Consider the following 461,373-nt stretch of genomic DNA (forward strand, 5'->3'; position numbering starts at 1 on the left):
GCACGGAACGTTGCAACAGACATTGAAGAAGTATTTGGCTGTACAGGAAGTATAAAAAGAACCGGTGGGATCCTTATGTATGGAGCCCTACCGGTTCTTTTTATATCCGTTCTACTGTGAATTCCCCAATTTTCTTCCCTTCTTTTCCTTCTTTTCACCTATTGTATGATTTTTTTCGACCTTTTCAGATAGATAAAAAGTAGAAAAACGTCATTTTCAGGACTTATTTCCCGAAAAATAACCCCAAGAGGTATTTTAAAAGCTTTCTATAATTCTTTATTAACAGGGGCACTAGCTTAGTTATTAAAGGAGAGATTGTTATGGTAGTGGGGGGAATTATTAGATTTTATCGTGAACGTGCAGGGTTGACACAATCCCAGCTTGGGGAAGGTATTTGTACGACGAACCATGTAAGTAAAATTGAGCGGGGGAAAACGGCTTACTCAGATGAAATCATTTCACTATTATCCGAAAGATTAAATATAAATATTCGGGAGGAATTGGCATATCTCCAAGAGGTAAAGAGACTTTTACAAGAGTGGCACAATGCCCTGATCCTGCGTAGAAAGACCAAGATAGAGGAACTGAGGGATAAATTGGGTAAATCGGAGGTGGTGCAGGCCTCTAAGTATGCTGCGCGTTACCATCTGTTGATGGCTCGGTACTATCTGCATCACAATAAATTAGAAGAAGCAGAGGCTTTGATCAAAAAGGTAGAGAAAGAGTACATAGATAAGATGCCTTTTGACTGTAATCTATATCTTCATATAAAAGGAATCTATTACTTGGGGTCTTCCAACAATGAAGATCATCAGAAGGCGATAAGTGTGCTAAATCAAATCAATCTAAAGGAATACGGAAACAAGGAATATTATTATCACCTTGCGACGGCTTACTTTTTGATTGATTCCAAAGTATTGTCTTATCACTATATCGAGAAGGCGCTTAAATACTTTAAGAATTCAAATAATTTTTTTCAGGCAAATAGGGCGGAGGCGATGATGCTTTTGCAATTGAGCAGCGACATTTACAGTGACTTCGATTTTATCGTGGATAGATACAATAACCTGATCACCAACTGTGAGCAATATGGGCTTATCGAAAACAAAGGACTTTTGTTGAATAATCTAGGATATGAATATTACAACAGGAAGCTGTATGATGTGGCATTGCATTATTTTAAAGAGGCATTGTCCCTAGCAGAAGAGAAATCGAATAGTTATCTGATACGCCTATATAACTATATCGACTGTAGCATAGAAGGGAACTTCGGTAAGAAGCGGTTCTTACTCAGGAAAATAAAAGAAGGGCTGGAAGACGCAAACTTGAGTAACAATTCCTTGCATAAGACCTTGTTCATGCTATTAAAGTATCGTATGGAAGCAAACTATGAAGCCTACTATCTGTTCATGGAAACAGTAGCGCTGCCTCAATTTTATTCAGGAAAGCATGTGGCCTTGATGAAGCGATATGGAAAGGTCCTTTTTACGCATTACATTGAAAATAAAAACCATGAGAAAGCTGCCAAAATGTCCACGTACATCTAAAAAAGGCCAGGTTTCTCACCCACCTAAAGGTGAGCGGGGAACCTTAGCCTTCTCTCTATTGTTCGCTTCCTTCTGTTTGGTGTGCATTGAATATCCACTAAAATTCGAAGGAAAGCTCTCCTACATTTTAAGAGCAAGGGGTCTTCCTTTTACTTATCTTTTATATGTTTTCCAAAAATGAATGTCATGAGCGCAAATAGAATGAAGCTGATCATTAATATTGTCCCGCCCACGATATAGAAAATCAAGGTGAATGTCTCTGGAAGTGCTCCAGGTTTCAGGAAGTACATCCACATCCCTGCTGTAAGCCCGAAGCTGCCGATGATTGCCGTCCATACATGGAAGGTTGCGAGCTTGGATGTTTTAGGGATGGCAAACAAGGCGTAAAAGACAGCAAAAGCAAACAGGGAAAGCCAGCCGACCACAAGGATGTGGGCATGGATGGCACGGAATGCGTAAGAGCCAGCCCCTGCCATGTGTCCTCCTATGAAGGCTCCAATTACCGCATATAGTGCAGAAAATCGGATTAACAGTTTGGTCCTATTCATATTATTCTCTCTCCTTTTGACTCTTTTGTTCTATGACTTTTGAAGGCCACCAGTTCCAATTTTTCAATGAAGTAACAATTGCAGGCACCAGCATGCCCCTTATGAGAAAGGCGTCCATTAATATACCTATACAGACAATAAATCCAAACATAAATAGCTCTAGAATAGGTTGTGTCATCAATACACCGAATGTTGCGGCAAGAATGATACCTGCAGAAGAAATGACCCCTCCAGTCAACGCGACACCGCGTCTTGTAGCTTCTTTGATGGAGAAGTAACGATTCTCTTCCTTTATTCTTGAAATGAGCATGATGTTGTAATCGACCCCAAGGGCTACAAGGAAAACAAATGCGTAAAGCGGAATGCGATAGCTCATCCCCTCAAAGCCAAAAAGATTATCAAAAATGAACCAACTTAAGCCAAGTGCTGATGCGTACGATAACAATATGGTTGTCATCATGTAAACAGGTGCCACCAGCGAGCGTGTATGGAAAATCAGCATTCCGAAAATCACTACGGTGACAGCAAGTACAATAATTATTGTATCACGGTCATTGGTGGAACGGATATCAGCGGAAGCAGCGGTTTCCCCCGCAAAATAAATGTCATAATCTTTAGCGTTAAATCCGCTTTCTCTCAATATTTCTTGTTTTGACTCGTTCAATCGGTCGAGAAGGTCCATTGCTTCTTCTGCATATGGATTCATCGTTAAAATGATATCAAATTTCAATGCATTACCATCTTCACTTATTATGCGACTTCCTTCTCTGCCGCCAGTAGCCACGATTTCTTTTTCAGGGAGAGTAGTACTGGAAACTCCACTCATGCCAATGAAACTCTCGTTCAATGCCTCTATCGCATCGAGCTCACTATCAGAAAACGTGAAGCCGGTCTCTTTTTCCACCAACACATTTACAGGAGCCAGTTCCCCGGCAGGGAATTTTTCCTCCAGTTTTTCAAAACCAATCCTGGATTTCATCTCTTCCGGGAAGGATTGGATAATATTATAGGAATAGTTGGCAGTGAACAATTGGGAGGCATTCAAAAGTAAAAAGACCAGTACAATTCCTCCAACAAGCTTAGGTTTATTCGTCACAAGTTCCCCAATTTTCCCCCAGAAACGATTCTTCTCTAATGTTTCTTCGCCTACTTTAGGGATGAAGGGCCAGAAAGCTCTGCGACCGAATATAGTGAAAAGTGCTGGGATCAAGGTAAGTCCAGCCAGTAATACAATGGCAATCGTAATGGTGAATACAGGTGCAAAGCTATTGTACGGTCCATAGTCTGCCAATAAGAGTACAAGCATTCCGGCAAAAACAGTTCCGCCTGAAAAGACTAGCGGCTCGGCTATCCCTTGGACAGCTTTTTGCATCGCGTGATGTTTGTTTTCCTGCTTCCTTAATTCTTCACGGAACCTGGAAAAAACAAAAAGGCTGTAGTCCACGGTTGCACCGAATAAAAGAATCATAACAATGGATATGGACTGTGCTTCAACGGTGAACACTTCATTTTTCGCTAAAAGTCCAAGTACACGATCTACAACCTGGTAAACGAATGCAACGGCCACCAACGGTATAATCGCAAGTAACGGGGAACGATAGATGACAATCAGTAGAATGAGTACCAATGCTATAGTAGAAAATAATAAAATCAAATCGGCGTTTGAAAAAATAGCAATGGTGTCAGAAGCGATTCCTGCTGGTCCGGTTATCACCATGGTTCCTTCCGTTAAGACTGCGTCCGTAAATGCTTCAATGGATTGTACGGTATCATGGACCTCGTCCATTTCCAGGTTATCTTTTAAAAATAAAGGGAGAACAAGGGTCGTCCCGTCTTCGGATAAGAAATCTCCTTTCGTTTGTTCGGGAATATGATGGAATGGAACGGCAGATTGAATGGTTTCAAGCTTGGAATCTTCCTGAATCCATTTGCTGACTACATCCACTTCCGTAAAATTTTGAGTATTCCATCCGTCTTCATTATGAAATACCAGTAAGGCGAACAAACCGTTATCATCCGGAAAATAAGCGTCGAATTTTTCACTTGCCACAACGGATTGAGCTTCTTTTGGAAGGTCGTTCTCTCCTGTGTTGACCTTGTAGTCATTGACAGAAGGTGCTGCACTTAAAGCACCGGTAAGGATGATCCAGGCAAGCAGAATCACCCAGACCCCTTTTTTGTGAGATGCGTATTTTGCTATTCTTTTCATAATTAACCTCTTTCTCTAATCGCTTTTTAAAAATCGTGCTTAACAGTATTGGAACGATGTAAGAATAGCATGGGAATGTTAATGAAATGTTAACGAGAAATTGGGATTATATGTGTTAACGTACTATTAACAATTAACTGGCATAATGGAGTAAGTAGTTCTTAGTGGAGAGGAATCAATCATGAAAATATTAATTGTAGAAGATGATATCAATATAAGAGCCATCATCCAGATGTACATGTCTAAACAGGGGTATGAAACCATTCTGGCAGTAAATGGCGAAGAAGCATTGGAGCTGTATTATGAAAAAACTCCCGATTTTATCATACTGGATCTGATGTTGCCCGAAATGGACGGGTGGGAAGTGTGCAAACTGATTCGTCTCGATGACCCGGTCATCCCCATAATCATGTTAACGGGAAAAGGGGAAAGCTACGATATCGTTAAGGGACTGGAGCTTGGGGCAGATGATTATATGGTCAAACCCTTTGACCCCAATGAATTGACTGCAAGGGTAAAGGCAGCTTTAAGAAGGGTAATACCGGCCAATCAGCAAAGGGATATCATTCATTTAAAAGATTTTATGCTTAATTTGCAAGAATTCAGATTACGCATTGGCAGCAAGGATGTAAAGCTTGCCCCAAAGGAACTGGAATTGCTCTATTATTTTGCCTATCATCATGATCAAGTCCTATCAAAGCAACAGCTATTGGACAAGATTTGGGGCTATGATTTTGATGGAGACCCCCGAACGATTGATGTCCATATTAAACGGGTGAGGGACAAACTACTTTCTAGTGGTTCCGCCTGGTCCATCACGACTATCCGCGGTGTAGGCTATCGATTTGAGGAGAAGCTCGATGAATAAAATATTTTATAAACTTTTCTTTAATTATGCCCTGATCATTACGAGTTTGTTCATCATCTTTGGACTTATCTTTTTGTATCTGTTTCACGTCGATCTTTATGAGGATTTTGAACAGACATATACCCATCAACAACAACAGATTACCAAGGTGCTCAAATCAAGTGAAGATTTTGGATGGACGGAAGAGGAAACAAAGGCTGCGCTTGAACCGAATTTAGATGAAAAGGATTTCCATGTATTCCTGTTTGATATCTATGGTAATAGAATCTTTAAGGATGTGCCCTTTGAACAAGGGGAGATAGGAAAGGGGCTATTGGAAAAAGCGAAGTCCGGAGAGTATGTTGCAAAAGGTGGCTGGAATAATGGGGATTTGAGTTATATGATCGCCTCACCGATTGAGGGGGAAGTGATCATGATCATGGTCTTTCATGATCTAAGCCATGCTTATCAGCAGGTTTTGTATATGATCTTGCTTACATTTGCCATCACCATTGCCATTGCTGGCATCATCATATGGTTCCTTTCTGCTAAAATAACTGCCCCGCTAAGGGATATGAACGAGATAGCTTTACGATATGCGAAAGGGGACTTCTCTCAATCTGTACAAATATCCTCTAAAGACGAAATAGGTCAACTTGGAGAAAGTTTCAATCATATGGCAGCAGAGCTGAATTCCTTGGAGGAAACCAGAAAGGCCTTTATAGCTAACGTCTCCCATGATCTGAGAACACCGCTTACTTCGATAAAAGGATTTTTGATTGCCCTGTTGGATGATACAATTCCAGCCGATCAACGAAAAGAATTTTACCTATTGATGAAGGATGAAACAGAGCGTGTCATCAAGCTTGTCAACGATACCCTTGATATGTCGCAATTGGAAGCAGGTCAAGTTACGTTAAAGCCCACTTCTTATAATTTGACGAAACAACTGCAGTTGATTGCCGCGAAGCTTGAACCTCATCTTGCCAACAAGAAACTGGAGATACAACTCATCCCGGACAATCAGGAAATTATGGTGGTTGCAGACAGAGACCGGATTGAACAGGCACTCATCAACCTTCTTCAAAACGCCATCCAGGTGTCATCCAATCATCAGAACATACAAGTGTTTTTGGAAAAGAAGACAGAGGAGGTTGTTGTAAGAATAATGGATCATGGTGAGGGAATAAGTGAAGAGAATCTCGAGCACATCTGGGAACGTTTTTATAAAACCGACAAAGCAAGGTCCGGGAAAACCGGAATTGGAATTGGTCTGTCCATTGTGAAATCCATTATGGATTTACATGCAACGGCCATCAAAGTGGAAAGTAACGTCGGGGAAGGTACGGTGTTTAGTTTTGCATTGCCATTGATGAAGCAAGAGTCGGATTATGAAAGATAGAGTGGAGTGAGGTAGTCATATGTCCGACTTGTTTCAATTGGGAGAAGCTGTCTGTCACCTACATACAAACTGTGGTAGGATAAGAAAAAATTAGAACATAAGCACAGGGGATGACAGCATGCTGGAAGGTAAGATTATTAAATTTTATCGTGAATTTCAGGGGTTAAAGCAAAAGGATCTAGGAGATGGAATTTGTTCAAGTACCCATATCAGCAAAATAGAGCGTGGCCTGACGGAGGTATCCGGGGAGACCATCGATTTTTTATGCAAGCGGCTGGGTATCGAGATGGAAGCCGAGTTGAAGAATTATAAGGAGATCGAACAGCTGCTAAAAGAGTGGCAGGATGCTATCGTAAAAAAACTCAAACCGAGGGTGGAATCCATCAAACGACAGCTCCAGAACTTCAATTTATTACACATGCAGGACTTCTACCGCTTATACACCCTTATCCTCACAAGGTATTATCTATTTGTTGGAGAAGGGAGGAAGGCGGACCGTTTAATCGAAGAAATGTCGGTCTGGACGGATTTGACACCTTATGAAAAAAATCTGCTCTTGCATGTAAATGGAATCTATCACTTATTAAATAAAAATAATTATGTGAACGCACTAGCCTGCTTAAAGGAAATCAATCTTGAACACTACCCTAATCAAGAATACTATTATGATCTCGCTCTAGCCTACCACTCCCTTAACTCGCGGGTGCTCGCATTCTTCCATGCAAACAAAGCACTGCAGTATTTTACTAGAATACGCAGTTTCTCCCGTATCATTGAATCAGAAATGCTCATGGTCATCCAACTCGAGCAATCAGAAGACCATCCTACCTTAAGCAAGGAATATCATAGATTGATAGAAATGACAGAAGACTATGGGCTTGAGCATCAAAAAGCGATGCTATACCATAATGTGGCTTATCTGTACTTAAGAAACGGGGAATATCATAAGGCCAGCACATTTTATAAAAAATCAATGGATGCAAGAGAAAAGAGTCATCCCAATTATTTAGGTTCCTTAGAAGGCTATGTGAATGCCTTGACGAAGGAAGGGAAGACCTCAGAAGAAAAACTTCTTGCCCTCGTGGAACAAGGTTTGGGTCTATCCAAATCTTCTAAAGCTTCTACTTTCATCCATATTTTTAACATGCATAACTTTTATCTCTCTAATCGAATGGATAAGTATTACGATTACTTGGAAAAGGAAGCATTCCCATACTTTAAGGAGAAAGGCTATATGCTGCTGGTGGAGCATTATACTGTGGTTCTTTTTGATTATTATATGGAGAAGAATGATATGGAAAAAGCCAACCGTTTTGCTGGGCCGGTTATTAATAAGTTCAGGCGGAATAATCAGTTTGTCTAAAAATAGTGGAGCATGGAGACCATTGAAGGTTCCATGCTCCATTTATTTGTTAGCGTAAACCGTAGGCTTTTATAATTTCTTGTGTGATTTTGTTGCCTTGGTCGTCCCATGCAGAAGTTCTGAGGGACACGCTCGTAGCTGATTTCGGGTTTTTAATGGATGCGGTGAAAGTATTATCATTACGGTTCAACTTCACTTCTTTCCATGTTGCTCCTTCATCAAAAGAAACTTCAAGTATTGCACCATCTACCTCTCCGTAGCCGATAGCATCTTTTACTTTTTCCACAGAGATTACAAGTTCCGTAGGTGGGTTCAATGGTGCATTCCCATTTACATCAGTGTCAACTTGGTAGTGCAATGTAAGGAATGGAAGGTCATATTGCCATAATTCATCATCTTTCTTCGCCTTGAAAATCCATTCTGTGTTGGTGCGGACAGATGTATTCCAACGGTTTGCATCACGTTTCGCTTCTGTTACGACCCGGAACTCTTTATATTCATCCGTCAGGACGTCAAAAACATTTACAGCCTGTCCTCCGCCTTCACGAATTAGCGTATCACCATGGAATAGTTTGGTTCTTTGATTTTGGACGGAAATAGCATAATCCGTTCCGCCGGTAGTACCCATTCCTGCATCTGCCCAAGCTGGAACGTTGATTTGTAAGGAACTCCCTTGTGCTCGAGGTGCCCAGTAGTTTTCCCCTAATGCTGGACGAACTACAGGAGAGAACCAGTTTTCTTCTAGTTTCTGTCCTTTTTCATAAACCACTCTTGGTTGACGAACTTCCCATGTTGCATCTAGGACCGTTGCTTGGTGGTACCAGTACGTATCCTTTGTGGCAGAAACATATTCCGTTCTTGTTGTAGGCATGGAAATTTTATGAAGGAAACCGATGGCACGTCTAGTATATGGTCTCATGTCATAACGGAACTCTCCGCCATCTGTTTCCACATGGGAATTGTAATTTGTTTCAATTATTGCAAGGTCTTTGTTCTTCGGTTCATATGCCAATTTTTTAGGAACACTTCCTTGATGGACATAATCCAGGTCATAGACATATGGAGAGTCCTTAGTTCCTTCCACCTGCAATTTCACATTTCCGGAACGGACAGCTTTGATCAGTTTGTCTCCTTCTGACTTACTGATAGCAGCGGCAGTAAGAGGCACTTCCCCTACATATGCATTGAATTCCACATTTTCATAGTTGGCAATAATCAATAGTTTTGCCCCTGCTGTGACTGCAGCTGCAGCTTGGTCTGACACACTGATAGTTTTACTGCGATCGATGACAACCGCCTTGCCTTCTGCATCCAAACTTTCGTAGTCAGCTTGTGTCCCTTCTCCCGCATAAATAGCCTCAAGATTATGCTTTCCTTCTAGAAGTGTACTTCCAGGCATCACGATATCATCCAGTTCTGTTCCATTATAATTAATGGTCAGGTATGGCTTCGTTAAGCGCCAACGCGTTAAAAATTCAAACTCTCCAAGCGTTGTCTTCTTGGTAGGTGCCGCATAAAGTTTATCCACCCATACTGGCATCAGATAGACACTGTGTACAGTTCCAGTTCCCATCGTCTGATAATATTCCATACGTTGATAAACCGGTTCTGTTTTCTTTGGAACTTTGACTGTGATTTCGTTGGCTTTTCTTGCATCCAATTCCACCGTCTTCGGTCCATCAAGTACCACTTCTGGTTCGCCGACAAGGGCAACTCCCATTTGGTCTGTACTCACATCGACGTCCATCATGGACATCACGGAGTAAGTGCCTTTTTTCAAGCGGAGTTCTCTTGTTCCTGGCACTGCAATAGACTCTGGTTGCATGTTTTCGTTGAACATTACCACATATGCAAGGGCAGGTGAGCCATCACGGTCTGTGGCATTCAATGTTAGTGTGTATCTTTCATCTTCTTTTATAGTAGCCATCGTCGTGTGGACCAATGCTTCCCCATTTGCACTTGCTGTTAAATGACCTTGGTAACGTTGACCGCTTTCTCCATGTGCAGGGTCTACTGTTACTTGTACATCTGCAGTTCCATTAGCTGGAACAGTAACGGTTGTTTGCGCCAGTGACAGCATGCCCTCAGGAGCCGAATTACCATTCGCATCTGCAAAAGTAGCTTCAAGGTCAAGGGTGATGTCTTGGTCGCTATCATTTGTGTAAGTTACTGTTTTCTCTACAGGTGCTGCCTCATCATGCGGCCATTGGAAGAAACCGAATGAAACGGATCCTGTTGCTCTTATGTCTGTATTCAATGCTTTTACTATATCAATGCGTCCTGTTCCGATATGGTATGGCTGATAGTTTGGTAGTTTTTTCGCTGTATTCATCAGTGTTTCTTTTAGTTCTTGAGGAGTGGCTTCAGGATTTTGTTGTAAAAGAATGGCCACTGCTCCTGCTACGTGAGGTGTAGCCATGGATGTACCGTTCAAACTTTTATAAGAACCTGTGCCTGATGAGTATTGAGAGCGCGCTGCCATGATCCCTACCCCAGGTGCGGAAAGGTCAGGCTTTAATGCCATATCCCCAAGTCGCGGTCCTTTGGAAGAGAACCAGGCAAGTTGGTCATTTTTGTCAACCGCACCTATCGTCAGGGCAGCATCCGCTGCACCAGGGGAGCCTACACTTCCTTCTGCACCAGCATTACCTGCTGCAATGACGAATAAGGTTCCATATTCCTCAGTCAGTGTATTCACGGCTGCTGCCATCGGGTCAGTACCGTCACTGCCGACAGAGCTTCCAAGACTCATGTTTACAACATCCGCGTTTTGAGCCGCCCATTCCATTCCTTCGATGATCCAAGATGCAAGGCCAGAGCCGGAGTCAGCGAGTACTTTTCCGACTAGTAATCTAGCATCCGGTGCCACACCTTTGTTTTGGCCGTCGGAAGCAGCGCCAGTTCCAAGAATGGTAGAGGCTACATGTGTGCCGTGTCCATTTTTATCTTGCACCTCTTCCCCGGGTACAAAGCTTACTGATTCATCCAGCTGTGGAGCGATGTCAGGGTGTGTCGGATCAATCCCGGTATCAAGTACGGCGACTTTGATGCCTTCTCCAGTAAGACCGGACTCCCAAGCAGTGTGCGTTCCAATCTGTGGGACACTTTCATGAAGGGTTGCTTCGACTTTAGCGTCCAGCCAAATTTTTTCGATTGCGTAGTTAAGTTGTGTGGATTCCGGTATTGATGGATCCGTTTTCTCAGATTGCACATCATTCCAGAAAGTTGTTGCTTCATCTTTGTTTGTTTCAAGAGCAGCAGCGTTGATGCTTTTAAGTTCACGCTGTTTCTTTGCGCCTTTAGGGGTTGCTTTTGTGGAAGCTGCTTTTGCTTTCGTTTCCTTGTATTCCACGATGACAGGGAGGGTGTTGCTGTTGTTGTCATCAAACTGATATTCTACCAGTTTTGTGATGTTGAAAAGGTTGTGGCCAAGCTTCCCTTCCGCCAGATAAGGCATCGCGGCATTCGGGTATACATATGTGTCGTCACCGACTGTGAGGACGCGAATTCCATCACCGTTGTTCTCGGCAGGTTCTACATTAATGACACTTTGGCCAGTTGGCAGTGCGGTTACATGAACGATATCCCCGGTTATTAAAGTGATTTTAGAGTCGCCAGTCCCAAGTTGATCATGGATGATGGTAGGCTCGTTAGCAGTTGTAGATTTGGTGGCTGCCCCATGTGCCTGGCCCTGAAAAAGGGACGTGGCAAGCATAAAAATCGCGACGATTGCTATAAGGAACGTTTTCAGTTTGGGCTTTCGCATGTACATTCTCCTGTTCTGTTGGTAGTTTAGTAGACTATGTAATTCTTAGAAGTAAATTGATTGATGGGCAGAGTTTGGCGGGATTTCACCTCCTGGGTTCGGTTTGCTTGCTACATGTTATGAGATTCTAGTTGTTAAAGCCATGAAGAAAGGTAATGAGGATGTCATTCGTGATGCGAAGTTAACTGAATTGTAAAGGCTGTCGGATGCTGCTGACAAATGGTGTTTTCAGTGGGACTAAAGCACTGTATATCGTGTCAGGGAAGTGGAAGAATGGAGCGGAATTAGCTTTGGGATGTATCATAAGTACTGAAAAGGGGAAGGGGAGTTGGGGTTTTGAGGTCTAAAAGGGGTTTTTGAAGGGGTCTGACCCGCTGTGCGTTAATGCGTTAAAGTGCTGTGCTGTAGATGGAAGATAGTCACCATGAGGTGGATAAAGACAATCTCGTGCAGAAAAAGTGGTTGAGAATGTCATGAAGAGGTGGATAAAGACAATCTCGTGCAGAAAAAGTGGTTGAGAATGTCATGAAGAGGTGGATAAAGACAATCTCGTGCAGAAAAAGTGGTTGAGAATGTCATGAAGAGGTGGATAAAGACAATCTCGTGCAGAAAAAGTGGTTGAGAATGTCATGAAGAGGTGGATAAAGACAATCTCGTGCAGAAAAAGTGGTTGAGATTGTCATGAAGAGGTGGATAAAGACAATCTCGTGCAGAAAAAGTGGTTGAGAATGTCATGAAGAGGTGGATAAAGACAATCTCGTGCAGGAAAAGTGTTTGAGATTGTCATGAAGAGGTGGATGAAGACAATTTCCTCCGGGAAACTTAGTTGAAAATGTCTCCATGTCCAAAAAAGAAGACAAGCGTGAGTGGAAATTTGCACTAGCGCCTGTGTTCAGTCATTCTAATCTATAATCTAATAATCTTCGTAGCACTCTGTACTCCAAGTTACCTACTGTCCGATTTCATATAACTCTCCACAAGTTCTTGAAGACTTCTCCAATCCGCTCCACCTTTAGAAACAAAATCATTGTGCCCATTAAGACTCTCCATCGCACTCTCCACCAAAAAGCGGCGCGGTGAACTGCTGTTTTTTCCGCTTAACTCCTCTTGGATAAAGTCCAACAGTTCTGCTAACCGCTCATACCCGGTTACACCGGAAAGTTTCTTTTTCAAGTCGCCCACTGCATGTGCGATAGCATGTGGCAGTGGCAGCTCATTCTCTCCTTCTTGTGGTACCCAGCGGGCCATCGATGCAGCATCCACTAAGACTTCACCTGAATTGGATACTTCCTCCACGATGTTCACCAACCGATTGACGCTATACTGGACAACTCTGTGGATATCCAGTTTCTTGTCGTGGGTCATCGTGTAGTATCTAATGCCATGATTCAGGATTCCGAGGTACATGATGGCACAATCCCAAAGATATTCTCGCTTTTCCTCTCCGAATATCTCCAAGAAACGTTGATGGACCCATCTCAGCATCCTCAGCTGACTTTTTTGGATGAAATCCTTTAGTTCCGAATCATTGATGAAGATGACTTCCTCGAATAAAGAAATCAATTTGTTTGCCCGATTCGTCTCCATTTGTAATTCAAACTGCTTGATGAAAATATTTATATCGGACGGATCCTGGCCAATCAGCAGGTCGTTCCGTTCTTTTTCCATGTCTTGATATAAAGTTTTGAACAAAGAGATTAAAAGTTCGTTTTTGGAAGAGAAATAATTATAAAAGGTGCCCTTGGCTATCCCGCTCTCATCTAAGATGTCTTGTATGGAAGATGCCTGGAATCCCTTTTCTATGAAAAGTTTATGGGCACATGTGAGAACATGCTTTTTTCGATCCTTCATTTTATCACCTAACTAAATTGGACTGTTGGTACAAAAATAATACTACACGAAAGATAACCTTTATACAAATAGCAAATTGACAAAGTTTTCATGATTGATAATTTTGGACAGATGGTATAAAATCGATATAGATGTAATAGTAGTATAAAAAATGTACTGTTAGTATAAATGGAGGAGAAAGAATGCAACAAACAGCACCAAACACAACGATAAATCGTCCGCCATATGGTATTTTGGCCATTTTAATGATCGGCGCGTTTATTGCTTTTTTAAATAATACATTATTGAATATTGCCTTGCCATCGATCATGACAGAGCTTCAAGTGGGTCCTTCGACGGTACAGTGGCTGACAACCGGCTTCATGCTGGTAAACGGTGTTTTGATCCCGACCACGGCCTTCCTGATCCAAAAATATTCTGTTCGGAATTTGTTTATCGTGGCAATGGGTCTCTTCGCAGTAGGGACGGTTATGGCCGGTTTTGCACCGGTTTTTGGTGTTCTTTTGGCAGGAAGAATGATGCAGGCCTCCGGGTCGGCGATACTAATGCCATTATTGATGAATGTGATGCTCGTCAGTTTCCCGATTGAAAAGCGCGGAACAGCCATGGGGATGTTCGGACTAATCATGATGGGGGCACCTGCAATCGGGCCGACGCTTTCCGGTTGGTTGATTGAACACTATGATTGGAGAATGCTTTTCCACTTCGTTTCTCCGATTGCGATTGCCGTCTTGCTTTTAGGGGTATTCCTACTTAAGGATAGAAAAGAAAAGCAGGATATCCGCTTGGACCAAATTTCGGTTGTCTTATCGAGTGTCGGTTTCGGTGGATTATTGTATGGATTCAGTTCTGCTGGTTCCAAAGGGTGGGACAGTCCGCTTGTTTACGGAACAATTGCAGTTGGTACGTTGTCGTTGGTTTGGTTCATTTTACGACAGCTTGGAAAAGAAAAACCGATGTTGAACTTCCGAATCTATCGTTATCCGATGTTCGCTTTATCATCTGCTATTTCCATGGTCATTACGATGGCGATGTTCTCTGGGATGATTTTGTTGCCGATTTACGTGCAGACGATACGTGGAATTTCCCCATTGGATGCAGGATTGTTGATGTTACCAGGGGCGATTGTGATGGCGTTGATGTCGCCGATCACAGGAAAGTTGTTTGATAAGTACGGGGGGCGCGCTCTCGCGATTACAGGTTTGACGATTACGGTTGTCACCACGTACTTCTTTAGTCAATTAACATTTGAAACGACTTACACTCAATTGTTGATTCTGTATACCGTGCGTATGTTCGGGATGTCCATGGTGTTCATGCCGGTTTCCACGAACGGACTGAATCAACTTCCAACGAGGTTCTATCCGCACGGTACCGCGATGAACAACACCTTGCAACAGGTATCCGGTGCGATTGGAACGGCATTGCTTGTAACATTGATGTCTACTAGGGCAGAAAGTGTGGGGCGCGAGCTTTCAGGGGATGCGATGGCAGCTTTAGGAGCGAACCCATCCACAGAGGCCATTGCGGGTGTGCAGCAACAGGTTATGATGCAAGGGATGCTAGAAGGAATCAACTTTGCCTTTTTCGTTTCAACGTTCATTGCTCTGGTTGCGCTAATATTGGCTTTCTTTATCAAGAGGGCTACGCAGGCGGAGGATCCTGTGGCAGAAATGGAGCCCGAGCCAATGGGCGAGCTTGCGGGAACCGGTAAGCATGAGGTAAAACCGAAGTTGGTTGGAAATAATTAAATTTTAACTGGATGTGTGTTTATAGTCCGCTTCCACCTTTGATGGTGGGGGCGGACTTTTTTGTTTGGGAGGAACGGTGGATTATGCGGGAACTGTCGGGCTGGGAGCGGGACGAAGGGAAGGTTGTTTTTGTAGGTTGGTGTTGAATGGCATTTATATGGAGCAAAGTGGCTTATATAATGAAAAGTTGACTCATGAATCCACGCCACAGACGGGTGAGCGCTTTACTTGTCCCAAGAGCTCTGCTAGATTGGGTGTAAGTAAAGGCTGTTTTCGTAAGCTTTGTTGCTATTTCGAATTCCTAAATCAGCCGTAATATTGCTTGCTGTCGTGCTCTTTTCCTGCCGTACTTAAGAAACTACTTGCACCTTATAGAGTATGAAAGCAGTGAAAAGTCCAATTGCCGACTTTTCTCGTAAAAAGTCCAATTGCCGACTTTTCTCGTAAAAAGTCCAATTGCCGACTTTTTACAAGTAAGTAGCAACAATCTTTGAGAAAAGAGCCTAAGTAAAAGGAGGCATAGCCATGTCAAACGCACCATCAAACTACGACCACCAACTTAACATCAAAACCTCCGACATCCAAATGGGGATCCATCGCTCTTTAACCTATCACCGCTATGAGCCGACCCCCTATGAGGCACTTGACCGGCTTTTTGAAAACTATGAAATCAAGCCCTGGGATCATGTGGTGGACTATGGCTGCGGAAAAGGGCGGCTGAATTTCTATCTGGCCCATCGCTTCGGGGCTAGAGTGACGGGAATCGAGATGAATGAAGTTTTCTACCAGGATTGCCTCAAAAACATAAAGGCATATCAAGGGAAACACCTACAGAATATTGAATTCGCAAAAACCCTGGCAGAGGAGTATGAAGTGCCTCCCACTGCCAACCGTTTCTATTTCTTCAATCCGTTCACCATTGATATATTCAGGACAGTCGTGAACAATATTCTTCTCTCTGTGGAGCATTCATACCGCACTGTGGAAATCATCCTCTACTATCCCGCCCCGGATTATGTTTTTTACCTGGAGAATCATTCTGTGTTCCGTTTCAAACTGGAGGTTCATTTGAATGAATATGAGAGGAACATAAATGAACGGTTTTTAGTGTATGAGTTTGCTTATTGATTGGCTGTCTTCGTAAACTTTCTTTTGTATTTATCAACTTACTGTTGTGCTCTTTTCCAAATTATACAAAGTAAGCTACATGCCTATTTTTAGAGTAAGCTGTGAAATGTCCTGCAACAATCATTGAAAAAAAGCTTATTGATTTGGTCGAAATGATAGAGTCTGCCACATCAATGAGAGGTTCACAAATGTTGTCCCAGCTTCATATAAATATAGAAAAGCTACTCTATTAATCTCTCTAGCATTCTCCCCAAACCATCCAGTTCGTTACTAGATATCATCGCATACCGGCACTTGCCGCTCCGCAGATAACTATAGATGATCTGCGCCTTATCAATTTCATAACGTGTAACTTGCTGAACCTGTTCTCCGGCTTCTGAAACGACTCCATCCAACCAGCTCCATACCTGTGATTTTATCTTTGCAAGCACATTATCCGATTCAGAACTGCCAACCTCAAACACCCCACTGAACAGTACATCCGTCCTCCTGATTAAAAAGAATTTCACTTTTTCTTCTTGCAATCTTTCCGCAACCATCATGACATGGTTTCCTTCAGTGAAATCCATCACTTCCTCTTTTTGCAATAGAGATTGTAAGGATTGGATGTAATTGCGATATTGGGCGGCACGTTCAAAAGCGAGTTCCTCTGCAAGTTCCATCATTTGACCTTGCATATCTTCCAGGAGCCTCGAATCCTCCCCTTTAAGCAAGGAAACTAACTGTTCCACTAGTGTGTTGTATTCTCCGACTGCCTTGCCGCCAAGGCAAATGCCGCGGCATAAACCGAGGGAATAGTTCAGGCATGGGGAGCCTTTGATTGCAGGGTTGGAGCATTGCAGGCGGTAGACATCCTTCAGTCCCCAGATGGCTCGGCTGATCGTTTTTTTATTGGTATATGGTCCAAAGCTCCAGCCATCGTCACCACTTAAGGGTTGAGTGGACATGCGGATGCGATAGAGTTTGCCGACTTTACGGACATTCAGGAAAAGGAAAGCTTCCGGTGTTTTCATCTGGCGGTTGTATTGGGGGCGGATCTCCTGGATGAGCTGCCATTCTAGCAGAAAGGCTTCAAATTCGGTATCGGTCTCGACAATCTCCACATCCCGTATATGTTTGACAAGTTTTCGGACTTTTGGGGTATGTGTGGGCGAGCTTCTAAAATACGATTGTACTCGCTTACGAAGCTGCTTGGATTTCCCGACGTAAATGACTTGGCCAGCGGAGTCTTTCATCAGATAGACCCCTGGCGCGTGAGGGAGTTCTTTTACTTTTTGAGAAAGACTCATGGGCTCTCTCCTCTCTAGGAATATAGTTCTATGTTTAAATTTTCATAACCTTACAAAAAAGGGTTAGTTCCTGTAGAATGAAAAGTATATTTACCTAATAGAGTACCAGAGAAAATGTGAGAAGAACAACAAATAAGAGGGGGTCATTACATTGAGCAGGGAAACGTGGAAAAAGGTATTCAGTACGATTCCGGATGTGGAGCTGGTGGAATTGGTGGAGCTTTGGTCCATCCAGGTGAAAGGGTTCCGCTACATCAATCAGGAAAACATCAAGCAGGCAAGGGCGTTGGTCATTGCAGAGGCATTGAAGCCCAGAAATCTGAAGATGATCAAGGCCTATTACACCATAACAGATGAAGACGGGGACGAAACGGATCAAGATGATGAAATTACACTCTCAGGCCTGATGGAGCTTTATGAAGGGGGCAAAAAGCTGCATCTTATCCTTGGGGGACTGTATGCAAGCGAGGATGAAGAACTTGAGAAGCTTGCCGTGGAATTGGAGAAAGTGTTGTTGGAAAAATATAAGGCAGATGACTTAAGCAGTTTGATAGTTAGAGAGAATAAGAAGGTCGAAGAAAAACCTGAAGATAAAAAAGAAAAGGTACAGGCTTCCGATTGGGAAAAGAAATGGAGCAAATCCGAAGAAAAAAACAGGGATCTTCGCGCCAAAATCAATGAGTGGGAAAAGCAGTATTCTCAACTGAAGCAGCAGTTGAAGGAAGAGAAACAATCGATGCTGGGTGATAAGCAGAAGCTGCAACAAGAGCTCGGTGTGGAAAGGTCCCACCATAGGGAAACGGTGGAACAGAACCGAGAGACGTATGAGGAAAATAGACGTCTTAAAGCAGAAATAGCGAAGCTAAAGGCGGAGAATTCGCATCTCAATGCCATGCTGCTCAAGAACCAGCAGGAAGTGGCAGTAGCCAAATTGGATGAAAAATCACCAGAACAATCAGGCTTAACAGGAAAAAAACAAGTCTTGCTCTTAGGAGATCCAAAGAACAAATTGACAGAAAATTCAGCAAAACATACCATTCAGGTACTGGAACTTAAAGATATTCCAGAAGCGCTGGAGTCCGACCTGCTGGAAAGATGCGATGAAATATGGATGATGACCTACCTCGTCCCGCCACAACTGAGACGTAAAATCAAGCGTAAGACACAAAAAAATATCATGGAATTTACCGATTTTCCGACAATGAAACGTTATATCGAGAAAGGTTGAGACATAGATGAACAAAGTTTGGGAGAACGATTTAGTTGGAGTGCTGGCGGATGTGGACCAGAGCGAGCTGATTTACCGGGACTCCATTTTAATAAACAAGCAGGATAGTCTTCAATTTTTTGTACGCATCATTTCACAGCCTGCCGATAGTTTTCCGAATGTGAAGGCTGTTACCGGATTTTATTCGGATTTGGAGAAATGGGGATTTGAAGATGATTACCAGCAACCGGAATTTGTCCGGAAAGAAAAACTGCGCGAATGGCTTGCAGACCGCCTGTTAATTTTTAAGGTGGAAAAGCGGATTCGCTATAACCATGAAGAGGTATATAACATGTTTCAGGTGCGTGTGATGCCGAAACTTCCGAGCTATGAAAAGAACTTGAAGTTGATCCCGGTTCCCATCTTCAGTGCACAGGTAAACGGGTTGAGTCAGGACGAGTTCATGTCCCGATTGGCAGGGAAGAAATATGTCGGGCGCATAGAGGAGGTTTCCCACGAAGAGAATGACACGCCGCCAATAGTCCTGTGGAGAGAGGAAACAGAAGAAGAAGAGCGTTTCTTTTCATTTGGGATGTTTGAAAATCATCAGTATGCCCATGGCGGCTTTAACTTGGAACTGCGGGATGAACTGAAGCGAATCGTTTTGGAAGAGGAGTGGCTGGATGAATGCTATCTGACGGACGAGAGTCCAAATGTTGCATTTATACCGATTGGGAGCTATCAAAAATTTATGGAAATAATGGAGGAAGTGCCGGTTACTGTGCCTATCGGACTAGAGGAAAACAGGAAACCTGCGGAAGAAGCTGGCCTTAATGGAGAGAGCGGCGGTATTCCTCAACAGGAAAGCAAGCACGAGGTGGCGGTTTCGGTTTTGGAAAATCCGTCAGGAATGGATCTATCAGGATTTTCCCTCGTACCGGGAGTGAACGATAAGGAGCAGGAGTTCCTGGAGCTTTTGTATAGCCACACCCAGGATGCGGGCCTTATTTATCGAAAAGAAAACCTGATCAATTTCCACACTTCCATGAAATCGTCATCGCTTGTGATCTTATCAGGCATGAGCGGGACAGGGAAAACGAAGCTAGTGGAACTTTACAGTCAATCGCTTGGGTTAAAAGGGGAGCAGCTCACGGTCATCCCGGTAAGTCCGTCTTGGACGTCGGATTCGGATTTGATTGGATACGCGGATACATTGAATATGGTGTACCGGCCTGGGGATTCCGGTCTGATCAATGCGCTCCGTAAAGCCGAGGATGATAAAGATAGACTGTATATCATTTGTTTTGATGAAATGAATCTGGCTCGGGTGGAGCACTATTTTTCCCAATTCCTATCGATCTTGGAGATGGATCATGGGAAACGGGTGTTGAGATTGTATAATGACGATTTAGAGAGCAGGCTGTACAATTCCGCACAGTATCCGCCAACCATTGTCATCCGCGAGAATGTCTTGTTTGTCGGGACGGTTAATATGGATGAATCGACCTATCATTTTTCCGATAAAGTTTTGGACAGGGCCAATGTATTGACTCTTGATGTGATGCCGTTCACCAAGATGAAGCAGCTTCCGGAAAAGAAAAAAGGAATGGTGGCAAGAGCGGATGAAATCGATTTTGATACATTTGAATCGTTCCAGTATAAAAACCGCAGCTTGAATCTTCATGATGATGAGCTGGCGCTATTATGGGAAATCCATCAGTTCATGCAAGAGGTAAACAGACAGGTGGGAGTAGGGCCGCGGATCGTGAAGCAAATTGATCAATACTTGGGCAATCTGCCGGTACAGAATTTGATTTTACGAGAAGATGCCTTTGACCTACAAGTGGTCCAGCGCATTCTAACGAAGGTGAGAGGCTCTGAGGACCAGCTTCGCGATTTGCTTGGGCGCTATAATAGGGAAAAAGATCAGGTGGAAGGCGGTCAATTGAACAGGTTGTTTGACCGTTACGCCCAAGTGTCAGGATTCAAAGAGAGTCGTAATGTGGTAAAACAAAAAGCGAAAGAGCTGAAATATAATGGATACTCCATGTAGCACACAGTCTTTCTCGGTTGTGTTCACACATATTTTTCAAAATGGAACACGGGAGGAAACGGAGGTTTCAAGCTTTGTGGAGCATCTGTCCGACTGGGATGAGACGATGCATACCTATACCGTGCTTAGGGAGAACGTCAATCTAGAGCTAAGGTTCCGTTGTGAAGATGAGGATGCCAGATGTTATATGGATGGATTTGATGGGCTGACTGATGGGCGGTTGCTTGTAGACCATGATAATGAGGAAAATTATCTTGGCTGCAATGGAAATGTGACGCTTTACAGGCACTCGACTTCAGATAATTATTATCCATATATTCCTGGGCTCTATAGCTTGCGGGTTGAAACGTCCGATGGGAGGACCTTTTACACGCTGGTGAAGGTCATTTCCAATCGGCTGTTCGAGGACCAATTAAAAACGATGAGATCTGAGGTAGAGTCAAAGTTGAATGGGGTTGCCCTTGATGTCATCCGCAAACAACACAGTCCCAAGAGCTTGGAGGCATTGCGGGTCAATCCGGTACTTTTCCGTCAATTTCAAGTCTTACAACATTATTTTGCCGATATTTACGCCATCGTGTCGGACCTCACCCAGAAAGTAAGGTCGTCTGTTAAAAAGGAATATGATATGCAATCGGCTGAAAAGTCTGCCCATGTGGATGTTGTATCCATTCAGCACCGACTCAAACGTCCAGACACCTCAAATCTAGTTAAATCCGTACAAAAACGGATGGATTATGATCTACCGGAAAATCGCATGCTGAAGGCAATATTGGAAAAATGGATACGTCTGTTGCATGAATTCGTGGAGTCGATGGACAGAACCATTAAAGGGTTGACCTTAAAAAGCAATAAGGATTACTCGTTCACTATTTCCCTCCCATTAGAACGCAAAAGGCGATTGGTGGAAGAATTGAAGGAATACCGCGGTAAGGCGATGCGAATAAATGGTGCTCTGAGTCAGGTCAAATCAAGTCATTGGTATCAGGAGGTTTCCTATAGGAAAGCCCAATTGGTTCCAGAAGTGATGTTTGTGGATGTGCGGTACCGCAAACTCTATCAGATTGACCAGGCCCTATATGGAGAGGAGCTTCCAGTACATACCGGACTTGGCCACCAGTGGAAGCGGACAGATCAGCTGTATGAGATCTGGGGGTGGCTGCAGGTGGTTGGAGTGGTGGAAGAGTTCCAGCGGTACCGTGACTTTACCAAGTTTACTAGGAGAACGGGGCTGGAGGATGGTGATGGAGTGGTCAGTCCGGCTCGCCCCATGAGGCTAGGTGATAGGCTCGTTCATGATTGGGGACTGAATGGTCGCGGTGAGCGGGTTGGTGACAGGCTTGTCCGGGGAAATTGGCCGATCGGTAGACGTGACCACCCTGATGATGATGCACCTGTTCAGCCAGTTGCAAAGGACAACATGATTATGTTTTCATTTGGTGAAACGCGCCTGCATATTACCTATGACGGGACGATTCCAGGTAATCCGGAGGCAACTGAAAAATTCGGGGTGCCAATCTACACGACCGGAACGAATAATAACCCGGATGTGAGGGTAGATCTGTTTTTGCGGGATATCTTCGTGGGCACCATCATGATTGACATGAAATATCGTAAAAAGTATACCCTCACCGACTCGATGCGCCAGCTGACAAGCTATGCAGATAACGTAAGGTCTCCTTATATTTATGGGAAGAAGCGTTGGCAGAAGTACCGACCTGTTCATCAAGTGCTCGTCCTTTATCCAGAAAAGCATGGGGGGATGGAAGTGGATGAACTTGACGGCAGGAGCATCAGCCTCGTACCACTCACCCCGGCCGGGGATCAGACCATTTTTAAGGAAACACTGCGCGGTCTTGTGGTGGAAATGCTGCAAGATGCAATGGAGGAAGGGATATGACTTCGTATAAAAAGGATACCTGAATTTTAGGTATCCTTTTTTATTGATGCCTATCTTATCGCCGGCACCTTGATTTTCACCGTAAACTCCTCGTTTTTATGGACAAAATCCAGGAAGCCCTGATGCTCCTCGACGATATCCTTCATCATTTTTGTCCCCAACCCCTCGTGTTTACCACCCTTTGTGGTATGCCCATAGGAATGGAATAGCTCATCTAGTACTTCAGCAGGAACAGGCAACGAGTTATTTTTGCAGATCAGCATATATAGTCCGCTACGTTTATAAAATTGCAACGTGACCACGGCCTGGCCGGCACGCTCTCGCTGCCATTCTTCACATGCGTCCAATGCGTTGCTTAATAGGTTTCCAAGCAGCCCGACCATTTTCTGGTCGCCAATTGGCAATGTAGAAAGCGGCAAATCCAGATCATACACGACACTGATACCGGAAGCTTTGCCTCGGCGATACATCTGATGAAGCACCCCCGCGACCACCCCGCGCTCTCCCTTGATGGAGTAGTTTGTTTCCTCATAGTTTTCCACCAAATTGTCCAAGTAGAGTTTCGCTTCTTCTGGCTTACTGTCCTCCAGCATGAAGTGGACAGCTGATACGTGCTTAAGGAAATCATGCCGTTCGCTCCGGACGATGCGGAACGTTTCATTGATGTGCTCCCGTTGCTCTTCATGCTGTGCGAGATCTCTATTTAGCTCAGTGAGTTTGCGTCCAATCCGCAGCCGTACATATTCAATAGCAATAAATACGCCCATTATCACAACTGAAAGCCAAATCTCATGAGACCAACTTAGCGAGACCAAAACCAGCAACACTTGCAATACTGCCAGCACACTATTACTCTTCCAGTCTAAGCGATCGATTTCCACTATTGTTTTTCTATGAAAATAAAACGAGAGGGCAACTGCGATCAATAGGCTCACATAGAACGGCGCCCACTCACCGATGGTTGCATGCAAATGTAAAAACAGGAGCGCCCCGAGCGCCAGCCAGTATATGGAGGAAGTCTTCAACATCATTCATTCCTTTTTAAAAATAGTTCTCTTGCAGAAAGTCCACCTTATCTTTTGTGATCATCGCCTGTTCCTCCATGCCTTCAAATGTGACGATATAAGAGTTCTTCGCATAGAGGGAGAAGTTTTTCACATGGTGTATGTTGATGATAAAGGAGCGGTGGGAACGGAGGAAGTCACGCTCCCGCAGTTCCCCTTCCAGCTCATCCAATGTTTGATAGGTTTTAATTGGTCCGCTCTTTGTATAGATGGTAGTGGAGCGACCGGATCGTTCGATAAAAACAATATCCTTCTTCTGGACAATATGGATGTCGTTTTTTTGCTTAAGGTAAAGTCGGCCGGCGATTTCGGCAGACTTGTTCTTCTCAAGCAATCTTTCAATACTTTTCACAAGCCTGTCCTTAGGATATGGCTTCATGATGTAGTCGTGCACATTCAGCTCAAAGGCATGGACGGCATAGCCGCTCGTTCCGGTTACGAAGATGACTGCGATATCCAATGCATGGGAGTGAATGATGTCAGCGAGCTCATAACCGGAGAGGTTCGGCATTTCGATGTCTGCAATAAGCAGGTCGACCTCTTCCTTTTTTATATGTTCATAGGCTTCCTCGGCAGATTGGGTGGAGAAGACAATCTCCACATTCGGTAGGCCTGCCACGATGCCATTTAATTTATCCAAATCTATGTATCTGTCATCTACAAGACCAACCCTCATTGATTTCGCCTCACCTTGTTGTTTACTGAATCCCATTTCAAGGGTATTTGCCTTTATTTTACCATTAAAAAGGATGAAATAGTCATTTTCGCGACATCAAACGGAATATTCGCGACATAACTACAGATTCACTTGAAAAATGTTTGTATGATAAAAACAAGAAATCAAACAGACGAGGTGAAAGGAACATGATCGAAATCAATCAAGTGACAAAGAAGTTCCAGGATAAGAAGGTATATGTAACAGCACTTAAGCATGTGACATTTACGGTAAATAAAGGGCAGGTCGTTGGACTGCTTGGGGAAAACGGAGCAGGGAAGACGACTCTATTACGATCGATTGCCACGCTTTTAACGCCAACAGATGGTGCCATCCAAGTCGCAGGGTTTGATACGGTGAAGAACCCAGATGCCATCAAAAGAAAAATTGGGGTGCTATTCGGCGGGGAAACCGGTTTATATGATCGCCTGACTGCTCGCGAGAACCTAGAATATTTTGCTACCCTCTACGGTTTGAGCAAGCATGAGACAAAGGTGCGAATTGAAGAGTTAGCAAAAATGTTTGGAATGAGAGATTACTTAAATCGTAAGGTCGGAGGGTTTTCCAAAGGGATGCGTCAAAAGGTGGCGATCGCCCGCACGTTGATCCACAACCCGGACATCATCCTATTCGATGAGCCGACAACTGGTTTGGACATTACCTCATCCAACGTGTTCCGCCAATTGGTCCATCAGCTGAAGCGGGATGGGAAAACGATCATCTTCTCCAGTCACATCATGGAAGAAGTTAGCATGCTGTGTGATTCCGTCGCGATGATGCACAAAGGGGAGCTTGTCCATCATGGTCCATTGGAAGACTTATATAAATCAGAAGGTTCTAGAGATCTTAACTACATTTTCATGAGCAAACTTGTAAGGGGGAATGAGCATTATGCTTCGTAAAATATATTTTAAAGAGATGAAGGATTCGTTCCGTGACAAACGTACACTGCTATTAACCGTATTATTGCCGATAGTGATGATGACCGGGCTTGTATTGTTTTATGAAAGCATGCTGTCAGATGGGGAAGGAGAAACTTTCACCCTAGCTGTGAATGAATCCTTTGGTACACAGGAAGAGGCTTTGTTTGCAGGGGTAGAAAATATTGAGTTTGTGAAAGTGGCAAATCCGGAAGCTGTTTTGGAAGAAGGAGATGCACAGGCTGCATTGATCATGGAAAGCGGCTTTTTTGGAAAAGTGGAAAATGGGGAAGCTGCAAGTGTGACCCTTGTAGGAAACTCTTTTAGTCAAAATTCTTCTATACTGATGGGGCAGGTGACAAAAGTCCTGGGTGCCTATGAAAAAATGGTCATTGCCGATCGGTTGGAAGCCCAAGGTACTCCTCAGGAACTGGTTCAGCCATTTGTGATTGAGCAAAAGGAGCTGACAGAAGAAACAGCCGGCATTAACATGGTAGCGATGCTCGTTCCGTTAATCCTGGCATTGGCGATTGGAATTGGCGCTGGACCAGCTGCATCTGATTTATTTGCAGGCGAAAAAGAGAAGAAAACGATGGAAGCGTTGCTGATGACACCAGTAAACCGCATGACTTTGTTGTTTGCCAAGTGGCTGACCATTTCAACTATTGGCGCACTGACTGGAATTGTCACGTTGATTGTGGTGGCGTTGGAGATTAACTTCCTGACAGAGAATATGAAAAAAGCCATCTCATTCGGAGAGAACGTCTACCTGGTTGTTGGGTTTGCCATCCTTGTCTCTGTTGTGTATGCCATGTTCATTGCGACATTGCAAATGATCACAAGCATTATGGGCAAGACTGTCAAGGAATCACAAAGCTATAGTACACCAATCATGATGATTGCCGTATTCCCAATAATGATCATCTCAGGCATTGGTATCAATGAGTTGTCTTTTCAACACTTTGCCATTCCCATCATGAACATCTTCACCGTTTTAAAAGAACTAAGCTTCGGCATCATCAACTACGAACACCTCGCAATCATGATCGGAAGCAACCTCCTCTGCATCATTGTCGCATTTATCATTGCGAGAATCATGTTTTTGAAGGATAAATGGGTGATGAATTAATTAAAGGGGTCTGACCCGCTGTGCGTTAATGCGTTAAAGAGGGGTTTGACCCCTCTTTATTTTTGCTTAATTTAATTATGTCAACAATAGATTTGCCAAATGGGTCTTTAGTAACAATGGATTGTTGGATGAAACCGCTTTATCATAAGGGTATGCAAGAATTATATGATAAGGGGGCAGAAAAATGAGCTCTGAGACAAAATCATCTTCTAACTTCAAAGTGAAAATACAGCGTTTTGGTAGTCATCTTAGTGGAATGATCATGCCTAATATCGGGGCATTCATCGCATGGGGACTTATCACGGCATTATTTATACCTACTGGCTGGTGGCCAAATGAAGAACTAGCGACACTTGTAGGTCCAATGATTACGTTCCTATTGCCGATATTGATCGGTTTTACTGGGGGGCGCCTTGTTTATGACCTCCGCGGTGGGGTTGTCGGGGCAACAGCAACCATGGGGGTTATCGTCGGAGCAGATATTCCGATGTTCCTTGGTGCGATGGTAATGGGTCCTCTTGGTGGATATGCCATCAAGAAATTTGACCAAGCGATTGAAGGAAAGGTAAGACAAGGCTTCGAAATGCTTGTGAACAACTTTTCTGCTGGAATTATTGCCGGTATCCTTACGATCATTGGTTTCAAAGGGATCGGACCAATTGTTTTAACATTGAACAAGACGCTTGCGGCAGGGGTGGAAACACTAGTACAGGCGAATCTGCTTCCGCTTGCAAGTATTATCATCGAGCCTGCAAAAGTATTATTCTTAAACAATGCGATCAACCATGGAATCTTGGGTCCGATTGGAATTGAACAGGCGGCACGTGAAGGAATGTCTATCTTGTTCCTTCTTGAAGCTAATCCTGGACCAGGTCTTGGGATCTTGTTGGCATTTGTCATTTTCGGAAAAGGGATGGCCAAACAATCCGCTTCCGGAGCAACAATCATCCACTTCTTTGGTGGAATCCATGAAATCTACTTCCCGTATATCCTGATGAAGCCTGCACTTATCTTGGCAGCAATCGGTGGGGGAGCAGCTGGTGTGTTCACCCTTCTATTGTTTAACGGAGGGCTTGTTGCCGCACCATCACCTGGTAGTATTTTTGCAATCGCTGCAATGGCTCCAAGAGGTGGATTCCTTGCAGTCATAGCTGGTGTCCTTGTAGCAACTGTGGTTTCCTTCTTGATTGCATCTGTCATCTTAAAAGGTTCTAAATCTACGGATGATGATTTGGCAAAGGCAACAGAAAAGACGTCTGCACTAAAAGGAAAAGAAAGCAGAGCGAGTGCTCTTGTAGCTAAAGAAGAGGAAGCTCCTGTGGAAGAAAAAGAAGTAAACAAAATCATCTTTGCATGTGATGCAGGAATGGGTTCAAGTGCCATGGGTGCATCCATCATGAAGAATAAAGTGAAAAAAGCAGGGTTGTCAATTGATGTGACTAACTCCTCCATCAGTAATATTCCAATGGATGCAGACATCGTCATCACGCACAAAGATTTAACAGACCGTGCAAAAGCAAAGCATCCGAAGGCAACTCATATTTCTGTTGAGAACTTCCTGAACAGTCCTAAGTATGATGAGCTTATTGAAAAACTAAAATAATCATAAAAAAGAAGGAATAGAGCAAAGACTCTCTCCTTCTTTTTTTGATACAGGGAAAAGGTTGGGGAAATGTCATTATTAACTTTTGTCAACAACGAGTCTGACGAATCCTTATTTTCCTTTCATTGAATCAATAAAACAGGTGATTTATGATGAAACTATAAGCATAGTAATTAAATTTTGTCATCATCCAAGGGTATTGGAGTGAGAGCTATGTATATTACCGCAAGAGAGCGGCAGATCCTGGAGATTCTATTATCAACGGATAAAGAACTGACAGTCAGTGATCTGGCCAATGAAATAAATGTCAGTACCCGAACCATCCACCGTGATTTAAAAGAAGTCGAGGGAACCTTGGCTCAATATCAGCTATCTTTATTAAAAAAATCAGGTGTCGGTGTCCAACTAATCGGGGAACAAGAAAATATAGAACATTTAAAGCTCTTTCTTTTCAATGTAGATCATAACCAGTACACCGCTGAAGAAAGGCAGATAATCATTTTATGTGCACTATTGGAATCGGTCGAACCGGTCAAGTTGATTGCGCTCGCTAATGATTTGAATGTCACCATTGCGACAGTGAGTAATGATCTCAATAAAGTGGAGGAGCGGCTAGCCCAATTTCGGAATCTATCACTTATCCGAAAAAGAGGATATGGTGTACAGATTGAAGGCGACGAGAATGCCAAGCGTAAGGCGATGAGCAAGGTAATCACTGATAATGTGGATGAGTATGAACTGCTGAGCCTTATAAAAGAGAGCATCCAAAAGAAGAGTAAGCAGTCATCCGACCCGATATCGGAAAGATTGCTCGGTCTAGTGGAAAAAAAGAATCTGCATATAGTAGAGCGGACAGTGGATGAAATGAACAAAGAGCTGCCCTATTCCATCGCAGATAGTGCTTATATGGGGCTGGTTGTCCATTTGGCATTGGCGATGGAGCGAATCATGCGCGGGGAAAATATTACAATCGATCAGAGCTACCTTTCCGAACTGGAAGGGACTCCTGAATACATGATTGCCAAAAAAATCATTGAGAAGCTTGAAAAAGTGTATCAAACAGAAATTCCAGACGCCGAAATTGGCTACATCACCATGCATCTAAGAGGAGCGAAGTTAAGGCAGGACAAGGAATATTTTGCAGAAGAAGCGGGAATGCAGGATGCGTTAAAAGCAAAGCACCTTATCCGTTATGTAGAAAAAAGGATCCACCAAAATCTATCCGATAATCCTTCTTTATTGCAAGGGCTTGTTGCCCATCTTGGTCCGGCGTTGTTCCGCATCAAGCAAAACATGGGAATAACAAACCCGCTCTTAGATCGAATCAAAACGGAATATGCAGAATTATTTTCCATATTAAAAGAAGGTGTCGAGGTGACATTCCCTGATCTCTCGATTCCAGAAGAAGAAGTCGGTTTTCTGGTCATGCACTTTGGATCTGTCTTATTGAACATCCATCAAGCCATGCCGATTCAGGCACTTGTCGTCTGTTCCACAGGCATTGGAACCTCAAAAATGCTGGCAACAAGGCTTCAAAAAGAAATTCCAGAAATAAAAGTATGTCAGAATGTATCTCTATTTGAGTTGAACCTGTTAAATCACGCAAACTATGATCTGATCATCTCTACGATTCGTTTGCCTGATTTCAACAGAGACTATTTTATCGTCAACCCGATCTTAACAGAAGAAGAAATAGACAAAATCAAACAGTATATCTATGTGCAGCATAAAAACAAATTGATAGAGATTAAGGGTAATTTCGAACTAGAGGAAACCTTTCATCACCCAGAGCTTCCAAAAGAAGCGGTGGCAGATAATCTCGAAAAGGTTTCGCTCTATTCCAAAGCAGTTTCAACCTTATTGAAGGGCTTTAATTTTAAAAAGGGAGAAGGTCGCGAATCCATTCGGATTGCGTTGCAGACTCTTTGCAAGGAATTGCAACATATGGAGCAGCTCTCCGATGCGGAGCGGGTAATGGGGGATCTATTGGAGAGGGAAGAGCTTGGCGGGCTTGGGATACCGGGTACAAAGCTTGCATTGTTCCACGCGAAAAGTGATGCCGTGTTACAACCATCCTTTTCAATTTTCAAACTGGCTCATTCTTGTCCGACAACAGGCATGGATCAGGGACCAATGGAAGTGGAGTCGGTCCTCCTTCTTCTTGCCCCCTCAGAGGCGGAGAAAGAGGTATTAGAAGTACTGAGCCATATTAGTGCATCCATCATAGAAGATGACCGAAGCATTTCACGATTTGAATCAGTGGACGGGGTTGCGATTGGGAATCATCTTGCTGCCACATTAAACCGCTATTTTAACGAAAAATTAACTGAATTAAGGAGTGTTTGAATCATGACTTTACCAATCTTAGCAAAAGAAAACATCCTATTAAACGAATCTGCAGGCACAAAAGAGGAAGCAATTAAAAAAACAGGGCAACTATTAGTAGACCGCGGGTATGTAGAAGCAGCATATATTGAAAAGATGTTGGAACGTGAAGAATTAACTTCTACTTACATGGGTAACTTTGTTGCGATCCCACATGGTACAGAGGATGCAAAAAAAGCAGTGAAAGAATCCGGGATCGCTATTTTACAAGTTCCGGCTGGTGTGGAATTTGGTGCAGGTAATGAAGTGAAATTATTGATCGGTATTGCAGGAAAAGGCGATGAGCACCTGGAGATTCTTTCGCAAATTGCGATTGTCTGCTCCGAAGAAGAAAATGTTCAACAGATTGTGAAGGCAACATCTGCTGAAGAGATCCTTGAATTATTTGAAGGGGTTCAATAACATGAAGGCACTTCATTATGGTGCAGGCAATATCGGCAGAGGCTTTATTGGAGCTTTGCTTTATCAGGCAGGCTATAAGACCACTTTTGTGGATGTAAACAGTGAAATAGTGGATTTGATTAATGAAAAAAAAGAGTATCGAGTGGTACTGGCGGATAAAACGCAGCAGGAGTTGGTTGTACGTAATGTGTCGGCCATCAATAGTATGAAAGATAGTGGCGGGTTGGAAAAGGCGATTGTGGATGCGGATATCATTACTACTGCAGTCGGCCCCTCCATCCTCCCGATCATCGCGAAATCGCTTGTAAGTGGTTTGCGTAACCGTCTGGAAACCAACAAGGCCCCATTAAACATCATAGCCTGTGAAAACCTTATCGGTGGAAGTTCCTTGTTGAAACAGCATGTATATGAAGGGCTGGCACCAGATGAAATCGTGTTATTCGATGAGCTGTTCGCGTTTCCGGATGCTGCTGTCGACAGGATCGTGCCAAATCAGACGAATGCTGATAAGTTGATGGTCACTGTGGAACCGTATTATGAGTGGGTGGTGGATGAGTCTGCACTTGTTGGGGAAACACCAGCCATTGGAGGGATCACGTTTGTCCATGATTTGACCCCGTATATTGAACGTAAGTTGTTCACGGTGAATACAGGCCATGCCACAGTTGCCTATTTAGGTTATCAAAAAGGCTGCAAAACAATAGACGAAGCACTGACAAATGAGGGGGTTCGTAAGGTAGCGGAGTCCGCTTTAAAGGAAACAGGAATGGTCCTTGTCGGGAAATATGGATTCGATAAGAAGGAGCATGAGGCATACATCGGCAAGATCCTTTCCCGATTTGAAAACTCCTATATCACGGATGATGTCACAAGGGTAGGACGTGCTCCGCTCAGAAAGCTCGGTGGGAACGACCGCCTAGTTGGACCGGCAAAACAATACCTCGAGCTATTCGGTCATCCTCCAGCTAACCTGATAAAGGCGATCGCAGCCGCCATCACTTACGATATGCCAACTGATGACGAAGCCCAGAAGATTCAACAACTAATCCACGAAAAAGGATTGCAGGAGGCCATCACGGAAATAACCGGACTTGAAGCTGACAATCCTATTACCGAGCAAATCGTGAAGGAAGTAGGGGTCTGACCCGCTGTGCGTTAATGCGTTAAAGAGAGCTCTCTTTTTTGAAGAGGGCTCTTTGTTTTGGGGGCTGGGCTGGTCGTTCTTTGCTTGCTTTACGGTCTGAGGGGTGTGTCGATGAGGGGTGCTTTTTGTCGAATGGAAAGTATTTTGCTCTTAATGGATCGTAAATTTAGTTAACGGAAAGTATTTTGCTCTTAATGGATCGTAAATTTAATTAACGGAAAATAAATGCTAGAGTTTGAATAGTAAACCTAGATTGTACTCCTACCGGTATGGGTATCCACCAATCTCTCCATGTTTCGCCCTGAATAATCTCTTGGAACATGCACCTCCCCGCCCGTCTTCTGCATAGGCTATTAGGCAGAAGTCTAGTTAGAGGAGGTTTTTTTATGTATTCAAACCAGAACTTTGGGCAGTATCCATATGCATATCGGCATACACCAACAGATGAGCGGCTGGTTTTTTTCTATCCAAGACCGAGACCACGGCCATATTATCCTTATTATTATCCATACTACCCAGCTCCCGCGCCATATTTCTATCCATACTATTATCCTCGACCACGTCCATACCCGTATTATCGCACTGATGAAACTGAGATGAGGGCAAGTTGGCGGGAGTGGGAGGATCTTGGGTCGCCTTTACTTGGGATGAAAGGTGCACCGGCAGTTGCATCCTGGTCTACGAACCGCCTCGATACCTTCGTGCGCGGGGAAGACAACCGGATGTGGCAGAAGTTTTGGAATGGCAGAAGGTGGAGTCGTTGGAATGATCTTGGTGCGCCGCGGGGCGGTTTGAGAAGTTCACCGGCGGCAGTATCATGGGGACCGAACCGGATCGATACATTTGCCCGGGGCGCCAATGATGGCATGTGGCATAAGTGGTGGGATGGACAGCGCTGGAGTCAGTGGGAAGATCTTGGTTCCCCGCGCGGCGGTTTCAAAGGTACACCATCCGTCTCTTCCTGGTCTGCCAATCGTTTAGACTGCTTTGTACAAGGCATGGACAATAATATGTGGCATAAGTGGTGGGACGGTGCACGTTGGAGTCAATGGGAGAATCTTGGATCCCCACGGGGAGGACTTACTGGATCACCTGGTGCGGTATCATGGGGACCAAATAGAATTGACTGCTTTGTGCGCGGCATGAACGAGCGCATGTGGCATAAATGGTGGGACGGAAGAAGCTGGAGTCGCTGGGAGGACCTTGGCACACCAAGAGGCGGATTTGAAGGAGCGCCAGCTGCAGCCTCGTGGGCACCAAACCGGATTGATGTCTTTGTAAAAGGGGACGACAACCGCTTGTGGCAAAAATATTGGAATGGTCAACGCTGGAGCCAATGGGGCAACCTTGGTGCACCGAGAGGCGGCGTGCAATCCCATCCAGCTGCCGTTTCATGGGGACCAAACCGCTTGGATACGTTTGTAAGAGGAAACAATAAGAAAATGTGGCATAAGTGGTACGAATAAGTCAGAATATTATTGAAATTACTAAATACTAAGTATAAACTGGTAATACCAAACATAAATCTGGTATTACCAGTTTTGTTTTTTGAAGGCTCTTTTCTCAAAAATCGTTGCTATTCAAATCAGCAACTGTACTTTTCACTGCTTACCTAAAATAGGCATGTAGTTTACGCTGTATAACCGGGAAAAGAGTACGACAGTAAGGGATATAACGATTGTTTAAACAATACGGAAAAGCAACAAAGTTTATGAAATAGCTTTTATGAAGAAAAGGAGGCCGCCATACCTATGCGGGCAACAGATAAAGTCGAAAAACAATTTATTCGAAAAGTCCTTCAAGGTTATTATTCACCAGGATCCCAAATTCCGTCAGAACGCGAATTGGCCGCAGAGTTTGAAGTGGGGCGCCCTGTAATCCGCGAAGTCCTGCAACGGCTGGAGCGGGATGGGTGGCTGACTATCCGTCACAACCAGCGCGCCACGGTGAATGACTATTGGAAGGAAGGAAACCTCATGACGATCGTCCATATTCTGAACGAAGAAGACGCAATCCCAAATGCCTTTATCAACCACCTTCTGGAGCTTCGCAAGGACCTTTCACCATCATATGTAAAAGGGGCTGTTTCACATAAACCGTTAGAAGTTATCTCTCTTATAAAAGAAAGCGAGATTGTACCAGATGACCCGCAAGCCTTTGCGGAATATGATTGGTACCTCCAAAGAGGTTTGGCTGCAGCTGCACCGAACCCAATCTATCTATTGATTTTAAACAGTTTCCAGCACCTTTATATTAAAATGGCAGCCTATTACTTTGCAGAATCTGTTTATCGGGATGCCTCGAGAACCTATTATGAGAAACTCATGGAAGCGGCTCTGGAAAAAGACGGTGAAAAAGCCAAACAGGTTGTACAAGAGATGATGGAGCAAAGCATACAGATGTGGAAGGAACAAACAGCTATAAAATAAGCTGGATAAGGGGAGAAGGTAGATGAAGGGATATTACAGGGAATTCTTTTTATTTCCAGATATCAGTGTGTTGGTAGTGCTGATTTTGGGGAGTATTGGTGCGCTGTTGTGGAATGGGATTACGTGGGGGGGACTTGGGATATTCGCTTTGGGTATGTTGGTTTTCATGTTTAGTGAATACCTGACCCACCGCTTTGTCTTTCATCTGAAGCCGCCGAAAAGTCCTTTTCTATTAAAAATGCTAAAACGATTGCATTATGATCATCATACCCATCCTAATGATCTGCATTTATTATTTTTACCATTGTGGTACAGTCTCCCCAATTTATCTGTGTTGGCCATTATCTTCTATATGATTGCGGGTAGTTGGTGGCACACGCTAGCTTTTGCGAGTGGATTGATGGCGATGCTTTTCCTCTACGAGTGGAAGCATTACATTGCGCATCGTCCAATCAAGCCCCGAACGAAATTTGGTAAATGGGTTAAGAAAACACATATCCTCCATCATTTTAAGAATGAAAACTTCTGGTATGGAGTGTCCACGCCTTTTGTCGATGTGCTGTTTGGGACATTGAAAAATGAGAAGGAAGTGGAAACGAGCAAGACAGCGAAGGATTTGGAGAATAGAGTGTGATTGGGAAACCGGGAGGCAAGCATGGCTTTTCGGTTTTTTTCTATAAATCAGTGGAAGCCAATTAGTGAATCATAGGCGTGGTGCGATGGTGGTGATTTTATTTGAACAACGGCATTATCATAGCTAAGAAAATGGGTATGGCAGGAACTAGGGTTTGTTTGGCACGAACTTACTTCATTTTGGCACGAACTCGGTGCATTTTGGCATCAACTTCCCCCCGTTTGGCACGAACTTTCAAAAAACCAGTCTTGCAATCTCGCAAAGATAGACTCCTTCAAACAAGTAAAGCGAGGAAACCGGAGCATCTTTAACCTTTCAAAAGGAATCCTCCTCCTGCTTAAGATGGATGCGTCATAAAGCACTATATCACCCAATACTCTTAATTATCATCCCTCCGCGCTTTTTCTAATTTACATGTATTGTGGTTTAATTAATAGGCATTGTAGGGAATAAATCAAAAAATTAAGAAGAGGGATGTTGATGCTTATGGATAGGTCGGTTTTTAAGATTTCAGTGGGGATTGCCGCAATTTTTGTATTGATTGGTGTATGGATACCAGATCAATTGGGAAGTGCAATGGGAGTTGCCCAGAGTTTTGTTCTAGAAACGTTTGGTTGGTTTTATCAGCTTGTAGCTACGTTTTTCCTCTTATTTGCCACTTTTATGATCTTCAGTAAATATGGAAAAATCAAACTTGGGAAAAAAGATGATAAGCCGGAGTATAGTCGCCCGACTTGGTTTGCGATGCTGTTTTCTGCCGGTATGGGTATCGGGTTGCTTTTTTATGGAGTGTCAGAACCGATTTCTCATTTTTCCACACCGCCACTTGGTGAGGGGAGCACGGAACAGTCCGCCATTTTGGGGTTAAGATATACCTGGTTGCATTGGGGGCTTCATGCTTGGGCCATTTATGCAATCGTCGCGATGGCACTTGCTTATCAAAAGTTTAAGCATAATGCACCAGGACTGATGAGTGCTACACTGCGTCCTGTACTTGGTGAAAAGGTGAAAGGCCCTATCGGGAAAACGATAGATGTCGTTGCTGTGTTTGCGACGCTATTTGGGGTTGCTGCATCCCTTGGATTGGGTGCACAGCAGATTAATGCCGGATTGGAATACTTGATCGGTATCCCCAATAACTTCACGATACAGTTCATCATCATGGCTGTCATCACTGTACTTTTCATCATTTCAGCAACTACAGGAATATCAAAAGGAATTAAGTATTTAAGTAATATCAATATGTCTATTGCGGTGGTCCTATTTTTTGCGATGCTGATTTTAGGACCAACTCTTTTCCTATTAAATATGTTTACTACAACATTAGGAAGCTATGTGCAAAATGTGGCGTTGATGGGATTGCGATTATCACCGTTTGATGAGACAGAGGCTGCGTGGACACAAGGATGGACGGTCTTCTATTGGGCATGGTGGATTTCGTGGACGCCATTTGTCGGAATGTTCATTGCCCGTGTTTCTAAAGGTCGTACAATCAGGGAATTCACGATTGCTGTCTTACTTGTGCCAAGCCTTGTTTGTGCACTTTGGTTTACCGTGTTTGGCGGTACAGGCATTTACCTTGAGTATGTGCAAGGGTTGAATGTATCGGGCCAAAGCCTTGAGACGGCATTATTCTATGTGTACCAGCAGTTGCCGTTCGGTGCTTTGTTATCCGTCTTGACGGTCGGACTCATCACAACATTCTTCGTCACTTCTGCCGATTCTGCAACATTTGTGCTAGGCATGCAGACAACAGGTGGCAAATTGAATCCTCCGAATAAGATCAAAGTTGTGTGGGGAATCATTTTGGTGGCGGCTACATTGGTGCTGATGGTGTCAGGTGGTCTGGCTGGACTGCAGACGGCTATCATTGTCAGTGCCCTGCCTCTGACCTTTATTGTCTTGGTCATGTGTTATGGACTAATGAAAGACTTAGACAAAGAGTGGAAAGTAGAGAAAAATAAAGATAAATCAATAAAAAAAGCAAGTTGATGAATGGGTCTGCCTGAGAAATTCGGGCAGGCCTTTTGTGTTGAATTGGCAGAATGCGTAAGTGTTTTTACTTTAAAAAAAGCTGATTTCGTAAACTTTGTTTTTTTTGAATCAACCGTTATCTTCCTTACTGACATGCTCTTTTCCTTGTTGTACTAAAAATACTACTTGCAAGTTTTAGAATATGTAAGCAGTGAGAAAAGTCCAATTGCCGACTTTTCACTATTAATAGCAACAATCTTTGAGAAAAGAGCCTTATAAAAAATGGCACCAACACCCACACCCCCTAACGCACTAAAGGAATCTGCGTCACCTACAATAACATTTTCAATCTCACCTGAACCTCAAACATTACACCTATCTTTTTATAATATTCTGAAAACGCTAGTGTTTTCGTACACTATTGAAAATTTGTCCAAAATATGAAAACGTTTTTATGGTAAATAGAAAGTTTTTTCTGTATAATTTAGGTGTGAAAGTAATTGGTAAGGGTATAGGAATTGTAAATGTTACTGCAACGGTAATTTACAGCGAGTAGACAATACGATCATTTTACCTGAACCTTTATATATTAACGAATCTAGAGGCATTTTTAAAACGTCACAGCCTAAGATGGGGGCATGTAGGAATGAGTAAGGTCGAAGTAGAACAAATTTGGGAGCGCTTTTATGGCCCGAATATGGGTTATGTGTATGACATGTATGAAAAGTATCAACATGATCCGGAATCAGTAGACGGATCTATTCGTGCGCTATTTGAGGAGTTGGGTCCACCGCCTGGAATGGATTCCATTTCCATTTCTGCTGAAGGATCAAAAAGTGATGCCAGCATTCAACAAGCAGTGCCACAGACGGCGATTAAAAAGGTTATTTCCGCAAACAAGCTTTTGCGCAATATCCGTGAACTTGGACACCTTGCAGCGAACATCAATCCACTTCACCAAGAACCTCAGGATGATGTTGGGTTTTTGGATGTGGAAACGTATGGGTTAAGCAAGCAGGACCTGGTTCAGATTCCCGTCGACCTTGTGTGGGAAGCTGCACCTGAGGCGATTTCCAACGCGTGGGAGGCATATGAGCATCTTAAACGCATCTATACTGGCACGATCGCGTATGAGTTCGGTCATATCCATGACGAAGAAGAGCAAACATGGCTGAACTCATATATTGAAAATACAAGAATTGAGCGTCCGTTCAGTAAAGAACAACGAGTGGAACTACTCGAAAGATTGATTTCTGTTGATGGCTTTGAGAAGTTTTTACATAAAACATTCGTGGGCCAGAAACGATTTTCCATTGAAGGATTGGACATGCTTGTACCGATGTTCGACAAGCTTATTCAGTCCGGCTGTGAAGATGGAACGAAGAATATCAGCATCGGGATGGCGCACCGTGGCCGTCTGAACGTACTTGCGCATGTGCTTGGCAAGCCGTACGAGCTTATTTTCTCTGAATTCCACCACTCTCCAAACAAGGAGCTTGTACCTTCTGAAGGTTCCCGCGGCATCAATTTTGGTTGGTCCGGGGATGTGAAATACCACATGGGTGCAGACCGTAAAGTTACGGGTGAGAAGGAACAGGTGGTACGCATCAACCTTGCACACAACCCGAGTCACTTGGAGTTCGTGAATCCGGTGGTTCAAGGGGTGGCACGAGCTTCCCAGGAAGACCGTTCGGAAAAAGGGTATCCAAAACAAAATAAACAGTCATCCTTCAGCGTACTTGTACACGGGGATGCAGCGTTCCCTGGTGAAGGTGTCGTAGCAGAAACGTTAAACCTGACGAAGCTGAAAGGCTATGCAACAGGTGGTACGATTCATATCATTGCGAATAACTTGCTTGGATTCACCACAAACTTCGGTGATTCCCGTTCCACGAAATATGCAAGTGACCTTGCAAAAGGATATGAGATTCCGGTTATCCATGTGAATGCCGACGATCCGGAAAGCTGTTTGGCTGTCATGGTGTTTGCTTATGAATACCGCAAGAAATTCAAGAAGGATATCGTGATTGATCTTATTGGTTACCGTCGTTTCGGTCACAACGAAATGGACGATGCCAATGTGACACAACCACTTTTATATGAAAAAATCAACAATCATCCGGTAATTGCAGAAAAGTACGGAAAAGAGCTTGTGAACAGAGGCATCCTTTCGGAAGAGGATGTTACTGGCAAGAAAACGGAATTCATGCAGAAGTTGCAGGGGATTTTCGATGAGCTGCGTAAAGAGGACGAAGGCAATGTGAAAATTAAGCAGGTGCCAAAGCCGATCAGTGATCAGGTACCTGAGCTTGAAACGGCAGTGCCGGAAAATGTGTTGAAGTCCATCAACAGCAACCTTGTGAAGTTCCCGGAAACATTCACCGTTTATCCGAAGCTTGGACGTATTTTGAAAAAGCGTGAAAGCCTGCTTGCAAATGCCAACAAAGTGGATTGGTCTCTTGGGGAAACACTTGCCTTTGCATCCATTCTGGCTGATGGCACGCCGATCCGTCTGACAGGTCAGGATAGTGAGCGCGGAACGTTCTCACATCGTCACCTTGTATTGCATGATAACAAAACGGGAGAGCGCTTCATTCCGTTGCACGAGCTACCGGAAGCAAAAGCTTCCCTATCCCTTTACAACAGTCCGCTATCTGAGACGGCAGTTCTAGGTTTTGATTACGGATATAGTGTCCAGTCACCTGAATCCCTTGTGATTTGGGAAGCACAGTTTGGGGATTTCGTAAACGTGGCGCAAGTAATCATTGACCAGTTCATCGCATCCGGAAGAGCGAAATGGGGCCAAAAATCAAGTCTGGTAATGCTTCTGCCACATGGTTATGAAGGACAAGGACCTGAGCACTCCAGTGGTCGCGTGGAGCGTTTCCTGAACTCTGCTGCAGAAAACAACTGGATTGTTGCGAACGTGACAAGTGCGGCGCAATACTTCCACCTTTTAAGAAGACAGGCAAAGCTGACGACAAAAGAGGATGCAAGACCGCTTATCGTCATGACACCCAAGAGCTTATTGCGTAACTCGATGACTGTTTCAGAGGTATCTGAGTTGACGGAAGGCAAGTTCAAGCTATTAGTGGAAGAAAAGCGTACAGGGCAAAATAAAGACCAAGTGAAACGCCTTGCTTTATGCACAGGTAAAGTGGCGATTGATCTTGCAGCTAAAATTGATGAAAAGGGCAGTGACGAAGTGGAGTCCCTTCACATCGCACGTGTCGAGCAACTATACCCATTCCCTCAAAAGGAAGTGGAAGAGCTTGCTGCGCAATTCCCTAACCTAGAAGAAATCGTATGGGTTCAAGAAGAGCCGAAGAACATGGGAGCTTGGCCGGTTGTCAAAGCGAACCTTCATGAAATTGCAACAGACGGCATCTCTGTGGACTATATCGGGCGTCCGAAACGCTCCAGTCCGGCAACAGGGGAGCCACATATTCATAAACAAGAACAAGCTTGGATCGTCGAAGATACAGTGAACGTAGACAAAGGGCATGGAGGGGAAAACAAATGATCGAAATTAAAGTGCCAGAACTAGCAGAATCTATCACAGAAGGTACGATAGCAGAATGGACAGTAAAAACAGGTGATGCCATTGAAAAGGGAGAAACAATCGCAGAACTTGAAACAGATAAAGTGAACGTTGAAATTAAAAGTGACTTCAGTGGGGTAATCCAAGAGCTTTTGGCTGAGCCGGGCGACAATGTTGTCGTTGGCCAGGTTATTGCAAAGCTAGGGGAAGAAGGCGCAAGCGCTGCTTCTGAAGCGGCACCAAAAGAAGCACCTAAAGCGGAAGAGGCTCCTAAAGCTGAACCAGCTAAAGAAACAGCACCAGCTGTAGAGGATAAGCGAACCGGCAAGTCCAGAACAGTAGCTTCTCCGGCAGCGCGCAAAAAAGCAAGAGAGCTTGGCATTGATCTTGATGAAGTTTCCTACCGTGACCCAATGGGCCGCGTTCGTGTAGAAGATGTGGAAGCACACAACCAAGCTAAGAATGCACCAAATGTTGAAGCTCCATCCAAACCGGCAGCTGCACCATCTAAACCAGCTGCAGCAGCATCGGCTCAAGATGACGCACGCGTAGAACGCATCAAAATGAGCAGAAGACGCCAAACAATCGCAAAGCGCCTAGTGGAAGCACAGCACACAGCAGCAATGCTAACTACTTTCAACGAGGTTGATATGACGGCAGTGATGGACGTGCGTAACCGTCGCAAAGATGCTTTCTTCAAAAAGAATGGCGTTAAACTAGGTTTCATGTCCTTCTTCACAAAAGCCGTTATCGGCGCGCTTAAATCTTTCCCATTATTAAATGCGGAGATTCAAGGCGACGAAATCCTGTTGAAGAAGTTCTATGATATCGGAGTTGCGGTTTCAACAGAAGAAGGCCTAGTCGTACCAGTTGTACGTGACGCTGACAAACTAAGCTTTGCAGGTATCGAAAAAGAAATCGGTGACCTTGGTAAAAAGGCCCGTGACAACGCATTGGGACTAAAAGATCTTCAAGGTGGAACGTTCACGATAACAAACGGTGGAATCTTCGGTTCCCTTTATTCCACTCCAATCCTGAACACTCCACAGGTTGGTATCCTTGGAATGCACACGATCCAACGCCGTCCAGTCGTGGTGGATGATAACGATACAGTTGAAGTTAGACCGATGATGTACATCGCACTTTCTTACGACCACCGTATCGTCGATGGAAAAGATGCTGTACAGTTCTTAGTGAGAGTGAAGCAATTGTTAGAAGATCCGGAAGACTTGTTGTTGGAAGGTTGATTGACTTGGGAGGGCTTATCATGATGATAGGTCCTCTTTTTAGGTATACCTTAAAATGGAAGGGCATTTTAGGGTGGATATTGTCGGAATACTAGCAATTCTGTGAAAATATGCAGTATAATCATTTTTATACAGAAAAAAGAGAATTTCAGTCACACAAGGGGGAACGCCAAATGAAGAAATACCTATCACTTCTTTTTATAGGATTATTGGTAGTGGTAATGGCAGCTTGTTCAGCAGATGACAAGGAAACTACGGAAGTGAATGAAGAAGGTTTTGCAGAAGAAAGGGAAGCGAGTGAAGATGAGGAAAGCTTGATTCCGATTGGTGAAACTGCAGAAACGGAAGGCGGCAGTTTTACGTACCATGCAAGAAATAATCGCTTAAAGCCAATTGAAACGGATTCCTTTTCCATCAATGTGGACAAAGTATCTGTGATGAGTGGGAAGCTTTCTGGTGGATTTAAGGAATATTTAGGTCAGGATGAAATCCAATATATCCAATTTGATTTAGAAGTGGAAAATACAAGTTCTAATTCCTTGAATTTTGAAGCGTACCAAGCAAGCATTGTAACTAGTTCAGGTGAAGAGATTGAAGCACCAGATTCCCGTTTAACCACCAAGAGTGAAGATACCGGTGAATTGAATGAGAGATTCACTGGCGGCGAAAAGAAACAGGGAGCTATCTTTTTCTTGCTAGAAGAGACGAAAGCAGAAGATGTGGAGTGGGTCCAGATCAAAATGAAAGCGCCTGTGGATGAGAACAATGAGAAGGTTGGGGAAGATATCAAAATTAAGGTGAAGCTATAATTTTATATGGCTTGCAAAGGACAGGGGGCACTCTGTCCTTTTTTGACGAGAGGCAGTATGATAGTTGGCTACCATTCGGATTAATTAGCCTCTTTCTCTCCAATCAACTAAATTTACATTCAGAAGAAGATACGTATTAAATAGAAGGAGGCACCATATATGATTAAAACGGCACTACTTAGCAAATGGCATGTTCATGCACAAGAGTATGCAGAAGAAGCGATTCAGAACGAGCACATTACCCTCACACACGTTTGGGATGAGCAAAAAGAAAGAGGCCAAGCTTGGGCAGATGAGCTCGGTCTCACCTTTGAAGAAGAGATCGATAACATTTTTAGGAATCAGGAAATTGATGCGGTCATTGTCGCTTCTCCAACAAGCATGCATACAGAAATCATCACCAAAGCAGCGGAGCACGGCAAGCATGTTTTCACGGAAAAGGTGCTTGCCGAAACGGAAGCAGATGCAAGGGCCATTCTCCAAGAGGTAGAGAAACACGGGGTCAAACTGATGGTTTCCCTGCCTCGTTTAACAGCTGCCTATTATCTATACACGCAACAAGTGGCTGATCAAGGGTTATTGGGGAGGATTACCACCATCCGTTGCCGTGTTGCACACAATGGGTCCGTTCCGACAGAGCAGCACCCCGAAGGTTGGCTGCCACAACACTTTTACGATAAGGAACTATGCGGAGGCGGTGCATTCATCGATCTTGGCGCCCATCCCATCTACCTGACAAACCGTCTTGGCGGAAAAGTGAAAGCGGTAACCGCCCGCTTCAAACAGACCTTTGATCATGAGGTGGATGATAACGCGGTTGCGATTGTTGAGTACCAATCAGGTGCGCTTGGTATCTTAGAAACAGGGTTTGTTTCTTCCGGTAGCCCCTTTCAATTGGAGGTTTATGGAACAGAAGGAACTTTAATGATCGAAGATGATACCATTCGGATTAGAAGTATAAATCTTGAAGAAGGCTGGCATTCACCAACTCAAGAAGAACTCCCTAAGGACGCACCATCTGCAATGCCTCAATGGGTATCACATATCAGGTCAGGGACAAAGCCGGATATCAGCTATCAAGACGCCTATCTGCTCACCTTGATTAACGATGCTGCCCGTCGTTCCAATGAGGAGGGACGGAGAATCGAGATATAAACAAACACAAAATCGAAAGGTTGGATACCGTTTGAGTCATTTTGAAATTACTGTTATTCCCTACGAACCTAAGTATGCCGAAGAAACAATCATCATGTGGCGGGATAGTAAATTTGGGGCTATTGGTAAAAATGAAATGCATAGCTTTGAAAGTCATGTTAACTTTCTGAATCAGATCCTACCCATGGAATTTACCGTTGAACTGGCGATTGTTGATGAAAAAGTGGTTGGGATGATTGCCTATAATAGATTGCAAGTAAGCCAACTATATATTCATAGCGGATTTCAAAATGTTGGGATAGGGAAAAAGTTACTTGATAGAGCAAAAGAACAATCCAATGGAACTTTGACTTTATACACATTTGAGGTAAATAAAATAGCCCAACGATTTTATGAAAAGAATGGGTTTGTCATTATTGGGGGAGGGAGTGATAATGAAGAGAACCTGCCTGATATTAAGTATGAATGGAAAGCTAAATAAATACTTTTCAAAACGAAAACGACCAGACATATTCTGGCCGTTTTTGTTTCTAGATCATTTACTTTTCTCTTCTTCTTCCATATTAAACCAAAGAGGGTCCATCTCATCGACATCGCCGTTATAGTTGATGAGAATCTCCTCACCAGCTTTGATATCCTTATAAGCAAAAAAGTCAAAGACATGTTCATCAAAATTGATTTCATATCTTGCATTTGGTTCATATGAATGATTGAAAAGCATGCCATAGCCGAGCAAAATGGCAGAATGGTTAATGCCATATTCAAACGCATAGTCTGCTAATAAAGTCTTTTCGATATGTTCGTGCTGTTCGTTTGGATAGGATATAACCGGCGCGGAATGAAACAGAGTCCCCGCTTTGATATCCTCTGTTGCAAATACGCCTCTATTGAATTCTCCATCACTGACTGGAGAGCTTTTTACTTCGATCATGGTCATCACCTTCACGTTTCCGAAAAATTTCCTGACCTATTAAGGGTGCCACTTTCTGTAACGGAATGCAACTGGTTAGTTTAAACAATTGAAAAAAGCTCTCTCACATAATTTCTAGTGAGAGAGCTTCAGACTGTTGACAAACCCAATTTATTTTTAAAATTGCGTATAATTGTTGATCTACGTTTCAGACGCTTCGCTTATCCAGAGGGCGGTCCGGGAGCCTCCTCGGGCTACGCCCTGCTGGGTCTCCCATGTCCCTTCCTCCCGCAGGAGTCTACGCGTCTTCCACTACGATCAACATAGTTATTTATTGCATACCTTGAAGATTAAAATAACTTTGTCTACACACTGAAGCCCTCTCACATAACCTCTTGTGAGAGAGCGTTTGTTATATCCCGATAAAGAAATACTGCTTATCGGAGCGTTCTATTGTTGAGACCTGATTAGTATAATCAACCCAGAATACTTGTTGCATCCTGTCGAGAGTGTCTTTTTTTATCTCCTGCTCAATCTCGACCATCAGTTCACGTGCTGTTTCCACAGGTATTTGGAAATGCTCTGCTGCCTGCACGTATGGATGATGTTTCACCAGTAGATCAAAATATTGATCAGGGGTTTCCGCTTGTTCTTCATAAGCATATTCCACATCCTGAACAAAGTGATAGAAAAGTTGCTTTTCAGGGGGAAGCCCCGCCACACTGCATTTTATAAGGTATCTATATAAGCTTTCCTTCATCTGTAACACCTCATCATCTGTTCCGGGTTTTTACCATCATATGCAAAGTTCGTGTTAAAAGACGTTTTATTACCAACTTGCCTTCTTCACACCAGGAACCTGACCCTTATGAGCAAACTCACGGAATGCAATACGTGACATTTTGAATTTACGGATATAACCCCGCGGTCTGCCAGTTACCTCACAACGATTTTTCAGGCGGGTAGGGGAAGAGTCGCGTGGCAACTTGCGAAGGCCTTCGATATCACCTTTTGCTTTTAATTCTCTGCGAATTTCTGCATATTGCTCAACCAGTTGCTGACGTTTTCTTTCTTTTGCTACTTTTGATTTTTTTGCCATGAATGATACCTCTCCTTTTATGATAATAGTAATCGTTACGATTTATTAAATCATATATTACTTACGAATTCAAATAAAAAGTGTGGGCAATAAATTCTTTATACTGGTTTATCTGGATGCTAAGTGCACATTCACCAACAGCAAAAGCCCCAATCCCTACAAAATAATTTTTACTCGTTCTATGTCAGAATGGTATAATTAAATAAAGGTCAGCCTAAGCAGTGTTCCTTTGTTTAGGTTTATAACTAAAAAAGTCCAGATACCGAATTTTTACTCGCTAATAACAATAATTTTTTAAGAAAAGAACTTAGGTTTTTTTATTTTTCTATAGGGGTACACCCCTTTACATATGACTTATCTACTGACGGAGTGATGATTATTTATGCAAATGCGGACGCGTCTTATTAAAAGTATCCCCAACATGTTCACACTGGGGAATTTATTTTGCGGTTTCTTATCGATCGGCTTTGCCGCAAAAGGAGAATACAGTAATGCAGCTATTTTAATCCTTATCGGGATGATGTTAGATAGTATGGACGGACGTCTGGCTAGAATGTTGAATGCAGACGGGGAATTAGGTAAAGAACTCGATTCCTTGGCTGACGTTGTTACATTTGGTGTGGCACCTTCCTTTTTAGTTTATTATACTTATTTTTATCAGTTCGGCTTACTAGGTATGGCCATTGCAGGCTTGTTTCCGCTATTCGGTGCCTACAGATTGGCGCGTTTTAACATTAGTACAACCAAATCTTCCGGAAAATACTTCACAGGGGTTCCGATCACCGCAGCTGGTGGTATCCTTGCACTGTTGACTCTCTTCGGAAACTTTATCCCACAGATTGTAACAACGGTCATTTTCACTGCGTTTTGTTTCCTGATGGTCAGCAAAATAAAGATCCCAAGCTTCAAAGATGTTCCACTTCCAAAGTATGGAACAATTGTCACGTTATTTTTGGGAGCGTCTTTATTTATTGTTTATAAAGGGACTTATGCACAATATCCTTATTTGATTTATATCGCCATTCCATTATACATTGCTTATCTTGCATACAGATTTGTTAAAGTGCGAGGGAAAAATAGGCGGGAGACGGACTGATAACGTTCGAATCGTAAACCGAGTAGTAAATCGACAAGATTTTGCTGCTCGGTTTTTTATATGCTTTTTTTCCTAAAGGAAAGGGAAATTTTACTTAATGTTGAAATTTACTAAATGGGTAGCATGTATCCTGGGAGTATACCAAATGATTTATTAAGGAGAATGACAATGAATTTAAGAACCAATAGGTTATTGATAAGGGAATTTAACGAGAAGGATTGGGAAGCAGTCTATGAATACACATCCAAGGAAGAGGTTATGAATTATATACCTGGAGGGATTCATTCAAAAGAAAAAGCAAAAAAATTTGTAATTGAAAACGAAGGTGCTGAGGCCGAAAATTATGCTGTTGTGGAAACAGAGAGTAATGGGGTCATAGGTCATATAGTTTTTCATAAATATTTTGGAGGTCACACATATGAGATTGGGTGGGTGTTTAATCCATCCTACCAAGGCAGTGGGTATGCTACCGAAGCAGCCAAGGAAGTGCTGGCTTATGGATTTAATCAACTAGGTTTACATAGGATCATCGCAACATGTCAGCCTGAGAACATTCCTTCCTATCGTGTGATGGAGAAGATTGGTATGAGAAGAGAAGGATTTTTCAAGAAATGTATCCCAAATGGTGAGGATTGGTGGGACGAGTATTATTACGCTATATTGCAAGAAGAATGGAAATAAAACGTTAAATAATCTTTCCCTTGAACTTTACGTTAACGTCAATGCTAAACTGTTACTATCTATATTTTCTGAAAAAAGGAAGGTTCTTCATGTACACGATCTCACAGCTAGCGAAGGAATTCGATATATCCACCAGAACCGTCCGCTATTATGAGGAGCTGGGCCTCCTTGAACCGGCTCGATCGGAAGGCAATCAGCGGCTATTCTCCAAAAAGGAGTATGCCCGCTTGAAGCTGATAATCAGGGGCAAGCGGTACGGCTTTCAACTCGATGAAATCAAAGAGATGGTCACCTTGTTTGATAAAGACCGCACCGGCACGAAGCAACTTGAAAAGACGATTGAATATGGCACACAGAAAATAGCGGAAGTGGAAGAGCGGATTCGAGAGCTAACCGAACTGAAAGAGGAAATGAAGGAGCTTCTCACAGATTTTCAAAATAGATTGGGAGGGGAACCGCATGACACGTAATTTTTTCACAGAGGATAAGCATCTGCAACATGTTCTGAAACAGCACTTAAAACCGGAGTTCTACGAGTGGGCGGAGAAAGAGCTCACAGAATTTGGGGAGAGTTGTGCAAATGAAATTGATGAGCGTGCGATACACACCGATCGGGAAGGTCAGCCCAAGCTCATTAAATACAATAAATTGGGGGAGGACATTTCCGAAGTTTGGGTGAACGAAGGGTACAAGAAGACCGTCGAGGAAACTTATAATAGAGGGATTGTCGGGTATGTGCACAAGGAAATCCCTGAGCTCGGCCAACAAGGAAACTATCTTTATTCCTACGCACAAGGTTACCTCCTTTCCCAAACCGAACCAGGATTCTACTGTCCAGTCACGCTAACCATGGCTACTGCATATCTTTTAGACCATTATGCTGATCAGCACATTAAGGATAAATTCCTGCCTCATGTCATTTCAACTGGAGAAGTGGAGCTCTTTGAGGGAGCAACCTTTCTAACTGAACGACAGGGTGGGTCCGATGTAGGGGCCAACGAGACGAAGGCGGTACGCAATTCGGACGGAAGCACCTATCTTTTGACCGGTGAAAAGTATTTTGCCTCCAATGCTGGGCAGTGTGGTGTAGCTATGGTGTTGGCGAGAATGGAAGGAGCGCCAAAAGGGACGAAGGGGCTCAGCCTGTTTGCTGTGCCTTGGCGGAAGGAAGATGGAAGCGGCAAGTTGAATGGCATTGAAATTAGGCGCCTGAAGGATAAGCTCGGCGTCCGTGCAGTGCCTTCAGCGGAAGTTCTTTTCCATGATGCTGAGGGATACCTTGTTGGGGAACCGTCCAAAGGTATCTATTATATGATGGAAGCTTTGAACCTGTCGCGTGTTTGCAATGCAATTGCGTCGATCGGGATCATGCAAAGAGCATACACGGAAGCACGCAACTATGCGACGAGCCGTGTGACGTTTGGCGATCAATTAATCAATTTTCCGATGATCCGTGAATCATTGGTGGATATGGCTGTAAAGCAAGAGGTGGAAACGAGTGCGATGTTTGAGCTAGTTGCACTTTTTGACCGGGTCATGCGAAAAGAAAGCAAACAAGTGTCAGAAGAAGAGGTCATCCTGAACCGATTGCTGATCGCCCTTTTGAAAAAAGAAACCGCAGAGCAGGCAGTACACTTTTCCCATGAAGCAATTGAAATGCACGGAGGAAATGGATTTATTGAGGATTTCGTGACGCCAAGGCTGCTGCGAGATGCCCAAGTGTTGACGGTATGGGAGGGAACAGCGAATATTCTCGGTATGGAAGTGCTGAGGTTGATGGGTAGATTCAAGGTGGACCGCATTTTCATAGATGCTATGAGAAAAAGGCTTTCTGCTATTGATACCTTGGAAACCCCCATGAAGGAACCGGTCGAACAGGCTTTGATAAGACTGCAGGAGCTTTGTGATTTTACAGGCAGTTGTGCTCCTGAGATTCAGACCGTCTACTCCAAAAAGATTGCCAGTTTGATGGTGAAGATTTTTGAGAGCTTGGTGGCATTAGAGGGTGCAAATACTGGTGATGTCCGTGAAAAGGCGAAGGCGAAATTGTTCCTGCAGGTGAGCTGGAAGGATTCCGACTTGTGGTTTGACAGGGATAATAAGAAGCTGGAATACTTCGACTTGATCGTGAACTGGGAAGAGAGCATGGTTGGTGCGGAGTAATATAAAGGCTAATATCGTAAACTTTGTTGCTCTTACGTATTTAAAAACCAACCGTTATATACAGCGATGTAAGCACTAAAAAGTCCAATTTTCGACTTTTTACTAGTGAAGAGCAACAATCTTTGAGAAAAGAACCTATATAAAACAGGCAGCCTACCAAAGGCTGCCTGTTATCATTCTCAAGCTATGCAACACGCTTTTCCACACCGTCAGACTTTTCTTTATGATGCTTCACAACTTGGCTAACAAACCAACCCAATACAACCAAGGTTAATACGGATCCTAGAATCAGGGAAATATTATAATTCATCCCCAAACCTTCTGGCGCGTAGAAGATATACGTACAGACTACGCCTGTCATGAACAGTGCTGGCACACTCGCGATCCAGTGGAATTTGTGCTCTTTTAGTAGATATATGGCTGCGGTCCAGAGCATTACGGTTGCTACAAGCTGGTTCGTCCATCCTACATATCTCCAAAGGAACGTATAGTCGATAGTAGCAAGGAAAAGTGCTGGTGCTGCCAATAATAACGTTACCAAAAGGACTTTTACTTTCCCTTCCATGTTAAAGAACTTGGAGAACACTTCTGTCAAAATCATACGAGAGGAGCGAAGTGCTGTATCTCCCGTTGTGATCGGCAGGATGATGACTCCTAGTATTGCAAGGATCCCACCAAGTGTCCCTAGTAGGGAAATGGAAATTTCGTTGACTACATAGGACGGTCCGCCAATCGCAAGTGCATCTTGCAGCCCGCCTGTACCGTTGAAAAATGTCATGCCTGCTGCTGCCCAGACAAGGGCGATTACGCCTTCTGTAATCATTGCTCCGTAGAAGATTTTACGTCCATGGGATTCTTTCTTCATCGTGCAGGCGACAATAGGACTTTGTGTACAATGAAAGCCGGAAATTGCCCCACAAGAGATGGTGACCATCAAGAGCGGCCAGATTGGAAGTTCCTGTGGATGTAAGTTTGCAAATGTTAGGTTCGGAATCTGCTTATCTGTGAATAAAAGTGCAACAGCAATGGCAACAGCCATGAACAGCAGGATCGCACCAAGTAAGGGATATATTTTACCGATTACTCGATTGACAGGTAATAGAGTAGCCAATAAAAAATACCCGAAAATCAATAGTAGGGCCATCATGAAGCTAAGCGGAGTCAATTGGGCAATCAATTGGGCGGGTCCAGCTGTGAAGGCCGCCGCCACAAGTACCATCAACACAAGCGAAACGACATAGATACAAGACTTCACAACATTCCCTAAGTATTTTCCAACGATGGTTGGATATTGGGCCCCATTGTGTCGTAAGGATAACATTCCCGAAAAATAATCATGTACTGCGCCAGCAAAGATACAGCCGACAACAATCCAGATGAACGCGACCGGCCCATATAATGCACCAAGCACAGCCCCGTAAATGGGTCCCAACCCGGCGATATTCAATAGCTGGATCAGGTTCCCCTTCCACCATGGCATGGGAACGAAATCAAAGTTGTCCCTTTTTGTATAGGCCGGAGTAGGATTCTGATCATCAATCACAAAAACTCGTTCTACGAATTTAGAATAAAAGATATAACCTAGAACTAGAAAAATAAGTGCGCCAAAAAATGTGATCATGATGTTCTCCCCCTGTTGTTTAAAAATTATAATTTCAAATATTCTATCATGTTTACAGGGGAAAACAACAGATTAATCAGAAAAATTAAAACTTTTTGTTAAATAAACCGTTTTCATGTCGGATTATTGGATTTTTAGGGGATGTAAGTCTATTTTGTGGTAAGCTAGTAAGTATATTGAAATAAAGAGAAGTGATCTTATGTATTTATCAATAAAAGAGACAGCGGAATACCTTTCCTGTTCAGAAGCATATGTCAAAACACTGATACAGGAGAAGAAAATACGTGCATTATTCGATGGCGAGGACTACTTAATCAACAAAGAACAATTCACAACACATATGAAACAAATGGAGAAGTACAAGGAACTTGTTGAAGAGGTCAGAAACGAACCAATTCCAGAAGATATTGATATAAAGGATGAAGATTGAAAGAAAAGAGCACCTGTTAGCGGGTGCTCTTTTTATTGGGGTGATCCAGCCAAATCTCTTGACTACTTATTATTAAATGTTTAAACTCTTAAACATAATAACAAGGAAAAACTTGTCTAATTCATTCTAATTGTAAGAGAATAGAAATAACATAATCTGAATACATGAGAAACTGGAGGAACCTTGTATGTCGATATCAACAACCAACATAAATGAGACGGTAGAAAGACTTCTGACCAACCATAAAAACTATTTTGCTAAAGATAAAACAAAAGATATTGATTTTCGTCTGCAACAGCTGGCCACTTTAAAAAAGGCTGTTCAGAAATATGAACAAGAATTGATGGATGCTTTAAAAAAGGATATGGGCAAATCCATTTTTGAAGCGTATGGATCCGAAGTTGGATATATTTACGATAGCATCGGTTTTTTCATGAAAAATCTAAAGAGTTGGGCAAAAGTTAAAAAGGTGAAAACCCCGTTAGTTCATGCGGGGTCGAAAAGTCTGGTTTACTCTGAACCATATGGTACGGTGCTGATTATCGGTCCATTTAACTATCCTGCCCAGTTGGTGCTCGAGCCGCTCATTGGTGCAATCTCTGCTGGAAATTGCGCTGTCATTAAACCGTCAGAGTTTACGCCGACTGTTTCAGGGGTGCTCGTGAAATTGATTCGAGAATTTTTCGATGAGGAGTACGTCAGTATCGTCGAAGGAGCGAAGGAAGAGACGTCCGCTCTGATCCACGCACCGTTCGATTATATCTTTTTTACGGGAAGTGTGGAGGTAGGAAAGATTGTCATGCAGGCAGCAGCCAAACGTCTTGTCCCAGTGACACTGGAGCTCGGAGGGAAGAGTCCTTGTATCGTTCATAAGGATGCCAACATAGACGTGGCTGCACAGCGAATTGCATGGGGGAAATTCATGAATGCAGGACAGACGTGCGTGGCACCGGATTATATACTAGTGCATGAAGATGTTCGGGAGAAACTGGTGAAAGCCTTTAGAAAAACGATCCATGACTTTTATGGGGATGATCCAAAGCGAAGCAAGGACTATGGCCGAGTGGTCAATGAACGCCAGTTTGATCGTCTCGTTTCTTTGGTGGACCCTGAGAAAGTGGTTTCAGGTGGAAGCTGGAACCGCGAGGAGTTATATATGGAGCCGACAGTACTGGATGGTGTTACATGGGCGGATACGGTCATGCAGGAGGAAATTTTCGGCCCTATTCTTCCCATCCTGACGTACAGGGATTTGAAGGAAGCGATGAGTCAGATCAATGACCAGCCGAAACCGTTAGCGTTATATGTTTTCACTGAAGACAAAGAGGTGGAAGAGCAAGTTATTGCTGGAACCTCCTTTGGCGGAGGGTGCGTAAACGATACCGTCACCCATCTGACGAATCCGTATTTGCCATTTGGTGGAGTTGGGACGTCCGGGATTGGATCCTACCATGGAAAAGACAGCTTTGACACCTTTTCCCATAAAAAAAGTGTGATGAAGAAAAGCACGAAATTCAATTTAAGTTTTCTGTACCCGCCATATTCGGATAAAAGTATCAAGATGTTGAAAAGGTTTATGAAATAATAAATCTTGGTCCATGCGGGAAAATAGTTGTAGGAAGTTCTTAACATTTCTTTTCATCGTCTTCTGTGTTAATATTTAGACAGACGAAATATATAGTGGGACGCAGCTTTTCATGCATGTAGGGAAATGGGATCTTCGTTTGTGGAGATTCTTTTTCTTTTTTACAGAAGGCTGGTCCAGTTATATTAGGAGAGTGTAAGAATGGTACCGATTCAGAAAAAAGAAGTGTTATGGACAAAATCGTTCATCATGTTGATGGTTGGCAATCTGTTTGTATTCATGTCATTTCAGATGTTGATTCCTACCCTTCCGCCATATATTAAATCACTCGGGGCCTCAGGTCTTGAAATCGGATTGGTTACCGCTTTGTTTTCGATCGGTGCAGTACTGAGCAGGCCGTTTATCGGATACATGCTCGAGTACCGGGCGCGTAAGCCACTTGTGTTGATCGGTGCGGTCGCTTTGCTTGCGGTGACGGTGATTTATCCATTGTCCCAGATTGTGGTTATCTTCCTTTTGTTCCGTTTTATCCATGGTTTGGCCTGGGGATGGTCAACAACCGTCAATGGTACGGCAGCCGTGGATGTTATTCCCCGTTCCCGCTTAGGAGAAGGAATGGGTTACTATGGGTTGTCGATTACAATCGGGATGATTATCGCCCCGAGTTTAGGAATCTACCTCTATCAGGTGACCGAGTTTTCTAACCTGATCATTGTATCAGCCGTTCTCGGTTTGATTGCACTTGGATTACTCGCGATTGTCCACTATCAGACGCCTGCTTCTGTGGAAAAAACAAAAAGGGAAGACCTGAAGTTTTCCTACTTCGGCTCCTTAGTGGAAAAAAGCAGCTGGTATCCGGCGTTTATCACGTTGATTGCAACGTTCGGATACGGTTCGATTGTCACGTTTATTGTTATTTTCGGAGAAGAGCGGGGAATTGACCAGATTTTCCTTTTCTATCTTGTAAATGCCATTATGGCGTCCTTGTCACGCCCGGTAGCTGGGAAATGGTTTGATAATCATGGACCGCGTGGATTGGTGCTTATGTGCATGTTCCTATCATTTGTAGGAATGTGGGTGTTATCCTTTGCGCATTCCAATCTGTTCATTATTGTGGCAGGTGCCTTGTTTGGGGTAGGGTTTGGTTCCTTGATTCCAACCTTGCAGTCATGGACGTTATCCATGACACCGGAAAACAGACGTGGCGTGGCGAACGGCATGTTCTTCTCCTCCATTGACCTTGGAATCGGACTGAGCGGCATCATCTTCGGCATCCTGGCCCAATTTGTCCAAACCGCCGTCCTCTTCCAAATCTCCAGCACCTTCATGCTGATCGCCATGATCTTCGCCTGGATCGAAGGAAGACGAAGAAAACGAGAAGTCCTCGAGGAGATGAGGGAAGGCGCTTAAGGGGTCTGACCCTCACAACGTTAAAGTGGTAGAGAAGTAAAAGGGGTCTGACCCTCACAACGTTAAAGTGGTAGAGAAGTAAAAGGGGTCTGACCCTCACAACGTTAAAGCGGTAGAGAGATAAAAGGGGTCTGACCCCTTATTATATTGAAAAAGCGTAACCGCCTGCTTCTGCAGGGGTTACGCTTTTTTGTTTTTTATTTGTCTATTTCTTTGACCCTTCCGACTTGGCCGTCTTGTAGGCGGACTTTGATGCCGTGTGGGTGGTTTGGGGATTTGGTAAGGATGTCTTTGACGATGCCGCTTGTCAGTTTTCCTGTACGCTGATCCTGTTTGAGTACAATTTTCACTGGTAGGCCAATAGATATATCTGCCCGTTTTTGTCCATTCATTTTAGGAGCCTCACGTTTCTGTATTTACTATATCCTAATTATATCATAGTCAAGCGCCACCGTTTTTAAAACCCATCTCCTCCATCACTTCAAGAAGTAAGTCGGGCCGGTTGGTCAAGATTCCGTCTGCACCCCTTTCAAGGAGATAACGCATCGTCTCCTTGTCATCGATGGTCCAGTAGTGCATCTGAACGCCACTGCGCTGTGCATCGCGAATCAGCCGCTGATTGGTCAGGTCAAAGATGCTTTCTTGAAGGGGTACCTGAAAGGCATCCACTTCTGGTTTATAGAGGTTACGGACGAACAACTTGTGGAAGAGGACGAACCTGGTAATTTCCTGCCTGCCTCCTACAAGTGCCACTCGCCCTTCTGTGAAACTATCGAAGGTATTTAAAATCTCCTGATCGAAGGAGGCAACCAATAAGGTATCCTCCCTTTTATATTGAACAGCAAGCTCCCATAGCTTTCTTGCAATCTCTTCGTATTTTTCGGGTGGATTGGTGTCTTTGATCTCTATTTCGATGCGTGTATCTGGAAAAGCCTTAAACAATTCCTCTACTGTCGGAATGGTCACGCCTTTGCCACGAAAGCTATTGTTGCCTTCCAAATCCACAAAACGATAGCCTGCATCAAGCTTTTGGATCTCCTCTAAGGTCATGTCTGCTACATGACCTGTTCCGTCGGTGGTACGGTCGACTGTTGGATCATGGATGGCAACAAGATGACCGTCATTTGTAATATGTATATCTGTCTCCAACACATCGACACCCATATTCACAGCTTGTTCAAAAGCAATCATGGTGTTCGAAGGAGCGAGATGTTCACCGCCTTGATGTGCAATGACAAGAGGCAGTCCTCCATTTTCAAAAAAAGGCTTGGTAGTATGTTTGTGTACTGGGAAAAAAGTGAATATAAGTCCAAGTGTGCCGATGGTACCGGCAATAGTACCAAGTACTAACCACCCTTTTCTTTTCTTACGGGGTTTCTTTTGGGAAGGAATATTAATTTCGGCCATATGTGATCTATACCTCGCTCTCACGTAAACTCCTATCTCTTAAATTATAGAATAATTGGAAAATAAAAAAAGAGGGTAGCCATAAATTTTTGGCTACCCTTATGTTCAAATTTACTTTGCTTCACACCCAAGTTCTCTCGCCACGTCTTCCACCAATTCTTTTCTATTGTACTCATGGTAAAGCCCCATTGCCAAACGGGTCGGACAACCAAAGAAAAAGCGTTCATATAAGGTTTGTCTGGAACCAAATGCGCTCATGCTGACATCCCATGCGAGACGGAACAGCTTGATGCGGGTCTGTGCATCTGTAGTGGCTGATTGCAGATATTGATCTATGTCGGGCCGTATCGGTGATTCCAAATCTATCTCTGTTGGAATGGACACTAACCCGCTGGCACCGAGAAGTTGAAGAATCTCTATGAATCTTGGATACACCTTTGGAAATTGAGCGATTGCAACGGAAAGAGGGTTCACATCCGGAACCATCGTCCCATGTTTATCCGGTTTGGCATTGATTTCCGAAGCAAGAAGCAAAGCTTTGTGACTTTCGACTGCTATGATGATTTCGCTGATTTTTTCTTTGACATGCCCATACTCACCGATGGCGATGGTGTTGACCAGTAATTGTGCCACACCTAGAATGAATTCCGCTTTCATCACTTGTCTAGAAACTACCTGATGGGTGACAAGCGGTTTGAAATTGCTTATGGCATAGAGCTTATTTGCCACTTCAATGTTTTCCGATACAAATACGCGGTCCCATGGTACCAAGACATTATCAAGCACGACAATAGCATCCATCTCTTCAAAACGCGATCCAAGTGGATGGTTAAATTGTGAGGAATCATAAGAGAAGGATTCCCTGCAGATGAATTTTAACCCCTCTGTGTTACTTGGGATACTAAAAGCATAAGCGAAGGGCTCATCAAACATCTTTAATCCAGATGAGGAGATGATAATTTCATCGGTGATGCCACCTTGTGTTGCCAATAAACGGGCACCTTTTATGACAATACCTTCTGAGTTTTTATCGATCATCCGTGCCGCCACGATATTTTCATCATCTTCATAATGGTATGAAGAGCGATTTACCTGTGGCGAGATGAATGTGTGGGTGAAGGAAAGATCAGTTTCTCTGGCATATTCATAAAAGTTCCTTAGGTTTTTAGGAAACTGTGGACCTTGTTCCTCCAAAAGGTCTGCAGAAGAAGCCAGTGCCATCAGGGTAGAATTTTTATAGTCTGGAGACCGGCCCATCATACCGAACGTTGACTTTGCCCAGAGTTGTATCATCTTTCTTCTTTTCTCCAAATCTTCTTTTGAGGTTGGACGAAGAAAGGAGGTACCCACCAAATTCCCCGTAGTATCAGAAGTAAATGTCATAATATCTTTATGTTTATTTTCATGTTGCATATCATATAAGGCTGCTTGGCTTTTCATCACACCGGAAAATGCGGGGTGCTCCGAAATATTCCCTTTAATCTGCTCCCCGTTGTACCACACGTTTGATTGAAGCGAGTTGATCCGGTCCAGATACTGTTTGCCATTTATTATTCCCATTCTGCTCACCCTTTGCCCAGGTTACTTCCTTCAATGTATGCATGTGGGATTGTCTGATTTCCAAACCACTTCATTCAATTTTGAACAGCTCTTTGTACGTGGTATAGTGGGGGAAAGATGGTCTGGGGGGAGAATGAATGAATCAGAAATGGAAGGATCTTGATACACCTACATTATTATTGGATAAGACGACTTTATCGGCAAATATCCGCACGATGAGTGATTTTGCAAAAGAAAACGGCTTGAAATTACGGCCTCATATAAAAACCCACAAATCAAAAGAAATCGCCAAGCTGCAAATGGAGCATGGTGCCATAGGGCTCACGACTGCCAAGCTAGAAGAGGCGGAAGTATTGGCACATGCTGGTATCACTGATATTTTAGTGGCATACCCGATTTCGAGTCAGGTGAAAATAGAGCGTGCCATCGCTTTGCTTCAAAAAGGAATCGACCTGAAGATTGCAGTCGATAGCTTGGAGCAGATCAAGCTATTGCAAAAAGCCCTGGAGAAGACAGGACACAATTTGGAAGTCTGGATCAAGGTGAATTCCGGATTGAATCGTTGCGGCGTGGAGCCAAGGGGAGATGCTGTGGAGCTTGCTAAAGCGGTGTTATTTTTGTCCCAGCTTCGAATAGGAGGAATCTTTACCCATGCAGGACATTCTTATGGGGCAAGGGATGCAAAGGAACTGGAGCGCATCGCGATCGCAGAGGCCGAAGCGGTGGTCAGCAGCGCAGAAGCTTGCGAGAAAGTGGGAATTCCAATACCGGTGAGAAGCGTGGGTTCCACGCCGACCTACCGACTAGCAGGTTTGGTAGAGGGGATTACAGAAGTCCGACCAGGGAATGCGGTGTTTTTTGATAGCATCCAAGTGGGACTTGGGGTAGCTAAAAGAGAGGACTGTGCGCTGTCCGTACTGGCTTCAGTTGTTGGCGTTTATCAGGATAGAATCGTTTTAGATACCGGAAGTAAGACATTATGTCTCGATAAAGGGGCACACGGTTTGGATTCAGTAAAAGGATACGGGTATGTGGTGGACCATCCGGAGCTGACGATTGAAAGGCTGTCTGAGGAGCATGGTGTGGCTGTGTTTGAAAGTAGCAGTGACTTGCGTTTGAATGACAAAGTCCGGATTATCCCCAATCATGCCTGTACAGTGGCTAATATGTTTGATGAATATACGCTAGTGGAAGGGGATGGTGTTGTGGGTCAGTGGAAAGTGGATGCAAGGGGGATGAGGAAGTAGGTGGATCATATTAAATGCTCGGGTGTGGAAAGACTAGATATTTGCTGTTTTTAGATGAAATTAGGGGCTTATCATACTGTGTGAAATGGTTCGGACACTTATGTGAAACGTTCGGACAAGATTGTCGTTGTTTTCTGGTAGGTTTGGACAAAACAGCTCTCCCTTCGGACCAGAAAGGAGAGCTGTTCGGACATTTCAAAATTCGGTTCGGACAAGAAACGGAAAACTTTGGACAAGTTAGTGGAAACTTTGGACAACTTCTTCAAATCTTCGTACAAGTTTCGGACAACTTCGGACATTTGAAGGAAACAGCCCACCAGAGAACTCAGCTGTCCCTACTAAGTGCTACTCACTCCAACCATCATCGGCCTCATTCCACATCCATTACCCTTGCCAGCTCCTCCCAATACGCACAAAGCGTCAGAAGCCCTTTATCAAAATTCTTCAGCTTGAAATTTTCATTTGGCGCATGCACATTATCAGATGGCAAGCCGAACCCCATCAGCACGATCGGTGCCTGCAACACTTCATCAAGCGTGGAGACAATCGGTAACGATCCGCCGCCGCGCGTAAAGGTGGTCGGGACTTCCCATACCTTTTCAAAGGCACGGCTTGCCGCTTGGATGGCAGGATGATTAAAAGGTGTCACAAACGGCGCACCTTTATCAAAAAGGGAAACCGAGATTTCCACACCAGCAGGTTTGTGCCTTGCAACATGATCTTGTAATAGGGCAAGAATTTCATCTGGGTCCTGGTCTGGCACGAGGCGGCAAGTAATTTTTGCATTTGCTTCGGAAGGTAGGACGGTTTTAATCCCATCGCCCTGGAACCCACCGTATACACCATTCACTTCCAATGTCGGTCGGACCCATGTGCGTTCATAAAAACTGTACCCTTTTTCACCATAAAACTCCTGCACACCAACTTCTTCTTTCACGGCAGCCTCATTGAATCCAATCGCTTCAAAAGCGGCTTTCTCTTCGGCTGTCAAAGGAACCACTTTGTCATAAAATCCATCTACGGTCACCACACCATTTCCGTCATGGAATGAATTCAACAATTCCACCACCGCATGAATCGGGTTGGCTACGGCCCCACCATAAAGCCCAGAGTGCAGGTCGCGCTTCGGACCTTTCACATCCAACTGAAATCCACACATTCCGCGCAGGCCATAGCAGATGGTCGGCTTGTCCTCTTCAATCATGGCTGTGTCTGACACTACCACGACATCTGCAGCAAGCATTTCTTTATTTTCCTCCACAAAAGATGGTAGGTTCGGGCTCCCGACTTCTTCTTCGCCTTCTATACAAAATTTGAAATTGAAAGGCAATGTTCCCGTTGTGGCAAGAACTGCTTCCAAAGCCTTTAAATGCATGAATGTTTGCCCTTTGTCATCACTGGCCCCGCGAGCATAAATACGCTCGTCTCGGATTGCGGGCTCAAAAGGCGGGGTATTCCATAAATGGAGGGGATCAACAGGCTGTACGTCATAATGCCCATAGATCAGCACGGTCGGCTTATCCCCAGCTTTCAACCATTCGCCGTAAACAATCGGATGACCTTTTGTAGGGTGTAGCCCCACATTTTCCATGCCAAGCTTCCTTAATGAATTGGCCACCCATTCCGCAGCGTCCAATGTATCTGCATGATGTACGGGAAGGGCACTTACGCTAGGGATGGCGAGCAGTTCCTTTAGTTCGTTCAAATGTCTTTCACGATTTTCCGTCAAATAGGAGGTGATGGTTGCTATTGTCATGAATTTACCTCTTTCTTTTGTAAAAGTTGTTTTCGTGAACTTTGTTGCTTTTCGTATTTATAAACTTACAGTAATATTCCTTGCTGTCGTGCTCTTTTCCTGGTTATACATGAAAGCTAGCACTTTATTTTAGAGTTTCTAAGCTATGAAAAGTCCAAGTGCCGACTTTTTCCTGGCAAATAGCTCTATCTTTTAGAAAAGAGCTTTTGTAAAAGTTGTTTTCGTGAACTTTGTTGCTTTTTCGTATTTATAAACTTACCGTAATATTCCTTGCTGTCGTGCTCTTTTCCTGGCTATACATGAAAGCTAGCACTTTATTTTAGAGTTTCTAAGCTATGAAAAGTCCAAATGCCGACTTTTTCCTGGCAAATAGCTACTATCTTTGAGAAAAGAGCTTTTGAAAATTGGGTGCCCTGCGATGCTTTGTCGCCTGTTCATATCCGTAAGCAATCTGAATGAGCGTGCTTTCTTCAAATGCTCTTGCCGTAAATGTCACACCAACCGGCTTTCCTTCCTTGGTGTAGCCACCCGGAACGGTAATGGACGGATATCCTGCTTTAGCAGGGATGCCAGCACCGAAGTTATTCGGTGTTACTATTGCATCAAGTTGATGCTCTTCCATGACAGCATCCAGTCCTGCTTCCCTTGAGCGGTAAAGATCCTTTTCGCGGCTTGAAATATACTCTTCTTCGGTCAAAGTACCGCTGTGTTTTTCACTTTCCTCAAGGACGGTTTGCTTATACTGCAGCATTCTGGCTGAATCTTTTTCATTAAATGCTATCAGTTCCTTTAAGCTCTTAATCGGAACGGAAGAGCTAGTATTGCGTAAATATGCGTTCAGGCTTGGTTTAAATTCATAAAAAAGTGTATGGTAATCCCATGGATCTTTTGCAAAAGGTATGTCTATGGAACCGAGCACTTCGGCACCTTGCTCACGGAGGCTTGCGATAGCCTCTTCCATGATGAGGCCTTCTTCATCTGAAAAATAAGTGAAATATGGGTCCCGAGCAACTCCTATGCGCATTCCTTTTAGTCCTTCTTTTAATAGGAAGGAAGTATAGGAGATGCCAGGGGTTGGATTCGCCATGGTGGCCGGGTCCTTCTCATCCACTTCTGTCAACGCACTTAGCAGGATAGCGGCATCTGTGACGGTTTTGGTCAGTGGGCCTGCGGTATCTTGACTGAAGGAAATGGGAATGATGCCCCTGCGGCTGATCAGTCCGACAGTTGGTTTAATCCCCACAACCGAGTTGGAGCTTGCCGGACTCAAAATGGAACCGGAAGTCTCCGTACCGATGGCAGCCGCTGCAAAGCCGGCCGCGACCGCAGAACCGGAACCGCTGCTAGAACCACCGACATCAAAATGACCAGGACCATATGGATTGAGGACTTGTCCGCCTCTTGAGCTATAGCCATTCGGCATCTTTTCTGTCATGAAATTGGCCCATTCCGTCATGTTCGCTTTCCCGAGGATGACAGCACCTGCTGCCCTGAGTTGGCTTGCAACAGCGGAATCCTCTGCTGCTACATGATCTTCCAATGCGAGCGAGCCGGCGCTAGTGTGCATGTTGTCTCCGGTGTCGATATTGTCCTTCACTAGCACTGGTATACCATGGAGGGGACCGCGTGCTCCGGATTTTTTCCTTTCAAGGTCGAGCGCTTCCGCAATAAAGACAGCATCGGGATTGATTTCGAGGACCGAGTTGAGCGTCGGCCCTTTTTTGTCATATTGACTGATGCGATGAAGATACATCAGAACCAGCTCTTTGGAGGTCACTTCGCCATTTTTCATTGAGGCCTGCAACTCCTCAATGGTCGCATTCGGCAACCAATCTTCCACAAGCTTAGAGAGTTTCGGGTGGTACATCAGAATAACCTCCTTTATAATTTGGGATATAAAATGGAAAAAATGTTTATATACTTACAGACTCTACCCTGTTGATTTGAGCGGAAGGCGCTTGACTCCTGCGGGAGGAAGGGACAGAGGAGCCCCCCAAGCGTTGTGAGGAGGCTCCCGGACCGCCCGCGGAAAGCAAGCGTCTGGAGCGCAAATCAACAGGGAGTGGTGTGAAGTTAACTACAACTTTTTTCAACTTCCTACCAATAATAATAATTCAAACTATTTAAAAAACATAGTAATAAAGGTATGATAATAAGATAATATATAAATTTCAAGATATTCGTTTCGCTAAACGAAGGATCGTTTGTGCGTCAAATAGATTTCACCGTTTCAACGCAGACTAAACAGAGTGAATGGTTTGGAGGATCAAGTATTATGGGGAAAATATTTTCGTATTTAAAGCCGTATAAGCTGGCAGTGGCAATCGCCTTGTTCCTGATGCTGACAGAACTTGTCGTGGAACTCATGCATCCTTTGCTCATGGCAAAAATCATTGATGAGGGAATATTGACAGGGGACTTGGATGCAGTCATGAAGTGGGGGGGCATCATGGTGCTGTTCTCCTTTATCGCTTTTGCGGCAGGTATCATCAATTCCTTTTTTGCAGCCCATGTCAGTCAAAGTTTTGGGTTCGATATAAGAAGGGGACTGTTTGGGAAGATACAATCGTTTTCGTTTGCGAACTTTAGTTTGTTTCCGACATCGTCGTTAATTACACGGATGACCAATGATGTCACGCAAATTCAAAATACCGTATTCATGAGCTTGCGGATCATGTTGCGCGCACCATTACTTGTCATCGGTGGGGTAGTGATGGCATTGATTGTCAACTGGCAATTGGCGCTGTTCCTTGTTATCGGTGTACCTGTCCTTTTCATCTTCCTTGTCTGGGTGATGAAAAAAGGTGGTGCATTATTCAAATCGGTACAAGAAAAACTCGATGGTGTGAATAATGTCATGAGGGAAAACCTTGGCGGAATTCGTTTGATTAAAGCCTTTCTCCGTAAAAAACATGAAATGAAGCGCTTTGATAACGCAAGTGAAGAATTGAAGGACCAGACTGTCTCCGCTCTTCGCTTAATGGAAATAACCATGCCGATTCTCCTGCTTATCATGAACGGAAGTATCCTTGCTGTCCTTTGGTTCGGGAGCATTGGCGTCACAAACGGAGGAGCACAGGTCGGAGAGGTGGTTGCGATCGTCAACTATGCAACCAGGATCACCGGGGCACTTTCCATCTTTTCTTTTATCATCATGGCATTTGCCCGTGCAAAAGCATCGGCTCACCGGATAACGGATGTATTGGAAGAGGAAATAGATTTAGTGGATAAAGTGGATGTGGATAAGGAAGCTTCCTTTGAATCTGGGGAAATAGAATTTGATCAAGTTTTCTTCCATTACCCAAATACCGACGTGCCGGTGTTAGAGGATATCTCTTTCCATGCTGAGGCTGGTTCCACAGTCGCTATCATGGGGGCCACTGGTGCAGGGAAATCCTCTTTGTTTCAGTTGATACCAAGGTTATATGATATTGACAAGGGAACCATACGGGTAGATGGGAAGAATCTAACCGACTTGTCCTTGAAGGGTCTCCGTAAAAAAATCGGATATGTCCCACAGGAAGCCCTTCTTTTTTCCGGCTCGGTAAAAGACAATATCGCCTGGGGAAAAGAGGATGCGACATTGGAGGAAATCATCCAGGTCGCAAAGGATGCGCAAATCCATGAGACGATTGACCGTTTGCCAAACAAGTACGAGACAGTGCTTGGACAAAAAGGCGTTAATTTGTCCGGAGGTCAGAAACAAAGGTTATCCATTGCGCGCGCCCTTGTAAGAAAACCGAAGATACTCATGCTCGATGACAGTACGAGTGCGCTTGATTTGAAAACAGAAGCAAAACTGCTCACCGCTATAAAGAACTATCAATGCACGATGTTTATTGTGACACAAAAAGTTAGTACGGCAATGGAAGCCGATAAGATATTACTGATAGAAGACGGCAGGCTGCTAGAAGAGGGAAGTCATGAGAATCTGCTTGCAACCTCTAAACTATATCAGAAAATCTATCAGTCACAGTTTGGAACGGAGGTGACAGAGCATGTCGAAGCGTATAAGTAGCAGCGCAGCCGTTGCGGGTAAGGCCAATCCGAAGCCCAAAGCCAAGGACTGGAAAGGAACCATCAAACGGGTTTGGCGCTACCTTGGGGAAAACAAAGGACTATTGATGCTTGTTCTGCTAATGGTGTTCGTAAGCTCAGCACTTGGATTATTGGGGCCTTTTATTGTAGGGATGGCCATTGATAATTATGTGGTGGAACAGAACACTGCCGGTCTTTTAAATGTCTTGATTGGCCTTGTTTTTATCTATATATTCTACTCTTTGTCCATGTGGCTTCAAAACTACTGGATGGTGGGCATTGCACAGAATACCGTTCTGAAAATGCGGACGCAGTTGTTTGAGCACCTGCATAAGCTTCCGATCCCTTATTTTGATAAAAGGCAGCATGGGGAAATGATGAGCCGGGTGACAAATGATATGGAGAATGTCAGCTCCACCCTGAACAGCTCAGTCATTCAGATATTCTCCAGTATCCTGACACTCGTTGGAACAGTGTCTGTCATGTTATATCTCAGTCCCTTACTGACTGCGATAACCTTGATTATTGTACCTGTCATGTTTCTAGGATTAAAGTGGATTACGAATCGGACAGGTCCGCTTTTCAAACAGACCCAAAAAAATCTCGGTGAGTTAAATGGATACATTGAAGAAACCATTTCCGGCCAGCGGATTGTCAAAACATTTTCGCAGGAAGACAAGGTAATGGAAGAGTTTACGGAAAAAAGCTTAAAACTCAAAAAATCCGCTTACTGGGCCCAGACTTATTCAGGGTTTATACCCAAGTTGATGAACATGCTGAATAACTTGAGCTTTGCTATCATTGCTGGTGTCGGCGGCCTCTTGGCATTAAATACACAGTCAGGTATCACCATTGGTGTCATCGTTATTTTTGCAGAGTATTCAAGACAATTCACGCGCCCGCTGAATGACCTTGCCAATCAGTTCAACACATTGTTGTCCGCTGTCGCGGGAGCGGAGCGCGTGTTTGATGTATTGGATGAAGAAGAGGAAGAAAGTGATGAAACAGAAGCAATCGAGTTGGATTCTGTAAAAGGAGAAGTGGAATTCCGTGATGCGACGTTCTCCTATGAAGATGATGACACGACTATCCGTAATATCAGTTTCCACGTAGATGCAGGGGAGACCGTAGCATTTGTAGGGCCAACTGGTGCAGGAAAGACTACTGTCATCAATCTGATTTCCCGTTTCTATGATCTGGACAGCGGGACCATCCTATTAGATGGCCATCCGATCAACAGGATAAAGCGCTCGAATTTGCGTAAGCATATGGCCTTCGTTTTGCAGGATTCTTTCCTATTTGAAGGGACTGTTCGGGAAAACATCCGATACGGACGTCTGGATGCGACGGATGAGGAAGTGGAGGAAGCGGCTAAAATGGCGAATGCCCATTCCTTTATCAGGAAATTGCCAGGTGGGTATGATTTTAGGTTGAAGCAGGATGGAAGTGGAATCAGTCAAGGACAAAAGCAATTGCTTTCCATTGCAAGAGCAGTCCTGGCAAATCCGACGATCCTGGTTTTAGATGAAGCAACAAGCAGTATTGATACGATAACGGAAATGAAAATTCAAGAGGCGCTCCAACGCTTGATGGAAGGACGAACAAGCTTTGTCATCGCCCATCGTTTGAATACCATCCAAAGTGCCGACCAGATTCTGGTGCTGAAGGAAGGAGAAATCATTGAAAAAGGCTCCCATGATGATTTGCTAAAAGAACAAGGATTTTATTACGAGTTATTTACGAGTCAGTTGAAAAAGGAAGTAGGATAAAAGGGACGGTTGTCACTCCGGTACGTTCATGAAGAACTTTCGTGAACTTGCCGGAGTTTTTGGTTGTCTAAAAAATAAAAAAACATCGGAATTTTCCCGGGAAATACGTCGCTATATAAAGATTCATGTCAGATTAGCGCACATGATAATAGAGACATGTATTGTCTATTTTCCGAATATGATTTATAATGCAGTACAGAATGAAAATTCTAAATATTACAAATGTGTTAAAGGGGGATTACAATTTGGAAGCATTTTTTGAAAATCCGATTGGCGGCCTAGTAAATCTTCTATGGAGTACACCAATGATAGTCTTCTGTCTTGGGGTCGGATTGTTATTTACCATTTTGACAAAATTTGTACAAGTAAGACTGTTCGGAGACATGATCAAGCAATTATTCTCCGGTAAAGCTTCCAGCGCAGGGGTTTCCTCGTTTCAGGCCTTATCTATTTCTTTATCGGGACGTGTAGGAACCGGTAATATCGCTGGTACAGCAACAGCTATCGCAATGGGGGGACCTGGTGCGGTATTTTGGATGTGGATGATCGCATTCATCGGAGCATCAAGTGCCTTTGTTGAATCCACTCTTGCTCAGGTTTACAAATCGAAGCAGGAAGGGGAATACCGCGGGGGGCCAGCCTATTATATCGAGAAAGGTATCGGCTGGAGATGGTATGGTATCATCTTTGCTTTTGCGGCTCTTTTAGCCATGAGTTTATTGATGCCTGGTTTGCAGGCGAATGCAATCGGCTCCGGTTTGAACAATGCATTTGGAATTAACAAGCAAATAATCGCCATCTCGTTGGTAGTCATCATCGGACTAATCATCTTTGGTGGAGTAAAGCGTATCGCCTCTGTTGCGCAATTTGTTGTACCATTCATGGCAGTGGCGTATGTGTTAGTATCTTTATTTATCATCATTTTAAATATCACTGAACTTCCTGCAGTATTCGGATTGATTTTCCGTAGTGCCTTTGCGGTTGATTCCGCATTCGGTGGAATTGTCGGGGCAGCCATTGCGTGGGGTGTAAAGCGCGGAATCTTCTCGAACGAAGCAGGACAAGGAACTGGACCACATGCTGCAGCAGCTGCTGAGGTATCGCATCCAGCTAAGCAAGGTTTGGTTCAGGCATTCTCTGTTTATATCGATACGATTTTAGTTTGTTCGGCTACGGCATTTATGATTCTATTCACAGGATCTTACAATGTTGTCGACCCTGAAAACGAAGGACAGTTCCTTCGTAATAACCTTGGAGATGCGGTAGAGGCGGGTCCAGCCTATACACAGGCTGCCGTTGAATCTGTGATTCCAGGCTTCGGTGCCGGCTTTGTAGGTATCGCTTTGTTGTTCTTTGCTTTCACAACCATCATGGCCTATTATTACATTGCAGAAACAAATGTTGCCTACTTGATGCGTGGACGAAGCAATAAGATTCCTATGTTTATTCTGAAGGTAGTTCTTTTAATGGCCACTTACTTTGGGGTGGTAAGAACGACCCAGGTTGCTTGGGATCTTGGGGACGTTGGACTTGGTATCATGGTCTGGCTCAACCTCATTGCGTTGCTCCTGTTGGCAAAACCTGCACTTGCTGTATTGAAGGATTATGATGAGCAAAGAAAGCAGGGGCTGGATCCGACATTTAACCCTGAGAAGTTGGGAATTAAAAATGCGGAGTTCTGGACGGAAGAATACAAGAAGGACGATGAAAGAGCTTCTTAATAAATAATGCTGAAAGCCCTCACCATTCAATGTGGTGAGGGCTTTTGTGCTGTTGATTTCCGTTCCAGGGGCTTCGCTTTTGGGCGGTCCGGGAGCCTCCTCGCTTTGTTGCGGGGCTCAAGATTGTCACTACCCTCCCGCTGGAGTCTTCGCCTATTGCGCCAATCAACAGCTAGAAATCATCTAATAGGTATGTAATTAGATACTTCAGTTGCTTTGCCTTTATGCCTCCGTTCCAAGATATCGGGTCCAGGCTTTCCAATCAGATATCCTTGACCGTAATGGATGCCGATATTACGGCAGAATTCCAATTCTTCTTTTCTCTCGATTCCTTCGGCCAACACTTTGATGTTTAGTTTGGCAGCGACCCTTACAACGCTTTTTAGGAAAAGTTGCTTCTCGAGAATGGAATCACAATGTGATACATACTCTCTGTCTATCTTCACAAAATCTGGTTGAAGCTTTTCCAGCACTTCCAAAGTGGCATATCCTGCTCCAACATCGTCTAACGCAACTTGCATCCCTGATTTTTTATACGTTTTGAAAATGGATTCCAGGTGGTCGATATCATGGATTTGTTCCGACTCTACTACTTCAAAAACAAGCTGACTTGGGAGCACACTGTTCTCACTTACGATTTTAAAGGTGTGCTGCAGACAGAATTCCGGGTTGTAAATGGAAGAAGGTAGAAAGTTGACGAACAATTTCACTTCTTCGGGAAGCTGCTTTCTGCTGGCGGCAACGATGGAACTCTCCCGTGCTTTTTGATCTAGGTAATTATGAAAATTTGTTTCACGGGCAAACTCAAATAGCTTAAATGGTGGAAGGGAATTCCCCTGCCATTGAGGTCGCAGCAGGCACTCATAGGCAAACAGTTCATCCCTGTTCTGTAAATCAATGATTGGCTGAAAATGTGTGGTGAAGGATCGTTCCACAATTAGTTCTAACAGTTCATGATTCTGTACTAATTTCAAAAAATGTTCTGGTGAATAATTGCCCCGCATAGAAGAGGTTCTTACGAAAAGCTCGGAAGAATTACTTTTAAATATGAGTCTTTGAATCTCCTGTTCCAACTCTGCAATGGTATGGTAGATAACCACTACTTGCTTATCCCCATCTTGAATCAATAGTGTTCCTGACTGCTCAATGATGTCAGGTACCCCGCAATCTGTACAGTACATGTATCTCCACCTCTTTCAAATAGAATGATAGGATAATTTTACTACTAAGTTAGGAGATAGTGGGAAATCAAGCGTGAAATGTTGAAAAAAAAGGTTTGAATGGAGAATGACTAGTAAAATATATACACTTTTCGGTCGAACGAACAAGGGTTTTCTCTATAGGTGTCGAAACACTATAAACATACACTTATTGCTGAAGTTAGGAGCGGGCTGAAATGTTGGCGGAAAAGCTACTTTTACATGTATTGATCATATTGGCACCGGTGCTAATCTACTATGTGGTGTCAGAAAATAGAAGGTTTGGACAATCTCCTTATTTTATTGGGATCTTACAAGGACTTTCCGCAAGCCTTTGTTTATTGTTTGCTTTTTATGATTATGGTCTATATTGGGATCTCCGCTATATACCGCTTGTATTGGCGATTCTTTATGGGGGACCTAAAGCGGGGATTATCGTTCTGGCTGCCATTCTTGGAACGAGGACGTATCTTGGAGGAGATGCACTGACCTTTGGTTATATCAGTGGGCTTGTAGCTGCTTCTGTTCCATTTCTATTTCTAAGACGATTCAATCGAATAGAAACAAAGAAAAAGAGAATAGGCCTCGCGGTATTGGTGGGTCTCTGGCCTAACTTTGTCATGCTGTCGATACTGATTGCCTATCTGTTGACTCAACCTGCTAATGCAAGTGAAGGGCCAAATCTTGTCCTCTACATACTTCTGTTCGGACTTATTCAAGTGGTTGGTGTTGGCTTTGCTTCTATGCTGCACGAAGCAGTGTTGGAGCGTGAATTGATGAAGCAGGAGATACGACGGGCCGAGAAACTGAATACATTAGGGGAGCTTGCCGCTTCTATCGCACATGAGGTCCGAAACCCACTGACGGTTGTGAAGGGATTCTTGCAGCTCATGCACAAGGAAGACAAGGGGAAAAATTTTCAGTACACCGGACTTATACTAAGCGAGCTGGCCAGGGCAGAATCCATCATCAACGATTATCTTAACTTCGCTAAACCGGAGTTCAAGAAGATAGAAAAAGTGGATTTGGGCGAATTACTGAAGGATGTAAAGATGCTGCTGAATCCACTTGCCATAAAGGATGGCATCCATCTAGAAAGTTATCTCGAGAAAAATGTCTTTATGGAAACGGATAAAAATCAGTTCAAGCAAGCACTTGTCAATATATTAAAGAACGCGATCGAGGCGACCCCTCAGGATGGTCGGGTGTATATCAAACTGCTCTCAAATCAGCAGGAAGGCATTCAAATTGTCATAAAGGATACCGGAAAAGGGATGACAAAGGAACAGGTTTCCCGAATCGGTACGTTGTTCTATACAACCAAGGATAAGGGAACTGGACTTGGGACCACGGTATCGATGCGGATCATTGACACGATGAATGGTAAAGTGACGTATTCGAGTGAGCTCGGAAAAGGGACGGAAGTGAAAATCTCCTTTCCACCTGTCCGTCAGGAGTAGCGGGAGAGGGAAGCTTCTGTCGTAGGGTGAAAATCAAAGAGAGAAAGGCGAGCTAACGCTTTCTCTCTGCTTCATGCACACTATATTTTATAGTTTTTTCAATGGCTTATCTGCAGGACCTTCGAGGACATCGCCGTGTATCGAGAATCTTGAGCCATGGCATGGGCAGTCCCAGCTTCTGTCACCATGATTCCATTCCACTTCGCAACCAAGATGTGTACATGTCGTATCCACACAGAACACGTCGCCTTTATCATCTTTATATGCTCCAGCGCGACGTCCATTAATCGAGACAACCCCACCTTCATCAAGACTTAGCTCCTCAGGGCTTTTGGTTGGACGATCAAGCTTTCCTTCAATTAAGTGGCCGGCCACATCCATATTGGTGCTGATGAATTTCTTCAAACTAGGATCGGCTACAAAGCGGGATGGGGAGAACAGGTTTTCATACTTGTTTTCTCTTCCAAGTATTAAATCCTGAATCAACAGTGCCGCTACCGTTCCATTTGTCATGCCCCACTTACGGTAACCTGTGGCAATTAGAATATTAGGATGGCCTGAAGTGATCCGTCCGATATAAGGGACCTTGTCTAGTGTATATAGATCCTGCGCCGACCAGCGATAAAGGATTTCTTTAATCCCAAGCACTTCCTCTCCGAAAGTTCTCAAGGCTTCATAATGCTTCAAGGTATCCTGTCCTTGTCCGGTTTTATGTCCGTCACCGCCAATCAAGGCAACTTTTTCACCATTGATCGTTACATAACGTATAGATCTTGTAGGCTGTCCAGCACTGTAATACATGCCTTCCGAAAGATTTTTCTCTGTTTTAGCCGCAAGGATATATGATCTTTCGGCATACATTCTGGTGAAAAAGAACCCCATGCCATCGTAAAAAGGAAAATGGGATCCTGCAACAATGTAGTCACACTCAATTTTTGCTCCGTTTTTCGTAACAACAGCCAAACCGCGATTTTCCTCCACATCGGTTGCTACCGTATGTTCATAGATTTCTCCGCCTTTTTCCACAATGCCTTCAACAAGTACCTGCAAGTATTGCAAGGGGTGGAACTGTGCTTGGTTTTTCATCACCACGACCGATTTCGTCTTAATGTCATAGGGGATTTCATACTGTAAGTCTCCATCAATCCCAAGCTTCTGATATGCCTCAAACTCTTTTACTACCTTTTGGTCATCTTGTTCCGACTGGGAATAAATATACGCATCCTGTTGACTAAAATCACACTCAATCCGTTTTCTATCAACCAACTCTTTAATAAAGTGAAGAGCTTCTTGGTTTGCCTGGTAATAAAGTTTCGCCTTTTCCTCTCCAAGGTGCTGAATGAACTCATCATAAATGAGGCCATGCTGTGCAGTTATTTTTGCGGTGGTATGACCGGTTGTCCCATTCAGGATTTGATCGGCATCGATCAGGATGACCTTCAGCCCTTCCTGTACAAGTTGATAGGCAGTGGTAATTCCAGTGATTCCGCCTCCCACTACACACACACCTGTTTTCTTGTTGGTATTCAATGTAGGAAAAGAGCTTAGTTTTGCGGATTCCCTCCAATAAGGCTCTGGTGACTTTGGAAGTTTATTAAATTGCGCTTCATTCATACTATTTCCTCCTCTTTCTGGATAGCTATACATAATTTTTCCAAATTGAGTGAAATCATGTATCTTTTTATCGGAAATGACAAGGATATTTCTATTGGAACCTCCTATGAAAAAGGGTAGAATGGAGAATAGCGTAAAACCCCGATGAGGGTCATAAAGGAGAAAATGATGTCTACTACATTAATTAATACATTACAGCCATTCATACAAAAGCTTTGGGAAAATAGTGAGTTTGAAGCTGCTACCCCGGTCCAGGAGCAGGCGATTCCAGTCATCCTTGAAGGAAAGGATGTCCTCGTTGAATCACCGACAGGTACAGGGAAAACGTTGGCTTATCTGCTTCCGATCATCGAGCGCATCGATCTTACCAAACAGCACCCACAAGCATTGGTTGTGGCACCGTCCAAGGAACTTGCCATGCAAATTTTCGAACAGATCCAGAAATGGACAGAAGGAAGCGATATCACAGGGGCATCGTTCATCGGCGGAGCGAATGTCAAACGACAAATTGAAAAATTGAAAAAAAGACCTCAGATTCTTGTGGGAACTCCGGGAAGACTACAAGAGCTAATTCAAGCGAAGAAAATTAAAATGCATGAAGTCACGACCATGGTCATGGATGAGGCTGACCAACTATTCGTCCCAGAACACAAGAAGACAATCGAGAACATTATTAAGTCTTCGATGCAGGAAAGACAGTTGTTATTGTTCTCGGCGACGTTAAGGGAGGAGACGGAAAAGCAAGCGATCGGTTTGTTGAAGGAGCCATTAGTGATTAAGGTAACGAAGGAAGACCTGCCACCAGCACGTGTGGAGCATCTTTATACAGTAGTCGACCAACGGGACAAGGCCAATGTCTTGGCAAATTTGCTTCGTGAGCCAGGAATCAAGGCATTGGCATTTGTGCGGGATATCGGAAATCTTGCTGTATTGACGGAGAAACTTCTGTATAAACAGCTGAACGTCGGCTTTTTGCATTCCGAATCCTCCAAGCAGGAACGAGAAAATGCGATGAAGAACTTCCGAAAAGATGAGTACCCGGTATTGCTTGCGACAGATGTGGCAGCACGTGGCCTTGACATCAAAGAGCTCAGCCACGTTATCCATTATGACTTGCCGGAAGAAGTGGAAAACTATGTGCACCGTTCCGGTAGAACCGGCCGCCAAGGAGCGGAAGGGACGGTCATCTCCATTGTCAGCGAACGGGAGGAGCGTAAGCTGAAGCAATTTGCAAGAGAGCTAGGGCTGACACTTGAAAAGCGTGTCGTCTTTGGCGGGAAGCTTGTGAAGGAAGAGGACATGAAGGGTGGAAAGCCCGGAAAGTCCGGCGGTGGATCTGGAAAACCTGCTGGGAAGAAGGCTGGCCAGTCTCGTGGTCCGAAGGGTGATTTTAAGAAGAAGGCTGGAGCCAAGTCTGTCCGTACTAATAATGGCCCTTCGAATGGAGCAGTAAAGTCTAGAGGGAAGTCCAAGAAAAAGGGCCCGGTAGGTGGAGGAAAGAAGAAATAAATGTTGATAGATACCACTCCATATTGGAGTGGTATTTTTTAGAGTTTTTTTGACTTTTCTCGCTCACTTCAGGAACGCCTTTACTATTTATTTTCCGTTCGACAAAAAATACGTGCCGACACTCTTTAAATATTTTCCGTTCGACATAAAACACATTCCATTCGACATAGAGTGACATTCTATCAGTTTCCAGCCGCCTGGCACCCCATCCAAAAAGACCCGTATTAACTAGATTCCTAGAATTAAAAAGCAGCCGCCCCCAGCGACTGCCCATCACCATTTCACTTCAAAATCCTTTAACGAACTTCCCCGCTAAACCTCAATGCCTCAAATCCCCGGAACACAATATTATTCCGCCGCAAAGGTTCTCCTAGCAACTCCACCTTATGCACACGTTTCAGCAATAGGTCCAATGCGATCACCGCTTCAAGTCTAGCAAGTGGAGCACCAAGGCAAAAATGCGGTCCTGAAGCAAAGGAAAGATGCTTCACATTTTCCCTAGCCACATTGAATGTATCAGGATCTTCATTCATGGCAGGGTCACGGTTCGCCGCACCTAATGCAACCATTGCTACCTGGGCTTTTTTCAGTTGCTGCCCACCAAGCTCCATGTCCTCACCAACCCATCTTGTGGTGAGCAGGACTGGTGGATCGTAACGAAGGATTTCTTCCACTGCATTTCCAATCAAGGACGGGTCAGCCACTAGCTTCTGCATTTCCTCTGGGTGCGTCAATAACAAATGGTAGCCGTTGGTAATGAGGTTGACTGTCGTTTCATGGCCTGCTATCAAAAGTAACAAACAAGTGGCGACCAATTCGTCCTCATTCAATTTATCACCGGCATCAGATACGGTAATCAGCCCGCTCAACAAATCATCACCAGGTTTCACACGCTTCGCCTCAATCAGCTTTCGCATGTATTGATCGGCTTCCTCGAGATAAGGCGCCACTTCCTCCAGGTCTGCCTGAGTGGTATTGAAATCAATGAATGTTACAAATGAATCGGACCAGATTCGGAACCGTTCCCTGTCTTCTTTTGGTACCCCGATAAGTTCTGTTATGACCATAACCGGCAGGGAATAAGCAAAATCCCGGATAAGCTCATGTTCTTTCATCCCTTTTCTGGCATCCAAAAGGTAGTTTGCCATTTCCACAATGGTAGGTCGCAACCGTTCAGTCATTCTTGGAGTGAAAGCTTTATTCACGAGCCCCCGCAGTCTGGTGTGGTCCGGGGCGTCACGGAAAAGCATCATGTTGCGAGTCAATTGGACAACAGGCATCAATGTCTGCGGGACAGGAGGCATTCCCTCCTGAGGTACGAGGTTTCTAATCTCTTTAATAAACCTTTTATCCTTTAACACAGCTTCCACTTCCTCATAGCCTGTCACAAGCCAACCTTCAGAGTTGAAGAAATTGATCCATTGTACGGGATGGATTTCATGCGCCTGTTTGAAAAAGGCATAAGGATTTTCGATAAACGTTTTTGCAAGATCTGTTTTAACACTCAATGATATGTCCCCCTAAAAAACATCTTTCTCTTACCATTCGCTAAAAACAGGGAGAATCCTTGGAAATTCAACAAAATAGGAAAAACTTTCTACTTTTTATTACCAGATTTACCGACCTCATTTGACACTTATCTAGCAATCTATTGTAAAATGGTGTAAGAACTAAAGCATGTTTCTTTTACTTTGGCTCTTTTCTAAAAGATTCACGGCAATTGGACTTTTGCCGCGTAAATACTCTAAGCGAAGAATATCGTATTTATAGCACATCAGGGAAAAGAGCACGAAAGTTAGGAATATAACGATCATTTTACAAATACGAAAGAGCAACTAAGTTTACGAAAACAGCTTTTACTTACAAGACTGATGGAGGTCTATATAGAATGTTTTGTCACAAATGTGGAAGGAAAGTAACATCCAATGCCAATTTCTGCTTCAATTGTGGAGCGAATTTGAAGGAAGACGTGTCAGAAACGGAAGAAGAGTGGTTAGAAGGCAGAGGGAGTTCGATAAACAAGAAGAAGCGATCTACATATATGCCCATCTTACCACCTATCATCAGCCTGGTTTTGGTGGCTGGTTCTGTAGGATGGTTTTATAACCATGAGCATAACGTGAATGCAGAAGTTCTCACCATTAAGAAGGAAGCAGAGGAGCTTGCTTTGGAGGGAGAGTACGATCAGGCCAAGAATGAACTGGCGAACGCCATGGAAATGCGGCCTGAGTATCATGTATTGAGGAATAACCTTGAAGTGGTAAAGATCGCGGAAGAGGTTAATGCAGAACTGGAAGATGTGAAAGAACAGATAAAGACAAAGAAATTTGAGGAGGCGGAGAAAAATCTAACAAGGCTCCGCGAAAAGATTACAAGGCTGGATGGTCCGTTAATTCAACCATTGAAGGAGGATGTCTCCGAAAAGGATGTCATGATCAAGGTTGGGAAGATCAACAATGAACTGGATCAGCTGAAAACAGTGGATGAACTTTCAAGAAAGCTTGCCATCATCTCCTCTATCCCTTCAGAAGAAGGAAAAGCGGTGAAAGAGCAAATCCTGAATCGTATTGTGCAGCTGACCGTGGAGGAAGCGGAAGAGAAAATCGAGCAGAAGCAGTTTACCAATGCAATGACACTTGCGGATAGAGGCTTGCAATATGCGGTGAACGATAAGCGTTTGCTGTCCCTGAAAGAGAAAGTTGATCAATCGAGACAGGAGTTTGAACAGGCTGAGTTTGATAGAATCGAGAAGGCCATGGAAGCAGCGGCCAAGGAAGATCTGAAGAACAAGAACGCTGCCCTTGAAATAGAGAAATTAAAAGTGGAAGAGGATGAAGTGGGTGGACTGACCATCGCTGGTGAAGTGAAAAATATTGTGTCCGCAAGCGTTTCATCCATCACCGTCTACTATAATATTCTGAGCAAGGACAAGAACGTACTCGATACCGGCTTTACAACCGTCTACCCGTTTAAGCTGGAAACAGGAAAAAAAGGAAAGTTCGAAGATTACTATTATGGTGTTTTTGAAGATGTAACGGTTGAGATTGAGAACATCACATGGGTGGTAGAGGAGTAAACAGTTCGTATTGAAACGGAAATAAAGAAGGTGTAGGAATGAATGTTAAATGGTTTTTAAGTATCATCATGACCATTATTTTGATAAGCGGAGGGATCATCGGGTATTTTCATATAAAAAATACCGTCCCGGCCCAACTGACGGCACCGTCCAAGCTTTACCTGGAGTCGGAAGTGAAAGAAAAGGAAAATGTCCCGCAGGCGCTGAAGGAGATCATCTTTGAATCTCAAAAGCTGGTCGTCAAAATTGAATTGCCGGATGGCTCGTTCGGCTCTGGTTTTTTATACAACGATAAAGGCGATGTGGTAACGAATGCCCATGTCGTTGCTAATGCTAAAGAAGTCAAAATAACCTCTGCCGATTCAAAGGAATTGACAGGAGAAGTAATTGGCATCAGCATCGATACAGATGTGGCGGTTATACGCGTTCCGGAACTAGAAGGCACCAAGCCATTCAGAATAGCCGAAACTAGAAAAGCGGAGCTCGGAGATGATGTCATCGCACTTGGAAGTCCATTGGGCTTACAAAATACAGTCACTACCGGAATCATCAGCGGTACCGGCCGGGAATTTGAAATCGACTCTTTCAAATATGAAGATGTCTTTCAAATATCTGCGCCGATCGCTCCGGGTAACAGTGGAGGGCCTCTCATTGATACCAAGACAGGGGAAGTAGTCGGGATCAATTCTGCGACCATGGATCAGGGCGTCATCGGGTTCAGCATCCCTTTGGTGAATGTGATGCCGTTGATTAAGAGTTGGTCTGAATCCCCGATGGAATCCTTGCCTAGAATAGGAACAAATGCACCAGGAAACAGTGCAGGGGAAACCTCTACAAACGTCGACATTGCCGATTATCTCGTGAACTATTTTTACGAAAGCATCAATTACCGCGATTATGTGACAGCCTACTCTTTGCTAGGCAGCAGTTGGCAGTCCAAGACGTCCTATGAAGATTTCCGTTCGGGTTATTTGGATTTCCTCACCATTGAAGTGGACGATCTTTTGACCAAGCAAAACGGTAATAACGTGGAGGTCATCACCGTCATTACTGCTCAGGAACGCTCGGAAAAGGGCGTGTCCTATAAAAAATTCAAGGTAACCTTTGAGTTGGGGCTTGAGAATGATCAGATGAAGATCCTTTCGGAAAAGCGGGAGAGTATGGAATAGATTGAATGGAAAGGGTCCTGGCAAATGGTATGCCAGGACCCTTATCTTTTAACTTATGCTTTGAATAACCTGTTTCTAGCTGGTGATTGGAGCAAAAGGCGTAGACTTCAGCGGGAGAGTAGCGACAATCTTGTGACCCCTCAAGTGTTGCGAGGAGGCTCAAGGTCGCCCTCTGGATAAGCGAAGCCTATTGCGGAAATCAACAGCGACGTTTAACAGAGCCAAACTTATAAATATTAGGAATCAGCAGCTGTATCACTTTTACTGAAATAATAGGTAAGTAATGCAGTGATGATCATGATGGGAATAGCATAAAACTGTCCGACGAAAAGTTTCCAGGCCAATACATCATGTCCTTCAGATGCAGGCTGGAATACAACAATAATACAAACAACCAAATACGCTATGATTGGTATCAACCATTTTTTCATCATTGTTCCTCGCAATGCGTTTTGTGTGGTGGGAGACTGTCTTCCGGTTGAAGGATGACATGGATATTTTAACATATATACCCAATGTGGTCTTTATTTTCTTTTTATAGAATGTGCTTTAACCAATCACGCGTCTTGCACCAATAATTTTTGTTTTCCAATAAGGGGTAAGGGATGCAATAGCAACTTTCTTTTCCACCCTTGATGTGTGCAAGATGGAATTACTACCAAGGAAGATGGCGACATGACCGATTTTTTGAATGCCCGTTAACTTTTGCCTCTTGGGAGTTGTGAAGAAAAGGAGATCTCCCCGTCTGACACTGGAGAGTGGAACAGGATTTCCGACTTGGAATTGCTGGCGTGAGGTTCTTGGTAGGGAAATGCCATGTGTTGCATATACATATTGAACAAACGAACTGCAATCAAACCTGTCCGTCCTACCGGATGCTGCACCGAATAAATAAGGCGTACCAATATACTTTTTGCCGGTTTTAATAATTTGCTTATGTTTTCATAAAGTCATTTGAAGGGACACCCCTTTCTATTTCCTGCTATATTAGTAGATGTAAAATGATAGAAAATGCTTGGACAAATTTCATGGATTTCAAAAAATGGGGGCAAGAAAATGAGTGCAAAAGATAAATTCCTGCATTATTTGGGAGTGAAGAAGAAAGAGCCTAATTTAACCTACTTGAATGAATTAATCGCTGCCCATCAGAAAATAGTGAGATGGGAGACTTGGACGAAATTTCTGGATTTTGAGGAGAGGGAGGAAAAGGATCTTTATCTGCCGAGTATCGAGGAATACGTGGACAGAATCATTCAAACTGGAACAGGGGGTACTTGCTGGACCTTGGCAATTGGCTTTCATTATTTATTGAAAGAGCTTGGTTTTAAGGTGGATTATCTGTATATGACACCTGGCCATCTGTGCTTGCAGGTGGAACTGGATCAGCCATACTACGTGGATGTGGGGTATTGCGCCCCGTTTTTCCAAGCGTTCCCGCTTCATACCTCGTTTGTCGTGAGTACAGAGATGGAAATTTTCAGCTATCAGGTTAATGGAGATGAGGCATTGGTGGAGCGTAATCCGGGTCCGACAAAATCCTTGGGTTTGAAGCCTGTTTCATTTGAAGATGTAAAGGGCGCTTTGCTTGATTCCCATGATTGGGAGAAGGGATTCTCTTTTCATAGCTTGAGGATGTTTGGTTATATTGATGGTGTTCCGTACCAGTTGAGAGAGAATGCCATCCGGAGATTTAAGGATCAAGCATACGTGGAAGCAGAACTGACAGATGAGCAGATGCGCTATTGGATTGAGGAGAAATTCGGCGCTGATTACGGAGTGTATGAACGGGCGAAGGAGATTTATCGGTTGAGGAAGGGCGAGGGGTGCTAGGGGGGCTATTCTATTGGCCTGAAGGCACCCAAAACGAGTGGGTAGTGTCTGATAGGAGCTGTCTATTGGGTTGAAGCCCTCCAAGCGAACGAGCAATCGTCCAATAGAAGGCATTTAAAACAAAGAACCTTTGATTGCAACGACAAAGCACTCAAAGGTTCTTTTCCTTTTCGTCCTTTAATCTGTCTTCTTTAATCTTCCTCCAAGCAACGCCATCACCAAGATCACAGCAGCCAAGGCATATGCCACATAGGCGACATTGCTATGATCCGCCATATTCTTCACACCAATTCCAATGAATGCCCATACAAACACAAGTGGGTAGACCGAGTCATCCTGAGAAATCCGGAACCAGACAGCTAACATTGTTGCTACCACCAGCATGATGATGGTCCATGTTACATCTGAAAGGCCAAATCCGTCCCAGCCTTTTTCCACCAACACATAACTGATATTAGCGATAGTGGCAACGCTAATCCAGCCAAGGTAAATGGAGAAGGTCGCAAAGTCCAGTTTGCCAGGGTTTGATTCTCGCATTTTTACATAAAGCGCAATGAGTGTCAGCAACAAACTGACCATGACCACGACCGTCGTCACCCAGAAACCGTAATGCCACAACACCACCCATGAACTATTTAAAAGACAGCTTAGAACAAATAGTCCACTTGTATGGACATAGATAGGCAGGTCTCTACGTGACTTAGAGAACTGGCGGATGACCCAGATTCCAAGCAATAGATATATCAGGCTCCAAATCGAAAATACATAACCAGCTGGTTGAAAAATTACGGTGATTCGGTTTGCGATATCGCCTGTCGTCAGACCGTTCAGCGGCAAGGCGTTGGCAAGATAATTCACAATTAAGACCAGTATAAATGCAGCGATATTTATCAACAGCCCCCACATAAAAATCAGCTCCTTTCTACCTTACTATTACTATTCCTTTCAGCAGAAGGACATAACCATCCGAGTGTGCGATAAGGAGAGAATAAGTAGAAGGTCACACGATAAACCAGCCATATTTTCACAACTTGTCTCATAAAATAGGAAGTGGATTTTCCTGAATGAGAGGAAGAGAGGGGACAATTATGGCTATGAATAAATTTTTTAAAGGGACACTACTCCTGGCAATCGCCGCCTTTTTGGGAGAGAGCATAGAATTCATCGTGAATATGGTACTTGCCAAGAACCTTGGGGAAGAAGGGATGGGGCTATATATGTCCGTCCTGCCTGTCATCTTTCTCGTAGTAGTCATCTCGAGCCTTGAGCTGCCGATTTCGATATCCAAATTTGTGGCGGCCAAGGAGGAGAAATACCATCAGAGTATGCTTCACCATGCCATGAAGCTGGCGATTGTTTTTACTATCATGGTGCTTATCGTGGCAGCGATTATCCTACCGTTCATCCCGGTATTTCAGCACTATCACCCACTTGTAAAATGGTTGATTCTCATTATGATTCCGGTCATCTCTTTTTCCTCCATTGCCAGGGGCTATTTTATGGGATTGCAGCATATGGGGAAAATTGCGATCTCGAACTTTTTAAGGAAAGTCGTTCAGTTGGGCCTGCTTGTCCTGGTTTATCATTTCTTTCATTTTTCTTTAGAGGTGTCCATACTCATAGCGCTCTGTACATTGGTAGCGACAGAGTTGATTGTCTGTCTTTATCTTCTCTATATGTACAGGCTTCAATATATCGAACTGAAAACGAAAGCCTTTGCGCGCATGGATGGAAGAACAGTAAGGAAAAATCTCTTGGAGGTGTCGATTCCGACCACAGGAATGCGTTTATTCCATGCTGTGACAAATGCCATTCAGCCCTTTCTCATCAAGATAGCACTTGTGAAGGCAGGACTCAGTCACACGATTGCGCTTGAAGAGTTTGGCCTGCTTGCGGGAGTGGCACTTACCATCGGATTTTTCCCTGGGTTCATCGCTCATTCTCTTTTGATTGTGCTCATACCAACAGTTTCTGAGGCACATGCCAATCATGATTTTGCTAAAATGCAGAAGCTGTTAAAACAAGTGATGATCATCACCTTCCTCTACGGTATACCAGTGGTCATGGTGTTCTATCACTTTGCAATCCCATTAACCAATATCTTTTTTGAAAATTCCCATGCGGCATCCTATGTGCAGTTATTGTGGCCATTTTTTCTCTTTCATTTATTCGTGTCCCCATTACAGGCATATTTGATAGGGCTTGGATTGATTAAGGATGCTTTTTTACATTCCATTTGGTCAACCTGCATTTCTTTTCTTTTAATGTTTTTTCTCGGGTCCCTTCCACACCTGCAAATGAACGGTGTTATCCTGGGTATGAATACAGGGATGGTTCTGCTGACCTTGATGCATTATTTGACCGTTTGCAATAAGATCAAGGTAACCCTCTGGTTGAAAAAGACCGGCTCCCAAGCGGCATAAGAAATGCGGAAAGTTTTTCTAGAAAACAGCTTTTGAACAAACGTTTGTTTCACGTGAAAAAAATTCGGCTTATTGATACGGTTTGCACAATTCCATAAAAAAAATTGACGCCAAAAAAGGATTTGTAGGATAACAATTTGTGTACAACCTCCTTAACCTGAAAATAAATTAATCCGCTTTCAATTTTGCAACTTCTTGCTTATGTGTTTACATGCCTGTCCTAGGTCTTTATAATCCCAACTAGACTGTAAAAATCTAGAGGGAGGCTGACCGGTATGAACAAACACTTGAAAACACTTTTATTCTTGCACGTAGGTCCTCTTTTTGTTGCGATACATGTTCACTTTTTCCTATCACCAAATAGCTTGGCGACAGGGGGAGTAAGTGGACTTTCCATTATCTTGAACGATGTTTTTCCGATGCTATCTATTGGTGTGTTGATGCTAATAGTTAATATAGTTTTATTTTTTGTGGGCTTTTTGCTGCTTGGATTCGGATTTGGGGCAAAAACGATTTATGCGAGTGTCATGCTGTCTGTGATGGTATGGCTTCTAGAGGCTTTTTTCCCAATCAGCGGGCCGATCAGTGACGATATCCTGATTCAGTTGATCATCGGGCAATGTATTGCGGCACTCGGTATGGCGCTTGTATTCAATCAGCGCGCATCCACAGGAGGTACCGATATTATTGCTTTGATTTTAAATAAATATTTTTCCGTGGATATGGGCCGTGGAGTATTGTTGGCGGATATTTTCATCGCACTTTCTTCCATCCTTGTATTCGGTCCAGAAGTTGGGATGTATGCGGTATTCGGTGTGATACTGAACGGATTGGTCATTGATTATGTCCTTCAGCAGGTCAACGAAATGCGTGAAGTCGTGATCATCAGCAGGGAGACGGATAAGATCCGTTCCTATATTGTGGGACAATTGGGACGAGGTGCAACCATTCACTATGCAAGAGGTGCGTTTACTTCAGATGAAAAAGAAGTAATCACGACCATCCTGAACAAAAAGGATTTCTCCAAATTGAAAAAATTCATCGGTTCAACCGACGAGCAAGCATTCATAACCGTCCACAACATGAAAGAGATCTTAGGTCAGAATTTTAAACAATTGGTGACGAAGTGAGTGATAGGGACAGGTTCCTCGACCCAGTAGTGGTCGAAGGACCTGTCCCTATTTATTACCAACATGTAAAACATTTCTTTTCCAAACCTAAAAAGTTTACAATGGTAGAAGGGAAATTTATTTGAGGTGGACATATTGATAGAGACGAACGAAACTCTTTTAAATAAGGCACAAGAATTTATTCTGCAATGTTATCAGGAATTAGGAAAGCCTGAGGACGAGGCGTCTATCAGGTTACAAACAATCAAGGATGAAATAGATCTTTACGGGTATTACGAGCATACATACGAGGAATTGACACATGGGGCCAAGATGGCCTGGCGCAACAGTAATCGTTGCATCGGGAGGCTTTTCTGGAATTCCCTTCATGTGATAGATCGGCGCCACCTGGAGACGGAACAGGACATTGCTGACGCGCTTGTGCATCACATCGACTTTGCTACCAACCATGGAAAAATAAAGCCGACCATCACTATCTTTCGCCAGCAACAAGAGGCGGGCAAGCAGATCAGGATCTGGAACCATCAGCTTCTTCGCTATGCGGGGTATGAATCGGAGCGTGGGGTGATCGGTGACCCTGCATCTATTGATTTTACAAGGAAGTGTGAGGAGCTTGGCTGGGAAGGTGCCCGCAGCAATTTTGATATTTTGCCGTTGGTTGTGCAGGTAGATGAAGCGGATCCAAAGCTATTTCCTATTTCAGGGGATGTGGTTTTAGAGGTACCTATCGTACACCCTGACATCCCTGAGTTCAGCGATCTTGGATTGAAATGGTATGCCACCCCGTTGATTTCCGATATGCGTTTGGAGATTGGGGGTATCCATTACACGGCGGCCCCGTTCAATGGCTGGTATATGGAAACGGAGATCGGTGCAAGGAATTTTGCCGACACGGACAGATATAATATGCTGCCGAAAGTGGCCTCGATCATGGGACTTGATACCAACACAAATGCGACGATGTGGAAGGATAAGGCGCTGATTGAACTGAATTTCGCGGTGGTTCACTCCTTCAAGGAAAAGGGAGTCAGCATTGTCGATCACCATACGGCGGCCATGCAGTTCAAGCATTTCGAAGAGCGGGAAGCGGAAAGCTGTCGCCATGTGACCGGCGAATGGGCCTGGCTGATTCCTCCGGTGTCCCCGGCCGCTACGCACATTTTTCATAAGTCCTATGAAAATAAGATCGTGTTGCCGAACTATTTTTATCAGGATCGATTGTATTGAGTACAGCACTGTGAATTTCAGAGTGATGGAAAGAAGGAGCTTTTCCCCTTGGTTTAGGGGAAGGCTTTATTTAATAGATAGGGTAGATAAAGCAGTTGATTTCCGTTCCAGGCGCTTTGCTTACCTTTTAACAAACAAAAACCGAGCCCTGAAAGGAGCTCGGTTTTGTTGTATTTATTAAAATCAAGTCGCAGCCTTCTGCAACTTATGGATTACAGTCAATGATTTACCTGTACCGATTGCAACAGACTCCAATGGGTTTGGAGCGACGTACACAGGAACAACGATTTCGTTGCTTAACCATTCTTGCATGCCGTTTAAGAGTGCGCCACCACCAGTGATGATAACCCCTCTGTCCACGATGTCTCCACTTAGTTCCGGTGGGCAATCTTCCAGTGTTGAACGGATTGCTTCTAGGATGTGAAGAAGGGATTCCTTGATCGCTTTTTGGATTTCGGAAGAGTGTAATTCAATGGTCTTTGGCAAACCTGTTACAAGGTCGCGCCCACGGATTTCCATCGTAAGGTCTTCGTGATCCACCAATGCATAACCAATTGTCATTTTGATCTGCTCAGCAGTACGCTCACCAATCAATAGATTGTAGTTTTTGCGTACGTGGTGCACGATATCGTCATCAAACTGGTCTCCACCCACTCGAATGGAGTTGCAGGAAACCACGCCACCGTAAGAGATGATGGCAACCTCAGTTGTACCGCCACCGATGTCCACTACCACATTAGCAACAGGCTCGTCTACTGGTAAATCTGCACCAATCGCTGCTGCAACAGGTTCTTCGATTAAATGTACGTGCTTAGCACCACAGTTTTTTACAGCGTCTTGAATCGCACGACGCTCAACAGACGTGGAGCCAGATGGTGTACATACAACCACACTTGGCTTACGGATGGAAAAGCCCATCGTTTTGCTTGCTTTTTTCATGATTTGTTTTAACATGCTTGTCGTGATGTCGAAATCTGCGATGACGCCATCTTTCAATGGTCGAACGGCCACAATTCTTCCCGGAGTTTTACCAATCATGTTTTTTGCTTCTGTACCAACAGCAAGCACTGCCTTAGTTTCTAAATCAATTGCTACTACGGACGGTTCATTGAACACAATCCCTTTACTTTTACTATAAACCAGCGTATTCGCTGTACCTAAGTCGATCCCAATTTCAGTTGTTGAAAACATAGTCAATCCACCCAATCATTTAGTTAGTTAGTTTAGGTCTCCTATATACGTTCTAAGAAGAATGTCGTTTTGTGGGGGTAAAAATACAAGAATAATATGGTAATATAAAAAGGAGGGACAGGGGAGCCTTCCTCTCCATTTTAATTTTTTGTTAAATGGATTTTGTTGGATGGTTATGTTATATTCTAGAAAAAAACGGGGAAACACGGCCTATGAATCAATGGAATGAAGATAAAGACTTAGAAGAATTGGAAGAAGAGAGTTTTTGGGAGTTTAACTCCAAAACGGTTACTTTTTTCTTATGCATACTGACCTTAATCGTCGGAGTCATAACCGCTCTTAGCTTCTATGACGGAATACAGGTAAAAAAGCAGGAGAAGGTAGCGGTCTATATCCATGAAATGAACGAGCTTTTGAGAAAAAGTGAGCAATACTCGAATTCTATTAAAGATGGTTTGGAAAACGGAGGTGCTTCTGCGATTTCGGTGGAAGATGAACAGGAGTTCCGTGCAATAAGGATGGCTGCCGGTCAATTGAGTACGCCATCAGGTTGGGAGGGACATAAAGAAGCAGCCACCGACCTGATATCCGCAAGGTATATGTTCTTTTATCACTATTTTCATGGTTCGGAAATGGAGGAGGAAGAACTAGAAAGTACGTTGGCAGCACTTGATAGGTTGGAAAATAAAGAGAAAGAAGTGTTGCTTTCTTCCTTTGAGGCTTCGGGGATCTCTTATCGGGAAACCGAGGATGGGAAAATTACCTTTTCTATTAAAACTTATTAAAAAACCTGAATTCCTCTTGTGATGACCGAGAGAAATTCAGGTTTCTTTTAATTCCGAGTTTATGACAAGGCGCTCTTGATGATTGTTTGTATTGCGGTCATAAAGCCCTGTGCATGTAATCCGGTTCAACTGTCTGTTATTAGTAGTCCCCAAAATGGATCTTATCGGAGCTGCGTCATAAGGGTAGGCTTCCTTACGGGTGACCGCAAAGGGGCTTGAAGGTTGTTTATAGCTTCTTCTTGTTTTACGAAAAGAGCCTTTAGAAAACAGCTTTAGAAAAACAAAGATTGTTTTATATAAGGAAACTGCGGGTATTACAACTCTATAAACCTGAGGAGGCGATTAAGTATGGGAAAACTATTCCGAAGAGTGTTCATTGCCGTATTACCTATTTTGGTGAAAGAAGGGTTCAAATATTATAAAGAGAGAAAAAGCACATCCACTAGCACTGACACGAAAAGTGCATAAGGGTTTGTGATTTTTGATGGGAGGGAATCCTCATGGAAAGGTATACCTATTATGTAACGATGGAAACAGGTCAGATACATCGGGAACCATTCGATGATCAGGTCAAATACTATGAAGTATTGGCATCAGAATCTGAGATCCACGAGATTGAGAGGCTTTTTGAAGAGCTGCACAACACGGAATACAGCCCAGATGCCTACACGAGTCCACTTAATGAAAGGAAAACACAGGAGCATCGGGATAAACAACAATTGATTCTTGATAAAATCTTTGTAGCCATTTATGAGTTGGGTACAGAACCAACAAAAGAGGAAATTCGTACAATGAATGGGTTGGACCAGCGTGTATAAGAGACGCTGGTTTTTTTATGGGGGTAACTTGGCAGATTGGTAGCTTCTGACCATGAATATGTACATTATGGAATATTCTTTCTGGAGAAAAGACCTATTTTTATCTGGGGCTTTGTGTTTCCGTTGAAAGTAACGTGCGACCGCGTTAGACTAGGTAAAAAAGTAGTGTTAGGAGTATTCCTGTGATGAGTAAACAAAAACCGATTAGCATGTATCCTGCAGTGGCAGTGATCATCTTTGATGAACAGAAACGAATTTTATTACAAAAGAGAGCGGACGTGGGCTTATGGACCATTCCTGCCGGACATGTAGAGCCAGGTGAGACGGTGGAGGAAGCGGCTGTGCGCGAGGTGTATCAGGATACTGGATTGATCGTCGATCCTCATCGCCTGATTGGAGTCTACTCTGATCCGGAATCGCAAACCTTCGAATACCCGGATGGTCGCTTGGTGCAGTTTGTAACTTCCTATTTCGAGGCGGAAATCACAGGGGGAACCACCTCTAAGAAAGATCCCGCACTGATCGAGCTCGAGTACTTTGCCCCAAACAAGCTACCGCACGACCTCTTGCCCATGCACCCCAGATGGCTCGTAGATGCATTTTCTGATCGACGAGAAGCGTTTGTGAGGTAAAGTTGTAGCCTAACCATTTAGTATTCGACATAAACCAAAAAAATCCTTGAGGGGTCTGACCCCCTCAAGGATTTTTTTTCAATATATATATCAATCAATCTCAAATTATTCTTCGAACCATCAATGCACATTTGTCAAAAACGTCAGGAAGAAGAGTGCCGCGATCACGTAGAGTGGGGCGGAGACTTCTTTTGCTTTGCCTAGTACCAGCTTCATTAGCGGGTAGGCAATGAATCCGAATGCAATCCCGTCTGCGATAGAGTAAGAGAATGGTATCATTACAATTACTAAGAATGCAGGGAAACCTTCTGATAGATCTTGGAAGTCGATTTGCTTCACTGATTGAAGCATCAGTACACCAATGATAATCAAGATTGGCGCAATCGCACTGCCAGGAATTATTTTAATGAAGGGAATCGCAAAGATGGAAAGCAAAAATAGGCTTCCTGTCGTTATTGCTGTCACACCGGTTCTTCCACCTGCAGCGATACCTGCTGCCGTTTCCACGGTAGAAACGGTAGGGCTGGTACCGAAAAATCCACTTGTTAAAATGGAGATTCCGTTTGCCTGGAAGGAACGTTTGAACTTTTCAGGGCGGTTGATCATTCCGAGGTGCCCGTTAATAAGCCCGATGTTCTCAAACAGGAGAACCATCGTTAAAGAGAAGACAGCCACTAAAAACGTGAACTCTCCAATCTTTGCAAAGGAAACGGCACCAAATAAGGAAAGATAGCTATCCATCGGTAAAGCACTTCCACCAACATCAGAGAAGTTTACCACTCCCAAAGCAGCAGCGATAACCGTACCAACAACAATACTAATCAAGAAGTTTGCTGGGACATTTCGCATAAACAACGTTACGGCCAAAATCACAGTCAGAATCGTGGCAATCACATAAGGACTTGAAACATCTCCTAGTGATAGTAGAGAGTTTTCACCCTTAACGATAAGTCCGCCTTTTTCCAACCCGATCAGGGTCAAGAATAACCCCAAACCAACCGTAATCGCATGCTTTAAAGAGCTTGGAATCGCCTCGAGTAGCACTTGTGCAAGCTTTGTGAACGAAATGATCGTCACAATCACACCAGAAACCACTACGACGCCCAATGCTTCTTGCCAGGTTAATCCCATAGAGTGAACCAACGTATAAGTAAACATAGCGTTGATTCCCATACCAGGAACAAGGATGATCGGCGCATTCGCCCAAAATCCCATCAGCCAACAGCCCACTACACAAGTGAGGATTGTGGCGATGATTCCAGCTTCGATAGGAATACCTGCTTCTGCAAGAATCGTTGCATTAACAGCAATAATGTACACAATGGTAAAGAACGAGATCATTCCGGCCATCATTTCACGCTTTAGAGTCGTCTCATGACCAGCCAGATCAAATGAATTCTTCATCCATTGAAGCATAAAAAACACCTTATTCAGTTTCCCTCTCCCACCCGGCCGCACAGGACCCACAAACAAGTATTATAACGCGCAAATCTTCATCCGACAATATAAATTGGCTCTTTTCTAAAAGATTGTTGTTATGGGCTATAAAGTTTGACCGTTCGCTTTCGCTGCAGTCACTCATTTTCCGCGGGGCGATGCTTGTGCCTCCTCACACCGCTTCGGGGTCTCAAGACTACCGCTGTCTCTCGCCGGGGTCGAGTGACTTCCACTTCAATCCACTCGTCTGTCTAGATTTTTCTATAAGGAACAAACGTTGAGAAAACAGCCAAAAAATTCACGGAACAACAGACTTGAATATTGTTAGAATGTTCAGAAAAAGTACACACTCTTTTCTTTTGAAATAGGGTACACTATTAGTAACCAAGTGGAAAAGGGTGAGTGCGGTGGACTTTTTTCGATTGACGGATGAAAAAATCAGAAAGGCCTATGAGGATGGGGAGTTCGAAAACCTGCCTGGTTATGGCAAGCGTCTGGAACTTGAGGACTTATCCAACGTCCCTCCGGAAATGAGAATGGCCTACAAAATGATGAAAAATGCCGGGATGATGGAAGAACAACAGGTTAGGACCGAGATTGAATACCTAGAGGATCTGATACAGGGAGCGCACAGCGAGGTAGAGGAAGCTAGATTGAGCCAAAGGCTAACGGAAAAACAGCTTAGGCTTCAGCAAATCATCCAAAAGAAGAAAAAGGATGCCAATTCCGCTGTTTTCAAAGGCTATCAGAACCAAATCATGAAAAGGTTTGATTAAATTAATAGAATCAGAACCGAGTCGCCTGTTGGGTTAGGTGTACTCGGTTTTTATTTTTTACAACGAAGTTACATAAACATTACACTTTCAATTTTCATCAAATTCTCATCCCATCCCCACCAATTATTAGGTAGTATTAAAGAGAGACTTAAAATCAGGTAATACGTCTAAAATATATCAAAGAAGCCACGCTTATTGTGGAGGTGCCACCATGTGCAGAGTCCTAATAATAGAAGATGAAAAAAACTTAGCCCGGTTCATTGAGCTTGAATTACAATACGAAGGTTTCAAAGTGTCCACCTCCTATGACGGGAGAGAGGGGCTTAAGCTAGCATTAGCAGAAGAGTGGGATATTATCCTGCTTGACTTGATGCTCCCAGGCCTTAGTGGTATGGAAGTGTGCCGTAGAATTCGAGCGGCCAAAGAAACTCCGATCATCATGCTGACTGCAAGGGATAGCGTGATGGATAAAGTATCGGGCCTAGATAGTGGTGCGGACGATTATATGTCCAAGCCATTTGCGATCGAAGAGCTTCTGGCAAGGATCCGTGCGCTTTTCCGCCGGATGGAGGGGAAAAAGGAAACATCAAACAATATTCTAACCTTTCGAGAGTTAAAGGTAGACCTTGATGCAAGAACGGTGACGAGAGCCGAGGAGCAAATTGAACTGACCAAAAGGGAGTTCGACCTATTGGTTATATTTATGACGAATATTAACAGAGTGCTGACAAGGGAACTTCTTTTGGATAAAGTGTGGGAGCTGGGTTCATATGCTGAAACAAATGTCGTGGATGTATATGTCCGCTATTTACGAAATAAGATAGATAAGCCAGAGGAAGAAAGCTACATACAAACAGTGCGCGGGACGGGTTATGTGATGAGAAAATGAATCGATTTCAAAGATATATGAAGCAACTGCCAATCAGGTGGAAAATAACCATATGGTCCTCTTTGGTATTATTCGTCCTGTTTGTAGCCTATAACTCTGTTCAATATTATGTGATGAGAACCTGGATGATTGAACAGGAGGAACGTAATATACAGGAAAAGATGAAAGAGATTCAGGCCTTTTTTTCGGAGCAGCCTTTTTTTGTGGGGCGCTCGGAAATCATCAACAGCAGTGGCTTTATTGAAAAGATAAATGAAACGAATGAACTGATCAGAGTAATCGATAAAGACGGAGCCCTCATTGTAGCAGTGGCCACTAACCTTCCACGGGAGCTTCTGATCACCCCTGTGGAGAGTGAAAATCTTGAACATGTGAAGGTAAATGGAAAACATTATTTAATTCATCGTGAACCTATGATAACAAATGGATTTATTGGGTACATAGAAATTATACGCGATTTGAAAAACTATGAACGTTTGCGAGGCTTGATATTCCTTGTGACTTGGTCTGCCGGTGCAGGGGCCATCCTGTTGAGCGGTGTTGGCGGGATGCTCATCGCCAAACAGCTGCTTGCCCCAATCCAGGCACTCACCGATACGATGAAACGCATCAAGATGCGGGGATTCAAAGAACGTGTTCCCCAAGATAAAAACCAAAAGGATGAAATTGCAGATTTGTCCAATGTATTTAATGAAATGATGGATGATGTGGAAATGTCCTTCCAAAAGCAAAAGCAATTTGTGGAGGATGCCTCCCATGAATTGAGGACACCTATCTCTATTTTGGAAGGACATTTGAAGCTTCTGAACCGATGGGGCAAAAATGATCCCGAGGTGCTGGAGGAATCATTGAAAGCTTCCCAGCAAGAGGTGGAAAGGTTAAAAATGCTCGTGTATGAGCTATTGGAACTGACCCGTTTGGAATCCGACCGACTGGAAGTGGTGGAGGACCTGGTAGAGCCCGTACATGTTGTGGAAGAAGTAATCAAAAAATTCACCTTGCTCCATCCAGACTTCATTTTTTCGTTTATTAACCATTTGAAGGAGCCGGTTAAGGTTGCCATTGCGGAAAGGCATCTCGAGCAGGTTCTCATCATATTGATTGATAATGCAGTGAAATATTCCAGTCAATCCACGACGATAGAGGTTACTGTAGAGAATAAGGACAACGGGTTCTCCGTCTCCATTAAAGACTACGGCATCGGGGTTCCACAAGAAGATCTGCAGAAAATTTTCGATCGTTTCTACAGAGTGGATAAAGCTCGTAGCAGGGAAAAAGGCGGCCAGGGACTTGGACTGTCCATCGCTAAAAGAATGGTGGATAACTATAACGGTTCCATTGTTGCCGATAGCGTAGAGGGTGAATGGACCATGATTACTGTGACCCTGAATGCTGTTTATGATGTAAATGAAACATAGCTTAGAAATACACCTGTATTTCTCATCGTATTCTCATTTTTCTTTAAGATTACTTTCATCGTACTAGGGTTTAATAGAAATAGATAAAAAAACATTCTCATGATGAGGTGAAGGAATATGGGTTATTATGACGATCATGTCACACAAAAAAGGACCCGTAAGGAAAAAACATTCGGAAAGCTCGTATTCGCTTCCATAACAGGAGGAATAATCGGTGCGCTCGGAGTGGTGGCAATGTTGCCGGTCCTTCTTGATTGGGGCTTTTACATGGACAGAAATGGCGAGGCTGCTGCGGACCCTCCAATGAGTGTTGAAACGAACTCGGCAGTCCAGACTGACCAGGTGGAATATGAAAAAATACAAACAAATATAACAAGTGCAGTAGATAACGTTTCCGAAGCTGTAGTTGGGGTAGTTAATATACAAAGAGGCGGAAATTCCCTTTTCGATCCCCGGGGTGCACAAGGGGACCAGGAGGCAGGAACAGGTTCTGGAGTGGTTTACAAGAAAGAGAACGGTAAAGCTTTCATTGTAACTAATGCCCATGTAATCGATGGGGCCTCCAAAGTGGAAGTGAGCCTGGTTGATGGTACGAGAGTGGAAGCCGATGTAATTGGCAGTGATGCATTGACAGATTTGGCCGTTTTGACGGTGGATGATGGAAACATCAAACAGGTTGCAACATTTGGTGATTCCGATTCCATCACATTAGGTGAACCTGTTATCGCAATCGGAAATCCTCTTGGACTGGAATTCTTCGGTTCTGTCACTCAAGGCATCATCAGCGGAAAAGAACGGATCATTCCCGTTGACATAGATCAAAATGGCCAAGCGGACTGGGAAGCCGACGTCATCCAGACTGATGCAGCGATAAATCCAGGGAATAGTGGAGGTGCACTGGTCAACCTTCGCGGGGAAGTGATCGGCATCAACTCGATGAAAATTGCTCAATCCCGAGTAGAAGGGATAGGATTTGCGATTCCGATTTCATCGGTAAAGCCAATCATAGAGGATCTTGAGAAGCACAAAGAAGTACAACGACCATTTATGGGTGTAGGGCTGGCCTCATTGTCCGATGTACCACTCGAAGCGCAAAGGTCTACTCTGAAACTTCCGGAAGAAGTGAAAAACGGAATTGTCGTAACAGGAGTAGAGTCCATGTCTCCAGCCGATAAAGCAGGGTTGAAAGAATATGATGTCATTGTAAAGTTGGATGACCAGGAAATTAAGGATGCCTTAGGATTAAGAAAATTTTTATACAGCCAAAAAAATATCGGAGATAAGATGAAAGTTTCCTTCTATCGTGACGGAAAACTGCAAGAGACGGAAATGACACTTGTTAAACAAATGTTCTAATTTATATAGAAATGTATGTGATCTAAGTCCAAAAATCTAACGAATAGAGGCGATTGAAACATGCAAAAAACAGTGGGAAAAACGAAAAAAGGGCTCGATGTCAGGAAGATTGTAGATAAATACAAAGCAAAAGGAATTAAAGTGGATGTTGTAAAGCCAAGACTGGATCTGATCAAAGGGTTAAGCCCACAATAATTGTTAGTCACTCCCCCCATTATATATATAAACGACCTGAAGCCATGATGGCCAGGTCGTTTTGTTGTAGACAAAAATAAAAAACCGGACATTTGTCACGGTTTTCCATCAAGGTTGATCTATGCTATTTCGTAATTAACTCTCGTACCATGTATTTTTGATAGATATGAATGATTTCTTCATCATCCATCCCTAAAACTTCTTCACGCAGGTGGCCTTTGTTGGTTAAAGTTTGTTCTACACTTTCACGTTCCATGTCGGTTAAAAAGTATCTCTTTGAAACTATCATCCTCTAGCACCTCGTTTGTTTTTTAGTATTTAACTATACTATTCCCAGATTAGTAGAATAATATACCTAAAACATCAAAAAAATCGAAAAGGATTTTTTATGTTCAAACTAATGATGATTTCCGTTCCAGGTGTTCACCTTCCGCGGGGCGGTGTTTGAGCCTCCTCGTTTTTGTCTGTGGAGTCTCAAGTCTACCTCTACCTCCCGCAGGATTAAGAATATTATTTTGGTAAAATTTTACTATAAAAGGTAAGGTTTTTGTATTTATTTGCGTTACTATACAACAGGTAATTGAAAATAGGATTGGGTTTTTGTCAAAATTATTTTCGATAATTGAAGGAGGAAAACTAATATGGATTTCCAAACATTAATAACCTGGAATGGAACTTTATATTATGATCAAATTACTGAATTGGAAGATGGAACTTTAAGAATCAAAGTGAAGTTCTTGCGAAATGAGAAGGAAAAGATAAAAAGTATTAATACCTCCTCAATCTCTCCAAATGATGAGTTATCCATTTTTCAATTAGATTTTCCAACAATTGTTTCTTATTTAGTTATTGACGAAGCATATACTTCTTTGCAAGATAGCGAGGTTTTTGATGGTGAAATTTTCAGAGTCTACAAAAAATCCAGATATTTAGATTTTATCCAAGCGCAAACATATGCATTAGAAATAGAACCGCAAAAATCTTATACGCATTATCAAATTCCAACAATGGATTATGTAATTGATGTAGTGTCTTTTGTTGAACCGATTATAACTCAAATTGATGATTGATCAAAGAGACCCATTTATTCTAAAATGGGTCTCAGACTGTTGACAAACTATAAACTATTTAGTTATCTGTTGGAAGAGTTGATCTTCGTTGCAGGAGCTTCGCTTTCCGCGGGCAGTCCGGAAGCCTCCTCGGGCTACGCCCTGCGGGGTCTTCCATGTCCTTTCCTCCCGCAGGAGTCTTCGCTCCTTCCACTCCGATCAACTAGAGAATTTCATTATTTTAACCTTTGTCTACACACTTAGACCCATTTATTCTAAAATGGGTCTCTTATTATAAAAGAAACCAGCCTTAAGGGGTTGCACCATAGTATTTTTTAAAAGGCTGGCCAGGAGTCACGAGACCCCAAGGAACGTGGAAAGTGAAGAAGATAATGAGAAAAACCTGCTCAAATTTGAGGGCGGCCCTAATACCCGAAAGTACATCATTATTGTTTTTCCATATACTCAAATAAAAATGATTGTCCGTTGCGATAAAATCTTGGGTCGTATATGCCGAGTCTTTGGTCGTCGTCCACGATAACAACGAAGGGGGACCACTCGTAGAGCGTTTTCGCTTCCGGTACTTGTGTGAAGAGTTCGTTTAGGTCGGCTTCATCAGCGGACTCGAGTGTGTATTGCAATTGTGGTGAAGTGAACAATGCATCATCGATTATCTCGACGGATTGCTCATTTTTTCCGATAACTGTGAAATGCCATGGTAGAAAGCTGGCGGATAAGGCAACCTGCTCGTATTTATCTTCATACTGTTTATACAATAGGTATCCTTGGCTTGTCTGAATGGTGACGTGTGCAAGGATTAAAATCCAAACTAGTCGGTACAGGAGATGTCTTTCTTTGTTCCAAAGCTTTCTTGCAAAAAAGGCGATGGCAATGATCGTCCAAATGACAAAGTCCACAATCGGAATCGTACCAAAGGTAATCCGTATGGAGGAGAACGGTTCTAAATACCCCGTGCCCCATGCGTTGAACAGATCTGCTGTGTTATGTATGAAAACGGCTATAAGCGGCACCCATAGAAATCGCCAATCTCTTCTTTTTAAAAACCAAATGCTGAGCAAGAAGAACAGTAATGCCCATATCGGCACCATGAATAAAGAATGTGTGATTCCTCTGTGCCACATCTGATACATTCCTTCTGTATCCCATAGACTGGATATGACATCGCTGTCCGGTATCTGGCTTGCTCCCACAGCGGATACAAACATCGCTATTTTTGTTTTTTTATCATCCTGTCGTTTATCCACAGCTCCATATATGGTCATACCAAATAGTGTGTGGGTGATTGTATCCATGGCGAAACCTCCCTAGTCGTGCAATAGGCCACTGAAAAACTACATTCTTTTAGAGGTCTGTATCATACCGCTGTTGATTTCCGCAAACGGCTTCGCTTACCCTGATGGCGACCTTGAGCCTCTTCGGGCTAACCGCCCTGCGGGGTCTCAAGATTGTCGCTACCCTCCCGCTGGAGTCTTCGCCTATTGCTCCAATCAACAGCTAGAAATCATCTAAAAGATATGCTATTAGGTTCTTTAGTGGCCTAATCATGCGTCCAACTATTTCCTATAATTCATTTTACCTTAAAAGAAGGAAATAAAAAAAGAAACAACCCTCTAGAGGCTGCTTCAGAGTATTTTAATATATTTTCCTGTTGTTTTTGTTCCAGACGCTTTCCTGCACTATCAATGTATCGCTTTTGTTTCTTCTTCTGTCGGTTCTGGAGGCAGAGGATCGATTTCAATGGCATCTTTTTTGTTCAATCCTTGAGCGACGTTGTAAAGAAAAATTCCCATTAATAAAAATAATAATAAGACAAATCCAATGGTTGCTGCATATAGAAAAATCATGATTATCCCCCCTCTGTACACTTATATGCACAAGCTAGTAGGGGTATTACTTCAAACAAAGGGAGATACGTATAGGAACAAAAAAACATCTACCGAAGTAGGTGTTTTCAGACTGTTGACAAACAATAAACTAGTTAGGTTATCTGTTGGAAGAGTTGATCTTCGTTGCAGGAACTTCGATCAACTAGAGAATTTCATTAATTTAAGCTTTGTCTACAAACTAAAACACCTACCGAAGTAGGTGTTTTCAGGTTAGTGTTATTGTTTTCGTAAGTTCCCAAGCTCTTCTGCAATCGCCTGCATTTCGTTCGGACTGAAGGAAGGTTTTCTCATGACAAGTTCGTAAATATCCTTAAGTTCTTCGTACATTTCTTCATCAAAGTGAGATGGTTTGATGGCACCCAGGTTTAAAACCTTTAATTTGCCTTTGATGGCTTCGATCATATATTCTACATTTTCGGTTGATTTTTCTGTTAAGTTCATTTTTGAACCGTCCTTTCGTACAGAAGCTTTTCCTTATTTTATCATGAATTGATGAAAAACAGTATCTTCTTCTGGGAAGTGGGGTATTAAACCATTACAAGATTCGTGAAAGTTACGAAATATGTTTATAATAAGGATAAGACGCTCGGAAGGGAGAAGTATTATGATACGTGTGCTATTTGTATGTTTAGGAAACATATGCAGATCTCCCATGGCGGAAGCGGTATTTCGGCATGAGGTGGAGAAACAGGGGTTGACGGACAAGATTGAAGTGGATTCTGCCGGGACCGGAGATTGGCATATTGGACATGCTCCTCATGAAGGAACAAGAAACCTGTTGGATGAAAAGAAGATAAGCTATGAGGGAATGGAAGCTCGACAGGTGAAGGAACAGGACCTCAGCGGATTTGACTATATCATTGCGATGGATGCCGATAACATGGGGAATTTGAGAAGAATGGCAGGCTATGGTAAAGCCGGCTTCATCGGACGGTTACTTGACTTTGTACCGGAGAGCCAAGTCAGTGATGTACCTGACCCTTATTTTACCGGGAATTTTGACGAAGTGTATGACATGGTTCAGGCAGGCTGTCAAAACCTGCTGGATACGATAAAAAAAGAAAAATTAAACGGATAGGAGAGAGGATAAGATGGGGAACAAAAATAGATTATTGGACGGCATGCTGATTGGGGCACTTGTAGGCGGTGCGATTGCTTTGTTAGATAAAAATACAAGATCTACCGTCATACATAATGGGAAGTGTGTTGGTGGAAAATTAAAATATGCCGTGCAGCATCCCCAGGAAGTTGCCGATGCCGTTCGCATGCGTATTGAAACGGTGAAAACGACAGTGGATGAAGTATCCAATGATATAGATTACCTAAGACTAAAAGTGAATCAATTGAAGGAAACGACACCTCAAGTGTTGGAAATCGTGAATGAAACAAAAGAAGTCATCTCAAAACATTTGGATTCTGCTGAGCATAAAAGTAAAAACCTGTCGTAAGCAGGACGTGCTCACAATAGAATAGAGTAAAAGATAAGTGCTGGAGGAAAGTGAATGGGAATATTACGTTTTGGAAAGCAACTGTTTCAGCGCCTGGACAGGAATGAAGCATTGGGGATGTCAGCAGAGTTAGCGTACTTTTTCTTATTGTCTCTTTTTCCATTTCTTATTTTTTTACTCACCCTGATTGCCTATATTCCAATCACCCAAGAAGATGTACTCGGGGTAATCCGGCAATATGCACCGGGTGATACAATGAAGCTGATTGAGACCAATGTGGTCAGAATCTTGAATGAACAACGTGGCGATTTGCTTTCCTTCGGGATCATTGCGACCATCTGGTTTGCCTCTAATGGAATCAATGCTATCGTCAGGGCTTTCAACCGTGCTTTTGACGTGAATGAAAACAGACATTTTTTCATTGTCAGAGGAACGGCTATCTTGCTCACATTGGCCATGGTATTCGTTATCATTGTGGCATTATTGTTACCTGTGTTTGGACGGGAAATAGGATTGTTCATTTTCTCCTCTTATGGTCTTTCTGATGAGTTTCTTACGATTTGGAATACGATTAGATGGGGAGTCAGTTTCGTGATATTGTTTTTTGTATTCAGCTGTCTTTATTTGGCTGCACCTAATATACATTTGCGGCTTAAAGATGTGCTCGCCGGCTCCTTGTTCGCTACAGTTGGCTGGATGTCTGCGTCATTATTATTTTCTTACTATGTGAGCAACTTCGGGAACTATACAGCCATGTATGGTAGCCTTGGAGGGATCATTGTGTTATTGGTATGGTTTTATATTTCTGGGCTTATGATTATCATTGGTGGAGAGATCAATGCCATTTTGTTGGAATGGAAGAAGAGCTTTGTTTGATAAAATATTCCCAGATAACTTTTAGGTTATAATGGGAAAGCTATGTTTGAAAGATACTCTAACTAATCTGGAGGGAACTTTCATGACAAAGCATACGAAAAAAGATGGCGGTACGAAGCAAAACTCCAAGCACAAACCGAAGAATAAAACTTCTGGAAGTGCGAATGGTCAGAACGGTTACCACTAGAAGCACAAAAAAGCAGCGAGGCTTGCACGCCCGCTGCTTTTCTAATTGGCTTTTTTCGTAAACTTTGTTGCTTTTACGTATTTTTAAACCGACCGTTGTATTCATTACTGTCAGCTCTTTTCCCTGCAATACTTATATGCTACTTGCATGTCTAGAGTAAGTATGCAGTAAAAAGTCCAATTGCCGACTTTTTACCAGTGAATAGCAACAACCTTTGAGAAAAAAGCTTTCCTATTTCATACCTACCTCAATAATCGCAGACCATTTAAAATAACCAAGATCGTGCTTCCTTCATGACCGATTACACCAAAAGGAAGGTCAATGATTTGAAGGAAGTTCGAGCTGATAAGGAGCATGATCACCACAATGGAGAAGATGACATTCTGTTTGATGATGCGGTTCATTCGCTTGGAAAGCTTGATGGCTTCCGCTATCTTTTCTAAATCGTTCTTCATCAATACGACATCTGCAGTCTCTAATGCCACATCGGTTCCTTCTCCCATAGCAATACCGACATTTGCGGTAGCCAAAGCGGGAGCATCGTTGATTCCATCACCGACCATCCCAACAATCTGGTATTCGTCTTTAAGGGTATTGACTGTTTCTACCTTTGTTTCAGGCAGGCATTCCGCCACGAACTTCTGGATGGCTGCTTCTTTGGCGATGGCCTCTGCTGTAAGCTTGCTGTCACCAGTGATCATGATGGATTGGACCTGAAGTGCCTGCAATTGCTGGATAGCCTTCACGGTTTCTTTGCGGATGACATCTTTTAATGCAAGCATTCCGACAATTCCCTCACCATCTTTTACATATACCACGGTTTTACCTGATTTCGTCAGTGTATCCGCCATTCCGTCTCTAAAAGTATAAGCGTACTCAGAACCGACAAAATCCGCTTTTCCAACATAGTATTCCTTTTCATGAAGGCGACCTTTCACACCCCAACCAGCTTTGTCATCCAATTGATCCGGACGTTGCAAGGCTTTTGTACTTTTTTTCTTCGCGTATGCGGTGATGGCCTGTGCCAATGGATGATTGGAGTAGCTTTCAATAGAGCCGACGATGTACAGGAATTCCTCCTCAGTCATTCCATCCCGGACGACAACATCAGTCACTTCCGGCTTACCTTTTGTGAGCGTGCCTGTTTTATCAAAAGCAATGGCTTGAAGGTGGCTCAGGTTCTCGAGGTGGACTCCACCTTTGAACAAAATTCCTTTCCGCGCACCATTGGAGATGGCAGATAAAGTTGCCGGCATGATAGAGGCAACAAGTGCACATGGTGAAGCAACAACTAGAAGAATCATGGCACGGTAAAATGTTTCATTCCAGCTCCAACCCAAAAGGAAGTGGGGGAGAACCATCATGATCGCTACTACACTTAAAACTACTTTTACATAAGGTCCCTCAAAGCGCTCAAGAAACTGTTGAGATGGTGACTTTTCACTTTGCGCGTTCTGAACAAGGTTGATGATTTTTTGAAATAGGGTTTCTGTAGATAGTTTCGTCACTTCCACCACAATGGACCCGTTGATATTCATCGTGCCCGCATATACTCCATCCTCCACTTTTTTCTCCAAGGGAATGGATTCACCGGTGATGGCTGCTTCATCAATGGCCGATTCCCCACTGACGATCGTGCCATCTGTCGGAATCCTTTCGCCAGGTTTCACAAGGACACGGTCACCGATTGCGAGTTTGGAAATATGGACTCGTTCTTCGGAATCATCTGTGATTCTTAATGCTTCTTCAGGTTGGATGTCCATGAGGGCTGAAATTTCTTTCTGACTTCGGTTCATAGTGTATGTTTCAAGCGCGCCACTTAATGCGAAAATAAAGATGAGGATGGCGCCTTCCATCCAGTACCCGATGATTGCGGCACCGATGGCGGCAATGATCATCAGCATTTCCACATTCAGTTCTTTTTCCTCGATCGTATCCTGAATGCCTTCTTTTGCCTTAAAATACCCGCCTATCAGGAAGGCGAGAATGAAGATGGGGATGGCTGCGGTGTTAATGTCCATCCGGAGCAATAACCAACCGGTAAGAATAAGAATTCCTGAAATAATGGCAAAAATAAGTTCAATGTGGGTCGTGAATTTGTTCATGAATGTATCTTTGTTAGCATCTGTCGTCATTTCTTTCATATTTCCAACCTCCTAATTGAGAAAAATAATCAACATCAGTACCCTTATTAAATGACGAAAGCTGCCATCAATGCGATAGCAGCAATACTTTATAAGGATGTTACTTTGTTGAGAGCAGTTATCAATAAATTATATTAATTATTATCTAATTTTTATTATAGATTAAATACTTGAAGATATCCACTATTAATTCTTTTCCAAGACTATACAGTATGTAGGTAATGGATATTCTGTGTATAATGTAGCTTGGAGAGAAGGTGAATGCCTTGACGGCTGAAAGATTTTTCACGAGCAGGCTTGGCATTATTGCAGCTGCGATATTGGCTACTTTTCTATGGGGAAGTGCATTTCCAGCAATTAAGCTGAGCTATACTGCTTTAGATATAGGTGCTAGTGACTACGATAAACAGCTTCTATTTGCAGGTTATCGCTTCCTGCTCGCAGGATTGATGATCTTTTTATTTTTTACCCTATTTAAGCAATCGCTAAAACTAAGGCGGCAGACCATTGTCCCTTTGGTGCAGCTTGGATTTATGCAGACATTTTTACAGTACCTGTTATTCTATTTCGGGTTAAGTTATTCAACGGGAATGCAGGGGGCGGTCATTGCAGGAACAGCATCGTTTTTTCAGATTCTATTTGCACATTTTTTATATGCCGATGACTCTTTATCGATCAGGAAATGGCTTGGAATCGCATTAGGCTTTGCTGGAGTGCTAGTGGTGAATCTGCCAAAAGCGGGAGCTGGTCTTCAGTTTGGGATAGGGGAGCTGTTGTTGCTGCTAGCGATGATGGCTTCTGCGTATGGGAACATCATGGCACGGGAACGGGCAGCGACGATGGATATTTCTTACTTAACAGCGTACCAGATGCTTTTCGGTTCAGTTGGGTTAATTGTTATCGGAGGAGTAAGTGCAGGATTCCTCCCATTTGCATTTGATCTATATACCATTGGGCTTGTGATATATCTGGCATTCTTGTCAGCAGCGGGCTTTGTGTTATGGAACAATGTAATGAAGTACAACAAGGTCGGGAAGGTCTCCATGTATTTGTTTATGGTCCCCGTATTTGGTGTTATGTTGTCAGCGGTCTTCTTGGATGAAGTGATGCATTATACGATCCTGATCGGACTGACGTTGGTGGTGTTGGGAATTATTATAGTCAACAGACAAAAGTCAGTTAGAGGGCAAAAAGAAAAACTGCAATCCTCCCCTTAAAGTGGGGGATTGCAGTTTTTTTATTGGGTTAGCTAAATGATGAAAGGTGATGCCAGGAAATATCTTATAAGCTTTGATGAATCATCATTTGTTCGTACACATTATTGTATAAGTGCTCGATATCTGCATCCGTCATAAATGCCAATGTCTCACGATCCGCTTTCTTCATCACTTCAATAAAATTAATCATGTTTTTACGTTCCTGTCTGCTCATGTTCCTTCCTCCTCCTTTGTATTAGTACAGTTTGCATTTAATTAATATTATTATATAACAGAATATTTAGAAATGGAACAACTTTTTGAAAGTTTTTAAAAAAAGGCTTAAAAGGGGTCAGACCCCTTTTAATGCAGTAACGAGTTGATATGGTGAAGTTAGTGCTTGTTTGATGGCAGTGGATGTTGAGGGTATATAGTACTTTTGTCACGAAAAGATGTTCCTATTTTTGGGTTGTTTGATATAATTGTATATATTTGGTTTTGTTTGGCGGATTAGATGAAAAGCGGGAGTTATATGAAATGAGGGGAAAGAATGTTTTTCAAGAAAACATGCTATTTTTGCAAAAAGAAATTAAAAGCCTATTTTACTTATAAGGAGAAGAACAAAAAGATCCATTGCTGTACTCTTTGCAAGACCTATGCTGATAGACGGGCATTTGCCACTTACAAGTAAAAATACAAAAAGGTTCATCCCTTAGCATTATATGCTTGGTGATGAACCTATTATTAAAAGACTTCTACCCCTTCACTGCAACCAACCCGCGCTCCCCGAATGAATAGGTCAAAAGGAAGATCACGAACAACAAAAAGCTGATGATGTGAAAGAAGCTGATATCGGAAAAGAAATGGATGAACAATCCACCAAAGAATGGACCGCCTAAACTCCCGATGCTGAAGGCAATTCCGCACATAAGGTTACCTGTCGGAAGCAGGTTCTTTGGCATTAGATCTGTCATGTAGCTGATACCGAGCGAGAAGGTGGATCCGACAAGCATTCCTGCGATGAAGATGCATACCGCCAAGGCAATGAAAGTTCCTTCTAAAAAGCTTGCCGTCACAAAACTTAAGCAGCCAAGAGACAGAATGACGAGCAGGATATTCCGCCGGCCAAATTTATCACTTAATATCCCGAGCGGAAGCTGAAACACAATCCCTCCAATGGCAAAGGATGCAAGTAAGATGGAAACACTCCCTACCTCGATTCCGTTACGCAATGCATAAATCGGGAAGCTTCCATTCAAGGATGCTTCCAAAAATCCATATCCCAGTGGAGGAAGAAACGCAATCCATCCGTACTTCCAGGCCTTGCGGAAGCGTTTGATGGTTTCGAAAAAGGAGTTTACTCCTATTTCCTGTTCAGGGTGTTCATTTTTTAGGAAGAACAGGAAGACCCAGCCGATTAAGCACAGCAGGGAAGATACGATGAATGGCAGTGCCTGGTTGATTTCCACAAGCGGTGTCATCAAAGGACCCGTGGCAAAACCGATTCCAAAGAATACTCCATAGAGGGAGATGTTTCTTCCGCGTACATTTTCGGGCGAAAACGATGTGATCCAGGTTTGGGTGGCAAAGTGTAAGGCATGATCTCCGATACCGATCAGTAAGCGGAGAACAAACCAAAACCAGAAGCTTTGCCACAATGGGAATAGGGCCAGCGAAACGACCACCAGGAAACCACCGACTAATATGACAGGTCTATAGCCATATTTGCGCAGAGGCTGTTCCATAAATGGGGATGCAAGTAAAATCCCGATATATAAAGCAGTAGCATTTAATCCATTTAAGGTGGAGGATATGCCACTATTTTCAAAAATGACGGCAATTAAAGGGAGCAGCATTCCTTGGCTGAAGCCGGAAACTGCGACAATGGATACGAGAATCCAAAAACGAAAACGATTCATATGATGCAACCTCGAAAATTTAGTATTTTGACCATCCTTAATTCTACATAATTTAGGACCATTTTGGAATGGATAATACGTAGCAAACAAAAAACTGGCAGGACTATTTCGGGATTTGCTATTCTAAAGATAAGGCTCTTTTCTCAAAGTTTGTTGCTATTCTCTACTAAAAAGTCGGCAATTGGACTTTTTACTGCTTACATACTCTAAAAGGAGCAAGGTAGTTTCTTAAGTACGGCAGGGAAAAGAGCACGACAGTAAGGAAAATAACGGTTGATGGATACATTCGAAAAAGCAAAAAGTTTACGAAAAGAGCCTTTTATAAATACGAAAAGCAATAATATTTACGAAAAGATCCAAAGATTAAAAGGAGATGAGAAGCACATGGAATTTAAAATGAAAGAAGTGGGATTCACAACCAATCTTGAGTTTGGGGAGCTGCATGTTGCAGGGGATGAGCAATACGGTTTTCGCCCATATCAGCTGATGGTGTCTTCCATCGCAGTATGCAGTGGGGGAGTTTTGAAAAGCATCCTCAAGAAAAAACGCATGGAAATTGAAGACATCGCGATTAAAGCGGATGTCACCCGTAATGAAAAAGAAGCCAACCGTATCGAGAAAATACATATCCATTACACCATCAAAGGAAAGGATTTGGCAGAAAGCAAGATTGAGTCCGCTATTGAGCTTGCTAGCAAAAACTGTCCGATGGTCCAGTCTGTAAAAGGAAGTATTGTAATTGAAGAAACATTTGAGTTGAATATCTACTAAACATGAACCGCCATCCCGAGTGAGGGGTGGCGTTTCAAGTTTAAGAGACCTTTCGGATAATCTTGAATATAGTATGGAAGTAGGTAGTAATTATATCCTCATACAGGAGTAGATATTATGATTATCTTAAAATCAGAAAGAGAAATAATGATGATGGCGGAGGCGGGAAAACTACTGGCCGCCTGTCATGGGCGATTAGCGAAGTTGATTAAGCCAGGAATCACAACAATGGAAATCGACAGTTATGTGGATTCTTTTTTAAAAAAGAATGGAGCGAAGTCGGAGCAATACGGCTACAAGGGCTATCAATATGCAACATGTGCTTCCATCAACGATGAAATTTGTCATGGCTTTCCGAGGCAATCTCCGCTAAGAAAGGGGGATATGGTGACGATTGATATGGTGGTCAACTTGAATGGTTCGCTAGCTGACTCAGCCTGGACTTATGCTGTAGGAGAAGTGAGTGAGGCTTCAAAGAAGCTAATGGAGGTTACCAAAAATTCTTTGTATATAGGGATAGAACAGGCAGTTGCAGGAAACCGGTTAGGTGATATTGGGCATGCCATCCAGACCTATGTGGAGGGGGAAGGCTATTCTGTGGTGCGAGATTTCACGGGCCATGGAATCGGCAGGACCATCCATGAGGATCCGCAAGTATTGCATTTCGGTTCACCTGGTCGGGGCTTGCGCCTGAAGGAAGGGATGGTCATCACCATTGAACCAATGGTAAATGAAGGTACGTGGCACAGTAAAATGGATGAGAATGGCTGGACGGCAAGGACAGTGGACGGGAAGCTCTCGGCACAATATGAACATACAATTGCGATAACGAAGGATGGGCCGGTTATCTTGACCAAGCAGTAGGTAGGTGTAATAGCACATATCACTGCTTTTTATTTTGGAAAATAGGGTACATCCTATAGAAAAAGGAGGGGACCATATGGCATTTGATTATTCCTTGGATTTTGAAAAGATAGATTTTCGTGAGAAGCCAGAGCTATATCGTGTGGGGAGAGGGGAGCAAGGTGTTCTCTTAGTAGAGCCTTACAAAGGGGAGATTCTTCCACATTGGCGGTTCAAGACACCGGAGATAGCGAGGGAGTCCTCCGAAAAAATATATGAAATGTATCTTGAATACAAGAAACGGGATGATTTTGTGGGAATGGACATGGCAAGGAAGTTTCTTCAGATGGGCTATACAAGGGCAAGGCGCTATACGAACTATAAAGGGGGCAGAAAGTATGATGAAGATGGGAATGTAAAGGAGCGTCAGATAGATCAGGAAAAGGCGGAATCGGCAACGATCTTTGAAACACTGTGGAAGAAGGTAAGAACGGATGAGGAGTACTTGGAAAAAAAGAAGGAACATCAGAAGAAATACGGATAGATAATAAAAAGGATTCTTACAGGATATATAGAATGAGTTAGGTAGGCAATTGTAAAAATACAGCAAGGGGAGCAGCATATGATTATAGGGATTGATGGTGGAGGTACAAAGACGACAGGGGTTGTGGTGGACGCACAGGGAACGGTATTGAAAATGGCTACGGTCGGTCCGACCAACCCGAACAGTTCAAGCGAAGAAATTATTTTGACTCAACTGCAGGAACTCTTTTCTCAATTACTTCAAGGGAAGGCGCTTTCGGGGGTGGATTTGGTTTTTGCGGGAATATCCGGAGCGGAAAGCGGTGGCAAGAAGGAATGGTTTAAGGAGCTGTTGGTAAGCTTGCTAGGAGCTAAGCCGACAATCAACGTGGACAACGACGCCATTACAGCACTCTATTCCGAAACGAAGGGGGAGCCTGGAATCGTCTGTATCAGCGGGACTGGTTCCATTGCGTTCGGAGTGAATGAAAAACTCGAGCGTGGAAGAGTGGGCGGATGGGGTTATCTGATCAACGATGGATATAGTGGATTTACAATCGGAAAAAACATACTGGAGTACGTGTTTGAGAAATACGACGCAGGTGGCCAAGAACCTTGCCGGTTGACGGAGGAAGTATTGGGGCACTTCGGGGTGAGAGTAATGTCTGAGCTCGTGCCACTCGTGTATGAAATGGGGAAAACACGGGACAGGATTGCATCTTTGGCTCGAATTGCCGTTGTCAGGTCCAACCAGGGGGATCATTTGTGTACATCGTTCATAGAAGATGCGGCACGGGCGATGTTGAGGGATATCCACGTGTTATTTGAAAAGTTGATGAAGGATACTGCGGGTCAAAATAGTGTCCCAATCATTTTGACTGGCGGAATCGGCCAGCATGCAGAAGCGATGAAGGATTATTTACATAGCGAGGCTCATAGTGCAGGATTGCCATTTTTATTTAAGAGGGCAGCAATTCCTCCGATCGTGGGGACGGTGTATGCGGCTTTGCGGGAGAGTGGCGAAAAGGCTTCTGATGATTTTATTGCTAAGTTTGAGGGCTATTTTCAGTTTTGTAGATAAAGAAAAGACAGCAATGGTAGCTAGCCGTTGCTGTCTTTTTGCATGAGGTGGAAAATAAACCGGGAGATGTTGTGTAAAGTGCATAAAGACAATCTCGAGCGGAAAAAGCAGGTGAGATTGTCTTCATAGGGTGGTTAAAGACAATCTCGAGCAGAAAAAGCAGGTGAGATTGTCTTCATAGGGTGGTTAAAGACAATCTCGAGCAGAAAAAGCAGGTGAGATTGTCTTCATAGGGTGGTTAAAGACAATCTCGAGCAGAAAAAGCAGGTGAGATTGTCTTCATAGGGTGGATAAAGACAATCTCGAGCAGAAAAAGCAGGTGAGATTGTCTTCATAGGGAGGATAAAGACAATCTCGAGCAGAAAAAGCAGGTGAGATTGTCTTCATAGGGTGGTTAAAGACAATCTCGAGCAGAAAAAGCAGGTGAGATTGTCTTCATAGGGTGTTAAAGACAATCTCGAGCAGAAAAAGCAGGTGAGATTGTCTTCATAGGGTGGATAAAGACAATCTCGAGCAGAAAAAGCAGGTGAGATTGTCTTCATAGGGAGGATAAAGACAATCTCGAACGGAAAAATCATATGAGATTGTCATTACCTTACTGAAGCCCACCAACAGCAATTTATCATTCATCTAAAACAGTGCTGTATCGTCCAGCACCTGCCCTTCCATTCTATTAAGCAAGTTCTCCCGTCACTCCTCCAGCCCTTCCAATAAAAAGTCCGCAATATGAACGGCCCGAATCACTCCGGTCAGACCTTCACGCTCAATTCCAAGCTTCATTTGCAGCAAGCACCCCGGGTTCGCGGTCACGATGGTCGTCGCCTCACTTTCGGCAACTTTCTCCATTTTGTGGTACAATATCTGCATCGACATTTCGGACTCAACGATGTTGTAAATGCCAGCAGAGCCACAACAGCGGTCTCCGTCTTTCATTTCGTGAAATGTTGCGCCCTCTACCGATTGAAGCAAAATGCGTGGCTGAAGGAAGGTGCCCTGTACATTGCGAAGATGGCAGGAGTCCTGATAGGTGATCCGCTGTGGACGCACCCGCAGGTCTTTTTTATGAAACTCCAATTCTACCAAAATAGCCGATATATCCTTGATTTTCTCTTTAAAAGTAACCGCCCTCTCATACCAATCGGGATCATCTTTCAATAGATGGTCATAGTCGACAAGGAAGGCACCGCACCCGCCTGCATTGGTGATGATATAGTCGACTTCGAATTCCTCAAACGCAGCAATGTTCCGTCTGGCAAGTTCCTTGGCGCTATCTTTCTCCCCGCTATGTCCGTGAAGGGCACCACAACAATTTTGTGTCTCTGGTATCACAATCTCACAGCCGGCATGCTGTAGCAGTTTCATTGTGGCATTATTGGTCTCCATGAACATCGTATCCATCAGGCACCCGGAAAAGAAGGCTACTCGTTTTTTCTGTACTTCAAGTGCTGGGAGATGGGAAGGACGATCCTTCATTTCCTTCATGGTAGGAACTTTTGGTAGGACACGCTCCATGCTTGCCATGCTTTCCGGTAATAGCCTCAGCAATCCTGTATGATGAACGGCACTTTGTAGTCCGGAACGTTGATAGATTCCGAGAAAATTGGTCAAAACACGCATGCGATTTTGATGAGGGAAGAGTCCATTAAACGCAGTTTTCCTCAGCACCCTTACAGGCAGCGAATGCTTTTTATTCTGGTTGATGATGTCGCGTGCTTCCTCAAGAAGATGCCCATACTTCACACCGGAAGGACAAACCGGTTCACAAGCCCTGCAGCCCAGGCAGAGGTCAAGTGAACGTTCCACATCTTCGTCCGGCTCAATCACCCCATCCACAACGGCTTTCATAAGCGCTATTCGTCCACGTGGGGAGTGGGATTCCTTGAAGCCCGATTCTACATAGGTCGGACAGGAAGGGAGGCAGAACCCACAGCGCATGCAATTCAGCAATTCATCCTCATCCATGCGATTCTTGAATTCATCTTGAATGACTTGTTTCTCTTTTACTGAAGTCATCTGGAAACCACCACCCGTTTTCTCGATTCCTTCGCAAATACTTTTCCGGGATTCATAATGTTGTTCGTATCAAAAGCCAGTTTAATAGCTTTCATGGCAGCTATTCCCTCTGCGCCAAGCTTCCACTCCAGGTATGGTGCCTTCATGACACCTACTCCGTGCTCTCCTGTGATCGTTCCGCCAAGCTCGATCGCTTTTGCGAAGATGTCCTCGAATGCCGCTTCCACCCGTTCCATTTCCTCATGGTTCCGAGCGTCCGTCGCAACTGTTGGGTGAAGATTCCCGTCCCCTGCATGACCGAATGTACAGATTTTCACCTGGTGTTTAACCGCAATCTCATTGATGGCTTTTACCATCGTGGCAATTTCGGAACGAGGGACCGTTGCATCCTCGAGAATGGTCGTCGGCTTGAGCCTTGCCAGAGCGGAGAGTGCGGAGCGGCGAGCGGTACGCAGCGCTTCCGCTTCGATTTCCGTCTCTGCCGCTTGGACAGAAATAGCCTGCTCTGCCATACAAATCTCTTGGATTTTGGCCATATCCCTTGCCACCACTTCCTGCGGACCGTCTTGCTCAATCAGGAGAACCGCCTTCACATCTGTCGGCAGACCAATTTTCGCAAAATCCTCGACCACCTCAAGTGTTGGTTGATCAAGGAATTCCAGAGTTGCGGGGATGATTTTATTGGAAATGATCGCAGAAACTGTTTTTGCTGCTGCCTCGATATCCTGATACAAGGCAAGCATCGTCTGCTTCGTCTCTGGCATCGGCAAAAGCTTCAATGTCGCTTCCGTAATGATGCAAAGTGTCCCTTCTGACCCGACAAACAACCTTGTCAAATCATAGCCGGCAACATCTTTCGCAAGCTTGCCGCCTGTTCGGATGATGTCACCATTCGGCATGACCGCTTCAAGTGCCAGGACATAGTCACGCGTTACCCCGTATTTCAATCCACGCAGACCGCCGGAATTTTCGTTAATGTTACCTCCGATGGTGGAGATCTTCATGGAACTCGGATCCGGTGGATAAAATAAGCCCTTCGCTTCGACAGCATGAATCATATCAAGCGTCACAAGGCCAGGTTGAACGGTGACTGTCAGGTTCTCTTCATCCAACTCGAGAAGCTTGTTCATGTGGGTAAACAAAAGCACGATCCCGCCTTCTGTTGGACAGGTTCCTGCACAAAGGTTGGTGCCAGATCCCCTAGGGACAAGCGGAACGCGGTGCTCGTTACACAGTTTCACGATTTTGGATACTTCCTCTGTATTCCTTGGAACGATGACAGCATCCGGCATCGCTTGGAAGTTAGGTGTGGCGTCGTAAGAATAGACAAGCTTTTCGGCTTGACTGTCCCGATAATTTTCAGGACCAACTATATCCTTTAATTGCTTTTTCAAACCTTCACTTATCATAAAATAAACCTCCCGGACTACGAATGTCTTTATCCTTATTTTATAAAAAGCGAAGCGGGAACTCTATGTATATTTATCTAAAAGAAACAAAGGTATACTACTGTTTATTTGTGGAATCATCCAAAAGTAAGAATGCGAGATAAAGGGTGGTCAAATCATGAGCCTTTTTAAGCTCCAAACCAGTCAAATTCTCTATTTTGCGCAATCGGTAATGCAATGTATTGATATGGATGTGCATTTCTTTGGCGGTTTCTTTCAAGGATAAATGACGGGTAAGATACACCTGAATGGTCTCGAATAATTCTTTATCGGCTATGATTGGCGAAAGGAGCCGCTGGGAGAACTCTTGCTTCACCTCCACCGGGATTGCTTGAAGGATCATTTCCAGGCGAAGGTCTTCTTCAAACGTAAGCGGTGCATCAGTAGAACAAGCATTCAACGCTCTTTCTGCTTCTGTGTACGAGTCTTTTAAGGAAGATAAGCTTCCTGCTTTCCCAATTCCCATAAACGCCGTTGCCCCGATATAGATTTGAAGTTGATGCAGCATATTTTTCAAAAATGCAAGAAGGGATTCCCGGCTATAAAAGTTATTGCTTGCGAGCAGTAAAATCATTCTATTCTGGCCCCATTGAACAAGAATATCTTCTTCCTTCAGATCCATATCCAATTTGGTAAAATGCCATCTTTTTGTTTCCATGAGTGCATCATCTGTCTGAAACTCTATCAAAATAACTTGCCGGTTCAATTCCATGTTTACACCTAGCAGTTCAGCGCGCTTTTTAATGGAAGTGGATGGTCCGTCTTTCAATAGCCAATCGAACACAAAGGTTTCAAGCGATCTTGCTTCCCACTCAAACTGGTCCTGATAGTAGTTTTCTTGGATCAATAACTCTGTCATTTTCTTGATCAATTCCCCGTATGGAAGTACTTTTTTTGGTGTTCCAGTTATACCGATGACGCCAACGACTTTTTGTTGATGAAAGAGAGGGAGGGTAATGCCAGCTTTTACGCCGGATAGTGTCGTTTCATCCTGTTTGGATATGATACGCATTTGTTTTTCGGAAGCGGCAAGAAATGCCCCTTCATGGTAATTTCCTATTCTATCAGCATCGGTGCTTGCGATGATGGTACCGGTTGTATCGACCATAATTAGATCTTCTTCTATAAAATTTTTCACTTCTCGTATGATTTTTTTTGCAAGGGATGTTCGTAGCAAAGTGAGACCTCCTATTAAAAAAAAGTGGCCTAACGAAGACCATATCGATTATTGCAGGTTTTCTTTTAGATTATCATAGAATTTATATTTCTAGATTGATTTCTGGGTTATTACATTCAAAATGCCTCAGAACTGCATTTTTTATAGTTTCTATACAGTAAAAAGTCCAATTGCCGACTTTTTACTAAAGAATAGCACCATTCATTGAGAAAAAAGCCATAAAAAAAGAAGAGTAATAATGATAAACTCTTCTTCTTTATGTTATAAAATGAACCACTAAAACAAGAAATTATCCTTCCAGAACCTCTGCCTCACTACCAGCCTTCTCATAATAACGAATCACTGACGGCGCCAACTTTAACAATAGATATTCCGGATCATCCGGGCTTTTGATCCATTCTGAAAGCTTCTCGTCCCAAAATTTCTTTTTTAACTCTGCACTGTCCTCAAAGCTTGCTTCCGCTTCGATTTCCGCGTAAGGCTCCTTCCAACTTGTACCTTCCATGCCTAAAAGTATATGTACATGTGGGTTCGCCTTGATGTCCTCTATTTTATGAGTGTGCTCGTTTGTTGCGCAGTACAAAACCAATTCTTCGTTGAAAAATAGCATGAATCGGGAATATGGACGGTCTCCCCTGATGGTGGCAAGCGTTCCGATTTTATGGTTGCTGAACATGGAGATGATCTTTTCCTTCAAGTCGGTAGTCATGGATATCCTCTACACCTTTCGTTTAAAAAGTTCTCCCAGTTAATGTGGCATGTTTGGCGAAATTTTAAACACGGATGTCGGCCAGTTTTTACGATAAAAAGAAGAGGTCGGGGATATCATAATGGTAAATGTGGAAAGAGGGTGTAGGTGTGTATAAATTTTTCCTTATCATGATTGCGATCGGGTTTCCTTTATCTGTCCTCGGGTCGCTGTTGCATTGGCCGGTTGTATTAATGTTCATCATATACAGTTTGACGATTGTGGCGCTGGCAAGTTATATGGGGCGAGCGACGGAAAGCATTGCGGTACATACGGGGCCGAGGGTGGGTGGCCTGATCAATGCGACCTTCGGAAATGCTGTGGAGCTGATTATTGCGTTCTTTGCGCTTAAAGCTGGGTTGATCACAGTAGTGCTCGCTTCTCTGACAGGGTCGGTTCTAGGAAACCTCTTACTTGTCATGGGACTTTCGTTTTTTGTAGGCGGATTGAAATTTAAACGCCAGAAATTCAATGTGTTTGATGCACGGCATAATTCTGGGCTCCTTGTTTTCGCGGTTTTGGTAGCGTTTGTTATTCCTGAAGTGTTTGCTCAGGAAATGAATGATACAAAAACTTTTGCACTGAGTGTCGGGATATCTGTCATCCTTATTCTTTTATACTTGGCAGCTCTATTCTTTAAGCTTGTCACACATCGAGGGGTGTACCAGTCTACCGAAGCAGGCGGAGGACATGCAGAGGAAGAGCATGAAACAGCGGAGTGGGGGAAGAAAAAAGCAATCTTGATTCTTTTGTTGGCAACACTTGCGGTAGCCTATGTATCCGAGAGTCTCGTTCATACATTTGAAGAGGTGGGTGAGGCATTCGGTTGGTCGGAATTGTTTATTGGGGTCATCATAGTTGCCATTGTCGGAAACGCCGCCGAGCATGCATCCGCCATTATTATGGCATACAAAAATAAGATGGACATTGCAGTAGAAATTGCAGTGGGATCAACTTTGCAAATCGCAATGTTTGTGGCTCCCATTCTTGTACTTATATCGATTTTATTTGAAAAACAAATGGCGCTCGTGTTCACTGTGCCAGAACTAATTGCCATGGTAACAGCTGTACTCTTAGCCATCGCGATCTCCAATGACGGGGAGACAAACTGGTTTGAAGGGGCGACGATACTTGCAGCCTATCTGATTATGGGGATTGGGTTCTTTCTCTTATAGAGGGACAGAGGGTTGATTGGCATGAACATCAGGTGTTTTGGCATGAACTTTGACTGTTTTGGCACGAACTCGACTCATTTTGGCATGAACCTGCCTGTTTTCGGCATCAACTCGGTTGATTTTGGCACGAACTTCCGTTTTACACAAAAAAGACTCTGTGCGGTAGGCTGCACAGAGTCCCAAAGCATATAGGGCAAACCCATCACTTCTAAGTACCAAGAGGTTAAAGCTTTGAACTAAGGAATAAAAAGCTTTATATGTGCACTGTGTAGGCAGAATCACTCCTTCACTCTAAGTTGTTTATTCGCTTTTTTCCCTCCTTCGTTTTTAGGTATTTATAGTATATAGGTGCAATCTTATAAATATTCTGATTTATTAAAAAATATTTTTCTTTTTCATATTTTGATGATTCACGCTTACAATGGTAGAGTAGGACAAGTGACAGTAAAATGTAGAGGAGTTATCAAGATTGGTTATTAGGGCTTTATTTTATTTAATTGGACTTTTTATCTTATCCTTCGGGATTAGTTTGACGATAAAATCTGATTTAGGGGCTGGTGCGTGGGATGCACTGAACGTAGGGCTATCCACAACATTTGGGCTTACGGTAGGAAGCTGGGTGTTTATTGTCGGGATCATTTTGATTGCTATCAATGCTTGGTTGCATAAAAGCAAGCCGGATTATCTTGCGGTCATCACGATTTTCCTTGTCGGAGTTTTTATTGACTTTTGGTTGATACAGGTGTTCGGGGCATGGATTCCAGTAGGAATGGTTTTCCGTTTCATCATACTTTTAGGTGGAATGGTCATCATGGCAGTGGGAATCTCCGCTTATCTGCAAGCAAAGTTTCCTGTCATACCAATTGACAACTTGATGCTTGGCATTCAAAATCGTTTCAAGGTCAAAATGATGACAGCAAAAACCATCGGGGAAGTGTTTGCCCTCATTTTTGCCCTTATTTTCAAAGGACCGATAGGAATTGGTACACTTATCATCACATTTGGAATTGGACCATTGATTCAGATATTCTACCCACGTTTAGAAAATCTTTATAGGAAATTACGACACGAGAGCTAAGTTCAGCTTTCGTGTTTTTTCTTTTTAGTGGAGGATGCGTTATCCCAAAGCCACCAGATAGCAGCATAAAGCATGGAAATAAAAAACATATCCCAAAATGTCTTGTGTCGAAAGAACGGATACACCAGCAAATTGGCACCTAAGAAGATAAGGAAATGAATGATGTATGTGGTTGCTAAAAATCTCCTTACCATAAAGGCTCGTTCTCGTTGCTCAGCTCATATAAGAAAGGCATCAGGATGAAAATAAATACGATGCATATGACATAGGCGATGGATAGATAAAAAAAGTCCACACCAAAAGAAAGAAACGGTACATTAATAAATGCAAAAAGCATCGGTGGTAAGCAGAGTTTTTGTCGAGAGCTTTTTGTGATATATTGCTTCTCTTCACAATATGGGCAAGTGATCGCCTGCTTGAATGTGAACATCTGCTTCCACGTGGTTTTCCAGCTCCAATTCTTTTTACAATTGGCACAGCTTGGTGTCTTCATCACAACCAACCTCCTTCTTACCTTATATACGAGTTCTCTGGAAAAAAGTTTCACCTTTCATGGATAATCTGAAATCGCTTCGAAAAAGATAACAGTACATAGATTTCAAGACGATTGAAAGGAGTAATACACATCATGCGCATACTTCAAATTATCATGGCGAGCTTTTTGGCATTCAGTTTCATGGTGAGTAGTGTTCAAGCTGAAGAGACCAAGGTGAAAGCCGATAATAAAAAACTGGAGGTTCCGAATTCTGTTCTAGATATCTCCAAGGACAACACATACCCAAACCCATCTCAGGATGTGCCGTACTTGCAACCAAGCGAGCTTTCTCAAGAACTGATTGATTCTTCCAATGTGAAAATTGAAAACCCAAAGCTCATCAAAATTTTGAATGAATCGAACATTTCTCCTTCACCAGTTGCCATCGGCTATCGTGCTACCATTTACCTTGGACAATGGCCACTTTCTTATCAATCAACGGAAACAAGTGTGAACTGGGAATATCAAAAAATAAATACAAATTATACGGATAATCGCGGTGGAAAAGTGCCGCAACAACTTCACTATCGTCAAGAAGCACAAAAAAGCGTCAAGGGTGGACTGACTTCAAAAGTGGAGGCTGCAGAAGATGTGAAAGAAATGATGATGTTAAAAGCAATGGACAAAACGAAACTGCCTCTATCGTTCCAGACCATTGTTGGTGCTGGAACGAAAAAGGACCAAGTGTATAACATTCCTGTGAAAAAGCTTGGCTATCTTTATGCGTACTCTCCGGCAGTTAGTGAAAAAGGGAAGATTACGTACGGAGAAGTGTACCTTGTGCTAAAAGGAAAAGAAATGAAAATTGTCGTAAAGAATGTGACATCGCAGGGAATCGGTGCCTGGATTCCGGTGCAGGACCATGTAAGTTTTATTTTTGCGGCGTCGGATCGTCCACGATAAAGTGAATTAGTACACCAGTCCGGATTGGGCTGGTGTTTTTATATGAGAATATCTAATGTGGAAAAACGTGATTATTTTCCCAGTTTCGTATCCATCATCCTTCGGGTATCTATCTATTACTAAGGTCACGTTGCCCAAATTCTGCCGTCCATCCATTTGTCGAAGGAAAAACCAGCCGCCGACCGAAACTTTTTTTAGCTTTAAGCGTCTTAATAAGTGAGAATGAAAAGGAGGTCATCAACATCATGATGCACCTGGTATTATTGGTCCTGGGGTTGTCGGTTTTGATAGGTATCGTGCGGACAATGGTCACAGTTGAGATGAGGCAAAAGCCATCAGATATAGGAAATGAGGAAAAACATCATGCCCTCCTGTTACTTTGGGGAATAGGGATTATTTTTCTTATGTTGTTCATACCGTATCAGGCATGGCAGCTAGCAGGTAGCTCCCTTGGCTGGGATGGTGCCCTTATCGTTGTTTCAAGCCTTATGGCAAGTATGCTGGTTTGTTTAGGGACCTACACCATCTTCAAAGGCAGAAGACTAAGATCAAAAATGCCATCTATATAATTTAAAAATAAACGCCTGGGAATCTAATAATCCCAGGCATGTTTGTTGTTGGCTTTTTTTATATATTTAAATTAACTTTCCTTGCAAAACCGACTTTTAACTAGCAATAATATTTGAGAAAAGCTTCGTTATTTAGCTATTTTTGCTTCCTTGTTTGTAAAATCCGTTTGTGGATAGTATGCATTCTTCACCAAAATATTTGGCCCAAGGCAGGCAACCGCAGGGCAATGGCAGTCCAACTCTTTTGCAATGGACGTCTCTTTCCATTTCTCATATGCAGCAGGCAAATCCGTTGTCTGTATATTCCCAAGAGGAGGTGTATCGCCAAAATCTGTGACGATGATGTCTCCGTTAAAAATATTCACATTCAAACGGGAGCGCCCGTCCGGGTCATTTCGTACTGTCACATTCTTGGCCTCATATACTCGCTTTAGCAATGCCAGATCTTCCGGGTTGTCACTGCAAGCGTAAAACGGCAATGTTCCAAAAAGCATCCACGTATTTTCATCACGCATATCAAGCAGGCGATGTATCGCACCACGCATCTCTTCAAGTGTCAGGACCTCCATCCCACTAGCAAAATCGCTTGGGTACATGGGGTGAACCTCATGTCTTTGACAGTTCATCTCCTCGACGATTTGCTTATGAATATGCTCGATATGAGGAAGCGTCCTTTTGTTCAGCATCGTCTCAGCTGACACGATAACACCGGCAGCAGTCAAAGCCTTCGAATTTTCAATCATCCGTTCAAAATATTTCGCACGCTGCTCATAGGTAGGTTTGCGGTCCATCATCGCAAACCCGCCCTCCACAAAGTCATCCATCGTGCCCCAGTTATGAGAAATATGTAGCACGTCCAGGTAAGGAATGATTTTCTCGTATCTTGCTAAATCTAAGGTTAAGTTCGAATTGATTTGCGTACGCACACCGCGTTCATGCGCATATTTTAACAAAGGCACGACATACTCGTTCACTGACTTCATGCTCATCATGGGCTCGCCGCCAGTGATGCTGATGGAGCGGAGATGAGGGATTTCTTCCAGACGTTGAATTAACAATTCTATTGGCAAAGCCTGTGGGTCCTTTGGTTGTAACGTGTAGCCGACGGCACAGTGCTCACAGCGCATATTACAAAGAGTCGTAGTTGTGAACTCCACATTGGTGAGTTCCATCTGGCCGTATTCTTTAACATCTAAATAAGCTTCCCATGGATCATAGGAAGGTGTAATTGGTGGTAGTGTGGTTGTCTTCATCGTAAACTCCTTTTATTTAAAAAACCTTACCCTTCATTGTATCATGATTCGCAGGATTGCAGACCGGGAAATTTTATACGAAGGTTGCCGGAAGTGCTGCAGTGCGGTAGTATAGAGAAATAATTAAGGACTGAAAGAAAGGTGCGATTATAATGGGCAAAGCAACAGACAACAAAGATTCCCAAGTCGATTATTTAAAAAATAGATTGAACATGTTTTTGGAGGTTGTGGATTCATTGGATCCGGAAGCAACAGATCTCGAGGACATCGATCGCCTGATCCAGATGCTGGATGATTTAGAGGGAAAATATAATCAGTTTAAGAAGGACTGGTAAAGTTAGGTCAGAGTCCATCAGATGAGGATTTATTGAAGGTGAAAAAGCTGGGAGAGAGGTCTTCATAGAGGTGATGAGGACCTCTTTAAGGTGGAAAAGTATGTTGAGACGTCTTCATAATGGACATGAAGACAATTCGAAGCCAAAAAATGCCTCGAGATTGTCATCATCGAGGTTATGAAGACAATTTGAAGTCAAAAAATGCCTCGAGATTGTCATCATCGAGGTTATGAAGACAATTTGAAGTCAAAAAATGCCTCGAGATTGTCATCATCGAGGTTATGAAGACAATTCGAAGCCAAAAAATGCCTCGAGATTGTCATCATCGAGGTATGAAGACAATTCGAAGCCAAAAAATGCCTCGAGATTGTCATAATCGAGGTATGAAGACAATTCGAAGCCAAAAAATGCCTTGCGATTGTCATCATCGAGGTTATGAAGACAATTTGAAGTCAAAAAATGCCTCGAGATTGTCATCATCGAGGTTATGAAGACAATTTGAAGTCAAAAAATGCCTCGCGATTGTCATCATCGAGGTTATGAAGACAATTCGAAGCCAAAAAATGCCTCGCGATTGTCATTATAGAGGCCATGAAGACAATTTGAAGCCCAAATAACCTCCGAAATTGTCTTCATACAAATAATGAAAGTCTACCCTCCTAGGCCATTCACCACTGCATGCAGAAATGGGGTATCACCTCGACTTCATCACCTTCCTATAAACCTCCAACAATTTCTCCACAGACACACCATCAACTTTCATCCCAGAAATGTCGCAAGCATTAATCTCCACATCAGCCATCTTACAATTGGTAAACCTGGTACCCATCAATTCACAGCGCTCAAAGGTTACAGGAGCCCCTTCAATAAACGTATCACTGAACCCAACATCGCTCATATCCACATGCTTCACCCTACTCCCAGAAAGGTTCAAATCAGCAATCAATGTATCCTGAAAATTGATGTTCTGAAACTTCGATCTACTTAAATTGATATTGCTGAAATGTGCCCCGGATAAAGTGCTGTTGCTGAAAGCACTGGTAGCTAAATTCGCCCCATAAAAGGTCGCCCCTTCTAAATTGCAAGATTCAAATTTATTCTCACTAGCCACTCCAGCAGAAATGCGCTTGACATAACACACCTCATCTTCTGTCTCAAATTTGCGTTCAAAGCCCAACTTTTCATAAAAATGTAGATTGCCCTTTTGTCTTGGGGAGGTTTCCAAATCCCAAGTCGTCACAGTAGGATGTGCTTTTTCCACCAAACGAATCACTTCAGAACCCAGGCCTTTCCTTTGAAAAGCAGGGTCAATAAAAATTCGATCGATCCGGCCAAAACGGTTCCCTGTCAGCGTCAAAATGATCCCGCCTACAAGTTGCTCTTCCACCAAAATACTGTAATAAGTAAGCTCTTCTATCATGTACCGGGTAGTATGAATGGAATCATAACCAGGTGGTTGTATATTATAGTCCACTACAGGCGAGTCCAAAGCCCCAAGCCACCTGCGTGCTTCCTCATCAAATGTTCTTTTCATTATTGCAGTCAACTGCTCAGCATCTTCTAAATTTGCCGCTAAAAGTGCTAAAAACTGTGTCATTGTTTGTTTCTCCCATCTCTCCCGTATCCTATTGTCACTTTACCACAAAAATCCAAATAGGATTAACCTTTTAATGGAATCGGTTACAAATTCCTTTATCCTTCTAATTAGAACAAGTATAATGAAGGATGTATAAAAGGAAACGTAGATAACTTTTTCAACAGGGGATAGGAGAGGGATTTAGAGATGAATAAATTATATGAGAGCATGTATGACTTGATTGTGGAAACCTCTACAAAGCTGCCTAAGGATGTTCGCCGTGCGATAGCGAAAGCTAAGCTTAGCGAAAGTGCGGGAACTCGTGCAGCTATGTCACTTGCGACAATTACTAATAACATTACGATGGCGGACGAAAATGTGTCTCCGATCTGTCAGGACACAGGCCTGCCTACATTTAAAATAAAAACACCTATTGGCGTCAACCAACTAGATATTAAAAAGGTAATTAAAGAAGCGATTGTACAGGCAACAAAAGATGGTAAGTTGCGTCCGAACTCTGTTGACTCTTTGACAGGTGCGAACAGTGGGGACAACCTTGGTGATGGCGTTCCTGTCATCAAGTTTGAGCAGTGGGAAAAGGATTATATCGACGCTCGCCTAATCTTAAAAGGAGGCGGCTGTGAAAACAAGAATATCCAGTACAGCCTCCCATGTGAGCTTGAGGGACTTGGCCGTGCAGGTCGTGACCTGGATGGAATCCGTAAATGTGTCATGCATTCGGTATACCAGGCACAAGGACAGGGCTGTAGCGCCGGCGTTATCGGGGTTGGAATTGGTGGCGACCGTACTTCAGGCTATGAGCTTGCAAAAGAACAGCTATTCCGCAGCCTTGATGATGAGAACACAGTACCTGAATTAAAAGAGCTAGAAGACTATGTAATGGAAAACGCCAATAAACTTGGTATCGGAACGATGGGCTTCGGCGGCGAAACGACATTGCTTGGCTGTAAAGTCGGAGTTGCGCACCGCATTCCTGCGAGTTTCTTCGTTTCCGTTGCGTACAACTGCTGGGCGTATCGCCGTCTGGGAGTAAAAATCAGCTCGGAAACCGGTGAGATCAATGAATGGTTGTATCAAGAAGGGGAAATGATTGACTTCTCCAAAGAGTTGACAGAGCAAGAAGAAGTGGCTGCAACTTCTGAAGCCAGTGAAATCATTCTGGAAGCGCCGATCACCGAAGAAAAAATCCGTTCTTTAAAAGTGGGAGACGTAGTGCGCATTAATGGCAGAATGTACACAGGTCGTGACGCGATCCACAAACACTTGAGTGACAACGATGCTCCAGTTGACTTAGATGGCCAAATTATCTATCACTGTGGACCGGTAATGCTTAAGGATGACGAAGGAAACTGGCACGTCAAAGCAGCCGGCCCGACGACAAGTATTCGCGAGGAGCCTTATCAAGGAGATATCATGAAGCGCTTCGGTATCCGCGCTGTCATGGGTAAAGGCGGAATGGGTGCGAAAACGCTGAAGGCATTGGAAGAGCACGGGGGCGTTTACTTGAATGCAATCGGCGGAGCTGCGCAATATTATGCTGACTGTATCAAAGGTGTCGACGGTGTAGATTTGATGGAGTTCGGTATCCCGGAAGCAATGTGGCACTTAAATGTGGAAGGCTTCACTGCGGTTGTAACGATGGATTCACATGGCAACAGCTTGCATGCGGATGTGGAAAAGTCTTCATTAGAGAAGCTTGCGCAGTTTAAGGATAGAGTGTTTAACTAAATTTTGATTATAAAGCAGCTTGGCAACGTTAGTTTGTTGCCGGGCTGCTTTTTTGTTTTTGAATATTGGAATTGCGGTAGGCGGGGGTGTGTGGCGTCGATATTTTCCAGGTAAATGTCGTTTGGCATCTATTAAAGATGTTTCCGACAGTATTCGGCTAATTTCCGTTTGTATTTGCCTGAAGTCGGAAAGTATTTCCGAATTTTCAGACAGTAAATTATCCCAATGGAATCCTCCCCACCTCACCGGAATTGGAAAACAATGCACCGTATCATTCCTCCCACCAAAACGAATCATATTAGTAGCGACAAAACATGGAAGGGAGGACATAATGAAATGAGAAAACTACTCAACATCTTAACCATTACTGTTATAGCACTTTTTCTGATTCCACAGCTCAGTCAAGCGGACACCTATTCCACTACAACCCTGCACTGGGGATTTAAGAAAAGCCAGAACCATGAGCCGCCCGATGCAGGTCTTAAATACAAAGAACTTCTAAAAAAACATGATGCTTTTTATCTCGGTGACACGACGAAAAAGGAAATTTATCTTACTTTTGATAATGGATATGAGAACGGATATACTGAGCATGTTTTAGATGTACTGAAAAAGAAAAAGGTTCCCGCAGCCTTTTTTGTAACTGGTTATTACTTGAAGGATCAGCCAGAGTTGATTAAGCGAATGGTCAACGAAGGCCATATTGTCGGTAACCATAGCTGGCATCACCCAGATATGACGCAAGTGAACGACGTCCGTTTCAAAAAAGAGCTCGATATGATCAAAGAGGAGTACAAAAACATTACAGGGCTTGACAATATGACATACCTGCGGCCCCCTCGTGGGACCTTCAGTGACCGGACATTGGCACTTGCCAATCAAATGGGCTATCAACATGTTTTCTGGTCCCTGGCATACGTTGACTGGTACACCGACCAGCAAAAAGGCTGGAGATATTCCTACGACAATATCATGGCTCAGATCCATCCAGGTGCCATTCTTCTGCTACACACCGTTTCCAAAGACAATGCTGAGGCTATGGAAAAAGTGATTGATGACCTACAGAAACAGGGGTATGAATTTAAAAGCCTAGATCATATCGCTGCACAACATACTATTCCCAATCCAATATTGCTTATTCAAGAAAATTGACTCCTTTGCCCGCCAGCAAGGAGTTCTTTTCATGTTCCGATTCCCTCTCAGTTAGCATGGAACTAACCCGAGGTGTTTGGCAACACACCGGAAAGCCGTTATAATTGGGACAGTAAATGAAGGACGGTGGGAAATTTGGTTAAAATAAATGTAGTGGGACCATATGATTTTGACAGAGTGCTGCAACGGCTATCCATTGACCCTTTAATGGTTATAAATCAAAAGGGACGAACTGTAAAAGTTCCGATGTATCAAAATGAAATGCCTATTGTTATCAAAATCCAAGCGACAGGAACCAAACAGAAACCTTCATTCCAACTTACAAGTACTGCAAACCTGACAGAAAAAGAAGTACATCTCATAAAAAATATATTCCAATGGGACAAACCACTGCAAGCTATCAGCGATCATTTTGCCAAAACAGAGCTTGCACCGATTTTCAAAGAGCATGAAGGAACACCGCTTGTTCTGGATTTCGATCTATATCATTGCCTGATGAAATGCATCATCCATCAGCAGGTCAACATGAAATTCGCACACACATTGACACAGCGTTTTGTACACAATTTTGGATATGAAAAGGAAGGTGTCTGGTTCTATCCAAAGCCAGAAGAGGTTGCTAAGCTTGATTACGAGCAGATCACTGAACTCAAAATGAGCCGCCGAAAAGCGGAGTATATCATAGATACATCTAGATTGATCGCAGAGGGAGAATTGCCTCTATACGAATTGCATCAAAAATCGGATGAAGAAATTCTGAAAGAACTGGTAAAAGTAAGAGGCATTGGTCCTTGGACCGTTCAGAATCTGCTCCTGTTTGGACTTGGCAGGCCCAATCTTTTTCCGATTGCAGATATCGGCATCCAAAATGCACTAAAAAAACTAAAAGGACTCGACCAAAAACCAACCGTCCTGCAGATGCAGGAATGGAGCAAGGATTGGGAACCATATTCAAGTTATGCGTCCCTTTACCTTTGGAGAAGCATCGAACCGCAACCTGAGGAGTTAGTAAAATGAAAACGAAGAAATCATATAATAAGCAACAAACAAGTGTCGACATGAAAGTGGGACAGACCTTTCCTTTAACCATCAAGCGCCTTGGAATTAACGGGGAAGGTGTGGGCTATTTTAAAAAACAAGTCGTATTTGTTCCTGGGGCACTCCCTGAAGAAGTGATAGTTGCGGAAGTGACAGACGTCAAAAATAAGTTTGCAGAAGCAAAGATCAAGAAAATTAGAAGCAAGTCACCGCACCGCACCACGCCTCCATGCCCGATCTATGAGCAATGCGGAGGCTGTCAGCTGCAGCATCTAAAATACGATCAACAGTTGACCTTAAAACGCGATATAGTCATTCAGTCATTAGAACGCCATACAAAGCTTAATGTGGATAAATTGGACATTAAACCGACCATTGGCATGGAAGACCCATGGTACTACCGAAACAAAAGCCAGTTTCAGGTCGGAAAGCATAAGGAGAAAATCATCGCAGGACTATACGGTGCCAACTCCCATAAGTTGATCGATATCGATAATTGTATCGTTCAGCACAGTGCCACAACCGAAGTAACCAACACAGTGAAAAAAATTCTGCAGGACTTCAACATTCCTGTTCAAAATGAGAAAAAGGGCCAACCATCCGTCCGTACCATCATGACAAGAGTTGGTTTTTCAACAGGGGAAATTCAAGTTGTGTTGATTACAACAGATGAGAAATTACCCCGCAAACAGTTGATAGTAGAAGAAATTCAAAAACGCTTGCCAAAAGTGAAGAGCATCATGCTAAACGTGAACGGCAAAAAAACCTCCCTTATTTTTGGAGAAGAAACGATTCATTTAAGCGGCGAAAAAGTAATTCAAGAAACACTTGGGGATGTTTCGTTTGAACTGAGTGCCCGGGCATTCTTCCAGCTTAACCCTGTACAGACGGTAAAGCTGTATGATTTGGTGAAAGAAGCGGCACAATTGACCGGTAAAGAAAAAGTGGTAGACGCTTATTGCGGAGTCGGAACCATCGGACTTTGGCTGGCAGAAAATGCTGGAGAGGTGCGAGGCATGGACACCATCGCAGAATCCATTGATGACGCGAAGGAAAACGCAAAACGCCACGGTTACACCAACATGAAATATGTAGCAGGAAAAGCGGAGAAATGGCTGCCAAGATGGGTGAAAGAAGGTTGGAAGCCGGATACGATTGTCGTGGATCCACCACGTACAGGCTTGGACGAAACTTTCATGAAGACCGTCCTGGACGTAGAACCGAAAAACTTTGTATATGTTTCCTGTAATCCATCCACACTTGCCAAGGATATTCAGTACCTAAGCAGAAAATATAAAGTGGACTGGATCCAGCCTGTGGATATGTTTCCTCAAACCGCTCATGTTGAAAGTGTTGTGAGGTTTGTGTTGAAAAAATAAATGAAGTTACCCACAATCCGCATGCAACATACCCACAAATTATTAACAACCTGTGCAATATAAAGAGAGTTAAAAAAGGAGTTTATACATGACAAACAACGATATTCTAATCAGACTAAGATACGCACTTGATATTAAAGACAACGACATGGTCGAGATCTTTAAGCTGGGTGACATCGACGTTACAAGGGATGAAGTACAGATGATGCTCACCAAACAGGTGGACAGCTATGATTATGAAACAGAAGAGGAATATGAGCAGGCACTGGAGGAAGAGGAGATTCTTCCTATCAATAATAATAAGCTTGAATCGTTTCTGAACGGCTTGATCATTTTTAAAAGAGGCAGACAGGAGCCAAAGCCAGGCCAGCCTGCAAAGCCGCCATTTTCCAACGAGCCTGCAAACAATATCCTTTTAAAGAAAGTGAAGATTGCGCTTGCTTTGACAACGGAAGATATCATCGACATTATTGGAGAAGCTGGGGTTACGATAACCAAAGGTGAACTTGGTGCGTTCTTGCGGAAGAAGGGGCACAAAAACTATAAGGTCTGCATGGATAAATACGCGAGGAACTTCTTGAAAGGATTGGCGATTAAGTATCGCGACTGATCAAGTCAAGATAGCAAATGGAAAACACATGACACCATATGAGAGGTGCCATGTGTCAGACTGTTGACAAACTATAAACTAGTTAGGTTATCTGTTGGAAGAGTTGATCTTCGTTGCAGGAGCTTCGCTTTCCACGGGCAGTCCGGAAGCCTCCTCGGGCTACGCCCTGCGGGGTCTTCCATGTCCTTTCCTCCCGCAGGAGTCTTCGCTCCTTCCACTGCGATCAACTAGTGAATTTCATTATTTTAAGCTTTGTGTACATACTGACACATGACACCATATGAGAGGTGCCATGTGTTTTTTCATTATACTTTTTCCTTATAAATGAAATAATCAAAATCTGCATGAAGCTTCTGTCCGGAAGTGTCTTGACACTGCATTCCAACAAAAGCACCTGTAAAGAAACCGCCTCCATTAATATAATCATCAGACAATTTATAAGAATAGAGTTTAATTGGGATTGCGGTCCAACTGTCTCCGTCAAAAGAATATGAATACCTGTATGTGGCAGTGTCCACGTCCACTCGTAAATATACATAATGCACATCATTTGGAATTACTATTTTATTATCTTCCAATGGTTGTGTGAAGGTGAAATTGTCACAAACCGTAAGCTCTAGTATTCGTCCTTTGTCTTCATCCCAGGTAATCTGCAAGGCTGCCCAGTTTTGAGTATTGTAGTAGTTTACAAGACCTGCAGCTTGTTGGAATGTATCTGGGTTAAAAGAAACTTTGGTTTCGGCGGTGAAATTAAAATGCTGCCAGCGCCTTGCAATATGGGCTTGTGTAAATTTTGATGATAGGGATTCACGACCGTAAAGACGCAAGTGGCCAGGATTATCCGTTAATGAAACGACATCCTCTCCTAATGGTATCCTTAGGGATTGAAAGTGTTTATTTAAAAATTTGGAATCGAAATCATCTTTTTCCTCATAATCATTTTCAAAAGGGATTTCCTCTATATTTGGACCTTCAATTTCAAGAGAAGGTTGGTTACCACCGACCACAAATGGCCAATCATTTTCCCAATCCAATCTTTGAATGGCTGTTTCCCTACCAAGTGGGCAATATCCCCGGGGGTCAAGTAATGCTTGTCCCTCCTGCGGCAATGGCCGTCCTGTCAAGTGAACCAAGAACCATTCGTCCGTATGTGTATGCACAATGGAAGCATGCCCCGCTTTTTGTAGAGGATTTCTTGGATAAGGGAAGGACGTAATCAATGGGTTATCAGGATGCACTTCATATGGTCCCCATAAGTTTTTAGATCTAGCGATTGTGGCTTGATGGTCATATTTCGTTCCACCTTCAGCTGTCAATAAATAATAATATCCGTTCATCTTGTATAAATGTGGTGCTTCAGTTAATTTGATATCCGTTCCTTTGAAAATAATCTCTTTTTTCCCCACTAATCTTTGCAAATCAGGATTATATTCTTGCATGACGATTCCGTAGAAATTGTGGTTACCTACCCGATGATCCCAAAGCATGTTGACTAGGTATTTCTTCCCATCCTCATCATGAAAAAGGGAGGGATCAAATCCTGAACTATTTAAATGGATTGGCTCAGACCATTCCCCATCGATGGCATCACATGTAACGAGGTAGTTATGGCTGTCTTTCCATTGTCCTTCCACTACCTTTACGTCCGTATATATCAACCAAAACTTATTATCGCAATAGGATAAAGCAGGTGCCCAAATACCTCCAGAGTCAGGGTTCCCCATCATATTTAATTGACTGAGACGGTTTAGCGGCCTTGAAACCAACCTCCAGTTTTTTAAGTCTTTAGAATGATAGATTCCTACCCCTGGAAACCATTCAAATGTAGAGACTGCAATATAATAATCTTCTCCTGCTCGACAAATACTAGGGTCTGGATTAAAGCCTGTAAGAATTGGATTTTGTATAAGTGTCATTTTTGAAACATCCCCTTTGGTTTATTTAGATTGCTCTTTTCTCAAAGATTGTTGCTATTTACTTGTAAAAAGTCGGCAATTGGACTTTTTACTGCATTCATACTCTATAAGTGCAAGTAGTTTCTTAAGTACGTCGGGGAAAAGAGCACGACAGTAAGGATAATATCGGTTGATGTATCACTACGAAAAAGCAACAAAGTTTACGAAAAGAGCCATTTGGATAGAAGTTCTAGGCCATTGCTATAAGTACCCTATTTACACTTCTTGAATATCAATAGTAAGGAAATTTTCACTTGCATAAGCAGCTACCCCTAAAGCAGTAGAGTGTGTCGATAATTTTGAAAAGTTTATGCTTAGATCTCTTTGATGGGTGGGGAGGATAATATCTTGTGCCTCCCTTATAGAATCTTCCAGCCACTTAGAGGAAGAGGCTAATCGATTACCGATGATCACCTGCTCTGGGTTGAATATATTGATGATGTTCTTGATTCCAACACCTAAATATCTTCCAATGGTTTCGAATACGTGAATGACATCTTTTTCCCCGTTCTCTGCATACACCATTAAGGATTCTAGGGATAACTCCTTCCCTTCTTCAGGAAGGATGTTTTCTTGTAGGGCTTTTTTAACCAGGGCTTTTTCGGAAGCATACAATTCCCAACATCCTTGGTTACCGCAACTACATTTTGGTCCGTTCACTTCAATGGTCATATGACCCAACTCACCAGAAAAACCATTGTTGCCTTTGTAAAGCTGACCATTAAGAATGAGGCCAACGCCAATACCGATCCCTACACTAACGTATATGATGTTTTCTGAGTCTTTTCCAGCTCCGAACTTCTTTTCTCCGTAAGCGCCAGCATTTGCCTCGTTTTCAATTAATACGGGAACGTTATATCGTTCTTCCATTAGGTTCTTCAGGTTGACATTCTTCCAATTTAAGTTTGGGGCCAGAAGGATTTCCCCATCGGTATTTACCGTCCCAGGGACCCCTATACCTATGCCGACAATTCCATAATGACTTGAGGGCATAGAGGAGATGAGGGAATCAACAATGCCAAATAGTTCTACTTTTATTTGTTCAAAAGTTAGATCATCAAATCGAGTGATTGTCTCGTTACAGATATTACCACTGAGGTCTGTTAGGATTCCAAGGATATAATTGACCCCAATATCTACGCCAATGGTGTATCCTGCGACCTGATTGAACAACAGCATAACAGGCCTTCTTCCGCCACTTGATACCCCTGGTCCTGACTCGGTAATTAAATTTTCTTTCAGTAATTCACTTACTTGAGAGGAGACCGTTCCTTTATTAAGCCCAGTTTTATTGGCGATATCCGCCCTGGAAATAGGGGTGAACTCCTTAATGGTTTGCAATACAAGGGATTTATTTCCCTTTCGGACTACTTGTTGATTAAAGGTATGTAACATCTTCATCGATTAACTCCATTCCTCATTCTGTTTTTCCTAAGTGTACCATTATATGTTTCTATTATAAACTTTGTTTATCCACTAGACAAACATTCTTTTCGGTGATAATCTAAATTTAGTAACAATCTGTTTCAAAAATAAGAATATTGGGGGTATTTAGTTTGAGAAAAAGGAAAGCGGTTACATTATTTTCTGGAATTTTTCTCTCGCTGCTGGTATTGTTGGCGGGTTGCTCTGGTTCTGGGGAGAATACATCGGGTTCCGGGGATGGGAAAACGATTGAATTCATGCATTTATGGCCTGAAGGAAGTTCAAAGCAACACCACAAAATTGTAAGCGAAATCATTGAGGACTTCGAGAATGAAAATCCTGGAGTGAAAGTCGATTTGGAAGTCTTAAGTAATGAGCAGTATAAGGATAAATTAAAAGTATTATCCACCTCTAATCAGTTGCCAGATGTCGGGATGACATGGGCAGCAGGGTTTCTGGAGCCCTATGTCAACGGCGAAAAGTTTGCTACTTTGGATGATCTGCTTGAAGGAGATCTGAAGGATAGCTTTGTATCTGGTACTGCAGAAGCATATGCCATGAACGATAATACTTATGGGTTGCCACTGGAGCTTAACATTGCAACGGTTTTCTATAATAAAGCCATTTTTGATCAATATGGTCTAGAAGCTCCGACAACCTATGATGAGTTCAAAAACATCATCACTACGTTGAATGAAAACGGAGTGGCGCCAATCGCTCTTGGAAATAAGGACAGATGGACTGGGTCTTTATGGTATATGTATATGGCTGATAGAATTGGCGGAGGAGATGTGCTGACGAGCGCAATTGATCGATCAGGTTCCTTTGAGGATCCCGCATTAGTGACTGCAGCGGAAGAAATTCAAAATCTGGTCGACATGGACGCGTTTGTTAGAGGCTTCAATGGATTATCAGATGAAGAAGCGAAGAGTATGTTTATGGGTGAACAGGCAGCAATGTATCTTATGGGTTCATGGGATCTTCCAAACTATACGACAAATGAAGATGTCCCACAGGAATTCAGGGACTCCATCGGATATTTCAGTTTTCCGACAGTAGATGGAAATGGGGATCTTAACAGTCATGTTGGTGGTCCGGGGGTTGGCTTGTTTGTAGCAGAGGATTCCGATGTGAAAGAGGAAGCAAAGAAATTTGTATCATTCTTTATCCAGCAATGGGGCGAGAAAGCTGTAACAGGTGCTGGTGTAATTCCTGCTACGAAAGTGGATGCAGATTCTTTAGACCTACCTGATATGTATATTGATGTATTGAATGACCTTAGTGAAGCTAGCAATATCACATTATTTGCAGATGTTCAAATGAGTGCAGGTGTGGCACAAGTTCATTTGGATCTAATTCAATCACTCTTTGGAAAAGGTGTAACACCGGATGATTTTGCCAAAGAACATGAAGATGCTTTATCTAAAGAGTAACATGCATTTGAACGATTAATTATGATGGGAGAAAAGGACTTCCTTTTATTACTGGATGGTCCTTTTCTATTCCTGACAATATGGGGTTGAATGTAATGAATAAAGTAATGTCTAACAAATGGATAATAGCCTTATATGTTCTCCCTGCACTATTACTGATTGGGATACTAATTTTCATACCGCTTATTTTGACAGGTTACTATGGTCTGATGAAGTGGGATGGAATTGGATCGATGGAGTTTATCGGGCTTCAAAACTATGTGACAGCCTTACAAGATAAGAAGTTTTGGGATAGTGCACTTCATTCCTTTTTACTTGCTGTTTTTTCCACATTAAGCCTTATTATCTATCTAGCAATCTCGTTAATATTAGCATCCAAGATAAAAGGGGCTGACCTATTAAGGAAAATCTATTTAATTCCTATGCTACTCTCTTCTGTAGCAATTGCTCAGCTATGGGTGAAAATTTACAACCCTTCAAACGGGATGTTAAACAGTTTGCTGATGGCAATTGGAGTTGAAAATCCCCCTGCATGGCTTGCCGAGCCTTCCCTTGTTTTGTACGCGATATTCATCCCGATACTTTGGCAATATGCCGGTTTCTACATCCTTATTTACTATGCAGCTTTAAAGAATATTCCAGAATCTATCATAGAGGCGGCCAAGATTGATGGGGCATCTCCAATTCAGATTGCTTATAAGATAAAACTTCCATTAATTATGGGTGTTGTCAAAGTGACCATTGTTCTAGCTGTTGTCGGTTCATTAAAATATTTTGACCTAATCTATGTAATGACAGGAGGAGGGCCAAATGGAGCAAGTGAAGTTATGGCATCCTATATGTATAAATTGGCCTTTTCCACCAACAACTTCGGTTATGGTAGTGCCATTGGTTTCCTGTTATTGATCATCACTTTAATTGTGACCTTGATTATTAGAAAAGCAACAGCTACGAAAGAAGAAATTCAGTATTAAAAGGAGTGCTTTGGGTTGGGACGCATAGGATATTTTTTTCTATATTTAAGTCTGGCAGCAGTCGCAATATTTCAGGTGTTTCCGATTGTCTGGTTATTTCTGTTCTCCCTGAAGAATAACCAGGAGATATTCTCGAAATCCCCTTTTGCCCTGCCAACCGAGTTCAGATGGGAAAATTACTTAAAGGTGTGGGAAGGCGGAATAGGCATTTATTTTTGGAACAGTATCTGGATAACTGGAGTGGCTATTGCCTTAACCGTAATATTAGCAAGCATGGCTACTTTTGTTATTACGAGGATGCAATGGAAGTGGAGTAAATTAGTATTGGGACTTTTCATGATCGGTTTAATGATCCCGATTCACTCAGCGATCATCCCTTTGTTCAGCATGTTCCTTAATGTTAATCTAATTGATAACCCATGGTCCATTGTTATCACTTATACCGCATATAACCTACCAATAACCATGATGATATTATTGGGCTTTTATTATACGCTTCCAAGAGAGATAGAAGAAGCGGCAATCATTGATGGATGCTCTGTTCATAGGATGTTCTTCCGGATTATCCTACCTATGACCATCCCTGTCATGTCGACGACTGTCATCATCAATATGATTTATAACTGGAATGAGTTTGTCTTTGTAAATACCTTCATCAGCTCAGACAAATATAAAACGCTCACCGTTGGAATCCAGAATTTCATTGGTCAGTATATGACGGATTGGGGCGCTATAGGAGCCACTTTAATCATTAGTGTTTTACCGATTCTTCTCGCTTTTCTTTTCTTCAGCAACAAGGTAGTCGAGGGGATATCTTCAAGTGCGGTAAAAGGGTAACATTCCATATCACGAAAACACCAAACCCTAATTATTTATGGAATTGACTTTAATTGTTCCAGCGGTCCAGGAGCATTCTCGGCTACGGCTAGGCCACTGGAAAATAACATTATTTTAATGATCTAGCTAATGCTGCTGTTGATTTCCACATAAGGCTGCGCTTTCCACGGGGCGACCTTGAGCCTCCTCGGGCTGCGCCCTGTGGGGTCTCAAGATTGTCGCTACCTCCCCGCAGGAGTCTTCGCCTTTTGCTCCAATCAACAGCTAGAAATCTTTAGGACGATAAGTTATTGGGATTTCAGTGGCCTCGGATGGATTTCACAAATTCTTTAAGACAAGTTAACTTTATTTACACACAAAAACACCAACCGACTAGGAAGGTGTTTTTGTGTTATGGAGCTTTTGAAAAGCATTCATACATAGCCACATCGTTATGAAGGCATAGCCACTCCCGCCAAAAATAAAGGCAGTAGCCGGCAATAAGTAAAAAATAAAGAACAAGGAAGCAAGACAAACAATAATGAAAAATGTATGGAGCGGGTGAATAAGCATTAGTAGGAAAGTCTGTTTTAATAATGCTATTATTTTTAAATCATAGTGGACATAAGTTGGAAACAAATAAAATAAAAAGAGTAGAAATAATAATGATAATGCAAAAAGTAGAATTTGACCCCACATCACCTCAGGGGAATAATAAAATAAATACCAATAGTCGAGTATGAAAATCACGCAAAGACCGCCGATAATGAACCCCAATCTATTGCTCTTCCAGAATTCTCTTTTATAATGGTGTGAAAATGTCCGGAATAAGGAGAAGTTTGTATCTCCTCTCAGCCACTTACGAATAATGGCAAACATAGAAACAGTGGCAGGGAAGAGGCCTAAAACTATGCCGCCAGATAAAGAGAGTAGGATCCAAATTACATTTAAATAAGCAACCCGTGTTATCCATTCAAAAATACTGTATAGTTTTGTATTCATATTATGCATGAAGGTACACCCCAGTAAACTAGTGGAATAATTAAGTAATAGATTTTTCCCTATTATACTTGATATTCATGCAATTGACAGTAGTTTATAGAAACTTTGTTTATTCAATAGACAAACTAACATTGAGTTGCTATAATTATTTTGTAAGCATTTACATTAGATAGAGAAATATATATCCGCAGTATGGAATAAATCGGAGGAGGAACCCATAATGACTTATTTTGATACGATCAGCAAAATAAATTACGAAGGTGCAGGATCTACTAACCCATTTGCATTTAAATTTTATAACCCGAAAGAAGAAATAAACGGGAAAACGATGGAGGAAATCCTTCGCTTCGGTGTCGCATACTGGCATACCTTTACAATGGATGGCTCTGACCCATTCGGTAGTGGGACAATGATTCGTTCTTGGGACAAATACAAAGGAATGGACCTTGCTAAGGCACGTGTGGAAGCAGCTTTTGAATTCTTCGAAAAATTGGATGTTCCTTTTTTCTGTTTTCACGATGTTGATATTGCTCCAGAGGGAGATAGTTTAAGAGAGACTAACCAGAATCTTGATACGATTGTAAGTATGGTAAAAGACTACATGAAAACAAGCAAGACAAAGCTACTCTGGAACACAGCAAACAACTTTACTCATCCTCGATTCATACATGGCGCTGCTACTTCCAATAGTGCAGATATATTTGCTTATTCTGCAGCAAAAGTGAAAAAAGGCTTGGAAGTTGGTAAAGAGCTCGGTGCTGAAAACTATGTATTCTGGGGTGGACGTGAAGGGTATGAAACACTATTAAATACAAATATGAAACTTGAAATGGATAATTTAGGACGTTTCTTACAAATGGCTGTTGATTATGCAAAAGAGATAGGCTTTGATGCACAATTCCTTATAGAGCCAAAACCAAAGGAGCCGACAACTCATCAATATGATTTTGATGTTGCCACCGGTTATGCATTTTTACAACATTATAATCTTCAAGATCATTTTAAATTCAATATCGAAGCAAACCATGCTACATTAGCAGGTCATACATTTGAACATGAGTTACGATATGCACGTGTTCACAATATGCTCGGTTCTGTGGATGCGAATCAGGGGGATCCATTATTGGGATGGGATACGGATGAGTTTCCGACAGATTTATACTCTACAACATTAGCAATGTATGAAATTCTCAAAAATGGTGGACTTGGACGTGGCGGTCTTAACTTCGATGCGAAAGTGAGAAGGGGATCGTTTGAGCAGGAAGACTTATTCCATGCCCACATTGCAGGTATGGACAGTTTTGCAGTAGGCTTAAAAGTTGCTAGTAAACTAATCGAGGATAGAGTCCTTGAAGATATTTTGGATAACCGTTATAAGAGTTTTACAGATGGGATTGGACTGGACATAGTGGAAGGAAAAACTAATTTCCATGAATTAGAACAACATGCATTAAATCTAGCAGAAGTAAAACATCAATCTGGACGTCTTGAAAAAGTTAAAACAACCATCAATCAATACCTATTAAGAGCATACGCAGGAGAATAAAGCTACTTAGATGGGGTGTAATCATGAAGTATGTAATTGGCATCGATTTAGGCACAAGTGCAGTGAAGGTCCTATTGGTCAACCAATCGGGAGAGGTAGTGAAAGTAGTTTCTAAAAACTACCCACTTCTGCACGAAAAAAGCGGATATAGTGAACAAGAACCAGAGGTTTGGGTAACTCAGACGATTGCAGGATTGTCAGAAATACTTGATGGTTTTCCAGAAGATCCTGAAACCATTGAAGGAATAAGCTTTTCCGGACAGATGCATGGACTGGTGCTCCTTGATGAAAATAACATAGTCCTCCGAAACGCCATTCTTTGGAATGATACACGTACAACAGAGGAATGTCAGGAGATATATGAAGTAGTGGGAAAAGAACAGCTACTGAAAGTGACCAAAAACCCAGCATTGGAGGGGTTCACGCTTCCCAAAATATTATGGGTGAAGAAACATGAGCCGGAAATTTTCTCCAAAATAAAGACGTTTGTGTTGCCTAAAGACTATCTTCGATATAGGCTATCCGGTGAATTGAATATGGATTTTTCCGATGCGGCTGGAACATTACTCCTAAATATAAGTGAAAAGAAATGGAGTAAAGAAATCCTAAATCTATTAGATATTCCAGAAGACATATGTCCCGCTTTAGTTAATTCTCATGATAAGGTCGGAAATATCACAAATGAAATTGCTGGTGTTACAGGGTTATCTCCCCTCACTTCCATCATTGCCGGAGGTGCTGACAATGCCTGTGGAGCAATCGGATCAGGAATTTTAAAAGAAGGTATAACCTTATGCAGTATTGGAACTTCCGGTGTGGTGTTATCCTATGAAACTACCAGTGATAAGAATTTTGAGGGGAAAGTCCATTATTTTAATCATGGAGCACCTGATTCCTACTATACGATGGGCGTGACACTTGCTGCCGGATACAGTTTGAGCTGGTTTAAAAATGTTTTTGCAGATGAGGAAACGTTTGAGGACCTTGTCCAAGGAGTTGATTCCGTCCCTGTAGGATCAAATGGATTGATGTTTACCCCATATGTGGCAGGTGAACGGACCCCGCATGCCGATGCAACCATTCGTGGAAGCTTTATCGGGATGGATACATCGCATGAAAGAAGGGACTTTGTGCGGGCCGTCATGGAAGGAATCACTTACTCGTTGAACGAATCCGTCGCTATATTCCGTAATAAAGGCAAATCCATTGAAACAATTGTTTCTACAGGCGGCGGCACAAAAAATGATACTTGGTTGCAAATACAAGCGGATGTTTTCAATGCAAGAATAATAAAGCTTTCAAGTGAGCAAGGGCCTGGGATGGGAGCAGCAATGTTAGCAGCATATGGCTGTGGCTGGTATGCCTCATTGGAGGAATGTGCTGATGAATTTTTACGTATTGAAAAAGAGTTTCTGCCCATAGAAGAAAATGTGGAAAAGTATGAGGAACTATTTCCTATCTATCAGGGTATTTATGAAAGCACGAAGGAACTTAACAGGAAATTAATAAAATATCGAAAATAGTGAAAAAAGACCTGCAAATGCAAGGTCTTTTTTCTGTGATAAGGCTACCTATCTCCGTTTATTTATCAATTGAGAAGCGGTAAACAGTACGGTGACTATATGTCTCATCGGGGTGTAGTAGTATCTCTGGGAACCCACAATGATGGAGGGAAGCTGGGGAACCCTGTGTTTCGAAGCAAATCCCTGAATACCGGGAAAAGGGTGGTTCGTTAAAAGTAGGTTTGATGTCAAGGTTATTGGCTGTATAAAGCACCATTCCAGGCTGATCCGTTTGGATGGAAAGAACTCTGCCACTTTTTCCATCCTTCAATACAACTTTTTCATTATCTGTTTCTCGAAATAAAAAGTAATGGTCATAACCGTATCCGGCAACTTGATTTTGTTCATTACCCTCGTTTAAGCCGCTAGTAAACGTCTTTTCAGTTCGAAAATCAAACGGAGTATTGGCTACGGCTGAGATTTTGCCGGTAGGGATAAGGTCGATATCCAATTCTACAAAACGGTCGCTTTCCAATTTTAATGAGTGATGATGGATACTGTCTTTCGCATTTCCACTCAGATTGAAATAGGTGTGATTAGTCATTGTAAAAGGAGTGAGTTTATCAGTAGAAGCAGTGTATTCAAGTATTAATTCATTATCATTGTTCAATAGATATAGAACAGATACCTCAATGTTTCCAGGATAACCACTTTCCCCATCTTTACTGAAATGGGAAAGCTTCACACCAATCCCATCCTCCCGTTTAATCATTTCGCTTTTCCAAACCACTTGATGGAACCCAAGTGAACCTCCATGTAAATGATTCTCGAAATCATTTTTTTCCAAGTTATAAACTTCCCCCTTAATTTCAAATGTCGCTTCCTGTATTCTGCCTGCTACTCGTCCGATCAAGGCTCCAAAAAAATGGGGATTATTTTTGTAAGTTGAATAATTTTTATACCCTACAATAACATTTTCATAGTTTCCTTCTCTATCAGGAGTATCAATCTTAAGAAGAATCCCACCATAATCCATTAGACTGATGACCATTCCATTATCATTATATAAGTCAAACTGCTTCCAATTGTTCGCTAATTCTAACGTCTCTATTTTCAACTTCATCTCTCCTTAAAAGAAGACATCTAAAAGATGTCTCAGACTGGTGACAAACTATACATTAGTTTGGTTATTTCCTATAACAGTTGATCTCCGTTACAGGAGCTTCGCTTTCCGCGGGCAGTCCGGAAGCCTCCTCGGGCTACGCCCTGCGGGGTCTTCCATGTCCTTTCCTCCCGCAGGAGTCTACGCTCCTTTCACTGCGATCAACGGGGAAATTATAACTCAAAATGACTTTGTCTACACACTGAGACATCTAAAAGATGTCTTCTTTTGTTTCTAATTATAATGCCTTCACTTTTCTGTTGTGAGGAGGCTTTTTCCATATGTTTTCTAGCTCTTCAAGTGAGGCACCTTTGGTTTCTGGGACAAATCTCCAAACAAAGAGCGCCGAAAGTACACTCATTACCCCATACAGTCCATAGGTTAATCCACCACTGAATTCCATCATCATCGGATAGGTGGATGAGACTAAATAGTTTGCTGCCCATTGTGCAGCCACTGCGATAGCGACTGCTTGCCCACGAATCCTGTTAGGGAAGATTTCTGAGATGAGCACCCAGCAGATTGGTCCCCAAGACATCATAAAAGAAGCAGTATATAAAATGATGAATAACAAGGTACTTACACCGATAATGTTAAAAAATGCTAACCCTGCTACCCCAAACATCCCGATAGCCATTCCGATGGAACCTATGATCAGAAGAGGTTTCCGTCCCCATTCATCCACTTTCATTATGGCGATGACTGTAAAAATAACGTTTACAAGACCCATTACTATCGTTTGTAGCATGGATGCATCTTTCGCTGCCCCCATGCTTTCAAAGATACGGGGAGCATAATATAGCGCGACATTTATTCCTACGAATTGTTGGAATAAAGAAAGCATTATCCCAATAACAATGACTGTTTTTCCAAAAGCGAAAGGAGAAATTTTCTCAGCAGAAACAGACATTGTCTTTTTAATATCTCTTAATATAGTTTTTGCAGCCTTAATCCCATTTATCTTCGTAAGTATTGCTAAAGCATTTTCATCTTTATTTTTTAATGCCAAGTATCGAGGTGTTTCAGGAACAAAGAATAAAAAGATACAGAACAATAGAGCTGGGATCGCTTCAGAAGCAAACATGTATCTCCATCCAATATCATTGATCCATTCTAGGGTTTTCCCGCGGGCAATTCCCCAGTTTACAAAATAAACGACAAGCATTCCGAAGATGATGGCAAACTGATTATACGAGACAAGCCTCCCGCGAATCTTTGCAGGAGCAATTTCTCCAATATACATGGGAACGATGGCGGATGCCAGGCCAACGCCAATACCCCCGATAATTCTGTAGAAATTAAAAGCTAAAAGTAATGCTATAGTTGGCTCTCCCTTTGTAAAGAAGAAGATTTCCGGATAGGCAGATCCTATTGCCGAAAAGAAAAATAGAATGGAAGCTAATATTAACGTTTTTTTGCGACCGAAAGCCGATGAAAAGAATCCAGATAATACACCACCTACTATACAACCGATCAAGGCGCTAGAAATGGTAGCTCCATGGATGAAGGAACTAAGCCCCAATCCATCTATCAAATAAGCTTCAATCGATTTTTCTGCGCCAGAAATCACCGCAGTGTCATACCCGAATAGCAACCCTCCCAAAGTGGCTACAAGGGTAATGGAAAGAATGTAAAAGGAACTATTTGTCTTTTTCATAAACTGTAGGCATATAATCTATGCTGTTGAAACGCTTACAAAAAAGTAAAGCGTTTACAAATGCAAAGTTCATTGCCCTCAACCTCCTATTCTATTAAGGAATAAACAATATTGAAATATTAGTTGAATTATAGCAAAAACTAAATAGTTTGTCTAACGAACAAACTAAGTTGATAGCTATAAGATTTTATTCATAATGTGAGAGAGTAAATCCAAGATACTAGAGGGGCAATAGTCCCCTGAGAAAAAAGAACTATGCGCTCTTGGGATGTAGTTTTTAGAAATCTTGACTGTATCTTTTTTTGAAACAATTTTATGATGTCACAAATCCCTCTATAATCAGTTTGTAAGCGGTTTATTTTATATATAGCAAACTGTTATATCAAAATACTATGTTTTGTTTTTATAAATAAGGATATTTAAATATGAAAAAACATGGGAAAGAGTGATGAAATGGGTTTAGGTGAAATAGTTTTCATATTGGTAAGTTGCTCTATTTTAATGGCACTTGTGGCCTACATATCGTATCAAATGACAAAGGGAAGAGTCGGAAGTGCAAATGAATACTTTCTTGCGGGAAGAGGGCTAACGGGAATTTTCATCGCCGGTTCATTGCTTTTAACCAATCTGTCTGCTGAACAACTCATCGGTTTGAATGGGCAAGCGTTCAGCGGTAATATGTCGAGCATGGCCTGGGAGGTGACGGCTGGACTTGCTGCCATCATCATGGCCATCTATCTGTTGCCCAAGTTATTGGGAATCGGGATTTCTACCATCCCCGAATTCTTGAGTAAACGGTATGATGAAGATGTGCGCAGGATGACGGTTCTGCTGTTTTTACTCGGATATATGTGTGTCACGATTCCTTCGATGCTTTATTCCGGGTCCATTGCAGTCCTACAGCTATTTGATGTCCCAGCACTTTTCGGTGTTTCCTACACTCAAGCTTTATGGATGGTCATCTGGTTTGTAGGGATTATCGGAGGTATATATGCTATCTTTGGTGGCCTGCGTGCAGTCGCTGTATCAGACACCATTAATGGAATCGGTCTGGTGCTGATCGGATTTCTAGTTCCGATACTAGGTTTTATCGCTCTTGGAGACGGCAACATGGTGGCCGGCATGAAACAGATTGCCACCACCTCGCCGGAAAAATTGAATGCCATTGGCGGTAAAGCGGATTCTGTGCCATTCTTCTCCATATTTACAGGTATTCTTTTTGCGAACCTTTTTTATTGGGCATTGAATCAATATGTCATTCAACGTGTTTTAGGGGCGAAAAATCTTGCTGAAGGACAAAAAGGAGTCTTGATGACAGGCTTTCTGAAGCTATTGGTCCCAATTTTCATGCTTATACCAGGTGTAATCGGATTCCACTTGTATGGAAGCAGTGTGTCAAATTCTGACCTGGCATATCCGAGCTTGATTGCAGACCTTTTACCAGTATGGCTGATGGGATTTTTCCTGGCGGTACTGCTAGGTGCGGTCTTTAGTTCATTCAATTCGTTGCTTAACAGTATTTCCACCCTGTTTGTATTGGATATTTATAAACCAAAATTCGCACCGGATGCCGATGACCAAAAGCTTATCAAGGTCAGCAAGCTGTTCAGTGTGGTGGTTGCGCTCATCTCTTTTGTGGTGGCCCCTTTACTGATGTATGCACCGGACGGTCTTTGGAATTTGATCCGACAATTCACAGGATTCTTTAACATTCCAATTTTGGTTATCGTACTGATGGGAATGCTTTTCCGAAAGATCCCTGCACTTGCAGCCAAAGTCGTTATCATTTTTCACGTATTTGCCTACTATTTCCTTGTGTGGGGGACAAAGCAAATTTTCAATGTGGAGCTTGGCATCAACTTTATCCATATATACGGAATATTGCTTGTAGTGGAAGTGGCATTTATGCTCCTCATGGCCAAAGTAAAGCCGATCAAGCAGGTTCAACCATTTTCCTATACCGTGTCAAAAGAAAGAATGGTGCCATGGAAATATGCAATCCCTGTTTCCATTACTCTTGTAGCATCCATCATTTTTGTTTATATCGTTTTCTCACCAATCGGACTGGCCTATCAATCTGGAATCGTTTCCCCATGGTTCTGGCCGAGTACTGCCATTCTACTTGTGACTACCTCTGTCTTGTACGTCGCGGCATTGAAAAACTGGCATGCCAAATATGCGGAGTACCTGCAAAGCTTTAAGCATAAAAAGAAGAAGTTCAGAGTGAAGAGGACTTCATTGAGATTGAATATAAAAGAAGGAGTTTTGGATAAGTAAGTGACTTTTACTGTAGGGAATTTATAGGTATGTGGAATGGGAGTAGCAAAATGCTACTCCCATTAGTGTGTAGACAAAGTCGGTGTGTCTCCCCTGACGATGACCAAGAACTACTTTCTTCCGAATATGCTTCCAAATTTGGTTGTCCAATTTTTCTATGATCTTGGAAGGGTGGCACTAATAATAGGGCAGCTTGGTGTATTCTCCGTATTTGTCACTCAGGAATTTATCCAGATTGACGCAGGGTATGGGAAAATCATCAATACCAGTGATAACTGGGCGACCCTGCTTGGGGCGGCGAAGAAGGATATCTATACATCATATTGGATCCCACTATATGCAGCATTGGCTATCCTTTATGTCATTTTTACTTTTAATATAATTGGAGAGGGATTAAGGAGAGTGTTTGAGAGAAAACACGTTTAATAAGGACTTTGGTGTGGTGGTGAATTTGCTTTACGTTGTTTTGATAGGTGAAATGCGTTTGACCTGAAATAATAGGTGTTTGCATGAACTCGTATGAATTTGGCACGAACTTCCGAAGTTTATGATTTTTACTTGTGAAAAAACATGAAATTCTCAAATGAGAGTTTCATGTCAGTGTGTAGACAAAGCTTAAAATAATGAAATTCTCTAGTTGATCGCAGTGGAAGGAGCGAAGACTCCTGCGGGAGGAAAGGACATGGAAGACCCCGCAGGGCGTAGCCCGAGGAGGTTTCCGGACTGCCCGCGGAAAGCGAAGCTCCTGCAACGCAGATCAACTCTTCCAACTGATAACCTAACTAATTTATAGTTTATTACCAGTCTGACATGAAATTCCTCAAATGAGAGTTTCATGTTTTTCTTTTTAATCATTCCGAAATCAAATTCTTCAACATATCAACAAAGAAAATGCCCTCATTGATATCTGTTGCAATCCTTACGCATTCTGTACCAGTGCACTCTGGAACACCAGGCCTGAAGTCGGCAATGGAAAGTCCCTCCGCATACCCTTCCTTATATTCGACTTTCACCTGTTTATTTGTGTAAGTGAATAGATCAGGAATCTCCAGACTTGCCATCACAGCAGCTAGATCATGCTGAGGTGTACCGGCAATTCCAGGTTCCAGCTCCTGATAAGCTTCATAATAAAAATCAAGAATGGGTTTAATGAGTTGTTGAAGGGGAGTTGTGGATACACTGTCGATAAAGTCAACGACTCTTGGGGTAATGAGTGCTCTGCGGGTCACGTTCAATGGAATGATGGTTAGGTTAGGCGCGTTTTGTGCAATGAAATTCGCTGCGATGGGATCTCCATAAAAGTTGGCTTCAGCTACCTCCGTGACATTGCCCGGTTCGATAAATGCTCCTCCCATGATATAAGTCTCCTTAACCAACTCCATCACAGAGGGACTCAAAAAACAAGCCATCGCCAGGGATGTGCAGCGACCGACATTCACAATCGTTAATTCATTCGGATTCTCTTTTATGATACGGAAAAGTTGACTGAAATTAGTTCGGTTACGAAAACGGTTAGCCGGTATGGGTGGGATAATTGGCCCCAATCCCTCTTCTCCATGGATTTCCGGGAAGAATTCTGGTACCCCTCCACTTAAAGGCCTTGTACTTCCATTAATGACTGGAATGCTCTCCTGGCCAGCCAATTCCAACAGATACGATGCATTCCTTGCACTTCGATTGCGGTCTGTATTGCCATAACCAGCTACAATGGCCTTCAACTCTATCTCCGGATTTTTCAACGCATAGATAATGGCAATCGCATCATCAATCCCCGTATCAGCAAACAAGATTATCTTTTTCATTTAGTATCACCTCCTACCATAGTAAATGAGAGATTGATAGAAGGTGATTGTATGAAAGTACTAGAGTTGCTAGAAAAATTCCATCCACTGATAGAGATCGTTCCAAAAAATATTCCCAATTATTAAAAAAGTACAGACGATACCAAAAGAGTGCTACTGATAGCGCTTACAGAATATCCGAGCCCCGCCATATAATTAAGGTGAAATCATGAAACAAGCCAAAACAAAGGGGGAGTAACACATGAAGAAGACATGGAAAGCAACGTCATTATTACTAGTTCTTATGCTTTTTACAGCAATGCTTGCAGCGTGTAACAGTACGACAGGGGGAAGCGGCAGTGTGAGTGTGGGAATCGTTTTGCCAACAAAAGATGAGCCAAGATGGGTGCAGGATGAACAACGCTTCAAAGATGCATTGAAAGATTCTGATTACACAACGGAAATTCTGTTCAGCCAAGGTTCTTCCGCTAAGGAAAAAGAGAACGTGGAAACACTTATTAACAAAGGAATCGAAGTACTGATCATCACTCCTCAAGACGGGGATGCGGCAGCATCAGCGGTCGAAGCGGCGAAAAAAGAAGGTATTACAGTTATCTCGTACGACCGATTGATCACCAACACGGATGCAGTTGATTACTACGTAACATTCGACAGTGTGGCTGTTGGTGCAGCACAAGGCCAATACCTGATTGATAATGTACAAGGTTCAGGCGTACCGCTTTACTTATATGCTGGTGCAGCTTCTGACAATAACGCATTCCTTTTCTTTGAAGGGGCATGGAAAACGTTACAACCAAAAATTGCAGATGGCACGTTTAAAATTGCCAACTCCAGCGAAGCGGAAGCTTTAAAGGATACAGCGGAACTGACTCGTGACCAAATGAGTAAAATCCTAGGGCAGGTAACAACAAACTGGGATCCGAATGAAGCGAAAAATAAAGCACAAACGCATCTTACTGCAGTAGGTGCAGACTTGAAGGGTGATGTGGCGGTTCTTGCTCCAAATGATGGTACAGCCCGTTCTATCGCAGATGTATTCGCATCTGACGGGGAAGTGACAAGCTATCTTGTGACAGGTCAGGATGCAGAAAAAGCGTCCATCCAATACATCATCGATGGAAAGCAATCGATGACTGTCTTCAAAGACGTTCGTACGTTGGTTACGGATGCGATGGGAATTGCAGTAGAAATCCTGGACGGCAAAACGCCGGAAACAACTGGTTCTTACGATAACGGTGAAGTAGAAGTAAAAGCGAAACAAACAGATGTCATCGTAGTGGACGAAGAAAATGTAAAACAAGAATTGATTGACTCCGAATACTACGAAGCAAGCGAATTCTCCGGACTTTAAAAATATCTTTATTAGCGCGTTGCGAATCTATTATTTATAGAAAGCTACGAAAATGGAAGAAAACTTCTGTTTGAAGCTAATGACGGAATTAATCGGATATATGCTGGGATTTTGGTTAGTTGTGAAGGGATTGAAAGCTGATACCTATGCTGAAAGCTGCGAGGTGAATCTTTTGGTACCTTTTGTGACGGGATACCAAGCTCATCTGGCGGAATTAAACATTCTTATGCCGGAATTGATACAAACATATTGGAATTTGCAGTACTTTTTTAAAGAAAATGCTGTCTAAAGTATGGGGATCTCGTTCGCTTTTTAATTGAAACCCGGAAATGAATTTTACGGATAGTTTAATAATTTCAATGATTTACAACCAAAGGTACTTCGCGAAATAGTGGTAGCAACCACCTATCACTATTTCGCCATTGTCATTGCTTTTGTTAAGGGGGTAAAAGGATGAGCAGATATATATTGGAGATGAATGATATCTCCAAGGAATTTACAGGAGTCAAAGCGCTGAGCAATGTGAACTTCAAAGTGGAGGAAGGCGAGATTCACTGCTTGATCGGGGAGAATGGAGCAGGTAAATCTACGCTGATGAAGGTGCTGAGCGGTGTGTATCCTTATGGAACGTATGATGGGGACATCGTATTTGAAGGGAATGTTCAGCAATTTAACAAAATCAGTGACAGCGTAAGTACCGGCATTGCAATCATTTATCAGGAGCTTGCGTTGTTTCCGGACCTGACCGTGTATGAGAATATTTTTGCAGGTAATGAAGTAAAGATAGGCGGAATCATCGATTGGAACAGGACGATTGTCGAAGCAAAGAGACTGCTGCGGAAAGTAAAGCTTAACGTCAATCCGGATACACTCGTAAAGGATTTGAGTGTCGGGAAGCGCCAGCTTGTGGAGATTGCCAAGGCATTAAGTAAAGAGGTGAAGCTCCTCATACTCGATGAACCCACTGCTGCACTTAATGAAGACGATAGCGAGAACCTTCTTGAACTTTTAAAAGAACTGAAAAACCAGGGGATCACCTGCATCATGATCTCCCATAAGCTCAAGGAAGTTATCAGCATTGCCGACAAAGCGACCGTCATTCGGGATGGAAAGACGATATGTACGTTAGAAGGTGCCAAAGGAGACATCACCGAAAGTGTCATCATCAAGAACATGGTGGGTCGAGAAATAGAAGACATCTATCCGAAAAGGGTGAAGAAGGCGGAAGGGGAAAAAATCCTCGAGCTTCATAACTGGTCTGCCTATGACCCGCAGCTTGGAAGACAGGTAGTGAAGAACGTCAACTTACATGTTAAAAAAGGAGAAATCGTCGGGATTGCCGGACTGATGGGGTCAGGAAGAACGGAGCTTGCCCTGAGCATTTTTGGAAACGCCAAGTCTTACAAACTCCAAGGGGATATGATGTGGAATGACTCGCTTACTACACTCAAGCATACAAGTGATGCAATCAAGGCCGGGATCGCGTATGTCACAGAGGACCGCAAAGATGATGGACTTTTCCTCCTGCAGGACATTAAGAGCAACATCTCCGCAGCAAACCTGAAAGGAATCGCCTCCCAAGGAGTCATCAACGACAACGAAGAAATCAAGGTCGCAGAACAGTACAAACAATCCCTTCACATTAAAGCTTCCTCCTTGGAGCAACTTGTTGGCAATCTCAGCGGGGGGAACCAGCAGAAGGTGTCCATCGGTAAATGGCTGTTTGTCGGACCAAAGTTGCTAATTTTGGATGAACCGACACGTGGAATCGATGTCGGGGCGAAATTTGAGATTTACACGGTAATGAACAAGCTGATTGAGGAAGGGCTCAGTATCGTAATGATCTCCTCTGAGCTTGGTGAGGTGCTTGGCATGAGCGACAGAGTCTATGTCATGGCCCAGGGAGAAATAAAGGGTGAGCTAGAAATAGAAGAAGCGGACCAAGAAAAAATCATGGAGCTTGCTACGCAATAGGGGGTTATTACAATGAATGTTATCCAGGAAGCCAGAACATTAATTCATGAAAATATCCGTGACTACGGGATGTATATTGCACTATTTGTTATCATTCTAACCTTTACATTTATGACAGACGGCTTGTTCATGTCGTCACGTAACATTAGTAATCTACTGGACTCTGCCGGCTATATCGCTGTACTGGCAGTAGGGATGACGCTTGTCATCGTCATTCGGCATATCGACCTGTCCGTCGGATATGCGGCAGGATTCCTTGGAGCTATTGCAGCAATCCTCCTTACTCAGGCAGGGGTATCCGTCTGGCTGACAATTCCGATCATTTTGCTTCTAGGGATTGCGGTCGGTCTTTTCAATGGGGTGCTCATTGCCCAGATCGGGATACCATCCTTCGTTGCCACACTTGCCGGAATGCTTATATTCCGCGGTGCTCTTCTGCAAGTGACTGAGAAGACTGGTACGATCATCATTCAAGATGATACTTTCAATGCAATCGGAAACGGCTATATTCCATCTCTTGTGGAAGTGAACGGTTTGCACCTGCTTTCCCTTTTAGTAGGGTTGGTTGGTATCTTGCTATACATTTTTAGTGAAATTTCCACCCGGAAAAACAAAATCAAATATGATTTTGAAGTGGTATCAAAACCTATATTTGCACTTAAGCTTATTTTTGTATCAACGATCATCGGGTATATCACTTGGATTCTCGCAGGCTATAATGGCTTCTCATGGACGGTCATCGTTATATTATTGGTTGTTGTCATCTATCACTTCCTTACCACCAAAACGGTGCTCGGTCGTCATATCTATGCGGTCGGAAGCAACCCGGAAGCGGCACACTTGAGCGGGATCAATGTAAAAAAGATCACCTATATCGTATTCGGTTCGATGGGGATGCTTGCAGCACTTTCCGGTATTCTGTTCACTGCACGTCTGCAATCTGCTACAACGACTGCAGGAACACTTTTCGAGCTTGATGCTATCGCTGCTGCTTATGTAGGGGGAGTTTCTTCTGCTGGTGGAGTGGGGAAAGTGACAGGCGCCATTATCGGCGCGGTTGTGATGGCTTCTCTATCCAACGGGATGAATTTACTTGGCGTTGGAATATCCTATCAGTATATGATTCGCGGGGGAGTACTTGCTGGAGCGGTAATCTTTGATGTCATGACCCGTAAAAAAAGATAATGATAGTATCAATAACTGGCTATCCCTGTTGGTTCCTTTTAAACCAACAGGGATTGTACTATTTTCATTAGGTGCTATGATGAAATTAGGACACCCAATCGGGGGAAGGGGATATCACACTTGCGGAAAACAGGGATTCTAGCAATTTGCATCATTATTATTCTACTATGTCATCTCACTTTTTTATCCGCACAAAAAGTCTTCCAATCCGATTGGCAGTTGCCCCAAGCGCTAAGTTCGAGTAGAGAGGAACATCGCCTCGTTCTGATTACGCAGGATATGGAAACTCCGTTCTGGGACAAGGTGGGTGAAGGGGCCAGAAAACAGGCGGAACATAGTGATGTGAGCCTTGAAGTATGGGGAAGCTACGGAAAGAATCGGGAGGACTTCCTGAAAAATATAGAGATTGCCATACAGTCCAAAGTGGATGGCATCATCATTCAGGGACTGGATACAGAGGAATTCAAGGAATTGACGAAGGTGAAGGCTGCCTTTCATGGCATCCCTATCATAACGGTGGCTAATGATGTGCCGATGGGGGAAAGTATCAGGCGTACCTATGTCGGCTCTGACCAATATGAAGCAGGAAAAATGATTGCGAGACAACTATTGAAGGATATGGGAAGAGAAGGGAATGTCGTACTGATGTATGACACAAATCAGGAGTATTACCAGAAGCAACGGATGGCCGGGATTCGCGATATGCTGAAATTCTACCATGGTATCCATATGATTCATGCCACTACCGATGACACGAGGGAGCAGGTCATCGCAGCCACACAGGATGTGATGAACAAAGAGCCGGATATAGACGCATTCATTGCCATCAATGCCAATGTTGCCGGTGCGATGATCGGGGAGATAAGTAAGCGATCACAGGTGGAACCGTATCATATCTATTCTTTTGACGATGGACCTGAGTCGTTGTCCCTCTTAATGCAAGGGAAGTTGGATGGGGTCATTGAGCAATCTCCGGAAGAAATGGGAAGAAAAAGTGTCCAGCTAATGAAGGAATGGTTAAATGGGGAAACCGTCCCACTTGATAAAGACGGGTATCTTACAGATATTAGAATCAGGAAAGCAGCGGATGTTCGATGAGAAGTATCCAAAAGAAAATTCTTACCCTTACTACGGTAGTATTGGTCATTATGTCGGCAATTTGGATAGCGCTTACATATTACAACCACAAAACCCACAAACAGTATAACGATATTCTTCAACGGTACTTGAGCATGAATGAAGTGACAAAGGCAAGTCAACAGCTTGTTACGGACCTGAATAACTATACCATTGATCCAACCGAAGAAAGTCTGGACCATCTGACAGCAAGCAAGGAACAGGTCCAGCAGGCAAAATACGGCGTTCATCATTTAAGAAATACAGAGAACGATTTTACCATAACGAACTATATGAATCTGATCGATAGTCTAGTGGAAACAACGGACAGGTCTATCATGTTTCAGTCGGAAAATGATACGGAGGCGGCCGCCCAGGAATTCGCAGAGGCGACCCGTATCACCACTTATATCTCAGAAATGACGTTGACCTTGATTGACACAGAACTGAATACTTTCGACCGATTTTATAGGGGAATCATTGAACAATCAGGAGAAGTGATCAAGCTTGGGATATGGATCCTGCTACTGATCACCTGTCTATTGTTACTTGTCACCTACTGGTTCTCCCTTACCATCACTCGGCCTGTATTTCAGCTGACAAAAGCGGCCAATGAACTATCCAAAGGGAATTTTGATCAGCAGGTGAAAGTGGAGACCAATGATGAAATCGCCTTTTTGGCAAGGACGTTTGACCGGATGCGAATAAATATCAACAACCTGATTTCGGAAATCAAGCAAAAAGCAGCGCTTGAGCGGGAGCTTCAGGAAAGTAAGCTTCTTTTACAAGAAAGCCAGTTTAGAAGCCTGCAGAGTCAGATCAATCCGCATTTTCTTTTCAATACCCTTAATACCCTTTCCAAAAAAGCCTATCTGGAAGGGTCGGAGGAAACGAGCGATCTTCTTGTGAGTGTAGCGGGAATTCTTCGTTACAATTTAAAAAGGCAAGACCGTTCGGTGACGCTCCACGATGAGATCCAAGTATTGAAACAATATATGGAGATACAGAAGGCACGTTTTACCGATCGGCTACAGTTAAATATGGATATAGATGAATCGTGCCTAGACTTGAAAATTCCAGCCCTGACCCTCCAACCCATCATCGAAAATGCCGTCATCCATGCGGTGGAACCGAAGGAGGATGGAGGAAACATCTGGTTTCGGGTAAAACATGCAGGAAGCCAGGTGCAGATAGAAATAGAGGACGATGGAATGGGCATGCCCCAACATAAAATCCAGCAGATCCTGAACGAAGAATCCCCTCCACCTACAGAAGGACACTCAACCGGTATCGGGTTCAGCAATGTCGTGAAACGTCTGCGGCTCTTCTACGGATATGACGATGTCATTGATATTAAAGGGATACAAGGCCAAGGAACTAAGATAATTTTGAAAATAAATACGTAATTTCTGAATGCTATCCTATAGATGGTAGTGTAAGGTGTGAGACTCATGCACCGTCCTTTGGATAAGCGAACACTTGGAAGGAAATCTGCAGGAGTGAAATAGAATATTAAAAATGAAAGGAGTCGAATTGGATGATCAAACTCCTCATAGTAGATGATGAACAAATTGAGCGCGAAGGCATGCAAACCATACTTAAAAGGAACTTTCCTGACCTACAAATAAAACAGGCCAAAAACGGAAAAATGGCAGTAGAAATGGCCGCTGACTTCACCCCTGACTTAATTCTGATGGATATCAAGATGCCCGGGATGAACGGATTAGAAGCAGTGGAACAAATCAGTGCCAAACACCCAAAGACAAAATTCATCATGGTCACCGCATACGATACATTCGGCTATGTCAAGGCGGCTATCAAGCTTGGTGTCAAAGATTATATTCTAAAGCCTAGTAAAATTAGCGAAATTAAAACGACAGTCGGGAAAGTACTGGAGCAGATCGAGCAGGAGAAGGCCCAGCAAACCAAGAACCAGCTCCAGGAAGCGGCATTAGAAAAAACGCTGACCCTCGTTGAGACTGATGTCGTAACACAGCTGCTGTTCGACCACGTGCATGAAGTGCATGTGGACATGCTAGTGGAGATGCTTGATATCCCTTCGACCAATGAGATGTTCGCCATGATAGTCCTATTGCCATCAGGATTTGAATCGAATTATTCCATGATCAAGAAAAAGGTAAGGCAGTCAAAAAGCGGGTGGGTAGGAGCGCTATATGGAAATCAACTACCAATCATTGTGTTTCGGCAGCCAGATAAGACCTATCGATCCCAGGCTAGTACACTTGCGCGAGATATTCTATCTATTGCCAAAAAAGGATATAGTACCGATTGGTTCATCGGAATAGGGGAGGTTTGCAGCTCTCTGGACCAGGTTCGCCAATCCTATCAGGACGCGCTCATGGCTACAATGGATTCAAAAGCTATGTCCAACTATCGTTTCTATACAGATATCCATAGTAGTCCGGATGTACGAAATAGCCACTTGGACAAAAATCATCAAAAAGAATATGCCGACCTAATCCGACTTGGCCAATGGGATGATGTGTATAAGAATGTCATGAACACTTTTCAATGCTATGAAAATGAAGGAGCCAACTTACTGCACAGCCAGCAACGGATACTTGAGGTCCTCTGGATTATTTCGCGTGTGATGAACGAAATGGGAGTGGAGACCGCAACGCCACTCTATTCCGTACAAACAACAAATTATCGCCAGCTTCGCTCGGAGACAAGGCAACTCCTTGAGGTGATGAAACAATCTTTTGACGACCACTACAACCACTTGGAGGCAGATACCATTCAGCAAATAAAACAGTATATCATGGACCACTCACATCAGGATATATCGCTCGATACATTGGCCCGGAAAGTTGGCTTAAGCCCTATTTATATCAGTAAGATGTTCAAGGAAAAGCAGGGCATCAACTATATCGACTTCCTGACGGAATGCAGGATGGAAAAAGCGAAGCGGCTCATGTACGATTTGGAAAAGAGCATCAAGGAAATTACGTTTGAAGTCGGCTACCATGATCCAAATTATTTCAGCAAGGTATTTAAAAAAATGACCAGCGTTTCACCAAAAGAGTATCGTAAAACACTGCTCCGAAATAAAGTTTAATAGGCAGAGAGGGTGGAGGGAATGGAGCTAAGAATAGGTAGAATTCTAATGCTGTTTGTCATACTTGCTCTGTTTTTTGTAGCCTTGGGCTGTGAAAAGGTAGATACGTCCCTGCAACCGGAAAAGAAATCTGTCCAGAACATTGACGTACTGCCGGAAAAAGAGGCAGTTCCTAATGAGGATAGAATAAAAATTGGTTTTTCCATGGATACCTTGGAAGAGGAAAGATGGCTCAGAGACCGCGACCTATTCAAGACAGCAGTAGAAAATTTCGGCGCAGAAGTAGAAATACTCGCAGCAAACGGAGATGACGCCCTGCAGGTCCTCCAGGCGGAAACTTTAATCAGTCAAGGTGTCGACCTCCTTGTAGTGGTCCCGCACAACGCCGAAGCTGCAGCGACAATCGTCAAGAAGGCACACCTTGCAGGAATAAAAGTGCTCTCCTATGACAGACTTATCAAAAATGCAGATATCGACCTCTATGTTTCTTTTGACAATGAACGTGTAGGGGAACTGCAGGCAGAGTCCATTACAAAACTTGTCCCCAAAGGCAAATATGTCTACATTGGCGGTGCGGATACCGATAACAATGCCCACCTGTTAAAAAAGGGGGTATTCAACGTTCTGCAGCCTTTGATTGATAATGGTGATATTACGGTTGTATATGATCAGTGGACTAAAAATTGGTTGCCAAGTAATGCTTATGCCAACATGCAGGAAGCCTTGAATGCCAATGGTGGAAAGATAGATGCAGTCATTGCGGCAAATGATGCAACGGCAGGTATGGCCATTCAAGTCTTAATGGAGGCGGGAATTGCAGGAGATATTCCCGTTGCAGGGCAGGATGCAGAGCTTGCTGCCACCCAAAGGATTGTCGAAGGCACCCAGACGATGACTGTTTATAAACCTATTCCCACTCTTGCGGAGGAAGCGGCAAGACTTGCTGTGGCAATGGCAAGGGGAGAATATATCGACATCGATCGTAAAGTTAACAATGGAAAAGTGGAAGTGTCATCCGTGTTACTTTCGCCGATAGCAGTGAATAGGGAAAATATCGATGAAACAGTGATTGCGGATGGATTTCATTTGGAAGAAGATGTGTATGAAGGGAATAAAAGATAAAACTCTTTGAAGAAATCTCAGAGGCACTCTGTTAAGAGAAGCCCTGAGATTTTTTGCTATTCTGCATAATACACTCTCTTTTGCGCAGCCTCAAAGCAATACAGCCTCCCACCATACGCACAACCACCATCAATCCCGATGATATTGTTTTCACCAAAGAATACCTCTGGCTTTTTATGTAGATACTTCGTTGGTGTATGGCCGAAGATAACGGTCTTCTCACCAGTGTACCCATTATGGAATTCTTCCCTTATCCACACTAAGGTATGGGAATCTGTAAGTTCTAATGTTGTGTGAGGATGTACACCAGCATGAACGAAGATATGTGTATCGGTTTCGTAATAGAAAGGAAGTGTTTTGAGAAAGTCTAAATGCGGGCGAATTTGTTCGTTTATCTCTAGAGGCTTAGGATTCTCCTCGGTCGTATACCAATATTTTGCGTCGTCTTTTTCTATTTCGTACCCATAATTCTGTAGGGTTTTAATCCCTCCGTTGTAGTACCACCTTTTTATATGAAGAGGGTCTTCGGGATTCTCAAATGCATCAATCATCATTTTGTCGTGATTCCCCATCAGAGTGATAGCTCCTTCAGAGGTCAACTGGATCACCTTGTCCAAGACCGCACGCGAATTTGGCCCCCGATCCACATAATCCCCAAGTAACAGGAGCTGGTCCTGTTGGTTGTCATATTGAACGATTTCAAGAAGTCTTTCGAATTTATCCAAGTCCCCATGAATATCACTAATTGCAAGCATCCGCGTCAATTTCATTCATCCCTTTGCATCTTATTTTCATTTATTTTATCATAATTTTCGAAATTCGAAATATTTTTGCTCTATCTATATTATAATGGTGAAAATATACCTTTAGAGGGGAGGATGTTACTGTGAAGGCCATTCTGATTGGCGTGATAGCTTCCATGTTTTTTGCCGTCACCTTTATTTTGAACCGGTCCATGGAACTTTCAGGTGGCAGCTGGCTTTGGAGTTCGTCCCTGCGTTTCTTTTTTATGGTGCCGTTTTTGTTCTTCATTGTATGGATGCGGGGAAACCTGGGCCCATTGTTCCTTGAAATGAAATCTAACCCATTCGGTTGGGTTGTATGGAGCTTCACCGGTTTTGTCCTTTTCTATGGCCCGATTACTTTTGCTGCGGCATACGGACCAGGCTGGCTTGTCGCCGGAACTTGGCAACTCACCATTATTGCGGGAGTCCTTTTAGGTCCTTTTTTCTATAAAATCGTACAGGGAAAGAAGATGCGCGAACGAATTCCATTGCGCGGCCTACTGATTTCTTTTGTCATTTTTGCGGGCGTCCTATTGATCCAAACACAACAGGGTAGCGGACTTACTTTATCCATGATAATTTATGGTATCCTCCCGGTTGCGGTCGCTGCCTTTGCCTATCCACTCGGAAATCGCAAGATGATGGAGGTGTGCGGGGGGAGGCTAGATACATTCCAACGGGTGCTTGGGATGACGCTTGCTACCATTCCGGTATGGATATGTGTTGCCACAGCCGGTTATTTCTCGGTTGGAGCTCCTTCACAGGAACAAGTGCTGCAAACATTCATTGTAGCCATTTCCTCCGGAGTAATCGCAACAACCTTGTTCTTCATCGCGACTGACATGGTGCGCAACAGCCAGGAAAAGCTTGCAGCAGTAGAAGCCACGCAATCCACTCAGGTGCTGTTTGTATTGATTGGAGAGGTAATGCTCCTTTCAACACCGTTGCCGAATGAAGTGGGGATGCTAGGTCTGTTCATCATCATAATTGGCATGCTTCTGCATAGTTTTTTCACGAAAAAAAGAGTAAGGCCGAAGCGACTGGCTGCCTAAAGAGTGAACATCCATTTGGATTCACTCTTTTTTTTCTTTTTTTAATATTTTTTTTGAAGTTTTTCAAAATAAAAAACGTCATGTCCCCCAAGGGGTTTCAAGAGGTCTGACAATCCTTTACAAAAACTATATGACATTTGTCATACTCTACATATGACACCTGCTACTAACTTATTTTTTTTGATTGGATATAATAAGTTTTATCAAGTCAACAACGAAGGGATTTAATAAAATGTCAATTCAAAATGAGATGAAAAACCTTAAAAAACAAGTCGCTCCTTTCGAAAAATCGCAAACTAAAAAGAGTATCTGGCAGCTGATCAATACGCTAACGCCATTTTTCCTGTTATGGTATCTCACATATATAAGCCTTTCTGTTTCTTACTGGTTGGCGTTGGTACCAGCCATCTTTGCAGCAGGATTCATGACCCGAATCTTCATCATCTTCCATGATTGCACGCACCACTCCTTCTTCAAAAATCGAAAGTGGAACCGTGCAGTAGGGACCGTGACGGGAGTACTAACATTATTCCCATTCGATCAATGGGGACATGACCACTCCGTCCACCATGCAACGAGCGGGAACTTGGACAAGCGCGGTGTTGGGGATATCTGGACACTGACTGTGGAAGAGTACAAAGCAGCATCTATCAAGACTCGTTTATTCTACCGTCTATATCGAAATCCTTTGGTAATGTTCGGAATAGGTCCAATCTACACTTTCCTAATCAGAAACCGTTTCAATCGTAAAGAAGCAAGACAAAAAGAACGCAACAACTTGTATCTGACAAACGTACTGATCGTTGCTGTAGCAGTATTGTTAAGCTTAGCAATCGGTTGGCAGGCATTCCTGATTGTACACGGTACCATCTTCATGATTGCAGGAAGTGTTGGAATTTGGTTGTTTTATGTACAACATACATTTGAGGATTCCTACTTTGAAATGGATAAAGACTGGGAATATGTATTGGCTGCTGTAGAAGGAAGTTCTTACTACAAGTTACCAAAAGTACTTCAATTCCTGACTGGAAACATCGGTTACCATCATATTCATCATTTAAGCCCAAGGGTGCCGAACTATGAACTGGAAAAGTGCCATCACAGCACACCACCACTTCAACACGTACCTACGATTACGCTTGCAACAAGTTTAAAGTCTCTTAAGTTCCGTTTATGGGATGAAAAGAGTAAAAACTTTGTGACGTTCAAAGAAGCAAAGAAAATGGTGCAAAATAGAGTTTCAACCCCGGAAATGAAGCCTGAATTATAAAGAACATATAGAACCAGTCCCGTATTTAATAGGGCTGGTTTTTTTGTTATAAGTTTGTCTGTAGTGATAGCTGATAAAAATGCTGTATTTTCTTAGGGTGCTTTTTTGGTTCAGGTACATTACTTCTAATTTGTTGTTCGGACATTCATTTAAGGTTCAGATATAAATGAAAACACTTTGGACAAAATCGGATTTTCTTTGGACAAGACTGCTAACTCATTCGATAAACTCTTTGTGATTTTTTGAAAGCGAGTGGTGCAACAATTGAATAAAATATTATTCAGCCGATATTAAAGATAGGGCATGTGGTAAGAAACAAAATATTACAAATAAATATAGATTTAACTGTTCGTAACTTGTATAATTATGGTGATATATAGGAAAAAAGCACGAAAAATACATAACGTAACTACAGGAGAAATTCATACACAATGACAGCGAGAGAAGAAAATACTAAAACATAGGGGGATTTATCAATGAAAAGGTTGGGTATGCTTACTTTCTTTACAATTTTGTTTTTAGGAGTTTCATTTGGATTATCAACTAATGCACATGCAGCAAGTGAGGCAGACATTGAAAAAGCACTTGAAATTATTGATGCAGCTAATGCGGAGATGGATCATATTATTGAAACTGGTGTTCAAGACGCTGATAACCTATGGGCCATTTACCTTGGAGAATTAGAAGGAATGAAAAATGAACTGGCAAACCTTGATCAACAAATTGCAGAAGTTGAACTGTCTTTAACAAATTCTACAGAGGCTACTCAACAAGAAGAATTAAATGAATTACTTGCTGTCCTTCAACTAGAAAAAGCTAGTTTAGTAGAGCGTATGGATGAAAGAACGGCACGATTCGACCAAGAGGTTGACGAAATCATCAGCTACGTTTTTGATATTACTCTACAAATGACTCAGGATACAATTGATGAAGTGGCAGAATATGGAGTAATTGCAGAGTGCTATTGGAAGTATGTAAGATTTGCTGATCGTTGGGCTTGGATTGATCCGGTAAGATTAGTAGGTTATTAAGAGATTGTAGTGAAAAAAGCGAGTGCTTTTCTAAAAGTAGTCGCTTTTTTTTCAAAATATAAGAGGTGAACATAAGGTGGCTTTTATCATAAAAAGAAAAGATCAAAACATCGAAAAGGTAAATATGGAAAACTTTGAATTAAGTCTTCTTTCAAAAGGTGAAGGTATAGAAGTTATGATTCAAAAGGTTAAGAAAGATAATATATTCTATATTTATCCTGCAGAAAGTCCAAAAGTAATGGAATTCTTTTATATTCTTGAAGGTGAAATACTTTGTGAACATAATGGTGAAAAAATTAATTTGGGTCCAAACGATTACTTTTCGTGCACAAATTTAGAAGAAACAATCCACTTTACTGCAATATCAGATGTAAAATACTTATGGCTAATTAATGAACCAACTTTCTTTCAATTAAGTGATAATGTAAAAGAATTAAGCCAAATTGTTGAAAGAGTAGAAGCGAGAGACCCGTATACTTATAATCACAATGAAAGAGTTGCAAAGTATTCTATAAAAATAGCCAAAAAACTATCCTTATCAAAATCAAACTTAGAAAGACTTTATATCTCCTCAATACTCCATGATATCGGTAAAATAAATATTCCTTCTGAAATTCTTAATAAACCTGCCAAACTTACTAACGAGGAATTTGCATTGATTAAGAAACACCCTGAAGATGGTGCGGAAATGGTAAAAGAGTTATATTATGATGATACAATTGCAAAAATCATCGAACAGCACCATGAACGGTTAAACGGTTGTGGATATCCAAAGGGACTTATTGGAGAGGAAATCGTTCTCGAAGCCCGCATCATAGCAGTCAGCGACACCTTCGATGCAATGACGGAAGACCGTGCATACCGTAATGCTTTTACTCCGGAATTTGCAATAGATGAGTTGCAGAGACTATCCCCATCCCAATACGATCCTGATGTAGTAAATGCACTTATAGAAGTTCTTCAAGAAGAAGGTAAATTAAAAGTAACAAGCACTGATGCATAAATAGATGCTTCAGGGCTTGTTTTTTATTTTCTTTCTTCCTGGATTGATTTTAGAATGTTGGATTTCGGGTATGGTAATTAGAGGGTGCGTTGTGGCCCTTTTCAGTAACAGATAACTATAAAACTTGTAACAAGAGAACTAAACAGATTTAGGAGGAATACATGATGACAAAACATATATTAATGGTTGTTACTACTGCAGATAAAATGAAGGACGGGCATGAGACAGGAATCTGGCTTTCTGAATTCGGTGAAGCATATGTGGAATTCAGGAACAAAGGTTACGAGGTTACGGTTGCAAGTCCACTTGGTGGAAAATCTCCTGTTGATGCAAGAAGCCTAGAAGGTGGAGAGACACCTCAAGAGATATTGGACACAGCTAAATATCTAGAGGACACAATTAAATTGGACGAAATCACAGAGGCATCGAAGTACGATGCCATCTTCCTTCCAGGTGGACATGGTACGATGTTTGATCTACCTGATAACGAAAAATTGCACCAGCTTATTCGTGACATCTATGAAGCGGACAAACTGGTTGCAGCGGTCTGCCACGGGCCGGCGGGGCTTGTAGGAGTGAAGCTTTCAGATGGTACTCCATTTGTAGCAGGCAAAACAGTCACAGCCTTCACTGATGATGAAGAAAGAGAAACCACCTTGGACAAGTATATGCCATTCCTTTTGGAAACTCGCCTTCGCGAGCTTGGCGCGGAGTTCATTGCGAAGGATAATTGGGTAGACCATATGCAAGCGGACGGTAAATTGATTACCGGTCAGAATCCGCAATCCACCATCAGTGTGGCAAAAGAAGTAGTGAAGCAATTAGGTTGACTTTTAGACCTTTAATTTTGATGAACAAAGCACCGTTCTTCTCTTTGGAACGGTGCTTTTTGTCGTACAAATATTAATACTTAACCCCTGTTCGAGTATGCGTCTTTTTAAACTCATCCGGGTCTGGATCGAAATAATCTTCATTGAATGCTGAAATGAACTTATCCTCACGGTCAATATATCCAGAACCCCAGGTAGGATCCATCTCGACCCATGTACCATCCAGGTTGGCCTCGACCCAAGCGTGGTTGCCAGGCCACGGTGAACCGGCCCGCCCTTCCACATATCTCGCTTCCACTCCGCTCGCCCGCATAAGGGCAATGGAAAGGTAAGCATAATCTTGGCAGACGCCAGTCATCGAATCCAATGTCTTCAATGCACTATCGTCCCACTCAAACTCGTTGTTCCTATACTTTTTCACGTCATAGCTAACGTTTTTTGCGACATAGTCGTAAATGGCTTTTGCTTTGTCGCGAGTTGAATCCCTTCCGGCCGTCAGCTCCTCAGCAAGCTTGATGATCTTGGGTGCATCCGACTGAACGCCGCGGGAAGGAAGCAAATCCCGCTTATCATCAGCAGACGCCGTCACCTCAAATTTTGCAAAACCAAAATAACGGAAATAGTCGCTATTCTCCTCTTTGATTTCCGGCACGCTCAAGGTTATTTCATACTCACCAGGCCCGAATCGCAAATAAAAGAAACCGTCAAATTCATAGTTCTCTACAGGTATCACATCAAGAGCCTCATCCTCACCCAATTTTGTCGTCACAAAAATGTGGGTGGTCTCAGGGCCGAATTCTGCTTCAGGGTCTATCCGGCCCTTTACAGAATAAGTACCTCCAGCCTCGTCTCCTCCGTATTGAGGGGACTCGAGCGTAACACCTCTCTCCTTATAGGCAGTAAAATACTCTAACGGCTGCATCACTCGTTCCGAAGCATTGTCAATATAGAGTGTCGTTGCAAGCTGGTAGTAATTTTCTCGCTCCTTATCGGGGACCATCACCTCAAGCTGGTGGATGCCTTTTCCATAGAACAAAGGAATTTCAAGGGAAAACTGTCCGTCCTCCACTGTTATCATATGCTTCCAGATTTCGGAGTCCTTTTTCAGATGAAGCATGATGGTATCCCCATCAGATAGGTTCTCAGCTTTTCCACCAAAAGGGAGTAGCTCATTTTCTTCCAAAAAGCCTGATTCCACATCCACCTGAAGCCCGGCAATGTGACCGTAAGGAGTTAACGCAATATCATGAATTGCTTCAGGGTTCACATTGTGGACGGAGAACTTGGCAGTGTCATAGTAATAGTTTTCCCTTTCCGTATCCGGTAATTGAACCGTGACCTGATACTCTCCCTCTCCATTGAAAAAGGAAATATTCTGCCTAAAAGCTCCGTCCCTAATTGGCGCATAATACTCCATCAGATTTCCGGTTGGTCCGTCCTCGACAGAGCGAACCTTGATCCAAACAACCTCCCCTTTTAAATCAGCATGTTTTTCAACAGTCCCGGCAATCTCTACCTGCCCGTTTGCACTGAACTCCTTATACACAGGAGAGCTGATGGTCGCATTTACCTGTTCTGCATAAGATGTAAGTTCGAGCGGTTCTAGCTCCAAATCTTCATCCTTTTTATCCACAAGCTGTTCATACTGATCATTTACATCTTGCTCTGCTTGAACACCGCTATCATTGTCTTTCCCGCCCGCATCCTTATCCGTACATGCAGATAAAACCAAGCAGCTACTTAAAAGTAAAGCAATCATATATTGTTTTTTTATCATCTGGTCCTCCTTTAGGCCAAGTAATTAATGCTCTCGCTATCATCATGTTTCTATGTAATATGTACGTGGAATGCAGCCGAAAAGTTTCTAATGCTATCTTACTATTAAATTGGAAATCTTTGAACAGAAGGATTGTTGTAATGTTGTGGTAGAATTACCCATTTGAAGGTGATATATTTAGTGTTAGGTAAAATATTCCTTGGGGGTCGAACCATGCTAGAGAAGTTGAAGGAAACCATTGAACAGCTATCAGAAAGGGACGCAAAAACTTGGCTATACTTAACCATGCTTCGATTAGAGCAATTAACAAAAATAGATATTCCAAAAGAAGAAATGTTGGAAGAAATCGAGCATATATTACAACCAATTGACCACCAGCCTCCTCCTAAAACAGATTATGACACAGTGCATATTGTGGGGAGTGAATCTACTGCAGGATCACTGAGAGTTGGTCTGGAGAGGAATCATAGGATAATAGGATTTTGGGAAATGTTCGATATCGGTCCATTATCCGATAAAAAGACACGTCACGAATGGCTACAGACCCATGTTAATATTTATGAACATTTCATTGAAGAAGAAGAGTTCGGGAGAAAATTCAATCAGGCGATGGATGATTTGAACCGGATCCCTCCACACTGCCCAGTAATCCTGTGGACAGCAAATAACGCACATGAACAGATTTTCCACAGGTATATCCTTCATCATCTTCGCGAAAGTGAGAATACTGTGTATTTAATCAATGCTTCAGTCGCATACAGAGAAATGGAACTCTCACACCGAGCATTTTCCGAACATTACTTATCATATTCTGGTGAGTTGGAACCGAAACAGTTGAAGAACATCCTCCTCAAGAGATTGGGAGAACCTTTATCTATTGAAGCGAAAAAGCAATACGCTGACGAATGGCTACAGTTAAAAGAAACTAAAGCTTTGCTCCGTGTTTGGAAAGAGGGCAAGATACAGGGCGTTTCGGAAAGTTATTTTGATCAAGAATTACTTTATTTTGCAAAAGAAACCCAGAAGGAATATGCAGAAAACGGGTTCGTAAAAACAGTGCGAATCATCGGTGAAACATATGGTCAACTTGAAGGTAGAGTCAATCCCTCGTTTTTGGAGTATCGCCTTCGTACCCTTGCCTTTGAAGGTCATTTCGAAATAAAAGGAATCCCGAAATCCATCAGTCACTATAGTGTCAGGTTGAAAAATAAAGAGGGGGACACGCAATGAAAAAAATATTATCCTTCCTATTTGTACTCATCTTATTAGCAATAGGGACTACTGTGGTTTTTGGACAATTTAAAGAAACCTTTAGTTTTAATTTCAATACTACTCCTATAGAACAGGAAGAAACAGTAAGTGGCAATGGTGCTGAAACGATAGAGATTCACACCACATCCGCTGATATCAAGGTGGTTTCTGTGGATAGGGAAGACATCTATGCAAAATTATCGGGAGAGGTCAGTGATAAAAACAAGGACAAATATAAGCTAATAGTTAAGAAAGTCGGCGGAAACGTACATATAGAAGTCAATCAACCTAAAATGAAATTTCAAATTGGTACTAACATCACCAGTCTGAAACTTGAAGTGGAAGTACCGAAAAAGACCTATCAGGAGTTATCTACCTATTCGACATCAAGTGATATTCAAATGACTGATTTGCAACTGGACTCACTTAGGACAGAGTTGACTTCGGGAGATATTTTGATCGAAGGCGTTACCATAACAAATAGTTATTCTATTGATCTGACAAGTGGAGATGTGCGCATTGAAAACACCGAAGCCAAGACAATAGCTATTGAAGGAACAAGCGGTGATATCACCATTAAGGAAGTTCTCGCGAATGTCCAAGTGGATACGACATCAGGAGATATTAAAATTTGGGGTGTTCAAGGAAATATAAACGTAGAGACTACATCAGGGGATATCGATATAGAAAATGAACGGATAACAGGTAATATCGAGGTGGAGGTAACGAGTGGGGATGTAAGAATTAAGGTTGATGAAACACCTAGCTCCCTAGCAGTTGATTACAAAGGTCGATCTGGCAAAGGAAACGTAAACCTAGACGGTATGCAATATGAAGAGAAAAGTGAAAGCGAGATAAAAGGAAAGGTCGGAAATGGAGAGTATATGTTGAAAGTGCGTACGACTTCCGGGGATTTCAGGTTAAATTGAAGATTTCTTAAAAAGGAGGTAGAAGATTTGGATGGACTTATGAATGGCGGGTACATCTTATATGTTAGGCATGCAGAGGCAAATGTTGGAGTGGATTTACCTGGTTTTTCATTTGGAAATTGCTTGACTCAACGGAACCTTTCAAACAACGGAAGAATGCAGGCTATGATGTTTGGAGAATACCTTCGTCATAAATCCATTCCAATTGCTTACCCCATTTTAGCTAGTCCATTTTGTAGAGCTATAGAAACGGCGAACTTGGCTTTCGGAGCTGAAAATGTACAAATTTCTCCTTTCTTGATTCAGTTGTATCGGTTGAGCGGAGTATTAAGTGAATTCGAGCGAGAAAGTATTTTAAATACATTAGAAGGCATGTTAGAAACCAAGCCATCATTTAGAAACAATCAGGTCATCATCGGACACAATTTTCCAAAAGGGGTGGGATTAGGGGATATCCCTGATATGGGGACGGTAGTCGTGGAATCCAGAGGTAGGGGAAGGGGATATAATATAGTCGCTCGCATTTCTTTAAATCAATGGATGTAATTGAATGGGAACGGTTCTATTGCTTTATAAGGAATAGGACCGTTCCTTATTGTCCTTAATTTTGCTATTCACTCTGGTACTCTCCATTTTATGATGTTGCAGAAAATAATTATTCATATATCATGTATACTAAGCTGATAGATGGCATTCATTACGAAGGGGGATTACACCCATGAAATATTTTAAATCACAGATGAAGCAGCTTATTAAAGACCATGACGAATTGCAGGAACGCTTAAGAGAGTTGATGGACGAGCACGGCCTTGAGAAAAACTTTGCCCTTAAGGCCCTCTATCACTCCGAAGTGGCGGAAGGCGGAAAGTATCAAACAGACTACCAAGCTCTAGACGCACCGAAAAATTAATGGCAAGAAAAAATGCATAGAGCAAGCTCGGAAATCGGGTTTGCTCTATTGTTTATCAAATGAAAGTAGGTTTAAAATAGAAGGAACTTATAAATTGGAAAGGTGTCTGGTATCAATGAACAAGGAATCCTTTTATCCAAATAACATCAAAGCAGCCCTTCAAAATAACCCTCCCGGCGAATGGATTCCGTCCGTTCCGGCTAAAGCAATTCGACTGCATTCTGGCTATCCCGCACCTCATTTAATACCTTCCAAGGAATTAAAAGAAGCAGTAGCTCAATTGCTTGAGGAAGAAAATGATTTGCCACTACATTACATAGGAAGTCCGAGAATAGATAAGTTGAAAGATTGGGTACGGATGAGGCAGGAAGTGCGAGGTATGCCTTCAAAAGATGATGAGCTTTTAATCACTGCGGGCGCGTGCCAGGCTATAGACCTCATTGCTCGCATTTTTCTAGATAAGGATGCTGTTGTGGTGGTCGAGGCGCCAACCTATATGGAAGCACTCGAGATTTTCCGAAATTATACAGATCAGATTATAACCGTTCCCATCGATAAGGACGGCCTTCAAACGGAACGATTAGCGAAAATCCTTTCTGAGAGAAAACAAAAAGGGCTGACAAAACCAAGTTTTCTATATACTATCCCAACCTTCCACAATCCAACTGGGACAACGATGACAGCTGAACGTAGGAGTCGTGTCCTAGAACTTGCAGAAGAATACGATTTCTTGGTACTAGAAGACGATGCATATGGTGAGCTTGGTTTCACTAACAACCCGAAGACGATTAAGTCTATGGATACGAAGGACAGAGTTCTCTATGTCGGGTCTTTGTCAAAAGTGGTCGCGCCTGGCATGCGGATCGGTTGGGTACATGCTACAGAAAAATTCATCCAAGCCTTGTTCTGGTTCAAAAAAGATCTGGAACATCCTTTCGCGCAAGCCACCATGTCTACATTCTTGGAAAATACGGATTTTACATCGCGGTTGCGAACTTTAAGTAAGACATATCAAAAAAAATGCCAAGTTATGCTGACAGCCCTCGAAAAGTACCTTCCTGAAAATTCTTCCTGGTTTGTACCAGAAGGAGGTTATTTTGTCTGGGTGAAGATCCCGGGTGTAGAGACAGAGAAGCTACTCTCAAAAGCAACCGAGGGAGGGGTATCTTTCCTACCAGGTAAATATTTTTTCCTCGATCAGTCAGAAGGGGCAGAATATCTCCGGCTGTCATTCAGCTATGAGAGTGAGGAGAATATTTTAAAAGGCATTCAGAAGTTGGGGGATGTGGTTAATTCCAGTGAAAAATAAAAATTAAAGGGCCGGCTCGATTGCATAAGAAGCAACTGAGCCGGCCCTTATTCATTATTTACTGCACGTCTTCCTCAAAATACATTTGTTTAGGCAGGTTATCTATTTTTTCTTTCTTCTTCGGCTTTGGTCCTTGGTTGTCGAAACGTGCATAATCATAGATGGCAGTCCCAACGATTTCCGCTACATCCTGAAGCTTTTCTTTGCTGATTTTATCTAATGTATCTTCTGGTGTGTGATACCATGGCTCAAGCGGGCTGTGGATAAACAGTGCTGCAGGAATTCCTTTTTCTCCAAATGGAACGTGATCACTGCTTCCTCCGCGGCCGAATGGTGTCGGTTCTCCATTTAATCTGGAGCTAGTTGCTTGAGCAAGGTCTGTTACCAGATTAGCTTGTCCATCAACTGTTCTCATAACTAGGTCCCCAGCATCACGGCTTCCGACCATGTCCAAATTAAAGTTTGCTACAATCCTATTAAGTTCATTATCTGGTAATGTATTCACATAATGTCTGGACCCAATCAGACCAAGTTCTTCAGCTCCAAATGTGACAAATCGAATTTCAGTGTCTGTTGGAGCATTTTTCAGTACTCTGGCAAGCTCAAGCACCATTGCGGTACCAGAGGCGTTATCGTTTGCTCCTGGCGCACCCGGAACAGAGTCATGATGAGAAGTTAAAACAATAACATTGCCGTTATCCTTGTTTTTATTCGTAGCTTTTTTAGATGCGATCACATTGTGTGATGTGCGGATTCCAGAAGAAGCACCAAGTACAGTTAGTGATGCCTCAACAGCTTCCCCACTATTAAGCTTGGAAACTAGCTGATTCCCTTCTGGGAGGGAAATAGAAACGGCAGGAACATATTCATCATTCGCTTCACTCAATGTACCATTCAATGCACCAGCAGCATTGTTAAAAATGATAACCCCTTCTGCACCACTTCTTGCAGCATTCAGGACTTTTTCACCAAAGCTGATTTCCCCGCGTTGAATGAGAGCAATTTTACCGGTAAGATCCTTGCCGACTAAGTCAGCAGGAGTGCCTAACCCAATGTATTCCAATGGAGCAGTTACTTCGCCACTAGGGGTATAAGTGAAAGCACCAGGGCTGAGGCTTGTCCCATCCACACTTAACTCCACGGTATGGGGTGTTGTAAAACCAAAGAATTCAAACGGCTGGACTTCAGCTTCATAGCCATAGGATTCAAATTGTTGTTTTATGTATTGAACAGCAGCATACTCTTCTGGCGATGCAGCAACCCGTGGAGTTTGTTCCAGATGAGCAATCATGTTATAAATGTTGTCAGCGTTGATTTTGTTAAGGATCTTATTATCCAGTGCGTTAACCACACTATATTGTTGTTCTGCAATAACAGTTGGCTGTGCGTAAGTTTGTACACTGAATGCACCAAAGGTCAAAGTCGTAGCAAGTGCAGCAGTAAGTAGTCTATTTTTCTTCTTCAATGAAATTCCTCCTATGTAATAATTTGAATTATACTAATATTAATAATAGTTAAAAAATAACATAATGGTAAGGGAGAAATTTCCTATTAATATGCAGTAGTAAAGGGCTATTCTGTGATTTTTTTACTTTTTTGTAGATTGGGAGAATTTCTTCATGGGGAGGATGAAGACAATTCTGACTTTAAGATTGATGCGAGATTGTTATCATAGGGTGGATAAAGACAATGCTGACGAGAAAATGGAAGTGAGATTGTCATTATAGGGTGGATAAAGACAATGCTGACGAGAGAATGGAAGTGAGATTGTCATTATAGGGTGGATAAAGACAATGCTTACGTGAAAATGGAAGTGAGATTGTCATTATAGGGTGGATAAAGACAATGCTGACGAGAAAATGGAAGTGAGATTGTCATTATAGGGTGGATAAAGACAATGCTGACGAGAGAATGGAAGTGAGATTGTCATTATAGGGTGGATAAAGACAATGCTGACGAGAAAATGGAAGTGAGATTGTCATTATTGAGTGGATAAAGACAATGCTGACGAGAAAATAGAAGTGAGATTGTCATTATAGGGTGGATAAAGACAATGCTGACTTTAAGATTGATGCGAGATTGTCATCATAAGGGGATGAAGACAATGCTGAAGTGAAAATGGAAGCACTGAGGTCTTCTTGTCAATGATACAGGGTTCTCCGACATGTAAATGAGCGCCCAGAAGTCTTCGTCATTGTAGTTTGCCTAACTGTAATTAACAGTTTGTAATCCTATTAGTAAAATTAAGGAACCTTTCATCATGCAGAAACGTAGATATCTAGAGATACTCAAAATTGGAATGCATATAATGAGAGGGTGTCAATTATGATACAAATCTTCCTTATAATCGGTATTGTTGCTATCGCAATTTCAGGGATTTTTCTGGGGGTCTGGACGAGCGGGCAACAACAAAGGGCAAATTACCATTCTGAGACTAAAGAGCATAGAGATTTTAGATCAAGGGTGGGGATATATTCTGGTCTAATAGGGTTGGCCTCGTTGGGGGTAGTAGGTTTACTACTTTACATTTAAAGGGGGAGAAACGTGTTCTATTATGGATCAATAGGTATGACATTAGGAACTTTCCTTTTCTGGTGGGCGATACTTTTGGTTTTCCAGAGAGCGACAGTTCGTTATCCAAAAAACAGTTGGAAAAAAGATTTGGGTATTACATTTGCCCAAAGTATTTTGGTGATTGTACTATTTCCAGTGTTAGCTCTGTTTGCTGAGTATGTTCAGAACCGTTAAGTCAAAATAGGAGTGAGGTTTTATCATTGGCTATTACACTCATACTTTTGTTCGCGATGGTGGTTGATTATCTATGGCTTGATGTTAATAGAAAAAGATGGGGATGGATGAGGAGTTGGTCTAGACCCCAGAAAGTGCTATTCTTTTCTACCTTCTTCCTTATATCTTTTCTAATATATATCGGAATCAGTTTCCAATAAGCGCAGGAAGGCCAGGGAGTTCTATTCCCCAGCCCGGCCATAGGATCACCTTTCTAGATTACGAAACTCTCTTATCATCTGAAATATCTGTCCCCGATGATGGGCTTCATGCTCTACCAGGTGATAAATCACCCATTCTGGTGTAACATTATATTCCTCAAGCACCCTTGGTCTGCGCCAGTCTTCCATATCCATAGTGCGGAAGTGAGTAAGCAGTTTCTCCCTGACTGCCTTTAAGCGTTGAAGATGGTCTTCAAGAGTATCACCTTCTACATGGATCAACTTTCCATCAGGCCAACCCTCTAACGGGAAAAGCGCTTCTATTTCTGGGTCCCACACCTCCTTTTCCATTACTTCACCATACAACCAGCCTGCTTCTACATAGGCGATATGGTACAAAAGTGAGCCGATGGACTGTCGATCTCCCATTTTACTATCTAATAGAGTTTGACTAATTCCTGTTAACCTTTTCGTTAGATTTTGACGCACATCTTCCAAGCACCATAGAGAGCGTCCGATTTCAGGTTCATAATTGGGAAGAGATTTGATCTGTAAGGTGATTTTTGTGGTCATCAGCTTTTCTCCTATTCTATTTAATTTACAGTTGCTATTTCAGCCGTTCCAGAAATAAATTATCCTACAACAAACAACGTTACGCTCAACACCAAGGATACAAAGGCAAAACCAAAAGCTACCCGATATAATCGGAAAGCTTTATTTTGACGATTCTGTAGCATTAAATTCGCCATGGACAGCGTAACAACTAAGGTGAGCAATAATGGGAATATATCATTTTTCCCAGAGAATCCAGCCCAAATAAGTAAAATGGTAGATAGTATGGTTAGAGTCAGCAATACAACTTGAATTTTACTTTTCATTTGTCTCTCCTTTTAGTTGAATGGTAGCCAGTACGGGATAATGGTCGGATGGAAATCCACCTTCCATGCGGTCCCTGATGATGGTTGTTGAAAGTATATCTGTCCCATGGGAGCTGAGTATGTAATCAATTGGAGCGCCTTCCGTTCCGCCCTCGTAAGCATGAAAGGTAAGACTGTTCTTCATTTCTTCTGCAGTAAAACAAGAATAGCAGCTTTTCATGGACGAAATCTCCTCTAACGCCTCACTCTCAGGGACATCATTGAAATCACCGGTCAAAATAACAGGCAGTCTTTTCTCGTTTTCTTTACTAAGAATTACACTTTGAATTAACCTCAAACCCTCTTTCCTAGCAACCTTACCCATATGATCCAAGTGCGTATTGACAAAGAGCAAAACTGGATTGGTTTCTCCTGGTGGGATAAGCTCGACCCAAGAACAAATTCTTTCGCAGTGTGCATCCCAGCCCATACTTCCTATTATTTCTGGAGTTTCTGATAGCATAAAGGAACCTTTCGATCCTATGGTGAAACTGGACTTTTTAACAAATACGGCACTGAATTCCCCCGCATCTGTGGAAACAGTGCGATTGACTGCGTAAACTTCATACGTATCTATAAATCTATCTTTTAGCCATTCCAGCATCGGAATAGTTGCTTCCTGTGTGCCGATAACATCGGGCATGTATGTATGAATGGTTTTGGCAATCCAGTGTTTACGGTCTTCCCAGTTGAATGGATCAGAGGGGACGATAACACGTAGATTAAAGGACATGACGGTATATGTAGAGGCCATATCTGATTCCTCCTTACTAGTATTCCATAACACCTATTTCGATAAAACGATAGCGTGTTCCTGCCATCGTTTAACATATAGAAGACAAAATAAAAAAGCGCCAAAAATAAATTGGCACTTTTTATGCTATCTATTATCGAGAAGCCTTTGGCGGCTGGCATACATCACATTTGCGTTGGTTATTATTCTTGAATTTTGTAAAAGTCTTTTCAAAATTGCTGCCACATGTACATTTAAATAATAATTTTTGTGAGAAGCCATGGTACTCAGTTGATAACAGCTTACTATCTGAATTCTTTTCCACAAATTCATTTATTTTTGCAATCGTCCATCGTTTGTTCATTTTTTAACACCTCCATATTTATCGCTTGGCGGAGGCTTATCTCTGCATCCGTTCCCATTATAACATGGTCGTGGGTAGAAGGGCAGGACTTCCACCCATTACGGGGCTAAGTCTAAAACCTTACCGTTATTGCGAGCTTTTCTCCAAAGCCAACTTCACTCCAAATCCTATTAAGACAACCCCGGTAATGGATTCGATAACCGTCGTGGTTCGTGGTCTTTTCATGAATGCGCTAATTTGATCAACAAGATAGATATAAAGGACAAACCAAATGGCGGTCAGAACAGCGTAGGTAATTCCCATAAGGAGGAAAGGGCCGATTGTGCTCGTTCCTGGGTCAACAAATTGTGGCAGGAAGGTCAGGAAGAAGACGGCCACCTTTGGATTTAGCATATTAGTAAGAAAACCTTGTTTGAAGTGGGATTGATTCCCATACTTGTTTGTTGCGACGGTCTCATCAAGTGTCTCCGGTTTCTTGCTCCGAAGTGCCCATATGGTCTTTACCCCAAGGTAGACAAGGTAAACGGCACCAACATATTTGAAGACAGAGAACAGGAAGGCAGATTTAACAATGATGGCGGATAGACCAACGACGGCTGCGATGGTATGGATGAGGATTGCGCAAAAGGTACCTAAAACGGTTTTGAATCCGCCAAATCTTCCAGCAGACAAGGTGTTTTTTGTGGCAATGGCGGTGTCAGGGCCAGGCAGAATGATTAGTAGAATGCTCATTATGACAAATAGAAAAAAGTTCTCCATGGTGAAAACCCCAATCTTCATGAAATTTATTAAGAAACATTGTAACAGAAATCAGAAATTTTAAAATAGTTTTTGAAAAAAAGGGATCTCTAAGACGCCCTTTGCTTACGCGTTTTAATTTGCGGATAAAGAATTTCTCTTTTCTAAAACATCTTTCAACACCGTCTTACTGAAAGTCTTCATCTTTGAATCAAGGAGAGGCTCGAAGTTGTCGACGGCTTTTTGTGCGGCAGTGACGGCTTCTTGCATTTTACCGAGCTCCATAAGGATGAGTGCTTGGTAGGATTCTTTTTCATATAAGATGGAGAGGTCAATAGGGTGGTGAAGGTCTGGCATGACGAACATTTCTATTGCCTGAAAAGCCTCTTCATAACGGCCGAGATAGTAAAGAGCTTTCGCTTTTTCTAGATGGAACCAAGGAGAATAGTACTGCATAATATCCTCTTGGGCGAGGCATTCTTCCATTTTGGCAAGCGCCTGTGTGTATTCTTTTTTCTCAGCAATCAAATCGATGATGGTGAACAATTCACAAAAATATATGGAGGAAGCATGGTCGGCAAACTCTCCATATTGCTTCAGTTTTGAGAGATAATACACCTTTTCTTGTTCATTGCCCTCCATGAACGCATGGACTGCAGCCAGACGGTAGAGATCATCTGTAAGGTAAAAGATACGTTTTTCCTTGGAATAGGTAAGGGCTTTTTCCATCGTTTCGATTGCTGTCTTGGAATCACCGACAGCATATAAATAAACCGCTTCACTATAATCCAAGTCAAGTCTGGCCATTGGTTCAATGTATGCGTGTTTTGCTTCGATTTCCTTCCGCTCATTCTTGAATATCTTTAGTGCATCTTCATAATTGTGTTCCATAAATGCAATAGTTGATCGGAATATCCCAATGGATGTCCGATTCGAGGAAATATTCATCTGATCAAACATCTCAGAGGCGTTCTTAAGAAGACTTTCCCACCCAGGGTGCCCTTCCCGCTGTAGGGAATAGCTGTATATTTCCAACAGCCGTGCGCTCTCGTACCCTTTGGAAAGTTTCCCGATATGAGGCTCGATCAGTTCAATTAATTGTTTGTATTTATCAGGAAAATCTGGGTTCCTAAATGGGACATTGAAGATTTGTTCCACTCGTTCCAAAGTTTCCCGTAATTCCTCGGTCCTGAATTCACCCATTAAATCAGCGATATCCACTCCTAGCTGATTGGCAATATAGGTTAGGCTTTCCATGGACGGGTTGGCTTTGTTGTTTTCAATAAGACTGAGCATCCCTTTCGTCAGCTCTGTCCCAGCCAATCCTTCCAACGTCATCTTTTTTTGTTTTCTTAATTTTCGTATCCGATCTCCGAGCATTTATGTGTGCACTCCTTAAAGTTAAAGTTAAAGTTATTTGTTTAATTATATTAAACTTTTTCTTGAATTGGAATACCTTAATATGGTACAATTTGTTTAATTAAATTAAACTTTTAAAAAACGGGGTGCTTTTAATGGAGGAAAGCTTAAAAATAAAAAGAGCGACATATCATCTGTACACCTTTATGATTAGTAAATTAATCTCCACTTTCGGATCACAGGTATATGCATTTGCCATTAGTTTTTACATTTTGCAGCTTACTGGATCCGCAACAAGCTTTGCGACCAATCTTCTATGTAATTTTCTCCCACGAACACTTGCTGCACCATTTGCAGGAGCCATCACTGATCGTTATTCCAGAAAAAAGATTGTTATTGTTTCACAAATTGCCACCACACTTGCTATTACAGGCCTTCTCGTTTACACCCTAATAACAGGACTCTCCCTCATAGCAATTTACATGACTACCAGTATCCTATCTTTGACGTCCATGTTTTCAGGTATCGCATTTACTTCCTCGATTACAGGCTTAATTGATCAGGCCCGAATTCAAAAAGCAATGGCAATGAACCAGGTGGCAATCTCTTTTGCTGCTATTGGAAGCCCTGCGGTTGGTGGGCTTTTATATGGAACGGTACCAATCCCTGTTTTTCTAGTGGTGTTTATTGTTGCATCCGTTATTGCAGTTCTTTTGGAATCGACCATGAATTTCCGCCTATTTTCTGATGTGAAGAATAGTAGAAAGGAGGAAGAGGAGAAAGAATCCATGTGGCAGAGCATGAAAGCGGGAATAGGTTATTTGCGTTTGCAAAATACCATATTGGTCATGCTCTGGATCAGTTTACTCATTAATTTCCTTTTTGGGGCTTATGAAGTAGGGTATTCGTACATCTTAATCGAAAACCTAAAGATGGAATCGCAACATTTCGGATTCACTCAAGGGGCTTTTGCTCTTGGCATGCTTCTCATGTCCATTTATTTTTCCGGTCGAAAAGAAGTGAAATTTCCTCTTCTCGTTTCCAAAAGGGGAATTTTGTGCCTGGGAGCAATCATGGGTGCCATTTCGCTGCCACTAATTCTTTCGATGGGATATTGGATGATGTTTGGTTACTATATGATTCTCATGTTCTGCTTTGGTTCCTTTATTATCATTGTCAATACCCCTCTTCAGGTGATGCTGCAAAAAACCATCGATGATGAATTCAAAGGGAGGGTATTCTCCATCATTGAAACAATGGCCATGGCGCTGATTCCACTTGGAATGATAATCTATGGGGTTCTTTACGATATCTTTCCTGGTGAATGGGTCTTGCTTCTTTCTGCAGGTATGCTCATTTTTGTTACGCTTATCATGGCAAGACCGTCTGTCATACGAAAAGTTCATCCAGAGATTGAAGAGAAGCAAGGCGTTCGGGCTGTGGAAGCAGGGAATGTGGCTCGCTAATACGAGCTATTCTTCAATTTGTGGAAGATTAAGGGGGAAGTTTTAGGAGTGGCGACCTTTCTGAAGAGATAAGCGAGGCAGGGAGGTCTTCATGACCTAAGCACTCCAACGGCTTTGAAAATCTTAAAAATAATTGCTACTATCCGCAAAGGAATTCACACTTACATGTATAATGTAAGTAAAAGGATTTCGACAACAGTCACCATGGGAGGAAAACCATGAAAATACCTATTTCACAGCTGGATTCTAGCAAACTGACAGACCAACAGATGACCGATTTGCTTTTCAGAAATATAAAAGAAGATAACAAAAGTGGTGACTGCATTTTTGTGGCAGGTAGCAGCAAGGCCGTGGAGTACAGGTTACCGACAGCGATTCAGCTATATAAGGAAGGGCGATCGGGGAAGATATTGTTTTCCGGTGGAGTCGTGTGGGATGGTACCGGCTTGACTGAAGCCCAAATGCTTGCTGACAAAGCAATGGAGCTCGGAGTACCGGCACAAGATATCCTGATGGAAAATCAGTCCCTTCATACAAAGGAGAACGTGCTCGCGTCCCTGCTGGTATTAGACAGAGCGTTTTATCTCCATAAAATCAGCCGCCTTCTGGTGGTGACAAGCCATTACCATATGAGGCGGATAAATCTTACGCTCCGGACCTATATGCCTGATTGGATTGACTATTCCCTGTGTCCGGTTAACGACAAGTCGACAAGGGAGGATAACTGGTTTCTTAATCCATATGGCAGACAAAGGGTGGAAACGGAGTCCGCAAAGCTGATCAGTTACGTGAAGCAAGGGATTATCATGGATCAAGAATTAGAGATTTCAGGAATGAAATAAATTTATCACACCAGGAGGTACATCTTGAAAAAGACCTTATCACTACAGTTTCCGATCAATCAAAAAGATTACACAGAGTTATTTCGATATATGCCTTATTTTAAATCCATTTTCAAGCTTGCATTAGCAGGGAATGTAATAGCACTTTTTCTATTCTGCATGTACAATATCATCGCTAACCTGCAAATAGCTGCAGACGGGGTAGAATTTTTAATTCTTAATATTGTAACGGTGGGCATCGGATTGGTTTTATACTTTGTCATTCTTTTTTTAACAAAGACGTTTTTCCGGAAAGTTATCGAAAAAAGAAGCCTGAAGCTATACAACCTCTACTATGGAACAAATCCTACCTACCAAATTGGATACGACCCACGCTTTGACGCGATCGTATTGGGGAAGGAAAAGAGAAAAATCCCGGTAGATCAATCCCTCACTGTTTATACAACGGAAAATAACTATCTGTTCTATGTAGGCAAAGGAAAAGGACAAGAGGATCGGTTCATTCTGCCAAAAAATGGAGATAAAGATCAACAGTTTAAGGTGGACCGCATGGTTACCATGTTAGAGGAGAAGGGGGTTGTGATGAAGGAAGGGAAAGGGATTTAGGAAATAAAAAGGAGCTTACCTCTGTTTGGTAAGCTCCTTTAACTTTATACCCTTAACCCCTATAAACGCTGTCACATGTATCGGCAATTGGCTCATAATAGCAATGCTGTTTGAATTGTCCCGCAAAAGGCTGATCATACCATGTTGGAGGACATGGAGCATAAGGATTGAAATACCATAGCGCAAATTTAGCTGGGTGTTCCCTCCAAAAGTCCAATGTTTTCTTCGCTAGTCTTTTCTCCACTTCCCTGGCTCGGTTGTAAAAGATATTCCCTTTTTGGACCGCTTCAAAAGAGTAGTTCCCACCTTGTACCTGATAGATTACCTGCGGAATGGTCCTTACATCTTTAAAGTCCAGGCAATCCGCTATTGCGCGATTGACAATAACATTTCCTACATACAACATACCTTGTTTTCCTTCGCCTTCCGCTTCTGCACGTATCATCCTGGCCACTAAAGCCAAGTCTGAATCTGTATATTTTACTCTTGCCATTTATCTCACCCCACCATATTGTATGAAATACGCCCAGATTGTTGTCATAAATTATTTGACTGTTTTTCTTTTTTCCTAATGTTGGGTTTTATTTTAGAGAATGGTAGAATGGTAGTGGGAATTTTTATGGTAAATTGGGGTGTGTTTATTGAATTTTTTTTGGAGTTTTGAATGGAATATTATAGGGATAATATGCACCATCCTTGGATGGACAGTGATTACTTTTTGGGGATGGAGGATCTATCGTAAGCAGGATAAGAAAGAGCTACCCAGGATTTGGAGAATTGTCATAACGGTTTGGATTGGCCTGTTATCTTTTTCTTTTAACATAACTTTTGCTGGAGAATTGCTTTCCTTAGCCATTCTGCCACTTGGTGTTTGGTTGTTGTATGCACTTATAGGGAAAGAGCGTTGGGAAGCATACCGCAAATATGCTTGGATCGGTTTTACTGGGAATTACATATTTTTGTTAACATCTTTATTGGCAATTGGATTATCGAGTGTGTTTTACCCCAAGGATGAGGTAGAAACGTTTCTTGCAGATGTTGATTCAGCTGAATTATTGATCACCCATCCATCTGGAGAAGAAGTTATTCTTAATAAAGTAAAACTGGAAGAGGATCTCCAATCATTTGAACAAACCCGTTTAGATGTTATTCAATGGACTGAAGAAATAAGGGAACAGCAATGGGCAATAGAGGACAACAGGACGTCTGAGAAGGTTCAGGAGAAATTTCCTTATTCACTAACAGGTGTTAAACCAAAAACCGGTGAGAAAATAACTGTTTATGTAGAAATGGACGGAAATGGCTTATTAGTAACAACAAAGAACACTCAATACTACTATCGTTCTGATACCGCATCCTTTCTTGAGAAAAGGGGGAATGCACAATGAATAAACAGCTTTTAGCAGTTCTTATTTTTGGGGGTATTATAGCATTGGGTATGGGGGTATTTTATTTCTTTTCAGTCCCGAAAGAATTTTATACAGAAGAAGAGTTGCTTGAAAATTATTATCATGTAACGCCAGAAATGAAATTCCAAATTCAAGACATCGTTCAACTGGACGAGAAAACATATATCGTTCTGCACCATTCTTATGGTGACAAATATGGATCAAGCGTTTGGGTTTGGAGAATGGGGAAGTGGGATAATGTTGGATCATCATCTTCGACAGGTCCTCAAATCCTCAATAATAATGGAAACTCATATGTTTACTGGAACTTGGACCCAGATGATATTGCGCAAAAAGTGGAGATATTTGTAACATCCAGAAGGAACTATTCCATCACTAATTCCGGTGCTTCTGACCGCAAGGAAGTTTATTACCCACAAATACAAGTGAAACATGAGATCGAGTTAGGAGAAAAAAGCTATGGCTATGCCAAGCTACCATCTCAATGGAAAGAGCTAACAGGTTCTTTCGATGTTAGCCCCGCCGATAATGGAATTTTACCTTCCAGTCATTATTTTACGTATCAATATCAGGCTCTTAATGACAAAGGCGAAGCGATAAGTCTTGAACATACACATCGTAATGGTGGCGGTGGCTCCTATTCGGGGGATTATGTCATTTTCATGGGACCAGTACAGTCGGGGGACTTGGAATAGACGAAATGAGCATATTTCTTAAAAGGTGTGATTGATATGAAAAGAGTGGACGTTGCTTACGTTTTACTGCTCGATGAAATTAGTGGGAAAATCCTTATAGTGAAAAACACTGGTCCAAAAGGGTCCTATTATACGTTGCCTGGTGGTGCGGTGGAGCCCGGAGAAACATTACAGCTGGCTGCTGTTCGAGAAGTGAAAGAGGAAACTGGACTGGATGTGGAGGTAAATGGAATTCTGACAGTTATGGAAGCATTCTTTGAGGTAAAAGGGCATCATGCTATTTTCTTTGTTTTCAAAGGTGAAGTAATTGGTGGCGAAATAGAAATCAACATGCCTGAGGAAATTGAAGAAGTTGTTTGGATGGATGTCGAAGAGGCTGAAAAATATTTGAGTTTTTCAGAGGGAGTTAAGGAATTATTCCAAAGGACAGTACCTTATAGTTATAGGGGAAGGGTGCAACATACTTTGTCAAGAAACAATGGGGAGTAATTCATTTGGGAAATTTCAGTTGTGTCAGTAGCTTTTAGGTTATTGTGTAGGAAGGATGCTAGCTCTATAAGCCCGAAGCACCACCAAAATAATAGAAAATAAATTTAAAAAGGGGCATTCCTTATTGGAATCACCCCTGCCTTTTGTAGGTGAAACACGTACCTACTCTTTTCTCGTAAAGTCAAATCCATATTTTTTACTTAACTCCAACAGCTGAATTCTTAAATTTTGCACTTCATCTCTCCGGTCAAACGTTTTTATCTCCCCACCTTTGAAATAAAGTTCCAAACTCTGCTCTTTTGTTTCATCATTTATAACCAAATATACTTTTTCAATATCTTCCCAGCCGTATTGTTGTTCGTCGGTAAAAGGACTAGCTACCGTGGCCATACCAGCAAAGTCGACGACAGTGACCGGTTTAATTCCTATAACCATTAAAGAAATTGCTAGAAAGAAGCAAATGAAGCTTAATGCGACTTTTAATCGGTAATAGAAAAAGGATAATACAGCACCGGTAATTAGCAACAGGAGCGCAACTACGAAGTAAATATATGTGTCATCGCAGGCGTTTCTACTATCCAAACCGTACTGCCATCATGGAGAACTTTGTGAATCATATATGGTAATAGCCATATGATCAAAGGAGAAAAAATAACCAAAGCTATGGCAGCCACCATAAAATAATGCCGCTTTTCGTAATTTTTCATTTTGAACGCCCCCTTTAGTTTACATACGTTATAAAGAATGAGAAGTTTCAAGAAAAAGGTAAAATTTACTGAATTATGTGAAACTTCCACTCGCTTAGACTCGTATATTAGTTGAAAGCAACCTAGGAGGGATTCCATGGATCAAGCAATAGGGATTATACTTGCGCTGCCAATGTATATTGTATTGATTTGGATCTATTTCAACCCGAGAGAAGGAATGCTGTTTGGTCAAAGGTGGAAGTACAAGGACTAACCTGACTTTACGGATGAGGCATTATGGTTTACCCGTTCTGCATCTGCTATAGGATTGTTCTTCATTACGATTGTTTTGGTGTCGACAATATTTAATCCCATGTATGGACTCCTATTATTTGTTGGGTTGTTCCTGTATATCTTATACAGTATTTTCAAGTTTAGAAGCAAAGTGCTGGATGAAGAGTAAGAGGTAAAGCAATGAGAAAGATATTCAACTTTATTAATAAGGGGGAGTCTAAATGATTTGGCTATTTGTCATCATACCTATCTTGTTTCTTCAAGTAATCACCATCTATATGGATAAAAAGAACATAGGAATGAATCAACCTCCAGATATGAACAGAGGCAATCAAAATATCGAAGCGGAAACTACCAGGTATCAGTTTAACCAATTCAATAACCACGGTGGCGGTAGCGATAGTGGAGGGTCAAACTAAAATGAGTGCAAATATGCAAATAAATGAGGAGAATTTCAAAGTCTTAAAGGCTTCTAAAGATACTTTAGGGAGCCATCTTCAACTTGAAGTCACCCTTCCAGATGGGAAATGTATAATCAGATGGGGGCTGGATGAGGTTGATTATATGAGAATTAAAGATATTGTTAAAAAGAATTATTTTGATATTCTCGATGCAGAGTATTACTACGAGATACTTCCCTATGTTTCTGTAAGCCTTGATAAGCCTAAGGGAAAGCAGAAGTTCATTGCGAGCGTGCGCTGTGTACAAGGACAGAAGGCGGCGAAAATAGAGTTTGAATGTTCGGAAAGATTTGCAGGGAATATGGAGTGGTTTAGGCAGGAAGTAAGGGGTTTGGAGGATTTGGAGAGTTTGAGATGGGAAAAATTCAAATAATGGAACATGGAATAGGAACATCCAAAAGACTACTGATCATGACCGTCGGAAAAACACATAGTGGAAAGACGACCTTTGCCAAGAAACTTGAGCAAGCCTTGCAAAATTCCATGGTAATGGATCAGGATAACCATGCTGAATTCATTAACACCCACTACCAAAAACTGCAGCCCACAGCTGGCCCAAATACCCTCAAACATGCCGTTTCAGAATTGATTGTCCGATACGCAATAAATCAGACCGACCTACACCTTATCATTTCCAACGCAAATAGAAACCTAAAAAGTCGCAAGGACCTTCTTGCAAAGTTCTTTCCAGAGGATGAATTTTACCGTATTCTCGTTCATTTTGATATTCCGGATGAAGTCCTTAAAGAACGTGTAGAGAACAGTATGAGAAGCACGAATATATTCAGGGGTGCTTCTAACTTTAAGGAAGTACTCAACAGACAACAGAAGGAATCCCTTCTTGAAGATGTGACAGATCCAGAAGAAGGGGAAGGAAATAGACTATTTATTATTAGGGATAATCGCGAGGAGGAAGAAGTAATTCAGGAAATCTTAGAAATCGTGAAAGGTAAGTAAGGTGTTGATCATTCAAAGTTTAAAAGATGGTTTAAGAATTGCATTCTGCTGTTCTGTTTTTTTTCGTCGTTGATATTTATTTGGAATGGTTAATATATTTATTTTGTGAATAATTCCAAGGAAGAATCATGATAATACTTATAAATATCATTTCCAAACTCAGCTTTCATGAAAAGGACATAATCATGATTGGACTAATTCTGGCTATTATCCTATTTAATATTATCGCATGGAAAGTAAAGAAAAAATTAACTCGGAACCAAATGGTGCACATTTGGTTGTTTACGATTGCTTTTCAGTTAATACATGATTTGATTGTGGAATTTAAGTTGGGAGGATATTGGTATTTTAATTAGGGAATTGATTGGGCAGGGCTGTTGGCTCATACAGTATTAATCCCCCCAGTTAATATCTTGTTCCTTAACTTTTTTCCTTTTAAAGAGAAGGTTTCCAAACAAATTTTCTATTTCTGTGCCTGGGTTTTCACTATTATTATTTATGAAATTATTGCTTTGCTACCTGAACCATATGGATATTTTAATTATGGTTGGTGGAAGTTGCAATATTCTATGGTGGAAGATGTAATCTTGCTTTTAATTCTATTACGATTTTACAAATACATTATAAGTCTCGAGAAATCCCTACTAAAAAAACAAAATCAATCACCAGGAGGAGTTCAATGAACTCCTGTTACAAGGTGTCATCTGCCACTATTAACTCATCCGCATAATTCTGATCAATAAATAATGAGCTGTACTAATTGCGACTTTCATAAGGTTTCTTTTTTGTTTGTGGTTCGAATACCGTTCTTGGTTCGCCTCTGTTTCATATTCCCAACCATTATCCCGCCTAAAATAAGAGCAACTCCGACCCATTGATATACACTGATATGTTCAGATAATACAAGGGCTGACATGATTACTGCGACAGGAAGCTCGGAGGCTGTAAGGATCGTTCCAAGACCTGGTCCGACATGTGGCATCCCAATGGAAAAGAGTAATGGGGGAAGTACCACACCAAATATACCTAGAATTAATCCATAAGGAGCTAATCCTATTACAGTTTGTAAATCCACTAAAAATACAGGGGGAAACAAGGTAAAAGTAACAATCAAGCCTCCGGTGGAAAGAAGGGCGCTTTTTTGAATTGCAGGGATATCTTTGCCTACGATCCCACTCAAAAATATAAATATGGAAAAAGTAAGTGCAGCAAGTACTCCCCATAAAACTCCCTGCAAAGAAACGGATTCGACACTTCCCCCAAAAATTCCCGCTGCTAAAACAGATCCTGAAAGTAAGATCACAATAGAGAGAACCTTACCTGATGAAGGACGCTTCTTATAGAAAATCCATTCAATCAATGTGCCGATCCAGATAAATTGAAACAAACAAATGATAGCCAGGGAAGCTTCAAGTGTTTGCAAGGATTGATAGTAAAGCAATCCTGTTAGTCCCATCGGTATTCCTGCCAAAACAAGCTTGAGTGTTTGAATAGCTTGGAAATCTTTCTTTCTACCAAAGAAAGTGACGACCCAAATAATGAGGGTACCCACCAACACCTGACTACCTGTTACCTCACTCATGGAATAACCTGCAGCATATGCAAGCTTCACAAATGTAGACAAGATCCCCAGGCAACATCCCCCTAAAAATACAATCAACGCATAATGCCAAGTCTTCATACTATCTACCCGCTTTCTTTGATTGAACATACAAAAAAGCCACACGACTGCCCGAAGACAGTCGTGTGGCGAAAATAGAGTGATCTCTAGAAAAATCCACATGTAACATTTTATTATTAAATTTCCAAACCAAATTATAACGGATTGGGTGACTTATTTCAATCGTATTTTTCTCATATCCCACAACACATTAAAAGTTGTCTTCCGAACAAATTAGGAGCAAAGTTGGTAATAACAGGAGGGGACGGAAAATGAACTTTAAAAATTCGATATCAGACACTAAGTTGAAAATGGTACATTTGGAAAGAGAAATGAAAAGGCTGGAAAATTTAAAAAGGAGAGAAGATATCCACAAATTACATGAGAGACTGATAACGATAAATAGGGAAATCGACCAGCTGATTCTCGAAGCTAATAAGAGTACAGGAAAAATTCGTGTAAGTTTCCCGTTAATATAGGCTTCTGAATACCCTTCTAAATTTTTCAAACCTACATATGGTGTATAAAAACGTATACATCATGGAGGGAAATATGAAGACGATTGATAAAGTAAACATTTCTCTAAATGACATGATAGGTGACCTTCTCGGGAAGCAATCGGATAATGGTTCCTGGAATTTTTGCTTTGAAGGAAGCAGTATCATGACAGATGCCTATATGATCATCCTGATAAGAACGCTTAAATGGACAAATGAAGAAAAGCTTGTCAAAGCGCTTGTCAAACGAATCAAATCCCAGCAAGCACTAAACGGATCCTGGAAGGTTTACACAGATGAAAACGAAGGTAATCTCAGTGCTACCATAGAGGCGTATTTTTCCTTATTATATTCAGGATACGTTGCAAAAGACGATGACTATATGCTTAAAGCGGAACGTTTCATCTTGGATCATGGTGGACTTGCAAAAAGTGATTGGTTGACTAGAATGATGCTGGCATTGAATGGGCAGATAAAATGGCCAATGATTGTGAAGAGCATTCCGATAGAAATTATGATAATACCCAAATGGGCTCCCATTAATATCTATAACCTCGTGGGTTATGCGAGGGCACACTGGATACCTATCATCATCTGCAGTAATTTGGACGCATCCATTTTACATGCACAGACTCCGAAATTGTCTCATCTTCATTCAAGGGAAGCGCAAGAAGAGGATCACCGCTTGCTAGATGGTTTGAAAATCCTCAGCCACTATGTGAAGAATACCGTAAAAAAACTTTCCTCCACACCTAGAGAACTACGAAGAAAAGCCTTTAAAAATGCCGAACATTACATGATAGATAGAATCGAAAAAAATGGTACTCTGTACAGTTATTTCAGTGCAAGCTTTTTTATGATCTATTCTTTGATGGCACTTGGTTACGACAAGGACCACCCTATTATTGAAAATGCTTTTTTGGGGATGAAATCCTATCTATGTAGAAATCAATCCGACGACTCCAGCTTTATTCAAAATTCCCCTTCAACCGTTTGGGATACAGCATTGTTGACAGGAGCATTAATCAATGGCGGAGTTCCGATACATAATGATGCTGTCACCAAAGCCGGTACATATCTTCTTTCAAGGCAACATGACAAGTATGGAGATTGGGCGGTGAAAAACCCTGATGTCCCACCAGGTGGATGGGGGTTTTCCGATATCAACACAATCGTTCCGGATATAGATGATACAACGGCTGCTTTAAGGGTTGTCACAGTCTTAGCGCAGGCTGATGGACGGTATAAGAAAGCCTGGAACAAGGGAGTGCGATGGCTACTTTCCATGCAAAATGATGACGGAGGCTGGTCGGCATTTGAAAAGAATACAGATAACTACCTCCTCTCCCTAATTCCATTTCGCTACGAGGATAGAGTGCTTTTTGATCCATCGACCGCAGATCTAACTGGCAGAGCCCTATACTTCCTTGGAGAGTACACTACCATCTCAAAGGATTCCGAAAAAATTGTTGAAGCAATTATGTGGCTTAAACATAATCAAAAAGAGGATGGTTCCTGGTACGGCCGCTGGGGAAACTGTTATATCTATGGAACTTGGGCTGCTGTGACCGGATTGAAGGCAGTAGGTGTACCAAGTACAGATCCAATGATCAGCAATGCGATAAACTGGCTCCTCTCCATTCAGAATAGAGATGGCGGCTGGGGCGAATCCTGTTCAAGTGATATTCGGAATAACTATGTCCCACTTCATCATAGTACCCCTTCTCAAACTGCCTGGGCATTGGATGCATTGATTGCCAGTTCTGTTAAACCAACTCCCCAAATAGAAAAAGGGATACATGCATTAACAGGTTTGATGGCAGCATCTGATTGGAGAACCGAGTATCCAACAGGCGCTGCCATTCCCGGCGGATATTATATCCATTATCATAGCTATAAGTATATTTGGCCTCTGCATGCTTTAGGGAACTATCGGAATAAATATGGGAGTTAATAGGAAAATCGTTATGAAGAACAGCTGAATGACAGAAATCCACAAGGTGATTCTATAATTTGAATCACTTTTTTGTGTGAAAAAACCTTTTTGGCATTGCTCACACATTATTCACAATTTTGGAGTAGAATAAGGGTTAATATTTCTGTTTAGGAGTGTAACGGATGAAAAATCCCTTTATTATAATTGTGGCATTACTTACGCTGACCTTATCCGCATGTACAAGCTCTGATATTGCATTGCCGAAAACGGAGAATAAAGAGTCGGTCATCTATGTGAGTCATTTGAAAGAGAATGCCCTAACGGCGTTGGACCTGTCCACAGGGAGTCAAGAGAAGGTAAGTCTGCCTTTCAGGTTTTCGTCGATTGTGGAGATGGAGCCAGGAAAATTCATGGCTTCCGTCAAGGAAGAAGAAAGCCTTTATGAGATAAATACAATGGAGAATAAAGTTACAGAATTCATGGATATCGAAGAGGGAGTCCTTGAATTATTGTATGACCAGGACAATAAATTGCTTTATACCGTCAATGGAAAGAGCAGTAAGTTACAAGTTATTGATCTTGAGAAAAAAGAGGTTGTTCTGGAGGTAAATGTGGGTGAGTATCCGTCCAAGATGGTCAAGTATGGAGAGAGGCTATTTGTACTTGCCGCCGGGAGTGGGGAAGTATATATATTGGATACATACAAAAACGATATAACCAATTCATTTTCGGTAAATGCAAGGCCAGAGGGATTGCATTTTGACGGCAAATATATTTGGACAGGTGGTCATGGAGAGACAGGTGAAATGAATGAGAAGGTATTCGCCTATGACCCGGAAACTGGTGATGAAATGTTATCAAAGGAAACAGGGCTAATGCCTATCCAAATTTCTCAGATTACTGATACTTCTTCCATTTACGTGCTTAGCCACGGAGATCATAGTTTGACGAAGTTAAATCGGGACACCTATGAGGTGGAAAAGAAAATCCATGTTGGGGATAATCCCAGCTATATGATTGCCGATGGATCCAACTTGTATGTGTCGAGTCTTGATGGCGATGAGGTATTTGTCCTTGAAAAGGATAGCTTGGATGTTATAGAGGAGTATGGAGTTCAGGGTGGTCCCTTTTTATTATTTAAAGGAGGCGATGGAGAGTGAAGAACGCCTTTCAAGTACTAGTGGTGGATGATGAAGCAGATATGAGGGAAATGCTCGGTATCTACTTGAAGAACGAAAACTATCAAGTCCTCCATGCTGAAAACGGGGAAGAGGCTCTTGATTTACTTTTCGATCATGAGGTGGACTTGATCATCCTCGATGTGATGATGCCGGTCATGGACGGTTTTACTGCCTGTAAAAAAATCCGTGAAAAATATATGATGCCAATCCTGATGTTGACAGCTAAAAGTGATGAATGGGACAAGGTCAGAGGGTTGAAACTTGGCGCAGACGATTATGTGATGAAGCCATTCAGTCCAAAAGAGCTCCTAGCAAGAATAGAAGCATTGCTCCGTCGTTCCAATCAATCCTTTTTTGATGTGGTTTCCAATTCTGAGATTACCGTTCAAAAGAGTGCTCGGCAAGTCCTTGTAGGAGGAGAAAAAGTCAATCTTGCAAGAAGGGAATATGACTTATTGCTTTTTTTGATCGAGCACGAAGGCAAAGTGTTCAGTAGAGAACAACTTCATGATGTTATCTGGGGCCTGGATACCGAGAAAGGTTCTTACCGCACCGTGGATACACATGTAAAGACATTGAGATTAAAGCTTAAGGATGCAGGAACTAAAATAAAAACGGTTTGGGGAATCGGCTATAAATTTGACGGTGATGAGGCATGAAGCCTTTATCCATCCGGAATAAAATCTGGTTGACCATCCTATCTGTATCCGTGCTGACCATCATCCTTGTAGGTGGGATCTCTTACTACCTTTATCAAACTTTATATATAGAAAAGCAGACAGATATGTTGGCGAAGCAGGGTCAAACCTTGGAACTGGCCTATTATGAAGAGGGACGGGAAACCTTTTCTGATCATCTGGACTGGTTGGAGCAAAGCTCCGAAACTTCCATTATTTTTACAGATGATCCGATGCAACTTGCAAGTGGGGCACCATTTGATTCGTTTGCTGAAGAAAACCTTATCACTTTTAGCGAAAGGCAGGAATTGCTGAAGGGCGAGACGTTGACTTTTACGAAATTCCATACCGGGTTGGACCAGGAAATACGTGCCGTAGTTATTCCGTTACAAATGAACGATAGATTAGAAGCCGTTATTTTCCTCTATATGCCTCTTACTGCGATTGCCGAAGCCTTTCAGCCAATTAGAAACTTCCTTTTTATTGGGATGGTTATGCTGATTTTACTTCTCGCTTTTGTAGGAACGAAAATGACGAATAGAATTGTACGTCCCATCAAGCAGATGGAGAAAGTGGCAAAAGACATCGCACAAGGGGATTTTTCTAAAAGGTTGTCGCTAAAAGGGGAAGATGAAATCGCGAGCCTTGGAAGGTCCATCAATACGATGTCATCCAATCTTGAGGAAATCGACAGGAACAGACGTGAATTCCTGGGCAATGTATCCCACGAATTAAGGACGCCGATCAGCTACCTTAAAGGGTACGGTGAGGCGTTGGGGGAAGGAATCATTACCACAGAAAAATATGTAGAAACGGTTACAAAAGAAACCGATAGAATGGATCGCCTTGTTCACGACCTTCTGGATCTTGCTCAGCTCGAAGGAGACTCGTATCCAATGAACAAGGAACCAATCATACTGGCGGAACTGATAAAAGAAGTGCTGGGACGCTTTCGCTTAAAGCTCGATGACAAAAAACTTTTAACGGAGGTACAACTTAATGAAGAGGTAGTCGTGAATGGCGATCATCGGAGACTAGATCAAGTAATGGAGAACCTTCTGAGCAATGCGCTTAAATTTACGCCCGAAAAAAGGACGATACGAATTTCTGTGGTGGATGGTAATACGATGGGTGTCCTTATAATCGAGGATGAAGGCATAGGGATTCCGGAAGAGGATGTTCCCTATATTTTCGAAAGGTTTTACCGAGTTGAGAAAGCCCGGACAAGAAAAAGCGGCGGAACCGGCCTTGGCCTCTCCATCGTTCAGCAGATTATTAACAAGCATGACGGCAAGATTATTGTCGATTCAGAGCTTGGAAAAGGCACAGTGGTGACTGTGGAAATTCCGTTGTTCGATTTTTAGTTCCGTTTATAAAATATTTATTTGTTATCCTAGCTGTTGATTGTATTCTTCATTCTTTTTTCACATTTGCCTGTCAGAATATAAGCATACGAAGGAAAGTTGAAGGTGTATGCTTATGGAAAAGAAAACAAAACAAGAAAAGGAGAAAAATCAAACCAGAAACGGCCTCTACCAAACCATGTGGAGATGGCACTTTTATGCTGGGATCATTTTTGCTCCTTTTTTAATAATTTTGGCATTCAGCGGTGCCGTGTACTTATTTAAGCCTCAAATTGAATCTTATATCTATAAGGATCTTTATTATGTAGATGAAACAAAGGAAACAAGTTTGTCTGTTAATGCACAGGCAGAAAAGGTGCGCGAAGAATATCCGAATGCTTCCATTACTTCAGTGTCTATTTTTGATAAGGAAGAACGTACTTCCAAGTTTGCTACCATGCAAGATGGTAACCCTGTCAGTGTTTATGTAGACCCATACTCCGGAAAAGTTATGGGGGAAATGCCTGTTGAAAAAGAATTGATGACCATCTTTAAGAAGTTACACAGTGAACTGATTGTAGGTGGGACGGTTGCCAACCGTTTTGTGGAGCTTGCAGCTTGCTGGGCAATTATTCTTATATTAACTGGCCTCTATATTTGGTGGCCGAGGAACCGTGCTTCGATATGGGGAACCGTACTTCCGAGATTACGAAGCAAAGGACGGGTGTTTTGGCGTGACATGCATGCTGTTCCAGCTTTTTGGATGTCCATTGGCCTTTTGGTGTTGATTTTGACTGGACTGCCATGGTCCGGTGTGATGGGAGAACAAATCAACCGAGTGGCAACTGCGACGAATACCGGGTATCCGGCATTCTCCTTCAGCTTTGGACCAAAGCCTGAATCGGTGACGGTGACAAAAGATGTTGCAGAGAATGTGCCATGGGCAGCGGAAAATGTTCCAGTGCCTTCATCGGTAAACAATCAATATGTGCCTTTGACACTAAATGACGCATCAGGCATTGCAAATATGAAGAATATCCAAAAACCATATACCATTTCCATGCCACAAGGGGAAAGTGGAGTGTTCACGATTGCTACCTCCCACTCCAGACCGTTTGATAACGCAACGTTGCATGTGGACCAATACAGTGGTGCCATCCTGACAGATGTCAGATATGCGGATTATGGGATAATGGGAAAAGCAATTACGCTTGGCATCGCCCTGCATGAGGGTAAATTATTCGGCTTAGCCAACCAGTTACTGGGGCTAGTGTTGTGTGTGGGCCTTATCGGTATGATGGTAAGCTCCCTAATTATGTGGAGAAAAAGAAAGCCGGAAAATAGTTTAGGTGCTCCAGGCCGAAATGTCGATATCAAGACAAAAAGGGCCGTTACCATTATCATGTTGCTGCTTGGTCTTATCATGCCGTTGGTGGGAATCTCCATTATCGTGGTATTGCTATTAGATAAACTTGTGTTTGTAAGAATAAAACGTTTTAAAGCCTGGTTAGGGTAAGAAAGGTGTTGTTTTTGATATGAAGAAAATTATGCTAACTGTTGTTCCATTTTTATTGTTATTGGTTGGATGTACAAGTGCACCTGAAGAGGAGACTTCTTTAGAGATTGTCCAGGTGGAAATGCAATTCCCGGAAAAAGTGGATGAAGCGGAAGAGGTTGTAGTAAAGACCCTTGTCACACAAGGGGAGGAGAAAGTGGAAGACGCCCAGGAAGTGCAAATTGAAATTTGGAATGTGGAAAAAGGAAAAGAAAACAGTCAACTTCTTGATGCAGAACATGTTGGGGATGGCGTTTACGAAGTGAAGCATTCTTTTGAGGTAAATGGAGTATATCGTGTTCAATCCCACGTGACCGCACGTGACATGCACGTCATGCCAACCAAGCAATTGGTGGTCGGTGATCTGAGTCAGGAAGAGATAGATGCTATCTTGGAAAGTGAAGCGGAAGAAGAGGCTCATGATGGCGGGGATCATGGAGACCATGGGAATCATCACTAAAGGTAGAGAGAAAAAAGTCCAGTTGAGAGAAAGGGAGTGGTGACTCTTTCATCTTGACTGGGCTTTTTTTGTTGGGAGATAGAGGAGTGTCTGGTACAAGAGGTTAAGGGTAATCACTGCGCACTATTGATGCCCTAAGCGAAGCGATATTCCCCCTAATACATCAAGAAATTTCTCTTATTCTTATAGGAATATTTTTACTATTTCTAGTGGGAATACTTTATATTTATTACTAGAAACCTCTACTCTATTAACGTAGTGGAGTTTTTCATAAAACAGTAAAGGGGGCATCATACATACTTCTATTCTAGTAATCTCTTATTCTAGCAATCAATCGTTGTCGGGGCTGCAGTTTGATTTGAACAAGACATTCAAAAAACTATTGTGGTTGGGAGAGATGTAAAGATGTTAAAAGCGTATCAGAAGATGTTGGCTTTCAGTTTTACTTTGATGCTCGGGATGGTATTGTCCTTGGTCACGGCTGAAGAAGCCTCTGCTTATAACTGGACAAGGACGCTTAGTGAGGGTTCTAGTGGAGCGGATGTAAGAGAATTGCAGATCCGGGTGGCCGGTTGGGCAGCTGATTCTCCTCAACAGACAGTCGTTAGTGTGGACGGCCAATTCGGACCAGGAACGAAAGCGGCAGTCATCCGTTTTCAGCGTGCTTACGGATTATCGGCAGATGGGATAGTTGGACCACAGACACAAGCAAAATTAAACGAGTTGGAATCACCAAATGGAACGAAACACTTCAGTTACAGTGAATTTCATTCTAAAGACGGAAGCGGGTTCAACGGAGGGAATGTATCGGCAGCAACCGTGCAGGAGAACGTACGTCGAATGATGTACAAGCTTGAAGCGATACGTGTAAAACTGGGGAATCGCCCGATGAATGTCAATTCCGGATTTAGAAGCATCTCTCACAATCGCAATGTTGGTGGGGCATCAAACAGTCAGCACACTTATGGGATTGCTGCGGACATCAGCGTTTCCGGTGTAAGTACTACTACTGTACGAAATGCTGCGAAAAGCTCCGGTTTTAGTGGGATCTATAGTGAAGGTAGCTTTACCCATATGGATAGCCGAGTAGAGTATCCATATGGAACGCAACACTGGTGGTGGGAATAAGATAGAAAAGGGGGCTTATCAAAATGATAAGCCCTTCAGTTTGTAGACAAAGCTTAAAATAATGAAATTCTCTAGTTGATCGCAGTGGAAGGAGCGAAGACTCCTGCGGGAGGCTTCCGGACTGCCCGCGGAAAGCGAAGCTCCTGCAACGAAGATCAACTCTTCCAACAAATAACCTAACTACTTTAAAGTTTGTCAACAGTATGAGTGGCTTATCAAAAATAATAAGCCACTTTTTTATACTTCAATTGTAGGTTGATATAGTTCTGATACAACCAATTCTTCTTCCACAAGTATATAAGGATGTGTTTCTAATAAAATTTCTCTAAGGTAATCCGGCATTTTTGCTCCTTCATAAGCACAAACCAAAGGGAAATCAAACTGATGAACCGCATTATCGACGATACGCTCAAGATCCTCAACGATATGCAATGGACCGTCCATTGTTGCCCACTCTACATGTGCCCATGAGCGAAATGGTAGTTGCTCTTCTACTAACTTCTGAACAGTTTTTACAAAGTAATTATATATCGCAGGGGGATGGTAGCTTCCACTAGAAAAATAGAAATCAAAATTATTCACCCATTTTACTAACTTCATTTGTTCTTCTGATAAACGAGTGCTCAGCTTTTGTACTAGCATTGGATAAACCCTCTGATTTTCAATTACAATTACATAGTCTCCTGCTGATACGCCTGATTGGACAAAGTCTACTAGTTTCTCCATGTAATGCTCCCTTCCTTCGTAGGAATATAGGACATGGATATTCCTTTGCTCATTAAAAAGACTATTCATTCTGCTTTTCAAGTGATCACCCCTTCATCCTCTTATTTTCTTATCTACTTACTATACTACTAGAGAACATTGGAAAAAGCGATGAGCGAAAGAATAGATAAATCTAAAGTGCAAAGAAGGAAAAATAACCCACTATATGGAATTTATATAGGTTGAAAATTTTTTCATAGAGAACGTGTGATAGGAAGGAAGGGGCTTAATGAAAGCTTTAATGGTTACAGGGTTTGGTGGAACGGAGTTTCTTAAGGTACAAGAAATAGCCATTCCTAGTATAAATGATAATGAAGTATTGATAAAAGTTGCAAAGACAAGCGTCAACTACGCAGACATTAAATCTAGATACGGGAAGAAAGGTCCGACATTACCATTTATTCCAGGGTTGGATGCTACAGGTTACATAGAAAAAGTTGGATCAGGTGTCACCGGATTGGTAAAGGGGCAGAGGGTTATCTCTTTCCCGAAAGACGGATCCTATGCAGAATATGTGGTGGCAGAAGAGGCACTAGTTTTCCCAATACCTGAAGAACTCGACTTCAGAATGGCAGCTGCTGCTCCAGTTGTTTCTTTTCTGGCACATCGACTGCTCCATAATGTAGCACGAATTTTAGAAGGAGAGTCGGTCTTGGTACATGCCGCAGCCGGTGGAGTAGGAACAACCGCCATTCAACTGGCGAAAATAATGGGAGCGGGTCTGGTGATCGGCACAGTAGGAAGAAGAGAGAAAGTACAAGTGGCAAAGGAAAGTGGAGCTGATTTTGTCATATGTTATGAAGAAGAAGACTTTGCGAGTAAGGCAAATGAGCTGACAGGTGGCAAAGGAATAGATATCATTCTCGATTCAGTTTCAGGTGTGGTGACAGAAAACAGCTTGAACTGTTTGGCTCCATACGGGAGATTAGTCCATTTTGGAAATTCTAGCGGAGAAGTTGGAAAAGTAAAAACGGTGGACCTTCATTCAAGTTGCCGATCTGTATTGGGTTTCAGTCTAGGTACAACACGTAAACTCCGCCCACACCTCTTGAAAGAAACGGCTTCAGAAGTTATCCCATTATTGGTCAATGAGCAATTGAAGATTAAAGTGGGGCACGAATTTTCTTTGAGCGATGTTGCAGATGCCCACACATTAATGGAACAAAGAAGGAACACCGGCAAGATTATTATAAATGTAGGGGAGTAGATGGCAGTATGCCTTTAGCGATTATTGTGTTGGTGTTGTCCATTGGTTTGGGGGTCTTTCTAAGCCGCAAGTATCAGGATAAGGTGCTGATCATCTGGGGACTTATCACGATGCTTTCCATTGCTCCGTTCTTCAGCTGGATTGTTGCGATGCTTGTTGGAGTAAGTGTAGGGGATGGTTTTGCTGCAGTGGCAGTCATGTGGTTGATGGTTCCGGCCTTGTTCGTGATAGGAGTCGGGATGGTAGGTGCTGGGGTGTACAAGAAAGTGACCGGGGAGAACCTTTAAGGTAGTAGATGGATTGCTCCATTTTAGCGGCCGTAGAATCCGAATTACTCAGAAAATTCGTTTGGATACTTTCCTATCAGCTTTGGATAATTAAAAAATGATTTTAAAGGTGCTTCGGACATTTGCGTGAGTTGTCCGAGAAAGAAAGGGTGCACAATGAAAAATATCGATAAAAGAAACCGGCTGGATGAATCACCTTTCAGCTACCGCATTTCCAAGAACAACTCTGTTTTCCTGGATTATGAAAATCGACAAGTGAAAATTCTCAAAGGAAAAGAAGCTGATAAATTCCTAGAGCGGATGGAAGCTGCCGAAGATGATAAAGCCAAGCAATTGATAATGGCAAAAGTTACGGGGAATTTCAAAAGAGGCAATGAGCGGAAATCAAACTCCAATAAAAATAATAATAAGTAAGGACAACATGATTAAAGATCTGTGAGCTAATATCCACAGATTCTAAATCATCTAGAAAGATCTTAATGGGAGGCATTTATGAAAAAGAATCTAATTATACTAATCTCTCTAATTGGCATCGTTTTATTGCTACACTCCACTCCACACTCTGCTCTAAGAACTTACGTCTTTTTCAGCGGTTACCCAATAATCGCGGTGACTACGGATATTGTCGATGATGAATATCATAACCGGGTGGACAAGGAGAAATTTGAAGAATTGAATGGAAAAGCATACACCCTGACCAAACCGCCTATTGAAAAAGCGACACAGGGGGAGTTGAGAAATTACCTTGTCCGAAAGGTTGGTATTTTTCACTATGTGGAGTTTATTGGGGAAATGTAGTGGGTGAAAAGGTAGCTAGAGATACGGAGCGAGGTCAAAGTTGCCGTTGGATGATTAACGAAAAAGGGGACCATATGAAAAATACTCTAACCAACATTAGTAAGGTTTCAGTGGGTATTGGTTTTATCTTATTAGCTCTTTTTATTCTTGAGTTCGTTGGTGAATTCTCCTCCAAAATGGAAGGTGTTTATTATATTCTCGGCATTCCGTGGCGATATCCGATGTTTACCGCCATATTGGCATTTGGAGTAGGGATGTTCCTTGACCGGGGCACCAGGAAATATGCGATGGCCGGATTTATGGGGCTTGCTGTGTTGTTCCTCAGTTTAATCACCATTTATTTGTTCATATTTTTTTCTTTTGCCAGTGTAGGTGGTTAATTGAAAAAGTACCAGTAAATTTTTCAGAATAATATGATATAGTAATAAATGTAAAACGAGAGACATATGCATCGGGGGATCTCCGGTGCTTTTCTTTTGAGTGATTTTTTGGATAAGGGTGGTAGCATGACTTCTTGGAAATATCCCTTTCTACTGATTGCCGGAATAGGCATCTCTTATTTGGGGAGCTGGATTTACTTAATTGCATTAAATATATCCATACTAAATATGACAGGTTCTGCAGCGGCCGTTGCGGGATTATACATCATCAGGCCGATCGCCATTTTGTTGACCAATACATGGGCTGGCAGTGTCATAGATAGGGTGAACAAAAGGAAGCTGATGATTTGGGTGGATGTTGCCCGTGGGGGATTGGTGTTTCTCATTCCATTCATTGATTCTCTTTGGGTTATCTACTTTCTTTTGCTAGTTATCAATATGGTTGGGGCATTTTTCGGACCGAGTTCTTCTGTGTACATAACGAAACTTATTCCGGTCAACGAACGTAAAAGATTTAACTCATTATTAAGCATGACAAGCTCAGGTGCTTTTCTTTTGGGACCGGCCATTGCCGGGTTTCTCATCATGTATGTTAGTACAGATGTATGTATTTTGATCAACGCAGTAACGTTTTTAATGTGTGCTTTCTTCATTTTTCTTTTGCCGGATGTGGATGAGAAAACGGAAAATGTGCGGGAACCTATTCGCCTGCAAACTCTATTGGGGGACTGGAATGTAGTCAAAGATTTCTCCAAGAAAGCAAGATTTTTCATCACTGTCTATCTCCTGTTTCAATCCGCCATGCTAATTGGGTTTGCACTGGATTCTCAAGAGGTGACATTTATCAAACGAGTCCTATCTTTGTCCGACCGTGACTATGGGCTAATCGTAAGTTTAACGGGACTCGGGGCTTTGGGCGGTGCGTTTGTTTCTGCTTTGGTGGCCAAAAAAGTATCATTAAAATTTTATTTAGGAATAGGGATGCTTTTGACCTCTGTTGGATATGTAGCCTTTTATGCCTCTTACGACTTTTTTACTGCAACGGCTTCATTTGTATTCCTCGGCTTTTTCATGGCATTTGCCAATGCAGGATATGCGACATTTTTTCAAAACTCTGTTCCAGTCCATATCATGGGGAGATTCGCAAGTATCGCAGAGATGTTCCAAGGGATGGTGCAAATCGCCCTTACTCTTTTACTTGGCTTTACCGCTGAGGTGTTCTCTTTGCAACTTGTTTGCCTGATATTTTCTAGTGTTTCGACCGTTTTTGCATCTGTTTTATTAATTATCATTATAAGACCATCGAAAGCAAGCTATTTTAGAGAAGAAGTTTCCGTTTAACGAAGGGGGAAATATGTTGACTAATCTGTATTTCGTTAGGCATGCTCATTCGAGATACACACCTGATGAATGGGAGCGGCCTTTATCAGAAAAAGGTTACAAAGATGCTGAGAGAATACTAGGTTTGATCCGACCTGACAATGTTGATGTAGTGGTTTCCAGTCCCTATAAAAGAGCTGTTCAAACAGTGGAAGGTGTTGCGCGGCACTACAATCTGGAGATTGAGATTTTTGAAGATTTGAAAGAACGTACGTTGACAGGTAAGCCTGCTGAAGATTTCATAGCAGCCATCACAAAAGTCTGGGAGGAGCCAAACTTCGCTTGGGAAGGCGGCGAATCCAATAAGGATGCACAGACTAGAGGTGTGGGCTTGATCCATCACCTGTTGGACAAGTACGAAGGAAAAAATGTCGCTATTGGTACACATGGAAACATAATGGTGCTGATTATGAATCACTTTGACAAGCAATATGATTTCTCTTTTTGGAATGGTTTGGACATGCCGGATATTTACAAGTTGACGTTTGATGGGGAAGTGCTGGTTGGGGTGAGTCGGTTGTGGGAGAGGTGAAAGGCTAGTATTGGATACATTTCATTAATTTCAGAAAGGTGTTGGAGGATAGATGTTATTACATACAGAAATTTGGGGAGATGGAGAACCAATCGTCTTTTTACATACAGGATTGCAAACAGGGATGACCGATTTTGAAGATCAGCGGGAGTATTTTCAAACTCGATATAAGGTGATTTTGCCGGACTTGAGGGGGCATGGAAAATCCACCTCCCGAGATCTCTCGAACTATTATGAGGAGAGTGCAATTGACTTAAAAGAAACGCTTGACCATTTAGGAGTAGGATGTGCTCATATAGTTGGCTGTTCCATTGGTGCATTGGTTGCGTTATTCTTGGCGAAAAGATTTCCTGAAAAAGTGAAAACCTTAACCCTATCTGGGATGATGCCGGAGAAACCAGATAATTGGAGGGAAATACATCAAAATATGGTCGAACAACAAAATGCGCTTTTAGAGAATGAACAAATCAGAGCATACTTTGACCAACTTCATGGCAAGGGTTGGGAAGATTTCATCAAACTAGCAAGTCAAGAAGATTCCTATCCATTTGAAGAAACCGCCGATTTAGAAGGGGTAGAATTGCCAACTTTGTTCATGGTGGGGGAGAAAAACACTCATGAAACGCGTGGGGCCATCTTTTACGGAGGGTTAAGTCAGCATATCCACATATCAATCATTCCATTTGCAGGACATCTTGTCCATTCCGAGCAACCAGAAGTCTTTAACCTAGTTTTGAATGGATTTCTAGGGAAATATAGTGTGATTGGTGTAAATTAGCCAGTTAAAATAGGGGATATTACCTAATCACGAAGATGGGACAGAAGAAGTTTCAGCGAGAGATTGATATATCAGGAAATCTATGAATATATCCGGAAAATTGAGAATATATCCGGATATATGAAGATATATCCGGAAATATGAAGATATATCCGGAAATTTGAGAATATATCAGGAAAAATCAGCATATATCATGAAATTCTTAGATATATCGAGAAAACCAGCAAGAGGGTGTGAGAAACCAGTGAATCATCTCGGCAATCCCTTTATTAAACTTAGAGCACTTCAAGTTCAAGATTTTGATTCAGTCATGAGGTGGAACAAGGATAAAGCTTTTTGCCTTGCGAATGGGTGGGAAACCGGGAGAAGCGAGGATGAGCTGTATGTTTGGTGGATTAATTGTGTAAAAAGACAGTCCCCGGACTTCTTAAGAATGGGAATCCAATATGAATCAAGATTAATCGGGTATGCAGATTTGGCAAACATCAATGGCATTAGCGCTGAGCTTGGCATCGCAATAGGGGAAAGCAGGTTATGGGGACTTGGAGTCGGTACGGAAACGCTGAAGCTATTAATGAATCTTGGAATCGAAAAGTTTGGCACACAAGTATTTGAGGCGGAAACGCATGAGGTCAACGCTCGCTCTAGAAAGATGTTGGGGAATCTAGGATTCACCGAGATTAGTAGAATTGGAAATGAAGAATACATGGGAAAAGAAAGTCAATTGATTCAATACAGGTATAACAGGGGGAATGGATGATGGTACAAACTGAAAAAGTGACACCGAAACACATTATTTCAGCAGCAACGGTTGTTTTGAATGACAAGAATGAAGTCCTTTTAATTAAGGGTCCACACCGTGGATGGGAGATGCCTGGAGGTCAAGTGGAAGAGGGGGAATCATTAAAGGATGCTGCCATTAGGGAAACGAAGGAGGAGTCGGGAATCGATGTGGAAATCGTGAAATTCTGTGGGGTCTTTCAAAATGTCAGTGGCTCCATATGTAACACTCTATTCTTGGCTAGAGCGGTTGGTGGGACTCCGACTACTTCACCGGAGAGTTTGGAAGTTGGTTTTTACCCTGTAGAGCAGGCTTTGGAAATGGTGACTTTTAAGAATTTTAGAGAGCGGATTGAATATTGTTTAAAGGAAGAAATGATTCCGTTTTATATAGAGTTCAATTAACTGGAGTGATCCATATGAAACCAATTCAACTTGTAGAAATACCTACGGAAATAAAAGATCATGTAAGAAACATCCATTCCATCAGCTTCCCCCGCCAAGGATGTACTTCTGATGTAGGTATCATTCAAAGTGACAACGGGCGATATGCTCTAAAACGAACTAAGACACTACAATTCAACGCGTGGCTAAAGAAAGAGATAATGGTATTAAGAAGCTTGAATCAGGAAACCTTATTGCCTGTTCCCAAAGTGGAAAAATTTGTGGAGGTTGATGGACAATCTTGGGCGTTGCTTGAGTATCTGGAAGGGGAAACGGTCAGGGCTGCGTTAACCAAAACCTATAATAGAGGGAAGCGGGAAGAGTTGTTAATAAACTTCGGCAAAGTCGTATTTGATATCCATGCTACCTCGTGTCCGGAAGCCTTAAAGAACGAGAAAATTTGGTTGGATGATATGCTCGATCAAGCAGCATACAATCTTCGAAACTACGAGGTGGATGGTTCGGAACACTTGTTGGAACAAATCAAGGAAAACAGACCTGCTAAAAGGAAACAAACCCTTATCCATGGCGACTTGACGGTAGATAATGTATTAGTACATAACGGGGTAGTCATAGGAATCATTGACTGGAGTGGCGGAGCTCTTGGCGATCCAAGGTACGATGTTTCTTTGGCAATTAGGCCAAAACCAAACGTATTTGAGTGGGAATCCGATAAGTTATGCTTTTTTGAAGGGTATGGAAGCAGCATTCTGACTAAAGGGGATTATGACTATTTCATTAACCTTTATGAGTACTTTTAGAAGGGAGAGTGTGCAATGAACTTAGGGGAGCCAATTGCATCTGGAAACACTGCCAATATCTATCTTTATGAAAATAAAATCATCAAGATCTTTAAGGATCACCTACCAGATACCGAACCTGAATATGAAGCACGTAAACAAATGGTTGCTTATGGAAGTGGCCTTCATGTTCCCAACATAATCGATGTCAGAAAAATAAATGGAAAACAGGCAATCATTATGGAATACGTGAAGGGGGACACACTAGGTGAACTTTTGATAAAGAACATGGACCAAATGGAGTATTATCTAGAGAAGTCCGTTGATATACAAATGGAGATTCATAATGTCCGTGTGGAGGCATTGGAACCTATGTATGAAAAACTCCAACGGCAAATAGAATCTGTTAAAGGTTTGGATGAGAAGATTAAGGGCTCGTTATTAAAAAAATTGGCATCGATGAACGTTGAAAACAGCCTTTGTCATGGAGATTTTCATCTTTATAACTTGATAAAGTCAGGTGATCAGGTGTTCATCATTGATTGGGTTGATGCCAGCGCAGGTGATCCACGGGCAGACGTATGCCGTACATACATATTATATTCCCAAGTTTCAGTAGATATAGCGGAATTGTATCTCGAGTTATATTGCGAGAAAAGTGGTCGGAGTAGAAATGAAATACTTGTATGGGCACCAATCATTGCGGCAGCGAGACTTTCTGAAAATGTCGCAACAGAGGATTCGAATAGGTTAATGATGATGATTGAGAGCGATACAGAAATCCATATTAATGGAGGAGAATAATGATGAATCAAGCATCTTTAAATTACTGGAATAGTTATTGGAAAGAGCAAGAAAAGCCAGAAAGAGTGACTGCATGGCAGTTCGGAGGTAATCCGGACTATCTTGCACAATTAGTGATAGATGGAGTGAAAAAAGCGACATGTTCTGGTTATGCCTTTTATGAAGTAGAAAATGAACCACTTCCCTCGACAGAGGATTATAGCATCGTCTTAAACAGTAAAGACGAACCTGTTGCCATCATCAAAACGGTGGATGTCCAGATCATGCCGATGAACGAAGTACCAGAAGAATTTGCGATATCAGAAGGAGAAGGAGATCGTACATACCAATATTGGTGGGATGTTCATGTAGAGTTCTTTACAGAGGAGTTGCCAAAGATTGGTGAGGAATATTCCGAGGAAATGCTTTTAGTTTGTGAGCGGTTTGAGTTGGTGGATGTTAAGAAGTGAGAAAATAAAGAAAAATGGGGTGGTTACATGGATGTCAAATATTACTGCGACGGTGAGTTAATCTATGAAACTCACACATCTGATTTGAGCGGATTGATGATGGCGATTGAAAAATCCAACAGCATTCATTTCGAAGATGACGCCTATACTTTTGATGCTTTTTTTCTTAACCATTATGAACAAGACGGAATATGGTATGAGGAATTGGTGGTTTATTTGGTCAAGTAAAGCTAATGCTGAAGGATCTGCAAAATACCAAAAAACACACGAGATAGCAACCTCGTGTGTTTAAATCAATTAGTAACGCTTGGCACCGATATATTTGTCCTTCCAGTAGGAGTTTCCAATCACACTTATTGTCACGCCTTCCGTTGATGATGCGTGAATGAACTCCCCATTACCAATGTATAAACCGGCATGGCTCGGGCCGTTTCCTTCCACATCAAAGAACACGATGTCCCCGACAGCTGGAGAGTCTACTTTTGTTCCTTCTGCATATATATCTTTAACCGTTCGAGGAAGGTCTTTGTTTTCTGCTTCCTCAAAAATATAGTTTAAGTAACCGCTGCAGTCAAAGCCTTCTTCTGGTGTTTCCCCACCCCATTGATAAGGTGTACCTTCATATTTCTTCGCCACTTCGACGATGTTTGATTCGTTACTTTCAATGCCTAATGCTTCAAATGTTTCCTCTCCAGCGATTCCATTTTCTTTAATTCCATTATCAGCCTGGAACTTTTTCACGGCATCTGTTGTATATTCTCCATAATATGTAGTTGTTTCGCTATAGCCAAAATATCCTTTTTGGCTTAAGATTTCTTGTAGTTCTTTTACATCCTCATGATACATTCCAGGTTCGAGCGTCTGATCTCCCAGTTCCGCATGACCTATTACCGGATTGAACGCCAATACACCGGCCATTGCTAATCCTGCTGTTAATCGTTTCAAACAATCATCCCCTTATCTATGTAATCTGACCTGTTCCATACTAACAGGCGGAGATGACAGCGAGGTTTTATAGGAGTTACATTGGGATAACAATTAAGATGCTGGAATGTAATATTTACTACTATTCTAGGCTGAATCCATCCCCGCCTCTTCGACGTCCGTATTCAACTTAGACAACCAGCTAAAGCTCCAAGTAACTAACAACGAACATAAACCCAGCACCAAAAATATCACACGGATATCCAAAACCTCCGCCAACATTCCTGTTAAAAATCCCGCTAGTGGTAATGTGCCGAGGCCAAGCATGGAAATCAGTCCATTCACTCTGCCGAAAATTGAGACAGGCACTAGTTTTTGGCGCATAGTTTTAAAGAGTACATTGAACATGATGACAGGGGCACTCTGGATGGCGATGGCAAGCAATAGTGTTTGCCAGTTCCAACTTAATGCGACGGTCATGATGCCAACTGCACTAATCATTATATTGAGCAGCATCAATCGGATGGGATTGCCTTTATCACCGCGATAGTTTACAAAAGCGATGGCTGCTACCTGTGCAATGGCGGCACCAGCGTATACCCAGCCAATCTCCTCAGAGGATAGGAATAATTTTTCCCGAGAAAAGTAGATTAGCATGCTAATCAATGCTCCATTCGACACATTTACCATAAGTACAAGCAATGTAAAGGGGCCCAGGATAGTGTGATTCTTAAGGAAGCTGGCACCAGCCTTCAGTTGGTCCCAAGAATTAGTTTTCCTTTTGGATGGTACTTCTTTGACAAGGAACTTTAGAAAAAGAATCGACAGGGCAATCGGTAAAAATGAAACGGCATCCAACAGCAAAACATGGAAGACCCCGATTTGAGAGATTAAGATACCAGCAAGCATACTACCAAAAAGAACAGAAGTTGTATCGATAAATTGATGGGTGGTATTGACCTTCATCAGTTTTTCTTTCTTGAAAAGCTGCGGGACCACCGTCGAATTCACTACTGAGAATATTGCACCCACGCATGCAATAAGAAAGCCGAGGATGTAAATATGCCATATTTGCAACACACCCAGCATGTGTATCAGTGGAATGATTCCTACAAGTAAACCTTGCAGAAGCGCGCTGAAAAACATAAGCATTCTTCTAGGGAATCGATCTGCAAGCACTCCCGCGATCGGAGAAACGAAAATAAAGGGGAGTGTTTGTACAAAGAACATGACACCCATGCTTGCTGCAGACTGAGTCAGTTCATAAATCAACCAAGGGATGGCAATGATATAGAACTTATCCCCAAGCTTTGATAAAGCAGTACCTGAAAAGTAAAGAATGGCATTTTGCTCACGCCAGATAGTGTGTTTGAACACGGGCTTCACCTCTTATTCTGAGTTATCTTAATTATCAACTTTCTTAAAAGAGAGAAAAAGGGTAAAATTAGAGGAATAATGTCCCCTTTTATAGATGAGGTGTAATCAAATGAAAGATCGTTATTTTCAACTTAGGGCCGAATGGAAACACTTTGAGAAAAATACGCCTTATGAGATGAAACTTGAAGACTTAGAAGCGATTTGGTTCTGTTCACGAAAGAATGCAAAGCGCATTCTTAAGAAACTTGAGTTCGAGGGGCTTCTCCTTTATAAACCAGGACGAGGAAGGGGGAATATTTCACAAATTCAGTATAATTCCACCTTTCAGAATGAGGTTAAATGGTATATGGAGGAATGTGCTGAAGCCGGCGAACTGGATAAAATCGCTGAGATCCTCCGCCTTCCAATCCCTTCGCAGTGGTTGGTGAATTCCTCTTCTGAAATTCGCAAATTGCTTGGATTAAAGCGGGATGAATTGGAATCGAAGGATATCTTACATACGTTTAGAGCAAGGGACATCACCACGCTCGATCCTTTACGGGTATCTGTCTCATTGGAAACTCATCTCATTGAATATTTAGGAGATACACTTGTCCGTTATAACAGTGAAAAAGACTGTTTCGATCCACATATAGCCCATCATTTTCATGCGGACGAGGAGAAAAGGATATGGACCTTTTATTTACGAAAAAGTGTGTATTTCCATCAAGGGGGCAATGTAACGAGCAGGGATGTGGCCTATACAATCAACCGAATGAAAAATAGCCACCACTCCTACTCATGGCTCGCTAGAAACATCACGAAGATTGTCTGTTCCGATCCTCACAAGGTAGAAATTCACCTCGGGCATCCCAACCCATTCTTTTTACGCTATCTCTCCGCCATCCATTTTTGCATTCTGCCGGCAGATATAGAATTTGATGAATACAAATGGATTGGAACAGGTCCATTCCGTCTAAAAGAGAGGACAAAAAACAAACTCGTATTAGAGGCGAATGATGCCTATTTTAAAGTCCGACCACTGATAGATGAAATTCACTTCTACAGAGTGACGAAGGACGCTGCGAAAACCGTTTACCTATCCAGTGAAGCAGAAGTGGGAGAGGTCATCCCTAGTAAGCATAAGATTAAGGATGCGGGTCTTAGGTTACTATCGTTTAATTTAAAGAGGCAAAGTATCATCCAGCATCATTCCTTCCGGGAAGCAATCTATCATCTATTTGATGTGAAGAAGATGGCAAAAGAGCTTGGATGGGAAGTACTGGAGGCTAGAAGCTTTGAAATAGAGAAAGCCTGGCCACACGATAAGGATCCGAGCAGAATCTCTAGTCTACTAGCTGAATCGGGATACAAGGGAGAGACGCTCCATCTGTATCATTTTGAAAACTACCATGCCGTAGTGGAAGCCAAGTGGTTAGAAAAAGAGGCGAAGAATTACGGCATCTCGTTTATGCTATGTCCAATCTCTTTTAAGGAATTTACAGAAACGGAGAAGGAGCATGATCTCGATCTTTTAATCATGGGTCTATCCCTTTCCTTTGATAAACATTTAGCTTTTTCCTATGCCTTCCGTAACAAAGCGCTCCTGTTCAATCGATTGTTTAATAAAGAAGTAGAACAATATATTGATTCGGGATTGAATGCATTCGAAATGGCTGAGGAGAAAGAACATCGATCCTACTTGATGGAAGAAATGGAGCAATATTTACAACAAGAAATAGCACTTATTTTTCTCTACCACCCAGTGGTGACACGTGCGCTTGACCCGATCATAGAGGATGTAGAATCCCATTCTTTTGGACACTTGGACTATACCAAGTTGTGGGTACGGAGTTGAAAGGGGAGTCTTCTTGTAGGGTTTCAATAGTGAAAGAAGGTGAGTTTATGAATGTCTTTCAAACAGAACGTTTAACCTTAAGGGTATTAGAAACAATTGATACAAGAGCCCTTGAAAGAATTTGGGGAGATGAGGAGGTAATGGAACTTTGTACAGGGGCCACTCCTCACGAAAAGTTACCGAAAACAATAGAATACTACGCAAGGTGTCAGGATAAAAAAGGATTATCGGTGTATGCGGTTGTGGAGAAGGCCTCTGGTATTGTCATTGGAACTGCAGGCTTCAATGTGGAAGAAAAGCTTGAAAAAGTGGAGCTGATTTACCATTTTGCCAAAAGCTTTTGGGGAAAGGGATATGCTACCGAAGCGGCTAGGGCATGTGTGGAAATTGCAAAAGCAAATAATGCTGTAAGATGTGTGTTTGCTTCCGCAGATCCAGCTAACAAGGGCTCACTGAAAATACTAGAGAAAATCGGGTTTGAATGTAAAGGCCTGAAATGGTTTGACGATACGAGTCAAGAAGAGCCTTATTATGTGTTGATTATGGAGTAAATGGAGGATTTACTAATGTTGAAGTCAGATAGATTACGTTTGCGAAAGATGGAAAGTATGGACATCGAGCTTTATCATACTTGGAGAAATGACATGGATGTTATGATGACGACAAGTCCATCCCTAGACGTATACACGTTTGAAGAAACTAAGAGTTTTGTAGAGAATGTCATCCTTCCTTCGACTTCTGCCAAAAGTTACATGATCGTAGAAATGGAAAAAAACACTTCTATTGGGGTTACATCCCTGATAAATATTGATAGAAAGAATAGAAATGCAGAGTGCATTATTGATATAGGACAGAAGGAATCCTGGGGAAAGGGTTATGGATCTGAAGCACTAACGCTCATACTAGAATATGCATTTATGGAACTGAACCTTCACCGGGTGAGCCTAAGGGTATTTTCTCATAATGAAAAGGCGATCCACCTTTATACAAAGCTTGGATTTGAAAAAGAGGGAGTCTCGCGTGAAGCGTTATATAGAAATGGCAGGTGGCATGATATTGTGCATATGGGGATGTTAAAAAGCGAATATATGTTGGTGGCTGGAAATAAAAAAAGATAGAATTAAATTCCTCCTCAGTGTAAAATTATCTCAAATCAATTAGATTTAATTTAATGGCAACAGGGGGAAGAAGACAGACAATAGAATACTGTTGACTATCATTTTATAGATTCCGGATTAAATTTTCAGAATATTAATAACACTAAAGAAGAGGTTGATGTTAGTTGGCAAAGAATACAAAGAACGTAACGGTTAAGGAACAGACTATTTTCCCCCATGTTGGTAATAAAATAAAAACAGAAGATAGAGAGATAGCTATCATTGCACGTATGGAAGAGCCACTTGTCGTTGTGCTTTCAAATGTACTTAGCGATGAAGAATGTGAAGAGCTGATTCAATTATCCAAGGATAAAATGAAGCGTTCAAAAGTTGCAAATGGAATGCAAGTAGATGCCATCAGGACAAGCAGCAGTACTTTCTTCCAGGAAGGCGAAAATGAGCTTGTGTCAAAAATAGAAAAAAGAGTTTCGCAGATTATGAATGTGCCGGTGGAACATGGGGAAGGATTGCAAATCCTGAACTATCAGGTTGGCCAGGAATACAAGGCACACTTTGATTTCTTTAAGTCCTCAAACAAGCCGGTAAGTAATCCGCGTATAAGCACACTTGTCATGTATTTAAATGATGTGGAAGAAGGCGGGGAAACATATTTTCCTAAGCTGAAATTATCCGTTTCGCCGCAAAAAGGAATGGCCGTGTATTTCGAATACTTCTATGATGACCAGGAATTGAATGAGTTGACCTTACATGGTGGATCGCCGGTTGTCATCGGGGATAAATGGGCGGCAACGCAGTGGATGAGAAGGAAGAAATACTAGATTTTGAAACGCTGATCTCTTGGGGAGGTTAGCGTTATTTGCATTTATGGCTGAATGTGGAGCTGCCAGGGGAGTTTCAGATCTCGAAATGGGCTTGGTAGGGGATTTATTTTCCGTTAAGCCACTTTTATTTTCCGTTAGGGAAAAATACGAGCCGTACCGCCTGATTTATTTTCCGTTAATAAAAAATACGAGCCGTTCGACAGATCCTCTAAAGTTACGACAAATCCCAAAGTGAAACTTATCCCCCAACCAGTACGTCATACATAAATAGAAAAGGACTGATACCCAATGGATTACATAACACATCTAAGAACAATGGTAGGCAATGAAAAAGTAATTATGGTGGTTGCCGGTGCCTTTGTTTTTGACACAGAAGGAAGCTTGCTCTTACAGCAACGTACAGATAATGCACAGTGGGGACTGCCAGGAGGTTTCATGGAACTTGGGGAGGACATAAGTGATGCCGCGAGAAGGGAAGTCTACGAAGAAACTGGACTTCATTTAAAACACCTTGAGCTCTTTGGAATCTATTCAGGTCCAGAGTATGATAAGACATTCCCAAACGGAGATCAGGTCTCATTAGTGCAAGTACTTTTTACTTGTAAACAATATAATGGAAAACTCGTAAACAGTAATGATGAGTCGCTACGCAATGAGTTTTTTCCTATTCATCGCTTACCAGAAAATATTTTTACCGAGCACAGGGTATTCATTGATGATCTTCTATCGAAAGAGAGTCTGCCTATTGTTAAATAAGAAAGTGGGGGTTTAGTGATGAAAAGGAAAGCGTCATTATTAGGAATTGTTATGGTTTTCATTTTACTGCTGGCTGCGTGTTCTATAGAGGAAAGGAAAATGGCTAATGTGAAAGAGGATATAAAAGAAGCTGTAGTATATGACGCAGAAGAAGTCATGTACCAAATTGTGATTAATGAGATGGAGAGCTTTTCAGAAGTGAGAGTGGATTCTGAAAAGACGCTAAGAAGCCAAGAGGATATAAAAACTATTCAAGATGCTTTCCATCATGCTAAAAAAGAACCTGGTGCAGTCGATATGTCAGATCCCCACTATAAATTTTTGGATTCCTACTACCTCTGGGTCCACGAATCCTCAGGAACAATTATGAACGGAAAGGATACCCATGTCATATATTCTCTTTCCGAGGAAGCGGCAAACGAAGTATATAAATTATTGGAAAGTATTTACGGGGGTAATGACAATGATCAATAAATTCTACATAGCATCAAGCTTCACTAATATAGACAAGGTACGAGAAGTAAGTAGCCTTCTCAAAAATAAAGGCTTCATTCAAACCTATGATTGGACCCAAAACGAACGCGCTGCCACGTTGGAAGACCTAAAAATAATCGGGTCGAAGGAACTTTCAGCCGTGATGGAGGCAGACTTTTTGATTGTCTTGCTGCCCGCCGGAAAAGGCAGTCATATAGAGTTTGGTATTGCCCTTGGTCAAGGAAAAAAGATTTTTCTGTTTTCCGAGAATCATGACCTAGATAATTTTGAAACGACCAGCACTTTTTATCATCTAGAAAACGTTGAAAAGATTAGCGGGATGACTGAAGAACTCGTAAAGAGAGTAAGTCTAGAAAAGGAGTGAATCCACATGCAGGACCTCATCATTAATCTTGTTCTAATCTGTGTAATGGCAAGTCCGATTTTGTACTTCCGAATAGGAAAAAAGAAGATTGCTTGTCTTAATGCGTTTACAGTAGGTCTCTATCTAATCTGTTGGGGAATTGCTATATGGAGGGGAATTTCTTTAGAGATGAATATCATCTCGATCATTTGGATTTCTTCTTTATCAATCTCCATTTTATTATTAATAGTAGCATCAAGTTTTATTTTCTATAAAGTGGCTCCGAATATAAACCGCGTGCTATTACCGTTCATCATGCTGGCCGTATTAATGATCAGTTTCCTTCTGAACAGGCAAAAAATCGTTATGGATGTTTCAATATTTTTTGATATCATCCTCGCATACCTGACCCCTATATTTCTCTTCACTATTTTACTAATCGGAGCTTTCCAATATGACCGAGGAGTTGGCAGGCAAAAAAGAGGGGTATAATCACCAACACTATTATTATCCTAAATATAACGCATCTCCCAGCCAACCTAATGAGTAAAAACCATGCTAGGGATTGTGCAGCCGAAAAGTGGTAGAATAGTAGAGAATTGGCGTAATTTATTGGCAGCCTTTGTTCTGTTGACTATATTGAACTTTGCTATTTTAAACCAACTGTAAAAAATGGAGGAATACTCTATGAAAATCGTATGCATCGGGGACAGCTTAACAGAAGGTAAACCAGGAGTTTCGTTCTTTGATATGTTAAAAAAGAAATACTCAGATATAAAGTTTGTTAACTTTGGGAAAGCAGGAGAAACAGTTAAGAGTTTACATACAAGGCTTACCAAAAATAAATTAGAACAAGATCATGACCTTGCCTTCCTATGGATTGGAGTCAATGATATTTATTCGAGACTGCTGAAGGTACAAGCTCAGCCGATTACTAGGAATTCAGAAGAATTTCGGGAATACTATGAAAACGTACTGGAATTAGTCATGCAATCTTCCAAACAGGTTGTGGTCGTGTCCCCTGCGTTGATCGGGGAAAACATAAATTCCTCCAACAGAGGACTGCTCAATCTTTCCATGATTATTGAAGAAATTTCAAAAGAGCATAAGAACGTAACGTTTATTGATTTGCACCAAGCATTTACAGAGCAGTTAGAAACATTACGTACCACCGATTATCTCAGTACGGGCGTTGGCAGATTAGTGAAGGATGTATTCTTCTACAGAAGCCCCAAACGAGTGGACCGTTTGGCTGCGGAGAGAGGCCTGCATTTGACTATTGATGGTGTTCATCTGAACAGTAAGGGTGCGAACATTGTCGTTGATGAATATGGGAAGGTAATAGATCAGGTCCTCACTAATAGAAATAAGTGAATGTGTGCTTTCTTCATAGTTTCTGCAAACTTTTTGGGTACACTTTGAGTATAGAACTCAGAGGAGGTTATTGTATGAAAAGAAGAAAGCTACTAGGAGTCTTTACAATGGCAGCAGCCATCACATTATCCGGCTGTGCCGCAGGTGATGGGGATGAGGCGGTGCCAAACACTAATCAAGCCAATAATGCAGAAGAAGAATCCCAGGATGGAGGCCACGGTGTTCACTCCGGAATGGATATGTCGGGTTCAGGTGAGGTACCTGAAGGTTTAAAGGAAAAGGAAAACCCAACATTTGAATTGGGAAGCACTGCTACTATAACAGATGCCCACATGCCTGGAATGGAAGGTGCGGAAGCTACCATCGTGGGTGCATATGAGACAACCGTCTACTCTATTTCTTATGACCCGACAGATGGCGGGGAGCGAGTGGAAGATCATAAGTGGATTATCCATGAAGAAGTAAAGGATGCCCAAGAAGAGCCATATAAAGTAGGCGATGAAGTGGAAGTGGATGCCGACCATATGGAGGGCATGCAAGGTGCTACGGCAATCATCGACTCTGCTGAACAAACAACGGTTTATATGGTTGACTTCGCTCTGACAGACATTGGAGAAGAAGTGACAAACCATAAATGGGTGACCGAGAGCGAACTGTCAAAAGAAGAATAGGAAGTGAAAAAGCTTGAAAAGGGTCTAATTATCGACCGTTTCAAGCTTTTTTCTTTAGTGCTGATCATTCCATCTATACCCTACTCCCCAAATGGTTTCCAGGTGTTTATCTACATCAAACCCTGATTTCCGCAATTTGCTTCGAAGATTTCTAATATGCGAGTCAATGGTCCGATTCTCTGTCTCAGCATCGAACTCCCATAAGGATACAAGTAGATGCTCTCTCGAAAACACCTTATCCTGGTTCAAAAGAAAAGTTTCGAGTAGCGCAAATTCTTTTGGTGTAACAGAGATCTTTTCCCCGTTATATTGTACATGGAAAGACGAAGTATTAAGAACCAACCCCTTGAAGCGCAATGAATGGTTAATGGTGTCTACTGCTTTTGCCCGCCTCATCACTGCTTCTATTCTTGCGATAAGTTCGTTCTCATCAAAAGGTTTTGAAACATAGTCATCCGCTCCACTTTTAAGGCCCCTTACGATATCATCTTTATCGTTTCTGGCAGTTACCATGATGACCGGGACATTGGAAGACTTTCTAATTCCTTTTAGGGTTTCCCATCCGTCCATTTTCGGCATCATGATGTCCAGTAAAACAATGTCGACTTCTTCCTTTTCCAAAAAAACTATGGCATCCATGCCTGACTGAAATTGGAAGCACTCAAACTGATACGGAGTCAGATAAAGTGTTAACAAATCAAGCATTCTTTTTTCATCATCAATCAGTAAAATTCGTCTCATCTTCGCTCTCCCTTAATAGAATGGTGACAGCAGTACCATTATATTGTTCACTCTTAATAGACAGAGTTCCGCCATGGGCTTCCACAAGTTCCTTAACAATAGCCAGTCCGAGCCCGACTCCACCTGTCAAACGAGAACGGGATTTTTCCACACGGTAAAATCGATCAAGAACAAAGGAGATATCTTCTTCTGGGATACCTTTTCCCTCATCCTGGATTGTTAGAAAGCACTCTTTCCCTCTTTTATTTAGTTGAATGGTTGTGGTAGAGCCTGCTGAAGAATATTTCCTTGCATTGTCTAGTAAGTTCAAAACGATTTGTTCGAACCGTCTAGGATCTATATGTGAATCAAAGTTTTTGACAACATCCAACTTTAAGTCGATCCCGGCATTATCAAAGGCAGGCCGTGCTCTTTCGAAAATTGGTAGGATGAATTCTTCCATGTTCCTTCTTTGTGTTTGAATGGAAAAAGTATTCTGGTCCATTTTTGCCAGTTCAAATAAATCTTCGAGCATACTTGATACCCGTGTGGATTCCTCGTGAATAATATGTAGGTATTCCAACCGGGCTGATTCTTCCAAATTCGGTTTTTTTCCTAGTTCAGCATACCCCTTAATATAAGTCAACGGTGTCCGCAATTCATGAGAGATGCTTGCGAGAAACTCCTTTCTCTCCTTTTGCAAATGATTCAAGTGATTGGCCAAAAATTGAATGGATTCGGCTAATTCCCCAAGCTCATCTTTCGTTTTCATAGGTAATTTCACCGTAAAGTCCCCGTTGCTAATCTTTTGGGTAGCATCTTTCATTCTGATTAACGGCTTGGTGAGCAATTTTATTAGAATGATATTTGTTACCAGTAAAAAAAGCATAATAATAACTACTGCTATGGCAAAGTGCTGGTTCAATTGCTGAATGACCTTCTGTAGAGAATCGGTGCTTTTTAGCATATAAACATAGCCTGTAGAACCTTCCTCTGTACGAAAAGGGGAGACAGTTGCAATAAATGATTCCTGTCTCCAATCGTCTTGAACCACGCCATCTCCGGTCTCGGGAGCCTCTTTGTTTAAGTAATGCGGCAGGTTGCTCATTTGCATAGATGAATCAATAACTGAGCCGTTCTCATCCATTATTATGACCTCGGTATCTGTGTTTGACTCCATCAACACAATATGTTGAAGCGTGTCAGGGGTAATGGAGGTCAACAAGACATCCCGATGGCTATTTCCCCTTGCCAACAAAGAATCCAATTCTTCTTTTACTAGCGAATCGACCACATGTCTGTGTAGAACTAACATGGATACGGATTCAATAATTAGTAGGCATATAAAAAACCATAAACCGAGTTTAGTAGAGAATTTCATAACGGTTCTCCTATATCTTAAAAAGTATGTACTATCAGTTTATCAAGAAATTATTAAGAAAGTATGCAGAAATAATTAAAAAACGCGCCATCTATATGACGCGTCCAGATAATCAATATTAATTGCTGATCATTTCCCGACAGGCTGCCGCGCAACGTCTGCATGCTTCCGCACATTTTTGGCAGTGGTCATGAGTATGCTTTCTGCATTCCTCTGAACATGCCTCGCATATTTCTGCACACAGGTTGCAAATCTGCTCCAAAAAAGGACTGTTGGATTGGAGTGCTCTTGCTGTAAGTGCACAAATATCCGAGCATTCCCTATCCAGTCGGATGCAGGCCGCCATCATATTTACGTCCTCTTCGTTCAAACAAGCATCAAAGCAAGTATTACACGCCTCCATACAAGCCAAGCATTCTTCTAAACATTTCTGGTGTTGTTCATTACTCAACATAGTTAAAAACTCCTTTCTAAAAGTTAGTCTCTGTATTTGTTTACCCATCACAAACATATAGAAACGAGAGAAGGGAAACTCCATAAAAACTGCACAGTTTCGTAATTACTTCTGGCCATCGAGTTCTAGTCGATCGAAACTGGCCAAGGGGCAATTCCAAAGAGTATGCCAACCTTGATGCTTGGGAAAAGAGGTTTATCAAAAGAAGTAAGCCTCTTCTTTATTTTGAAAAAAAGAATTGAATATCACTGAATATTTTGAAATAATTTACAATAGGTAGAAATAGGGGGTTCACACAATGAAATTGAAAATGATATCTGAACCAAAAGTCAAAATGTTCCACGAACTCAAACTGGTTGGTTACCGAGTTTTATGTGCAGGGGAAAAATATGCAGATGAAATACCACAAGCATCTATAAAACTGTCAACTCGCCTTCAGGAAATAAAGAACGTGAAGAATAGGGAGATCCAATATGGAGTTTTCATTGTTGATGCCAAAAACGAACGGGAAGAGGGATATTGGTTGATGGTGGAAGTGGAGCATTTTGAAGATATACCTGAAGAGATGGTCACGCTTGTCATTCCTTCTCAAAAATATGCCGCCGCAAAATATGAAGGACCGAACAAAGGTATTTTTGAAGCGTATGAAGAATTACATAATTGGTCTGCAGAACAAGGGTACAAAAGGCTAAAGGAAAAATGGCATGTAGAGCTACTTGAAACCTGGGAAGATCCAAATAATCTGGTAGTTGAATTGTTGGATACGATTGAATAAAAGGGGGAGTTAAAATGGGAGAGAAATTATGGAGAGTTGGTACGACCTATATTCCTGTAAAGAATGTAGAAGAGTCTGCTGATTGGTATGTAAGTAAGTTGGAAGCGGAATTGAACTACCAAGATCAAGACAAAGCAATTATTAATCTTGCAGAGCAAAGTCTTTTCCTTGTAAAAGCGTCTGCGAACCAGACTGCAAACTTTACAGATGTGAACGGAAATGTACGTTTTTCACTAACATTTGAGGTCGATGGCATATCGGCGTTAGAGAAACTTCATGATGAATTTCGCCAAAAAGGAGTAAAAGTGGGAGATTTGGAAAACAGAGGACATGCAGGGAGAAATTTTGTGTTTGAAGACCTAGATGGCAACAGGTTTGATGTATGGAGTGAACTTAGTCCGATATTTAAAGAGAAATATTTTACTAGCCATAGGGGAGAATAAATGACCCTAAGTCCTATTCGATATGGAGCATGGACAGTCCTTTAAGATCCGGATGGAAATAGGCATATTTTGTGTGAGTGTTAGGTTCTAATGAAACTTTTTGGTAAACTAAAGATTATTACTTCAATAAAAAAAGGGGGTAATTTTTTTGACAAAAACAAATGAAACCAGTAATAAGCTGGAGTTGTCATTTGAGCAACAAGAAGAATTACTAGTAGCGATGAAAACTCGATTTGAAAAAAATATGAATCGGCATGAGGGGATGGAATGGGAAAAAGTCCAAGCTAAACTCGAGGCTAACCCTCAAAAGTTGTGGTCACTCTTTGAAATGGAACGTACCGAAGGGGAACCGGATGTGATTGATTATGATGAAGAGAAGGACGAGTACCTGTTCTGCGATTGCGCAAAAGAGAGTCCAAAGGGTCGCAGAAGTGTTTGTTATGATCGTGCAGCACTGGAGGCAAGAAAGAAACATAAGCCTGAAAACAGTGCGATGGATATGGTTGAATCCATGGGAATTGAACTGTTGACAGAAGAACAGTATCGAGGGTTACAAAAGCTCGGGGAATTCGACTTGAAAACGTCAAGCTGGATACAAACACCAGACGAGATTAGAAAACTTGGCGGAGCATTATTTTGCGACCGTCGCTACAATCATGTTTTTGTGTACCATAATGGAGCTGATTCTTATTATGGGGCTCGAGGGTTTCGAGGGTTGTTAAGGGTTTAAATAAAAATGCTACTTTTAATAGACGTAGAAGTTATATTTCTTCTGCGTCTTTTCTTTTTCTATATTAGGAAAAAGAATGTGAAAATCTGAAAACAATTCTGTTTAAGACTCGTATATAAGGTATCTACTTAAGGAGGTACTGTTTAGGTTCAGGGAGGAGAAGGTGGATGATGGAATAGAAAAGTGAAATCATTTTATAGAAATAAACAAAGGGGAATAAAAAAATGAAAAAATGCCTGTTTGGTATATTGTTGTTTTTAGCAGGGTGTGAAAGTACAGCGGAGAAGGTAGACCTAGCGGCAGAAGCAGTGATAGAAAAAGAAGTGCAGGAAAAAGTGATGTTAGAACATGGAACCGTGGAGACATATAGCACCAATGGACAAACATTTGAGATCATCCCCTATCATCAACCATATCTTGATTTCATGGAAGAGCTGGAAGAGACGGAGGGGGATCGAAAGGAACTGTTCTTAGCCCATGTTGTGAAGCCCTTCAGCAAAGAAATCTATGGACATGATTATTTCGGAAATGATGATCCGTATTATGCACCCCCAAGTAATACAGCTAAGTTGAGAGAGATGATTAAACATCTGGATAATCAGCATCCTGAGATTAGTAGATTTATAAAAGAGGGGCTAGAGGACTCGACAACTTTGCTGACTGGAAGTGAGAAGGTCAGAATTTATATTCAGCCACATAGTCCTGACTTCAGTTACTTGGAGATGTCTGGTGTCCTTGCCTTTGCTGCAGATAAGGATGTCATGGTCCTGCAAATCGATCCGAGGAAATATACGGAAAAAAGTATTAAACAAACCATTGCACATGAATTTCATCATGTAGTGACAATGGAAGTGTCCGACTGGGGCATGCGCAAACATCATCTTTTAGACAGGGTAATCATGGAAGGAAAGGCAGACACCTTTGGAAAAGCGGTGTATGAAGATTACGAGGTTCCTTGGATTGAACCTCTAAGTCCTGAGGCGACAAACAAAGTTTGGAGTTTCATTGAGGAAAATAAGGGATCCTATGATATGGAAAATGTGACAATGCTCCATTTGGGTCGCCCTTCATCAGGCATTCCTAAGTGGTCTAACTACAGAATCGGTTATCGGATCATGAAGGATTTCTTGGAAAGGAATCCTGACGTTACTATAGAAAAATGGACTGAAATGAGAGCGGAAGAGATTTTGGAGTTAAGTGGATTTGAAGAGGAGAGTAGGTAGAAACAGATAGCCTTCTCTCGAGGTATACGGATATGTAAGGAGGATGACAGTGATGGGTGAAATGATTATTCAGGTAGTTGTTTTTGGACTGTTAATAGTAGGGAGTATTTCTTTTACTCTATTTATCAGAAGACTGCTAGTTAATGCGTCTTATAAAAATAAAAGATTGTATAATATCGAGAAGAAGTTGGACGCAATTATTGAGAAAATGGAAAACGATAAACATTAATAGAAAAAAGTTTTATAGAAAACTAATTGCATGTTGGAGGAGGAGTTCCCATGCTGCAAAGAAAGATAATCTCAGCATCTATTTCCGGTTCTGTTTAGGTATTGTTGCTGGGATTGTTTTTGCCTTCTTTTTTTGGCGAAAGCACTACGTATGAGTCTTATACAGGTCACCTTTTGTTAGGTATATTCTTAAGCTATTCAGTAATTTTTACATACGGGATTCTGGCATCCATAACAAGCGATAAGATTGGTGAACTTATTTCCATAAAAGCTGAAGAAAAAAAGGCGGAAATCATTGTATCGGGTGCTTTGCATATGGTTTTTGGCGTGATTTTATTCTGGTTTAGTCTCGTGCCAGCCGCTATGATGTTTATAATAGATTGGATCCTTAAAATGAAGCGTGAAAAATATGAATCGAAATTTGCTTTCTTGAGCATGTCCATTCCCTTGACCTTCGGAATTTCCGCAAGGTTGTTTTTAACTTAGCAGTTGAATAAAGGAGAGAGCCCCTATGGAAATAAGACGATTAACAGCAACTGATGCGAAAAGTTATAGAATCATTAGGCTGGAGGCACTAAAAAACAACCCAGAAGCTTTCAGCTCCAGTTATGAAGAGGAATTAGAGTATTCTTCTGAAATATATGAAGGTAGGTTGTCCAGCGAGCACATTTACACCTTTGGAGCATTTGTGGAAAAAAGGTTGGTGGGTACTGTCACCTTGATATGTGAAACCAAAATGAAAATCAAACATAGAGCTACAATTGTGGCGATGTACGTATTACCTGAACAGAGAAAATCAGGTGTTGGAAAAGAACTCATGAACGAGGCAATCACCAAGGCAAAGGAACTAAAGGAAATAGAACAAATTTATCTAGCGGTTACAGCAAGCAACGAACCTGCGAAACGCCTTTATGGTTCACTCGGTTTCGTTACTTATGGAGTGGATAGGAACGGGTTGAAAATAGGCGCTACATATTTTGATGAGGATTTGATGGTGTTAATGTTATAAAAATTCAGAATGGAACTTGTTTCACTAAGAGGTGAGTTCTTTTTATGACTGGTTAAATGGATGCTTAAAAAAAGAAATGAACAGCTAATTACTTCGCTGAACATTTCTTTTTTATTGATATCATAATGTCTTCTTTGCTAACTCAAAGTCCTTTCTTACTTTCGATAAAACCTCCGGATCTGTCAAGAGCCTCAAGCCGGTCAGTGCCAATGCTTCCGCCCCAACCAACAGTGCGTGGTCACCTTGTGGCGAGCGGGCTGCTGACTTGAACTCCTCCGTATGACCGACCAATGTGTCAGGACCTATTTTAATATATGGATGGATGGTCGGGACCACTTGGCTGATGTTGCCGACATCAGTAGATCCGATTCCAGCTTTGCCTTCTAGTACAACCGTTTCTCCAAGTGACTCCACAATCTCTTTGTATATAGCATCCAGGCTCTCGTTCAATAAGATATTGTCCACTTCATTCTGGAATGCGATGACATTAAGTTTCGCCCCGGTTGTAAGGGCAGCACCTTCTGCGATGGCTTTCACTTTGCATGTTACTTCATTCAATCCTTCTCGAGTCGCAGCCCTTATATAGAAGCGTGCTTTTGCGTATTCCGGTACAATGTTAGGTGCATCGCCACCATGAGTGATGATGCCGTGAATCCGGACATCATTTGTTACATGTTGGCGCAGTGCATTGATGCCATTGAATAACTGAATGACAGAATCTAGTGTATTTACTCCTTCGTGGGGAGATGCGGCAGCATGGGCAGGCTTTCCGATAAATTCGAAATCCAATGGATCGACAGCGAGTGTTGGGCCAGTTAATCTCGTTGCATTTCCCGGATGAACCATCAAGGCTGCATCGAGATGCTGTACTAGACCGTGTTTAACGAAGCTTCCTTTGGCACTGCCATTCGGGCCGCCTTCCTCAGCTGGTGTACCGAACACGGTGACTTCACCACCAGTTTCATCTAATACTTTACTTAGAGCGACCGCGGCTGCGACGCTAGTTGTCCCGATGATATTGTGTCCGCATGCATGACCGATGCCAGGGAGAGCGTCATATTCTGCAAGATAACCGATGGAGGGGCCAGGCTTCTCTGACTTTTTAGTAGCGATGAATCCTGTTTCATGTCCTGCAACATTTGTTTTCACTTCAAATCCTTCATCTCTTAAGATGGAGGTAAGAAGGGAAGAAGCGAAAAATTCCTCGTTTCCAATCTCCGGTCTCTCATGAATCTGATGGCTGGTAGATAGATAGAGTGCTTGCTTATGTTTAATATCCTCTTTAATGATGACTGTTTTTTCATCAACTTGTGGAAGGGTTATTGCCATGTAAATCACTCCTTATTCTTTATTAGTATCAACGCCGATTTCACTTAATGGAACAAACGTGGGAATCGTACTGCCTTTATATTCTTTTTCAATGAATTCTTTCACATCGTCTTCTTGATACAGTGCGGCAAGCTTCTGTAAGTCTTCACGATTTTTATCCTCGGTACGGACAGCAATGATGTTGATGTATGGTGTTGCAGTATCATCTTCATGGAAAATGGAGTCTTCTGTAGGGTTAAAGCCAGCATCAACGGCAATTCCGTTATTGATGATGGAAGCAGCTACGTCTGGTAAAACACGTGGCGTTTGACCTGCTACTACCGGGATGATTTCAAGATTTTTTGGATTTTCCACGATTTTGTCCAATGAACCGTTCCCGTCAAAATCCTCCGTAAGAGTGATAAGGCCTGCATCTTGAAGGAGTAAAAATGCTCTACCCATGTTGGTCGCTTCGTTTGGTACGGCAATTTTTCCGCCTTCCGGGATATCCTCCACGTTTTCATACTTCTCTGAGTATAGACCCATTGGTGCGATAACGGTTGTGGCAATCGGTGTTAGATCTAGATCATGCTCTTTGATAAATGCTTCAAAGTAGGAAATGGTCTGAAACGCGTTAGCATCCAGTTCCTTTTGTGCCAAGGCTAGGTTCGGTTGTACATAATCGGAGAAACTGACTATCTCAATGTCCAGTCCTTCTTTTTCCGCCTTCTTCGCTACAAAGTCCCAAATTCGATTGTCGGTGCCGCTCACTCCGATTTTAATGGTGTCACTGTCATTGGAGCACCCTACTGCTGTTAGTAAAAGAATGGTTAAAATAGCAAAGCTAAGTAATTTTTTCATGATGTTTGTCTCTCCCTATCGTCTTCTGATTTTTTTGGATAAAATGTTTCCGGAGCTTTGGATCGCCTGGACCATCACGACCAGGATGGCAACGGTGATGAACATGGTGATTTCATCGAACTGTTGATAGCCGTATGTAATCGCAAGGTCACCGAGGCCACCGCCTCCAACGGCCCCTGCCATTGCGGAAGCCCCAATCAAGCCAATGGTTGCGATGGTGATGGCAAGTACCAGCGAACTCAACGCTTCCGGTAAAAGGAAACGAAAAATGATCTGTCTTGGTGTAGCCCCCATCGCCTCTGCGGCTTCAAGTACACCTGGTTCCACTTCCAACAACGAATTTTCTACTAATCTTGCAAAATATGGTGCCGCATAAAAGATGAGCGGTACGGTTGCGGCGGCGGTTCCAATGGAGGTTCCCACTATCAGTCTCGTAAGCGGGATGATCGCTACGAGTAAAATGATGAAAGGTATCGAACGTAAAACGTTGATTATTGGATTTAAAAAGTTAAATAGTACATTGTTTTCTAGAATATGTCCCTTTCTCGTCACAACTAACAGCACACCAAGTGGTAAGCCAATCAGTACGGAGAATAGTAGGGAAAAGCTGACCATCGATAAGGTTTCTAATAAGGCGTCAATAATTTGATCGGAACTAACTCGCATGTGCATTCACCTCTTTCACTAATACTTTTTCTTGTTGTATGAAAAATAAAGCGCGTTTGATTTCGGAAGGTTCCCCTTTTAACTCCACAACCAGGTTTCCAAAGGGAACACCTTGCAGTTCGGTAATGTTTCCGAAAAGGACATTCACATCCACATGGAACTTCTTAGCCACCTGGGACAGGAAGGGCTGGCCAGCTGAAGCACCGACAAAGTTGATTCGGTAAATTCCTTGGTGATCATCTTTTTGACTAACTAGATCCCTAATCGATGAAGGCAACTTATCATTCAAGACAGAACTGACGAAGTTCCGTGCAGTTGAGGTCTTAGGATTGGAAAATAGGTCAAAAACCGAACCGTGTTCAATGATTTTGCCTTTTTCAATGACAGCCACTTTATCGCAAATATCCCGGATGACTGACATCTCATGGGTGATCATCAGGATGGTGATTTTGTATTCCAGGTTTATCTTTTTCAAAAGCTGAAGGATGGAGCTTGTTGTTTGTGGATCAAGGGCTGATGTCGCTTCATCACATAGCAGGACGGAAGGTCTCGTGGCCAATGCCCTGGCAATTCCGACTCGTTGCTTCTGCCCACCAGAAAGTTGGTCAGGATAGTTATCCTTCTTATCACCAAGCCCTACAAAGTCGAGAAGCTCCTCGACTCTTGTTTGGATGTCCGCTTTTTTAACATTACTGATAAGAAGGGGCATTGCTACGTTTTCATATACCGTTTTCGAGTTAAGTAAGTTAAAGTGTTGAAAGACCATTCCAATCTTTCTTTTAGCATTTCTTAAATTTTTGGGTGATAGTTTTGAAAGATCTACTCCACCGACGAGAACTTTCCCTGATGTTGGTCTCTCTAGCAGATTCACACAACGAAGGAGAGAGCTCTTTCCGGCACCGCTGAATCCGATGACTCCGTAAATCTCGCCTTCTTCAATGCTCAAGTCGATGCCATCTAGCGCATGTACTTCCTGCTCGCCACTTTTGTAGACCTTTTTGACGTTCTTGAATGTGATCATGATGTTTCCTCCTTATTGGAAAATAAAAATGCCCTTTTCTTGGAAAGACAAGAAAAGGACATCGCTATGTAGATGCTCTTTCTTATCTTTCAAGCGTTAATGCTTGATGGAATTGGCACAGTGCTTCACAAGAAAGCCTGTTGCCGAGGTTTCACAGGGCCAGTCCCTCCACCTCTCTGGATAAGAAAACTAAATTTATTCAATTGGAAAACTCGGGTTTAGAATACAAAAAACCTCTTCTTAGCAAGTAAGAAGAGGTTAGCGCCCGTGCATGCTTATGCTCTTCTTATCTTTCCAAGCATGATTGCTTGAAAGGAATTGGCACAGTGCTTTATAAAAAGCCTGTTGCCGAGGTTTCACAGGGCCGTTCCCTCCACCTCTCTGGATAAGAAAATAAGTTTTTATTTGAATGATGATAAGTTTATAACGGTTGTGAATGGATGTCAACGTTTTTTTGAAAAATAAAAAATATTAGAAGGAACTTAAGGTGTAGCATGTACTTATCTCTGAATTATTATATCAGTACTCTTATTCTTAATTAACATATAAAGCCCCTTGACTCAAATAGTTTACCAATAGCTATTTTAGCATCATGCAGAGTGGGAAAGAAATAGGTCATTGGATGGACCATTGTTTGGAAAACCTTATCCCAATCCTTATAAAATAAGATATTCTAACACATACTTAGGAATATGATTCAGTGGAGGTGAAGGTATTGAAAGATTGGAATGAGCAATCTGCTAAAAATAACAATATCCAGCCTGATTTAAAACTTGCTACTGAACAATTGGCTGATAAAAAGGTGCAATTTGATGTACAAGAGCAAATTGGAATGGAAGCGATAGGGCAGGAAGAGAAAGATGTACCACCTGGCAGTGTAAATCAATAGATTGCAAGTAAAAAAGGTAAGCATGTGGCTCACCTTTTTTACTTGCAAAGACTCTAGAGGAGGGATTCTGCTCCATCAATAAAGATTTGGCTGCCAGTAATATGACTGGAAGAATCTGAGGCCAAAAAAGAAATGAGGTCTGCAACCTGTTCCGGCTTGCCTGGTTGATGCTCTAAGGGGTGGGAGCTATCGGGATACTCAATGGGAATCTTGATTTTTTTGAGTTCCTCTTCCTCTGGGAAGGTGTTTTTTTCGATATTCGTTTCTATCGCCCCTGGACAGATTATATTGACCCGAATATGATATTTTGCCAATTCAAGCGCCGCCATCTTTCCAAAAGCAACTTGTCCTGCTTTGGAGGAACTGTAAGCGGACATTCCGAAACCACGGAAGGTTCTTGTACCATTGATGGAGCTGGTGATGATGATACTGCCACCTTGGGCTTTCATATGGGGAATTGCATGCTTTACGGTCAGGAATGTACTTTTTAGATTGGTGTTCAGGGTCTGATTCCAATCTTCTTCATCAAGATCTTCAATAGGTGCCACTTTCCCATTTATCCCTGCATTTGCAAAGACGATATCAAGCTGTCCCCAGCGATCGAGCACCTGCTTGAAGCTTGCCTCAAGATCTTTGGTATCGGAAACATCAGTCTGGAGTGCCATCGCTTCTCCACCGGCTTCCGCTATTTCCTGTCTGAGCTGTTCGGCATCCTCTTCCTTCAAATCAAGTATCGCTACCTTTACACCACTTTTGGCGAGTCTGATTGCACTTGCCCTGCCAATTCCGGAGGACCCACCAGTAATAATGGCAACCTTCTCTATGTTCCTATTCATTTATCTCACTCCTTCAAAAACAAGTTATGAGAATCATTTACCCATTTCTGAAAAGAAGCACACATGGGGACCCTTGTCCCAAGATGCACTTCCTGATTTACTGATAGGAGAATGGGCTGTTTTGAAAGCGGTAGAGATTATAGACGAATTAGAATTTGAAAGCAGATAAAACTAGAGTCGGGAATTGGATTAAACTGTGGAACTAATTTAATGTCTACTTCGTATAGGTAATGAATGTAACTTTTATAAAAGAAAGTAGAGGAAAAGATGAACACTAAGAAGAGATTCAGTTTCCGCAAAATATTGAAGTATATATCAGTAGGCTTAATAAGTATGGTTGTATTGTGGGTGGCGTTTCATCATGTAATGGTTCTCTTCGAAAAGAACAAGTTTGAAGCTACAGGACAACTGGTGGAAGTGGATGGTAACCGTATGCATGTACATGTTGAAGGTGAGGGAGCAAATACTATTGTTCTACTTCCTGGATTAGGAACTTCAGCGCCAGTACTGGATTTTGAGCCACTTATGAATGAGTTGAGCAAGAGTAATAAAGTAGTAGTCGTAGAGCCGTTTGGTTATGGATGGAGTGGGAAGACTGATAAGGATAGAACGGTAGAAAATGTGTTGGAAGAAGTAAGGACAGCGTTGCAGGAAGCGAAAATTGAAGGCCCATATATTCTGATGCCTCATTCTATTGGCGGAATCTATAGTACGTACTATGCAAATACATATCCTGAAGAGGTTGAAGCGATCGTGGGTATTGATCCAACACTTCCAGCGGCGGTGGAATATTTTGATGTACCGGTTCCTACTATGCCAGGTTTCCTTAGGGCGATTCCGCCGAGTGGGATTGCAAGGATAGTGGTAGCTGGAAATGAGGAGGATTTTTTACCATTGACAGAAGAAGGGACGTATTCAGCTAATAACCTAGAAATAACGAAAACTCTAACTGTCTGGAATGGCTACAATAAAAATATCATCATGGAAGCAAATGAGATTAGTAATAATATCGCCAAAACAATTAACATGACGTTTCCGTCCGATATACCAGTAATGATTTTTACACCGAAGGACGAAAAGGTAAATCCGGCTGGAAGATCTACTATAACCTTTTATGAAGAGCAATTAACAAATGTAGTGAAAAGTAAAATTGTACCGTTAGATGGCCATCATTATTTGCATTGGACAAATGCAAAAGAGATGAGTGAGCATGTTGGAGAGTTTATAGATGAATTTCAAGATAACAAAGACTATTGAATTTACGATTTTACATTTTGTAAATAAAATGAAAAGCACTGGCTATATGCTGGTGCTGATTTTATGTTTACTGTCCTGAACTATTGTTAACATATTATTACAATTTTAATGAGACAAAGTGAAACCTAAGAATATATTAAACGTCTTATTAGTAGGAGGTGGATAGAATAAAAGCTTATAAATTTATACTTATAATGTTAATAGTTGTTGTGAGTGGTTGTAGTCAGAAGCTGAGTAGTGACGTTGAAATAGCAAAACAACATCTTGAAGGAATGGGGTACTCCGTTGTTTCCAATAAGGGGGAAGGGGAAATCCAGTTCCTTACATCACAGCTTGAGGAGTTGCCGACAAGACAAATTTTGGGTGTCCAGACTGGTGAGGTGACACAGTTCCTGAATAAGGATATAGTGACGGTCAGCTTTATGATTAGCAACCATCCATTGGATGATATGTATAACAAAGGGAAAACCAAAGCTACTGTGTTTGTAATAGATAATGAGGTGGTTGGTGGTTGGTCATTACCTCATGCAAGTCAAGCTTTAGTAGGTGGGGTTTACTCACTGGACGGTAAGACCATCGAAGAGGTGCATGGGTCTAATCAAGCATGGGTTTCCAAGATGGAAAAGGCAGTTTCAACTAAGCCTATCAAGGTGGAGAAACGAGCGGATATTGGATACGTAACAATAAATATTTTGGAAACACAAGAGGATTTTGAAAGACTGGAAAGCTTTTTTGAGAATAAAGTGTGGCAAGAAGGAATAGAGGTGCAAATGGCCACACCTCCAGAGTACCGATTTACGTTGAACGGTTCAAATTATGCTGTTTGGGTGACGCCTCTTGGTGATGGGCTTGAGCTTGTCAGAGAAGGGGAAGGGATGTACATGAAACTGGGTGTAGATCATTCGGCTGTTCTGTATGAGTTGATGACAGGGGAAGCGTTCTTAAGTGAGTAGAACGTACCTTTTTTAACTGCTTTTCTTATAGGGCTTTCTGCTTAATTCCTTGCCTCTTACAAAAGTTTTGTCAAAAAAAGAAAGGAGTTTATCCTTATTTACAGATTATTCGATAAAATTTAATCTAAATATGTAGGATTACGAAATAATTTAACTAAGGAGGAAATTATGAAAAAGATCAGTAAAACGGTATTAGCGTTATCTTTAACAGGTGTAATGACGATTGGTACGTTAACAACAGGAACTCTTCCGACAAGTGCGGTCGGAAACGGTCCTAATTACAACGGCAATGAGTCTATTCAGACTTCCATCCTTACTACATATGATGAGTTAGTGGAATACTTACAAAAACAAGAAGCAAGGCAGCAGGCGATGGAACTTGAAGTTATTGGAGAAACGGTAAAAGGCCGAGATATTTATATGGCCAAATTCGTTAAAAATGAGGAGAATCCCACCATTCTGTTTTTGACTCAACAACATGGAAATGAGCAGCTGACTACAGAAGGGGCCATGGAATTTATTAAACACCTCGGAACCGGAAAAAATCAATCCGTATTGGATCATGTCAATATCCTTGTTATTCCAATGCTGAATGCGGACGGCGCGATGGGTGATGTGAACTTTTCAACAGATAATTACATTGCAGACGGGGATCGTCATTTAACGCGAGCAAATGCTAATAACTATGATTTAAACCGAGAGCATGATAAATCAGTAGAAGCGATGCAGCCTGAGGCACGTGCACTCCATACAAATGTTTTTGAGAAATATGACATTGACTATTTAATCGACTTGCACCATCAAGGAACGCAGAGTGAACGTGACGGGAAGCTTGTGTCCGGATCTATCCTATACCCAACAAGCCCTAATGTTGATCCAGCTGTAGTGGAACAGTCCAAGCAGCTAGGGGCAGTGGTGTTCCATGAAATCGAGTCAAAAGGTTGGGGGCATCTTGGAAAGTATTCTGGAGGTAATACAGATAATATCGGACGAAATGGAATAGCTTCCAGGTATGATATCGCGACACTGCTATTCGAAATGCGGGGCATGTCCGACCATACAAATCCTACTGCGGTTCTTGGACAGAAGAGTAATGGGTATTTGATTAAGCAAACGGTTAACACGCTTGATTCTACGGTAAGAGCAATTGCTGATGGGTCAATCAACACTGTTGATACAAGCTTCTGGGAAACACTACCTTTCCAAAACACAAGACAGGGTGAGGAAAGCGACGAATAAATAAGGGAAAACTCGGAGCAGTAATATGCTCCGAGTTTTTTATTTTTTTATCGCAAGGCTGTTCTCGCATATTTTGTTGCTTCTTCGCATTTATTAACAAACCGTTATATTCCTTGCTGTTGTGCTCTTTTCCTGACTGATCAAACCAGCTTTCATGCCTATATTAGTGTTACTATGCTGTAAAAAGTCCAATTGCCGACTTTTTACTAGTGAATGGTAACACTCTTTCAGACAAGAGCTTTTTGCAATGAAAACTACTTACCTTCCTAACAGTGTAAAATGGAATATGGATTAGTGTTTATTTGAATTGAAAATCTGGAAGAATTGCTCGCTTGACTCTTACCCCTCTGTAGCGTAATTTAGTATATATTGCAGTTTTAGATACACCGGAGGAATGGTCATGCGTGTAAAGAAAGTCCTGAATAACAATGTGTTGATTGCTGCCCACCCGGAGTACAATGAAGTGATCCTGACAGGAAAAGGAATCGGTTTCGGAAAACGTACCGGAGAAGATATCTCCGTAGAGAGTGCGGAGAAGTTTTTCGTGCTTCGCGACCAGGAAGAGCAGCAACAATACAAACAATTACTAAATTATGTAGATGAATCATTCATCGGTTTGATGAATGAATGTATAGAGAGAATTGAAAAACGTTTTGAGGTTCGGTTGAATGAACATATCCATGTTGGATTGACGGACCATCTTTATTTTGCCGTAAAAAGAATTCAGCAGGGACTCGATATCAAAAATCCTTTCCTGACCGAAACGGAGCTTGCCTATCCAAAGGAATACACGGTGGCACTAGAGATTGTCGAGTGGTTAAATGAGAAGCTTGGAATCTCTGTCCCGGTTGGGGAAGTAGGTTTCATCACCTTGCACATCCATAGTGCGTTAACCAACCGGGAATTGTCAGAGATCAACAAGCATACCCAACTGATCAGCAGAATGGTGGATGTCATTGAGGAATCCCTGAAAATTTCCGTTGACCGGACAGATGTGAACTACTTGAGGCTAATTCGTCATTTTCATGCATCGATCGAAAGGGTACAAAAAGATGAGAACCGTCCCGAAAATCAGGAAGCGCTCGCAAAAGTGTTGCAAGCTGAATATCCTGTGTGCTACAATCTAGCTTGGAAATTGATAAAAATTATGCAGCAGAACTTACACAAGCCAGTCCCAGATGCTGAGGCAGTATACCTGACCCTACATTTGCAAAGGCTTGCAAAACAATAAATAATCTAGAACACTTTTTTCACGTGTTACTGGTCATGCAGGCATGAGCGGAAGAAAGCGTAAACGAAGAAATACGGTAGAAGTCCATCTACCTTTCCTTTGTGTACCTTTTCTTTTGACTCATGCCTTTTTTGTTGTGTAAACGGATTTACCCTGTTGATTGAAGTGCAGGATGTGAGACTCCTCGAAAATGCTAACGCATTTTCTTCGTGCGATGAATCGCTTCCGTAGCGTTCCTTGTCCTGAGGGAGATAGCGGTAGCTTGAGACCCCCGAGCGTTGTGAGGAGACTCAAGCGCCGCCCCTAGGAAAGCGAACATCCGGAACGAATCAACAGGGAGTTAAAAGAAAGTCCGTAGGTTCTACAAACGCATATAAAAGTACCTAGGAGGAACAACAAATGTTCAAGAAATCATTCGGTTTACTGCAACGTATCGGGAAAGCCCTCATGCTTCCTGTCGCATTGCTACCCGCAGCAGGGATCCTGCTTGCATTCGGTAATGCCATGCAAAACCCGAACTTAACTAGCCGTCTCGGCTTTCTCGAGGCAGACTCACTCGTGCTACTGGCACAAATCATGGAACAGGCGGGAAGCATCGTATTCTCCAACCTGCCATTACTCTTTGCAATCGGAGTAGCCATTGGACTAGCTGGAGGGGACGGGGTAGCAGGTCTTGCAGCGATGATCGGTTACTTAATAATGAACGTTACGATGAGTGTCATCAGTGGAGTTACCGCTGAGCAGGTTGGTTCTGACCCAGCACTTGCAAATGTTTTAGGGATTCCAACCCTTCAAACCGGGGTATTCGGCGGTATCATAGCCGGGGTGCTCGGTGCCTATATGTATAACAAATTTTATAATATCGAATTGCCATCTTACTTAGGATTCTTTGCCGGTAAGCGTTTCGTTCCAATTGTAACGGCAGCTTCCGCACTTGTCCTTGGGGTTGTTATGAACTTTATCTGGCCATTTGCGCAAGAGGGACTAAATACTTTTTCTTATTTTATGACAGAATCAAACCGTACACTGGCAGCATTTATTTTTGGTGTCATTGAACGTGGACTTATCCCATTTGGCTTGCATCATATTTTCTATTCTCCATTCTGGTTTGAGTTTGGTTCTTATACAAACGCGGCAGGAGATTTGGTACGTGGGGACCAACGTATTTTCATGGAGCAGGTGAAAGACGGTGCCGAACTTACGGCTGGAACATTCATGACAGGAAAATTCCCATTCATGATGTTCGGTCTTCCGGCGGCTGCGCTAGCAATCTATCACTGTGCACGTCCTGAAAACAAGAAATATGTAGCTGGTATCATGGGTTCAGCGGCATTGACATCATTTTTGACAGGTATCACAGAACCGCTTGAGTTCAGTTTCTTATTCGTAGCACCAGTGTTATTCGCGATCCATGCGGTGTTTGCAGGACTTTCTTTCATGGTCATGCATATTTTAGATGTGAAAATCGGGATGACTTTCTCCGGTGGTGTCATTGATTACATTCTATTTGGCATACTGCCACATGCTACAGCTTGGTGGTTGGTAATTCCTGTTGGACTAGTATTCTCGGTTATCTACTACTTTGGGTTCCGTTTTGCGATCAAGAAGTTTAACTTAATGACACCAGGTCGTGAGGAAAAAACCGAGGAAGCTGAATCTGGTTCCGGTTCCGTTGATGAGCTGCCATTCGGAGTACTAGAAGCACTTGGTGGAAGAGAAAACCTTACAAACCTTGACGCATGCATCACACGTCTTCGTGTAAGTGTGAAAGATGTAGAGCAAGTAGATAAAGAGCGCCTGAAAAAATTGGGTGCAGCGGGCGTTATGCAAATCGACCGCAATATCCAAGCGATCTTCGGGCCTCGTTCTGAAACGATCAAAGGACAGATCCAAGATATTTTGAGTGGGAAAACGCCAGTGAAGCAAGAAGTGGCGGCAACCTCTGAAAATGAGTCCGCGGATGCTGGTGCGGTTGCTACTTCAGCTGAGTTTGACGTAGTCATGCCGATGACAGGTAAACTACTGCCTATTTCTGAAGTTCCAGATAAGATATTCTCCCAAAAAATGATGGGTGACGGTTTTGCCATCGAACCAACTGACGGCAAAGTAGTATCACCTGTTGCAGGGAAAATTGTAAACCTGTTCCCGACTAAACATGCAATCGGCATCGAAACGGCTGACGGGCGCGAAGTCCTTGTGCATGTCGGAATCGATACAGTTAACCTAAAAGGAAGAGGTTTTGAAAGTTTAGTAGAACAAGGGGACACAGTAGAGCAAGGACAAGCGTTATTGAACGTAGATCTTCGCATTGTGTCAGAAGAGGCGACATCCATCATCACACCAATCATCTTTACAAACTTGGCTGCTGGTGAAGCGGTTGAAATCAAGGATGGTAGTGTAAGAGTTGGAGAGAAGGGTCGCGTAAGAATTTCTTAAAGCGTAAAACAAAAAGAACCGTTGCATATTAAACTGCAACGGTTCTTTTTTGTGGAAAATGGCTACCCTTGTTTCAGCAATAAAGAGTGAGCTTTTACTACCTTTTTTTCTAAATAATCTATTGAATAATTACCAGTGGGATCTGTTACATCAACGACAGCTCTTGATAAGTTATCAATAACTAAATGCAATAATTCCAGATCTTTTTCCTCAAGCTTTTGTTTGTTGACTTCATCCATAATTTCCTGTGCAAGTCTTTGTATCTTCCTGAGTCGATAATCATTCACGTTCTTCAAGTAAACTCTCCTCCTTTAAATGACATTCACAAAAAGAGTATATGTACAAAAATGAGAATCTTTCTCATAAATTATAGAAAACAATTGACATTGATAATCATTATCAATTATGATGTCGGTATACTAATTGAAAACAATTATCAACTAGAGGTGTTCTAGAATGCGGATATTTATTGGATATGTAAGTATGTCGGGAAACACAGAAGACATTGCAAATATTTTGCAGGATGAGCTGCTTGCAAAAGGATGCGAGGTTGTCTTGGAGTGTTTGGATACAGTAGATGTAGAGGAATTTACAACCTATAACGGTATTTTTATTGGTTCCTACACCTGGGGGGATGGTGATCTCCCATATGAAGCGGAGGACTTTTATGAAGAGTTGGATGAATTGAAGTTAAACAGTATTCCTGCAGCTTGCTTTGGTTCAGGAGATCATGCATATCCTAAGTTTTGCGCAGCAGTGGATACCTTTTCTGAGAAACTAAAGAGTTGTGGGGCCACCGTTTATGATCAAACATTAAAGGTGGAGTCAAGTCCTGAAACACAGGAACAAGAATTAGAATGTAGACAATTTGCTCAAGCATTCTTTACTTGGGTTAAAAAAGTGGAAGGGAACATTTATTATGTTTAACAGAGGGTCCACTGCCGTGTTATCTACTCCTGACATTCCATTCCTTGTTGCAGTAAAGAAATCTGGTATCTATTCGTTCGAGGAAGGGGAATGGTTGCTGCAGTATGGCCTTTCCCATAACATTTACAAGCTTGTACGACTAGGAAGGTTTATTTTTGGCATTGGGGATTATGGGACGATCCTACGATATGATCCATATCAGAAAAAGTGGACCCATACGACATTTTCTGTTTCCCAGCGTTTATGGGATATAGCCGGAAACGAAAAGGGCCTAATCGTAACACATGGTGGAAGTAAGTTATATGTGTCCAGAAACTATGGTTCTAGCTGGGCTGTCGTTAAGCCATTCGCATCTTTTAGTGCTCCCCCATTAATCAGGTCGCTCTTTTTTTCAGACGATTATATTTTCATTGGTACGCAAGTAAATAAGGAGTACGGTGGCGTATGGAAGTACTCCCTCTTAACAGGGGAATTAAAACTTGTGAAAAGAGAAGAGAATTCGATGGTTTCATCGATTTATATTTCAGATAGGGACTCTGTGTTCATTACCAAAGGAAACGTTAAGACAGGCGAAGGCTCTGTGGAAATGAGAAAGGCTGAAAATTCATGGATCTGTTTTAAACAGCCTCTTTCAGAGAAAGCTTTTTTGGATATATTCCTGGCCAATAATAGATTGCACGCTACTACTAGCCGAGATGAATTCGGGTATTCGAGGATTTATGAGATACATAAAGAGAGCGTGAGCTTGATTCCAATAGAGACTGTGGAGGGGCATGGATTCAGAGGTGCTGGTTTTGAGGAACAATTGTTTATTTCATCCCCAGTAGAAAGTAAATGGATCAACAACAGATATGAAGTTCCAAGCCTGCTACATTGAGAGGAGTGATAGAAGATGAAAATAGGAATTTTTTATGCAAGCATGTCCGGAAACACAGAGGCAATTGCGGACAGTATCACAGAAAAATTTAAAATACATCAACATGAGGTGGTATTGGAGGATGTTCATAGTGTCGATAATGCTATGGATCTGTTACACTATGATGTGACCATATTAGGAATGTATACTTGGGGGGATGGTGATTACCCGGATGAATGCTTGGATCTAGTAGAAGAATTGGAGGAAACGGATCTTGAAGGTCATTCCTTTGCGATTTTTGGCTCTGGTGATACATCATATCCGGAATTCTGTGGTGCTCTTGACCATCTTAAAGAATTGCTTGAAAGCCGTGGGGGAAGTGTATTGGTTGATCCGCTTAAAATAGAGTTCAATCCTGAACCGGAGGATGAAGAAGAGATTGTTAAATTTGTCTTAGAAGTGGTTGGGAAACTAAAGAAGTCCGCGTAACAACTACTTATCTATAGAAGGACACGAATAATGAGAAAGAAACTGATGCAACAACTAATAGAGCAAAACAAACAAGATATTCTAAAAGATAAATTGAAAATGGAAAAAATACTGGATAAAATAGCTCAAGCAAGAATGATAAAAGCTAGTGATAAATAGTCTCGTCAGTCGTTAAACACGACTGACGTTTTTTTTATCATTTTAGTTGTTGTAACAAAAATAATAAAAAATTAAGGACTATATTTATTCTCCATAACATTGTAAGCGTTTTTCCTAATGTGTAGCATAAATGTTAAGAAACAACTAGCAACCAGGAGGGATTCCTTTTGAACAACCAACAACAAGTAACAGCAGAAATGACCAATAAGCTCGAGTTTGTGTACGGAAAAGAGACAGCTGCCTACTTACAAGATAAATTAACCAACCTAATGAATGAATATAGCTCAAAACTAGAAACACCACGCACTCCAAAAGAGTTTGTTACCGAAAAAGATGCGGTTCTTATCACATATGGTGATTCCATTAAGGAAGAAGGCAAAGCTCCACTTCAAAGCTTGCACGAGTTCTTAAGCGAAAACATCGGGGACAAACTATCTGGCGTTCACATTTTGCCATTCTATCCTTACAGCTCGGACGACGGTTTTTCCGTCATCGACTATTACGAGGTAAACAAAGACCTGGGGAACTGGGAGGACATTAAGTCACTATCCGGTAGCTATGATTTGATGTTTGACGGAGTCATCAACCATATTTCCGCGAAATCAGAATGGTTCCAAGAGTACTTAAAAGGCAACGAAAAATTCAAAGAGTACTTCGTGGAAGCAGATCCATCCCTAAACTATAGCAAAGTGACACGTCCAAGAGCACTGCCGTTGTTAACGGAATTCGAAACGGCAAATGGACCTAAGCATGTTTGGACAACATTCAGTGAGGACCAAATTGACTTGAACTACCGCAATCCGGATTTATTTTTACAGATTGCAGAACTCCTACTTTTCTATATCAGCAAGGGAGCGAAGATGATTCGTTTGGATGCGATCGGATTCATGTGGAAGGAGATGGGGACGACGTGTATCCATCTAGAGGAAACGCATAAGATTATTCAAACCTACAGAGATGTGGTCGATGCACTTGCACCTGAGGTAATCCTCATTACCGAAACGAATGTACCGCACAAGGATAATGTAAGTTATTTTGGAAACGGCTACAATGAAGCGCGCATGGTGTATCAGTTCCCATTGCCGCCATTGACATTGAACACCTTCCTGACTGGGGACGCGACTCACCTTCAAAATTGGGCGAGCAACTTGGAAGGTACGACAGAAGAGACGACTTTCTTCAACTTCCTAGCCTCTCATGACGGTGTTGGCGTGAGACCTGTTGAAGACATCCTTTCAAAAGAAGAAGTCGAGTCCATGATTGAAAAGGTACATGCGCATGGAGGGAACGTGTCCTATAAAGATAATGGAGATGGCACGAAGAGTCCTTATGAGTTAAACATTAACTACTTTGATGCTCTCTCCCACCCTGATGACGACCAAAGCATTCAAGTAAAAAGATTCCTTGCTGCACAGTCCATTTTATTGGCGATGGCGGGGGTGCCGGGAATTTATGTGCACAGTCTGCTCGGTTCCCGTAACTATCAGGAAGGTGTAGAGGAAACTGGACGCTTCCGTTCCATCAACCGTGAAAAATTGAATCGCCAGCAACTGGAGGCGGAACTGAAGGACGAAAGGTCATTAAGACACGAAGTCTTATCCAATATGAAAAAAATGCTGGATGTGCGTACGAACGAAAAAGCGTTCCATCCAAACAGTCCGCAACAGGTATTACTTGAAAACAACCAAGTGTATGCATTGGTAAGAACGAACAAGGATAGTGCCGGGAAAGTCGTTACGCTTGTGAACGTATCCAATGAAGAGCAAGAGATCAAGCTGTCTGCTGACAAATATGAATTAAATGCACAAACCTATACAGATCTATTTTCAAAAAAGGAAGTGGAAATTACAGACGAGGCGCTGTCTGTTACGTTACAGCCTTATGAAGTAATGTGGTTGAAAGGATAGGGGGAGATTGAGGGTGAAGATTGTTGTTGCACCAGATTCCTTTAAAGGTTCGATAGACAGTAAGGAAGTGGCACACATCATCTCCCGAGCTATTCAGGATTTCGATGCCTCGATTGAGGTAGTCGAAATCCCGATGGCAGACGGGGGAGAAGGAACGGTACAAGCGATGCTGCATATCCTTGGCGGGGAAGAAATCATCTGTGAGGTAGAAGACCCTTTAGGAAGAAAAATTAATGCAGGATATGGTTGGCTTCCAATAGAAAAGACGGCCATTATTGAAACCGCTTCCGCATCAGGACTTCCTTTGCTGACGAGAGAGGAGCTCGATCCTGAGATGGCTTCGAGCTTTGGAACGGGGCAACTTGTGAAGGATGCACTAGACAGGGGTGCGGAAAAAATCATCATTGGCCTTGGTGGAAGTGCAACGGTGGATGGTGGCGTAGGACTTTTCCAAGCACTTGGCTTAAGAGCAATGGATTTAGAAGGAAAGACTATTGAGCGAGTACGTGGAAAATTGGATTTAATCCAAGACATTGATATAAGCAATTTGGATGCAAGGCTACAACAAGTGAAAGTTATTGTCGCTTCAGATGTTACGAGTCCCTTGCTTGGCCCTGACGGTGCAGTATATGTATTTGGTCCGCAGAAAGGTGTCAAGGCAAACCAACTTCAACTATTTGAGGCTGGCATGGCTACTTTTGCAGAAGTGATGAAAAGAGCAACGAACAAGGATTGCACCCTTATGCCTGGAAGCGGGGCGGCAGGGGGGATCGGATTCATTCTTCAGTCCTTAGTGGATGTGGAGTTTAAAAGCGGTCTCGATCTTGTCGTGGAAATGAGTGATTTTCGAACGCATTTAAACGAAACTGATCTTGTCATCACAGGAGAAGGAAAAATAGATGGCCAGTCGGTCCTTGGTAAGGTGCCAGTGGGACTTTCTAGGATAGCCAAGGAAAGAGGAATTCCGGTGGTGGCCATTGCAGGTGGAATTGGGGAAGATACAGACATGTTGAAACAAGAGGGGATTGAAGCGGTTCTCTCTATCGTTGACGGTCCCATAACCATTGACGAAGCAATGAAGAATGGAAAAACATTATTGTACGAAGCAACGAGGAGAATGTTACACCTTATAGATATTGGCACAAAGCTGAAGGGGGTTAGAGGAGAATGAATGGTTTCACTACGATAGATTTTATTGTTCTTATAGTTTATGTAATCGGTATTGCTGCTTTCGGAGCATTCTTTGGAAAAAATCAAAAGACGACCAAAGATTACTTCCTAGGTGGGCGTAATATTCCTTGGTGGGCAGTAGGACTTTCTGTCATGGCAACACAAGCAAGTGCGATCACGTTTATTGGAGCACCTGGTTGGGGATATTCAGGTGGATTGGAAAGAATGAATACATTCATTAATATTCCACTTGTTATGGCATTCTTAATGGTAACGATTGTTCCATTCTTTTATCGTACAGAGGTTTACACAGCTTATGAGTATTTGGAAAAGCGGTTTGATACGAAGACACGCTCGCTAACAGCAGGATTATTTTTAGTTGCACGGGGCTTGGCAACAGGAGTAGTGCTTTATGCTCCCGCATTGGTATTATCTGTTGTAACGGGCTGGGATGTTAACATTACCATTATTTTGATGGCGCTTATCGCAGTAGCCTACACGGTGCTTGGTGGAATCTCTGCTGTAATCTGGACAGACGTGGTACAGATGTTTGTTCTATGGTTGGGAGCAGGTCTTGCCATTTTCACCATTGTAAGTGATGTGCCTGGTGGCTTTGCTGGTGCAGTATCCATGGGTTCTGATGCAGGCCTATTGCAATCCTTGGATTTTCGCTTTGATCTCTCTGTGGAATATAGCATTTGGGCCGGGATTATCGGTGGGTTTTTCATGCATGCTGCCTATTTCGGTACAGACCAAAGTCAGATCCAGCGCGTCCTGACAAGCAAATCATTAAAAGAAAGCAAGATGTCATTGATTATCAGTGGTTTGTTCATGTTCCCGCAAATGCTATTATTCTTATTCATTGGTATTCTGTTATTCGCATTCTATGCAAATGTAGGGGATCCAAATGTGGAAAACTTGAACGAGTTGTTCCCATTGTTTGTGGTGGAGTACTTACCGGTTGGAATTTCGGGACTGATTATTGCAGGGGTATTTGCTGCAGCAATGTCCAGTCTGGACTCTGCATTGAACTCTCTATCAGCGGTAACTGTACGTGATTTCTATGCGAAATTCTTCAAAAAGAACGCAAGTGAAGCTCACTACTTGAAGGCTTCTCGTTGGGCAACAGTATTCTGGGGGATTTATGCAACGATTTTTGCCTTCTTTGCAGGGAATCTTGGACCTGTCATTGAAACCGTTAACAAGATTGGCTCCTATTTTTACGGAGCATTACTAGGGGTATTTATCTTAGCTATCTTCATTCGCCGTGCAAACGGAACAGGTGCATTTGCCGGTGTCATCGCTGGGATGACTGCAGTTTGGGCTGTAACAACTTTTGCAAGCATATCCTGGTTATATAACAATGTAGTAGGTGCGGTCGTAGCGGTTGCAGTTGGTTATGCGGTAAGTCTATTAACGAAAGCACCAGTGAAAGAAAAGCTAGATGGACTGGTATACGAAACGAAAGATGAAAAAGTACAAGCAATGTTGGCAGCACGCCAGCAGTCCGCTGAAGAGATCGAAGAAGCGGAAGGGGAAAAACAGATGAAGAAATGGCCATATATCATGATTGTTTATTTCTTCGTGACACTTGTAATCTTATATGCAATTCAATCTATCTAAGGTGTGAGTGACGATGAATTCTTACTTTTTACCATCATTGATATCAAAAAAACAGGCAGTACAGTCGATTCAATCCTATCAAAATAATTGGATTACCAAATGGCAGTCTGTATTTGGATCGAAAAAGAAGCTAACTTCCATGGAGATGGTCTATCTACCGTATTGGTGCTACGATTATGAATACACGAGTCTGCAGATGAAAGAGCCAATTTGTGGGAAGGTTGCCGTGGAAACAGGAAAGCAGCTGACAGCTATCCTTCCATCCACTTCAGGGTTGGAGAAAGTAGACTTGACTGCAGGGGGAAAGACTCTCCTTGATGTATCTGGAGATTCGGAACAGAAAGTGGCGGAAGAAGCCATCTATTGGGAAGCTTTCACAAGGGAGAAAAAGAGAAAAGACATTCAAGTCACCATTACCGACACTAACTTACTATACGTTCCATACTGGTTAGGCTATGTGAAGAGTGGAAACCAGATGGAACTTATAATAGTCGACGCCACCAGTGGTAAAGTTGATTTAGGAATCAAAGATGCCATGATTCAAGCATTGATGGCAGGAAAAGAGATTGAAACATTATTAGCTAATTGATTTTAAAGTGACCAGCGTTACTTCTCCATAGAAGGCAACGCTGGTTTTTTGTGTTGTGGTTGGGTATATTGTAGAAAAGAAATCTACTAAGGGGCAAGACTTTATGGCAGGGTTATTAGATAAACAAGCACAACAAATCGTCCACGAGATGGAAAAGATCATCGAGAAGAATATCAACATCATGAACAACGATGGAATTATTATTGCCAGTAAGGACGCAGACAGAATCGGGACATTTCATGAAGGAGCCCGAAATGTCATTGAACGGGGCGAGACCGTGATGATATTTCCAGAAGATACCCTTCTCGGCTCCAAGCCAGGTGTGAACATGCCTATTTATTTTCATGAAGAACTTATTGGAGTCATCGGGATTACGGGTCATCCAAATGAGGTGCGGGACTTTGCGAAAATCATTCAGAAAATGACAGAGGTAATGGTAAAAGAGGCGTATGTGAGCAGAGAACTGGATCTGGAAAAACGTGCGAAGGAATTTTTCATACAAGAATGGATGCGAAGAAAGTGGGACAGTATCGAAGCGTTCGGAGTGCGAGGTCAGACCCTTTCCATCCAAACCAATGTCACAAGGCAGGCGTTCCTGCTTCGGTTGGACACAGCTCAAGAAAATGAAACCGAAGTGGCAAGACAGGAGAAGATGAGTGACCTGTTGAAAAAACTGCAACAAGTACTTGCAGTCTCCGAAACTGACCTGATTACATTATGGAAATCCAATCAGATTCTTTTATTGAAGGATACTCAAAACATCTCTATTTCAAGATGGTATGGGGAGGTTGAGAAGGCGATAAGTAAACTGGGAGCCTCTTTCGGTGTCATTATTTGTGGTGTCGGAAGGGAATATGATGGCCTGGAAGGGGCGGTAAAGTCCTTTGAAGAAGCAAGGTTGGCGCTGCGTTTTGTGGATGGTAGAGAAGGGAATTTGTTGCTTTTCAAGGAGCTTGGAATTGAGTCCATCATGCATGAAATACCAGAAGAGAAGATGGAGGATTTTATTGAGCGCTTTTTCCCTTTCTTTCTCGATCCGGACCACAAGCAGCTAGTGGAAACATTGAGGGCTTTCTTGGAGCATAATCAGAGTATTGCTTCTGCAAGCGAGGCTCTCTTTATTCACAAGAACACCTTACAATATCGTTTGAAAAAGATGAAAGAGCTGACCGGCTATGATCCAAGGTTGTTTCAAGATGCTGTGTTGTACTGGGTGGGGTTGGTTGGATTGGGGAAGGAGGAGCTAATAGGGACAGATCCCGCGACCCACTATAATGGGTAGTAGGATTCTGTCCCTAAGTTTTAGGCCCTGTTAAAGCATACTGTTGATTTTTCTAGCAACAGCGGTGTTTAACAGAGCCAAGTTTTAAAAAATTGATCCTTACTCAATCCATCCCTTTTCCATGGCTATCTTCAAGGCTTCTGCACGGGATTCGACATTAAGTTTGACGAATAGTTTGGAAAGGTAGTTTTCTACAGTTCGCTGTGTGACAGATAGTTCTACTGCGATGGCTTTGTTGGTGAAGCCTTGGGCGATCAGGTTTAGAATCATTTTTTCTTTATCGCTCAATGTCTGCTGGCTGTCCTGCAAAGAAAGGTGTAGCTGTGATTGGACGAAATCAAGAAAATCGTTAGGCAGAAGAATCTCCCTACGAAGAACAGCATGTATCGTCTGTATGACTTGCTCTTTTGTAGCGGTCTTGGATAATATGCCGTCTATTTTTCTTTTCAGGATCAGCTCATAGTAATCAGCTAGTTCAAAACCTGTATAGAGGATCACTAGTGAATCAGGCTCCCGCTGTTTGATAGATTCTGCCAGTTGTATGCCATTTATCGGCTTCATATTAATGTCTATCAAAAAGAGATGAAAGGAGTCCTTATCCAGTCTTCCTTCCACAGCAATTGGATTTTGTTCGGTTTCTATATGAAAGTTATCAAGCTCTTGCAAAAGCGTCATTGTGCCGTCAAGCACGACTGGATGATCGTCCACAATCAGTAGTTTAATCACTTGTATCACTGCTTTCTATCATTCGTATCTTTATACGCATTCCTTGCCCAGGAGCGGAATCCATATCCATTTCTCCGTTAAATGCCCTTACCCGTTCCCTCATGCCACTGATGCCCATGGAAGCAGTGGACTCGAAAACCTCGCTTGGTTCGCATCCGGCTCCATTATCTCGATAGATTAATTCAAAGCCCGTCTCTCCGACAGAATGTAAACGAAGTTCCACTTCAGAGGCTTTTGCATGCTTGATAGCATTATTTAACAACTCTTGAATCAGACGGTAAATCATCAGATAGAGCATGGGGTCTTTGAGTTGCGGAATGTCCAGATGGTCATCCAACATGAAGTCAGCACGCATTTTTATTTTCTGGATAAACTTTTTGAGTGCTGCCTGCAGTCCGAAAGTATCTAATAGAGGAGGGCTGAGATGCTCGCAATATTCCCGCAGATCCATGGAGGCATCAAGTAACTGCTCCCTGATGGTGATTATTTTCTCGGTGTATACTTCCATGGGACTGGTAACGAGTAGGTCGAGTTCTCTTGCAAGGTGTAGTTGTTCTTGCAGTACGGTATCATGAAGTTCCTGTGCCAAAATGGCCTTTTCCTTTTCGAGAATCTGCCAAAGTAGCTTGTCAAACCATGGGAGGCGATGGCTGTTTGCTGACTTCATCAATTGTAGCTCCTCCACTAGCTCCTCAACCAATTTAAGATTCCCGTAGAAGCTATGGAAATAGAGTGACAGTAATTCCAGCCACAACAGCTCTTCTTTTCTTAATGAAACTGTCTGTAAACCATTACCGATTGTCAGGACAATCTTTTCAGTTGCTGTTTCATGGAGTAACATTTGATATTTTTTCCCGGTCCTTGTGATTTCTCCAAGGGCCAACTGGTTGTATCCATCACTGTTTTTGTCAGCAGGAAACACTGTTAAGTCGAGAGAGGATACCTCGAGCTTTTCTACTACTTTTCTTTCGTATTTCAGAAAAAGTTCCTGCTGATTTCTTGCCTGCCCAAGGTCATGGATGGACAAATAAAGTCCGTGGATATAATCACCATTGGTCGAAAACAAGATCTTGCGTTGCCTGAAATCAATCTGTTCTTTTAGATAGAATACTGCGATCAATAAAATAACCAGGAACACATATATACGGGAAGTGTCCATGAAAGTTAAACGGTCACTACCCCAAAAATAGTAGATTCCAGCTGTCATCACGACTCCTGTACCAAGGGAAAGCATGGAATAGTATCGGAATCGGGTCATGTGATACTGAATATCGAACAGCCTGTCTGCCAATTGGATGTATATAAAAGAAAACGGGATGAATAGTAGAGAAAAGGCGCTGATATCTGCCGACAGAATATGTTGTTCTGTAAGGATTTCCGGCAAAGCATATAAAAGAATAAAGGGGAGTATCGGTAGGATCAGCCCCCATAATATAAATAGTAGCTTAGGAGATTTGGATTTAAAATATCCCCTGAGTAAAACAAAAAAAATACTTAAGGAAAGGATAAGAAAGAAACTTAAAATAATGTCAGATGTTAAATGAAAAAAATAAGAATTGAAACTCGTCATCACACTGAACAGAAGAATAATAAAAGGTAATGCGTATAATACAGTAATATTCTTAACAAAAACCCATTCCATTTTTAAATAGGCAAAGTACTCTTTTAAGAAATGAAGGAGAAATATAAGGCACAAGACAAGGAACGTGCCATTTACATATAATCCGATCGTGTCCAAGCGGCTTGAAGCTCCTCCGCTGATATAAGCCAAGGAGACAGAAAGCAGAAACAGGATCAGCAGAGTGTTCAATCTGTTTTGATGTTGCTTCACGAAAAGATACCAAGCAAGTCCTAGTGACAGGATGAAATAAAGGGAAGGAAGCAAGCTGTGCATAATCAATTGCTCAGGAAGATCCATGTGGGAAACTTCCACGCTATTAACACCACCACCCGGTTTCAAAAGGGTTAGATTGTTTGCCGCCCGAATGCTTTGATCTACCTTCATCGTGGATGATTCCTCTATGGATTTATTGTCTATACCCAGGATGATGTCTCCTGGTTCAATGTTATGCGATTTTGCCCAATCATTATATAATGGATCATCAACTACCCAATGACCCCCTTCTTCGCGAATCTCCATGCTGATAAAAGGAGTACTTACTGCTACATAAAGCAAATAGATTCCTAGGATGCTATACAAAAAGATAAAGTGTTGTAGATATTTGCTCTTATTCGATTTCATCTCCAGTAGCGGTTTTCCAAAACGACAGCTTCTTCATAGGCACGAAGGATTGACCGCTCTTGGTCCGTGTCCATTCCTACTAAACAAAGCTTGCCTTCTTTCAATAACTCCACAACATACTTATTCTGTTCTAAAAATGCGATCATTTTTATCATGTTATTTCCTCATTTCATTATAGATAATAATTTATTTTGTACTTTTGCAGATAATGGAATATCCTTCATTGCTTGTTACGCTTTCCTTTGATAATTATGTATGAAAAATAATGCATAGCGTATGGCACCACTTTCTGTGAGTGCTTGTTGAACTTGTTCTTTATCTAACGATATGGAATCCTCTTTTTCATAGTATCGCCTGATATGTCTAGAAAGTTCATCTTCTAATGCTAAAAGAAAAATAACTGGCAGAGTGAATTTTCGGTTAAGTATATCATTTTTCTTTCCCCAGCACTTTAGGTCGGAAATATCATTTTTCAGTTGATGAATGACACCGATATACCGCCCATAGCGCTCCACAGGTGCAGATGATTTTCCTGTAGCCAATACCATTCCAATAAGGCAGCTCATAGCAGTGAGGGACCCTGATTTTCTTTCAATCATTTGAAGATAGGAAGACTCATCAACGGCAAGGTTCAGTAAATCCCTCTGCTGTCCATCAATACTCTGTAAAGCGTATTTTTCCATTATTCTTCCTGCTAGATTTGAATGTGTAAGCGAGCTCTCCCAAATTATCTTCGATGACACTATCAGCATGGCCAAGGCGCTATTGATTCCTAATGCAGGGTGTGCTGCCCAGCTATGGCTACTGTCCCCGTCTTGAATATCATCTATCATATCAAAGCATAAGACCAACAACTCGATAGCTGCTGCTATCTTGAATATCTCTTCATCAAAATCTCTGGCGAACGCTTCATAATGAAGGATACAAAGCTCTGCAAAAGGAAGGGTATCATCTCCTTTTTCCTTTATAAAGAATAGCATCATGCTGCGAAAATCATCATCGATCTCTTTTTCGTTATTCAATAATGCAACGAGCGCTTGTTTAACATTCGTAGCTACATGATTCAATTGTTTTTCACTTCCCATTATTCGACAATTCCCTTACATTAGTTATTATCTATGAAACTGTGCAAATATGGAAGTCCGAAAAATCCTTTTCGGTTCCTCCCCTGTCAGTGTTTCGGAAAACCGATATGGAAATTTCGGGAAACTTGATGGTACGATGGATTTACTCGAGGAAAACCATCACAATATTGTGAGATTATTTAGGGGGATAAGATGAAAAAAGCACTTTTATCTATTGCTTTATGTGGAGGACTTCTTGGAATGTCAGCGATGGCACCAGCTTTAACGGCAGATGCAGCTACTAAATCGGCAACTGGAACTAGTTTTACAAAGGCTTGGTCAAAAAGCGTAAATACCGGTGACGGTGCAGGAGTATTAACGTATGGATATAACACAGCATGGATCAATGAAGACTTTGCTCATGCGTACCATGCATCTAAAACTCATTTTGCATCCATTTCAAACGGAAACGGTTCCCATGTGAGCTCAAGTGTTGGTGCAGGTAAAACGGCGAAAGTGGAAGTAAGACATGCTGGTTCTACCGTAACATATACTATCCACTATTAATCTTTCACTACCAATTATTTTAAAGAACACCTATAGTCGACTTATAGGTGTTCTTTAAAATGAATGGAATATTTCTATTAAAGAGACACAGGGGGTAAATAAATGAAAAAGAAAGCGGTAGTGATATTCTCAATTTTGGCTGGCATCGTTATTTTTTATAGTTTGGCATGGTATGTAAATAATGAAATGGTTTTCAATAAATACGAAGAAGGATTTGAGGAAATTCCACTCAGTCATACAAAGGTTAAAATGCTTGAAGAACATACTCTGTCAGTGAAAAAAGCGGATTTTGGGACATTTACCGGTAATCTCAGCATTACGAATATGGATGATACGGTATCCATTATTGTTTGGCCATCCCTGTTTGGAATGGAAAGCGGCATCATGATCACAGAGGAGGGAACATCTTATCAGATTCTTGTTGATGAGGACTTCCAGATTATCGATGAAACGGACGGAACTGGTCGAGAGCTTATGGAAAGACATAAAGAAGAGTTAGACAAACAGCAGGAAATTGCGAATCAGACATGGGATATTTTTTAAGGAAATGGCGGAATCATGAAAAAAATAAAATATTTGATGGCGTTTTTCTTTTTATCCATTGCCAGCATTTTTGTCGGTGAATTCTATATTTACTATTTAGATAACTTTGAAGAGGATTTCTACCATACTGAATTCTACAAGCCTTTTGATAGTAGCAATGAGGAGATGACAGAAGCACTCCTTGATGCTGCAGAAGACAATGAGATCATTCTTTTTACATTGGAAAGGAATGTCATCTCGACGATAAAGAGCGATATGATCATTTATGGGGAGGAGTCAGCCAAAGAGGAGCTCGAAAGCCGGGGAATTCAGTTCAGGAATAATCAAAGCCTTCTCTTAGGGGACATGAACGTCAGCTACCGAGACTTCTCCTCTTTTGAGCACAAGGAAAGTGGGCATGGCTATTATCTAGCAGGGGGCGAAGAGAATATTGTCCTTTTCAAGCAGCAACTTGTCGATCAATACGGCGGTGGATTTCCGAGGATGGGGGCCACATCCGATGCAAAAGGAATCGTATTTGTTTTCTTTAGCGTCTGCCTTCTCCTGATTCTGTTCTTAAGCTACTATGAGATTCAATTATTGAAAAAAGAGTTCTCCGTCCGTGTGCTCATGGGAGCCGATGCAACAAGGATGATATTCAGGCAGGTTGGGGCGGATGCTATTGTCTTTACGTTACTCTACTTCATCAGTTTCATGCTGACGAGCGAGCTTCATCACTCTTTATTTCATTGGAATGTCCAATTGACAGGTTTGTGTCTTTTCTTGGTGTTGAACAGTTTATTATATATAATCCTGCGGAAGGGAAACTTCAGGAAGACACTATCATCTGCAGGTGGAAAAAGTGTACTCGCGCTCAATTATGGATTAAAGGTTGTCATGAGTGTCCTGTGCATCTTGTCCATTACAGCCATGGCTACATTCATTGACCAGGGGCTTAATTATTACAAGCAAAAAGACATAATTTCCACTTTTGAAAATTACTCCTACGTTCAATTGAATTACCGGGATGTGACCAAATTTGAGGAAAGTGCTGCAATCAGGGAGAAATTTCATCAGACATTTGAAGAGAAGTCTGCAGATATGACAAATCTTCAAGGATCGGTGGTCGGGCAGACGGACTTCAACTATCCCGTCATCCGTATGAATGAAGGCGCCCTTAAGCAGCTACCTGAAGCTTTTATCGGGAAATTGGAGAAGGATTTCGTACACTTGTTGATTCCTGGTGATTTAAAGGACAGGAACGTTCCGATTGACGGGATAAAAGGTGTGTACAGTTTGTACGAACCATCCCATCCGCCTTTTAAAATAACATACTATGAGGAAGATTTAGAGGTTCTTAGTGCAAAGGATATGTTTTATCCTTTCAAAACAAGGCTGGAAACTAACCCGATTATGCTAGTAAACAGTGCTACATCCGGAGAGGATGTTAATAATGAATACGCGCAAATCAGGACATATATTGCCTATGACGTCATGTATGATATCACAGACGAGGAGTACCAAAGATTCCTTGCTGACAATGAGTGGAAAGACGAGCTTGAAGTAAAGACCAATGTTAAGGATCTGTATGAGTACAATTGGAAGATCATTCAACGCGGCATGTATATATCATTCATTCTTCTTGGACTGGTACTTGCGATGAATCTATTTATCGTGGCAACCATTCTCCGGGTCGAATACACATTTAACGCGAAAGAGTTACTGTTAATGAAAATACTCGGCAGATCCCTATTTGAACGTAACAGAAAGATCATCCTTCTATCCATAGGGGCAAGCGTCATCAGTGCATTAATAGCGATTGTCATCAGCTTTTTTATTAATACTCCTTTTACAGGCTACTTGATTATGGGCAGTGTTCTTATTTTACTTCTGGATTGCCTGATATTGTACCTCAATATCACCCGACTGGACCAAAAGAGCCTTGTAAAAGTTTTGAAAGGTGGGATTGTATGATTCAAGTAAAGCAACTGACAAAGAGATTTGGCAGCCGAACACTGTTCCAAAATTTAACCTTTACCTTGGAAAAAGGTGAATTTGCCATCATTTCGGGTAAAAGTGGGTGTGGAAAGACTACTCTATTAAACATCATCGGCGGAATAGAAGAAGCGGACGAAGGAAGCGTGTTGGTCAATGATGTGGAAATCACCAAGAAGTTTGATAAGAAAATCTATTACGGCAAAACGGTATCTTTCATTTTTCAGAATTTCGCCCTGATTGAGAATAAAACAGTCAAACAAAATTTCGAAATAATCGGTAAGAAAAATAGGTCGGGAATAAGCTATGATGAGGCGCTTGCTAAGGTCGGCCTACCAGATAAGTTAAACGAAAAAATATATACCCTCTCAGGTGGCGAGCAGCAGCGCATAGCCCTTGCCAGAACCTACTTGAAAAAGGCAGACCTTATTTTAGCTGATGAGCCAACAGGTTCTTTGGACAGGGAGAATGCGAACCGAATAATGACCATTTTGAAGGATTTAAACAAGGATGGAAAAACAATTATCATCGTGACACATGATGAGATGATAAAAGAACAAGCGCCGAGATTGATTGAGATACGATAGCAAGTTAGTGGATAAAGGAAAAGATGCCTGTGCTCCTTTTATAAGGTACACAGGCATCTTTCTTTATACCTATATGTATTCGTTTTCATCTAAGTGTTTGTTAGGGCTATTTTACAATATAAGCATTTGTGACTAAAAAAATGAAATATTATTGTTGTATTTTGTCAAATTCAGGCCTTTCAGATTATTTCTAATCTTACATTTCCCTCTATAATTAGAAGAGTATGACTATTAAACTTCAAAAGGAGCTGTTTGGCTTGAAAAAAGCTTTCCAACAACTAGGAAAAAAAGTGTTGGCTGCAACGATGGCAGTATCATTGCTTGCAACACCATCCATGGTCAACTCTGTAGATGCTGCACCAAAGGGGCCGAAAGCAGGACAACATGATGTGGAACTAAGAGTGATGGGAACAACAGATATCCACACACATTTATATAATTATGACTACTATAAGGATGCTGAAGTACAAGACTTTGGTCTTGCGAAGACAGCCACTCTTATAAAGCAGGCACGCGCAGAAGCAACAAACTCCATGCTTTTTGACAATGGGGACCTTATCCAAGGGAACCCTTTAGGTGACTACAAAGCAAAAGTAGACGTTTTACAACCGGGTGAGGTTCATCCAGTATTCCAAGCTATGGGATTATTAGATTATGATGCTGCGACTCTAGGAAACCATGAATTCAACTATGGATTGGATTTCCTTGACACGGTACTAGAAGGATCTCCATTCCCTTATGTTAGTGCCAATGTATTTTATGATGATGGTGCTGATAACAGTGAATATTATGTAAAACCTTATGAAATCATTAAGAAAAAATTCACGGATAATAAAGGAACAAATCAAGTTCTGCGTGTTGGGGTAACAGGTGTTGTAACTCCGCAAATCATGCAATGGGATAAAGCGCATCTTGAAGGAAAAGTTGTAACAAAGGATATCGTCAAATCTGTAGAAGCAGTCATTCCTCAAATGGAAAAAGCAGGGGCTGACATCATCATCGTCTTGGCACACTCCGGTATTGGTGATGTGGAATATGTGGAGATGGCTGAAAACGCCACATATAATCTCACACAGGTAGAGGGCGTTGATGCCATCATCACAGGTCACAATCACTTGAAATTCCCTGGGGATTTCAGAAACCTTCCAGGTGTAGATACAGAAAAAGGAACCATTAACGGTGTACCTGTAGTCATGCCTGGTAACTGGGGGAACAATTTAGGGATAATGGATTTAACACTTTCCAAAGTGAAAGGTGACTGGCAAGTGACAAATTCCGCAACCAAGCTGATGAATGTATTAAATGTAGAAGCAGATCCTGCTATCTTGGAAGCGGTAAGAGAAGCACATGAAGGAACAGTAAACTATGTTCGTACACCAGTTGGTACGACTACTGCCGATATCCACAGCTACTTTGCATTGGTCCAGGATGATCCATCCATTCAAATCGTAACGAATGCACAAAAGTGGTATATTGAAAAGCAACTTGCAGGAACAGTAGATGAAGGAACTCCGATTTTATCTGCCGGTGCACCATTTAAAGCTGGCGGTAGAAATGGAGCGGAATATTACACTTACATCCCACAAGGGGAAATTGCTATTAAGAACGTAGCAGATTTATATCTTTATCCAAACACTGTTGCTACTGTAAAAGTAACGGGCGCTGACGTAAAAGAGTGGCTGGAAATGTCTGCAGGACAATTCAAGCAGATCGATCCGAACAACAGCAGTGAGCAAGCATTGATCAACGGAGATTTCCCGACTTATAACTATGACGTCATCGATGGTGTTACGTATGAAATTGATGTAACAGAACCTGCGAAGTATAACAAAGACGGTGTGGTCGTGAACGAAGGGGCAAACCGCATCAAGAATCTGGAGTATAATGGACAGCCAATCGACTTGAATCAGGAGTTCATCGTGGTTACGAATAACTACCGTGCGAGCGGTAACTTCCCAGGTGTACGCAACAACAGAGGTGTGGAAATGTACCCAGATGAGAACCGTCAGGCTATCATCGACTACATCTTAGAACAAGGTGAGATTGATCCATCCGCAGACGGAAACTGGGCATTTGCTCTAATCAACAATTCCGTCAACGTAACATTCGACTCCTCACCAAACGCAGTCGATGCATTACCGGAAAATGGAACTATCCAATACGAAGGCGCTTCACAAAACGGCTTCGCTAAATACAAACTAACCATACCAACAGCAGAATGATTTAGAAGAAGAGGGGGGGACTTTATCGCTTTAGAGTGGTGAGGGTCAGACCCCCTTTATTTCTTTAATTAAATAAAGTGAGCAATTAACACAAAGGCCTGACTTCTTAATGAGTCAGGCCTTCATTGATTTATATTCGAGTACGACGATTTCGTCATGGTCGATTTTTTTTATGTCATCCTGAAAGATGAGTCTTGTATTTAAACGGTAGCTTATATATTCTGTGGTAGGATCAATATCTTTAGGAAGTTGATAGCAAAAAGGGTATTCTGTTTTATCATTTGCATCCATGCTTTTGGACATAAGGATGGTTGTGACGGCATCGACCGTTTCTATCACATCTCCTTGAAACTCCTTTACCAAATCGCATTCCAGCCTTTTAATATGTTGCTTGGCCCATCCACCTTCCACATGAAAGGAGCCTGTCACTTTCTCCCCTGGTCTTAACTCATTAAAATCCAAAACAAGATCTACATGAGGAGAACCTATATTTAAGTAGCTCATCATTTTTTTTATCATATCCATGAACCTCCGGAAAGAGTGTTTATATTACAGCTCATTATATAATAAGATACGGACAGAAGGATTAAAGGTTTCAAAAAAACATACAAAAAAGCCCCCATCCATAAAAATTGGACGAAGACTTTATCTATCCTCTTCTATTCTAAAACAACCAAAGTCCCACGAATGTTGCGACAGCCAAACCTAATAGCACCGGTACAAAGCTTCGTCTCACAAGTTCCATTACAGGAACCTTTGCAAATCCAGCTACTGCAACAAGGGATGACCACGCAATCAACGTTCCGCCTCCGACCCAAATTGATCCCATCTGTCCGATGGCGGCAAGGGTTGCTGCCTCCACACCGACACTATCTCCAAGTGCACCAGATAGTGCTCCTACAAGGGGAAGACCAGAAAAGCCGGATCCATCCAGACCTGTAATCATCCCTATCAACAAGATTCCAAACCCTGCAATAAAGGAGCTTTCCGGAATATAGGCCTGACCTGCGAGAATGAGGTCAAATAAGAAGGAAGGGGTTTCTTCAACAGGCGTCCCCAAAATTCTTGCTGCAAGCTCCCCACTACCAATAAAGAAGAAACCTGCAATTGGTATAACCGGCCCCATCGCCTTAAAAGCAAACAAAAAGCCCTTGACGATATTGTCGCTCACAGTTTGTAGAGAATTACGGGCGTTAAGGAAGAACGATGCCCCAATTAATAAAATGAGAGAAGCCCCACCGATAAGTGCTGCGCCGGATCCACCTTCTAGAGAAGGAAGGACATCAGAAAACTTGGCAAGGATCATATAAATGATAATGGCAAGAAACGTTCCCGGAACTAAGAAAGCAAACAGCGAGCTGTACTTGCTTTTTGCCACAGGGCCGCCTTCTGTAATGCCTTCCGTATCACCGTTCTGGTTGTCCGTGTTGTTCCATTTTGTTAAATGCTCATTTGACGGAAGTGCAATAAGCTTACGTATGGAAATATAAGCAAAAGTGATGGCAACTACACCAGTCACAATCGATAAAATGAATCCACGATCAGCTACTGTTCCAATATCCACCGCAGCAGCGGTCGCTGTTAAAGAAGGTGCAATCTGAATGATATAGTCTGACGATAAAGCCATACCCTGACCGGCAAGGGAAATAGCGATAGCAGCTCCAATCGGCGGGAGTCCGGCTCTGATAGCAACTGGAATAAGTAGTGCACCAACTAGAGGCACCGCTGGAGTCGGCCAGAAAAACAGGGATATGGCATAGGTGACAAACACCAGAACCCAAAAAGATATATGGCCATTTTTCATGACCCGCTGAAAAGGAGTAATCATTTGTTCGTCCGTACCGAGCGACTTCAAAGAATGAAGCAGTGCTGTCATGATAGCGATGATCAGAAAGATGTTAAAAAGCTCTCCCGCTGCCACTAGACTGGCATTAAATATGGTTTGTAGCCCAAATGTAAACGAACCGCTGAAAATCCAACCCACCAAAAACGTGACCAAGATGGCAGGGACCACCACATTTTGCCTGAACAGCATCGTGAATATAATAACCAACGTACCCACCAAATACATCCAATGCGCCGCAGTCAATTCCATCTATACCAAACTCCCCTCTGAGGCGAACAAGCCCAAGATTAAAAATATGAATCTATGTACAATAGCCTATGTTGGGAGATGGGCTTTGGTGTAAGTCATGAAAAACTCCTAATAAAACAAAGTCAGATATTGCTTGGAATGCAGAGTTTTATTCCTCTTCATTGCGGAATAGAGTATAGAGAGGTGATAAACGTTGAAGAAGCATGAATACAAAAGCTATGACGGACTTGGACTGGCTGAATTGGTCCAAAAAAAGGAAGTCAAGCCAATTGAACTGTTGGAAATGGCCATCAGTGAAATTGAAACTCAAAACCCACAGTTGAATGCGGTGATCCATACGATGTATGAGCAGGCAAGAGTTGCCTCCGAAAAAACCAATGGACAGTTTGCAGGAGTTCCTATACTACTTAAGGATATAGGCCAGGAAGTAAAAGGGGAACCCAAAACATTAGGTTCTAGAGCTTTAGAAAAATATAGAGCAAAGACGGATTCAGAATATGTAAAAAGGTTAAGGAAAAGTGGATTCTTATTTCTAGGGCAAACGAATGTCCCAGAGTTCGGTTTAATGGCAATTACAGAACCTGTTGTTTATGGTCCTGCCAGGAACCCATGGAAACTGTCACATACTCCAGGTGGCTCAAGCGGTGGATCTGCAGCTGCCGTAGCTTCAGGAATGGTACCAATCGCAGGGGCAAATGATGGAGGTGGTTCCATCAGGATTCCTGCTGCCTATTGTGGCTTGTTCGGCTTAAAACCAACAAGAGGAAGAACTCCGGTCGGACCGCAATTTGGCCGCTTTTGGCAGGGAGCAGCGGTGGAACATGTGGTGACAAAGACTGTGCGCGATAGTGCAGCTGTCCTTGATAAATTGAAAGGAGATGAAAAGGGAGCTGCATTTTCAACTTCAACGTATGAAGGGAGTTATTTGGAGAAGCTGCAACATCCCCTGGAAAAGAAGCTGCGTATTGCTTTTTCTACGAAATCACCGATCGGAACGGAAGTCCATTCGGATTGTGTGGAGGCAGTCGGAAAAACGTTGAAATACCTGGAGGCATTGGGGCATACCGTCGAAGAGGTGGAAGCGCCTGTGGAGGGAAGGAAAATCGCCAACAGCTATCTATCCCTCTACTTTGGAAGTAAGTGCCATGGTTTCCATGCTTGAGGAGATACTTGGCAGGAAAGCAACATTGAATGATGTGGAGCCGGCGACCTGGCTGCTTGCCCTAATCGGAAAATCGATGACCGCCCAGGAATTTGTTCTAAGTTTACGGGAGTGGGACATAGCTGCTTATGCGATGGAAGAATTTCACGAAACCTATGATTTATATGTCACACCAACTACCGCTTCCCCTCCAGCAAGAATAGGAGACCATAAGTTAAAGCCGTTAGAAAGTATTGCTCTGCAAGTAACAGGCAAGCTAGGGTCAGCCACACTCCTAAAGAAAATGGGGATTGTGGAGCAGCTAGTGCAAGAAAGCCTGAAAAGGGTGCCGTTTACACAGCTTGCTAATCTAACTGGTCAGCCTGCCATTTCGGTACCGCTGCATTTAACTAATGATGGTCTTCCTATTGGGGTTCAGTTTATGGCAGCAAGAGGGAGAGAAGACTTGTTGCTACAGATGGCAGGACAGTTGGAGGAATCAGATTTATGGCTAGAGAACGAAGCGTTGAAAATGGTGAGTGTACAGTAGCTAGATTTTATAGGCGTGTATGGAGAAGCTTCCCTGATGAAGGGAAGTTTTTTGGTTGTTATAGGCTGTTTTCGTATACTTTGGTGCTTCTTCGCATTTATAACACACCGTTATATTCATTCCTGTCGTGCTATTTTCCAGAAAAGACTTTCATGCCTTTTTAGAGTTTCTATGCCGTAGAAAATCCAATTGCCGACTTTTTACTAGTGATTAGCAACAAACTTTGAGAAAAAAGCTTAGTTATAAATCTGGGACTTAAGGAAGTTGACGTCTAGTTCATTGGTTTGGGAATTTACATTTCTTCATATTTGGCAGGACTAAAGTAGGGTGGTCATTAAAATACCTTTAATGAAATCTAAATCTTACCTCAGTAATCTCTTAACATTCCTCCTGTAGTATGTCATTTGTAGGCAAAACGAATATGGGATATGAGGTGTTAAAAGTGGATGTGAATCGTAGAAAATTTTTGACTTATGTAGGTTCAGGGATGACGGCATTAACATTTGCTTCAACTGGTTTAAGTGCTTTGGCTCCAAAAGTTGCAGCTGCAGACAAGGAAAGGGACAGTCTATTTGGTTATGAAAACAGGGCTTCTAAAATCAGCTTTAAACCAATCGCACCAACAAGAGAAGATCAACTCGTACTGCCCACAGGATATACATATGATGTTGTTGCGGCATATGGTGATGTAATAAATAAAAAGGGAGATACCTTTGGATTTAATTGTGACTTCACCTTGTATCTGCCAATCCAGGGAAGCCGAAGGGGGCTCCTTCTTGTAAACCATGAATATACCAACCCATTGTTTGTGGAAGGGCCAATTAATGGGGACTATACACCAGCTCAAATTGAAATGCTGTTATATAATCAGGGGCTTTCTATTATTGAAGTTTACCAGGATCCTGTTTCAAAGGTTTGGAAGATGGACACAGATTCCAAGTTTGCCAGAAGGATTTCTGGACTAGCTCCTTTCGAGTTGACAGGACCTGCAAAAGGGACAGCTTCCGTCAATGGAGCAACAGTGGTTCAAGGAACATTTGCAAATTGTTCTGGAGGGGCAACCTTATGGAACACCGTTCTCTCTTGTGAAGAAAACTGGGAAACGACAGCAGATAAAGCCAACCTGGATACCACTCATTATGGATGGGTAGTGGAAGTGGACCCATTCGATAAGGATGATAAATACTTTAAGCCCCGAAAGCACACGGCATTGGGACGCTTTCATCATGAAAACTGCGCAATGGGTCTATCCAAAGACCGTAGGGTTGTGGTTTATTCTGGTGATGATAAAGCGGGAGCCTGTGTCTATAAATATATCAGTAAAGGTAAGTTTAATGAATCTAAAGGGAAAGAGAACTCCAGACTACTAGAAGAGGGTACGTTGTATGCAGCAGACATGGAACTTGGAGTATGGCTTGCCCTTACTATTGAAAATGTCCGTGAGGCAGCAAGCGGAAATCAAGAGCTGTTGAATAAATTTAAAACGCAGGCAGATGTTCTTGTTCATGCACATGAGGCAGCAATCCTGCTAGGAGCAACTCCAACAGACCGCCCTGAGGATGTGGAGATTAGCCCAATTGATAATTCTATCTATATCGCCCATACAAATAATACTAGCAAGGGGAATTTTCACGGTCATATTACGAGATTCTTCGAAAGCAAAGGTGATCTGGGGTCTTTGACATTCAGTTATGAAATCTTTGCAGCCGGAGGTACACAAAGCGGTTTCAGTGCACCTGATAATTTAGATTTTGATCGTCATGGCAATCTTTGGACAGTGACGGATATTTCCACTAGTAGCTTAAATAGAGGAACTTATGAGCCTTTCAAGAACAACGGAATGTTTGTTATACCGACTACAGGTCTAGAGAAGGGAAAAGCATTCCAGTTCGCTTCAGGTCCAGTGGAAAGTGAACTGACAGGACCGTGGTTTACTCCGAATGAGAAAAACATGTTCTTATCCATACAGCACCCAGGCGAACAGACGAAAGATCTTAGTAACCCTACAAGTATGTGGCCACACCGCAAAGGCGATACCATGCCAAGACCGTCAGTAGTGGTGATTAAAGGATTTTAAAAAGGAGGAATGACAACATGTTGTCTAACATTGGAATACCAGGCCTTATTCTGGTTTTAGTAATTGCGCTGATCATATTTGGTCCATCCAAACTACCTGAGATTGGTAGAGCACTCGGTCAGACACTCAGAGAGTTTAAGCGTTCCACAAATGAAATCATGTCAGATGAAACGAGTAAGCAAGAAGAGCAAGAAAATAAAACTGTTCAAAAAGAAGTAGTGTAAAAGAAGTATAGAGGGTGCAGGTGATGAATCTGCATCCTTTGATTCATTCTCTAGTAAGTGAGGTGTAAGGCTTGGAAAACAGTGATTTTCGGCTCGTTGATCACTTGGAGGAGCTCAGGGGCAGAATTATCTATGTTCTAGCTGTATTTGTTCTGACATTGATTGGAGCATTTGTATTTGTAAATGATATCTATGCGTTTCTTGTAAAAGACCTCCCGGAAAAGCTTGCTGTCTTGGGTCCGGGTGACATTTTGTGGGTTTATTTTAATATTGCAAGTGTGTTTGCCCTTGCCATCACTATTCCTTTTGCAGCTTATCAAATTTGGCTCTTTGTGCGTCCTGCGCTTAGTAAAAAAGAAAGAAAAGTGACTCTGGCTTATATTCCTGCTTTATTTCTTTTTTTCCTATCAGGTATAAGCTTTGGATATTTCATCTTATTTCCGATTATATTAAAGTTTCTGGTTTCCTTGGCAGATGGGATATTTGAGGTCTTTTATACAACGGAAAAGTATTTTCAATTTTTGATACAAATGACACTTCCATTCGGTTTTCTTTTTGAAATACCTGTTGTCATTATGTTCTTAACGAGTCTTGGAATCATTACTCCTTACATTCTCAAGAAGTTTCGAAAATATGCTTATTTCTTTTTGATTGTCATATCGGTTCTTATCACACCGCCTGATTTTCTGTCAGATATTCTTGTCATCATCCCTTTAATTCTCTTATATGAATGCAGCATAACGTTTTCCAAAATTGTTTGGAAGCGAAGGGAGTCTAAGATAAGGGAAGCCGGAAATATTCAAGTATAGCCATCCAGTCTTCTAATGGAAGACTGGATGTCAGACTGTTGACAAACTATAAACTAATTAGGTTATCTGTTGGAAGAGTTGATCTTCGTTCCAGGAGCTTCGCTTTCCGCGGGCAGTCCGGAAGCCTCGTCGGGCTACGCCCTGCGGGGTCTTCCATGTCCTTTCCTCCCGCAGGAGTCTTCGCTCCTTCCACTGCGATCAACTAGAGAATTTCATTATTTTAAGCTTTGTCTACACACTGCCATCCAGTCTTCTAATGGAAGACTGGATGTTTCTTTAATTCACGCGCTTCTCTGAAATTATTTCACATACGGAGTCATACATAATCTCAACACCTTTTTCGGTTGCTTCAAATTGGTAGGCATGTTCTTTGTTGATGCCCAAGCTATCTGCTTCTTTGACCACATCAATATTCGCTCCCATGAAAAGAAACTGCCAGCTGTATTTTTCCTGTTGATGGCGGATCAGTTCTTTTACCCTTGAATAGGAAAACTCCATACTCGAGTTTTCCATTCCGTCTGTTGTGATGACGAAAATCACATTCTTCGGTCTGAGAGCCTCAGGTGTCTTCGATAATCGGCTCCCTACATCGATTATGGTTTTTCCGACCGCATCCAAAAGGGAGGTGGAGCCCCTTACATAATAGTCCTCTCTCGTTAAGTTAACGCTTTTCGCATCCACTCCGTTCCACAAGACTTCCACCTCGTCATCAAACAGAACCGTGGTGACTACCGTTTCTCCTGCATGCTGGCATTGCCTCTCCAGAAAGGAGTTAAAGCCTCCGATTGTGTCCCTTTCCAAGCCTGACATCGACCCGCTCCTGTCCAATAGGAAAATTATCTCCGTTACGTTTTTATTCATTTTCATCATCCTCCTTCATGCTATAATAATAGCTAATAATATCCATAAAATGGTCGCTTCGAAAGCGACATTTGGAGGTGGGGAAATGCTCGATAAAAAGTTATGGTTGGAGCTGCAGGAATATATTTGGACGCATCAGAATGAAGATATTCTGGAAGTCAGGGAATCCATCTTGTACAAAGAAGCTCCAATTCTACAGGAAGATAGCGAAGTGTTGGAGCTTGAGGAGTTCATAAAGAACAATAGAAGACCAACCCTTCAACAAGTATTGTTTGAGTATATCGACCGAAAAGGGGTGAAGGATTCAATCATCTATAAAAAAGCTGGCATGGATAGGAAGCACTTTTCAAAAATCCGCTCTAATGCTGATTACAGGCCCAAAAAGACAACGGTGGTTTCCCTAGCCTTTGCTTTGGAGCTTGATGGAGAGGAAACGGAGGACTTGTTGGGAGTTGCAGGCTATTCCTTGTCAGGAAGCGACACGTACGATCTTGTGATCCGGTTCTTTTTGGAGAAGAGGATACATGATCTTGACAGAGTGAACGATGCCTTAGATGAGATGAAATTGAAAACTTTGGGCGGGATGCAATAAAAGGGGGAACACAGCTTGCTAACCTGGTAAGCTGTGCTTTTTAATGTGTGTTACAATCTTTATTAGAGTAAGAATCCCCCCCTTTTGAAAGGAGAAAACCTCAATGGAAATTAACATTAATCAAAAACTTATCCAAGAACGATGTGGCTCTGTCTCCTTTAAAAGTGGGGAGGCTTTTCGACGAGCCGATAAAGTGAAGATACATACATATACGGATCGGGAATGTGAGGCGACTGTATCAGCGACAGAGGACTTTCATATTGTCATCACCGCAGAGGGGGAGGGGAACTTTCACGCTGAATGTTCTTGTCCTAAATTGGCTTCTATTAGAAAGGAATGTCAGCATATTGCCGCAGTTCTTCTTACCATCCTTGAGCATCAAAAACTGGAGGATTCCTCGACCCAAGCTCTTTCGGATGAAGTGCTCCGTTTGTTTCAAAGTAAGCCTAACGTAATCAGCGGCCATCAGCGTCATTTTGAAAAAAGGGAAGTTCTAAACTTGTCTTTTATCATTAAACCGGTTTTGCTGGAAGACGGCAGGAACGTTCTTGGAATTGATTTGAAGGTGGAAGATAAGCCGGTTATAGACATTCGCGAATTTTTGCTTGCGGTGAGGAAAGGGGAGGCTAGTTCACTGTTCAACCCTGCACGACAATGTTTTAAAAGGGAAGCAGATGAAGTTATCCAAAGGCTAATTGACATTCTCCATGACGAAAGAGCTTATCAGGAAAAGTTGGGTGATCATCTGCAATCCTTCATCATTCCTCCCTCCAGCTTCCACAGATTGGAGCCTATACTTTCTAACGCACCTGATACCCGTTTGCTTCATGGTGGCAGAACATTTAATGACTTTAAACTGTCAAAGGAGCCGCTTTCCTTAGAGTTTCTTTTTACAGAGGAAGTTGGGAAAGGGTTCTTGTTGAAAGTAAAAGGACTTGAGAGCTTAGAGGTTCTCCCGGCTTACCAAGCTGTATTGAAAAATGGGAAGCTCCTAACCCTTCCAACGGAGGATTGTCGTCGTCTAAGTGAATTGCAAAGGATGCTTGAGGCATCAAGGACAAACCATATTCCTATCGCTACTGATCAGGTTCAAGTTTTCCTCGACAAGGTGGTACCTGGCTTGAGAAAGCTCGGAAAAGTGGAGCTGGATGAATCGGTGACAAAAAAGATAGCCAAGGCGCCGTTGATTGCAAAGCTCTATCTGGACAGGGTGAAAAACCGCCTGCTTGCAAGTATGGAATTCCATTATGAACAGGTGGTCATCAATCCGTTGGATCCGAGAGAGCAGCGGGGGAACGCGATGTTTATCCGGGACCGGGATAAAGAACAGATGATCCTGGAATTAATGGAAGACAGTGAATTCGGCAGTACCGAAGAGGGGTATTTCCTGCATAATGAAGAGCTGGAATATGAGTTCCTTTATCATAAGCTGCCAACATTGCAACGGTTTGTACAGGTGTACGCAACCACTGCGGTAAGGAATCGGATATTCAGAGAAAATGCCAAGCCCCAAATTCGTGTGCGTGTAAAAAAAGAGCGGACCAACTGGCTGGAATTCAAGTTTGAGTTGGATGGAATCCCGGAATCCCAGATCAGGGAGCTGTTAGGGGCATTGGAGGAAAAACGAAAGTATTACCGCTTAAAGAATGGGTCATTGCTCTCCTTGGAAACAAGGGAATTCGAGGAGATTCAGCGGTTCCTACAGGCAAATCCAGTGCAGGCAGAGGATCTCGAGCTGGGGTTGAATGTTCCTATTATTAAAGGCTTTAAGATGATGGATTCTGTAATTGGAGACGACGTGTTCTCCCTTGAGGATTCCTTCCGGAAGTTCTTGGAGGAGATCCGGAACCCGAGCAGTGAAAACATCCAGGTTCCCAAGCAAGTGGATGCAATTTTACGGGATTATCAGAAGCATGGTTTCAGATGGATGAAAACTCTGGCCCATTACGGGTTCGGTGGAATATTGGCAGATGATATGGGACTTGGGAAGACTTTGCAGAGTATTGCCTTTATCTTATCAGAGCTTACAGATATTCGGCAGAAGAAATGTCCGGTCTTGATTGTCTGTCCTTCCTCTTTAACCTACAACTGGCTTAGTGAACTAAGGAAGTTTGCGCCAGAGATCGAAGCGTTGATTGTGGATGGAACACGCAAAGAACGAGAATATGCTCTTGCACAGTTAAAACAAGTGGATGTGGTCATCACGTCGTACCCATTGTTACGACGTGATATATCCTCCTTTGCATCACAAATGTTTCATACAATCTTTTTTGATGAAGCCCAAGCGTTCAAAAATCCCATCACCCAGACGGCCCGTTCCGTGAAAAGGTTGGAAGCGGACTATAAATTTGCTTTGACCGGTACACCTGTAGAGAATTCTTTGGAAGAACTCTGGTCCATTTTCCACGTAGTCTTCCCTGAATTGTTTATGGGCTTGAAGGAATACAGTAATCTTACACGGAAATCGATTGCAAGGCGGATCCGTCCCTTCCTTCTGAGGAGGGTAAAGGAGGATGTGCTGGCGGAGTTGCCGGAGAAACAGGAAAGCTTAGAGTCAGTAGAGCTTTTACCTGAGCAGAAAAAGCTTTATGCAGCCTATCTTGCCAAGCTTCGTCATGATACATTGAAACACCTGAACAAGGATACGTTGAGGAAAAATAAGATCCGGATATTGGCTGGACTGACGAGGCTTCGTCAGATCTGTTGCCATCCGACCCTTTTTGTAAATGGTTATAAGGGGCGCTCTGCAAAATTCGAGATGCTCCTGCAGCTGATTGAAGAATCCCGGCGGTCAGGCAGAAGGGTACTGATATTTTCCCAATTCACGAAAATGCTGGAACTGATAGGTAGGGAACTTACCTATCAGGGTCTACCCTACTTTTACCTCGATGGTCAAACCCCATCGGAAGAAAGGGTGGAGCGGTGTGAACGGTTCAACTCGGGAGAACGGGACTTTTTCTTGATCTCATTGAAGGCTGGAGGAACGGGGCTGAATCTGACTGGTGCCGATACCGTCATCCTTTATGATCTCTGGTGGAATCCGGCGGTGGAGGAGCAGGCGGCTGACCGAGCACACCGGATGGGACAAACCCAGACGGTACAGGTGATTAAGCTTGTGGCACGTGGGACGATTGAAGAAAAGATGAATGAATTACAAGATAAAAAGAAGCATTTGATAGAGGAAATAATAGACCATGATGAGAAAGTGTCGACATCTTTGACGGATGAGGATATACGGGAGATTCTTTCCATTTAGGTTAGGTTGGTGTATGTGCATGGCAGAAAAGAAAAAAATGTATGAAGTGGACCTTTATAAGCCCATACAAAAGTATTTTGTCAAAGAGGGCTATGATGTATATGGGGAAGTGAACGACTGCGATATCGCGATGGTGAAAGGTGATGCTGTAGTAGTGGTGGAGCTTAAGCTGACGCTGAATGTACAACTGCTTATTCAGGCCACCAAGCGCCAGAAGCTTACCGACCTCGTGTATATCGCGATTCCGAAGCCATCGTTCAGCAGGCGTTCGAAGCGTTGGACAGACTTATGTCATCTGATCAAGCGTCTTGAGTTGGGCTTGATCATCGTGTCATTCAGCGGGCGAGGTAAGCGCGTGGAAGTAATGTTTGATCCTGTCCCATTTGACCGCGCGCGTAGTATGCGCCAGAATAAGCGGAAGCGTGACGCATTGATGAAAGAGATGGATGGACGTTCATCTGATGTCAATCTCGGTGGCAGCAATCGGGTGAAAATCAGGACTGCCTATAAAGAAAACTGCGTACAGATTGCGTGCTTTTTAGAGAAGTTCGGTCCACTGTCGCCAAAGGCTTTGCGGGAGCTTGGAACAGGAGAGAAGACCTCTTCCATTTTGACGAAAAACTATTACCGGTGGTTTGATCGGGTGAAGCGCGGGTCATATGTGATCAGTGAAAGGGGCAAAAGGGAGCTTTTGGAGCATCAGGAGCTTGTGGAGTACTTTTTGAAGAAAATAAAGTGAGTGGAAGACTTTCCTGCACTATTTGGTGTTGGGAGAGTCTTTTGATATGTAAATTGGTTGATCGGAGGCTCTATATTAGGAGGATGGTAGATTCCAAGGGACAGGTATGAAGGGCTGAAAAAAGAGGGGAATCGGAATCGGGCGATACGTAGGTGCATTCGGGCGCTTTACATATTCTACTACCATGTAAGCGGAAAATGAACTGAGAACCCCCATCCCCGAGACACCTCCATGTCAAACCCCATCCCGCACAATCAGGACTTTTGCCCCTGAACAGAACAAATGTTTTCCTGTAGAATAGCTAAAATGTGATGTTGATTTCTGCGGCACTCTGATGTCAGGAAACATAAAATGCACGAACAATTCAAACTGTAGAGGTGACAACAACATGAATGGTACTGCGCACGCAGCAATAGGAGCAGCAACTGGATTTGCTGTAGCCAACTCTTTGCAGACAACCCCAACTACCACCCTGATTTTAGTCAGTCTAGGAACGGTATCAGCCCTTGTGCCAGACCTTGATATTGATGGGAAACTTCGTGGGCGCATAACGTTATCCCACACTGTAACGAGGACGATTGCCCAAATAATAGGAACGATGATGATTCTTTACAGTCTATATGAAGGAACGATAGAGGAAAAATTGCGAGGTGTGGGAATAGGGGCCCTCATGATCATTATATCTTCTCTCATCAAGCAGAAGCATATGTTGACCATTACGGGAGCAGGTGTGTCCTTGCAGGAGTTATGGATGATACTGTTCGGCGTCTATATCATAATAGCATCGCTAGTGTCCCATAGGAGTTATACCCATTCCCTGATTGGCGTAATTTTCTTTGGTTACATAGCTTTGAAGCTTGAACACTCTTTATCTATTGATGGTGTTTTCTATACATGCCTTTTTGCATATATTAGCCACTTGATAGCTGATATAAAACTCCTGCCTTTCAATAAAAGAGGAATTAAACTATTCCTTCCTATTTCGTCAAAGGAAATATGATTTAAAACGGGATTCTCATCTTCTAGTACGAAGAGAGGCCCTTTTTTTGTTATCTCTTCATTTTTAAATAATAATTTACTTAACAGAGCATCCATGCTCGACCATGGTTTCAACTTACTGGTATAATCAATCTAGATACTTATGCACGTTTTCAGCATCACAAACTAAAGAAAGTAGGAGTTGCGGTGAGCTTTAGAAAAAAACAATTTGTCGGGTTGGGGATAACGGTATTCTTTCTAGTACTGCTATTATCAGTGATTCTATTTATGACCAATTCCATGAAGACAAATATGCTGGAAATAGTAGAAGACAGGTATTACAAGGTCAATAAGGCGACAGATATCAGGCAGTTGTTCTATGAAACGGACAGGCAGTTGTTATTTGTCACAAATAGAAGTGATGGAGAGAATATTGAGTCAAACCTGACAAATATAGCTGAAAATAGGGAAGCTGTTAGAAACAATATCATAGAATTAGAATCTGTCCTAGATAGAAATGAGACCAAATTATTATTGAGTAAAATCCAAGAAGGATATAACTCGTACTGGATAATGGAACAGGAAATCATTTCTCAGATCAATGAGGGTGCAAGCACTGGTGAATTGCAAGGTATCTACACATCACAACTAGATACGAGAGCAGAACTTTTACAAAATATATCAGAGTTTAAAACGTTGCAGGAGTCTCTCATGCAGGAAACTATGGGAGAGGCGAACCAAACTTATCAAACTCTTGTTGTCATTCTGATATCTGCAGTCCTTTTATCGCTGATTGTCATCGTTTCAACAACCCTTTGGGTGATTAGAAGCACCAACAAACGTTTGGATGAAGTGAAGGATGGTATCAAAGGGATAAATTATGATGACCTTTCCACTTTGCCAAGATTAAGTACCGGTATTAAAGATGAGATAGGGGAGATTTCTGTAGCCTTTAATACGATGGCAAGCTCCATTGAATCCTATCATGTGAAAGAAAAGCAGTTTACAGAGGAAATAGGCAGACAGAACTGGGTACAAACGAACTCTGCAGATATCATTAATCTTTATCATCGTAATGTATCTACCGATTCATTAGCAGAAAAGTTCATAGCCACGTTGACACCTTTAATGGATGCGAAACTTGGGGCTTTCTATCTGTTGGATGGAGAAAGTGGAAAAGGGGCGACTTTTAAAAAGGTTGCCACTTATGCAGATGGAGCAGAAGATGTTGGAGGAGACGCATATAAGCTTCGTGAAGGCCTGGTTGGCCAATGTGCCTGGGATAAAAAAGCGATTTTACTAGAAGAATTGCCGGAGAATTATTCCGTTGTCACTACAGGCTTAGGGCATATTAAACCAAAAAGCATTATTATTGCTCCTGTCATTATCAAGGATGAAGTCATCGCCGTCATTGAGATGGCGACATTATCCGAATTCACAAAGACACACCGTCAGCTTTTAAATAAAGTGCTCGAAACGCTCGGAATTGCGATCACGAACATTCTGGGACGGATGGAAGTGGAGCGTTTATTATTAGAATCCCAAGCGCAAACAGAAGAATTGCAATCTCAATCAGAAGAATTACAGGCCCAATCAGAAGAACTTCAAACGCAATCTGAGGAATTGCGCATGATCAATGAGCAGTTAGAAGAGCGTTCACGTGATGCGGAACAGAAATCCGCCGATCTTCAAAAGGCGAAAACAGAGCTTGAGGAAAAAGCGAAACAGCTTCAACTCAGTTCCAAATATAAATCGGAATTCCTGGCGAATATGTCTCATGAACTACGCACTCCACTGAATAGTATATTACTTCTATCAGAGATGCTTGCTGAAGATCCAGAAGACCAACTGACAGATGAACAAAGGGAGTTCTCCCGAGTCATTAATTCTTCCGGTCAAGATCTGCTTAACTTGATAAATGATATTTTGGATCTTTCCAAAGTGGAAGTGAAGAAGCTGGAAGTGATGTTTGGAGAAGTGAATGTAGAGGAGTTCATCAACCGTTTGGAACTGCAATTCACCCATATCGCCAAGCATAAAAAGATAGATTACGAGATTATTCGCGGCAATCAGCTACCGGATGTATTTTTCACAGACGAACAGCGCCTTCAACAAATAGTAAAGAACCTGTTATCCAACGCCTTCAAGTTTACGGAAAAAGGAAAAGTGACCGTGAAGATTGAAAAGGCTCCAAAAAGAGATCTTTTAAAAGCCAATGTTTCTGTACAAGCGGAAAGCTGGTTGAAAATCTCAGTGGAAGATACGGGAATAGGGATCTCCAAGGAAAAGCAGTCCCTAATTTTTGAAGCCTTCCATCAAGGGGATGGAGCAACCATGAGAAAGTACGGTGGCACAGGGCTTGGACTTTCCATTTCCAAAGAATTCTCGAACCTGTTGGGTGGAAGGGTCTTTGTGGAAAGTGAAGAAGGGGAAGGGAGTGTATTCACATTACTTATCCCTAGTCTGCCGGAAGGAATGCCTCAAATGAAAGAAGTCGAGGCAGCTTGGCAGGAAGTGGCATCAACTACAGAAACGGATCTGATTGAGGAAGAAAATATGGTTCTGAAAATGGCGGGGAAGAAAGAAGCCGTACAGCCTGAGCCCTTAGAAGAGCCGGATACTTCTAATATTCTAAAAGGGAAGACTGTTGTAGTAGTGGACGATGATCACCGAAATGTTTATGCTCTTAATAATGCATTGAACAAAGAGGATATGAACATATTGACTGCAGAGAACGGGTTGCAGTGTCTGGATATCCTCCATGAAAACGAGCATGTAGATATTATTCTTATGGATATCATGATGCCAGTCATGGATGGTTATAAAGCCATTAAAACGATACGAAACCTTGAAAAACATAAAGACGTTCCAATCATTGCCCTTACAGCAAAAGCGATGAAAGGTGACCGAGAGAAATGCCTAGAGGTGGGAGCTTCTGATTACATCAGCAAACCACTTAAATTGGATCAACTTTTATCCGCGATGCGCGTTTGGGTAGCAAAACATTAGGCTATAGACAAAAGGGACGGTTACGACTCGTTGGACGCGAGTAGATGTCCCCTTCCATGTAGGCTGTTTTCGTAAACTTTGTTGCTTTTTCGTACTTACGAAACTAACGTTAGATTCCTTATATTCGTGCTCTTTTCCCTGTAGAGCTAAATGTATTACATGTATATGTTAGAGTATGTAAGCAGTGAAAAGTCCAATTACCGACTTTTCTAGTAAAAAGTCCAACTGCCGACTTTTTACTAGTGAATAGCAACAATCTTTGATAAAAGAGCCATTTTGTAAGATTTGAGATTTTGGAGGCAGGATTACCAGTGGACAAGCATGACTTGGAACTAGATTTATTCTTAACCGCAGTTTATCGGCTTTCGGGATTTGATTTTAGAAAATATATGAAGTCTTCCATCATGAGAAGAGTGGAAAATAGATTAAGGCTAGAAGGATTGAAAAATATCAGTCAGCTGACAGAACAAATCATTCATCATGAAGTGTATTTGAAAAAAGTATTAGATGACTTCTCCATCAATGTGACAGAGATGTTCCGTGATCCTTCCTTTTTCTTGTCTTTTCGCGAAAAAGTGATTCCACTTTTGAAGGAAATGCCGGAAATAAGAGTGTGGCACGCAGGCTGTTCATCTGGAGAAGAAGCTTATTCAATGGCTATCTTACTGGAAGAGGAAGGTTTGAGTCATAAGTCAAAGATATACGCAACGGACATGAATGAGAAGATACTGGAGAAGGCAGGAAAAGGAATAATCCCCCTTTCCAAAATGAAAACTTATACAAAAAATTATATGCAAGCTGGCGGAAAGACTGCCTTTTCGGAGTATTATCATTCCGATCATCAGTTTGCCTATATTAACGATGAATTATTGAATAGAATCGTGTTTGCACAGCATAATTTGGTGACAGACCGTTCCTTTAATGAGTTTCATATCATCATATGTCGGAATGTATTAATCTATTTTAATTTGGAATTGCAGCATAATGTGATTGAATTGTTTCAGGAGAGTTTGGGGGCTAGAGGCTTTCTTGGTCTTGGAAGTAAGGAAGCTTTACGTCTTGATGCACATCCGGGATTTGAAGAGTTCGATCTTTATGATAAGATATACCGAAAAAAAGCGGAAAGCTAGGATATTATCCTGGCTCTCCGCTTTTTTCATACGCTATGCGGTTGATTTCATTCACCTATAGAAGAATGAAATGCCTTCCTACATTAAGGAACCTAAAATAGCCGTTAACCTAACTTACTTACGAATTTCAGCTGTGGATTGGAGCAAATGGCGGAGACTCCTCGAAAATGCTACGCATTTTCTTCGTGCGATGATTCGCTTCCGTAGCCTTCCTTGTCCTACGGGGGAGTAGCGGCAATGTTGAGACCCCGCAACGCAGTGAGGAGGCCCCTTAGGATAAGCTCAGCCATTTGTGGAAAGGAACAGCGGCGATTAATCAATCGCCCTGTTTTTCTTGTTCACCTTGCCTGTATGAGGACTACACACATATCATCAGATGCTTCTGCTTGGGTTTCTTCGGGCAAAACCAAATGAATAGGTTCTGGAATGTTTGGCAGATCCCAAAGCTTAGAGGCAGATTTGATAAACTGCGGATATTGGTTCATGCCAACCTTCTCCATTGTTTCCACCACCCCGTCCGTATAAAGCATGATTTGAACGGAATCCTCGTAGGAGATGGATGTTTTCGTAATATCCACCTTTTCAAAAAAACCAAGTGCACAAGTACGGTTGGAAAGCTCTACAACTTCGCCTTCATCGACTAGGGCAAAGCCTGCCGGATGACCTGCGTTGACGTATTCCAACGTCTTTTCTTCTGTATCTATCACCAGGTAGATAGCAGTAAAATAATACGGAATCTGTTGATTGCGTAAATTCAATGCATGCATCCAACGGTTCAATTCGCTAATAACAAATCCAGGATCTGCACACCCTCGGATGGAGTCACGCAAAACCGAAGAAATGAACATGCAGACCAGGGAAGCCGAGATTCCGTGTCCCATCATATCCAAGAGGATGACCGCATATCTCGATTTATCAATCTTATACCAATAATACATATCACCTGCTAGTTTATAGGCAGGTATGTAGGATGCTTTCACGGTGAATTGCTCATCAAAAATCGGTTCGGATAAAAGGCTGTTCTGGACTTGTTGGGAAAGATCCAATTGATTTCTTATCTTTTCAGCCTGTTTCTTATTCTTATCTTTTTCTTGTTTCAACCTAAGGACGACCCGTATCCGTGCAAGTAGTTCCGTTTTATTGATCGGTTTCATCACATAATCCAATCCACCTGCATCCAATGCTTCCGCCACTTTATTGGAATCTTCCAATGCCGTGACAAATATGACAGGGATATCTTTCAGATGGGGGACCATCTGAAGCGTACGGCAGGCCTCAATTCCATCTATCTCTGGCATCATAATATCCATCAAAATGATGTCGACGGGCATTCTAGGTGATGAGGGATTATCCACGTTTAAGTAATCAAACATCTCTTTGGCGGAAGTGAAGGATAAATATTCTTTATAGCCCGCCCTTTTCAAAATGTTCTCTATGACAAACAAATTGACCTGGTTATCATCCACAATTAAAATGCCCATTTCTGTTTTTCTCCTCTATGTATATGAAATAGTAAACAATCTTATTGTTAATACCCCTAAGGGAACGAGATGAAACACGAATAACGAAACTTTTTTAAATCTAATCTTATTGTAACTCTTAAGTATAAGAGAGTACATTCATTATGTTTTGACATTACTTATTAAGGGTATTTTCCAAGTTATGAAGATTAATAATTTCATTAAGAGGTGATTGCATGGAGACAGCAGTTCGTACAACAAAGGGAAAATTGCTGACAAAAGAAGAGATGACCAATCCTGAAATAGTCCCTGAATGGGTGATAAGGGAATATACGAATTTCCGGAGTGTGGTAACGGATAAGACGTTTCCTTGCTACTTTGGCATGAGTGCAGAGAAAAAAGGAGAGCTGCGTTATTCTTATATAACACATGACAACTGGACACATCTCCCGGAAACTTTACGTGATTTTCAAGCACTATTCGATGAAGGGAAACCACTAGTCCGTCACGGCCTTTTTCTGTTTGTGGAACCTGAAACGGAGGAAAAGCAAATCCCTTATTATCGTGAGTATTTCTGGGACATTCTACAGTTTTTACATATGAAAGATGATAAACCGTGGCCAAAGGATTATCCTACAGATCCTGATCACCATTTATGGGCATTCTCTTTTTCCGATGAACCATATTTCGTATTCGGTAATGCTCCTGCCTATAAACAAAGGAAAACAAGGGATCTTGGTAGCAGCCTTATCCTTGGCTTCCAACCACGACGTATTTTTGAAGGACTCGAAGGAACTTCTAAAGGTGGCATAATGTCCCGCGAGAAAGTAAGGGAACGAGTGGAAAAGTGGGATAACCTTCCTACCCACCCGAATATCAGCCATTATGGAGATCCGAACCATCGGGAGTGGAAGCAATATTTCATCGGGGACGATGTAAAACCGATAGAAGGAAAATGTCCATTTTCCTTTATGAAAAAATAAGACTAGACCCAAACCCATACACCCTGACTAACTGTGCCAATAGCATAGGAGTCAGGTTATTTTTTTGGAGAAGGCTGTATTCGTAAACATTGTTGCTTTTACGTATGAGTAGGTAAACTGTAAAAAGTCCCATTGCCGACTTTTTACTAGTGAGTAGCAACAATCTTTGAGAAAAGAGCTTTGGAGAAAGATCAGCAATCCTTAACCTAAAAACAGTAGCTTCATAGGAAAGAAGTTTCATATCATTTTAAATTTTCTGGTATGATAGAAATAGAGTGATTGCGAAAAAACAAGTTGAAGGTGGCTGGCAAAATGGAGGCTTCTGAGAAACTCACACTGTACTTAGAAGAAAATCATGAGCAATTTATCCAAAATTGGAGAAATAAAAGTGTAATATCGGAGAATGACCTATATAAAGAAGAAGTCATCCGTAACGGAAGGCAAATGTACCAGCTGGTCAAAAAAGCGATCAAAGAGCCGCTGACCGAAGAAGAAATCACCATGCTGGCAAACAAGACGGCCCAGGAGCGGGTGCAGGCAAATGTTAACATCAGTGAATTTGTCTACAATGTGAATACCGGCAGAAGTGAAGTCGTCAAGTGGGTATGGAAATCGGGGATACCTAGTAAGGAGCTGCAGCCTTTCATTGATCAAATCAATGATCTATTTGACCAATTTTCCTATTTGGCAGTACGAAAATATACGCAAATAAAAGAACAACAGCTGGAAGAAAAGGAATTGTACATTAACCAGACTCATAAGGAGCGCCTAACGATATTAGGACAAATGAGCTCAAGTTTTGTTCATGAATTCCGAAACCCTTTGACTTCTGTTATCGGCTTTACAAGACTTTTGCAGAATGAACTTCCGGATCATCCGTATTTGGAAATCATGCGACATGAACTGGATCAGCTAAATTATCGTATATCGCAATTTCTCCATGTGTCTAGGAAGGAATTAATTGAAAGTAAGAGAGAAGAGGTCAATCTGTCTTTTCTTTTGCAGGAACTGGTGGAATTCTTATATCCGAGTTTATTGGATGGGGATGTCGTCATTCATTTGGATATCGATCCCACAATCAGTCTGTTTGCCAATAAGGATGAACTTAGGCAGGTCTGTTTGAATCTCATCATCAATTCCATTGATGCGCTTCAACAAATGAAAGATAAAGTAAGGACGATAGAGGTTGTTTGTGTAGAAAAGGGGAATGTGATGGAGCTATCCATTACCAATAACGGGCCGAAGATCGGGGAGGATTCGATACATGCCATTTTCGAGCCATTTTTCACCACGAAGGATCTCGGGACGGGAATCGGCCTTTATATCTGTAAAAAACTGATTGAAAAGCATGACGGGGAGATTTATTGCAAATCAAATGAAGAGCAGACAAGTTTCATTCTCAGAATGCCAGCAAAAACGATAGAACACGAGAAATCCTCTTAAGCATTTTAGCTTGGGGATTTTTTTGTTGTTGACATTTGGTGAATTATATATTAAATTATAAATAATACTTTAACACCTAAAAGCGTTTAAGCGTTTAAGTGTGTTAGTGAAATTGTTTGGTTGGAGCAGAGTGGAGCATAGAAAATTAATAGTTTGATAGCCTTGTATAAAGTAGTCGGCGTATTTGCAGCAGGTAGAGACTGGGTGGTTGGTGAAAACCCAGGCGGAGCGGGGGATGAAATACAGTACATATTTTCAACAGGCTATTCTTTAGATGAGTGGGCAAGCGTTCAGTTTGCCAATTAGGGTGGTACCGCGGAGCTTCTTCGTCCCTTGTTTTTAGGGATGAAGGGGCTTTTTTGGTGCACATTAACAACAAGCGCAATCAACTATTGGGGGGAACATCATGGAGCAGCAAGTACAGAAGGATCAATTAAACATCAGTGGAATTGCGGCTCTTGGCTTGGTTGTAAGCATAATAGCTATTATATCTATTTCATTATTCATTTTTGAAGCAGAGCCGCATATTCCTATTTTTGCAAGCATTGTGGTATTAATATTATTTTCATTAGTAAAAAGACAGTCGTGGGAATTTATTGAGACTGGCATAAAAAACGGCTTGAAGGAAGGGCTCATCCCAATTCTTTTATTTATATTAATTGGTATCCTGATTGGGGTCTGGATGCTATCAGGGACGATCCCGACGTTCATCTACTATGGCGGGCAGCTCATTTCTGCGAGTCTATTTCTGCCGAGCGTGTTTATCATCACGGCTATTATCGGGATTAGTATTGGGAGTTCATTTACAACTACCGCTACGGTCGGTGTGGCATTTATCGCACTTGGTACAGGGATGGGCTTCAATCCGGCTATCGTGGCTGGTGCCATCATTTCTGGAGCACTTTTAGGCGATAAGATGTCACCTCTATCGGATACCACCAACATTGCGTCGGCAGTCTGTAAGGTGGACTTATTTGAACATATCCGTCATATGTTATGGACAACCATTCCGGCTGCTATCATCTGCCTTGTTGTATTCAGTTTTATGAGCAGTGGGGCAAGCGGCGGATCTGTTGGGAAGTTTGCGGATTTGCCAGCTGTTCTGAAGGCGGAAGGTCTTGTGAGTATCTGGGCTTTGTTACCTGCCGTTGTCATGTTCGGAGTGGCATTGAAACGCGTACCGGCAATCTTTGTCATGATGGTGGGGATCATTACAGGTTCGGCGATGGCGTTTATCCTGCAACCGGGAATCAGCATTGCCCAGCTGATGGATGTTATGCAAAACGGCTACACAGGAGCCACTGGAGATGAAGCGATGGACAGCATTCTATCCCAAGGTGGCATTCAAAAAATGATGTGGTCGGTTTCCTTGGTCTTATTGACACTAAGCATGGGTGGTTTGATTCAGCAACTGCGAGTGATGGACCGGATACTAGTAATGATACAGAGATTCGTCTCTTCAACAGGGAAGCTGATACTTGCGACAGTGGCTACCGCCATAGGTGTGAATGTTACAGTGGGTGAACAGTACATGTCGATAATTCTGACGGGACAGGGTTTTGAAAAGGAATATGAGAAGCAGGGCATTTCCTCTAAAAACCTTTCCAGGGTGTTGGAGGACGCAGGAACGGTCATCAATCCATTGATTCCGTATGGTGTCAGTGGTGTGTTCATGGCAGGGGTGCTTGGTGTGCCTGTATTGGATTACCTGCCATTCGCACTGTTCTGTTTGATCAGTCCGCTGTTGAGCTTGTTCTATGGGTTTACAGGGATCAGTATCAGGAAGAGAGAGCGTGTGGAAGGATAATAATGATAAAAGCGTGCAGGGTTGGTTGATAACCATTGCACGCTTTTTCTATACGTCTATTTAGTATTGCAACCTATCCATCTCGGCGAACAAGGGTTTATTTTTATTATAAAGCTCCCGGTAGATGTGGTAGTATTCTTCATATCTTTCTACATTCCTTACAATTGGCAGCACCTCGTGTTTGATAGGAATATACTGCTTGATCGCTTCTATGGAGTCAACCTCCCCTAGCGCGTACAGTCCAAGCCAAGCTGCTCCCCAGGCAGTAGCTTGCTGGCTATCAGGAACGGTGACGTTTTTTTTGAAAATATCTGCAGTCATTTGCACCCATAGAGGAGATTTCGCATAACTGCCGCTGATTATCAGTTTTTTCGTTGGTCCGGCCTTTTCATGGAGTGCCTCATGAATCTCATACATATTGAAGATGACACTTTCCATGACGCTACGAATCATATCTGCACTTGTATGGGAAAGAGTGAGCCCCATCCAACCCCCTTTTGCTTTGGCATTCCACTTGGGAGCCCGCTCCCCGTTCAGATAGGGAAGAAAAAATAATCCATTGGATCCTGCGCTTGATGTGGCGGCCAAAGCTTCAAGATCAGCGACTTCAATCGCCTCTTTCTTGGTTAAGGAAGAGAACTGCCTTGCAAGCCAGTGCATCAGAACAGCCCCATTATTGGTAGCACCACCTATGATATGACTCTCTTTTGTGAATGCATATTGAAATGTACGCTGTTCATAATCGGTCTTCTTTTCCTTAGTAAATCTGCGGAGTGCACCACTCGATCCAAGGGTCAATGCGGTCTCCCCGTCGTCAATCGCCCCAACTCCCATATTCGCAAGGACGCCGTCGCTTGAGCCGATTATTAGGGGAGTGGTAGTATGTAAAAGCAATTCTTTTGCCACTTCTGCATTTAATGGGCCAACCTCCTTCGTACATGGAACAATGCGAGAAAGCTGTGATGCGTTTATTCCCGCGATTGCCAGAGCGTCTTCTTCCCATTGTAATGTATGGATGTTAAAGAGTCCTGTTGCAGAGGCGATGGAATAATCCACTTGCCAAGTACCGGACCATTTGTATAAAATAAACTCCTTGATAGAAACAAAACGGGCCGCTTCATAGTAAGGTGTGTACTGATTTTCCTTCATCCAGACGAGCTTCACAAAGGGGGACATCGGGTGTATGGGAGTACCAGTCTGTTCATATATGTCCCGACCATAGGAATCTCTCATGATGGCTGCTTGTGGATAGCTTCTTCCATCCGACCAAATAATCATCGGCGAAATTGGTTCGTTTTGCTCGTTGATACAAATGAGACTATGCATGGCAGATGAGATGCAAAGGCCAGAGATGTCTGTAGCGGCAATATTTTTTTGGCTGATGGCAGTGGAGATAGCCAAACGTGCAGCCTTATCAATCTCTAAAGGATTCTGTTCTGAGTAGCCTAGTTTGGGATGGTAGGTGGAATAGGCACATTCATATTCTGAAACCACTTCCCCTTGTCTAGTGAAGATAACGGACTTAGTGGTGGAGGTGCCGATATCCAGACCAATAATATATTTGCTCATGAGTTACTACACATCACTTTCAGGAGTATATCTTTAGTTTAATCGTTGAGTGGAAATAATATCAATCAGTAAAATAACTTTGTGGAAAAGTCAGAATTATTCCAATATAGGTGCAAAGTAATGTAATTATCAGTATTTTCTGATACGAAAGTCATAGATTTTTGGAGTTGCCCACAACGTTAAACCTTGATATATAAGATATACACACATTTATCCACATTATCAACAGGTTGTAGGATTCTTATCCACAAAATGTTATTCACAATTAAATGTTTAATTTATATTGATATAACAGGAAATCGAGGATTTAACCACATTATCCACAATGTAATGGACAACTATTATTAACATAAAAAAATATTGCGAACAATTTGTGAACTCTATTGTAGATGATCGGAAAACAATGTATAGTAAAGATAGAAAGTAAGTGAAAAACTTCACAAACTTTCTAAAGTAATAAACAGCTAGCCGGCTAAATTTTTTTTACAGCTTATTGTGAAAAACTTCACAAACTAATCACTAGGAGGAAAAGATCATGAAATGGTTACGTGGACCGAAAATGGCAATCCTTTGGACAGTATTAAGAATTTGGTTGGGAGTACAATGGCTGAAGGCCGGCTTACCTAAAATAGGAACTTTTGATGCAGAAGGATTTTTACATGGAGCGATCGCAAAAGCGGAAGGAGCGCATCCGGCAGTACAAGGCTGGTACGCTGGATTCCTTGAGAATGTGGCACTGCCAAATGTCGGTTTGATCAACATCTTGATTCCATGGGGCGAAGTGTTGGTAGGTATTGCACTCATACTAGGTTTGGCAACATTACCGGCATTATTGGCGGGAGCATTTATGAACCTGAACTTCCTGTTGGCTGGTACAATAAGCACCAACCCAGTACTATATACAGCAGCAATATTGCTGATTGCAGCAGGTACGGCGGCGACTTTCTATGGACTTGATCGCTTTGCCATCAGATTCATGAAAGATAGATGGAACGCTCGAAAGATGAAGGATACACATGGCAACGATGGTAAAACAATAAACGATGGGCATGCGGCGGCGCAATAAGGATAAGAGCAAGTTGAGTGTGGGAAGTGTCGACAAGTAAGGTATTGTACAGAAAAAGACGCGTGAGATGAACGCGTCTTTTTTTGCGTTTAAAAGGAAAGAGTTGATTACAGAATATCTATAACAAAGGGAGGCGAATACGATGTTGTTTTGGGGGATTGTGTTGATCACTATTGTATCATTCTTGTTATTCGGCTTTCTATTGGATAGAAAAACCGATCGGTATAAATCCATGAGTGATAAGAAGGTCAAAGAGGGCATAGAAGGAATTAAAGATGAAACACAAAGGAAGGGTGGACCGCCTAATAATACGCATCAAATGGGTCCATGATTAAGGGGACATTCACGCCAGCCCAAGTGGGTTGCATTGCCTGTCCCCTCTGCGTTTCTTATTTAAAGTTATCCTTCTTACTATTCCGTTTAATTCCAGCTGCTGATGCGCGAGCTTGTGCTTCTAGGATTTCATTATCAGCATGCTGCTCGTTCGCGAATTCTGCATCCTGTGCAGCTTTTTTCATGTTCTTAGGTACCTGTGGAAGTGAGGCTTTATTTTTACCACCAGATTGATGTCCACGTGAACGTCCCATTCGAAACCCTCCTAAGAAAATGCGATAGACATAAGGTACAAGCATAGGTTCCTTTATGTCTTCTTGGATAGGTTAACCTGTGTCGGGGGTTGTGATGTGAGGTAGTTGCTGGATGGGATGATGGGGATGGGAAATTTGGGAGGAGGCTAAATAGGTAGCTGTTAGGTCTTTTGCGTTTAGCCCGTAATTATTATTTATCGCCCGATTAATTCCAAGACCCTCAAGTCAGCCAGTCGTCCAAGCACCCTAGTCTCCCCAAGCCTGCCCAGTCCGAAATCCCCCCGAGCACAGCGAATCCCGCCGCGTCCACCAAATCCCCCGAATCATTCATATCGGCCCCCATAAAAAACCTTCATCATGAACAATGAAGGTAATCATTTTCCCAATCAGTACTATCTACGTCTCTCCGTATATCCGCCAACTCGATCTGCCATTTTAAACTCGCGAGAATAGGTAACTTCCTGCGTTTTGCTCAACGTTGTCTTTGTCTTTTCACGACGCTTTTTATCATTCATCAAGAATCCCTCCTTATTATATGCATACCTCCATTCTTAGCTAAAATGTGGGAAAATATACTAAAAAGCGCCTGCTCCACAATGTAGGGCAGACGCAACGTTATTATGCTTCTTTCAAATGATGCTCTTCATGCAGTACTTCGTGACCTGTGCGCAGTTTGTATAGTGTATATTGATCTCGAGAGATTTCATATAGGTTATAGATATCTTCACCTGCGTTAATTTCATCTAGCAGGCTTTTGCGTGTTTCGTTCGCAAGGACTACATAAGGTAACTTTTCTGCCGCTCTTGTGGAGCGGACATTCACCTTGCGGATGCGCATGAAGATGGATTGAATATCGATTTCATAGAAAAGTTCCTCGAAGAATTGATCCTTGGCAGGCTGGTTGTAACCTTTGCCATGGTATGGTTTGCCTAGCCAAGTACCTAGGAAGCCGGCTCCGTCCTGTACGTCGAAAAGATTGATTGTTCCAATTGGAGTGCCCCATTCATCAAGAATGGTACGTGAAATCAATTCTCCGCGCTCTTCCGCTTCGATGGTTTGTTTTGTAAGAAAAAGAAACTCATCGTAGGAATACGCTTTATGACGCACAAAAGGGAAGACTTCAGGGTGCACCATTAACTCATAAAGAGTTTGAGATTCTTGGAAATCACGTTTTTTGAGCATGTCTAACCCTCCAATTGAGGGCAGAACTGTCACGTTGACGTGAAGACTGGCCCACCCTCGAAATTTTTTAAATTACAAAAAATTTCGGGGTGGGAATCGAACCCACTAGAACCAGTTAGACTGGTGGCGCACCATTTGCCTTCCCTAACATTTAAACACATTTGTTAGTTGATTTAATTTTTGTTTACCTTCGTATCATACTCGATTTCATTTAAAAAAGAAACAACTTTTTTGTTAATTTTTTTGGTAAATTATTTCACCGTCAACCATTGTCATGACTGGCTTTGCAAGGAATTGGAAGGGGTGGTGAGACCATAGTACCAAGTCGGCATCCTTCCCTGTTTCAATGCTCCCGACACGGGCCGAAATATTAAGGTTTTTTGCTGCAATAATCGTAATCCCTTCTAGTGCTTTTTGTTCGTCCAAGCCCTCGCGCACTGCCAAAGCCGCACACACATTCAAATACTGAACAGGTGTATATGGATGGTCTGTCGTGATGGAAACTTCGACTCCAGCCTCCGACAATGCCTGATACGTTTTCCAGTTTTTGTTTTTCAGTTCGATTTTTGATCTCCTTGTCATCGTCGGACCGACGCAGACTTTCATGTCTCGTCCTCGCAATTCGTTTGCGATCAGATGTCCTTCTGTACAATGCTCAATGGTAAACCGCAAATTGAATTCTTCTGCAAAACGAATGGCAGACATGATATCATCCGCCCTATGAGCGTGGATCCGAACTGGAATTTTCTGCTCAAGCGCCATTATAATAGGCTTTACCCGGAGATTTTCGGGATTGTCGTAATATTTTGCCTGATAAAAGGCTTCGCGCAGCATGCCCATGATTCCCATACGGGTAATGGAATCCTTATTGCCTTGACTATGAATCCGCTTCGGATTTTCCCCAAAAGCTACCTTCAATCCAGCGGTTTCTTGAATAATCATTTTGGAGATGTTCACACCATGGGTTTTGATTACGGAGGTGGTTCCTCCAATAACATTCGCACTGCCGGGCATAATGTGAACGGTCGTGATCCCATACTGGATTGCATCCTTAAACCCAGGATCAAAAGGGTGTACACCGTCAAGTGCACGGATATGTGGAGTAAGTGGCTCCACAGTTTCATTGGCGTCATTTCCGGCCCAGCCGGTTCCTTCATCATATAGACCGAGATGAGTGTGGACATCGATGAAACCTGGAAAGAGGTATTTTCCCTGACACTCTATCACTTTTCCATTTTCAGGTACCGTTAACCCTTTGCCAACCGACTTTATTTTTCCGTTTTCCGTCATCACATCTGCGTTATGGATTGGTGCGGATGTGATAGGGTAGACTGTTGCATTTCTGAACATCACTATATCCATAGAGATGACTCCTAGTTTTCTGTCATTACTTTGATTGTAATATGTCGGACAGAGCGTCATCAAGATGGGAATAAAAGAAATTATAGCCTTTTTCCTCTAATTTTTTCGGAAGCACCCGTTGACCCTCGAGGACGAGTACACTCATTTCGCCAAGAGCTGTTTTGAGGGCAAATCCAGGAGTCGGGAACCAGTGCGGTCGGCCCATGACCTTGCCAAGCGTCTTGCCGAAATCCTTCATTTGTTTAGGGGCAGGCGCGGTAACATTCACAGGCCCTACCACGCTTTTATTTTCAATGCTGAATGCAATGGCGCCGACAACATCTTTAATATGCACCCATGACATCCATTGTTCGCCAGAGCCGATCTTTCCGCCTACAAAAAACTTATAGGGCAACATCATCCTTGGGAGCGCTCCTTCTTCTTTATCTAGGACAATCCCAAATCTTGTGTAAACCGTGCGAACGCCTTCCGATTGTGCATGCTCGGCTTCCTTTTCCCATGCATAAACCGTGGAAGCCAGAAAATCAGATCCAGGTGTGGTATCCGCTTCCGTAAACGTCTCGGTTTCGGATGTCCCGTAATAGCCGATGGCGCTGGCATTTACCAGTACTTCCGGTTTACTTAGCATGGAAGCGATAATCCTGTTCATTTCTTTGGTGGAGGAGATGCGGCTTTCCATGATTTTTCGTTTCTGTTCTTCTGTCCAACGTCCGCTATTAATGGACTCACCGGCCAGATTGACGATGGCATCCACCCCATCTAATGTTTCCTCCGGGCTCGAGGAATCCTTCAGCCACTCCACATATGTCACATGATCCTTTTCCTTTTTATTCGAACTGTTTCGCGTTAAAATAAAGATGGTATGTCCTTTATCAATTAAATGGTCTGTCAGTGCTTGACCGACAAGCCCCGTACCGCCTGCAATGGCAATTTTCATCCATATCACCTCTCAAGAGAATTCTTATCTACTTATATTAGTTCTTTTCCCTAAATATCCTTTATTTAATACGAAGCAATGTGCTAAGGAATGGAGTGAAAGCGGTAATGAGCAAAATTACGAAAATTTCGGTGCAACAAAAGAATAAAGAGCGCTTCAATATTTTTTTGGACGGGGAATACGCATTTGCTGTGTATGAAGGGACTTTATTGAAGTTCCAGCTTGTAAAAGGCAAGGATTTGGACGAATTAGAGATTGAAGAAATTTTGTATAGTGACCAGATCAACAAAGCCTATAATACGGCTGTTCACTATCTATCCTTCAGAATGAGGACGGCAAAAGAAATCGAAGACTATTTGAAAGAGAAAGAATATGAACCCTTTGTCATAAAAGAAATCGTGGTCAAGCTTTTGGAGCAGGGATATCTGAACGACAGGGAGTTTGCCGTTGCATATGTTAGAACACAGGTAAACACTACCTTAAAGGGGCGGGGTGCCATCAAACAGGAGCTGTTGGAGAAGGGTTTGGAAAAAGGGATAATAGAAGAAACAGTCAAGACCGAGTATAGTGCGGAACAAGAGATTCAACATGCAGTCAAGCTTGTGATGAAATATGCTCCAAAATACAAGAAGGATTCTTTTAAGATAATGATCCAGAAAGTAGAGCAGGCTTTGGTGAGAAAGGGATATTCATTTTCTGTCATAAAAATTGCCATCGAGGAAGCGGAACTTGAGGAGGATACTTCAGAAGAGTGGGATGCATTGTCCAAGCACGCGGAGAAATATCAACGAAAGTACAACGGCTTGGATGATTATGAATATAAGATGAAAATGAAGGGAGCCCTTTATCGTAAAGGGTTTCCAATGGATATGATTGACAGGTGGTTGGAGGAAAATGAGTGAGGCTTAGCATGCTTGGAAGGTGAAGTGGTAGAAGTTTTAAGGATTGTTGTAGAAGTGAACTCGGGAAATGTAGAAGTAAGTTTGGGAAATGTAGAAGATTGCACTTAAAAGGTGTAATTTGAAGGCTTAATGGTAGAATTGCGGCTTGTCAGGTTTTTCTGTCAGAGAATGTTTTCGGCATTTATAAACAAACCGCTATATTCCGTGCTGTCGTGCTCTTTTCCTCCCTACACAAAAAAGCGTTCATGCCTTATATAGAGATTCTATGCAGTAAAAAGTCCAAGTGCCGACTTTTTAATCTTTGAGTAAAGAGCTTTCTGTAAGCACCATTTTGTGAGCTGTAAATCCAAACGGTGCTTACCGTCACCTTTATACCTGTATCTCAAGCTCTGCGTCCTTGCTTACTATAATTTCAGCCACCTTTCGCGGAGATTTCAATCTTGATTTGTCTTTTATGTGATCTGTCTCATTCCAGAATGGCGTATCCATGCCACCCATATAGGTTGCGATTACATGTATCTTGCCCTTAAGTTCCTTTTGTAGGCTTTCCGTAAAGCCGCGAACAGCGTACTTGCTGGCTACATAAACACTTTCATTTACTTTTCCTTTTTGTCCGGCAGTTGAAATTATGTTCATGATTTTCGGTTTTTCCTTCTCCAATAAGTGAGGGACCAGTTCTTTAGTCAAAAAGATGGTACCCAGTACGTTGGTTTGAATGGCCGTCTCTATTTCTTCATAATCCAATTCTGTCAACGGACCAAAGCATCCAGCGCCTGCATTGTTTACAAGATAATCGACGGAATGTTCTGCGGTGATTTGCCCTACTGCTTGTTTGACATCTTTTAAATTACTGATGTCCATTTGGTAAGCGAATGCTTTTCCTCTGGCAGAGTGGATTTCTTCTTTAACGGATTTAAGTAGATCCAGTCTTCTTCCTGTCAAAATGATGGTATGTCCTTGTTTGGCATAAGCTAAAGCTAGTTCCTTACCAAGGCCGGTCCCAGCACCTGTAATCAGTATTGTTTGCATTTGTATCACTCACTTTTCATAATAGCTTTTTGTAATCTTATAATCGTGCTATTCTTACTTTATATAGATTTTTTAGGGGGAACGCAAGTGGAACAGGAAAAGCGCTATAGCCAAATGACTTCATATGAGCTACATCAGGAAATCGCAACACTGAAAGAAAAGGCGCGCAAGGCCGAGCAACTTGGGATTGTAAATGAATTTGCCGTTTTAGAACGAAAGATTACAATGGCCAAAGCTTATATGTTGAATCCGGATGATTATAAGCCCGGAGCCGTCTATGAAATCGAGAGCGATCCCGGTGTTCATTTTAAAATAACGTATATGAATGGTGTTTTCGCATGGGGACACAGAATGAGCGGGGATACTGTGAATAAGGAAGAAGAAGGGTTACCGATTTCCATGTTATTGAAAGAAGAAAGCAAAGAGGCGTGAGGCCTCTTTGCTTTTCTCTTAGTTAAGATCTTTTTCTTGTTTGCACTTCTAAGATCTGGATATTTTGTGCCTGTTGCGTTTCACCGTTTACTTGGCGGAACGAGTGTTTTGAGTGAGCATTCGGCTGCGGAAATGGATGGTCATTTAACGTAAAAGGATTACTGCGTGATGGCTTGTGGTTTTGTTTTGCCATGATAACAACCTCCTATTAGTTAGCTGTAAGCGCAAAGTTTAGAATGTGTCTTCTTCTCTGGCACCAGAAGCTCTCATGCGCTCCTGTGGGTGAGTATTGATGGTACCATTTGCACGTTTAGAAGCATACTCGGACTTTGCACGACCTTCCCCTTCGAACTTATTGTCATTGGGGTTTGGAAAGTTTCTCGCCTTGTTCCTCATGCGACTCGCCTCCTCGGTAAAATAGGTGCCCTGACCGTCTTGCATAGGACGGAAATAAACACCTAACTTTAATATTGGATTTTAGGGATGATTATATGTAATGATAAGAAGAGTGAATTAAACCCAAAACCTAAAGAGGTGTAGAAAAATGGAGCAATATTTCGAACGTCTGGCCGATCGACTTCTAGAGAAGAATCCGGCATTAACATATGACAAAGCAAGAACTTGGGTGGAGCTTTTGTGGGAGGATTTTGAAAGTTCCTATGCCAAAGCTGGTTATGAATACAAGGGAAAGGAAATGACGGAAAGAATGGTGAGCCAGATTATCGAACGTCATGGAGACAGTCTTCATGAATTCTTTTCGAATAACCACAAATACAAGCATCTGCTTAATGCCGATGATAATCATATGACACACTAAAAAACCGCTCGCCTAAACTGAAGGCGGGCGGTTTTATTCTATCGTCGGAACCATATCGAGCTTAGTGCGAAGTTTTTCTTCACTGAAGATCCATCCGGTATAAGAGCTTATGATATTCAGATCATGATCTAGCTGGACAATTGCCACAAATGGATAATAATCCTTGCTGCGGTAACGCAGGTCGATGAACCGGACTTCATAATGGTCATCATATTCCTCCATTTCCCATCGATATACGGGAGAGAACGAAAGGAAGGCTGAAACATTGACGTCGAATTTTGCCGCTTCGATAATGGCATTCTCTGGCAACGGAACTTTATCAAAGGTGTCATGGATAAAGATTTGGTATTTCACTGCTCTTGCCACATAGAAATTCTCTTTGGTTGTAATGGCCAAATGCCACTGGTTCCAGTAAAGGGTCGGGGATATCAATGTCTTTTTTACATCAGGAATAATCTCCCTTACCTGTCGCAACACTTTTTGTTGCATTCGATATCGCAAAACATAGTAAGCGATCAGGATCCCGTAAATGGCCAGGAACGTAAAGCCGGGATGGAATCCAATTCCCCATAAAACAAGTCCCACAACATGAAAACCGAAAATGACAGGATCGAATGTGTTGATAATCCCTAGCGCAACCCACCTTTTTGTAAAAGGACGGAGCGCTTGTGTCCCATAAGCGTTGAAAATGTCGACAAAAACATGAAGGATTACGGCAATGAATGTCCAAATCCATAAGTAAAGAAAATTAGCTTCCGGTATGAAAAAATAAATGACCGGAGCTATCAAGAGCGGCCATAGGCACACTGCCGGTATGGAATGAGTGATTCCTCTATGATTTCGAATATAGGTCGCATTATTTTTCAATTTCAAAATTGTGTCCGTATCCGGAGCTTGTGAACCAATAAGAGCTCCGATCATGATGGCAGTTGCGGTTTCGGGGTTGCTCGCAACGTAAGGGTCAATGGTTGCCATGGAACCGAGAGCGATTCCCATCACAACGTGTGTGCCTGTATCCAATGGTCGGCCTCCTTTCGGTTTCTAGTATGACGTGCACTTTATACTTTTATAATTGACTGCTTTCGCATACTTTGCTGTTTTTTCGCATTTATTAACAAACGTTATATTCCTTACTGTCGTGCTCTTTTTCTGACTATATTGCCTACTTTATACTAGTGAGCAGCAATAATCTTTGAGAAAAGAGCTTTATAATTAGTCTGATGCAAAAGGGGTGTTTTCAAACATGATAACAAAACAGTTGCATATTTTCATTCAATATCCTATAAAGGAAACAGTGACACAACAATATGAAGCTACGATGGAACAGGTCTTGAAAGTGATGCACGGTATAGGAGCAAATGAATTCCAATGGTCAAAAGCAAGTGAAGAGAAAGGGGCTGCCTATTACAGAGAGTCCTTTCTGCTTCCTACAGAATCCCATTATTTTGCTATGAAAGCATTGCGCTGTTCTCCTGAGAATCATGTTTTTCACGAACTGTCTCAATATATAGATACAGAGGCCGGACCTGTGCAATATGTCGGCCTTAAAATTACGAGCTAACTTACTTTCTGGAGGTTTATTTTGAAAAAAGAAACGACCCAACATGAACGACTTGATGATTTTGATATATATGGCTTTCAGCACGATTTAATTACCTGGTTTGAAAGGGAGCAGCGCGATTTGCCCTGGAGAAAGGATCAGGACCCTTATAAAGTATGGGTTTCTGAGATCATGCTCCAACAGACGAAAGTGGATACAGTTATCCCTTATTTCAATTCCTTTATTGAGCAGTTCCCAAACATACAAAGTTTGGCGGAAGCGGAAGAGGACAGGGTGTTGAAGGCTTGGGAAGGACTCGGCTATTATTCCCGTGCACGGAATCTGCAGAGTGCGGTAAGGGAAGTTCACGAAAGCTATGACGGGGTTGTCCCGAATACGGCAAAAGTGATCTCCACATTAAAAGGTGTGGGGCCGTACACGACAGGAGCAATCTTAAGTATTGCCTATGGAGTCCCAGAGCCTGCTGTGGACGGCAATGTCATGAGGGTATTGTCAAGGATATTATTGATTGAGGACGATATCGCCAAACCGAAAACTCGTAAAGTGTTTGAGGAGGTCATCCGTGATTTAATTTCAAAAGATAATCCATCCTTTTTTAATCAGGGATTGATGGAGCTTGGTGCGATCGTTTGCACCCCAACCTCCCCATCCTGTCTTTTGTGCCCGGTGCGGGAGCATTGTCGTGCTTTTGCAGAAGGGGTCCAAACTCAGCTGCCTGTTAAGACGAAGAAAAAATCGACCAAGCAGGTAGCACTTGTTGCCGGAATCCTTGTTGACGAGGAAGGAAGATTTTTAATTCACCGCAGACCAAGTGAAGGTCTGTTGGCGAACCTTTGGGAATTCCCAAATTTTGTGAAGGTGGATGAACTGGGGACAGCCAAGCAACAGTTGCATCAATTAATGAAGACGGAATATGAAATGGAAGTATCAGTTGAAGAGTATTTATGTGATATCAAGCATGTTTTTTCCCATTTAGTGTGGGATGTAAATGTTTATATCGGTACATGGGGCGGGGAGCTTCCGCAGGGTAGTGGACTGATTGCCGTCACAATGGAGGAAATGAAGGAGTATGCGTTTCCTGTGTCTCATCAGAATATGTGGAAAGAATTTGTAAAACTGAGTAAGTAAGAAGGAGGATCGGCCTTGAGTGGTTGATCCTCCTTTGTAATTAGAAATGCAGAAGCTCAGTTGATCGAATTCTGAAACAGAGATCACCCATATTAAAAGGGTTAATCATAGCTGATTCGGGTTCCGTGCGTCCAATCGGCTTCATGGCGTTTAAACCCGCCGCGTGCCTCGATTTCCTGCACAATTTCTCTGTGGATACTTTGGCCTTCTACATTTAAATAAGGTACCATCTGTTGGAGAGAATGGTGAAAATACGCGAGCTCAGTGTCTTTCCATTCTTTTTTTGAATGCATGGACAATTCGGTCATGTCACGTCCGACATACATAACTTCAGCCTCCTTCATGGCAAAGTCTATGCCGTTATTGTTTGATGAATCAATAAGGCTTATACTGAAAGATATTATATATAGTTACCATACATAAAGGAGTAGAGATAATGACAAATAAAGTAGCATTAGTAACAGGAAGTAGCCGTGGTATTGGGAAGAAGATTGCGTTGGAACTGGCAAAAGAGGGCTATAACATAGTCATCAACTATAATCGCAGTAAGACGGCGGCACAAGAAACTGCTGCAGAAATCGAGGAGCTTGGTGTAAAGGCCTTGACGGTGAAGGCGAATGTAGGGCAGCCTGAAAAGATCAAAGAGATGTTTGTGAAAATCGATGAAGAGTTCGGTCGCCTTGATCTATTGGTAAGTAATGCGGCATCTGGCGTTTTGCGTCCTGTCATGGAACTTGAGGAATCTCATTGGGATTGGACAATGAACATCAACTCCAAGGCACTTCTGTTTTTGGCGCAGGAGGCTGCAAAACGAATGGAGAAGGTCGGCGGCGGAAAGATCGTTAGCATTAGCTCTTTAGGTTCAATCCGCTATTTGAAAAACTACACCACTGTAGGAGTTTCCAAGGCGGCCATCGAGGCATTAACACGTTATCTTGCAGTAGAGCTTGCCGATAAGAATATCGTCGTGAATGCAGTATCCGGCGGAGCGGTGGATACGGATGCATTGAAACATTTCCCTAATCGCGATGAGTTATTGGAAGATGCGAAGAACAACACGCCTGCTGGACGCATGGTGGAACCGGACGACCTAGTGAATTCGGTTATGTTCCTCTTGTCTGACCAAGCAAGTATGATTCGCGGGCAGACGATTATTGTGGACGGGGGAAGGTCTTTACTCGTCTAAAATATACAGAAAATAATTTTTTATTTTTTTGTCATAGTTTTCTTCCGAAATGGTTATCTTAAATTTCGTGGAGGTGATAAACAATGGCAAACAACAACCAACAAAACCAAGCTAAAACAGCTTCTGGTACAAACGTTCAACACGTGAAACAACAAAATGCTCAACAAAACCAACAACAATTCGGTGCTGAATTCGCGAGCGAAACTAATGCTCAAGAAGTGAGACAACAAAACGCTCAATCTGCAGCGCAAAAGAACCAACAAAACCAACAACAACAATAATAAAGCAATAAACAGAAGCACTCCTTATCAAACCGATGGGGAGTGCTTCTTCGTTGTGCAGGGGGAAATACCTTCTGGGGTCTGACCCCTTTTCGTTCGCCTAATTTCGACAAGTTACCCATTGGATCCATTAAGCTTCGAGGTGGATGGTGAATTTCCTTGTGGGGTCTGACCCCTTTTTTAAATTTTTTTGCTCGACAAAACTTCCCTTTGCTCAACATATGTTGTCAAAGGGTTTGGAGGGAGGGGGAAGAATGTTATGTAGTAGAGGGGAATGGTATCTGGTAAGGAGGAGATTCTTGTGGTGGATAGGTTTGATATGGCGGTGGCGGAGCAGTTGAAGACGATGGATCGGCTTTTGTTGCTTCAAGGGGAGATTGAACGGTGCCAGAAGTTGGAGGAGCAGATGCAACAACTGAAGGAAGAGGCGGAAAAGCTTCGGAAGCTGAAAGAAGATATTGCTAAAATGAAAGAGGAGTTGGCGGATATACAGTCGATTTTTGAAACACAGACGGAAGAGGCGATCCGTTCTTACCACATGCAAGGGACTGTGTAATAGGAATCATTTTAACAAGTAGATAGATGAAACAATAATGATGGAGCTATCTTCTTTTCATAAAGATGGCTCTTTTGTTTTAAAATCTCACGCGAACCGTTATAATAGTAGAAAATGGTTTGCTTTTAACTGAGAAGTGCGGGCATAAAATAGAAAGAAGGGGAAGAGGAATGGTTTGTCCCAAAGAAGGAGAAACAATACAAATACATAGCTACAAGCACAACGGTCATATCCACAGAGTCTGGGATGAAACAACGGTGCTTAAAGGGACGCAAAACCTTGTTATTGGTGGAAACGACAAAACCATTGTGACAGAATCGGACGGTAGAACCTGGATCACAAGGGAACCAGCTATATGTTATTTTCATGGAAAGCATTGGTTCAACATCATCGGCATGATCAGAGAAGATGGGGTGTATTACTATTGCAATATCAGCTCCCCATTTATCGCGGATGATGAAGCGTTGAAATACATAGATTATGACTTGGATATTAAGGTGTTTCCGGATATGACGTTCATTCTATTGGATGAGGATGAATATGAAAAACATCGTAAGGAGATGAACTATCCGGAAGTCATAGATAAGATTCTTAAGAGCAATGTCCAAACGTTGATCTCCTGGATCAGGCAACGGAAGGGTCCGTTTGCTCCTGACTTTATTGACTTATGGTACGAGCGTTACCTCACTTATAGAGGGTAATGTTTTGGCAAAAGGCAACTGGTAATTTGATATGCCAGGCCTTTTTTGTTTTATAGCTGTTGATTAGAGCACGGGGCGAAGACTACTGAGGGAGATAGCGGTAGCTTGAGACCCCTGAAGCGTTGTGAGGAGCTCAAGCACCGCCCCTAGGAAAGCGAAGCCCATGCGGAAATCAACAGCAGCGTTTATAAGAATACATACATGTTTCAAATTGAAAAGCGGAAGCTAAATAGAAAAGTTAGCAGTCATCATTTGGGAGGAAGTCAATTGGATAGTATAAAACGGTACATGCGATTTGTGAAACCGTATCGGTGGCAGATTGTCGGTACCATTCTTATTGGGATGCTGAAATTCGGATTGCCCTTATTAATTCCTTTATTACTGAAATACGTAGTGGATGATATTTTGCTGGTCGACGGTCGCTCAAGCGAGGAGAAAACGAATGAGTTGCTAATGATCATGGGCGCTATCTTCCTGACCTTCTTGCTGTTAAGACCACCAATTGAGTATTATAGACAATATTTCGCACAATGGACAGGCAGTAAAATTCTTTATGATTTGCGTGATAAGCTTTTTGATCATATTCAACGCCTTAGTTTGCGTTTTTATGCCAATAACCGGGCAGGGGAGGTCATTTCAAGGGTCATTCATGATGTGGAGCAGACGAAGCATTTTGTGATCACCGGTTTGATGAATTTTTGGTTAGACCTTGCCACCATCTTGATCGTAATCGTAATCATGTTCCAGGTGGATATCACTTTGACACTTGTATCGATCATGCTTTTTCCTTTCTACGGATTCTCCATCAAATACTTTTACAGCCGGCTGCGTCATCTGACAAGAGTGCGGTCACAAGCGCTTGCAGAAGTACAGGGGCATTTGCATGAGCGGGTGCAGGGGATGCCTGTCATCCAGAGCATGGCGATAGAGGGCTATGAGCAGGAGCAGTTCAAAAAACAGAATACAAACTTTTTACAAAAAGCATTGGCCCACACAAGTTGGAATGCCAAAACGTTTGCAGTCGTAAATACAATTACGGATATTGCGCCGCTGCTTGTAATTGGATACGCTGGATATCAAGTAATCAATCAAGGACTGACTGTCGGGGAAATGGTCATGTTTGTAGCGTATATTGACCGCCTATACAATCCGTTGCGGCGATTGATCAACTCTTCCACAACGTTGACGCAGTCCATTGCCTCTATGGACCGAGTATTTGAATTTGTGGATGAAAAATACGATATCACAAATAAGCCGAATGCCGTTGAATGTAAAACAGCTCGCGGGGAAGTCAGCTTTGAAAATGTCTCTTTTAAATATGAGAAAAATGAAGAATACGTACTGAAGAATTTATCTTTACAAGTACGCGAAGGGGAAACCATTGCGCTTGTGGGGATGAGTGGTGGCGGAAAGTCCACACTTGTCAGCTTGTTGCCACGATTCTATGATGTTACAGACGGTAAAATTAAGCTAGATGGCGTGGACATTCGGGATGTTACGGTACAGTCCTTGCGAAAGCAAATTGGGATTGTGCTTCAAGACAGCATTCTTTTCAGTGATACCGTTCGTGAAAATATCGCCCTTGGAAAACCGGATGCCACGATGGAAGAAATCATTGAAGCAGCCAAAGCTGCCAATGCGCACGAGTTTATTTCCGGACTGCCGGAGGGCTATGAAACGAAAGTAGGCGAACGCGGAGTGAAGCTTTCCGGAGGCCAGAAGCAACGCGTTGCCATTGCCCGTGTATTTTTGAAAAATCCACCGATCCTTGTCATGGATGAGGCAACATCTGCATTGGATCTGGAAAGTGAACACCTTATTCAGGAGTCGCTTGAACGCTTGGCGGCAAACAGGACAACTTTTGTCGTTGCCCATCGCCTGTCTACCATCACCCATGCGAGCAGGATTGTGCTGCTTGAGCACGGAGAGATAGTGGAAGTCGGATCTCATGAAGAGTTAATGAGGAAAAAAGGACAATATTATAATTTGTTTACGATACAAGAAATCAGTTAAGTTATGTGAGCCAATCTTTAGCGGAGCAATGTTTCTGTTCTGCTAGAGGTTGGTTTTTCTATATTCGAGGAGTTCTGGGGTGAGGGATTTCCAGCTTGTACCTAGATTCCTAGAGGTTCTACCATTTGGAGGCGACCTTCTACCACTTCCGAGTAATGTTCTACCGTTTAGAGCCCATCTTCTACATTTCCCAGATTACCTTCTACATTTCCCAAGCCACCTTCTACAATTAAGCAATTTTCCACAAACCAAACGAAAAAGCACCTCCCCGCTTTATACAAAAACAGCAGGAAAGTGCCTCTCCAAATCTTATGCTTCTTCATTTGCTCCAATTTCGAATTCATTATCATCCACATGATATTTCTGGAAGCTGTCAATTAACTTATCTAAATGCTCTAATTGGTCGCTATAATCAATGATTTTGGATACGAGTGGGAATAGGTGGTACCAGACCTCAGCATCACCTTCGTATTCACACAAGTTGTCTTTGTGCACCATAAACTCATCAATGAATTGTTGTTTGTTAAAGCGTTCTTCTTCATACATTTCGGAAGTATTATGCTGCTTTATTTTCCCAACGAATTTTAACAAAATCTGTTCGTGCAGGTTAACCAAGTGATCCAACTCAGCCTTAATGTAATGCTGATACTCTACTGGCATATGGTGCAGTTCGTTTTCCAGGCGGTGGAGCATTTTTAAAGTATACAATGCCCGGTTACTTGTAACTATCAGCTGCCTGAAAATAACCAGCTTGCGTGCTTTGGAACTTGATTTTTTCAGAGTAGGAAAGTATGTCCGTTCTTCCTTATAGAGTATGAATAGTTGCTCTAGCTTCAACACCCGTTGACGAAGCATCTCGATGTCCGTTTTCAAAAGGTGATGTTCTGTGCCGTGACGCATATTGATGCGGATCCACTTTAATATGTCTTCTGTCGTCAATTTCACTTTGTAATAAAGCCTGGTTTCGTATTTAGGCGGCAAAAAGATCAAGTTGACCAGAAACGCGCATAAAATACCAATCATGACAGTGGAGAAACGGACCAGGGCGAATTCGAAAAAGTTTTCGCCCGGGTTTTCCATGATCGCGATGACGGTCACAAGCGCCAGTGGTATGGTGTTTTCAATCTTTAGTTTCAGGTTGATTCCAATGACAAAGATGGCAGTCAGACCGATGATGAACGGGTCGTGTCCGAACAGTAAGGAAAAGATGATGGCTAAGATTGCCCCAATCAGGTTAGCCTGCACATGCTCGATGATAGATTGATACGATTTATAGATGGATGGTTGGATAGCAAAGATCGCTGCGATTCCTGCAAAGAAGGGCGTGGGGACATTGAGCCACTGTGCCACAAACAAAGCAAGGGTGATCGCGATACCGGTCTTGACTATACGGGCACCAAGTTTCATTTTAAAATAAGTCCTTTCTTGTCTTTCCGAATTTAATAGCCTATTATCTCGAAAGTTAAACACTTAATAGTATATGTCGGAAGCGTGGTTTTCATGTTATTCGATATTGTACTATACACGGTTTCCCTTGGGAGCGCAAGCGTTAAAATGACAGAAAAAAGCCCGCAAATCAAAGTTTGCGGGCTGGGTTGACTCATATATATTATTCTGTAGATACTGCTGGGTCTGCCTGTTCTTTGACAGGGTTGACCTGGAGGAAGAAGTCTGCCGGGTTATCAAGCATCTGCTTGATTTCCGCTGCTTCCTCCAATTGGTGTTGATCTAGCAGTGATTGATGATAGATGGAAAGTAACTCCACAACATCCTTTAAACCAGCTGCATTCAAAGGTTCGATATTTACTTTTGCACCTTTTGCGATACGGCGTTGAAGTGCTTCTTTCGTCAAGCCCATTTCCGGCTGATGACGGAGGTAGACGGCTCCTCCTGTCATTCCTGCGCAGATCCATGGACCAGGGTCACCAAGGACAAGGCCACGGCCATTTGTCATGTACTCAAACGCAAAGCCTTTGATATTGGCGTTGATTCCAAGGTTACCATGTTCAACAGCTGGGATAGGAGTGGTAACTTTCCCGCCGATGATCATGTCGGCACCGGATAGGCGGATACCTGCACGGGCGTCGGCGTTTCCTTGAACGACAAGCGCTCCTTTTTGTGCGCCGTAGCCAAAGCCTTTTCCGACAGAACCGTTATAGAACTTGCCGTCTTTTCCTTTATATTTGAAGACGAAGATGCTTCCGCCAAATGCGGTTTTCCCGATGCCATCCTGTGCGCCACCCTCAACTTTGATGTTGATACCGGTAGAGTTGTAAGCACCAAGTCCGTTACCAGGAATAGAGCCTTTGTTGTAGCGAAGTTCTACTTCAGGCAGCTCCAAGTAAGATCCGTCCAAGCGTCCGCGTACACGGTGGCAGGAAACGCGGCTACCAAGGACACGTTGTTCTGCTGTTATCGCATCGAATTGGCGGGACTCATGCAGTTCGTTTTCTTGGTAATCCAGATATTCTGCACCAGCAGCAACAAGGAGTTTTTCTTTTTCCATGCTCGCCGCCACTTCTTTTTGAGCAAGCTGTGGCACGTCAAGAGTATGAAGCAGGTTGGAAAGGTCAAGCGATTCCAAGCCACGCGTCTGCTCGAGAAGGTCGGAGCGACCGACGATTTCCTGAAGGTTCTCAAAGCCCAAGGAAGCGGTTAATGCTTTCAGTTCGTCCCCAAAAGCAGTGAACAGGTTCATCAAGCCTTGTACGGCAAGGTCGGATTGTCTAGGAACAAAACGACGGAGACCGTGATCTTTTGCTTGTGCTTCGGATTCGATCTGTGTTGCGATTCCAACGTGACATGTATCCAAGTGACAGCCGCGGCATGTTGTACAACCGATGGCGATCATGGAGAGAGTTCCGAATCCAATACGATTCGCCCCTAAAAGCATGACCTTCATGCAATCCAGTGCACTCTTGATTCCGCCGTCCGCCCAGATTTCCACTTTATTACGGAGGCCGGATTCAATCAACGCGTTATGCGCAGCTTTTACCCCAATCTCAACTGGTAGGCCTACATATTGAAGGGCATGGATTCTCGCTGCCCCTGTACCGCCATCAAACCCACTGATGGTAATGATGTCCGCACCAGCTTTTGCGATTCCGACTGCAATCGTTCCGATATTAGGAACTACCGGGACTTTTACGGCAACCTTTGCCTGATCGTTGGCTGTTTTCAGCTCGGCAATCATCTGTGCCAAGTCTTCGATGGAGTAGATATCATGGTTATTGGATGGAGAGATTAAATCCGATCCAATCGTTGCATTACGTGCTTCTGCGATTTTTGCTGTAACTTTAGACCCTGGTAAATGCCCGCCTTCACCAGGCTTTGCTCCTTGCCCAATTTTGATTTCTAATAAGTTGGAGGAGTTAAGCAGCTCTGCATTTACGCCAAAACGACCGGATGCAACTTGCTGCCCGCGCGTTTTTGGATATTTTCCAAGCATATCTTTGATTTCGCCACCCTCACCGTTCAGGCTGACCATGTTAAGCTTATCTGCTGCTTCGGCATATGCTCTAAATGCAATCTCGTTTTGAGAACCAAAGGACATGGAAGCGATAACGAATGGCAGGCTGTGGGCGCCTACTCCAATGTTGACTTTTTCTTTTGCGGTCTGCTTGGCAGAAGCCTTTAGGTCAGTCAAGTGACGAATGGTAATAGGGTTTTTCGTTTCTTGTTCATCCAGCTTTTCACGATAATCATCGTATGTTCCGTTCTTCGCCACATCCCCGATTGCTTTCCAGATACGAGGGAAGAGGTGGAACGACTTGCCTGCACGAGCCTTTTCATTTTCAAAGTCCACTGCACGTTCTGCAGCATCCTCTTTTAATTTTGTAAAATTAAAGCCAAGTTTATCAGAGCCAAGGAAATTGACGATCCCAAGCGCATCCTCGACTTCCTTATGAAGGCCGATTGCCGAGAACAAGCGACCGTATCCTCGTAACTCATGGATTCCAATCGTGGAAATGACTTTTTCCATTCCTTTAGTCAGTGCTCCAAAAAGGTTCACAACAGGTTTATTCGTCTCATCACTTACTGTACCGAATAGTAGGTATGGACTGATGGCATTTGCGCCAAGTCCCATTGCTACCATCACATCATGAAGGGAGCGGATGGCACCGGAACGAAGCAATAGTGCACATTTACGGCGATATTGATGTTGGACGAGCTCTTCATTAATGGCTGCCGTCACAAGATGCGGATCCAACCAAAGCTGGCCATCCTTATGTGCTTGGGCATCATCAATGATCAATAATGTTTTGCCGTCTTTTACAGCTTCCACCGCTTCGGCTTTTAAACGCTCCACAGCAGATGTGATATCTTCATCTGAACCACAGGTAGCATTTACGTAATAGGTCAGCCCTTGAGTTTGGAACTGATTTACCACTTGATCATAGGAAGGCTGCCCCAATTCTGCGACGCAATCCATGCCAACCTGGCCTTCTACTAATAATGGAGAAAGAAGTTCCATTGTGTATCCATTCGGTACTTTGTCTTCTTTTTGTAGGGCAGGGCGGGCACCAAGAACCGTTCTTGTGGAAAAGTGTTCTGTCTCACGGTCACGGTCAATTGCTGGATTCGTTACAACCGCTACGCTTTCTTTTATAAAATCAGCGATATTGTTGCGGCCTGGATTCATGGCAGCAAGCGGCACGTCATGACCAAGGGAACGAATTGGTTCTGCACCTTTTTCCGCCATCTGTTCGATCAACTGGATATGCTCACGGTCCCATCCGAATGCTGCGTAGTGCCCGTTATGCACTTTAGCAAGCGGAGCTGTCGATACATAAGCGTCAAGCTTCGGTGCATTCAGGCGTTCAGCGAATCCTTTCACAGCGAACTTCTCGTTCATACGCTGATAGACTTCTTCTTGATAAGCATGATAGTCATATACTTTAATCGTATCGCCATCCCATTTCATCCCAACTTTTTCACCGGGGGAGAAAGGCTTCGGCTCTGCTGTGTATTCGGTTGTCGGAATAATTCCAGGCTCTGATGAAAAATAAAACGATGTTTCCGTCTGAAGCATCCAAACTGGACGCAAGCCAAGTGCATCCAGGCTGAATACCGCTTCGTCTTTATTGCGGGAAATGATGCCAGCAGGACCTTGAGCGAAATGCCCCCATGTTTCACGTACATAGGTGTAGAGGTCCTGTAAATGAGCTGGATAGCTCTTAATTTCATTGACAATCGGCGGGAAGACGATATCAAGTGCTTCAAATAGTGTGAAGCCGTCGCGTGAAATCAATGTGTCGATCGTTCTGTTTAAGTCCTGTGAATCACTTCCGCCATTTGTCAGTGGCACGCCAATCATCGTTGCCTCGTCACGAAGTTTGGCGATCGTATTGATCTCCCCGTTATGACCTAGGACACTAAATGGTTGCACACGAAAAAAGTTAGATAGTGTATTGGTAGAATAGCGGTTATGTCCAAGTGTCATCGTGGACGCAACAAGCGGGTTAGCCAGATCATGATAGAATTTCGGCAAAATATCGCCAGCACCCATCACTTTATAGACAGCATGGTAGTTGGATAAGGACGCGACATGTACGTCGTCATTTTTTTCAATTTCAATGGCAGCATCGAACAGTTGCGCTTGTGTGCATTCTTCTTTTTCTGAAATAAGGGCAATCTGCCAAAACACCGGGTCTTGAATAATCGCAATTGGCCCCAATGCTTCCGAAGATGTAACTGTGTCAGAAGAAAAAACTAGTTTAAGAGATTCTTTTTCTAAAATACTTGTTATCTCTTTTTTCACTTGATCCACATCAACGTGATGATTGATGAAGAAGTGGCCGACTACGAAATCTTCACGGTCTACAACAGAAGCGTCTTGATCGAGTTTCTCTAATTTTTCCTTCCATAGTGCACGGGGGATGTCGATATGAATACCTACACCATCTCCTTCACCGTTAATGAAACCGGCACGGTGATTCATTTTGACTAATGCATCTATACAGTCGTCGATATTTTTCTTTGTTGGGATTTTTTTCTTTTCAATAGCGGATACAATACCACATGCATCATGTTCTGCGTTGTGAAAATCTTTAAATGTACTTGGACTCCAATTTTTCATATGGATTGGCTGTTAACTAGGGATATTAGAGGGGACCCTAACTAGCCATTCACCTCCTGTGGTTTGATAGTTAATAAGAAAAACGTGTGCAGTTAAATTGTAGTAGCTTAGCGCTCTGCGTGAGGTTTGCCATACGGTTTTCTTATAAATAGGTAAAAAGTGAGGAAAAATAAATAAGGGAATTTTCAGACTTTAAATTATATACTAACATTTCAAACATTAAAAATCAATTTTTTATGCAAAAAAGTGAAGAGGTCATACAAGTAGGGGGATAGAAAAAGTGTTTATTTGTAAGCGTTTACAAGGTAGTAATTAGAAAAAGACAGCGTATTTGTGTACACGCTGTCTTGTATATTTATGCATTCGCTAATTCCTTGAATGCGTGCTCAACTGCATCTAGTGTCACTCTGACATCTTCTTCGGTATGTTCGGTTGTCACAAACCATGCTTCGTATTTTGATGGTGCAAGGTTGATACCTTGGTTAAGCATCAGTTTGAAGAATTTAGCAAACTGCTCGCCATCTGTATTTTCCGCCTGTTCATAGTTGACTACCGTTTCATCCGTGAAATAGATGGTAAGTGCTCCTTTGAGGCGGTTGATGGTAATGGTGACTCCGTACTTTTCTGCTCTTTCACGAATACCTTCTTCTAATAGCTTGCCAATATGATCAAGGTGTTCGTATACTCCTTCTTTTTGGAGAACTTCCAAGCATGCGATTCCTGACAAAATGGATGCCGGGTTACCCGCCATGGTTCCTGCCTGATATGCAGGGCCAAGTGGTGCAACTTTCTCCATAATTTCCGCTCGTCCGCCATAGGCACCAATCGGAAGTCCGCCGCCGATGATTTTACCAAGCGCTGTCAAATCCGGTGTGATTCCAAGCATGTCCTGCGCACCGCCATACATAAAACGGAAGGCTGTAATAACCTCATCATAGATGACCAATGCGCCAGCTTCATGACTGATATCGTTCACGGCTTGAAGGAAGCCAGGTATTGGTTCCACTATTCCAAAGTTACCGACGATTGGCTCCACAAGTACGCCAGCGATCTGGTCGCCCCATTTTTCCATGGCTTCACGGAAAGGCTCGATGTCGTTGAAAGGCACCGTGATGACTTCATTGGCAATGCTCTTTGGTACCCCCGCTGAATCAGGTGTGCCAAGTGTAGCTGGACCAGAACCTGCTGCAACAAGAACAAGATCCGAATGTCCGTGATAGCAGCCGGCAAACTTGATGATTTTGTCCCGACCTGTATAAGCACGCGCCACGCGGATGGTCGTCATTACCGCCTCGGTACCCGAGTTGACGAAACGTACTTTGTCCATTCCTGGCATCGCCTCTTTTAGCATCTTCGCAAATTTCACTTCATGGGGGGTTGGTGTACCGTAAAGGACCCCGGTTTGCGCAGCTTTTGTAATGGCTTCAGTAATATGGGGGTGGGCATGACCGGTGATGATTGGACCATATGCTGCCAAGTAGTCAATGTATTTATTGCCGTCCACATCCCAGAAATATGCTCCTTCCGCCCGTTCCATTACTACCGGCGCACCGCCGCCAACTGCTTTATAGGAACGTGACGGGCTGTTCACACCACCGACGATATGTTGCAGAGCTTCTTCGTGTATTTGACCAGATTTTGTAAAGTTCATTTCTGATTGTATCCTCCTCTTGATTTGGGTAAATCAAATGATATGTTATTTTATCATGAATGCTGTGGTGATGTAATGGAAAACAGACTTCCCGAAGCTTCCCGTTTGAGTGTTCCACCTCCTTTGTAATAAACTAGTCCCTATGAGCTTTTTTGAATTTGATGAACGCCGCTGTTGATTTCCGCAAATGGCTTCGCTTATCCAGAGGGCGACCTTGAGCCTCCTCGGCAAGCCTGCGGGGTCTCAACATTCTCACTACTCCCCCGCTGGAGTCTTCGTCTTTTGCTCCAATCAACAGCTAAAAACGATTTACAATCTTAGAAACCCTTATTAATAGAAAGGAAGAAATATAGATGCATAACGTCATAGAAGTAGAATCACTCCGCAAAGAGTTTAAAGCATATTCTAGTCGTTCTGGTTTGAAGGGAGCGTTCCGCGACCTTTTTACGAGAAACTATAAAATAGTTCCTGCGGTACACGATGTTTCTTTTACCATCAAGCAAGGTGAAATGGTAGGGTATATCGGAGAGAATGGGGCTGGAAAGTCAACCACCATTAAAATGCTGACGGGAATTCTGACCCCGACGTCAGGGACAGTTCGTGTCAACGGGATGAACCCCCATAAAGAGAGGGAGGAGTTTGTGCGTTCCATTGGTGTCGTGTTCGGTCAGCGTTCCCAGCTTTGGTGGGACATCGCCGTTCAGGAATCCTTCCGCCTACTTAAAAAGGTATATAAGGTGTCTGATGAAGATTATGACGAGCATATGGATCATGTCATCAAAACGCTTGATATCGGTCACCTCCTGGATAAGCCAGTCCGTAAGCTTTCCTTGGGCCAACGCATGCGTTGCGAACTGGCGGCGGCGCTCATTCACAATCCGCCACTTCTATTCCTGGATGAACCGACAATTGGTCTGGATGTTTTGGTGAAGCTAAGAATCAGGCAATTCCTAAAGGAAATAAACGAAAAATATAAAACGACCATCCTCCTGACGACACATGACATGGCGGACATTGAAGCACTATGTGAGAGGGTTGTCATGCTTGATGAGGGGAAGATCATCTATGATGGGTCGCTTCAAAAGCTGCGCAACAATTGGGGAGAAGGAAAGCAAATCAGGTTTCATTTTGCTCAGAACGTATCGGAAGAACAGCTCGTTCAACTGACTCCGGATATCGAAGTCCTATGGAAAAATGAAGGGAAAGAATCTATCTGGAGCGCTGTCGTTTCTAAAGAGGAAGAGGAAATATCTGAGTTGATTGGAAGAGTAGTTGGTCAGTTCTCCATCACAGACCTTAACATCCAGGAAATCTCCACCGAGGAAATCATCCGCAATATCTATGACAAGGGGATGGCTGCCACATCACCACAACCTAAAAAGCAACCGGTGTTGACCCATGGATAAATATATTGAAATGATACGGATACGCTTCCTTATGATGCTTGCGTATCGAACCAATTATTACTCAGGTATTCTCATTTATAGCATCAATATCGGAGCCTACTACTTCCTGTGGCAGGCGATCTATAGCGGAAAAGAAGAAATCCAAGGCATCTCCACCATCCAGATGACAACCTATGTTGCGGTCGCATGGATGGCTCGTGCGTTTTATTTTAACAATATCGACCGTGAAATCGCGCAGGAAATTAAAGAGGGGAAAGTTGCCGTCGAGTTGATCAGGCCTTATAACTACCTTGGCATGAAGACGATGCAAGGACTTGGGGAAGGAATCTTCCGTTTGGCATTCTTTTCGGTTCCGGGGATGGTCATTGTGGCACTTGTCTTTCCGTTGGAATTCTCCGCAAACTTTGCTACATGGGGACTTTTCGGTATATCCATCATCTTCAGCTTTATCGTGAACACGCAGATCAACCTGCTGACAGGGATTATGACGTTCTTTCTATTTAATAATGACGGGCTTATCCGTGCCAAACGTGTAGTCATTGATCTGTTTTCCGGATTGCTGTTGCCAATTAGCTTTTACCCGTTATGGGCACAAGACGTCATGAGCTTTCTGCCATTCCAGGCGATCAGTTATATCCCAAGCATGATTTTTACAGAGGGTATTACAGGTAATGCGGTATTTCAAGCATTGTTGCTGCAGGTAGTCTGGGTATTTATTTTGATCATTCCGATTCAGTTGCTGTGGAATTTGGCAAAAAAACAACTAGTCGTGCAAGGAGGGTGAGGAATGTTTTATCTTTCGATGTTTTTTCAATACATTGGCCAATATATGAAAACGCGGTTCCAATACAGGGCTGACCTGGTCGTGGAAATCCTCTCCGACTTGCTGTTCCAGGCGGTGAACTTGGTGTTTATCCTGGTTGTCTTCGGCCATACGCAGTTTTTGAACGGATGGAGCAGGGAAGAAATCATCTTCATCTATGGTTTCTTTTTGGTGCCATATGCCCTGTTTTCCGCTTTCTTTAATATATGGGATTTCAATGAACGGTATATTGTGAAAGGGGAGATGGACCGCATCTTGACACGGCCGATCCATAGTTTGTTTCAAGTGGTGCTTGAGCGGATGGAGCTTGAGTCATTATTTGGGGTGGTGACTGGTGTGGCCATCATGATTTATGCCGGAAGTATTCTTGATCTCACATTCGCTTGGTATGATTATATCCTTTTAGCTGTATTTGTTTTAGGTGGAGCCCTTGTTTATGCAGGAATATTCGTTCTCCTTGCAAGTATCGGATTTTGGTCGGATGCCAGAACATCGATTATGCCGATGATGTACAATATTGGGAACTATGGAAGATATCCTGTTGACATTTACAACAGTGTCATCCGCTTTGTATTAACCTGGATACTCCCATTTGCATTTGTGGGTGTTTATCCATCTGCCTATTTTCTAGGTAGGACGGAATGGTATGGATACGCCTTTTTGACTCCTTTCATTGGAGTGGCCTTCTTTGTTCTGGCCGTATTCGTCTGGAATGTTGGTGTTACCAAATATAGAGGTGCGGGGAATTAACCGATAAAATCGAGTGGATTGGAGCAGAAGTCACCCGTTTCCGGAGGGAGGTAGCGTTAGGTGGAGCCCCCTGAACTGTTGTGAGGGGGCTCAAGCAACCCGCAGAATGCGAGTGACTGCAGCAAAAAGGAACGGTCAAACTTTATAGCCATAAAAAAGCATACCTATTCAACACTAGCGTATATTGTACTAATGGCATGTCCGCGCATTGGAGGAGTAGGATGCTTTATTTACTTGTCGTCATCTTGATATTTATTGCAATCTTTATCAGTTTTTCACATGTATTCTCATCAGAAAGCAGAAGCATTCCCTATGTCTCAAAAGAAACACTTTTGCTGTTACTTCTGATTTATTCTACACTTTTGCTATCATTTGGACTTTTATATACGGTCTTGCATTTGGAAGGTCACCCTGTTCTCATGGAAAGAGGCGAAATAATCAGTGGAAGTTATTTTTCCATCTTTTTTCGCTCGGTCTATTTTAGTGCCATCACCATTTTGACTGTTGGATATGGAGATATTACCCCGATAGGGATCGGCAGGGCCATTGCGATGACTGAAGCGTTGATCGGCTTTGTCATGCCCGCAGCCTTTGTGGTCCGGGTTGTCCTGCACATGGACGGGCGCGAAAGATAATCTTTATTAAGCTGATAAAGTCCAATTGTCGACTTTTGGCTAGTGGCTGGCAACTACCTTTGTGAAAAGACCCTATTTAATTCCCCTCGTTTAGAAAGCGGTTCGATAACTCTGATACTGGTTCCTGACAGTTGGCGTCAGCGTTTAAGGGGGTCTTTATGGACTTCTGGTTAACGCTGATTTCTTTATTGTGTTCTGTTACTGCGCCTTCATGAAGTACATCTTCTTTCTCCATTTTATTTTCCTCCTTTTTTAATTTCTAATTAGTTTAGTTCATTTGAGAAAGTATATGTATGATACCGCGATTCTTGATAAATCTTCCTTCATTCGGTAGGCTTAAGGAAAGTGAATACATAAGGAGGAGTTTGTAATGACAATTGAAGTTGGCAAAAAGGCACCCGATTTTTCTTTGCTTTCCAATACAGGGGAAACAGTGACACTTTCCAGTTTTCGTGGCAAGAATGTCGTTCTTTACTTTTACCCCAAGGATATGACGCCTGGATGTACGACACAGGCCTGCGATTTCCGGGATATGCATGAAGACTTTTCGAATCTCGATACGGTTATTCTTGGAGTAAGTCCTGATCCGCAATCCAGACATGAAAAGTTTATTGAAAAGCATGGATTGCCGTTCCTTCTCTTAGTGGATGAAAACCATGAAGTAGCCGAGCTATATGATGTATGGAAATTAAAGAAGAACTTCGGTAAAGAGTATATGGGAATAGAACGTTCCACATTCCTTATTGATAAAGAAGGAGAAATGGTGAAGGAGTGGAGAAAAGTGAAGGTGAAAGGTCATGTGGAAGAGGCCTTAACCTTTGTAAAAGAAAATCTCTGAATAGCCCTAGCCCATTTCATCAGAAAATAAGTCAAATGTCTAACTCCAAAAGAGGCTCCCTTGAGTACTTTATAGTGTAGGGCATACCTCCTCAAAAGTTGACGTGATTAGAGTGTAAGCATAAAAGCTTACACTCCTTTTTTGTTTGGTTAACTGGAGAATATAATCTGCGTCAACTCCTGTTGGTTTTCCATAAAAGTGATAGGAAATCTCCTTTTCTGGGAAAAGTAAGGGAAGGTGATCGTGGAACAAGGGCATTAGTGAGGTAAAGGATACATAGTATTAACATTATTTTTAAAATTGGTTATTTTGCGCATATTACCAGAACCCTTCCATATGTAGAACTTTTTTATTATACTGATAAAGGATTTTTACCTATTATTTTTTGAAAATTTAATAGATTAAGAAAGGGGATTTCCTAATGGAAGCAACTCAAAAGAAACGCGGCTTCGTTATGCGTGCTCTAGACAGTATCGAGCGTGTAGGAAACAAGCTGCCACATCCGGTAACTCTATTCGCAATTTTCGCGTTATTGGTTATTGTCGCTTCTGGAATTTTTTCCAGCATGGGCGTTCAGGTAGACGATCCTTTAAACGAAGGGGAAGTACTGCAAGTTAAAAACCTATTCAGTTCAGAGGGGATTGCTTATATCTTCCAAAGTGCCGTCACCAACTTTACAAACTTCGCTCCGCTTGGAACGGTTCTTGTAACGATGATTGGTATCGGTATCGCTGAAAGATCCGGCCTTATCAGTGCAGCACTACGCGGAATGGTAACCTCCGTACCGAAGCAACTAATGACAGCAGCACTTGTATTTGGTGGTATCATGTCCTCCATGGCTGCTGACGCTGGTTACGTAGTATTGACACCTTTAGGTGCAGTACTTTTCGCAGGTCTCGGAAGACATCCGCTTGCAGGTCTTGCTGCAGCATTCGCCGGAGTATCTGCAGGGTTCAGTGCGAACTTATTGCTTACTTCATTAGATCCACTACTTGGATCATTGACACAGGAAGCTGCTGCAACTGTTAACCCAGAATATGCTGCGGGTATGAACTACATGATGAACTACTACTTCATGTTCGCCTCTGTCTTCGTACTTACAATCGTTGGTACGTTCGTAACGGACAAGCTTGTCGAACCACGTCTTGGTGAGTACAAAGGTGCTTATAAAGGTGATGTGGATTATCTAAAGCCTGAAGAGAGAAAAGGTCTATGGGCAGCATTATTTGCATTTATCGCAACGATTGCCATATTGGCTCTGCTAGTCGTTCCTTCATGGGGACCACTGCGTGGAGATGGGACATTCTTGGAAGCGCCGTTCTTCCACACGCTTGTACCGGTCATTCTGATTATGTTCTTCATTCCGGGACTTGTTTATGGAATGGTCACAAAATCAATCAAAAATGACAAAGATGTGGCAAACCAGATGTCCGACACAATGGCGACAATGGGAGCTTACATTGTCCTTGCATTTGTTGCAGGTCAATTTGTCGCATATTTCAATGAAACGAAACTGGGACTTGTTCTTGCTGTAAATGGTGCAGAACTGATCCAAGGGATCGGCTTCGACAGCTCCAACCGTTTCATGAGTATATTATTAATCCTTACATTTATTGTAGTAGCTGGGTTTATCAACCTGTTCATCGGAAGTGCGTCTGCTAAATGGGCAATCATGGCGCCGGTATTCGTCCCAATGATGATGGGTCTTGGTTATTCACCAGAGCTTACTCAATTGGCTTACCGTCTTGCAGATTCCACAACAAATGTAATTTCACCATTGATGCCGTACTTCGCAATTGTTATCGCTTTTGCACAAAAGTATGATAAAAAAGTGGGTATCGGTACGTTGATCTCCACGATGATTCCATACTCTGTGTTCTTCTCCATCGTATGGGTGATCATGCTGATTGTTTGGATCCTTACTGGACTTCCGCTTGGGCCGAACGCACCGATTGATTATGTTGGATAAATAAATGAAGGCACCTGCTTGTCCTTGATGGACTTGCAGGTGTTTTTTTGCTATAAGGAAAGTAGAGTATAAATTTGAGTGAGGGGAATGGGGAAGATGAAGATATATACGAAAACAGGAGACAAAGGGCAGACCTCTTTAGTGTACGGACAAAGAGTGGATAAAAATCATGTTCGTGTAGAAGCATATGGTACATGTGATGAGGCGAATTCAATGATTGGACTCGCGGTAGCCTACTTGCACGAGGAGAGCTTCGCTCGTAAAGAAGAGCTTTTGCGATCATTCTCCAACATTCAGACGATTCTGTTTCACGTCGGAGCGGAACTTGCCACACCTGCAGGGAAAGAAGTGAAATGGAAGCTGACGGAAAAGCATGTGAAAAGTTTGGAAGACGAAATGGATGAACTCGACGCTACATTATCTCCTTTGAAGAATTTTATATTACCGGGCGGGTCCAAAGGGGGAGCAGCGTTACATAGTGCACGAACCATTGTCAGAAGAGCGGAAAGATCTGCTGTTGGCTTGAACGATGAGCTTTCCCCAAATGTACTTGCATACTTGAATCGGCTTTCTGACTATCTGTTTGTCGTAGCGCGCTATGTGAACAGTCAATTAAAAATGGAAGAACCAGTTTTAAAGCCAGAGGTTTAAAAAATTGATTTCAACATATAAGTAATAACATTGACAAAAATATCAATATCACGGTACACTAATTATAAATATTATAAAGTAATAATCTTTATGAAAAGTGAGGTGCATGACTGTGGCAAACGAACAATTAAAAGAAGCGCTCGAAACGCTAAAACAAACTGGAGTTCGCATAACTCCACAGCGTCATGCGATTTTAGAGTATCTAATTCAATCAATGTCCCATCCGACAGCTGACGATATATACAAAGCACTTGAAGGAAAGTTTCCAAACATGAGTGTGGCGACAGTTTACAACAACCTGAGAGTTTTTCGAGAAGTTGGTCTTGTAAAAGAATTGACCTATGGAGACAACTCCAGTCGCTTTGATTACGTGACAACCGACCATTATCATCTTATCTGCGACGAATGCGGCAAAATTGTCGACTTCCATTATCCGGGTCTTGATGAAGTGGAAGCATTGGCTGCCCATGTTACTGGATTCAAAATTGCTCGCCATCGCATGGAAATTTACGGAGTTTGTCCTGAGTGTGACAAAGGCGCCCATTGATAAAAGGGTACAGTTGATGGAACATCGGGCATTTCAACTATAATAAAAGCTCTGTTAAAGCATACTGTTGATTTTTGCAGCAACCTAACCTAGCTGTTAATTGGAGCTATCGGCGAAGTCTCCTTAGGGAGATAGCGTTTCAGGGGAGACCCCGAGGCGCAAGCCGAGCAGGCTCCCCAAACGTCCCTAGGAAAGCGAAGCCTAGTGCGGAAATCAACAGCGGTGTTTAACAAAGCCATAAAAAAAGCTGATAGGATCAAATCCTATCAGCTTTCTTTTTTGAATTATAGTCTTCGTTGAACTCTTTTCCTTCAAGAGAAGGGTCCATTGTCAACGGTTCATTACAATACATGCACATGTCCACACGCCCAAGTACTTTGGTATGCTTCCCGCAATTGGGGCAAACTACCTGTATGGCTTTTGTCGAAAGCATCCCGATCCAAAAATAAACGACCGTGGAGCCGACAATGCACAAAAGACCCAACAGCATAAACAGCGTCATGACGAGCATATTCCCTTGAAAGAAAATACCTATATACATAACAAAGAAACCGATGAAGACGAGACTGAGTGCAAAAGTTCTAATTTTATTTATTTTACTGGAATATTTACGAGCCATAGCCACTACCTCCTAAAACATTATAATAGCATAAAATGATTGCAAATGGAGTGCGTTCGGCATACATATTGATTTTCGGAAGTTGACGGAATGTTCTGGATTACAATTAATAAAAAGGTTTTTAATAGAAAGTGTCGAATAATAGGGGAAACCCTTTTAAATATGGAGGTCTCTAAGATGGAAGATTTACTTCGTCCTATCTATCAAGAACGCGCAAGTCAATCCAACACGCAAGGAATCTTAATGATAGAAAAGAAAAATCCTGTTAGCCCTAATACAGATAAATTTGATGTAATCCTCTTTATGGTTGTAAAAGAACTTGAGGAATCCTTATATGTGAAACACTACGAGCTACTTCAAAAGAAAGCGGCCCTCTACATCGCAAGTGAACAACAGCTTGAACAGTGGATTACCCTTGGAACAAATCGAAGGGTGATTGACTGGATCATCAACGGGAAAGTCCTGTTTGATCGAAATGAGTTCATTTACTCTCTTAGAAGTAAGTTGCTCGATTTTCCCTTGGAAGACCGAAAACTGAAAATAGGACTTGAATTCGCTAAATTGATAAGAAGATATCTGGAAGGGAAAGACTTTTTTGACTCCAAGCATTATATCGATGCTTACAATCACATCGTACACTCACTTCATCACTTGGCAAGGCTTGCGGTCATCGACCATGGATTTCATCCTGAAATTACGGTGTGGAATCAAGTAAAGAAAATAGAACCGGAAATCTACAAGTTATATGAAGAATTGATTCAAGGGGATGAGCCGATCGATAAAAGGTTGGAGCTCTTGTTCCTTGCCAATGAGTTTATGATTTACTCCAGAACTCGAACAGGTGCCAAACATCTAATGGAAGTATTGGAAGAAAAAGAAGAGGCGTGGTCGTACAATGAAATGCTCCACCATCCAAAATTACGTATGTATTCTGTAGATCTAAGTGTCCTGGTGGAGTATTTGGTGGAAAAAGGATTCTTACAGGTGGAGAAAAAAGAAACAAAAGGCAATGGGGTATACCACCGTCAATATCAAGTTGTTCCTGAAAGGTAAATGGTAGAGGATGCAATTACTGAGGCTCCTGCAGAGAGGTATTCTCTAAGGGAGCTTTGACCTTTTGGTACATACGAAAAATTATTTTAAAAAAGTTTAAAAGAGATATTGACGGTCGATGATATTACATGGTATATTATTATTCGTCGCCGCAAGAGAAAAGCTTGCAAGCGACAATGAGAAAAAAGAAATTAAAAAAACATGTTGACTTAAACTAGCGAAACATGTTATATTAATAAAGTCGCTTCTGAGCGGCGGGTTGATTGAAATGATCTTTGAAAACTAAACAAAACAACAGCGTCATAACGTTAATCCTACGAGATTAACAAAATGATTTAAGTAACACAAGCTAGCAAATTTTGAGCAAAAGCTCAGACTCTTTATTGGAGAGTTTGATCCTGGCTCAGGACGAACGCTGGCGGCGTGCCTAATACATGCAAGTCGAGCGGACCTTTTAAAAGCTTGCTTTTGAAAGGTCAGCGGCGGACGGGTGAGTAACACGTGGGCAACCTGCCTGTAAGACTGGGATAACTTCGGGAAACCGGAGCTAATACCGGATAATATAAGGAACCTCCTGGTTCTTTATTGAAAGATGGTTTCGGCTATCACTTACAGATGGGCCCGCGGCGCATTAGCTAGTTGGTGAGGTAACGGCTCACCAAGGCGACGATGCGTAGCCGACCTGAGAGGGTGATCGGCCACACTGGGACTGAGACACGGCCCAGACTCCTACGGGAGGCAGCAGTAGGGAATCTTCCACAATGGACGAAAGTCTGATGGAGCAACGCCGCGTGAGCGATGAAGGCCTTCGGGTCGTAAAGCTCTGTTGTTAGGGAAGAACAAGTGCGAGAGTAACTGCTCGCACCTTGACGGTACCTAACCAGAAAGCCACGGCTAACTACGTGCCAGCAGCCGCGGTAATACGTAGGTGGCAAGCGTTGTCCGGAATTATTGGGCGTAAAGCGCGCGCAGGTGGTCCTTTAAGTCTGATGTGAAAGCCCACGGCTCAACCGTGGAGGGTCATTGGAAACTGGGGGACTTGAGTGCAGAAGAGGAAAGTGGAATTCCAAGTGTAGCGGTGAAATGCGTAGAGATTTGGAGGAACACCAGTGGCGAAGGCGACTTTCTGGTCTGTAACTGACACTGAGGCGCGAAAGCGTGGGGAGCAAACAGGATTAGATACCCTGGTAGTCCACGCCGTAAACGATGAGTGCTAAGTGTTAGAGGGTTTCCGCCCTTTAGTGCTGCAGCTAACGCATTAAGCACTCCGCCTGGGGAGTACGGTCGCAAGACTGAAACTCAAAGGAATTGACGGGGGCCCGCACAAGCGGTGGAGCATGTGGTTTAATTCGAAGCAACGCGAAGAACCTTACCAGGTCTTGACATCCTCTGACACTCCTAGAGATAGGACGTTCCCCTTCGGGGGACAGAGTGACAGGTGGTGCATGGTTGTCGTCAGCTCGTGTCGTGAGATGTTGGGTTAAGTCCCGCAACGAGCGCAACCCTTGATCTTAGTTGCCAGCATTCAGTTGGGCACTCTAAGGTGACTGCCGGTGACAAACCGGAGGAAGGTGGGGATGACGTCAAATCATCATGCCCCTTATGACCTGGGCTACACACGTGCTACAATGGACGGTACAAAGGGCAGCAAAACCGCGAGGTCGAGCCAATCCCATAAAACCGTTCTCAGTTCGGATTGCAGGCTGCAACTCGCCTGCATGAAGCCGGAATCGCTAGTAATCGCGGATCAGCATGCCGCGGTGAATACGTTCCCGGGCCTTGTACACACCGCCCGTCACACCACGAGAGTTTGTAACACCCGAAGTCGGTGGGGTAACCTTTTGGAGCCAGCCGCCTAAGGTGGGACAGATGATTGGGGTGAAGTCGTAACAAGGTAGCCGTATCGGAAGGTGCGGCTGGATCACCTCCTTTCTAAGGAATGTACGCTTGTTGTTTTGTTTAGTTTTGAGAGAGCATTCTCTCTAAATAGGCAATTCTTACGAATTGTCATAGTTGTTCCTTGAAAACTAGATAATGTAACTAATATCAAGATATTCACAAAATATCGTTCATCTTAGTAATTTTCTTTATAGATATCATCGCTGATATCGACACATGACCAATTTTGGTCGACGGTTAAGTTATTAAGGGCGCACGGTGGATGCCTTGGCACTAGGAGCCGATGAAGGACGGGACTAACACCGATATGCTTCGGGGAGCTGTAAGTAAGCTTTGATCCGGAGATTTCCGAATGGGGAAACCCACTGCTCGTAATGGAGCAGTATCTTTACCTGAATACATAGGGTAATGAAGGCAGACCCGGGGAACTGAAACATCTTAGTACCCGGAGGAAGAGAAAGCAAACGCGATTTCCTGAGTAGCGGCGAGCGAAACGGAATTAGCCCAAACCAAGAGGCTTGCCTCTTGGGGTTGTAGGACACTCAACATGGAGTTACAAAGGAACGGGGTAAATGAAGCGATCTGGAAAGGTCCGTCATAGAAGGTAAAAACCCTGTAGTTGAAACTTCGTTCCCTCCTGAGTGGATCCTGAGTACGGCGGGACACGAGAAATCCCGTCGGAAGCAGGGAGGACCATCTCCCAAGGCTAAATACTCCCTAGTGACCGATAGTGAACCAGTACCGTGAGGGAAAGGTGAAAAGCACCCCGGAAGGGGAGTGAAATAGATCCTGAAACCGTGTGCCTACAAGTAGTTAGAGCCCGTTAATGGGTGATAGCGTGCCTTTTGTAGAATGAACCGGCGAGTTACGATCCCGTGCAAGGTTAAGTCGAAGAGACGGAGCCGTAGCGAAAGCGAGTCTGAATAGGGCGAATGAGTACGTGGTCGTAGACCCGAAACCAGGTGATCTACCCATGTCCAGGGTGAAGTTCAGGTAACACTGAATGGAGGCCCGAACCGACTCACGTTGAAAAGTGAGCGGATGAGGTGTGGGTAGGGGTGAAATGCCAATCGAACCTGGAGATAGCTGGTTCTCTCCGAAATAGCTTTAGGGCTAGCCTCATGTGTTAGAGTCTTGGAGGTAGAGCACTGATTGGACTAGGGGTCCTCATCGGATTACCGAATTCAGTCAAACTCCGAATGCCAAAGACTTATCCATGGGAGTCAGACTGCGAGTGATAAGATCCGTAGTCAAGAGGGAAACAGCCCAGACCGCCAGCTAAGGTCCCCAAGTATACGTTAAGTGGAAAAGGATGTGGAGTTGCTTAGACAACCAGGATGTTGGCTTAGAAGCAGCCACCATTTAAAGAGTGCGTAATAGCTCACTGGTCGAGTGACTCTGCGCCGAAAATGTACCGGGGCTAAACGTATCACCGAAGCTGCGGACTGTTCTTACGAACAGTGGTAGGAGAGCGTTCTAAGGGCGTTGAAGCTAGACCGTAAGGACTGGTGGAGCGCTTAGAAGTGAGAATGCCGGTATGAGTAGCGAAAGAAGGGTGAGAATCCCTTCCACCGAATGCCTAAGGTTTCCTGAGGAAGGCTCGTCCGCTCAGGGTTAGTCGGGACCTAAGCCGAGGCCGAAAGGCGTAGGCGATGGATAACAGGTTGATATTCCTGTACCACCTCCACTCCGTTTGAGCAATGGGGGGACGCAGAAGGATAGGGTAAGCGCGCTGTTGGATATGCGCGTCTAAGCAGCAAGGCTGAGAAGTAGGCAAATCCGCTTCTCATTAAGGCTGAGCTGTGATAGCGAGGGAAATATAGTACCGAAGTTCCTGATTTCACACTGCCAAGAAAAGCCTCTAGCGAGGAGTATGGTGCCCGTACCGCAAACCGACACAGGTAGGCGAGGAGAGAATCCTAAGGTGAGCGAGAGAACTCTGGTTAAGGAACTCGGCAAAATGACCCCGTAACTTCGGGAGAAGGGGTGCTCTGTTAGGGTGTTAAAGCCCGAGAGAGCCGCAGTGAATAGGCCCAGGCGACTGTTTAGCAAAAACACAGGTCTCTGCGAAGCCGTAAGGCGAAGTATAGGGGCTGACGCCTGCCCGGTGCTGGAAGGTTAAGGGGAGAGGTTAGCGCAAGCGAAGCTTTGAACCGAAGCCCCAGTAAACGGCGGCCGTAACTATAACGGTCCTAAGGTAGCGAAATTCCTTGTCGGGTAAGTTCCGACCCGCACGAAAGGCGTAACGATCTGGGCACTGTCTCAACCAGAGACTCGGTGAAATTATAGTACCTGTGAAGATGCAGGTTACCCGCGACAGGACGGAAAGACCCCGTGGAGCTTTACTGTAGCCTGATATTGAATTTTGGTACAGCTTGTACAGGATAGGTAGGAGCCTGAGAAGCCGGAGCGCTAGCTTCGGTGGAGGCGTCGGTGGGATACTACCCTGGCTGTATTGAAATTCTAACCCGCAGCCCTTATCGGGCTGGGAGACAGTGTCAGGTGGGCAGTTTGACTGGGGCGGTCGCCTCCTAAAGAGTAACGGAGGCGCCCAAAGGTTCCCTCAGAATGGTTGGAAATCATTCGCAGAGTGTAAAGGCACAAGGGAGCTTGACTGCGAGACCTACAAGTCGAGCAGGGACGAAAGTCGGGCTTAGTGATCCGGTGGTTCCGCATGGAAGGGCCATCGCTCAACGGATAAAAGCTACCCCGGGGATAACAGGCTTATCTCCCCCAAGAGTCCACATCGACGGGGAGGTTTGGCACCTCGATGTCGGCTCATCGCATCCTGGGGCTGTAGTCGGTCCCAAGGGTTGGGCTGTTCGCCCATTAAAGCGGTACGCGAGCTGGGTTCAGAACGTCGTGAGACAGTTCGGTCCCTATCCGTCGTGGGCGCAGGAAATTTGAGAGGAGCTGTCCTTAGTACGAGAGGACCGGGATGGACGCACCGCTGGTGTACCAGTTGTCTTGCCAAAGGCATAGCTGGGTAGCTACGTGCGGACGGGATAAGTGCTGAAAGCATCTAAGCATGAAGCCCCCCTCAAGATGAGATTTCCTTTTACTTCGGTAAGTAAGATCCCTGAAAGATGATCAGGTAGATAGGTTCGAGGTGGAAGCATGGCGACATGTGGAGCTGACGAATACTAATCGATCGAGGACTTAACCCAACAAATGAAATAAGTGAACGATATGAATATCTTGATACGAACACATTATCTAGTTTTGAAGGAATAAAAAAGATGAAAAAACATCTTGATTTTCTTCAAAGATATATTATAATAATATTTGTCTGGTAATGATGGCGAAGAGGTCACACCCGTTCCCATACCGAACACGGAAGTTAAGCTCTTCAGCGCCGATGGTAGTTGGGGGATCTCCCCCTGTGAGAGTAGGACGTTGCCAGGCTGGTATTAATCCACCATAGCTCAGCGGTAGAGCATTCGGCTGTTAACCGAAGGGTCGTAGGTTCGAATCCTACTGGTGGAGCCAATTATATGGAGAGCTGTCCGAGTGGCCGAAGGAGCACGATTGGAAATCGTGTAGACGGTCAACGCCGTCTCAAGGGTTCAAATCCCTTGCTCTCCGCCATTATCTTTGGCCCGTTGGTCAAGCGGTTAAGACACCGCCCTTTCACGGCGGTAACACGGGTTCGAATCCCGTACGGGTCACCATAGTTTTTTCACGACAGTGAAAATAACTTTCCTTACATAGGAGGATTAGCTCAGCTGGGAGAGCACCTGCCTTACAAGCAGGGGGTCGGCGGTTCGATCCCGTCATCCTCCACCATCTTAATTCATAACATACCTTAATTAATACTATCGCGGGGTGGAGCAGTTCGGTAGCTCGTCGGGCTCATAACCCGAAGGTCGCAGGTTCAAATCCTGTCCCCGCAACCAAATGGTCCCGTGGTGTAGCGGTTAACATGCCTGCCTGTCACGCAGGAGATCGCCGGTTCGATCCCGGTCGGGACCGCCATTTCTTTGAAAATTAAATTAGGCTCGGTAGCTCAGTTGGTAGAGCAATGGACTGAAAATCCATGTGTCGGCGGTTCGATTCCGTCCCGAGCCACCATGATTTTTTCACAAAAGTGAAAGGATCACCATATAATGCCGGTGTAGCTCAGTTGGTAGAGCAACTGACTTGTAATCAGTAGGTCGTGGGTTCGACTCCTATCGCCGGCACCAGGAATATGGAGGGGTAGCGAAGTGGCTAAACGCGGCGGACTGTAAATCCGCTCCTTCGGGTTCGGCAGTTCGAATCTGCCCCCCTCCACCATTTCTTTTGAAAAGTAGTAACAAATTGTTTTATAGGGGCATAGTTTAACGGTAGAACAGAGGTCTCCAAAACCTCCGGTGTGGGTTCGATTCCTACTGCCCCTGCCAATTAAAAATTATGGCGATTGTGGCGAAGTGGTTAACGCACCTGATTGTGGTTCAGGCATTCGTGGGTTCGATTCCCATCAGTCGCCCCATATTTTATTCATGATCGACTTTAAATAAGTCGTTTTTATTTCCGGTTTTATTGGGCTATAGCCAAGCGGTAAGGCATCGCACTTTGACTGCGACATGCGTTGGTTCGAATCCAGCTAGCCCAGCCATTTTTGCGGAAGTAGTTCAGTGGTAGAACACCACCTTGCCAAGGTGGGGGTCGCGGGTTCGAATCCCGTCTTCCGCTCCATACAATTTAGGTGGCATAGCCAAGTGGTAAGGCCAAGGTCTGCAAAACCTTTATCACCGGTTCAAATCCGGTTGCCACCTCCAATTTTATTAAAATAATTATTCATATATACGAGACAAGCCGGGGTGGCGGAACTGGCAGACGCACAGGACTTAAAATCCTGCGGTAGGTGACTACCGTACCGGTTCGATTCCGGTCCTCGGCACCATTTGAATAATTATTGATTGAGTATGCCGGTGTGGCGGAATTGGCAGACGCGCACGACTCAAAATCGTGTTCCTCTGGAGTGCCGGTTCGACCCCGGCCACCGGTACCAATCGCGGGTGTAGTTTAATGGTAAAACCTCAGCCTTCCAAGCTGATGTCGTGGGTTCGATTCCCATCACCCGCTCCATACATAACTTTTCAAGACTTCAACCATTTGGTTGAAGTCTTTTTTTGACTGTTCGGCTCCTTCCTGATTACATACAAAAAGCCACAAAGCACATCAATTCATTGCTTTGTGGCTTTTTGTTAATTTTATTCTACAAGCATGGCAATTCCTTTTTCGAGTTCTTTTAATACATCAGGATCTTGTTCTGTTGTTAGGTGGTTTTTTAAGACCTCCAAGGTTTGAGGTTGAGGGTCCCCGATTCTGCCTATCGCCCAGGCTGCAGTACCTCGTATCACTGGTCGTGGGTCATTCTTTATAAGACTTAAAAGATCAGGGATAGCAGAAGTATCTTTATAATGGGCAAGGGCTATGATGGCATTACGTTGTATCGGCTTTTTGCCTCGCCAAGACCCGGATATTTTACCGAAGTTCTCTTTAAATTCCCTATTAGAGATGGTGAGAAGCGGTTTGAGTTTTGGTTTGACGATCTCAGGGTCCGGCTCCATTTCTGGATGTAGATGAAAGTCCTTGCCTTTGTTTTCTGGACATACAGTCTGACAGGTGTCACAGCCGTATAACCTGTTTCCAAGTTTTGTACGGTATTCTTCAGCCAGAAACCCTTTCGTCTGTGTTAGAAAAGCTATGCATTTATTTGAATCGAGTTGTCCACCTTGAACGAGAGCTCCTGTAGGGCAGACTTCGACGCATTTATTACAGGTCCCACAGTTGTCTTCAAGGGGTGTGTCGGGCTCAAAGGGTATGGTGGTAATCATTTCCCCTAAATACACGTAGGAGCCAAATTCAGGGGTTATAATGGCACAGTTCTTTCCACTCCAACCAATACCTGCCCGTTCCGCAACAGCCCTATCACTGAGCTCTCCGGTATCTACCATTGATCTCATTAAAGCATGTGGGCTTTTTTCTTTAATAAACGTTTCTAATAATCTTAGTTTCTCACGTAAGATGTCATGGTAGTCCGTTCCCCATGAAGCACGACAAAATATCCCACGTCGATCTTCCCTGGTACTACGTGGTGCGTTTTTCATTTTTGAAGGGTAAGCAAGGGCGATTGCAATAATGCTTTTAGCTTTGGGAACCAAAAGTTCAGGTTTGGTTCGTTTTTCAATGTCTGGCTCTTCAAACCCTGATTGATAGTTGAGCTCCTGTTGGGTTTTTAACCGTTCTTTTAGCCCGGTGAACACTCCAGCACTTGCAAATCCGATCTTGTCAATGCCGATTTGTTTACTGTAGGCAATGATTTCTTCTTTTAGTTTCCTGTTTTCCTCATTCAATGTGAACACCTCCTTTGTTTTGGTGTGATTTTTTTGCCACTCTATATTTTATCATATTATTTAAATGTAGTATTTTGTTTGATGTATCTAATTATATCCAGTTTTTAAGGAAGGTAAATAAGTGGGGCAAACAAGTGAAGGGCTTAGAACTGTGATACAATTACCATAATAATGAAAAGAAAGGTTGGGCTAAATGAGAGTAACGGTTGCAGAAAATGTATTAGATAGAATAGTCTCTGGGAAATACGGTATCATCATTTATAACGATATTACAGTAGGTTCGTCGCCACAGATGTTAAAAGGTAGAATTCGTCTTTTTCAGGAATCTCTTCATTTGGATTTAGAAGATAAGGAGATGAAAGATATACCGGGGGTGGCGGAGTGGCGTTCTGTTTTCAAGGCGACAGGGTCAGATCCGTCTAGGTATCGTCCATCCGTCGAGGCGTTGTACCGTAGAATTAAAAAAGGACAATTCCTTGAGCCATTCAATTCTGCTGTTGACTTAAATAATTTCTTTTCTTTAAAATATGAAATCCCATTTGGTATATATGATGTTAGTAAGTTAGATGGGGATGTTACGGTAGTTGTCGGGGACGATTCGGCAAGTTACGAAGGATTAAATGGACGGGAAATAAGCCTGAATAAGATGCTCCATACAAGTGATGAGGCAGGTCCGTTTGGGAGTCCATTTGTTGATAGCCGAAGAACGGCTGTTTCAGAAGGGACAACTTCTGCGCTGCATGTCGTGTATTTCAAGCCTTCTATGGAAATAAGTGAGTGTAGAGAGATGCTAGGTGCGATAAGCGAGATGTTCCTGCAGGTTCATGGTGGAACAAGCGAGTCTTGGGTTTTGGATAAAAAGTAGGTAATTAGGTTTGCCTGCTTTTTTATAATATTTTTATGGGAGTGATGTGGTTGAGTATGATGATGAAAGAGCGTATGGAACCAGGTGAGCTGAAATTATTAAGGATACTGAAAGCTCGCGGTGGCCTAGTGGATGATAGTCGTTTTTGGAATCTGGAAAAAGGTTATCAGGGCGAGGTTCTTTTTGATAAATGGTTTTCTTTCATGGATGGCGAGTGGATTATTGTAAATGATCTGCTGCTCGACCATGGTGGCAGTGTTTTTCAGATTGATTCTCTTGTAATTGGAGAAGAGAGGGTTTACCTCTTTGAAGTGAAGAATTATGAAGGTGACTTCTATTTAGATGATGGTAAGTGGCTCTCCATCAGCCAGAATGAAATTAAAAATCCTTTGTTACAAATGCAACGATGTTAAATTGCGTTAAGACAACTCCTAAGAAGCCTCGGATATCAATCCCCCATAGAATCAACCCTCTTTTTCATGAATCCAGAGTTTACCCTCTTTAATTGTTCACCAAATTTACCTATTGTGTTTTATTCCCAGATGAATCGATATTCTAAAAAATTAATGAAGCAATCCCCCAGTACTGGAAGGTTACATGTGAGGCACTCTCGCTTGGCTGAGAAGCTGTGCGAACTGCATATTGAAAAGTCGTCATATGAGCGCTTGCCCGAGTATAAGTATGAGGATTTGCGGAAAGGGATTGTTTGTGCTGGGTGTGGGGGGATGGGGGCCACCACTATATCAAAAGACAGGAAAGTAATTGTCTGTTCTTTATGCAGTTTCAAAGAAAAATTTGTAAATACCGTTTTAAGAACAATAAATGAATTTGAAATTTTGTTTCCCGGTCAAAAAGTCACTTCAAAGATAATCCATGATTGGTGTGGAGATTTGATTACAATTAGGAGTATACAAAGAATTCTTGTAAAGCATTTTAGACAAGTGGGGCACGGTAAATCTTCGCAATATGTGAGGACAAGCAAAATGATATGGCATAAATAATAAGAATTTACTAGCTCGAAACATATGGAACCACCAGAACTCGAAAACAGCGTAAGTCAGTCGTCATAGAGGCCGTATGGAAACCACCAGGACCCGATAAAAGGGAAAGTCAGTCGTCATAGAGGCCGTATGGAACCACCAGGAACCGAAAAAAGGGAAAGTCAGTCGTCATAGAGGCCGTATGGAACCACCAGGAACCGAAAAAAGGGAAAGTCAGTCGTCATAGAAGCCGTATGGAACCACCAGCACCTGAAAAAAGGGAAAGTCAGTCGTCATAGAGGCCGTATGGAACCACCAGGACCTGAAAAAAGGGAAAGTCAGTCGTCATAGAGGCCGTATGGAACCACCAGCACCTGAAAAAAGGGAAAGTCAGTCGTCATAGGGGCCGTATGGAACCACCAGAGCCCGAAAAAAGGGAAAGTCAGTCGTCATAGGGGCCGTATGGAACCACCAGCACCTGAAAAAAGGGAAAGTCAGTCGTCATAGGGGCCGTATGGAACCACCAGCACCCGAAAAAAGGGAAAGTCAGTCGTCATAGAGGCCGTATGGAACCACCAGGACCCGAAAAAAGGGAAAGTCAGTCGTCATAGAGGCCGTATGGAACCACCAGCACCCCAAAACAAAAAAAAGTCACTCGTCAAAGAGAAGTATGGAACCATCAGAGAGCTATTTAACTCCCAACACAAATTATCAAGAGTGCTTCCCACCACAAAACAAACATAATTACCCAAAGATCTTCAATCAAAACCAAAAACCAATCCCTAATTACCTCAATTCTTTTCAACAAACCCAAGCCCCCCACATAAACATATCTACAAGGACCATCACCCAAGAGGAGGGGCAAGCCCATGAGGGAACAGCTAAAAGCGCATATACAAGATCGACTCGACACTTATGTTTTTAAAAGCAAGACCACTAACAGAACTATCATCAATGAAGAAACCATCAGGCAAAAGCAAGAAGCGCATAAAAGAAGGGGAGCAGAGATAGTTAAGTGCAGTGCGTCGGCCAAGATCCATTCCATTCATGAGGATCAGCAGCAACGGGAGGCCAACATTTTATATGAGATTCACATCCGTTACCTCATAAAGCAAAAAGAAAATCTTTATATTGAGGAAGAAGCCGATCAGCGATATTCTGAATGGATCGATGGTGAGCTCATACAAGACTTCTCCGTCCAGGATGAGGGGGATCGGACTTCTCCGAGGTTCATTCCCCCACAAGAGGAGGAGGAGCAACAGGCGCCTCTCCGTTTTAAATATAGTCGGATGGAGGCGGTGAAGTACGCAGAGCAGTATTGGAACAGCTATAATCCGCAGTTCAAGAAGTTCGAGGTGAATTGCACCAACTACATTTCACAATGTCTGTATGCTGGCGGGGCTCCGATGGTGGGGTATCCGAAGAAATCTGGCGGTTGGTGGATGCGGAATAATGATTGGAGTTATACGTGGGCAGTGGCCCATGCCTTAAGGTGGTATTTACCTAATGCCAAGCAAGGTCTGAAGGCGAAAGAAGTGAACTCCGCCACTGACCTTAGGCCGGGGGATGTTATTTGCTATGACTTTGAGGGAGACGGACGGTTCGACCATAACACGATTGTGGTGGCGAAGGATGAGAATGGTGAGCCGCTTGTTAATGCGAACACGTATAATTCCCGGATGAGGTATTGGAAATATGAGGATTCAACGGCATATACACCGAATATCAAATATAAATTTTTCCACATTCAGGACCGGTAATAGGTACTTGATTCCATTGCGATAAAAAGGTATTGTTGTAGAGGATGAAAGTGAAAGAAATACGAGGTGACGATTGTGGGATTACATGTGGTATTATATCAACCAGAGATTCCGGCTAATACAGGTAATATTGCTAGGACTTGTGCAGCAACGAATACGACGCTTCATTTAATCAGACCGCTCGGCTTTTCGACGGATGATAAGATGTTGAAGCGTGCGGGGTTAGATTATTGGGAATTTGTCAATGTGGTTTATTATGATTCGTTGGATGAGCTGTTTGAAAAAAATGAAGGGGCGGAGTTTTTCTATATTACGAAGTTCGGGATGAAGCCGCACACCTCATTTGATTATAGTAAGCTGGATAAGGATTATTTCTTTGTTTTCGGAAGGGAGACGACTGGTTTACCTAAAGATTTGATCCAGAATAATTTGGACCAGTGCTTGCGTTTGCCGATGACGACAAATGTAAGGTCTCTGAATCTGTCCAACACGGCCGCGATCTTAATATATGAAGCGTTACGTCAACAGGAGTATCCGAATCTTTCTTTGGAGTTCCCTGAAGAATAACAACTAAAGAGAAGCCCTCCATTTCGAGCAAAAAGCTGAAAAGGAGGGCTTCTTTATTTATGCCAATTACTTTTTACGTGTACCTGGACGTTCGTTGTATCCTGCAGTGAAAATGGCTGTTAGGAATGCAATGCATACGCCTAGAATTAAGATGCCTGATGTACCCATCTTTGTTTTCCTCCTTATGTAAGGTTAGTTCTTGTAAGCATACTATTTATATTATAGCCCAATGGACAAGTTATGTGAATGGAATCTGTGGATAATTTTTGACAAGGTGAATTTTCAACGCCCTGTCTCCTTACGTTCAGGTGCTCGCTTATCCTAAGGACCGGTACTTGAGCTTTCCCACAATGCTTCAGGGTCTCAACCTTACATTACCTCCCGCCGGAGACTCTCGCCGTACACTCCAGGCAACCGGGGGCAGTCCCTCCTCCATAAAAGCATAAAGTTTGCGATTGGCACCTCTTAAAAAAAGCATGTTTCACCCCCCCAGCGCATAGAGTATATTAATCACGCAATCACGACTCTTGAAGCTGTAAGAAAAGGGGAGGTCCTTATGGATATTTTACGTAAAATTGAAAAGTATCGGGAAGAAGAACAGAGGCTGAAGTGGGAAGGAACCTTCGGGCAGTACTTGGAGATTTTGAAAGAAGAACCATGGGTAGCTCAATCCGCACATTCACGGGTTTACAATATGATTAAAGATGCTGGGGTAGAAGAGGTCAATGGGCAGCGGAAGTATAATTTCTTTAGCAATGCCCTTTTTGGTTTAGAAGAAGCATTGGAGCGGTTGGTGGAGGAGTATTTCCATCCTGCTGCGAAAAGGTTGGATGTCAGAAAGAGGATTTTGTTATTAATGGGTCCGGTCAGTGGGGGGAAATCCACACTGGTTACGATTCTCAAGCGCGGTCTTGAACAGTACACCCATACAGATAGAGGGGCAGTATATGCCATTAAGGGTTGTCCGATGCATGAGGATCCGCTTCATTTAATACCCCACCATTTGAGAGATGATTTTTACAATGAGTATGGAGTTAGAATTGAAGGGAATCTGTCACCATTAAATATGATGAGGCTTGAAAAAGAATATGGAGGCAGGATTGAGGATGTGCTTGTGGAACGTATTTTCCTGTCAGAGAACCAGCGTGTCGGGATTGGGACATTCAGCCCATCCGATCCGAAATCGCAGGATATTGCGGATTTGACCGGAAGCATAGACTTCTCGACCATTGCGGAGTTCGGCTCTGAGTCAGATCCTCGTGCATACCGTTTTGACGGGGAGCTGAACAAGGCGAACCGTGGGATGATGGAGTTCCAGGAAATGCTGAAATGTGATGAAAAGTTCCTGTGGCATCTATTATCCTTAACGCAGGAAGGGAACTTCAAAGCGGGTCGATTCGCGTTGATCAGTGCGGATGAGCTCATTGTCGCGCATACGAATGAAACGGAATATCGCTCCTTTATTTCCAATAAAAAGAATGAGGCCTTGCATTCGCGGATCATCGTGATGCCGGTTCCATATAATCTAAGACTTTCTGAGGAAGAAAGAATTTATGAAAAAATGATTAATGAGAGTGATGTGGCAAATGTGCATATTGCGCCGCATACGCTTAGGGTCGCTGCGATGTTCACGATTCTCACGAGACTCAAGGAAGCCAAACGTGGCGATATCGACCTTGTGAAGAAAATGCGCCTGTATGATGGGGAGTCTGTGGAAGGTTTCAACTCTGTGGATGTTCAGGAGCTCAAGAAAGAGTATGCTGATGAAGGGATGAGCGGAATTGATCCTCGTTATGTGATCAACCGGATTTCGTCCACCATCATTCGTAAAGAGATCCCTTCCATCAATGCCCTTGATGTCCTGCGTTCTTTAAAAGAAGGGCTGGATCAACACGCATCCATATCTAATGAAGATAGAGAAAGGTTCTTAAACTTCATTTCGGTAGCGAGAAAAGAATATGATAATATTGCCAAGAAAGAAGTCCAGAAAGCATTTGTATATTCCTATGAAGAGTCTGCGAAAACTCTGATGGATAACTACCTGGATAATGTCGAGGCTTATTGCAATAAGGCGAAACTAAGGGACCCTCTCACTGGGGAAGAAATGAGTGCCGATGAGAAACTGATGCGTTCCATTGAAGAGCAGATCGGTATTTCTGAAAACGCGAAGAAGGCTTTCCGCGAAGAGATTTTAATCAGGATTTCCGCTTATGCGCGCAAAGGGAAGCGATTTGACTACAACTCCCATGAGCGCTTAAGAGAAGCAATACAGAAGAAGCTGTTTGCAGATCTGAAAGATGTTGTGAAGATCACGACCTCTTCCAAAACTCCGGATGAAACACAGCTGAAGAAAATAAATGAAGTGGTGGCCCGCTTGATTGATGAGCATGGCTATAACTCTACTTCGGCAAACGACCTATTAAGATATGTAGGTAGCTTATTGAATAGATAATCGGAAAAGCAGCGGTGTGAGTGCCGCTGCTTTTTTGCGTACTTAGGTTTGTTTTCAACTAATAAAGGGAACGTATAAATAAGAGGTGATTACAATGAGTAAAGATAAAACCTATGAAAATACAATGGCCCCTAATGAAAAAGAGATGGAAAAGCTGGCAAAGGAAATGGAGCAACTGAAGGAAAATAAGACCGACAGAGAGCGCGATCCCAAGCAACATAAAAACAACTCGGAAAATGAAAAAGAATAAATATACCTTCCATTGATGGGAGGTTTTTTTATTGTTTATGAAAATATTCATTGTATAGTACGACCTAACCACAGCATAAAATTATTATTAACGAAGGAATGCATGCTTGTCTATTAAATGGAATTGCGTGCCTAATTATCTAAATAATCTGTCAATTATTTGAGATATGTGCATAGGATAGAGTAACCAACCCTAACTGTCACGGAGGTTGGATTCTTAAAATTTCACCAAGATATTTTATGAAAATAGTGATGAAAAGGTTCCTAGAAACGTAAAATTAATTAAATAGGGAGGGATATCGATGACAATGTCAGATGATACGAATTTTGTAGTGTCCAAAGAGGATTGGTCCCTCCATCGAAAAGGCCACGACGACCAAAAACGCCATCAGGAAAAGGTCCAGGAGGCTATCAAAAATAACTTACCAGATCTTATTACTGAAGAGAACATTGTAATGTCCAATGGCAGAGAGGTCGTAAAGATTCCAATCAGGTCTTTAGATGAATACAGAATTCGTTATAATTATGACAAGAACAAGCATGTTGGCCAAGGAGATGGAGACAGTCAGGTCGGGGATGTTGTAGCCAGGGACGGGTCGGGTCAGCAGAAGGGGCCAGGTAAGGGGCAAGGAGCTGGAGATCAGGCCGGGGAGGACTATTATGAGGCGGAAGTTTCTCTGATGGATCTTGAAGCGGCATTGTTCAATCAGCTTGAACTGCCAAACCTGCAGCAAAAAGAGCGCGATGAGAATATCATCGAGCATTATGAATTTAACGATATCAGACGCACAGGTCTTATGGGGAATATAGATAAAAAACGTACGATGATGTCCGCCTATAAGCGGAACGCGATGACAGGTACGGCAAGCTTTCATCCGATCTATCAGGAGGACCTCAAGTTCAAGACGTGGAACGAAGTGGTAAAGCCTGATTCCAAAGCGGTTGTTCTGATGATGATGGATACGAGTGGATCGATGGGAATGTGGGAGAAATATATGGCACGGAGCTTCTTTTTCTGGATGACACGATTCCTTAGAACAAAGTATGAAACAGTGGATATCGAGTTTATTGCCCATCACACAGAGGCGAAGGTAGTCAGTGAAGAGGACTTTTTTTCTAAAGGGGAAAGCGGAGGAACGATTTGTTCATCCGCGTACCGAAAGGCACTGGAGCTAATTGATACGAAATACAATCCAACGCGTTTCAACATTTATCCATTTCACTTCTCGGATGGTGATAATCTGACTTCTGACAATCAGCGCTGTGTTAAATTGGTTGGAGAACTGATGAAGGTTTCCAATATGTTCGGGTATGGGGAAGTAAATCAATATAACAGACACTCTACATTGATGTCGGCATATAAGAATGTCAGTGATGAGAAGTTCAGGCATTACATTTTGAAACAAAAACCGGATGTATTTCATGCAATGAAGGAGTTTTTCAAGAAGGAGCAAAACAAAAAATTTGCTTGATTAAAACCAGCCGAGCGGGCTGGTTTTTCTTGTGGAAACTTTTTATACTTAGTTTTTCTCCTTGTTGATACGAACAGTCCTGATTGCATTCTTATAATAATTATAGCTTGCTATCTTGTACTTTTCGTAGGAACGATAAGAAACGTAGGAACATATAACAACCGCATAGGAATGTGGAAGTTATAAAACTGATCCAGATTGTCCCTAGATGTCCTGCACTTGAGGAAAATAAGAAGCTGATTAATATTGCAATGGCAGAGGTTAATGGCACAAAACCTGAAAGGCGATCACGGCTGAAGATCATCCACAATACCGGTGATATTAATGCTGCATAGATACTCCCGAAGAAGAATAACAGCTCAATAAAAGTTGGTGATATGATAATGACAAACAGATATAGAACCAGACACTGCATACCTGTAATCCAGTAAGACAATCGAAATTTGTGTTGATTATCAAGAGGAATAAATTCGCTGATTGCGTTCTTTACTGTTAGGACCGTTGTTGCATGAAGCTCTGCATTTAAAGTTGAGGAAATGGCACTAAAACAAAATAATACAAATACGGCAATTAATAAGGAAGAGTTAATTTTATATATCAGTTGAAAAAGTAAGATTTTCACATCATGAAAACTTCCACTGTAGACAACTACTAGTAGAAGGGAAGATAAAGACAAAGGAATGGTTGCCCAAATGAGCCCGGTTAATGTAAATATGGAACGAATTCTGTTCTTTTTTAACATATAAACTCTCTGCCAGGTTGCCCTGTCAATTAAGACTTGTCCAAAACCGATGATGATCCCTGTAATCACAAAGTAAAACGTATCAATATTCCTCCAATATAATAGATAGGGATGGTAGAGTTGAACACCCTCATATACCGGGTACACCCCATTTTGGATATAAAAATAAACAGGTATGAAAATGACAGCAGCAAATATGAATCCGATGCTTATACCGGAGAATTGCTGAATACGCTGCATGCCTCCGAGTCCTGCAATGATAAAACAAAATGAGAAGAAAAAAAACAAGCTTATATAAAGGGGGACAGGGAATATTAGCGAGAAAAGAATAGCTGCCCCAGTTGCTTGGACAAACATGGAATCCATACCCGTTACCAGGAGAAGGAGGATGGTGTACCAATATCCAACCGGAGTCGTCTTTTCTTTTAGCAAATCACCAATGGTTTGATGTAAGGGGTAACGCTTCCTTATATAAGTTGCGATGAATCCGAAAGCGATAAACGCAAAGGCACCCATTAGAGAGTATCCAAGTCCACCTAATATACCGTATTTTATCAGAGCTTCTGGTGAAGAAAGGATGGTGTTTCCCGTTACCCATCTCGAAAGCAATGTGACGATACCAAACCCGATTCCTAGTTGGAAGGTTCCCAGGATATAAATCGAATATTTCTTTTTGTCCATCAATGTGTTCCCTCAAATTTATAATCCCGTGGGGTTTTTCCATAATGCTTTTTAAACTGCTGACTAAAATAGTGCTGGCTGTTAAATCCACATTCATCAGCAATGGTGGAAATATGCATATTCGGGTTTTTAGTAAGTAAATCGGCAGCGATTTCAATTCTATATTTATTTAGGTATTCTGAAAAACCAATCCCTACTTCTTCCATGAACTTACGGCTGAAATAAATAGGGTTCATGTGTATTTTGGACGAGAGATATGGAAGTGTTAGTTTATCTTTGTATTCCTGTTGGATTATTAATATAGCCTGCTGGATGGCGGGACTGTAATTCCCCCGATGTTTGAATTTATACAGTACTTCAACCAGTTCCGCTTCAATCAAAGGTTTTGTCAAATAATCTGCGACACCAATTTTAATGGAGGTTTGTGCATATTCAAAGGTTTGAAAGGCAGTCAAAATGATGAACTCCATATTAGTATGTTTAGTCTTTAATAGTTTGCCAAGTTCGAGGCCATTTTTACCCGGCAGGTGAATATCCAGGAAAGATAAATCAATATGCTGCTTATCACAAATGTTCCATGCCTGTGCTGCATCAAAAGCGTGATAGACCTTCCATTTGGGATAATGCTTGTGCAATAGATATGTTAGTTGTTCAATTTCTAGTTGTTCATCATCCACTAATAAAATGTTCATTCTGCTTGGCCCCCTTTTCGTTGTAGGTAGAGTATGATACAGGCCATGTGACAACTGCGCGTGTTCCGCCGGGTTCATGATATAGCTCTAGAGAAGCCTCTTCTTCTGTATACATAAGGCTCAATCTCCTTCTGATGTTGTTTAGGCCATGTCCTGTACCAGTATCATCATTACCTGAATGCACACCTTTCGAACTGTTCCAAACCGTTAGTAATATATGTGAACCTGAAAGGGATATGGAAATACTTAAATTTGCTTCGCCTGGGTACTTCTCGAAAGAATGTTTAAAAGCATTTTCTACAAGGGTTTGAATAAGAAAAGGGAGTATTGTTGCTTTTTTTATTTCTTCCTCCATATTGAGAGTGTAGGATAGACGTGATTGAAACCGAATTTTTTGTATCTGTAGATAATGGCCTGCATATTCCATTTCTTCTTCGACCGTGCATATAAAATGATCTGATTTATATTTGGCTTTTAAGAACTTAGAAAACACTTCAATCGCCCGAACTAATTCTTCTATCCTATTAAGCCTTGCCAGGCTAAGGATGGAATTAAGGGTATTGAAAAAGAAATGGGGCTGAATCTGTTGGTTCAGCTGAAAATACTTTGCTTGTTGGAGTTCTTTTTCCAGCTTGATTTTATTTGTTTGGTTTTCTAACAGGTCAATTCTTTTTTCAAAGATGAATAAAAACAATAAAGTAAAAGCTCCCACTAAAGGAGCAAGTACGCAGAACATGACATAAAGAGAAAAATCCTCTATCTGGAGCATGGAAGGAACCCCCTCGTGAAACGGAAAAGGGGAGGTGAAAAAACCCCTCCGCTATTTCTTTCTCTCTATTATTTTAATTCAAATCATGTAATTGTAAATGGTTATTATTTGACAAGATGACAGCTTACATAATGTTGGTTGTTCCATTTTTTTAATGGAGGTTCTACCTTTTTACATGTTTCATTTGCTAAAGGACAGCGGGTATGGAACCTGCATCCAGTTGGTGGATCTATTGGGGAAGGAACATCTCCTTTTAGTACAATCTTTTCTTTTTTTGCATCCAAATCCGGTGTAGGAATAGCCGACAGAAGTGCTTGAGTATAGGGATGCTGTGGCCTTTCAAAAATACTTTTCTTTTCGGCTATCTCCACAATTTTCCCCAGGTACATGACCATGACCCTATCTGAAATATGCCGCACGACACTAAGGTCATGCGAAATGAACAAGTAAGTCAAGCCAAAGTCTTTTTGTAAATCCTTCAGTAGGTTAAGGATTTGCGCTTGAATGGAGACATCAAGTGCAGAAACGGCTTCATCACAAATGATTAATTTTGGATTTACTGCTAAGGCACGGGCGATGCCGATACGCTGTCGCTGACCACCGCTGAATTCATGTGGATAACGATTCAATGCCTCCGCTGGCAAACCTACACACTCTAGTAACTCGAGCATTCGTTCCATTCTCTTCTGTTTAGGGATCACCTGCTGGATGGCCATGGCTTCATTCAATGTTTGTTTAATGGTTCTTCTTGGATTAAGCGAAGCAAATGGATCTTGGAAGATTACTTGTAAATCTGCACGCACCTTTCTCATTTCTGTATTGGATATTCGAACAAGGTCTTTATCATTGAACACAATCTCTCCGTCAGTCGGCTGTTCAAGTCGGAGGATGGACCGTCCCGTTGTCGATTTTCCACAACCTGATTCACCGACGATACTTAATGTTTCCCCTTCCTTCAATTCAAAGGAAATATCGTCTACCGCTTTAACAAATGATGTTGGTTTGAAAAGCGAGTCTTTTTTTATGGGAAAATATTGCTTGAGGTTTTTAACTGATAAAAGTACACGTTTTGCTTCTTTTTTGGTTACTAGTTCCATCATGTTGTCCCCTTTCTTATACAACTGATTTTTTCCATTCCTCTGAATACATCCAACATCGAACTTGTCCCTCCCCAGCTTGCAGAGTGGTCAGTTTTGGCGCTTTTGTCTTGCATAGTGAATTTGCGTGAGGACAGCGGTTGGCAAACCTACAGCCTTGGACCTGAGAAAAGGGACTTGGAACGTTTCCGCTAATCGTTGGTAAATACTCATGATCTTCATTTATTTTTGGTAAAGAAGCCAATAGCCCTTGGGTGTAGGGGTGTTTCGGATTTCTAAAAAGCTCTTCTTTAGATGCATATTCCACAACGTTTCCAGCATACATGACGACTACTGTATCACAGGTTTCTGCCACCACTCCAAGGTCATGGGTAATCATCATAACCCCCATCCCAAGCTTTACTTGCAATTCCTTAATTAATTGGAGAATCTGTGCTTGAATGGTCACGTCCAGTGCAGTGGTTGGTTCATCGGCGATGAGAACTTCAGGGGAGCAAGCAAGTGCCATGGCAATCATCACCCTTTGCCTCATACCGCCACTCAACTGAAATGGCTCTTGCTTTGCACGCTTTTCAGGAGAAGGAATTCCTACAAGACGTAGCATCTCCACCGCTTTTTTCCAGGCTTCCTTTTTACTGAGCTTTTCATGAAGTCTAATGCCTTCTGCTATTTGTTCACCTACACTGATAACTGGATTAAGAGACGTCATAGGTTCCTGAAAAATCATGGAGATGTCATTCCCGCGTATTTTTCTCAGTTGGTTTTCAGTCATATTCACAAGGTCTTGGCCTTTAAATAATATAGAGCCTTCCACTATTCTTCCGGGTGGGGAAGGAATCAGCCTAAGAATAGACAGGGAAGTAATACTTTTCCCGCAACCTGATTCCCCGACAATTCCCAAGGTCTCCCCTTTGTGCAAAACTAGATTTACCCCATCCACGGCTTTACTAATTCCTTTATTCGAGAAGAAATGAGTTTTGAGGCCGTTTACTTCTAATAGTTTTTCACTCACCATATTTCACTCCTTTTAGTTCAATTCAATTCGTTTATTAAAAATGCGATAGAGTAAATCGACCAATAGATTTACAAGTACGAAGATAAGGGACGCAACAAGTACTCCACCTTGTACCATTGGCAAATCTCGCATTCTGATAGATTCCACAATCAATCTTCCCAGCCCGTTAATGGCAAATATGGATTCTGTAAGGACAGTACCGCCAAGCAATGCGCCAAATTGAAGTCCTACCACGGTGATGACAGGAATTAAAGCATTTCGCAGAGCATGTTTTGAAATGATAATTTGTTCTCGGAGTCCTTTTGCACGCGCAGTCCGAATATAGTCCTGCCTGATGACTTCGAGCATACTTGATCTGGTCATCCTAGCAACTATTGCAGCGCCACCAGCACCAAGTGTGAGGGCGGGGAGGATAATGTGCTGCCAGCTATCCCAGCCTGCTACCGGCAGGAGTTGAAGTTTGACGGAAAATATATACATGAGCATAAGGCCAAACCAAAAACTTGGGATGGAGATCCCTATGAGGGCAATTAACATGACTGACAAATCAGAGACGGAATAAGGCTTAATGGCAGAAATGATACCAGCCGCCATGCCTAAGACGATCGTTATAAGGATACTGAAAAGAGCTAGTTCCATCGTAATAGGGAGTCTTACCATGATTTCATCAAGGACAGGTTTATTATTTTTAATGGATACCCCAAGATCTCCTTTGAAAATGTTCGTTAAGTAATCAAAGTACTGGACATATAGCGGTTGATTTAACCCCAATTGAGTCCGTATTCCTTCTATTGTTTCTTTTGAAGCACCCTCCCCCGCCAAGAGAACAGCTGGATCTCCAGGAACCATCTGCATAATTAGAAAAACAACCAAGGTTACACCTATTAATACGGGAATCATTTGAACCAAACGTTTTATTAAAAAAGAAATCATCCTTTTACCTCCTTTTTTATTTCATTCTTGGATCTAAAGCATCGCGAAGGCCATCTCCGAAAATATTAAAGCCTAAAACTAAAATGGAAATGGCAAGGCCAGGAAATAGGGCCATATAGGGTGCGCTAAATAAGAAATCCCTTCCACTACTAAGCATGGTTCCCCATTCTGGTGAAGGTGGCTGAGCTCCAAGTCCTAAAAAGGACAACCCTGCTGCTGATAAAATGGCAGTGGCCAATCTTAAGGAACCCTGTACGATGATCGGGGAGAGAATATTTGGGAGTATATGAATGAATATGATTGTTATATCCCTTGCTCCCAACGATCGGATCGCATCTATATATTCTAGCTTCTTGACTTCCAATGTAGAGCCCCTTACTATGCGGGCAAATAAAGGAACAGAGAATACCCCCACTGCTATGGTTACGTTGATTAAGCTGGGACCTAATGCACTGATAATAGCTAAAGCCAACAGAATACCTGGGAAAGCAAGCATGACATCAATTATTCTCATCACAATGGAGTCAACCCATCTGCCGTAGTAACCGGCAACCAATCCAAGCACAATTCCAAATACCGCCCCGAATAGTACAGAGGCAAAGCCGACACCCATTGATAAGCGGGAACCATAAATTATTCTGCTAAGTATATCCCTTCCTTTATCGTCCGTCCCCATCCAATGTTCCATTGAGGGGGAGTGCATGCGATTGTCCAAGTTGATTTCATATGGATCATAAGGTGCCAACCAAGGTGCGAGTGCAGCTACTGTCAAATAAAATAAAATGATGATTCCACCTGCCACTGCTGCTTTGTTTCTAGATAGTTTATAAATGATTTCTTTCCATTTTTCTAATCGAGGATTACTCGTTTCCTCAGCAAGAATTGTTTCTCCCGTCTTTACTTGAACTTCCATTGAATGTCCTCCCTTACAAGTGATGTGTTTAAAATTATCAAAATTTCAAACAAAGTAAATAATTTTAAGATAAGATGTCAAAATATTTTAAAAACAAGTAAATATTCTGAAAATAAAAGGTGAATCTTTTTTTTATAATGCAACTATGCAAGAAAATCACGAGAATTCATTGGAGGGGGAGAATGAAATGGTGAAGGACAGAAAGTTTAGAAATTTTATCATGTTTTTTGTATTTATTTTAATGTTGTCATTTATAAGTGCTTGTTCAACGTCTTCGAACAGTTCAAATGGTTCTGAGAGCAATGCCCGGTCGGAAGAAAAGGGAGGAAGCTTAATCATCGCGCGTCTTTCTGATGCAACCAGGTTAGATCCACACTTTATAACAGACATACCTTCTGCCAATATCATCTATCAAAAAGTATATGAAACGTTGGTGATGACGAATAAGGATATGGAGATAGAACCTTTGCTTGCTACGGAATGGCAGCAACTTGATGAGGTAACATGGGAGTTTTCATTAAAAGAAGGAGTGAGCTTTCATGATGGGACTCCTTTTAACGCAGAGGCGGTGAAAGTAACATTCGACCGTGTTTTGGATCCAGGAACGGGTTCACCTCAGCGTGAAAAATTATCGATGATTAAGGAGATTGAAATAGTGGACGAGTATACCGTGCATATGCATCTTGATTATCCATATGCTCCGTTGCTTTCCATTCTTGCAAGTAATGAGGGTAGCATCATCTCCCCAAAGGTGATTAAAGAAAAGGAGGACTCATTATCCCAACATCCAGTAGGAACAGGACCATTTATTTTTGAATCTTGGAATACCGGTCAGGATATAACTTTGGTCAAGAATCCCTCCTATTGGGGGCAAGAGCCGAATCTGGATGAAGTGGTTTTTAAAGTGGTACCGGAAGATGCAACAAGGCTTGCATTAATTGAAACCGGAGAAGCACATGTTTCTGATCAGGTTCCAGTAACAGAACTAGATCGTATAGAGAAATCGAATTCCATGAGCTTGTATCGTACAGAGGGACTTGGAGTTGAATATATAGGGTTTAATATAGAAAGTAAGGCAGTAAATGATGTCCGTGTCCGAAAGGCGATCAGTCATGCGATTGAAAGAGAAGCTATTCTAAAAGGTGTTTATAACAATGTCGGAACGATAGCAAACTCTGCTATGAGTCCGAAAGTATTTGGTTACAGCGAAAACATCAAGGCATATGAATACGACATAAATAAAGCAAAGAAATTACTGAAAGAAGCAGGCTATAAGGACGGTTTATCACTGAACCTGCTTACTAGTGATAGGAAAGAACGAATTAATATGGCAGAAGTGATTCAATCTCAATTAAAGGGGATAGGTGTGGATGTTTCTATTCAAGTTTTGGAATATGGGGCATATTTAGAAATGATCGATAAAGGTGACCATGATTTGTTTATTGGTGGATGGGGGAATGCGACAGGGGATGGAGATTATAATCAATACAATCTCTTCCATACAGCATCTCAAGGACCACCCGGCAATCATTTTTATTACAGCAATGAGGAAGTAGATACTATTATTGAAGATGCCAGGGAAGAAATGGATCAGGAAAAACGTAAAGAACTATATGAGAAAGCGATGCAGATCCAAATGGATGATGCCGTATACGTTCCGATAAGAAATTATGAACATTTGGCTGTCTATACAAAAGGGGTAGAAGGAATTTGGTTGAATGCCTCTAATTACATTATGCTAAACGACGTCACGATTAAGTAGAAGGGGGAAAGACATGAGATCGACCATCTTATTACTGTTAACATTGTTATTAATTATCAGTGGTTGTTCCACTTCAAGCAGTCAAATGGAGACCTCCGACAAGGATAAACTGACGATCGTCCGTCTATCGGACGCCACCAAGCTAGATCCACACTTCATCACAGACATTTCAAGTGCAAATATCCTTTATCAAAAGGTATATGAAACGCTTGTTGTGCCTGACTTGGACATGAAGCCCCAGCCAGGGTTGGCCAAGGAATGGGAACAAATTGATGATGTCACGTGGGAATTTATATTAAGAGAAGGCGTTTATTTCCATGATGGGACGAAATTCAATGCCGAGGCTGTAAAGGCAACATTTGAAAGATTGCTTGATCCTGAAACAGCATCCCCGCAAGCTGAGAAACTTGGGATGATTGATGACATTGAGGTTGTCGATGAATATACAGTTCGTTTTCATCTCTCAGCTGCCTATGCCCCGCTGTTGTCCATTCTAAGTGCGAATGAGGGAAGTATCATCAGTCCAAAAGCGCTCTCAGAGAATCCAAAGAAACTTTGGGAACACCCAGTAGGCACTGGGCCATTCGTATTTGATTATTGGAAGGCAGGACAGGAAATATCCTTAAAGAAAAATGAGGAATACTGGGGAGATAAGCCGAAGATAAATCAGGTTGTGTTTAAAGTAGTGCCGGAAGATACCACAAGACTTGCCATGATTGAAACCGGGGAAGCGCATGTTAATGATCAGGTTCCAATTACAGAGATTGAAAGAATGGAAGCTTCGGAGACATTGAATCTGTATCGGGCAGATGGGTTAGGGATAGAGTTTCTTGGCTTTAATGTTCAAAAAGCACCGTTTGATCAATTGGATGTTCGAAAAGCGATAACGCAGGCCATAGACAGAAAGGCTGTTCTAGAAGGTGTCTTCCAAAATTCTGGGATTCTTGCCAATTCTCCGATGAGTCCGAAGGTATTTGGATACAGTGATGACGTTAAACCTTATGACTATGATTTAGAGAATGCCAAAGCTTTATTGCGAAAGGCTGGACTAGAAGGGTTAAAGGTCACCATTACCACCAATGATCGCAAAGAGCGAATAAATGTAGCTGAAGTCGTTCAATCACAACTGAAGAAAATAGGGATCAACGCGGAAGTGGAAGTATTAGAATGGGGGGCATATATAGAAGCATTAAATAATGGAGAACACGAAATGTTCGTTGGCGGATGGGGTAATGCCACGGGAGACGGAGATTACAATCAATATAATGTCTTCCACTCCTCTTCACATGGGGGAGCAGGTAACCATACCTATTACAATAACCCTGAAGTTGATCGAATCATAGAGGACGCCCGAAAAGAAATAGATGAAGAAACAAGAAGAAGTCTTTATGAACAGGCAATGAAACTGGAGATGGAAGATGCAGCTATGATTCCGCTCAGATACTACGAACATCTTGCTGTCTATCATAATAATGTAGAGGGACTTGTAATCAGTCCTGTTAACTACATCCTTCTCAACGATATCACTTTAAAATAATGTCATGGTTTGGGCCTAGAGTCTAGGCCCTCCAATTAGGAGGAAAAGAGATGAATAGAAACAATTATTGGCTGAAGAATGTCCGAATCGAAGTGGGTTTTGAACAAGAGGATAATCGCTTGAAAACATTGACTGAAATAGTTCACTTAAAAGTAGAAGAAGGGAAAATTGCTGCACTTTCCAAGGAACAGCCCAAGGATAACCTTCCTGAAAAGGACGCAAAAGGGTTGCTCCTGCTTCCTTCTTTAAAAGAAATGCATATCCATATCGATAAAACTTACTATGGAGGTCCATGGAAAGCTTGCACACCAATAACCAACGGTATTTTTACAAGAATTGAAGAAGAAAGAAAACTACTCCCGCAGCAATTGGCAACAGCACAGGAGAGAGCCGAGAAAGTGATTGAATTATACCTAAAGCACGGACATTCCCATATTCGCACTCATTGCAATATCGATCCTTCCATCGGATTGAAGAACTTAGAGGCCACATTGAATGCTGTAAATAAATACAAAGATGTAATGACGTTTGAAATTGTGGCCTTTCCACAGCATGGGTTATTGCGAAGTGAAGTGGCGCCCTTAGTCAAGGAAGCAATGGAAATGGGGGCAACACATGTCGGTGGGGTGGACCCAGCTACCATTGACAGGAATATCGAGAAATCACTCGACACCATCTTTGATATTGCAGTGCAGACTGGTTCATCAGTAGATGTTCATATTCATGACCCGAACAGCCTTGGCGCTTTCACTTTTGAGCGGATGGCTCATTATACAAAACAAGCAGGCCTTCAGGGCAGGACGACCATTAGTCATGCCATCGCATTAGGGGACTTGGAGCCCGTCCAGCTTGAGGAAACGGTAAAGATGTTAGTGGATAATAAAATGGATGTGACCACGACGGTTCCCATTAACCGCCCTACTATTCCGATCCCATTATTAACCCAAATGGGACTAGTTGTTTCTCTAGGGCATGACAGTATTACGGACCATTGGTCACCTTTTGGTACTGCCAACACCATTGAAAAAATGTGCGTACTTGCAGAGCGATTCAGACTGGTTGATGAAAAATCTCTATCTTCTTTGGTTCAATATGGTACAGGGGGAATCAACTCATTAAGTGCTGCAGGTGAACGACAATGGCCAAAGATTGGAGACGATGCTTCCATGATATTAGTGGATGCAAGTTGTTCAGCAGAAGCGGTTGCAAGGCGTACGGATGTCAAGGCCCTTTTCTATAAAGGCAAAGAAGTGAAAAGGATGGAAATGGAAAAACAACCGGTAGCAAAATAAGGGTGGAGGGATAGGAAATGAAAGAGACATTTTGGCTAGTCAATGTAAAATTGGAGACAGGCTTCAGAACTTTAGAAAATGGTGCACATGAAACGGAGACAACCTTATATTCCATAAAGGTCGAAGAAGGTATCTTCAAGGAAATACAAGAACAGCCTTATGAAATACCAACTGGAGAGGTTAAGAAAGATGCATCGGGACTACTAGCCCTTCCTTCGTTCAAAGAGATGCACAATCATCTGGACAAGACATATCTTTCACTTGATTGGAAGGCACCCATCCCTGTAAAGAACCTGAAAGAAAGACTTCATCATGAAGCCCTTGAATTAGGGGAACTTGCGCCGACCACAAAGCAGCGTGCAAGTAAAATGATAGAGTTGATCCTGAGAAAAGGATCGACACATATACGCACACATGTAAATATCGATCCTTACATCGGGCTTAAAAACCTGGAAGGGGTAAAAGAAGCCTTAGAAGCCTATAAGGATTACCTCAGCTATGAGATTGTTGCCTTTCCGCAACATGGGATGTTGGAGCATAAAGAGGTCATTCCACTAATGAAGGAGGCCATGAGAACGGGAGCAACGATTGTAGGTGGATTAGATCCTGCAGGCATTGATAAGAATATTGAAAGATCACTATATGAAACAATGAACCTGGCTAAGGAGTTTAATGCAGAAATCGATATTCACTTGCATGACCATGGGCACGTCGGGTTCTATACAATTGATAAATTAGTTGAGATGGTGAAAGAGGCAAACTGGCAAAGCCGCGCAGCTGTCAGCCATGCGTTCAGTCTAGGTGATGTCCCTGAAACACAAGCACGGGAAATGGCAGAGCATCTTGGGGAAAATAATGTGGCCATCATGTCAACCATTCCAATCAATCGTGTCATTCCTCCAATAGATTTACTTGATCAATTTAACGTTCCTGTCCATTTAGGATGTGACGGCTTCTTCGATTCATGGGGACCATTTGGGAACGGGGATGTTTTGGAAAAGGTGAAACGTTACTGTGAAAGAACAAAGCGAATAGATGAGAAAACGTTAGCTTATTCCCTAAAGTGGGCTACCGGGGGCATGACGCCTCTTTCCACAAGTGGGGAAATGCAATGGCCAAAAATTGGAGATGAGGCGTCCCTGGTACTGATGGATGCATCATGTTCGGCTGAGGCGATCGCAAGGCTTCCAAAAAGAAAAGCGGTTTATTTTAAGGGCAAGGAAGTTTACCAAGATGAGTTCCATTTACAATATAGTTAATTTGTCAATTCCCACAGAAATGTGGGAATTTTTCTTAGGGGGCATGGAAGATGGCAAAAGCATATAGTTTATTATTGTTTTGTGTTCTGGTCTGGGGAAGTAACTTTGTAATCGGGAAGCTATTATTAGAAAGTTTTTCCCCTGGATTTACTACATTTGCACGGTTTGTAGCCATAGTTCTTGCTTTATTTTTATATGGAAAATGGAAAGGACTCTCTTTACGTTTCCCTAAATTGACGAAAAAGGATTTGTCTATCTTTGTTTTGTTAAGTACAGTCGGTGTTTTTATAAATCAATGGAGCTTCTTTATAGGATTACAGCATGCGGACTCCACTTCTGCAGCAGTAATACTGGCCATGACCCCTTTGATTACTTGTATCCTAGCTGCCATTTTCCTTCATGAAGTGTTTACAAAAAACATGGCATTCGGTTTGATTGTTGCTGCAATCGGAGTATTTATCGTGGTCGGAACCGGGGATGATGGAACATTGTTGAAGGTTGAAAAGGGATTATGGTGGATTGCACTCACTATGGTGACATTCTCTTTGTTGATTATACTAACAAGATTATTGTCTAGAAGAATGGAGGCATTCCCCCTTACTTTTCACTCCAATGTACTTGCTTTCATCATTTCCATTCCGTTTGCTTTATTAGAGCAGGAAAAAGCAGTAACTGCAGCTCCTGGAGCATGGATTCTATTAATAGTTACGGCAATTGTTGTCCATGGTTTCTGTAACCTTATCTGGAACAAGCAAATAAAGTATATAAATGCATCGAAAGCTTCAACCTTGACTAACTTAGAACCATTTGTTGCGATGATCTTAGGTTTCTTTCTTCTTAGTAAACCCATATTGATGACTCAAGTAATAGGAGCAATCTTCATTATTTGTGGTGTTATATTGTCTAATAAGAAGAGGACCAGGGGATATGCAGTTACTTAAATGAAGCTACTATTTTTATGCATCATCTACCAGCCGAGTGGGCTGGTTTTTCTTGTGTGACAAAAGAAGGAATAGATGATACGAAAAGCGAAGTATAAACTATAAAAAAGGTAGTAACTTCTTGGTGGTAGGGGCGTTGGTATGTTTGAAAATGTAGGGCATGTACTATATCACGTTTTAATTATTCTATTTCCGATCCTATTTTATTATCAGTTTCTGAATAAAGGTGTTATAGGGCAAAGCACGAAAGTTAATTATCGATTTCTTGTGACATTACTGGTTATGTTATTTTGTACGATGTCCTTTCCGATAGAAGTGACAGATGGTTCGTATTATGATCAAAAGATCATTCCGGTTATTTTGGCTTTTTTTTATGGGGGTTGGCTGATAGGGCTTGCTGTATTGGTTTCCATGCTTTATTACCTGTTTATTCTTGGAGAGAGCAATTTTCTAATAATGCTATTAAATTACTCGATTGTTACAGTGTTCTTAGTGGTGACAACAAAGATTTATCGGGATATGACAGTAAAGAGGAAAATAGTAAGTATATCCGTTTTGTTGTTACTAATCACTTCAACCAGGGCGTTGCGGTTCATTCATCGGGAGGAACCCAGTGAGATTTTCCTTGCTGTGATTGTTAGTTTAATAACTTGGGTCTCCTTGGTGACGTCTATTATGATTATTGAAAACCTTACGATGCAAATGCAGCTACAAAATCAATTGCAACGATCAGAAAAATTGAAAGTAGTAAGTGAGCTTGCGGCATCAGTAGCGCATGAGGTCAGGAATCCTATGACATCTACGAGAGGCTTTCTTCAGTTGATGAGCCAAGATGATAATCTAAATAGCGCCCAAAAGAGATATATTGATATCTCTATCGAAGAGCTGGATCGGGCTCAATCCATCATTCAGGATTATCTTTCACTGGCCAAGCCAAATAAGCACGGGATGGACAAGATCAATGTATCTCAGCAGTTGGAACATGTCATCCAGCTTATGTCCACTTATACTTCTTTTAATAACACAACCATTCGTCATGAGATAGAAGATGAATTATATATTAAGGCGAATAAGGATGAAATGAAGCAGGTTTTGATTAATTTAATCAAAAATGCGATTGAAGCTATTGATAAGCATGGAACAGTGACGGTGAAAGCCTCTAGCAGTCGAGGAACGGTTTTAATAGAAATCATAGATGACGGTGTGGGCATGTCGCCACATCAGGTGGCTAGATTAGGTACACCCTTTTATTCTACCAAGGATAAAGGAACTGGGATCGGTTTGACGATTTCTTTTCAGATAATTGAGTTGTTGCAAGGGAAGATGGAAGTGAAAAGTGAGATAGGGAAGGGAACGACTTTTACGATAAAGCTTCCGGCGGAAACTAGTGCAAGTAGCTAGTTTCTTTATTAAATAATTCTGTTGATTCCCGTTCCATACGCTTCGCTTTCCGCGGGCGGTCCGAAAGCCTCCTCACTGCGTTGGTGGCCCAATAACTACTCTTTTTTATGATTCCTAGCTGTGGATAGGAGTAAATGGGGTAGACTCATGCGGAGGAGTAGCGGCAATTGACCAATTGAGTAAAATTATAAAAGGTATATTTGTCCGTTTATCTTAACCATTCATTAGTGGAAACAAGAAAACCCCCGACTATCGCTAGTCGGGGGTCTTATCATTACTTAAGCTTCACACCGTGGAAGTAAGGGGTACCACTGAAGTCTACGAATAGGCCAGCTGCACCGTTTGTTCCATATACGAAGTCAGGATGTTGCAAGTAAACCATTGGAGCTTCGTCTACAAGGATCTCAGAGATCTCTTTGTATGCTTCGTCACGCTTTCCTTGGTCAGTCTCAGAACGAGCTAGGTCAAGTAACTCATCCACGCGGTCGTTCGCGTAGAAAGAACGGTTACCAGGAGCACCGAATGCAGAAGAGTGGAATAAAGCATATAGACCATAGTCAGCGTCAGCTGTTACAGTAGTCCAACCTAAGATGAATAGTTCGTGCTCACCAGCGCCAGTAGCGTCAAGGAATGCACCCCATTCGATCGTTTCGATTGTTACATCGATTCCGATTTGTTTCAATTGGTCTTGAACAAGAATAGCGATATCAGCACGCTCTTTAGAACCTTCGTTTACATAAAGAGTTGTTTCGAATCCGTCTTCGAACCCTGCATCAGCAAGCAATTGTTTTGCAGCTTCTACATCATAACCAAGTGGCTCAAGATCTTGGTAGTTACCAACAACTGTAGGAGCAAGAGGTCCTACAGCAGGTACACCTTGACCGTCAAGGATACCATCAACGATATCGTTTTTGTTTACTGCCATGGAGATAGCTTGACGAACCTCTTTAATGTTGAATGGTTCTTTTTCCATGTTGAATCCTAAGTAGTCCATACGAGTACCGCGAACACGAGTCAATTCGATTCCAGCACTTTCCATGCCTTCAACACGAGCTACGTCAGAAGCTCCTACTTGAATTACATGCGCTTCACCAGTTTCAAGCTGTGCTACACGAGTAGCTTGCTCTGCGTTCACTACGAATTTAATGGAATCAAGGGCAGGTGCGCCATTCCAGTAGTTTTCGTTTTTGTTTAATACGATTTCAGCACCACGGTTCCAAGATCCAAATACGAATGGACCAGTACCAACTGGGTTTTCGTCTACTTTCTTACCACCATTGTTCTCTTCTTCCATTGCAGAAGGAGCGATGATTGAACCAGCATTATGTGCTAAGTGAGCTGGTAGTGGAGCGAAAGGCTTTTCTGTTACAAATTGTACAGTGTGGTCATCAACAACATTTACTTCTTTAATCATGTTAAGTACAACTGCACGTGGAGATGCAAATTCAGGATCGATGATACGCTCGATCGTCATTTTTACAGCTTCTGCAGTAAAATCAGTACCGTCATGGAATTTAACATCATTACGAAGTTTGAATTCCCAAGTAGTTTCATCTACAGCTTCCCAAGATTCAGCTAAGGAAGGTACTACTGTTCCGTCTGCTTCATAAGCAGTCAAACGGTCGAAGATTTGAGTTGTTACGTTAGTTGTAGCAGTATCGTTCATTCCGTGTGGGTCAAGAGTTGGAGCGTCAGATGAAACAACATATACTAATTCTCCGCCTTCTTGTCCTGCAACTTCTTCACCATCACCAGAACCAGTGTTAGTGTTTCCGTTTCCGTTTGTCGGTGTGCTGCTGTTCCCGCCACTACATGCTGAAAGAACTAGCATAAGTGAAAGCAGAAGCATGAAAAACACATTCTTTTTTGCTTTCATGTAAAATTACCCCCCTGAAGATTTGTTTTGTGTTACAAGATTGTAATCAATGGATAAGCCATGATTGTTTATAATCATAATTCAAAAACTGAAAATTCACAAGAGTTGTTTTACAAGAAATTTTAACAAATTTATTATTTTTGTAATAATTAAAGATGAAAATCCAGTCAATATTACGTTTTTGTTAATTTTTCTATGCATATAATGAAAGGTAATTCTGTGGAAAAAATCTCTTAATCTTAAAATTAAGTATGCTAAGACTCTTTAAAACTATTGTAATATTACGAATTAATGGCTATTATAGTATCTAGTTGTGTTGAAAATTTAGAATTATTAAGATTGTTACAAAGAGATGAAGGGATGAGAAGAGCGTATGGATCAACCACAAGCACAAACGACAACAGGAGTTCCAGTTACTATCGAAAATACGAAGTCGGTTCGATGGAGATCTTTCTATAAGAAGCTGGCGAAAAATAAAGCTGCCATGGCTGGTGCCTTTATTATTATATTTGTTATATTGATGGGTATATTTGCCCCCTTACTTGCGACCCATGATCCAAATACAACCAATGTAATGAACAAGCTGCAGGGACCATCTGCTGAGAATTACTTGGGGACGGATGATGTAGGCCGTGATATTTTCAGTCGTTTGCTTTATGGTGCAAGAATTTCACTTGGTATTGGGTTTTTATCTACTATTTTAGGAGCAGTCGTTGGGGTCACACTCGGAATTGTATCCGGTTACTATGGTAGATGGGTAGACTCCTTGATTATGAGAATTTGTGATGTATTGTTGGCTTTCCCGGGAATCCTTCTTGCTTTGGCAATTGTAAGCGTTCTTGGAGCAAGCACTAGAAACGTTATCATTGCTGTTGCCTTTTATGCAATCCCGTCTTTTGCAAGGATTGTCCGCGGTTCTACATTAAGTGTGAAAAAGCTGGAATATATTGATGCCATCAAGGCGATGGGTGCGAAAGACTTTAGAATTATATTCAAGCATATCTTACCGAATATTATGTCACCGATTATTGTACAAGCAACATTATATATTGCTTCTGCCATTATTACGGCAAGTGCCCTTTCCTTCCTTGGGATGGGGACAAGACCACCGACTGCAGAATGGGGTGCGATGCTGAGTCAAGGGCGTTCTTATATTGCGCAAGCTCCGCACATCACATTATTCCCGGGATTGGTCATTTTGCTGGTCGTTATCGGATTCAACTTGATGGGTGACGGACTTCGTGATGCGCTAGATCCGAAAGCGAAAAAATAATGGAGAAGAAGGTGAACTAACATGTTTATATATATCATTCGAAGACTTTTCCAAACGATTCCGGTTATGTTTGGTGTAACGTTGGCAGTATTTATGATGATGCACTTGATTCCAGGTGATGCAGCCCAAATCATGGCGGGTGAGCAGGCGAACCCGGAACAAGTTGAAGCGATGCGTGAGAAATTGGGATTGAACGATCCGTTATATGTTCAATACTTCAGCTATATCGGAAATGCGATTCAAGGGGATTTGGGAACTTCCATCCGTACGAACCGCGATGTTACCTCGGAGATTTTTACAAGCAGGTTTTGGATAACAGTGGAATTGGCGATCTGGGGAACAATTTTATCTGTCATTCTCGGTTTGATTGCAGGTATTGTTTCCGCAACTAGAAAATATACCTTTGCAGATACATCTTTAATGATTGTTGCACTCTTTGGTATATCGATGCCTAACTTCTGGCTAGGTATCATGCTTATCTATTTCTTCTCCGTTAACCTCGGTGTCTTGCCGGTTGCCGGATGGGGGAACGATTGGAAGCAGATGATCTTGCCGGTCATCACACTTGGAACTGGCGGAGCGGCCATTATTGCGCGTATGACCCGATCCAGTATGTTGGACGTTATCGATCAGGACTATATCCGTACCGCTTACGCAAAAGGTGTAAGTGATAAATTGGTTATCTATAAACATGCACTGCGCAATGCGTTGATTCCGGTTGTTACTGTAGTAGGTTTGCAATTTGGCGGACTGCTTGGTGGAGCGGTAATCACAGAAACTGTATTTGCCATCAATGGATTGGGTAGATTGATCATCAATTCCATTACGATGCGTGACTTCCCGATGGTTCAGGGGACAATTCTTGTATGTACACTATTGTTCGTATTTGTAAACTTCCTGGTGGATATCACATACCGTTTAATTAACAAACGTATAGACCTTAACTAAAAGGACGGTGAAGAAAATGACAACTGCAAAGAAAGAAAAAATATTAGAGGTAAAAGGCTTGCGTACTTCCTTTTTTACAGATGAAGGCGAAGTAAAAGCCGTTGATGGTGTGGACTTTTCCATTGAAAAAGGGAAAACGCTTGGTATTGTAGGAGAGTCCGGATCTGGTAAAAGTATCACATCCCTATCCATTTTACGACTGCTTCAGGAACCTGTTGGTAGAGTGGTAGGCGGAGAAGTTATTTTCAAAGGGGAAAACCTTTTAGATAAAACGAAAAAACAGATGATGCAAATTCGCGGAAACAATGTATCAATGATTTTCCAAGAGCCGATGACATCCTTGAATCCTACATTGACCTGTGGAGAGCAAATTGCAGAATCTGTTCGTATTCACCAAAAGCTTGGCCGCAAAGCTGCTTGGGTGAAAGCAGTGGATATGTTACGTCTGGTTGGTATTCCATCTCCTGAGAAACGTGCAAAGCAATATCCATTTGAACTTTCAGGTGGAATGCGTCAGCGTGTCATGATCGCGATTGCACTTGCATGCAATCCGGAACTACTGATTGCCGATGAGCCGACAACTGCACTGGATGTGACCATCCAAGCTCAAATTTTGGAATTGATGAGAAAGCTTCAAGATGAGTTGGGCACGTCCTTAATGCTTATCACGCATGATCTCGGGGTAGTGGCTGAGATGTGTGATAAGGTTGCCGTAATGTATTGCGGGAAAGTGGTGGAATATGCAGATGTCCAGACCATCTTCTCAAGCCCGAAGCACCCGTACACGGTTGGTCTATTAAACTCGGTTCCAAAGCATGATCAGGATGTGGAAGGAGACCTGTCTGTAATTAACGGATCCGTTCCAAGCCCATTCAATCTGCCACAAGGTTGCCGCTTTGCTCCTCGCTGTCCGCATGCGAAGGACATCTGCCGCAGCACTCTGCCGGACTTGAAGGAAACAGAAGACGGCGATCAGGTTCGTTGCTGGATTTATTCAGATAAGTGGGAAGATGAGGAGGTTGCTGCTAGCCATGAGTAATCAAACATTATTAGAAGTAAAAAACCTTAAACAATACTTTCCTATTAAAGGTGGAATGTTCGGAAGGACGGTTAACCATGTCAAGGCAGTGGACGATATCAGTTTCTCCGTAAAGGAAGGAGAAACGGTAAGTATCGTAGGAGAATCCGGCTGCGGTAAATCCACGACTGGACGTGCCATCCTTCGCCTAGACAACCCTTATTCCGGGGAAGTAAGCTTCCAAGGGGAAGATTTACTTGCTTTAAACAAATCGCAGATGAGAAAGAAACGTAAGGATCTGCAAATTATTTTCCAAGATCCGTATGCCTCCTTAAACCCTCGTCAGACAGTAAGTCAGATCTTAGAGGAAGCATTGGAAATCCAGAATGTTGTACCTCGTAAAGATCGTCGCAAAAAAATTGTGGAACTGCTTGAAACGGTTGGGATTGGTGCCCATCAAGTTGACCGCCATCCCCATGAGTTCAGTGGTGGACAACGTCAGCGTATCGGGATTGCCCGGGCATTATCTGTTGATCCGAAGCTGATTGTCTGTGACGAAGCTGTATCGGCATTGGACGTATCCATTCAGGCACAGGTATTGAACCTGCTGAAAAGGTTACAACGTGAATTTAATTTGACGTACTTGTTCATCTCCCATGACCTCGGGGTTGTGCGTCATATTTCCGATAGAATCATTGTTATGTATCTAGGTAAAATTGTGGAGATTGCTGATAAAGACGCACTTTTTGCTAACCCACAGCATCCTTACACAAAAGCATTATTATCTGCTATACCTAGTACAGATCTTGGGAAGAAAAAAGAGCGTATCATCTTAAAAGGAGATGTTCCTTCTCCAATCGATCCACCTGCAGGGTGCCGCTTCCATACGCGCTGTCCATATGCATTCGATCGTTGCAGAACGGAAGAGCCGAAGCTTCATGGGATTCCTGGTGTCAACCAGCAATCTGCTTGCCACTTGGTGGAAGACGGAGCAGTTGATTTCTCGCAGTTAAAGACGAATTATTAATAGGTAATGGATAAGCCACTCTCAGCGGTTGTTATTGGGGGTGGTTTTTTGTTAGGAATGAGTTTGATTTGATTTCGGGGTGTGGCTACTGCTTAATCCAATTATCACGATGGGCCAAATAGGAGTAAGAACAGATAGATGGAAATAAGGGAGGCTTTTTACATGATTAAGTTATTGAAAAACGGTACTGTTTATAGTCCTGATTTTCTAGGGAAAAAAGATGTTTTAATTGTCGACAAGAGGATTGCGGCAATAGAGGATAGCATCCAATTTGAAGAAAGCGCTTATGTAGAAGTGCTCGATGTCGCAGGCCAGATAATCGTGCCAGGATTCATTGATAATCATGTCCACATCATGGGAGGCGGTGGCGAAGGAAGCTTTCGTACTCGCACCCCTGAGCTTGTTTTATCAGATGCCATCAAAGGTGGAATCACCACCCTTGTGGGGGTCATTGGAACAGATGGTACCACCAGGACGATGCCAAGCCTTATAGCAAAAGCTAAAGCGTTAAAAGAGGAAGGTATTAGTTGTTTCGTACATACAGGCTCCTATCAGGTTCCCGTCAAAACACTGACAGGTATGATTGAAGATGATTTAATATTAATTGATGAAATTATTGGAGTCGGGGAAATAGCCATTGCCGATCACCGTTCTTCTCAACCTAGTTATGAGGATATTGCAAAGATCGCTGCAGCTGCGCGGGTCGGTGGGATGCTTTCTGGTAAAGCTGGGATAGTGAATATGCATCTCGGGGATAGTGCGAGCAAGCTATCGATCATAGAAGAGGTCATCGAAAAAACTGAAATTCCATTACGTCAATTCTTACCCACACATATCAATCGTAACCGAGAGTTGTTTGCAGCTGGAATCAAATATGCCAAAAAAGGCGGCTATGTGGACTTTACCACTTCAAGTATTGCAAAGTTCCTTGAGCAGGGGGAAACAAAATGCAGTGTCGGTTTGAAAGAGATGCTTGATCAAGGTGTATCAATTAAACAGATTACATTCTCCTCCGACGGTCAGGCAAGCTTGCCTGAATTTGATGAAAATGGGGAATTTATAGGTTTGCAGTTAGGGAGGGTCACTTCTTTATACAATGAAGTGAAAGATGCTATCAGAGAACAGGGGGTACTGCCTGCAGATGCCTTGAAGGTTATTACAGAGAATCCGGCAAAAGTGTTGCGATTGGCATCCAAGGGAACGATTGAAGTAGGAAAGGACGCTGATCTTGTTGTTTTGAATGAATCGTCATTTGAAATAAATTCCGTAATCGCGCTTGGTCAGAAAATGATGTGGAATAAAAGACTGCTTGTAAAAGGAACATTCGAGTAAGCAAAAATAGTAGGACTTGCGAAAAGAGGAAGACAAGGTACAAAGATAACAGAAGCAGGAATGGCATGCTTAAAAAGGAAAAGCAGTATGGGTAGGCGGAAAATAGCCTATCATACTGCTTTATAATTTGTGTAAGCAGTATAAAGTCATCGTGCCGACTTTTACTAGTGAATAGCAACTATCTTTGAGAAAAGAGCCTTATATTTTGATTAAACGCCCATCTTTCTTCTGGTGTTGCTTGGTTTTTTCGTTTGCTGGCTTTTCATCTTCTGTGTGCCTTGTGGACCATTAAAGTTCCCTTTGCCACCTGAAGCCTGCTTCTTTTTGTTTTCTAATTGCTGTTTCATTGCTTCTTGCAAACTGATCTTCTTTGGTTGATTGTTTTCAGTCATTCTAACCCCTCCTAGTCATCAATGATAGTAGATTCAGTATAAACCATTTTTTCCAAGAAGGTAATAAGAAATTATACGTATAATAAATGAAGGGTGTTATTTCAGAAAATACAGAAAATATTTAATTCAGTAATTATTATTGAAACTATCTTAGTATAGTGATAAAGTTATAAAAGTATTATATAACACCTATTAATTCTATTGTCTGGTCTGTAATAGTTGGGGTAAGATCAGTGATAAAAGTATTTAATAGGAAAACTTTAAAGCTTTTCTATTAAATATTTTTATTGAAACAAATATTGGAAGCGTTGCCAGTAGGTTAGGTGTAGTATTGAAATTATAAGAAAAGGTGTGAACAGCATGATAGACACAATTATTGAATGGAGTAATGAAATTCTTTGGTCATACGTTCTAATTGCTTTATTGGTTGGCCTTGGGATTTTCTTTTCATTAAAGTCAAAGTTTGTCCAGTTTACTCAGCTCGGAGAAATGATGCGTCTCCTTAAAGAAAGTCCAACATCCAATGAAACGAAAAAACGAGTATCATCTTTCGGGGCTTTTTGTATTAGTGCAGCAACGCGAATAGGGACAGGTAACCTTGCGGGTGTCGCGATTGCCATCTCGCTTGGAGGTCCAGGAGCGGTATTTTGGATGTGGGTGGTAGCATTATTCGGTGCTTCCTTGAGTTTTATTGAGAGTACGCTCGCGCAAGTATATAAAGTGAAGGATAAGAGCGGCTTCAAAGGCGGACCAGCCTATTATATGCAAAAGGCAATGGGAGCAAGATGGATGGGGATCCTTTTCGCCGTCCTGATTACGTTCTGTTTCGGATTAGCATTTACTTCTGTTCAAGCGAACACCATCACCGTTGCGTTCCATGAAGCATTTGGAGTGAACCGCTTGGCACTTGGACTTGTGCTGGCGGCAATTGTAGCTTTGGTCATCTTTGGTGGAGTTAAGCGGATTGCCAAGGTTTCACAGGTTGTCGTACCTGTCATGGCTGTTTCCTATTTATTGTTGGCATTGTATGTCATTGTATTGAACATTGGAGAAATTCCTGGTTTGATTGGTGTCATCGTCTCCAGTGCTTTCGGATTTAACGAAGCGGTCGCTGGTGGAATCGGTGCTGCGATCATGAATGGTGTTAAACGAGGATTATTCTCCAATGAAGCCGGCATGGGTAGCGCCCCGGTTGCAGCAGCAACGGCAGACGTAAGTCACCCTGCCAAGCAAGGATTCATTCAGACACTTGGAGTCTTCGTCGATACGATCCTGATCTGTAGTGCAACAGCCTTCATTATCCTGCTAGCAGGCATTCCAGGTGGAGCGGAGATGGAAGGGATCCAGTTGACCCAGGTGGCACTGGCTGAACATGTAGGACCATGGGCGAGCATCTTTATCGCCATTGCTATTCTGTTATTCTGCTTCAGTTCCATTATCGGAAACTACTATTATGGAGAGTCCAATATTGAATTTATCAAAGAAAGCAAAGCTGCCACGATGATCTTCCGTTTTGCGGTGCTTGGGATGATCATTTTCGGTTCTGTTGCAAGCCTTAGCATGGTTTGGAATATGGCTGACTTGTTCATGGCATTGATGGCCATCACCAACCTAGTGGCATTGGCCTTTATCGGAAAGATTGCCCTTGCTGTGCTGAAGGACTATATGAAGCAACGTAAAGAAGGAAAAGATCCTGTATTCTATGCTAGTAACATTAAAGGATTAAAGAATACGGAATGCTGGGAAGATGAATCAACAAGTGTGGAAGAAAAAGGCGCGTGAGGCTTTTTAGGAAATGAGGCTACGGGATCCTGAGGGGATCCTGTGGCTTTTTTGTTTGGTGGTTGTATCTAAATGTAGAAGGTTTTTATACAAAAATGAAGAAGAGTATAAGGAGAAGTGAAATCCAATCATATAGGGGATGAAATGATGGAAGAACTACTTTTTAAACAGATGCATTTTGTGCGAAAAAGAACGATTGCTGCCTTGGATGCCACGACGGAGAAACTTGCGGATGAGATGCCGGGAGATGTGAAAAATTCAATCAGATGGAATCTTGGGCATATTTTTGTTTCTCAAGATACGTTGCTCTATCCGTTCATTGGGGAAGAACATCATGTACCTGAAAATTATCTTGAGTTGTTTAAAATGGGCTCAAGCCCCCATCATTGGGTGGAAGAAGCTCCGTCCTTGCAAGAAATCAGGAAGTATTTAGTGGACCAGCCAAGACGTATTCTAGCGGATTTTTCTGGTAAGCTTGAGGATCCTATTGAACGTCCGTTCAAACTGGGAGACTATGAGCTTTCCACACTTGGGGAGCTTCTGAGCTTTGCAATCTGGCATGAGGGGTTGCATCAAGGGACCATAAATACAATTAAGCGAACAGTTGGAACAGAGGACCTTTGGAGCAAAGTGAAAGAGGAAATTCAGCCGGTATAGAAAGATGGAATGTAGGGTCTGGCTCGTATTTAAAGCCAGACCCTTTATTAACAGATAGAAAATAACTGTATGCAAATTGGAATTAATGCGGTAAAATATCTTAAATTCAAGATATTTAGTTTCGAGTGAAAATTAAGGAGGCAGTTATAAATGAAACATTTTCATCAAAGTCCTACCACTTATGTGGGGGAGGTTATGATAAAAGTAGAAAATCTTCAACGCTCCATCGAATTTTATACTAATGTTATCGGTTTTAAGGTATTGGAACATACAGAATCCAAAGCGGTGTTCTCTGCAGATGGGCAAACACCACTTTTGACCATTGAACAACCAAAGGGTATCAAACCAAAACAGCCACGGACAACAGGCCTTTATCACTTTGCATTACTTTTGCCATCAAGAGCGGATCTTGGAAGCATCATACACCACTTCATCGACAATGGTGTCCGCCTGCAAGGCGCATCAGATCATCTTGTGAGTGAGGCCCTGTACTTGTCGGATCCTGATGGAAACGGTATAGAAATCTATAGAGATCGTCCTGCTGAGGAATGGAATTGGAACGGATCGGAAGTGGAGATGGCATCCATTGCGCTAGACGTGGAAGAACTGTTAAAAGAGGGGAAAGATACACCGTGGGACGGTCTTCCTGAAGCGACAGTGATGGGACATATTCATCTGCACGTTTCTGGGCTAAAGGATACAGAGCATTTTTACACGGAAGGGCTAGGGTTTGAAGTTGTTACTCGCTATGGGGCTCAGGCTTTGTTTATATCCACTGGACGTTACCATCACCATATCGGTCTTAATACATGGAATGGAGTGGGGACCTCTGCACCAGCAGGTAACACAGTAGGTCTGGAATGGTTTTCCTTGATGTTTTCAAGTGAAGAAAAGAAACTGGCTGCAGTTGAGAGATTAACCTCATTAGGCAGTGAAGTAGAAAGAGTAGATGGCGAATATTTCGCAAAGGACCCTTCAGGAAATAAAATAAAATTGGTTTAAAAGGCAAGCAGACTTCCAAACGTATAGGTGGTATTGCCTTGCGGCTTTTATCTAGACAATATTTTGTTTTTAATTCTTCATAGATAAAGGAGAAGTCTACCAGTTCATTTATTTGACGGAGAATGTTTTGTTTGGGGACTACGATATCATAAATTGCTCGAAAATGGACTAAGCTCAAAGGATGCTTGATTTGATATCATTCGTTGAAAACCACCTATTAACGTTATTTATTAATAGTATAAAACAAAAAAACAGGAAAAGTATGATTGAAATCAACTTTCTTCTGCTTTTCAAAATGAGTATTTTTAGCGTAAATGGTGTCCTTAGCTGTAGCTTGGAACAAAAGGCGTAGACTCCAGCGGGGGAGTAGCGGCAATCTTGAGACCCCGCAACGAAGTGAGGAGGCTCAAGGTCGCCCCGCGGAAAGCGAAGCGCCTGGAACGAAGATCAACAGGTAAATGCAATTCTAAAGATTATTAGAGTTTGTCGACAATCTAAGACTTCCAATAGGGAGTCTTTTTTTACAATTGAATAAATAAAGGATACAGTACACATCCTAAAATTAACTACGTATAAAATGGGAGTATTCTATGAAGGAACATAACATACAACTGACAACGCCGGAAATCGCCGCTTTATGGACGACTTACATACAAAATAGTGCAACAATTTGCTTTTATAAGCACTTTCTTCAACGGATTGAAGACTCGGAAATTCAACGTGTAGTAAAGGAGTCTTTGTACTTAGAAGAAAGATATAATGAGGAAATCAAAAAAATCTTTATAAAGGAAGGATTTCCGGTACCAGATGGGTTTTCAGATAAAGATGTAAATCTGTCAGCTCCTCCATTATATACGGATCTTTTTGCCCTGAGCTTCGCGTATAGGGTAGGTCAGATGACAGTCCCATATTATGCCTCTGTATTGACGAAAATTGCAAGGAGCGACGTGGTCGCTTTTTTCAGCGAGTGTTTGAAAACTTCAACTAAACATTACAAGAATGCTCTTAATTTGATGCTTGCTAAGGGCATTTATGATAGGCCACCAAAAATTCCCTATCCAAAGAATGTGAAGTATATCCAAGAGCAACAGACCATCCTCGGCACGTGGTTTGGTGACAAAAGGCCATTAAATGTGATGGAGCTTGGTGAAATCTTTTATGTGATTGAACGGAATTATATAGGGATGGTCATGTTATTGGGACTGATTCAAGTCATGAGGGACCAAGAGATCAAGGTGTATTTGGAAAAAGGAAAGAAGCTTGCAAAGAAACAGGTGGAAGTATTCAATAATGTACTGAAGAAGGAAGACCACCTGGGTAATATTCCGGTCAGCCTGGAGGTAACAGATTCAACGGTTTCACCGTTTTCAGATAGGCTTATCCTGTTTCTTATTACCACCACAAGTTCTGCAGGATTATATCTTTTGGCATATGGCATGTCCACTGCGATGCGCAAAGACCTTGCCATGCACTATTCTACCATTATCTTGGACGTAGCGAAGTATGGGGAAGAAGGGTTGGAAATGCTTATAAAACGGGGGTGGATGGAACAACCACCGCAATCTGTGAACAGAAGGAAGCTGCAGGAATAAAAAGCTGAAGGTCAGACGCGGACCTTCAGCTTCTTTTCGAAATAATGGAGTTCATCAGCAAGATGGAAACCGGCCTTTTGATAAAGTCTAATGGCATGATAATTAGTGGCATTCACACATAATTGTAGCTCTTCCATCCCCTTATATGAAAAGATCCAAGCAATTGCGCTTTTCAATAGATCAGCCCCAATTCCATTTCCCCTAAACCGTTCATCCACTGCAAAGAATTCAATGCTGGCCTCTGAGAATTCAGGCTCGACTTCCGCATAGATGTAACCGGCCAAGCTGTCTTCTTTTTCATAAACAAACACTTTCCGATGTGCATTCAGACGGTGAATGATCTGTTCACCACTGTAGTATGTATCAGGAAAGTTTAGGTCGTGAAGACGCACCATTTCGCAATAGAAATGAACAGGCAGTTCGGGCATCATAGTTTCTTGAGCAAAGATGAAGTCATTTCGTTTCATGGTCAGAATAGCCTGTTCACTTTGTTTTGTGAAATTAAAATCTACTGCCAATGTCATGGCCATTTTATTCTCCTTGTTGGGAAACATGCAAAGCTTTTCCACCACAGAAGGTAAAATGGACAACATCTTCTTAAACAATAATGGCACTAGTTCATTCTGATTGTTAGCTACAAAAGGCCCCCAAATCTCTGCTGATCTGTGCTCGAGGTCAGCATCAAATCCGAGGACACCAACTAATGTTTCACCCTTGTAAGCTACAACGAAAGCTTTTTCAAATGGGATATCTGTAATATCATTTTTCAATGAGGAGGCGATCTCTTCCTTTTGCCTTCCACAATAACCGATGTGGCTTTGTGCTTGTCCATTGAACATAGAAATGAAAGTGGCCACTTCTTCTATTGAATCCCTTGTAGGAAACACAAATACTGTTTCATACATTTCATATCTCACCCCATATAAAAAGCCCAGAGTGTGCACGGCTCCAGGACTTTTCAGATTATTTACAATTATAACACAGATGATTATCGGTTTATAAGGTTTCTTATCCCTCGATAGATTAAGGCAAGTGAGAATACTAGAACAGTAATGACGCCCAGAATACTAGTGATCGGCTCAAGAGCAGCAAACGTTCCTGTCATTGGTACTCTAAGAAGCGCAAAACCTGCTAGCATGGCTGCAAAAAACAGAAGAATTCTTTCCATGTGACACCCTCCTTTCCCTTTGCTAACACTATATGTGTATAGGCTCTGAAATGTCAGCGTTTACAATAGATTTCTTTTTACATTCCGTTGTTAGGGAATGGGAATATTAGGGTAAAAGAGTAAAAAGAGATAGGAAGAGTGGGAGTGAGGAAATGGAGGATATCAAAGATTCGATTAAGGAATCTTTTCTGGCAATATTACCAGTTTCAATGGTAATTGTCTTACTGCAAGTGTTCTTGATTGGGCTTCCTTTCGAGAAATTCTTGTTATTTATCATTGGTTTGTTGATGGTGACATTTGGGTTGATGTTTTTTTTGATGGGGGTCAATATTGGTCTATTACCTGTAGGGGAGATGATCGGAAAGGCTCTTCCGAAGCCAAAGAAGAAGTGGCTGATCATCCTAGTAGGATTATTGTTGGGGGTGGCTGTCACAGTGGCAGAGCCCGATGTGCGAGTGCTGGCAACACAGGTGGACGAGGTATCCGAGGGCAAAATCACCTCCACCCTCCTGATTCTTTCGGTTGCACTTGGAGTGGGGATATTTGTGGCGTTGGCGATGGTAAGAACCATTTATAAAATAAAACTCCCTTACCTATTAATGCCTGCTTATCTTCTTGTTTTCATCATTGCATTTTTTACCCCGGAGACATTTGTTCCAATTTCCTTCGATGCTGGCGGGGTGACGACAGGACCCCTGACAGTCCCTTTTATTCTAGCGTTAGGGGTCGGAGTTGCATCTGTCATGAGAAAAGGCGAATCCTCCAGTGAAGGATTTGGATTGGTTGCATTGGCTTCCATAGGTCCTATAATTGCAGTTCTATTATTAGGGGTGATCTATCAATGATACATGATATCTTTGAGGGCTTTGGAGAGCTACTGATTGAGGTAACCTTCGCCTTAGTTCCATTACTGGTCTTTTTCCTGATCTTTCAATTCATTTTCTTGAAACTGGACTGGGATAAGCTGAAAAAAATACTGCTTGGTTTTGGGTTTTCTTACATAGGACTGGCCCTGTTCCTCCAAGGTGTACATATCGGTTTCATGCCCGTAGGAGAAAAGATGGGAGAAAGTCTTGGGGAAATGACGCACTCTTGGATACTGATTCCAATCGGATTTGTACTGGGCTTTGTGGCCACGATAGCAGAGCCGGCTGTAAGGGTGCTGAATAAAGAGGTAGCGGATGTTACGGAAGGATACATCTCCCAAAAAGCGATGCTACTGACGCTTTCTGTAGGAGTAGGAGTAGCAATTTCCCTGTCCATGCTCAGGATTCAATTCAATTTTTCCATCTGGTATTATATAATTCCTGGATATCTGATCGCATGTATCTTACTGTTTTTTACAAAAAAGATATTTGTGAGTATCGCCTTTGATTCCGGGGGAGTGGCAACCGGACCGATGACAGTTACCTTTATTTTGTCGATGGCGGTAGGAGTGGCTTCTGTGACGGAGGGAAGTGATCCTTTGACGGATGGTTTTGGAATGATAGCACTTGTTGCATTGGCACCTATAATCTCTGTGCTTGTGTTGGGGATCATCTATAAGAAGGAAGTGGAGAAAAACTAAAAGGAGATATTTAATTTGGGAGAGCCCAGACAGCTCTCTCCCATTTTTGATGATTCAATTGATATCAAGTGGTCTCAGGCTTGCTTCAATTTCGGCTCTTTTTGGCTCCAAGAAAGGTGGAAGTGCGAGTTGCTCTCCCATGCTTTCAAGCGGCTCGTCGACAGTGAACCCTGGGGTGTCAGTGGAAAGCTCGAACAGGATGCCATTTGGTTCCCTGAAATAAAGAGCTTTAAAGTAATGTCTCTCCACTTCACCAGAATTTGGGAGACGTGTTTGTCTGACTCGCTGCACCCATTGGTTGAACTCTTCTATATTCGGAATCCGAAATGCGACATGGTGCACGCCACCTCTGCCGATTTTTTCGGCTGGTAGATCTGGTCTAGTTTCGAGATGGACTTCCGCGCCTGATCCACCTTTTCCGGTTGCATATACCTCAATTGCCGGAAAATCCCCTTTGAGAGATGGATACGACCCCACATGACGGAAGCCAAGGACATTGGTTAAAATGGTGGCTGTAGGAGGTGAGGATTTGACTGTCAACGTCACCGGACCCAGCCCTATGATCGCGTGCTCCTTTGGTATGTCATTTTTCACCCAGGGTACACCCGCACTTACCCCCTCTTCCTCATTATCAGCTACAAGAATCAGCTTTGTTCCTTCGTAATCCTCGAATGCCAATGTATCCCGATTTGCTCTTTTTTCAATACCGCCATGCTTGACATCCAAGGAAGAAAAACGATGCTTCCAAAAGAGAAGAGATTCGGTAGTCGGTACTCTTAATGATGTGGAAGAAATGCTAGAAACCCCTTCGTGTGTCCTGCCGAGCCCTGGTATGTCAAAAAAGGTGATCTCAGTACCCGGATTTCCTTCAGCGTCCCCATAGAATAGGTGATAAGAGGAAGTGTTATCCTGATTCACCGTTTTCTTAACAAGTCGCATACCCAATATTTCGGTGAAAAAATGATAATTCTTTTCTGCTTTTGCTGTTAATAATGAGACGTGGTGTAAACCTAATAGTTCCATAGGTGGTTCACTCCTTATATATAAATGGTTTTGAATAAATATCTCGAATTCAAGATAATTATATCATGAAGATTTAGGTTGCGCAATCTGATGTAAATAATTTGAAAAATACAAATTATTTAGGTATTTTTTTCATTTTTATTGCTAAATTTCCCGTTTCAAAATATATTTATTATATATATATGTAGGAGAGTGATGAGAACTTGGATAGTATACCCTATGACTCGATAATTTTATTAGGGGCATTGTTAATATTATCAGGATATTTTTCAGCATCTGAAACAGCTATTACGAGCGTAAATAAAGTGCGACTCCGTAATCAAGCAGAGAACAACAATGCAAAAGCAAAACGATCTTTAAACATGGCGGAGAACTTTGATCAAAGTATTTCCACTATTCTAATCGGTAATAATATCGTTAATATCGCGATGGCGGCAATTGCTACTAATATTGCTACCCAGCTCTATGGAAGCAGTGGCAGTACACTTGCAATTACGACAGCGATTATTACTGTAGTAGTCCTTGTTTTTGGTGAGATTTTGCCAAAATCTTTAGCAAAACAATATGCAGAAAAATATTTACTTTTAATATCTGCCTCTTTAATGACAGTCATGAAGCTCTTTTATCCAATTACATGGTTGTTCGTTCAACTAAAAGTAGGCGTCAAGAAACTTCTTGGTGCAGATAGGGATGAACCTACTGTAACAGAAGAAGACGTGATAGCAATGGTGGAAATTGGAGAAGAAGAAGGGACTTTTCTCACACAAGAACGAGAATTGCTTCATAATGCCATAGCGTTTGATGATATCGTCGTGAAAGATATCCTGACGCCAAGGCCTGATGTAGTAGCCATCTCAGAGGATACGTCTATTGAAGAAATCAAAGACATTTTTATAAAAGAACAATATTCACGTTTACCTTTGTATGAAGGATCCATTGATAATATAATCGGAGTCATTTCACATAGAGACTTTTTCGCACAATATGTCCAAAATCCTGAATTTACTTTAAAGGATATTGCCCGCAGTCCATTTTTTGTAATCGGTTCTGCTAAAATTTCGAACCTATTGAAGGAGCTGCAAACCTCCCAAAACCACCTTGCCATTGTGCTTGATGAATACGGGGGAACAGCAGGAATCATCTCGATAGAAGATATCATTGAGGAAATTGTCGGGGAAATATGGGATGAGCATGACGAAAATGAAAACTTGGTGGAAATTCTTGATGAATTGAAATTCCGGATGGATGGACGTCTGCCTGTCGAAGAATTCACGGAGCTATTGCAACTTGAAGTAACAGAATCGACAGCCAACACATTAGGAGGCTGGATCTCCGACATGCTCGGTTACCTTCCAAAAAAAGGAGAGCGGGTTGATTGTGAAACCTTCGTCATCCATATTGAAGAAGTGAAGAAACATCGGATTCAAAAAGTAGTTGTGGAAAAAAACGTTGATATCGTTTTTTCTGCATAATTTTATAGAGGGTCCTGGCATCGATAAGTGATGCTAGGGCCTTTTTTATGACAAAAGTTTGCCCCATTTGCTTGATAAAAGGTCCCAAAATCACTTCTCCTTCAACTAAGTTACATTCTTCTTCAAAAAGGGAATAACAAAATGGAAACACTACCAATATCTGTTGCTTTAAAAGCTGCACCTTTGAGGGAAATTAAGGCATGTTCTATTTTTAAGAGTGTTTTGGATACAAAAGCCTTTATTAAGCCGACAGTAGAAAGAGGAATGTAAATTGGTCTATTTATTATTTATTATCAGTGTGATTGTAACCGTTGGTGTGGCTGTTAAACTTTCCAAATATGCAGACATCATCAGCAAGAAATCTAAAAATGGTGGAGCGTTTTTAGGAGCTGTCTTACTAGGTGGAGCAACGTCGCTACCGGAAATAACGACAAGCTATACAGCTGCTATTATCAATAATCCAGATCTTATTTTAGGTAATATTCTGGGAAGTAACCTTTTCAATATGCTGACCTTGGCTTTTATCAATATTTACTTTATCAAGAGGAGAATTTTTCAGCATAAGACGAAAGAGCACGTATTTACAGCGCTCGTAGGACTGATCCTTTCCATTTACCTCTTGGTGGGGCTGCATATTAAATCAGGTTTTCAGGTGTTTGGAATCGGATTGGATTCCATATTACTTTTAGCGGGATATGGTTTGGGGATGTTCTTTCTCTCCAGGATCCAAGTACCGGAAGTTCCACTCAATACCACCAATGTAAAAAAGGAAATCGATTACTCATCCATTTCAATGAAGCGGACTGTATCTTTCTTTATCCTTAGCTGTTTCCTTATCATGGCGTTTGGAACGATCCTAACGGTGACAGGGGACAGAATAGGGGAAATGACAGGTTTGGGTTCAAGCTTTGTGGGGATGTTTATGATCGCCGTTACCACCTCATTGCCTGAAGTGGTAAGCTGCATCGTTGCAGTACGCCTAGGAAATCCGGGACTGGCCATTGGAAGTGTATTGGGGAGCAACCTGTTCAATCTGTTCGTACTTGGCAGTTCGGATATATTTTACAGAGGAGGGCTATTGCTCTCATCGGTGGAGCTGTTCCATTATATATCCACGATCACCTTGATAATCATGAACTTTATTGTTTTATATACGATGCTTCATCGGACAAAAGCGAAGCAAGCACCAAGCTATCTCATCATATCTATTGCGATTATTTTACTTTATGTGACCAATAGCCTTTACCTGTTTATTAGTCCATAACCAACAGCTATCCCTTCAAATGGGGTAGCTTTCTTTATTATGGTTCTATATAATTCAAGGCAGAACAATTAGGAAGTGATATTAATGAATAGGAAAATTGGATTTATCGGTTGCGGAAAAATGGCTGAGGCAATCATTGGAGGGCTAATCAAGTCTGAATTGGTGCCAGCCCGCCAAATATCTGCCAGTGCTAAAACGATTTCTACGGTTGAAAAGGTAAAAGAAAAATACGATATTAATGCAACAATACATAATAAGGAAGTGGCGAAGGAAGCAGATATGCTGATCTTGGCTGTAAAGCCTGATCTTCATAAAGAGGTAATAGAGGAAATGAAGGATGTAGTAAAAAATGAGGCTGTCATTATCACCATTGCTGCTGGTATAACCCTGGATTTCCTTGAAACATCTTTCCGGAAAAAAGTGAAAGCAGTACGTGTCATGCCCAATACACCATCCCTGGTAGGGGAAGGCATGAGCGCGATTTGCGCGAATGAAGCAGTTAAAGGGGAAGAGCTGCAGGATGTTATTCGACTCTTTGAAAGCTTCGGTAAAGCGGAGGTCCTACCCGAAAAACTGATGGATGCTGTTCCTGCTGTCAGTGGTTCTTCACCTGCGTATGTATATATGTTCATTGAAGCATTGGCGGATGGGGCGGTCCAGCAGGGTATCTCACGGAGTCAGGCATACACGATGGCAGCACAGGCCGTACTCGGTGCAGCAAAAATGGTGCTTGAAACAGGCAAGCACCCGGCTGAGCTGAAAGACAATGTATGTACTCCAGGGGGAGCGACAATTGAAGCGGTGACAACATTGGAAAAACACGGCTTCCGATCTGCATTGGTCTCTGCGATGGAAGCCTGTACGGTAAAATCAAAAAAACTGAAAGATAGCTAATGATCAAACTTTCATTTCCATTTAACTGTTGATCTACGTTCCAGGTGCTTCGCTTTCCTGCAGGCGGTCCGGAAGCCTCCTCGGGCATTCGCCGTGCGGAGTCTTCCATGTCCCTTTCTCCCGCTGGAGTCTGCGCGCCTTCCACTGCAATCAACTTGGTTCTCCAAGCAATGGGTGTTTTCACTTATTCAAATAAATGTAGAAATTCCCCGTAGCCTTCTGCTTTCATATCGTCTACCGGGACAAAACGGAGCGCAGCGGAGTTCATGCAATATCTTAAACCAGTTGGGTCCGGTCCATCTTCAAATACATGACCCAAATGGGCATTTCCAAGCCTGCTGCGTATTTCGTTTCGAACCGAGAAAAAGCCCAGGTCCTCAAGCTCCACTATATTTTCTTTCACCAAAGGCTTGGTAAAACTCGGCCAGCCAGTGCCTGAGTCATATTTATCGGTTGAACTGAACAGCGGTTCTCCGGAAATAAGATCCACATATATACCTTCATCTTTGAGATCCCGTTCCTATATCCACAAACTGTCCGCCATCATCAGTCGGATCGACCTGTCTCCAAAATACCTCCAATAATGTATCATAATCCAAAACAGTAGGATTGTACGCAATCATGACAGCCTCAACATGTCCTGTCTCCCCTGTAGTAACTTCATTGTACGAAGGGTTCACTTTATCTCCACCGGTATATCCTGTTACAACCTCATACACTCCCGGCAATTTCTCAAAGGGGGGCTCCATGCACCAGAAACATCCACCAGCAAAGGTGGCATAGGCAATATTGTCACTTTCCTTCATTTCATATGGAATACTCCCGACAGATTTCTGGGTTACAATTGCATATATTTTGGGTATGAAGAAATAGGCAACAAGACAAGCAATCAAAAGAAGACCCCAGAATTTTATACTCATCACAGATTCCCTTTCCAACTTTAGTTAAACTAATTATATCGTATGCCTCTCGGTGCCACTAATCATGATATGCTTCTTCAATATTTTCCAAGCTTTGATTTATAGCAGATTCTATATTAAGATTGTAGTAGATTTGACTTAGAATGAATGTTTTAGCATATAAAAATTATGTTCAACAATGGAGGACTTCAATGAATATATTCTTAACTGGTGCAACTGGGTTTTTAGGAGGAAGGTTAATACGGAACCTCTTGGAAGAAGGGCATGCTGTCTATCTATTAGCCAGGAACATCGAGAAGGCGAATAATTTAAAGGATGGTCTGCCGCAATCCCTGCAGGATCAGATCACTATTCTCCAAGGGGACATCGTCGAAAAGAATTTCGGCTTTTCTCCGGAGCTCCTTTCTGATCTTAATAAGAAGATGGATATTTTCTACCATCTTGCAGCACTTGTGAAATTTGATCATCATCTTCGTGATATCTTAATGGAAATGAATTATCACGGAACTAAGAATGCTCTTGACGTGGCGAGGTTAATTGACGTGCCTAAATTCATCCATGTCAGCACTGCTTACACGGTGGGGATATCCAATACGGGGCAGGAAAAACTATATGACTTGCAGCAGGATTTCAACAACCCTTATGAAGAAAGTAAGTCACTTGCTGAGCATGAGGTGATGAAATACAAGGATATGATGGACGTCTCAATATTCCGGCCAGCAATCATTGTCGGGGATTCCAAGACAGGAGAAGCAGATTCCAACTTTACTCTATATGGATTTATGAGAGGCTTAGAGCTTTTCAAGCGGAAGCTTGAGCGCAAGAATTATCAAGAAAAGGTTCATCTGGTTGGTTCTAAGAATGGGACATCCAACTTGGTGCCAGTGGATTATGTGGCAGATATTTTGACGATTGCAGCAAAACGAGCAATGAAAAATACCATCTATAATATTACCAACCCTGAACCTCCAACTAATAGAGAGATATTAGCTACTATAAAGGAGCATTTGCAATTCGATTTACTCGGCATCTATGAAAAAGGCACAACCTTCACTTTAACACCGGTTGAAATTCAATTGAATAGCATGATAGACGTATTTGAACCGTATCTTGATCGAAGTATCTCCTTTGAAGATGGCAATACACAAGAGCTTTTGAAAGGCAGTCCGATTGCGCATCTAAATATGACACATGAAATACTAGAAATCATTGTGCGCGCTTATTTTGAACCTGAAAAGGAAAAAGTAAAAATATAAGCATAAGAGAGTGGATGGCGTTTAAGGTCATCCACTCCTTTCATGAAAAGTTATAAAAAAGTTTCAAGCAGGTGGTAGGCTAGATGGTAAAAAATATATTGGCTGTGCTTATCGGGGGAGCGTTGGGCTCATTATTAAGATATGGCATCAACTTAGGGACACTTTCCTATAACTTTCCTTTTGGAACTTTATTGGAAAATATTATTGGAAGCCTTTTGCTTGGAGTACTTACGGGATGGTTCCTCTATATCAATTCTGCAGAATGGGTGAAGGTGGGCTTGGGTGTCGGTCTTTGTGGAGGTTTTACAACCATGTCGACTTTGGCGGGAGATGTATTTCTGATGGGTTCACAGGCTACAGCGCTACTCACAGGATTATATCTATTTTCCTCTGTTATAGGAGGATTATTGTTTGCTTTCATCGGGATCATTTCAGGTCGTCGTCTTGCTGAGAGGCGCCTATCCGTTCATAAGGGGGGAGAGGTCGAATGACTCAATCCACAATGGCTGTATTACTTGCTGCCGGCGGTGGGATTGGTGCGGTATGCAGATATTTGGTGGGTCTATTCTTTATGAAAAGATTTCCTTCGCCACCGATCCCAACTGCCATGCTAGTGGTCAATCTTGCCGGTTCCGTTGGGCTCGGACTCTTATATGGCGGGATGTATGATGAAGCGGAGATTTTATATGGGAACACCATCTTCATTGCGTTAGGATTAGGTTTTTTCGGTGCTTTCACTACGTTCTCTACTTTCAGTGTGGAAGCTGTGAAGCTTATAACAGATAAGCTATATAAAAAAGCCGGAATATACATCACCTTAAGCATTGTTGGTTCTATAGCAGGTTTCATTATCGGGTTTTTCTTAATGAACATATAAATAAAATGTATGAAGGAGAAGAAATATGTCTATTATTGAAGCAATTATTTTTGGTATCGTACAGGGAATTACAGAGTTTTTGCCTATTTCCAGTACAGCTCATATTGTCATTACACAATTGGTCTTAGGCTATCGATTCCCAGGATTATCTTTTGAGATATTTCTACACCTCGCATCGATCCTTGCGGTTATTATATATTTCAGAAAAGATCTTTGGCAGGTGATAGTGGGATTCTTTTCATTTTTCAAGACGAAAACGCCAGAAAATCGCGCTCAGTTTTGGTTTGCTATTTACATAGTTGTTGCTACCGTTCTCACTGGAGGATTAGGGGTCTTATTAAGTGGTATTTTTGATGAATCCATGAAAAGTCCGGGGTCCATGGCTTTAGCCCTTACAGTGACAGGATTAGCCCTTATTTATATTGAGCGCTTCCATAAGTATGGGTCACGCAATGAAGGAGAGATGACGTTCAAGGATTCATTGATAGTGGGGTTGGGTCAAACATTAGCTGTGTTTCCTGGGATATCCAGGTCAGGTGCCACACTTATTACAGCCTTACTAGCTGGACTTGGCAGGGAGACGGCTGTGAAATATTCCTTTCTATTATCCATTCCGGTAATTTTGGGCTCGTCAGTTTTAGCGTTTGATGATATTTCAAGTAGTTTTGTTACGGATATCGGAATTCCAGCACTAATTACAGCTTTTATTGTCACTTTCATTTTTTCTTGGTTAGGGATTGTTTGGCTGATTGGTTTCTTGAAGCGCAGTAAGCTCATTTATTTTGCAATATATTGTTTCGTAGCTGCAATACTAATTTATTTATTAATTGATCCTGATGCTGTCATGGATATATAAGCATGGGAAAAGGGATGCCTTAATTGGAGGGATCCCTTCCTTTTAATTTGTTCGAATCACTTTACGGCTGGCATACTCGCTTTTCTTCATTTGTGCCGGAAGTGTAAGGACTAGAATGTTTTTGAACATCCTGGTTCTGATTTGGATATCTCCTCCATGAGCTAGAAAGGTGGTGTAGGCGGTATAAAGAGCAGAATTTTCTGCTTTGTCGAGCATCGCAGGTAAATGTAAAAATGATTTAACCGGCTCTGCCTCAAACCCCTTAGAATTTAGCAGTATTTCAAAGACAACCTCATTCCGTTGGAGAAAATGATTAAGGTGGATTCTATTGATTGCACCACCATTTGAGTCAATACAATGTTTTAAAATATTTGTCAGGGATTCTACCAACATCTCCATATTGCCTTTAATCCTTAGGTTGCGCATATGCTTTGTTTTAATTTGAACATTCTGGTTGTTTGCATAAGTATAAAGTCCAGCTAACACATACTCCAATAGTTCTTTAGAGGAAATGGTCCTCGAGGGAAACATATCTGCTTTTGCTAGATTTAAATAAGAATTAATGATTCTTTCTGCCCGTTGTAATTCTTCTAGGATGATAGGGACGTATTCTTTATTCGCCTTATTTTGTTCGGCTCCTAGTAAGTGTGTGAAACCTTTTATCATCGTTAAGGGCTTATGGAATTCTTTTGATGCTTCGTCGGCCAACATGTTGATATGATATAGTTTTTTCATTTTCTTGAAATTTTGTTGTAGTTGATCTATGCCACATAGAACTTCAATTATGTAAAATAGAAATAGTGTACTCCCTATAAATATAATTCCTGACCAGAAAGCTTGTTGAAGGTGGTTTGTCCATCCATCAGGTAAGTTGCGATTAATATTTAATAAAATAGAGGAAGTGGAGTGTAATATACCCGCTATAGCTGCCAATACAACGTAAAAAATACTTTTTGTATGGACAGAATAGTATTTCCAACTTTTAAGAAAAAATTGAAGGAGGATTGCAAGAGCAGGTATGATGGCATGGACCTGCATATACCATGTAAATGATGGTGAAAGAATGGAAAAAAGGATGAAAGCCATGATGGTCAAAGTCCCTGCCAAATAGCCACCATACAAAAAGGCCATAATCACAGGAATGCCACTTAAATAAATGGTGAAGCTAGGCAATATTTGTATTGGAAACAGAATACATAAAAATGCAGAAGTGGTACAAAAGAAAAAAAACGCCATCTGTCGGAATAATTTCGAGGGCCTACTGTATCTCCTGTGCACCAATGAATAGTAAAAAAGAAGAGGAAATACCAAAAAGAATAGTTGTAGTAGTATATCTTTCAGAAAGTTCATTGCTAGACTCCTTACCGAGATGCTATATGTACGAGTATTCCTTATCAAAATATCATAAATTGAAAGAAAATTCTATAAAATTTAAGGGGATTTGTAGAAATTAGGAGGAAAACCATGAAAAAAACAGATGAGTTGTTTGAGCTGTATAAACAATTATGGAATAGCCGTTCACTCCAAAGTCTTAACATGGGTGGGGAAAATGTGCTGCACCAGGCTATACGGACGGAATTAAATGATGAGTTGACTCACCCGAGAACAAGAAAGAAACCAGAGGACAAGTATGTTATGGCAATCAAACGCATACTTGCTTCACAACTAGAGGATTCCGATCAACTATTATTAATCAAGGAATTGACCCTCGTACTAGATGGAATAAAAAAAGAAAGCTGACTATCATTATGATAGGCAGCTTCACTATAATCCGAATATGGAACGAAATACATTGCGGCGTTTTTGTTGTGGGGGCTGGTCAAAAATCAATGGGGGTTCGAGTTTTTTTACTTGTTTGGTTTGCAATTGATCGAGAAGTTCTTCTATCCTTTCCACTTTCTTTGTCAACTCCTCCATTTCTTTCCTTTGTTGCAGGAGTTGATAGGATACCACATCGTCCGCCTTTTGCTGCACCAGTTGCTCTGTTCTGCTAACTCTCTCAAGCAAGGCTTCCATTTTTTGTTCAATTGGACTGGCGTCTTTCCTTTTTACCTTTTGAGGGTTTGGAGTGTCGGCATCACACCATTCGAGTGTAGCGGCAACTTCCGAGTTTGCTTTTAGAGTTTCCAGACGGGCAATGGCTTTTGCATCATAGACATAATGGCCATAATCATTCTTGCTGCAGGGGATGTTGTGTTTCTGAACCCACTTTCGGATTGTCCGAGGGGCCATCCCCAATTCCTTTGCAACTTCATGTGTCTTTAATTCCATTCAAACTACCTCCCTTTCACTAATCTAATTACACATTGATGAGTGAACTCCTCCATGAAAGACAAAACTAGTTAACGTTCGTCAAAAATAGTGATGTTGCTACAATTAACATATGTTTTTATCGGTGACACCCAATAGATTACTCATCTATTGATGAAACAAAGGATAATTATCCTATTGAAATATGCCTAGATAACTATAAAAAAGTGGTTACGAAAATTCTGATTAGCTTTTATAATAGAGAGACAGAGTCCAAACCGCTTTGACGTAAACGTTTTACTTATAGTAATCTGAATATTTAAAATAGAATACAAAGCGAAGGAATGGTCCATATGATAAATCTAGATCAGCCAGCAGCCAAGACAACTAAAATGGATATTGGGAGCAAAATCAAATTTTTTCGCATACAAAAAGGGTTAAAGCAAGATGACCTTGCAAGAGGGATTATCTCTGTTTCCTATCTATCAAAAATAGAAAACAACTTGACCTCCCCGAGTGAGGAAGTATTGAGGCTGTTATGTGAACGTCTTGAAGTCAGTCTTATTGAACAGCAGGATGATACGATTTTAGAAGAGTTGACTTCCTGGTACAAATTGATGACAACAAGCGAGGGGGAAGAAATCAGACGACGGCATGAGGTGCTTTCGAATAGGATCTCATCCGTAAATACGAAGACTTACATGTATTTTGTATTGTTTGAATTACGCTATCAACTATATCTTAAGAACATGGAGCAAGCCCGAACTTTAATTGATAAACTGCAACAATTCATGGATGTGTTTGATATTCAAATGCACTATTATTTCCAGAAGTTCTATTCCATTTACGAATATAGATTGAATAATTTCAACAGTGTCTTGGAGCATTTGAAAATAGCGGAAAAGCTTCTTCAGAGGAACTCCAATTTTGACAAGTCCGAAGAAGCAGACCTTTATTACCTATTTGGTCTTACATACAGCCAGACATTGAAGGAACCGCTAAGTATCACGTATACCACCAAAGCGCTCCACGAGTTCCAGGGAATCTATGATTTCAAGAGAAGTGCCGAGTGTCAGGTGCTATTGGGGATCTGTTATCGAAGGATAGGGGAGTATGACCGCGCGGAAGAAAGCTATCTGCTGGCACAGAAACTCTCGGAATCTCTCAATAATATGTATCTACAGTCGCTCATCTATCATAATCTAGGAAAATTGTATTCTATTCAAGGCCAGCAAGTGGAAGCAATAAAAGAATATGAGAAAAGTTACTATTTAAAACGGGGGGATAAACCGTTAAGCAAGCTCACTTCCATTTATTGCATTTTGTTGGAATATGACAAACTTGGAGATTTATCCGAATGCAGAAGGTGGCTTCAGATAGGGAAGTCGCTATTGGAGAATCCTGAGGATGCCATTGAGTATCATTATTATTTTTCTATCCATGAAAGTATCCTAGAAGGTGATTATGAAAGGTTCGACCAGATCTTTCAGGAAGAAGCTTTGCCATATTTTCAGAAAAAGGATTTAAAGGAACCGCTCATCATTTATGCGGAACGGCTGGCCCATTACTTTGAATCTACTTATAAATATAAAAAAGCCAGCTACTACTACTCACTTGGTTATAAAGAATTAAAGAAACAAACATTCTTAAAATAGGAGATGATCAGTATGAAGAAAAGATTGGTTCTAGTGGCGGCTGTGGTATTTTTATTGTTTGGAGGAGCTATGGAACTTCAAAAGTCGGAAATACAAACCCAGCCTGATGTAATTTCAACTACAAATAAGGATGAATACCCTGAGATCATTCCTGGTGGTTGATTACGGTATTGAGAGAAAATCTCCTGTCATATTGGCAGGAGGTTTTTTTAAGTGGAAAGTTTTAATTCAAGATATTTGGGTACAGGATAACTTAGAGGGAAAGTACATAAAACCTCACCATCCAGAAGTAAACCCTTGGACTAAATGAAAAAGGAGTGTTATATGATGGAAACGAATGTAAAATTGGCAATTATTTATTACAGCTCAACAGGAACCAACTACAAACTAGCAAAAACGGCAGAAGAGGCGGCAAAAGCAACTGGAGCGGAAGTAAAGTTGGTCAAGGTGCCTGAACTTGCCCCGCAGCAGGCAATCGATTCCAACCCGGCCTGGAAGCAACACCAAGAGGAGACAAGGGATGTACCAGAGGCAAGTCTAGATGACCTGACATGGGCCGATGCATACATCTTCAGTGTCCCGACAAGATATGGCACCCTCCCTGCACAGATGAAGCAATTCTTGGATACTACAGGAGGACTATGGGCAGAAGGAAAGCTTGCCAACAAGGTGGCAAGTGCCATGACATCTGCTAGTAATCCTCATGGTGGCCAGGAGCAGACGATTCTTAATCTATACACAATCATGTATCATTGGGGAGCGATTGTAGCGGCACCAGGTTATACAGATAACTCCATTTTTCAAACCGGAGGAAATCCATATGGCACAAGTGTGACGGCCGATCAGGATGGGAACTGGAAGGAGGATGTGGCAGCAGCGGTCAAGCATCAGACCAAGCGCACCATCCAGGTGGCAAGTGCCCTCAAGAATGGCATGCGATAAAAAATATAGGAAAACACCTATCACGTAAGGTTCCATGCGAACCTTAGGATAGGTGTTATTTATTTCCCTTTTTATATTTTTTTATGAGATAAGCGCGCTGGACAAAGAGATATGCCAAGAGGACGGTTGAACAGAATATGGCTACCATCATGTTGAAAAGCATCCCACCAATGTAAAGGAGTCCGTCAACCTGTATGGTTAAGAAGTACCAAATTGTAGTAGTAATAAACCAAGTGGTGACAATGAAGGAAAGACTGATGACCGTGTGAAAGAAAAAAGCGCCTTTTCTCTTCACCATCTGGGAGACGTATAGATAACTGCCTAGCGTCGTAAAAACAATGGCCAACAAATTCAAGAGCATAATGTAGTCGAACATCTCCATCAAAAAACTCCTTTTTTCTATTTATATGGAGGGACAAATTTATAGGTGAATGCCCAGGCAAATAATTTGCTTAATTTCGGCATTCGGACATAATAAAAGTATTCTGTAGATAGGAAGGTGAAAAAATGAAAAGTTTAGCGTCCACCACAACCTTACATAATGGGATTGAAATGCCATGGTTTGGCTTGGGGGTTTTTAAAGTAGAAGAGGGGCAGGAAGTTGAAGCCTCAGTGAAAATGGCGATTCATGCAGGATATAAGAGCATCGATACGGCAGCCATCTATAAAAATGAAGAAGGTGTCGGAAAAGCAATCAAAGAATCCGATGTGCCTCGTGAAGAGCTTTTCATTACTACAAAGGTATGGAATGCAGACCAAGGGTATGAATCCACATTGAAAGCTTTTGATGAGAGCATGGAAAAGCTTGGCCTAGAGTATCTTGATCTTTACCTTGTTCACTGGCCGGTGAAAGGAAAATATGTTGATACTTGGAAGGCGTTAGAAAAGCTATATCAAGATGGCAAAGTACGCGCGATTGGTGTTAGTAATTTCCAAATACATCATCTTCAAGATATTCTGGAAGTGGCAGAAGTGAAGCCGATGGTCAATCAAGTGGAGTATCATCCTAAGCTTTCTCAGGCAGAGTTGCTTAATTTCTGTAAAGAAAACGAAATCCAGCTTGAAGCTTGGTCACCTTTAATGCAGGGGCAACTACTTGATAATGAAGTATTAAAAGAAATTGCTTCTTCTCATAACAAGTCTGTTGCACAGGTAATTTTACGCTGGGATCTACAGAATGGTGTGGTAACGATACCTAAGTCTGTGAAAGAGCATCGTATTAAAGAGAATGCTGATATTTTTGATTTTGAGTTATCAGCAGAAGAGATGCAAAGGATTCATGCGTTGAATGAAAATAAGCGTGTAGGTCCAGATCCGGATAATTTTGATTTTTAATTTAAACTAAAGGTGCCTGTTCTTTTGAACGGCACCTTTGCGTATATTTTATTTAACTTCCAATTCTTCCAATTGGTGTTCATGCAGTTCATCTTTTTCCACGTGTATTTGGACATAGTACAAACCGCTACCGTTCATGGTCGCTGTGGCTTCGTATTTACCCTCACTGACTTCTTCCGCATCTATAAATTCATGCTTTTCGGAATCCTCATGCCAGATTTCAAAGCGAACATTTGCACCGGTAAAAGGTGTTTCTCCCTGCTTAAGTTCTGTGGATAGGGGAGTTTCTTGATTTGCTTTCACCGTTTTGGCATGTTGTAACCTCATGTGTAAAGTATTCTCATGCTCGTGTCCATGGCTATGATGATCGTCATGAACGGTTTGTTCGTGTGTTTCATGGTCGTGATGGTGACTGTCATCACCATGCTCGTGACTGTTAACCTCTTCCTCCTTTTCGGAAGGATCAGGGTTCCCAACTATCACTTCCACCCGTGGCATGACATGCATATCTCTTGCAGTGGTATGCGCCACCACATAGTAAAAGCCTTCCTCATCAAACGTTTTGGTTATGGAGTAAATTCCTTCTCCGTCATTGTCCGCTTCTAACATTTCGTGATCAGCTTCTTGCCCCTGTTTCCACACTTCAAATGTCACTTCATTTGCATCTTCCACATTTTCATCACCCTGTGTGACCAATGCTTCTATTTTTACTTCTTCATTCGGTTCTATGGTTTCCGGAAGCTTTATTTCCACTTCCACTATGCTAGGAACCCCTTCACTTTCACCATTTGGTTTTCCATCGTTATTAGATGATCCACAAGCTGCCAACATTATTAGTGAAAGCAGGCAAATCAGTAAAGTTAATTTTTTCAACTAGAGCACTCCTCTCGTTCAATGGTTTTATTATATCTAGAAACCTAACGAAAAATTATTCGAAAAAGATCAATCTTGTGAACAAAAATAGTATTATATTGGTAATGGCCATTAACGATGGGCTTTATACATAAGGGAGGTAGAAAAGTATGATTAAACACTTTCAGACAGATGAAGAGTTATTACAGGGATATCCTGTATTGAAAGAGTTAAGACCGCATTTGACAGAAGAATCCTTTCTTGAAATTAACGAAACAATGCAACGTGAGGGCTATGAAGTCCATGCATTATATGAAGGCGAGGAAGTGGTGGCGGTCACGGGTATCATCATCCTGACAAATTTCTATGATGGACGCCATATTTATGTATATGACCTTGTGACAAAAGGTACTTCAAGGTCGAAGGGGTATGGAGAAATGTTGCTTAAGTATATCGAGGAGATGGGGAAAAAAAGAGGATGCGAGAAAGTAACGCTTTCTTCCGGTTTAGTTAGAGTGGATGCACATAGGTTTTATGAAGAAAAGATGGATTATGAGAAAGCGAGTTATGTATTTAGGAAGAAGCTGTAGCTAGAATGCTACAGCTCAAGTTTTAAAGAAGAAGGCCCGAAACCATCAGGAATTGGTGCGTGGACAGTGATGTTTTCAGTTGTAAAAGGATGGGGGACAGCTAACTTCCAGGCATGGAGACTGTGTCGATGGTGTTTACTCGTTGCTCCATATAGCTTGTCGCCATATAAAGGATGGCCCATGCTGCTCATATGTACTCGGATTTGATGTGTTCTTCCTGTATCAAGCGTCAATTCTACAAGTGATAAGCTATCCTTAGGGAAAGTTTTCAACACTTTATAATGAGTGACGGATCTTTGGCCTTTCGGGGAAATTCGCCTTCTGGAGGCATGATGGCGATCTTTTCCGATTGCTTTATCGATGGTACCTCTGGTTTTTTCCATAATTCCTTCCACAAGCGCGAGGTAAGTCCTTTTTACTTTTCTTTCCTCTAGCATCCTATCAAGTAAGGCTCCAGCGATGGCATGTTTGGCAAAAAGAATGGCCCCACTGGTGTCTTTGTCCAGCCTGTGGATATGACGTACTTTGGAATGAATTCCGTTTACTTTGAAATAATATGCAACCCCGTTGGATAGGGAGTGCAAGTCTTTTTCAGAGGAAGGGTGTGTATCTATGCCAGCTTCCTTGTTTACCACCAAGAAATGCTCATTTTCAAATACTACCTCAATTTTCAAGTCCGAAGCAGGAGGAGAAAGTTTTTCTGCAAAAATCGGAACAGAGAGCTCCTCACCTTCCTGAAGCGGAATTGTCCAATTTGGGACCTTCCCATTCACCATTACCTGCTTGGACATACGTAATTCGTGGAGAAGACCTTTCGGTATACCCAACACCTCTTTCAAATAGCTTTGCAAGGGGAGGGTGTTATCATTTGTAATGGTAAATGTTAGCGTATGGTTGTTCATGATAAGCTCCTTTCCTTATAAATCATGAAACACAAAATTCAGTATTGATTTTTTGTCGTAATCAGTCTATGGATTCCATTAACTACCTACCCAATTAAAGATGCATTTATGTTACTCTTTTGTTATAGAGAAGTTAAAAGGGTGGTTTTAATTCGTGAAAGTAGTGTACGCATCAACTCCAGAGCAGGAGGACCACATCGGTGAATTGGTCCAACACCTCTTGACGAACATTCTTCCTTATTATTTCACAGATAAAGAGATAGAAAACCTTGCCAAACAATTATCCCTTCATACTGGAGAAGTCCATGATACTTTTTCCGATTACAATGGAACATTAAAGGAAGCATTTCATATCATTTCTTGTCTTCAAGCCATCATTGCAATTATTGAAGCAATCCAAGAAGAGGATTTACTTAACAAGCATCGTGAAATATTTAAGAGGAATGTCAACATGTTAAGGGAGTTCGGTTTTTCCTTTCCATTTTCGATTGATCAATTTGCACAAAAACCAAGCAAGCCGAATTTTTTCAGTAAATTTATTCGTCCTTCTAATCACTTTTTGATTTAAAGTTTGGTGAACACCGCTGTTGATTTCCGTGGAGGGCTTCGCTTATCAAGAGGGCGAACTTGAGCCTCCTCGCCAAGCCTTTTGGGGCTCTCAACAATGTCGCTGCTTTCCCACTGGAGTCTACACCTTATTGTTCCAATCATCAGCTAGAGAACTTACATTTTCAATAGAAGAAACTCCTGGCGATTATTCGCTAGGAGTTTCTTTTACTTTCTCAAACCAGTTTGAGTATACGCTATGGTCTTGATGGTAGTTTTCCAGGCGTTCTACTTCCTGGCCATCTATGAAGTGAATGAAAGTTGGAGTGGACCTGATGCCGTAATCATTCCAGCCATCCTTAAATTCTTCAAGATTATAAAGTTCCATATCAATGCCCATCTCTTCTGCCATTGGCACAACAACAGGGCTTGTCTGCTTACAAGCAGGGCAAGTCGAGCTATAGAAATAGATAGTCTTCGTTTCTCCAGCAGCTAAATCTTCATCCAATTGATCAGGTGTAATGATGTTTTGATATAGAGGATCATCCAGTTGTTTTTGTGTTTCTGTATGAAGTTTGTCCTTTCCAAAAGGATTGCCTTCTACATTCTGTTTCTGCTGTATATTAGTGATGACAACGAGAGCTATAAAGATGGCCATGATGACCGCCATGATAATGATGAGTTTTTTCAAGGTCAGTTACCTGCTTTCTTTGAAAGATTTCTTACATAAAATAAGATTACCGTAATGGATATAAAACCGATAAGTGCTAGAAATGGGATAGTAATAAAACCCATCCAATTGATGTATTGACCAGTACATGGCACCACTCCACAAGAAACGGAGTTCTCGCCGAAAAATGCAACCTTCTGTATCAAATAGTGATAGAAGGATATGCTTGCCCCGATAATGGAGAGTGGGAGCACGTAGGTTGCAATCCCCGCATCTTTCTTTACGGTAGCAATTCCAAGCAGGATTACTAGCGGGTACATCAATATTCGTTGATACCAGCACAGTTCACATGGTATATACATTAATACTTCAGAAAAATATAAACTGCCTAGTGTTGCGACAAGGGCAATGATCGCTGCCGCGAGCAATAGGTTTTCCACTTTCTTAGAATGATCCACAATTATTCGCCTCTTTTGAATTCAAGATACTTTTTCTAAAATTATAGACCTTACTCCACATTATTGCAAAACTATTCCTTTCCTATTAATGTGAACATTTTTTGACGGTGCTAAAGAAAGCGGTTTCCAACTTCCTTGCTATCCTGTACAATTAATGTTGGAATCGATTTCATATATAGTGATGATAAAGGAGATAAAAATAGGATGACTACTAGAGAATGGTGGAAAGAATCGGTTGTATATCAAATTTATCCCCGAAGCTTCAATGATTCAAATGGTGACGGTGTTGGGGATATCCAAGGTATCATTGAAAAATTGGACTACCTAAAAGAATTAGGGGTGGATGTCGTTTGGCTGTCCCCTGTTTATACCTCACCGAATGACGACAATGGGTATGACATCAGTGATTATCGCAACATCATGGAAGAGTTCGGTTCGATGAGAGATTGGGAAGAAATGCTTGCAGAGATGCATAAGAGAGATATTAAACTTATCATGGATTTGGTGGTCAATCACAGTTCTGATGAGCATGAGTGGTTTGTGGAATCACGTAAATCAAAGGATAACCCGTACCGTGACTATTATATCTGGAAACCAGGGAAGGATGGAGCAGAGCCGAACAACTGGGAGGCGACATTCGGTGGTTCCGCATGGGAATATGATAAACAGACGGACGAATACTTCCTTCATCTCTTTTCCAAAAAACAACCGGATTTAAACTGGGAGAATCCAAAGCTTCGTCAGGAAATCTATGAGATGATGAAGTTCTGGCTCGATAAAGGGATTGACGGGTTCCGGATGGATGTCATCAATTTCATTTCAAAAGTAGAAGGTTTACCTGATGGAGAAAAGGTAGAAGGTAAGAAATATGTGTCAGGTCATCAGTATTTTATGAACGGGCCCCGCATTCACGAATTCCTTCAGGAAATGAATAAGGAAGTACTCTCAAAATATAATGTCATGACGGTTGGGGAAATGCCGGGTGTCTCTCCTGAATAAGGAAGACTTTATACTGGTGAGGATCGCAAGGAATTAAACATGGTCTTTCAATTTGAACATATGGACCTGGATACCCAACCTGGAAGGAACAAGTGGCACTTGAAACCATTGGATTTACGTGATTTGAAAAGGTCACTTGGCAAATGGCAATCCGAGCTTGAAGATGGTGGTTGGAACAGCTTATATTGGAATAACCATGATCAGCCCCGTATCGTTTCAAGATGGGGAGAAGACAAGGAGTACCGGGTCACTTCTGCAAAAATGCTTGCAACGTGTCTGCATATGATGAAAGGAACGCCTTATATCTATCAAGGGGAAGAGCTCGGGATGACCAATATCAAGTTCGGTTCGATAGAGGAATACAAGGATATAGAGACTTTAAATATGTATAAAGAGCGGGTGGATGATAATGGAGAAAATCCGGAAGTCATCATGCAGTCCATCTACACCAAAGGGAGGGATAACGCACGAACACCCGTGCAATGGAATGATACGGCAAATGCAGGATTTACGACCGGTACGCCTTGGATTAAAGTGAATGAGAATTACAGGGAAATTAACGCGGAACAAGCGTTAGCAGACCAAGATTCTATATTCCATTACTATCGTAAATTAATCCAACTTCGCAAGCAGCATGAAATAATCGTGTATGGGTCTTTTGACATGCTATATGAAGCTCATACAGATATTTTCGCATATATTCGTACTTTAGGTGCCGAGAAGCTATTGGTTGTGACAAATTTCTCGGGAAATAACCATCATTTCGACACGAAAGGACAATTTGACCTTACAAATGCCAAATTGTTGATCAGTAACTATGAAGTTGGTGAAACAGTAGGAAATTCTTTTGAGCTTGGGCCTTGGGAAGGAAGAGTATACAAGATTTGATGGAGTAGGGACAGGCGCCTTGACCCACTATTTGGGGGCAAGGCACCTGTCTTTATTAATTTGTGTTTCGTTATGATAAAATTGGGGAATAAGTAATATTGGGCTATTCTCCTTTTTTTTATTCAGAAACAGCCCATCATGATTTTTTGTACATAAGGATAGGAGATGATGGCATTGTCAAAAATCGATTTATCTAAATTTGAGAAAAAAATGATTATCAGAAATATAGAAATGAAAGACATAGATGATATTATTGCGTTGCAACATTTGTGCTTTCCTGGCATGCAGCCGTGGAAGCCGGAGCACCTTGAAAGTCATTTGAATATGTTCCCTGAAGGACAGCTCTGCGCAGAATATGATGGGGAAATAATCGGGTCCTGCTCAAGTTTGCTGATTAACTTCGATGAATATGATGACCGTCACACATGGGATGACATCACAGATGAAGGTTACATCACAAACCACAATCCAGATGGTTATAACCTTTATGGAATTGAAGTGATGGTGCATCCGGGCTTCCGCCGCATGAAAGTTGGTCACCGACTATATGAAGCAAGGAAAGACCTTGCACGCAGACTGAATCTGAAAAGTATCATCATTGGTGGACGGATTCCGAACTATCATAAATATGCAGGAGAGATGACACCACGAGAATATGTCAGACAGGTGATGCGTCATAAAATCTATGACCCGGTTTTATCTTTTCAGCTGTTGAATGAATTTACCTTAATGCGTATCAATCCGGGGTACCTTCCTGACGATATTGCTTCCAATAAATATGCCACTCTGATGGAGTGGAACAATGTGGAGTATATTCCGCAGACAAAACGACACTTTAAAACCTCATTCCCTGTAAGGATTTGCGTAGTTCAATATATGATGAAATCCATCAGCTCCTTTGAAGAATTTGCCACACAAGTGGAGTACTACACGGATGTTGCATCAGATGCCGGAGCAGACTTTGCAGTGTTCCCCGAAATTTTCACGACACAGCTTATGAGTTTTCTGCATGAAAAGGTACCAAGTAAAGCGGTTCAGCGCCTGACGGAGTTTACTGAACAGTATATCCAGCTATTTACTGATCTTGCTGTAAAATATAACGTGAATATCATCGGTGGTTCCCATTTTGTGGAGGAAGATGAAAAGGTATTTAATATTGCTTATCTATTTCGTCGTGATGGGACAATTGAGAAGCAATATAAATTGCACATCACCCCGAATGAGCGTAAATGGTGGGGGATCAGCCGCGGGGAGAGCGTTCGCGTATTTGATACGGATTGCGGAAAGATTGCCATCCAGATTTGCTATGATATCGAATTCCCTGAGCTAGCACGTATTGCGACAGAAAAAGGGGCTAACATCATCTTCTGTCCATTTAATACAGAAGATCGCCAAGGTTACTTGCGCGTTCGTTACTGTGCGCAAGCTCGTGCAGTGGAAAATCAGATCTATACGGTTATTGCAGGAACTTGCGGAAACCTTCCACAGGTGGAGAACATGGATATCCAGTACTCACAATCAGCTATATTTGCGCCTTCTGATTTCGAATTTGCAAGGGACGGTATTGTGGGAGAATGTAATCCGAATATCGAAATGGTGATCATCGGGGATGTTGACTTGGAAATTCTCCGTCGCCAGCGCCAGTCAGGTACCGTGCGTCAGTTGAAAGACCGTCGCAGGGATGTATATGAGATCAAGTATAAAAAGTAATTATCAGTAGAAAAGCGACCCTATTGTGGGGTCGCTTTTTTAAGGTTCGTTACTATTTCACCAGGTGAGTAGCTGCTTATCTTTCAATGTGTCGGGTGTATAAGGACAATGTTAGCCACGTACAAGAAAAAATGTCTTCCTATAATGTTATTCATCTCCAGACAAAGAAAAATGAACTCCAAAGAGGAGTTCACATCGACAAAAACATTTCATCACCCTAATTAGTGCGACGGTACCTATACTGCTGCCACTGAAACCTGATAAAACAACCTACGCAAAAGCCCATCAAGGCAACTCCAGAGGCAACTCCTACCATAATGGCAAATATATAACCTACAATTGTAAAACCTGAATAAAATCCGACAAGTGCTAATGCCAAGCAGGTTACGGCAATCGTTTGGTTGAATTGAAGTTGGGCTACATCTTCCTGAAGATAAGATTCCGCAGGCTTAGTGAGGAACTTTCTTGCAACGGTAAGAGCAGGGTTCCACTTGAACAGCAGTCCCATCAACCCTGAAACTAATGGCAATGCCATCAGAAAGTATAAACCGCTTGCTAGGGAAAGGATAACGGACGTCAATATGAACCATTGATTAAAGGTGACCAATGGTTTTGGTAAAGTACTATTTTTCATATATAATTAATCCCACCTGTATTATCGGGTATTTGTTAGTAACATCATACTCCATTCAAGTAAAGAAGTGCAATGATTAAAAACCGATAAGAAGATAAATGTCAAAAGTTTTGATAGTATAGTAGTTACAAAACAGTCATAATTAATTTACATAAAGATTTGGGGAGAGCAGATTGATATTTTTTGAGGTAATATTACCGGTTTTCATGATATTTGCAATTGGATTCATCGGACAGAAGACTATTGGGTTTGATGTAAAAGCACTGTCGAAAATGGCAATGTATCTTTTGTCACCTATTCTTGTATTTAGGACTTTCTATGTGAACGAATTTTCCAGTGACCACCTTTATATCATCATATATTGCTGTTTGCTTTGTTTTTCATTAATCATTTTTACATATTTTGTTGCTTGGGCGAGGAAGTATTCAAAATCGGAAACATGCGGGCTCATTTTATCCTCCAGTTTCATGAACAATGGAAATTACGGGACACCTGTTGCCCTATTGCTCTTTGGTGCAGCAGGATTTGAGTACGCAATCGTGCTTATGGTCATTCAGTCCCTGCTCATGGCAACGGTTGGAGTATATTATGCGGCAAAAGGAAGTCCGGACAACGATGGCATCCGTTCGGCTCTTATGTCGGTGGTGAAAATGCCAATCATGTATGGAGCAATTATAGGACTCCTTTTCCAAGGATTATCAGTCCCTGTTTCAAAACAGATCATGCAGGCGGTCCACTTGGTGGCGGACGCAACCATACCTGTTATCATGGTCATTCTTGGCATGCAGCTTGCGAAAATATCTATCCGTACGACAGCGAAGGAGAAATTGCTCTACGCTCTTTCTATAAAACTGATAGTGTCGCCATTCATAGCATTTCTATTTACGCTGGTGCTCCCGGTGGATCCGATGATCAAACAGTTGATGATCATCATGGCAGCGATGCCGGCCGCGGCGAATACGACTATGTATGCACTAGAGTTCAATACAGAGCCTGAATTTGTTTCAAGTGCGACCTTAATCAGTACGTTACTGACCCTCATCACGTTGCCATTGATGTTTTGGTTGGTGCTATAAGTGTCAGCTTTTTATTTTTCCAGAGTCATATTATAATTCATTAAAAACGGGAGGCCCCCCATGACTTTTCAAAACCAGACCATCCTACCTGCAGTGAAAAATGGCAAAACACTGGAACTATTTTTACAAAGCAGCTACGAGTATGGTGTTATATTAGACAGTCAGCTTTCACAGATTCCCAGTTTCATCAAGGCCACAAAAAGGGAAAAGAAGAAGCTGTTCATTCATGTCGACTTGATACAGGGAATCAAGAACGATGAGCATGCAGCGGAGTTTCTCTGTCAGATACTGAAACCTGCAGGACTGGTATCCACGAGAGTCACAGTGATTACAAAGGCAAAACAGCGTGGGATCTATGCCATTCAGCGATTGTTTTTGCTGGATTCAAATGCAGTGGAAAAGAGTTATCAGGTAATAGAGAAGGTGCAACCAGATTTTATTGAAGTTCTTCCAGGTGTGGTTCCCCATATGATCCAGGAAGTGAAGGAGAAAACGGGAATACCGGTTTTTGCTGGCGGACTGATCCGCACGATAGAAGATGTGGATCGTGCGATAGCAGCAGGAGCCACGGCGGTCACGACATCCAAGCAGGAACTTTGGGAGCATTACTCGAAATGATTAAAGTGGAGGAGGAGAGATGATGGAAACGTATATTTTATCATTGGACCAGGGTACCACAAGCTCCAGGGCTATTCTTTTCAATAAAAAAGGGGAGCCGGTCTATTCCGCACAAAAGGAATTCAAACAGTATTTTCCAAAGTCAGGCTGGGTGGAGCATAACGCAAACGAGATTTGGAGCTCCATTCTAGCAGTCATCGCATCTTGTCTTTCAGAGTCTGAGGTCAAACCGGAACAGGTGGAAGGGATAGGTATCACTAATCAACGGGAAACAACAGTTGTATGGGATAAGCATACAGGTCAGCCGATACATAATGCCATCGTGTGGCAATCAAGGCAGACGGCAGCCATATGCGAGGAATTGAAAGCTGCAGGGCATGAAGAGAAAATCCGAGAGAAAACGGGACTTCTTGTGGATGCATACTTTTCAGGAACCAAGGCGAAGTGGCTCCTTGATCATGTGGAAGGGGCAAGGGATAAAGCGGAACAAGGTGACTTGCTTTTTGGCACCATTGATACTTGGTTGATCTGGAAGCTTTCAGGCGGAAAAGCACATGTAACAGATTATTCTAATGCGTCCAGAACGCTTCTTTTTAATATCCATGAATTAAAATGGGACGAAGAATTAATGGAAATATTAGGTGTGCCTGCAAGTATGCTTCCGGAAGTGAAGGCATCCTCGGAAGTTTATGCTAAGACGGTCGACTTTCACTTTTTTGGTAAGGAGGTTCCTATTGCTGGTGCTGCAGGTGACCAACAGGCTGCCTTGTTCGGTCAAGCTTGCTATGAAAAAGGAATGGCGAAGAACACGTATGGCACCGGATGCTTCATGCTTATGAACACTGGCGATAAAGCGATACAGTCAGAGAATGGCTTGTTGACTACCATCGCTTGGGGAATGGATGGAAAAGTGAACTATGCTTTGGAGGGAAGTATTTTTGTTGCAGGCTCTGCGATTCAGTGGCTTCGGGACGGACTTCGTATGTTCAAGGATGCGAGTCAAAGTGAAGAATATGCAACACGGGTCGAATCATCCGAAGGGGTCTATGTAGTACCAGCTTTCGTTGGACTTGGCACTCCATATTGGGATAGTGATGTTCGCGGTGCTATGTTCGGACTTACGCGTGGAACTTCCAAGGAACATTTGATCAGAGCTACCCTGGAGTCGTTGGCATATCAGACAAAAGATGTACTAACGGCAATGGAACAGGATTCCGGCATCTCCTTGAAAGCCTTGAGGGTTGATGGTGGTGCGGTAAAGAATAACTTCCTCATGCAGTTCCAGAGTGATATGTTGCGAGTGGGAGTGGAGCGTCCGGTCGTGAATGAAACGACGGCACTTGGAGCGGCATATTTGGCTGGCCTTGCAGTTGGTTTCTGGAATGATCAAGAGGAGATTGCCTCCCAATGGCAAAAGGATAAAACCTTTAATCCTGAAATGACGGAAGAGAATCAAGAAAAGCTCTATGAAGGATGGAAAAAAGCGGTTCATGCAACTATGGCTTTTAAGTAAACTTTGCATATGATATAGTAGTGATAAGTTAATAAGGCGGTTGGAGATTAGGAGAGACCACAGAACATATTCAAAGCCAATGCTTTGTCTATGTTTCCTGTGGTCTCTTTTTGTATATATACATACTAATAGAGATGGAGGATGTTACAGATGAAGAAACTTACATTCGCAGGCTTTAACCGAGGACTCTTATTGGAGAAGATGGCAGAGGAAACATACGATGTCCTAGTAATAGGCGGAGGTATAACCGGAAGTGGGATTGCACTCGATGCCGCCACTCGCGGAATGAAAGCTGCTGTAGTGGAGATGCAGGACTTTGCTGGTGGAACATCAAGTAGGTCGACAAAACTTGTTCACGGAGGCTTACGTTATTTGAAACAGCTCGAAGTTAAAATGGTTGCGGAAGTCGGCAAAGAGAGAGCGGTCGTTTATGAGAATGGTCCGCATGTCACCACTCCGGAGTGGATGCTTTTGCCGATCTATCAAGGCGGGACATTCGGGAAGTACTCCACCTCCCTTGGGTTGAAAGTGTATGATTTCCAAGCCAATGTAAAAAAGACAGAGCGCAGAAAGATGCTAGATGCAAAGGAAGCGCAGGAACGTGAACCACTACTGAACAGCAAAGGTTTAAAAGGTGGGGGTGTCTATGTTGAATATCGCACAGATGATGCAAGGCTTACCATAGAAGTCATGAAAGAAGCCATCAAGCAGGGAGCCGAGGCAGTAAACTATGCAAAAGTGGAAAAGCTTCTTTATGAGAACGGAAAAGTGGCTGGGGCATTAGTAGTGGACCAGCTCAGTAAAAAAAGCTATAAGGTTCGCGCCAGAAAGATAGTTAATGCTGCAGGGCCATGGGTTGACACGCTTCGTGAGATGGACCGCTCGAAAAAAGGGAAGCACCTTCAACTGACAAAGGGAATTCATTTGGTTTTTGATCAGAAAAAGTTCCCACTCAAGCAGGCTATTTATTTCGACACAGAAGATAAGCGGATGATTTTTGCCATCCCAAGAGCGGGAAAAACATATGTGGGCACGACAGATACGGTCTATACAGATGATATGGTTCATCCAAGGATGACGAAGGAAGATAAGGATTACGTTCTTTCGGCAATAAAATTCATGTTTCCTTCCGTACGCCTGGAAGAATCGGATATTGAATCCAGTTGGATAGGTTTACGACCACTTATCCATGAAGAAGGAAAGTCCGCATCTGAGATCTCAAGGAAGGATGAGATTTGGGTATCAGATTCAGGACTGATTACGATAGCGGGAGGAAAATTGACAGGATATCGAAAAATGGCAGAGATGGTGGTAAATCTACTGAACAAACAGTTAAGCAAGGAAGTTGGAAAGAAATATGGAGCTTCCAAAACAAAGGCAATGCCAATATCTGGAGGAGATGTAGGTGGTTCCCACAATTTCACTCGCTATGTGGAAAAAAAGAGTGAAGAGGGGATAGCTTACGGTTTTACGTTGGAAGAAGCCAAAAGACTTGTCTCCATGTATGGGTCCAATATTGATAAGTTATATAAAATTGCGGAAGCTGAGCGAGGGAAGGCAGCTCAGATAGGGCTACCACTCGATGTATATGTCCAATTGATTTATGCTATCCGCGAAGAGATGGCTGCAACCCCACTTGATTTTTTCATCCGGAGAACAGGCACCATGTTTTTCGATATCGATTGGGTGAAAAAATGGAAACAAAAAGTATTGGATTGCATGGAAAGGGAGCTTGTCTGGAGCAGACCACAGACAGAAACATACAATAAAGAGCTGGACCGTCATCTGCGCGATGCAGTGATGGCAGTGGATGAAGAGGAACCAGATCCTTCAGCAATTAAAATTGGATAAATAAAAGGAAAGGAAAAGGATTTGTGAATGCGATTCCTTTTCTTTTTTAGTATAATAATGAGTGAAAACGTTCACGAACGCGTAATTTGTCATAATTCGACGTATTTTTTTTGCAGGAAGCATTAGTGTGTAAGTAGAAGTCTTACTATATCCTGATAAACGCAAGGAGGAAAAGACAGATGAAATGGATGGAGAAATTTGACCTTTGGGAGTCACACACCAAACTTGATGAAGAAATGGTTAAGCTGATACAAGAAATGAAGCACGATGACAAGATGAAAGAAGAAAGCTTCTATAAAGAATTGGAATTTGGTACAGGTGGAATGCGCGGGGAAATCGGCGCAGGGACAAACCGAATGAATATATATACCGTCCGAAAAGCGTCTGAAGGTTTGGCGCGCTACATAGAATCCTTCGGTGAGGAAGCGAAAAAAGGCGGAGTTGCCATCGCTTATGATTGCCGTCATAAATCTCCAGAGTTTGCAATGGAAGCAGCCAAAACATTGGCAAGCCATGGTATCCAGACGTATGTATTTGAAAGCCTGCGTCCTACGCCAGAGTTGTCGTTTGCTGTTCGATATTTAAAAGCATTCTCAGGTATCGTTGTAACTGCTAGCCATAACCCTCCAGAATATAACGGCTATAAAGTGTATGGTCCAGACGGAGGACAATTACCGTTGTTTGAGGCGGATCAGGTTATCACCAAAGTAAAAGAAGTGGAAAATGAGCTAGAAATTAACGTTTCTTCAGAAGAAGAATTGATAAATAAAGGCCTGATTAAAATCATTGGCGAAGAATTGGACAAGGAGTACTTGAAACAGCTTACTACCATTAGTGTGCACCCTGAATTAGGTGAGCAAATGGGCGAGGATGTGAAGGTGGTATTTACTCCTTTACACGGAACAGCTAACCTCCCAGTACGGGAAGGCCTTGCCGCACTTGGATATAAGAATGTAAAAGTGGTGGCTGAGCAGGAACAGCCAGATCCGAACTTCTCCACCGTCTCATCTCCTAACCCTGAGGAGCATGCAGCATTTGAACTGGCAATACGTGATGGCAAGGAAATCGATGCCGATATTTTGATAGCAACAGATCCTGATGCGGATCGTCTGGGAGTAGCAGTCAAAGATGCTGACGGTGAGTATGTGGTGTTGACTGGTAATCAAACAGGCGCCCTGTTCTTACACTATTTATTGTCTGAAAAGAAGGCGACAGGTACCCTTCCTTCAAACGGTGTAATGCTGAAAACGATCGTAACATCGGAATTCGGTCGTGTTATCGCAGATAGCTACGGAGTGGAAACAGTGGACACGTTAACAGGATTTAAGTTCATCGGGGAGAAAATCAAGCAGTATGAAGAGAGCGGGGAATATACTTTCCTATTCGGTTACGAAGAGAGTTATGGTTCCTTGATCGCTGATTTCGCCCGTGACAAAGATGCGGTTCAAGCATGCATCATGGCAGTAGAGATTTGCGCATTCTATAAAAAGCAAGGCAAGACCATGTATGAAGGATTAATGGAGTTGTATGAAGAGTATGGCTACTACCTTGAAGGCATGAAGTCCTTAACGTTAAAAGGGAAAGAAGGTGCAGAACAGATTGCTGACCTTCTGACAGCGTTCCGGAACACGCCACCAGCGAAAGTAGCAGGATACGCGGTTACAGCAATTGAGGATTACTCCACACAAGAAAGGCTAGTGGTGGAAACGAAAGATATAGAAAAAATGGAACTTCCTAAGTCAAATGTACTGAAATACTTCCTGGAAGACGGCACATGGGTATGTGTAAGACCTTCGGGTACAGAGCCGAAGATTAAGTTCTACATTGGAACCCAGTCTGAAACAATGGATCAGAGCAAAGAAAAGTTGAATACTATATCCACATCATTGATGGAAAAAGTAGATCAATTTTTGAATAGTAATGAATAATATAGTTTGTAGAAGTGGTGGAAAGGCGAGGGTGGCTCGCCTTTCCATTTTTTATGGTTTTAGGATGTTTTTGGGCTTTTGGCACGAACTTGCCCTCTTTTGGCACGAACTTGATCTATTTTGGCATGAACTCTCCTCAGAATGGCACGAACTTTCCAAAAGAGTAGATATTACCGAGCTTTAAATATGATATGAAGCCCTCTGCAAGCCAAAAATCGGGGTAGAGAGGTTTTTATTCACCTTATAAGGTACCCCTGCAAGCTAAAACTCAGCAAGAAAGGTCTTCATCGTCCATATGAGAACCTCTGTAAGCGAAAACTCAAGCAGAAAGGTCTTCATCGTCCATATGAGAACCTCTGTAAGCGAAAACTCAAGCAAGAAAGGTCTTCATCGTCCATATGAGAACCTCTGTAAGCGAAAACTCAAGCAAGAAAGGTCTTCATCGTCCATATGAGAACCTCTGTAAGCGAAAACTCAAGCAAGAAAGGTCTTCACCGCCCTAATGAAAATCTCTGAACCAGAAAAACCTATTGCCTTCATTGGTCGCTTCCAAAAATCTCCTTTATCTAAAGACTTCCTCTTAACAAGGCCCGGAAAAGATGATCACTTCTCCTCCACATCTACGACCAAAGTCGTACAAAAACCCCGGACTTTTTCCGAAAGCCAAAAGGGATTCCCCCTGTTACAATAGAAAGATAATAGGTGATATGTAAGCTATACGAAACAAGGGGGACTTCAAAGTGGTCCAGGAAAATCAAAGAATCCAAGAACTGAGAGCACTGAAAATCATTGCAGAATCGCTCAATCAAGCGAATGATTTACCAACGATGCTAGAAAGTGTGTTAAAAGAACTACTTCAAGTGACAAGCCTCCAAACAGGTTGGATTTATCTAATAGATGAAAAAGGGAATTACGAATTGGCTGCAGAACACCAGTTGCCAGAGGCCCTAAAAAGCCACAATAAAAAACCTATGTGTGAGGGAGGGTGTTGGTGCCTTGATCGATATCAGGACGGCCGGCTTAAGCGTGCATCCAATATCATCGCCTGTAAACGATTGGAGGATGCAGTCAAGTATGAATGGGGAGAAACGAACAATATCACCCACCATGCAACAGTCCCATTACGCGCAGGAGAGGAAAAGTTTGGCCTATTGAATGTAGCGGCACCGTCCAAAACACATTTTTCGGATACGGAGCTTGCACTTTTAGAGTCTGTTGCCTATCAAATTGGAACCGCAATCAAGCGAATCAGGCTTTCAGAAAATGAACAGCATCTGTCCATTTTGGCGGAACGGAACAGGTTGGCACGAGATCTGCATGACTCTGTGAATCAGCTTCTTTTTTCACTTGTGCTCACTGCCAGAGGGACTAAGGAGCTTACAACGGACCCGCAAATCATCGAGATGCTGACATACATGCAGGAGCTATCCCAGGAAGCATTGAGTGAAATGCGTGCACTCATTTGGCAGCTTAGGCCAGAAGGGTTGGAAAATGGTGTAGTCAGTGCGTTACTCAATTACGGCAAAGTGCTTGGGCTCACCATCCATTCGGAAGTAAAGGGTGTTATCGACCTACCGAACCATATTGAAGAGTGCTTATGGCGCATTGGCCAGGAGGCATTGAACAATTGCAAAAAGCATGCGGGTAAAAAGAACGCTTGCCTACTGATTGAAGTGAAGAACAAGAAGGTCTCCATGGAGATTAAAGACAAAGGAGCAGGCTTTTCTTTTACACAAAGTGAAGAAATTCCTTCATTAGGTTTAAGGAGTATGAAGGAAAGAACCGAAGCCAAAGGGGGATCGTTCACACTGTTAAGTGAACTTGGCAAAGGTACACTTGTGCGGGTGGAAATGCCATTGACAAAGGAGGAAAAAAATTGATTAGAGTCGTGATTGCAGATGACCACCACGTTGTAAGAAGAGGTTTGCTCTTTTTCTTGAAAACGCAAAAGGATATTGAGATTGTCGGGGAAGCAAAGAACGGGAAGGAAGCAGTGGAGCTAGCAGAAGCCCTGAAGCCCGATGTTGTCTTGATGGATTTGGTGATGCCGGAATTGGATGGAATCGAAGCAACCAAACAGATCATGGAAAGAAGAATTCCGTCCAAGGTGTTGATCCTGACTAGTTTCTCTGATCAGGACCATGTTATCCCAGCCATACGTGCAGGGGCGTCCGGCTATCAGCTCAAAGATGTGGAACCCGATCAGCTGATCGAATCTATACGGGCGGTCCACCGTGGGGAGAGCCAGCTCCATCCGAAGGTAACTTCCCATGTCATGTCCCATTTTTCACGAGGAGTGGGTAATAAGACCCTCCATGAGGACCTTACAAAAAGAGAACTGGAAGTTTTAGCGGAGATTGCAAAGGGGAAGAGCAATAAAGAGATTGCCTCTGCTCTTTTCATTACCGAAAAGACAGTGAAGACGCATGTCTCCAATATTTTAGCAAAATTGGAAGTGGCAGATAGGACACAGGCTGCCTTATATGCCGTGAAGCATGGCATTGCCTGACCTACATCTTTAGTCGTAGAAAAAATGATTCATTTATCGTAGGGAAAGTTAGCTATTTCTTCCGATTTGCCAAAACTCATTGTCGAATATACTGAGACTATAAAGAAAGTTGGAGGGAGTAGATGATATGAAAATTTTAGCGATCAATGGGAGTCCAAGAAAAAGTGGGCGGACAGGAATAGCTGCAAGATCTTTAAATAAGAAATATGGTGTAGAAATTATTGATTTAAGCGAGGGGGACATCCCATTATATAACGGTGAGGCTGATCAGGCAGAGCTTGATAATGTAAAATCCTTAAGGGAGAAGGTGAAAGAGGCAGATGCTGTCTTGTTACTTTCCCCTGAATACCATAGCGGTATGAGCGGTGCACTAAAAAACGCGTTAGATTTCCTTGGTAGTGAGCAGTTTCACAGCAAGCCTGTCGGTTTATTGGCAGTAGCTGGCGGTGGAAAAGGTGGAATCAATGCATTGAACAATATGCGTGTGGTGGGCCGTGGAGTATATGCCAATGTGATACCAAGACAGCTGGTTCTGGATCCGCATTGCTTTGATTATGAAAATGACACCGTGAATGAAGAGAGTGCGGAACTGGTTGATGCGTTATATAAAGAATTAGTAACGTATGTGAAAATGCGTGAATACTTGTTGCAGAGTGAAGAGGCCTGATGAAAGGCCTTTTTTTATTGAATACTAAAGGCTATTTTCGTAAACTTTGTTGCTATTACGTATTTTTAAACCAACCGTTATATTACTTACTGTCGTGCTCTTTTCGTTGCAATACTAAATATACTTCATGCATATCTAGAGTAAGTAGGCAGTGAAAAGTCCAATTGCCGACTTTTCTTGTAAAAAGTCCAATTGCCGACTTTTTACCAGTGAATAGCAACAATCTTTGAGAAAAGAGCCATACTAAAAAACAGCAACCCAAGGTCGTCGCACCCCGGATCGCTGTTTCGCCTAAGAAATGGAATTACACCATATATCCGTGACTAATCTCATCCAATTGATCTTCTGTGCTCCTTGTTACAGCGTGATCAATATATCGTAATAACTGATACAGGTTCTTCTCGATCTCCTTGTAGTCCTTAGAGAAATTGTAGGAGTGAAGAAAATGCTCGATATTTTTGGAGAGGAAGTCATCTTTTGTCCGCACCATCAGGATAAGCAGGTTATCCCATTCTGAGCGGTGCGTGTAGTATAACGCTCGGTCATAATCAACTGTGCTCATCTGAAATCCTCGACCTCCTCTTGTTAAGGAGTGCTATTATTTTGTGTTAAAAAGACAGGTTTCCCTCAATGAAAATGTTGGTCGTATCTCCAAACGAAAACTTACACAAAATAAATGAAATGCAATTCAGAGGTGTATAAATGAAGATATGTAAAGCGGTCATTTTGCTTTTAATCATGATACAATTCCACCCCTCCATTACACAGGCAGAGAAAATAGTCAACGCTCAGGAATGGTATACGTATGACAGGATGCGTGAAGACTTGAAGTTGCTGAAAAGAAAATATCGGGATGAAATGGTTATAAAGTTGGTTGGGAAATCTGAGTTCGGCCAAAATATTTGGGCTGCTAAATTAGGACATGGAGAAGATAACATCATCATTCTAGGAGGACACCATGGTCGAGAGTGGCTTACGACAAGTCTTGTCATGACAAAATTGGAATTTTACTTACACGCATATAAAACAAATCAAGAAATATTCGGATATGATCCAAAAATTTTGGATGAAGTCTCCATTTGGTTCATCCCAATGGTGAACCCGGATGGGATTAGAATTCAGCAAGAAGGAATAGGTTTCTTACCCAAACAGCATCAGGAACGTATAGTGGAGATGAACAATAACAGCAAAGATTTTGATCGCTGGAAAGCAAATGGGCTGGGAATAGATTTGAACAGGCAATATCCAGCAGGGTGGGAAAGCATCAAAGAAAAAACGACCGATCCTTCTTATCAATACTATAAAGGGAAATTCCCAATGCAGGCAAAAGAGGTCAAGGCGGTTGTGGCTTTTACAAGAGAGATCGAGCCTTTGATGGCGGTCACCTACCATTCCTCGGGTCGGGTTTTATATTGGTATTTCAAAAATGATCAGACAGTTGTAAAAAGGGATAAAAAAATAGCTGATCAATTATCAGCAATCACAGGGTATCCCCTTGATCAGCCAGAGGAACATGCTGTAGGTGGAGGGTTTTCCGACTGGTTCGTAACAGAGTTCAAAAGGCCATCGTTTACACCCGAAATATCATACTTTGTGGAGGATACAAACCCACCAATATCTGTCTTTCAGGAAGAGTGGAATCGCAATAAGAAGGTCGGAATTTATCTCGCATCAAAATCCAAGAATCTATTTCTCAACAGTAATGATTCCTCCAATAATGAGGCAGAATAACTAAGGAGTAATAGAAATGGTTTGTATAATTGAAAAGTGGGGTATTTAATAATTTAGATAAAGATCAAGAAGCCTTTAAAAATATATTGTAGCGCTTACATTTCAACGTGGAATATAATAAATCAAAAAATAGTCATCTAAGAGAAAAAGAGTAGCTGAAAAAGGTTGACACAGTCCGTTTTCCCCTTGTAGAGTAGTAATTGTGAAACTCAAAATAACTCATTTACCTTCGTTAGGTGAGGCTCCTGTGTGGAGATATGCTGCTGCCCAGAAACGTCCAAAGACGCCAATGGGTCAACAGAGACCATCGATATAAGGTGGTATTTAATGCAGCTGGATATATTCCTATGCCACACAGTGCTAAAGCTCTACGAATGAGGGGAATCAATAAGGATTAACCATGCCTTTATGCACCTTCATTCGTTTGATGATAGGTGCTTTTTTAATGAGTGAAACCAGTTGTTCCCTGTACGGAATGACACTGATATTCCAAAAAAAACCAAGGTGGTGGTAACGAAAATGGATAGTAGTCCAAGTCCGAGGACGAAATTTACAAGAAGTACAAGAGAATACATATCATTTTTAGTTACCACCACAAGGGTAAGATAAATGTTGTGATTCCTTGTACTCCTTAGCAAGCAGAGGAGGCAGAGCTCATGGTGGAAAACATGACAGAGGATCAAATCATACTAAACATTATTAACTTTTTAAAAGAAGGAAAAAGAAAAGCATTTCAGGATATTATTGAAGAACTTCAGCCATATGATACAGGAATCATCTACCAGCAGCTACCAGAGAAACATAAAGTTCGCTACTTAACTTACCTGACAATTGATCAATTGACTGCATTGATTGGTGAACTTAACCAAGATTTACAATTAGAAATCTTACAAAAAATTGGTGTGGATAAATCTGCAAAGGTCATGGACTTAATGGATAATGATGATCTTGCTGTTCTATTTGAGGAATTGGATCCAGAGATAAAGAGTGGATTCTTATCAAAAATGAACAAAGCGGAATCGACTGCGGTACAAGATTTAATGAAATATGAAGCAGAAACCGCAGGTCGACTGATGACCAATCGTTATGTATGGATTCCCCAGGAATACACGGTTAGGGAAGTGGTTAATAAACTAAAGACCTTTGCAGAATTGGCAGAGACAATTAACTACTTATACGTAATCGATGAAAATAAAAGGCTCGTGGGGGTAGTCTCTTATCGAGACCTAATACTAGCGGATGCTGATGAAAAAATACAAGATATCATGTTCTCCAGGGTAATATCTGTTCATGTGGATACAGACCAGGAAGAAGTAGCACAAGTAATCGAGCGATATGACTTCTTGGCTGTACCGGTTGTCGATGATGAGAAAACTCTCATTGGGATTGTTACAGTCGATGATGTGATTGACGTTGTTATCCAAGAGGCAAATGAGGATATTGAGAAACTTTCTGCATCAGGTAAGGATATCGACTTTGATACTCCGGCACTAGTTGCATCTAAGAGAAGGCTCCCATGGCTTATTTTACTATTATTTATTGGACTCATTTCAGGTAGTATCATTAGTGGATTCGAAGCAACGCTTGATGAAGTAGTGGCATTGGCATTTTTTATGCCTATGATTGCTGGAATGACAGGTAATACCGGAACACAGTCTTTAGCTGTAGTAGTACGTGGACTGATTTCTAGAGAATTAGATAAGAAATTGGTTTTCAAGCTAGTATTGCGCGAATTTAGAGTAGGTATCACCATAGGTATAACCTGTGCTATTTTAATTACTTTAATTGCTTACGTGTGGCAAGATGGTAATTGGATTTTGGGTGTAGTGGTAGGCTCTTCTTTATTCCTGACTTTAATTATTGGAACACTGGCTGGAACCATCATACCTTTAATTCTATATAAACTTAATGTGGACCCAGCAATAGCCTCTGGCCCACTAATCACTACGTTGAACGATATTTTATCTTTAATGATTTATTTTGGAATTGCAACTGCTTTTTTATCTTATTTGGCATAAAAAAAGACCGTTTTTTCTCCATCGTGGGATGAACGGTCTTTTTTTGTTAGGGCTATTTTTTAACCAACCTTTATAGTTCTTACTGTCATGTTCTTTTCCCTGCAATACTAAATATGCTACGTGCGTATTCAGAGTAAGTTCCCAGTAAAAAGTCCAATTGCCGACTTTTTACTAGTGAATAGCAATAATCTTAGAGATAAGGGCCCTTTTAATCATACCTAGCTTACTGGGAGGGCTGTACTTTTTTTCTTATAAGCCTAACAATCAGGAAGATATTGATGAAAATGGTATAACATCCTAAAGTAACCAAACCAACTGTAGAAAGCTCCAACATCTCCAAAACCAAGCTGAACATAGTAACAATATAAAGAAAACCTAATAACTTTTGAATGCTTCTATTTTTGAAGAAGGAAGTAGCGCGTGCTCCAAGTTGTGCCCCGATAATGGCTCCTGCAATCAATAACAGTCCCACCCTGAAATTAATTGGATTATTTACAGCATAGGTGATGAATCCTGCACTTACAATAAGGATGACCCCTGCAAGGCTTGTAGCCACGGCCTGTTTAGAGGAAAATGCGTAATAAGAAATTAATAACGGCACAATGATAAATCCTCCTCCTACCCCGAGCGTGGTGGATAGAAACCCTGCTATGAACCCAATGAGTATGAATTTCAAAACCCCTTGGCTTTTCGCAGAGGCATCGTATGGTGCTTTTGTATCTCCTTTATCCTTTTTTAACATTTTATAGGAAAAATAAGTAAGTAAAGCAAGGTACAGTATCGGAACGACGGTCGTATCGTATCCGTTTGATTCAAGCCAGCTCACGACTGGATAGGCGAATTGCGTGGCTACTACCCCACTTGCCCCAATAATCAAAGCAGCCTTCCATTGGATATTCTTCATTTTGAAATGTGCATAAACTCCTGCCATCGATGTTCCGATTGTATAGAGGAGACTTGTCGAAATAGCCTCAATGGGGGTATAACCCAACAAAAGAAGCACAGGAGTCAGGACAAGCCCACCACCAATGCCGAAAAAACCGGAAAGCATACTGATGGAAAAGCCTAATAGGATAAAAAGTAGAAATTCCATATATGTAAAAACTCCTTTAATAATCTCTAAAATAGTATAACATTCCTTGCCTATTGTTAACGGGATTCTGGAAAAATGTTGCCTTTGAACAATCCCTTCTCATGATATTGTCACCTTGTTCATACATTGTGATAAGAGGAAAAGGGAGGTAGTTTTAATGAAAGCAAATGACGAAAAAGCCTTATTTCACGCCATTGACGAAATTACCGAGATAGCAAAGGGCTTTGGGCTGGACTTTTACCCAATGCGTTATGAAATTTGTCCTGCCGACATCATCTATACCTTTGGAGCCTACGGAATGCCTACACGCTTTTCCCACTGGAGCTTTGGGAAACAATTTCATAAAATGAAGCTGCATTATGACTTGGGACTAAGCAAAATATATGAACTGGTGATCAACTCCAATCCCTGTTATGCTTTTTTACTGGATACAAACTCACTGATACAAAACAAGCTGATTGTCGCACATGTTCTGGCTCATTGTGACTTCTTCAAAAACAACTGTCGTTTCCAGAATACAAACAGGGATATGGTGGAAAGCATGGCAGCCACGGCTGAGAGGATCAAACAATATGAACACGATTATGGAAAAAGGGAAGTGGAGGACTTCCTAAATGCTGTGCTTGCGATACAGGAGCATATCGATCCATCCCTCGTCCGCTCCAAGCTTGCCTGGAGCATGGAGGATATGGAAGAAGAGGAAGAAGCACCTAAAAAAGTAAGTCAATATGATGATTTGTGGAATCTTGATAGCAGAAATAAACCGAAAGCAGTCCCAAAAAAGAGAAAAAAGAAGTTTCCTCCCCAGCCAGAAAAGGATATTCTTCTCTTTATCGAACAATACAGCAGCGAACTCGAGGAATGGCAACGTGATATCCTGACCATGATGCGTGAGGAAATGCTCTACTTCTGGCCTCAAATGGAAACCAAAATCATGAATGAAGGCTGGGCTTCCTATTGGCATCAACGGATCCTCCGTGAAATGGACCTCACAAGCGACGAGGCCCTAGAGTATGCAAAGCTAAACGCCGGGGTTGTACAGCCATCCAAAACAAGCATCAATCCATATTATCTTGGCATTAAAATATTTGAGGATATTGAAGAACGGTATAATAACCCAACTGAAGCGATGAAGCGGGATGGGGTAGTACCAGGCTCAGGACGGGAGAAAATGTTTGAGGTAAGGGAAGTGGAATCCGATATTTCCTTCCTCAGAAACTACCTGAACAAGGACCTTGTCATGCGGGAAGATATGTACCTGTTCCAAAAACAAGGCAAGGATTACAAAATTGTCGATAAAGCTTGGGAAGGGGTGCGCGACCAGCTGGTGAACATGCGGGTCAACGGTGGTTTCCCATATATCACGGTGAATGATGGGGATTACTTACGAGCAGGGGAGCTTTATTTGAAACATTGGTTTGAGGGAATTGAGCTAGACCTTAAATACTTGGAGAAAGTAATGCCGTACATCTTTCAAATTTGGGGTAGACCAGTCCATATGGAATCAGTGATTGAGACCAAGAATGTATTGTTTACGTATGACGGCAAGAGTGTGCATCGGAAGTATATTTAAAGGCTTTATTTCAATAAAAAACATGAGGGCCTCTGCCCTCATGTTTTTTTATATAGGTTTGATACAGTAAAGCTGTCATCAGTCATGAAATAATAATGTAACTGTTTCAATGTAGTATCCAAAGTTGGAGTGATCGAGTTGTAGGAATAGGCACACACCGAAACCATTCGTTCGTCAAGTACAAAATCGTCTATGGTTGCTTCATAGGCTTTTAGCTGTTCTGCATCTGGGTCATCTGTAGCCCATTCCACGTTGGCCCATGTACGAATAGAATTATTCTTCTTATTGAATAGTACAACATCTTTTGCAAAATGAGCTAGCATGGCCTTTGTATTAAAGTCCCCGCTTGCGAAATAGTAATCAAAATTATTTACTACCCTAATATTTGATTTCTGTTCCTCATTAAAATGTTTATCTAATTCAATGTTTAACCTTGGGATATTTTTCATGCTTTCAATGATAAGTATATTTTCACCGATCTTTATTCCTGCGTTCACAAAAGATATTAAGTGTTTCAGATAGGCGTCTTTATCTTGAAAGATATAATAGACGTGACCTACGGTAATACTCTCTAGACTTTGGGTTGAAGATATAGTAATTGGTCTCACCTCTAAATACGTATTTTGATTTCAACCGAAATAAACAATCATTCATACCCCACCAAAATGTTGTAACAAACAAAATGGCTATACACAATGTGCTTATTCTAGAGGATTTCACCCTTCATTATAACATTAATGCCAACAAATACTTACCAATCTTGTCTTAATAGATAAAAAGGTGTACCGGAAAGCGGTTCAAAGGGAATTAATGACTTTTGACTGATTGATTTTGATTGATTATGATTTTTTATGGTTGTTTTTGATTGATTTTTGAAAGAGCTTACATTACAATGAGAATACAGATAAACGACGACCTGGAGAAAGGGTGTTTTCATGTTAACACCAGAAAGACAGCAGAAAATTTTACATTTGGTACAAAAGCAGGAGATCGTGAAGCTACAGGATTTTATAGATGCCACAGGAGCATCAGAGTCGACAATACGGAGAGATCTGAGCCAACTTGAAGAGAAGAATAAATTAAAAAGAGTGCACGGAGGTGCTGCAAGAATACATCAGAAAGGGGAAGAACCAAGCATTCTCGAGAAAGCCGCAATCTATCTTCATGAAAAACAACAGATAGCCAAAGCCGCTGCCGAGCTTGTCAATGGTGGCGATTGTATCTTCCTTGATGCCGGTACCACGACATTTCAAATGATTCCTTATCTTGAAAACAAGCAGATAACGGTGGTTACCAATGGGTTCGCCCATATCCAATCTTTAATGGAAAAGGGACTGACCACATATATTGTGGGTGGCTTCATGAAAAATAAAACGGGTGCAATTATCGGAAGCAAGGCTAGTCAATCCTTGTTGGAGTACAACTTTGATAAAGCTTTCATTGGGGCAAACGGTGTCCATCCTAAAAGTGGTTATACAACTCCGGATCCTGAAGAGGCGAGTATAAAGAATTTGGCAATTAAGCTTGCAAATGAAACATTCATTCTTGCCGATTCCTCCAAAATCAATGAAATGGCTTTTGCTAAAATCGCTCCACTTCAATCAGGAACGCTCATAACCAATCAATGTGAAGAAGTACTTTTAGCAGATTATAGAGATTTAACAACGGTGATAGAGGTGTGAACTCATGATATATACAATTACATTGAATCCTTCCATTGATTATGTAATCGAGGTGGAAGGGTTTGAAGAAGGTACCATAAATAGAGCATCCAAAACAAATTATTATCCCGGTGGAAAAGGAATCAATGTATCTAGGGTTTTAAAGAGGCTCGGTGCGGATACGATGGCACTAGGCTATGCGGCAGGGTTTACCGGTGATTTTATAAAAGAGAAGTTGATAGAGGAACAGGTGGCTGTCAGGCTACTAGAAGTGGAAGGCCATTCCCGTATCAATGTAAAACTGAAAGCGGAGAAGGAAACCGAAATTAATGGCACCGGACCGTTAGTGGATGAAGATGCGGTTAAGCGTTTGCTTCAACAGCTGAATCAGCTTACAAGTGAAGATATTGTCGTGCTGGCGGGCAGCATCCCAGGGACAGTGCCATCTGACATTTATGAAACGCTCATTCAAAAGTGTCAGAAGCATGAGGCAAAAGTAGTACTGGATACTGGAGGACAAACATTAAAATCACTCCTTTCGAACAAACCTTTCCTCATTAAACCAAACCACCATGAACTTGGTGATCTGTTTGGTGTCACCATTCAATCACAAGGTGATGTCATCCATTACGCAGGTAAGATTCATGAACAGGGTGTTGAAAATGTGGTGGTATCAATGGCTGGAGATGGAGCAATTCTTTATACAGGATCAGGTGTTTATTCCGCAAAAGCGCCACGTGGGGAAGTGAAAAATTCCGTAGGTGCAGGGGACTCCCTTGTCGCTGGTTTCCTAGCGGGATATGTAAATACAAACAAGAGTGAAGAAGCGTTGCGCTACGGAATAGCTTCCGGAAGTGCCACGGCGTTTTCATATGACCTTTGTCAAAAAACAGATGTTAATAGACTGATAAATCTAGTAGAAATAGAAAAGCTATAAAGGGGGAAAGGACCATGAAAATTACAGATTTACTAACGAAAGAAACAGTTACTCTTCAATTAAGATCAAGTAACAAATCTGATGTTATTAAGGAATTGATAGACTCATTGGATCGTGCCGGAAAGCTAGCCGACAAAAGGAAGTATGAAGAAGCGATCCTTGCCAGGGAGGCACAGAGTACGACTGGAATCGGAGAGGGAATAGCGATTCCACATGCGAAAACGAATGCGGTGAAGACACCGGCGATTGCCTTTGGTGTGGCAAAGGATGGAATTGATTACGAGTCCTTGGACGGTCAGCCGAGTCAGCTGTTTTTCATGATCGCGGCTAGTGAAGGAGCCAACAACGAACACTTAGAAACCTTATCTCGTTTGTCATCGATGCTGATGGATACTGAGTTCCGCAAAGCTTTACTGGCTGCATCGACAAAGGAGGAAGTTATCAGATTAATAGATAACAAAGAAAAGGAATTGTTTGAAGAGGAAAAAGTGGAAGTAGACTCTTCTGTTGCTGACAAAGGGTTGATTCTTGCAGTAACGGCCTGTCCGACTGGAATCGCTCATACTTACATGGCGGCAGATGCATTAAAGCAGAAGGCAAAGGAATTAGGTTTTGATATAAAGGTGGAGACGAATGGTTCAAGTGGGGTGAAGAACCAACTGACCCAAGGAGAGATTGACAACGCGTCCGGAATTATCGTCGCTGCCGATAAGCAGGTTGAAATGGAACGTTTTAATGGGAAAAAAATCATTCAGGTGCCTGTGGCCCAAGCGATTCGCAAGCCTGAGGAACTTCTGACAAAGGCAAGCAGGGGCGAAGGGGAAACATACCAGGGTTCAGGTAGCTCAAACTCAGAAGGGAAAAAAGGCCGATCTGGCTTCTATAAGCACCTGATGAGCGGTGTTTCCAATATGCTACCGTTTGTAGTTGGTGGTGGTATCCTGATCGCTATTTCCTTCATGTTTGGAATCAATGCATCAGATCCTAACGATCCTAGCTATCATTGGTTTGCAGAAGCACTTATGACCATTGGTGGCGGAAATGCCTTTTACTTGATGATTCCTGTGCTTGCCGGATTCATTGCAATGAGTATTGCGGACCGTCCGGGATTTGCTGCAGGAATGGTCGGTGGATTGATTGCCTATACGGGTGAAGCTGGTTTCTTGGGAGGTCTGATTGCAGGTTTCCTTGCAGGGTATCTCGTACTAGGTTTAAAGAAGGTTTTCAGTGGATTGCCTGCATCTCTTGAAGGGATTAAGCCGGTTCTACTGTACCCACTATTCGGTATCTTTCTAACAGGAATGATCATGCTACAATTGGTGACTCCCCTAAAAGCTTTCAATCAAGGATTGACGTCTTGGCTGGGTGGCTTAGGCTCAGGGAATTTGGTTGTATTAGGTATTATTTTAGGTGCGATGATGGCCATAGATATGGGGGGGCCTATCAACAAAGCGGCCTTCACATTCGGTATTGCGATGATTGATGCAGGAAACTACGCACCGCATGCAGCGATCATGGCAGCAGGTATGGTGCCACCACTTGGATTGGCACTTGCTACAACCATCTTTAAGAATAAATTTAACAAGCAAGAGAGGGAAGCAGGAAAAACATGCTATATCATGGGAGCTTCCTTTATCACAGAAGGTGCCATTCCGTTTGCGGCTGCAGATCCGTTACGCGTCATCCCTTCTGCTGTCGTAGGTTCAGCAGTTGCCGGTGCGCTTGCCATGTTATTTGGAATTGGGCTACCTGCGCCTCATGGTGGAATCTTTGTTATTCCGATAGTGACCGGCGGTATCTTCATGTATGTGTTGGCTATCTTGACTGGAGCCGCTGTAACGGCGGTAATGGTCGGGTTGCTGAAGAAGAGGGTTACTGTGTAATTTTATGGAAAAAGTGATGGGTTATTCTCATCACTTTTTTTATATGGCTCTTTTCTCTTAGATTGTTGCTATTCACGAGTGAAAAGTCGGCAAATGGACTTTTCACAGCATATCTCCTCTAAAATAGGCATGTAGTTTACTCTGTTAAGCTAGGAAAAGAGCACGACCGTAAGGAATATAACAGTTGGTTGATAAATACGAAAAAACAACAAAGTTTACGAAAACAGCCTTTTGTATAAACTTTCCAACACAGTGTTAGAGACTTCACCACCATTCTATATAATAGGAATAATAGAGGTAGGAAAGAAGGGGACAGCATGCTTATTTAAAAGTTGTTCTCCGAACTCACGTGTGGGAGGGCTTTGATTTTGTGGAGATACCGGTTTCCCTGGTGCCGGTTCATTAGGTAGCAGCTTGAGTGGATGGATAGTCGCTGATGCGATTAATGGAAAACACCCAGGTCAAGGCATATGAAGCCCTGAACTGGGTGTTTTTAGGAAGAGGAGAGCGCTCCCGATTCCACCACTCCATTACTAACTTTTAAAACCTTATGTTCCTCACCTTGGTGAATAACGAAAAAACCATTCAGAAAATCTGTGGATGATTGTTTGAAGAAAATTCCTTTGATGGCATTCTCACCAGGAGTATCAAAAGCAAGCTCATAACTATTATTTTTTTGTAACAAGTGGGCATGCAGTCCGCGGTCATAGGCTTCAGGTTGGGGGATGTTTTCACGTCCCACTTCCACCACATGAATATCAACACCCGTAACCATTGTGAAAATCTCATTAATTAAAGCATGTTTAACGATCATTTCCAATTTGCTCTGAATTGGCTGACCCAAGATGATCTGGGTTATGCCGTGCTTCATAGAGGTTTCTGCAATGACTGCCGAGACTTTTTTGCCTTTGGAGTATTCAATTAGCATGGGCACATCATATTTTGCAGCAATGCTTTTAAAAAATTGCTTTGTACGGATTTGATTCAAATCCAAGTCATCATAAGGAATGGTATAGACAAATAAAACAAAGCAATCTCCCCCAAAAGTATCTGCAATGATCTTCCCCCGTTGGATCAGCTTCTCCACATGCTTCGGATTGCTTACACATACTAAGATGTTTTCTTTCATCGAAATCCCCCTTTGTCCATTATTACAAGAATTGCTTAGTATTCATAATATACTAATTTATTGATGAAATGGTTAATGATTCAAAAAAGAAAATCATTCCTTGTCTATAGGTGAGGAGATGAAATCATAATGAAAATCGAAATAAAGGAATCCATTAGAGGAAAGTACGGCATTGGTGGCTTCGATGAAAGATGAACAGGAGACGGTCGGATTTTATTTGGATATCTCGGACTCTACTCAGAACCCGTATATCCGGAGGGTATGTAAGAGGGCTGCAGCGGATGTACAGAATCATGCAGTGTGGTTTTTGTTTTTCTATACGGAAAGTAAATGATAAAAAAGCAACCGACTTCTCGAGGGAGAGATCGGTTGCTTTATAAAGTTTGTATATGAACCCCTTTGAAAATATAAACTGCTGAACTTTGTCCTCAAAGGAGAGCAATGACGCCCGGAGGAAGTAGAACTTAGCAAATACTGTCCTCATATACCAAGCTGATGCCGCCTCTCATCAGCGCCGTGCCCCCGTTAGAAAATGCTTTCGCTTTGTCATTACAAAAAGTTACAGGAACAATCCTATCAAAGTCCCACCGATGGCACCCGTTAATACAACCATCCATGGCGGAAGCTTCCAATAGACAAGCATGCTGAATAAAATCGCAGCAAAAGCAAAATCAATCGGAGCTAAGATAGAACTTGTCCAAATTGGAAAATAGAATGCGGAAATTAAAATTCCGACTACGGCAGCATTCACTCCCATTAATGCTGCCTTCACTTTGGAATTACGACGCAAAGAATCCCAAAACGGCAATGTACCAAGAATTAATAGGAAGGCAGGGAGGAAGATGGCGAATGTTGCTAACAAACCGCCCTTCCAGCCATCAATGACAGCACCGATATACGCGGCGAATGTAAACAATGGTCCAGGAACTGCCTGTGCAGCACCATACCCTGCAAGAAATGCTTCCTCACTGATCCAGCCTGTTGGAACAAACTCCCGCTCTAGTAATGGAAGGACAACATGGCCTCCGCCAAATACTAGGGATCCTGAACGATAGAAACTATCAAATAATGCTACCCAATTAAGCGATGTAGCTTCTCTTAATAATGGTAATAAAATTAGCAGTCCGAAAAATAGCGTTAAACAAATTACTGCCAACCGTTTGGATATTGGAAAAGCTAGACGTGAATCGTCTTCTGCGATATTTTGCTTAAATAATAGAAAGCCAATGACAGCTGCAATAACGATCACACCTACTTGGGAAAAAGCAGTCTGCGACATTAATGTGGCAACCAATGCAAACAATGCGATGGCCTTCCTTTTTACATCAGGAGTCAGGTTGTTTGCCATCCCCATTATTGCATGAGCGACAACGGCAACCGCCACAATCTTTAACCCATGAATCCAGCCCGCATTCCCAACATCAAACCCTTGCAGAATAATGGCGAAAATAATAAGAGCTAATACAGAAGGGAGGGTGAAGCCTAGAAAGGATATAATGCCGCCCATAACTCCTGCTCGCATGACGCCAATCCCAATTCCGACTTGACTGCTTGCAGGTCCAGGTAAGAACTGACATAGGGCAACAAGATCTCCATAGCTTTTCTCATCCATCCATTTTCTGCGACGGACATATTCAGTGTGGAAATAGCCAAGATGGGCTACAGGTCCGCCAAAGGAAGTTAGTCCTAGTCTTGTTGAAACGATAAGGATTTCCAATAATGATTTTAATCCTCTATTCTTTTTCATGATTGTCACCTTCCTTGATTTCTTTAAATAGTTCATAAGCTTTGTTTCTTGCTTCCTTTAAAATGATGTTGCCTTTTTCTGTGATGGTATAATTCTTTCTGATTTTCCCCTCAACATTCATCTCCTCCTTTGTAAGGAGCCCATCCTTTTCCATAGAATGGAGGATGGGGTAGAGGGTACCGGCACTGATTGAGTATCCGTGCTCTCGAAGTTCTTCCAGCATCCAGGCCCCATAGACAGGATGTTCTTTGGCATGATGGAGAATATGAATTTGAATAAATCCAAGGAATAGTTTTCTCAATACTTTCTCTTCCAAACGATTGCCTCCTCTTACCTCAACCGTATATCGATATCGGTTTTCGATATTACTATATCACAAGGTTTAGTATATCCCTACACCTATCAAAAAAATTTACAAAAGCTTTACAAACTCACATATGGTTGACCTTTTAGAGGATCTAGGCTATTATTAAAGTACAATTTTAAACGTTCATCCCAAAGGGGAGTAGCTCATGCAACAAAGTCGTCATTACGGGACCCATAGTCCTCGGCTTTGTTGGCAACATATAGTTGTTAGCGAGACCTTTGTCAGTACCATTAGTCTGGCAAAGGTCTTTTTCTATTCACGGAGACCTTTCGCCATTCTGGTGGAAGGTCTTTTCTTATGGGATGAAAAAATAGATGGAGGTATTCATTATGATAAAAAAATTGGTCAAAGCATTCATCTTTAAAAAAGGTATCACAGTTGCCAAAAACAAAGTCTTGCCGGTTGTAATGAAAGAAGTCAAAAAAAGAATGAAAAAATAGGAGGAATGTATATGCGGAAATTGCTACTAGTTACAACATTGCTAACATCGATACTTTTAAGTGGTTGTTCCGTTCTCGAGGAAGTTAATAATTCGTTGGCTTACGTCAATAAAGCAACGGAACACATTAATACATGGCAGGATTTTGGCCAGGAAGCCCCTCAAATGATACAGGAGGCAGCTACGGATGCCATGACGAAGGAGGAATTGGAAGCTGAGTTAAATATGCTTCTTAATGAGATAGATGATTTTAACAATACAGAGGCACCTGCAATTGCAGAAGGAGTTCATAACCAGATTGTCGAAAAAAATGAAGCACTCAAAGGGATAATCGAAAGTTCTATGGTGAACGGGGAGTTAGCTTTGGATAAGCTGGAGCAGTCTGAACTCTTTACCCTGATAAACGAAGTCACAACCATGATGAACCTGCTTGAAGACCTAGGTGGCTAAGGGGTAATTCTTGATGAAAGAGAGTAGGAGATGACGGATGAAGGGAACTACAAACAAAGAAACAAAACTATATGAACACCTCGTTCAATCTGTCGTTTTTAAACGTTATAAGGAAGAAATGCTTGTGCTATCATTTGATAAAACACATCTTTCCATCATCGGTTCTGGAAGAAGTGCTTATGTATTTAAACTGGAGGGGACAAATAGGGCTTTAAAAGTTTTCTATTCCCCCCATGAACATCTTGCAAAAAAAGAAGCGGAAATCTATGACAAACTGAAAGGCATTCCGTCCTTTCCTGAACTTTATGAGTCAGGTGATGGTTACATTGTTATTGACTTTATAGAAGGGCATACCATATTTGAGTGTCTGGTTAAAGGGATACACATAAATGGAAAGGTTTTGGAGGAAGTGGACCGATCCATCGCGAAAGCGAGACAACTAGGTCTGAACCCTTCCGATATCCATCTCCACAATATACTGCTCACTACAGATGGGGAGGTAAAACTTATTGATGTGGTTCGATTCGATCAAATCAAACATTGTACCCAATGGGAAGATTTGAAAAGAGCCTATCATAAATTTTATAAAAAGCGGCTGTTTCCAAAGAAGTTGCCTCATAAGCTATTATTGTTGATTGCGTATTTTTATAAAAGAAACTTATTAAAACGATTCATCAGTTGAGAACCACTCTTACAGGAAAGAGTGGTTTAGACTGTTGACAAATCTTAATTATCTGTATATTTGCATATGACTGTTGATCTCCGTTACAGGCGCTTCGCTTTCCGCGGGCGGTCCGGGAGCCTCCTCGGGCTGCGCCCTGCGGGGTCTCCCCTGTCCCTTCCTCCCGCAGGAGTCTGCGCGCCTTCCACTACGATCAAAATGGGAATTGCACATTCTGAAACTATATTAACTTTTTCTCAAGCTGAACCACTCTTACAGGGAAGAGTGGTTCTTTTTTGTTTTAATAAATTTATTTGGAAAAACTGCGATAAAATGAAAAAGGTATCGTCTAATTAAATTGATACTGCCACAAACGGGGGAAAAGGATGTCAAACAAACAAGTCATTTCGAAATGGTTTTATTTATATAGCGATGATATCTATCAATTTTTATTTTACCGGCTTAATTCCAAACATCACGATGTAGAAGATCTTGTACAGGAGGTTTTTATTAGGGCTTTAAGAAACCTGGACCGGTTTAAGGGAGAAGCTGCCCCAAAAACATGGCTTTACAGCATTGCCAGGAATGTAGCCATTGATGCTCATAGGAAAAGAAAGCGGGATAAGTGGAAGTGGCTGTTATCGTTTGAAAGCAAAAAAGTGCCTGAGAACATAACAATGGAAACACCTGAGGAGCTTTATTTCATTTCAGTGGAGCAGAAGGAACTGTTAAATGCCATTAGGAGCTTGAAAGAATCGTATCAAGAGGTGCTTATAATGCGAGTCATCAAGGAGTTGACTGTTCAGGAAGCTTCCGCAGCCATGGGCTGGACTGAAAATAAAGTACGCTCCACGCTACATCGGGCTAAATGGGCACTGCAGGCGAAATTGGGAGGGGATGGCCATGAGTAAACAGTTGGATCAGAAGTTGCAATCGTTGCCCAAGCCGAAAATAAAAGAAAATAGGAAAGATTCCATGCATCAAGCAATCATGGAGCAAAAGGAAAAGGAGCGTGATGGGTGGATGACAAATCTGAAAGCCGCAGCATTGATAACAGCCAGTGCCATAGCAGTTGCTTTATTCTCGTTTATTCTATTTACCGGTAGTGAAGGGGAAGCACCAAGATCCTCTGTACCAGAAGAAAAGGACTACGAGAATTATGTATCCTATTTAAGGGATATCGAAGTTCATGACCAAGTAGATGAAGATAGGGCTTTTATAGGCAATAACGGAGCACTAGGAAAGTACCATGGGCAGGTTTTACCCGGAAAATACTATGCCAATGGAATGGAATTGCAGACTTCTGAAGACCCGATGGGGATCAATATGCATTACAAGGTTACCGATCAAACTTCAGCTACTGACTTTGAGAAGGATGCTTTTCATGTTTCCAACCTACCATTGACTTTGACATTTAACGCGACCACCTATTTTGCCTTTTTCATAAATGGTGAGTATGTTACATTTCACATTGATTACCTCGGAGAAAAGCAGACATACACGATAACAAGACAGCAAATAGATGACTTATATGGACGAGATGTTCAAGAGTTTCAACCGGATAAAGAGCTGTGGGAGGAAGAAGTTATCAATGGCACTTTAACCGACGAAAGAAAAGTGGAAGACTTTATGAAGAGTATAAGGGATTAATGAGAGGTATGATGGAGAAGAATTGTACGTCCAGGAATACTTAATAGGATAATTCTGTATGTATAGAAGAGCAGCTGTTTCAAACGGTTGTTCTTTTTTACTTATGGGGGTGTTGCTTTGCCAAATATGGATTCGCTTCACGAGGACATTGTGTCAGCTATTATTGCTACAACTGGTAAAAATGAAGATATTCAACCGTTTGCAATCTTGGTAGGTGGAGGAAAGACTCCATGCTGATTAATCAGTCTTGCAGAAAAAGGTTGGTGGTAAACAAGATTATGATTGATCTGCATAATATGTATCTACTCCTGAAACAGTTCACAGGCATCCAAGAATGTTAAAACAGCCTTCCGTATTTGTATGAAGTTCATGATAAATTGCCACTTGGAATTAATGGGTTATTTTTCTTTTTATCCCAAAAACATCTATTAAAATGAAGAATAAAATAGTACAATAGTTGTATAAACTAATCTTACTATCGTTGGAGGTGTTATAAATGGAAGGTAAGCCAAATCACTATGATGGCAGTGTTCAAGCCGATTTGAAAGAGAATGTAGCAGGATTAGGGAATGAGTCTTTTGAAATGACTGACGAAATGAGAAAAAGCATCGGCGGCAATCCATATATCCTACATAAAGAAGAATAGATACAACGAATGGAGGCTTTGTCGAGCAATATTGACAGGGTTTTTTTATTTTGAGCAAGTTACTTGCAAATTTTACGGGAATCTTTTATTATTATCTCGAATTAAAAATAATTCATTTCGAGATAGTTGGTAAGATATGTCTTTTTGTAACAAACTAATTATTATTTCAAACAAGAGAGGAAAGATACAACATGGCAAAAGTTTTATACATCACGGCTCATCCACACGATGACACCCTATCCTACAGCATGGCTGTTGGAAAATCATTTATTGACACATACAAGGAAGCTAACCCGTCAGATGAGGTTGTTCATGTAGATCTTTACAAAGAACATATTCCACACATTGATGCTGATGTATTCAGTGGATGGGGTAAATTGCAGACAGGTAAGGGATTTGAAGAGCTTTCTGAAGAGGAAAAAGGAAAAGTGAGCCGCCTGTCCGAGTTGACGGAACAGTTTATCGGAGCAGACAAATATGTGTTTGTCACACCGCTTTGGAACTTCTCGTTCCCTCCTGTAATGAAAGCATATCTTGATTCTGTTGCAGTAGCAGGGAAAACGTTCAAGTATACAGCAGAAGGACCTGTTGGATTATTGACAGACAAAAAGGCATTGCATATTCAAGCACGAGGTGGAATTTACTCAGAAGGCCCAGCTGCAGGAATGGAAATGGGACACCGTTACCTTTCCGTCCTTATGCAATTCTTCGGGGTTCCGTCCTTTGAAGGACTGTTTGTGGAAGGTCATGCTGCAATGCCTGACAAAGCTGAGGAAATCAAAGCAAATGCCATTGCACGTGCAAAAGATGTAGCACACACATTCTAATAACTGCAACAAAGGAGCCTTCCCTTTTTATGGGAGGGCTCCTTTTCTTCATACCCTGCAAATGCTATAATGTACCGAAACTAATAAATGTATATTGGAGGCATTATGCTAACTTTTGAACAAAAGCTTGAAATCATAGAATCCTTTCCACAATTGACAAGAAAAGATGTGTCCCTTAAACGGGTCAACTTCCAATACGAAGAGAGTCTTAGTGATAAAAAGAACGTCGTATATCATCTTCATCCTAATGGCAATGGCTTTGTTTATGCCAAAGGAATCAAGGGCTATAAGACGGATGAGAAGGGAATGGTAAATATCCGTGAGTTCGAAGCGGAAGAATTAAAGGACCTGATTGGAAAATCAATTGATCAACTTAGTAAAGATTATGAAGTGGAAACAAACGAGGAAGTGTTTGATGAAGAGAAATGGGCAAATGAGGAAGGGCATACTTTACATGTAGTTCTTGAAGATGACATGTGGAATGTATATGCAGGCAAGAACCTCGATGGAACGTTTCCTTCCTATAATGAAGCCAAGCAATACCTTATGGAAGAAGGGTTCCGTAAGCGTTACTATTAATGAACCTACAAAAGCTCCCAGCGTCTTATTCGTTGGGAGCTTATATTTATTATCAATATAAAGAGCGGCCCCACATGGTTATACACCAACATCTTCAAATCGATGGATGTCTTCATTACGTCCCAAAATAATAAGCAGGTCTCCCTCTAAAATAATTTCATCCGCAGAAGGGGAAATAATGATATCCCCGTCTCGTTGTATCCCGATCAAAGTGCAACCGAATCTTGCCCGCAGATCTAATTCGGTCAGACTTTTGTTGCTTACTTTTTTTGATGCGAATAGCTCGGCGATACTATGGTTATCGGAAAGCTCAATATAATCAAAGATCTTATCAGACACCACATGATGAGCAACCCTTTTGGCCATATCCCGTTCAGGCTGGATAATACGGTCCACCCCGATTTTTTCTAGTACCTTCTGATGATATTTATTGGTTGCTTTTACCCACACTTGCTTGATACCCATCTCTTTCAACAACAGGCTTGTGAGAATGCTTGATTCGATGTCGTCCCCCATGGATACTATTGCATGGTCGAAATTTCTAATGCCGAGTGAGTTAAGTGTTGCTTCGTCTGTCGCGTTTGCTTGGACGGCATGTGTGGCATATTTGCTTATTTGGTTGATGTTGTCTTCGTCTTTGTCTATGGCGAGTACTTCTACGCCGAGTGTGGAGAATTCTTCGACGATGCTTCCTCCGAAGCGGCCAAGGCCTATGACAACAAATTGCTTTTTCATGGTTATTCCTTCTTTCTTGGTATTAGGTGAGGGGGAAGGGTTAAACTCCCTGTTTCCTTTCGTTCCGGATGTTCGCTTATCCTTGGGCGATGTTTGAGCCTTCTCACAGGGCTCGGGTATCTCAAGTTAACGCAATCTCCCTAAGGAGTCTCACACCCTGCACTTCAGTCAACAGGGAAAACAACCACATGACCTAACCTTCCTGTTTTCATCTAATGGAAATCAGAAAGAGACCAATCTTTACAACTCAAAGAATGGTCTCATAATATGACGATTAGACCCTTCTCTCAATACGCTTACGAGGTTAGCTGTCGGATTAGAGGATGAGAGTCCCCTTCGCAATGTACGATTCACCCCAAGATATTCTGATATAACCGAATATCAATATGGTTCCCCCGCTCTGTAAAGATTAAGCAATAGGTTAAAATGTATGAAATGATGATACTTTAATTTACTCCCCTTTTTTCACTTCGTCAATAGGGGAATTGTAAAAAATATGTAAAGCGCTTTCTTTTGGTTTGTTAACCGATTGTTCATATAGTAAGGCTATAATATAAAAATATCCATTTATCATGGTGAAACTGTTGAACAACGCTGTTGATTTCTTAATGAAAGAAAGGGGTAATTATGCAAAAGCCATTGAAGGTATTAATTGTAGAAGATGATCCTAATATATCGGAACTCATCTCTTTGTATATAGAAAAAGAAGGTTTTCACCCCATTTGTGCAGAGGATGGGGAAATAGGTCTTTCCTTGTACTTTGACAACAGACCGGATTTTATCATTTTGGATATCATGCTACCGGAAATGGATGGTTGGGAAGTGTGTAAGGCGATTCGGAGGGATAACCCAGATATCCCTATAATCATGCTTACGGGAAAAGGAGAGAGCTACGATAAAATCAGGGGACTGACTATTGGAGCGGATGATTACATCGTCAAACCATTTGACCCTAATGAATTGATAGCAAGGGTGAAAGCTGTTTTGAGGAGAGCGCATTCGATAAATTTGAAAGAATTGATCACATTACCTGATTTAATGATCAACATGGGTGAATACAAAGCTACCTATAAAAATAAAGAATTATTAATGCCTCCAAAAGAGATGGAACTACTTTATTTTCTTACGATGAATCCCAATCAGGTTTTTACGAGACAACAGCTGTTGGACAAGATATGGGGCTATGATTATGACGGAGATCCCCGAACAATTGATGTTCACATTAAACGGATCCGAGAAAAACTCGAGCCGGAGTCGGATAGCTGGTCGTTGAAAACGATAAGGGGAATCGGTTATAAACTTGAGGTGAATGATAATTGAAATTGATTAACAGGAAGTCCATTTTCATTAAACTATTTTTGACCTCTTTGCTTATCCTGTTCGTTTCTTTTTTAATTTTTGCACTTATTTTCAACTATATGTTGCACAGTGTTCTTTTTAAGAATTACCAAGATTCCATCTACTATCAAAGGGACCAGCTTACAAGTTTTATTAATGAAGTGTCAAACAAAGAAATGGATAAAGAAACTTTTGACTCATCCCTGGAACTGAGTATGCATAAGGAAGATCAAACAAGCTTTATTTTTGGAGAGGACGGAGAACTCAAGTTCTTAAGTGATTCTAGAACTGAATTATTATCCAGCATAGAGAAGGAATATATCTCAAAGGCTTTAAACAAGGAAGAATCGGTAAAGAAAATCAGAGTGGATGACCGGCATATGTTCATAATCGCGCTGCCTATGGAGATAGCTACAGAAGAAAACCCGGACCATGCAATGGTGGTGGTTTTTCATGGGTTTGACAGGGATATTAATCCTATCCGTCTATTAAATCTTGGGGCCATATTTATCACCATAACAATAACAGGAATAATTATCTTCTTTGCATCCAGGAAAATTACTGCACCTTTGCGGGAGTTAAATGAAAACGTACTTGAATTCGCTAAAGGCGATTTCTCGAGGGAAGTCACCATCAACAGAAAAGACGAAATAGGGCAGCTTGGGGAATCCGTAAATTATATGGCAAAAGAACTGGCCGGTATGGAACAGGTCAGACGGGATTTTGTTGCGAATGTTTCCCATGATTTGCGCTCTCCTTTGACTTCCATTAAAGGGTTTCTAGTTGCCATTCAGGATGGCACGATTCCAGAGCACCGCAGGGAGCATTATCTAACCATAATGAGAGATGAAACGGATAGACTAATCAAACTGGTCAACGATCTGCTTGATATGACACAACTAGAATCGAATCAAATGACGCTGACACCAGAGGCTTATAATATTTCGGAACAGTTAAGAAGAGTGATTGCTAAAATGGAGCCGAATCTGACAAAGCAGCGAATAGAAATAGAGTTTTTCGAACCTGGAGAAGAGCTTGAAGTGTTAGCGGATGCAGATAGAATGGAGCAGGTGTTAATAAATCTTATCCAAAATGGGATTCACTTTTCACCTAAAGGCAGCAGGTTGGAAGTGATTCTAACCGAAAGAGATAGAAAAGCCTTTATCACGATAAAGGATTATGGCAAAGGTATCAGTGAAGTGGACCTTCCCTTCATTTGGCAACGTTTTTTCAAAGTGGATAAAGCCAGGTCCAGTAAAATGGGAGCTGGAATAGGACTTTCTATTGTAAAGCATATCCTTGATCAGCATGAGGTAGCCGTCTCGGTAGATAGCACCCTCGGTAAAGGGACAACCTTCACTTTTTCCTTACCTTTAGCGAAAAAAAATGAAATGTAATTCGGAATGTTCATTTTGTGTTCATATTCACATAGTACCCTGTATAAGGTAGAAGTCAGGAGTTTTATAAATGCAAACACTTTACAAGGAAAGGAGGGGGCTTTCATTTCCAAGAGAAAGATTTGGAAAATACTATCCTTTACAGCAGTGGCTGGGTTATTGATATGGGTGGTCCAATCAGAATGGTTTGCCATATTCAAAAATGGTGAGATTGAACAGATAAGACTGTTCCTCAAAGAAGAAATGTTCTCGACTCTCGTGATTACTTTCCTTCTTATGCTCGTCCAAAACTTATTTACGGTAATCCCTATTGTTGGAATTATTGTAATTAATATAGCGCTGTTTGGATTTGTTCAAGGATACCTTTGGAGCCTGGCTACTAGTGTAGTGGGAGCAATGATGGGGTTTATCGTTTTTCGATATTGGTTTCAATCCCTTTTGATACACAAAGTGAAAAGGGGCTATCTAGAGAAGCTTGAGCAGAATGGTTTCTTATTTGTCTTGCTACTTAGGGTGATCCCGTTCATCCCATCAAGTTTTATCAACCTTACTGGGGGTGTCAGTTCCGTCCGTTTTATTCCTTTTTTCTCAGCTACACTCATAGGAAACGCGTTCTACCTCCTTTTATTGAGTTTTATAGCAAATGGAATATTGTCTGCGGAAATAGAGGGGTATCTTCTTTTCTCTTTGTTGCTTGCTTTTATTCCAAGCTTTTACTTATACCGATATGTGAAACGGAAGACTGACATAATAGAAAATCAGAAAAGTAAGGTAAGGGGAGACTAGTTCTCTTACCAACATAATTTGGAGGAATAGATTGCTAATGAAAATACCAAAAATTGCAGTAAAAAGACCCGTTACCACCATCATGATGATGATGCTGGTTCTATTATTGGGTTTTGTATCTTTAACGAACTTGAAAATGGATTTAATGCCTAATATCAATCCCCCAGTGCTGGCTGTGATGACCACATACCCTGGTGCTGGACCGGAAGAAGTGGCTGATATCGTCACCAAACCGATTGAAGATGTAGTTGGTACAAGTGCTGGTCTGCAAACCTTACAATCCCGTAGTAGCTCCAACTCCTCCCTTATCATTGCACAATATGAGTGGGGAACAGATATTTCAGAAGTAAGGGAGGACCTCAGCTCCTCTCTTAATATGGTTCAATTGCCAGATGCAGTGGGCCAGCCGACAATCATCAAATTTGATCCGACCATGATGCCTATCGTTCAATTCTCTGTTTCGAGTGGAGAGGAGATCGAAGCTCTTCAGGAAATGGTAAACGATCAGATAGTGCCACAATTACAGAATATTGATGGTGTGGCAAGCGTCAATGTTACTGGCGGTTTTGAAGAGGAAATCAAAGTAACATTGAACGAAGAAACCCTTGAGGAAAACAATCTAACCCAATCACAGATTGTACAGCTAATTCAAGGGAACAATTTGACGCTACCTGGAGGTGTCATCGAAGAAAATGGCGAAAAGCTTAACCTTCGTATCCTTGCGAAAGTAGAAACAGTCGAAGCCTTAAGAGAACTTCCTGTTAGTATGAAGCCAAATGGGGCCGACATGGAAATTATCAGCCTGGGAGATGTGGCTGAAGTGGAGTTGGCTCCAAAGGATGTCACTTCCTTTGCCAGAACAAATGGAACAGAAAGCTTGATGGTCAGTATCCAAAAAGAGGGTACAGCCAACACTGCAGAAGTATCTTCTGCGGTGCAGGAAAGATTGGATTCCATTGCAAGATCCAATAATGACCTGACCTTTGAAATAGCGATGGACCAGGGGGAAGTCATTAAACAGTCCATCTCAAATGTAACACTTGCGCTAGTTTTTGGCGGTCTATTTGCAGTTGCGGTCATTATCGTATTCCTGCGGTCAGCGGCCTCGACGCTTATTGTGGGTATTGCGATTCCTTTTTCAGTCGTCGCTACTTTTGTATTGATGTATTTCTCAGGTATGACATTGAACATCATGTCCCTCGGAGGGTTAGCTCTCGGAGTGGGAATGCTTGTTGATAATGCGATAGTCGTTATTGAAAACATTTATCGTCACCTTGCCAAGGGAGGCTCTCGTAAAGAGGCGGCCATAACGGGTGCAACAGAGGTAGGGGGAGCAGTTACAGCATCCATGCTGACCACCCTGTCTGTATTCTTACCGATGGTGTTCGTCGGAGGAATGATAGGAGATATATTCAAGGAACTCGCACTGACGGTGACTTTTGCATTGCTTGCATCATGGGCTGTTGCCTTAACGGTAGTACCTGCACTCGCAGGAATACTCTTAAAGTCTGATAAAGTGAAAGAGAAGAAAGAAAACAAGGCTTATAAAAAAGTAATTTCATGGGCACTTGATCATCGATTGATTATTATACTTTTAGCCGTAGGGACATTGGTAGGCTCTTTTTTCCTTGCTCCGAGAATCGGAACAGAATTTATGCCTTCACAAGACGAAGGAACGTTCACTGTTGGCGTAGAACTTCCGGAAGGGGCATCCTTTGAACGGACATTGGAAGTGGTAGAAGGAATGGAAGAAGAATTATTAGCCATTGAGGAAGTGGACATCGTGACAGCTTCTGTTGGTAATGCCGATGCCTTGATGGCCGCGGCAACTGGAAGCGGGGAAAATCAAGGTAGCTTGACGGTGAAGCTTGTTGGAGCAGGAGACCGGGAGCGTTCCACAGAACAGGTGATGAATGCAGTAAAAGATGATATAGAGAAGTTGGAAGAGGAAGCAACACTGACATTCAACCTTAGCAATTCCATGGAGGCCATGAGTGGGGCACAAAATGCGGTGGAAGTGATGCTTCTTGGTAATGATAAAGAAAAGTTAGAAGAGTACACAGCGGAGCTTTCGGGTCGTTTGAAAGAGTTGGAAGAGATTCGTTCTGTATCGGACAGCGTCCAAACTGGGAAACCTGAATACCAATTTATTTTGGATAAGGAGGAAGCTTTTAAGTATGGTCTGACGGCAGGACAGGTCGGCAACTTCATCAATGAATCACTGCAAGGGAATGTTGCGGCTACGATCTTTGAAACTGATGTAAGAGTTCATATGGATGGGGTTTCTAATTCGAAAGAGGACCTTGAGAACTTGCTTGTACCAAACCAGTCCGGTCAGGAAGTGGCACTGAAGGATATCGGTGAGGTAATCAGGGGGGAAGGACCTGTTACGGTCGTGCGTGAAAATCAGCAGGATTCCATTGTGATAACAGCAACATTTGAAGGAAAAGACATGGGTTCCGTCGCGATGAACGTTCAGAACGCCATCAATGAAATGGTGAAGGATTTAAATATCAATACCGATCAATACACCATTAAAACAGGTGGCGGGGCAGAAATGATGGACGATGCGTTCGCAAGTTTATTATTGGCGGTCGTCTTGGCAATTGTATTTGTATACATGGTAATGGCAAGTCAATTCGAATCATTGTTGCAGCCATTCATCATTATGTTCACGTTGCCACTGGCAATTATCGGAGTGATACTTGGATTGTTTGTAACAGGCTATGCATTTGGTGTTACTGCCTTCATTGGAATCATTATACTGGTTGGGATAGTAGTAAACAACGCAATCGTGTTTATAGATTATACGAACCAGCTTAGAGCAAAGGGGATGCTGGTGCGTGAAGCGTTGATTCAGGCAGGGGCAACACGTCTAAGACCAATTGTCATGACCGCCCTGACAACGATGTTGGGTTTATTACCACTGGCAATTGGTTTGGGAGAAGGAACCGAATTGCAGGCTCCAATGGCCATCGCGGTAATTGGTGGATTGATGAGTTCTACCGTTTTAACCTTGGTCGTTATTCCGGTCATCTATAGCTTGTTGACAAGCAGACAGGAAAAAAAGAGATTGGCTAAGGTAGAGAGTTGAAGAGTCTTTAATTTATACCGCTGATGATTTCCGCGAATGGCTTCGCTTTCCGCTCCAATCATCAGCTAGATATCTTGCAAAAATAAATAACCTTCATGCAACAATGGGTCACCTGGCCGCTAGAGGATTAAGCGATGCTAGGTGACCTTTAATCTATCTATTCATTTCGCCTAACCTTTCTTTGATAAAAAATGAAGACAGGAAGCGGGATGATAATCCAGCCGAAACTTTTTATTAGGCTGTTCCAAGCCATTTCTCTATTACGTTCTTTTTCCTGAGCCACCACCGTATTGTACTCGGCAAGCAGTTCATCCTCATCTATTTCCGGTACCGAGATTGGCTTTCCGGATTCGTCGTATTTAGTCTTATTAGCTATTTTCATTTCCTTATAGTCGCTGTATGTCTGATAATAAGTGGAAGGCGAAACGATATCAGCGATGGCCATGAAGGCTGCGACACTTCCTCCAATCGTCATCATCAATGTCATGAACAGGATTAGATAATAATAAACTACTCTTATCATGCCGGCACTCCTTTTCTCTTCAAATGTGGTGGAGCCTTTACTGATTAGATAACCGATCAATATAAATATGAGAAGCAAAATTACGACAGGAATCAGGATGATCATTAAACTCATCTAGCAAAATCACCTCCCCAGACTGTTTGTTAATAGATTCTTTGTACACCGCTGTTGATTTGCGAACCGGGCTACGCTTATCCTAAGGGCACTTCGGAAGCCTCCTCGTCTTGGCTGTGGAATTTCCGCTAAGCAGCGCTACCTCACAAAGGAGTCTTCGCCCTATGATCCAATTAACAGCCATGAAACGCAATGAATTATCCATTTCTCAATAACAAAGCTTACTTATAAGGTATTTTCTTTTTGAAACTTATAGACATAGAATTACGTAGGAATAGTAAAGATGACTGATAAAGGGGGAAGAGGATATGTGGGTATTGTTTTTTATTCAACTTTCGGTTGTACTTATTTTCTTGGTGATTGGCTGGGCGATCCTAAAGAAAGAGGCTTACGGTTTGATTTCTAGTTTCCGATCACGTCCAAAGTCCGAGCAGGAAGAGCTCATCAAGAAAGGTTATCCTCAAAAAACGGGGAAAATGTTGTTGGTAACAGGAATTGTCTTGCTGGCATTGTTACCTTTACTGCTCACCTCCTTTCCATATGCATTAGAAATGCATATAGGGGTAATGGTAATAATGTTATTGGGTGGATTCATTTATGTTTCTAAATATGATTTGCCCAGCAAGCGAAAAAGAAGCTATATCATTAGTATTCTTATTGCGGTAATCACAGTTGGTACGTTAGCGGTTGTATTCTTCTTGGGCATTCAAGAGCCAAAAATGACGTTTAATGAAGACACCTTTGTCATTAGCGGTGTGTATGGAGGGGAATGGAAGTATAGTGAATTGACACATATAGAAATTGTAGATGAAATGCCAGAAGTCACTCTTCGAACAAATGGGTATGGTACTCCTAGCATCTCGAAGGGACATTTCAGGGTCAAGGATGTAGGAAAAAGCTTGCTTTTCATCTATAAAGGAAATTCTCCCTATATATTTATCGAAACAGAACGTGATAAAATCTTTATTAACTCAAAAAGTGCAGGTCAAACAAAAGATTGGTATGATCTATTAAAAGAACAGGTTAGACAATCCGAATAAAGATAAAGAAGAAATATTATTTTCCTAAGGAAGGGAATATGTCATGAGTTACTTATTACTGGTTGTCGGATTCGCATTGCTCATTAAAGGGGCGGACTGGTTTGTTGATGGAGCATCAAAGATCGCGAAAATTCTTCGCATCTCTCCCTTACTGATCGGTCTTACCATCGTTGCATTTGGGACAAGTTCACCAGAGGCAACAGTTAGTATTTTAGCTGCACTTGATGGCAGTGCAGAGGTGTCTCTGGGCAATGTCATCGGAAGTAACATTTTTAATATTACGCTTGTAGTGGGTCTTACCGCATTATTGAACCCATTAAAAGTGGAAAGCGAGACAATCAGAAAGGAAATACCGTTCACCCTACTCGGAAGTACGGTACTTCTCGTGCTTATTAGTGATGTGGCCCTTCAAGGTTTTTCCGAAAATCTGATAACAAGAAGCGATGGGTTAATATTTCTGTTGATTTTTAGTATCTTTATGTATTATATTTTTGAGGTTGCAAGAAATAGCAGGGACAAGATGGAAGTGCAAGAGGAATCCGAAAAAGCCACATGGGGGAAAAATAGCTTCCGTACAGTAATCGGATTAGCGGCCATTATTTTTGGTGGAGAGCTTGTAGTAAGAAACAGTACGGAGATTGCTGTCTCCCTTGGGATGAGTGAGACTTTGGTGGGTCTGACCATCGTTGCAATCGGTACTTCTTTACCTGAACTGGTGACATCCATCATGGCAGCCATTAAGAAACAAAGTGAAATTGCCCTGGGTAATATAGTTGGAAGCAATATATTTAACATCTTTTTTGTTCTGGGTACATCCTCATTGATTACCCCGCTTCCCGTAAATGGAAAAGTCTTTGTGGATATTGGGTTGATGTTGATACTGACCGTTATTCTGCTAGTGTTTTCAAGAACCAATTATCGTATAGGAAAAATAGAAGGTAGCTTTTTGGCAGTGGCATATGTGTTATACTTAGTATTCATTATTATTAGAAATTGAGGTTTAGTTACATGGAAGATATCATAAATTTATTAAAGTATATTTTTCTTGGGATATTCCAAGGTATTACAGAGCCGATTCCGGTTTCTTCAAGCGGGCATGTCATGATCCTACAAGAACTAATGGGTATGAGGCTTGAAGGTTTGACGTTTGAAATCGTGGTGAATGCTGCATCCTTGATAGCAATCCTTATTATCTACCGTGAATCCATCTCCAGGCTTTTCTTTGGTGCATTAAGGTTTATCGCAAAGAAAAGCCAAGATGATAAAGCTGATTTCATGTTTGTCATTTATCTTATCATTGGAACCATTCCTGCTGGAATTATCGGCGTCGTTTACGGTGATGCCATTTCCGGTGCTCTGGAAAATATTAAAGTAATTGGGTTTACACTTATCGCCACAGGTATCGCTCTTTGGTTGATTCGTAACCTTAGAGGAAGAAAAAATGATGCAGAGTTATCTACCTTGGATGCTATCATTGTTGGATTTGCCCAAGCGGTAGCATTGATTCCGGGTGTCAGCAGATCTGGTGCAACCATTGTTGCGGCAATGGCACGTGGAATGAAACAAGAAACTGCATTGAGATTTTCTTTCCTGTTATTCATTCCAGTTAGTGTAGGGAGTATCCTCCTTGCAATAAAAGATTTGCTTGGAATGGATAACTTAAATGAAATTATTCTGCCTTATTCGCTGGCATTTATAGCGTCATTAATTGCATCCTACTTTTCATTAAAATGGTTTATGGGGATTATGGCAAAAGGGAACTTGATTTACTTCTCTATCTACTGTTTCATCGTGGGAACACTTGTAGTTCTTTTCTTATAATCAAGCAGTCTCCATGTTGATTGTAGTGGAAGCCGGGAAATTTCGAGGCAGCCCTTTGGATAAGTTAAGCGCCTGGACCGGATATCAACTGAAATTGTAAACTATCTAAGCACCGCTTCTAGCGGTGTCAGTGTGTAGACAAAGCTTAAAATAATGAAATTCTCTAGTTGATCGCAGTGGAAGGAGCGAAGACTCCTGCGGGAGGAAGGGACATGGGAGACCCCGCAGGGCGTTAGCCCGAGGAGGCTCCCGGACCGCCCGCGGAAAGCGAAGCTCCTGCAACGAAGATCAACTCTTCCAACAGATAACCTAACTAGTTTATAGTTTGTCAACAGTCTGGCACCGCTTCTAGCGGTGTTTTTTTATTATAGAAGCATATCATTAAAATGTTACATATATATATGTTATAATAAAGATAAGTAACATTAGGGAGGGTACTTAGTGGAATATGTTGAAGCATTAAGAGATCGAAAATATATCCAACAAATTAAACAATATTTAAAAAACTACTCCTTAAGGGATTACTTGTTTTTTGTCATGGGAATCAATATGGGCCTACGTCTTAGTGAACTCCTGCATGTAAAAGTAGAGGATGTAACAGAAGGCGGAAGGGTCAAAGATTTTTATGGTATTGAACCTTGTATCTACATGAACAAACACGTCAAACAGGCAATTATGGAATATCTTCATAAAAGACAGCTTGACTCCACAGACTATTTATTCAAGTCACAAAAATGTTCTTCCCCGATTACACGGCAACAAGCCTACCGTATCATAAATAAAGCCGCAAAAGATGTAGGGGTGCCCGGAAAAGTGGGAACTCATACATTGCGTAAAACTTTCGGCTATCATGCATACAGAAGTGGTGTCGCTGTTTCGTTACTTCAAAAACACTTTCATCATGCTACACCTTCGGAAACACTCCGTTATTTGGGAATCAACAAACAAGAAAATATACCAGTCAAAATCGACGTCAATCTATAAGGGGGGATAAGATGCTTCAAGGTGCATTTAATGTAGATTATTTTATTTTGTTAACCGCATTTCTTTTAATTGTTGGAGTTATTACCACCAAGTTCTCCTCAAGACTAGGTGTACCAGCGCTTGTTCTGTTCATCATTGTCGGAATGATGGCAGGAAGCGACGGATTAGGATTCATCTACTTTGACAATGTGAAATACGCGCAATTAATTGGTATCTTCGCTCTTGTCATCATATTGTTTGAAGGGGGTCTGCAGACCAAATGGACGACTGTTCGAAAGGTTGTCAAACCTTCTCTATCATTGGCAACTATCGGAGTCATCCTTACTTCAGCATTGGTAGCAGCAGCAGCTAAACTTATTCTGGATGTTACATGGTTAGAAGCATTCCTTTTTGGTGCAATTGTAGGATCAACTGATGCCGCTGCAGTATTTGCGGTACTCAAAGGGCAGAACATTAAAGCAAGGATGGGTGCCACATTAGAGGCAGAGTCTGGTACGAATGATCCGATGGCGGTGTTTTTGACATTATCCTTCATTGAACTTATTACAGCCTCCAATCCAAGTTACATTGGATTCATCGGAAGCTTTTTCTGGCAGATGGGTATCGGTTTGCTATTGGGATTAGGCTTTGGGAAACTGGCCTCCATTTCCATCAACAAAATAAACCTTGATTCTTCCGGTTTATATCCTGTGTTCGCCATGGCATTTGCCCTTTTGACTTATAGTATCGCTGCACTAGTAGGGGCAAGCGGGCTATTGGCTGTTTATGTAGCAGCATTGATTATAGGCAACAATGAATTGACCTATCGTCAATCCATTTTCCGTTTCAACGAAGGATTTGCGTGGATGATGCAAATTCTCATGTTCATCATTCTAGGATTGCTCGTCTTCCCAGGCCAATTGTTCCAATGGGATATTATGCTAAAAGGGTTGTTACTATCTGTGATTTTAATTGTCATTGCTAGACCTATAGCCGTCTTCCTTTCCACGATAGGCATGGATTTCAGCGTAAAAGAGAAAGTATTCCTATCGTGGGCGGGACTTCGCGGGGCAGTACCGATCGTTCTTGCTACATTTCCTATGATTGCAGGAATTCCGAATGCACAATTGTTCTTTAATGTCGTTTTCTTCGTCGTGCTGACATCTACTCTAGTTCAAGGGTCAACCATTACGATGCTTGCAAAAAAATTGAATCTCACCGGACCAAAGAAAATCGCTCCTATACATTCTTTAGAGCTGGTCTCGATTGGTAAAGCAAATGCAGAAATCATCGAGTTCCAGGTGGAGGAGGATTTAGACATGGTTGGAAAAACTCTAGCTGAACTGGAATTTCCTGATAAAACTTTAATCAATGCTATCATAAGAGCGGGCATACTTGTAACGCCATCTGGTGATACAGAAATCAAAGATAAGGATTTCTTATATATCCTTACATCCAGAAAGAGTAAGCTTGCATTAGAGGAGTTTTTGAAAAAGAAGAAAGAAGACTCCACTGAAAATATGGAGACCCAGGATCCACTTGACCCTGCTGAAGAATCAAATAAAGAGGAAATGAAAGAAACCGTATAAAAAAAGGATGCCCAGCATGGGCGTCCTTTTTTAGCAAATAGATTGACAAATTTTTTCTGTGAAGAATTTCAGTATGTAGGAAATTATGATATACAGTGGTATAGAGATGAATACGTTCCAATGAAAAGGAGTATATAGGCCGAGCTTCTCCGCTACGGGCTCTGCGATCAAAGATGCACCAACTGCAAGTACGAGATTGGCAAGGAAAAACTTTTTTCCTATAGGGAAATACTGATATATTAGCATATATGTAACGGGGATCAAGCAATAATCAAAGACATACGATTTTGGCAAGTAGGGGCTAAGATTGTATGTATACCCCCATAGACCGAATTCATAACCCAACCCATCAAGGTTAGAGGCAACAATAATCCACAGCAGCCCGAAAATGGATATTCGCGGAAGTTCCTCCGGTTTTTTTAGCTTCCAGAACAAGGTCCATAAGAGGATGAAAATACCAATCATTAACCACCATTGCCAAGAAAACACCACATGTTCTAGCCAAAAGTTAACATGCGCTTGGACAGCTGATTGATTTTCATTAAAAATTTCAATGTATTGTTGCATAATGGACATAATTTATGCCTGCTCTCATTATTAAAGATATCAGTAGTTTTTCTTGTTTAATAATAAATGATACATCATTCGGTTTAGGAGTCTGGTATGGATATAAAAGGTGCGGCTGGAATGGATTGTAGCTCTCTCTTGATGGTTTCTGTAGCAATTGAAGCCTCCATTCCTGTACCAAAAGTTTGGATCCAGAGTCCCTGTGTGGCAACAATCTGGGCTTGCAATTCCAATTGGGGATCATCTGAAAGTACCTCAGCAGTCGTGCCAATAGCCACTACAATGTCTCCAATGGTCTGTACCCATGCCCCAGTAAGAATGCCTTTCTCAACATCTGATAATGGATCATTCGTTAAATTGTACAACTTACTCAGGTTTATAGCCTCCAAGACCTGACCTATTACTTGAAGCCATACAGCAAAAGCTATATTTTCTTGAAGGCGCTGTTCCAACTCTTTTGTTTCCTTATCCTTTTCCATTCCTATCAGTCCTATCGTTAAAAGTGTAAGAAAACCCTCATAAAGTTTCTTTATAAGGGCCCTTGATATTTTTATTGAAAGTTACCTTGGAAGCCGGTGAACCCTGTTCCGCCACCAAACCCTTGTGTGGCGCCGAATCCCGGTCCACCGCCGAAACCTGGTCTACCACCGAAACCCGGCCCTCCATATCCAATACCAGGATAGCCACCGAATCCCGGTCCACCGCCGAAACCTGGCCTACCACCGAAACCCGGCCCTCCATATCCAATACCAGGATAACCACCAAAACCTGGTCCACCACCGAAACCACCGCCGTATCCAAAGTTATTGAAAATGGCGCTGCCTAACAGACCCCCAGCAAGTCCTCCTAATAGTGGAAATCCAAAGCCACCAAAGCCCAGCCCTCCATATCCTGGTCCTATGGAACGGTATCCATGTTGAGATACTCCGTTCATATGATTTTGTAAATACATTCCGTCTCCTCCTAACTCTGCCTACTTTGTATTGTATGTGCATTCGTCCAAAACTCGTGGGCTAGTGCCTTGTTAGCAGGAATATTTCGAAATTCTTTTGCATGGAAGAGGATATTTTATGTGATAAAAGGGGGGAGGACATGAACGAAAGACTCAAAAAAAGCCGAGAGCAATAACTCTCGGCTTGAACAATTCATTTTATGAAGCAACCTGCCGTTTCACAACAACCTTCTGTTTCGTCTGCTTGAGAGCAGTTGATGCTTGCTGATATGAACAATAAACCAAGAATACAGCAACTAGTACATAGCCTATAGCAAAGTCAGGCGCGGCATTCACGGCAAGCTTTGGTGCATGCATAAATCCGACGAAGGATAGGAATGCGCCAATCAATGCGAAGTAAGATGCTTGGCGGTAGTCCTGGTCGATAATATAAACAGTGATAGCACCAAGAACAATGGCTGTAAACATGGCACCCTGACCAAGAGGGACAATACCTTCAGAGATGCCTGCGACCACTTCGCCTGCGCTATTATTAAAGCGTGTCATTACATAGTTTGCGAAGTATGGTAGCATCGCAATCGCAACCGCAGGGAAATACTTTTTGTCATTGGTCTGGAATGCAGTTGCTACCATGGAGATCCCGACAAATACCAAAATTGGAGCTACTGCAGCAAGAGGGATAATGGCAGCAAGGGCTGCAATCACCCCTGTCATGGCCGCAATGCCAAAAACGATGGCGTTCAAGATGCTATATCCTCTGCCGGCACCCATCCATTTGGAGCCCACTGTCGCAATATAAACAGTAGTAGGGAAGAGGCCGCCAAAAATGGCACCAAGCATCGTTCCGACCCCATCCACTGCCTGGCATTCACGTACATCATAAGAATCACCCGCTGCAGACATGGCATCCACATTGTTCATCGTTTCAATCGCATTATAAAGTGTGATTGGTAAAATGATCGCCAGTAGTCCGATAAGTGCACCAAATAAATAGGTCATCCCTTCAAAAGCAGCCAAAGTAGGTAGAATTGGATAGAAACCGATGTTGGCAAGCCCATCAGAGATTTGGGATGGTGATTGATACCCCAATGCGAATGCAAGAACAGTACCAATGATGACAGCAAATAAGGATGCTGGAATTTTGAATGGCATGGACATCTTTCCAACAACACCTACAATTATGATAACAAGTGCAACTAACCCTACAACAGGGATGGAAAAAGTATTAAATAACATCTCACCAGCAATGAATGTAAGAGCTACCCCTGCTAGGGCGCCAAGCATAGCTGCACGAGGCAGATGGTTTCGAACCCAGTTCCCTGTAAAGCTGACCAAGGTTTCTATCAATCCACTCAAGAATGCAGCAGCCACAGCAATCTTCCATGCAAGCTCTGGATCCCCAGTCAATGCGTTAGCAGGCGCTAAAACTCCAAATAAGAAAACAAACATAACGGGAGTGCTGATTCCATAGGAGAGGGCAGTGACATCTGTCCGTCCCTCTTTCTGTGCCAGTCGCTTTGCCATGAATGCATAGTAAAGGTTACCGACCATTACGGCAACCGCCGCTCCAGGGATTACTTTTCCGAATACAATGGATGCCGGAAAGCCCATGCCAAGCATGGTGACCGCAATGATTACAAAGTTTGCTAAATTATTTTGAAAGAGTGCGAAGAATGCATCTGTATCTTCTTTTTTATACCATGGATATTGTACAGTAGTTGCTTTCATAAGATGACCTCCATTTTTCTTAGTTTGTAACAGTAACAGCGTCTGCCACAAAGGTTATTTTCTCGTTTTGAAGGGATTGGATTCTTGCGAGCGACTCCACACGATAACCTTTATCTTCTAATAGTTGCCTCCCTGGCTGGAAGGATTTTTCAATGACAATCCCGATACCGGCAACGGTTGCCCCGGCTTGCTTCACTACATCAATCAAACCTTGCGCAGCCTGTCCGTTTGCCAAGAAATCATCAATGATTAATACTCTATCATTTTCCTCTAAAAATTCTTTTGCCACTGTAATTTCACTTGTTTCTTGCTTAGTAAAAGAGAACACTTCACTTGTATAGACATTATCCTTCAAGGTCAGAGATTTTTTCTTTCTTGCAAAAATAAGCGGAACACATAAAGTGTGGGCTGCAAAAAAGCTTGGGGCGATACCGGATGATTCAATCGTCACCACTTTATTGATATTGACGTCTGCAAAGCGATCTGCAAACTCTTTGCCTATTTCGATCATCAATCCAGTATCCACCTGGTGATTTAAAAATGTATTAACTTTTAAAACTCCGTTTGGTAAGACAGTCCCTTTATCAAGAATGGTTTGTTGTAATAATTTCATAAAAATGTCCTCCTTCTTAAATAAAAAAATCCCGAAAGTCGAAATGGCACGAATACTACAAGTGACCATCTCTAACTTCCGGGAATGCGAAAACTTACTCAGGCCAAGCCTAAGAAAGGGAAAATTAAAGTATCACTCGTAGTCAAGCCATTTACGGTAGCTTGGTAGAGACTTGTAGGCCATATTCCTACTATTATACGAGTTGTTATATGGAGTTGTTTGGATTATGAAGTGATTATATCGGAAAAAGGTGAGTTTGAAAAGGGGTTTTTGTTAAAAACACGAATAAAATTATGATAGTGTAATTTGAAGTTCGGAATTTGTCTATATAAAGGTGTGGGAAAGCCACATAATACAGTATCTCTTAGTACTAGGAAAGTGTTCAACTAAAATAGCGAATCATAAGGGTTAATGCTACTTTACTTTCCCAATAGCTTCCTAGGAATATTTATCTTAAGATTAAAGGTGGGGCTATAGAACTATATTTAGTTTTATTTTCCTAGGCATTAGAAACGGAACAGGGGGTAACAACATTGAAAAGGTTATTTATAATCATCTCAATATCCAGTCTACTAGTACTTGGAGGTTATTCTATCTATGAATACACAAGTTACACCTTGAAAAATTCCGAAAGAAACATCACAAGTTTCATCCACGAACATCTGGGTCCAAAACAGAAGGAACCACTGTTATTGGAAGTATTTCCAATTGAGGGTACAAACAAAGTAGTGGCGACATTTGAATATAGTCAAAGTAAGTTGGGTGTGGCCATTTTTATAAAAGGAGTTTATGGCAAGCTAAAGCTTGAAACGTTCTTACTTGACCGCTCCTACTATTCGGAGGTAATGAATACAAGAGATGGAACCCAAATCCTTTTCATAGGGGAAAACCTGCAAACGTCTGTAAAAACAATCGAAACAGACATTGTCATCCAAGGTGAAAGAGTGAAACTGGCAATCCCGCCACAAAAATATTTCACTCATATAAGTAAAATGGAGAACGCCTTAAAAATTGACAAAGAACCAATTTACATTTACCGCAATCTAAAGGGGGCACTTGCCGGGGCTACGAAAGAACTGGGAGGGATGGAGGTGATGTTTGTAGACGAAAACAATCAATCATTCCTGATTTATTCTGAAAAGAATGCAGTATTAAAAACGGTACTTGGAGGTTTTCAGCAGAGTGAGGAGGGGTTTATCGTTACAGGAGTGGAGGAGCCGAACTATTATACTATGAATGAAGAAAAGAGCTTCTGTTACGAAGAGAAGAAGATAGATGTTCATCATATAGAGCAAACATATCTTCACGGCCTGGTACCGCAAGAGGATGAGGTTCAAAAAGTAGTGCTTGAAGTGAAAAGGAAAGATGAAGTGATCTATCAGTTTTCGAGCAATGTGGTTGCTAATCAGTTCCTCATCCATATTTCTCGCCCAGAAATTTTGGAGTCAGATGAAAATACTATAAAAAAATTTCATTTTTATGATAAGGACGGAAATTACATACGAACTGAGATGAAGAGCTAGCTTTTTGCTGGCTTTTTTATTATGTATATTTGAAAGTAGAATGGAAGTAAATATCTCAGCGAAAGTGGACGGGAAAAGTTTTTATTAGTAAGAAGACCGCTCGATATTCCAATCCAAGAAGCGGTCTAGCCTTTAACAGGTTCATCAGTTGTGGAGATATGTCTATAAACGGAAATATTCTGAAGAATGCTGACAACCATTAGAATGAACATTGTCCAAAAATAACCGATGTCATGAATGACAAATGCTATGACAGAAGCAACAAGCATTAGAAAGCTAGCCATGATACTAATGACGAAAATAATTTTACTCAAACTCAATGCTACATCTCCTCCTTAATTATAGAAGTATAACATAATAAGTGCTTTCGGTATCTATATACCCATGATTAGGGTATGATATGTGTGTAATTATACTACAATTATGGTTTTCTCTTCATTACAGTTATGTAAAATCTTCTATGTAAAATCTTCGTAAAACGAAAGATTTACTAATAAGACGGTTAGAAAGGGAAAAAGGTTCCATCGAAGTATAAATAATAATCCAAAAAAATGAAAGATAATTGTTCATTATCTTTCATTACAGTGTGTAGACAAAGCTTAAAATAATGAAATTCTCAGTTGATCGCAGTGGAAGGAGCGAAGACTCCTGCGGGAGGAAAGGACATGGAAGACCCCGCAGGGCGTAGCCCGAGGAGGCTTCCGGACTGCCCGCGGAAAGCGAAGCTCCTGCAACGGAGATCAACTCTTCCAACAGATAACCTAACTAGTTTATAGTTTGTCAACAGTCTAAAATGAAAGATAATTGTTCATTATCTTTCATTAATCTTTATTAATTTATGAACATCTTTTAATACCTCTTCTTTAATTTCATGCCGGATCCATCCTACGTGTGGGGCGAAAACTGAACTTCCTTTACGTAGTGTGTTGCCATCCTGGTCCTTTTCTTCGAAATCAATAATGATACAATCCTTGAACGTCTTAGCAGGTGTTTCGATTTCAGCATTTATTGACCTGATATGATAAGTGATATCCAAGTCGAAATCCTCTATTGTTTCGGTCCATTCTTTACTTTCTTCCAGCGGGTAGGCAATGATTTTCGTTTTAGGGAATTTTTTAATATCATCTGCATCCCATTCTGTTGGGAAGTCCTCCGATAAAACGATATATCCATAGATGCCATCTTTCTTCTCTTCATAAAAGTTGATCGTTTCCGAAGTATCTGTTGAAGAGTCTTCGGAACCTAGATCCACAACCGTTTTCACTTCTACAATCTGGCTGTCTGGAACCTTGCTATAAAGCACCCTGTATTCTGTGTGCTCCTTTTCTTCAATGTACCTTTGAAAAGTATAATCCCCTGTCGATGGCAGCAAAGGTGGTGGTTCTTCAGCATTACCCGGAACACCTTCAATGGCAGAACCGCACCCAATAGTAACGGCTGAAATGATACTAATAAAAAGAATAATGAGTACGTTCTTCAAATAAAACCCCTCCTGGAAAGGTTCAAGTTGAAGATAGTGTACCCAATATTCCTTTTTTTAGTTATTGGCTCTGTTAAACACGCTGGTGATTTCCGCACTAGGCTTCGTTTTCCTAGGGGCGTTTGGGGAGCCTCCTCGGCTTACGCCAAGGCCACTGATAAACCTAATAACTTATCTTTTTTATGGTTTCTAGCTGTTGATTGGAGCAATAGGCGAAGACTCCTGCGGGGGGATAGCGACAATCTTGAGACCCCGCAGGGCGTAGCCTGAGGAGGCTCAAGGTCGCCCCGCGGAAAGCGAAGCCGTTTGCGGAAATCAACAGCGGTGTTAACCAGATTATTAAAGTTCATTACTTTTTCAGTGGCCACGCTTGCGCCTGCGGGGTCTCCCCTAAACGCTATCTCCCTCAGGACAAGGAAGGCTTCGGCAGCAAAACATCGCACGAAGAAAATGCGGCAACATTGTTGCTGCATAATCAACAGCATGCTTTAACAGAGCCTAGTTATTCATTTCCAGCATCTCGAGAAACCCTGTGCAATCTTCACTGAAATAGTAGAACATTGGCTGCTCTTTTTCATTGAAGATAAGCAAATACGGCTTTTCTCCTTCAGGAAAAATGAAGATTACTTGCTTGACGGATTGTTTTAACACTTTCGTGTCGATGTTTTCTGAGGGTTCAAAAGGCACTTTGACCATAAAGCCTGTTTTTGGTGTAGGGTTCAGCTTTGGATAAAGGGCGTTTATACTTTTTACAAGCTTAAGGGCCTCAGACCTGTTTCTTTCGTCCAATGGAATGGACTTTGTCACCTTACTCTGTGTTACATCAAATACTTCTATTTGAAGGGGTTGTGCCGATACAGGGACAGCCAGTATTCCCCAGGTAAGCAGTAGAAAAAAGAAGACTTTTCTCATTTTCATCACCTCTTTGTTAGTATGGAGCAAAAGAAGTGAAATCATGAGGATTCAGTCTTCATGCCCAAGGAATCGATAACCGATGTATAAAACAAATAAGCACCCCAATGTAATCAGAATCAGGTCATAACCGACGCAAGATGTTTGAAGACATAGTTTCCCCATTTTTGCCCTCCAATAAATAATTTAATAATATGTGAAAAAAAACACTTTATGACTAATAGTAAGCGTTTACATATAAGGAAATTAGTAAAGCCGAACCGGGGACTTCCGTCATTATGCCCTCGTCTCGGCTTTGCCTTATTCCGCTCTTTCTTTCTCGTCTTGAATCTTTTCCTTCAATAACGATACAGCCTCTTCCTTGTCATAGGTGAATAAAATCATGTCGTCGGTAAGATACCCTGTATATTCAAACACTATATAAGCAGGAGTTTGTTCAATATTGTATTTGGGGTAATTCTCGGTTGCCTCATCCAATCCGACCACCACTTCACTGTCTTTCAGAATGAAATCAATATCCTCCACTTCAGAAAGAGATGCATCTTCTTTCTTGTCGACAACTTCAATGTACGAAAAGCGATCTGGAATGTGCGTTGGCATACCACAGGCTGTTAGAAAAAGGAGGAATAGGGATATAAGAATGATTTTCTTCATATATCAGCACCTCCAATAAGTATAATTCGACATATTTTTAAAAAACCCTTTTCTGATATTATTATTTTATAGGGTTAGCTTTTTTATCTTGAAGGTGCTTTCTGAATTTGTTGAAAAAGAATGTATTTAAAGTCATTATAAATGCATAAAACATACACGAGTATAAGAGTGTCCACTCATTATATTGAAAAAGATCGAAAAAAAGCGAGATCCATTCCAGAGATATCAGAATGAGAGCCCAGCCAATTATAAATCCGATTGTAGCCGGTCTGAATTTTGCATAAAAATGAATAGCGATAACAATGGTCGCTGGATAGGGAATTGTTTGTAAAATAACATCAAAAATCTCTGCATGTGCGTAGTCCATCGTATCGTAAAAATCTAATGGGTGTTCGGCTAACAATGATTCCAAGGTGGTGCTCAAAAATAGATTAAATAGATATACACTGGCCAGTTCCGTGTTGGTAAGTGTTCGGTAGTGTGTATGTAAAAACCAAAGGACTACAATTACCATTATGGAAATAAAAATAGTGAATACTTCGTTTTCATCAAAAAATTTTGGGGAAATGGGATGGAGGATAGATTTGATTTGACTGTTCATGTGATTACCTGCTCATTTCTCAATAGTAAACGAATGGTCTTCAGAATAAAATGCGTTAGTAGAAGTATGAAGATGGCCGCTGCTAAATCAATGAGTGGATACCACTTTTCATTTTGTGTTTCCAATATCCCCGATAAAAATAAAGCTTTCTCACTTGCAATTACAAACAGGATCCATCCAATCCCACTTGCTACATAATAGCTGAAACGGGTGCTCTTTAGAATATACAATACAATGATCAGTAGGACGGGGAGGGTAATGCCAAAATGTAATTTCACTGTGAGTTTCGCCCATCCGCTATCAGCAATGCTAATCCGGTCATAAGGGGAAAATAGTTTATAGTATGTATTTTGACAGATGTAGGATGAAAATAGAAATAACAAAAACAGTTCGAGGGCCTCGAATTTACTTTTGATCATACGGAGTGAAAGCAGTAGAAAGATGGACAAAACTATCGTGACTGTTAATGCAATATACATAAGTAACTCCCTCATCATCAAATAGTCTTTCGCCACTAGTATTACTAAGGTGTTTCTATTCCATTCATGAACATTCCACTGAGTGGCGGGAACCAAAGTGGGGGCCACACTTCCCAGGTTGAAAAATAACTACATTCGTTTTTTAGTGCTTTTCATGGACTTGCCTTCATACATTGTTAGGGACAACTCTCTTACAAATGAGGCGAGGATATGGAGCACTTTTTTTTATCTATTTTTGAATTTTTCCAGACGATGGGAGTTTGGGGAATTGCGTTAGGATTAATGGTGGAAGTTATACCAAGCGAAATTGTATTGGGATATGGGGGTTATTTGATTTCCATCGGTAAAATAAGTTTTACAGGAGCCCTTGTGGCCGGTGTGGCAGGAGGTACACTTGCACAACTATTTTTGTATTGGGCCGGGAGCATTGGAGGAAGGCCATTTCTTGAAAAGTATGGGAAATACATATTAATTCAAACGAAGCACTTGAATATCTCTGAAAAGTGGTTTGAGAACTATGGACCGATTGTGATTTTCACAGCCCGATTCATACCGGTGGTACGGCATGCCATATCGATACCGGCAGGCATTGCAAAAATGAAGTTCTTGCCCTTTCTTCTTTACACGGTGGCGGCGGTAATACCTTGGACGGTCCTATTTCTCTATATAGGCTTTCAATTGGGAGAAAACTGGCGTGATATCAAACACGCTGCCCAGCCGCTCATTATCCCTTTAATGATTTTAATCATTTTAGGGGCCATCACTTATTTTGTTTTTGACAGGAAACGTTCGATATAGGAGGAGGAAGAGCATGTCCAAAATTGAGGCGTTCATTTTAGGTATTATTCAAGGACTTACGGAATTTCTTCCAATTTCAAGTACGGGGCACTTGTATTTGGGACGGAATCTATTTGGCCTGCAGGAAGCGGGACTGCTGCTCGATACGATGCTACACTTTGGGACATTGATTGCCGTTCTTTATTTTTATCGTGAGGAATTTATCAAAATTATCCGTAACCCATTTCACAAGCTGTCCTTTTTGCTAGTGATCGGGACCATTCCAGCTGTCATTATAGGGCTTGCTTTTAAAGACTATTTTGAGGATATTTCCAAAACAGGCGTTACAATCGGTTGGGAGTTTTTGATAACGGGGGCCTTTCTGTGGTTTGCGGATTCCATCAAAAAAGGTGCAAAAAAAATGGAGGATATTACGTGGAAGGATGCCTTGTTCATTGGTTCCTTCCAAGCTGCCGCCATTTTCCCTGCTATATCACGCTCAGGGCTGACCATTGTAGCAGGTCTCTTCCGAAAGTTGGATAGGGAAACGGCAGCATATTTTTCCTTTCTGCTATCGACACCAGCGATTGCAGGAGCGGTGTTTCTCCAAACTGTCGAGGTCGCACAGGTGGGTAGGGAGGATATATCACTGACTTCATTGATGATTGGAATTCTTGCTTCCTGTTTCTTTGGGTACATTGCGGTAAAATGGATGATCAATTACTTGAAAAAGCATTCCCTGCGCACATTTGCTGTCTATGTGTGGATATTGGGAGTTGTTGTCTTGAGTCTACAATATCTGGGATTATTTTAATGGTTCTGGTTAAACACCGCTGTTGATTTCCCCAAACGGCTTCGCTTATCCAAAGGGCGACCTTGAGCCTCCTCGGGCTACGCCCTGCGGGGTCTCAAGATTGACGCTATCCCCCCGCAGGAGTCTTCGCCTATTGCTCCACTCAACAGCTATAAATCTTAAAAAAGATAAGTTATTGGATTTTTCAGTGGTCATGCTGCCTGTAGGGTCTTCTGCTATGCGCTACCTCGCGCTGGAGTCTATGCCCTTCGCTTCAATCACCAACTCCAAAACTCAATTTATATTTGGGTTTTCTTTTTCACAAAACATTCTGTTATTATGGAAGGAGGACAAAGGGGGAGTATTCTGTGTTCAAAGATATAAAAACAAGAAAAAAACCTATTGTTTTCCTTCAACTGCTGCTGGTTATAAGCGGGCTCATTCTGGGGGGGATGGGAGCGTACCTTGATAGCCCTACACATTTGGGGTGGATGTTTTGGTTATTTGCAGGTGCTTTTCTTATCAGGGGATTGGAAAGGCTACTTTTGGAGAAACAAAGCTATATGGGCTATATGCTAATGGGGGTTTTCTATCTCGCCTTTTCTTTTTTTGTTTATCCTATCTGGTAAAGAGAGCCGTGGACTGCGTTGGTCCACGGCGGGAAAGCATCTTATAAATCGTCAAACCCATTATCCACGACATTCACTTTTGTGTATTGCCTTGATTTTTGTTCAAAGAAGTCCGACTTACCAAGATCCACTTCCTCATATGCTTTGATCCATTTTAAGGGGTTAGTCCGGTATCCTTCAAACGGGCGGTTGAAACCAAGCTGATTGGAGCGGACATTGGCATAGAATTTAATATAGGCTTCCACATCCTCAAGTTCAATGCCTGTAAAATGGTTTCCGATTATTTGTCTCGCCCAATCAATCTCCAGTTCTGCGGCCTGCTTAAAGGTCTCCTCCACAAATTGAGCAAGTGCCTCTGTATCATATTCTGGATATTCCAATAGAACTTCTTGAAATATCTTCACAAACAGATCGACATGAATCTGCTCATCCCTATTGATGTAATTGATCATCGTACTAGAGGCGACCATTTTTTGGTTTCTGGCAAGGTGATAAAAGAAAGCGAAGCCTGAATAAAAGAAAAGCCCTTCCAATATCACATCATATACAATCGATCGTAACAAATTTTCGACGGTAGGTTCCTCTGCAAAGGCTTTATAACCATCTGTAATGAAATCATTCCGCTTTCTCAAGGTCGGTTCGGTACGCCAGTATTCGAAAACCTCCTCTTGTTTAGTACGAGTTACAAGACTTGATAGGACGTAGGAATAGGAGTGATTATGTACGACCTCCTGTTGGGCAAGCATAATCATCAATGCGTTCAGACTGGAGTCGGTTAAATAATCAGCGACTTTACCTGCATAGTCAGTCTGAATACTGTCCAAGAGTGCAAGCAGGCCGATGATCTTCAGGAACGCATCCTGTTCTTTTGCTGTCAGCCCCGGGAATTGTTTAATATCCTGGGACATATTGATTTCAAAAGGAGACCAGAAATTGGCCAGCATTTTCTTGTACTTGGGATATGCCCAGGAAAACGCTACGTCATCCCAATTCAGTACATTGGAGCTATCCCCGTTGATGATTCTGGTAGATCTATTAGGTGCATGTGTGTCCATGATGGAACGTTTATGAAGATAATTACTCATTTTTCTTCCTCCCTATTAACTTGCGCACGAATCGCATTCTTCTATTTCCTTAGATGTCGACCGAACGTAGTAGGTGGTTTTAAGCCCCTGCTTCCATGCTTCCAAATGAAGATCTAATAAGGCCTTGGCTTTAATGGTGTTGGTGACATATAGGTTAAAGGAGATGGCCTGGTCAATATGCTTTTGCCTTGCCGCATTCTGGGTGATGCTCCAATGCTGATCAATATGATAGGCGGACTTATAGAACCAAGTAGTTTCTGAATTTAAGTCAGGTGCCGTAACCGGTATCTTATAATCTTTTTTCTCTTCCGAGTAAACCTTCAGGAAAATCGGGTCGATACTCGCTGTGCTTCCGGCAATGATTGAAGTTGTCGCATTTGGGGCAACAGCCATCAGATAGCCATTACGGATACCGGTAGTGGCCACTTTCTTTTGAAGCACTTCCCAGTCCAGCCCTGCTTTGGAATCATAATTTCTTTTTGAAAAATATTTCCCAGTTTGCCAGTCCGATCCTTCAAATGCAGGGTACGCACCTTTTTCTTTGGCAAGTAGGGCACTTGCTTGAATCGTGTAGAAAGCGATTCTTTCGTAAAGGTCATCCGCATACTTTACCGCTTTTTCCGATTCCCATTTGATGCCTTCCAATGCCAGCAGGTGGTGCCAGCCAAAGGTGCCAAGCCCTACAGCCCTGTACTTTTGATTAGTTATTTTTGCTTGAAGAACAGGGATATCATTTAAATCAATCACATTATCAAGCATGCGGACTTGAATGGGAATAAGACGCTCTAGCACATCCTCTTTCACCGCACGTGCAAGGTTTATGGACGATAGATTGCAAACAACGAAATCACCTGGTGTTTTGACGGTGATGATGCTTCCGTCTTTCACTGCTTGAGTATTGGTTACCGTGGCACTTTGGTTCTGGGTAATTTCTGTACAAAGGTTGGTACAATAAATCATCCCTTTATGATGATTAGGGTTCATGCGGTTTACCTCGTCACGGTAAAACATGAAGGGACTTCCCGTTTCAAGCTGCCCTCTCATGATTGCTTTCATGATGTCGATGGCTGCCACTTTTTCCTTTGCAAGATCAGGGTGGTTCACGCATTCCTCATATCTTATCCGGAAGCTACCGTCGCCTTTTACCTCGTCAAAATAATCTTCCAGGGAGTATCCCATCGTCTTTCTGACTTCATGGGGATCAAATAAATACCAGTCACCTCTTTTTTCTACTTGCTCCATAAAAATGTCGGGAATACAGACACCATTGAAAAGGTCGTGTGTACGCATCCGCTCGTCCCCGTTGTTCAGCTTGCTGTCGAGAAAGGAAAAAATGTCTTTATGCCAAACATCGAGATAGACGGAAATGGCTCCTTTACGTTGGCCAAGTTGGTCCACACTGACTGCTGTATTGTTCAATTGTTTCATCCATGGAATGACGCCACTGGAAACTCCTTTAAAACCACGGATATCACTGCCGCGGCTTCGGATTTTACCGAGGTATACTCCGATTCCTCCACCAGATTTGGAGAGGTTGGCAATATCTGTATTGCTGTCATATATTCCTTGTAAACTATCATCCACTGTATCGATGAAACAACTAGAAAGTTGGCCGTACGTTTTACCTGCATTTGCAAAGGTGGGGGTGGCTACCGTCATATATAAATTGCTCAAAGCCCAGTAAGCCTCCTTTACATACTGAAGCCTGTTTTTCTGTTCCTTTCTCATGAGTGTCATGGCGATTATCATGAACCGTTCTTGTGGAAGCTCCCAAAGCTCCTTGTTGTGGTCACGCGTTAAATATCGATCTGACAGAGTCTTCAGGCCAATATAAGTAAAAAGATGGTCTCTTTCAGGTTGTAAGAAAGCCTCCAATTCTTGGACTTCATTTTCTGTGTAAGACTCTAAAAGTTGAGAATGATAGATTCCTTTATGGGTTAACGCTTCTATTAATTGGTACAGATTTGTATAAGAAATCGTAGTATTCCTGTTATGGCGAACATTCTGTTGAAGTTGATGAGCAAGGAGTCTAGAAGCTATATAGGTCCAATCTGGTTCTTCTTCTGTCAAATGACTGAGCGCTTCTAAAATTAGTTGATTATAAAGCTCTTGTACTTGGTTAAGGGGTAACAGCTTGTTAGAAAGCTTCTCCGCTTTTTGTAAAAATATGTCCGCCTCAAGAGAAGGGAATTCCCTTAGGGTTGATTCAAGTAATCCTTGAAAGGTTTGTAAGGATTGCATATTTTCTTTGTGTGGTGTTTCTGTATGTATGGTCATCTTTCTTCACTCCGTTTCGTCTATAAGATAAGGCTTCATTCGTTCCCCAAATGGGGTATGGGGGAATGGAAATTCCGGGAATAAAAAAAATCCACTCAGGCAGCTGAGTGGATCAAACGATCATAGAAAGGGAGAATAGAGGAAGGGGGGATCCTAAAACCGTGCCAACGGGATGTTGGGTCCGGATATACCTGCTCTTTCCATATGTTTCTAGTGATCGTTTCATCTTCTCAACTCCCGAAGAAAGAGAAACTAATCGCTAAAGGCAGGTCTCCTGACTCATGCTTCTTCCTATCTTGATCCTTCCCATATAAGAGCCGTTAAGCCTGTTTATACAGTGGTTTTTCAAGATCGTCTGCACTTACAGTTGCGGGGACAGTTCCGGAGTTTCACCAGATTCCCTATTAAGTCTATTAAAAGACACCTTTACCGCATTATTAAACAAAATACTGTATGTAGTTAGTTAATTGTCATCTAAGCACTATATATAGTGTTATTCATGAATGATAGTATAATCATAAATGAAACATAATCAAATGGCAAGACATTTCATGTGCAAGATTTTTAGAATGGATAGAAGGATTTTTGGGGAGGTTCGACATGAAGTGAAAAATTCCTGCCGGGGTCTGACCCCGACAGGAATTTTTTATTATTGCTGCTGTAACACCTGTTCGATAGACCCACTGATGTGGATGTCGCGAAGGATAAGGCCTGAGTTGATGAATTGCAGGCTTAGTTCCGGCCTCAGTCCTGTTATGATAGGCGTGATGCCTATAAGTTTAAGGGAGCGGAGGAGGAGGTCCATGGTATGGAGGACCGTTCTATCCAATTTATAAACACCGGAAAAATCAATGATCAGTTTGGAGATGGACAGGTTTTTACTTTTTTCCAATGTCTCTTCTATAAGGATACTTGCCCGTACATCGTCAATTTCCCCGACAAGGGGTAGAACGGCCATCCCTTGGAGTAGTGGTACAATTGGGATGGATAGTCTGATCAGGGAGGCTCTTGTATCCAGCATTTTCTGTTCGGTTGCAATGGAAAAGGCCTGACTGAATCCGTAGACGATAATATTGAACAACTCATCTATAAGGATGAAGATCTCCGAGATTTGTTTCATTGGGTATCCTTCATTTGTCCCTTCCTTCTGGATAAAGGCCCATAAGCACCTCTTATACAATGTCATGTTGGAAAGCGTTTCCTCTAATGACCCTCCAGCTTTTACAGACATAAAGCCTATGGATTCCCCCCAATTCTTGGCACGGTCTAAGATGGATTTCTCAGAATCCAACACGTATTCTCCCAAAAACTGAATGAGGGTCCGAAAGATTTCTTTGATTTTATCTTCGGTCTCTTCCTGTCTGTATTGAGGAACGTCTGGATAGGTTTTCTGGATTTCCCTAAGCATGTTTTCTGCTACCTCATGCTGTGAATCTATCAATCTATTCCCTATCAGTGTTTGTGCCGTCAATGTCATAATAGGTATTCCTTTCTTCAAAACCTGTAATAGTTATTAACTATTTTAAAGAAAAGTTTATTAGTTGTATATCTTTTAATGGTATAAGCTAAAAGAAAGGCGTTTTTTTGGCTTATGAAGCGTGGAAGAGGTATAATTTTTAAATAATTAATGAATAGGAGTGAGAGAATGGAGCGGGTTCAGTTAGCGGAAGATGTATCTTTATCAAGAATCGTTCATGGTATGTGGAGGTTGAATGATTGGGGATACAGTAAGGAAGAGACTTTGAATTTCATTGAGAGCTGTTTGTACATGGGCATTACATCCTTTGATCATGCTGATATATACGGGAACTACACGGTGGAGGAACAGTTCGGCCATGCATTGGCATTGAAGCCTTCGCTAAGAGACCAGATAGAACTGGTAACAAAATGTGGGATTAAATTGATCTCTACCAATAGGCCCGAACACAAAATTAAACATTATGATACAAGCAAGGAACATATCATTCAGTCTGTAGAACAATCTTTAAGAAACTTCCAAACAGACTATATCGATTTATTGTTAATACATAGACCAGATCCCATGATGGACCCAAGTGAAGTGGCAGAAGCATTTACCCAATTGAAAAGGGAAGGGAAGGTAAAACGCTTTGGTGTATCGAATTTTCTACCGTCCCAATACAACCTGCTAAACTCCTCTTTGGATGATTCATTGGTGACCAATCAAATCGAAATTTCTGCAACTCATTTGGAGCATTTTGAGAATGGAACGTTAGAACAATGCCAAAGAGATCGTATCTCTCCTATGGCATGGTCTCCACTTGGTGGAGGAAGTATTTTCACAAGTGGGGACGAGAAAACGGTGCGCGTCCGAAATGTTTTGGAGAAAATAAAAGTAGAAACAGGGGCTACCTCCATCGATCAAGTATTATATGCTTGGTTACTTTCTCATCCTGCAACGATCATACCGATAGTTGGGTCTGGGAAACTAGACCGAGTAAAATCAGCGGTTGACGCATTGGGACTTAAACTTTCAAGACAGCAGTGGTTTGAAATCCTGGAATCTTCAAAGGGAAATGAAGTGGCATAATTATTATATTTTAATAGTAAAAAAACCGGGACATTTGTCCTGGTTTTTTAGTTGAGAAACCCTTTTTATGGAATGGTTTCCATTAAAATTTAAATTGATTGTTTCTCTTTTCCACGAACTTTTTGTACACATCAGACAAAAACATCAATCCGACACACCCAAAAATGACATACGATAAATTAAAGTAGAGAGCAGGATCTATTCTAACATGTTCCCCGCCCGCAGCAATTTTAATGATTTGGTAAGAATCTATGGCAACTTTAGCTGCAACAAGGATAAATATTGCCACAATAACTCTCCAAAGTAATTTCATCTGAACCCCTCCATCATTGCATGAAAAATTTTCTATTTGTAAATGCTATAAAAGTTAAATTAATGGGTAAATAAAAGTAGAAAATCGTTGTTAAATATATCAAAACTGAGAAAAGAAAACAATAAGACTTTTGGACTTTTTATAGTGTATTATAACAGACAACCAGAGACCGGTCTATCATAAATCACTTTACAGATTTAAAAATACCCCGTAGAATGAAAAAAGTCGCCTTTTGTCGAATTATAGAATATATCCAAGGATTCTGAAAAAGAAATTATATTAATATTACAAAAGGGAGGAATTTCATGTGAAAATGACATTAACAAAGAAAATTATTATCGGTCTTATCTTAGGTATTTTAGTTGGTCTTGCATTGAATATTTATGCACCATCGCTATTTCAACCATTTGATACATATCTCTTTCAACCTTTAGGGAAGATATTCCTGAATCTTATCACCATGCTGGTTGTTCCAATAGTCCTTATCTCCATCACACTTGGTGTGGTCGGTTTGGGGGATACCAAGAAGCTAGGAACCATCGGGCTAAAGACAATTGTGTTCTTCATGGTTACCACGTGTATTGCGATCACAATTGGCCTATCACTTGCTTCTGTCATCCAACCGGGACTTGCAGGTAACTTTGAAAATATGATGGTGGATGAGCTGTCCGAAGAAGAAAAGCCAGAAGAAGCCCCACCAGTTATGGAAACTCTTTTAAACATCATTCCGACAAACCCTATCAAGGCAATGGCAGAGGGGGAAATGCTCCAAATAATCTCCTTTTCCGTACTCCTTGGATTTGCCATAAATGCATTGGGAGAAAAAGCAGGCAGAGTCAAGACTTTACTGGAGCAAGCAAATGATATAGTGATGTTTCTTGTTCATATTGTTATCAAAACCGCGCCATATGGGGCATTCGGTTTAATCGCTTCAGCGGTTGGTGGACTTGGGATCGACGCAATTAAAGCGATGGGTGCCTATTTCATTGTCGTAATAATCGCCTTGTTCTTGCATTTCTTTATTACTTACGGAGGCGCTTTATTCCTATTAGGGAAAATCAATCCGCTTACGTTCTTTAAACGATTCATTCCGGCAATGAGTGTCGCTTTCAGTACATCCAGCAGTAATGCAACTCTTCCGATGTCGATGGATGTGGCTCAGGAAAACCTTGGCGTACCAAAACGGATCAGCAGTTTCGTTCAGCCGCTCGGTGCCACTATCAACATGGACGGTACTGCAATCATGCAAGGTGTAGCAACTGTCTTTATTGCTCAGGTATATGGAATCGACCTGTCTTTGACACAGCTGCTTACAGTTGTAGGTTTAGCAGTTGTAGCGAGTATCGGGACAGCTGGTGTTCCTGGGGTAGGTTTTATCCTGCTAGCCATGGTGCTTGGCCAGGTAGGTCTTCCTGTTGAAGGAATTGCTCTTATTCTAGGGATTGACCGTTTATTGGATATGACAAGAACGGCAGTCAACATTACAGGCGACGCAGCATGTGCCTTTATTGTGGCGAAGTCTGAAGAAGGCGAAATCAATATACCCAAAGAACAACAAATATAAGAAGGAAAAGCCATTCCAGATCATCATGGTCGGAATGGCTTTTTTTATATTGCTTATTGAGTGATTTTCAATCCAATCACCCCGATAATAATCAGAGATAGCAACACAATTCGTATTCTCTCCTTGGATTCTTTAAATAAAATCATCCCAAGTAGTACACTTCCTGCTGATCCGATTCCAGTCCATACAGCATAAGCAGTACCCATAGGAATTTCTTTTAAGGCAAGCGATAGGAAATAAAAACTTAACATTCCGATGACGGCAAAGCTGATGGAAGGTATGAGTTTTTTGAACCCATCAGCAAATTTTAATGAAACTACCGCACCGATTTCGCAAACACCTGCAATCGTAAGAAATATCCATGCCATCTCAAATCCCCTCCTCAATTATTTTTTTGTCTTCATCAGGAGTGGTCATTTTTAACCCGATAATCCCAATCAACATAAGACTGATAAAAAATAACTTAGAAAAGCTGGCCGATTCTCCGAAAAACAGTATTCCGACAACAGCGGTGCCAGCAGCTCCAAATCCTGTGAAAATGGCATAAGCTGTCCCAATAGGGATATATTTAAGTGACTTAGAGAATAGATAAAAACTGATTGCCAACGTAATAACCGTGACGATGCTTGGAATCAGAACCGTAAATCCCTCTGAGAATCTCAAGCCTAAAACCCATATTATTTCTAAAAGTCCTGCTATAAAAATGTACACCCATTGCATGATTATTGACCTCCAATCTTTGCGGCTTTCCAAAAGTGCTCAAAGGCATGCTCCACCTTCTTGTCGTACTCAGGTAAGGGATAGAAGAAACGCTGTACAAAGAGGCCGTCAATCAGGCAATAAAAAGAATCGATTAATGGTTCGATGGACTGATTGGAAATCTCTTTATTTTGTTGTCCCGCTCCAATAATTTCTCTAAGGATAGCCGTGGTATGCGCTTCTGTTTGGATGAATTGTTCCTGGATGTAAGAACGGAAATGCTCTTCAGGGAATAAAAGGGTTCTTTTGTACAAAAGCCCCAGTGTTTCATCCTTCCAAAAGTCCACCATGTTCTTCAAGAACATATATAATACTTCTTTGGTGGAATGCTGGTCCATAACAGATGGGTCAATGCTTACACGGTCTAAAAACGTATCCATCAGTTCCTGGAGAATAGAAAGGTACAAATCATCTTTATTTTTAAAATGTGCATAAAGGGAAGGTTTTTTTATTCCTACCATTGTCGCCACCTCATTTAGCGACGTTCCATAATACCCCTTTTGGGCAAAGAGCTGAATGGCGCTATGTTTAATTCGTTCTGATGTAGAAGTAGACATAAAATTTTCTCCTCATAAAAAACTACCTAACGTTCGTTAGGTGCAAGATCATTATACAACGGTCGGTAGGTTAAATCAAATATTTCTGGGTTTTATATTTGACCAATGGGGTATTTAAACGTTAAGAGATGAGGGAGGAATTGATGTGAAAAAACGGTTGAAAGCTAAGTTGGAAAAGAGGCAAGCTCTTTTTAAATCACAATCTGAGCACCGTGCGATTGGACACACCAATCGATTAGTGGCCTCGCGTCAGAGAGCACAAAGCAATACACATCGACCTACACCAAAAGAACAGCAACAATAAGGAGGGGACTGCTTTGGGTGAAAATACGTTGAAAAAGAAGAATCAGAATTTGATGGAAAAGGCCAAGTATGCAGAAGAAGGATCAGGCCTGAAGAAAGATGCAAAGAGCGTCCGGAGAATTAACCGGCACATGGAGAGGGAAAAGAATCGTAAAGAGCAAAAAGCGGCACAACCTGCGTATGAAGTGTCTGTGAATGATAATACCTTCAAAGTCACAGGCGTTAATTCAGAACAGGAAGCCATTGATAAGCTTTCCAAATGGAGCGCCTTTCATAATATGGTCAATAAGATGAAGGAAAACGATGAAGAGGTAAATATTGAAGCAAAGAAAATACAGGGATAACAAAACACACCACTGAAAGATGTGGTGTGTTTTGCTGTAATGGCAAACCATCAAATACATTGGAAAGAGCGGATGCGGTTTGTATCAATTCCGAAGTACACCCATGTAAAGAAGAACCATCGATAACCAGCGACCGATCTTCTTCCGATAAAAGTGGGATAGAACCAGAATTGTTCCCCACTATTTAACCTAACCCATGTATAGCGGTACAAGCAACCGTAAAATGCTCCGGGATCCACCGCGAATACTGTCGGTCCACCTGGTGCCCCTAAACTTGCTGCTGTTTGAGGTGGCGGGCTGGAAGGTGGTGGTCCTGGTGGTGGCCCACCTCCCGGCCCTCCTCCAGGAGGTCCTCCACCCGGTGGTCCGAAGCCAGGTCCTCCAGGGGGCCCAAAACCAGGAGGTCCACCAGATGGTGGTCCAAAGCCAGGACCTTGACCACCACCGGGAGGCGGCCCAAATGGAGGGAAACTAAGTTGACGATAAGAATACATAGGATTTCTCCCTTCAAGTAAGTTCCCTATACGTTATGCGTATGCCCAGGGGATGGTGAAAATAAAAAAATCTTAAGTTAACTAGGTGGATTCGAGATGAACTTCGCGGTTTTTTTGGAGTGTTATTAATTAAAATAGCAGATTCCCTGATGGAAACCTGCTACATTGAAAATTTTAGTTATTTTGCAATTAGTACCGGACAGTTGGCGGTGTTCGTAACTTTATCACTTACACTCCCCAAAATCAGCTTTTTCAAGCCGCCAAGGCCTCTGCTTCCAATGATGATCAAGTCGCTTTCCTGTGTATCGGCGAAATTACAGATGGTTTTTGCAGGGTCGCCTTGCATTACCTCTACAGGAGCTTCCACTCTTTCTTGAGAAAGAAGGGCATGGATTTCATTCAATGCTTGTTCTGTGTCTTCATGATCAGCTGTAGCTACATGCTGCTTTGATGGCACACGTTCTTTCACATTTTGTGTATAAATGTTCAGTCCATCGACATTTCCCATTCCTCCTGCTGGCATTGCATCGGGTCTTGTTACAGGGATGGGAACATTAACCGAGCTTTCTTCCAATACATGTAGAATCGTGATATTGGAATCCAACCTCTTTTTCATGTCAATCCCCATTTTAACGGCCTTTAAACTGCTATGCGAACCGTCATAGGCAATCAGTATATTCCTAAAAGGTCCCATCGTTCATCTACTCCTTTCAACTGTTTTGTGTATGTTTATCGTTGTAATTTAAGTACCCTATGCAACAACTTTTAAACGCAATGAAAAGGTGAAGGAGAACAAAAATTAACCTTAACCCCCAAAAAACAAATTTTGTAACGAAAGGAAGCGTCAGGATACCCTACTGGATAGCGATATGCTCATAGCGCGTAACATCAAATAAACCAGTATCCGTTATTTTTAAGGCAGGTATCACCGGAAGGCTCAAAAAGGATAATGCAACAAAAGGATGGAAGTCAGTTTGGCTTCCGATTAGATGGAGTGCATGGTGAAGTTCTTTTAGAGAATGCATTACTTTATCAGTAGGCATACTGGCCATCAAGCCTGAAATCTGCAGAGGCAATTTGGCTGTAACTTCTCCTTTTTTCACCACAATCAGGCCGCCCTGCATGCGTTCAAGGGCTCGGACAGCCACTAACATATCTTCATCATTAGTACCTACTGTCACGATATTGTGTGAGTCGTGAGCAACTGTTGATGCGATGGCCCCATCTTTCATTTGGAAACCTTTTACTATTCCAAGGCCGACATTTCCAGTATGACGGTGTCTTTCAATGACTGCCAGTTTCAAGTGATCCTGTTCGGTGTTCGGAATAAATCGCCCCTCCTTTGTTGATACCTTTTCACATATGTGTTTGGTTACAAGGCTGTTAGGAATAATTTCGATTATGTTGGCTGGTTCTCCAGAATCAATCTTTATATGAAGATCGTTGTTTGTTAAATGTGCTATTTTGACAGAGTCCAGAACCAAATCAGGAATTTGGAGAGGTAGGCTCTTGGAGGTGTTGCCATCTATTTTAATGCCATCTTTAAATACATTTTTAATGGTGAAACGTTCGAGTTCTTCTAAAAAAAGAAAGTCAGCACGGTATCCGGGTGCCACCGCGCCTCTGTCCGTTAGAGAGAAGCATTCGGCTGCATTCAACGTAGCGATCTGTATGGCAAGAAGCGGATCGAGACCTTCTTTGATTGCAATTCGAATATTGTGGTCGATGCTCCCCTCATTCACAAGGTCATCTAGATGCTTGTCATCTGTGCAGAAGAGAAAACGACGTGCGTTTCGTTCGTTTACCAGAGGAAGCAACGCTTTGACATCTTTGGCAACAGATCCTTCCCGCATCATCACATACATCCCCCGTTTGATTCGTTCTTTTGCTTCTTGGGCGGTAACGCATTCATGGTCTGTTTTTATGTGGGCAGATGCATAGATGTTCAATTCTTCTGCGACTAATCCTGCTCCATGGCCATCTATCCGCTTCTTATGTTGAATAGCCTGCGAAAGCTTTGCTAGCATGGCCTCATCTCTTTCGCGAACTGCAGGGAAATCCATCACTTCGGCCAGTCCTATGACTCTATCGTGTTTATAAAAAGGTTCTAAATCAGTTGCCTGTATGCTTGCTCCATTATGCTCAAAGGGAGTTGCAGGTACACAGGAAGGGAGCATGAAATATACATCCACAAGTACATTTTCTGTAGCATCTAGCATGAATTGTATCCCTTTCGTACCGCTTACATTAGCAATCTCATGTGGGTCAGTGATGATCGTGGTAACGCCATGAGATAGGATGACGCTAGTAAAGTAGTGTGGATGGATCATGGAAGATTCCATATGAACATGGCCGTCTATGAGGCCAGGACAAATGAAGGAACCGTCTGCATCGATTACTTGTTTTCCTTCATACTTCCCAATTCCTACAATCAGGCCATCTTTGATTGCAATGTCTTCTTCTATTATTTCTAGATTAAAGACATCTATAATTCTTCCATTTTTGATGACGAGGTCTGCAGTTGTTTGTTTTCCTGCTGTTTTTATGATAGCTTCCAAGTTTTGAGTCATTGTTTTTCCCCTCCAAAAATGAATAAAACTCCAAGCGATAACTTGGAGTTTGACAGAGAGAATTACCCCACTTTAAATTGGGCGGGGTATCTCGTAGTCAAACTCTTTACGGTAGTTTGGTAGAAACTTATGGACCATATCTCCAAGATTATACGAGTAGTTCTATATGAGTATTTTTTGATAATTGTTCCTCATTATAGAAGGGGAAGGAATGGGAGTCAAGTACGAATATATTGGCGAAAAATTTCGAATATGGGTAAAGGGGTTCCCTTTTGTTGAAAAAGGGTATGTAATAGTGTTTAAGTTATAGGAATGTTATCATCAACATGTAATTTTTCTATAACTATCATAATGAATCATTTGGGGGTTTATGCACGTCACCCTAAAAAAGAAAGGTTTCATTTCGAATAACTATGAATATTTTGTTGCACATATAGGAGGTTCTTATGGCTGAAAGAGCAAGTAAGCATAAGCGGGGAGTGAGTTTCAGGGCACTGTTACTCATTGCGGGTTTATTGGCTTTAATTATTCTGTTAGGAATGCAATTATATATTAATTCAAGGGACGTCAGTGCATTGACTGATCCATTGCCACAGTCCTCTGTCATTTATGACCGTCACGGGGAAGTAGCAAGCAGGATCACTTCCAATCAAATAGAGGGGGTATCTTCCGATGAAATACCGGAAGTGCTCAAGCAGGCGGTTGTAGCGGTTGAGGACCAGCGCTTTTATGAGCATGATGGATTTGATTTTGTAGGGACTGTGCGTGCCCTGACTACGAATGTGAAAGCAGGGGGCTATGTACAGGGTGGAAGTACCATCACTCAGCAGTTAGCGAAAAACGTCTTTTTATCACATGATAAAACATTGAAACGGAAAACGGATGAATTCTTTTTGGCAAAGAAAGTGGAAAAATCCTATTCAAAGGACCAAATTATCAGTCTTTATCTTAACCAGATCTATTTTGGGGAAGGTGCCTGGGGTATCAAGCGGGCGGCAGCAGTTTATTTTGCCAAGGAACCCAAGGACCTGACATTGGCGGAGGCTGCTACTTTGGCCGGGCTGATTAAAGCCCCGTCTGCCTTGTCTCCATTAAATAATGAAGAACGCTCGATTCAACGCAGGAACCTGGTACTTTCTTTGATGCATAACCAAGGTTTTGTCACAGCCGAAGAAGTGGAAGAGGCAAAGCAGGAAGAGATGAAGCTTGAATCAAGGCACGTAGATCCGTATAAAGCTAAATATCCTAGCTTTACGGATTACATAATCGATGAAGCCGAAAGAATGTACGGCATCAGTGAAAGTGAGCTACTTGCGGGCGGGTACCGAGTGTACACCACATTGGAGCCGAAAGTCCAAGAAGCCCTTGAAAAAGTATATGCAGACCCAGAGAATTTTCCGACTGCGCCAACCGGAGAGGTGGCACAAAGCAGTGGCATTCTACTTGATCCGAAATCAGGAGGGATTCTCGGAATGATTGGGGGTAGGGACTATGAGTTCCGCGATTTCAACCGTGCCTCCAAATTGAAAAAACCTCCGGGTTCTACTGCCAAACCATTATTGGTGTATGCCCCTGCTCTTGAAGAGGGATATGATGTTTATGACATGTTGAATGACTCACCGACTGAATTCGGCGATTATACCCCTCAAAATCACACATTGGATTTTCGTGGAGAAGTTTCGATGTATGACGCAGTGTTGAATTCCTATAATATTCCTGCCGTATCCCTGCTTTATGAGATGGGGATCCAAAAAGGGATGGATGCAGCAAAGAAGCTATATCTCCCGGTTGATGAGAAAGAAGATAGAACATTAGGAAACATAGCCTTAGGTGGATTTTACGGAGTATCCCCTAAACATATGGCAGAAGCTTATTCGGTCTATGCCAATAATGGGGAGATCATTGAATCCCATGCAATTGTTAAAATTGAGACGGTTACAGGTCAAGAAGTAGCCTCATTTGAAGAAGAAAAAGAACGGGTCTTTTCAGAAGGCACGGTAGAAAAAATGAATTTTATGCTCAAAGAAGTAGTGGAAGAAGGCAGTGGAAAGAACGCCATCATAGAAGGGCGTGAAGTAGCCGGAAAAACTGGTTCCACCCAAACAAGTGACAATAACCATGGTGCTACATCCAACCAATGGTTTGTTGGTTACACCCCGCAGATTGTCGGAGCATTCTGGATAGGATTCGATAAAGAGTCTTCAGAAAATGTACTCCCAATCATTTCTGGTGCCGGTAGTCCATCAGCCAAGGTGTTTCAGCAGGTTGTTAGTGAAGCGCTTGAAGGGGAACCGGTAGAATCCTTCAACCTCCCAGCAAGCCTGCAGAAAAAGAAAGACTCTGCGAAGAAGGAAGAGAAAAAGCAGGAGCAAGAACAGCAAAGAAAGAAAGAGCAAAAGAAGAAAGATGAAAAGAAAAGAGAAGAAAAAAAGAAAAAAGAAGAGAAGAAAAGAGAAGAAAAAAAGAAAGAGCGTGGCAAGAAGAAAGACCGAGATGACGATGACTAACAGTAAACACCTTCCTCGATAAATGGGGAAGGTGTTTTTTCTGTGACTGTTATCGTAAACTTTGTTGCTTTTTCCTATGTTTAAAACAACCGTTATATTCTTTGCTATCATGCTCTTTTCCTGGCTGTACAGTCAAGCTCCCCTGCTTATTATAGAGTGAATAAACGATAAAAAGTTCAATTGCCGACTTTTTACTAGTGTATAAAACCAATCTTTAAGAAAAGAGCCTTATATGTTTAGATCATCCACTTTCGTGATAAAGACTATTAAACCACAAGTTTAAAGGAGAGGATTCTTTGACCTATCATAAGACAATGAAAAAACTTTCGAACATGAGATTTACTAAACCAGACAAAGTATTAAGCTTATATTTACACACCGATCGCAGCCACCCCGACCAGCAAGGTGGCGAATGGAAAATAGCATTGAAGAATGGGTTCAATCGATTAGAGGAATATATAGAAGCTAGCAGTATGGAAGAGTTAAAAAGATTGCGTTCCATTCGTGAAAATGTTGAAAAGTATGTGGAAAGCATGGATAGGAAAATGCCGAGAGGCCTAATCATCTTTGCATCTGCTGATAGCGGGCTATGGGAGACGTTTGAATTACAGGTTTCTGTACCGACCGATTTTTATTGGGAGGAATATCCTGTACTCGATGAGCTACAAAAAATGTATCAGGCATACCCTTTAACTGGTTTTATTCTTATGCAACAGAATGAAATTAAAATTCTTACATCGATGTTTGCCCTGATAGAAGAAAGTGAGTCGATGGAATATGATTTGGAAATCGATGACTGGAGAATGCATCAGGGTCCCTCTCATCACAGTTCCAGTATGGGAAGTGGAGCCATTAAAACTGCGAGCCAAGTGGATCATTACGAAGATCGCATCCATGCAAATCAGAAGAGATGGGTAAAGAGCCTTGGCAGCATGCTTGATAAAAAGGCAGCGGATAAGCAGTGGGAAAAAATAATTTTAGTTGGAGACAAAGGAGAAGCAGAATTGCTTGAAGGGTATATGAATAAAAAGGTGGATGCCATCATCCAGAAGAACCTATTAAATGAAAATGAGAACACTGTATTAGAAAAGTTATTAGCTTAACTTTTAGTAAAGCCCCCTTAAATTATTTAGGGGGCTTTCATTATGGTCCCTTGAGCTAGATAACAGGATATTCCGCTTCATATATTGGTTCTGTGTAGTACGGAGGGCGCGGTCCAATTTTGGGCATCGGCCATTTATTTGGTTGGTAAACCATTTGGACTTTTGCATCCGATTGATTGATTAACAATAGTTCGACTTCAGGGTTAAATTCGTAACGCAAAATAATCCACTCCTTCGCAATATTTTTTGAATGTGTGAATGGAGAAACATCTCCTTTCCACAATCAAGAAGCCGTAAACTCTCCTCCATTTACATGCAGTACTTGGCCTGTAACGAATCGGGAGTCATCTGATGCGAGATAAACATAAGTGGGGGCTAATTCAAATGGTTGAGCCGCCCGATTCATGGGGTTAAATGCTCCAAACACTGCTACTTGATCCGATGAAAAACTTGCAGGAATGAGTGGTGTCCAGGTTCTTCCCGGGGCGACGGCATTTACGCGGATACCTTGGTCAACGATACTATTGGCAAGGGCACGTGTAAACCCGATGTTAGCTGCCTTGGTAGCAGTATAATCAATCAATTGTTTTTCCCCTGCATAAGCGACTACGGAGGCGGTATTTATGATGGAACTGCCGGGTTTCAAGTAGGGCAAAGCTGCTCTGGTTGTATAGAAGTGGGAATAAATATTCACCTTGAATGTGTCATCGAACTGTTCATCGGTAATATCAAGCAAACTTAGTTGTTGAAATTGTATTCCCACATGATTCACCAGGATATCCAACCTTCCGAAAGCTTGGATGGTTTGCTCTACAATTGCCACACATTGTTTCTTCTCTCTTAAATCCCCAGGCATAAGCATACAACGTTGCCCGAGCTCTTCAATTCTAGCTTTTGTTCGGTTCGCATCTTCATGTTCATCAAGATAGGAGATGGCTAGATCTGCACCTTCTTTTGCATAAGAAATCGCTGTCGCTGCACCTATCCCGCTATCCCCGGCAGTAATGAGTGCGACCTTTCCCTTTAACTTGCCACTGCCCTTATAGTTAGGATTTTCAATAATGGGCTTTGGAACCATGTATTTTTCCAATCCTGGCTGCTGTAATTGGCGTTGTTCTGGAAAGTTGATGGGTATTTCTTGGTATTTCGTTATTTTTCCATAATTAGGATATAAGGGGTAGGGGTCCTTTTGTCTATTCGATTCAAACCACTCTTGATATTGGCTTAGCTCATCCATGTTCCGCTGCTTGTCAAATGAGTCCATCTAAAACCTCCTCTAATCTTCCTTTGCACAACTATATTTATATGGAAAAGGCAACTTGGCTTATGCCATTATCCTGCTGTTTGTCCTCCACCTCCAGACCGAGAGAAAAAGAACCGACAGTCGGTTAACGGCACTTCTTAAAGAAGATAAACTTATTTTAGATAATGATTAGTGGAGGAAAAATGATGGGAAATATGATCGCCATATTCAAGAAACCAAATTACAGTTTGTTGTTCTGGTCATCTTTTACGTCGACAATGGGGAGTATCGTTGGTATCGCAGCGTTGATGCTGTATTTGTTGGACAGATATACAGATCAGCCTTTTTATGCCGCGTTAACGGAACTGATGTATTCCTTGCCGACACTTGCAGTATTCTTTCTGGTAGGAGTATTAGCTGACAGAATGGATCGTCAGAAAATTGCTGTTTACAGTGATGTGATTTGTGCCATTTTATCGCTGGCGCTTATGGGGGCGATTTATATTGATTGGATGCCGCTCGTATTCGCTTTGTTGTTCTTAAGAAGTGCCGTATCGAAATTCTTCCACCCTGCCCAAGCTGCCATCATCCAAGGAATTCTGACGAAGGATGAATATACAGTGGCAGCAGGACTGAATCAGATGACAAGCAGCTTGTTCATGTTGTTCGGAAATGCCCTTGGAATTTTCATCTACTGGACGGTAGGCCTTCAGGGTGCAATATTTGTATGTTTTATCACTTATATGGTCAGTGCGATACTGATACGTGCATGTAAGTTAGAAGAAACTGTTGTCCTACCAAATGGCAGGCACGAATGGAATCAACTTAATGTTAGATTTGTGGCAAATGACTTTAAAGATGGCATGCTTTATATTTTGAAAAATCCTTTGTTAGTCTACCTGATCATTGGTTTCTTTGTTTTTGGAATTGTGAACGGAGGGCTCTCCGTCATGCCAGCCTATATACTTAAATATAAACTTGCCCCAATAGACTATGAGCAGCTCATGATGGTGATGGGAGTAGTGTTTGGCATCTCAATTTTGATTGGAAGCATTGTTGCCTCGATGTTGGCGAAAAAGTTGAAATTGTATCAGATGATTATTATCGGTCTTAGCATCTCTGGTGCATTCGTCATAGCAAGCGGGTATAGCCCTAGTACGTATTATTACCTTGCATTTACTGCATTGATTGGTCTGGGACTACCATTCGTCAATATTGGAATCGGTGGATGGCTGCCTAGGATTGTAGATCCAAAAATGATGGGAAGGGTTCAAGGCTGGATCACTCCCTTGATGATGTTGTCCCAATCTATCACCCTTGGAGTGATTGCCCTGACCTTTCAAAAGATGCTAACCGTGGAAGGGCTGCACCTTTTGGTAGGCGGATGCCTGGTGTTTGTTGGATTATTTTATATGTTCACCTTGCCCAAACATACTACGGAAGAAGAAGAGACGCCTGAAGGATTGGGAAATTCAGCTTCTGTGTAAAATTATTCTTTGACAAAATAGAAAAAGCTGATTAACATAGGTATCAGAAATTGCTTTCCGACAACTCGATACGAATCTACCACTAGGGGTGCCTTTATAAGGCTGAGATTGAAGTGTGACTTCAAGACTCTTAGAACCTGATCTGGTTAACACCAGCGTAGGGAAGTGGGGTCGAAAACACTATACTTTTAATGTTCAGTTGTACTAGTGAATTCACCACCTTCTTTGCGCCAGCGAGGAAGGTGGTTTTTTGCATTATACTAACAATTTTAGGAGGAATGAAGAATGAAATTTTCACAGTTTGTAAGAGAAAAAGCGGATCACATTTGGGAGGCGAGCTTTCATCACCCGTTTGTAAAAGGAATAGCAGATGGAAATTTATCATTGGAATCGTTCAAGTACTATGTTTTGCAGGACGCCTATTATTTGAGCCACTTTGCAAAAGTCCAAGCATATGCAGGGGCAAAAGCGTTTGATTTGCAAACGACAGCAAGACTAGCTGCACATGCACAAGGTACATATGAAGCAGAATTATCCTTGCACGAAAATTTTTCAAAACGTCTTGGGGTGACAGAGGCAGAAAAGGCGGCATTCCAGGCAGCTCCGACCGCACACGCTTATACTTCCCATATGTATCGTGCCGTATTGACCGGTGGGTTGGGAGAAGTGATTGCAGCCCTGCTTCCTTGCTACTGGTTATATTATGAAATTGGTGAGAGATTAAAAGACTGCACTCCAGCTGAACCAATCTATCAGGAGTGGATTGCAGCTTATGGTGGGGAATGGTTCAAGGAGCTTGTGGAAGAGCAAATCAATAGATTGGATGAATTGGCAGACAAGGCAACCGAGGAAGAGAAAGCCAGAATGCTTGAGTATTTCATCATCAGCAGCCAGTATGAATATTCCTTTTGGGAAATGGCCTACACCTTGGAGAAGTGGCCGGTCTCAGAAACTGTAGTGAAGGCATAGGGGGGATTCAAATGAACAAAGGATTAAAGCTTACAGATATATTGGTGACGGTCATTATTGCATTGGTATTCGGGATTGTTTATAAGTTTTGGGCTCCGGTGTATAACGTGCTGGCGCCATTCGGACTGCAGCTTCAAGAGCTGACATATGGCATGTGGTTCATTGCCGCCACGGTTGCTTATCTACTGATCAGAAAAGCTGGTGTAGCATTCCTAGCGGAAGTGGCAGCCGCCTCAGGTGAATTTCTGGTCGGGTCGGAATATGGGTTGATGGTTTTGATATATGGTGTGATACAAGGACTTTTTGCTGAGATGGTATTCATGGCTTTCCGCTATAAGCGGTTTGATGTGCTTGTCGCATCTCTTGCAGGTATCGCAGCAGGTGTCGGCTCGCTTCTATTGGACCTATTTAGGGGATACCTGTTTGATTATGTCTGGTGGAATGTAACCTTGCTAATATCTTTCCGTTTGATCGGAGCGGTCCTTTTAGCGGGAGTACTTGCTTATGTTTTGGTAAAAGCACTAGAGGCAACGGGAGTCACAAGTCTACTGAGACCGGTCAGCAAGGATGATTATGATTCCTTAAGGCAATAGGGAGGCAAAGATGGAACCAATCATACAATTAAACCAGTTACGACTGAAATATCCGGGTGGAGAAAGGATATTTGAAGACTTGTCCATCCAGATCGGGAGAGGAGAGAAGGTATTGATCCTTGGCCCCTCAGGTAGTGGGAAATCTACGCTCATTCAAGTTTTGGCAGGACTTATTCCGAATGTCATGGAAGTGCCGATGATTGTAAAAGAGCAACTTTTGCCCAATTCATGGGGATATGTCTTCCAAGACCCGGATGCACAGTTTTGTATGCCTTATGTGGATGAAGAGCTTGCATTTGTACTGGAAAACCTCGCTGTTCCAAGAGAGGAAATGGAGAAGAGAATTACAGGAGCCCTTGATATGGTGGGGTTGGAATTACCAAATTCCCACATGAAAATCCAGCAACTCTCAGGAGGGATGAAGCAACGGCTTGCCATTGCTTCCGTCCTCTCGATGGATCCAGACGTGCTCTTTTTGGATGAACCGACCGCGTTATTAGATCCAGAAGGTACCAGGGAAGTTTGGGACACCATTAAGAAAGTGGCAGATGATAAAACAGTTATCATCGTGGAGCATAAAGTGGAGCAGCTACTCGGCTTCGTGGAAAGGATCATCGCGTTGGATGAGGCTGGAAATATTATTGTTGATGGTAAGACGCAAGATGTTTTTCGCACCTCGCTTTCGCTTTTAAACGAATATGGCATATGGTATCCAGGTGCTTGGGAGAATTATTTGAAAACTAGAGAGCACTTCTCCATGCTTAACGTGGAAGCTGAAACGGTGTTAAAAGTGGACGGTCTTTCAGGCTTTCGTGGCAAAGAGAAAAAGATTTATGTAGAGGAAGCGGAAGTTCGTAAGGGGGAATGGATTTCCGTGGTAGGGGAAAATGGGGCAGGGAAAAGCACATTGCTCGAATCGTTAATGAAGCTGTTAAAGACAGAAGGCACCCTAGAAATTAATGGGGAAAAGGTCAAACGTATCCCCACTGACCTGATCACCTTCGTTTTCCAAAATCCCGAATTCCAATTTGTTACTAAATCTGTGGAAGCGGAAGTTGCCTATACACTGCGCCTGAAGAAGATGAATGAAGCTTTGGTTTTGGAAAAAGTAGAAGAAATGCTGAGACGTTTCCAGTTGGACCACGTTCGTTATCAGCATCCATACCAACTATCCGTTGGCCAAAAAAACAGGTTGAGCGTAGCGGCAGCTGTCATACACCAGCCGAGTATCCTTTTGTTGGATGAACCGACATTCGGCCAGGACAGCAGAAACACGTTTGCCATGCTGGAATGGTTGGAAGGGTTAAGGGAAGCAGGCGTCGCTATTTTGATGGTCACTCATGATGAGCACATCGTATCTGAGTTTTCGGATACCATTTGGACGGTAAAAGATGGGCAACTTATCGATATGAGGAGTAATGAGAGATTAAGAGGCAGGGGAGAAAAGGATGCAGTTGGAGCTTTATAAAAATAAATCATGGATGCATGATATTAATCCGAGCTTTAAACTATCAGGGATGGTCCTCCTCTTTATAGGTGTTCTGTTCATTCATAATATCAATGTGATGCTGAACTTAACCGGAATACTATTGTTAGTTTACCTTTTAATGACGGGGCAAACATATAAGCTGAAGCTTCTTTTATTGATTCCGTTTGGCTTTTTATTTTTTACATCGGCTGTCTCCATGGTTCTGTTTGGAAAGGGAGATACCACCTGGTTACAATTCGGCCTAATAAATGTATCGGAGGAGAGTTTCTATCGGGGAGTTCATTTAGGTTTACGGTCACTTGCATTTGCTTTTTGTGGGTTGATTTTCGCCTTGACGACCCAGCCGGTATATTTATTTTATTCCTTGATGCAGCAATGGAAGCTACCGCCGAAATTTGCTTATAGCTTTATGGCGGGTATCCGTCTATTGCCGTTAATTCTAGAGGAATTTCTCACCTTAAGGAAGGCGCTGATTGTTAGGGGAGTAGAGCAGAAGGGTAGCTTGCTGAAAAAGGTGTATTTTTACAGCATCCCTTTACTTTCCCAGAGTATCAGAAGAGCGCACCGAATTGCAGTGGCCATGGAAGCGAAGCGTTTCAGTAATCAAAAGAATCGTACCTTTTATTACGAGCTTGGCTACTCCCGGAAGGATCTGTGGTTCGTGCTTTTAATCCTGTTGATGATTGCTTTGTCCCTTTATCTTGGCATAAAGATACCCTATGTACCGGTAACAGATGTCAGATACAGCGGATAGTATGCATTTCTTTTGAAAATAAGAAATTGTGTGCTATACTGAAGCCATCAATTGAATAACTCGTAACACTGGGGGAGTCAATAGTGACTGAGATGGAAAGAGTAATTTCCAGACCCTTTGAACCTGATCTAGTTTGTACTAGCGTAGGGAAGTGGAAATGTTCTATCACTGTTGGCTATACATACCACACATAGATGAAACCCACTCTTACGTTAAAGAGTGGGTTTTTTGCATTGTTTTGAGTTTGAAATGGTCTATCAAACTCCTGTAGATTTCCGTTCCAGGTGTTCGCTTTCCTAGGGGCGGTGCTGGAGCCTCCTCACAACGCTTCAGGGGTCTCAAGCTACCGCTATCTCCCTTAGGAGTCTCACACCTTGCACTACAATCTACATGGGAATCTGAATTAACAAAAAGGGTGAGGATCTTTGCAATTACATCTTATTACAGATGGTAAAAAAACGAAGGAAGAGCTTGTTGCCATCTTGAGTGAAGTCCATGGATCAGTGGATTTCATCCATATAAGAGAAAAACACCGTAGTGCAAATGAGGTCTATGAACTAGTTGATGAACTGATTAGATCTGGGGTTCGGCCAGGGAAAATCATCATAAACGACCGTGTCGATGTAGCTCATGTGCTCAATGTCGGAGGAGTTCAACTGGCCTATCATAGTCTTGAAGTTTTCGAGATTCGCAGAAATTTCCCTGAATTAAGGGTTGGTAAGTCGGTACATAGTTACGAAGAGGCAATACAGGCAGAAATGGACGGGGCTGATTTTATCCTATATGGCCATATCTATTCGACCTCATCCAAGGAGGGGTTGATACCTAAAGGCCTGATGGAGTTTAGAAGATTAACTAGGTCATTGAAGATTCCCGTTATTGGCATAGGCGGAATAACTCCTGACAAACTTCAGGAGCTAAGGGCTTCCGGGGCTGGAGGGATCGCGGTCATGTCCGGGATTATGGATGCAGAAGATAAAGTTCATGCAGCTAAAACCTTTCAAGCAGCTTTGTTTGCCGAGAAGGAGGAGATTGGATGAATAAAAGCTATGATGTAATTATTATCGGTGGTGGTGTCAATGGCTGTTCCATAGCATACTACCTTGCACGTGATGGAAAAAGTGTATTGCTTTTGGAAAGGGAGAAGTTGGCGGGTAAGGCATCGAGTGCAGCAGCCGGCATGCTTGGAGCACAAGTGGAAGTGACGGAAGAAGGAGCACTTTTTGATATTGCAAAGGAAAGCAGGGCCATGTTTCCTTCTCTTCAATACGAATTGAAAGAGCACTCGGGAATCGATATGGAGCTTGTGCAGAAAGGGATGCTGAAGCTTGCAATGAATGAGGGAGAGGCACAGCACCTAAAAAACACGATTGACTTTCAACAAAAGCTAGGGGAACGGGCAGAATGGCTTGATCCGGAACAAGTAGCAGAAAGGGAGGGGCAACTTTCGGATGCTCTGTTGGGGGCTATGGATATTCCAATGGATGGCCATGTCAATCCTGAACGACTTACCGATGCATTTGCAAAATCGGCAGTCAACCTTGGAGCGGAAGTGAAAGAGTATGTTGAGGTGTACTCGTTAATTTTGGATGGACGTAGCGTTAGAGGTGTAGAAACTAGCATCGGAAGGTTTCATGGGGGAAATGTGGTCATTGCAGCAGGAGCTTGGAGTAAAAGGTTGCTGGATGGTTGCGGAGTGACAATTCCTGCCTATCCGGTAAAGGGGGAGTGCTTCTCAGTCATCACAGACCGACCATTGCTGTCAAGTACGATTTTTACAGAAAAATGTTATCTTGTACCGAAAAGTGGAAACAGGTTGGTTATCGGGGCCACGATGGTCCCTGACACGTATTCCGAGAATGTTTCGGTAGGGGGGCTCTTTCAGTTAATGGAGGAGGCTGCCAGAGTGCTTCCGTCCGTAAAGTATGCTACTTTTGAAAGATTTTGGTCGGGGATACGTCCTCAGACGGGGGATGGTCTTCCTTATCTGGGACAGCATCCGAAATATAGGGATCTTATCATCGCTACCGGACATTACCGGAATGGAATTCTGCTTTCGCCTATCACAGGAAAACTTGTGACAAAAATGATTCAGGATGAGCCGATTCCTGCTTATATGGAAGCATTCAAGTTAGATAGATTAAAAGAACATGCAAGGGGTGAGTAGATTGAAACTGATCATTAATGGCGACGCTATTGAAATTCCGGATTCAGTGAAGACCGTATCGGAAGTGTTAGTGCATTTTCAATTGGATCAGAAGGTAGTCATAGTGGAAAAGAACAAAGAAATTCTGCAGAAGGAACATCATGCTGCAGAGAACGTGCAAGATGGAGATCAATTAGAGTTAGTACATTTTGTAGGAGGCGGTTAATATGTTGAAAATTGGTTCATATTCATTTAATTCCAGGTTGTTGTTAGGAACAGGCAAGTACCCAGACTTTGATATCCAAAAGCAGGCGGTGGATGTTTCAGAATCTGAAATACTGACATTCGCGGTTAGAAGAATGAACATCTTTGAAGCAAGTCAGCCAAACTTTTTGGAAAAGCTAGATTTGGAGAAATACACGCTCTTACCGAACACAGCAGGTGCCAAAACGGCGGAAGAAGCTGTAAGGATAGCAAAGCTTGCGAAGGCTTCCGGTCTTTGCGACATGATCAAGGTAGAAGTAATCGGTTGTTGGAAAACACTATTGCCAGATCCAGTGGAAACGTTGAAGGCAACGGAAGAGCTTTTGAAAGAAGGCTTTACTGTACTCCCTTATACTTCAGATGATGTAGTTCTTGCTAGAAAACTAGAAGAGCTTGGTGCCCACGCCATCATGCCAGGTGCCTCCCCCATCGGTTCTGGTCAAGGAATCATCAACGAATTGAATTTGGGCTTTATTATCGAACAATCCAATGTACCCGTTATTGTGGATGCAGGAATCGGTTCACCAGCAGATGCCGCGAAGGCTATGGAATTGGGAGCGGATGGAGTGCTATTGAATACGGCCGTTTCGGCAGCAAAAGATCCCGTGAAAATGGCACAAGCCATGAAACTTGCGATTGAAGCCGGGCGTCTCGGATATGAGGCCGGAAGAATGGAAAAGAAACGCTATGCGACAGCCAGCAGTCCTAGTGAAGGAATGAGTGTCGGGTAATGGATCGATATTCACGTCAGACTCTGTTCGCACCGATTGGAGTGGACGGTCAAAAAAGCATTGGTGAAAAACACGCGTTAGTCATCGGTGCAGGCGCATTGGGTACAGGAAATGCGGAGGCGCTGGTCAGGGCGGGAGTCGGAAAGATCACAATCATAGACAGGGATTATGTGGAGTGGAGCAACCTTCAACGTCAACAGCTATACTCTGAAAAGGATGCACAAGAAAAGCTGCCAAAAGCTGTGGCAGCAAAAGAGCGGCTCCAGCTGATCAATTCAGAAGTGGAAATAAATGCTCACGTTGCGGATGTGACTGCAGATATGTTGGATGCGCTAGTGAAAAAAGAGGGGTTCGACCTGTTGCTTGATGCAACCGATAACTTTGATATCCGCATGATTATGAATGATATTAGTCAAAAGCATGGTGTTCCTTGGATATATGGGGCGTGTGTGGGGAGCTACGGGATCTCTTTTACCATTTTTCCAGGCGAAACCCCCTGCTTGCAGTGTTTGCTGAAAACAGTTCCACTGGGAGGTGCGACTTGCGATACAGTTGGAATTATAGCTCCAGCTGTGGGGATGGTGGTAGCACATCAAGTTGCAGAGGCATTGAAAATCCTTTCTGGTAACGTCGAGGACTGCAATCGCAAGCTCGTTTCCTTCGATTTGTGGAAAAATCAGTATGTCTCCTTGAATGTAGATAAATTAAAGGACCCTGAGTGTTTAAGTTGTGGAGACAATCAGACTTATCCCCGTCTATCTTTTGAAAACCAAACGAAAACTGCTGTCCTTTGCGGAAGGGATTCCGTACAGATAAGACCGGCGGAAACAATGTCTGGAGCTAGGAGTCTGATGGCAGTTAAAGAGCTTTTGACATCCCAAGGCATAGGTGTCGAAGCCAACCCATACTTAATTTCCTTCCAAGTGGAGGGGCATCGCCTGGTAGCTTTTCAGGATGGAAGGGTGCTTGTTCATGGAACAAAGGAGATTGCGAGGGCAAAAACATTGTATCACCGATATTTAGGATAAGGGACTGAGAATTCTATGGTAGCAAAAGTATTAACGATAGCAGGTTCCGATAGTGGCGGAGGGGCCGGCATCCAGGCTGATATCAAAACGTTTCAGGAGCTGGAGGTGTTTGGGATGTCGGCCATCACCGCCTTGACTGCCCAAAACACATTAGGGGTCCAAAGCGTCTATCCGATCCCCGTTGACATGATAATGGAGCAATTGCATTCCATTGCAGAGGATTTACGTCCGGAAGCTTTAAAGACTGGAATGCTGTTCAGCGGCGTCATCATTGAGTCGGTAGCCAATAAGATTGCAGAGCAAGGCTGGGGAAATGTAGTGGTCGACCCTGTCATGATAGCCAAAGGTGGTGCAAGGCTTTTACAAGAGGATGCAATAAGGGCTATTCGCGAAAAACTCCTCCCACTTGCGACTGTTACAACGCCGAATATTCCCGAAGCGGAAGTGCTGACCGAAATGACATTGGATTCAATGGACAGAAGGAAGGAAGCGGCACGAATGCTTCATAAACTAGGAGCCTCCCATGTTGTCATCAAAGGTGGACATGGGGAAGGAGATGAGTTAGTTGATCTTGTTTATGATGGCAACAAATTTATTGAGCTGAAAAGCATGCGCATTGATACAAGGCACACTCATGGAACCGGCTGTACGTTTGCAGCGGCTATCGCGGCTGGACTTGCCAAAGGTCGCACAGTGGAAGATGCGATCTTAGTGGCGAAACGCTATATTCATCTTGCCATTGAGCACGAACTTGGAATAGGTAGTGGCCATGGTCCAACCAATCATTGGGCATATCGAAAAGCTGGTGTTGGCGTATGAAGAGGGAATGGTTAAACGTATATTTTGTGATGGGAAGTGTGGATTGCAACGGTCGTGATCCAAGGGATGTGCTGCAGGAAGCCATCAACGGGGGAATTACTCTTTTTCAGTTTCGTGAAAAAGGGCAAGGGGCCAAGGTGGGTGCCGAAAAAAGGGAACTTGCCCTAGAGCTTAAGGAAATTTGTAAGAGGCATGATATTCCGTTTATCGTGAATGACGATATCGATCTAGCGCTTGAGGTCGAGGCGGACGGCGTGCATATCGGGCAAGAGGATGCCGCTTTTCCTTTGGTGAGGGAACGGCTAACGCCTGGAATGGTTATCGGTGTTTCCTGTCACACGGTGGAGGAGGCTGCAGAAGCTGTTTCGTCTGGAGCAGATTACATCGGAGTGGGACCCATGTACTTCACTTCCACCAAAAAGGACATCAGGGAAGTGAAAGGCCCAGAGGTTATCAGGCGAATTCGTCATGCTGGGATGACGGTTCCCATAGTGGGAATAGGCGGTATAACAGTAGAAAATGCAGGGGCAGTATTGGAATCTGGAGCAGATGGAGTTGCAGTAATTTCAGCAATTTCAAAAGCTGAGTCATCTTTTGCGGCGGCAGAGGCTTTTTCTCGTTTTCACAACATTGTCAAAAAATAATCACTAAACTTCAAAATACGTGATATAATAAAATCACCATTTACTTTATAACATGTTTGCATGTAGTCCCCTGCTCTTGATTTAGAGCGGGGGTATTTTTTTGACATCAACCAAAACGAAGCCAAACAACAAAGCTCTTTTCTTAAGGCTCTTTTCTGAAAAATTGTTGCTATTCACTAGTAAAAAGTCGGCAATTGGACTTTTTATAGCATTGAAACCTTAAAAAATGCATGAAAGCTTTTTTGTATAGTCAGGAAAAGAGCACGCCAGCAAGGAAAAAACGGTTTGTTTATAAATACGAAAAAGCAACAAAGTATTAGTAAATAGCCAACAACAAAGAGCCTGCTGCAAACAAGCAGCAAGCCCTCGACCATTATTATTTAACCGCCATTTCTACTTCCTTCTTCATATCAATAGAAGGTCCAAAAAACTCGTATCTGATATTTTCCTCAGCAACTCCAAGTTTTCCAAGGATGGAGATGACAAATTTCATGAATG

The 461,373-nt window shown here is 42.2% G+C and carries 441 protein-coding genes, 17 tRNA genes, 3 rRNA genes, 3 pseudogenes and 9 riboswitches (2 of these 473 only partly in view); of the genes and pseudogenes, 317 read left to right on the forward strand and 147 right to left on the reverse strand.

Annotation, left to right across the window (positions count from 1 at the left end):
- Together MKY77_RS04490 and MKY77_RS04495 are read left to right on the forward strand one after the other, a co-directional pair.
- A protein-coding gene (locus MKY77_RS04490; protein WP_339149091.1) for an STAS domain-containing protein crosses the window boundary here: on the forward strand, positions 1 to 55 show its final stretch. The gene continues 782 nt to the left of window position 1, outside the view; 55 of the gene's 837 nt are visible here — the last part of the coding sequence; the start codon falls outside the window, past its left edge; the stop codon is at positions 53 to 55.
- 265 nt (positions 56 to 320) lie between these two features.
- Complete coding sequence (locus MKY77_RS04495) at positions 321 to 1,547, forward strand: helix-turn-helix transcriptional regulator (protein ID WP_339149092.1); 1,227 nt, start codon at positions 321 to 323, stop codon at positions 1,545 to 1,547.
- Between the two features lie 149 nt (positions 1,548 to 1,696).
- Here MKY77_RS04495 and MKY77_RS04500 read toward each other — a convergent pair whose 3' ends face one another.
- Positions 1,697 to 2,095: a hypothetical protein gene (locus MKY77_RS04500; protein WP_339149093.1), complete on the reverse strand. Its 399-nt coding sequence runs from the start codon at positions 2,093 to 2,095 to the stop codon at positions 1,697 to 1,699.
- Between the two features lies 1 nt (position 2,096).
- The gene (locus MKY77_RS04505) at positions 2,097 to 4,304 is read right to left on the reverse strand and encodes an MMPL family transporter (RefSeq protein WP_339149094.1); all 2,208 of its coding nucleotides are present in this window, start codon (positions 4,302 to 4,304) and stop codon (positions 2,097 to 2,099) included.
- 181 nt (positions 4,305 to 4,485) lie between these two features.
- Here MKY77_RS04505 and MKY77_RS04510 point away from each other — a divergent pair, with 181 nt between their 5' ends.
- The 3 genes from MKY77_RS04510 to MKY77_RS04520 all read left to right on the forward strand — a co-directional run bounded on the left by MKY77_RS04510 (position 4,486) and on the right by MKY77_RS04520 (position 7,916).
- Positions 4,486 to 5,172 (forward strand): response regulator transcription factor, encoded by a 687-nt coding sequence (locus MKY77_RS04510; RefSeq protein WP_339149095.1) that lies wholly within the window; start codon positions 4,486 to 4,488, stop codon positions 5,170 to 5,172.
- Positions 5,165 to 6,553, forward strand: a complete 1,389-nt coding sequence (locus tag MKY77_RS04515; protein ID WP_339149096.1) for a HAMP domain-containing sensor histidine kinase — start codon at positions 5,165 to 5,167, stop codon at positions 6,551 to 6,553. The genes MKY77_RS04510 and MKY77_RS04515 overlap by 8 nt, the downstream gene beginning before the upstream one ends.
- Before the next feature lie 118 nt (positions 6,554 to 6,671).
- Positions 6,672 to 7,916 (forward strand): helix-turn-helix transcriptional regulator, encoded by a 1,245-nt coding sequence (locus MKY77_RS04520; RefSeq protein ID WP_339149097.1) that lies wholly within the window; start codon positions 6,672 to 6,674, stop codon positions 7,914 to 7,916.
- Positions 7,917 to 7,965: 49 nt separating this feature from the next.
- On the opposite strand, the gene MKY77_RS04525 is transcribed toward MKY77_RS04520, so the two are convergent.
- Complete coding sequence (locus MKY77_RS04525; RefSeq protein WP_339149098.1) at positions 7,966 to 11,682, reverse strand: S8 family serine peptidase; 3,717 nt, start codon at positions 11,680 to 11,682, stop codon at positions 7,966 to 7,968.
- Positions 11,683 to 12,627: 945 nt separating this feature from the next.
- Positions 12,628 to 13,533, reverse strand: a complete 906-nt coding sequence (locus MKY77_RS04530; RefSeq protein ID WP_339149099.1) for a TetR/AcrR family transcriptional regulator — start codon at positions 13,531 to 13,533, stop codon at positions 12,628 to 12,630.
- Positions 13,534 to 13,715: 182 nt separating this feature from the next.
- Here MKY77_RS04530 and MKY77_RS04535 point away from each other — a divergent pair, with 182 nt between their 5' ends.
- Positions 13,716 to 15,284, forward strand: coding sequence for a DHA2 family efflux MFS transporter permease subunit (locus MKY77_RS04535; protein ID WP_339149100.1), 1,569 nt, complete (start codon positions 13,716 to 13,718; stop codon positions 15,282 to 15,284).
- Positions 15,285 to 15,809: 525 nt separating this feature from the next.
- Positions 15,810 to 16,412, forward strand: coding sequence for a methyltransferase (locus MKY77_RS04540; protein ID WP_339149101.1), 603 nt, complete (start codon positions 15,810 to 15,812; stop codon positions 16,410 to 16,412).
- A gap of 221 nt (positions 16,413 to 16,633) precedes the next feature.
- Here the strand turns inward: MKY77_RS04540 and MKY77_RS04545 are convergent, their stop codons facing one another.
- The gene (locus tag MKY77_RS04545; protein ID WP_339149102.1) at positions 16,634 to 17,701 is read right to left on the reverse strand and encodes a GIY-YIG nuclease family protein; all 1,068 of its coding nucleotides are present in this window, start codon (positions 17,699 to 17,701) and stop codon (positions 16,634 to 16,636) included.
- 151 nt (positions 17,702 to 17,852) lie between these two features.
- On the opposite strand from MKY77_RS04545, the gene MKY77_RS04550 reads away from it, so the two are divergent.
- The 3 genes from MKY77_RS04550 to MKY77_RS04560 are packed head-to-tail and all read left to right on the forward strand — an operon-like array spanning position 17,853 to position 22,861.
- Complete coding sequence (locus tag MKY77_RS04550) at positions 17,853 to 18,929, forward strand: hypothetical protein (RefSeq protein WP_339149103.1); 1,077 nt, start codon at positions 17,853 to 17,855, stop codon at positions 18,927 to 18,929.
- Between the two features lie 7 nt (positions 18,930 to 18,936).
- Positions 18,937 to 20,961, forward strand: a complete 2,025-nt coding sequence (locus MKY77_RS04555) for an AAA family ATPase (RefSeq protein ID WP_339149104.1) — start codon at positions 18,937 to 18,939, stop codon at positions 20,959 to 20,961.
- The gene (locus MKY77_RS04560; RefSeq protein ID WP_339149105.1) at positions 20,945 to 22,861 is read left to right on the forward strand and encodes a DUF2357 domain-containing protein; all 1,917 of its coding nucleotides are present in this window, start codon (positions 20,945 to 20,947) and stop codon (positions 22,859 to 22,861) included. Before MKY77_RS04555 ends, MKY77_RS04560 begins: the two co-directional genes overlap by 17 nt.
- Positions 22,862 to 22,911: 50 nt before the next feature.
- On the opposite strand, the gene MKY77_RS04565 is transcribed toward MKY77_RS04560, so the two are convergent.
- Entirely contained in the window at positions 22,912 to 23,892 is a 981-nt protein-coding gene (locus MKY77_RS04565) for a GHKL domain-containing protein (RefSeq protein ID WP_339149106.1), read from the reverse strand.
- Between the two features lie 10 nt (positions 23,893 to 23,902).
- Positions 23,903 to 24,601, reverse strand: coding sequence for a LytTR family DNA-binding domain-containing protein (locus MKY77_RS04570; RefSeq protein ID WP_339149107.1), 699 nt, complete (start codon positions 24,599 to 24,601; stop codon positions 23,903 to 23,905).
- A gap of 188 nt (positions 24,602 to 24,789) precedes the next feature.
- On the opposite strand from MKY77_RS04570, the gene MKY77_RS04575 reads away from it, so the two are divergent.
- From MKY77_RS04575 to MKY77_RS04645, 15 genes are all read left to right on the forward strand, one after another.
- Complete coding sequence (locus MKY77_RS04575) at positions 24,790 to 25,542, forward strand: ATP-binding cassette domain-containing protein (RefSeq protein ID WP_339149108.1); 753 nt, start codon at positions 24,790 to 24,792, stop codon at positions 25,540 to 25,542.
- Complete coding sequence (locus MKY77_RS04580) at positions 25,532 to 26,689, forward strand: ABC transporter permease (RefSeq protein ID WP_339149109.1); 1,158 nt, start codon at positions 25,532 to 25,534, stop codon at positions 26,687 to 26,689. Before MKY77_RS04575 ends, MKY77_RS04580 begins: the two co-directional genes overlap by 11 nt.
- 184 nt (positions 26,690 to 26,873) lie before the next feature.
- Positions 26,874 to 28,292 carry a PTS mannitol transporter subunit IICB gene (locus MKY77_RS04585; protein WP_339149110.1) on the forward strand — a complete coding sequence of 473 codons (1,419 nt, stop codon included), beginning with the start codon at positions 26,874 to 26,876 and terminating at the stop codon, positions 28,290 to 28,292.
- Between the two features lie 213 nt (positions 28,293 to 28,505).
- Positions 28,506 to 30,638, forward strand: a complete 2,133-nt coding sequence (locus MKY77_RS04590; protein ID WP_339149111.1) for a PRD domain-containing protein — start codon at positions 28,506 to 28,508, stop codon at positions 30,636 to 30,638.
- Between the two features lie 3 nt (positions 30,639 to 30,641).
- Entirely contained in the window at positions 30,642 to 31,079 is a 438-nt protein-coding gene (locus MKY77_RS04595; RefSeq protein WP_339149112.1) for a PTS sugar transporter subunit IIA, read from the forward strand.
- 1 nt (position 31,080) lies between these two features.
- Positions 31,081 to 32,223 carry a mannitol-1-phosphate 5-dehydrogenase gene (locus MKY77_RS04600; RefSeq protein WP_339149113.1) on the forward strand — a complete coding sequence of 381 codons (1,143 nt, stop codon included), beginning with the start codon at positions 31,081 to 31,083 and terminating at the stop codon, positions 32,221 to 32,223.
- A 386-nt stretch (positions 32,224 to 32,609) separates the two neighbouring features.
- Entirely contained in the window at positions 32,610 to 33,689 is a 1,080-nt protein-coding gene (locus MKY77_RS04605; protein WP_339149114.1) for a carbohydrate-binding protein, read from the forward strand.
- Positions 33,690 to 33,974: 285 nt separating this feature from the next.
- Positions 33,975 to 34,652 carry a GntR family transcriptional regulator gene (locus MKY77_RS04610; protein ID WP_339149115.1) on the forward strand — a complete coding sequence of 226 codons (678 nt, stop codon included), beginning with the start codon at positions 33,975 to 33,977 and terminating at the stop codon, positions 34,650 to 34,652.
- A gap of 22 nt (positions 34,653 to 34,674) precedes the next feature.
- Positions 34,675 to 35,286 (forward strand): sterol desaturase family protein, encoded by a 612-nt coding sequence (locus tag MKY77_RS04615; protein WP_339149116.1) that lies wholly within the window; start codon positions 34,675 to 34,677, stop codon positions 35,284 to 35,286.
- Positions 35,287 to 35,766: 480 nt separating this feature from the next.
- Positions 35,767 to 37,278, forward strand: coding sequence for a BCCT family transporter (locus MKY77_RS04620; RefSeq protein WP_339149117.1), 1,512 nt, complete (start codon positions 35,767 to 35,769; stop codon positions 37,276 to 37,278).
- A 628-nt stretch (positions 37,279 to 37,906) separates the two neighbouring features.
- The gene (locus tag MKY77_RS04625; protein ID WP_339149118.1) at positions 37,907 to 40,783 is read left to right on the forward strand and encodes a 2-oxoglutarate dehydrogenase E1 component; all 2,877 of its coding nucleotides are present in this window, start codon (positions 37,907 to 37,909) and stop codon (positions 40,781 to 40,783) included.
- Positions 40,780 to 42,048, forward strand: a complete 1,269-nt coding sequence (odhB, locus tag MKY77_RS04630; protein WP_339149119.1) for a 2-oxoglutarate dehydrogenase complex dihydrolipoyllysine-residue succinyltransferase — start codon at positions 40,780 to 40,782, stop codon at positions 42,046 to 42,048. Before MKY77_RS04625 ends, odhB begins: the two co-directional genes overlap by 4 nt.
- A gap of 173 nt (positions 42,049 to 42,221) precedes the next feature.
- On the forward strand, positions 42,222 to 42,857 hold the full coding sequence (locus MKY77_RS04635; RefSeq protein ID WP_339149120.1) for a DUF4352 domain-containing protein: 636 nt from the start codon (positions 42,222 to 42,224) through the stop codon (positions 42,855 to 42,857).
- Between the two features lie 159 nt (positions 42,858 to 43,016).
- Entirely contained in the window at positions 43,017 to 44,012 is a 996-nt protein-coding gene (locus MKY77_RS04640; RefSeq protein WP_339149121.1) for a Gfo/Idh/MocA family oxidoreductase, read from the forward strand.
- A 31-nt stretch (positions 44,013 to 44,043) separates the two neighbouring features.
- Positions 44,044 to 44,493 (forward strand): GNAT family N-acetyltransferase, encoded by a 450-nt coding sequence (locus MKY77_RS04645; RefSeq protein ID WP_339149122.1) that lies wholly within the window; start codon positions 44,044 to 44,046, stop codon positions 44,491 to 44,493.
- A gap of 54 nt (positions 44,494 to 44,547) precedes the next feature.
- Here the strand turns inward: MKY77_RS04645 and MKY77_RS04650 are convergent, their stop codons facing one another.
- The 3 genes from MKY77_RS04650 to rpsN all read right to left on the reverse strand — a co-directional run bounded on the left by MKY77_RS04650 (position 44,548) and on the right by rpsN (position 46,021).
- The gene (locus MKY77_RS04650; RefSeq protein ID WP_223492268.1) at positions 44,548 to 44,943 is read right to left on the reverse strand and encodes an SET domain-containing protein; all 396 of its coding nucleotides are present in this window, start codon (positions 44,941 to 44,943) and stop codon (positions 44,548 to 44,550) included.
- 391 nt (positions 44,944 to 45,334) lie between these two features.
- Complete coding sequence (locus MKY77_RS04655) at positions 45,335 to 45,682, reverse strand: hypothetical protein (RefSeq protein WP_339149123.1); 348 nt, start codon at positions 45,680 to 45,682, stop codon at positions 45,335 to 45,337.
- A gap of 69 nt (positions 45,683 to 45,751) precedes the next feature.
- A complete protein-coding gene (rpsN, locus tag MKY77_RS04660) occupies positions 45,752 to 46,021 on the reverse strand; it encodes a 30S ribosomal protein S14 (RefSeq protein WP_010199153.1) in 270 nt (89 codons plus the stop codon).
- A 382-nt stretch (positions 46,022 to 46,403) separates the two neighbouring features.
- Between rpsN and pssA the strand changes: the two genes are divergently transcribed.
- From pssA to MKY77_RS04680, 4 genes are all read left to right on the forward strand, one after another.
- A complete protein-coding gene (gene pssA / locus MKY77_RS04665; protein WP_339149124.1) occupies positions 46,404 to 47,117 on the forward strand; it encodes a CDP-diacylglycerol--serine O-phosphatidyltransferase in 714 nt (237 codons plus the stop codon).
- Between the two features lie 168 nt (positions 47,118 to 47,285).
- A complete protein-coding gene (locus MKY77_RS04670) occupies positions 47,286 to 47,798 on the forward strand; it encodes a GNAT family N-acetyltransferase (RefSeq protein ID WP_339149125.1) in 513 nt (170 codons plus the stop codon).
- A gap of 89 nt (positions 47,799 to 47,887) precedes the next feature.
- Complete coding sequence (locus MKY77_RS04675) at positions 47,888 to 48,268, forward strand: MerR family DNA-binding transcriptional regulator (protein WP_339149126.1); 381 nt, start codon at positions 47,888 to 47,890, stop codon at positions 48,266 to 48,268.
- Positions 48,258 to 49,961: an acyl-CoA dehydrogenase family protein gene (locus MKY77_RS04680; RefSeq protein ID WP_339149127.1), complete on the forward strand. Its 1,704-nt coding sequence runs from the start codon at positions 48,258 to 48,260 to the stop codon at positions 49,959 to 49,961. Before MKY77_RS04675 ends, MKY77_RS04680 begins: the two co-directional genes overlap by 11 nt.
- Before the next feature lie 184 nt (positions 49,962 to 50,145).
- Here the strand turns inward: MKY77_RS04680 and MKY77_RS04685 are convergent, their stop codons facing one another.
- The gene (locus tag MKY77_RS04685; RefSeq protein WP_339149128.1) at positions 50,146 to 51,582 is read right to left on the reverse strand and encodes a carbon starvation CstA family protein; all 1,437 of its coding nucleotides are present in this window, start codon (positions 51,580 to 51,582) and stop codon (positions 50,146 to 50,148) included.
- A 199-nt stretch (positions 51,583 to 51,781) separates the two neighbouring features.
- On the opposite strand from MKY77_RS04685, the gene MKY77_RS04690 reads away from it, so the two are divergent.
- The 3 genes from MKY77_RS04690 to MKY77_RS04700 all read left to right on the forward strand — a co-directional run bounded on the left by MKY77_RS04690 (position 51,782) and on the right by MKY77_RS04700 (position 55,007).
- Positions 51,782 to 52,012 carry an excisionase family DNA-binding protein gene (locus tag MKY77_RS04690; protein WP_237665244.1) on the forward strand — a complete coding sequence of 77 codons (231 nt, stop codon included), beginning with the start codon at positions 51,782 to 51,784 and terminating at the stop codon, positions 52,010 to 52,012.
- Between the two features lie 208 nt (positions 52,013 to 52,220).
- Positions 52,221 to 53,597, forward strand: a complete 1,377-nt coding sequence (locus MKY77_RS04695; RefSeq protein WP_339149955.1) for an aldehyde dehydrogenase — start codon at positions 52,221 to 52,223, stop codon at positions 53,595 to 53,597.
- 201 nt (positions 53,598 to 53,798) lie between these two features.
- Entirely contained in the window at positions 53,799 to 55,007 is a 1,209-nt protein-coding gene (locus tag MKY77_RS04700) for an MFS transporter (protein ID WP_339149129.1), read from the forward strand.
- Positions 55,008 to 55,204: 197 nt separating this feature from the next.
- Here MKY77_RS04700 and MKY77_RS04705 read toward each other — a convergent pair whose 3' ends face one another.
- The 3 genes from MKY77_RS04705 to hpaB all read right to left on the reverse strand — a co-directional run bounded on the left by MKY77_RS04705 (position 55,205) and on the right by hpaB (position 57,974).
- Positions 55,205 to 55,399, reverse strand: coding sequence for a YwbE family protein (locus MKY77_RS04705; protein WP_339149130.1), 195 nt, complete (start codon positions 55,397 to 55,399; stop codon positions 55,205 to 55,207).
- A gap of 49 nt (positions 55,400 to 55,448) precedes the next feature.
- On the reverse strand, positions 55,449 to 56,414 hold the full coding sequence (locus MKY77_RS04710) for a glycerophosphodiester phosphodiesterase (RefSeq protein WP_339149131.1): 966 nt from the start codon (positions 56,412 to 56,414) through the stop codon (positions 55,449 to 55,451).
- 111 nt (positions 56,415 to 56,525) lie between these two features.
- Complete coding sequence (gene hpaB, locus MKY77_RS04715; RefSeq protein ID WP_339149132.1) at positions 56,526 to 57,974, reverse strand: 4-hydroxyphenylacetate 3-monooxygenase, oxygenase component; 1,449 nt, start codon at positions 57,972 to 57,974, stop codon at positions 56,526 to 56,528.
- Between the two features lie 137 nt (positions 57,975 to 58,111).
- Between hpaB and MKY77_RS04720 the strand changes: the two genes are divergently transcribed.
- On the forward strand, positions 58,112 to 59,221 hold the full coding sequence (locus tag MKY77_RS04720) for an alanine racemase (protein ID WP_342515659.1): 1,110 nt from the start codon (positions 58,112 to 58,114) through the stop codon (positions 59,219 to 59,221).
- Between the two features lie 370 nt (positions 59,222 to 59,591).
- On the opposite strand, the gene MKY77_RS04725 is transcribed toward MKY77_RS04720, so the two are convergent.
- A complete protein-coding gene (locus MKY77_RS04725; RefSeq protein WP_339149134.1) occupies positions 59,592 to 60,977 on the reverse strand; it encodes a dipeptidase in 1,386 nt (461 codons plus the stop codon).
- Between the two features lie 376 nt (positions 60,978 to 61,353).
- Positions 61,354 to 62,844: an amidase family protein gene (locus MKY77_RS04730; RefSeq protein WP_339149135.1), complete on the reverse strand. Its 1,491-nt coding sequence runs from the start codon at positions 62,842 to 62,844 to the stop codon at positions 61,354 to 61,356.
- A 408-nt stretch (positions 62,845 to 63,252) separates the two neighbouring features.
- Between MKY77_RS04730 and MKY77_RS04735 the strand changes: the two genes are divergently transcribed.
- From MKY77_RS04735 to MKY77_RS04745, 3 genes are all read left to right on the forward strand, one after another.
- Positions 63,253 to 64,995, forward strand: a complete 1,743-nt coding sequence (locus MKY77_RS04735; protein ID WP_339149136.1) for an ABC transporter ATP-binding protein — start codon at positions 63,253 to 63,255, stop codon at positions 64,993 to 64,995.
- Complete coding sequence (locus MKY77_RS04740) at positions 64,976 to 66,784, forward strand: ABC transporter ATP-binding protein (RefSeq protein ID WP_339149137.1); 1,809 nt, start codon at positions 64,976 to 64,978, stop codon at positions 66,782 to 66,784. Before MKY77_RS04735 ends, MKY77_RS04740 begins: the two co-directional genes overlap by 20 nt.
- 305 nt (positions 66,785 to 67,089) lie before the next feature.
- Entirely contained in the window at positions 67,090 to 68,505 is a 1,416-nt protein-coding gene (locus tag MKY77_RS04745) for an alanine/glycine:cation symporter family protein (protein WP_339149956.1), read from the forward strand.
- Positions 68,506 to 68,684: 179 nt separating this feature from the next.
- Here the strand turns inward: MKY77_RS04745 and MKY77_RS04750 are convergent, their stop codons facing one another.
- Positions 68,685 to 69,686, reverse strand: coding sequence for an EAL domain-containing protein (locus tag MKY77_RS04750; protein ID WP_339149138.1), 1,002 nt, complete (start codon positions 69,684 to 69,686; stop codon positions 68,685 to 68,687).
- A 215-nt stretch (positions 69,687 to 69,901) separates the two neighbouring features.
- Between MKY77_RS04750 and MKY77_RS04755 the strand changes: the two genes are divergently transcribed.
- Entirely contained in the window at positions 69,902 to 71,164 is a 1,263-nt protein-coding gene (locus tag MKY77_RS04755; protein WP_339149139.1) for an ATP-binding protein, read from the forward strand.
- 87 nt (positions 71,165 to 71,251) lie between these two features.
- Here MKY77_RS04755 and MKY77_RS04760 read toward each other — a convergent pair whose 3' ends face one another.
- The gene (locus MKY77_RS04760) at positions 71,252 to 72,778 is read right to left on the reverse strand and encodes an FAD-dependent oxidoreductase (RefSeq protein ID WP_339149140.1); all 1,527 of its coding nucleotides are present in this window, start codon (positions 72,776 to 72,778) and stop codon (positions 71,252 to 71,254) included.
- 144 nt (positions 72,779 to 72,922) lie between these two features.
- Between MKY77_RS04760 and MKY77_RS04765 the strand changes: the two genes are divergently transcribed.
- Entirely contained in the window at positions 72,923 to 74,287 is a 1,365-nt protein-coding gene (locus MKY77_RS04765) for a DEAD/DEAH box helicase (protein ID WP_342515660.1), read from the forward strand.
- Between the two features lie 296 nt (positions 74,288 to 74,583).
- On the opposite strand, the gene MKY77_RS04770 is transcribed toward MKY77_RS04765, so the two are convergent.
- Positions 74,584 to 75,795 carry a cytochrome P450 gene (locus tag MKY77_RS04770; protein ID WP_339149142.1) on the reverse strand — a complete coding sequence of 404 codons (1,212 nt, stop codon included), beginning with the start codon at positions 75,793 to 75,795 and terminating at the stop codon, positions 74,584 to 74,586.
- A gap of 380 nt (positions 75,796 to 76,175) precedes the next feature.
- Between MKY77_RS04770 and MKY77_RS04775 the strand changes: the two genes are divergently transcribed.
- Both MKY77_RS04775 and MKY77_RS04780 read left to right on the forward strand, forming a co-directional pair.
- On the forward strand, positions 76,176 to 77,363 hold the full coding sequence (locus MKY77_RS04775; protein ID WP_339149143.1) for a zinc-ribbon domain-containing protein: 1,188 nt from the start codon (positions 76,176 to 76,178) through the stop codon (positions 77,361 to 77,363).
- A gap of 38 nt (positions 77,364 to 77,401) precedes the next feature.
- On the forward strand, positions 77,402 to 78,532 hold the full coding sequence (locus MKY77_RS04780) for a trypsin-like peptidase domain-containing protein (RefSeq protein WP_339149144.1): 1,131 nt from the start codon (positions 77,402 to 77,404) through the stop codon (positions 78,530 to 78,532).
- Between the two features lie 236 nt (positions 78,533 to 78,768).
- Here the strand turns inward: MKY77_RS04780 and MKY77_RS04785 are convergent, their stop codons facing one another.
- A complete protein-coding gene (locus tag MKY77_RS04785; RefSeq protein WP_339149957.1) occupies positions 78,769 to 78,963 on the reverse strand; it encodes a DUF4017 family protein in 195 nt (64 codons plus the stop codon).
- Positions 78,964 to 79,588: 625 nt separating this feature from the next.
- On the opposite strand from MKY77_RS04785, the gene MKY77_RS04790 reads away from it, so the two are divergent.
- On the forward strand, positions 79,589 to 80,362 hold the full coding sequence (locus MKY77_RS04790) for an arylamine N-acetyltransferase (protein ID WP_339149145.1): 774 nt from the start codon (positions 79,589 to 79,591) through the stop codon (positions 80,360 to 80,362).
- Between the two features lie 177 nt (positions 80,363 to 80,539).
- Here MKY77_RS04790 and MKY77_RS04795 read toward each other — a convergent pair whose 3' ends face one another.
- Positions 80,540 to 81,268 (reverse strand): TspO/MBR family protein, encoded by a 729-nt coding sequence (locus MKY77_RS04795; protein ID WP_339149146.1) that lies wholly within the window; start codon positions 81,266 to 81,268, stop codon positions 80,540 to 80,542.
- Positions 81,269 to 81,456: 188 nt separating this feature from the next.
- On the opposite strand from MKY77_RS04795, the gene MKY77_RS04800 reads away from it, so the two are divergent.
- From MKY77_RS04800 to MKY77_RS04810, 3 genes are all read left to right on the forward strand, one after another.
- Positions 81,457 to 82,785 carry a polysaccharide biosynthesis protein gene (locus tag MKY77_RS04800; RefSeq protein WP_339149147.1) on the forward strand — a complete coding sequence of 443 codons (1,329 nt, stop codon included), beginning with the start codon at positions 81,457 to 81,459 and terminating at the stop codon, positions 82,783 to 82,785.
- 275 nt (positions 82,786 to 83,060) lie between these two features.
- Positions 83,061 to 83,915, forward strand: coding sequence for a YitT family protein (locus MKY77_RS04805; RefSeq protein WP_339149148.1), 855 nt, complete (start codon positions 83,061 to 83,063; stop codon positions 83,913 to 83,915).
- Between the two features lie 138 nt (positions 83,916 to 84,053).
- Positions 84,054 to 85,142: a nitric oxide synthase oxygenase gene (locus MKY77_RS04810; RefSeq protein WP_339149958.1), complete on the forward strand. Its 1,089-nt coding sequence runs from the start codon at positions 84,054 to 84,056 to the stop codon at positions 85,140 to 85,142.
- A 183-nt stretch (positions 85,143 to 85,325) separates the two neighbouring features.
- Here the strand turns inward: MKY77_RS04810 and mreBH are convergent, their stop codons facing one another.
- The gene (mreBH, locus tag MKY77_RS04815) at positions 85,326 to 86,333 is read right to left on the reverse strand and encodes a rod-share determining protein MreBH (protein WP_339149149.1); all 1,008 of its coding nucleotides are present in this window, start codon (positions 86,331 to 86,333) and stop codon (positions 85,326 to 85,328) included.
- Between the two features lie 212 nt (positions 86,334 to 86,545).
- Between mreBH and MKY77_RS04820 the strand changes: the two genes are divergently transcribed.
- The 3 genes from MKY77_RS04820 to MKY77_RS04830 all read left to right on the forward strand — a co-directional run bounded on the left by MKY77_RS04820 (position 86,546) and on the right by MKY77_RS04830 (position 88,568).
- Positions 86,546 to 87,118, forward strand: coding sequence for a hypothetical protein (locus MKY77_RS04820; protein ID WP_339149150.1), 573 nt, complete (start codon positions 86,546 to 86,548; stop codon positions 87,116 to 87,118).
- A gap of 500 nt (positions 87,119 to 87,618) precedes the next feature.
- Positions 87,619 to 87,936 (forward strand): hypothetical protein, encoded by a 318-nt coding sequence (locus MKY77_RS04825; protein WP_339149151.1) that lies wholly within the window; start codon positions 87,619 to 87,621, stop codon positions 87,934 to 87,936.
- A 185-nt stretch (positions 87,937 to 88,121) separates the two neighbouring features.
- Entirely contained in the window at positions 88,122 to 88,568 is a 447-nt protein-coding gene (locus MKY77_RS04830; RefSeq protein ID WP_339149152.1) for an NUDIX domain-containing protein, read from the forward strand.
- 120 nt (positions 88,569 to 88,688) lie between these two features.
- Here MKY77_RS04830 and MKY77_RS04835 read toward each other — a convergent pair whose 3' ends face one another.
- On the reverse strand, positions 88,689 to 89,984 hold the full coding sequence (locus MKY77_RS04835; RefSeq protein WP_339149153.1) for an NCS2 family permease: 1,296 nt from the start codon (positions 89,982 to 89,984) through the stop codon (positions 88,689 to 88,691).
- 428 nt (positions 89,985 to 90,412) lie between these two features.
- On the opposite strand from MKY77_RS04835, the gene MKY77_RS04840 reads away from it, so the two are divergent.
- The 5 genes from MKY77_RS04840 to MKY77_RS04860 all read left to right on the forward strand — a co-directional run bounded on the left by MKY77_RS04840 (position 90,413) and on the right by MKY77_RS04860 (position 94,639).
- Positions 90,413 to 90,781, forward strand: coding sequence for a DnaJ family domain-containing protein (locus tag MKY77_RS04840; RefSeq protein ID WP_339149154.1), 369 nt, complete (start codon positions 90,413 to 90,415; stop codon positions 90,779 to 90,781).
- 211 nt (positions 90,782 to 90,992) lie between these two features.
- Entirely contained in the window at positions 90,993 to 91,670 is a 678-nt protein-coding gene (locus MKY77_RS04845) for a response regulator transcription factor (protein ID WP_339149155.1), read from the forward strand.
- Complete coding sequence (locus MKY77_RS04850) at positions 91,667 to 93,088, forward strand: ATP-binding protein (RefSeq protein WP_339149156.1); 1,422 nt, start codon at positions 91,667 to 91,669, stop codon at positions 93,086 to 93,088. Before MKY77_RS04845 ends, MKY77_RS04850 begins: the two co-directional genes overlap by 4 nt.
- Positions 93,089 to 93,205: 117 nt before the next feature.
- Positions 93,206 to 94,444 carry a trypsin-like peptidase domain-containing protein gene (locus MKY77_RS04855; RefSeq protein ID WP_339149157.1) on the forward strand — a complete coding sequence of 413 codons (1,239 nt, stop codon included), beginning with the start codon at positions 93,206 to 93,208 and terminating at the stop codon, positions 94,442 to 94,444.
- Between the two features lie 60 nt (positions 94,445 to 94,504).
- A complete protein-coding gene (locus MKY77_RS04860; protein WP_339149158.1) occupies positions 94,505 to 94,639 on the forward strand; it encodes a hypothetical protein in 135 nt (44 codons plus the stop codon).
- Positions 94,640 to 94,763: 124 nt separating this feature from the next.
- On the opposite strand, the gene MKY77_RS04865 is transcribed toward MKY77_RS04860, so the two are convergent.
- Positions 94,764 to 94,928: a hypothetical protein gene (locus MKY77_RS04865; RefSeq protein ID WP_339149159.1), complete on the reverse strand. Its 165-nt coding sequence runs from the start codon at positions 94,926 to 94,928 to the stop codon at positions 94,764 to 94,766.
- 352 nt (positions 94,929 to 95,280) lie between these two features.
- On the opposite strand from MKY77_RS04865, the gene MKY77_RS04870 reads away from it, so the two are divergent.
- Positions 95,281 to 95,709 carry a hypothetical protein gene (locus tag MKY77_RS04870; RefSeq protein WP_339149160.1) on the forward strand — a complete coding sequence of 143 codons (429 nt, stop codon included), beginning with the start codon at positions 95,281 to 95,283 and terminating at the stop codon, positions 95,707 to 95,709.
- Positions 95,710 to 96,134: 425 nt separating this feature from the next.
- Here MKY77_RS04870 and MKY77_RS04875 read toward each other — a convergent pair whose 3' ends face one another.
- The 3 genes from MKY77_RS04875 to MKY77_RS04885 form a co-directional block, all read right to left on the reverse strand.
- Positions 96,135 to 97,001, reverse strand: coding sequence for a metal-dependent hydrolase (locus tag MKY77_RS04875; RefSeq protein WP_339149161.1), 867 nt, complete (start codon positions 96,999 to 97,001; stop codon positions 96,135 to 96,137).
- A 387-nt stretch (positions 97,002 to 97,388) separates the two neighbouring features.
- Positions 97,389 to 97,553: a hypothetical protein gene (locus MKY77_RS04880; protein ID WP_339149162.1), complete on the reverse strand. Its 165-nt coding sequence runs from the start codon at positions 97,551 to 97,553 to the stop codon at positions 97,389 to 97,391.
- Positions 97,554 to 97,811: 258 nt separating this feature from the next.
- Positions 97,812 to 98,036, reverse strand: a complete 225-nt coding sequence (locus MKY77_RS04885) for a DUF1128 domain-containing protein (protein ID WP_010191662.1) — start codon at positions 98,034 to 98,036, stop codon at positions 97,812 to 97,814.
- A 163-nt stretch (positions 98,037 to 98,199) separates the two neighbouring features.
- Here MKY77_RS04885 and MKY77_RS04890 point away from each other — a divergent pair, with 163 nt between their 5' ends.
- From MKY77_RS04890 to MKY77_RS04900, 3 genes are read left to right on the forward strand one after another with little or no spacing between them, the layout of a single operon-like run.
- Positions 98,200 to 98,673: a low molecular weight protein-tyrosine-phosphatase gene (locus tag MKY77_RS04890; protein ID WP_339149163.1), complete on the forward strand. Its 474-nt coding sequence runs from the start codon at positions 98,200 to 98,202 to the stop codon at positions 98,671 to 98,673.
- A gap of 13 nt (positions 98,674 to 98,686) precedes the next feature.
- Entirely contained in the window at positions 98,687 to 99,043 is a 357-nt protein-coding gene (locus tag MKY77_RS04895; RefSeq protein WP_339149164.1) for a YtxH domain-containing protein, read from the forward strand.
- 54 nt (positions 99,044 to 99,097) lie between these two features.
- Positions 99,098 to 99,919 (forward strand): YihY/virulence factor BrkB family protein, encoded by an 822-nt coding sequence (locus MKY77_RS04900; protein ID WP_339149165.1) that lies wholly within the window; start codon positions 99,098 to 99,100, stop codon positions 99,917 to 99,919.
- A gap of 429 nt (positions 99,920 to 100,348) precedes the next feature.
- Here the strand turns inward: MKY77_RS04900 and MKY77_RS04905 are convergent, their stop codons facing one another.
- A complete protein-coding gene (locus MKY77_RS04905; protein WP_339149166.1) occupies positions 100,349 to 102,250 on the reverse strand; it encodes a heavy metal translocating P-type ATPase in 1,902 nt (633 codons plus the stop codon).
- A gap of 266 nt (positions 102,251 to 102,516) precedes the next feature.
- Between MKY77_RS04905 and MKY77_RS04910 the strand changes: the two genes are divergently transcribed.
- Positions 102,517 to 103,467 carry a DMT family transporter gene (locus tag MKY77_RS04910; protein WP_339149167.1) on the forward strand — a complete coding sequence of 317 codons (951 nt, stop codon included), beginning with the start codon at positions 102,517 to 102,519 and terminating at the stop codon, positions 103,465 to 103,467.
- Positions 103,468 to 103,531: 64 nt separating this feature from the next.
- Here MKY77_RS04910 and MKY77_RS04915 read toward each other — a convergent pair whose 3' ends face one another.
- Together MKY77_RS04915 and MKY77_RS04920 are read right to left on the reverse strand one after the other, a co-directional pair.
- Positions 103,532 to 103,681 (reverse strand): BH0509 family protein, encoded by a 150-nt coding sequence (locus tag MKY77_RS04915; RefSeq protein WP_339149168.1) that lies wholly within the window; start codon positions 103,679 to 103,681, stop codon positions 103,532 to 103,534.
- 520 nt (positions 103,682 to 104,201) lie between these two features.
- Complete coding sequence (locus tag MKY77_RS04920) at positions 104,202 to 105,374, reverse strand: MFS transporter (protein WP_339149169.1); 1,173 nt, start codon at positions 105,372 to 105,374, stop codon at positions 104,202 to 104,204.
- A gap of 375 nt (positions 105,375 to 105,749) precedes the next feature.
- On the opposite strand from MKY77_RS04920, the gene MKY77_RS04925 reads away from it, so the two are divergent.
- The 4 genes from MKY77_RS04925 to MKY77_RS04940 all read left to right on the forward strand — a co-directional run bounded on the left by MKY77_RS04925 (position 105,750) and on the right by MKY77_RS04940 (position 108,582).
- On the forward strand, positions 105,750 to 106,136 hold the full coding sequence (locus MKY77_RS04925; RefSeq protein ID WP_339149959.1) for an OsmC family protein: 387 nt from the start codon (positions 105,750 to 105,752) through the stop codon (positions 106,134 to 106,136).
- Between the two features lie 117 nt (positions 106,137 to 106,253).
- A complete protein-coding gene (gene map / locus MKY77_RS04930; protein WP_339149170.1) occupies positions 106,254 to 107,000 on the forward strand; it encodes a type I methionyl aminopeptidase in 747 nt (248 codons plus the stop codon).
- Between the two features lie 76 nt (positions 107,001 to 107,076).
- Positions 107,077 to 107,523, forward strand: coding sequence for a DUF4385 domain-containing protein (locus MKY77_RS04935; RefSeq protein ID WP_339149171.1), 447 nt, complete (start codon positions 107,077 to 107,079; stop codon positions 107,521 to 107,523).
- A gap of 78 nt (positions 107,524 to 107,601) precedes the next feature.
- Positions 107,602 to 108,582: a BadF/BadG/BcrA/BcrD ATPase family protein gene (locus MKY77_RS04940; protein ID WP_339149172.1), complete on the forward strand. Its 981-nt coding sequence runs from the start codon at positions 107,602 to 107,604 to the stop codon at positions 108,580 to 108,582.
- A gap of 690 nt (positions 108,583 to 109,272) precedes the next feature.
- Here the strand turns inward: MKY77_RS04940 and MKY77_RS04945 are convergent.
- The 4 genes from MKY77_RS04945 to MKY77_RS04960 form a co-directional block, all read right to left on the reverse strand.
- Positions 109,273 to 110,595 carry a (Fe-S)-binding protein gene (locus MKY77_RS04945; RefSeq protein ID WP_339149173.1) on the reverse strand — a complete coding sequence of 441 codons (1,323 nt, stop codon included), beginning with the start codon at positions 110,593 to 110,595 and terminating at the stop codon, positions 109,273 to 109,275.
- Positions 110,592 to 112,004, reverse strand: coding sequence for a glycolate oxidase subunit GlcD (gene glcD, locus MKY77_RS04950; protein WP_339149174.1), 1,413 nt, complete (start codon positions 112,002 to 112,004; stop codon positions 110,592 to 110,594). The genes MKY77_RS04945 and glcD overlap by 4 nt, the downstream gene beginning before the upstream one ends.
- 97 nt (positions 112,005 to 112,101) lie before the next feature.
- Positions 112,102 to 113,220, reverse strand: coding sequence for a sugar diacid recognition domain-containing protein (locus MKY77_RS04955; RefSeq protein ID WP_339149175.1), 1,119 nt, complete (start codon positions 113,218 to 113,220; stop codon positions 112,102 to 112,104).
- A 289-nt stretch (positions 113,221 to 113,509) separates the two neighbouring features.
- On the reverse strand, positions 113,510 to 113,929 hold the full coding sequence (locus tag MKY77_RS04960) for a pyridoxamine 5'-phosphate oxidase family protein (protein WP_339149176.1): 420 nt from the start codon (positions 113,927 to 113,929) through the stop codon (positions 113,510 to 113,512).
- Positions 113,930 to 114,078: 149 nt separating this feature from the next.
- Between MKY77_RS04960 and cax the strand changes: the two genes are divergently transcribed.
- On the forward strand, positions 114,079 to 115,143 hold the full coding sequence (gene cax, locus MKY77_RS04965; protein WP_339149177.1) for a calcium/proton exchanger: 1,065 nt from the start codon (positions 114,079 to 114,081) through the stop codon (positions 115,141 to 115,143).
- Here the strand turns inward: cax and MKY77_RS04970 are convergent.
- Entirely contained in the window at positions 115,138 to 115,425 is a 288-nt protein-coding gene (locus MKY77_RS04970) for a hypothetical protein (RefSeq protein WP_339149178.1), read from the reverse strand. The two genes, cax and MKY77_RS04970, sit on opposite strands and share 6 nt — an antisense overlap.
- A 187-nt stretch (positions 115,426 to 115,612) precedes the next feature.
- On the opposite strand from MKY77_RS04970, the gene MKY77_RS04975 reads away from it, so the two are divergent.
- Positions 115,613 to 116,221: a membrane protein gene (locus MKY77_RS04975; protein WP_339149179.1), complete on the forward strand. Its 609-nt coding sequence runs from the start codon at positions 115,613 to 115,615 to the stop codon at positions 116,219 to 116,221.
- 187 nt (positions 116,222 to 116,408) lie between these two features.
- Here the strand turns inward: MKY77_RS04975 and MKY77_RS04980 are convergent, their stop codons facing one another.
- The gene (locus tag MKY77_RS04980) at positions 116,409 to 116,714 is read right to left on the reverse strand and encodes a TIGR04104 family putative zinc finger protein (protein WP_339149960.1); all 306 of its coding nucleotides are present in this window, start codon (positions 116,712 to 116,714) and stop codon (positions 116,409 to 116,411) included.
- Between the two features lie 183 nt (positions 116,715 to 116,897).
- Here MKY77_RS04980 and MKY77_RS04985 point away from each other — a divergent pair, with 183 nt between their 5' ends.
- Positions 116,898 to 117,659: a YfkD family protein gene (locus MKY77_RS04985; RefSeq protein WP_339149961.1), complete on the forward strand. Its 762-nt coding sequence runs from the start codon at positions 116,898 to 116,900 to the stop codon at positions 117,657 to 117,659.
- 245 nt (positions 117,660 to 117,904) lie between these two features.
- Positions 117,905 to 118,228, forward strand: coding sequence for a hypothetical protein (locus MKY77_RS04990; protein ID WP_339149180.1), 324 nt, complete (start codon positions 117,905 to 117,907; stop codon positions 118,226 to 118,228).
- A gap of 128 nt (positions 118,229 to 118,356) precedes the next feature.
- Here the strand turns inward: MKY77_RS04990 and yfkAB are convergent, their stop codons facing one another.
- Complete coding sequence (gene yfkAB, locus MKY77_RS04995; protein ID WP_339149181.1) at positions 118,357 to 119,481, reverse strand: radical SAM/CxCxxxxC motif protein YfkAB; 1,125 nt, start codon at positions 119,479 to 119,481, stop codon at positions 118,357 to 118,359.
- A 152-nt stretch (positions 119,482 to 119,633) separates the two neighbouring features.
- Between yfkAB and MKY77_RS05000 the strand changes: the two genes are divergently transcribed.
- Positions 119,634 to 119,816: an SE1561 family protein gene (locus MKY77_RS05000; RefSeq protein WP_339149182.1), complete on the forward strand. Its 183-nt coding sequence runs from the start codon at positions 119,634 to 119,636 to the stop codon at positions 119,814 to 119,816.
- Between the two features lie 694 nt (positions 119,817 to 120,510).
- On the opposite strand, the gene MKY77_RS05005 is transcribed toward MKY77_RS05000, so the two are convergent.
- Complete coding sequence (locus MKY77_RS05005; RefSeq protein WP_339149183.1) at positions 120,511 to 121,413, reverse strand: GNAT family N-acetyltransferase; 903 nt, start codon at positions 121,411 to 121,413, stop codon at positions 120,511 to 120,513.
- A 186-nt stretch (positions 121,414 to 121,599) separates the two neighbouring features.
- Between MKY77_RS05005 and MKY77_RS05010 the strand changes: the two genes are divergently transcribed.
- From MKY77_RS05010 to MKY77_RS05030, 5 genes are all read left to right on the forward strand, one after another.
- Positions 121,600 to 123,141, forward strand: a complete 1,542-nt coding sequence (locus tag MKY77_RS05010; RefSeq protein ID WP_339149184.1) for a fumarate hydratase — start codon at positions 121,600 to 121,602, stop codon at positions 123,139 to 123,141.
- A gap of 336 nt (positions 123,142 to 123,477) precedes the next feature.
- Positions 123,478 to 124,293 carry a delta-lactam-biosynthetic de-N-acetylase gene (gene pdaA / locus MKY77_RS05015; protein WP_339149185.1) on the forward strand — a complete coding sequence of 272 codons (816 nt, stop codon included), beginning with the start codon at positions 123,478 to 123,480 and terminating at the stop codon, positions 124,291 to 124,293.
- A 135-nt stretch (positions 124,294 to 124,428) separates the two neighbouring features.
- Complete coding sequence (locus MKY77_RS05020) at positions 124,429 to 125,310, forward strand: DNA-3-methyladenine glycosylase (protein WP_339149186.1); 882 nt, start codon at positions 124,429 to 124,431, stop codon at positions 125,308 to 125,310.
- Entirely contained in the window at positions 125,307 to 126,710 is a 1,404-nt protein-coding gene (rlmD, locus tag MKY77_RS05025; RefSeq protein WP_339149187.1) for a 23S rRNA (uracil(1939)-C(5))-methyltransferase RlmD, read from the forward strand. Before MKY77_RS05020 ends, rlmD begins: the two co-directional genes overlap by 4 nt.
- An 88-nt stretch (positions 126,711 to 126,798) precedes the next feature.
- Positions 126,799 to 127,320: a DUF1456 family protein gene (locus tag MKY77_RS05030; RefSeq protein WP_339149188.1), complete on the forward strand. Its 522-nt coding sequence runs from the start codon at positions 126,799 to 126,801 to the stop codon at positions 127,318 to 127,320.
- Between the two features lie 305 nt (positions 127,321 to 127,625).
- Here the strand turns inward: MKY77_RS05030 and MKY77_RS05035 are convergent, their stop codons facing one another.
- The gene (locus tag MKY77_RS05035) at positions 127,626 to 129,236 is read right to left on the reverse strand and encodes a glycoside hydrolase family 43 protein (protein ID WP_342515661.1); all 1,611 of its coding nucleotides are present in this window, start codon (positions 129,234 to 129,236) and stop codon (positions 127,626 to 127,628) included.
- Between the two features lie 255 nt (positions 129,237 to 129,491).
- Positions 129,492 to 130,676 (reverse strand): ROK family transcriptional regulator, encoded by a 1,185-nt coding sequence (locus tag MKY77_RS05040; RefSeq protein ID WP_339149190.1) that lies wholly within the window; start codon positions 130,674 to 130,676, stop codon positions 129,492 to 129,494.
- Between the two features lie 155 nt (positions 130,677 to 130,831).
- Here MKY77_RS05040 and MKY77_RS05045 point away from each other — a divergent pair, with 155 nt between their 5' ends.
- The 3 genes from MKY77_RS05045 to MKY77_RS05055 all read left to right on the forward strand — a co-directional run bounded on the left by MKY77_RS05045 (position 130,832) and on the right by MKY77_RS05055 (position 133,944).
- Positions 130,832 to 132,133: an extracellular solute-binding protein gene (locus tag MKY77_RS05045; protein WP_339149191.1), complete on the forward strand. Its 1,302-nt coding sequence runs from the start codon at positions 130,832 to 130,834 to the stop codon at positions 132,131 to 132,133.
- A gap of 95 nt (positions 132,134 to 132,228) precedes the next feature.
- A complete protein-coding gene (locus tag MKY77_RS05050) occupies positions 132,229 to 133,107 on the forward strand; it encodes a sugar ABC transporter permease (RefSeq protein WP_339149192.1) in 879 nt (292 codons plus the stop codon).
- Between the two features lie 15 nt (positions 133,108 to 133,122).
- Positions 133,123 to 133,944: a carbohydrate ABC transporter permease gene (locus tag MKY77_RS05055; protein WP_339149193.1), complete on the forward strand. Its 822-nt coding sequence runs from the start codon at positions 133,123 to 133,125 to the stop codon at positions 133,942 to 133,944.
- Positions 133,945 to 134,316: 372 nt separating this feature from the next.
- On the opposite strand, the gene MKY77_RS05060 is transcribed toward MKY77_RS05055, so the two are convergent.
- Entirely contained in the window at positions 134,317 to 134,934 is a 618-nt protein-coding gene (locus MKY77_RS05060; protein WP_339149194.1) for a DUF624 domain-containing protein, read from the reverse strand.
- Between the two features lie 211 nt (positions 134,935 to 135,145).
- On the opposite strand from MKY77_RS05060, the gene xylA reads away from it, so the two are divergent.
- Both xylA and xylB read left to right on the forward strand, forming a co-directional pair.
- Positions 135,146 to 136,471 (forward strand): xylose isomerase, encoded by a 1,326-nt coding sequence (gene xylA / locus MKY77_RS05065; RefSeq protein WP_339149195.1) that lies wholly within the window; start codon positions 135,146 to 135,148, stop codon positions 136,469 to 136,471.
- Between the two features lie 23 nt (positions 136,472 to 136,494).
- Complete coding sequence (xylB, locus tag MKY77_RS05070; RefSeq protein WP_339149196.1) at positions 136,495 to 137,994, forward strand: xylulokinase; 1,500 nt, start codon at positions 136,495 to 136,497, stop codon at positions 137,992 to 137,994.
- A gap of 58 nt (positions 137,995 to 138,052) precedes the next feature.
- On the opposite strand, the gene MKY77_RS05075 is transcribed toward xylB, so the two are convergent.
- Entirely contained in the window at positions 138,053 to 139,090 is a 1,038-nt protein-coding gene (locus MKY77_RS05075) for an aldose epimerase family protein (protein WP_339149197.1), read from the reverse strand.
- 283 nt (positions 139,091 to 139,373) lie between these two features.
- Positions 139,374 to 140,792, reverse strand: a complete 1,419-nt coding sequence (gene xylE / locus MKY77_RS05080; RefSeq protein WP_339149198.1) for a D-xylose transporter XylE — start codon at positions 140,790 to 140,792, stop codon at positions 139,374 to 139,376.
- Between the two features lie 453 nt (positions 140,793 to 141,245).
- On the opposite strand from xylE, the gene MKY77_RS05085 reads away from it, so the two are divergent.
- Both MKY77_RS05085 and MKY77_RS05090 read left to right on the forward strand, forming a co-directional pair.
- Positions 141,246 to 143,069: a solute:sodium symporter family transporter gene (locus MKY77_RS05085; protein WP_339149199.1), complete on the forward strand. Its 1,824-nt coding sequence runs from the start codon at positions 141,246 to 141,248 to the stop codon at positions 143,067 to 143,069.
- A 99-nt stretch (positions 143,070 to 143,168) separates the two neighbouring features.
- Positions 143,169 to 143,495: a hypothetical protein gene (locus MKY77_RS05090; RefSeq protein WP_339149200.1), complete on the forward strand. Its 327-nt coding sequence runs from the start codon at positions 143,169 to 143,171 to the stop codon at positions 143,493 to 143,495.
- A 425-nt stretch (positions 143,496 to 143,920) separates the two neighbouring features.
- Here MKY77_RS05090 and MKY77_RS05095 read toward each other — a convergent pair whose 3' ends face one another.
- Complete coding sequence (locus MKY77_RS05095; protein WP_339149201.1) at positions 143,921 to 144,871, reverse strand: nucleoside hydrolase; 951 nt, start codon at positions 144,869 to 144,871, stop codon at positions 143,921 to 143,923.
- Positions 144,872 to 145,112: 241 nt separating this feature from the next.
- Here MKY77_RS05095 and MKY77_RS05100 point away from each other — a divergent pair, with 241 nt between their 5' ends.
- The 8 genes from MKY77_RS05100 (at position 145,113) to MKY77_RS05135 (ending at position 154,698) form a co-directional block, all read left to right on the forward strand.
- Positions 145,113 to 146,222 (forward strand): sugar-binding protein, encoded by a 1,110-nt coding sequence (locus MKY77_RS05100; RefSeq protein ID WP_339149202.1) that lies wholly within the window; start codon positions 145,113 to 145,115, stop codon positions 146,220 to 146,222.
- A gap of 79 nt (positions 146,223 to 146,301) precedes the next feature.
- On the forward strand, positions 146,302 to 146,511 hold the full coding sequence (locus tag MKY77_RS05105) for a hypothetical protein (protein WP_342515662.1): 210 nt from the start codon (positions 146,302 to 146,304) through the stop codon (positions 146,509 to 146,511).
- Between the two features lie 164 nt (positions 146,512 to 146,675).
- Complete coding sequence (locus MKY77_RS05110) at positions 146,676 to 148,196, forward strand: sugar ABC transporter ATP-binding protein (protein ID WP_339149204.1); 1,521 nt, start codon at positions 146,676 to 146,678, stop codon at positions 148,194 to 148,196.
- Positions 148,197 to 148,208: 12 nt separating this feature from the next.
- Positions 148,209 to 149,381, forward strand: coding sequence for a sugar ABC transporter permease (locus MKY77_RS05115; protein ID WP_339149205.1), 1,173 nt, complete (start codon positions 148,209 to 148,211; stop codon positions 149,379 to 149,381).
- A 120-nt stretch (positions 149,382 to 149,501) separates the two neighbouring features.
- Positions 149,502 to 150,479, forward strand: a complete 978-nt coding sequence (locus MKY77_RS05120; RefSeq protein WP_339149206.1) for a substrate-binding domain-containing protein — start codon at positions 149,502 to 149,504, stop codon at positions 150,477 to 150,479.
- A complete protein-coding gene (locus MKY77_RS05125; protein WP_339149207.1) occupies positions 150,476 to 151,903 on the forward strand; it encodes a histidine kinase in 1,428 nt (475 codons plus the stop codon). The genes MKY77_RS05120 and MKY77_RS05125 overlap by 4 nt, the downstream gene beginning before the upstream one ends.
- A gap of 131 nt (positions 151,904 to 152,034) precedes the next feature.
- Complete coding sequence (locus tag MKY77_RS05130) at positions 152,035 to 153,576, forward strand: response regulator (RefSeq protein ID WP_339149208.1); 1,542 nt, start codon at positions 152,035 to 152,037, stop codon at positions 153,574 to 153,576.
- A 21-nt stretch (positions 153,577 to 153,597) separates the two neighbouring features.
- Complete coding sequence (locus MKY77_RS05135) at positions 153,598 to 154,698, forward strand: substrate-binding domain-containing protein (protein ID WP_339149209.1); 1,101 nt, start codon at positions 153,598 to 153,600, stop codon at positions 154,696 to 154,698.
- Between the two features lie 56 nt (positions 154,699 to 154,754).
- Here MKY77_RS05135 and MKY77_RS05140 read toward each other — a convergent pair whose 3' ends face one another.
- Positions 154,755 to 155,462, reverse strand: coding sequence for a metallophosphoesterase family protein (locus MKY77_RS05140; protein WP_339149962.1), 708 nt, complete (start codon positions 155,460 to 155,462; stop codon positions 154,755 to 154,757).
- A gap of 122 nt (positions 155,463 to 155,584) precedes the next feature.
- Between MKY77_RS05140 and MKY77_RS05145 the strand changes: the two genes are divergently transcribed.
- The 5 genes from MKY77_RS05145 (at position 155,585) to MKY77_RS05165 (ending at position 160,669) form a co-directional block, all read left to right on the forward strand.
- Positions 155,585 to 156,535 (forward strand): multidrug resistance efflux transporter family protein, encoded by a 951-nt coding sequence (locus tag MKY77_RS05145; RefSeq protein ID WP_339149210.1) that lies wholly within the window; start codon positions 155,585 to 155,587, stop codon positions 156,533 to 156,535.
- A gap of 232 nt (positions 156,536 to 156,767) precedes the next feature.
- Positions 156,768 to 157,805 carry a fatty acid desaturase gene (locus tag MKY77_RS05150; protein WP_339149211.1) on the forward strand — a complete coding sequence of 346 codons (1,038 nt, stop codon included), beginning with the start codon at positions 156,768 to 156,770 and terminating at the stop codon, positions 157,803 to 157,805.
- Positions 157,806 to 158,281: 476 nt separating this feature from the next.
- Positions 158,282 to 158,836: a hypothetical protein gene (locus tag MKY77_RS05155; RefSeq protein WP_339149212.1), complete on the forward strand. Its 555-nt coding sequence runs from the start codon at positions 158,282 to 158,284 to the stop codon at positions 158,834 to 158,836.
- Between the two features lie 76 nt (positions 158,837 to 158,912).
- Positions 158,913 to 159,839 carry an HD domain-containing phosphohydrolase gene (locus MKY77_RS05160; protein WP_339149213.1) on the forward strand — a complete coding sequence of 309 codons (927 nt, stop codon included), beginning with the start codon at positions 158,913 to 158,915 and terminating at the stop codon, positions 159,837 to 159,839.
- A gap of 164 nt (positions 159,840 to 160,003) precedes the next feature.
- On the forward strand, positions 160,004 to 160,669 hold the full coding sequence (locus MKY77_RS05165) for a type 1 glutamine amidotransferase domain-containing protein (protein ID WP_339149963.1): 666 nt from the start codon (positions 160,004 to 160,006) through the stop codon (positions 160,667 to 160,669).
- Between the two features lie 73 nt (positions 160,670 to 160,742).
- Here MKY77_RS05165 and MKY77_RS05170 read toward each other — a convergent pair whose 3' ends face one another.
- Positions 160,743 to 162,446, reverse strand: coding sequence for a transglutaminase-like domain-containing protein (locus MKY77_RS05170; RefSeq protein WP_339149214.1), 1,704 nt, complete (start codon positions 162,444 to 162,446; stop codon positions 160,743 to 160,745).
- Positions 162,447 to 162,659: 213 nt separating this feature from the next.
- Here MKY77_RS05170 and MKY77_RS05175 point away from each other — a divergent pair, with 213 nt between their 5' ends.
- The 5 genes from MKY77_RS05175 to MKY77_RS05195 all read left to right on the forward strand — a co-directional run bounded on the left by MKY77_RS05175 (position 162,660) and on the right by MKY77_RS05195 (position 166,845).
- A complete protein-coding gene (locus MKY77_RS05175; RefSeq protein WP_339149215.1) occupies positions 162,660 to 163,676 on the forward strand; it encodes a DUF1835 domain-containing protein in 1,017 nt (338 codons plus the stop codon).
- Positions 163,673 to 164,626, forward strand: a complete 954-nt coding sequence (locus tag MKY77_RS05180) for a DUF4097 family beta strand repeat-containing protein (protein WP_339149216.1) — start codon at positions 163,673 to 163,675, stop codon at positions 164,624 to 164,626. Before MKY77_RS05175 ends, MKY77_RS05180 begins: the two co-directional genes overlap by 4 nt.
- 27 nt (positions 164,627 to 164,653) lie before the next feature.
- Complete coding sequence (locus MKY77_RS05185) at positions 164,654 to 165,172, forward strand: histidine phosphatase family protein (protein WP_339149217.1); 519 nt, start codon at positions 164,654 to 164,656, stop codon at positions 165,170 to 165,172.
- A 172-nt stretch (positions 165,173 to 165,344) separates the two neighbouring features.
- Positions 165,345 to 165,536: a hypothetical protein gene (locus MKY77_RS05190; RefSeq protein WP_339149218.1), complete on the forward strand. Its 192-nt coding sequence runs from the start codon at positions 165,345 to 165,347 to the stop codon at positions 165,534 to 165,536.
- A gap of 115 nt (positions 165,537 to 165,651) precedes the next feature.
- Positions 165,652 to 166,845: a PLP-dependent aminotransferase family protein gene (locus MKY77_RS05195; RefSeq protein WP_339149219.1), complete on the forward strand. Its 1,194-nt coding sequence runs from the start codon at positions 165,652 to 165,654 to the stop codon at positions 166,843 to 166,845.
- Between the two features lie 58 nt (positions 166,846 to 166,903).
- Here the strand turns inward: MKY77_RS05195 and MKY77_RS05200 are convergent, their stop codons facing one another.
- Positions 166,904 to 168,310, reverse strand: coding sequence for a DUF4910 domain-containing protein (locus MKY77_RS05200; protein WP_339149220.1), 1,407 nt, complete (start codon positions 168,308 to 168,310; stop codon positions 166,904 to 166,906).
- A 1,103-nt stretch (positions 168,311 to 169,413) separates the two neighbouring features.
- Here MKY77_RS05200 and MKY77_RS05205 point away from each other — a divergent pair.
- A complete protein-coding gene (locus MKY77_RS05205) occupies positions 169,414 to 169,593 on the forward strand; it encodes a hypothetical protein (RefSeq protein WP_342515663.1) in 180 nt (59 codons plus the stop codon).
- Positions 169,594 to 169,838: 245 nt separating this feature from the next.
- Here the strand turns inward: MKY77_RS05205 and MKY77_RS05210 are convergent, their stop codons facing one another.
- From MKY77_RS05210 to MKY77_RS05235, 6 genes are all read right to left on the reverse strand, one after another.
- Complete coding sequence (locus MKY77_RS05210; protein WP_339149222.1) at positions 169,839 to 170,366, reverse strand: DinB family protein; 528 nt, start codon at positions 170,364 to 170,366, stop codon at positions 169,839 to 169,841.
- Between the two features lie 59 nt (positions 170,367 to 170,425).
- The gene (locus MKY77_RS05215) at positions 170,426 to 170,671 is read right to left on the reverse strand and encodes a hypothetical protein (protein WP_339149223.1); all 246 of its coding nucleotides are present in this window, start codon (positions 170,669 to 170,671) and stop codon (positions 170,426 to 170,428) included.
- Positions 170,661 to 171,464 (reverse strand): endonuclease/exonuclease/phosphatase family protein, encoded by an 804-nt coding sequence (locus MKY77_RS05220; RefSeq protein WP_339149224.1) that lies wholly within the window; start codon positions 171,462 to 171,464, stop codon positions 170,661 to 170,663. Before MKY77_RS05220 ends, MKY77_RS05215 begins: the two co-directional genes overlap by 11 nt.
- A 133-nt stretch (positions 171,465 to 171,597) precedes the next feature.
- Positions 171,598 to 171,807 carry a hypothetical protein gene (locus MKY77_RS05225; protein WP_339149225.1) on the reverse strand — a complete coding sequence of 70 codons (210 nt, stop codon included), beginning with the start codon at positions 171,805 to 171,807 and terminating at the stop codon, positions 171,598 to 171,600.
- Between the two features lie 126 nt (positions 171,808 to 171,933).
- A complete protein-coding gene (locus MKY77_RS05230; RefSeq protein WP_339149226.1) occupies positions 171,934 to 172,566 on the reverse strand; it encodes a LysE family translocator in 633 nt (210 codons plus the stop codon).
- Positions 172,567 to 172,680: 114 nt separating this feature from the next.
- On the reverse strand, positions 172,681 to 173,925 hold the full coding sequence (locus MKY77_RS05235) for a helix-turn-helix transcriptional regulator (protein ID WP_339149227.1): 1,245 nt from the start codon (positions 173,923 to 173,925) through the stop codon (positions 172,681 to 172,683).
- 185 nt (positions 173,926 to 174,110) lie between these two features.
- On the opposite strand from MKY77_RS05235, the gene MKY77_RS05240 reads away from it, so the two are divergent.
- From MKY77_RS05240 to MKY77_RS05250, 3 genes are all read left to right on the forward strand, one after another.
- On the forward strand, positions 174,111 to 175,370 hold the full coding sequence (locus MKY77_RS05240) for an MFS transporter (protein ID WP_342515664.1): 1,260 nt from the start codon (positions 174,111 to 174,113) through the stop codon (positions 175,368 to 175,370).
- 218 nt (positions 175,371 to 175,588) lie between these two features.
- Complete coding sequence (locus MKY77_RS05245; protein WP_339149229.1) at positions 175,589 to 176,212, forward strand: YdcF family protein; 624 nt, start codon at positions 175,589 to 175,591, stop codon at positions 176,210 to 176,212.
- A 24-nt stretch (positions 176,213 to 176,236) separates the two neighbouring features.
- Positions 176,237 to 176,818 carry a hypothetical protein gene (locus MKY77_RS05250; RefSeq protein ID WP_339149230.1) on the forward strand — a complete coding sequence of 194 codons (582 nt, stop codon included), beginning with the start codon at positions 176,237 to 176,239 and terminating at the stop codon, positions 176,816 to 176,818.
- A 52-nt stretch (positions 176,819 to 176,870) separates the two neighbouring features.
- Here the strand turns inward: MKY77_RS05250 and MKY77_RS05255 are convergent, their stop codons facing one another.
- Positions 176,871 to 177,311 carry a cell wall hydrolase gene (locus MKY77_RS05255; RefSeq protein ID WP_339149231.1) on the reverse strand — a complete coding sequence of 147 codons (441 nt, stop codon included), beginning with the start codon at positions 177,309 to 177,311 and terminating at the stop codon, positions 176,871 to 176,873.
- Positions 177,312 to 177,459: 148 nt separating this feature from the next.
- Between MKY77_RS05255 and MKY77_RS05260 the strand changes: the two genes are divergently transcribed.
- From MKY77_RS05260 to MKY77_RS05270, 3 genes are read left to right on the forward strand one after another with little or no spacing between them, the layout of a single operon-like run.
- On the forward strand, positions 177,460 to 178,206 hold the full coding sequence (locus tag MKY77_RS05260; protein WP_339149232.1) for a hypothetical protein: 747 nt from the start codon (positions 177,460 to 177,462) through the stop codon (positions 178,204 to 178,206).
- The gene (locus MKY77_RS05265) at positions 178,203 to 178,922 is read left to right on the forward strand and encodes a hypothetical protein (RefSeq protein WP_339149233.1); all 720 of its coding nucleotides are present in this window, start codon (positions 178,203 to 178,205) and stop codon (positions 178,920 to 178,922) included. Before MKY77_RS05260 ends, MKY77_RS05265 begins: the two co-directional genes overlap by 4 nt.
- Before the next feature lie 36 nt (positions 178,923 to 178,958).
- A complete protein-coding gene (locus tag MKY77_RS05270; RefSeq protein WP_339149234.1) occupies positions 178,959 to 179,411 on the forward strand; it encodes an NUDIX hydrolase in 453 nt (150 codons plus the stop codon).
- A gap of 162 nt (positions 179,412 to 179,573) precedes the next feature.
- On the opposite strand, the gene MKY77_RS05275 is transcribed toward MKY77_RS05270, so the two are convergent.
- The gene (locus MKY77_RS05275) at positions 179,574 to 179,993 is read right to left on the reverse strand and encodes a hypothetical protein (protein ID WP_339149235.1); all 420 of its coding nucleotides are present in this window, start codon (positions 179,991 to 179,993) and stop codon (positions 179,574 to 179,576) included.
- Positions 179,994 to 180,612: 619 nt separating this feature from the next.
- Here MKY77_RS05275 and MKY77_RS05280 point away from each other — a divergent pair.
- From MKY77_RS05280 to MKY77_RS05295, 4 genes are all read left to right on the forward strand, one after another.
- Entirely contained in the window at positions 180,613 to 180,810 is a 198-nt protein-coding gene (locus MKY77_RS05280; RefSeq protein ID WP_339149236.1) for a hypothetical protein, read from the forward strand.
- A gap of 13 nt (positions 180,811 to 180,823) precedes the next feature.
- Positions 180,824 to 181,225, forward strand: a complete 402-nt coding sequence (locus MKY77_RS05285) for a hypothetical protein (RefSeq protein ID WP_339149237.1) — start codon at positions 180,824 to 180,826, stop codon at positions 181,223 to 181,225.
- Positions 181,207 to 181,809 carry an AAA family ATPase gene (locus tag MKY77_RS05290; protein ID WP_339149238.1) on the forward strand — a complete coding sequence of 201 codons (603 nt, stop codon included), beginning with the start codon at positions 181,207 to 181,209 and terminating at the stop codon, positions 181,807 to 181,809. Before MKY77_RS05285 ends, MKY77_RS05290 begins: the two co-directional genes overlap by 19 nt.
- 185 nt (positions 181,810 to 181,994) lie before the next feature.
- Positions 181,995 to 182,165: a hypothetical protein gene (locus MKY77_RS05295; RefSeq protein WP_342515665.1), complete on the forward strand. Its 171-nt coding sequence runs from the start codon at positions 181,995 to 181,997 to the stop codon at positions 182,163 to 182,165.
- Between the two features lie 413 nt (positions 182,166 to 182,578).
- On the opposite strand, the gene MKY77_RS05300 is transcribed toward MKY77_RS05295, so the two are convergent.
- Positions 182,579 to 183,490: a DMT family transporter gene (locus MKY77_RS05300; RefSeq protein WP_339149240.1), complete on the reverse strand. Its 912-nt coding sequence runs from the start codon at positions 183,488 to 183,490 to the stop codon at positions 182,579 to 182,581.
- Between the two features lie 251 nt (positions 183,491 to 183,741).
- Between MKY77_RS05300 and MKY77_RS05305 the strand changes: the two genes are divergently transcribed.
- From MKY77_RS05305 to MKY77_RS05340, 8 genes are all read left to right on the forward strand, one after another.
- Entirely contained in the window at positions 183,742 to 183,948 is a 207-nt protein-coding gene (locus tag MKY77_RS05305) for a hypothetical protein (protein ID WP_339149241.1), read from the forward strand.
- Between the two features lie 73 nt (positions 183,949 to 184,021).
- Complete coding sequence (shc, locus tag MKY77_RS05310; protein WP_339149242.1) at positions 184,022 to 185,920, forward strand: squalene--hopene cyclase; 1,899 nt, start codon at positions 184,022 to 184,024, stop codon at positions 185,918 to 185,920.
- Positions 185,921 to 186,084: 164 nt separating this feature from the next.
- Positions 186,085 to 187,062, forward strand: coding sequence for a YncE family protein (locus MKY77_RS05315; protein WP_339149243.1), 978 nt, complete (start codon positions 186,085 to 186,087; stop codon positions 187,060 to 187,062).
- On the forward strand, positions 187,059 to 187,742 hold the full coding sequence (locus tag MKY77_RS05320) for a response regulator transcription factor (protein WP_339149244.1): 684 nt from the start codon (positions 187,059 to 187,061) through the stop codon (positions 187,740 to 187,742). Before MKY77_RS05315 ends, MKY77_RS05320 begins: the two co-directional genes overlap by 4 nt.
- The gene (locus MKY77_RS05325; protein WP_339149245.1) at positions 187,739 to 189,124 is read left to right on the forward strand and encodes an ATP-binding protein; all 1,386 of its coding nucleotides are present in this window, start codon (positions 187,739 to 187,741) and stop codon (positions 189,122 to 189,124) included. The genes MKY77_RS05320 and MKY77_RS05325 overlap by 4 nt, the downstream gene beginning before the upstream one ends.
- Positions 189,125 to 189,239: 115 nt before the next feature.
- Positions 189,240 to 190,619 carry a PepSY domain-containing protein gene (locus MKY77_RS05330; protein WP_339149246.1) on the forward strand — a complete coding sequence of 460 codons (1,380 nt, stop codon included), beginning with the start codon at positions 189,240 to 189,242 and terminating at the stop codon, positions 190,617 to 190,619.
- 19 nt (positions 190,620 to 190,638) lie between these two features.
- Entirely contained in the window at positions 190,639 to 191,118 is a 480-nt protein-coding gene (locus tag MKY77_RS05335; protein ID WP_339149247.1) for a FixH family protein, read from the forward strand.
- A gap of 405 nt (positions 191,119 to 191,523) precedes the next feature.
- A complete protein-coding gene (locus tag MKY77_RS05340) occupies positions 191,524 to 192,246 on the forward strand; it encodes a D-Ala-D-Ala carboxypeptidase family metallohydrolase (protein WP_339149248.1) in 723 nt (240 codons plus the stop codon).
- A 237-nt stretch (positions 192,247 to 192,483) separates the two neighbouring features.
- Here MKY77_RS05340 and MKY77_RS05345 read toward each other — a convergent pair whose 3' ends face one another.
- Entirely contained in the window at positions 192,484 to 193,041 is a 558-nt protein-coding gene (locus MKY77_RS05345; RefSeq protein ID WP_342515666.1) for an MEDS domain-containing protein, read from the reverse strand.
- Positions 193,042 to 193,240: 199 nt separating this feature from the next.
- Here MKY77_RS05345 and MKY77_RS05350 point away from each other — a divergent pair, with 199 nt between their 5' ends.
- The 14 genes from MKY77_RS05350 to MKY77_RS05415 all read left to right on the forward strand — a co-directional run bounded on the left by MKY77_RS05350 (position 193,241) and on the right by MKY77_RS05415 (position 201,818).
- Entirely contained in the window at positions 193,241 to 194,218 is a 978-nt protein-coding gene (locus MKY77_RS05350) for an NADPH:quinone oxidoreductase family protein (protein ID WP_339149250.1), read from the forward strand.
- Positions 194,219 to 194,226: 8 nt separating this feature from the next.
- Positions 194,227 to 194,505 carry a hypothetical protein gene (locus MKY77_RS05355; RefSeq protein WP_339149251.1) on the forward strand — a complete coding sequence of 93 codons (279 nt, stop codon included), beginning with the start codon at positions 194,227 to 194,229 and terminating at the stop codon, positions 194,503 to 194,505.
- A gap of 156 nt (positions 194,506 to 194,661) precedes the next feature.
- On the forward strand, positions 194,662 to 194,919 hold the full coding sequence (locus tag MKY77_RS05360; RefSeq protein ID WP_339149252.1) for a hypothetical protein: 258 nt from the start codon (positions 194,662 to 194,664) through the stop codon (positions 194,917 to 194,919).
- A 78-nt stretch (positions 194,920 to 194,997) separates the two neighbouring features.
- Positions 194,998 to 195,303: a hypothetical protein gene (locus MKY77_RS05365; RefSeq protein WP_339149253.1), complete on the forward strand. Its 306-nt coding sequence runs from the start codon at positions 194,998 to 195,000 to the stop codon at positions 195,301 to 195,303.
- Positions 195,303 to 195,683 carry a hypothetical protein gene (locus MKY77_RS05370; protein WP_339149254.1) on the forward strand — a complete coding sequence of 127 codons (381 nt, stop codon included), beginning with the start codon at positions 195,303 to 195,305 and terminating at the stop codon, positions 195,681 to 195,683. The genes MKY77_RS05365 and MKY77_RS05370 overlap by 1 nt, the downstream gene beginning before the upstream one ends.
- 126 nt (positions 195,684 to 195,809) lie before the next feature.
- Entirely contained in the window at positions 195,810 to 197,024 is a 1,215-nt protein-coding gene (locus MKY77_RS05375; protein WP_339149255.1) for an MFS transporter, read from the forward strand.
- 13 nt (positions 197,025 to 197,037) lie between these two features.
- Positions 197,038 to 197,595 (forward strand): histidine phosphatase family protein, encoded by a 558-nt coding sequence (locus tag MKY77_RS05380; protein ID WP_339149256.1) that lies wholly within the window; start codon positions 197,038 to 197,040, stop codon positions 197,593 to 197,595.
- Between the two features lie 52 nt (positions 197,596 to 197,647).
- The gene (locus MKY77_RS05385) at positions 197,648 to 198,373 is read left to right on the forward strand and encodes an alpha/beta hydrolase (RefSeq protein ID WP_339149257.1); all 726 of its coding nucleotides are present in this window, start codon (positions 197,648 to 197,650) and stop codon (positions 198,371 to 198,373) included.
- A 193-nt stretch (positions 198,374 to 198,566) separates the two neighbouring features.
- The gene (locus MKY77_RS05390; RefSeq protein ID WP_342515667.1) at positions 198,567 to 199,133 is read left to right on the forward strand and encodes a GNAT family N-acetyltransferase; all 567 of its coding nucleotides are present in this window, start codon (positions 198,567 to 198,569) and stop codon (positions 199,131 to 199,133) included.
- Complete coding sequence (locus tag MKY77_RS05395; protein WP_339149964.1) at positions 199,133 to 199,558, forward strand: NUDIX domain-containing protein; 426 nt, start codon at positions 199,133 to 199,135, stop codon at positions 199,556 to 199,558. The genes MKY77_RS05390 and MKY77_RS05395 overlap by 1 nt, the downstream gene beginning before the upstream one ends.
- Before the next feature lie 14 nt (positions 199,559 to 199,572).
- Positions 199,573 to 200,358: a phosphotransferase gene (locus tag MKY77_RS05400; RefSeq protein ID WP_339149259.1), complete on the forward strand. Its 786-nt coding sequence runs from the start codon at positions 199,573 to 199,575 to the stop codon at positions 200,356 to 200,358.
- 15 nt (positions 200,359 to 200,373) lie between these two features.
- Positions 200,374 to 201,141: an aminoglycoside phosphotransferase family protein gene (locus tag MKY77_RS05405; RefSeq protein WP_339149260.1), complete on the forward strand. Its 768-nt coding sequence runs from the start codon at positions 200,374 to 200,376 to the stop codon at positions 201,139 to 201,141.
- A 2-nt stretch (positions 201,142 to 201,143) separates the two neighbouring features.
- The gene (locus MKY77_RS05410) at positions 201,144 to 201,590 is read left to right on the forward strand and encodes an ASCH domain-containing protein (protein WP_339149965.1); all 447 of its coding nucleotides are present in this window, start codon (positions 201,144 to 201,146) and stop codon (positions 201,588 to 201,590) included.
- A 27-nt stretch (positions 201,591 to 201,617) separates the two neighbouring features.
- Positions 201,618 to 201,818: a hypothetical protein gene (locus tag MKY77_RS05415; protein WP_339149261.1), complete on the forward strand. Its 201-nt coding sequence runs from the start codon at positions 201,618 to 201,620 to the stop codon at positions 201,816 to 201,818.
- Positions 201,819 to 201,887: 69 nt separating this feature from the next.
- On the opposite strand, the gene MKY77_RS05420 is transcribed toward MKY77_RS05415, so the two are convergent.
- Together MKY77_RS05420 and MKY77_RS05425 are read right to left on the reverse strand one after the other, a co-directional pair.
- A complete protein-coding gene (locus tag MKY77_RS05420) occupies positions 201,888 to 202,535 on the reverse strand; it encodes an NlpC/P60 family protein (protein ID WP_339149262.1) in 648 nt (215 codons plus the stop codon).
- A gap of 126 nt (positions 202,536 to 202,661) precedes the next feature.
- Positions 202,662 to 203,891, reverse strand: coding sequence for an MFS transporter (locus MKY77_RS05425; RefSeq protein WP_339149263.1), 1,230 nt, complete (start codon positions 203,889 to 203,891; stop codon positions 202,662 to 202,664).
- Between the two features lie 109 nt (positions 203,892 to 204,000).
- Here MKY77_RS05425 and MKY77_RS05430 point away from each other — a divergent pair, with 109 nt between their 5' ends.
- From MKY77_RS05430 to MKY77_RS05480, 11 genes are all read left to right on the forward strand, one after another.
- The gene (locus MKY77_RS05430) at positions 204,001 to 205,728 is read left to right on the forward strand and encodes an ABC transporter substrate-binding protein (RefSeq protein WP_339149264.1); all 1,728 of its coding nucleotides are present in this window, start codon (positions 204,001 to 204,003) and stop codon (positions 205,726 to 205,728) included.
- A gap of 47 nt (positions 205,729 to 205,775) precedes the next feature.
- Positions 205,776 to 206,279 carry a GNAT family N-acetyltransferase gene (locus MKY77_RS05435; protein ID WP_339149265.1) on the forward strand — a complete coding sequence of 168 codons (504 nt, stop codon included), beginning with the start codon at positions 205,776 to 205,778 and terminating at the stop codon, positions 206,277 to 206,279.
- 15 nt (positions 206,280 to 206,294) lie between these two features.
- Positions 206,295 to 206,846, forward strand: a complete 552-nt coding sequence (locus MKY77_RS05440) for a GNAT family protein (protein ID WP_339149266.1) — start codon at positions 206,295 to 206,297, stop codon at positions 206,844 to 206,846.
- Positions 206,847 to 207,010: 164 nt separating this feature from the next.
- Positions 207,011 to 207,664 (forward strand): 2OG-Fe(II) oxygenase, encoded by a 654-nt coding sequence (locus MKY77_RS05445; RefSeq protein WP_339149267.1) that lies wholly within the window; start codon positions 207,011 to 207,013, stop codon positions 207,662 to 207,664.
- A 19-nt stretch (positions 207,665 to 207,683) separates the two neighbouring features.
- On the forward strand, positions 207,684 to 207,902 hold the full coding sequence (locus MKY77_RS05450) for a hypothetical protein (RefSeq protein ID WP_342515668.1): 219 nt from the start codon (positions 207,684 to 207,686) through the stop codon (positions 207,900 to 207,902).
- 53 nt (positions 207,903 to 207,955) lie between these two features.
- Entirely contained in the window at positions 207,956 to 208,423 is a 468-nt protein-coding gene (locus MKY77_RS05455; protein WP_339149268.1) for an NUDIX hydrolase, read from the forward strand.
- 18 nt (positions 208,424 to 208,441) lie between these two features.
- Positions 208,442 to 208,897 carry a hypothetical protein gene (locus MKY77_RS05460; protein ID WP_339149269.1) on the forward strand — a complete coding sequence of 152 codons (456 nt, stop codon included), beginning with the start codon at positions 208,442 to 208,444 and terminating at the stop codon, positions 208,895 to 208,897.
- Positions 208,890 to 209,282 carry a group-specific protein gene (locus MKY77_RS05465; protein WP_339149966.1) on the forward strand — a complete coding sequence of 131 codons (393 nt, stop codon included), beginning with the start codon at positions 208,890 to 208,892 and terminating at the stop codon, positions 209,280 to 209,282. Before MKY77_RS05460 ends, MKY77_RS05465 begins: the two co-directional genes overlap by 8 nt.
- A 6-nt stretch (positions 209,283 to 209,288) precedes the next feature.
- The gene (locus MKY77_RS05470; protein WP_339149270.1) at positions 209,289 to 209,753 is read left to right on the forward strand and encodes a hypothetical protein; all 465 of its coding nucleotides are present in this window, start codon (positions 209,289 to 209,291) and stop codon (positions 209,751 to 209,753) included.
- 195 nt (positions 209,754 to 209,948) lie between these two features.
- Positions 209,949 to 210,635, forward strand: a complete 687-nt coding sequence (locus MKY77_RS05475; RefSeq protein ID WP_339149271.1) for a GDSL-type esterase/lipase family protein — start codon at positions 209,949 to 209,951, stop codon at positions 210,633 to 210,635.
- Positions 210,636 to 210,709: 74 nt separating this feature from the next.
- On the forward strand, positions 210,710 to 211,306 hold the full coding sequence (locus MKY77_RS05480; RefSeq protein WP_339149272.1) for a YdhK family protein: 597 nt from the start codon (positions 210,710 to 210,712) through the stop codon (positions 211,304 to 211,306).
- A 54-nt stretch (positions 211,307 to 211,360) separates the two neighbouring features.
- On the opposite strand, the gene MKY77_RS05485 is transcribed toward MKY77_RS05480, so the two are convergent.
- The 3 genes from MKY77_RS05485 to MKY77_RS05495 all read right to left on the reverse strand — a co-directional run bounded on the left by MKY77_RS05485 (position 211,361) and on the right by MKY77_RS05495 (position 213,861).
- The gene (locus tag MKY77_RS05485) at positions 211,361 to 212,047 is read right to left on the reverse strand and encodes a response regulator transcription factor (RefSeq protein WP_339149273.1); all 687 of its coding nucleotides are present in this window, start codon (positions 212,045 to 212,047) and stop codon (positions 211,361 to 211,363) included.
- A complete protein-coding gene (locus tag MKY77_RS05490) occupies positions 212,025 to 213,407 on the reverse strand; it encodes a HAMP domain-containing sensor histidine kinase (protein ID WP_339149274.1) in 1,383 nt (460 codons plus the stop codon). Before MKY77_RS05490 ends, MKY77_RS05485 begins: the two co-directional genes overlap by 23 nt.
- A gap of 118 nt (positions 213,408 to 213,525) precedes the next feature.
- Complete coding sequence (locus MKY77_RS05495) at positions 213,526 to 213,861, reverse strand: four-helix bundle copper-binding protein (protein ID WP_339149275.1); 336 nt, start codon at positions 213,859 to 213,861, stop codon at positions 213,526 to 213,528.
- A 298-nt stretch (positions 213,862 to 214,159) separates the two neighbouring features.
- Here MKY77_RS05495 and MKY77_RS05500 point away from each other — a divergent pair, with 298 nt between their 5' ends.
- The 7 genes from MKY77_RS05500 to MKY77_RS05530 all read left to right on the forward strand — a co-directional run bounded on the left by MKY77_RS05500 (position 214,160) and on the right by MKY77_RS05530 (position 218,269).
- Positions 214,160 to 214,636, forward strand: coding sequence for a GyrI-like domain-containing protein (locus MKY77_RS05500; protein ID WP_339149276.1), 477 nt, complete (start codon positions 214,160 to 214,162; stop codon positions 214,634 to 214,636).
- Between the two features lie 14 nt (positions 214,637 to 214,650).
- Entirely contained in the window at positions 214,651 to 215,079 is a 429-nt protein-coding gene (locus MKY77_RS05505; protein WP_339149277.1) for a VOC family protein, read from the forward strand.
- Positions 215,080 to 215,227: 148 nt separating this feature from the next.
- Positions 215,228 to 215,809, forward strand: coding sequence for a DUF4256 domain-containing protein (locus tag MKY77_RS05510; protein WP_339149278.1), 582 nt, complete (start codon positions 215,228 to 215,230; stop codon positions 215,807 to 215,809).
- A gap of 224 nt (positions 215,810 to 216,033) precedes the next feature.
- On the forward strand, positions 216,034 to 217,032 hold the full coding sequence (locus MKY77_RS05515; protein WP_339149279.1) for a DUF2268 domain-containing putative Zn-dependent protease: 999 nt from the start codon (positions 216,034 to 216,036) through the stop codon (positions 217,030 to 217,032).
- A gap of 43 nt (positions 217,033 to 217,075) precedes the next feature.
- Positions 217,076 to 217,261: a DUF4083 domain-containing protein gene (locus tag MKY77_RS05520; protein ID WP_339149280.1), complete on the forward strand. Its 186-nt coding sequence runs from the start codon at positions 217,076 to 217,078 to the stop codon at positions 217,259 to 217,261.
- Positions 217,262 to 217,380: 119 nt separating this feature from the next.
- Positions 217,381 to 217,746 (forward strand): hypothetical protein, encoded by a 366-nt coding sequence (locus tag MKY77_RS05525; RefSeq protein ID WP_339149281.1) that lies wholly within the window; start codon positions 217,381 to 217,383, stop codon positions 217,744 to 217,746.
- Between the two features lie 25 nt (positions 217,747 to 217,771).
- On the forward strand, positions 217,772 to 218,269 hold the full coding sequence (locus tag MKY77_RS05530; RefSeq protein WP_339149282.1) for a GNAT family N-acetyltransferase: 498 nt from the start codon (positions 217,772 to 217,774) through the stop codon (positions 218,267 to 218,269).
- A 120-nt stretch (positions 218,270 to 218,389) separates the two neighbouring features.
- On the opposite strand, the gene MKY77_RS05535 is transcribed toward MKY77_RS05530, so the two are convergent.
- The 4 genes from MKY77_RS05535 to MKY77_RS05550 are packed head-to-tail and all read right to left on the reverse strand — an operon-like array spanning position 218,390 to position 222,125.
- The gene (locus MKY77_RS05535) at positions 218,390 to 219,598 is read right to left on the reverse strand and encodes a M20 family metallopeptidase (RefSeq protein ID WP_342515669.1); all 1,209 of its coding nucleotides are present in this window, start codon (positions 219,596 to 219,598) and stop codon (positions 218,390 to 218,392) included.
- A 12-nt stretch (positions 219,599 to 219,610) separates the two neighbouring features.
- Positions 219,611 to 220,438 (reverse strand): MetQ/NlpA family ABC transporter substrate-binding protein, encoded by an 828-nt coding sequence (locus MKY77_RS05540; RefSeq protein ID WP_339149284.1) that lies wholly within the window; start codon positions 220,436 to 220,438, stop codon positions 219,611 to 219,613.
- Positions 220,439 to 220,453: 15 nt separating this feature from the next.
- Entirely contained in the window at positions 220,454 to 221,104 is a 651-nt protein-coding gene (locus MKY77_RS05545) for a methionine ABC transporter permease (RefSeq protein ID WP_339149285.1), read from the reverse strand.
- The gene (locus tag MKY77_RS05550) at positions 221,094 to 222,125 is read right to left on the reverse strand and encodes a methionine ABC transporter ATP-binding protein (RefSeq protein WP_339149286.1); all 1,032 of its coding nucleotides are present in this window, start codon (positions 222,123 to 222,125) and stop codon (positions 221,094 to 221,096) included. The genes MKY77_RS05545 and MKY77_RS05550 overlap by 11 nt, the downstream gene beginning before the upstream one ends.
- A gap of 79 nt (positions 222,126 to 222,204) precedes the next feature.
- Positions 222,205 to 222,312, reverse strand: a riboswitch (SAM riboswitch).
- 96 nt (positions 222,313 to 222,408) lie between these two features.
- A riboswitch (SAM riboswitch) is annotated at positions 222,409 to 222,517 on the reverse strand.
- Positions 222,518 to 222,840: 323 nt separating this feature from the next.
- Between MKY77_RS05550 and MKY77_RS05555 the strand changes: the two genes are divergently transcribed.
- Positions 222,841 to 223,014, forward strand: a complete 174-nt coding sequence (locus MKY77_RS05555; RefSeq protein ID WP_339149287.1) for a hypothetical protein — start codon at positions 222,841 to 222,843, stop codon at positions 223,012 to 223,014.
- Between the two features lie 53 nt (positions 223,015 to 223,067).
- Here MKY77_RS05555 and MKY77_RS05560 read toward each other — a convergent pair whose 3' ends face one another.
- Positions 223,068 to 223,850 carry an SDR family NAD(P)-dependent oxidoreductase gene (locus tag MKY77_RS05560; RefSeq protein ID WP_339149288.1) on the reverse strand — a complete coding sequence of 261 codons (783 nt, stop codon included), beginning with the start codon at positions 223,848 to 223,850 and terminating at the stop codon, positions 223,068 to 223,070.
- Between the two features lie 267 nt (positions 223,851 to 224,117).
- Between MKY77_RS05560 and MKY77_RS05565 the strand changes: the two genes are divergently transcribed.
- From MKY77_RS05565 to ptsG, 5 genes are all read left to right on the forward strand, one after another.
- Positions 224,118 to 225,107, forward strand: a complete 990-nt coding sequence (locus tag MKY77_RS05565; RefSeq protein WP_339149289.1) for an alpha/beta hydrolase — start codon at positions 224,118 to 224,120, stop codon at positions 225,105 to 225,107.
- A 194-nt stretch (positions 225,108 to 225,301) separates the two neighbouring features.
- Positions 225,302 to 226,060: a hypothetical protein gene (locus MKY77_RS05570; protein WP_342515670.1), complete on the forward strand. Its 759-nt coding sequence runs from the start codon at positions 225,302 to 225,304 to the stop codon at positions 226,058 to 226,060.
- A 168-nt stretch (positions 226,061 to 226,228) separates the two neighbouring features.
- Positions 226,229 to 227,299 (forward strand): M14 family zinc carboxypeptidase, encoded by a 1,071-nt coding sequence (locus MKY77_RS05575; protein ID WP_339149291.1) that lies wholly within the window; start codon positions 226,229 to 226,231, stop codon positions 227,297 to 227,299.
- Positions 227,300 to 227,699: 400 nt separating this feature from the next.
- Entirely contained in the window at positions 227,700 to 228,530 is an 831-nt protein-coding gene (locus tag MKY77_RS05580; RefSeq protein WP_169289742.1) for a transcription antiterminator, read from the forward strand.
- Positions 228,531 to 228,929: 399 nt separating this feature from the next.
- Positions 228,930 to 230,966: a glucose-specific PTS transporter subunit IIBC gene (gene ptsG / locus MKY77_RS05585; RefSeq protein WP_339149292.1), complete on the forward strand. Its 2,037-nt coding sequence runs from the start codon at positions 228,930 to 228,932 to the stop codon at positions 230,964 to 230,966.
- Positions 230,967 to 231,028: 62 nt separating this feature from the next.
- On the opposite strand, the gene MKY77_RS05590 is transcribed toward ptsG, so the two are convergent.
- Positions 231,029 to 231,205: a group-specific protein gene (locus MKY77_RS05590; RefSeq protein ID WP_339149967.1), complete on the reverse strand. Its 177-nt coding sequence runs from the start codon at positions 231,203 to 231,205 to the stop codon at positions 231,029 to 231,031.
- Positions 231,206 to 231,422: 217 nt separating this feature from the next.
- On the opposite strand from MKY77_RS05590, the gene MKY77_RS05595 reads away from it, so the two are divergent.
- The 9 genes from MKY77_RS05595 (at position 231,423) to MKY77_RS05635 (ending at position 239,968) form a co-directional block, all read left to right on the forward strand.
- The gene (locus MKY77_RS05595; RefSeq protein ID WP_339149293.1) at positions 231,423 to 231,893 is read left to right on the forward strand and encodes a flavodoxin; all 471 of its coding nucleotides are present in this window, start codon (positions 231,423 to 231,425) and stop codon (positions 231,891 to 231,893) included.
- Positions 231,886 to 232,770 carry a hypothetical protein gene (locus MKY77_RS05600; RefSeq protein WP_339149294.1) on the forward strand — a complete coding sequence of 295 codons (885 nt, stop codon included), beginning with the start codon at positions 231,886 to 231,888 and terminating at the stop codon, positions 232,768 to 232,770. The genes MKY77_RS05595 and MKY77_RS05600 overlap by 8 nt, the downstream gene beginning before the upstream one ends.
- Before the next feature lie 15 nt (positions 232,771 to 232,785).
- Complete coding sequence (locus tag MKY77_RS05605) at positions 232,786 to 233,238, forward strand: flavodoxin (protein WP_339149295.1); 453 nt, start codon at positions 232,786 to 232,788, stop codon at positions 233,236 to 233,238.
- Between the two features lie 30 nt (positions 233,239 to 233,268).
- Positions 233,269 to 233,397, forward strand: a complete 129-nt coding sequence (locus MKY77_RS05610) for an FbpB family small basic protein (RefSeq protein WP_339149296.1) — start codon at positions 233,269 to 233,271, stop codon at positions 233,395 to 233,397.
- Positions 233,398 to 233,564: 167 nt separating this feature from the next.
- The gene (locus MKY77_RS05615) at positions 233,565 to 235,304 is read left to right on the forward strand and encodes an alpha-amylase family glycosyl hydrolase (protein ID WP_339149297.1); all 1,740 of its coding nucleotides are present in this window, start codon (positions 233,565 to 233,567) and stop codon (positions 235,302 to 235,304) included.
- Between the two features lie 13 nt (positions 235,305 to 235,317).
- Positions 235,318 to 236,475, forward strand: coding sequence for a glycerate kinase (locus MKY77_RS05620; protein WP_339149298.1), 1,158 nt, complete (start codon positions 235,318 to 235,320; stop codon positions 236,473 to 236,475).
- Positions 236,472 to 238,097 (forward strand): sodium:solute symporter, encoded by a 1,626-nt coding sequence (locus tag MKY77_RS05625; protein WP_339149299.1) that lies wholly within the window; start codon positions 236,472 to 236,474, stop codon positions 238,095 to 238,097. The genes MKY77_RS05620 and MKY77_RS05625 overlap by 4 nt, the downstream gene beginning before the upstream one ends.
- Before the next feature lie 13 nt (positions 238,098 to 238,110).
- Entirely contained in the window at positions 238,111 to 238,686 is a 576-nt protein-coding gene (locus tag MKY77_RS05630) for a hypothetical protein (protein WP_339149300.1), read from the forward strand.
- 103 nt (positions 238,687 to 238,789) lie between these two features.
- Positions 238,790 to 239,968, forward strand: coding sequence for a sugar diacid recognition domain-containing protein (locus MKY77_RS05635; protein ID WP_339149301.1), 1,179 nt, complete (start codon positions 238,790 to 238,792; stop codon positions 239,966 to 239,968).
- Between the two features lie 99 nt (positions 239,969 to 240,067).
- Here the strand turns inward: MKY77_RS05635 and MKY77_RS05640 are convergent, their stop codons facing one another.
- From MKY77_RS05640 to MKY77_RS05655, 4 genes are all read right to left on the reverse strand, one after another.
- Positions 240,068 to 240,703, reverse strand: a complete 636-nt coding sequence (locus tag MKY77_RS05640) for a response regulator transcription factor (RefSeq protein ID WP_342515671.1) — start codon at positions 240,701 to 240,703, stop codon at positions 240,068 to 240,070.
- Positions 240,687 to 242,894, reverse strand: a complete 2,208-nt coding sequence (locus MKY77_RS05645; RefSeq protein ID WP_342515672.1) for an ATP-binding protein — start codon at positions 242,892 to 242,894, stop codon at positions 240,687 to 240,689. The genes MKY77_RS05640 and MKY77_RS05645 overlap by 17 nt, the downstream gene beginning before the upstream one ends.
- 38 nt (positions 242,895 to 242,932) lie before the next feature.
- Positions 242,933 to 243,091, reverse strand: coding sequence for a competence protein ComX (locus tag MKY77_RS05650; RefSeq protein WP_339149304.1), 159 nt, complete (start codon positions 243,089 to 243,091; stop codon positions 242,933 to 242,935).
- 75 nt (positions 243,092 to 243,166) lie between these two features.
- Positions 243,167 to 244,021 carry a polyprenyl synthetase family protein gene (locus MKY77_RS05655; protein WP_339149305.1) on the reverse strand — a complete coding sequence of 285 codons (855 nt, stop codon included), beginning with the start codon at positions 244,019 to 244,021 and terminating at the stop codon, positions 243,167 to 243,169.
- Between the two features lie 192 nt (positions 244,022 to 244,213).
- Between MKY77_RS05655 and MKY77_RS05660 the strand changes: the two genes are divergently transcribed.
- The 5 genes from MKY77_RS05660 (at position 244,214) to MKY77_RS05680 (ending at position 249,893) form a co-directional block, all read left to right on the forward strand.
- Positions 244,214 to 244,567 carry a hypothetical protein gene (locus tag MKY77_RS05660; protein ID WP_339149306.1) on the forward strand — a complete coding sequence of 118 codons (354 nt, stop codon included), beginning with the start codon at positions 244,214 to 244,216 and terminating at the stop codon, positions 244,565 to 244,567.
- Positions 244,568 to 244,669: 102 nt separating this feature from the next.
- Positions 244,670 to 245,110 carry a hypothetical protein gene (locus MKY77_RS05665; protein ID WP_339149307.1) on the forward strand — a complete coding sequence of 147 codons (441 nt, stop codon included), beginning with the start codon at positions 244,670 to 244,672 and terminating at the stop codon, positions 245,108 to 245,110.
- 15 nt (positions 245,111 to 245,125) lie between these two features.
- On the forward strand, positions 245,126 to 247,063 hold the full coding sequence (locus MKY77_RS05670) for a DUF1430 domain-containing protein (protein WP_339149308.1): 1,938 nt from the start codon (positions 245,126 to 245,128) through the stop codon (positions 247,061 to 247,063).
- Positions 247,060 to 247,671 (forward strand): ATP-binding cassette domain-containing protein, encoded by a 612-nt coding sequence (locus MKY77_RS05675; protein ID WP_339149309.1) that lies wholly within the window; start codon positions 247,060 to 247,062, stop codon positions 247,669 to 247,671. The genes MKY77_RS05670 and MKY77_RS05675 overlap by 4 nt, the downstream gene beginning before the upstream one ends.
- A 257-nt stretch (positions 247,672 to 247,928) precedes the next feature.
- Positions 247,929 to 249,893 carry a bifunctional 2',3'-cyclic-nucleotide 2'-phosphodiesterase/3'-nucleotidase gene (locus tag MKY77_RS05680; protein WP_339149310.1) on the forward strand — a complete coding sequence of 655 codons (1,965 nt, stop codon included), beginning with the start codon at positions 247,929 to 247,931 and terminating at the stop codon, positions 249,891 to 249,893.
- 114 nt (positions 249,894 to 250,007) lie between these two features.
- Here MKY77_RS05680 and MKY77_RS05685 read toward each other — a convergent pair whose 3' ends face one another.
- Together MKY77_RS05685 and MKY77_RS05690 are read right to left on the reverse strand one after the other, a co-directional pair.
- The gene (locus MKY77_RS05685) at positions 250,008 to 250,412 is read right to left on the reverse strand and encodes a sporulation protein (RefSeq protein ID WP_339149311.1); all 405 of its coding nucleotides are present in this window, start codon (positions 250,410 to 250,412) and stop codon (positions 250,008 to 250,010) included.
- A gap of 145 nt (positions 250,413 to 250,557) precedes the next feature.
- Complete coding sequence (locus MKY77_RS05690; protein WP_339149312.1) at positions 250,558 to 251,988, reverse strand: hypothetical protein; 1,431 nt, start codon at positions 251,986 to 251,988, stop codon at positions 250,558 to 250,560.
- A 193-nt stretch (positions 251,989 to 252,181) separates the two neighbouring features.
- Between MKY77_RS05690 and MKY77_RS05695 the strand changes: the two genes are divergently transcribed.
- The 5 genes from MKY77_RS05695 to tatC all read left to right on the forward strand — a co-directional run bounded on the left by MKY77_RS05695 (position 252,182) and on the right by tatC (position 256,789).
- Complete coding sequence (locus MKY77_RS05695; protein ID WP_339149313.1) at positions 252,182 to 253,150, forward strand: amidase family protein; 969 nt, start codon at positions 252,182 to 252,184, stop codon at positions 253,148 to 253,150.
- Positions 253,119 to 253,679 (forward strand): amidase family protein, encoded by a 561-nt coding sequence (locus MKY77_RS05700; RefSeq protein ID WP_342515673.1) that lies wholly within the window; start codon positions 253,119 to 253,121, stop codon positions 253,677 to 253,679. Before MKY77_RS05695 ends, MKY77_RS05700 begins: the two co-directional genes overlap by 32 nt.
- Positions 253,680 to 254,100: 421 nt before the next feature.
- Positions 254,101 to 255,756, forward strand: coding sequence for an alkaline phosphatase PhoX (locus MKY77_RS05705; protein ID WP_339149315.1), 1,656 nt, complete (start codon positions 254,101 to 254,103; stop codon positions 255,754 to 255,756).
- Positions 255,757 to 255,773: 17 nt separating this feature from the next.
- Positions 255,774 to 255,980, forward strand: coding sequence for a twin-arginine translocase TatA/TatE family subunit (locus tag MKY77_RS05710; protein WP_339149316.1), 207 nt, complete (start codon positions 255,774 to 255,776; stop codon positions 255,978 to 255,980).
- A gap of 71 nt (positions 255,981 to 256,051) precedes the next feature.
- The gene (gene tatC, locus MKY77_RS05715) at positions 256,052 to 256,789 is read left to right on the forward strand and encodes a twin-arginine translocase subunit TatC (RefSeq protein WP_339149317.1); all 738 of its coding nucleotides are present in this window, start codon (positions 256,052 to 256,054) and stop codon (positions 256,787 to 256,789) included.
- Between the two features lie 276 nt (positions 256,790 to 257,065).
- Here tatC and MKY77_RS05720 read toward each other — a convergent pair whose 3' ends face one another.
- Complete coding sequence (locus MKY77_RS05720; RefSeq protein ID WP_339149318.1) at positions 257,066 to 257,650, reverse strand: VWA domain-containing protein; 585 nt, start codon at positions 257,648 to 257,650, stop codon at positions 257,066 to 257,068.
- A gap of 85 nt (positions 257,651 to 257,735) precedes the next feature.
- On the opposite strand from MKY77_RS05720, the gene MKY77_RS05725 reads away from it, so the two are divergent.
- The 6 genes from MKY77_RS05725 to MKY77_RS05750 all read left to right on the forward strand — a co-directional run bounded on the left by MKY77_RS05725 (position 257,736) and on the right by MKY77_RS05750 (position 267,354).
- The gene (locus MKY77_RS05725) at positions 257,736 to 258,242 is read left to right on the forward strand and encodes a hypothetical protein (RefSeq protein ID WP_339149319.1); all 507 of its coding nucleotides are present in this window, start codon (positions 257,736 to 257,738) and stop codon (positions 258,240 to 258,242) included.
- Between the two features lie 103 nt (positions 258,243 to 258,345).
- A complete protein-coding gene (locus tag MKY77_RS05730; RefSeq protein WP_339149320.1) occupies positions 258,346 to 261,498 on the forward strand; it encodes a DEAD/DEAH box helicase in 3,153 nt (1,050 codons plus the stop codon).
- 19 nt (positions 261,499 to 261,517) lie between these two features.
- Positions 261,518 to 262,237, forward strand: coding sequence for a DUF2161 family putative PD-(D/E)XK-type phosphodiesterase (locus MKY77_RS05735; RefSeq protein ID WP_339149321.1), 720 nt, complete (start codon positions 261,518 to 261,520; stop codon positions 262,235 to 262,237).
- Positions 262,238 to 262,625: 388 nt separating this feature from the next.
- A complete protein-coding gene (locus tag MKY77_RS05740) occupies positions 262,626 to 263,237 on the forward strand; it encodes a metal-dependent hydrolase (RefSeq protein ID WP_342515674.1) in 612 nt (203 codons plus the stop codon).
- A gap of 185 nt (positions 263,238 to 263,422) precedes the next feature.
- Positions 263,423 to 266,224, forward strand: coding sequence for an ATP-binding protein (locus MKY77_RS05745; RefSeq protein WP_339149323.1), 2,802 nt, complete (start codon positions 263,423 to 263,425; stop codon positions 266,222 to 266,224).
- Between the two features lie 311 nt (positions 266,225 to 266,535).
- Positions 266,536 to 267,354, forward strand: coding sequence for a protein-glutamate O-methyltransferase CheR (locus tag MKY77_RS05750; protein WP_339149324.1), 819 nt, complete (start codon positions 266,536 to 266,538; stop codon positions 267,352 to 267,354).
- Between the two features lie 338 nt (positions 267,355 to 267,692).
- Here the strand turns inward: MKY77_RS05750 and MKY77_RS05755 are convergent, their stop codons facing one another.
- Entirely contained in the window at positions 267,693 to 268,835 is a 1,143-nt protein-coding gene (locus MKY77_RS05755; protein WP_339149325.1) for a fused response regulator/phosphatase, read from the reverse strand.
- Positions 268,836 to 269,050: 215 nt separating this feature from the next.
- Between MKY77_RS05755 and MKY77_RS05760 the strand changes: the two genes are divergently transcribed.
- The 4 genes from MKY77_RS05760 to nhaC all read left to right on the forward strand — a co-directional run bounded on the left by MKY77_RS05760 (position 269,051) and on the right by nhaC (position 273,047).
- The gene (locus tag MKY77_RS05760) at positions 269,051 to 269,797 is read left to right on the forward strand and encodes a YqcI/YcgG family protein (protein WP_339149326.1); all 747 of its coding nucleotides are present in this window, start codon (positions 269,051 to 269,053) and stop codon (positions 269,795 to 269,797) included.
- Positions 269,798 to 270,109: 312 nt separating this feature from the next.
- The gene (locus MKY77_RS05765) at positions 270,110 to 271,240 is read left to right on the forward strand and encodes a histidine kinase N-terminal domain-containing protein (RefSeq protein WP_339149327.1); all 1,131 of its coding nucleotides are present in this window, start codon (positions 270,110 to 270,112) and stop codon (positions 271,238 to 271,240) included.
- A gap of 162 nt (positions 271,241 to 271,402) precedes the next feature.
- Positions 271,403 to 271,546 (forward strand): hypothetical protein, encoded by a 144-nt coding sequence (locus MKY77_RS05770; protein ID WP_342515675.1) that lies wholly within the window; start codon positions 271,403 to 271,405, stop codon positions 271,544 to 271,546.
- A 100-nt stretch (positions 271,547 to 271,646) separates the two neighbouring features.
- Positions 271,647 to 273,047, forward strand: a complete 1,401-nt coding sequence (gene nhaC / locus MKY77_RS05775; protein WP_339149329.1) for a Na+/H+ antiporter NhaC — start codon at positions 271,647 to 271,649, stop codon at positions 273,045 to 273,047.
- A gap of 60 nt (positions 273,048 to 273,107) precedes the next feature.
- Here nhaC and MKY77_RS05780 read toward each other — a convergent pair whose 3' ends face one another.
- A complete protein-coding gene (locus MKY77_RS05780) occupies positions 273,108 to 274,616 on the reverse strand; it encodes a gluconokinase (RefSeq protein WP_339149330.1) in 1,509 nt (502 codons plus the stop codon).
- A 535-nt stretch (positions 274,617 to 275,151) separates the two neighbouring features.
- On the opposite strand from MKY77_RS05780, the gene MKY77_RS05785 reads away from it, so the two are divergent.
- Positions 275,152 to 275,682 carry a DoxX family membrane protein gene (locus tag MKY77_RS05785; RefSeq protein WP_339149331.1) on the forward strand — a complete coding sequence of 177 codons (531 nt, stop codon included), beginning with the start codon at positions 275,152 to 275,154 and terminating at the stop codon, positions 275,680 to 275,682.
- Positions 275,683 to 275,824: 142 nt separating this feature from the next.
- Positions 275,825 to 276,013 carry a hypothetical protein gene (locus MKY77_RS05790; protein ID WP_339149332.1) on the forward strand — a complete coding sequence of 63 codons (189 nt, stop codon included), beginning with the start codon at positions 275,825 to 275,827 and terminating at the stop codon, positions 276,011 to 276,013.
- 58 nt (positions 276,014 to 276,071) lie between these two features.
- Here the strand turns inward: MKY77_RS05790 and MKY77_RS05795 are convergent, their stop codons facing one another.
- The 5 genes from MKY77_RS05795 to MKY77_RS05815 form a co-directional block, all read right to left on the reverse strand.
- Positions 276,072 to 276,269 (reverse strand): YfhD family protein, encoded by a 198-nt coding sequence (locus MKY77_RS05795; RefSeq protein ID WP_339149333.1) that lies wholly within the window; start codon positions 276,267 to 276,269, stop codon positions 276,072 to 276,074.
- 392 nt (positions 276,270 to 276,661) lie between these two features.
- Positions 276,662 to 276,784, reverse strand: coding sequence for a YfhE family protein (locus tag MKY77_RS05800; RefSeq protein WP_226683280.1), 123 nt, complete (start codon positions 276,782 to 276,784; stop codon positions 276,662 to 276,664).
- A 103-nt stretch (positions 276,785 to 276,887) separates the two neighbouring features.
- Entirely contained in the window at positions 276,888 to 277,451 is a 564-nt protein-coding gene (locus MKY77_RS05805) for a GNAT family protein (protein ID WP_339149334.1), read from the reverse strand.
- Positions 277,452 to 277,685: 234 nt separating this feature from the next.
- A complete protein-coding gene (locus tag MKY77_RS05810) occupies positions 277,686 to 278,813 on the reverse strand; it encodes an amidohydrolase (protein ID WP_339149335.1) in 1,128 nt (375 codons plus the stop codon).
- A gap of 25 nt (positions 278,814 to 278,838) precedes the next feature.
- Positions 278,839 to 279,750 (reverse strand): TIGR01777 family oxidoreductase, encoded by a 912-nt coding sequence (locus MKY77_RS05815; protein WP_339149336.1) that lies wholly within the window; start codon positions 279,748 to 279,750, stop codon positions 278,839 to 278,841.
- A 107-nt stretch (positions 279,751 to 279,857) separates the two neighbouring features.
- Between MKY77_RS05815 and recX the strand changes: the two genes are divergently transcribed.
- Positions 279,858 to 280,652, forward strand: coding sequence for a recombination regulator RecX (gene recX, locus MKY77_RS05820; RefSeq protein ID WP_339149337.1), 795 nt, complete (start codon positions 279,858 to 279,860; stop codon positions 280,650 to 280,652).
- A gap of 369 nt (positions 280,653 to 281,021) precedes the next feature.
- On the opposite strand, the gene MKY77_RS05825 is transcribed toward recX, so the two are convergent.
- On the reverse strand, positions 281,022 to 281,681 hold the full coding sequence (locus tag MKY77_RS05825) for an SDR family oxidoreductase (RefSeq protein WP_339149338.1): 660 nt from the start codon (positions 281,679 to 281,681) through the stop codon (positions 281,022 to 281,024).
- A gap of 87 nt (positions 281,682 to 281,768) precedes the next feature.
- On the opposite strand from MKY77_RS05825, the gene MKY77_RS05830 reads away from it, so the two are divergent.
- Complete coding sequence (locus tag MKY77_RS05830; protein WP_339149339.1) at positions 281,769 to 282,113, forward strand: YfhH family protein; 345 nt, start codon at positions 281,769 to 281,771, stop codon at positions 282,111 to 282,113.
- Between the two features lie 22 nt (positions 282,114 to 282,135).
- On the opposite strand, the gene MKY77_RS05835 is transcribed toward MKY77_RS05830, so the two are convergent.
- Both MKY77_RS05835 and MKY77_RS05840 read right to left on the reverse strand, forming a co-directional pair.
- On the reverse strand, positions 282,136 to 282,306 hold the full coding sequence (locus MKY77_RS05835; RefSeq protein WP_010198993.1) for a YpzG family protein: 171 nt from the start codon (positions 282,304 to 282,306) through the stop codon (positions 282,136 to 282,138).
- A 38-nt stretch (positions 282,307 to 282,344) separates the two neighbouring features.
- Positions 282,345 to 282,509 (reverse strand): small, acid-soluble spore protein K, encoded by a 165-nt coding sequence (locus MKY77_RS05840; RefSeq protein ID WP_010198995.1) that lies wholly within the window; start codon positions 282,507 to 282,509, stop codon positions 282,345 to 282,347.
- Positions 282,510 to 282,657: 148 nt separating this feature from the next.
- On the opposite strand from MKY77_RS05840, the gene MKY77_RS05845 reads away from it, so the two are divergent.
- Positions 282,658 to 282,930 carry a YfhJ family protein gene (locus MKY77_RS05845; protein ID WP_339149340.1) on the forward strand — a complete coding sequence of 91 codons (273 nt, stop codon included), beginning with the start codon at positions 282,658 to 282,660 and terminating at the stop codon, positions 282,928 to 282,930.
- 33 nt (positions 282,931 to 282,963) lie between these two features.
- Here the strand turns inward: MKY77_RS05845 and MKY77_RS05850 are convergent, their stop codons facing one another.
- The gene (locus MKY77_RS05850) at positions 282,964 to 283,950 is read right to left on the reverse strand and encodes a metal-dependent hydrolase (RefSeq protein ID WP_339149341.1); all 987 of its coding nucleotides are present in this window, start codon (positions 283,948 to 283,950) and stop codon (positions 282,964 to 282,966) included.
- A 223-nt stretch (positions 283,951 to 284,173) separates the two neighbouring features.
- On the opposite strand from MKY77_RS05850, the gene MKY77_RS05855 reads away from it, so the two are divergent.
- Together MKY77_RS05855 and mutY are read left to right on the forward strand one after the other, a co-directional pair.
- Entirely contained in the window at positions 284,174 to 284,491 is a 318-nt protein-coding gene (locus MKY77_RS05855; protein ID WP_339149342.1) for a hypothetical protein, read from the forward strand.
- 21 nt (positions 284,492 to 284,512) lie between these two features.
- Positions 284,513 to 285,619 (forward strand): A/G-specific adenine glycosylase, encoded by a 1,107-nt coding sequence (mutY, locus tag MKY77_RS05860; protein WP_339149343.1) that lies wholly within the window; start codon positions 284,513 to 284,515, stop codon positions 285,617 to 285,619.
- A 101-nt stretch (positions 285,620 to 285,720) separates the two neighbouring features.
- On the opposite strand, the gene MKY77_RS05865 is transcribed toward mutY, so the two are convergent.
- Positions 285,721 to 285,945 carry a hypothetical protein gene (locus tag MKY77_RS05865; protein ID WP_339149344.1) on the reverse strand — a complete coding sequence of 75 codons (225 nt, stop codon included), beginning with the start codon at positions 285,943 to 285,945 and terminating at the stop codon, positions 285,721 to 285,723.
- 110 nt (positions 285,946 to 286,055) lie between these two features.
- Here MKY77_RS05865 and fabL point away from each other — a divergent pair, with 110 nt between their 5' ends.
- The 5 genes from fabL (at position 286,056) to MKY77_RS05890 (ending at position 290,356) form a co-directional block, all read left to right on the forward strand.
- Positions 286,056 to 286,805, forward strand: coding sequence for an enoyl-[acyl-carrier-protein] reductase FabL (gene fabL, locus MKY77_RS05870; RefSeq protein WP_339149345.1), 750 nt, complete (start codon positions 286,056 to 286,058; stop codon positions 286,803 to 286,805).
- An 83-nt stretch (positions 286,806 to 286,888) separates the two neighbouring features.
- Positions 286,889 to 287,086 (forward strand): gamma-type small acid-soluble spore protein, encoded by a 198-nt coding sequence (locus tag MKY77_RS05875; RefSeq protein ID WP_339149346.1) that lies wholly within the window; start codon positions 286,889 to 286,891, stop codon positions 287,084 to 287,086.
- A 304-nt stretch (positions 287,087 to 287,390) separates the two neighbouring features.
- The gene (locus MKY77_RS05880; protein ID WP_339149347.1) at positions 287,391 to 287,642 is read left to right on the forward strand and encodes a YgaB family protein; all 252 of its coding nucleotides are present in this window, start codon (positions 287,391 to 287,393) and stop codon (positions 287,640 to 287,642) included.
- A 170-nt stretch (positions 287,643 to 287,812) separates the two neighbouring features.
- A complete protein-coding gene (locus tag MKY77_RS05885) occupies positions 287,813 to 288,343 on the forward strand; it encodes a DUF402 domain-containing protein (protein WP_339149348.1) in 531 nt (176 codons plus the stop codon).
- A gap of 267 nt (positions 288,344 to 288,610) precedes the next feature.
- Complete coding sequence (locus MKY77_RS05890; RefSeq protein WP_339149349.1) at positions 288,611 to 290,356, forward strand: ABC transporter ATP-binding protein; 1,746 nt, start codon at positions 288,611 to 288,613, stop codon at positions 290,354 to 290,356.
- 309 nt (positions 290,357 to 290,665) lie between these two features.
- Here MKY77_RS05890 and MKY77_RS05895 read toward each other — a convergent pair whose 3' ends face one another.
- The 3 genes from MKY77_RS05895 to MKY77_RS05905 all read right to left on the reverse strand — a co-directional run bounded on the left by MKY77_RS05895 (position 290,666) and on the right by MKY77_RS05905 (position 298,086).
- A complete protein-coding gene (locus tag MKY77_RS05895) occupies positions 290,666 to 291,763 on the reverse strand; it encodes an aromatic acid exporter family protein (protein WP_339149350.1) in 1,098 nt (365 codons plus the stop codon).
- A 202-nt stretch (positions 291,764 to 291,965) separates the two neighbouring features.
- Positions 291,966 to 296,435 (reverse strand): glutamate synthase-related protein, encoded by a 4,470-nt coding sequence (locus MKY77_RS05900; RefSeq protein ID WP_339149351.1) that lies wholly within the window; start codon positions 296,433 to 296,435, stop codon positions 291,966 to 291,968.
- 355 nt (positions 296,436 to 296,790) lie between these two features.
- Positions 296,791 to 298,086 (reverse strand): glutamate-1-semialdehyde 2,1-aminomutase, encoded by a 1,296-nt coding sequence (locus MKY77_RS05905; protein WP_339149352.1) that lies wholly within the window; start codon positions 298,084 to 298,086, stop codon positions 296,791 to 296,793.
- A 353-nt stretch (positions 298,087 to 298,439) separates the two neighbouring features.
- On the opposite strand from MKY77_RS05905, the gene MKY77_RS05910 reads away from it, so the two are divergent.
- The 4 genes from MKY77_RS05910 (at position 298,440) to MKY77_RS05925 (ending at position 301,700) form a co-directional block, all read left to right on the forward strand.
- A complete protein-coding gene (locus MKY77_RS05910; RefSeq protein WP_339149353.1) occupies positions 298,440 to 299,492 on the forward strand; it encodes an ATP-binding cassette domain-containing protein in 1,053 nt (350 codons plus the stop codon).
- On the forward strand, positions 299,485 to 300,276 hold the full coding sequence (locus MKY77_RS05915) for an ABC-2 family transporter protein (RefSeq protein ID WP_339149354.1): 792 nt from the start codon (positions 299,485 to 299,487) through the stop codon (positions 300,274 to 300,276). The genes MKY77_RS05910 and MKY77_RS05915 overlap by 8 nt, the downstream gene beginning before the upstream one ends.
- Positions 300,277 to 300,279: 3 nt before the next feature.
- Entirely contained in the window at positions 300,280 to 301,065 is a 786-nt protein-coding gene (locus tag MKY77_RS05920; RefSeq protein WP_339149355.1) for an ABC-2 family transporter protein, read from the forward strand.
- A gap of 221 nt (positions 301,066 to 301,286) precedes the next feature.
- Positions 301,287 to 301,700 carry a potassium channel family protein gene (locus MKY77_RS05925; protein ID WP_339149356.1) on the forward strand — a complete coding sequence of 138 codons (414 nt, stop codon included), beginning with the start codon at positions 301,287 to 301,289 and terminating at the stop codon, positions 301,698 to 301,700.
- A gap of 76 nt (positions 301,701 to 301,776) precedes the next feature.
- Here the strand turns inward: MKY77_RS05925 and MKY77_RS05930 are convergent, their stop codons facing one another.
- Positions 301,777 to 301,935 carry a hypothetical protein gene (locus MKY77_RS05930; protein ID WP_339149357.1) on the reverse strand — a complete coding sequence of 53 codons (159 nt, stop codon included), beginning with the start codon at positions 301,933 to 301,935 and terminating at the stop codon, positions 301,777 to 301,779.
- A gap of 135 nt (positions 301,936 to 302,070) precedes the next feature.
- Here MKY77_RS05930 and bcp point away from each other — a divergent pair, with 135 nt between their 5' ends.
- The 4 genes from bcp (at position 302,071) to perR (ending at position 305,705) form a co-directional block, all read left to right on the forward strand.
- A complete protein-coding gene (bcp, locus tag MKY77_RS05935) occupies positions 302,071 to 302,538 on the forward strand; it encodes a thioredoxin-dependent thiol peroxidase (RefSeq protein ID WP_339149358.1) in 468 nt (155 codons plus the stop codon).
- Between the two features lie 421 nt (positions 302,539 to 302,959).
- Entirely contained in the window at positions 302,960 to 304,507 is a 1,548-nt protein-coding gene (locus tag MKY77_RS05940) for an AbgT family transporter (protein WP_339149359.1), read from the forward strand.
- 96 nt (positions 304,508 to 304,603) lie between these two features.
- The gene (locus MKY77_RS05945) at positions 304,604 to 305,158 is read left to right on the forward strand and encodes a cob(I)yrinic acid a,c-diamide adenosyltransferase (protein WP_339149360.1); all 555 of its coding nucleotides are present in this window, start codon (positions 304,604 to 304,606) and stop codon (positions 305,156 to 305,158) included.
- A 112-nt stretch (positions 305,159 to 305,270) separates the two neighbouring features.
- Complete coding sequence (perR, locus tag MKY77_RS05950) at positions 305,271 to 305,705, forward strand: peroxide-responsive transcriptional repressor PerR (protein ID WP_010198161.1); 435 nt, start codon at positions 305,271 to 305,273, stop codon at positions 305,703 to 305,705.
- A 256-nt stretch (positions 305,706 to 305,961) separates the two neighbouring features.
- On the opposite strand, the gene MKY77_RS05955 is transcribed toward perR, so the two are convergent.
- A complete protein-coding gene (locus MKY77_RS05955) occupies positions 305,962 to 306,324 on the reverse strand; it encodes a YgzB family protein (protein WP_064099220.1) in 363 nt (120 codons plus the stop codon).
- 177 nt (positions 306,325 to 306,501) lie between these two features.
- Here MKY77_RS05955 and MKY77_RS05960 point away from each other — a divergent pair, with 177 nt between their 5' ends.
- The 21 genes from MKY77_RS05960 (at position 306,502) to MKY77_RS06060 (ending at position 314,346) form a co-directional block, all read left to right on the forward strand.
- Positions 306,502 to 307,377 (forward strand): nucleotidyltransferase-like protein, encoded by an 876-nt coding sequence (locus MKY77_RS05960; protein WP_339149361.1) that lies wholly within the window; start codon positions 306,502 to 306,504, stop codon positions 307,375 to 307,377.
- 380 nt (positions 307,378 to 307,757) lie between these two features.
- Positions 307,758 to 309,309, forward strand: a 16S ribosomal RNA gene (locus tag MKY77_RS05965).
- 202 nt (positions 309,310 to 309,511) lie between these two features.
- Positions 309,512 to 312,443, forward strand: a 23S ribosomal RNA gene (locus MKY77_RS05970).
- Between the two features lie 121 nt (positions 312,444 to 312,564).
- Positions 312,565 to 312,681, forward strand: a 5S ribosomal RNA gene (gene rrf, locus MKY77_RS05975).
- Together the 16S, 23S and 5S rRNA genes with 17 tRNA genes alongside form the textbook arrangement of a ribosomal RNA operon.
- 9 nt (positions 312,682 to 312,690) lie before the next feature.
- Positions 312,691 to 312,765 (forward strand) — tRNA-Asn (locus tag MKY77_RS05980).
- 7 nt (positions 312,766 to 312,772) lie between these two features.
- Positions 312,773 to 312,864: transfer RNA gene (locus MKY77_RS05985), tRNA-Ser, on the forward strand.
- Between the two features lie 8 nt (positions 312,865 to 312,872).
- Positions 312,873 to 312,947 (forward strand) — tRNA-Glu (locus tag MKY77_RS05990).
- Between the two features lie 39 nt (positions 312,948 to 312,986).
- A tRNA-Val gene (locus MKY77_RS05995) sits at positions 312,987 to 313,062 on the forward strand.
- A 33-nt stretch (positions 313,063 to 313,095) separates the two neighbouring features.
- Positions 313,096 to 313,172, forward strand: a tRNA-Met gene (locus MKY77_RS06000).
- Positions 313,173 to 313,175: 3 nt separating this feature from the next.
- Positions 313,176 to 313,251, forward strand: a tRNA-Asp gene (locus tag MKY77_RS06005).
- Positions 313,252 to 313,271: 20 nt separating this feature from the next.
- Positions 313,272 to 313,347, forward strand: a tRNA-Phe gene (locus tag MKY77_RS06010).
- A 37-nt stretch (positions 313,348 to 313,384) separates the two neighbouring features.
- Positions 313,385 to 313,460, forward strand: a tRNA-Thr gene (locus MKY77_RS06015).
- Between the two features lie 7 nt (positions 313,461 to 313,467).
- Positions 313,468 to 313,551, forward strand: a tRNA-Tyr gene (locus tag MKY77_RS06020).
- A 33-nt stretch (positions 313,552 to 313,584) separates the two neighbouring features.
- A tRNA-Trp gene (locus MKY77_RS06025) sits at positions 313,585 to 313,658 on the forward strand.
- A gap of 13 nt (positions 313,659 to 313,671) precedes the next feature.
- Positions 313,672 to 313,747 (forward strand) — tRNA-His (locus MKY77_RS06030).
- A gap of 51 nt (positions 313,748 to 313,798) precedes the next feature.
- Positions 313,799 to 313,873: transfer RNA gene (locus tag MKY77_RS06035), tRNA-Gln, on the forward strand.
- A 5-nt stretch (positions 313,874 to 313,878) separates the two neighbouring features.
- Positions 313,879 to 313,953, forward strand: a tRNA-Gly gene (locus tag MKY77_RS06040).
- 9 nt (positions 313,954 to 313,962) lie between these two features.
- A tRNA-Cys gene (locus tag MKY77_RS06045) sits at positions 313,963 to 314,036 on the forward strand.
- A 36-nt stretch (positions 314,037 to 314,072) separates the two neighbouring features.
- Positions 314,073 to 314,161, forward strand: a tRNA-Leu gene (locus MKY77_RS06050).
- Positions 314,162 to 314,185: 24 nt separating this feature from the next.
- A tRNA-Leu gene (locus tag MKY77_RS06055) sits at positions 314,186 to 314,269 on the forward strand.
- Positions 314,270 to 314,272: 3 nt separating this feature from the next.
- Positions 314,273 to 314,346, forward strand: a tRNA-Gly gene (locus tag MKY77_RS06060).
- A 125-nt stretch (positions 314,347 to 314,471) separates the two neighbouring features.
- Here the strand turns inward: MKY77_RS06060 and queG are convergent.
- Complete coding sequence (queG, locus tag MKY77_RS06065; protein WP_339149362.1) at positions 314,472 to 315,617, reverse strand: tRNA epoxyqueuosine(34) reductase QueG; 1,146 nt, start codon at positions 315,615 to 315,617, stop codon at positions 314,472 to 314,474.
- Positions 315,618 to 315,810: 193 nt separating this feature from the next.
- Here queG and MKY77_RS06070 point away from each other — a divergent pair, with 193 nt between their 5' ends.
- From MKY77_RS06070 to yhbH, 8 genes are all read left to right on the forward strand, one after another.
- On the forward strand, positions 315,811 to 316,482 hold the full coding sequence (locus tag MKY77_RS06070; RefSeq protein WP_339149363.1) for a phenylalanine--tRNA ligase beta subunit-related protein: 672 nt from the start codon (positions 315,811 to 315,813) through the stop codon (positions 316,480 to 316,482).
- Between the two features lie 56 nt (positions 316,483 to 316,538).
- Positions 316,539 to 316,895: a nuclease-related domain-containing protein gene (locus tag MKY77_RS06075; protein ID WP_339149968.1), complete on the forward strand. Its 357-nt coding sequence runs from the start codon at positions 316,539 to 316,541 to the stop codon at positions 316,893 to 316,895.
- A gap of 201 nt (positions 316,896 to 317,096) precedes the next feature.
- Entirely contained in the window at positions 317,097 to 317,483 is a 387-nt protein-coding gene (locus MKY77_RS06080; RefSeq protein WP_339149364.1) for a hypothetical protein, read from the forward strand.
- A gap of 848 nt (positions 317,484 to 318,331) precedes the next feature.
- Positions 318,332 to 319,222 carry an amidase domain-containing protein gene (locus tag MKY77_RS06085; RefSeq protein WP_339149365.1) on the forward strand — a complete coding sequence of 297 codons (891 nt, stop codon included), beginning with the start codon at positions 318,332 to 318,334 and terminating at the stop codon, positions 319,220 to 319,222.
- 66 nt (positions 319,223 to 319,288) lie between these two features.
- Positions 319,289 to 319,789: a tRNA (uridine(34)/cytosine(34)/5-carboxymethylaminomethyluridine(34)-2'-O)-methyltransferase TrmL gene (gene trmL / locus MKY77_RS06090; RefSeq protein WP_339149366.1), complete on the forward strand. Its 501-nt coding sequence runs from the start codon at positions 319,289 to 319,291 to the stop codon at positions 319,787 to 319,789.
- 556 nt (positions 319,790 to 320,345) lie between these two features.
- Positions 320,346 to 322,241 carry a PrkA family serine protein kinase gene (locus tag MKY77_RS06095; protein WP_148990230.1) on the forward strand — a complete coding sequence of 632 codons (1,896 nt, stop codon included), beginning with the start codon at positions 320,346 to 320,348 and terminating at the stop codon, positions 322,239 to 322,241.
- Between the two features lie 94 nt (positions 322,242 to 322,335).
- Positions 322,336 to 322,491 (forward strand): hypothetical protein, encoded by a 156-nt coding sequence (locus MKY77_RS06100; protein WP_339149367.1) that lies wholly within the window; start codon positions 322,336 to 322,338, stop codon positions 322,489 to 322,491.
- A gap of 301 nt (positions 322,492 to 322,792) precedes the next feature.
- The gene (gene yhbH, locus MKY77_RS06105) at positions 322,793 to 323,962 is read left to right on the forward strand and encodes a sporulation protein YhbH (RefSeq protein WP_237664065.1); all 1,170 of its coding nucleotides are present in this window, start codon (positions 322,793 to 322,795) and stop codon (positions 323,960 to 323,962) included.
- Between the two features lie 100 nt (positions 323,963 to 324,062).
- On the opposite strand, the gene MKY77_RS06110 is transcribed toward yhbH, so the two are convergent.
- From MKY77_RS06110 to MKY77_RS06140, 7 genes are all read right to left on the reverse strand, one after another.
- The gene (locus tag MKY77_RS06110) at positions 324,063 to 325,385 is read right to left on the reverse strand and encodes a hypothetical protein (protein WP_339149368.1); all 1,323 of its coding nucleotides are present in this window, start codon (positions 325,383 to 325,385) and stop codon (positions 324,063 to 324,065) included.
- On the reverse strand, positions 325,385 to 326,077 hold the full coding sequence (locus MKY77_RS06115) for a response regulator (protein ID WP_342515676.1): 693 nt from the start codon (positions 326,075 to 326,077) through the stop codon (positions 325,385 to 325,387). The genes MKY77_RS06110 and MKY77_RS06115 overlap by 1 nt, the downstream gene beginning before the upstream one ends.
- On the reverse strand, positions 326,055 to 326,846 hold the full coding sequence (locus MKY77_RS06120; protein ID WP_339149370.1) for a histidine kinase: 792 nt from the start codon (positions 326,844 to 326,846) through the stop codon (positions 326,055 to 326,057). Before MKY77_RS06120 ends, MKY77_RS06115 begins: the two co-directional genes overlap by 23 nt.
- A gap of 104 nt (positions 326,847 to 326,950) precedes the next feature.
- Positions 326,951 to 327,946: a dipeptide ABC transporter ATP-binding protein gene (locus MKY77_RS06125; RefSeq protein WP_339149371.1), complete on the reverse strand. Its 996-nt coding sequence runs from the start codon at positions 327,944 to 327,946 to the stop codon at positions 326,951 to 326,953.
- A 13-nt stretch (positions 327,947 to 327,959) separates the two neighbouring features.
- On the reverse strand, positions 327,960 to 328,958 hold the full coding sequence (locus tag MKY77_RS06130) for an ABC transporter ATP-binding protein (protein ID WP_339149372.1): 999 nt from the start codon (positions 328,956 to 328,958) through the stop codon (positions 327,960 to 327,962).
- 12 nt (positions 328,959 to 328,970) lie between these two features.
- Positions 328,971 to 329,891 (reverse strand): nickel ABC transporter permease, encoded by a 921-nt coding sequence (nikB, locus tag MKY77_RS06135; protein ID WP_339149373.1) that lies wholly within the window; start codon positions 329,889 to 329,891, stop codon positions 328,971 to 328,973.
- A 16-nt stretch (positions 329,892 to 329,907) separates the two neighbouring features.
- Positions 329,908 to 330,804: an ABC transporter permease subunit gene (locus MKY77_RS06140; RefSeq protein WP_339149374.1), complete on the reverse strand. Its 897-nt coding sequence runs from the start codon at positions 330,802 to 330,804 to the stop codon at positions 329,908 to 329,910.
- A gap of 187 nt (positions 330,805 to 330,991) precedes the next feature.
- On the opposite strand from MKY77_RS06140, the gene MKY77_RS06145 reads away from it, so the two are divergent.
- From MKY77_RS06145 to MKY77_RS06170, 6 genes are all read left to right on the forward strand, one after another.
- Positions 330,992 to 332,566, forward strand: coding sequence for a glutathione ABC transporter substrate-binding protein (locus MKY77_RS06145; RefSeq protein WP_339149375.1), 1,575 nt, complete (start codon positions 330,992 to 330,994; stop codon positions 332,564 to 332,566).
- 13 nt (positions 332,567 to 332,579) lie between these two features.
- Positions 332,580 to 334,103 carry a glutathione ABC transporter substrate-binding protein gene (locus MKY77_RS06150; protein ID WP_339149376.1) on the forward strand — a complete coding sequence of 508 codons (1,524 nt, stop codon included), beginning with the start codon at positions 332,580 to 332,582 and terminating at the stop codon, positions 334,101 to 334,103.
- Positions 334,104 to 334,153: 50 nt separating this feature from the next.
- Complete coding sequence (locus MKY77_RS06155) at positions 334,154 to 335,395, forward strand: amidohydrolase (protein ID WP_339149377.1); 1,242 nt, start codon at positions 334,154 to 334,156, stop codon at positions 335,393 to 335,395.
- Positions 335,396 to 335,412: 17 nt separating this feature from the next.
- Complete coding sequence (locus tag MKY77_RS06160) at positions 335,413 to 336,654, forward strand: amidohydrolase (RefSeq protein WP_339149378.1); 1,242 nt, start codon at positions 335,413 to 335,415, stop codon at positions 336,652 to 336,654.
- Positions 336,655 to 336,704: 50 nt separating this feature from the next.
- Positions 336,705 to 337,595: a DMT family transporter gene (locus MKY77_RS06165; protein ID WP_339149379.1), complete on the forward strand. Its 891-nt coding sequence runs from the start codon at positions 336,705 to 336,707 to the stop codon at positions 337,593 to 337,595.
- Between the two features lie 141 nt (positions 337,596 to 337,736).
- Complete coding sequence (locus MKY77_RS06170; RefSeq protein ID WP_339149380.1) at positions 337,737 to 338,996, forward strand: ATP-binding protein; 1,260 nt, start codon at positions 337,737 to 337,739, stop codon at positions 338,994 to 338,996.
- Positions 338,997 to 339,270: 274 nt separating this feature from the next.
- Here MKY77_RS06170 and MKY77_RS06175 read toward each other — a convergent pair whose 3' ends face one another.
- The gene (locus MKY77_RS06175; protein WP_339149381.1) at positions 339,271 to 340,872 is read right to left on the reverse strand and encodes a glutathione ABC transporter substrate-binding protein; all 1,602 of its coding nucleotides are present in this window, start codon (positions 340,870 to 340,872) and stop codon (positions 339,271 to 339,273) included.
- Between the two features lie 373 nt (positions 340,873 to 341,245).
- On the opposite strand from MKY77_RS06175, the gene MKY77_RS06180 reads away from it, so the two are divergent.
- From MKY77_RS06180 to iadA, 5 genes are all read left to right on the forward strand, one after another.
- Complete coding sequence (locus tag MKY77_RS06180) at positions 341,246 to 342,145, forward strand: ABC transporter permease (protein WP_339149382.1); 900 nt, start codon at positions 341,246 to 341,248, stop codon at positions 342,143 to 342,145.
- Between the two features lie 21 nt (positions 342,146 to 342,166).
- Entirely contained in the window at positions 342,167 to 343,093 is a 927-nt protein-coding gene (locus MKY77_RS06185) for an ABC transporter permease (RefSeq protein WP_237664050.1), read from the forward strand.
- Between the two features lie 16 nt (positions 343,094 to 343,109).
- Positions 343,110 to 344,132, forward strand: coding sequence for an ABC transporter ATP-binding protein (locus MKY77_RS06190; protein WP_339149383.1), 1,023 nt, complete (start codon positions 343,110 to 343,112; stop codon positions 344,130 to 344,132).
- Positions 344,125 to 345,138: a dipeptide ABC transporter ATP-binding protein gene (locus tag MKY77_RS06195; protein WP_339149384.1), complete on the forward strand. Its 1,014-nt coding sequence runs from the start codon at positions 344,125 to 344,127 to the stop codon at positions 345,136 to 345,138. Before MKY77_RS06190 ends, MKY77_RS06195 begins: the two co-directional genes overlap by 8 nt.
- Before the next feature lie 162 nt (positions 345,139 to 345,300).
- On the forward strand, positions 345,301 to 346,470 hold the full coding sequence (gene iadA / locus MKY77_RS06200; protein ID WP_339149385.1) for a beta-aspartyl-peptidase: 1,170 nt from the start codon (positions 345,301 to 345,303) through the stop codon (positions 346,468 to 346,470).
- A 209-nt stretch (positions 346,471 to 346,679) separates the two neighbouring features.
- Here iadA and MKY77_RS06205 read toward each other — a convergent pair whose 3' ends face one another.
- Positions 346,680 to 346,862: a hypothetical protein gene (locus tag MKY77_RS06205; protein ID WP_339149386.1), complete on the reverse strand. Its 183-nt coding sequence runs from the start codon at positions 346,860 to 346,862 to the stop codon at positions 346,680 to 346,682.
- 360 nt (positions 346,863 to 347,222) lie between these two features.
- Between MKY77_RS06205 and MKY77_RS06210 the strand changes: the two genes are divergently transcribed.
- The 3 genes from MKY77_RS06210 to MKY77_RS06220 all read left to right on the forward strand — a co-directional run bounded on the left by MKY77_RS06210 (position 347,223) and on the right by MKY77_RS06220 (position 350,303).
- The gene (locus MKY77_RS06210; RefSeq protein WP_339149387.1) at positions 347,223 to 348,644 is read left to right on the forward strand and encodes an alanine/glycine:cation symporter family protein; all 1,422 of its coding nucleotides are present in this window, start codon (positions 347,223 to 347,225) and stop codon (positions 348,642 to 348,644) included.
- Positions 348,645 to 348,761: 117 nt separating this feature from the next.
- Entirely contained in the window at positions 348,762 to 349,301 is a 540-nt protein-coding gene (locus MKY77_RS06215) for a DinB family protein (RefSeq protein WP_339149388.1), read from the forward strand.
- A 150-nt stretch (positions 349,302 to 349,451) separates the two neighbouring features.
- Positions 349,452 to 350,303: a VOC family protein gene (locus tag MKY77_RS06220; protein WP_339149389.1), complete on the forward strand. Its 852-nt coding sequence runs from the start codon at positions 349,452 to 349,454 to the stop codon at positions 350,301 to 350,303.
- Positions 350,304 to 350,319: 16 nt separating this feature from the next.
- Here the strand turns inward: MKY77_RS06220 and MKY77_RS06225 are convergent.
- Positions 350,320 to 350,503, reverse strand: a pseudogene (locus tag MKY77_RS06225) (IS5/IS1182 family transposase); the annotation flags it as partial.
- A 390-nt stretch (positions 350,504 to 350,893) separates the two neighbouring features.
- Between MKY77_RS06225 and MKY77_RS06230 the strand changes: the two are divergent.
- Positions 350,894 to 351,895, forward strand: coding sequence for a DUF3231 family protein (locus MKY77_RS06230; RefSeq protein WP_339149390.1), 1,002 nt, complete (start codon positions 350,894 to 350,896; stop codon positions 351,893 to 351,895).
- A gap of 11 nt (positions 351,896 to 351,906) precedes the next feature.
- Here the strand turns inward: MKY77_RS06230 and MKY77_RS06235 are convergent, their stop codons facing one another.
- Together MKY77_RS06235 and MKY77_RS06240 are read right to left on the reverse strand one after the other, a co-directional pair.
- Positions 351,907 to 352,800, reverse strand: a complete 894-nt coding sequence (locus MKY77_RS06235; protein ID WP_339149391.1) for a GNAT family N-acetyltransferase — start codon at positions 352,798 to 352,800, stop codon at positions 351,907 to 351,909.
- Positions 352,801 to 352,883: 83 nt separating this feature from the next.
- A complete protein-coding gene (locus tag MKY77_RS06240; RefSeq protein ID WP_339149392.1) occupies positions 352,884 to 353,063 on the reverse strand; it encodes a hypothetical protein in 180 nt (59 codons plus the stop codon).
- A gap of 152 nt (positions 353,064 to 353,215) precedes the next feature.
- On the opposite strand from MKY77_RS06240, the gene MKY77_RS06245 reads away from it, so the two are divergent.
- Positions 353,216 to 353,908 carry a DUF1538 domain-containing protein gene (locus MKY77_RS06245; RefSeq protein WP_339149393.1) on the forward strand — a complete coding sequence of 231 codons (693 nt, stop codon included), beginning with the start codon at positions 353,216 to 353,218 and terminating at the stop codon, positions 353,906 to 353,908.
- Positions 353,905 to 354,630 carry a DUF1538 domain-containing protein gene (locus tag MKY77_RS06250; RefSeq protein WP_339149394.1) on the forward strand — a complete coding sequence of 242 codons (726 nt, stop codon included), beginning with the start codon at positions 353,905 to 353,907 and terminating at the stop codon, positions 354,628 to 354,630. The genes MKY77_RS06245 and MKY77_RS06250 overlap by 4 nt, the downstream gene beginning before the upstream one ends.
- A 54-nt stretch (positions 354,631 to 354,684) precedes the next feature.
- Here MKY77_RS06250 and MKY77_RS06255 read toward each other — a convergent pair whose 3' ends face one another.
- Positions 354,685 to 355,653: a ring-cleaving dioxygenase gene (locus tag MKY77_RS06255; protein ID WP_339149395.1), complete on the reverse strand. Its 969-nt coding sequence runs from the start codon at positions 355,651 to 355,653 to the stop codon at positions 354,685 to 354,687.
- 203 nt (positions 355,654 to 355,856) lie between these two features.
- Here MKY77_RS06255 and MKY77_RS06260 point away from each other — a divergent pair, with 203 nt between their 5' ends.
- The 4 genes from MKY77_RS06260 (at position 355,857) to proC (ending at position 359,283) form a co-directional block, all read left to right on the forward strand.
- Entirely contained in the window at positions 355,857 to 357,125 is a 1,269-nt protein-coding gene (locus MKY77_RS06260; protein ID WP_339149396.1) for a hemolysin family protein, read from the forward strand.
- 141 nt (positions 357,126 to 357,266) lie between these two features.
- Positions 357,267 to 357,395 (forward strand): hypothetical protein, encoded by a 129-nt coding sequence (locus MKY77_RS06265; RefSeq protein WP_339149397.1) that lies wholly within the window; start codon positions 357,267 to 357,269, stop codon positions 357,393 to 357,395.
- A 1-nt stretch (position 357,396) separates the two neighbouring features.
- On the forward strand, positions 357,397 to 358,389 hold the full coding sequence (locus MKY77_RS06270; protein ID WP_339149398.1) for a sodium:calcium antiporter: 993 nt from the start codon (positions 357,397 to 357,399) through the stop codon (positions 358,387 to 358,389).
- A gap of 84 nt (positions 358,390 to 358,473) precedes the next feature.
- The gene (gene proC / locus MKY77_RS06275) at positions 358,474 to 359,283 is read left to right on the forward strand and encodes a pyrroline-5-carboxylate reductase (protein WP_339149399.1); all 810 of its coding nucleotides are present in this window, start codon (positions 358,474 to 358,476) and stop codon (positions 359,281 to 359,283) included.
- 184 nt (positions 359,284 to 359,467) lie between these two features.
- Here the strand turns inward: proC and msrB are convergent.
- Positions 359,468 to 360,089: pseudogene (msrB, locus tag MKY77_RS06280) on the reverse strand (peptide-methionine (R)-S-oxide reductase MsrB).
- Positions 360,090 to 360,394: 305 nt separating this feature from the next.
- Here msrB and MKY77_RS06285 point away from each other — a divergent pair.
- The 4 genes from MKY77_RS06285 to MKY77_RS06300 all read left to right on the forward strand — a co-directional run bounded on the left by MKY77_RS06285 (position 360,395) and on the right by MKY77_RS06300 (position 363,192).
- The gene (locus MKY77_RS06285) at positions 360,395 to 361,459 is read left to right on the forward strand and encodes an SDR family oxidoreductase (RefSeq protein WP_339149400.1); all 1,065 of its coding nucleotides are present in this window, start codon (positions 360,395 to 360,397) and stop codon (positions 361,457 to 361,459) included.
- Positions 361,460 to 361,542: 83 nt separating this feature from the next.
- Complete coding sequence (locus MKY77_RS06290) at positions 361,543 to 361,950, forward strand: CrcB family protein (protein WP_339149401.1); 408 nt, start codon at positions 361,543 to 361,545, stop codon at positions 361,948 to 361,950.
- Positions 361,947 to 362,336, forward strand: coding sequence for a fluoride efflux transporter CrcB (gene crcB, locus MKY77_RS06295; RefSeq protein WP_339149402.1), 390 nt, complete (start codon positions 361,947 to 361,949; stop codon positions 362,334 to 362,336). The genes MKY77_RS06290 and crcB overlap by 4 nt, the downstream gene beginning before the upstream one ends.
- A gap of 25 nt (positions 362,337 to 362,361) precedes the next feature.
- Positions 362,362 to 363,192 carry an undecaprenyl-diphosphate phosphatase gene (locus MKY77_RS06300; RefSeq protein WP_339149403.1) on the forward strand — a complete coding sequence of 277 codons (831 nt, stop codon included), beginning with the start codon at positions 362,362 to 362,364 and terminating at the stop codon, positions 363,190 to 363,192.
- Positions 363,193 to 363,234: 42 nt separating this feature from the next.
- Here the strand turns inward: MKY77_RS06300 and MKY77_RS06305 are convergent, their stop codons facing one another.
- Entirely contained in the window at positions 363,235 to 364,323 is a 1,089-nt protein-coding gene (locus MKY77_RS06305) for a HAMP domain-containing sensor histidine kinase (protein ID WP_339149969.1), read from the reverse strand.
- 333 nt (positions 364,324 to 364,656) lie between these two features.
- On the opposite strand from MKY77_RS06305, the gene MKY77_RS06310 reads away from it, so the two are divergent.
- Entirely contained in the window at positions 364,657 to 364,932 is a 276-nt protein-coding gene (locus MKY77_RS06310; protein ID WP_339149404.1) for a hypothetical protein, read from the forward strand.
- Positions 364,933 to 364,956: 24 nt separating this feature from the next.
- Here MKY77_RS06310 and MKY77_RS06315 read toward each other — a convergent pair whose 3' ends face one another.
- A complete protein-coding gene (locus MKY77_RS06315; RefSeq protein ID WP_339149405.1) occupies positions 364,957 to 365,463 on the reverse strand; it encodes a MerR family transcriptional regulator in 507 nt (168 codons plus the stop codon).
- Between the two features lie 332 nt (positions 365,464 to 365,795).
- Between MKY77_RS06315 and MKY77_RS06320 the strand changes: the two genes are divergently transcribed.
- From MKY77_RS06320 to wrbA, 3 genes are all read left to right on the forward strand, one after another.
- The gene (locus MKY77_RS06320; protein WP_339149406.1) at positions 365,796 to 367,097 is read left to right on the forward strand and encodes a helix-turn-helix transcriptional regulator; all 1,302 of its coding nucleotides are present in this window, start codon (positions 365,796 to 365,798) and stop codon (positions 367,095 to 367,097) included.
- A 12-nt stretch (positions 367,098 to 367,109) separates the two neighbouring features.
- Positions 367,110 to 367,259, forward strand: a complete 150-nt coding sequence (locus MKY77_RS06325) for a hypothetical protein (protein ID WP_339149407.1) — start codon at positions 367,110 to 367,112, stop codon at positions 367,257 to 367,259.
- 165 nt (positions 367,260 to 367,424) lie between these two features.
- On the forward strand, positions 367,425 to 368,039 hold the full coding sequence (gene wrbA / locus MKY77_RS06330; RefSeq protein WP_339149970.1) for an NAD(P)H:quinone oxidoreductase: 615 nt from the start codon (positions 367,425 to 367,427) through the stop codon (positions 368,037 to 368,039).
- 55 nt (positions 368,040 to 368,094) lie between these two features.
- On the opposite strand, the gene MKY77_RS06335 is transcribed toward wrbA, so the two are convergent.
- Complete coding sequence (locus tag MKY77_RS06335) at positions 368,095 to 368,421, reverse strand: hypothetical protein (protein WP_339149408.1); 327 nt, start codon at positions 368,419 to 368,421, stop codon at positions 368,095 to 368,097.
- Positions 368,422 to 368,546: 125 nt separating this feature from the next.
- Between MKY77_RS06335 and MKY77_RS06340 the strand changes: the two genes are divergently transcribed.
- The gene (locus MKY77_RS06340; RefSeq protein ID WP_339149409.1) at positions 368,547 to 369,374 is read left to right on the forward strand and encodes an aldo/keto reductase; all 828 of its coding nucleotides are present in this window, start codon (positions 368,547 to 368,549) and stop codon (positions 369,372 to 369,374) included.
- A 48-nt stretch (positions 369,375 to 369,422) separates the two neighbouring features.
- Here MKY77_RS06340 and MKY77_RS06345 read toward each other — a convergent pair whose 3' ends face one another.
- Positions 369,423 to 370,247 (reverse strand): FixH family protein, encoded by an 825-nt coding sequence (locus MKY77_RS06345; protein WP_339149410.1) that lies wholly within the window; start codon positions 370,245 to 370,247, stop codon positions 369,423 to 369,425.
- Between the two features lie 149 nt (positions 370,248 to 370,396).
- Here MKY77_RS06345 and MKY77_RS06350 point away from each other — a divergent pair, with 149 nt between their 5' ends.
- Entirely contained in the window at positions 370,397 to 370,816 is a 420-nt protein-coding gene (locus MKY77_RS06350; RefSeq protein ID WP_339149411.1) for a GNAT family N-acetyltransferase, read from the forward strand.
- 8 nt (positions 370,817 to 370,824) lie between these two features.
- Here the strand turns inward: MKY77_RS06350 and MKY77_RS06355 are convergent, their stop codons facing one another.
- Positions 370,825 to 371,718, reverse strand: a complete 894-nt coding sequence (locus MKY77_RS06355) for an RluA family pseudouridine synthase (RefSeq protein ID WP_339149412.1) — start codon at positions 371,716 to 371,718, stop codon at positions 370,825 to 370,827.
- A gap of 154 nt (positions 371,719 to 371,872) precedes the next feature.
- On the opposite strand from MKY77_RS06355, the gene MKY77_RS06360 reads away from it, so the two are divergent.
- Positions 371,873 to 372,286, forward strand: coding sequence for a DUF5365 family protein (locus MKY77_RS06360; protein WP_339149413.1), 414 nt, complete (start codon positions 371,873 to 371,875; stop codon positions 372,284 to 372,286).
- A 186-nt stretch (positions 372,287 to 372,472) separates the two neighbouring features.
- On the opposite strand, the gene MKY77_RS06365 is transcribed toward MKY77_RS06360, so the two are convergent.
- Entirely contained in the window at positions 372,473 to 372,955 is a 483-nt protein-coding gene (locus MKY77_RS06365; protein WP_339149414.1) for a thioredoxin family protein, read from the reverse strand.
- A gap of 2 nt (positions 372,956 to 372,957) precedes the next feature.
- The gene (locus tag MKY77_RS06370) at positions 372,958 to 373,392 is read right to left on the reverse strand and encodes a disulfide oxidoreductase (RefSeq protein ID WP_339149415.1); all 435 of its coding nucleotides are present in this window, start codon (positions 373,390 to 373,392) and stop codon (positions 372,958 to 372,960) included.
- 204 nt (positions 373,393 to 373,596) lie between these two features.
- On the opposite strand from MKY77_RS06370, the pseudogene MKY77_RS06375 reads away from it, so the two are divergent.
- Both MKY77_RS06375 and MKY77_RS06380 read left to right on the forward strand, forming a co-directional pair.
- Positions 373,597 to 375,279 (forward strand): annotated as a pseudogene (locus MKY77_RS06375) (alpha-glucosidase).
- 168 nt (positions 375,280 to 375,447) lie between these two features.
- Complete coding sequence (locus MKY77_RS06380; protein ID WP_339149971.1) at positions 375,448 to 376,989, forward strand: bifunctional GNAT family N-acetyltransferase/carbon-nitrogen hydrolase family protein; 1,542 nt, start codon at positions 375,448 to 375,450, stop codon at positions 376,987 to 376,989.
- A gap of 217 nt (positions 376,990 to 377,206) precedes the next feature.
- Here the strand turns inward: MKY77_RS06380 and MKY77_RS06385 are convergent, their stop codons facing one another.
- On the reverse strand, positions 377,207 to 377,623 hold the full coding sequence (locus MKY77_RS06385) for a DUF4395 domain-containing protein (RefSeq protein ID WP_339149416.1): 417 nt from the start codon (positions 377,621 to 377,623) through the stop codon (positions 377,207 to 377,209).
- A 173-nt stretch (positions 377,624 to 377,796) separates the two neighbouring features.
- On the opposite strand from MKY77_RS06385, the gene MKY77_RS06390 reads away from it, so the two are divergent.
- The 8 genes from MKY77_RS06390 (at position 377,797) to MKY77_RS06425 (ending at position 387,785) form a co-directional block, all read left to right on the forward strand.
- Positions 377,797 to 378,699 carry an AEC family transporter gene (locus MKY77_RS06390; protein ID WP_339149417.1) on the forward strand — a complete coding sequence of 301 codons (903 nt, stop codon included), beginning with the start codon at positions 377,797 to 377,799 and terminating at the stop codon, positions 378,697 to 378,699.
- Positions 378,700 to 378,759: 60 nt separating this feature from the next.
- The gene (locus MKY77_RS06395) at positions 378,760 to 379,317 is read left to right on the forward strand and encodes a glycerol-3-phosphate responsive antiterminator (RefSeq protein ID WP_339149418.1); all 558 of its coding nucleotides are present in this window, start codon (positions 378,760 to 378,762) and stop codon (positions 379,315 to 379,317) included.
- A gap of 22 nt (positions 379,318 to 379,339) precedes the next feature.
- Positions 379,340 to 380,830 (forward strand): glycerol kinase GlpK, encoded by a 1,491-nt coding sequence (glpK, locus tag MKY77_RS06400; protein WP_339149972.1) that lies wholly within the window; start codon positions 379,340 to 379,342, stop codon positions 380,828 to 380,830.
- A gap of 150 nt (positions 380,831 to 380,980) precedes the next feature.
- Complete coding sequence (locus MKY77_RS06405; RefSeq protein ID WP_342515677.1) at positions 380,981 to 382,681, forward strand: glycerol-3-phosphate dehydrogenase/oxidase; 1,701 nt, start codon at positions 380,981 to 380,983, stop codon at positions 382,679 to 382,681.
- 179 nt (positions 382,682 to 382,860) lie between these two features.
- Positions 382,861 to 384,609, forward strand: a complete 1,749-nt coding sequence (locus tag MKY77_RS06410) for a phospho-sugar mutase (protein ID WP_339149420.1) — start codon at positions 382,861 to 382,863, stop codon at positions 384,607 to 384,609.
- 740 nt (positions 384,610 to 385,349) lie between these two features.
- Positions 385,350 to 386,489, forward strand: a complete 1,140-nt coding sequence (locus tag MKY77_RS06415; RefSeq protein WP_339149421.1) for a GAF domain-containing sensor histidine kinase — start codon at positions 385,350 to 385,352, stop codon at positions 386,487 to 386,489.
- Positions 386,486 to 387,118, forward strand: coding sequence for a response regulator transcription factor (locus tag MKY77_RS06420; protein WP_339149422.1), 633 nt, complete (start codon positions 386,486 to 386,488; stop codon positions 387,116 to 387,118). Before MKY77_RS06415 ends, MKY77_RS06420 begins: the two co-directional genes overlap by 4 nt.
- A gap of 127 nt (positions 387,119 to 387,245) precedes the next feature.
- Positions 387,246 to 387,785 carry an NADPH-dependent FMN reductase gene (locus MKY77_RS06425; RefSeq protein WP_339149423.1) on the forward strand — a complete coding sequence of 180 codons (540 nt, stop codon included), beginning with the start codon at positions 387,246 to 387,248 and terminating at the stop codon, positions 387,783 to 387,785.
- Between the two features lie 304 nt (positions 387,786 to 388,089).
- On the opposite strand, the gene MKY77_RS06430 is transcribed toward MKY77_RS06425, so the two are convergent.
- Positions 388,090 to 388,347 carry a YhdB family protein gene (locus MKY77_RS06430; RefSeq protein WP_339149424.1) on the reverse strand — a complete coding sequence of 86 codons (258 nt, stop codon included), beginning with the start codon at positions 388,345 to 388,347 and terminating at the stop codon, positions 388,090 to 388,092.
- Between the two features lie 140 nt (positions 388,348 to 388,487).
- Here MKY77_RS06430 and MKY77_RS06435 point away from each other — a divergent pair, with 140 nt between their 5' ends.
- Positions 388,488 to 389,516: a M14 family zinc carboxypeptidase gene (locus tag MKY77_RS06435; RefSeq protein WP_339149425.1), complete on the forward strand. Its 1,029-nt coding sequence runs from the start codon at positions 388,488 to 388,490 to the stop codon at positions 389,514 to 389,516.
- 221 nt (positions 389,517 to 389,737) lie between these two features.
- Positions 389,738 to 389,902, forward strand: a riboswitch (M-box (ykoK) riboswitch).
- 270 nt (positions 389,903 to 390,172) lie between these two features.
- Positions 390,173 to 391,534: a magnesium transporter gene (gene mgtE / locus MKY77_RS06440; RefSeq protein WP_339149426.1), complete on the forward strand. Its 1,362-nt coding sequence runs from the start codon at positions 390,173 to 390,175 to the stop codon at positions 391,532 to 391,534.
- Between the two features lie 223 nt (positions 391,535 to 391,757).
- On the opposite strand, the gene MKY77_RS06445 is transcribed toward mgtE, so the two are convergent.
- A complete protein-coding gene (locus tag MKY77_RS06445) occupies positions 391,758 to 392,627 on the reverse strand; it encodes a sulfite exporter TauE/SafE family protein (protein ID WP_339149427.1) in 870 nt (289 codons plus the stop codon).
- Between the two features lie 157 nt (positions 392,628 to 392,784).
- Between MKY77_RS06445 and MKY77_RS06450 the strand changes: the two genes are divergently transcribed.
- Entirely contained in the window at positions 392,785 to 394,200 is a 1,416-nt protein-coding gene (locus MKY77_RS06450; RefSeq protein ID WP_339149428.1) for a SpoVR family protein, read from the forward strand.
- A gap of 38 nt (positions 394,201 to 394,238) precedes the next feature.
- Here MKY77_RS06450 and MKY77_RS06455 read toward each other — a convergent pair whose 3' ends face one another.
- Positions 394,239 to 394,808 (reverse strand): MEDS domain-containing protein, encoded by a 570-nt coding sequence (locus MKY77_RS06455; RefSeq protein ID WP_339149429.1) that lies wholly within the window; start codon positions 394,806 to 394,808, stop codon positions 394,239 to 394,241.
- Between the two features lie 327 nt (positions 394,809 to 395,135).
- Between MKY77_RS06455 and MKY77_RS06460 the strand changes: the two genes are divergently transcribed.
- Genes MKY77_RS06460 through MKY77_RS06470 form a run of 3 tightly spaced genes read left to right on the forward strand, consistent with a single transcriptional unit; the run spans position 395,136 to position 398,681 of the window.
- Positions 395,136 to 395,882, forward strand: a complete 747-nt coding sequence (locus MKY77_RS06460; protein WP_339149430.1) for a DeoR/GlpR family DNA-binding transcription regulator — start codon at positions 395,136 to 395,138, stop codon at positions 395,880 to 395,882.
- Positions 395,883 to 395,886: 4 nt separating this feature from the next.
- Positions 395,887 to 396,798, forward strand: coding sequence for a 1-phosphofructokinase (gene pfkB, locus MKY77_RS06465; protein ID WP_339149431.1), 912 nt, complete (start codon positions 395,887 to 395,889; stop codon positions 396,796 to 396,798).
- A gap of 14 nt (positions 396,799 to 396,812) precedes the next feature.
- Positions 396,813 to 398,681: a fructose-specific PTS transporter subunit EIIC gene (locus MKY77_RS06470; RefSeq protein WP_339149432.1), complete on the forward strand. Its 1,869-nt coding sequence runs from the start codon at positions 396,813 to 396,815 to the stop codon at positions 398,679 to 398,681.
- Between the two features lie 493 nt (positions 398,682 to 399,174).
- Here the strand turns inward: MKY77_RS06470 and MKY77_RS06475 are convergent, their stop codons facing one another.
- Positions 399,175 to 399,810, reverse strand: coding sequence for a histidine kinase (locus tag MKY77_RS06475; protein ID WP_339149433.1), 636 nt, complete (start codon positions 399,808 to 399,810; stop codon positions 399,175 to 399,177).
- A 184-nt stretch (positions 399,811 to 399,994) separates the two neighbouring features.
- Between MKY77_RS06475 and MKY77_RS06480 the strand changes: the two genes are divergently transcribed.
- Positions 399,995 to 400,144, forward strand: coding sequence for a hypothetical protein (locus tag MKY77_RS06480; protein ID WP_339149434.1), 150 nt, complete (start codon positions 399,995 to 399,997; stop codon positions 400,142 to 400,144).
- Between the two features lie 225 nt (positions 400,145 to 400,369).
- On the opposite strand, the gene chrA is transcribed toward MKY77_RS06480, so the two are convergent.
- Both chrA and MKY77_RS06490 read right to left on the reverse strand, forming a co-directional pair.
- Positions 400,370 to 401,557, reverse strand: coding sequence for a chromate efflux transporter (chrA, locus tag MKY77_RS06485; protein WP_339149435.1), 1,188 nt, complete (start codon positions 401,555 to 401,557; stop codon positions 400,370 to 400,372).
- Positions 401,544 to 401,873: a PadR family transcriptional regulator gene (locus MKY77_RS06490; protein ID WP_339149436.1), complete on the reverse strand. Its 330-nt coding sequence runs from the start codon at positions 401,871 to 401,873 to the stop codon at positions 401,544 to 401,546. Before MKY77_RS06490 ends, chrA begins: the two co-directional genes overlap by 14 nt.
- Positions 401,874 to 402,375: 502 nt before the next feature.
- Here MKY77_RS06490 and MKY77_RS06495 point away from each other — a divergent pair.
- From MKY77_RS06495 to MKY77_RS06525, 7 genes are all read left to right on the forward strand, one after another.
- The gene (locus tag MKY77_RS06495) at positions 402,376 to 402,813 is read left to right on the forward strand and encodes a DUF6376 family protein (RefSeq protein ID WP_339149437.1); all 438 of its coding nucleotides are present in this window, start codon (positions 402,376 to 402,378) and stop codon (positions 402,811 to 402,813) included.
- A gap of 37 nt (positions 402,814 to 402,850) precedes the next feature.
- Complete coding sequence (locus tag MKY77_RS06500; protein ID WP_339149438.1) at positions 402,851 to 403,495, forward strand: protein kinase family protein; 645 nt, start codon at positions 402,851 to 402,853, stop codon at positions 403,493 to 403,495.
- Between the two features lie 365 nt (positions 403,496 to 403,860).
- A complete protein-coding gene (locus tag MKY77_RS06505; RefSeq protein ID WP_339149439.1) occupies positions 403,861 to 404,385 on the forward strand; it encodes an RNA polymerase sigma factor in 525 nt (174 codons plus the stop codon).
- Entirely contained in the window at positions 404,378 to 405,124 is a 747-nt protein-coding gene (locus MKY77_RS06510) for a DUF4825 domain-containing protein (protein WP_339149440.1), read from the forward strand. Before MKY77_RS06505 ends, MKY77_RS06510 begins: the two co-directional genes overlap by 8 nt.
- A gap of 496 nt (positions 405,125 to 405,620) precedes the next feature.
- Complete coding sequence (locus MKY77_RS06515) at positions 405,621 to 405,770, forward strand: hypothetical protein (RefSeq protein ID WP_339149441.1); 150 nt, start codon at positions 405,621 to 405,623, stop codon at positions 405,768 to 405,770.
- A 191-nt stretch (positions 405,771 to 405,961) separates the two neighbouring features.
- A complete protein-coding gene (locus MKY77_RS06520) occupies positions 405,962 to 406,597 on the forward strand; it encodes an FMN-dependent NADH-azoreductase (RefSeq protein WP_339149442.1) in 636 nt (211 codons plus the stop codon).
- Between the two features lie 105 nt (positions 406,598 to 406,702).
- Positions 406,703 to 407,176 (forward strand): hypothetical protein, encoded by a 474-nt coding sequence (locus tag MKY77_RS06525; protein WP_339149443.1) that lies wholly within the window; start codon positions 406,703 to 406,705, stop codon positions 407,174 to 407,176.
- Between the two features lie 78 nt (positions 407,177 to 407,254).
- Here the strand turns inward: MKY77_RS06525 and MKY77_RS06530 are convergent, their stop codons facing one another.
- Positions 407,255 to 407,911: a TrkA family potassium uptake protein gene (locus tag MKY77_RS06530; protein ID WP_339149444.1), complete on the reverse strand. Its 657-nt coding sequence runs from the start codon at positions 407,909 to 407,911 to the stop codon at positions 407,255 to 407,257.
- 279 nt (positions 407,912 to 408,190) lie between these two features.
- Positions 408,191 to 408,337: riboswitch (cyclic di-AMP (ydaO/yuaA leader) on the reverse strand.
- Positions 408,338 to 408,538: 201 nt separating this feature from the next.
- Between MKY77_RS06530 and MKY77_RS06535 the strand changes: the two genes are divergently transcribed.
- From MKY77_RS06535 to MKY77_RS06550, 4 genes are all read left to right on the forward strand, one after another.
- Entirely contained in the window at positions 408,539 to 409,231 is a 693-nt protein-coding gene (locus MKY77_RS06535; protein ID WP_339149445.1) for a response regulator transcription factor, read from the forward strand.
- Complete coding sequence (locus tag MKY77_RS06540) at positions 409,228 to 410,646, forward strand: HAMP domain-containing sensor histidine kinase (protein ID WP_339149446.1); 1,419 nt, start codon at positions 409,228 to 409,230, stop codon at positions 410,644 to 410,646. The genes MKY77_RS06535 and MKY77_RS06540 overlap by 4 nt, the downstream gene beginning before the upstream one ends.
- Before the next feature lie 147 nt (positions 410,647 to 410,793).
- On the forward strand, positions 410,794 to 411,432 hold the full coding sequence (locus MKY77_RS06545; protein ID WP_342515678.1) for a VTT domain-containing protein: 639 nt from the start codon (positions 410,794 to 410,796) through the stop codon (positions 411,430 to 411,432).
- 37 nt (positions 411,433 to 411,469) lie between these two features.
- Positions 411,470 to 414,526, forward strand: coding sequence for an efflux RND transporter permease subunit (locus tag MKY77_RS06550; RefSeq protein ID WP_339149447.1), 3,057 nt, complete (start codon positions 411,470 to 411,472; stop codon positions 414,524 to 414,526).
- A gap of 157 nt (positions 414,527 to 414,683) precedes the next feature.
- On the opposite strand, the gene MKY77_RS06555 is transcribed toward MKY77_RS06550, so the two are convergent.
- Positions 414,684 to 415,163 (reverse strand): hypothetical protein, encoded by a 480-nt coding sequence (locus MKY77_RS06555; protein WP_339149448.1) that lies wholly within the window; start codon positions 415,161 to 415,163, stop codon positions 414,684 to 414,686.
- Between the two features lie 308 nt (positions 415,164 to 415,471).
- Here MKY77_RS06555 and MKY77_RS06560 point away from each other — a divergent pair, with 308 nt between their 5' ends.
- The 5 genes from MKY77_RS06560 (at position 415,472) to MKY77_RS06580 (ending at position 420,576) form a co-directional block, all read left to right on the forward strand.
- On the forward strand, positions 415,472 to 416,203 hold the full coding sequence (locus MKY77_RS06560) for a DUF3784 domain-containing protein (protein WP_339149449.1): 732 nt from the start codon (positions 415,472 to 415,474) through the stop codon (positions 416,201 to 416,203).
- 43 nt (positions 416,204 to 416,246) lie between these two features.
- Complete coding sequence (locus MKY77_RS06565; protein ID WP_339149450.1) at positions 416,247 to 417,200, forward strand: calcium/sodium antiporter; 954 nt, start codon at positions 416,247 to 416,249, stop codon at positions 417,198 to 417,200.
- A gap of 11 nt (positions 417,201 to 417,211) precedes the next feature.
- A complete protein-coding gene (locus tag MKY77_RS06570) occupies positions 417,212 to 418,024 on the forward strand; it encodes an undecaprenyl-diphosphate phosphatase (RefSeq protein WP_339149451.1) in 813 nt (270 codons plus the stop codon).
- A gap of 441 nt (positions 418,025 to 418,465) precedes the next feature.
- Positions 418,466 to 419,008 carry a tyrosine-type recombinase/integrase gene (locus MKY77_RS06575; protein WP_339149452.1) on the forward strand — a complete coding sequence of 181 codons (543 nt, stop codon included), beginning with the start codon at positions 418,466 to 418,468 and terminating at the stop codon, positions 419,006 to 419,008.
- Positions 419,009 to 419,019: 11 nt separating this feature from the next.
- Positions 419,020 to 420,576 (forward strand): potassium/proton antiporter, encoded by a 1,557-nt coding sequence (locus MKY77_RS06580; RefSeq protein ID WP_339149453.1) that lies wholly within the window; start codon positions 419,020 to 419,022, stop codon positions 420,574 to 420,576.
- A gap of 30 nt (positions 420,577 to 420,606) precedes the next feature.
- On the opposite strand, the gene MKY77_RS06585 is transcribed toward MKY77_RS06580, so the two are convergent.
- From MKY77_RS06585 to MKY77_RS06605, 5 genes are all read right to left on the reverse strand, one after another.
- Complete coding sequence (locus MKY77_RS06585; protein ID WP_339149454.1) at positions 420,607 to 421,152, reverse strand: CBO0543 family protein; 546 nt, start codon at positions 421,150 to 421,152, stop codon at positions 420,607 to 420,609.
- A gap of 74 nt (positions 421,153 to 421,226) precedes the next feature.
- Positions 421,227 to 421,622 (reverse strand): hypothetical protein, encoded by a 396-nt coding sequence (locus MKY77_RS06590; RefSeq protein ID WP_339149455.1) that lies wholly within the window; start codon positions 421,620 to 421,622, stop codon positions 421,227 to 421,229.
- A 71-nt stretch (positions 421,623 to 421,693) separates the two neighbouring features.
- Positions 421,694 to 422,095 carry a hypothetical protein gene (locus MKY77_RS06595; protein WP_339149456.1) on the reverse strand — a complete coding sequence of 134 codons (402 nt, stop codon included), beginning with the start codon at positions 422,093 to 422,095 and terminating at the stop codon, positions 421,694 to 421,696.
- A 198-nt stretch (positions 422,096 to 422,293) separates the two neighbouring features.
- Positions 422,294 to 423,823 (reverse strand): NCS2 family permease, encoded by a 1,530-nt coding sequence (locus MKY77_RS06600; RefSeq protein WP_339149457.1) that lies wholly within the window; start codon positions 423,821 to 423,823, stop codon positions 422,294 to 422,296.
- Positions 423,824 to 423,842: 19 nt separating this feature from the next.
- Complete coding sequence (locus MKY77_RS06605; RefSeq protein WP_339149458.1) at positions 423,843 to 424,436, reverse strand: xanthine phosphoribosyltransferase; 594 nt, start codon at positions 424,434 to 424,436, stop codon at positions 423,843 to 423,845.
- 119 nt (positions 424,437 to 424,555) lie between these two features.
- Positions 424,556 to 424,657: riboswitch (purine riboswitch) on the reverse strand.
- Between the two features lie 312 nt (positions 424,658 to 424,969).
- On the opposite strand from MKY77_RS06605, the gene MKY77_RS06610 reads away from it, so the two are divergent.
- Positions 424,970 to 425,959, forward strand: a complete 990-nt coding sequence (locus MKY77_RS06610; RefSeq protein ID WP_339149459.1) for a hypothetical protein — start codon at positions 424,970 to 424,972, stop codon at positions 425,957 to 425,959.
- Between the two features lie 125 nt (positions 425,960 to 426,084).
- On the opposite strand, the gene MKY77_RS06615 is transcribed toward MKY77_RS06610, so the two are convergent.
- The 6 genes from MKY77_RS06615 to MKY77_RS06640 all read right to left on the reverse strand — a co-directional run bounded on the left by MKY77_RS06615 (position 426,085) and on the right by MKY77_RS06640 (position 430,085).
- Complete coding sequence (locus MKY77_RS06615) at positions 426,085 to 426,279, reverse strand: hypothetical protein (protein WP_339149460.1); 195 nt, start codon at positions 426,277 to 426,279, stop codon at positions 426,085 to 426,087.
- Positions 426,280 to 426,770: 491 nt separating this feature from the next.
- Entirely contained in the window at positions 426,771 to 427,439 is a 669-nt protein-coding gene (locus tag MKY77_RS06620) for a hypothetical protein (RefSeq protein ID WP_339149461.1), read from the reverse strand.
- Positions 427,440 to 427,937: 498 nt separating this feature from the next.
- Complete coding sequence (locus MKY77_RS06625) at positions 427,938 to 428,351, reverse strand: hypothetical protein (RefSeq protein WP_339149462.1); 414 nt, start codon at positions 428,349 to 428,351, stop codon at positions 427,938 to 427,940.
- 300 nt (positions 428,352 to 428,651) lie between these two features.
- Complete coding sequence (locus MKY77_RS06630; protein WP_339149463.1) at positions 428,652 to 429,005, reverse strand: hypothetical protein; 354 nt, start codon at positions 429,003 to 429,005, stop codon at positions 428,652 to 428,654.
- Positions 429,006 to 429,066: 61 nt separating this feature from the next.
- Positions 429,067 to 429,606 (reverse strand): hypothetical protein, encoded by a 540-nt coding sequence (locus MKY77_RS06635; protein ID WP_339149464.1) that lies wholly within the window; start codon positions 429,604 to 429,606, stop codon positions 429,067 to 429,069.
- On the reverse strand, positions 429,603 to 430,085 hold the full coding sequence (locus MKY77_RS06640; RefSeq protein ID WP_339149465.1) for a hypothetical protein: 483 nt from the start codon (positions 430,083 to 430,085) through the stop codon (positions 429,603 to 429,605). The genes MKY77_RS06635 and MKY77_RS06640 overlap by 4 nt, the downstream gene beginning before the upstream one ends.
- 210 nt (positions 430,086 to 430,295) lie before the next feature.
- On the opposite strand from MKY77_RS06640, the gene MKY77_RS06645 reads away from it, so the two are divergent.
- Together MKY77_RS06645 and MKY77_RS06650 are read left to right on the forward strand one after the other, a co-directional pair.
- On the forward strand, positions 430,296 to 430,883 hold the full coding sequence (locus tag MKY77_RS06645; protein ID WP_339149466.1) for a DedA family protein: 588 nt from the start codon (positions 430,296 to 430,298) through the stop codon (positions 430,881 to 430,883).
- 13 nt (positions 430,884 to 430,896) lie between these two features.
- The gene (locus MKY77_RS06650; RefSeq protein ID WP_237663956.1) at positions 430,897 to 431,676 is read left to right on the forward strand and encodes an undecaprenyl-diphosphate phosphatase; all 780 of its coding nucleotides are present in this window, start codon (positions 430,897 to 430,899) and stop codon (positions 431,674 to 431,676) included.
- A 649-nt stretch (positions 431,677 to 432,325) separates the two neighbouring features.
- On the opposite strand, the gene MKY77_RS06655 is transcribed toward MKY77_RS06650, so the two are convergent.
- The 3 genes from MKY77_RS06655 to MKY77_RS06665 all read right to left on the reverse strand — a co-directional run bounded on the left by MKY77_RS06655 (position 432,326) and on the right by MKY77_RS06665 (position 437,123).
- Positions 432,326 to 433,369 carry a ribonucleotide-diphosphate reductase subunit beta gene (locus tag MKY77_RS06655; protein ID WP_339149468.1) on the reverse strand — a complete coding sequence of 348 codons (1,044 nt, stop codon included), beginning with the start codon at positions 433,367 to 433,369 and terminating at the stop codon, positions 432,326 to 432,328.
- Between the two features lie 15 nt (positions 433,370 to 433,384).
- Positions 433,385 to 435,646 (reverse strand): ribonucleoside-diphosphate reductase subunit alpha, encoded by a 2,262-nt coding sequence (locus MKY77_RS06660; RefSeq protein ID WP_339149469.1) that lies wholly within the window; start codon positions 435,644 to 435,646, stop codon positions 433,385 to 433,387.
- Between the two features lie 246 nt (positions 435,647 to 435,892).
- Positions 435,893 to 436,089: riboswitch (cobalamin riboswitch) on the reverse strand.
- Positions 436,090 to 436,295: 206 nt separating this feature from the next.
- Entirely contained in the window at positions 436,296 to 437,123 is an 828-nt protein-coding gene (locus tag MKY77_RS06665; protein WP_339149470.1) for an STAS domain-containing protein, read from the reverse strand.
- Positions 437,124 to 437,291: 168 nt separating this feature from the next.
- Between MKY77_RS06665 and MKY77_RS06670 the strand changes: the two genes are divergently transcribed.
- Complete coding sequence (locus tag MKY77_RS06670) at positions 437,292 to 438,194, forward strand: aldo/keto reductase (protein WP_339149471.1); 903 nt, start codon at positions 437,292 to 437,294, stop codon at positions 438,192 to 438,194.
- An 82-nt stretch (positions 438,195 to 438,276) separates the two neighbouring features.
- On the opposite strand, the gene MKY77_RS06675 is transcribed toward MKY77_RS06670, so the two are convergent.
- A complete protein-coding gene (locus tag MKY77_RS06675; protein ID WP_339149472.1) occupies positions 438,277 to 438,507 on the reverse strand; it encodes a hypothetical protein in 231 nt (76 codons plus the stop codon).
- 313 nt (positions 438,508 to 438,820) lie between these two features.
- Here MKY77_RS06675 and MKY77_RS06680 point away from each other — a divergent pair, with 313 nt between their 5' ends.
- Positions 438,821 to 440,071 (forward strand): dicarboxylate/amino acid:cation symporter, encoded by a 1,251-nt coding sequence (locus tag MKY77_RS06680; protein ID WP_339149974.1) that lies wholly within the window; start codon positions 438,821 to 438,823, stop codon positions 440,069 to 440,071.
- 53 nt (positions 440,072 to 440,124) lie between these two features.
- Here the strand turns inward: MKY77_RS06680 and MKY77_RS06685 are convergent, their stop codons facing one another.
- The 3 genes from MKY77_RS06685 to MKY77_RS06695 are packed head-to-tail and all read right to left on the reverse strand — an operon-like array spanning position 440,125 to position 441,387.
- On the reverse strand, positions 440,125 to 440,439 hold the full coding sequence (locus MKY77_RS06685; RefSeq protein WP_339149473.1) for a multidrug efflux SMR transporter: 315 nt from the start codon (positions 440,437 to 440,439) through the stop codon (positions 440,125 to 440,127).
- A 1-nt stretch (position 440,440) separates the two neighbouring features.
- The gene (locus MKY77_RS06690) at positions 440,441 to 440,791 is read right to left on the reverse strand and encodes a multidrug efflux SMR transporter (RefSeq protein ID WP_339149474.1); all 351 of its coding nucleotides are present in this window, start codon (positions 440,789 to 440,791) and stop codon (positions 440,441 to 440,443) included.
- 2 nt (positions 440,792 to 440,793) lie between these two features.
- The gene (locus tag MKY77_RS06695; RefSeq protein WP_339149475.1) at positions 440,794 to 441,387 is read right to left on the reverse strand and encodes a TetR/AcrR family transcriptional regulator; all 594 of its coding nucleotides are present in this window, start codon (positions 441,385 to 441,387) and stop codon (positions 440,794 to 440,796) included.
- 145 nt (positions 441,388 to 441,532) lie between these two features.
- Here MKY77_RS06695 and MKY77_RS06700 point away from each other — a divergent pair, with 145 nt between their 5' ends.
- A complete protein-coding gene (locus MKY77_RS06700; RefSeq protein WP_237663946.1) occupies positions 441,533 to 441,691 on the forward strand; it encodes a hypothetical protein in 159 nt (52 codons plus the stop codon).
- Positions 441,692 to 441,704: 13 nt separating this feature from the next.
- Complete coding sequence (locus MKY77_RS06705) at positions 441,705 to 442,034, forward strand: hypothetical protein (RefSeq protein ID WP_339149476.1); 330 nt, start codon at positions 441,705 to 441,707, stop codon at positions 442,032 to 442,034.
- A gap of 50 nt (positions 442,035 to 442,084) precedes the next feature.
- Here MKY77_RS06705 and MKY77_RS06710 read toward each other — a convergent pair whose 3' ends face one another.
- The 3 genes from MKY77_RS06710 to ade all read right to left on the reverse strand — a co-directional run bounded on the left by MKY77_RS06710 (position 442,085) and on the right by ade (position 445,122).
- Positions 442,085 to 442,528: a hypothetical protein gene (locus tag MKY77_RS06710; protein WP_339149477.1), complete on the reverse strand. Its 444-nt coding sequence runs from the start codon at positions 442,526 to 442,528 to the stop codon at positions 442,085 to 442,087.
- A gap of 178 nt (positions 442,529 to 442,706) precedes the next feature.
- Positions 442,707 to 443,222, reverse strand: a complete 516-nt coding sequence (locus tag MKY77_RS06715) for a universal stress protein (RefSeq protein WP_339149478.1) — start codon at positions 443,220 to 443,222, stop codon at positions 442,707 to 442,709.
- Between the two features lie 160 nt (positions 443,223 to 443,382).
- Positions 443,383 to 445,122, reverse strand: a complete 1,740-nt coding sequence (ade, locus tag MKY77_RS06720) for an adenine deaminase (RefSeq protein ID WP_339149975.1) — start codon at positions 445,120 to 445,122, stop codon at positions 443,383 to 443,385.
- Between the two features lie 50 nt (positions 445,123 to 445,172).
- Positions 445,173 to 445,274: riboswitch (purine riboswitch) on the reverse strand.
- 270 nt (positions 445,275 to 445,544) lie between these two features.
- On the opposite strand from ade, the gene MKY77_RS06725 reads away from it, so the two are divergent.
- Together MKY77_RS06725 and MKY77_RS06730 are read left to right on the forward strand one after the other, a co-directional pair.
- Positions 445,545 to 447,605 (forward strand): PBP1A family penicillin-binding protein, encoded by a 2,061-nt coding sequence (locus MKY77_RS06725; protein WP_339149479.1) that lies wholly within the window; start codon positions 445,545 to 445,547, stop codon positions 447,603 to 447,605.
- Positions 447,606 to 447,919: 314 nt separating this feature from the next.
- Positions 447,920 to 448,708, forward strand: a complete 789-nt coding sequence (locus tag MKY77_RS06730) for a VLRF1 family aeRF1-type release factor (protein WP_339149976.1) — start codon at positions 447,920 to 447,922, stop codon at positions 448,706 to 448,708.
- A gap of 55 nt (positions 448,709 to 448,763) precedes the next feature.
- Here MKY77_RS06730 and MKY77_RS06735 read toward each other — a convergent pair whose 3' ends face one another.
- Positions 448,764 to 448,928: a hypothetical protein gene (locus MKY77_RS06735; RefSeq protein ID WP_339149480.1), complete on the reverse strand. Its 165-nt coding sequence runs from the start codon at positions 448,926 to 448,928 to the stop codon at positions 448,764 to 448,766.
- 63 nt (positions 448,929 to 448,991) lie between these two features.
- Entirely contained in the window at positions 448,992 to 449,972 is a 981-nt protein-coding gene (locus MKY77_RS06740) for an SDR family oxidoreductase (protein ID WP_339149481.1), read from the reverse strand.
- A 185-nt stretch (positions 449,973 to 450,157) separates the two neighbouring features.
- Here MKY77_RS06740 and MKY77_RS06745 point away from each other — a divergent pair, with 185 nt between their 5' ends.
- The 12 genes from MKY77_RS06745 to thiE all read left to right on the forward strand — a co-directional run bounded on the left by MKY77_RS06745 (position 450,158) and on the right by thiE (position 460,875).
- On the forward strand, positions 450,158 to 451,438 hold the full coding sequence (locus MKY77_RS06745; protein WP_339149977.1) for an MFS transporter: 1,281 nt from the start codon (positions 450,158 to 450,160) through the stop codon (positions 451,436 to 451,438).
- Between the two features lie 74 nt (positions 451,439 to 451,512).
- Positions 451,513 to 451,619, forward strand: a riboswitch (TPP riboswitch).
- Positions 451,620 to 451,723: 104 nt separating this feature from the next.
- Positions 451,724 to 452,407 carry a thiaminase II gene (gene tenA, locus MKY77_RS06750; protein ID WP_339149482.1) on the forward strand — a complete coding sequence of 228 codons (684 nt, stop codon included), beginning with the start codon at positions 451,724 to 451,726 and terminating at the stop codon, positions 452,405 to 452,407.
- A gap of 11 nt (positions 452,408 to 452,418) precedes the next feature.
- On the forward strand, positions 452,419 to 453,000 hold the full coding sequence (locus tag MKY77_RS06755) for an ECF transporter S component (RefSeq protein ID WP_339149483.1): 582 nt from the start codon (positions 452,419 to 452,421) through the stop codon (positions 452,998 to 453,000).
- 10 nt (positions 453,001 to 453,010) lie between these two features.
- On the forward strand, positions 453,011 to 454,468 hold the full coding sequence (locus MKY77_RS06760; protein ID WP_339149484.1) for an ATP-binding cassette domain-containing protein: 1,458 nt from the start codon (positions 453,011 to 453,013) through the stop codon (positions 454,466 to 454,468).
- Entirely contained in the window at positions 454,449 to 455,243 is a 795-nt protein-coding gene (locus MKY77_RS06765; RefSeq protein ID WP_339149485.1) for an energy-coupling factor transporter transmembrane component T, read from the forward strand. The genes MKY77_RS06760 and MKY77_RS06765 overlap by 20 nt, the downstream gene beginning before the upstream one ends.
- A 60-nt stretch (positions 455,244 to 455,303) precedes the next feature.
- A riboswitch (TPP riboswitch) is annotated at positions 455,304 to 455,410 on the forward strand.
- 258 nt (positions 455,411 to 455,668) lie between these two features.
- Positions 455,669 to 456,283 carry a thiazole tautomerase TenI gene (gene tenI, locus MKY77_RS06770; protein ID WP_339149486.1) on the forward strand — a complete coding sequence of 205 codons (615 nt, stop codon included), beginning with the start codon at positions 455,669 to 455,671 and terminating at the stop codon, positions 456,281 to 456,283.
- Positions 456,280 to 457,410: a glycine oxidase ThiO gene (gene thiO / locus MKY77_RS06775; RefSeq protein ID WP_339149487.1), complete on the forward strand. Its 1,131-nt coding sequence runs from the start codon at positions 456,280 to 456,282 to the stop codon at positions 457,408 to 457,410. Before tenI ends, thiO begins: the two co-directional genes overlap by 4 nt.
- Before the next feature lies 1 nt (position 457,411).
- Positions 457,412 to 457,615, forward strand: a complete 204-nt coding sequence (gene thiS, locus MKY77_RS06780) for a sulfur carrier protein ThiS (RefSeq protein ID WP_339149488.1) — start codon at positions 457,412 to 457,414, stop codon at positions 457,613 to 457,615.
- A 1-nt stretch (position 457,616) separates the two neighbouring features.
- Entirely contained in the window at positions 457,617 to 458,384 is a 768-nt protein-coding gene (locus MKY77_RS06785) for a thiazole synthase (RefSeq protein WP_339149489.1), read from the forward strand.
- Entirely contained in the window at positions 458,384 to 459,412 is a 1,029-nt protein-coding gene (locus MKY77_RS06790) for a thiazole biosynthesis adenylyltransferase ThiF (RefSeq protein ID WP_339149490.1), read from the forward strand. Before MKY77_RS06785 ends, MKY77_RS06790 begins: the two co-directional genes overlap by 1 nt.
- Before the next feature lie 15 nt (positions 459,413 to 459,427).
- Positions 459,428 to 460,231 (forward strand): bifunctional hydroxymethylpyrimidine kinase/phosphomethylpyrimidine kinase, encoded by an 804-nt coding sequence (gene thiD / locus MKY77_RS06795; protein ID WP_339149491.1) that lies wholly within the window; start codon positions 459,428 to 459,430, stop codon positions 460,229 to 460,231.
- Positions 460,228 to 460,875 carry a thiamine phosphate synthase gene (gene thiE / locus MKY77_RS06800; RefSeq protein WP_339149492.1) on the forward strand — a complete coding sequence of 216 codons (648 nt, stop codon included), beginning with the start codon at positions 460,228 to 460,230 and terminating at the stop codon, positions 460,873 to 460,875. The genes thiD and thiE overlap by 4 nt, the downstream gene beginning before the upstream one ends.
- A 376-nt stretch (positions 460,876 to 461,251) precedes the next feature.
- Here thiE and hmpA read toward each other — a convergent pair whose 3' ends face one another.
- Positions 461,252 to 461,373, reverse strand: partial view of an NO-inducible flavohemoprotein gene (gene hmpA / locus MKY77_RS06805; protein WP_339149493.1) — the 3' portion only. The gene runs 1,111 nt beyond the window's last position; only the last 122 of its 1,233 coding nucleotides appear in the window; its start codon lies off the right edge, out of view — the gene reads right to left on this strand; its stop codon occupies positions 461,252 to 461,254.

Origin of the sequence: Sutcliffiella sp. FSL R7-0096, assembly GCF_038595065.1 — a bacterium.
Classification (GTDB): domain Bacteria; phylum Bacillota; class Bacilli; order Bacillales; family Bacillaceae_I; genus Sutcliffiella_A.

Excerpts from the sequence above, each read along its gene's own strand:
- MKY77_RS04830 (WP_339149152.1), top strand. The coding sequence starts at position 88,122 with ATGAGTAAACAAAAACCGATTAGCATGTATCCTGCAGTGGCAGTGATC.
- MKY77_RS06745 (WP_339149977.1), top strand. The coding sequence starts at position 450,158 with ATGGGAAATATGATCGCCATATTCAAGAAACCAAATTACAGTTTGTTG.
- MKY77_RS05245 (WP_339149229.1), top strand. The coding sequence starts at position 175,589 with ATGAAAATACCTATTTCACAGCTGGATTCTAGCAAACTGACAGACCAA.
- MKY77_RS04900 (WP_339149165.1), top strand. The coding sequence starts at position 99,098 with ATGGGAATATTACGTTTTGGAAAGCAACTGTTTCAGCGCCTGGACAGG.
- MKY77_RS06740 (WP_339149481.1), bottom strand. The coding sequence starts at position 449,972 with ATGGACTCATTTGACAAGCAGCGGAACATGGATGAGCTAAGCCAATAT.
- MKY77_RS04670 (WP_339149125.1), top strand. The coding sequence starts at position 47,286 with ATGAATTTAAGAACCAATAGGTTATTGATAAGGGAATTTAACGAGAAG.
- MKY77_RS05815 (WP_339149336.1), bottom strand. The coding sequence starts at position 279,750 with ATGAAAATTGCCATTGCAGGCGGTACGGGGCTTGTCGGTCAAGCACTG.
- MKY77_RS05230 (WP_339149226.1), bottom strand. The coding sequence starts at position 172,566 with ATGGAGAACTTTTTTCTATTTGTCATAATGAGCATTCTACTAATCATT.
- MKY77_RS06675 (WP_339149472.1), bottom strand. The coding sequence starts at position 438,507 with ATGAAATTACTTTGGAGAGTTATTGTGGCAATATTTATCCTTGTTGCA.
- pdaA (WP_339149185.1), top strand. The coding sequence starts at position 123,478 with ATGAGAAAACTACTCAACATCTTAACCATTACTGTTATAGCACTTTTT.
- MKY77_RS05155 (WP_339149212.1), top strand. The coding sequence starts at position 158,282 with ATGAAAAGGTTGGGTATGCTTACTTTCTTTACAATTTTGTTTTTAGGA.
- MKY77_RS06305 (WP_339149969.1), bottom strand. The coding sequence starts at position 364,323 with ATGGCCTTTTTGTATGGTGGCTATTTGGCAGGGACTTTGACCATCATG.
- MKY77_RS05360 (WP_339149252.1), top strand. The coding sequence starts at position 194,662 with ATGAAAAATATCGATAAAAGAAACCGGCTGGATGAATCACCTTTCAGC.
- MKY77_RS04625 (WP_339149118.1), top strand. The coding sequence starts at position 37,907 with ATGAGTAAGGTCGAAGTAGAACAAATTTGGGAGCGCTTTTATGGCCCG.
- MKY77_RS06405 (WP_342515677.1), top strand. The coding sequence starts at position 380,981 with ATGAAGAAACTTACATTCGCAGGCTTTAACCGAGGACTCTTATTGGAG.
- MKY77_RS06535 (WP_339149445.1), top strand. The coding sequence starts at position 408,539 with ATGCAAAAGCCATTGAAGGTATTAATTGTAGAAGATGATCCTAATATA.
- MKY77_RS05270 (WP_339149234.1), top strand. The coding sequence starts at position 178,959 with ATGAAAAGAGTGGACGTTGCTTACGTTTTACTGCTCGATGAAATTAGT.
- MKY77_RS06725 (WP_339149479.1), top strand. The coding sequence starts at position 445,545 with ATGGCTGAAAGAGCAAGTAAGCATAAGCGGGGAGTGAGTTTCAGGGCA.
- MKY77_RS05665 (WP_339149307.1), top strand. The coding sequence starts at position 244,670 with ATGAAAAAGAAAGCGGTAGTGATATTCTCAATTTTGGCTGGCATCGTT.
- MKY77_RS05560 (WP_339149288.1), bottom strand. The coding sequence starts at position 223,850 with ATGAATAGGAACATAGAGAAGGTTGCCATTATTACTGGTGGGTCCTCC.
- MKY77_RS06565 (WP_339149450.1), top strand. The coding sequence starts at position 416,247 with ATGAGTTACTTATTACTGGTTGTCGGATTCGCATTGCTCATTAAAGGG.
- MKY77_RS05735 (WP_339149321.1), top strand. The coding sequence starts at position 261,518 with ATGGCAGAAAAGAAAAAAATGTATGAAGTGGACCTTTATAAGCCCATA.
- mgtE (WP_339149426.1), top strand. The coding sequence starts at position 390,173 with ATGGTGGAAAACATGACAGAGGATCAAATCATACTAAACATTATTAAC.
- MKY77_RS06580 (WP_339149453.1), top strand. The coding sequence starts at position 419,020 with ATGCTTCAAGGTGCATTTAATGTAGATTATTTTATTTTGTTAACCGCA.
- MKY77_RS05545 (WP_339149285.1), bottom strand. The coding sequence starts at position 221,104 with ATGCGAGTTAGTTCCGATCAAATTATTGACGCCTTATTAGAAACCTTA.
- MKY77_RS04605 (WP_339149114.1), top strand. The coding sequence starts at position 32,610 with ATGTATTCAAACCAGAACTTTGGGCAGTATCCATATGCATATCGGCAT.
- MKY77_RS05150 (WP_339149211.1), top strand. The coding sequence starts at position 156,768 with ATGTCAATTCAAAATGAGATGAAAAACCTTAAAAAACAAGTCGCTCCT.
- MKY77_RS05220 (WP_339149224.1), bottom strand. The coding sequence starts at position 171,464 with ATGGCCTCTACATATACCGTCATGTCCTTTAATCTACGTGTTATCGTC.
- fabL (WP_339149345.1), top strand. The coding sequence starts at position 286,056 with ATGACAAATAAAGTAGCATTAGTAACAGGAAGTAGCCGTGGTATTGGG.
- MKY77_RS04755 (WP_339149139.1), top strand. The coding sequence starts at position 69,902 with ATGTTGGCGGAAAAGCTACTTTTACATGTATTGATCATATTGGCACCG.
- MKY77_RS04860 (WP_339149158.1), top strand. The coding sequence starts at position 94,505 with ATGCAAAAAACAGTGGGAAAAACGAAAAAAGGGCTCGATGTCAGGAAG.
- MKY77_RS04985 (WP_339149961.1), top strand. The coding sequence starts at position 116,898 with ATGGTGAGTAGTGTTCAAGCTGAAGAGACCAAGGTGAAAGCCGATAAT.
- MKY77_RS04740 (WP_339149137.1), top strand. The coding sequence starts at position 64,976 with ATGTCGAAGCGTATAAGTAGCAGCGCAGCCGTTGCGGGTAAGGCCAAT.
- MKY77_RS04885 (WP_010191662.1), bottom strand. The coding sequence starts at position 98,036 with ATGAACTTAACAGAAAAATCAACCGAAAATGTAGAATATATGATCGAA.
- MKY77_RS06185 (WP_237664050.1), top strand. The coding sequence starts at position 342,167 with ATGTTTATATATATCATTCGAAGACTTTTCCAAACGATTCCGGTTATG.
- MKY77_RS05455 (WP_339149268.1), top strand. The coding sequence starts at position 207,956 with ATGGATTACATAACACATCTAAGAACAATGGTAGGCAATGAAAAAGTA.
- MKY77_RS04705 (WP_339149130.1), bottom strand. The coding sequence starts at position 55,399 with ATGAATGGACAAAAACGGGCAGATATATCTATTGGCCTACCAGTGAAA.
- MKY77_RS05165 (WP_339149963.1), top strand. The coding sequence starts at position 160,004 with ATGACAAAACATATATTAATGGTTGTTACTACTGCAGATAAAATGAAG.
- MKY77_RS05095 (WP_339149201.1), bottom strand. The coding sequence starts at position 144,871 with ATGAAAAAGATAATCTTGTTTGCTGATACGGGGATTGATGATGCGATT.
- MKY77_RS04735 (WP_339149136.1), top strand. The coding sequence starts at position 63,253 with ATGGGGAAAATATTTTCGTATTTAAAGCCGTATAAGCTGGCAGTGGCA.
- MKY77_RS05415 (WP_339149261.1), top strand. The coding sequence starts at position 201,618 with ATGGATGTCAAATATTACTGCGACGGTGAGTTAATCTATGAAACTCAC.
- MKY77_RS05315 (WP_339149243.1), top strand. The coding sequence starts at position 186,085 with ATGAAAAATCCCTTTATTATAATTGTGGCATTACTTACGCTGACCTTA.
- MKY77_RS06645 (WP_339149466.1), top strand. The coding sequence starts at position 430,296 with ATGGAGCACTTTTTTTTATCTATTTTTGAATTTTTCCAGACGATGGGA.
- rlmD (WP_339149187.1), top strand. The coding sequence starts at position 125,307 with ATGAAAACGAAGAAATCATATAATAAGCAACAAACAAGTGTCGACATG.
- MKY77_RS05900 (WP_339149351.1), bottom strand. The coding sequence starts at position 296,435 with ATGAAAAATTGGAGTCCAAGTACATTTAAAGATTTTCACAACGCAGAA.
- MKY77_RS04710 (WP_339149131.1), bottom strand. The coding sequence starts at position 56,414 with ATGGCCGAAATTAATATTCCTTCCCAAAAGAAACCCCGTAAGAAAAGA.
- glpK (WP_339149972.1), top strand. The coding sequence starts at position 379,340 with ATGGAAACGTATATTTTATCATTGGACCAGGGTACCACAAGCTCCAGG.
- MKY77_RS05580 (WP_169289742.1), top strand. The coding sequence starts at position 227,700 with ATGCGTGTAAAGAAAGTCCTGAATAACAATGTGTTGATTGCTGCCCAC.
- MKY77_RS05960 (WP_339149361.1), top strand. The coding sequence starts at position 306,502 with ATGGAAGATTTACTTCGTCCTATCTATCAAGAACGCGCAAGTCAATCC.
- MKY77_RS05175 (WP_339149215.1), top strand. The coding sequence starts at position 162,660 with ATGCTAGAGAAGTTGAAGGAAACCATTGAACAGCTATCAGAAAGGGAC.
- MKY77_RS05590 (WP_339149967.1), bottom strand. The coding sequence starts at position 231,205 with ATGGATGAAGTCAACAAACAAAAGCTTGAGGAAAAAGATCTGGAATTA.
- MKY77_RS05135 (WP_339149209.1), top strand. The coding sequence starts at position 153,598 with ATGGAGCTAAGAATAGGTAGAATTCTAATGCTGTTTGTCATACTTGCT.
- MKY77_RS04895 (WP_339149164.1), top strand. The coding sequence starts at position 98,687 with ATGGGGAACAAAAATAGATTATTGGACGGCATGCTGATTGGGGCACTT.
- MKY77_RS04535 (WP_339149100.1), top strand. The coding sequence starts at position 13,716 with ATGCAACAAACAGCACCAAACACAACGATAAATCGTCCGCCATATGGT.
- MKY77_RS06505 (WP_339149439.1), top strand. The coding sequence starts at position 403,861 with ATGTCAAACAAACAAGTCATTTCGAAATGGTTTTATTTATATAGCGAT.
- MKY77_RS05755 (WP_339149325.1), bottom strand. The coding sequence starts at position 268,835 with ATGGGCATTTTAATTGTGGATGATAACCAGGTCAATTTGTTTGTCATA.
- MKY77_RS05595 (WP_339149293.1), top strand. The coding sequence starts at position 231,423 with ATGCGGATATTTATTGGATATGTAAGTATGTCGGGAAACACAGAAGAC.
- MKY77_RS05845 (WP_339149340.1), top strand. The coding sequence starts at position 282,658 with ATGGAGCAATATTTCGAACGTCTGGCCGATCGACTTCTAGAGAAGAAT.
- MKY77_RS06255 (WP_339149395.1), bottom strand. The coding sequence starts at position 355,653 with ATGGAACTATTAGGTTTACACCACGTCTCATTATTAACAGCAAAAGCA.
- MKY77_RS06195 (WP_339149384.1), top strand. The coding sequence starts at position 344,125 with ATGAGTAATCAAACATTATTAGAAGTAAAAAACCTTAAACAATACTTT.
- MKY77_RS05345 (WP_342515666.1), bottom strand. The coding sequence starts at position 193,041 with ATGAATAGTCTTTTTAATGAGCAAAGGAATATCCATGTCCTATATTCC.
- MKY77_RS06710 (WP_339149477.1), bottom strand. The coding sequence starts at position 442,528 with ATGTATTCTTATCGTCAACTTAGTTTCCCTCCATTTGGGCCGCCTCCC.
- MKY77_RS05035 (WP_342515661.1), bottom strand. The coding sequence starts at position 129,236 with ATGACACTTATACAAAATCCAATTCTTACAGGCTTTAATCCAGACCCT.
- MKY77_RS05505 (WP_339149277.1), top strand. The coding sequence starts at position 214,651 with ATGGGAGAGAAATTATGGAGAGTTGGTACGACCTATATTCCTGTAAAG.
- MKY77_RS05435 (WP_339149265.1), top strand. The coding sequence starts at position 205,776 with ATGAATGTCTTTCAAACAGAACGTTTAACCTTAAGGGTATTAGAAACA.
- MKY77_RS06380 (WP_339149971.1), top strand. The coding sequence starts at position 375,448 with ATGGCATTGTCAAAAATCGATTTATCTAAATTTGAGAAAAAAATGATT.
- MKY77_RS05765 (WP_339149327.1), top strand. The coding sequence starts at position 270,110 with ATGGAGGCTTCTGAGAAACTCACACTGTACTTAGAAGAAAATCATGAG.
- MKY77_RS04610 (WP_339149115.1), top strand. The coding sequence starts at position 33,975 with ATGCGGGCAACAGATAAAGTCGAAAAACAATTTATTCGAAAAGTCCTT.
- xylA (WP_339149195.1), top strand. The coding sequence starts at position 135,146 with ATGACTTATTTTGATACGATCAGCAAAATAAATTACGAAGGTGCAGGA.
- MKY77_RS06395 (WP_339149418.1), top strand. The coding sequence starts at position 378,760 with ATGACTTTTCAAAACCAGACCATCCTACCTGCAGTGAAAAATGGCAAA.
- MKY77_RS06685 (WP_339149473.1), bottom strand. The coding sequence starts at position 440,439 with ATGGCATGGATATTTCTTACGATTGCAGGTGTTTGCGAAATCGGTGCG.
- MKY77_RS04805 (WP_339149148.1), top strand. The coding sequence starts at position 83,061 with ATGAACAAACACTTGAAAACACTTTTATTCTTGCACGTAGGTCCTCTT.
- MKY77_RS06640 (WP_339149465.1), bottom strand. The coding sequence starts at position 430,085 with ATGTATATTGCATTAACAGTCACGATAGTTTTGTCCATCTTTCTACTG.
- MKY77_RS05210 (WP_339149222.1), bottom strand. The coding sequence starts at position 170,366 with ATGACCACAAAAATCACCTTACAGATCAAATCTCTTCCCAATTATGAA.
- hpaB (WP_339149132.1), bottom strand. The coding sequence starts at position 57,974 with ATGGGAATAATAAATGGCAAACAGTATCTGGACCGGATCAACTCGCTT.
- MKY77_RS04655 (WP_339149123.1), bottom strand. The coding sequence starts at position 45,682 with ATGAAGGAAAGCTTATATAGATACCTTATAAAATGCAGTGTGGCGGGG.
- MKY77_RS05565 (WP_339149289.1), top strand. The coding sequence starts at position 224,118 with ATGAACACTAAGAAGAGATTCAGTTTCCGCAAAATATTGAAGTATATA.
- MKY77_RS06300 (WP_339149403.1), top strand. The coding sequence starts at position 362,362 with ATGTCTATTATTGAAGCAATTATTTTTGGTATCGTACAGGGAATTACA.
- MKY77_RS06410 (WP_339149420.1), top strand. The coding sequence starts at position 382,861 with ATGAAATGGATGGAGAAATTTGACCTTTGGGAGTCACACACCAAACTT.
- MKY77_RS04850 (WP_339149156.1), top strand. The coding sequence starts at position 91,667 with ATGAATCGATTTCAAAGATATATGAAGCAACTGCCAATCAGGTGGAAA.
- MKY77_RS05105 (WP_342515662.1), top strand. The coding sequence starts at position 146,302 with ATGACGGAATTAATCGGATATATGCTGGGATTTTGGTTAGTTGTGAAG.
- MKY77_RS04580 (WP_339149109.1), top strand. The coding sequence starts at position 25,532 with ATGCTTCGTAAAATATATTTTAAAGAGATGAAGGATTCGTTCCGTGAC.
- MKY77_RS05090 (WP_339149200.1), top strand. The coding sequence starts at position 143,169 with ATGACCAAGAACTACTTTCTTCCGAATATGCTTCCAAATTTGGTTGTC.
- MKY77_RS05740 (WP_342515674.1), top strand. The coding sequence starts at position 262,626 with ATGAATGGTACTGCGCACGCAGCAATAGGAGCAGCAACTGGATTTGCT.
- MKY77_RS04495 (WP_339149092.1), top strand. The coding sequence starts at position 321 with ATGGTAGTGGGGGGAATTATTAGATTTTATCGTGAACGTGCAGGGTTG.
- MKY77_RS06335 (WP_339149408.1), bottom strand. The coding sequence starts at position 368,421 with ATGGAGATGTTCGACTACATTATGCTCTTGAATTTGTTGGCCATTGTT.
- MKY77_RS06320 (WP_339149406.1), top strand. The coding sequence starts at position 365,796 with ATGATAAATCTAGATCAGCCAGCAGCCAAGACAACTAAAATGGATATT.
- xylE (WP_339149198.1), bottom strand. The coding sequence starts at position 140,792 with ATGAAAAAGACAAATAGTTCCTTTTACATTCTTTCCATTACCCTTGTA.
- MKY77_RS06500 (WP_339149438.1), top strand. The coding sequence starts at position 402,851 with ATGAAGGGAACTACAAACAAAGAAACAAAACTATATGAACACCTCGTT.
- MKY77_RS06475 (WP_339149433.1), bottom strand. The coding sequence starts at position 399,810 with ATGAAAGAAAACATCTTAGTATGTGTAAGCAATCCGAAGCATGTGGAG.
- MKY77_RS05520 (WP_339149280.1), top strand. The coding sequence starts at position 217,076 with ATGACAGTGATGGGTGAAATGATTATTCAGGTAGTTGTTTTTGGACTG.
- MKY77_RS05790 (WP_339149332.1), top strand. The coding sequence starts at position 275,825 with ATGTTGTTTTGGGGGATTGTGTTGATCACTATTGTATCATTCTTGTTA.
- MKY77_RS06140 (WP_339149374.1), bottom strand. The coding sequence starts at position 330,804 with ATGGAAGTTCAAGTAAAGACGGGAGAAACAATTCTTGCTGAGGAAACG.
- MKY77_RS05355 (WP_339149251.1), top strand. The coding sequence starts at position 194,227 with ATGCCTTTAGCGATTATTGTGTTGGTGTTGTCCATTGGTTTGGGGGTC.
- MKY77_RS05380 (WP_339149256.1), top strand. The coding sequence starts at position 197,038 with ATGTTGACTAATCTGTATTTCGTTAGGCATGCTCATTCGAGATACACA.
- MKY77_RS06285 (WP_339149400.1), top strand. The coding sequence starts at position 360,395 with ATGAATATATTCTTAACTGGTGCAACTGGGTTTTTAGGAGGAAGGTTA.
- MKY77_RS05100 (WP_339149202.1), top strand. The coding sequence starts at position 145,113 with ATGAAGAAGACATGGAAAGCAACGTCATTATTACTAGTTCTTATGCTT.
- MKY77_RS05255 (WP_339149231.1), bottom strand. The coding sequence starts at position 177,311 with ATGGCAAGAGTAAAATATACAGATTCAGACTTGGCTTTAGTGGCCAGG.
- MKY77_RS05235 (WP_339149227.1), bottom strand. The coding sequence starts at position 173,925 with ATGCTCGGAGATCGGATACGAAAATTAAGAAAACAAAAAAAGATGACG.
- MKY77_RS06095 (WP_148990230.1), top strand. The coding sequence starts at position 320,346 with ATGGATATTTTACGTAAAATTGAAAAGTATCGGGAAGAAGAACAGAGG.
- MKY77_RS06510 (WP_339149440.1), top strand. The coding sequence starts at position 404,378 with ATGAGTAAACAGTTGGATCAGAAGTTGCAATCGTTGCCCAAGCCGAAA.
- MKY77_RS06250 (WP_339149394.1), top strand. The coding sequence starts at position 353,905 with ATGATACATGATATCTTTGAGGGCTTTGGAGAGCTACTGATTGAGGTA.
- MKY77_RS05430 (WP_339149264.1), top strand. The coding sequence starts at position 204,001 with ATGAAAGATCGTTATTTTCAACTTAGGGCCGAATGGAAACACTTTGAG.
- MKY77_RS04585 (WP_339149110.1), top strand. The coding sequence starts at position 26,874 with ATGAGCTCTGAGACAAAATCATCTTCTAACTTCAAAGTGAAAATACAG.
- MKY77_RS05000 (WP_339149182.1), top strand. The coding sequence starts at position 119,634 with ATGGGCAAAGCAACAGACAACAAAGATTCCCAAGTCGATTATTTAAAA.
- MKY77_RS06470 (WP_339149432.1), top strand. The coding sequence starts at position 396,813 with ATGAAAATTACAGATTTACTAACGAAAGAAACAGTTACTCTTCAATTA.
- pfkB (WP_339149431.1), top strand. The coding sequence starts at position 395,887 with ATGATATATACAATTACATTGAATCCTTCCATTGATTATGTAATCGAG.
- MKY77_RS06435 (WP_339149425.1), top strand. The coding sequence starts at position 388,488 with ATGAAGATATGTAAAGCGGTCATTTTGCTTTTAATCATGATACAATTC.
- MKY77_RS05475 (WP_339149271.1), top strand. The coding sequence starts at position 209,949 with ATGAAAATCGTATGCATCGGGGACAGCTTAACAGAAGGTAAACCAGGA.
- MKY77_RS05265 (WP_339149233.1), top strand. The coding sequence starts at position 178,203 with ATGAATAAACAGCTTTTAGCAGTTCTTATTTTTGGGGGTATTATAGCA.
- MKY77_RS04940 (WP_339149172.1), top strand. The coding sequence starts at position 107,602 with ATGATTATAGGGATTGATGGTGGAGGTACAAAGACGACAGGGGTTGTG.
- MKY77_RS06385 (WP_339149416.1), bottom strand. The coding sequence starts at position 377,623 with ATGAAAAATAGTACTTTACCAAAACCATTGGTCACCTTTAATCAATGG.
- MKY77_RS04555 (WP_339149104.1), top strand. The coding sequence starts at position 18,937 with ATGAACAAAGTTTGGGAGAACGATTTAGTTGGAGTGCTGGCGGATGTG.
- MKY77_RS05690 (WP_339149312.1), bottom strand. The coding sequence starts at position 251,988 with ATGGAATTGACTGCGGCGCATTGGATGTATTTGGTGGGTACGTTGGTT.
- MKY77_RS04820 (WP_339149150.1), top strand. The coding sequence starts at position 86,546 with ATGAATCAATGGAATGAAGATAAAGACTTAGAAGAATTGGAAGAAGAG.
- MKY77_RS05835 (WP_010198993.1), bottom strand. The coding sequence starts at position 282,306 with ATGGCAAAACAAAACCACAAGCCATCACGCAGTAATCCTTTTACGTTA.
- MKY77_RS04650 (WP_223492268.1), bottom strand. The coding sequence starts at position 44,943 with ATGATCGAAGTAAAAAGCTCTCCAGTCAGTGATGGAGAATTCAATAGA.
- MKY77_RS06765 (WP_339149485.1), top strand. The coding sequence starts at position 454,449 with ATGCAGTTGGAGCTTTATAAAAATAAATCATGGATGCATGATATTAAT.
- MKY77_RS06075 (WP_339149968.1), top strand. The coding sequence starts at position 316,539 with ATGATGATGAAAGAGCGTATGGAACCAGGTGAGCTGAAATTATTAAGG.
- MKY77_RS06480 (WP_339149434.1), top strand. The coding sequence starts at position 399,995 with ATGAAAGATGAACAGGAGACGGTCGGATTTTATTTGGATATCTCGGAC.
- wrbA (WP_339149970.1), top strand. The coding sequence starts at position 367,425 with ATGGAAACGAATGTAAAATTGGCAATTATTTATTACAGCTCAACAGGA.
- MKY77_RS05180 (WP_339149216.1), top strand. The coding sequence starts at position 163,673 with ATGAAAAAAATATTATCCTTCCTATTTGTACTCATCTTATTAGCAATA.
- MKY77_RS05675 (WP_339149309.1), top strand. The coding sequence starts at position 247,060 with ATGATTCAAGTAAAGCAACTGACAAAGAGATTTGGCAGCCGAACACTG.
- MKY77_RS05575 (WP_339149291.1), top strand. The coding sequence starts at position 226,229 with ATGAAAAAGATCAGTAAAACGGTATTAGCGTTATCTTTAACAGGTGTA.
- MKY77_RS05500 (WP_339149276.1), top strand. The coding sequence starts at position 214,160 with ATGAAATTGAAAATGATATCTGAACCAAAAGTCAAAATGTTCCACGAA.
- MKY77_RS04575 (WP_339149108.1), top strand. The coding sequence starts at position 24,790 with ATGATCGAAATCAATCAAGTGACAAAGAAGTTCCAGGATAAGAAGGTA.
- MKY77_RS05240 (WP_342515664.1), top strand. The coding sequence starts at position 174,111 with ATGATTAGTAAATTAATCTCCACTTTCGGATCACAGGTATATGCATTT.
- MKY77_RS05410 (WP_339149965.1), top strand. The coding sequence starts at position 201,144 with ATGAATCAAGCATCTTTAAATTACTGGAATAGTTATTGGAAAGAGCAA.
- MKY77_RS04760 (WP_339149140.1), bottom strand. The coding sequence starts at position 72,778 with ATGAATGAAGCGCAATTTAATAAACTTCCAAAGTCACCAGAGCCTTAT.
- yhbH (WP_237664065.1), top strand. The coding sequence starts at position 322,793 with ATGACAATGTCAGATGATACGAATTTTGTAGTGTCCAAAGAGGATTGG.
- MKY77_RS05440 (WP_339149266.1), top strand. The coding sequence starts at position 206,295 with ATGTTGAAGTCAGATAGATTACGTTTGCGAAAGATGGAAAGTATGGAC.
- MKY77_RS06125 (WP_339149371.1), bottom strand. The coding sequence starts at position 327,946 with ATGATGGAACTAGTAACCAAAAAAGAAGCAAAACGTGTACTTTTATCA.
- MKY77_RS06755 (WP_339149483.1), top strand. The coding sequence starts at position 452,419 with ATGAACAAAGGATTAAAGCTTACAGATATATTGGTGACGGTCATTATT.
- MKY77_RS05930 (WP_339149357.1), bottom strand. The coding sequence starts at position 301,935 with ATGGAGAAAGAAGATGTACTTCATGAAGGCGCAGTAACAGAACACAAT.
- MKY77_RS05780 (WP_339149330.1), bottom strand. The coding sequence starts at position 274,616 with ATGAGCAAATATATTATTGGTCTGGATATCGGCACCTCCACCACTAAG.
- MKY77_RS05650 (WP_339149304.1), bottom strand. The coding sequence starts at position 243,091 with ATGATAAAAATGATCGCATTTTTAGAACAGAATAAGTATGTTGTGGAG.
- MKY77_RS04870 (WP_339149160.1), top strand. The coding sequence starts at position 95,281 with ATGGATTTCCAAACATTAATAACCTGGAATGGAACTTTATATTATGAT.
- MKY77_RS05655 (WP_339149305.1), bottom strand. The coding sequence starts at position 244,021 with ATGGGAAGTGAAAAACAATTGAATCATGTAGCTACGAATGTTAAACAA.
- MKY77_RS04745 (WP_339149956.1), top strand. The coding sequence starts at position 67,090 with ATGATAGTCTTCTGTCTTGGGGTCGGATTGTTATTTACCATTTTGACA.
- MKY77_RS05605 (WP_339149295.1), top strand. The coding sequence starts at position 232,786 with ATGAAAATAGGAATTTTTTATGCAAGCATGTCCGGAAACACAGAGGCA.
- MKY77_RS04560 (WP_339149105.1), top strand. The coding sequence starts at position 20,945 with ATGGATACTCCATGTAGCACACAGTCTTTCTCGGTTGTGTTCACACAT.
- MKY77_RS06070 (WP_339149363.1), top strand. The coding sequence starts at position 315,811 with ATGAGAGTAACGGTTGCAGAAAATGTATTAGATAGAATAGTCTCTGGG.
- MKY77_RS05945 (WP_339149360.1), top strand. The coding sequence starts at position 304,604 with ATGAAGATATATACGAAAACAGGAGACAAAGGGCAGACCTCTTTAGTG.
- MKY77_RS05405 (WP_339149260.1), top strand. The coding sequence starts at position 200,374 with ATGAACTTAGGGGAGCCAATTGCATCTGGAAACACTGCCAATATCTAT.
- MKY77_RS06460 (WP_339149430.1), top strand. The coding sequence starts at position 395,136 with ATGTTAACACCAGAAAGACAGCAGAAAATTTTACATTTGGTACAAAAG.
- MKY77_RS05570 (WP_342515670.1), top strand. The coding sequence starts at position 225,302 with ATGTTAATAGTTGTTGTGAGTGGTTGTAGTCAGAAGCTGAGTAGTGAC.
- MKY77_RS04720 (WP_342515659.1), top strand. The coding sequence starts at position 58,112 with ATGAATCAGAAATGGAAGGATCTTGATACACCTACATTATTATTGGAT.
- thiD (WP_339149491.1), top strand. The coding sequence starts at position 459,428 with ATGGTAGCAAAAGTATTAACGATAGCAGGTTCCGATAGTGGCGGAGGG.
- MKY77_RS06350 (WP_339149411.1), top strand. The coding sequence starts at position 370,397 with ATGATTAAACACTTTCAGACAGATGAAGAGTTATTACAGGGATATCCT.
- MKY77_RS05865 (WP_339149344.1), bottom strand. The coding sequence starts at position 285,945 with ATGTATGTCGGACGTGACATGACCGAATTGTCCATGCATTCAAAAAAA.
- bcp (WP_339149358.1), top strand. The coding sequence starts at position 302,071 with ATGACAATTGAAGTTGGCAAAAAGGCACCCGATTTTTCTTTGCTTTCC.
- MKY77_RS05630 (WP_339149300.1), top strand. The coding sequence starts at position 238,111 with ATGAATTCTTACTTTTTACCATCATTGATATCAAAAAAACAGGCAGTA.
- MKY77_RS04545 (WP_339149102.1), bottom strand. The coding sequence starts at position 17,701 with ATGAGTCTTTCTCAAAAAGTAAAAGAACTCCCTCACGCGCCAGGGGTC.
- MKY77_RS06355 (WP_339149412.1), bottom strand. The coding sequence starts at position 371,718 with ATGAACAACCATACGCTAACATTTACCATTACAAATGATAACACCCTC.
- MKY77_RS05395 (WP_339149964.1), top strand. The coding sequence starts at position 199,133 with ATGGTACAAACTGAAAAAGTGACACCGAAACACATTATTTCAGCAGCA.
- MKY77_RS04570 (WP_339149107.1), bottom strand. The coding sequence starts at position 24,601 with ATGAGGGTTGGTCTTGTAGATGACAGATACATAGATTTGGATAAATTA.
- MKY77_RS06265 (WP_339149397.1), top strand. The coding sequence starts at position 357,267 with ATGGAAACACTACCAATATCTGTTGCTTTAAAAGCTGCACCTTTGAGG.
- MKY77_RS05085 (WP_339149199.1), top strand. The coding sequence starts at position 141,246 with ATGGGTTTAGGTGAAATAGTTTTCATATTGGTAAGTTGCTCTATTTTA.
- MKY77_RS05610 (WP_339149296.1), top strand. The coding sequence starts at position 233,269 with ATGAGAAAGAAACTGATGCAACAACTAATAGAGCAAAACAAACAAGAT.
- MKY77_RS04750 (WP_339149138.1), bottom strand. The coding sequence starts at position 69,686 with ATGTACTGTACAGATTGCGGGGTACCTGACATCATTGAGCAGTCAGGA.
- map (WP_339149170.1), top strand. The coding sequence starts at position 106,254 with ATGATTATCTTAAAATCAGAAAGAGAAATAATGATGATGGCGGAGGCG.
- MKY77_RS04790 (WP_339149145.1), top strand. The coding sequence starts at position 79,589 with ATGAGTGCAAAAGATAAATTCCTGCATTATTTGGGAGTGAAGAAGAAA.
- MKY77_RS04565 (WP_339149106.1), bottom strand. The coding sequence starts at position 23,892 with ATGATGTTGAAGACTTCCTCCATATACTGGCTGGCGCTCGGGGCGCTC.
- MKY77_RS06530 (WP_339149444.1), bottom strand. The coding sequence starts at position 407,911 with ATGAAAAAGCAATTTGTTGTCATAGGCCTTGGCCGCTTCGGAGGAAGC.
- MKY77_RS06290 (WP_339149401.1), top strand. The coding sequence starts at position 361,543 with ATGGTAAAAAATATATTGGCTGTGCTTATCGGGGGAGCGTTGGGCTCA.
- MKY77_RS06340 (WP_339149409.1), top strand. The coding sequence starts at position 368,547 with ATGAAAAGTTTAGCGTCCACCACAACCTTACATAATGGGATTGAAATG.
- MKY77_RS05940 (WP_339149359.1), top strand. The coding sequence starts at position 302,960 with ATGGAAGCAACTCAAAAGAAACGCGGCTTCGTTATGCGTGCTCTAGAC.
- MKY77_RS06235 (WP_339149391.1), bottom strand. The coding sequence starts at position 352,800 with ATGTATGAAACAGTATTTGTGTTTCCTACAAGGGATTCAATAGAAGAA.
- MKY77_RS06425 (WP_339149423.1), top strand. The coding sequence starts at position 387,246 with ATGAAAATTTTAGCGATCAATGGGAGTCCAAGAAAAAGTGGGCGGACA.
- MKY77_RS05350 (WP_339149250.1), top strand. The coding sequence starts at position 193,241 with ATGAAAGCTTTAATGGTTACAGGGTTTGGTGGAACGGAGTTTCTTAAG.
- MKY77_RS05060 (WP_339149194.1), bottom strand. The coding sequence starts at position 134,934 with ATGCATAATATGAATACAAAACTATACAGTATTTTTGAATGGATAACA.
- MKY77_RS04800 (WP_339149147.1), top strand. The coding sequence starts at position 81,457 with ATGAATAAATTTTTTAAAGGGACACTACTCCTGGCAATCGCCGCCTTT.
- MKY77_RS06650 (WP_237663956.1), top strand. The coding sequence starts at position 430,897 with ATGTCCAAAATTGAGGCGTTCATTTTAGGTATTATTCAAGGACTTACG.
- MKY77_RS06660 (WP_339149469.1), bottom strand. The coding sequence starts at position 435,646 with ATGACCATACATACAGAAACACCACACAAAGAAAATATGCAATCCTTA.
- MKY77_RS04640 (WP_339149121.1), top strand. The coding sequence starts at position 43,017 with ATGATTAAAACGGCACTACTTAGCAAATGGCATGTTCATGCACAAGAG.
- MKY77_RS06110 (WP_339149368.1), bottom strand. The coding sequence starts at position 325,385 with ATGGACAAAAAGAAATATTCGATTTATATCCTGGGAACCTTCCAACTA.
- MKY77_RS05905 (WP_339149352.1), bottom strand. The coding sequence starts at position 298,086 with ATGAACTTTACAAAATCTGGTCAAATACACGAAGAAGCTCTGCAACAT.
- MKY77_RS06760 (WP_339149484.1), top strand. The coding sequence starts at position 453,011 with ATGGAACCAATCATACAATTAAACCAGTTACGACTGAAATATCCGGGT.
- MKY77_RS04525 (WP_339149098.1), bottom strand. The coding sequence starts at position 11,682 with ATGCGAAAGCCCAAACTGAAAACGTTCCTTATAGCAATCGTCGCGATT.
- mreBH (WP_339149149.1), bottom strand. The coding sequence starts at position 86,333 with ATGTTTTCAACAACTGAAATTGGGATCGACTTAGGTACAGCGAATACG.
- MKY77_RS05010 (WP_339149184.1), top strand. The coding sequence starts at position 121,600 with ATGAATAAATTATATGAGAGCATGTATGACTTGATTGTGGAAACCTCT.
- MKY77_RS05125 (WP_339149207.1), top strand. The coding sequence starts at position 150,476 with ATGAGAAGTATCCAAAAGAAAATTCTTACCCTTACTACGGTAGTATTG.
- MKY77_RS06230 (WP_339149390.1), top strand. The coding sequence starts at position 350,894 with ATGAAGGAACATAACATACAACTGACAACGCCGGAAATCGCCGCTTTA.
- MKY77_RS06715 (WP_339149478.1), bottom strand. The coding sequence starts at position 443,222 with ATGGGACCTTTTAGGAATATACTGATTGCCTATGACGGTTCGCATAGC.
- MKY77_RS05215 (WP_339149223.1), bottom strand. The coding sequence starts at position 170,671 with ATGAAAAGTAAAATTCAAGTTGTATTGCTGACTCTAACCATACTATCT.
- MKY77_RS06165 (WP_339149379.1), top strand. The coding sequence starts at position 336,705 with ATGGCAAAAGCATATAGTTTATTATTGTTTTGTGTTCTGGTCTGGGGA.
- glcD (WP_339149174.1), bottom strand. The coding sequence starts at position 112,004 with ATGATAAGTGAAGGTTTGAAAAAGCAATTAAAGGATATAGTTGGTCCT.
- MKY77_RS04730 (WP_339149135.1), bottom strand. The coding sequence starts at position 62,844 with ATGTACCACCCGAAACTCTCTAAGCTTGTGGAAGATTGGTTGCCGAAT.
- MKY77_RS04515 (WP_339149096.1), top strand. The coding sequence starts at position 5,165 with ATGAATAAAATATTTTATAAACTTTTCTTTAATTATGCCCTGATCATT.
- MKY77_RS04725 (WP_339149134.1), bottom strand. The coding sequence starts at position 60,977 with ATGACAATAGCAACCATCACCTCCTATTTGACGGAAAATCGTGAAAGA.
- MKY77_RS06170 (WP_339149380.1), top strand. The coding sequence starts at position 337,737 with ATGTTTGAAAATGTAGGGCATGTACTATATCACGTTTTAATTATTCTA.
- MKY77_RS04690 (WP_237665244.1), top strand. The coding sequence starts at position 51,782 with ATGTATTTATCAATAAAAGAGACAGCGGAATACCTTTCCTGTTCAGAA.
- rpsN (WP_010199153.1), bottom strand. The coding sequence starts at position 46,021 with ATGGCAAAAAAATCAAAAGTAGCAAAAGAAAGAAAACGTCAGCAACTG.
- iadA (WP_339149385.1), top strand. The coding sequence starts at position 345,301 with ATGATTAAGTTATTGAAAAACGGTACTGTTTATAGTCCTGATTTTCTA.
- MKY77_RS04880 (WP_339149162.1), bottom strand. The coding sequence starts at position 97,553 with ATGATTTTTCTATATGCAGCAACCATTGGATTTGTCTTATTATTATTT.
- MKY77_RS06655 (WP_339149468.1), bottom strand. The coding sequence starts at position 433,369 with ATGAGTAATTATCTTCATAAACGTTCCATCATGGACACACATGCACCT.
- MKY77_RS04505 (WP_339149094.1), bottom strand. The coding sequence starts at position 4,304 with ATGAAAAGAATAGCAAAATACGCATCTCACAAAAAAGGGGTCTGGGTG.
- MKY77_RS05005 (WP_339149183.1), bottom strand. The coding sequence starts at position 121,413 with ATGACACAGTTTTTAGCACTTTTAGCGGCAAATTTAGAAGATGCTGAG.
- MKY77_RS05040 (WP_339149190.1), bottom strand. The coding sequence starts at position 130,676 with ATGAAGATGTTACATACCTTTAATCAACAAGTAGTCCGAAAGGGAAAT.
- MKY77_RS05375 (WP_339149255.1), top strand. The coding sequence starts at position 195,810 with ATGACTTCTTGGAAATATCCCTTTCTACTGATTGCCGGAATAGGCATC.
- MKY77_RS04835 (WP_339149153.1), bottom strand. The coding sequence starts at position 89,984 with ATGCTTCAATGGATGAAGAATTCATTTGATCTGGCTGGTCATGAGACG.
- MKY77_RS06515 (WP_339149441.1), top strand. The coding sequence starts at position 405,621 with ATGGAAGGTAAGCCAAATCACTATGATGGCAGTGTTCAAGCCGATTTG.
- MKY77_RS04890 (WP_339149163.1), top strand. The coding sequence starts at position 98,200 with ATGATACGTGTGCTATTTGTATGTTTAGGAAACATATGCAGATCTCCC.
- crcB (WP_339149402.1), top strand. The coding sequence starts at position 361,947 with ATGACTCAATCCACAATGGCTGTATTACTTGCTGCCGGCGGTGGGATT.
- MKY77_RS06310 (WP_339149404.1), top strand. The coding sequence starts at position 364,657 with ATGAAAAAAACAGATGAGTTGTTTGAGCTGTATAAACAATTATGGAAT.
- MKY77_RS06520 (WP_339149442.1), top strand. The coding sequence starts at position 405,962 with ATGGCAAAAGTTTTATACATCACGGCTCATCCACACGATGACACCCTA.
- MKY77_RS05805 (WP_339149334.1), bottom strand. The coding sequence starts at position 277,451 with ATGCTCAAAAAACGTGATTTCCAAGAATCTCAAACTCTTTATGAGTTA.
- MKY77_RS06680 (WP_339149974.1), top strand. The coding sequence starts at position 438,821 with ATGACATTAACAAAGAAAATTATTATCGGTCTTATCTTAGGTATTTTA.
- MKY77_RS06630 (WP_339149463.1), bottom strand. The coding sequence starts at position 429,005 with ATGAAGAAAATCATTCTTATATCCCTATTCCTCCTTTTTCTAACAGCC.
- MKY77_RS06595 (WP_339149456.1), bottom strand. The coding sequence starts at position 422,095 with ATGTATTTACAAAATCATATGAACGGAGTATCTCAACATGGATACCGT.
- MKY77_RS06560 (WP_339149449.1), top strand. The coding sequence starts at position 415,472 with ATGTGGGTATTGTTTTTTATTCAACTTTCGGTTGTACTTATTTTCTTG.
- MKY77_RS06180 (WP_339149382.1), top strand. The coding sequence starts at position 341,246 with ATGGATCAACCACAAGCACAAACGACAACAGGAGTTCCAGTTACTATC.
- MKY77_RS06590 (WP_339149455.1), bottom strand. The coding sequence starts at position 421,622 with ATGGAAAAGGATAAGGAAACAAAAGAGTTGGAACAGCGCCTTCAAGAA.
- MKY77_RS05515 (WP_339149279.1), top strand. The coding sequence starts at position 216,034 with ATGAAAAAATGCCTGTTTGGTATATTGTTGTTTTTAGCAGGGTGTGAA.
- MKY77_RS06525 (WP_339149443.1), top strand. The coding sequence starts at position 406,703 with ATGCTAACTTTTGAACAAAAGCTTGAAATCATAGAATCCTTTCCACAA.
- MKY77_RS05720 (WP_339149318.1), bottom strand. The coding sequence starts at position 257,650 with ATGAATAAAAACGTAACGGAGATAATTTTCCTATTGGACAGGAGCGGG.
- MKY77_RS06695 (WP_339149475.1), bottom strand. The coding sequence starts at position 441,387 with ATGTCTACTTCTACATCAGAACGAATTAAACATAGCGCCATTCAGCTC.
- MKY77_RS05785 (WP_339149331.1), top strand. The coding sequence starts at position 275,152 with ATGAAATGGTTACGTGGACCGAAAATGGCAATCCTTTGGACAGTATTA.
- MKY77_RS05855 (WP_339149342.1), top strand. The coding sequence starts at position 284,174 with ATGATAACAAAACAGTTGCATATTTTCATTCAATATCCTATAAAGGAA.
- MKY77_RS05285 (WP_339149237.1), top strand. The coding sequence starts at position 180,824 with ATGCAAATAAATGAGGAGAATTTCAAAGTCTTAAAGGCTTCTAAAGAT.
- MKY77_RS06130 (WP_339149372.1), bottom strand. The coding sequence starts at position 328,958 with ATGGTGAGTGAAAAACTATTAGAAGTAAACGGCCTCAAAACTCATTTC.
- MKY77_RS06550 (WP_339149447.1), top strand. The coding sequence starts at position 411,470 with ATGAAAATACCAAAAATTGCAGTAAAAAGACCCGTTACCACCATCATG.
- recX (WP_339149337.1), top strand. The coding sequence starts at position 279,858 with ATGAGCAAAATTACGAAAATTTCGGTGCAACAAAAGAATAAAGAGCGC.
- MKY77_RS05325 (WP_339149245.1), top strand. The coding sequence starts at position 187,739 with ATGAAGCCTTTATCCATCCGGAATAAAATCTGGTTGACCATCCTATCT.
- MKY77_RS05925 (WP_339149356.1), top strand. The coding sequence starts at position 301,287 with ATGCTTTATTTACTTGTCGTCATCTTGATATTTATTGCAATCTTTATC.
- MKY77_RS05730 (WP_339149320.1), top strand. The coding sequence starts at position 258,346 with ATGGAAATTAACATTAATCAAAAACTTATCCAAGAACGATGTGGCTCT.
- MKY77_RS04980 (WP_339149960.1), bottom strand. The coding sequence starts at position 116,714 with ATGAAGACACCAAGCTGTGCCAATTGTAAAAAGAATTGGAGCTGGAAA.
- MKY77_RS05705 (WP_339149315.1), top strand. The coding sequence starts at position 254,101 with ATGGGATATGAGGTGTTAAAAGTGGATGTGAATCGTAGAAAATTTTTG.
- MKY77_RS06240 (WP_339149392.1), bottom strand. The coding sequence starts at position 353,063 with ATGGAAAGAATTCTTCTGTTTTTTGCAGCCATGCTAGCAGGTTTTGCG.
- MKY77_RS05660 (WP_339149306.1), top strand. The coding sequence starts at position 244,214 with ATGAAAAAAGCACTTTTATCTATTGCTTTATGTGGAGGACTTCTTGGA.
- MKY77_RS05335 (WP_339149247.1), top strand. The coding sequence starts at position 190,639 with ATGAAGAAAATTATGCTAACTGTTGTTCCATTTTTATTGTTATTGGTT.
- MKY77_RS05670 (WP_339149308.1), top strand. The coding sequence starts at position 245,126 with ATGAAAAAAATAAAATATTTGATGGCGTTTTTCTTTTTATCCATTGCC.
- MKY77_RS05390 (WP_342515667.1), top strand. The coding sequence starts at position 198,567 with ATGAAATTCTTAGATATATCGAGAAAACCAGCAAGAGGGTGTGAGAAA.
- MKY77_RS05540 (WP_339149284.1), bottom strand. The coding sequence starts at position 220,438 with ATGAAAAAATTACTTAGCTTTGCTATTTTAACCATTCTTTTACTAACA.
- MKY77_RS05290 (WP_339149238.1), top strand. The coding sequence starts at position 181,207 with ATGGGAAAAATTCAAATAATGGAACATGGAATAGGAACATCCAAAAGA.
- MKY77_RS06495 (WP_339149437.1), top strand. The coding sequence starts at position 402,376 with ATGCGGAAATTGCTACTAGTTACAACATTGCTAACATCGATACTTTTA.
- MKY77_RS05470 (WP_339149270.1), top strand. The coding sequence starts at position 209,289 with ATGCAGGACCTCATCATTAATCTTGTTCTAATCTGTGTAATGGCAAGT.
- MKY77_RS06790 (WP_339149490.1), top strand. The coding sequence starts at position 458,384 with ATGGATCGATATTCACGTCAGACTCTGTTCGCACCGATTGGAGTGGAC.
- MKY77_RS06115 (WP_342515676.1), bottom strand. The coding sequence starts at position 326,077 with ATGAACATTTTATTAGTGGATGATGAACAACTAGAAATTGAACAACTA.
- MKY77_RS04925 (WP_339149959.1), top strand. The coding sequence starts at position 105,750 with ATGGAATTTAAAATGAAAGAAGTGGGATTCACAACCAATCTTGAGTTT.
- MKY77_RS04530 (WP_339149099.1), bottom strand. The coding sequence starts at position 13,533 with ATGAAGGATCGAAAAAAGCATGTTCTCACATGTGCCCATAAACTTTTC.
- MKY77_RS06100 (WP_339149367.1), top strand. The coding sequence starts at position 322,336 with ATGAGTAAAGATAAAACCTATGAAAATACAATGGCCCCTAATGAAAAA.
- MKY77_RS05895 (WP_339149350.1), bottom strand. The coding sequence starts at position 291,763 with ATGAAACTTGGTGCCCGTATAGTCAAGACCGGTATCGCGATCACCCTT.
- nhaC (WP_339149329.1), top strand. The coding sequence starts at position 271,647 with ATGGAGCAGCAAGTACAGAAGGATCAATTAAACATCAGTGGAATTGCG.
- MKY77_RS04775 (WP_339149143.1), top strand. The coding sequence starts at position 76,176 with ATGTTTTGTCACAAATGTGGAAGGAAAGTAACATCCAATGCCAATTTC.
- MKY77_RS05600 (WP_339149294.1), top strand. The coding sequence starts at position 231,886 with ATGTTTAACAGAGGGTCCACTGCCGTGTTATCTACTCCTGACATTCCA.
- MKY77_RS05205 (WP_342515663.1), top strand. The coding sequence starts at position 169,414 with ATGACATTAGGAACTTTCCTTTTCTGGTGGGCGATACTTTTGGTTTTC.
- shc (WP_339149242.1), top strand. The coding sequence starts at position 184,022 with ATGAAGACGATTGATAAAGTAAACATTTCTCTAAATGACATGATAGGT.
- MKY77_RS05955 (WP_064099220.1), bottom strand. The coding sequence starts at position 306,324 with ATGGCTCGTAAATATTCCAGTAAAATAAATAAAATTAGAACTTTTGCA.
- MKY77_RS05795 (WP_339149333.1), bottom strand. The coding sequence starts at position 276,269 with ATGGGACGTTCACGTGGACATCAATCTGGTGGTAAAAATAAAGCCTCA.
- MKY77_RS04685 (WP_339149128.1), bottom strand. The coding sequence starts at position 51,582 with ATGATCACATTTTTTGGCGCACTTATTTTTCTAGTTCTAGGTTATATC.
- pssA (WP_339149124.1), top strand. The coding sequence starts at position 46,404 with ATGCAAATGCGGACGCGTCTTATTAAAAGTATCCCCAACATGTTCACA.
- MKY77_RS05300 (WP_339149240.1), bottom strand. The coding sequence starts at position 183,490 with ATGAAGACTTGGCATTATGCGTTGATTGTATTTTTAGGGGGATGTTGC.
- MKY77_RS05130 (WP_339149208.1), top strand. The coding sequence starts at position 152,035 with ATGATCAAACTCCTCATAGTAGATGATGAACAAATTGAGCGCGAAGGC.
- MKY77_RS06665 (WP_339149470.1), bottom strand. The coding sequence starts at position 437,123 with ATGACATTGACGGCACAAACACTGATAGGGAATAGATTGATAGATTCA.
- MKY77_RS05910 (WP_339149353.1), top strand. The coding sequence starts at position 298,440 with ATGCATAACGTCATAGAAGTAGAATCACTCCGCAAAGAGTTTAAAGCA.
- MKY77_RS06205 (WP_339149386.1), bottom strand. The coding sequence starts at position 346,862 with ATGACTGAAAACAATCAACCAAAGAAGATCAGTTTGCAAGAAGCAATG.
- MKY77_RS05050 (WP_339149192.1), top strand. The coding sequence starts at position 132,229 with ATGAATAAAGTAATGTCTAACAAATGGATAATAGCCTTATATGTTCTC.
- MKY77_RS04935 (WP_339149171.1), top strand. The coding sequence starts at position 107,077 with ATGGCATTTGATTATTCCTTGGATTTTGAAAAGATAGATTTTCGTGAG.
- MKY77_RS04915 (WP_339149168.1), bottom strand. The coding sequence starts at position 103,681 with ATGAGCAGACAGGAACGTAAAAACATGATTAATTTTATTGAAGTGATG.
- MKY77_RS06670 (WP_339149471.1), top strand. The coding sequence starts at position 437,292 with ATGGAGCGGGTTCAGTTAGCGGAAGATGTATCTTTATCAAGAATCGTT.
- ptsG (WP_339149292.1), top strand. The coding sequence starts at position 228,930 with ATGTTCAAGAAATCATTCGGTTTACTGCAACGTATCGGGAAAGCCCTC.
- yfkAB (WP_339149181.1), bottom strand. The coding sequence starts at position 119,481 with ATGAAGACAACCACACTACCACCAATTACACCTTCCTATGATCCATGG.
- MKY77_RS05295 (WP_342515665.1), top strand. The coding sequence starts at position 181,995 with ATGATTGGACTAATTCTGGCTATTATCCTATTTAATATTATCGCATGG.
- MKY77_RS04620 (WP_339149117.1), top strand. The coding sequence starts at position 35,767 with ATGCTTATGGATAGGTCGGTTTTTAAGATTTCAGTGGGGATTGCCGCA.
- MKY77_RS06605 (WP_339149458.1), bottom strand. The coding sequence starts at position 424,436 with ATGAAATTATTACAACAAACCATTCTTGATAAAGGGACTGTCTTACCA.
- MKY77_RS05710 (WP_339149316.1), top strand. The coding sequence starts at position 255,774 with ATGTTGTCTAACATTGGAATACCAGGCCTTATTCTGGTTTTAGTAATT.
- MKY77_RS04500 (WP_339149093.1), bottom strand. The coding sequence starts at position 2,095 with ATGAATAGGACCAAACTGTTAATCCGATTTTCTGCACTATATGCGGTA.
- MKY77_RS05195 (WP_339149219.1), top strand. The coding sequence starts at position 165,652 with ATGAACAAGGAATCCTTTTATCCAAATAACATCAAAGCAGCCCTTCAA.
- MKY77_RS05330 (WP_339149246.1), top strand. The coding sequence starts at position 189,240 with ATGGAAAAGAAAACAAAACAAGAAAAGGAGAAAAATCAAACCAGAAAC.
- MKY77_RS05915 (WP_339149354.1), top strand. The coding sequence starts at position 299,485 with ATGGATAAATATATTGAAATGATACGGATACGCTTCCTTATGATGCTT.
- MKY77_RS04905 (WP_339149166.1), bottom strand. The coding sequence starts at position 102,250 with ATGAAAGAAATGACGACAGATGCTAACAAAGATACATTCATGAACAAA.
- MKY77_RS05030 (WP_339149188.1), top strand. The coding sequence starts at position 126,799 with ATGACAAACAACGATATTCTAATCAGACTAAGATACGCACTTGATATT.
- MKY77_RS05115 (WP_339149205.1), top strand. The coding sequence starts at position 148,209 with ATGAATGTTATCCAGGAAGCCAGAACATTAATTCATGAAAATATCCGT.
- MKY77_RS06555 (WP_339149448.1), bottom strand. The coding sequence starts at position 415,163 with ATGAGTTTAATGATCATCCTGATTCCTGTCGTAATTTTGCTTCTCATA.
- MKY77_RS06570 (WP_339149451.1), top strand. The coding sequence starts at position 417,212 with ATGGAAGATATCATAAATTTATTAAAGTATATTTTTCTTGGGATATTC.
- MKY77_RS04615 (WP_339149116.1), top strand. The coding sequence starts at position 34,675 with ATGAAGGGATATTACAGGGAATTCTTTTTATTTCCAGATATCAGTGTG.
- MKY77_RS05110 (WP_339149204.1), top strand. The coding sequence starts at position 146,676 with ATGAGCAGATATATATTGGAGATGAATGATATCTCCAAGGAATTTACA.
- MKY77_RS05685 (WP_339149311.1), bottom strand. The coding sequence starts at position 250,412 with ATGATAAAAAAAATGATGAGCTACTTAAATATAGGTTCTCCTCATGTA.
- MKY77_RS04635 (WP_339149120.1), top strand. The coding sequence starts at position 42,222 with ATGAAGAAATACCTATCACTTCTTTTTATAGGATTATTGGTAGTGGTA.
- MKY77_RS06220 (WP_339149389.1), top strand. The coding sequence starts at position 349,452 with ATGAAACATTTTCATCAAAGTCCTACCACTTATGTGGGGGAGGTTATG.
- MKY77_RS06210 (WP_339149387.1), top strand. The coding sequence starts at position 347,223 with ATGATAGACACAATTATTGAATGGAGTAATGAAATTCTTTGGTCATAC.
- MKY77_RS04680 (WP_339149127.1), top strand. The coding sequence starts at position 48,258 with ATGACACGTAATTTTTTCACAGAGGATAAGCATCTGCAACATGTTCTG.
- MKY77_RS06315 (WP_339149405.1), bottom strand. The coding sequence starts at position 365,463 with ATGGAATTAAAGACACATGAAGTTGCAAAGGAATTGGGGATGGCCCCT.
- MKY77_RS05840 (WP_010198995.1), bottom strand. The coding sequence starts at position 282,509 with ATGAGGAACAAGGCGAGAAACTTTCCAAACCCCAATGACAATAAGTTC.
- MKY77_RS05460 (WP_339149269.1), top strand. The coding sequence starts at position 208,442 with ATGAAAAGGAAAGCGTCATTATTAGGAATTGTTATGGTTTTCATTTTA.
- MKY77_RS05800 (WP_226683280.1), bottom strand. The coding sequence starts at position 276,784 with ATGAATGATAAAAAGCGTCGTGAAAAGACAAAGACAACGTTGAGCAAA.
- MKY77_RS06245 (WP_339149393.1), top strand. The coding sequence starts at position 353,216 with ATGGAGGATATCAAAGATTCGATTAAGGAATCTTTTCTGGCAATATTA.
- MKY77_RS06585 (WP_339149454.1), bottom strand. The coding sequence starts at position 421,152 with ATGTCCATTATGCAACAATACATTGAAATTTTTAATGAAAATCAATCA.
- MKY77_RS05535 (WP_342515669.1), bottom strand. The coding sequence starts at position 219,598 with ATGGCAATAACCCTTCCACAAGTTGATGAAAAAACAGTCATCATTAAA.
- MKY77_RS05810 (WP_339149335.1), bottom strand. The coding sequence starts at position 278,813 with ATGGATATAGTGATGTTCAGAAATGCAACAGTCTACCCTATCACATCC.
- MKY77_RS05495 (WP_339149275.1), bottom strand. The coding sequence starts at position 213,861 with ATGTTGAGTAATGAACAACACCAGAAATGTTTAGAAGAATGCTTGGCT.
- MKY77_RS05480 (WP_339149272.1), top strand. The coding sequence starts at position 210,710 with ATGAAAAGAAGAAAGCTACTAGGAGTCTTTACAATGGCAGCAGCCATC.
- MKY77_RS04795 (WP_339149146.1), bottom strand. The coding sequence starts at position 81,268 with ATGTGGGGGCTGTTGATAAATATCGCTGCATTTATACTGGTCTTAATT.
- MKY77_RS05305 (WP_339149241.1), top strand. The coding sequence starts at position 183,742 with ATGAACTTTAAAAATTCGATATCAGACACTAAGTTGAAAATGGTACAT.
- MKY77_RS04875 (WP_339149161.1), bottom strand. The coding sequence starts at position 97,001 with ATGGATACAATCACCCACACACTATTTGGTATGACCATATATGGAGCT.
- MKY77_RS06635 (WP_339149464.1), bottom strand. The coding sequence starts at position 429,606 with ATGAACAGTCAAATCAAATCTATCCTCCATCCCATTTCCCCAAAATTT.
- MKY77_RS05170 (WP_339149214.1), bottom strand. The coding sequence starts at position 162,446 with ATGATAAAAAAACAATATATGATTGCTTTACTTTTAAGTAGCTGCTTG.
- thiE (WP_339149492.1), top strand. The coding sequence starts at position 460,228 with ATGAAGAGGGAATGGTTAAACGTATATTTTGTGATGGGAAGTGTGGAT.
- xylB (WP_339149196.1), top strand. The coding sequence starts at position 136,495 with ATGAAGTATGTAATTGGCATCGATTTAGGCACAAGTGCAGTGAAGGTC.
- nikB (WP_339149373.1), bottom strand. The coding sequence starts at position 329,891 with ATGATTTCTTTTTTAATAAAACGTTTGGTTCAAATGATTCCCGTATTA.
- MKY77_RS05400 (WP_339149259.1), top strand. The coding sequence starts at position 199,573 with ATGAAACCAATTCAACTTGTAGAAATACCTACGGAAATAAAAGATCAT.
- MKY77_RS05550 (WP_339149286.1), bottom strand. The coding sequence starts at position 222,125 with ATGATCACATTCAAGAACGTCAAAAAGGTCTACAAAAGTGGCGAGCAG.
- MKY77_RS04780 (WP_339149144.1), top strand. The coding sequence starts at position 77,402 with ATGAATGTTAAATGGTTTTTAAGTATCATCATGACCATTATTTTGATA.
- MKY77_RS06160 (WP_339149378.1), top strand. The coding sequence starts at position 335,413 with ATGAAAGAGACATTTTGGCTAGTCAATGTAAAATTGGAGACAGGCTTC.
- MKY77_RS05760 (WP_339149326.1), top strand. The coding sequence starts at position 269,051 with ATGGAGACAGCAGTTCGTACAACAAAGGGAAAATTGCTGACAAAAGAA.
- MKY77_RS06190 (WP_339149383.1), top strand. The coding sequence starts at position 343,110 with ATGACAACTGCAAAGAAAGAAAAAATATTAGAGGTAAAAGGCTTGCGT.
- MKY77_RS05365 (WP_339149253.1), top strand. The coding sequence starts at position 194,998 with ATGAAAAAGAATCTAATTATACTAATCTCTCTAATTGGCATCGTTTTA.
- MKY77_RS04945 (WP_339149173.1), bottom strand. The coding sequence starts at position 110,595 with ATGACTTCAGTAAAAGAGAAACAAGTCATTCAAGATGAATTCAAGAAT.
- MKY77_RS06150 (WP_339149376.1), top strand. The coding sequence starts at position 332,580 with ATGAGATCGACCATCTTATTACTGTTAACATTGTTATTAATTATCAGT.
- MKY77_RS05920 (WP_339149355.1), top strand. The coding sequence starts at position 300,280 with ATGTTTTATCTTTCGATGTTTTTTCAATACATTGGCCAATATATGAAA.
- MKY77_RS06625 (WP_339149462.1), bottom strand. The coding sequence starts at position 428,351 with ATGAGAAAAGTCTTCTTTTTTCTACTGCTTACCTGGGGAATACTGGCT.
- MKY77_RS04825 (WP_339149151.1), top strand. The coding sequence starts at position 87,619 with ATGGAAAGGTATACCTATTATGTAACGATGGAAACAGGTCAGATACAT.
- MKY77_RS04675 (WP_339149126.1), top strand. The coding sequence starts at position 47,888 with ATGTACACGATCTCACAGCTAGCGAAGGAATTCGATATATCCACCAGA.
- MKY77_RS05490 (WP_339149274.1), bottom strand. The coding sequence starts at position 213,407 with ATGAAATTCTCTACTAAACTCGGTTTATGGTTTTTTATATGCCTACTA.
- MKY77_RS06730 (WP_339149976.1), top strand. The coding sequence starts at position 447,920 with ATGAAAAAACTTTCGAACATGAGATTTACTAAACCAGACAAAGTATTA.
- MKY77_RS05530 (WP_339149282.1), top strand. The coding sequence starts at position 217,772 with ATGGAAATAAGACGATTAACAGCAACTGATGCGAAAAGTTATAGAATC.
- MKY77_RS05825 (WP_339149338.1), bottom strand. The coding sequence starts at position 281,681 with ATGCAAACAATACTGATTACAGGTGCTGGGACCGGCCTTGGTAAGGAA.
- odhB (WP_339149119.1), top strand. The coding sequence starts at position 40,780 with ATGATCGAAATTAAAGTGCCAGAACTAGCAGAATCTATCACAGAAGGT.
- MKY77_RS06155 (WP_339149377.1), top strand. The coding sequence starts at position 334,154 with ATGAATAGAAACAATTATTGGCTGAAGAATGTCCGAATCGAAGTGGGT.
- MKY77_RS06325 (WP_339149407.1), top strand. The coding sequence starts at position 367,110 with ATGAAGAAAAGATTGGTTCTAGTGGCGGCTGTGGTATTTTTATTGTTT.
- MKY77_RS06430 (WP_339149424.1), bottom strand. The coding sequence starts at position 388,347 with ATGAGCACAGTTGATTATGACCGAGCGTTATACTACACGCACCGCTCA.
- MKY77_RS06690 (WP_339149474.1), bottom strand. The coding sequence starts at position 440,791 with ATGCAATGGGTGTACATTTTTATAGCAGGACTTTTAGAAATAATATGG.
- MKY77_RS05725 (WP_339149319.1), top strand. The coding sequence starts at position 257,736 with ATGCTCGATAAAAAGTTATGGTTGGAGCTGCAGGAATATATTTGGACG.
- MKY77_RS04700 (WP_339149129.1), top strand. The coding sequence starts at position 53,799 with ATGGTACCGATTCAGAAAAAAGAAGTGTTATGGACAAAATCGTTCATC.
- MKY77_RS06445 (WP_339149427.1), bottom strand. The coding sequence starts at position 392,627 with ATGGAATTTCTACTTTTTATCCTATTAGGCTTTTCCATCAGTATGCTT.
- MKY77_RS05340 (WP_339149248.1), top strand. The coding sequence starts at position 191,524 with ATGTTAAAAGCGTATCAGAAGATGTTGGCTTTCAGTTTTACTTTGATG.
- MKY77_RS05385 (WP_339149257.1), top strand. The coding sequence starts at position 197,648 with ATGTTATTACATACAGAAATTTGGGGAGATGGAGAACCAATCGTCTTT.
- MKY77_RS04540 (WP_339149101.1), top strand. The coding sequence starts at position 15,810 with ATGTCAAACGCACCATCAAACTACGACCACCAACTTAACATCAAAACC.
- MKY77_RS06175 (WP_339149381.1), bottom strand. The coding sequence starts at position 340,872 with ATGAAAGCAAAAAAGAATGTGTTTTTCATGCTTCTGCTTTCACTTATG.
- MKY77_RS04865 (WP_339149159.1), bottom strand. The coding sequence starts at position 94,928 with ATGATAGTTTCAAAGAGATACTTTTTAACCGACATGGAACGTGAAAGT.
- MKY77_RS06145 (WP_339149375.1), top strand. The coding sequence starts at position 330,992 with ATGGTGAAGGACAGAAAGTTTAGAAATTTTATCATGTTTTTTGTATTT.
- MKY77_RS04960 (WP_339149176.1), bottom strand. The coding sequence starts at position 113,929 with ATGACTACCGACTTGAAGGAAAAGATCATCTCCATGTTCAGCAACCAT.
- tenA (WP_339149482.1), top strand. The coding sequence starts at position 451,724 with ATGAAATTTTCACAGTTTGTAAGAGAAAAAGCGGATCACATTTGGGAG.
- MKY77_RS04990 (WP_339149180.1), top strand. The coding sequence starts at position 117,905 with ATGATGCACCTGGTATTATTGGTCCTGGGGTTGTCGGTTTTGATAGGT.
- MKY77_RS05190 (WP_339149218.1), top strand. The coding sequence starts at position 165,345 with ATGAAATATTTTAAATCACAGATGAAGCAGCTTATTAAAGACCATGAC.
- MKY77_RS04845 (WP_339149155.1), top strand. The coding sequence starts at position 90,993 with ATGTGCAGAGTCCTAATAATAGAAGATGAAAAAAACTTAGCCCGGTTC.
- MKY77_RS04765 (WP_342515660.1), top strand. The coding sequence starts at position 72,923 with ATGAGGGTCATAAAGGAGAAAATGATGTCTACTACATTAATTAATACA.
- MKY77_RS05225 (WP_339149225.1), bottom strand. The coding sequence starts at position 171,807 with ATGAACAAACGATGGACGATTGCAAAAATAAATGAATTTGTGGAAAAG.
- MKY77_RS04590 (WP_339149111.1), top strand. The coding sequence starts at position 28,506 with ATGTATATTACCGCAAGAGAGCGGCAGATCCTGGAGATTCTATTATCA.
- MKY77_RS05485 (WP_339149273.1), bottom strand. The coding sequence starts at position 212,047 with ATGAGACGAATTTTACTGATTGATGATGAAAAAAGAATGCTTGATTTG.
- MKY77_RS05625 (WP_339149299.1), top strand. The coding sequence starts at position 236,472 with ATGAATGGTTTCACTACGATAGATTTTATTGTTCTTATAGTTTATGTA.
- MKY77_RS04785 (WP_339149957.1), bottom strand. The coding sequence starts at position 78,963 with ATGAAAAAATGGTTGATACCAATCATAGCGTATTTGGTTGTTTGTATT.
- MKY77_RS04510 (WP_339149095.1), top strand. The coding sequence starts at position 4,486 with ATGAAAATATTAATTGTAGAAGATGATATCAATATAAGAGCCATCATC.
- proC (WP_339149399.1), top strand. The coding sequence starts at position 358,474 with ATGAATAGGAAAATTGGATTTATCGGTTGCGGAAAAATGGCTGAGGCA.
- MKY77_RS06120 (WP_339149370.1), bottom strand. The coding sequence starts at position 326,846 with ATGCTCCAGATAGAGGATTTTTCTCTTTATGTCATGTTCTGCGTACTT.
- MKY77_RS04595 (WP_339149112.1), top strand. The coding sequence starts at position 30,642 with ATGACTTTACCAATCTTAGCAAAAGAAAACATCCTATTAAACGAATCT.
- MKY77_RS04855 (WP_339149157.1), top strand. The coding sequence starts at position 93,206 with ATGGGTTATTATGACGATCATGTCACACAAAAAAGGACCCGTAAGGAA.
- MKY77_RS06450 (WP_339149428.1), top strand. The coding sequence starts at position 392,785 with ATGAAAGCAAATGACGAAAAAGCCTTATTTCACGCCATTGACGAAATT.
- MKY77_RS05635 (WP_339149301.1), top strand. The coding sequence starts at position 238,790 with ATGGCAGGGTTATTAGATAAACAAGCACAACAAATCGTCCACGAGATG.
- MKY77_RS04520 (WP_339149097.1), top strand. The coding sequence starts at position 6,672 with ATGCTGGAAGGTAAGATTATTAAATTTTATCGTGAATTTCAGGGGTTA.
- MKY77_RS06785 (WP_339149489.1), top strand. The coding sequence starts at position 457,617 with ATGTTGAAAATTGGTTCATATTCATTTAATTCCAGGTTGTTGTTAGGA.
- MKY77_RS06085 (WP_339149365.1), top strand. The coding sequence starts at position 318,332 with ATGAGGGAACAGCTAAAAGCGCATATACAAGATCGACTCGACACTTAT.
- MKY77_RS05280 (WP_339149236.1), top strand. The coding sequence starts at position 180,613 with ATGATTTGGCTATTTGTCATCATACCTATCTTGTTTCTTCAAGTAATC.
- MKY77_RS05885 (WP_339149348.1), top strand. The coding sequence starts at position 287,813 with ATGGTTTGTCCCAAAGAAGGAGAAACAATACAAATACATAGCTACAAG.
- MKY77_RS06600 (WP_339149457.1), bottom strand. The coding sequence starts at position 423,823 with ATGAAAGCAACTACTGTACAATATCCATGGTATAAAAAAGAAGATACA.
- MKY77_RS04600 (WP_339149113.1), top strand. The coding sequence starts at position 31,081 with ATGAAGGCACTTCATTATGGTGCAGGCAATATCGGCAGAGGCTTTATT.
- chrA (WP_339149435.1), bottom strand. The coding sequence starts at position 401,557 with ATGAAAAAGAATAGAGGATTAAAATCATTATTGGAAATCCTTATCGTT.
- thiO (WP_339149487.1), top strand. The coding sequence starts at position 456,280 with ATGAATAAAAGCTATGATGTAATTATTATCGGTGGTGGTGTCAATGGC.
- MKY77_RS05875 (WP_339149346.1), top strand. The coding sequence starts at position 286,889 with ATGGCAAACAACAACCAACAAAACCAAGCTAAAACAGCTTCTGGTACA.